Source organism: Vibrio pomeroyi (assembly GCF_024347595.1).
GTDB lineage: Bacteria > Pseudomonadota > Gammaproteobacteria > Enterobacterales > Vibrionaceae > Vibrio > Vibrio pomeroyi.
In genome coordinates this window covers 1441784-1903156 of record NZ_AP025506.1, presented here as the reverse complement: position 1 = coordinate 1903156, position 461373 = coordinate 1441784, and the positions used below count along the sequence as shown (strand labels likewise).

Below are 461373 nucleotides of genomic sequence, written 5' to 3'. Positions count from 1 at the left end.
CTGTGCTTGAGAGAACAATTTATGGCGCGGCTCTGGCCCAGGGAAGAAAGTTCTCTATGTTCGAAGCTTTAGATAACAGCGAGTTATTTAACGTCAAGCACCGGCCTTACTGGTTTTCTACCGTTCAAATGTCTTTGGCAACGATCAAAAAAATGCAAGATCGAGTGTTGGGCAAGTTGACGAATACTATGTAGTTAAGAGAAGAGAGCCGCATTGAAAGTGTGGCTCTCTTTTGTTACACTGTCACTTTAACGTGCTCTGATTTACATAGTACATAGTACATAGTACATAGTACATAGTACATAGTACATAGTTTAAGTCTAACTGACGACTTCGAATGTACATGAATCTCGCTTGGCTACAGCCTGTTTAACGGGGATTCCAAGGCTTTGACATGTCATCAGGACCTTGAGCTTCCTGTCTGCAGGGGCATGCTCTGAAAGGATAACCGCGCTTAAACACTCTTTATTTAGATACAACTTATTTCCGATGATCTCTTCATCGGACAACACCCAACGAAATTCTTTTTCGTAACACCAGTTCGAATGTTTAACTTTGAATATGTCCGTTCCCAGTTTTGCAGTTCTTGACTCACCTAATGATTCTAAGCTGAATATGCTCGGATCATCTTCATATTGGACCTTAAAGCAGTTGAGGTTCAGATCTCCGTTATAGTGATTGAGGTCATACTCGATACACATACCTTTAAAATTGTCGCCGTATTGAGACCAAAGTATTGGGTGGTTATTCGATTGAGAGAAGCACATAACCTTGAAATTATTCTGAAGTCTTGTGTCGCGTAGTAGATTGAATTCAAAAGGGTTGTTAAAGGTTTTAGCGTAATCAAACCATAACGAGCACTCAGATATAGACTGTATGTTTCTATCGTGGAGCGATCTGAACTTATAAAGTTTAGGCAACATATCAAACACCTAGTTTACAAAATTGCTTGATGTTAACACTTTAACTCACAATAGAAGCCTGAATGCATAGCATTTGATTGCTCAATCACTTAATTTATTCATATAAATGTTTGATAGAGCAAAGTTTAAACACTAAATGGTGCTCTGTTTAAGTCTTTGTTTTACTGTATGGAACTAGGCTATAAATCTCTCGGATTTTTTCGAATAAGATACAACGTAACTTTATTGATAGAGTAAGTTATTCTATAAAGTGGAAGTCGAGTAGGGAAAGAGGAAGGTAAGCGACTAACTTTAAAGCCGCACTTAAATAGAACGGCTAATTTTGTATCACGTGATGATTGGAAGGTCGCTAGAATTATACCTATGCATCGACGTTATTAATGCCAGAGAGCTGTTCCTTCGAAGTAAGAAGGATCTCGAGGTAACTTACGTAGAGTAGAATCGTTTATTAGATATAAGTTGGCAAAGTTATTTCGTTTGGATTCTGACGCCGGTAGTTCCCCTAACACGTTGACTATAGTTGTAACTTCTGGTGAATCAAGACTATAACCTTGCTCAAGAAGAACTTCTAATACTGGGTGGAGCTTCTTATATACGCGAGTTGCTTCAGCTTTTGAATCTAGTCGTCTTTTTATCTTCATTAGTAATAAATCTAACCAAGAACCCTTGCCGAGCTGGTCTATATTGGTTTCATCCATAGTAACGTTAGCTATATACATGCTTATTACTAACTGAATGGAGAAGATCAGATAGTACTCCGTTTTTAGCGCTTCGCTTCTAAACAATATCATTGGATAAATATTCTCAAGGATCGTTGTGCAAACAAAACTAACGCCTATCAAGGTACGATACTTAGAGCTAATCACGTCTACGTTAGTGAACCTTAAGAACAGAGATACGATGACAATATAGCTGACAAGTGATGACATAAAAGCAATTATTTGCTCATCAATACTCGCTGACATTCCGTACGCGCTAACGAACGCTGAGCCACTTGTTAGTAGTGAAAACAGGATAATTGCTTGTTTTTGATAGTTATTAGTTTGCAAACTGTAGGCTCCGTTTTAATGCAGCCGCGGAGTATAGATGAAAATTGCAACTAATTTTATATCATGGATGCAATATGGTTATTTTGGCTGCTTATTTAGTGATATCGCTTGGTCCGGTAGGTCGGAAACGGTGCTTTTTGGAATGATTTAATTTGTACTTTGACTCGACTCTGGTAATGAATCTTGTTGTTATGAGCGCCTGCTGCCAAGAGATGAAGTAGGGACGACAGCTGTTGTCTTGCTTTGCGATAATGAGACCTTTCAGTCGAATCTCTATAACCAAACGGCTGTGTAGCATGGCATTTTTGTATGCAACAAGTTTGTTCCAACATTCGGCAGCATTGAATATACGAGCTTTATGTTGTGTCGGATTCACTCGATAATGGAGTCTTTATAGCTTCAAAATGCGCAGGTCTTAACGTACTCATTGAGGTATTTAGGTGTGAGGAGTCTGAAATTAAATGTGAAGGCTGCTTCTTTGAACCTTGAAGCTATCCAGAGGAACGCTATGTTTCTACAGACATAGACACTCAGATATTAAGTGAGCATTGAGCTTTTTTAGAACGAGTTTTGATGAGGGTTCGGCAATATTCACCAAAGATGTTTCAGTGATTTCTTGGACGGACCGGACTAATTTAATAAGTTTACGATCATATAGGTGTGTTTGTAGTAGAAAGTCTCTGGAAACGGCGACAAGTCAGCGTAAAAATCAGAGACACGAAAACCAAGTATAGCCAACAATATCAAACGCAACGCGCATAAACGTGCAGCTAAAAGCCATAAAACCAACGACATGAAGGACTTAATCCGGCATTTTACGCAAAATCCCTAAGGACTAAGGTACTGAAATCTCTCAGATTTCACATGCAATTATTGCGTATTATGTCTGATTATATTTAATGGTGCATATCTTATAAAATCAGTTCAACCTCTCGTATTTCGGGGTTTTATCATTGAAGTATCGCGAAATGAGCAAGAATTACATTTTTCGAGAGTTAGAGTGCCAAATGACCAAGGAAGAGGTCGCTGAACTGTGTTTTAAAACTGTGAGAACAGTCACAGGTTGGGATGAGGGAAAACCAATACCTCCCGAGTGCAAAAGACTAATGCGGATGGAAAGGTAGAGAACTTAGCGTTTGTGACGACTGGGTGCAGTTCAAAATGTTATACGACAGTATGGAGCTGCCGACAGGCCAAGTGGTGAGGCCACAACAAATCTTAGCAGGGATTGCACTTTTGCGAATTCAATCAGAACTAGAGATTAAGACTTCGACACATTTACTTGTACTTGCTAGAGCGATAGCCAACATCAAAAAATAGGATGATAAAAATATGATTGTCCTAACGTGAGATCAAAGCCACAACAACATGGACTTAAATTACGTGAATCTCACTATTAAGGTAAGTTGTGACTAGAACAAAGAGTCTCCTTTTAGAATAGCTAGTCCACCCTTCTGGTCATATTAAAGAAAAAAAACCGAACTCATTGAGTTCGGCTTTTTATGATTATGCGTTCAGTTAGCAGTATTAACCAGTAGGGAACTGGTTTTCTTTTAAAGCTGAGTATTTTACGTTCCTGTTAGGTCTTTTAACTCTACGTACATTACTCGCTGCGCCGTAAAAATAAAGAGGCTGAGGCTGAGGCTGAGGTTGAGTTTGGAGCGAGAGAATTTGCATAGCAGCTTTTGTTTCCGAAAGATAACTTGGAAAGGCGCTTACTGAAAGAAATGGGTCTCTGCTATGTGTGTGTATATCTGTTTTAGCAAGTCCACTCAGCATGAGTTTAATTCTATCTTCTTTCTCTTTCCAAAGTTTTTCATTTGCTAGGGTTTGTTGTGCTAGCAAGTCTTCAAATGATTGCTTGAGCTCTTTATCGCTTTCAGCTGTTCCTTGAGTATGTTCTTTTTTTTGAGCTCTCAACTGAGTGACTAGTTCTTCAGTAATGCGAGACTCGTCAGCTTCTTTTTCAGATTTTTTGTACCAAACCTTAATAAAGGTAAATATAAATCCCACTAGCAGAGCCACAAACGGAATAGTCAAGAATAATACGTTTTTCTCAATCATAGCCACTCCTTAGTTTTTCGATAACTGGGCTTCAAGAATTGCAACTTCAGCTGTATGCCATTTCCCCTTAGAGTACCATCCATAAGACATAATCGGTAGAAGAACACATCCTATTATAGCAAAAATGGGAAATATCACATCACCAGTATTTAATGCATATGCGAGATATAGACCAAACCATGCAATTGAGGCTGCCACCAATGAAGAGCTTAAAGCTTTACAAGAGTCAGACTTGTAAGACAACAATGCCTTCCTTTTATGTGCTTCTTCTAAAATGCTCAGTTCACTCATTATTCAATTTCTCTAAAAATTTTGTAGTCGTTTAATTGCATAAATATACTATAAATTTTGATGTATTAACAACCGCATATAGCTACATATCAAATAGTTGAATTAATGAATGTAAAATTATAATCACTACGGCAAGATCTAGCGCGTAAGCTTGCAACTAAAGCTGGGCTTTATAGGTGCTGATAAATAGGTCGAATTTACCCCCGTGATACAACACGGGGGTTGCTGCCCACAGCGTCGCGCTCGCTGTTCAGCTCTCACGACTCACGCGAAGCTGTGAGCAGAATAGAAAGAGTTGTTAGTTAGATGGGTTGCAGTAGCAGAAAGCCCCACTAATGCTGTGAGGCTCTGCTAGGGTGATCTTGGCAATGTGAAGGGCTAGTGTAGTGGTTTCATCAAGTCAGCTACGCTTCACTGCTTTTCGGGCATTTGGGGAAGTCACCCCCAACAACTGTATCGAGTGCCCTTATCCCTGCGGGGCTTGTGCACCAATAAGCGTTACTGTTTTACGAGTTAAAATTTAAAGGTATCCCAATTGTTCAGCCGCTTTACGCAAGTCGAACAATTGAACATCTTTGGCAAGTTGTTCAAGTTCAATTTGATCCAAACTTTCAACCGATTCTTTACTCGGTGGCTCAAAGAAAATAAAGCCTTGTAGTAAGTTCTGAAGAGAAACAATCTCTTCGCTGTCCAAAACTTTCTTAAGAGATTCTGCTTCAAACTCACTACATTCATATAGCTTTAGATTATGTAAATAAACTAACACATGTTTTTGTTCATCGACTTTAAGTGACTGGAACCACTTTGACGAAGGGAACTGTGCGTTAGAATTTTTCATTTCTGCATCACATTGTTGCCATTTTTGATCCCAATCGACCAAGTAATCTAGCCTATCAGGACTGGTAGCGCAGCCGCCTAATAAAAGGGTGCTTCCCAATAAAGCTAGAGCTTTATAGTGCTGACTCATAAACACATCTCCAAAATTGTTGTTCTTTCCCTGATGTCATGATCATCATTCCTCCAGCAGCCTGCGATACCTTGTGTTTCGTTATCTTGTTAGTTGCCATCATTGCATCTCCCCACAATTCCCAATCATATTCCCTGATTGAAATAGCTCCTTCGAACGCTGCATTTCGAATCGAAGGCGTCCCAAAAAATATTTGATACACAGGAACCATTGAAACAGCGCTACTAAGTAAATCGCCGTGGCTCATTATATCGCGAATTTCTTGAATGCTTCCTTTGCTCTTTGTGGAAAGTGTTAAGTTACTGATTGTACAATATCCTAATTTCGCCATTGTTAGTTCCTCTAGTCAACCTATTAAATTCTAACAATAAAGTGTGATGCTTTTTAACTAACCTCTTAGACAAAAGAATCAAATGCTCAGTCAAAACGAAATCGATATTATGACTCGGTACATTTCGAACCTTACATACTGAAGATATCAACAGACCTTTGTACGTCTTCAACTCTACCATTCATCAAGTCGTTGCTTTCAGAAGCGATAGCAACGCCACTCGATGTAGGTGGACATGTTAAAACCCTAGACACTGATTTAGAACGCACTTGAATCAAACAATCATCAATCAATTCGAAGCGGTAGCCGTAGCGGTTCAATATAGCCGAGCGTATATAAAAGGTGTCTACACCTTTATCTATCCTAAAGACAAAATCAGAATACTCACCAAACCCCTTTGGATAAACCGTTCTATTTACTGACGTAAGATAGACCGCTGTAGAGCCGTTGAATACTGGAAAAGCATCAAAGAAAGGATTCACAGCATCAGGAAGACTTTCAGCAGAAGCTTGAGAAGTAGCATTGCTAGAACCCACACAAACAGAACTTTTCCCATCTTGGATAGGAACATTTTCAGATACTGGAACGTTAGCCGGAGTAGATAGAGTAGGCGAGTTGGGAACGGCAGCTGGCGCATCAACCGTTTGAACTTCACCCACATCAGAATCAGATAGTACATAAGATAAATCCCATAGAAATTTGCCAATGGCCACGACACCGATAAGGATCGCAAGAATAAATTTAGGAGACTTCAAAACCGAGATATCGGGTTTAGTTGCGTTAAAGCCTCCGGTTCCTGTGGACTGATAAAGCGCGAACACATCAACAGGAATCTTTTTGGTTGTACTACTGGCCATGTCGGCCTTAGTGGAAGGAGCTGTCTTAGTTGATTTTGGAGAATGGTTAAAAATCCTAGGCTTACGACTTCGAAAGAAAGTATCTGTGGAGCGGTGAGAATAAGCTTCACCGGCACACCCTTTTAACCAAGTGGGGATTGCGGTGTAATCAGGTGTAAGCATGACAATATCCCATTGGTATTTTCTATGTCGCATGAATGCACCGTAGAAGTCGAACGGGTAGAGCAGTCTGTTATTTTCATCGAGTTGGGTTCGTTCGCAATCATCAACGTCACCCACTTCAAACGAATCAGGGTCAACTGGAAGCCAACGAGAATAGAACAGTTCTGAAAAGTCTTTAGGTAGGTAATCTACGAACTCAGAGAAGGGCTTTTGTAAGAACTTCTCCAGCAGTAGTGCTGCGGTGGGTGGCGATAATACCGGCGTGATGATGTCGGGCGTGAGTGACTCGGACATCAATTTGACCATGACCGATCATGGTGCGATGGCCATGTGGATACCATCAAAGTGATGATGCACGAGATCCGCAAAGTGTGGCGTGATCATGTGATCTCCTTCAAAAATTAAGATAAGGGCGCAAAGTTTTTTTCCTCCTCATAAAGTGTGTTTGTAGTAGAAAGTCTCTGGAAACGGCGACACGTCAGCGTAAAAATCAAAGACACGAAAACCAAGTATAGCCAACAATATCAAACGCAACGCGCATAAACGTGCAGCTAAAATCCATAAAACTAACGACATTAAGGACTTAATCCGGCGTTGTGTGCAAAATCCGTAAGGACTAAGGCACTGAAACCCCTCAGATTTCACATACAATCACTGCGTATTATGTCTGCTTATGTTCAATCGTGCATATCTCCTTGAATCAGTGCAACCTCTTGTATTTAGAGGTTTTATCATTGAAGTATCGCGAAATGAGTAAGAATTACATTTTTCGAGAGTTAGAGTGCCAAATGACGAAAGAAGAGGTCGCTGAACTGTGTTTTAAATCTGTGAGAACAGTCACAGGTTGGGATGAAGGAAACCCAATACCTCCAGAGTGTAAAAGGCTCATGAGAATGGCCAAAGGTCGGGAACTAAGCATTAGTGAAGACTGGGAGCAGTTCAAAATGTTATACGACAGGATGGAGCTGCCTACGGGGCAAGTCGTGAGGCCGCAACAAATTTTGGCAGGGATTGCGCTGTTAGGGATTCAATCTGAGTTAGAGATAAAGACTTCGACACATCTTCTTGGAATAGCTAGAGCGATCGCTAAAATTAAGGCGTAAGTTTAATCAAAGGTGTGAGAGGGAATGAAACCCAACTTTAATGTAAAAGGTGCTGGGTTTCATTTTTCATGGGTGCTTATGAGCTTTTGTTTTCAAGCATTTTCTCACACTCTTTTATAGCTTTTGCGACAGGACTATCGTCAGACCTATTTAACTTACATTCATTTATAAATCTATTGCATTCATTTAAAAAGCTAGGGTGTGAAGAGAATGTAAGATCTTCGCCAAACTCAATGCAGTCTAAAGCAGCTAAAAATTGAGTCGTGGCCATCAGTGAACCTCTATTATATACGTTTATCAATTCAAGAGACCCGTCCTCGTAATCACCTAATTTTTGAGTAATTGGCTTAATTAACTTCTCAGATGCTTCTTTTGTTGAGTACCCGAGTTTTTCAGCATAATGGATAAACACTAACATCATAGAAAGTCCATTAAAGCCATGTTGAAATGGTTGAGAGTAAGAGTTAGGGCCTTCACTGCTTTTTGAGCCATTGAAGTCAACAAACAAATTAGATAAGTTCGTTACTTCCTTATGTAGTAAACCTTGGTGAGCAAGTGATTCATCTAACTTATTACTAACACACGATAGATGCTCGAGCGTGCCTGATAATTGCTCTTTACTAATCTCTATGTTTTCAACTACACCAACCAATTTACCCACTTGGGCATGAATATTCGCGGCTGATTGCTCTTGGGATGCTGATTGCAAAAAGGAATACATTATCGCCAGTATAGCTAATATGATTGAAATCGCTGTTCCGGCAAAAGACAAATAACCTAGTGCCCCTTGATTATCTCCATATAGCCAAGCTGAAGCTTGAACGATAAATTGTATTAAAATAACTATTAGTAAGATGAATAGCCATTCTCTTGTTTTCAGGTTGTTCATTTAAATTTGCCTATTGTAATTATGATATAAATCACGCAATTATTCAGACCTCAAACAACATTCAATTACAGCCGACTATTCAGCAAAGCATTAGTTGAAAGGTTTGTTAGTCACTAGCTTAATATGGGTTTAATTCTACTAATAATTCTTATGTACCAACAGCAATTTATCCCTATAAATTAGGTGGTTGAATCTAAATTATACAATCATTCTATGTGCTATCTAGCGCGCAAGCTTGCAGCTAGAGCAGAGTTGTGTGAGTGCTGATAGGTACGTCGAATTTACCCCCGTGATACAACACGGGGGTTGGCTTCCTCCCTCCGCGCTCGTCCTCCTCAGTCTTCGTCGTCCTCACTTGTTGTCCGTCAGCACTGAATAGAGATCCTTTTCGACACTCAAATGATCTTAAAGAAAGCTAGTGAACACAAAAAAGCCTTACCGATGTGGTAAGGCCTTAAAGAGCGATTCTGGCAGGATGAGGCAGGGTGCTACTTAGATTGGCATTGGCAGTTAGAAACACTCGCCAGTTAAGACATGCGGACTAATAACCTCTACGGTGTGGCTCGGTGCCTCGTTCGCGCTTCGCACTCTCTTATCCCTGCGGGGCTAGTTAAAACAAACTGACATCAGCTCGACTCACTTCTGGCAAAGTGGCCGCGGCAGCTGCGTATGGCTTACATGTTATCAACTTCGACAGCTGGCCTCTGTTCAGCTTCAACAAGCAATCATCAATCCGGTCAAACGTAATGTCGTAAGCTTTTAGGAAGTGTTCGTTTACAGAGTAGAAACCATCGAGCGCTTCCACCTCGATGCTAACATGACGTTCAATAGAACCGTTTTTAATCGCGAAGTTCACACCCGTTACAAACGCTTTCTTAATTCCCTCAAAAGGAAGCACCTCAGCTATAGGAACATGAGAAAGGCTATCTTTGTCAGTGCCTTTACTGCTATCCCCACTAGAAGATACATCCCCAGAATCTTCACTATTTTTGCTAGGTAGTGTTTCACTTTGCTTAGGAACGGGAGCTGAAGACGTTGCTTGTCCCGCTTCCTCCACCGTCTCAGTAGTTTCAAAATAACGATTGGATAAGTCATAGATTATGTACCCGAAACAGAATATGGATAAAAGGAAAACCAAAATAGCTTTAGGACTACGAAAAAGCGTATTCATAGCGAGTTGTTGTTTGGCGCTGCCTGTCCCCGTAGATTTGTAAAGTAGGAAAGAGTCTAGAGGGATTTTTTGGTTGGTTAAGTTAACGTCCTTCTTTTTGGGAATGACTGGTGTTGATACCGATTTGTCATGCTTCAAGATATAAGGATTTCGTTTCGTCCAGAAAAACTGATCGCGTCCCTTATGAAAGAAATTTTGGTTTGCACATGCCTTGATTCCTGAATCGATTTGCTTCCAGTCAGGTGAAAGTAACTCGATATCCCAATCATACTTTCGGTGCCTCATGAATCCTTCATTGAAGCTGTGAGGATAGATAATTCTGCCTTCTGAATCGTACTCAGCAATGCCTCTATCATCGATTTCAGAATCTTGTAATTCGTCCATGTTCGCAGGGGTGTAACGAGAATTGAAAAAGCGCTCATAGTCTTTCGGTAATAAACCGTCACGAGGCGATTGGGTGATGAAGTCAGACAAAGGTTTGTACTTCACTTTACGTATATCGAAGCCCACGTTTTTAGAGAAGATATCCTGACATTCATCTATAACAATCAGAGCGCCAATAGGGCACCAACAGAAAAAGTGTGTCCATAGGTGAACGCCAGATTCGTCCCTAGAGCTAATACGAAAGAGTTTAGCGGTGCTAGGAAACTGGATATTAAATCGCTCTTCAATGACGTTTAAAGGCTGCATACCCTCGATGTTAGTTACAACCGTTCTACCTGCTTTTAGAGCTTGATAGATAGAGAAGTAAGCCGTGTATGCAGATTTGTAAGAGCCGTTAGCCCCCGTTCTTATGGTAATAGCCATTATCTAGAGAGCCTCATTACTAAAGCGGTAGTGAAGAAGTTAGCCCAGACGGCAAGGCCTTGAGGGACGCCAAACTTAAACGCATAGAATCGCAACTCGTCAGGCAAAGCATTAAAAGCTTTGGACAAAATGTCGTTAAAGCCGATCTCTTTTAAGAGGATTTGAGCCGAGTTGTAAGAGAGCTTGATAAACTCCAATTCCGCTTTTAACTTCATCTTAATCATAAAAATCTGAATGTATGAAAAGAGGTCTAGCGTCATTTGGGGGATAGCTTTAAAGAAGTCAGTGATGAATGACATCTGTAAGCTAATCCAATCAATAAAAGAGTAGATGTAATCCATAACTAATCCTTACCTAACATTCTGATTCCAGATAAAACAAACAAGAACATCACAACAGCTGAGATGAGTGTGGCGTTATCGAGTAGGGCAGATAACACACCCGATTTGAAAGAGCGTTCAGCATGGTTAACATTGAGATTTAAGGAGTGCTCTTTGTAAGTACCGTTGTTGAAAGAGCTGGTATCGATAGAGAATAACGCTTTGAACTTTTCAAATTCATCGGTCATTTCTTGTTTGATTTCTATGACTTCGTTTTGAACTTCAGCAATTTGGTCTGGAGTGACAATAAACCCTTCGCCATTGAAACCAGAGCTAGGTTCAGCGAAGTTATTATTGTTAGTGATGCCGTTGATTAGTTCGTCAATCTTACCTTCAACCCCAGACATATCACCCGTTTCAAGGCCGTCGATTTTGTCTGATAGAGCAGAAATACTGGACTCGACACCAGATAAATCAGGAGAGCCCAAGGAATCTATTTTTGAATTAACATCTTCAAACTCGTAGTAAAGGCCATCAATCATAGCGTTATTGCTTGAAACCTTTTCTTTGATATCAGAAGTGTCAGAAGCTAGGGTTTTTAGTAATTTATTATTAGCATTTGCTTTTGCTGCATTTCTTAATTGAGTTTTTTGTTGGTCAGTAAGACCAGAGCCAGAGCCGGAAGATTCAATAGCGTCAATAACCGCGTAATGCATACCAGTCATCATCTTACGCTCACTGTCTTGACCTTGCATAAGCTGCTTAACCGTTACTTCATTAAACAAGCTGCTTCGGTAAGCCTCAAGAAGCCAGTCATTTTGGTCTTTAGTCAGACCTCCTTCACCACCAGAGCCGCCTCCATTAGAGTTGATTAATTCTTCCAAATCATCAAACCTGTAAAACGTCTGGTTATAACGGTCGTCCAAACGATTTTTTATATCTTGCCTTGCTGCCCAAACACTTTCTCTAACGGTGTTTTCCAAACCACCTTGAGCAGCAGTCAAAGAATCTATTTTGTGAGCAAAAGATAAGTCGTTAGTCTTTTGAGTATTAATCAGCTCGGCAATCGCTCGATTAAAATCTTCTTTGGTTAAATTACGTCTACTTAAATCAGAAACTATTCCTATTAATTTAGAGTTATTATCATTCAAATTATCCATCACATAACGGTAATGGAGACAATCTCTATTATCATCGTCAACAAAACAATTATTAATAGTTTGTGCTTCTTCTAGACGTTCATAAAACTCGTCTAAATTATCAGGAACATTATTACCATCAGAATCCGTAACCTGGTTGTCATTGCTATAAGGGTTAGGGTCTTCACCGTTTTTAATGCCATCGCCATCCCAATCTTCTAAATCATCTTGAACGCCATTTTGGTTAACATCACCTTCAAATGGAAAGAGCTCAGGAACGTCACCTGAATAGCGGTTGATTTGGTCAAAGTCACAAGAAGAGCCCGTGTAATAAAACTTGTTAGTCCAACGTCCCGCTTCAACAGAAACAGACACAGAACTAGGAACCATGTTACAAGCAGCACCAGTAGAACGATCACCAATGCAATAAGAGCGAGGATTATCACCCCAGACATAAGAGTCCCAAGTTAGATTTTTTCCCGTACCCTCTAGTATCTTACATGAGCTAACACAAACGCCATCAACCTCAACTTCACCCGCACCACACTGCAAAGCGTTGGAATTGAAAGCGACAAGGACGAGAAGAAGAGAGAGGTATTTTTGATATTGTTTCACTGTAAAACCCCAGATAAGAAAACGCCCCCAAACTAGGAGGCATTAATACCCGTATATACGCCATATACGAATGACATAGCCATAACCACCCCAAACAGGACGGTTACGACTTGAGAGACAATGTCTCCCATTAGTTCCCCATAGAGTTCATGATAGCGCGAAGACCAAAGCCAATCGCAGCAAGACCGATAAGACCAACCACAACCAAACCGTAGTTAGATTGACCAGTCGTTACAGCTTCGTTGATAGCCGTTGTGATTGCAGTATTATCAGCAAATGAAGAAGCAGATACAAATGCAGTAGAACCTAGAACCAATAGACGTTTTTTCATGATATTTCCTTTTTTAAGAGTGTGTTACTAAAAGTTGACCCTTAGCCTTTGCCAAGAGTTTTTAAGATTCGTCCTAGCACATGGCCAGAAACGAAAGATAATAAAATCCAACCTGAAACAGCGGTATAGAGCTCACTGTCGATGTTCAAAGACTGAGACGCAGAGACTAAATTGTTGTATTCAGTGTCGCTAAGCATTACGAGCTGACAATCAAAGTCAGTTGACGTTCTTAAGTAACCTTGTTGAGTGGTCGTAATGCAGTTCATTGTTAAGCCTTGTTAGCTTTCATAAAGTTATCGAAGTGCTTTTTGACTTCTTCATCGACAGGAACAAGCTTGTTTACCAAGATATCGAGTGGATCATTTGGGTTAGCACCAAAGCTCAGTTCGTAGTCACGGTTAGCGACAAAAGCGCGTGATTGGATAAGTTGACGAGCATAGGCAACATCAATTTTCAGTGCTTGCTTGTTATAAGGGATATCAGTTGAGAAGCCGATGCCCGTTTGCTGAAACTTCTCGTTATCAACTTCTTCTACGGCACGTAGGACAGACAGCTCAGCGAACTCCATATTAGATTTAGGGAAACGCTTGATAGCAATACCAGTTATTGTAGGCATATTCTTGACTCCAAAATTTCGATTTTCTGTTTAGTGTATTCGTCAGGAATGCCTAACGAGGTTTCAAAGTTTGCACGTCTATGATGCGTAGGAATGAGCATTCCAAAGGCTTCACCCAAGTCACCATCTGTCATTGCTATAACTTCAGAGAGTGCCTTACCACATTGACGACGAACCCAAGCAATACGAGCAAAGAACTCAAGTCCTGCTTTCTTTTTGTTAAGTTCAATCTTCATTGGTTCAGCAGGGTCGATACTGGCCGAGAAGTCACATAGACCAGCAAAGGCCGAAGCAGGCGAGGCGAGTAGTGCCAGATCGCACTTCTTCAATTCCACTTCATTGCGGTACCAAATTACTTCAGGGTCAGCGATGTTTTGCTCAAACTTCTTGTTGTACACGCGCCAATAGATTGCAGAGGTACGAGAGCCAACAAGAACGGCTTCCTCTGACAATTCACCGGATTGTGAAACGCGCTTATGAGGAACCATTGTGGGACCGCGACCACGAGAAGCAGTGCGAAATGCTCCCTCATAAAAACATTTCTCAGCATACTTACAGTCAAAGATTCCGGTGTAGTCATCCACGCAGAGATCTAAACGGGCTAGGCGAGTGATACCTAAAAGTGACAGCCACCAGTGCACCTTTTTGTGTGTGGTGAAGTCGAACAACTTAGCGCAACCCGTACCATTGATTTGCACGTAGACCGTATCGTTGTTGCCGCCAACACCAACCAAGCCACATTCAACCGTTCCCGTAGAATCGTAAATCACCATCGAATCCTCATAACCATGTAAGCCACGGCCACGCATAGGAGATATGCGGAAGTTAAAGACTCTAGACATGAACTCATCAAACCTATCAGCCAAAACCTTACGACATTTGTTACGGTGTAACTCAATTGATTTCTCTATAGCTTCAGGTGAGTTAAGGCGGCCGTTGACGCTTTGCTTTTTAAACTCAGGAAACTGCATGTTGATAAAGTCTTGTTCGTTCGAGCTGTCCAAATGTCTAAGCGAGCCGTACGAAAACGAAAACGCTAAGTGATCCACTTGAACCGGACGAATCTCATCATGAAACTTATGTGGTTTTTTAGATGGCATGGAACACGCCCTTAACCAAAAGCTCTTGATAGTTCTCATCAGTGATTTCGACAATCTGAAATGACACCATGCCGTAATGAACCTCCATGAACTGGAAGAACTCGCGCTGAGTCTTAAAGAAGTTATGACCCCAAGGAAAATAGGCGTTGATACCATGATTGGGTTCGTTGTCGAAGTAGATAGAATCCATGATTATTTACCAACAAACAAAGGAGTTGCGAGATCTAAAGGCTCTTCAAGCAGGCCTTTAACAACGTGAACAGAAAACGTTTTTCCTTTAGATGTAAGGATGTCGCAAACTTCACGAACATCATCTGAAAGAGCTTCGGACGTGAAGAACTTTGAACCCGCAATATGCCAAGCCGTTTTAACATGCTGACGTTTACCAAAACCGCAAAAGAAGCGAGTGCCTGACTTGGTTTGAACAGTAATGACTAGAGCCGATGAGGTATTCATGATTAACGCTCCAAACCGTAGAACGAGCAGAACTGTTCAAGCTCTTGGTCGTTATCAAACGTGAAAGTGAAAGCGTCAGAGCAACTAGCTTGAGAGCTGGCAAACGACACAGTATGAAAAAGTTCTTCGCCAATAGTGCGTTGGCCAAACTCAAGTTCGCTAGCTAAGAACTCAAAGCAGATTTCTAATGGTGAGTTATGAAGAGACACAGACGCGTGTGTAAAATCTGGATAGTTAGAGAAGCTAACGTGTTCAGATTTCAAAACAGAGCCGTATTCAATAGATTCAACTTGGAACATAGAAGCCACCATAATTAATCAACCAAAGCAGGTTGAGTTGCGATATGTGGCAATCCTAGTTGCGACCAATGGCAATTACAAGATGCGATTTATGGCAACTTTGCAGCTACAATGAACAAAATGGAGGTGCCAAATGTACTCATCAGAATTAATTAATGCCTACAAAAAGGCGAAAAACTACATACAAGACAAGCAAGTTGCACACGACTTGAACCTTGATCCACCGAAGATAAGTAAAATTAGAAAAGGTGTTCGCCAACTTACTGATTCAGAAGCAGTTTTCTTGGCTGAGAACTCAGGTATTGACCCTGAGATTGCATTGCTTGGTTGTCACGCTGACCGCAACGAAAATCCAGAGATTAAACAGATGTGGGAACACATTGCAAAAAAGTACAACGGGCTAGGATTAAAAGCGATTTCAATGACTTGCGCAGGATTAGCACTGATGGCAGCCACCCCAAATAAAGCACTAGCCAACTGCGTATTATGTATATTATGTTAAATTGAGTTTGGTGTTTGTAAGGCAGGTATCTTTATATGATGCCCTGCCTCTTGTTTCTGGTCTGATTTAGCGTTCTATTTAACAGTAAGGCTATTTACCATAAAATACCTAATAAACATATTTCCTAATCTTCGATTAAGAATACGTTTATTAGATCTCTAGCATTAATCGATCAATAGCTTCTGTGATCTCTTTGGTTCTTACTGGTTTGGTAACGAAATCATTCATACCGACATCTAAACATGAAAATCTGTCTTCTACTGATGTGTGTGCTGTTAGCGCGACGATTGGTGTTTGGATGTTGGCTTCTCTCATGTATTTGGTTGTGGTCAATCCATCCATGACCGGCATTGATACGTCCATTAGGATAATGTCTATTGAATCGTTGCCTCTTTCAATGAAGCCAATTGCTTCTTCACCATTACTTGCAATGAAAACCTCGTGGCCTTGTCTTGTTAGGATTAACTTAATCACCATTTGATTCGTTGGGTTGTCTTCAACGACCAAAACTGAGTATCGGCTTCTTAGCTCTCGCGTACAGTCATCTTGTACATCCTCAGAGAGATTGTTTGTTACTCTAGTTAGCACTGGTAACTGTACTTCAAATCTAGAGCCTTTTCCTGGTTCACTCTCTACAGATATACGTCCACGCATCAGTTCAACAAGTCGTTTAGTGATAGCCAAGCCTAAACCAGTACCACCAAATCGTCGTGTGATCGTGCTGTCGGCTTGAACAAATGGACTGAACAAAGAAGCAAGTTGCTGCGAGCTAATGCCAATCCCAGTGTCTTCTACCGTTATATAGAACGAGCTTTGCTGGTATTTGATAGACACATGAACATGTCCTTGCTCAGTGAACTTAATCGCGTTGCCAATCAGATTAAATAAGATCTGTGCCAAACGGCTTGGGTCAAGGTAATGAAGTTCACCTTCAGGGATATCGCTGGTTACGGTTAGTGCTAATCCTTTATCGTCTGCCGTCTTCTTTTGTTCAGATAAAACAAACGTTACAGTGTCTCTTACGTTACTCCATTGAGGCGACAACGAGAAACACCCAGACTCAATTTTTGAAAAGTCCAATACGTCGCTGATGATCGCTAATAGTAATTCAGATGATGTACTCATATTAAGCAGTATAGACTGTTGTTCTTCGTTGAGTGATGTCGATTTTAGAGTATCGATTAGGCCTATAATCGCGTTCAAAGGAGTTCTTAATTCATGACTCATCATGGCTAGGAATTCAGACTTAGCCTTGTTGGCTCTTTCTGCATCTTTCCTTGCTGTGACTAGCTCTGCGGTGCGTTCTCGAACTGTGGCTTCAAGCTTTTCTTTGTTTTCAATATCGAAAACCGCACGTTCAATTAGAGGTCTAAAACGGTTAAGCGTCGCTTTGGTTTCAATACTGAAATGTTTGGTATTGGAGTGGATAAAGATGATCACGGACTGTGTGAGCCCGCTATCAATTCCGGTAATTAGAACGGAGTTAATCTGGTCGAGAACAATGGGATGCAAAGAGTTGAATTCACCCAGTGATTTGGGTTCAAAAAGGATGGCGCATTCTCCATTGATGACTCGAGATAGTTTACCGCAATCTGTCCAGTTCATTTGTTCGAAGACTTTGTTATTGGTTAACAGGGTCTTGAAACTGCCTTCGTTCCCTACCCTTGATACCACGATAAAGTCATCAAACTTAATGTACTTTTTGAGCACGAACTCAAGACTAGAGAAGATCTCGGAGATATTACTCGCCTTACTGATTGCAGAGATGGTTGATAAGATCACCCTATTCTCTTCAGCCAGTTTTCGCTCACGGGCTTTCAGTTTTTGCAGTTCAATACGTGCTTCTTGTAGCGCTTCTTGACCTTCCGATCCCATTACTTCTTTAACCTATAAAACGTTGCTGACGACACCATTAAGTTTCCGTGTGCGTTCTCACCACCAGAAAGCCTGCCTTGTTCACCAAAAGTGAATGGACATATGTATGGAAGCCCATTAAGTGCTTGATTTATTTGGTCACAAACTTCATCCATGTCTTGCTTTAGGTTGAGCATTGGGCCCGCGCAAAAGATGTTGATTGCTCCGAGCTTCTCTTCAAGATCCATATCGTTGTAATAAGAAGAATGAATGATATTAGCGGCACGGCTTATTAACTGTTGCTTAGAGCCTTGCATTAAATAGATGGTGTCGCCTTCACTGATGTCCGTGAAGAGCTCAATCCCATTGCATTCTGTTTCTCTAATCGAGTGAGACAGCTTGAAATATGGGTAGTCGTAAGACGAACCGACCTTTCTGCCCAATGGATAAACAGACGACTTTTCAAAGATATAGCCATCATCGCTGCCACCTAAATGGAAGTTTGTCCATTCGTTATAAACAGTGACTGCAGGCCTATGATCTATTTCTAATAATATTCTGTTTCGTACTTTGGTCACGGTGCCTGAATAACGCGTTGGTGTGTGACCAGCACTGAATGAGGAATAGATAGACTGGGATGCAAATACGACGGTTAAAGACACACCATTGATAGAGAGTGACTCCTCGGTAAAGATGCTCCAATTTCCAGAAACCTGATTGTCCGCGGCACTGCCTCCGATAATAGGTACCTCGGTACCGAACTTGTTATCGATGGCTGCCATCACCTTCTCTTCGTTCCCGGGTGTGGAATGCAATAAGATAAGATCGGGGATTTCACCTTCACGGTTGGCGTTTATAAGTGCTCTATCTATCGCGCTGAAGGTGCTTTGTTCTATAGACTTGCCAAAGTGCTCGATTCCCGTGCCATAGGCGTTGATGCCTGAGTCATAAATGATGAGGACGCCAATTACCGGGCCTGAATGGAACCCCGTTTCAGTCATGATACCGTGACAAGTGGTACAGCCATGGATAGGAGTGTTTGGGAGAGCATCTACGAAATATCTCTGCACAGCGAGCGTGGAGTACTCTTCTGTGCAGTAACAAATAAGACAGGCAATATTGTCAGGGTTTTCGACCCCATTGAGCAACTCATCTACCGCGATTTTATCGTCTAGCGAATAAGAGACTTTTGATAGAAATTTCATAGATTTCTGGAAACTTTATTAATGTTGTCTTTATAACACTTTAATGCATTGTGTTTCACTGATTTGGTACATATTTCTATCAAAAGCGCCGAGGTGTGTCCAAGTTTTCGCTCTCTTACTCTTTAGAGAGGTTTACAGAAAACGTGCTTATCTGTTGTGGAAATGTAACTGTTATTGAGGAGCTATTATCATCGGTTTGTAACAGCCAATTTGAAGGCCCTTTCTCTTCCAAAATTCCGCTTTCATTGTAGCTAATGATAAACTTGCCAGTTTTAGATGTTTCGATCGAATAGCCTAGGTTATCGTCTGAAATTAAAACATTATGATTATCAATACTAAATTCACAAGGTTTTGAAACTATACAGTTTACTGTTTCGTTATTATCGTATGTTACTGTTCTCCAAGTAAATGCAGCTATTAAAATAACCAACATGACGATAATTTGAACAAGCCTGCCTTTTGTTAGCTTTTGTGCCGCCATTATAATCTTTACTCCTTGTTACAAAGTTCAAAGTTTTTAAATAAAAATCCAATTCCAGACCAAGCGTAAGGTTACTACTCTGTCATTGATTTGTTAATTCAAGTATAGTGTCGCGTTGAAAATGCCACTTTTTTTTAAAATCAGCAAGTGGAAATAAAGCCCTGAATAGGCTGCATTTCCTTTTCTAATTTGGGTGGCATTACGACGTGAGTCGTGTTGGAAGTAAAGTGTAGTAAATAAGAAATTGGAAGCATGCAAATGAGCCAAGAAAAGCAGCTTGAACAAAACTACAACTATACGGTCGTCCGTCAATTTACCCTCGTTACAATTTTGTGGGGTATTGTCGGTATGGGCGTTGGTGTTTTGATTGCCGCTCAATTAGTTTGGCCACAGCTAAACTTTGATACGCCGTGGTTGACGTACAGTCGTTTACGTCCCCTGCATACTAATGCGGTTATTTTTGCGTTCGGTACAAGTGCGCTGTTTGCAACATCATATTATGTTGTGCAACGTACCTGTCAGACGCGTCTCTTTGGTGGCCCTCTCGTAGCCTTTACCTTTTGGGGTTGGCAAGCGATTATCCTGTCCGCTGCAATTACTTTACCGTTAGGTTTGACCTCTGGTAAAGAATACGCAGAACTAGAATGGCCAATCGATATTGCTATTACTCTTGTGTGGGTAGCTTATGCGGTCGTGTTCTTCGGAACTATGATTAAGCGTAAAACATCGCACATTTACGTAGCAAACTGGTTCTTCGGAGCCTTCATCATCACGGTTGCCGTGTTGCACATCGTTAACAGCCTGGCTGTTCCTGTATCTGCGTTTAAATCGTACTCGATTTACTCAGGTGCAATTGATGCAATGGTGCAATGGTGGTACGGACACAATGCGGTAGGCTTCCTATTGACAGCTGGTTTCCTAGGTATGATGTACTACTTCGTTCCTAAACAAGCTGGTCGCCCTGTTTATTCTTACCGTTTGTCGATCGTTCACTTCTGGGCTCTTGTGTCTCTGTATATCTGGGCTGGTCCTCACCACCTACACTACACTGCACTTCCTGACTGGACTCAGTCTCTAGGTATGGTTATGTCTTTGGTTCTGTTTGCTCCTTCTTGGGGTGGCATGATCAACGGTATTATGACTCTATCTGGCGCGTGGCATAAGCTTCGCTATGACCCAATCCTACGTTTCCTAATCGTTTCTCTATCATTCTACGGCATGTCGACTTTCGAAGGCCCAATGATGGCAATCAAAACGGTTAACGCACTATCTCACTACACGGACTGGACTATCGGTCACGTTCACTCTGGTGCGTTAGGTTGGGTTGCAATGGTTTCTATCGGTTCGGTTTACCACTTAGTTCCTAAACTATTTGGTCAAGAGCGTATGTACTCTGTATCTCTAATCAATGTTCACTTCTGGTTAGCAACGATTGGTACGGTTTTCTACATTGTTGCAATGTGGATCTCTGGTGTGATGCAAGGTCTGATGTGGCGTGCAGTTAACTCTGACGGTACATTAACTTACAGCTTCGTTGAATCTGTAGAAGCGTCTTACCCGTTCTACTTTGTACGTTTCCTAGGTGGTTTCATCTTCCTATCTGGTATGTTCTTAATGGCATACAACACGTACAAAACTGTTTCTGCACCTAAAGATAGCCTTAAAGCTATCGCTCAACCGGCTTAAGGAGATTTAGAATGAGCTCAAATTCAAATAATCGCCATGAGTTGGTAGAGAAGAACGTTGGCCTACTAGCGATCTTGATCGTTATTGCTATCAGTTTTGGTGCTTTAGTAGAAATTACCCCTCTTATCTTCCAAAAGCAGACGACTGAACCTGTAGAAAACCTACGCGTTTACTCTGCTCTGGAAATGGAAGGTCGTGATATCTATATTCGTGAAGGTTGTAACGTATGTCACAGCCAAATGATTCGTCCTTTCCGCTCTGAGACTGAACGTTACGGCCACTACTCTGTAGCTGGCGAAAGCGTTTGGGAACACCCATTCCTATGGGGCTCTAAGCGTACTGGTCCTGATCTAGCACGTGTTGGTGATCGTTACTCTGATGAGTGGCACCGTGTTCACCTTATCGACCCTCGTGAACTTGTTCCTGAATCAAACATGCCTGGTTTCCCATGGCTTGCTGAGAATGTACTTGATGGCAAATTGACTCAACAGAAGCTTGAACTCTTCCGTAATCAATTTGGTGTTCCTTACACAGACGAACAAATTGCTAACGCTAAACAAGATGTTGAAGGAAAAACAGAGATGGATGCAATCATCGCTTACCTTCAATCGCTTGGCCACGCAATGAAATAAGGAATAATTATGGACATTATTACATTTCAAAGTGTTTGGACTGTGACTGTTTTTGCTTGCTTCATCGGCATCGTTTGGTGGGCATATGGCAAAAACCGTAAATCACGTTTCGACGAAGACGCGAACCTAGTGTTTGCTGATGACGAGCCAGCAACAAGTTCTAAAAATGAAGGAGTGACAAAGTAATGAGTACATTCTGGAGTATCTGGGTTAGTGCGATTACGATTGGTACCCTAATTGGTTGTGCTGTCTTACTTCGTTGGTGTTTTAAAGACAAAACAGGCGTTGAAGAAGGTCATGATATGGGCCATGAATACGATGGTATTCGTGAGCTTAACAACCCACTACCAAAATGGTGGACATACCTTTTCATCAGTACGATTGTTTTTGCAGCGGTTTACCTTGCTCTATACCCAGGCCTTGGCAACTTTAAAGGTCTACTAGGTTGGACGAGTTCAAACCAAGAAGTTCGTAGCATTGAAGAGTCTCGCTCTGCAATTGCTGCTGCGCAAGCAAACAAACAGTTAGATGCGTACGCGAAAGAGCTTGATGATGCAGACACCTACTTCGGTGAAGCATTCAGAAAGCTTGCTCACGACGAAAACGGTTTACGTTCAATCCCCGACATTGCATCAGATGCTGACGCAATCAAAGTGGGTCAACGTTTATTCTTGCAAAACTGTTCTCAGTGTCACGGCTCTGATGCACGTGGTCAGAAAGGTTTCCCTAACCTAACTGACGATGCATGGCTATATGGCGGCGAACCTGAGGCTATCGTAACAACAGTTATGCACGGTCGTGTTGGTCAAATGCCAGGTTGGAAAGACGCGCTTGGCGAAGAAGGCGTAAAAGAAGTAGTTAGCTACACTCTTAGCCTTTCTGGTCGTAGCGTAAACGCACGTGAAGCGGAAGCGGGTAAAGCTCGCTTTGTAGTGTGTGCAGCGTGTCACGGTACTGACGGTAAGGGTAACCCTGCTGTTGGCGCTCCTGACCTCACTGACCGCGATTGGTTGTTTGGCGATTCTCGCGCAGATGTAACTGAAACAGTTATGTACGGACGTTCTGGCGTAATGCCTGCTTGGAAAGACATTCTAGGCGAAGACAAAGTACAACTGGTTTCATCTTACGTGTGGAGCTTAAGCAACTCGGATAATAAGTAACATTTCAATAACAGCCTCTTTCTAAGAGGCTGTCTTTCCTTTATTTTATAACCCCTTCTTTTTATTCTTTTTTGAGATATTTTTTATGGTAAAGCCTTGGTATAAACAGTTTTGGCCGTGGTTCTTAATCGCGTTGCCAGCAACAGTAGTTATTTGGACCATCATGACGGTTATTGTGTTTACACAGAACTCTGTAGACCTAGTGACTGAGGATTACTATAAAAAAGGAAAAGGCATTAATGTCGATATTTCGAAAGTAAACATCGCTAAAGAATTAGGCTTGTCAGCTTTAGTTAACGAGAAAGGTAACTCAGTTATCATTACTCTAGACAAAGGTAAACTTGAGCACTTCCCTGCTATTAGCGCGATGTTCGTCCACAGAACGCTGCCTGACCGCGATTTCACTCAACTGCTGACTGCAGATGCGAGCGGCAATTACACCTTGACTCTAGACCACGAAATGCAAGGTCCATGGTTTATCGAGCTGTCTCCGCACGATTCAGAATGGTTAGTGCAAGGTCGTATGAACTTCCCTATTGAAACTCCTACTCAACTAACGAACTAAAGCTTATGTGTGAATCCTGTTATCACTGCGGTGAAGATGTACCAGCGGAAACGGATTTTAAAGTAGAGATCTTAGGATCGACTCGTAAGATGTGTTGTCCGGGTTGCGAAACCGTAGCCCAGACAATCGTTGATAGCGGTTTGGTTTCTTACTACCAATATCGCACCGCTCCTGCTGAAAAAGCTGATCTAGTGCCAGAGCAACTGCTGGCACTCAGTCATTACGACAATGAAGATGTTCAATTAGAATTCGTTCGTAACTCCGAAAACACCTCTGAAGTGACATTGTCACTAGAAGGTGTCTCTTGTGCCGCCTGTGCATGGCTTATTGAAAAACAAGTCTCTTCAAAACAAGGTGTTGGTAGCATTCGTGTGAATACCACCACTAACCGTGCCCTACTTAGCTGGGACAACACGGAAGTTAAATTGAGCGAGTTGTTATCGGCAATCCATACTCTAGGCTACAAAGCGGCGCCCTTCGAGGCAGACCAACAAGAAGCGGCTTACCACCGCTCAATGAAGAACTACTTGTATCGCCTTGGTGTCGCTGGCCTAGCAACCATGCAGGTGATGATGCTGGCAGTAGCGCTCTACCTTGAAGTGTTTGGTAATCTTGAGCCTGAGTTTAAAAACTACTTCCGTTGGGTCAGCTTGATCTTCGCGACACCGGTTCTGCTCTACTCTGCGTTGCCTTTCTATATCAATGCCTGGCGCAGCATCAAAGGCCGAACGTTAGGTATGGATGTACCTGTTTCGATTGCTCTCTTGTTTGCCTACGTGGCGAGTTTGGTTGCAACCGTGACAGAAAAAGGCGAAGTGTTCTTTGAATCGATTTCGATGTTCACCTTCTTCCTGTTGCTTGGTCGTTTCCTTGAAATGCGCGCACGTCGTAAAGCGGCAGCAGCAAGTGGTAACCTGCTTAAGCTCGTCCCTGCTATGGCGACAACGCTCGATGGCGAACAAGTCCCAGTGAAAACCTTAAAGGTCGGCGACCAGATTCGTGTTCTACCCGGTGAACACATTCCTGCGGATGGCAAAGTGCTGTCTGGCCGAATCCACATCGATGAATCTATGCTGACTGGCGAATCTATTCATGTGGTTAAGAATGAAGGCGATACCGTCTTTGCGGGTACATTGAATGGTGATGAATCGTTTGAATTGGAAGTGATGACGTCTAAAGCAGATTCAGTGATTTCCAATATCGTACGTCTGCAAGATGAAGCGCAATTGTCTAAGCCTCGCATCGCAGAAATTGCGGATGTGGTCGCTCGATACTTTGTTGCTGTGATTCTGGTTATCTCGTTCGGCACTTGGTTTTACTGGCACCAGACGCGCCCAGAAGACGCGTTTTGGATCATGCTTTCGGTACTTGTGGCGACTTGTCCGTGTGCTCTATCGCTTGCTACACCGACTGCGATTACTTGTTCAACCTCTCGTATGGGTAACTTTGGTATTTTGCTGCGTAAAGGCCACGTATTTGAGACCTTGTGTAAAGTGAACCACTTAATCATCGATAAGACGGGCACATTGACTGAGGGTGATATTCGTATCAGCCAAGTTGAAACCTTCTCAGAGCTTGATAAAGAGACATGCTTACAAGTTGCAGCAAGCCTTGAACAACACGCGAACCACCCTATTGCTAAAGCATTCAAGAGCTATGTTTCTGATGATATCGAAGTAGAATCGGTTAACAACGTGATTGGCTCGGGCATTACTGGTGAGTGGAATGGTCAAGAAGTAGCAATTGGTAGTAGTGAGTTCATTCTTGGTGAATCTCAACCTTCCGAAAGTAATGGTATCTACCTGTCTTTAGCTGGCCGCCATATCGCGACTTTTACTTATGAAGACCCGATTCGCAAAGAAAGCATCGAGTTCATTAAGCAATTCAAAGAAGCGGGTATCAAAACCACTTTGCTGACTGGTGACTCGCTGATTAACGCGAAGCCTGTTGCTGACGAGATTGGCATTACCGATATCGTTGCGAACGCAAAACCAGAAGACAAGCTGGCTTACCTCAACTCTAGAGACGCAAGTGACATCACAATGATGGTTGGCGATGGAATTAACGATGCCCCTATTCTTGCGGGGGCTCACCTTTCTGTCGCAATGGGCGGCGGTACTGACGTGGCCAAAGCTTCTGCAGATATGGTGTTATTGGGTGACAAACTCGATAGATTACTGAAGTCGCGTACTTTGGCGCTAAAAACGCGTAAGATAATCCGCGAAAACCTAGCATGGTCATTGGGATATAACCTACTTATCCTTCCATTGGCTGTCGCCGGTTTGGTTGCTCCTTACATTGCCGTTGTAGGCATGTCTGCTAGCTCTATTATTGTTGTGTCTAACTCGTTAAGGCTTTTAAAAGAGCAAGGTAAATAATGGAAAGTTTATACATACTCATTCCAATCGCGATCGTACTTGTGTGTATCGCTGTCGGTATCTTTCTATGGGCCGTTAAGAGCGAACAGTTTGAAGACCTTGAGCGCCAAGGCCACAACATTCTGTTTGATGAAGACGAAAAGGCTCACAACCATTCAGACAGCAAACCTGCTAAGAATGAAAAAACCAATACAGAAAGCCAACCTAACTTAGATAAAAAGAATGATGACGCCTGATTGGATCGGAGCTTTTGTTGTTGGATTGATCGGCGCGGGACACTGCATGGGAATGTGTGGTGGTATCGCGTCGCTTCTTTCGATCGGTAATGCCAAACCTTCCCCTGTTATCCCTGTCCTTTATAACCTTGGACGCTTATTAAGCTATGCCGTGATTGGTGGCGTGATAGGCGGAGCAATCTCTTCGATTAGCCAGCTCAGCGATTTTAATGCCTTGCTCGGTTGGCTGCGTCTATTTGCTGCTGTCTTTATGATCATCTTAGGTTTATACATTGGCAAATGGTGGTTTGGCTTGTTGTTCTTTGAAAAAGTCGGCCAGAAGCTTTGGCGTTATATCTCGCCTATGGGTAAATCATTTCTACCTTTGAAGCATCCAAGTCACGCCCTACCTTTTGGTTTTATCTGGGGTTGGCTTCCATGTGGCCTTGTTTACTCAATGCTCACATGGGCTGCGGTATCGGGAAGTTGGTACAACGGAGCAGGTATCATGCTTGCCTTCGGTTTAGGGACGCTTCCAGCGATGCTGACGGTTGGTATGGGCGCTAATTTCCTCAAGAAACTGCAACAAGCTGACTTATTTCGCCAACTAGGCGCAATTTTAATCCTCATTTACGGTTTCTATACCGGTTATATGGCATTGCAGCTCATTATTTATACCGTATAGCCATTCTTTAAATCCGGTTTTTTTACTACCCAACTGGATAAAGGAATGCTAAAATATTGACGTATATCAAATAGTGAAAGATTGTTATGATTTCTGAAAAGCCTGTGACGAAACGTGTTCAGTCTGGCGGCTGTGCAATCCATTGCCAGGATTGTAGTATTAGCCAGCTCTGTATTCCGTTTACTTTGAATGAATCTGAACTCGATCAACTTGATCAGATCATTGAGAGAAAAAAGCCTATTCAAAAAGGCCAAGAGTTATTTAAAGCCGGTGACGAGCTTAAATCTCTATATGCTATTCGCTCTGGAACGATCAAGAGCTACACGATTACCGAGCAAGGTGATGAGCAGATTACTGCATTCCACCTAGCGGGCGATCTTGTTGGCTTCGATGCGATTACTGGTGACCTACACCCTAGTTTCGCACAAGCACTAGAAACTTCTATGGTATGTGAAATCCCATATGAGATTCTCGATGACCTATCAGGAAAAATGCCTAAATTGCGTCAGCAAATTATGCGCCTGATGAGTAACGAGATTAAAGGTGACCAAGAAATGATTCTGCTTCTTTCTAAGAAGAACGCGGAAGAGCGTCTTGCTGCATTCCTTTACAACCTTTCTACTCGCTTCTCTCAACGTGGCTTCAGCCCACGCGAGTTCCGCCTAACGATGACTCGTGGCGATATTGGTAACTACCTTGGTTTGACTGTTGAAACAATCAGCCGTCTTTTAGGTCGTTTCCAAAAAGCAGACATCTTGAGCGTTAAAGGCAAATATATCACTATCGAAGATCACGATGCGTTGATGGAACTTGCTGGCGTTTCAAAAGAATAGTCTAGATATCAATGATGTAGTTCAATAATGAGCTACATCATGTTTCTCTCTTAAAACCTCTTTTATTTCTCTTAATCTCCCCATAACTACGCTACATTATTTATATGTTCGGTCTGAAAAGTAGGCTTAGTTATGAGTATCTATAACAAAATTTTAGTTGTCGCAGACATTAATCACGATGAGCAACCTGCTCTAGTTCGTGCTATCCAACTTGCCAAGAAAAGCACCTCAACAAGCCACATCACTTTCTTTTTGTCGATATACGACTTCTCGTATGAAATGACATCTATGCTCTCTGTCGATGAGAGAGACGCAATGCGTAAAGGCGTGATTCACCAGCGTGAAATCTGGATGAATAAAGTCGCAGAGCCTTACCTTGATGATTCCATCGAATTTAATGTTCAAGTGGTTTGGCATAATCGCCCGTACGAAGCGATCATTGCTGAGGTCTACAGTGGTGGACACGACATCTTGATTAAAGGGACGCGTAAACACGACACCTTAGAATCAGTTATCTTCACACCAACTGATTGGCACCTATTGAGAAAGTGCCCTAGCCCTGTGCTACTGGTCAAAAATGATTTCTGGCCTGATAACGCGAAGATCTTTGCTTCGGTTCACGTAGGCTCAGAGACGGAAGCTCACTTGGAACTTAACGATACGATGGTTGATAGATTACTTGAAATCACAGGTCGTTTGGATGCAGAACCACTCTTGGTTAACGCTTACCCTGTGACACCGGCTAATATCACTATCGAACTGCCTGAGTTTGACCCAACGTCTTACACTGACGCCGTTCGCGGCCATCACTTAACCGCAATGAAGGCACTACGACAGAAACACGGTATGTGTGAAGAACAAACTGTCGTTGAGCAAGGCTTACCAGAAGATGTGATTCCACGTGTTGCGTCTGAAAATAATGCCGCTATGGTAATTCTAGGTACAACGGGCCGTACTGGCTTATCTGCCGTGTTTATTGGTAATACCGCAGAGCATGTGATCGATAAGATTAACTGTGACGTGTTGGCTCTTAAGCCGTCTGGTTACGTTAGTCCACTCGACCCTAACCTTTCGAAAGGTTAAGTCGTTTAAGCACTGAACTTCACGACAAGTTCATCTCATAAAAAAACGCCTCAAGCAGTGCTTGAGGCGTTTTTGTTTGTCTATCGCTACTTATACAAAATAGCTCAAGCGAGAATCGTCTCGTTATACGTTAGTCACGTCGATGAACATTGACTCATCGATGTTAGAAGATGAAATCTCAGCTTCTTGGAATTCGTACTCTTCACGTTCACCGCTACGGTCTAGTGGAAGGTTTACGAAATCAAACAGTTCACGGTCAGCCAGTTGGCTTGGGCTAACGTTTTGAATTGATTTGAAGATCTTCTCAACACGACCCGGTGTTTTCTTGTCCCAATCAATCAGCATCGCTTTGATGTTCTGACGTTGTAGGTTTTCTTGCGAGCCACATAGGTTACAAGGAATGATTGGGAACTCTTTGTGTTCTGCGTATTTGATTAGATCCGTTTCACGACAGTAAGTCAGTGGACGAATAACAACGTTACGACCATCATCAGAGCGAAGCTTTGGTGGCATTGCCTTTAGACGTGCACCGTGGAACATGTTCAGGAACATAGTTTCAACGATGTCATCAAGGTGGTGACCAAGCGCGATCTTAGTTGCACCAATCTTCTCAGCGAACGAGTACAAAGTACCACGGCGCAGACGAGAACATAGGCCACACGTTGTTTTGCCTTCTGGCACTTTCTCTTTAACGACTGAGTATGTGTCCTTATCTACGATGTAATAAGGAATGTTCAGCGTTTCAAAGTATTCAGGAAGAATGTGCTCAGGGAACCCAGGTTGTTTTTGATCTAGGTTTACCGCTACAACATCAAACTTGATAGGTGCTGCTTCACGTAAACGTAGCAAAATGTCTAGCATCGCAAATGAATCTTTACCGCCACTAATACATGCCATTACTACGTCATTCTCTTCGATCATGTTGTAGTCGATGATGGCATTTCCAACATTTCTTCTCAGACGTTTCTGAAGTTTGTTGAATTCAAGTGTTTCTTTTCTATTATCGTTTTGGTTCATTGCGACTCTCACACCGTCGTATTACCGACTGTAGATTGCTAGTGGGACTGTTTTAGGGCGTGGATTATACGGATTTTTATTTCAGGTTGAAATAGTAACTGCAGGATAAACAAAGCGAGTAATAGAAAGATTCGGTTTTATCTTGCGATAAGGGCTGTGATTTTTCGTTGAGCTCTAAGATTTTGAGAAAAACAGGCATTCACAAATACGAATCACATTGTTAGTAGAAAAAGAAAAGCAGCCTATTCCTATAAGGTTCGGCTGCTTTTCATTGAGCTGTTTAAGCTCTAGTTAGGGGCTTGTTAGGCAAACTCTATTGCGCAGGAATGTAAGGTAATACGCGAATAGTAGGTTCTGGCAACGTGATGCTGTCACTTCCATTCAGTTCTTCTAGGGTGAATTTCGCACGCCCTTGTGTGATTGGGATTTGCTTACCGTTAGACAGCGCGATGTTGCCTTCAAGCTTGTTATTAAATTCCAAGGTTAACCCTTCAACATCCGGCGTGAACCAACTGGAGAACATGCCGCTGACGTCTTCTAACATCGCTTGCATCTGTGGCAACAGGTTTTCCAGTTGTGAGACCTCGACCTTTCCAGCTAAAGGTTCTTGAGTCATTACAACCAAAGAGTACGCACACTCTTGTTCTTGAGTTTGAACAAAGATAAGCGGGTTTGCTGAACGAAGGTTTTGATCGACAGGTAAAAGCAGCTCATGTGTTGGAGATACTTTTAGCTCTTCGTAGTGCTCTTCTTTTTCCATCCATGCTTTGCTGATGTGACAGATGGTTTGAGCTTGTTGATCCACGAAGAACACTGCAACTTTGACGTCATCGTGCCCTTCTTTGGTATTGTTTTTAAGCTGTGTGTAGAGCTTAGAATACGTGAACATGTATTCTTGCGCTGCAGCGGGTAAAGAGACCCCAAGGCTTAGTGAGGCTAATAAAGCGAGTGCTGTCTTTTTCATTATTATAATCTTGTCGAAGTTGAGCGTTTATAAATAGAAAGAGCAGCCATGAGCTGCTCTTTATGTAATGTCGATTGGTGTAGCCTACTATGAAAGGCAACCAACTGAAATCAAATCGAGTTACTTTTTCCAGTATACCTCGTTGTGACGGATCATAGCTTGTAAATCAGTCACATAGTCTGAACCTCGCTCAGAATATTTTAGCAACCCATTGGTAAGCTCTGTAGCGGTGCTCGTCGTAAGCAAATCATCGCCTTGTGCAGCAAGTTTGGCGCGGATCGCTCTTAAATCAGCGTATGCACGATTTCGATTCAGGTTCATGAAATAACGGTGAACAGACTCTTGGCTTGAAGAGAATGTTGCCACTTCATGAGAGCTGCCTTCGTTACGTTGTAGCGGAACAAGGCCACAACCTTTGGTGTAACACCAGTGCCCGAAATAGTTATTCGCTTGAGTTGCAAAACGCGATGTACCCCAAGCTGACTCATTTGCCGCCTGAGTTAACACAAGCGCTTCAGGTAGCACGTTGACACGGTTCAGCATCTCTGTAAGCCAAGCTTGATCTAAGCCTGAAGAAGGCACAGGCAAGCTGTACAACTTCCCTAGCCTTTTTGCGTATGACACATCTTCCGAGTCAATGTTCGAAATGCCAGCGTCAGAAACCTTAGTCAAAAACGCACGCTCTTTAGTGATGCGTTTGTTTTCGATATTAATACTGGGACGTAAATACGAAAAGAAGGTGTCTTTTTTCTCGTTAACATCTTCAATGGCAGCAAAGTTCGGTGTATTTGAAGCCACGGTTAAGTTGCCGAACTGCTGTTCTGAGTCTTGGCTTGTCTTACTTGCACGACGTCGCTCCTCTTCTTGTTGGTAAAGAAGCGGCCCAACTAATGAGATCGAGCCAACAAGGGCAAGTGCTGTCACTTTTAATGCAAGAGATTTGCTTGAGCTTGCTTGAACGTTATTACGCATCGAATACCTGCGGGTTTTTGTTGTTATCGTCGTTATTATCGTCATCACTCTTCGGGTGCTCAGAAGCAATCACCTTAAGTTTGATGCCAAACATTTCGCGGTAAAGAATCCCTTTCACATGGAAGAAGAAAGGCAAAACGAAGATCAGGCCAATGCCGTACATCATCGCAGCGACAATGAACATCAACATAACGAGCAAGTAGATAGACGCAACGGTGAAGATTTTCTTATTCACAGCGCGTAATGAAAGCAGCAGCGATTGCATTGGCGGCACTTTCTTATCACAAATCAGCAGAATTGAATGGCTGAACGCAAGCGAGAAGTAAATCGACAAGAACGGCAGAATCATCCCCGCGATACCTTGCAGCATTAGGCTGAACAAAGTCACCAGAATAACAGGAACCGTGAACTGCAAACCTTTACCAATATGACGCACTTTAGTTTGTAGGCCAGCTGCGTGGCTCATCGCCATTAAACAGATGCCAGCATAGATAGGCGCGCTGATCACTTCATAGCTGAAGTTGGCAATAAAAATGGATTCAACGATTTGTGGCGTAAACGCCTCAGGATCGATAACCGCATCTAAGATAACCGCAGGGTCACCCAGTTGCAGTTTTAGGGCGATATAAAAGATAGCCAGTTGCACGAACATCAGAGCAACAATCGCAGGGGAAAACGAAAGAAAGTGACTTATCGTATGTTTCCAAGCTTCTTGGAATACAGCCGTTGCTTTGAGCTCATAATCGCCGGAAAGTGCACGGTTGATACTACCGCCCAAATTAAAATCTTTTTCGATGTCGTTGTTCATATTGATACCTAGGTGCGCCAATTAAACTAAGCGACCTAACTTATTGATAAAAAATTACCTTCATTATACTCATATGTCGGATACAAACTAAAATATGAATCTGTAACAAGGCTTGCTTTTGCGTCTTAATGGTTAATAATTAGACACTTGTCGGGGTGTAAACCCAGTAAATAACAGTATGGTAAAGGATGTTTACTTTTACCTGCGAAATTTTTTATCTTCGAAAGGTAAAAAATGCTTTGAATTCACGTTTTTGGTGATTATGATGCGCGCCTTAAAGGTGTATAGCAACAGGTCTCAAATAGAACCAAGGTGGAGAAAAACAGACGTTGAACGCTAAAAAATCAGTAGGAAAGCCAGTAGTACAGCTAACTGGCATTAGTAAAAGTTTCGATGGTAAGGAAGTCATCGGCAATCTTGATTTAAACGTAAATCATGGTGAGTTTCTCACGATTTTAGGCCCATCAGGTTGTGGTAAAACAACCGTACTAAGAATGATTGCGGGTTTTGAAACAGCAGATAGTGGTCAAATACTATTAGCTGAACAGAACGTAACCCAAGTTCCTGCTGAACAAAGGCATGTAAACACTGTATTCCAAAGCTATGCCCTATTCCCGCATATGACCGTTTTCGACAATGTGGCATTTGGCTTACGCATGCAGAAAGTACCGAGCAGCGAGATTGAACCTCGTGTAATGGATGCTTTAAAAATGGTGCGCCTAGAACAAATGGCACAACGAAAACCACACCAGCTATCTGGTGGCCAACAGCAACGTATCGCAATCGCTCGTGCTGTCGTTAATAAGCCAAAAGTTCTTCTATTGGATGAGTCTCTATCTGCTCTTGATTACAAGTTACGTAAACAAATGCAAATCGAGTTAAAACAATTACAGCGTCAACTTGGTATAACGTTCATTTTTGTAACGCATGACCAAGAAGAAGCGCTGTCTATGTCTGACCGTATTATTGTTATGCGTGATGGCGTGATTGAACAAGATGGTACGCCAAGAGAGATCTACGAAGAGCCTAAGAACCTTTTTGTAGCCCGCTTCATTGGTGAAATTAACGTATTCGAAGCGACAGCGAAATCTCGTCTAGATGAAAAACGTATTGTTGCGACAATCGAAGGTGAAGAGTCGGTTATCTATCACGATAAAGACGTAACACCGGGTCAAAAACTGCAAGTATTGCTTCGCCCTGAAGATCTTCGTATCGAGGAAATCAAAGAGTCTGAGCAACGCGGTATTGTTGGCCACATTGTCGAGCGAACCTATAAAGGCATGACATTGGATTCAGTGGTAGAACTTGAATCTGGTATGCGTGTAATGGTTAGCGAATTCTTCAACGAAGATGACCCTGATGTTGATCACTCACTGGGCCAAAAAGTTGCAGTAACTTGGGTTGAGAGCTGGGAAGTGGTATTAGAAGATGAGCAAGAAGTTTAATTTACAAAACGCGATTGTTGCTTTAATCACAGGTTGGTTAGTGCTGTTCGTGATGATTCCAAACATCATGATCATCGGTACTAGCTTCTTAACTCGTGACGAAGCGAACTTGATCGAGATGACCTTCACTCTCGATAACTACGTGCGTTTGGCTGACCCGCTGTATTTTAAAGTGCTGATGCACTCTTTCTATATGGCGATTGTCGCAACCCTACTTTGTTTAATCATTGGTTACCCGTTCGCTTACATCGTGGCAAAAATGCCTGCGAAATGGCGTCCAATCATGTTGTTCTTAGTGATTGTGCCATTCTGGACGAACTCTTTGATCCGTACTTACGGACTAAAAGTGGTGCTAGGTACTCAAGGTGTGTTGAACAAAGGCTTGTTAGCATTAGACATTATCGATAAGCCGCTACGTATCATGTACTCAGAAACAGCAGTAATGATTGGTTTGGTGTATATCCTACTGCCGTTCATGATTCTGCCGTTGTATTCAGCGATTGAAAAACTGGATGATACGTATTTAGAAGCCGCTAAAGATTTAGGTGCGAACAAACTGCAAACGCTATTGAAAGTGGTACTACCCCTAACGATGCCTGGCATCATCGGTGGTTGTTTATTAGTACTTCTTCCAGCGTTAGGCATGTTCTACATCTCTGACCTATTAGGCGGTGCTAAGAACCTATTGATTGGTAACGTGATTAAGAGCCAAGTGCTCAACGCTCGAGATTGGCCGTTTGGCGCAGCAACGAGTATCGCACTGACCATGGCAATGGCTGTGATGCTATATGCCTACTACCGAGCAGGTAAGCTATTGAACAAGAAAGTGGAGCTAGACTAATGGGTCGCACAGTTAAGTTCAGCTTTATGGCGCTGGTATACGCTTTTCTATACCTACCTATTATCGTATTAATTGCGAACTCATTTAATGCCAATAAGTTTGGTATGAAATGGGGTGGCTTCACCACTAAGTGGTATGACGCGCTGATTAACAACGACAGCCTAATGCAGGCTGCGTGGCACTCGATTAACGTAGCAGTGTTCTCAGCAACAGCTGCAACGATTGTCGGAAGCCTGACAGCAGTAGCCCTATTCCGTTACCAGTTCAAAGGTAAAGGTGTAGTCAATGGCATGCTGTTCATCGTTATGATGTCACCAGATATCGTCATGGCAATTTCGCTTCTTGCGCTATTCTTGGTAATGGGTGTGCAACTTGGGTTCTTTACCCTACTTGCCGCGCACATTACGTTCTGTCTGCCGTTTGTTGTTGTAACGGTTTACAGTCGCTTGAATGGCTTTGATGTGAAGATGCTAGAAGCAGCAAAAGATTTAGGTGCAAGCGAGTGGACGATTCTAAAACAGATCATCCTTCCTCTTGCTAAGCCAGCGGTAGCTGCGGGTTGGTTATTGAGCTTCACTCTGTCTTTGGACGATGTGATCATCAGTTCTTTCGTAACGGGACCAACGTATGAGATCTTGCCACTGAAGATTTACTCAATGGTTAAAGTGGGTATCTCTCCTGAGGTAAACGCCCTAGCAACAGTGATGTTAGTGGTGTCGTTAGTACTGGTGATTATTTCTCAGTTACTAGCGAGAGAGAAGATCAAGTAAGTCTCTTACTCTATTCAGAGATGAACTTGATAAGAAGTTAACAAACTTCATGTTCTACAAAGTGTTAATCATAAACAGAATGGTAAATTGCCATTCTGTTTTTCTATCTACTGCCTTCGGGCAACGTTTAGTTTGGAGCTAACGTCAATGAAAAAATGGGCTACTCTATTAGCTGGTAGTGCATGTGCGCTTTCAATGTTATCTGCACCGTCTTTTGCAAAAGATAACAAAGAATTGGTATTCATGAACTGGGGACCTTACATCAACAGTGAGATTCTAGAACAGTTCACTGATGAAACTGGTATCAAGGTTATTTACTCGACTTACGAGTCGAACGAAACCTTGTACGCAAAGCTAAAAACACACAACAAAGGCTACGACCTAGTTGTGCCGTCGACTTACTTCGTATCTAAGATGCGTGATGAAGGTATGCTTCAAAAGATCGACAAAACTAAGCTGAACAACTTCAAGAATCTAGATACTAACTACCTAGATAAGCCGTACGACCCAAATAACGACTACTCTATTCCTCACGTAGTTGCTATTACTGGTTTGGCTGTTAACACAGACATGTACGATCCAGAAGATTTCCAAAGCTGGGCTGACCTATGGAAGCCTGAGCTTGAAGGTCAACTGATGATGATGGACGACACTCGTGAAGTGTTCCACATCGCACTGCGTAAACTAGGTTACTCAGGTAACACAACCAACGAGAAAGAGATCGACGAAGCTTACGCTGAACTGCAAAAGCTAATGCCGAACGTTCTTGTGTTCAACTCAGACAACCCAGGCGCGCCTTACATGTCTGGTGAAGTTGGCCTTGGTATGCTTTGGAACGGTTCTGCTGCTGCAGCGCAAAACGAAGGTTTACCAATTAAACTGGTTTTCCCTAAAGAAGGCGGAATCGGTTGGGTTGATAACTTCGCAATCAGCTCTGGCGCGGTAAACGTAGAAGCGGCTCATAAGATGATCGACTTCCTACTTCGCCCTGAAATTGCTGAACAAATTTCTCGTGACACTGGCTACCTAACGGCAGTTAAAGCGTCTAACGAGAAGTTCAAAGACAGCCCTGCTCTGTTCCCGTCTCAAGAAGATCTTGACCGTGTTGAATGGCAAGCTGCGGTTGGCGACAAAACAGTGAAGTACGAAGATTACTTCATGAAGCTTAAAGCCGGTCAGTAAGCGAGTTCGTTATCTAGTTGCTCTGGTCACCAGATGCTAATAAGTCATTGGTTTACTTAACAAGGCTATCTAGATAATCAACAAGTTAAAAATAAGAATATCAATGAATAGGCAGCTTAGGCTGCCTATTTTGTTATATCGCTGCTATAATCTAGCGCGATTTTTAGAAATCCTTTTACTTTGGGTTCACTACCCAGCTCCAAATCAAACAAATGAACGGAACAGTAATGAAAAAAACACTGTATACCGGCGCATTGTGTGCTGCTACTTTACTTTCTACACCCTCTTTCGCAGCTGACCAAGAACTGTATTTTTACAACTGGTCTGAATATATCCCGAATGAAGTACTAGAAGACTTCACAGAAGAGACTGGCATTAAAGTCTACTACTCAACTTATGAGTCTAACGAAAGCATGTACGCTAAGTTAAAAACTCAAGGTACGGGTTACGACTTAGTGGTTCCTTCTACTTACTTCGTTTCTAAGATGCGTAAAGAAGGCATGCTTCAAGAGCTTGATAAAACTAAGCTAAGCCACTTTACTGATTTGGATCCAAATTACTTAGATAAGCCATTTGACCCAAGCAACAACTACTCGATCCCTTACATCTGGGGCGCAACGGGTATTGGTATCAACTCAGATATGCTAGACAAGTCTTCAGTGAAAAACTGGGGCGATCTGTGGGATACACAGTGGGAAGGTCAATTGATGATGATGGATGACTCTCGTGAGGTTTTCCACATTGCACTTTCTAAACTGGGTTACTCTCCAAACACAACCAACCCAGAAGAAATCAAAGAAGCGTACGAAGAACTTCGTAAGCTAATGCCAAACGTATTGGTATTTAACTCAGATTTCCCAGCGAACCCTTACCTAGCGGGTGAAGTGTCTCTTGGTATGCTTTGGAATGGTTCTGCTTACATGGCACGCCAAGAAGGCGCAACGATTGACATTATCTGGCCAGAAAAAGGCGCTATCTTTTGGATGGATAGCCTAGCGATTCCTTCAGGTGCTAAGAACATCGAAGCGGCTCATAAGATGATCGACTTCCTTCTTCGCCCAGAGAACGCAGCTAAGATTGCTCTAGAGATCGGTTACCCGACTCCAGTGAAAACGGCTTACCCTCTTCTTCCTAAAGAATTTGCTGAAGATAAGAACGTTTTCCCACCACAATCAGTGATGGATAACGGCGTTTGGCAAGATGAAGTTGGTGAAGCGAGCGTTATTTATGACGAGTACTTCCAAAAACTTAAAGTAAACAACTAGATTGTTACTGACAGGTTAATAAAGCGGCGTAAGCCGCTTTATTTTTATCTATACTTTATATACGATGGCATTAAACGATATGGAGTGCGTTATAATATGCCAGCGAACCCTATACTATTGGTTGTGACTCTAATGCTGCTTGCGTCATTATTGATGCTTGGCCTGAGTTCATTCATCCACATAGACTCTAATTACGACCTGTTTTTCGAAACGAACACGCTCGTGATCACCATGTATATCTACTACGTTGCTCGTCACGCTATTCGCCCTCATAAAATCCTTCGCTGCGGCGCGCTGCTTCTTATATTCAATCTATTCTATGATGTGACCACAGAGCTTAAACATCTCGATGAATGGGCAGACAGAAATGAATTGCTCGATACTTTCCTCGAAGATGGCTTATTGCAAATAGCCTTCTTACTTATTGCCTATGGCATTACTGAGCTGACGACTCAATTGAAAGATCAAAGTAAGCAGATGAGCTAACAGGTTTGTACAATCGTAAGAAGTTTGATGCCATCAAACTCAAAGAATTTGAGCTTATCTATTTCGACTTAGACGGTTTAAAAACGGTGAATGACCGCAAAGGCCATAAAGTCGGTGATCTGATGATCGTTCGCTTCTCTCAAGCATTAAGCCAATCAGTATTAGAAGATGAAATGGTGTTTCGTGTCGGCGGTGACGAGTTTGTTGCGACGGCACAGTTAGGTCGTGGTGGAGAGTTCGTCAGCCAAGTAAGCAACCTACTCCATGGTGAAAATATCTCTTTCTCTTACGGCATAGAAGTGACTTGTCAGGAGAACTTTCAACAGGCGCTGGATAAGTCAGATAAGGCGATGTATGAAATGAAAAAAGCGCAGCGTTCGATTCCAACAGGTTCATAAATCTATCAAAGAGCACTTAAGTCTCTCAAAGAGTTCTTAAGTCTCCTAAATAAAAATGGCTTCACGAACAAAAAAGCAAACACTTATCTAACGTGCCGAGTGGCCATTAGATACGTATTTGCTTTTCGTTGCTGTTACTTTTTAGATACGAATATCTTTATTAAGCCGTTAACGAGCTTGTCTCAGTACAAAGAAGCTCACCGACTAGCTTGGGTACTTCGATACTCGCTTTACCGTAACGCTTCTCTTCAAATTCGCTCTCTACTGCACTTGGCTCAAGGTTGATTTCTATCGTATGTGCGCCATGCATTTTCGCATCATGTACAAATCCGGCAGCTGGATACACCACGCCTGATGTACCGATTGAGATAAATAGATCGGCCTCTTCTAGCGCGGAATAAATGTCGCCCATTCTTAATGGCATTTCACCAAACCAAACAATGTGTGGACGCATTTGTGCGGGAATCTGACAACAGTGGCAAAGCTCACCTGTCTCGATGTTGTCTTTATGGTCAATAACCTGATTCGACTCGCTGCAACGTGCTTTAAGCAATTCACCATGCATGTGGATGATATTGTTGCTACCGCCTCTTTCATGCAGGTTGTCGATGTTTTGAGTAATGATGGTAACTTTGCCATCAAGCTTGTCTTCAAGCTCTCCTAGCGCCTTGTGGGCTGAATTTGGCTGAATGCTTTCGTTTTGCAGACCGTGACGACGCTTGTTGTAAAACGCTTGTACTAAGTCAGGATCTTTTGCAAAGCCTTCAGGTGTTGCGACATCTTCGATTTTATGGTTTTCCCATAATCCGTCTTGTGCTCGGAATGTTTGAATCCCCGACTCTGCAGAGATGCCAGCGCCAGTAAGAATTACGATATTTCGATATGGGAAATGCATATAACGTCCTTTTAGATATGTCACTTTGTAATAGCTTAGCACTGTTCAAATTCCAACAATAGTTTTAGGGATTAGACCATAGTCTTAGGCAACTGAATTCATTGGCTATTTGTGACATAACTCGCTTGATAGCTGTGACCGTTCCTACACAAACTCTCTGTTTTGTTATCTATAGAAACAAAAAAAGCGACCGAAGCCGCTTAGTTTTGTTTAACTGTTATGTACTCGATGAGTTTAAAACTCATCACAGCAACTAGAGTTAGTCTTCGTTGATAGAAGAGATCTTATGGATTGAAAGATCCGCGCCGTTGAATTCGTCTTCTTCACTCAAACGGAGGCCTGTGAGCTTGCTCAGAACGCCATAAACAATCAAAGCGCCAATTAAAGCAACAGCAATACCCGCCAGTGTACCAACCACTTGAGAAGCAAAGCTCACACCGCCTAAGCCCCAGAATGTTTGTGAGCCGAAGATACCCGCCGCAATGCCACCCCAAGCGCCACATACGCCGTGTAGAGGCCACACACCTAATACATCATCAATCTGTGTTTTGTTTTGCATGTAAGTGAACAGGTAAACGAACAATGCGCCTGCCACGCCGCCCGTCACTAACGCGCCTAATGGGTGCATTAAGTCTGAACCTGCACAAATCGCTACTAAGCCAGCCAAAGGACCATTATGAATAAAGCCCGGGTCATTCTTACCTGCAACAAGCGCCGCAAGAATACCGCCAACCATCGCCATCAGTGAGTTCATTGCCACTAGGCCGCTGATGCCGTTGATTGCTTGTGCAGACATCACGTTAAAGCCAAACCAACCCACACATAAGATCCAAGAACCTAGCGCTAAGAAAGGAATGTTCGATGGTGCGAAGTTTGTGTGTTTACCCGCGCGGATGCGACCTTTACGCATACCAAGGAAGTAAACAGCAACCAATGCAATCCAACCGCCAACACCATGAACAACCACGGAGCCTGCGAAGTCATGGAATCCATAGCCAAATTGGCCTTCTAACCAATCTTGGAAGCCAAAATTACCATTCCAAATGATGCCTTCGAAAAATGGGTAGATGAAACCGACCGTAAACAGTGTCGCAATCAAAATTGGATAGAAACGAGCACGCTCTGCGATACCACCGGAAACAATCGCAGGAATTGCGGCTGCGAAGGTCATTAGGAAGAAGAACTTAACCAGTTCGTATCCATTACCTTGTGAGAGCGTTTCAGCGTCGGCAAAAAAGTGAGCGCCGTAAGCAACCCAGTAACCGATAAAGAAATAAGCGATGGCGGAGACACCAAAGTCGGAAAGGATCTTAACCAGCGCGTTGACTTGGTTCTTCTTTCGGACGGTACCGACTTCGAGAAACGCAAAGCCAGCATGCATCAGGAATACCATAATTGCGCCGAGTAATAGGAATAAAGTGTCTGAACTTTGGGTAAGGGTTTGTACTGCACTATGAACTTGAGTCACCGTTTCACTCATTAAAGCATTCTCCTTCGCTTTATCTGATTTGCACTGATATCGTGCGATTCAATGTTGTAATTAATTAAAGACTCAACAGTGAACGCAAGATGTGTTCCAAGTGCGAAGGGTAATTTTCGTGCAACAGATTTTATTATTAACTTATTGATTATTATAGTTTAAATATTTAGGTGCACTTTTATGGTTCTTGAAATCCAAAAAAATCACACCGACAATTGCACCAAATAAGGGAGTTGCACCATATTGAAGCGGTCAATAAGTAGATTCTGATGCAGATAGCGGCTGACAACTATTTACGGTTCCGGAGACTTAAAAACAAAAAGCCCAGTGAAATGAATCACTGGGCTTTCTTTAGGTATGTCGTTAACGTGTTAGCGTTACAGGTTTGGTCCTGTCGACGGGTTTTGCGGTAGGTTTTGACTTAAACGTTGCATGCCTTGATACATGCGGATAAACCAAACCACAATCGCAACACCACCGAATAACATGCCTACATATGGGATGTAGTAAGCGATGTCATCGATAATATGGTTTTGATACCAGTAATCGTTCACACCGATTAACACGCCATTAGAGGTCGCTACCGTCACGATAAGCACCACAAAGAACGTCAGGTTCAAGAAGAACGAGCGAATCAAGCCGTAGTAATGGGTATCCACTACTTCGCCGTCTTCGCCTTTATCTAAACGATAGCCTGCGTAGATGATGGCAACCACACCAGAGAGAAGGCAAGTAAATGGCGTAAAGCAGCTTAGTATGTAAGTGACCCAAATACCTTTATGAGGTTTGTTCATTCTTATTCACCCCTTCCGTTTTCTCTGTTGTTGCATTTGCGCTTTGTTCAACGCCGTTTTTCTCTTGTTCCATCACTTCTTTGTACCAAAGGTCATGGTGCTCTTTAGCCCAAGTTTCATCAACTTCGCCTGTTACCATGCCTTCAAGTGCGCCTTCCATACCGAACAAACCGATGTAGATGTGGAACACGAAACCACAGATAAGGATCAAAGCAGCCAACATGTGGACTAGGTTTGAAAGCTCCATATCTCGACGGGTTTGACCGAAGATTGGGAAGTCTAAAACCAAGCCACTGATCGCAGCCACACTACCCATAACAATCAATAGCCAGAACAGTGCTTTTTCACCCGCGTTCGAAAACTCTGCAGATGGATGAGAACCTTTATGTTTCCCGACCATGCCACCCAGTTTCATGAACCACTGGATATCGACCATCTTGAAGATAGACTTGCGCCACCATTTGATAAGAACAGCCATCAACAGTACATAGAAAATCGGGCCGATGTAGTTATGGTATTGCTTAGCCAGTAGAACGATGAAGCCCCATAGATCCGTTGGGATATAAGGTTTGAAGAAGTGTTTACCGTAAACCAACATCAAACCACTGAAAGCCAGTGTTAAGAAGGTAAACGCCATGCTCCAGTGCAATGCACGATCAAGTCGAGACCAACGTTTGATCTTACGCCCTGTTCTTGGTGCACTTAGCATAAGCGGGCCAATCACAACGTACATCAAAGTCACAAAAGCAATACTGCCAAAGATAGCGACAGCACCGGCTGGTGACATCCACTTCTCTTTCAATATGTACCACGTTTGACCTGGAGTACTGATTAACACACCGTGCTCAGCCGATTGAGATGTGGTGTAACCTTCCTCACCATTTCTTACTTGTCGCCAAAAATCGGCACCAGCAAGTTGTGTGATTTCTCGTTGAGCAGAGCTCGATTGAGTTTGTGATGAGTTCGTCTCAGATGCATGACTCATAGGAGAAAGCATTGTTAGTGCCGCCAACATCGGCAGCACAACAAGGAAGAGACGCTTAAACATTGTAAGCATATGTCTCTCCTACTTAGCTCTTAGTCGCATCGTAAGAAAGGTCGTTGCCGTCCGTCCAACCTGCACCTTTCGCACCACGTTCAACAACACGCTGACGGAAAACATCAGAAACTTTCTCTGCGTCACCCGCTAGCAGTGCTTTGGTTGAACAAAGCGAAGCACACATTGGCAGTTTGCCTTCAGCAATACGGTTCGCACCGTATTTTTGACGCTCTTCAACAGAACCTGGCTCTGTTTCTGGGCCGCCAGCACAGAAGGTACATTTGTCCATCTTACCGCGCTCACCAAACGCTTCCTGTTTAGGGAATTGAGGTGCGCCAAACGGACAAGCAAACAAGCAGTAACCACAACCGATACACAGATCTTTATTGTGAAGTACGATGCCGTCTTCTGTATGTTCAAAACAGTCTGCAGGACAAACTGCCATACATGGCGCATCAGTACAGTGCATACACGCTACTGAGATTGAGTTTTCACCCGGTTCACCATCGTTCAGTGTCACAACGCGACGACGTTGAATACCCCATTCCAGAGCATCATCATTTTCATTCTTACATGCAGTGACACAACCGTTACATTCGATACAACGCTTGGTGTCACAAAGAAATTTCATTCTAGCCATTTTAAGACTCCTTACGCTTTACGAATATTACAAAGGGTTACTTTCGTTTCCTGCATCAACGTGACAGGGTCGTAACCATAAGTGGTTGCTGTGTTAGCAGCTTCACCAATAACGTAAGGATCAGTGCCTTCTGGGTATTTAGAACGCAAATCTTCGCCTTGGAACTTACCACCGAAGTGGAATGGAATGAACGCCAGACCCGGTTTCACACGACGTGTAACCATCGCTTTCACCTTAATACGGCCCTTCTCTGCACCTTCAACCCAAACATCATCACCGTCTTTGAAGCCGATGTCGTTTGCGTCTTTCGGGTTCACTTCAACGAACATCTCTTGTTGAAGCTCAGCTAGCCATGGGTTTGAACGTGTCTCTTCACCACCACCTTCGTACTCAACCAGACGACCAGAAGTCAGGATAATCGGGTATTCACCAGATTTGTCTTGTTCTTGAATCGACTTGTAAAGCGTAGGAACACGGAAGATCGCTTCTTTGTCATCCCACGTTGGGTAGTCAGCAACTAGGTCGCGACGTGGCGTGTAAAGCGGCTCACGGTGCAGTGGTACTCGGTCTGGGAATGTCCAAACAATCGCACGTGCTTTCGCATTACCAAATGGGATACAACCGTGTTTAATTGCCACACGTTGGATACCACCTGAAACGTCAGTCTTCCAGTTCTTGCCTTCAGCAGACGCTTTCTCTTCTGCAGTTAGATCATCCCACCAACCCAGTTGTTTCAGTAGTTTGTCACTGAACTCTGGGTAACCGTCTTTGATTTCGCTGCCTTTCGAGTAGCTGTCTTCAGCCAGTAGGCTTTGACCTTCAAACTCCACACCGAAACGAGTACGGAAGTTACCGCCGCCCTCTGCAACAGGCTTAGACGTATCGTAAAGGATATGTGTGCCTGGGTGTTTCATCTCTGGGTTGCCCCAACATGGCCAAGGAAGACCGTAAGTCTCGCCATTCGCAGGGCCACCTTCTGCAGCAAGTGTGGTTTTGTGGAACGTGTGCCAGTTTTGTTGGTGCTCTTTCAAGCGCTCTGGGCTTTGACCTGTGTAGCCGATCGTCCACATACCTTTGTTGAATTCACGAGTGATGTCTTCAATCAATGGTTGGTTGTTCTCAACACGGATGTTTTTGAACAGCTGATCCGAGAAACCAAGCTTCTTAGAAAGAAGGTACATGATTTCATGGTCAGGCTTAGATTCGAACAGAGGATCTACCACTTTGTCACGCCACTGTAGAGAACGGTTTGATGCCGTTACACTGCCGTAGGTTTCAAACTGAGTCGTCGCTGGAAGCAGGTAAACGCCGTCAGTACGATCGTTCATTACCGCTGCAACCGTTGGGTATGGGTCAACAATAACCATCATATCCAGCTTCTGCATCGCCTTCTTCATTTCAGGACCACGAGTCTGAGAGTTCACTGCGTGACCCCAGTAGAACATCGCGCGGATGTTTTCGCGTTGACGAATCTTGTCTTTGTCTTCAAGCACACCATCAACCCAACGAGAGACAGGAATACCTGCACTGTTCATTGGTTTTTGACCGCCGTATGCGTTGTCGTCGAAACGGCCTTTGATCCAATCAAAGTCTACGTCCCAAACTTTAGACCAGTGACGCCAAGAACCTTCAGACAAGCCGTAGTAGCCCGGAAGTGTGTCAGACAGTACGCCAAGGTCAGTTGCGCCTTGTACGTTGTCGTGACCACGGAAGATGTTTGCACCGCCGCCTGATTTACCGATATTACCTAGCGCAAGCTCTAGTACACAGTAAGCACGTGTGTTGTTGTTACCCGTCGTGTGTTGAGTACCACCCATACACCAAACGATACAACCCGGACGGTTTTCAGAAAGTAGTTTCGCAGTGTGGTAAACGTCTTCTTCACTTACGCCTGTTACACGCTCAACTTCAGCTGGGCTCCACTTCGCGACTTCTTCACGGATCTCGTCCATGCCGAATACACGTTGGCGGATGAATTCTTGGTCTTCCCATTTGTTAGCAAAGACATGCCATAACACACCCCAGATAAACGCAACGTCAGAACCTGGGCGAAGTGATACATAGTGATCAGATTTCGCAGCAGTACGTGTACGACGAGGGTCCGCAACAACGATCTTACAGTTGTTCTTCTCTTTCGCGATCAAGATGTGTTGCATCGCAACCGGGTGAGCTTCTGCTGGGTTTGAACCAATGAACAGCATCGACTTACAGTTGTGCATATCATTGAACGAGTTTGTCATTGCACCGTAACCCCAAGTGTTCGCAACACCGGCTACTGTGGTTGAGTGACAAATACGCGCTTGGTGGTCAACGTTGTTGGTGCCCCAAAGCGACGCCATCTTACGGAATGCGTAAGCTTGCTCGTTGCTGTGTTTCGCACTGCCTAGGAAGTAAACTGAATCAGGGCCAGACTCTTTACGAAGTTCTAGCGCTTTGTTTCCAATCTCTTCAATCGCTTGTTCCCAAGAAAGCTTCTTCCACTTACCGCCTTCCAATTTCATTGGGTACTTAAGACGACGTTCACCGTGGCCGTGCTCACGAAGTGCTGCACCTTTCGCACAGTGTCCACCAGCGTTAAATGGGTGATCGAATGCAGGCTCTTGACCTGTCCATACGCCATTTTGAACTTCAGCGTAGATACCACAACCCACAGAACAGTGAGAACAGATAGTACGTTTCACTTCTGTTTTCGCTTCTGGATCGACTGATTTTGCCTGTGCTTTCTTCATCATGCCCGGTGCGAATAGACTTGCGCCTACCACTGCGCCACCAGCAGCTAATGAAGTATTTTTCATGAAGGCACGTCGAGACACGCCTAACTGATTGGTTTCTTTGCTCACACTATCGGAGCGTTTGACAAGTTTCATCCGTTATCTCCTAAAGTGTGTCGTAGTAATCGCGAATATGTTGCGTTTCACGATACCCAGTCTTCTTCACGTCTTCTTTCGAAATTTCAACAGTTTCTGAAGCGGTTGCCACTTTAGTTGTACCAGCGACAACGGCACCAGCTACGGCTGCAGTCGTCAAGCCTTTGAGTAAGTCCCTACGGCTTGTATTTATATCTTTATTATCTTTCATCATTGCTTCCTTACCTTACGGTAGATCTTTTTTTGGAGGCTTAATGCCCCTCTATCGATATAATCGCGTACTGCTCGATTACTCGTAATCAGTGACGTTTTTCACATCAATCTTTAATTTGTGCTTACTGCTTTTTGTATTCACGCTAAAACGCACTTGTTCTAACGTTAGGAATGCTTCACACAGCTGAGCTGCCGATTTGTAGAAGTTCGCGCTTTCTGCCCCTTCAAGTTGACGCGTGAAAGAGTTAAACCAAGGGCCAAGGTGCTTATTGAACACCGCTTGTTGCAGGGCTTCTTCTTCAGCCGTTAGCATGGCCATTACTTCACACAATGCTGCGATATGATCTTCTGGCTCTTTCACTTGATCGTCACGCTCAATGCCTAAAAGCTCTAAATCATGACGAATCTCTGCCAATGGTTTTTCCATCATGGCGCCAGTGCGATGCCAAGAACCAAATGGAACGACTTCTCCACGACCAATGCCGATGAACAAGTCTTGATATTCGTCTTCTAATGCTTCACGGTTTGATTCTGTTGCCGCTTGTTGAATGGCAATCCAAGCCTTTTGCATAGCGCTTTCAGACGCTTCAATATCTAGCGTTTTTAGAAAGTCGATCACCTCTTCAGAAGGTGCGCTACGAAACAGTGCAGATAGAACCAAATAGATCTCGGTTCTTAGTGTCTGTTCTTGATCCAAATTCGTTTCCAAGGCCAACTCCTAGTATTTCAATTGTTTCAATGGGTCTTGAGCCATTGAATCGAACATATCTACCACACGACAGTCTTCACACATCGCAATACGATTAATCGCTGCTTCATCTGAAAAGTGAGAGTGACCGCGTAACTTGTTCTGTAACATGTCAATCATAGATTGAGGTGCGAATGGTTTATGGCAACGTACACATTCCGCTGCTTTCTCTTCATGAATCACAACCGCTTTCTGACGTTCTTCTTTCACCCAGTTCATACGAGGCGTAAGAGTCAGAACATTCTCAGGACATGCTTTTTCACACAGACCACATTGAATACAGTCTTGTTCTACAAATTTAAGTGATGGAGATGCGCCGTCGGTATGAAGCGCACGTGTCGGACACACAGCCACACAACTCATACACAAAGTACAATCTTTGCTTTCACACGAAACCGTGCCATATGGCGCATTCGATGGAAGCTCAACAATGTTCTCAACTGGAATACGAGCCGAAGACATCGCATCAAGAGCAGTGAATAGACGTTGACGCTTATTGCCTTGAAGATCGCCAAGTGCAAGGTCGAACGAATCAACACACAGTGTCGGAGGACCTTCACGTAGAGACTCTAAGTACAGAATATCGATGGTTTCTTTTGGAATACCGATTTGGTCTAGCAGTTCCTGTGCAATCCCTACTTCGTTATTCAGAACTCGAATGATCGTTTCTGGCATAAAGCGAGATGCAGCAAACAGAACCTGAGTCGCGCCATTGACTAGAGCTGCAAACCAAGTATCGATGCCGATAGAAGGCAGTTCTTCGACAACAATAGGAATCACGTTGTCTGGTAACGCTTTAAGTGCCATCACGTTGTAGGTTTCATGACGTGAGCTACAAATAAGTACGATTGGATCCAGACCGCCCGCTTGCTCGTAGTTAGCTAGCGTACGTTCAATGAATTTTTGAGTATCGTCAGGGTTAGGCAATGCGTAAGAGATAGCTTCTGTCGGACAGCTCGTTGCACAAGTACCCACGCCTTGGCATAGGTAAGGGTTAATCTCGATCTTGTGACCCGTCTTATCTGAGCCTTCACTTGAAAGCGCGCCAGCTGGACAAGCATCAACACAACGCTCACAACCTTTCACGCCACGAGAACTGTGCGCACATAGGTCTGTGTCTAAACGGAAGAATTTAGGCTTATCAAACGTGCCCATTAACGTAGGAATCTCTTCTAACGCTTCAGCCAGTTTTGGATAACCGCGCCCTACTGGGTAATAACCAGGAACAGGCACTTCTTCAGTCATACAGCTACTTAGGCATAAATCCAAAACTACATCGAAGCAGTCATGATTAATCGCCACTTTCGCTAGGTTATTGGTTAGGCCTTTGCTTTCGATAAGAACTTCGAACGTACCAAGGAAACCAGAAACTTGAACCGCGTTCGCGTAGTAAAGCTCTGACTCAGTATTCGTCGCTTTCACACCATCGGTTGAAAGCAGTGTCAGGCTTGTTAACTGAGGCAATTGCGCCGCAGCACTTTCGATGATCGCCGTTGGACCAATAATCAGCGTATTACCACCACTTTCATAACTGACTGTCGGTGGAATCAGGTTTGTTAACTCAACTGTATTTTCAAATGCATACAGCCTTGCTTTCGCGTTATTTGAAGTTGCTTGTTCTAATAATTGTTTAAGCATTGCTCAGTTCCATCTTTGGATATGGATAATCTGTTCAACCTTCATTGTAGTTAGCGATAGAGAACTTGCTGAGTAATCAGTTAACAACTAACGGTCTCGCTAGCTATTCATTATCCAGTCAACCTTACTCAGGCTATCTACAAAAAAGTTGATAATGAACGATATTTAGCAAATGCCATGCCAATTTAATAAGTGATTATTTTCAATGAATTAGCGTGAATTTAAGTCTGTTTGGACAATAAAAAAACCGCTTGGGACATTTTGTCGCAAGCGGCTCATTGAGTGTTTAGTCAAAATGTACCTATTCTTTGTGTGGTATATTTTGTCCCACCTCTTTTAGGTCATCTTCTATAGATTCGGTGTCGTTATTATCTAGTACTGTGTTTTTGCACAGTTCTTTTTCTTGCCCCGTAATTTCGTCACTTTCAACAAGCTCTGATTCCGTTTCTTCAACGTTATTCATTGAGTGTTCTTCTTTATTTTCAACATCTTGAGATGATTCCTCAGCGGTATCTTCTTCCGTCTTATCTTTGACCCAATCACGTAATGTTTCAGCGACATCTTCGGAAAGTGACTTAAGATTGCTGTAATCGTCATCATAATCATCTAAGCCATCACGCACATTAAACTCCTCTGAGAGAAATAATTTACGCAATGCGGCTTTTTTTACGCTTTCTGAGGCTTCTGATACCAATAGTTGAGCAACAGACAAATCTTCACTTGCTTCACTGGCTCCATCTTGCGTGGCTTCAGTCTCAGTATCAGTATCAGTATCAGTATCTGGAGCGTTTTCTGATGACTCAGATGTTTCTACGTCAGCAGAAGAAAGTGCATCAGACGAAGTTTCAGAAGTTGGGGCCTCTGAGGGCGCCACTTGAACTTCTTCAAGCTTTTGCTCGGATTCTAATACCTGTTCCGCTTCTGACGCTTGATCGGCAGAGTCGTCGAGTTTTCGTTGAGACCAACGGCTAAAGAAATTAGTTGCCATTTGATCTGCCCGCCCCTTTGCGTTTCTTACGTCTTGCTTCTAATAACTCGCCATGACGGCCGATAAAGGCTTCCATCCAGGCTTGTACAGGCAAAGGCATGTCGTAAGACAATACTTGGTTATCTCCGTCCATGTATTGCCCTGCAACGGTTTGTGAGGCTGTCAGCAATTGAATGATTGGCTTAACGCCTGAATCGACATTATCCATCACTAAGAAAAGCTTCGGTTGTTGAGAGCTCAAATTGAATCGGTAGTCAGTACGTTCGTCTTTGTGTAACTGAAGCAAACACACGTCTTGAGTATCGTCTTCTGGTGACAGTTCAAATCCGGTCAATTCCCATTGAGTGGTTACCCAGATGCCCGTTTTGATCTCTTTCTCTACTCTTTGGACGCCGATAGGCCAAGCTGCTTCTGTTTTCTCATATTGTTCTTTGAATTCTTTTATCTCAGACATACTTCACCCAATTGATTTTCTTTGGTCTGAATGCACTTAGGACATTTTGTACTGAGCGCAATCATATAAGCCCTATAAAGCAATAAACACGCCAATAACCGCTAACCTACATCAACAAACATCGCTGCTTTTGTTAGTCAGTCACCCTTATAACGGTAGTCGATACGCGTAAATTCAGACAGCTCTACCCGTGAACTCTCATATTTTGCTCTATTTTAATCGAATGCTTCATGTTTTCTCGAATAGCCGCTATTTTGGAATGAGAATTGCTAAATGCTTGAGTTAAAGCTAAGACTGACTAAGTGACAGAGAACGCATGTATTCTAAAGAGTCGTATGATGACTCTTGCCTAACTTCTTATCTCTTAAAATCGCTATCTCATTAAGTAGGACGTGACTGTGGTAAAACCAAACATAATAAAAACCAGTGAAAACCCACTTCAGACCATCGAAGTTGAAGTGTTTGATGAATATGGCGAAAAGCTAACGAAACAAATCGCGTGTGAGCGCCCTCTTACCGTTATGTTGAACTGGAAAGAGATCGTAACGCTGATGACATTAGGCTCGCGCCCGGAAGCGTTAGTCTTAGGTTATTTGAAAAACCAAAGCTTCCTGTCTGATCCAGAAGCGGTGGAATCAATCATTATCGATTGGGAAACTAGCTCTGCTGCGGTTATCACCAAAGAAGATACCAGCCAACTTGAACAAGCATTGAAGAAGAAGACGGTAACGTCTGGCTGTGGTCAAGGCACCATGTATGGCAACGTAATGAAGCAGTTGGAAGATTACCAAGTGCCTCAAACGAAGATTAAGCAATCTGAAATATATACAGCTTTAGAAGCGCTGACTCATTACAACGACACCTACAAAAAAGCGGGTGCGGTTCATGGTTGTGCTGTTTGCAAAGACGATCAAGTGTTGTCGTTTGTGGAAGATGTGGGTCGTCATAATGCGGTTGATACCCTAGCGGGTGAGATGTGGCTTAACAAAGAAGACGGCGCAGATAAGATCTTCTACACCACGGGCCGTCTAACCTCTGAAATGGTCATCAAAGTAGCGCAAATGGGCATCCCCGTACTGCTATCACGTTCAGGTGTTACACAAATGGGCTTAGACTTAGCGCAGAAGTTTGGCATCACTACGATCGCTCGTGCTAAAGGTTTGCGCTTCCAAGTGTTTACTGGTGCAGACAAGATAAGCTTTGATGTCAAAGGCGATAAATAAGTGTGTTTACGATTTTTAATGATTTAAAAATTGTGTAGTCGCGAGCAGCCAGATAAATAAACCAATAATGCATAGAAACAAAAACGCCGTCTTACTTTTAGTATGACGGCGTTTTTTAATTCAAGCATATTTAGTTAAAAACTAAGGCTCGTTTAAGGGCTAGCTAGCCACGAGCTTTTAGGAATTCAGCGTAAGTACCGCGGAAGTCGTTGATCTTACCATCACGGATCTCAAGGATACGAGTTGCTAGAGAGTCTACGAATACACGGTCGTGAGATACGAAGAACAATGTGCCTTTGTAGTTCTCAAGAGCCAAGTTAAGCGCTTCGATAGATTCCATATCCATGTGGTTCGTTGGTTCATCCATAAGAAGGATGTTTGGCTTGTGCATCATGATCTTACCAAGAAGCATACGGCCTTGCTCACCACCAGAGATAACCTTTACAGATTTCTTGATGTCGTCTTGGCCAAACAGCATGCGACCTAGGAAGCCACGAACAACTTGCTCGTCTTCGCCTTCTTGACGCCATTGGCTCATCCAATCAAACAGGTTCATATCTGTCTCGAAATCATGTGCGTGATCTTGAGCGTAGTAACCGATGTTTGAGTTTTCAGACCACTTGTACTCACCAGTGCGAGGCTCTAGAGCGCCAGCTAGTGTGTTAAGTAGTGTTGTTTTACCTACACCGTTTTCACCGATGATAGCAACACGCTCACCTACTTCGAAGATACCGTCGAACTTGTTGTATAGGTCTTCTTCAAAACCTTGAGATAGGTTTTCAACCACAAGTGCGTTACGGAATAGCTCTTTAGACTGTTCGAAACGGATGAACGGGTTTTGACGGCTAGACGCTTTAACTTCGTCTAGTTGGATCTTGTCGATTTGCTTAGCTCGAGACGTTGCTTGCTTCGCTTTAGATGCGTTAGCAGAGAAACGAGAAACGAACGTTTGAAGTTCAGCAATTTGTGCTTTCTTCTTAGCGTTGTCAGACAGTAGACGTTCACGCGCTTGAGTAGCAGCCGTCATGTACTCATCGTAGTTGCCTGGGAATAGACGAAGTTCGCCGTAATCAAGGTCAGCCATGTGTGTACAAACAGAGTTTAGGAAGTGACGGTCGTGCGAAATGATGATCATTGTGCAGTTACGTTGGTTTAGCGTATCTTCCAACCACTTGATGGTGTCCATATCCAGGTTGTTCGTTGGTTCGTCAAGAAGCATGATATGCGGGTCTGCAAACAGTACTTGAGACAATAGAACACGAAGTTTCCAACCTGGTGCTACTTCGCTCATTAGACCGAAGTGCATAGATTCTTCAATACCTACAGCAAGAAGAAGCTCACCCGCTTTCGCTTCTGCCATGTAACCGTCCATTTCAGCGAACTGAACTTCAAGGTCAGCCACTTTCATGCCGTCTTCTTCGCTCATTTCTGGCAAAGAGTAAATGCGGTCACGCTCTTGCTTAATAGCCCAAAGCTCTTTGTGACCCATGATAACCGTGTCGATTACCGTGAATTCTTCGTAAGCAAATTGGTCTTGGTTTAGCTTAGCAACGCGCTCGTTTGGATCGTAGCTTACGTTGCCAGAAGTCGGCTCTAGTTCACCAGATAGGATCTTCATGAACGTCGATTTACCACAGCCATTCGCGCCGATTAAACCGTAGCGGTTGCCTTCGCCGAACTTAACTGAAATATTTTCGAAAAGTGGCTTAGCGCCGAATTGTTGGGTGATATTTGCTGTGGAGATCAATGCCATTACCTTCTTAATGTGAAAAACGTCGCAACGTTACTTGTTCAGGGCTTTAACTGCAAGTATTGATTGCATTTACCCGCTATTAAGTGAGTGATAACCCAGCCAAATCATAGTTTGAGCTGACTCACATTTTTGATTTCTATTTTAAGCGCAATAAAACGCCAATATTCAATAGAGCGAAAGTCGTGAATAGCTAAGCAAAATCCGGTTTATATAAAGACATATACTGTGTAAATAATTAAATATATCGCACAATAAACTGTTACAACCAAACCTACTTAATACAAAGCTATTTACAACATCATCTGATGCTCCAATATTAGCCTAACCTCTGACAATTTCATGACAAAGAGCCAGGAATCAGGGATAAAGTACTCGCCCCTAAAAATGGGTTCGATTTCACAAAGCGAAATTAACTAACTATAGTAATCCTAACCTCATAATTTTAAGAGACTTTTATGCGTTCATTCATGCGCTTCTTATTATTCACTTTAGCCATCGTTTCTTGGCCGAGTCTTGCTAACTTAGACTACGACTTACAATCCCAACCTCAGGTGTCTGAAGCGGCCCAAGATCTGGCTAACCGGATTGATGAACTCCCCGACCCTCTGTTTATGAATACGGCAGACAAACGCAAGGTAAACATCCTGTTGTCTCAAGTGCTGCGTATCCAAAAGCAACAGATTGCAACGTTCGACCAACAGTTGAAAACGTATCGTGAGAAGAACGATGCCGAGCAATGGTTTGAGGTTGAGTCGAGTTACATCACGCTAAATAGCCTGAACGTCAGCAAGCAATATCTGCTTGAGCAAACCACGACCGCCAACAAAGAACGTCTTACTGGTTTTGGCCCTTATGGTGTGACTCAGTTTAAGCAAGAGTGGCAATTGACTCAGCTGAACGTTGAGTACCTTGTCTATTTCCAGACTCGTAGCTTCAAGGCGTTGATCAAAGACATCTTCATTTCACCGGTTCCGGTGATTTGGGCATCTCTGAAAGTCTTGTTTATCTACTTTGGTTTGGTGTGGTGGCTTTCAAACGGCACTCGTTTAATCGAACTGTTTAGAATCAACTTCCTAGAAACCAAACAAAGCCCACCGTTTTGGGTTCGTTTAATTTGGTATGTGAGCCGCGCTCACAGAGCGATCGCTTGGTTAATCGCGATTACGATCTCTTTGCGTATTCTGTCGAGCTTGCCAAGCCTACAGCACTTAATCTTCCTAGAAATTTTCACATGGTGGATTCTTGGTGGCTCAATTGCGATCAGCTTTATTCTTGAGTTTGCGTATCGCATCAGCCGTACCTCAAACAACGAAGTGAGAGCGCTTCGACTATCGAGCATCCGTCGCTATGTGTGGAGCTTCATTGTTGCTGGTGTGATCATGCAGGTCTCTATCAGAACCTTAGGTAAAGGCACGATTTATAGCTGGATCTACAGTGCCCTGTTCTTCTGGTTCGTATTGGTGACCATTTCTGTTTTAAGACTGTGGCGTGCAAAAGTCTTTGAAGCACTAGAACACATCACTGACAGACCAGTATGGGTGAACTGGGCGGTTAACCGTCAGAATACCTTTGTGCTTAATATTGTGGCGACAGCGATTGGCGCGGTGTGGTTGATGGTCTACAGCTTCCAACATCGCATTATGGCGCTGTTGTCTGGCTTTACTCTGTTTAGTCAGGCTCTTGCTTACCTGTTTAGAATTGAAGTGGCTAAACAGTCTGACTTGGATAAGAACCAACAGAATCTGGTCAGAATCAAGGGCGACCAAACCTTTGAATACATTCTACCGGGTTCAATAGACAGTGAACTGATTGACTACGCGGGCGATGAAGTGAAGCAGCTTTCTCGTTACCTAATGTCTGACAGCCCTGCAATTTGTATTTTGTCGGGCGAACGTGGTGTTGGTTCAACGACTTTGCTTTATACCCTATTGCACAAGGTATCGAACGCCGAGCCTATCTACGTAAGTTGCCCTTATGCGGGTTACCAAGAGCTGCTTTGTCACTTAGCGGTAAGTATTGGTTTAGAAGAGGAAGCGACTGAGATTCAAATCTTGGCGCACCTACGTAAGAGTGAAACAACCTACTTAATCGCGATTGATAATGCGCAGCGCCTTGTTAAACCTATGGTTGGTGGCCTTTCTGATTTGATTCGCTTAACCAACTTGTTGCGTCGTTCTAAAAAGAATCACCGCATTGTGATGTCGATTGCGAAATCGAGCTGGCGTTTTGTAGACAGAGCGCGTGGTGAGCGTCTGTTATTTGATTTGGTGTGCTTCCTTCCTCGTTGGACAGAAAAGCAAGTGGGTGAACTGCTAACAAGCCGTATCAACACCCAACTAGAAAAGCCTCTGTCATTCGATGGTTTGGTCGTTCCGAAACAGTGGGACCAAGATGAGATGTCAGAGGAAGAGCGCGCACGCCAAGGCTTCTATCGTATCTTGTGGCACTACTCAGATGGTAACCCGACTGTTGCCTTGCGTTTCTTCCGTTTGTCTCTGAATCGAAACAAAGAGACGGATCAAGCAGTCGTGAGATTGTTCCACGTACCTGAAGCACAAGAGTTAGAAAACATGCCGAAACCTATGTTGGCTGTGTTGCGCTCTATCGTGCAACTGGAGATTGCGTCTCCTGAGGTACTGTCTGAATGTACTCAGCTAAGCATTGCGGAAATAACCGGGATTCTGCGCTACTTCGAGAGCCGCGGTTACATTGGTTGGAATGAAGACAAGGCCAAGATCTCCGATCACTGGTTCCGTCACATTACTAACGTTCTCGACCGTCAACATTTATTGGTGAAGTAAAATGAAGAAGTTATTTGTCCTATTACTTGTTGGCTTAGCGACGGCGGTGAGTTTCCCGACTTACGCAACGGAAGAGTTAGCCAATGTAGAAAACATCTCGAAGATTGCGAGCCTTGTACGATGGAGCGGCGTGTTCTTCTCGCTCATCGTGATTGGTGCGATGTGGTTATTGCTTAAGTTTATCAACTCGATGGTGACGAGCTTTGGTAGCCAATTCGTGCAATACCGAATGCTGCTACAAAAGCTTCAGTCGTTCATGCAGTTTTTCATCTATGTGAGCACAGGTCTTATCGTGTTCATGATGAGCTTTAGAATCAATGACCAAATACTGGCTCTGATTGGTGGTACCCTCGCCGTATCTGTCGGTTTTGCACTTAAAGACTTGGCAGCATCATTCATCGCCGGTATCACGGTGATGATTGATAGACCTTTTCAGGTTGGTGACCGTGTCACGTTTGAAGGTAACTACGGAGACATTATCACTATTGGTTTACGCTCTGTACGTATGAGAACGTTGAATGACGACATCATTACGATTCCGAACAACAAGTTCTTAAACGAAGTGACCACCAGTGGTAACTATGGCGCGTTGGATATGCAGGTGGTGATTCCGTTTTATGTTGGAATGAATGAAGACATCACCCTAGCCCGCGACTTGATTCAAGAAGCGGCCTCTTCAAGTCGCTACATCCACTTACCAAAGCCCGTGACTGTTCTGGTTAAACAGACGATCACCGACAACTACCTTGCGATACAGTTGACGTGTAAGGCTTATGTGGTGGACACCGCGTATGAGAAATTGTTTGAAACCGACATTACCCTGCGTGTGATGAAAGAGTTTAAGAAACACAACATCAACCCACCGAAGATTTCAGTGGCAGCGCATTAGTCGCCGTTGGTTTAACACTCGGAGAGTGAATTAATCTCCTAGTCTGCAACAAACGAAAACACCTCCGAGCTTATCAAGTACGGAGGTGTCTTTTATGAGGTTTTGTCTTTGTTAACGCTAAGTGCTTTTGGGTTTACACCTTAAAGTACTTCAACTGTTCTGTTAGATGCTCCGTGGTGTTGGCCATTTTCTGGCTATCCTCTGCAAGCGATTGTGAAGCTTGCAGAACTTCGTTAGCCGCTAAGTGAATACCAGTGACACTCTCACTCATTTCAGTGGCTACTGTACTCTGTTGTTCAGACGCTGCGGCAATCTGAGCCACCATGTCATTAGCGTTGTGCAGCTCATTCACTATCACATCCAGTTGTTGGCGTGTTTCATTAGAAGCCACGACACTGTGATCGACTTTCTCATTACTGCTTTGCATCGCTTTAAAGGTACGCTCAGCTTGCTGAGTCAATTTCTCAATAGTTGATTGCACTTCGTTGGTCGAGTTTTGAGTGCGACTTGCTAGATTACGTACTTCATCAGCCACAACCGCAAAACCCCTACCTTGTTCACCCGCACGTGCTGCTTCTATCGCTGCGTTCAGTGCCAACAAGTTTGTTTGTTCTGATACATCACGGATCACACCAACAACTTGACTAATCTCAGTCACACCCGATTGAAGATCTTTGACTAGGTTATTCGCTGTCGAGATGTTTTCTGAAACCTGAGAGATGGTTGTCGACGTTACCTGCATGTTTTCGTCGTTCTGATTTGCATGATCGACGACCTTATTAGTGCTTGCGGCTGTGTTTTCTGCATTCACCGCGACATCTGAGATAGTCGCGCTCATTTCTGTCATCGCAGTAGACAGTAATTCCAACTGCGCATGTTGAGAGTTAACACTGGTTGCAGCCTCTTCACTGGCTTGCGCGATGTGACTCGCCATATTGCTCGATAAGTCCGCTGACTCATTGGCAGTACGTAGCGTCGTTTGCAGTTTATCGAGCATGGTATCGATCTGATGGCTCATATCACCGAGCTCATCTTTACGTGTCATGTTCATGCGTACACGAAGGTCGCCATCGGCAATCTTATGGGTGTTATCGATAAGCTTATTCAGCGGCACAAGGATGTTGTTGGAAATCGCGTAGCCCATCGCGAACAGTATGCCTGACAAAACAACCGCTACCATTCCTTCCTTAATGGCTAAGGCATAGAACGCCTCTTGGATATCCGCGACTAAGATTCCAGAGCCGATCACCCAGTTCCATTCTGGAAACAGCTGAACGTATGAGATCTTGTCCTTGAGTTCACCTTGAGGACTCATCCATTGGTAATCAAGAAAACCTTTCTCTTCAGGAGTGCGAGAAATAGTCACCATCTCACGCCAGTGATGTTTACCTGCGCCATCTCGTAGGTTTCCGGCATTGGTGCCATTGAGTTCAGGCTTTAATGGATGGCTGATGATGTTGAGCTGCTGGTTTAGAATCCAGAAGTAATTGGTGTTGTCATAGCGAAGCGTCTTGATAGCTTGTAGCGCACGATCCTTTGCGACTTCTTCACCCAGTACACCGCGTTGGCTGTAATAATAGCTTGCCAAACTTACCGCGGTTTCGACTTGTGCACTGAGCTTATCTTGTCGCTCTTCCATAGAGCTTGCTCGCTGCTGCATTAAATTAAAGGTGGATGCCATTACCAGTAGAACGACCGATAAAATGACGATGGAGACGAGTTTTGATTTGATAGATAGGTTACTTAATTTCATAGCTGACTGACTTTATTATTTGTTTTGATTATGGATTTTCGACCAAGTTATCAAAAATCCGAACAGTTCAGATGATATGCATCAAGATCGAAAGGTATACACTGTGTTACATAATCAAAAAGAGGTATACGTCAAACAGGCAGTGGTTGAGATTTGGCTGGCGATAGATTACTAGTGCGGAATCTTCGTGCTTGGGCTAAAACGTTCGTGTAATAGCCCAAGCGCGTTAGAAGTATTATTGGGTGATAATATCGGTGAATTGGTTGTTAGAACTTATAGATTTGATACAAGCAATTGAGGTGTGGCTTTCTGTTGAAGATAGATGCTAAAGCGACTTCCTTTACCTACTTCGGATTCAACACGTATTTCACCGCCCGTTTGGCTCAAGATACTTTGAGAAACGGATAAGCCTAAGCCTGTGCCATCTCGCTTAGTCGTGTAGAAAGGCGAGAAAATGCGTTTCAGCTGCTCTTCCTTGATTCCACAACCTTCATCTTCCACATGAACAATCGCACCATGAGACACGCCATTCTCTACCCAGTCTTCGCTTGAAATAGTCAATGTGCCCTGTCCGTCCATTGCATGAATCGCGTTCATCTGTAGATTAACCAGAATTTGCAGCAATTGGTTGCGGTTAACTTCGACAGACGTTTTCGCATGCAGCTGTGATACGTACACAATACCTTTCTTCTTGGCGCCCGTTTTCACAAGCGTAATGCTCTCGTCAACGATTGGGTTGATGTGTTGCCAAGTGATCTCATCTTGTACACCGCCATGTCGGCTGTATTGAAGCAGGCTTCGTGTGATGTTTCGGATACGGTCAATCTGCTCCATGATCGCGTGGACTTCTTCTTCTACACGGCTCACTTCATCACCCAGCTCAAACTTCATGAGCTCAACGTTGCCAAGAATCACAGCGGTTGGGTTATTGATCTCGTGGGCAATGCCAGCGGTTAACTCACCTAACGCAGCTAACTTTTCATTCACCACCAGCTTATCTCTGGCTTGATTGAGTAGTTTGATGTGCAATTCGAGCTCTTCAGTTTTCTCTTTCAAGCTTGCCGTACGTGAGTGCACTTTACATTCCAGCTCAGAAGCCGCTTGTTGAATCTCTTGATTACGTTCATGAAGCAAATCCAACATCTTGTCGAACTGTTTCGCAAGCAAAGTGAGTTCGTGTTGATCATCTAAGCCGAGCGTACCAATTCGCTTGTCTTGCCCCATCTGGACTAGCTTTACCACTTTATGGATGCGTTCGATGGGGTTGAAAAGATCACGCGCGCCACGATGGACGATCAAACCAGAAGCTAATAACAGCAGCACGATCGTAATACTGATTTCGCCAAGGTTAGTCAGATACGTTTCGATAAGCGGCCAAATCAGATAACCGGTATAAAGCATGCCAATCACATTATCGAACTGGTCATGTATGGGTTGATACGCGGTGATGTACCAAGCGTCATAAACATACGCACGATCTAACCACTCTTTGCCTTCGTTTAAGACTTTGGAATGAACCTCGTGCGAAACACGCGTACCAATCGCACGCCCTGCACTGTCTTCACTGCTTAGAGGTACATTGGTGCTGACACGCAGGTCATCAAGGAATACGGTGACGGTACCAATACGACGGTTGAATCCATCACGTTGCGGATAGATCAGGTTACTAATTTGATCGACAAGCTGTGTACTGTTATTTAGTAGAATACCGCCATCAAGAAAACCAATTACATGTTCGTTCTTATCTCGAATAGAAACCACGGTGCGACTGACCAAGCCTCGTGTTTCAACGTTCTTCCCTTTGAGCATCGGCACTTCGGCTTTCTTTGCGAGATCACGATCTAAGGTGTTTAGCTCATCTTGACTCAATACGCTGAAAAACGACTCTTTGTGGGTCAGGTTTAGGTATTCGAGCTTCTTCTCCATGCTCTCGACACTGCGCCAGCGAAGAAAGTCGAGTTCATAGCGAGATTTGTTTTCAGAAACCCAACGAATAAGATCTTCTTGCGAAAGATCACTCGCGAGTTTGACTCGGAAGTTGTAAGACTCAGCAAACGCACGAACGTTATAAGCCTGTTGGCTTTGAATGAGATGAATACTGTTATCCGCTACATCTAGGCGCTCGTCAACATCGATTAAAGCCCCCTGCCACGTGTAATGAACCGACCAATACAGCGTGATAGCAACAAGTGCACACAACGTAAGAATGATCGGAGCAGATGTCAGAAACAATAAGCGGTAGCGAACCATGGTCTTGAAGCGGAACGCCCACTTTGACCACCACTGACGTCTAATCGGCATATTCAGAGCCTTCTGTATTCCAATCTTTGTATTTACGCTCTAGCGTTTTACGTGCAACGCCAAGATCTCTTGCCGCAGCAGACTTATTACCATCATGAAAACTTACTAACTGTTCTATATGAGATTTTTCCACTTCTTTGAGCGTCCAAGTGTTTGGGTAGCCCTCTGCAGCGTCTGTGTTATTCAAGTTTGGCACTTCTGCGCCGTGTGACACCGTCACTGAAATGCTAGCTGGAGCTGGGTCGCCATTTACTTCTCGCCAATAGTGAGCTGGTGGCTTATCTAACAGAATACAGCGTTCTACTAAGTTCTTAAGTTCACGGATATTACCCGGCCATTCGTATTCGTTCATCGCCAAGATGTCTTCATGTGCCCAGTTTGGAACGGGCATACCAAGCTCACTCGATAATAGACGTGTAAAGTATGGAACCAGCTCAATCAGATCCGATGGACGTTCTCTTAGTGGCACCACATCAATCTTCAATACATTCAATCGGTAGAATAGATCGCGGCGGAAATGTCCTTTATCGACTTCTTCTTGAAGGTTACGGTTGGTCGCCGCTACAACGCGTACGTCGACTGCGATCTCTTTCTCACTGCCGACAGGTCTGATTGTGCGTTGTTCTAACACACGTAAAAGCGCAGCTTGCATTGGCAGTGGCATTTCACCAATCTCATCAAGGAAAAGTGTGCCGCCGCTCGCCACTCTGAATAAGCCTTCACGGTTCTTCTTCGCACCAGTAAACGCACCAGAGGTGTGACCAAACAATTCGCTTTCCAAAAGTTCTGGAGCAATCGCACCACAGTTAATTGGTACAAAAGGCCCAGTTCGCTTGCTGGCTTCATGTATGCCGCGTGCAACCAACTCTTTACCTGTGCCCGACTCGCCTTCAATAAGAACCGATGCTCGTGATGGTGCGAACTGGCTGATGAGCAGCTTTAATTGTTTGGTTTTGTCTGAACTGCCGATTAGCTCGGTTTTGATATGACGGCTAACATCGCGCTTCAACGCGTATTGCATTCGTTGGTCTAGGCGTTTATCCATGCAACGCAGTACAGCTTGTATCATCTGCTCAAGGTTGAACGGTTTTAGGATAAAGTCAGAAGCGCCAAGCTTAAGTGCTGAAATGGTCATCTCTAAATCGGCATAGCCAGTCATAAAGATCACATCAGCTTTTCGGTCACTGTCGTTAAAGGCTTCTTCCCATTCAATACCAGAACGGCCTGGAAGGTTGATATCGAGAACAATGAGGTCGAAGTGTTCGTTACAACGCAGAACCTCAGCTTCTTCTACGGAACCTGCGCTCGAGACCTTGCCAAAGTACTTACCTAGTGCTTTCTTAAGAATTGCCTGCATCCCAATTTCATCATCAACAACCAAGACAGAAAATGCCTGATATTGAGTCAACGTGTTTGAATTGAGATGGGACGTACTTGAACTAGGTAAAGACATAATGATCAGCCGATAGGGAAAGTTGGGACAGAGTGTACCAATTAACCTTTTGATCAACAGGGTCAAAGTGCGACATTTTGTCCTAGCTCATGTTTTGATTCATTTTATAAGGTCAAATGGCGCAGTTTTGTCCGAAATAACAGCAATTTAATGAAATCTGATGCATCATTTATTGGCATTAAGCTTGCTTATAAGGTGATGATTTCTAATTACAAGAATTAGCATCTTATGTACATGCCCTTCTTTGAGCCCTTTAAAACGAAGGCATGTCATTCATTTATAACAGAATGGACATAATAATAATGAAAGCAATTCCTCTAACTATTGCAGCTCTATCTATCGTCAGTTACTCGGCTAGCAGCGCAGAAGACACCACGCATATCAAGCTTGCGACAACGACAAGCACTTATCACTCAGGCCTACTGGATTACCTACTGCCTGAATTCGAAAAAGATTCTGGCATCAAAGTAGATGTTCTAGCGGCGGGTACGGGTAAATCTCTTCGCATGGGTGAAAATGGCGATGTGGATTTGGTGATGACTCACGCCCCAAAGGCTGAAGCGAACTTTGTTGAAAAAGGCTACGGCGTTTTACCTCGTAAACTGATGTACAACGACTTTGTGATTGTTGGCCCTCAAAGCGACCCAGCAAAAATCGAATCTCAAAAAGCGGTAGCAGATGTATTCAAAGCAATCGCAACCAACAACGTGACGTTTGTGTCTCGTGGTGACGATTCAGGTACGCACAAGAAAGAGATGGGCATTTGGGCACAGACCAAAATGGAACCAAACTTTGGTGGCTACCGCAGTGTTGGTCAAGGCATGGGCCCTACTCTGAACATGGCGTCTGAAATGCAAGGCTACACCATGACAGATCGTGGTACGTGGTTGGCTTACCAAAACAAACTGGATCTTAAAATCCTTTTCCAAGGCGACAAGAACCTATTTAATCCTTACCAAGTCATTCTAGTTAACCCTGAGCGCTACCCAAGCATTAACTACCAAGCGGCGAAAGTATTCAGTGATTGGTTGGTGAACCCTAAAGGTCAGAAACTGATTAATGACTTTAAACTGCACGGCAAACAGCTGTTTGTAGCGAGCGCAGAGTAGTTTTTCGTAAGCGTAGATTCGTTTATAACAAGCAGAGAATGGTTTGTTTTAAGTGTTAATTCCAATTAGCACTACGCTTAACTAATCAGTTAACTGAAGCATTTAAAGAAACAATAGCTGGCCAATATAGGCTCAATAATATTGTGTCAGCTATGATTAACATCAGTCATTACCGATAAAGACCTATTATCGATTCACACGAGATACTTCATGACCCTATGGCAAACAACGCTTGATGCATTGAATTTACTAGTCAGTTTTGACCAAGAACTGTGGCAAATTGTAGCGGTATCCTTCAGCGTATCTTTGTCCGCCATTTCATTGGTGATTATTCCTGCAATCATCATGGCTTTCATATTGGCTTATACCGAGTTCCCCGGTAAATGGGCGCTGCTGTCGGTGATCAATACCTTACAAGCTATCCCTACCGTAGTAATTGGCTTGCTGATGTACATGATGCTCTCTCGTTCCGGCCCATTAGGTGACTGGCAATTGCTGTTCACTCAAAAGGCGATGATTCTGGGTCAGATGCTGATCTGCTTCCCAATTCTGGTTGCTATGATGCACGGCGCGCTGCAAGCCAGTGACCGTCGCGCGGTAGAAACCGCACGTACTCTTGGCGTCTCAACCACTCGAGTTGCGTGTACCTTGATCTGGGAAACTCGTTTCCCTCTACTTGCAGCTGCCATTGCTGCCTTCTCTCGTATTGTTACCGAGGTGGGTTGTTCAATGATGGTAGGTGGCAACATTATGGGAATGACTCGAAATATTCCAACGGCTATTGCTATGGAGAGCCACAAAGGCGCATTCGCTCAAGGTGTCGCGCTAGGCATGGTTTTATTGGCATTGGCATTAGCCCTTAACTTTTTCCTTTCCAGTGTGAGAGGAAAAGGCTATTTAAGAACTTAGGAACGCTGTCATGAGTATAAAAATAACAACGCAGCAAATTTCAATGCGCTACAAAGAGCGTGTTTTATTCCATATCCCTGAGCTGTCGATCGGCCCTAACGATGCTATTTATCTGAAGGGTGACAACGGTGTTGGTAAAACGACCCTACTTAAAATCTTGTCAGGTTTGATCAAACCAAGCTCTGGCCGTATTCAATGTCCAACACAAAGTTGGCAACATAACCTGTTTCCTAGACTAAAATTCAAAGACATCATCTATCTCCATCAAACTCCTTACCTATTTGATGGCTCTGTGTACCAAAATGTCGCTTATGGCATTCGCTTTAACAAAGAGAGCCAAAAAGATAAGCGAGCTCAAATAATTAATGCTTTGAGGATGGTAGGTTTAGAAACCCTAGCAGACGAGCACATTTCCGTGCTGTCTGGTGGTGAGCGTCAACGCGTAGCAATGGCAAGAGCTTGGATTCTCAAGCCTTCAATCTTGCTCATGGACGAACCAAGTGCTTCTTTAGACAAAGAATCTATTGAAAGATTGGTGATTATGGCCGAAGATCTTCTTCAGAGAGGCGCGAGTTTAGTCATTACAAGTCACCAAACCAACGCGTTAACCGATTTGTGCAAGAAGCAGTGGTGGATCAAAGACAACACCTTGACCGAATCACCGCTTCTGCAAGTAATTAAAAAGAACAAAGCACAAGAGAATATTTATGCTGCTTCCAACGCAAACTAGTTGGGTTATTTTGGCTGGCGGACAAGCCAGCCGTATGGGCGGAAAAGATAAAGGACTCGTTGAGCTCAACGGTTCCCCGCTTATTCAATACGTTATAGACAAGCTGTCACAACAAGATGTCAGCATCACCATCAATGCCAACCGTAACCTCGACAGCTACCAAGCGTTCGCTCCGGTTGTTTCCGATTCGTTCCCTGACTACCCAGGTCCTTTGGGTGGCATTCACGCCGGCCTTAAAAACGCGGCTACAGATTGGGTTGGCTTTGTCCCTTGTGACAGCCCGCAAATCAGTGACGACCTTGTTGAGCGTTTTTGCGCTGCGGTAAAAGAAGACAGCGACATTCTTGTGGCTCACGATGGTGAATATAAACAGCCAGTTTTTACCCTATTTCACAAGCGCGTACTTCCAAAGTTAGAAGCCTTTTTAGAACGTGGCGACCGCAAGATCATCTTGCTGTACAAAGAGTGTGTGACTGAGTACGTCGATTTTAGCGACGCGCCAAACTGCTTTGTAAATCTCAATACGCCAGAAGAACTCACCCAATTCGGAACGCTTCAATAATGAAAGATTCAAAACAACGCCCTAACCTGCCTTTATTAGGTTTTGCTGCTTACAGCGGTACAGGCAAAACAACCGTACTTGAAGCGTTACTGCCTTTGCTTACCAACGCAGGTTTGAAAGTGGGTGCTCTTAAACATGCTCACCACGATTTCGATGTCGATAAGCCGGGCAAAGACAGTTACCGCCTACGCAAAGCGGGCGCGAATCAAATGCTGATCGCTTCGCGTAACCGTCACGTGATGATGACAGAAACACCAGAAGCGGAAGCCGACTTTGATTATCTGCTGACACGTTTCGATACCAACACGTTGGACTTAATTCTGGTTGAAGGCTGCAAGAACATCGCCTTTCCTAAGATTGAGCTTCACCGTGATGAAGTGGGTAAACCTTGGCTTTATCCAAACGATGCCAACATCATTGCTATCGCCGCAGACAGCCAAGTTGAATCTGACCTACCACAAATAGCGATCAGCGACTTAGAAGCGATTCGTGATTTCATCATCGACTATGCTCAGTCTTTCAACCCTGCTTCGAAAACAAGTAAAGTCGCTGCGTGTGCATCGTCAAAAGACAACACGCCAGTTGTGTGTTGTGACTCTTTCTCTCCAGCAGGTCTTACCGTGACTCAAGGTCAGCAAAAGATTGTTGATAGTATTGATGCACTAGAGCTGATTGAATCTGTTGCACTAGAGCAAGGCTATGGTCGTGTATTGGCTGAAGATGTTATCTCGCCAATCAACGTGCCTCAGAACACTAACTCTGCGATGGACGGCTATGCCATTCGTGGTGAAGATTTAGAGCTAGATAGCTACCGAGTTGTTGCTGAAGTGATGGCAGGACACAGCTACGACAAAGCCGTTCAACAAGGTGAAGCTGTTAAGATCATGACTGGCGCGCCAATGCCTGAAGGTGTTGATGTGGTTGTGATGCGTGAACAAGCCGTAGAAGAAGGCGACACAGTTAGCTTCCCAGATGCGAAAATCTCATTAGGACAAAATGTCCGTATGGCGGGTGAAGACCTAGAAATCGGTCAACCTGTCTTTACGCGTGGCACACGAATCGAAGCACCAGAAATGGGTATGATGGCGTCGCTTGGTTTCGGTACCTGCCCTGTTCTGCGAAAAGTTAAAGTGGGCGTGTTCTCGACGGGTGATGAAGTTCAAGCGCCAGGTAGCGAGCAGAAACCGAACTCTATCTACGACTCAAACCGTTTTACTATTATCGGCATGCTGCAAAAGCTTGGTTGTGACATCGTTGATTACGGCATCATTGAAGATGACGAACAAAAGATGATGGATGTACTTCACGCGGCTTCTTTAGAAACTGATATGGTGCTAACGTCTGGTGGTGTGTCTGTTGGTGATGCTGACTACATTAAACTTGCGTTAGACAAACTGGGCGAGATTAACTTCTGGCGTATCAACATGCGTCCGGGGCGCCCTCTTGCTTACGGTAAAATTGAAGACAAACCTTTCTTTGGCTTACCGGGTAACCCAGTTGCTGTGATGGTGTCGTTCATTAACTTTGTTGAGCCTGCAATTCGTAAGCTGCAAGGTCAAACTAATTGGACACCAGTGAAAGCAAACGCGGTTGCAACAGAGCAATTACGTTCTCGCCAAGGCCGTACCGAGTTCAGCCGTGGTGTGTTCTCAATGAATGAATCTGGTGTGCTTGAAGTGAAGACGACGGGTAAACAAGGGTCAGGTATTCTGCGCTCAATGAGTGAAGCAAACTGCTTAATCGAAATCTCACCAGCGGTTGATACTGTCAAAGTCGGTGAGACAGTGACGATCATTCCACTGCAAGGTCGTGTTTGATTTAGCACACCCTCGATTTAACATCGCTTCCCAAGAAAAAGACGAAGCCCGCTTATATTCGATATAAGCGGGCTTCTTTTTTGGTTCGTACTGAGAAAACTAGAATATTATAACGAGTAGTTTAAACGACCGTGGGTTTATCTAACGGACAATTGGCTAAGTCGCAGTTATTCAGATAGCAGTCGATCAGGTTGTAATTGTTACGTCCACTCTCTTTCACTCGGTACAATTGCTTGTCTGCAATGTCACAAATCATCTTGAAGTTGCTATCCACGTTGTCGCTAACAAGCTCAACGTTTACCCCACCGATCGATAAGGTAAGCTGCTTGGCTCTGATCGCTTTCGGGCTAACCAACGCCAACTCAGACAATGTATTTCTGAGCGTAACGACTTTCTCTTCGATATCTTCGCTACTTTGACCAAAGCAGATGGCCATGAACTCATCCCCACCATATCGGAACAAGTAATCGTTCTTGGTCGAGAATGTACTTCTCAGTAAACGACTAAGAATACGAAGCGCTTCATCACCTTGTAAGTGACCATGGAAATCGTTGTAGGCTTTGTACTCATCAATATCAATCATCAATACTGCAAGCGACCGTTTCTGTGTATAAGCATTACGAATCAACACAGGTGTTATTTTATCGAGTTGATAGCGATTCGATAAACCTGTTAATGGGTCTGTCGTGCTCAACACCTCAAGGGTTTTATTGGCATTCTCTAAGCGCTGTCTCTGCTTTTGATTTTCAAGCGACACCGCGATGAAGCTCGCCAAATGCTCGATTAACTGGCAATGGTGTTGTTGATACTGATTAGGTAAATGATGCTGTACGGACAACAGCCCTATTACTCTTTCATTGAGAATGATCGGCGTCAGAATGATGGAGTTGGTATCCGGCTTGTCTTTAACCACCACTAAGTCATCATCTTTACGTGAGGCCTTATCAACATAAGGCTCTAGCGCATCATCCGTGACGCTGTTCAAATGCACTGTTGCTCGTTTACGAATTACATAAGTACCGACGGTTTGGTTATCTTGGCAAGTGACTTTGAGGTTTTGTACCAAGCCTTGAGTATCAACAAAGTATTGGTAATCGAGTATGTCGGACTCGTCGTCGTAAAGCGCAATACCAAATTCGAACGTCGGCAGAATCGTGTTTATCTTGCTTAAGATCTCAGGAAGCACGCTATAAAGGTCGGGAGCGGTAGCAATGAACTGACCGATATCAGTAATCGCGCCCATGTACTTTTGCATTTGGGTAAACACTTCGTGCTGTTGTTTGTCTCTTAGCGTGTCCACGCTTTGCAAAATACGATCGCTTTGTTTACGTTCGTACGCCTTGAGGTATTTTTCTGAAAGCTCGATATGTTCCGTTTGCAGTGATGCTAGACCATTACAATCTTGTTGGTGGTGAAAGATCTTCGCCTTGGTCTTCGCGTAAATACTGTAGAAGTGATAACTGTTTTTGAGGTCAAAGTTCTGCTCAAGGAACAGACATCGTTCTTGGGCTTGTTCAAGCTCCCCTATTTCCACCAAATATCGAAACCAACACACCAAGTTTTCCATTCGATTATGGTCGTCGTGGATTTTCAGGAAATACTGTTCCGCTTGATAAAACGCATCGAGCACATCACTTGGAGTAAAACCGCCCTGTTGAACTTCATCTTGCTGGACCCTACCTTGCTGAACCATAGTCTGAGCTAGGTATCCATGACACAGTGCGAATGTTCTATTGCTTGAGAGTGACTCGGCTATCTTCTTCGCTTCAGCGATTGCTCGAATCGCTTGGTCAAACTCTCCAGTATAGACACAACCATAAGCGAGGTTAAGGTGGCTCACTGCACAATCTAGCTGGCGGTTAGCATTCTGAGATGACGTTACCGCTTTACGTGCATACTGTTTGGCTTCTTCGAACTTCCCTAAGCTCAAATGCATATCGCTTAGGTTGCAATAGATGAGGGCTCGAATGTTGTCATCAACAAGATGTAAGTTCTCTAACGTCTTGGCATAACACGCATAAGCCGATTGGTACTCACCACAATCGTTATAAACCGACGCCAATAGACCATTGACGAAAACAGTGAGCTGAACTTCTTCTGGTTGGGTTGCGTTTAGGCAGGTTTTATAATGTTCGACAGCATCAAGTAGATTGTCTTGGCGATCACTTTTGTACGCCTTCAGAAAAAGCGCAATAGATTCTGGGAACGGTTGATTATGGTCACGGCATATCTTTCTTACTCGCGCATCAACTTCTTCTAATCCTTTGATTCCAGGATAGTTTTGAATTCGAGTAATGATTCCCATAATCTGAGGGTAAAGCGTATTGATCATAAATTAGATTTAAGCCGATCAAACATATAAATTGTACATAGTGTACCATAAAATATTTTTGCGACTTACTGCACGCTTTATTGATATCGCTAATATTTCAAGATTTTTTATCATAACCTTGAGCCACGTACTGTTTTTATGTAGAGTGCGCGAAAGTAATAATCCTATTGGAGAGCATCATGGCTCGTACCATTCTGTATACCTATAAAGACGAAGACAAAGAGTTACTGTTTTCTAAACAAGAACACCGCACGATCCAAGAAGCTGTAGCTGCAGCCGAAGGAATCGATATCTCTGAGTATCTTAAAACTGAGCAACAGCTTGAGTTGATTTCTGATACGAAAGCGGTTCGTAACTACCAAGACAACTACTTCCGCAAGCTTGGCTTTACTAAGCTTACGTTGAAGCAAAAAGACAACCTTGGTGTTGGTAAAAAGAAGAAGTAAGCCCTCTGGCTCTTTTTCCTGATATTTAGCTTCTAGTTTTTCGTTTTGGAGTTAGTAGTTAAGACTTAAGAAACGAAAACACCAAACAATAAAAAATGCCGCAACCTCTTTTGAGATTGCGGCATTTTTATTTGAGTTTTTAACTAGTTCAACGTTAAGTCGCGATTACTTAATGTTAAGGAATGCAGCACCACGAACGCCGCCTGAATCACCGTGTTTCGCTTTGATGATCTTAGGACACTTCGCTACAGACAGCAGGTACTTAGGCACACGTTTTGGCATCTCTTCGTAGATAAGCTCGAAGTTTGAAAGACCACCGCCTAATGCAACAACGTGTGGGTCAAGACCAGTAAACAGGTTCGCGAAACAGATAGCCAATAGCTCCATAAAGCGATCAACGTGCTCAGCCGCTTTTGCTTCGCCTTCGTTGTATGCTTGAATGATCTCGATCGCTTTCTTTTTCTCACCGTAGTAGTGCTCGTAAATCAACTCAAAGCCACGACCAGATAGGTAGCTGTCTAGACAACCTTTCTTGCCACAACCACAGCCTAGTAGCGGTGCGTTGTCGCCAAGGTGGAACCATGCGTCGATAGGAAGACGCATATGGCCTAGCTCACCTGCAACGTGGTTACGACCAGAGAACACTTTACCTTCGTAAACTAAACCGCCACCGAAGCCAGTACCTAAAATTAGACCAGCAACTGATGGTTCATCTTTAAGCTCGTCATCCCACGCTTCTGAAAGCGCAAAACAGTTTGCGTCGTTCTCGATTTTCACACTACGACCAATAAGCGCTTCTAAATCTTTACGTAGTGGCTTACCTGTTGAAGCTGGTACGTTAACAACCAGCATTGTGCCGTCGTCTGCGTTTTCCATGCCAGGAAGACCAAGGCCAATTTTGCCTTCGCAAGAGAATTCGCTATCGTACTTTTTTACCAAACCAGCAATCGTATCAAGCAGTAACTGATAATCGTCTGTTGGTGTTGGAACACGCTCTGTTGCTACTCGCTCAAGTTTCTCATTGAATGCACCAAACTCAATTTTTGTGCCGCCAACATCGAAGCCGTAATACATGAAATCTCTCCAATTTTTCCCTAAATTCGGGCAAATAAATTCTTTAAATAAAACAACTGAGGAACATTATCCATAACACTCCCCCTACAAACCGTGATAGATAACAAACTTATCTCGTGTTCGAGTCTGTTTGAACAACAAGTCAGCACAAAGCGGTTAAAGGTTAGAGTGAAGTCTCACTTTTACTGTGCTCTATGAAAGCGTTCAGGCTAGGTTTGGTCGGATCCGACTTATAACGAGTCTTACTTAGCATGTAGCTTTCGCGAAATGCTTCGAACCAAAGTTGTAAAGTCTTCGCGCCCTGCTCTTCACCTGCTTGTCTTAATACCAAGCTCGCTACTTCTGCTGTAGATAGATGTTGGTCGTTGTCTGACTTACGCATCATGTATTGAGAAACCGACTCAGGCTCAATCGATAACACAGGTAAATCTTGAAGGTACTCAGAACGTCTAAAGATGCGTCTTGCTTCACGCCAGCTACCATCGATGAAAATCAGCAGCAGCTTTTTATTTGGGTCACGCATTTGTGGTAAGTCTTGCACCACTCGCGTTTTGTCATCGGTGTAGTCTTCAGGGAACACAATGACAGGTTGATAATTATCGTCTTTCAGTACATCTAACATCTCTGCGTTGGGTTCAGTTCGATGCCAAAGGTAAACATGGCTGTCTTTCACGGTATCCACAATCAAACGCCCGGTGTTACTCGGTTTTAAGATTTCGTTGTCTGACAAGATCAACATGGTCGCGACGTTCGTATCTATGTCTGGTTGATGTTCACAGATACAACTGTCTTGTTTGATTTTGCAGTACTCACATCGCACAACTTTACACCCGCGCGCGTTAAACGGTTTGGTAGAAAGAGATAAACGGTGTTGGTATAAACGGTGGAAAGCGTGGATTCTCATGGACAATAACGACAGATAGAACTAGAAAAGTGGCACGATTGTACTTACAGTGGCTTGATAATGATAGAAGGAATTCTTATGCAGGACCCATCGCTACTTCGCCTTGTCTGTTTTATCACCGCTTTCATCTTGTGTGCGTTTTGGGAGTACCGTGCTCCTCGAAAAACACTGACCCAAAACAAGTGGTTTCGTTGGGGAAATAACTTTTCGTTGATGGCGGTTAACAGCGTTTTATTGGCAACATTGATTCCCGTAGCAGCGTTTCAAGCCGCTTTGATTGCTGAGCAAAACCAATGGGGTCTGTTTAATAACATCGCGCTTCCTTTTGAAATCACCGTGTTTCTCTGTGTCGTGTTGTTAGACCTTGCCATTTATACTCAGCATCTTGTCTTCCACCGCATTCCTCTGCTTTGGAAGCTTCATCGTGTTCATCATGCAGATCTGGATATTGATGTAACGACAGGCACACGCTTCCACCCGATTGAGATGATCTTATCGATGCTGATTAAAGTGGCATTGATTTTTGTACTCGGTGTTCCGGCATTAGCTGTAGTGATCTTTGAAGTGGTGTTGAATGTGAGTGCTATGTTCAACCATAGCAATGGTCGTTTGCCATTATGGTTCGACAAACAATTACGCAAAGTGATTGTGACGCCTGACATGCATCGAGTACATCACTCTGTGATCGTCAAAGAAACACATTCGAATTTTGGTTTCTTTTTATCGGTGTGGGACATTTGGTTCAAAACCTATCGCGCTCAACCTAAGCTTGGTCACGACAAGGTAAGCATTGGCGTTCCTGAAATACGTGATGGAAAAGAACAAAGGCTAGATAAGTTGATTACCCAGCCATTTAGATACAACGAGAAACCGAATAATTAGACGGGAACCAATATATCACGCTAAACCAAGAGATTACGCTTTGAGTTCGCGCAGGTAGCGGTAGATGGTATGGATAGAAATATCGAGCCCTTTAGCCGCGATTTGCGCACTGTCTTTCAAATCAAAAATACCCATTTCATGCAATCGAGTCACAATCTCACGGCTCTTCTTCGACGGTGCGATGTCAGCATCTCCAGTCACCTGCTCTCGCACTGTTTCAATTGAGCTGTGCATCATCTCTTCGTTACTACGCGCAAAAGTTTCAGGTGTGGTTTGAGGTCTTTCTAAGTGTGGTAGCAAACAAGGAACCAGTGAATGCATTACTTCTTGGAACGGTGCATCGAGGTTGGTGTTAATGCATAGCAAACCGATGGCTTTTTGCTGAGGGTTACGAATTATAGTGGTCATCGAACGCAAGGTTTTGCCATCGGGACATTTGGTCATGTAAGCGCCCGACACGTCTTTACCTTGAGTCAGCTTCATCAGTGCTAAGTTAGTAATAGGTGCGCCAACGTCTCGTCCTGTGACATGACTGTTCGCGATTTTGATAATCGAAGGGTTACGAACATCTAAACTGTGCAATAACACTTCCGTATGCTCGCCATACATTGCAGCAATCCCGTCAACGATGTTTTCGATTGAGTGCAAAATATCATAATCACTTTGAGCTAATTCGAACACTGAGTCCTTCCTCTTCTGGCGAAAAAACCGCTAAGTAGAAATTACCAAGCGGTTTGATTTGTTAAAATCGTTTGATTCTAAAACATTTGATTACGCAGACATTATATCAATAATCGTTGAGTCTGTAACACTCATACCAGCGGTAACCAATTTTCCAATATTGCGAATACTGGTCTCGACATCATCAGCCACAATGCCTTGGTTGTGCGCTTCATTACAACGCATCGCCATTAAGAACCCGTTTACCGCGGCACTGGTCGAGGTTTTCACTTTCATCGCACATGTCGACTTAGCACCGTCACAAACCATGCCAGAACAGTCACTTAGAACGTTTTGAATTGCGTAGCAACTCTGTTCAAATGAACCCTTAGCCAGATACACCATTGCCATCGCAGCAGCAGCACTGGTCACCGTGTTACCACAAAAAGCAGAAAGCGGTGGATAGTACGATTTAATGTAGATCGCGCCAAGGTGACTCATGATAAGTGCACGCGCCAGTTGCTCTTGAGACGATTTGAAGTGCTCAGCAATTACCGCGACGGGAATCGTTGCAGCAATGCCTTGGTTGCCGCTGCCAAAGTTACTCATCGCAGGCAGAGTTGCACCACCCATTCGAGCATCAGACGCGGCTGCAGTTTGCATGATGATCTTGTTCATCAAGTCTTCACTCATCAGGCCGAGTTGAATACCCTGCTCCATGGTACGACCAACCTCAAGCCCATAAGCGTGAGCAAGGCCTTCTTGCGATAGCTTGCCGTTAAGGTCAGAAGCTTCGAGGATAAACTCAATGTCTTTGAATTCAGCACTGGTGGCATAGTTATAGATGTTACCGATATCAATATCGATTCCTTCACAAATCGACCCTGTTGAAACGGTTTGGTCGCAATCTTGACTGAAAAGAACCGTACCATTTAAGGTTTTTTTGATGATTTGTGTATGGCCGCCGCTGATTTCAACGGTCGCGACTTGACCTTCACATTCCACTTCAGCGTAACAATAGATGAATTCATCTACCTCTTTACGATGAGCACTCACCTGTCCGGCATCGATAAGAGCTTGCGCTTTCTCAACATCTTTCGTGCTGATCTTGGCTAACACTTCTAAACCAGCGTGTGGGTCCCCACCAATCGCACCAACAGCTGCAGCAATGGGTAAGCCTATCTTTCCTGTCCCCGGAACGAACACGCCCATAGAGTTTTTGTATAAATTGTCCGACACATACACTCGAACTTTATCCGGTGTACCCACAAGCATCTTGGCAGCGACTGAACAAGCGTAAGCTGCGGAGATGGGTTCTGTGCAGCCAAGAGCGGGTTTAACGACGGTATTTAAAATCTCTTTATACTGTTGCCATTGTTGTTTCATAGTAAGGACCTCACACTATTCTTTGTTTACTGACGACTAGCTATTTACGACGAGCTACTTACGACCAGCAATCGCTTCAATTTCGATTTTCACACCTAGAGGAAGATCCTTCACTGCAAAGCAGCTACGAGCAGGACAATCCTTTTCAAAAAACTCTTTGTAGACTTCATTGAAAGCCGCAAAATCGCTAATGTCTGATAAGTAACACGTTGTTTTTAGTACCGCGTCTAGGTCACTGCCCGCCGCTTGTAAAACATATTGAAGGTTTAGTAACGACTGACGGGATTGTTCACTAACGCCACCTTCTACAACACCGCCTTTTTCTCTACACACGGGTAATTGACCTGATGTGAAAACGAGGTTTCCGAATGCGTTGCCGTGCGAGTATGGGCCGATGGCTTCTGGTGCTTTGTCTGCTGTAATGACTTCTTTCATGTTTATTCCTGTTCAGAGTTGCTAAATATTTCAACTACAGTTTAAACATTGAAATCGTTAAAATGCAAAAATAGTTGCAATAATTATCATAAAATACCTTCAATCAAAGATCTCAAAAATGAAAGCTATCCTAAATCATTGATTTTTAGGTTTTTATTTAATTAGCAATGATTTGCTGATTTGAGAATAACGATCTAAATCAAATAAATTTTAATCTTGGTTTGAAAAGTTTTTTAATCAGCAATACGATTCTCGCCATAATTTGCAAATAAATTTGAATTTTTAATTTAGGGTGAGCAGTCATGAATAAACAACAGATCCAGGCAGGGTTAAGAGCAATCTTCCCTTTATGTGTAGGCGCATTTCCATTTTCGTTTATCGTAGGAGCAGTCAGTATCACAGCGGGAATGACCGTTACGCAAAGTACTTTATGGTCGTTCACTGTGTTCGCAGGTTCTTCGCAAATGGTAGCGTTAGGGTTAGTTCAATCCTCTGCGAGCATCGTCGTTATCATGTTTACGACCTTCATCATCAACCTACGACACATGCTCTACAGCGCGTCGATGTCTGAACACATGAAGGCGTATCCCATTCATATGCGAATGCTGATGTCTTATGGCTTAACGGATGAGGTTTATGCCGCGACCATTAACGACATGAAGCAAGAGAAACAAGGTCGCCATTGGTTTTACGTAGCAGCGATGGGCGGGTTTTGGTTGAACTGGGTAGTAGCTGATTTCCTTGGTGCTTTGATTGGCTCGTCGTTCCCAGAGATCGCAAACTACGGCTTAGATTTCGCGATGGTTGCAGCCTTTATCGCCATTGTGATTCCACAAGTGAAAAGCCGTGAATGCATTGTGGCGGCGATTGTAGCGACCTTCACCGGTGTGCTTCTTGCTGAACTTCCCTACTCGCTTGGTCTCGTTATTGCGGCTGTGGTTGGTGTTTATGCAGGCTACCGCATGGACTTGTCGACAGAGAAAGCAGAACAAGAATCCGCACAAACAGGCCTATTAATTGAAGAAAACGGAGTAGCGTAACCATGAATACTACAACTTTTATTCTTATTACATTCGCGATGGCGGCTGCGACCTTCATCATTCGTTTTTCTGTGATTGGTATGGCGGGCAAGTTTGAGATGTCAGAACGTTTTAAAAAGACGTTGCGCTTTGTACCCGTTACGGTTTTACCTGCGATAATTGCAGTAGAGATTCTAGGCGCTGGACCTGAAATGGAATTCGATCTACACAATCCAAAGGTATTGGCTGCGATTGTTTGTACGCTGGTCAGCCTTCGTTTCGATCTGATTTGGGTGGTGATCAGTGGTGTAGCATCACTTATCTTCTTCCAACACATCATGCCTACTCTGTTTATGTAAACACGCATCATAAGTAGGTAGCTAACAAACGAAAGGCAGAGTATCGAACTCTGCCTTTTGGTTTTTCTTAACGAGTGAATACTGAAACTGTTAGACCTTGTGGCTATTTCACTGCATCAAACTGGTACTTATGAAGCATAGCTTGTTGGTGTCCTGCGATTTCTGCCACTTGTTCTGAACTTTCAATCATGGATTCAAGCTGTAATTTAGTATTCTCACCTTGCTCAGAAACACGAGTGATTGAATGCGTCACGTCCACTGTTGCACGTGCTTGTTGCTCTGTCGCTACCATGATTTGTTCAACACGACCTTTAATCTGGCTAACCGCGACCTCGATTTTTTCAAAAGCTTGCTTCACATCGCCACTGGTTTGCAGTGCATTGGCCATTTCACTTCGAGATTCAGTAACAGACGTTCGTGAGCGATCAGCCGCAGCCACCAGCTCATTCATCATATTGCGAATGTTGGTGGTTTGTTGAGATGTGCCACTCGCCAATTTGCGTACTTCGTCAGCAACGACAGCAAAGCCGCGTCCTTGCTCGCCTGCTCGCGCTGCTTCAATTGCCGCATTCAGTGCTAGCAAGTTGGTGTTTTCTGCAATGCCACTGATCATATCGACCATTTCACGAATCTGTTTCACGCGGCCATCAAGGTCGGCCATTGATTCTTCGTTCATGCTTAGTGAATGTTCTAAGGCTTGCAAACGTTGCTGGTTAAGCCCAACCACCTGACTACCATTGACCGACTCGTCTTCGGCAACTTGTGCATCGTCATTGGATGCATTCGAAATACGTGCAATTTCACCGATTGACGCTTCCAGCTCAGTAATCGTGGTGATCATGTTTTGAAGCGATTCGTTTTGTTCGTTCAAGCTTGAGTTCGTTTGCTCTGCAGCATCGTGGCTTACTTCAGCCGTTTGGTAAAGTGTTTCACAGTTACGAGTCACCAAGCGGACCGAGTCGGCGGTTGAATCGACAACGGTATTCAGTTTCGAGGCAATCACTTGTAACTCTAATGGTCCCAGCAATGCACTGTGCTTCGAGAAATCGTGCTCTGCAAGCAGGCTCAATTGTCGAGTAATGTTTTTCAGTCCTTTGTTTACCCAGCGGCGTAGTACTAACCATGAGATCACAATGATCACGGCGATCACTAGTCCACTAATAAACAACACACGGTCAATGTTGGTGATGGTTTGATTTACGACCAGTTCGCTTTCATCAATCAGGTGAGCAGCGGTCGAAGATAACTGGTTCAATGTATTAATAACGGTATTCGCCAAGGTAATCACTTGGGCTAGGTTCTGCTCTTGCTGCTTAACCAGTTCCAATTTAAGCAGTATTTGTCTAATTACGCCTTCTTCTGTGAAGCCCTCTTTCACCATCTCATAAGGTGCGGTAAGGCTTGCGAACTCCGCGATGTCTGGATGCCAATCAGCAAAATCACTGTAAGCTAAGTTAAGGCCAGCGATTCGGTTTCTCAGTTGGCGGTATTCGTCTTGTGCTTTATCGATGTCAGATTGCATCATTAGCATTAGGAAGGTGTTGGCCATTGCTGACGCGCTCGATGTAAAGCGGTTTGCAGCGTCACTGGCTTCTGGGTTGTCTTCGACTAAAAACGAACTAATACGGTTCATTTCTGGTCCGATAGAGCCGACACCGTAACGAAACTCGCCCATTTTGCTGTCGATCAGATTCTGTTTACTTTGAATATCAATTTGCGCCAACAGAACCGTATTAGTCATCTGTTGAAGCTGCGCCATATCATCAATAAGGATTTGTTGCTGTTCTAACGAGATCGCATCAGGAAAAGATTGGGAGATAAAAAGGAGTTCCTCTAGGATGGCGTTACTCTCGGAAGCGAGTTGATCAATGGAGCCTCGTGTTGCGTTTAGTGTGTCTAAATCGGTTGATTGGGTGCTGTAAGTGAGAAGTTTGACTTGTTCTAATACGCTTTGCGTTAATTCTGCGTTGTGAAGTGCGAGTGGTAACGCCTGTTCCGATAGCGTATCGAAATACCCTCCTACTCGCTCAACACCTCTTATACTGACCATAGATAAAAAGCTGACAAGTAACAGAATGGAAATAAAGACAGCACTAACGGTTTGGATGAGCGAGAATGTATAACGTGAGGGTTTTATTGATAAATTTGTGTCGGGCATGTGAAATCCAGTTTGACTACGAAAAGAGATATCCTTAAGTTAGTCCGTATACTAGAAGTCCTTGATGACGTTTTTATTTCATTTTTTTTTCAGAAGAGTTACATATGAAATTCAGAAAAATGCTTGCAGTTACAATAACTTTCGCAACATTAGCTGCATGTAGCTCGACCCCGTCTCCTTCTCTGCTTAGTCAAACCGGACAGAAACCTCTATCAAAGTCAGAACAATTGACTACAAATGCTTATATGAGCGTGTATGAGCAGTGGAAAGGTGTGCCGTACCATTTCGGCGGAACGTCATTTAGAGGTGTCGATTGCTCCGCTTTCGTACAGATTGCCGTCCAAAATGCGACCCAACAAGCCCTACCAAGAACTACAAAAGATCAGAGCCAAAAGGGAAAAGAAATTGCGTATGAACAGGCAACGAGTGGCGATTTGGTGTTTTTTAAGACATCGATGACAGTGCGACACGTTGGCGTTTACTTAGGAAATAACCAATTCCTACATGCTTCTACATCGAAAGGTGTGATTATATCGAGGCTGGACAACCCTTATTGGGCTTCCAAGTTTTGGCACTTTAGGCGTTTATAGCGGTTCAAGAGATTCACCGCTGAACGACATAACATCAAATGTTACGGCTTAAACGCCCTTTAGTATTTTAGATTGATACGCGAACAGTTAGTCGTATTTAGCGACAGCCGTATCAAACAGGTTTTTCACTAACGCGATGTATTCGTCTAGGAATACGATCTGTTCGTTAGTCGCCTTCTTAGCCCATACACCGGCTAATACTTCACCTAAATCCGCAACAACGGCGTCTGCTTCTTTAAGCAGTTGAAAACGTACACTCGCGTGCAGTTCAGGGTTTTGTTCGAAGATAGCCATGATGTTCGTTGAAATCATATCTGTAATAATGTCTTCGACACTTTCATTTCCTGTATCACCATTACCATTGGTAAATACATCTAGGTTGAATGATAGGTGCTCGATTAAAGCTAGATAGCCATCGGTTTCTACAACCACAATAAATCTCCGTTTTAAGCTCTTAAGCAGATTAACACGTTCTAGGCTAATACTATGTAAATGAAGCCATTTGTCATCATTTTATTGCTAAAAGTAATATTAAAATGATCTTTGCTAGCATTTAAGCTCAAAATTGAATCAATCTACAAACAAAGCAGAGAAATAGGACTTAACAACGGTTTCAGTGCGATCTTGATGAGCACTTACCCCGCCTTCCACATGACGCAATTAGTGGACTATTAGTAATAGCTAAAGTTTAAGCGTAGACAATAGCAACCTACCTGCGATTTTCTAGTGAACGACCTCGAATTCGATGTCGAATGTGAAGCTAGTTCCAAACTGAAACTCATTGCCACTCTGCATTTTTTGTCGATTAATCAAAGGCATTGAAACAGTGCGAGTTCACAAATCCACCAATTGATTCATATTGATATGAATTAGAGCTGAGAACATTGACCAGTACGTCTATAAATTACTCAGATTTATCCTAAACTATTGCTATTAAACGATAGTATTTCAAATCAACAGTTCTGTGAGGATTTCCTATGTGGCAGGCCATTTCTCAACAGCTTTCAGATACGCTTTTGTTCAACTTTCAGATTACTGAACGTACGAAGGTCTCTGGTGGTGACATTAACGATTGCTATATGATCAGTGATGGTAATGAACGTTACTTTGTTAAAGTGAATCAGCGTGAATTTCTACCCAAGTTTGAAATTGAAGCTGAGAACCTGCGTTTATTAAGAAATACTTCCACCGTGTATGTGCCCGAGTTGGTTCTTATTGGGAAAACCAAAGAGTGCTCGTTCATTATCCTCAATTACTTACCAACCAAACCACTAGAAACAGGCAACAACAGTTTCGATTTTGGTGTTCAACTCGCTCAGCTTCATCAGTGGGGAGAGCAAAAAGAGTTTGGTTGCGATCAAGACAACTACATCGGCAGTACCCTTCAGCCTAATCCGTGGCATAAAAAATGGGGACGCTTTTTCTCAGAGCAACGCATCGGTTTCCAACTTCAATTGTTAAAAGAGAAAGGCATTGAGTTTGGTGACATCGACGATATTGTCGATGTGGTGAATATGCGACTTGCAGGCCACAACCCCCGCCCTTCTTTGCTTCACGGCGATCTTTGGAATGGCAATGTCGCGAACTCTGCGTTTGGCCCAATTTGTTACGACCCGGCTTGTTACTGGGGTGACCATGAGTGTGATTTGGCGTTAACCGAATTGTTCGAAGGCTTCCCTAAAGAGTTTTATGAAGGTTACCAAAGCGTCATGCCGCTCGACGTTGGCTATACTGATCGAAAAGATATTTATAACTTGTACCATCTTCTCAATCACTGTAATCAATTTGGCGGTCATTACTTGGCACAAACCGAAGCGTGTATTCAGAAGATTCAAGCAGTTTAATACCAATTACAGCTGTTTATAACCGAATACGATTGGTATCAGTTACAGTGAGGAGAATTTGCCATGCATAAATACACAGAGAAACATGTCTCCTGTCCGCATTGTGGACACGGTATCAACATCACGCTTGATGCATCTAATGGTAGCCAAGACTTCTATGATGATTGTCCCGCGTGTTGCAATGCCATTCATTTGGATATGCAGGTCGACGAGGTAAGAGACAGAATCAACCTTTCGATTGATGCCGATGATGAACAAGTATTTTGACAATCAGTTTCTCGTTTAAACCAAGATCAAAAAAGAGCACCTCATGTGCTCTTTTTTAATTTGGTCATCGATATGATTTTATCGCCACCGATTCAATGCGCTTACTGGCTATTTCTGGTTCGCTAATACACGCTCTACCGTATCAACGATAGCTTGAGTTTGTGGGTCGAATTCGATGTTTACTTGGTCACCGACTTCACGGCCGCCAAACAGAGTACGATTCAGCGTTTCTGGGATCAGATGGACAGAGAAACGGTTCTCTTCCACTTCACCTATCGTCAATGAACAACCATCAACGCCAATATAACCCTTGCTCAACACGTACTTCATCGATTCTTCTGGCAGTTCAAACCAAAGTGTACGGTTGTTCTCAGTCTTAATCACATCAACTAGGTCAGCCATCAGAGTAATATGGCCAGACATGCTATGGCCGCCAATTTCGTCACCAAACTTTGCTGCACGCTCAACATTCACTTTATCACCAACATTCAGCTGGCCTAAGTTCGTCAATCGCAATGTCGCTTGCATTAAATCAAAAGCAATCTGGTTTCCTGAAATTTCCGTTACCGTTAAGCAACAACCGTTATGAGCTACTGAAGCACCAATCGCTAACCCTTCAATCATTTCGTTACTTAGCTCAATGGTATGAGTTTGAAACGACTTTTTTTTGTTGATAGCAACCAGTGTTGCCATGCCTTGAACGATACCTGTAAACATAAGATTCCTATTTAGCATTCTAGGGCGTGTTGACCTTTCGTGGTTAAATTTTGTTCGAGATAAAAGCGTTTTAATCGCGGCGAGGGGGAAGTAGCCTAGTCATTCTAAGTAAATCTCCCTCAACAAAGAGTAAAACGCTTTTAGCCGAACCCTTCGGGCAGCGTTTGCTGGTCATTTTTACTACGTTATCGGCTTCTCATGTAGGCTAGCTACACATCGACGCCTCTGCCTTGTATAAATCCCCAGCAACTCGCTGCAAAAATCAGCTCGAAAGATCAATACGCCCTAATAACAGTTTTTCATAGCAGTTATTGTGACATTTCTTTATGATTCGTCCAGTGGAAGCTTAAGATCATTGTCTCTGATTCCTTCAGAATGTCCTTTCCTACACTATTATTCTAATTTTCCCTCTTATTTGGAGTTGTTTGTGCATCGTTACAAAGAAGAATCCTCGAATCTAATCAAACTTGCGACCCCAGTATTGATCGCATCCGTTGCACAAACTGGTATGGGTTTCGTTGATACCGTAATGGCCGGTGGCGTAAGTGCTATCGATATGGCGGCGGTTTCGATTGCAGCAAGTATCTGGCTACCATCAATCCTATTTGGTGTTGGCCTATTGATGGCGTTGGTTCCTGTCGTTGCACAACTGAATGGTTCTGGTCGACAAGTAAAAATTCCATTTGAAATTCAACAAGGCGCATTTTTAGCGCTCGTCATCTCCCTTCCAATCATTGGCGTACTGTTCCAGACACAATTGATATTGGAGTGGATGGACATTGAACAACTCATGGCGGAAAAAACCATCGGCTATATGAATGCGGTGATGTTTGCTGTACCTGCTTTCTTACTGTTCCAAACCTTGAGAAGTTTTACCGATGGAATGTCTTTAACTAAGCCTGCAATGGTGATTGGTTTTATTGGCTTGCTATTAAACATCCCGCTTAACTGGATGTTCGTATACGGAAAACTGGGTGCTCCTGCACTGGGTGGTGTTGGCTGTGGCGTTGCAACGGCTATCGTGTACTGGGTGATGTTTGCACTGCTGTTCGCTTACGTTTTAACTTCAAAACGTTTAGCGAAAATCAACATCTTCGGTACGTTCCATAAGCCGCAACTTAAAGCTCAAATTCGCCTGTTTAGACTTGGCTTTCCTGTCGCAGCGGCTATCTTCTTCGAGGTAACCTTGTTTGCCGTTGTTTCCTTGTTGGTTGCCCCACTTGGCTCATTGATTGTTGCCGCGCACCAAGTCGCGATCAACTTCTCTTCACTGGTCTTCATGATTCCAATGAGTATTGGTGCCGCCGTGAGTATTCGTGTTGGCCATAAGCTAGGTGAAAATAATACCGAAGGTGCGAAGATCGCGACACACGTGGGTATCATTGTTGGTTTAGTGACTGCATTAATGACGGCAGCATTGACGGCAATTTTCAGAGAGCAGGTTTCATTACTGTACACAGAGAATACCGCGGTAATTACCGTTGCAATGCAATTACTGTTGTTCGCAGCGGTTTATCAATGTACCGACGCCATTCAAGTTATCGCTGCAGGTGCTTTGCGTGGCTACAAAGATATGCGTTCGATCTTTAATATTACCTTTGTGGCTTACTGGTTGCTTGGTCTTCCTATCGGCTACATCTTAGGAATGACAGATTGGATTGTTGAGCCTATGGGAGCACATGGTTTCTGGGTTGGCTTCATTATTGGTTTATCTTCAGCGGCGACCATGCTTGGTATGCGCCTTCATTGGATGCATAAACAAAGTGATGAAGTACAACTGGAATTCAGTTCTCGATAATCTAGCCAGAAACAATTGTCATAACTAGCATTGGTGGAACCCGCTAAAACATAAAACATAAAACAAAAAAGAGCTCTGATCATCAGGGCTCTTTTGCTTTCTAAATTATTAAAATCAAATGATTAAACAACTCAATAGTCACTCTTCTCTCTGACAAACCTTGCAAACTTTGGCTTTCCGTTTTGAGTCAGGCCGTTGTAGCGAAAAGTAATACGACTACCAATCTCGGGTGGCGACAATCTCATTTTGTCAGTAAACCCGCTGCCAATGTAAAACTCTACGCCCTGCTCGTTGTGAACTAAGATTGAGCCCATCATTCCTTTGTATTTGCCCGTCCCTGTTTTATAACCAATCACAGTGGCTTCAGCATCATGGTGTCTTTTGAGTTTTAATAAGTCATTGCTGCGACCTGCTTGATAACGGCTAGTGATCTTGCGAAGCATCAAACCCTCGCCGTGTCGCTCATCTACGTTGTCTAGTTGGTGAAACAACGCTTCTTCATTCTTTATGGGTGAATGTTCAACATAACCGACGTGTGACTCATCGATTACGCTCACCCAATGCAATATGTTGTAATAACGCTTTTGGTAATCTCCGGCTGCACCTGGCATATCGAAGAGCATGAAGTCGATCTGTCGCCAAGCGTTATCGCTAGGTGTGTGATCTAACACAGTAGATTGAACAAGATGGAATTTCCCTCGTCCAGCCCACAGCTCTCCCTCTAAGTGCACTTGTGGCAAGCTCTCTGTAAACCACTTTGGTGCGTAAATTCGATTACCATTTCTTGTATAAAAATGCTTTCCATCCCATAAGGCTCGAATACCATCGAGTTTCTCACTCGTCCAATACTCAGAGACATCTATTCCTTGTTTATAGGTATTGGCTAATACTAACTGTTCAGGCGGTAAATAAGATGAGTGAGATGGCAATGAAAATGCCAAGAGTGTTGCAACCGCCAATTTGGTTAATCTCATCATCTACTCCCTATCCGCTTTCTGTTTTGATCTGCTATTTACTCGAGTACTTTTTCCTTCAAGTATTTTTATCCTATGTGGTCTCGAATTACGGTACGTGAGATTTCCTTAGAGATGCGATCCAATCTTCAGTCTTATTTAACTTAGCGTTTCATTCGCAATATCAATCAATTGTGACTCTCAAAAATTCATTCATTTTTACTTCTCATATTGAGAAGTGGCGTTTCTCAATATGACACCCACCCAAAGAAAAACTCTAACTAATTGAAAATAAGCAATATAAAAGTTGGCACATTCAGTGCAATTCTAAACTCATGCATTCAAGGAGATATCATTATGGAATTACGCAAAATTGACCTAAACACAACAACGCTGACTCTTTCTATTTTCGGTGATTTAGACGCAGCGGGTAGCCGCGATGCACAGACAGACATTGACGATGTGATTTCAAATGATGGTCACCAAGAGATCGAAGTCGATTTCAGTGAAGTGCAGTTTTTGGACTCTTCAGGTGTAGGCGCGATTGTTTATATGTTCAAACGCCTAACTGAACGTGAAAGAAATATGCGCTTGGAAAACGTATCAGGTCAGCCACTAGAAATTATGAATCTACTGCGTATTGGCCACGCTATCCCTGTTAACTCAAAAAATCCTACTAATTCATGAAGATCCACTAAGCTAGAAGTAACTAAAAATAATAATAAAAAGAAAAAACAAAGGACGTTGGCATGAAAAAACTTAAAAACTACATAGCCCTTTCTCTGTCTGTCCTAGTTCTGGGTTGCACAAGTTACCCAGAACAAGGCACCGGAGGTTTAGCAGAAAGTTACGACTCGATTAATTATCAGAACTCTGACTTCTCTCCTGTCATGCCCGATGAGCCGCTTGGTCCTGAACACGGACTACGTTTTGATTGGCAACTAGCAAAACTACATTTAGATGCCTTGATCCAAGAAGGTGCTCGCTGGTGCTTCCCTGCTGCCGTTGTTCAAGCCATAGAAAAGCAAAATCGTATCGCACGAGAACTACAAGGTGGTCTTCTATTGGATGCTGCCAACGACCTTGTTATTCAAAGAAAACGCCTTAACGAACTTGAAGTCCAACTCGACTATGTTACCTCGCAAGCTCGCTGCGAACCTCCTAAAAATGAAAACCAATTCCGTATGCAGTTGTCTGTGATTGAACAACTGTATGACTTGTTAAATGTTGATAACCAATTCGCTCAAGACTCTACCGAAGTGAATCCTAAGTACATGGGAAAACTGGCTGAAGCGTCTTACATTCTAAAAGAAAACAAATCGTTAGACTTAATTGTTACTGGGCACGCAGATGCGACAGGCACTGAAGAGTACAACGATAAGTTAGCTCTTGGGCGAGCAAAACAGGTTGAACGTTACCTCACCATCTTTGGACTTAGCCCACAGCGAATCAAGGCTGTGTCTGTGGGTGAAACGGTACCGCTTTTTGAGGGTGAAACCGCAGGTACTCTTCTGACTAACCGCCGAGTGAGCATTGAAATTATCTCGCCTAAGAACGCAGCGAAGATGGGAGGTGCACTATGAAAACATTAATAACATTGTTCATCACATTCTCTCTTTTCTTTGCGAGTTTTGTTCAAGCTAATGACGAGTTTTCAGACGCTGTGCAAGTCGGTGACCTTATCCAAGTTAATGTTCCCGGCGAAAGCAGCCTAAACACTGGCTTTCAAGTTGATAAACGTGGACGTATCACTCTTCCAGAAGTCGGAACAGTATTCGTTGCAGGTTACGATACTGAGCAGCTCAACAAAGTTGTCCTAGAGGCTCTGTCTACGGCTTATAAAGATCTGTCGAATGCATCTGTGTATGTGAAAGAGCAGCAAATCATCATTTATGTTCAAGGCTATGTACAACAGCCGGGCGAATACACACTGGCATTGGGTTCTAGTATCCAAATGGCGTTGTATGCGGCTGGCGGTTTACGTCCGGGGGCACAGCTAGACAAACTGATCTTAAAACGTGGTGCCGACAAAAAAGAGTTCAACTACAAACGTTTTCTAGATTCCGGTGACGAAGCTAACCTACCGACACTGCAATCTTTAGACTCTCTGTTTGTTCCAGCTTCTCCACTAGTAGGCAACATCGAGCAAGAGTTTGACGCAGCAAAACTTGCTAACTCTGGTGACAGTGCGGATTCTCGGAACGCCATCAAAGTGTTTGGTGAGGTGAATGCACCGGGTTCGTTTACTTACAAAGAAAACACTGACCTAGTTGATGTGCTGATGCGCTCTGGTGGTGTGACCCGTTATGCCAGCGTCGAGCAAATTCGCGTGATATCGAACAACACACCTACTCTATTCAACCTTAAGCGCTACCTAGATTCTGGGGATGAAAGCTTATTGCCAACTCTGCAACCCGGCTCAACCATTTTTGTACCGAAACAAGAAGAAGAGATTAAATCGGGTGCGAACATGGTTTACGTAATGGGTGAAGTTGCTGCTCCCGGCGCTTTCGAAGGCAAACGAGACGCGACCTTCATGGATATCCTTGCCAACGCAGGCGGGCCAACTCGATTCGCAGAGTCACGACAAATCCGTGTAATCAAAGCAGATGGCAGAGTGCTTAAGTTTGATCTAGCGGCTTATACAGAAGGCCTACCTAACTCTAACCCACCAAGCATCAAAGCTGGCGATGCGATTTTTGTTCCTGAGAAAACTGACATGAATGAGAAGTCTTGGTTGAAGATTACGCCAGACAGAGCAGTTAATGTTATTGGTGAGGTGAACCGACCTGGTCGTATTGAATGGTCAGATGAAATGAACTTTATGGGATTACTCGCTCATGTCGGTGGCCCTACACTGCGTGCTGACACCTCGAAAATTGAAGTTGTGACGGGTAGAAAGCTAGTCGTGTTTAACCTAGATGATTTTATCCGCAATGGTGCGCCACGTGACCAAATGCCTCAAATTCGCGCTGGTTCTATTGTGCGTGTTCACGACTTACCACAAGATCCTTCGGACAATAAATCACAATGGGTTCGTCAAAGCTCAGATGCGTCAATCTACATCTTCGGGCAAGTGAATGCACCTGGTCGTTACCGCTTCACCAAAGATATGCACTTTCTAGATATCTTGTCTGCAGCCGATGGCCCAACCAAAGATGCCGACATACACAATGTACGTGTCACACACCGTGATAAAACCTACTCTCAAGTCAGTAAGTTAAACCTATCACTGTACTTCGAAACCGGTGATGAATCCTTGCTGCCAAACGTTACCACTGGCGATACCATCTACATACCTGAGAAAGGCAAAAACTGGTTAGATACACCCAAAGAAGAAACGGTTCGAGTACTGGGCGCAATCAACAACCCGGGTCGTTACGTGTTTAACGACAACATGACTATCTTAGATATCTTGGCAGAAGCAGCAGGCCCTACTGACAATGCTTATGTGGAGAAGATTACCATTGTGAACATGTCTTGTTGCCAAGGCCAAGCTCGTACCTTCGACCTTGTTGAGTTCAGTAAAACGGCGAACATATACAACCTACCAGTGTTACGTGCAGGTGATACGATTTACATTCCAGATCGTCGTGAAAGCTTTATTGAGAAAGCTCGTGTTGGCTTAGATGACATCCTACGTATTACCACCACCATCGTGTTAATAGGAGCGTTATAATGACTATTTCAGCAACGCATGCCGAAGTTGAACAACTGTACTTAGCTTCTGAATTGAATGGACAACGCTCAATCTGTGTGACGGCTTGCCATTCAGGTGACGGCGTAACATCTATCGCAACAGCATTGGCCGAACGCTTCTTGTTAGCGGGTCACTCTACCTTGTATGTTGACCTCAACCTTTTCAACTCTGCGTTTAAGAACTTGCATATGCTTGAAGAAGAACACACAGCGCAGCTTATTGAGCACGTAGAGTCTCAACGAACGTTTATTGGTGTCCCTGCTCCACAAGTTGCATCAACTCAGTTAGCTTACAAAGATCCAGCGACGCTTAAAAAAGCCGTGACTCAGTGGTTAAGCAAATACGACCGTGTCGTCATTGATACGTCACCATTGCTTAATATCAACAAAGGCAATATTCCTGCTCAATCTGTTGCAAGCGCGTGTGATTGTGCGTTACTTGTCGTTGCTTATGGTGAAACGTCGAGTCATCACCTAGAGCAAGCCAAGAAGCTTCTCGATGCACAAAGCATTTCACTGATGGGTTGTGTAATGAACATGAAGAGTAACCCAAGCTTTGCGCAGGAACTGATTCGACAAATCAATCGAATGAAGTTTCTGCCGTCTAAGCTTCGTGATCGCTTAGCCAACAAACTTTATCAAAATGAGTTTTTGAACCTACCAATGTAGCTTCTGCTATAAAGTATGCACACTGTCATTTTAAAAGTGACAGCCCCCACTCTGGTTAGCGTTAGAAGCAACTTGCGTTCTGTCTGAGCAAATCTTAGTTTGCTATTTTTGACGAAATTAATGCTAAAAATAAGATTTTTAAGAACATTCAACGCATTTCACACACGCCAATTATGGTCTTACCACCTTCAATTCCATTCAAAGATCAACAGCCCCAAGCCTAACTTTCGCAGTAATGTGACACAGACTGTTAAAGCGCCATGTAAATCGCATCAAAGATGGAATTCGTACGATTATTCCCTAAGATTATAAACAGAGGTGGTTTTTGACGAATTTGTAATAGTTTGACAAAGTTATCCGATGGCTGTGAAACACAGTGGATAAATCAAGCAAATCACACTTTATGCTTTGTTGGTTTACCTACTCATACTCCCGCCGTCCCTCCTTCTGCTCAAATGGTTCAAATACACGGAAAGGATCACCATCGAGCAATTTAGTTAATCAACAGACCTTGATTAGCTTGGTTGTATTATTAAAGAGAAAGGAAACTCAATATGAAATACAAGTTAAGCTCCGTATTTTTGTTTGTTGCAGCAGCCAGTGGTCATGCTAACGCTGGAGAATGTGGCAGCGTAACAATCGCAGACATGAACTGGAACTCTGCAACTTTAATCGCCAACATTGACCAATTTATCCTAGAACACGGATACGGTTGTGATGCTGAACTTATCCCTGGCGACACAATGCCAACTGGGACGTCGATGATTGAGAAAGGCCAACCGGATGTTGCACCAGAACTTTGGAGTAACAGCCTGAAAGATGCCCTGGATAAAGGTGTTGAAGAAAAACGTCTTCGCTACGCAGGTAAAGCACTTGTGAATGGTGGTGAAGAAGGTTTCTGGGTTCCAGCCTACCTCGTTAAACAAAACCCAGAAATGGCAACCATTGAAGGTGTACGTAAAAACGCATCTTTGTTTAAGCACCCTGAAGACCCAGATACATCCGCATTTTACAGCTGCCCAGCAGGTTGGAACTGTCAAATCAGTGCCGCTAACTTGTTTGACGCACTTAACCTAGAAGACAGTGGCTTTACTATTGTTGACCCAGGCTCGAGTGCCGGTTTATCTGGTTCTATCGCGAAAGCTTACGAACGTGAAGAAGCTTGGTTTGGTTACTACTGGGCACCGACTGCGGTTCTTGGTAAGTACGACATGGTGAAAGTTGACTTTGGCAGTGGCGTTGATAAAGAAGAGTTCATCAACTGTACGACTCAAGAAGGCTGTGAATCACCAAAAGCGACCATGTACCCGCCTTCACCTGTCCACACTATTACCACTGAAAGTTTCGCGTCACGCGCACCGGAAGCGTATGACTACTTTACAAAACGTGGTTTCACCAACGACAAAATGAACGCTCTTCTTGCTTGGATGGAAGACAACCAAGCCGATGGTGAAGAAGCGAGTATACATTTCTTAAGCGAGTTCCCAGAAGTATGGCACCCATGGGTTTCAGACGAAGTCGCTAAGAAAATTGAAGCTGAGCTGTAACTGCTAGATTTTAAAACTAGCTATATTTCAGCAAAAACTAGACTTCACTAAAACGGAAATAACGTCGCTATACTTGATGTTATTCATAATTCGGAGCCTTGTTCTTACTCATATTCAACGAATGGTAAGGACAAGTTACTCCGAACTATAAGGATATAAAATGGCCGACAGCAATTGGTTATCAAGCTTTCCAGAGATGGAACGCTCTGATTTACGAGCAATAAAAAAAGCGCTAGATGGTGCTTACCGCGAATTTTCCCGTGAATACGGCGAAACGATTGAATCATTATTTGACCCTCTTCTCTCTTTCCTTGTTTGGTTTGAAAAACTCCTCATTTCTACTCCATGGCTGATCGTTCTTGGTGTGTGTACTGCTTTGGTGTACGCCGCGAGCCGATCATGGAAACTCGCATTAGGTTGTGTCGTTTCACTGCTTCTCATTGGTTACTTTGGAATGTGGGAAGATACAATGCGTACACTCAGTATCATCACTGTGTGTACCCTAGTCTCGATTTTCCTCGGTATCCCGATTGGTATTGCGATGGCACGTTCTAATCGTGTGCAATCCGTCGTGACACCGTTACTCGATATCATGCAGACTATGCCTGCATTCGTTTACCTGATCCCAGTGGTTATGCTGCTTGGTATCGGTAAAATCCCAGGCCTAATCGCTGTAGTTATCTACGCAATCCCTCCTGTAATTCGCCTAACTAACTTAGGTATCCGCTTGGTTGATAAAGAAGTGTTAGAAGCGGCAACCGCATTCGGTGCAAGCAAGAAACAGCGTTTGTGGGGTGTTCAATTACCGCTAGCCATGCCAACGATTATGGCGGGCATCAACCAAACTATCATGATGGCACTGTCGATGGTGGTTATTGCGTCTATGATTGGTGTTAAAGGCTTAGGCCAACCGGTTCTTAAATCCATTACCAACCAATACTTCACTTTGGGCTTAATGAACGGTTTTGCCATCGTGGCACTTGCGATTCTATTTGACCGAGCTTCACAGGCTTATGCGCGAAGAACCAATGCGCACCTAGGAGGATTCAAACATGACTAAACCATTAATCGAAATTAGTGGCCTGTTTAAAGTGTTTGGCCCTAAGCCGCAGTCTGTGATGAACCGAGTTAAGAACGGTGAACACAAAGACGAGATTCTTGCAGATACTGGCCACACCGTTGGTTTGAAAGAGATTAACCTCGAAATCAATCGTGGCGAAATCTTCGTAATCATGGGCCTTTCAGGTTCTGGTAAGTCGACCTTGATTCGACACTTCAACCGTTTGATTGACCCAACTGAAGGCAAAATCACGGTTGAAGGCATTGATGTAATGAGCCTCAACACTAAAGAACTGGAAGAGTTCCGCCGTCATAAAATGTCGATGGTATTCCAGCGCTTTGGCCTAATGCCTCACCGAACTGTGGTCGAAAACGTTGCATACGGATTGGAAGTTCAAGGAATAAAGAAAGAAGATCGTTTAGCGAAAGCCAACGAGTGGTTAGAGACTGTGGGTCTGAAAGGCTACGGTAATCAGTACCCTGCCCAACTTTCTGGCGGTCAACAACAACGTGTCGGCTTGTCACGTGCTCTGTGTACTAACGCTGAAATCTTGCTGATGGATGAAGCTTTCTCGGCTCTCGATCCTTTGATTCGTAGTGAAATGCAAGATCAACTTATCGAGCTTCAAGAAAAGCTTCATAAGACGATTGTTTTTATCACCCATGACTTGGACGAAGCTCTACGTTTAGGTGACCGAATCGCAATCCTTAAAGACGGTGAGTTAGTACAACAAGGTACCCCACATGAGATTCTGTTGAACCCTGCCGATGATTACGTCGAAGCGTTCGTAAAAGACGTTAACCGTGCTCGAGCCCTGACTGTAGAAACCGTGATGCAGCCTCCTTTATACCGAATCACAGCAGAAACCATTGAAGGCGCGCTAGCGCAAATGAAGATGCTTAAACACGATTACGCATACCACGTAACTGATGATGGTTATCAAGGGCTTGTGACCAAAGAGAGCCTGCAAGATGCGGTAGAAGATTCAACGGTGCACGACTTCAGCGATGAGATATATGAAGAAGTGCCAGCGGTTCTGCCTGATGCGGTGATTGAAGAAGTACTGCCAGACACCATGTCTTGTGACTACTCTCTTCCTGTTGTCGATGAGGAAGGCAATCTTAAAGGTGAACTTGAGAGAAGTGCTGTAGCGGATATCTTCTCTGAAAATAGCGAGGAAGATGTAGAGCCTTCCCCAAAGCCAAAGATTGATAAAGCTTCTTAGCCTAAACGCTATTTTACTTTAATTGGACAGAATCTAACCGTTATCGTAACTGGATTCTACGTACCAACTTAACCAAGGCCACTGTATTGATTTGATGCAGTGGCCTTTTGTTTTGTTCAACCTTTTCTAACGCCGCTCCTCTTTGCGAATCGTTTGTTAGACACTTAAGTTCATATTTCATAAGTAAAAACACGTAAAATCAACTTGTTACATCCATAGCTTGAGTGTTCGAAAACGTCTATCAGCACAATTCAATGCGATAGTTTTTAAGGCAAGCAGTTGAAATTATTCTAGAAAATGACTAAAACTTAATTGTACCTATGGATATTAAGCTCAAGCAGACGTATTGGATTACGACTTAACAAAAGGACTTCGTTTGATGAATTCGACTTTAACGTCAGACTCACCTCAAAATGTAACTAACCAAGTAGACCTCGAGCTTGTTGATGAAAGCGTTCTGGAGCAAATGATTCGGGACACCAGTGCGGACATCATCCCCATATTAATCGACCATTACGTGGCGGAATCACAAACTCGCTTGGTGGCGATTAGAGAAGCAACAAGTAATCGAGACGCTCAAACACTCGAGTTCGAGGTACATACTCTCGGCAGTACTGCGCTTTCGTTAGGTAACCGTCCATTGGGCGAGTTATCACGTGCTTTAGAGCAACAATGTTTAGAGCAGCAACATGACGAAGCGTTTCTTCGAGTTGATGAGTTGCTCGAACTTGCAGACCGCTCAATCAAAGCCCTACTTGAAAGAAAAGAAGTGGGATTCAGCTGATCGTTTTCTCACAGCTCATGTATCTATTCACAGCGCACTCCCACAACACAAAGTGATATTAAGAGATTGCATGCGGTAGATAACAATTACATTCGAATCGTATTGATGGTTACATGTCACTATGTTATTGATTGGTTTGGATAAAGTTTCAAAAGGAATACACAATGCGCCCTAAAGTATTGTTAGTTGAAGACTCCACCTCCCTCGCCGTACTGTACAAACAGTACGTTAAAGACGAGCCCTACGACATATTTCATGTCGAGACAGGTGCGGAAGCCAAAACATTTATTGAAAGACATTCTCCACAGCTGGTTATTCTAGATTTGAAACTCCCCGACATGCCGGGAGAAGAAGTTTTGGATTGGATCAGCGAAAACGACATTCCAACGGCTGTTATCATCGCAACGGCGCACGGCTCGGTAAATATCGCCGTAGACCTCATTCAGCGCGGTGCAGAAGACTTTTTAGAAAAACCCATTCAAGCCGACCGTTTAAAAACGTCTGTGCGTTTGCATCTACGCAGAGCCAAGCTCGAAAACCTTGTCGACAACATTCAAAGCAAATTCGACCGAGAGCGTTTTCATAACTTCATTGGTTCGTGCTTACCAATGCAAGCCGTCTACAAGATCATTGATTCCGTTGCCCCTACCACTGCTAGCGTGTTCATCAATGGCGAAAGTGGTACAGGTAAAGAAGTATGTGCTGAAGCCATTCACCAAGAGAGTCAACGTGGCGACAAGCCTTTCGTAGCTATTAACTGTGGCGCGATTCCTCGTGACTTGATGGAAAGTGAGATTTTTGGCCACGTTAAAGGTGCGTTTACCGGTGCAACAACAGACCGTAAAGGCACAGCAATGCAAGCGCATGGTGGCACACTGTTTCTTGATGAGCTTTGTGAAATGGAATTGGAGATGCAGAAAAAGCTTCTTAGATTCCTACAAACCGGTACTTTCACGCCATTGGGCGGTAACCGCGAAATTAAAGTCGATGTCAGAATCATCTGTGCAACGAACCGAGATCCATTAGTCGAAGTAGAAGAAGGTCGATTCCGTGAAGACCTCTACTACCGCGTGCATGTCGTTCCTATCGAGATGCCACCATTGCGTGAAAGAGGAAGTGACATTGTCACCCTGTCTAATCACTTCTTGAAGCTGTACGCAAAACAAGACAAGAAGAAATTCAAATCTATCGACAAAGAGACTCAAGCGCTTCTTAAACGCTACACATGGCCAGGTAATGTTCGTCAATTGCAAAACATCATTCGTAACATCGTGGTGTTGAATAATGAAACAAGCGTAACCAAAGACATGCTGCCTCCTCCAATTAATAAAGCGGAAAGCACAAAGCCAAAGAGTGTGACACCAATTAGAAACGTTGCGCCAGTAGCTGTTAACGCCCCTGCTCCTGTAACCGAAACGAAACTGCCACCTATCACACCTGAAGAGTTGGAACAGACATCAGCACCTCAAGTTCAAAGCGAACTGATGACACCTGCGTTCACAACCACCGAAGGTGCGATTCGCCCAATGTGGCAGATTGAACGTGAAGCCATTCAACATGCGATTAATCATTGCGATGGCAACGTGTTGAATGCAGCCGTGCTATTGGAGCTCAGCCCTTCTACGGTTTATCGTAAGAAACAGGCTTGGGAATCGGAAGATGAGTACAATCAAGCCTAACCTTGAAGGGCTTAACCAAAACCATTCTGTTCAGGCTCAGGAGATTACAAACCCTGAGCCACAAGAGATTTGGCTGTTAATCGACAGCCAAACCTTTGGAGGAATCGAAACCCATGTCATTGAGTTAGCGTCAGGCTTGATTGAGCATCAACGTAAAGCACGAGTGATACTGCTTACCAAGTTCCAGCCTCTTCCCCCTATCATCACTCGTTTGACTCAACTTAAACTCCCTTTTTGTCATCTTAGCGATATCGCACCAAGTCAAGGTAATGCCTTGTCACAGCTGAAACTGGCTATTGGTCAATTCCAACCATCACACATCCATGCTCATGGTTACAAAGCGAGTATTGTCGCTAAGCTGGCCAAGTTAACGACGAGTAGTTCCGATAAACCACGTCAAATATCAACCTATCACGCAGGCGAAACTCCAACTGGAAAAGTGTGGCTCTATGACTTTTTAGATCGATACACGAGCGTGATTTCTGATCACTCATTGGTGGTAAGCGATAAAATTAAAGAGAAGCTCCCTTCGAAAAGCACCCTACTCAATAATTTCATTGCGATTCCTGAACATTCACTCTTACCTAACGTTTCTGACGATATGCAGATTACCGATTCGACTTATCACGTTGGATTCGTTGGTCGCTTAAGTCATGAAAAGGCACCAGACCGATTTGTTACGCTTGCTCAAGCTAACCCTGCTCACCATTTTCATCTATTTGGTGATGGTCCGGAAAGACAAGCGTTAGAAAGCAGTAACTGCAAAAATCTCACGTTTCATGGTCATCAAACCAACATGAGTAGTGCATGGCAAACCATTGATGTTTTGGTTATTCCATCCAGATACGAAGGGTTACCCATGGCAGCGCTCGAAGCCATGGCGCGTGGAATACCTGTTATCGCAACAAACGTTGGCAATCTTCCACAGTTGATTAAACATCAAACCAACGGCTATGTCGCACAAAACGAAACACAACTACAAACATGCTTAATTGAATGGCTTGGCCTTTCTAGCCAAGAAAAATACGTCATGAGCCAAAAGGCTAGAAACACGATTATTGAACAGTACTCCCCCCAAGCAGTCATTCCACAAATATTGGCGTGCTACGGTAACTAAACGTCTTCAACTCCGCATACCTCCGGGAATAATCTTTAACTCATACCGCTGCCAATTTGATTCTCATTTTGAATTACGCTCAAACAGGCAATTCCCTTAGTTAAAATAGCCATTAAATACAGTCAGTTAAATCTAAAACATATCTGGCATTCACCTTGCTATTACTTTATTTAGTTGGAAGTTAGCTAGGTGAAGGAAAATACAATGCGAGACCAAGTGAATCGAATACCGTTGATTGTCGGGCTCTCTTTCCTGAGCCTGATTATCGGCGTTGCTTGGTATCTGGTCCCTCACCCAGTTGTTGTTATTGTCCTCGCTTTTATTCCTTTAGGTGCTCTATTCGTTATCAACAAAGCATTTTGGTTTGTACTTTTGTTTGTGGTGTTTTCGTTCTTCCGTATTCATGAGGCGTTACCACAGCTTTATCCGCTTAAAATACCTTTGTTGTTATCGATGGGCGCTCTGTCAGCCCTTTTATGGCATTCACTGGTCAGTAGAGAACTGAAGATCTTTTGGCACCATTCATTCAATTGGCTTGCGATATTCTGGGTTTTAACCACCATAGGGGTTGTTTTTGCCTCGAATAGACCTATTGCATTAGCAGAATTCACGGGCGTTTATTGGAAGATCATTGTCATGACCCTCGCGATTGCTTGGCTCGTGAATACCACAGAGAATTTGGCAAAAACGGCGATGACTATCATCTACGCCGGAGCCTTAGTCAGTGCGATTGCGGTCTACAACTCCATAAACGGTATAGGATTGGTTGAAGGTTCAAGGGTCACCATAGGACGAGATTTTGGTTCTATGCTCGGTGACCCGAACGATCTGTCGCTGGTACTTATGTTTCCACTCGCCTTCACAATCAGCCAAGCAAGTACACCGGGTATTTCTTATTTCAAACGAATTATCAGCGCTTTAGTGTGTGTTTTGTTGCTTGCAGCAATTATAGCGACTCAAAGCCGTGGTGGATTATTGGGGTGTATCGCTGTGATTGGTATCTTTGCTTGGAAGCTAGTTCGTTCTAAAGTCTTGTTGATTTCGTTAGGTTCAGTCGCAGCCGTTGTGCTTTACTTGGTTGCGGGAATCTCCGATCGAGCGTCCGGCGGCGCAGCCGAACAAGGCATCGATGAATCCGCCATGGGTAGAATCTACGCATGGGAAGCAGCGATAAAAATGGCGATAGACAATCCACTGACCGGCGTTGGGCTAAACAACTTCTTCTCTAACTACTTCTTTTACAGCTCTCATTGGGACGGTCTGAATCACGCAGTGCACAGTACTTGGTTTGGCGTTTTAGCCGAAACGGGCTTCATCGGCCTGATTGTTTTTGTCATTCTGATTGTCTCACTGATTAAAACCTCTCGCGCCACTCTCGCAAGGCTTTCAAACTGTACGACACATGTGCCACCGGAACTTAACGCTGTCGCTTACGCGGTTTACGCTGGCCTTATCGGTACTATTGTGTCGGGAACCTTCCTAACTCAAGGCTTCAATTGGCCCATTTACATCCTCGCTGCACTCACTGTATGTGTTTCCAACGTATCCCAAACTGCTTGTCAAAATGAGAAAAGCTAAAAGCCAAACTTTAAACCATTGAAAAATAATAAATTAGTTTATGGCACAGTATATGAAAGTACTCCTATATAACAATACAAAAGGATTTTCATTATGACGTCAGCATCTATCCACCAATTCAAACATTGGCTTAAGTTTCACCCTAATTCTCGAATTCGGAATGTGTTTTTCATTTTGAAAAATATCAGAAGTGCAGAATTACCGACCCCACAAATTTTCAATCGCGCTCTATACCAAGTACACAAACTTATTGTGAACATCATCGGCGGGGTTACGCGCTTTTGTTATTGGACGCCGGCATTCAAAGGACGAGTCGCCCAATGTGGTAAACGTTTATATCTGTATGGCGGTCTTCCGTTCGTGAGTGGCCCACTACAAATTTCTATCGGCGATGATTGTCGAGTGTCTGGCCACACAACATTTTCTGGATGTACCCAACCACTAGAAGGTTTAGAGCACCCACTGTTGTCCATTGGTAACAATGTCGACATCGGTTGGCAGTCAACGATTGCAGTCGGTAAGCGCGTAATCATCTCAGATAACGTGCGTATTGCAGGCGGTGCATTCCTGTTTGGTTATTCTGGCCACCCTCTTGACGCGAAACGCCGAGCTCAAGGTGAAGGCGACGACCCACAACAAATCGGCGATATCATTCTTGAACAAGATGTATGGCTAGGCACAAATGTTACGGTAAAAGGCGGAGTCACCATTGGTGAAGGCGCTGTGGTTGCTGCCGGCAGTGTCGTAACGAAAAGTATCCCTGCTTTTGCTATAGCGGCGGGTAACCCTGCTCGAGTCGTAGGAGAGATAAAGTCAGTAGAAGTGACCGAATCCGACGTATTTGATTCATTAGAAACTCATGGAGGTGACCATGCGTGATCTCATTGTATTCGGAGAGGACTTCGGAGGCCTTCCATCATCAACACAACATCTAGTGCGTCATTTGGCACTGCGCCATAAAGTGTTATGGGTGAACTCGATTGGTTTAAGACAACCGAAGCTGTCGGCAAAAGATGCAACACGAGCGTTCAACAAGTTGTTTGGTAAGACTAAAGCGGTAACGCAGAATATGCTTGATTCTAAGGGGCACGATAACATTACAGTCGTTAACTTAAAAACAATACCCGCACCAGACTCCGCAATCTCAAGAAAGCTAGCCAAGTTTATGATGTTACATCAGTTAAAACCGATCATTACTGAACTCAAACTTGAAGCGCCGATTCTATGGACCTCCCTTCCGACAGCGGTTGATTTGTGTGGGCACTTAGGTGAGTCATCGGTGGTTTATTACTGTGGTGATGATTTTAGTGCGTTGGCTGGTGTCGATCACAACACGGTAGCCAAGCATGAATCAGAGCTAATAGAAAAAGCAGATCTAATCTTTGCAGCTAGCGATAAGTTGATGACTAAGTTCCCAGAAGACAAAACACAGCTTTTGCCGCATGGTGTTGATGTGAGTCTTTTTTCAACGCCCGCACCTCGAGCAGCAGATCTACTAAGCAGTCATCGCCCTATTGCTGGTTTCTACGGCAGCCTTTCAAAGTGGCTCGATTACGACATGATAGAACGCGTCGCCAGTGCAACGCCTGAATGGGACTTTGTATTCATTGGCCCAAACGAGCTTGATACGCTAATGCTACCAAAGTTGAGTAATGTGCATTACTTAGGCCCTCGCCCGCACCACACTCTGCCAAGCTATTCGCAGCACTGGGATGTGAGCTTATTACCGTTCGTTGATAACGAGCAGATTCGAGCTTGTAGCCCACTTAAGCTTATGGAATACCTAGCAGCAGGAACGCCGATCGTAACCACTTCGTTTCCAGCATTGGTTCCCTATCAAGAGCACGTCACCACTGTAGATAGTGCAAGCCAAATGATATGGGCACTTGACCATGCACGCCATATGAACAAGTCTCCCATCTCTGTCGTCGAAAAAGATAGCTGGAAAAACCGTGGTAACTTCGTTCATTGGATGTTGGAGCTGTTATGAATAACCTAAAATTACGACTGTTGTTTCTTTTGAATGCGGCTTGGCGTCAACGCTACGTTATCTTGATGCCGATTCTCATTCTTCCTTTCATCGGGTTTGGTGTGAGTAAGTTAGCCCCAACCAAATACGATGCGCACACCAGTATGTTGATTCAAGAAACGGCTAAGATGAACCCTTTTCTTGAAGACATCGCGGTATCCACCATGCTGAAAGACCGCATGAGTGCACTTCGTACCTTATTACACAGTCGACATGTGCTCTATTCGGTTGCGGAAGAACTTGAACTGACAACACCGGATATGTCGGACATCGAAAAACAAGAGATCATTACTGACTTATCTAAGCGTTTGTCCGTCACACAACTAGGGAAAGACTTCCTAAAGATAAGCTTAAGCTCGGATACACCAGTTGGCATGGAGGCAACGCTGCGTTCGGTCAGTGAACATTTCATTGAGCAGTTGTTGGCACCAGAACGATCTTCTATCCAAGACTCTAGCAGTTTCCTTAAAATTCACATCGATGAACGAAGCGCTGAACTTGCTCAAGCAGAGGAAGCACTCGCGTTGTATGTGAACGAAAACGTCCATTCAACTCCAGAAGTTCAGAGTCAAAGTTTGAATCGATTAGCCTCATTGAAACAAACACTGGCTGAGAAAGAAGCCGAACTATCAGGCGTACAAAAAAGCCTCGGTTCGATAGACCAACAACTTTCAAAAACGAACCCTGTTATCGGACGATTAGAAGATCAGATCATCGATATCCGTAGCGCTTTGACTTTGTTACAAGCCAAATACACTGACCAACACAGCGCAGTGCAGGCAAAAGTTCGCGAGTTAGAACGACTTGAAAATGAAAGAAAGGTGTTATTAGAACTAAAACAACCAAGCATGAATAACGACCAGTTGTGGGACATCGCAAGTAGTACCACATTGAACAAGCTTTCTGACACGCAACCCTTATTAGTAACACAGCTTCACAGCTTGCAATTGGTTCGCGCACGTTTTGAATCATTAAAAGAAGAAACAAAAAGCCTTCGCACCATGATTTTTGAACTGGAAAACAAAGCCAATAACTTTGGTGAAAACGCCAAAGAGATGTATCGATTGCAACGTGATGTGAATATCAAACGTCAACTTTATGATGAACTGACTGAGCGTTACGAAATGGCGCAGTTAACTGGCTCATTAGGTGTATTTGAACAAAACAAACGCGTGAAGATCATAGATTTACCCTTTACGCCGAGTATAAAATCTAACATGCCGACATTCGTGTTTATCCTTGCTGGTTTAATTGCAGGTATTGGTCTAGGTTCAGGCTTAGCGATACTATTCGAACTGTTCGACTCTTCCATTAAGCGCAAAGACGAGATCGAGGACATCTTGGGAGTTCCCGTGATAACCGTTATCCCCAAAATGAGTTAAATCGTTGGGTCTTTGTTAACCAGCTAATCATGTATGCGAAAACACCAACAACACGTTGGTGTTTTCGTTTCTGATATTGCTTATTAAGGTCAGGCTCTTCCTAAGGTTTCACACCCTTCAACCTTCTTTCCGCAGCTCCGTACTTGCCTTCTGTTTTGATTCCCATTTTGAGAATTAATCACTACCTAACGATTAATAATCGTATCCCATTGAAAAATAGTGACTAATTAATTGGCACGCCGCGTGCAATGTTCACTTCAGAACGATTTTGGAAGCTGAAAAGAAACATTAGAACGTTAGCGTAAGGGGCGAAGTTATGGGAAAGCAACTCACAAAGAATGGCAAAAAGATAATACATGTTGTTCAGCACCTTGCACCGGGCGGCTTGGAGACACTGACCCTAGACCTACTACGCCTTGCTAAGCCGGCCGATCAAGTGTTGATCGTCAGTCTTGAAGGCACTAAAGAAGAATCCATCAAAAATTGGCCGAAGCTCAAGCCCTACCACAATCAAATCGTATTTTTAGACAAAGAGCCCGGTGTTCAATTCAACGTCATCATAAAGCTCATCAAAGCATTTAGAGGGATCCGCCCTGATGTTGTACACACGCATCACATAGGTCCTCTGCTCTACGCAGGTTACGCGGCTCGTGTATCAGGGGTTCCGACGAGAATCCATACCGAACATGACGCTTGGCACCTTCAAGACGACAAGCGCCGCCGCTTACAAGCATTAGCGCTTAAAGCCGCTCGCCCCACTTTGGTGGCAGATGCAACCCGTGTTTACAACCAACTCCGTTCTGCTTTCGCATATGAGAACATCATTACCATCAAAAATGGCGTTGATTGTGAGAAGTTTAAGCCAATTTCGAAAGAACATGCGAGAGCAAGTCTAAACCTGCCGACAGACAAACACATCATCGGTTGTGCAGGTCGATTGGAGCACGTTAAAGGTCAAGATCAACTGATTCAAGCGCTTGCACTGCTGCCTAAAAATACCATCGTCGCGTTTGCTGGCGACGGTTCTAAACGCAAACAATTAGAACGATTGGCTAACAACCTCAATTTGAGCGATCGGGTCATCTTTCTTGGATTGGTTGATGACATGACGACTTTTTACGGTGCGCTCGATACTTTCTGCCTACCTTCACGTCATGAGGGATTACCGCTTTCAACGCTTGAGGCTCAAGCATGTAACATCCCTACCGTCGCTATGAATGTAGGCGCCGTCGATGAAACCTTATGCCCAATCAGCGGTAAGCTAGTGAAAAGTGGAAGCATTATAGGGTTAAGCCATGCCTTGTTAGAGAACGAACGCGCAAGATTTCTTTCTCCTCGCTCTTATATTCTGAACAACTTTGACATCATTAAAATGGTCGCGTCTTATGACGACATCTCAGAAGGAGCTTACGCATGATTGATTGGGTACTCTCTGGTTTATGTTTGTTCGCAGGAATGCTGATTATTTACCATCATGCGGCCTATCCTATTTTGCTGCGTTGGTATGCGAGACGCCATCCTGCACGCCAAGTTGCTGAAAGTTCTCGTTGTTATAAAGAGGCACAACAAGACTGCACACTTCCTACTATCACCATTCTTGTGCCCGCTTTTAATGAGGAGCAATGGATGGCAGACAAGATTCGTAATCTCGCTTCGTTAGATTATCCAAAGAAGAAGTTGGAAGTGATCATTGCTTGTGATGGTTGTACCGATAAAACCGTCGACATTGCTCAGATGACCATCCAAGAAGCGATGTGTAGCGACATCCATTTTGAGATACACGACCACACACAAAACAGAGGTAAAGTGGCCGTAGTTAACGATGAAGTGACAAATATTACTAGCGACATTACAGCACTTAGTGATGTTTCAGCGCTGATCTCATTGGATGCATTGCTAATTGCAGCTGCTCACTTTGAAAGTGACGCGGTGGGTGTAGTAAATGCAACATACCAATTATGCCCAACAGGTAACGAGGGAGAAAACACCTACTGGCAGTATCAAACAGCCGTTAAACAGTGTGAGGCATCACTGGGGTCTAGCCTAGGTTCTCATGGCGCCTTCTACTTGTTCAGAACACACCTCTTTGAACTACTTCCATTAAATACCATCAATGATGATTTCATTTTACCTATGCAAATCGTTAAACAAGGTTATATCGCAGAATACGAAACACAGATGGTCGCGTTAGAGCTAGAAGAGTCCAATTTAAAGACTGATTTTAACCGACGCTTACGTATTTCAGCAGGCAACATGCAGCAAGCGATACGTTTGTTCGGCTTGTTCAGCCCCAAGTTTAAAGGCATCGCTTTTGCGTTCTTCTCTGGCAAAGGCCTACGCCTGCTAACACCATACCTAATGATCGTGTGTTTAGTGTGTTCAATTTTGCTTAAAGACTACCTGCTATTTGAAGTACTGCTTTGGGCGCAAGTTGTTGTATACAGCATCGGTTTATTGGGATGCATTCTGCCGAAAAGCCTAATAACTAAACCTATTTCGTTAATTTCATACTTAGTCGTTGGTCATTACGCCAACTTTATTGGTGGCTTACGTTACCTACTTGGACTAGAAAACTCACCTTGGACTCGAGCTAATCGTTAAGGACTGACCATGATAAACATTGACCAACTATCTAACCAAAACCTATACCAAAACAAAATCTCTCGTGCGAAACGTACGTTCGACTTTGTCAGCTCTTTGCTAGCACTGATTATCTTGTCTCCAGTGTTTCCATTTATAGCACTAGCCATTGTTCTTACGTCACGAGGCCCAATCTTTTATCGTCAACTTCGTGTGGGTAAATCAACGCCAGAGAAAATGGAGATCTTTGAGATCATGAAGTTCCGCAGCATGTATCAAGATGCAGAGTCTCGTTCTGGTGCGGTTTGGGCTACACAAAATGACCCACGAATCACACCCGTAGGGCGCTTCTTGAGAAAGACACGTCTTGATGAGCTACCACAGTTGTTCAATGTGCTTAAAGGTGAAATGTCGCTGATTGGCCCTCGCCCAGAACGCCCAACTTTTTACAACAAGCTAGAGAATGAGATTCCGTACTTTGCTGACCGAACTTATGGCGTAATGCCTGGTATTACAGGGCTTGCACAAGTAAACCAAGGTTATGACACCTGCATTGAAGATGTGCGTCGTAAAGTTGGCTTCGACCACAGTTATGCATTAAGCCTGTGTTCAATGAAATCTTGGATCGCTGCTGACCTAAGCATAATTACTAAGACCATTGTAGTGATGGTCGATGGCCGAGGCCGTTAAAACTAGACTTTGCAGTCAATTGTCAGTATCCGTCTCACCTAGTCCCACGGTTTTTGATTCAAGTCCTATAAAAACCAATGAGTACGTATTTACTCATTGGTTTTTTCGATTTTATATACCATTTAATATACGATACCGCGAAACACTCCTAGCCTGTGTTCGAAGGACCTTTCAATGAAAATCGAAGATCTTAAATTGTTCACCACCGTGGTTGAGCTGGGTAGCTTTACCGCCGCTGCGAACGCATTAGACCTGCCAAGAGCGAACGTTAGTCGCCGTATCAATGACTTAGAGAAGTCTTTAAACATTCAGTTGTTCTTTCGCACCACACGCAGTTTGTCAGTCACTAAATCGGGTGAACTCTATTACAATGAGCTATTGAAAGCCTTAAGCGCACTTGAAAAGGCCAATCACATGGCTTCTAACTTGTTGGAAGTACCACATGGTCGAGTCAAGATAGGTTTGCTACCTGAAACCGGTGACATCGTTCAAGCCACCCTATTCAAATTCCAAGACCTTTACCCAGAGATTGAACTTGATATTCGCAGCATCAGTAACGGTTTTATCGACATGTATCGACAAGGGTTAGACCTTGCAATGCATGGCGGTCGTTTGAGTGACTCTAATGTTGTCGCGCGTAAGGTAATGGATTTGCAGCGTATTTTCGTTGCTAGCCCTGAATACATTGCTAAATCAGGTAAACCTACAACGCTTGAAGAGCTGTCTAAATTTCCGTTTGTCTGTTTCCGTTGGCCAAGTGGTGATGTTGATAAGGAATGGGAAATATCAGGCCAAGTTGTAAAGGTAGAACCGTCGATTGTTAGTGACAGTATTGGTTTTGTGAAAGGTGCGTCTGCCCGTCATCGAGGTATCGCGTTATTGCCTCAATTGATGGTGAGACAAGAACTTAAAGAAGGCTCACTGATTAATCTTTTTCCTGATCACACCATGCAACAAGAAGAAGCCTGGTTGTTGTATCCACAACGCAAAGCACTCAGCCACGCCAGCCAATTATTGATTGATTTCTTATTACAAGAATTACCAAATCTCTAATTATTGTCATGAATAGTGTGACAGTGTTATACCGTTAGCGCTGATTATCTCTAGACTTCATCTCGATAGAATTGCTCCATCAATATTTAGGAGCAATTCATGATGTCCATCTATCGCTACTCTCTACTCGCAGCCACTCTTCTCCCTCTTATCGGTTGCAATCAGTCTGTTTCTACAGAATCAGCTGCCGATTCAGCCAAAGTAACGGAAGAGCGTCCAATTCAAGTTGTACAACTTGAATCGAAACCTCAACAAGCCAGCAAAACCTTCACAGGCAAACTTCAATCGGTTGAAACGGCAGGTGTGGCTTTTCGTGTTCCCGGCACCATTCAAGAATTGTTAGTCAAAACTGGCGATAGCGTGAAAAAGGGTCAAGCGATTGCTCAGTTAGATCCACACGATTACCAAGTGGCGTTAGAAGAATTACGAGCTCGCGCGTTAGAAGCCAAATCAGCACATAAACTCGCAAAAGCCGAATTAGCTCGCGTAAAACAAGCGATTGATGACAATGCCATTGCGGACGTGAACTTAGACCGAGCGATCAGCGGCTACGAACGCAGCGAAGCTGCCGTAAAAGTGGTTGAACAAAACATACGACGAGCAAAAGACTCGGTTCGCTACACTCGTCTGCTTGCCCCATTCGATGGTGTGGTGGCTTCTTCTAATTTCGACCAATACGAACAAGTGCTGCCGGGTGTTTCGGTTTTCACTATCCACAAGCCAGAACAGCTTGAGGTGACCATTGATGTGCCTGAAAACCTGATTCATCAATTCAAAGCGGAACAACAAGCCACCATCAGTTGGTATCACGCAAAGAAGTCTATTACTGGTCATGCGACTGAGATTTCAACGCTTCCTCATCCAATCAAACAAACCTATTCGGTGACCTATCGTCTAGACGATTTAGCAAATGGTGACACTCTCAGTCTGTTGCCAGGTAAAGCGGTTACCCTCACCACACAACTGGGTGAAAGCAGCGACAATTTCTGCCTGCCTTATTCATCCATAGTTAACCAGTCAGGCAACGAACAGGTATTCACCATCAAGAACTCACAGGCCATCTCTGTGCCTGTCAATGTGGCGTCATTCGGTAAGAATACCGCGTGTGTCGAATCAGAACTTCACAATGGCGACTACGTGGTGGTGAGTGGCGCGCAGTACGTGCAAGAAGGTCAACATTTCTCATCAATCCAAGTAAAAGATCTGTAGGTACGCACCATGAACTTAGCTGACTTTGCTATAAAGCAACGAACCTTCGTCCTATTCTTCACTGTATTGAGTGTCATCGCTGGCCTGTACTCATATTTTGACCTCGGTAAGCTCGAAGACCCTAGCTTCACTGTCAAAACGGCCGTTGTTGTTACGCTCTACCCCGGCGCCTCAGCCGAAGAAGTGGAACAACAGGTAACAGATACGGTAGAAACCAAGCTTCAAGAAATGGCGAACTTAAACCGCCTGCGCTCTTTGTCTCGTCCGGGCATGTCGATGGTGTTTGTCGATTTAAAAGAGTCTTTGAACTCAAAAGAACTGCCACAAGATTGGGATTTACTGCGCCGTAAAGTATCAGACATGAAAATGCTTCTACCGAGCACAGCACAAATCAGCATTGTGCAAGACGAGTTTTCTGAAGTGTACGGCATGCTTTTCTCTGTGTACGGTGAAGACGCTTCTCCTTCAGAACTACGCACTTATGCAGAAGAGTTACAACGTCGCATTAAAACCGTCGACGGCATTAAAAAAGTAGAACTGCATGGCGTACAACCTCGCGTCGTACATATCGATATTCCAGACGAACGTTTAGCTCAGTATGGTTTGTCGATGGCTCAGGTTTGGAGTCAACTCAATACACAAAACGCCACGTTTGATGCGGGTAAATTTGCTGCAGGCAGCGAGCGTATTCGTGTTCAGCAATCTAGCCAATTCACTTCACTCGCTGATATTAACAACCTGATGATCAAAGGTGGTGTCAGTGATTTAGGGACAGGTCTAATTCGACTTGGTGACATTGCTGATGTGACCATGGGTTACCAAGAACCAATGATGACGGAAAACCGTTACAACGGCGTACCAGCCGTCACTCTTGCAATGAGCCCTGTATCTGGCGTAAACGTTGTATCTTTGGGTGACGACATCAATCGAGTGGTTGACGAGTTCCAAGCATCACTGCCCTTCGGTGTTGAAGTCGCAACCGTTGCAAACCAGCCTGAAGAAGTTCAGAAATCGATAGATAACTTCGTAAGCAACCTGCTTGAAAGTGTCGCGATTGTGTTTGTTGTATTGTCGATCTTCATGGGCTTAAAGAGTGCAACGATTGTTGGTTCAAGCCTGCTATTGACGATTCTACTCACGCTAATTTACATGAATATTGCGGCGATCGATTTGCACCGTGTGTCGTTGGGTACGTTTATCCTTGCGCTCGGCATGTTAGTTGATAACGCAATTGTGATTACCGATATGATGATCGTGAAGATCAACAAAGGCATCGACCGAACTGCAGCAGCCATTGATTCTGTGAAAGAGACAGCGACACCCTTGTTTGGCGCAACAGTGATTGCGATTATGGGTGCAAGTCCGGTTATCTTCTCTAAGACCGATGCCGCTGAATTTGCCAGTTCAGTGTTTTTAATCATAGCATCTTCGCTACTGTTGTCTTGGTTTGTAGCCATGACCTTCACTGCTCTTATGTGTTGGATGTTCATCAAACCAACCAAACAAAAAACCGATACCAAAGTAAGCTTGTACCGTAAAAGCGTCAACTGGACGGTCGATAATCCAATCAAAGCGTTGACTGCACTCGTCCCACTTATTCTGGTCACCGCGTTGGCAATTCCGAACATAGCGATCAACTTCATCCCGCAAGCGGATCGCCCTATCTTGTTCCTTGATTACTGGCTACCGAATGGAGCGAAGATAGAGCAAACCTCACAAGACATTGAACGCATTGAAGCATGGCTACTTGAACAACCAGAAGTGACTAATATTTCAACCTATGTGGGCGCTGGCGCACCGCGTTTCTCGGTAACCATTGAGCCTGAACCGTTCGACCCTGCTTATGGTCAGATCTTGATTAACGCTGTTGATTATCCATCACTCAGCACCCTGATTGCTCGTGGTGACAAGTGGCTAGCGAAAGAGTTTCCCGACGCTGATCCGCGATTCCGAGGTTTAAAACTAGCGACCTCAGATAAATTCAGTATCGAAGCTCGCTTTTCAGGCCCAGATGTTGCCGTGCTGCACTATCTGTCGAACCAAGCGAAAGCCATCTTAAGAGCGCACCCTGATACCAAATACGTGCGTGACGATTGGCGACAAAAAAGCAAAGTGCTTGAGCCAATCATCAACCAAGACAAGATTCGTCAGGCTGGTATCAACCGAGCAGACATCGCATTCGCTATGAAGCGCGCTTCCGAAGGCATGCCATTGGGTCGAATGAACCTCAACGATGAGCTGATTACCATTCAACTTCGAGGCACAGATCGTAACCTAGAATCACTAGAAACATTGCCTGTTCGTTCACTATTGGGCTTACACAGCGTGCCTTTAGGGCAAGTGGTGGATGGTTTCGAACTGACGAGTGAAGAAACCATGATTTGGCGTCGTGACCGAGTGAAAACCATTACCGCACAAGCCGGTGTTGGCCGTTACACCACTCCTGCTGCCGTTAGAAACTCAGTAATCGATGACATTGAAGCCATCGCGCTTCCACCGGGCTACAGCCTTGAATGGGGCGGCGAATACTACGACGAGCATAAAGCGGTCAGTGACATCTTAAAACAACTGCCTAAAGCGATGTTGTTGATGGTGATTATTCTGGTCGCGATGTTTAACGGCTTTAAGCAACCTGTGATTATTCTCACTACGCTACCGCTTGCGGCGACAGGTGCGACGTTCAGCTTGTTGTTATTGGATAAACCGTTCGGCTTTATGGCATTGATCGGCGCAGTCACGCTAACTGGCATGATCATTAAAAACGGCATTGTGCTGATGGACCAGATTGAACTTGAACGTAAAGACGGTCGCACACTGTCGGATGCCATCAAAGAAGCGACGGTAAACCGTACTATGGCAATCTCAATGGGCGCACTGACCACAGCACTTGGCATGATCCCGTTACTTACGGATCTCCTGTTCGACCAAATGGCCGCAACGATTATCGGTGGCTTGGCGGCTGCAACCGTGTTGTCTCTATTCGTTATGCCTGCGTTGTACAAACTCTTCTACCGAGGAGAAGAGAAGGTAAGTGTGTCTGACGCCATTAAAGATGCGGTGGTCATGCTTGATGCAACGCCTAGCAATACTGACAACCAGCAAACCAACATTACTCAATAAGGAGCAGTAAACATGTATCTATTACCTAAGTTTAAAGTGGCTCCTATTGCCCTAGCCTTGTTACTGACGGGCTGTGCGGTTGGTCCTGATTACGAAGAGCCGCAAACCACGATGGCAGAAACCTTCTTGTATAGCCAAGACAATGAAAGCCATAGTGAGACAAACCAACAACACAACCATTGGTGGACGCAGTTCAATGATCCAACGCTTAACCAATTGGTGACCGATGTTCAAAACCAGAACATCCCGCTCAAACTGGCAGCTGAACGAATAAACATGGCCAATTCATATAAGAGTGTCGTTGAATCTTTCAAAGTGCCGACTGTGAATGTTGGTGGTGGTTACTACAACTATCAATTGAGTGAGAATGACTCCCTACTCGGCCCTGTATTTAGCGCGTCAGACGCGGTTGAATCAGCCACAGGTATGTCGTTGCTTGAAGCACAACACGATGGTGGCTTTTTAGGCGCAAGTATTGCGTGGGAAATGGACTTGTTTGGACGTATCGACAGACAATCCAACGCAGCAACAATTCGAGTAGAACAAGCTGAGATATTCCAATCGGGTTTGAACACACTAATCACCGCAGACGTGATTCACAATTACCTGCAATACCGCGGCGCGCAAGAACGCAAAGCAATTGCAATGGAAAACATCCAAGACCAACAACGCACACTGGAGTTGGTAACCAAAGTGGTTCGCAGCGGTTATGGTTCTGAGTTAGATCTCGCTCAAGCCAAAGCGATGCTTGCAGCCACAGAGTCGATTGTTCCTCAGTTAGAAATTGCCGAACAAGTTCACAAGCAACGTATGGCGGTGTTGTTGGGTGAATCGCTAGCGAACGTCAATCAACGTTTAGCGGGCGAATTTACCTTACCAAGAATGAAAGATGTTATCCCAACAGGGATCCCGTCTGACTTGTTGGAGCAACGTCCAGACATCAGAATCGCCGAACGTGAAATGGCTGCGATTAACGAAGAGCTTGGTGCGAGTATTGCCAATCGCTATCCAAAGTTCTTCTTAACAGGTACACCCGGCGTCACGGCTGGAAGTTTTGATGACTTATTCAGTAGCGACTCATTTGGTTGGGCTGCGTCTGTAGGCATCAGTTGGAATGTGTTTGATGGTGGCCGAGGTGAAGCTTTGGTAGATATGAACGAGGCAAGATTTCGCTCAGCAGCACTTAACTACCAACATTCGGTAGACAGTGCTTTTGCAGAAGTCGATTCAAGCTTGTTTGCTTATGGTCGTAGCCAAGAAAACCAAAAGCGCATTGATGAAGCCACCCTCGCCGTCGATAACGCGGTCAGCAAAGCCAAATCATTGTACAAGGCAGGCCTAGTGGATTACTTGTCGGTATTAGATGCTCAAAGGCAACAGAAAATGATGCAGGACCGCCAAGTGGCCGCTAAATTGCAAACGGCCAATACCACCATCGCAGTGTACAAAGCGCTGGGCGGTGACTGGAAAGTCGTAAGCGATACACAAAGTGTCGAAGTCGCTTCTGTTAACTAGAAAAGCTATATGCTACCCACCTAAGCAATAAGCAAAAAAATACCGCTGAGTCCATCAGCGGTATTTTAGTATTCCTATAAAACGTTATTACTTAATTTGGTTGCGCTTCGCCCACTCTTGCACGGCATCACCCATCGTCAATCCTGTTGAGTTCTTCATCCAAAGCATGAAATCACGATCGAACTTAAACTGCTCACCAAATTGGGATTTGAAATAGCGACGAACATTCTGAGTCGTTTTGTAGCTATCCGTGATCAACGTATTCTCATCAATATGATTTTTGTGCCAATCAACTTTTTCCATGCGACCTAACTCTTCCTTAAGAATACGCGATTCAGTACTTACCAATTGCTATTGTCTAGTTACACGTTTCTCGGTGCGAACATAATAATCGCCATACCAAGCAGTGCTATCGAGCCGCCAACCATATCCCACGTTGTCGGTTTTTCACCATCAACTAGCCACAACCAAACTAATGCCACCGAAATATACACACCGCCGTAAGCCGCATAAACTCGCCCCGTCGCCGTAGGATGCAATGTGAGTAACCAAGCAAATGCGGCAAGGCTTATTGCTGCGGGGATCAGTAACCAAATACTCTTATCTTCCCTTAGCCAAAGGTAAGGTAAATAACACCCTACTATTTCCGCTATCGCCGTAACGACAAAAAGACCTACCGTTTTAAATTCAATCACAACTTACCTTACCAATAAAAACCTACGCGTGTATTTCGTTTCGCTAGGCGAACTTGTTCAAGGCACGCTTCAAGTCTTCTGTATTTTTACAGCCGATATAAAGCTGTTTGCCATCACTTAAGCTTAACTTCAACGCCGAGCCAATTGATGCATTATACAGCCATCCATCACTCAACATTCGGATACCAATCCCTTGATACCACTTCGTTTGGTAAAAAGATGTGTCGACAATATCAGATACCTTCACAGTTTTGCGTAAGAACCCAAAGCCGAAATACCAAGTCAGTATGTTGCTTTTGAGTTCAATGGTCATGGAGAAAAACAGAATAGCAATCAAGGCGTTGATTGACAGAGCAAACAAGGCTCCGTAACTACTATCAGAGGTATAAACGATAAACACGCTAAGCACAATGAGGATCAAGAGCAACCCTTTGTTGAGCTCCTTGCTATAAAACATACTTCAAACTCCTTTTGCTAGAGGTGTTGGTAAGCTAGATAATCTTATCTGAAGGCGAGCCTTCTAACCATTCGAGTCACAAAATGTGCGCAGACTCCAACAGCGATGCCAATGATCATTGCCTTGATGCTACCCACCCAAAGTATCAAGCCAGAGTACCCTTGTGCTGGCCCTAAACCGTCGTTTCTGGTCACATCGGTGAACATGAATCCATTCCACCAAACATGTAACAATACCGTAGATAGGTGGATACAAATGGCAATGGTTCCAAGTAACGCATGCCTGTCAGCAGCGCCATCTCGGCAAAATGAGAAGACGAGCAAAAACGTAAAAATTAAAGGCGCAGACAACACCAAAGAGACAGTAAACGCTTCTAACCCACTCTGGCTTCCGTAACTATAAGTGCTAAACACCATGGCCATTGATAGCAAAAGCGGCACAAGTGCAGTCCATGTTAATCTGTTCATTTTAGTTCCCTGTCTTAGTAGTTAGCTTGAAGAAAAATTCGATAATCGATAGGGAACGTTAATTACCAAAAATAGAGCATCTGAAACGCACTTATATCTCAATAACTCGATAGAAAACTCAGTCTTGGGTGAATCTCATGTAACGTTGTTTTACGTTGGTTGCTGCATTACGCAAAACATGACGTGTTTACCCAGAATTTGAACAGCGTAATTAGCCTATGTCTTATATCGAGAGTTCAACTAAGACTTAATTACCTACCCTCGACATGATAATGATGTCTATTAATTCACCTTCAACCAGCACTGCCTTGCGTTTTGTCCCCTCGACCTCAAAGCCAAATGACTTATACAGCGACAACGCAGCAGCATTGTTCGCATGAACTTCCAATTCAAGGCGTGCTAGATCCAACTCTTTGTCACAATAAGACACCAAGTGTTCTAATAAAAAACGACCTACGCCCTTTCCACGAGACGCTTTTGCTACTGCAACTCCAAAAGAAGCAGAGTGTTTTAATCGTGGTTTTGTCGAAAGATTTAACGCTAAATGCCCTAAAAGTTCACCATCTTTTGTAATGGCAACGAAATGGCGTTGGTTATCATTGAACATCGCATCAAACTCTTCCCGTTTGATATCGGCTGAATAGCGATTGTTGTTCACGACTTCTTTATCGATATAAATGTCGTATAAGGCTGGTAGATCAGCTAAATCCATTTCTCTGATTTTCATGAACCGGTAAGCTCCAAACGTTATAAAAGGCGCAAGCTAACAATTTAAGCGATAACTAAGCACTTTGTACACTACACAGTGCTTAGTTATCGATTCCCTTGCCCTTTAGGTGCACCGGGAATTGGTTGTCAGTTCCAAGATAGCACTCGCACTTGCGGCCATCTCGCTTTGTAACTCGCTGTCATCTTGTTGTAGTTATGTTCGGTCATTGCTCGCTTATTTGGCTTGATCAACATGTTAAATGCGTCTTCTAATCCGTAAGGTGCAAATATTCTGATGTGACCTAACCCTTCTATGGTGAAGCCAATAGCAAAAGCAGATAGCCAAGATTCAATACCTTGCTCAACACACTCATATGGCTGAATAGAACATCCGAACTTGGTCGAATAACGCTCATGGATAGTTGCCTGATTTTTTACATCGATATCTACGTTATGACTTAACTGCGAGCAAATGCGACTTTTAAACCCATCTTCACCGTTGAGCTGAGAACTGTCGAAATAAACGATATCAAAATCCTTCACCTGATCGAGAAGTGGCTTATTTTCAATGCTATTCCAGACGACTTGAGTAATAGCGCCACCAGCAATATAGAAGTTTGGCAACCCTACTTCTCGACACACTTTAGCAGTCTCAACTAACTCAGGAACTTGATGGATTAAATATTCAAGTTGTTTGTTCATACTGGCCTATTAGAGCATGCTAAAGGTGAAGAAGATTGAAATGAATCACTGAATCAGATTGTAAGCAGACAGCCTACAACGCGAGTTTGAACCCTTCATGCGTTGCTTTGAATCCAAGTTTTTCATAGAACCTGATGGCATCAGGGCGCTGCTTGTCACTTGTTAACTGAACGATTGTGCAGCCTTTGTTTTTTGCCAGTTCGATAGCATGTGCGAACATTTGCTCACCAAAACCTTGTCCACGATAGTCACTATGGATTCGAACACCTTCGATAAGACAACGCCAACTACCAATATGCGTTAGATACGGAATAAAGGTTAGTTGAAGCATCCCGACCAGAGCGCCTTCCAGTTCAACAACCAATAATTCGTTGTTTGGGTCTCGGGCAATCGCTTCGAACGCTTCAATATAGCCACGATTCAACGGAATAGACGCATCTTCTCGTTTACTACCAAGTGAGTCATTTGAAAGCAAAGCAACAAGGCTTTCCAAATCTTCAAATTCAGCTGAACGATACTTTAATTCCATCTATAAATCCTTTTAACTTCTGACTACTAACGCCGCGTTAAAGTATGAGCAATGCGACGACAAAGCTTAACCTTACCGTCGCAAAATTCGAGCTCAACTATTGGAAGAAAAATGCCAAGCGTACGGAATCAATCATAAAGTGTTTACTATAGCCGTACTAATTTTTGTTGTACCCAAACGCATCACGTGACAATAGTACTTCTTTCCAATAGTTTTCACGTTCTATGATTGTACTGTCATCGGTTTTCATTGGGCGATACTCTAGCAAAGTTATTTTGAAATTATCACGGGCATATTCAAGACCATTTTTTGAGATTAATTCTGTTAAAGCATCGTTCCAGCCATGCCCTGTGCCTATGTAACAACTCCAACGTGACCATATACCATGCTCACCGTAAGCTGAGCCTACATATTTTTTTCCATTTGATTTATCAAAAATAACATATACGCCTTTGATATTTGACAGTGCCGACTTCCAATCTGGTTTTTGATTTTTAAAGATTGGTATTAGTGTATCGAAATCGTGATTGATGTTCTCATAACCAGGAAAGTATTCTCCAGAGTATGGTTCTTTGAGCAATTCAGAGATAACCATTTTATCTATGTACCTTTCAAGGTAAAAAGCTCTACCTCTCGATGGCTTAGGCAAGTGTACTTTTAGCCTGCCAACATAGTTTGAATACTCTGTTAGTTCACGGATTTTATAACTATGGGCATTAGGAATACTTGGTCTTTCAAGTACTTCATAAATCCCACCAAAAAGCCAAATATTATTTTCAGGATAAAAATCAATTAATGAAAAAATGAATTTACGTGTGAATTCATTTTTTGAGCTTCTCCATGTATTCCAGTGAAACCAACTATCTTTATCTTCAACATATACATCTAAAGGCTGGCACTCTCCATTCCATCGAGCACAATGAAATTTGTACTGAGTCGGATCTTCTATTTTAAATATTGATTGTAATTCGATCATATTCATAATTCCCTCGAAGGCATAGCCGCGTTAAGTGGTGAGCAACGCCTACCACCTGACCCAAACCACAGTGCCGTAAACACTAAAGCTGATCAAACTGAAAATGCCGAGCGTTGCGAATCACTCTGAAATGCTTTGTTAGGCATCTTATTTTATTGGTTATCGTAAGAATCAATCTCGTTCAATGCACTTTCTAGCTCGCTAAACCTGTATAGAAGTAAATCAGGACACATTTTCGTTAAAGTGACGACATGTTCAATACAACTATGTTGAGGATTTCCAGTAGATTTTTGAGCTTCAGAAATTATCATATCCAATGCAGCTAAGCTGGAAGGTAAATAAACATTTTTTAGGGCGCCAAATGTAATTTCTAAGTCCTTTTTACCTACCTCTTCCCGACAACGGTTTAGTGCTGCTGACCTAACATCAGCGAATTGAGACAGATCATAACCAGCTTCTGTAAGAGTTGATGTGTCACAATCTAAATCAACCAAATGTCCAACAGATAGTTTTATAATTTTCTGTTCAAAGTGATTCTCTTTAGTTTGTTCAGCTGTATTTAGCCAACCGATGACAGCAATAGCAGTAACTAAAGCTGTAGCAAACATGAGGGTCACACTACCTTTAACATTACGCAGTGTCATATAATCTTATCCTCCAATAATATATTTCAAATTTTACAGACAATTCGGATGCCTAACGCCGCCTTAAGCTGTGAGTAAACGTGTGCCAAAATGAAGCGAAGCGGAATCGGCACGCGTTTACGAATCAGGCTCAAAGGCTTTGTTATGTGCGTATTAAAATGGTGGTTCGTATAACGAAATATCAGACTGCATCCAAGGGTATGATGTGCTACCCGCGACTACATCATTTGCAGAGCCCATTTGACCACCCCAATATTCATCTGGATGCTCTGGTTCATAGTTTTGACGTAAGTTGTCATAGTTGTGTACCCACTTCCCTGACTCATCTTCACGTTTATACCACGCAGTAACAAACACAGACTCGACTAACTCACCGCGAGCCAAATTATCTTGAGTAATTAATTGGCATTCTTCGTGGATTTTAAGGCACGTTTTTTTAATGGCAGAAACGACACCTTCAGTAGAAGACTCAAGTTGCTTTTTACTGAACACGAGATTTATGTGTTTTAGAACCTTTACATCTGTAGTTCCATCAACAAAGGTAGGCTGTAAAACTACTTCATTCGCATAAATCGTATATTTTGTCAGTTCAGTATTGCTAGCGAGTATATTTGCTGGTTTCACCTTACCGACCGTGTAGCTAAAAAAGTCAGTACCATACTGCTGCTTATTTAAAACAGGAGCATCGAAAACTAACTGAACTTTAACCCATTCTTCATTATCGCTAAAGTAAGGGATAATATTGACGAACTCATTACCTACGGTTGTTAGCTCTTTGTACCATTCACTTTGGGTATTAGTTGGAACTCGAACATGTTGCATATATAAGTTTGTTAAGCAACTTTCTACCGCCATTAAAGTATGTCGAGAATTTTGTTTGATTAACTCTAAGTCCTCAGGTTTTACTGGACGAAAATGGGCAAGCGAATTTCGGACTGTGCCAATTTCTAAAAGTTTGTTCTTGATAATTTCCTTACTTCCTTTGAAGTATCGTTTGAACTTATTCCAATATGCGTCGGAAGTTATCAATTCAGACAACTCACCGCTGGTAAGGTGCATTAGTGGCGACTTAACTTCAACACCCAAGTAACCAAAATTGTCAGCCTGCTTGATACGTTTTGCAGCTAAACCTTTAATTGATTTTTGCTCACCTGCAATCTCGAAGCTAGATTGAGACCATTTATCGAGTTGCTCATTTTTCAACACAACATAAACGAATACTCTCAAAGAGTTTTCAAATCTAAAAAGTATGTTCAGCGCTTCATAGTAATGCAAGTGCAACCAACGTTTAGGCACCTCAACAGTACCATTGTCATGAACGCGAGCTGATTTCCAGTCCATTGTTTCTCCTAATTTATCAAATAATTGCAAGCACATAACAGCTATTAGACAGAAAAATTCTTCATTTAAATACAGAATGATTCCATCTAGTTTCATATGCATGGCACCTTAGCACAATTAATTTCATTATTTCAGTGACTTAAAACATAGATAAGTGCGTTAAATAACAAAATATAGAATATTTACATATCGTATGAATCTAACGGAATCCCTCTCGCACTGTATGTGCCACAGCCCTTCTAGCCATTTTGGAAGCACAAAAATGTATGGTCCGCCCCGTTATTGCAACTACAATTAAGTAATAACGGAGTTGGTTTGCGCTAATGTATTCGGAGTCCTTGTTGGGAGCACTAGCTTCCCAGCTCCACGATGATATCCGCGCCAGATTATCCTTAAAAAGCCTAAAGCATTGATTGCTATTTTTTGTGTCAGGTTCTTAATCTGGCCGATTGACCGTTTTTGTCATCACGTTCATTGGCGTTGCAAACTTGGTTATAGCTAAACAGCCTTAAAAGCTTGGCGGTGGTATAACACCGCCCAAGCTATCCTCACTAGCTTGTTGGCTAATGCGACTACCACTACATTAAATGGTTTGGTGGCTCGTAGGTTCACAAGCCACTCTCCAAACACTTTCCCTGTCGTCTCTAGTCTAGAGAGTACAGCCCTTGCCCCATGGACAAACAGAGTTCTGAGGTGTTTATTCCCTCGTTTACTCATACCAAGTAGCTTGGTCTTTCCTCCTGTTGAAAATTGCCTTGGCACAAGCCCCAACCAAGCCGCCATCTCACGGCCATTGGTAAAGTTACTCGGAGAGCTTACATCGGCAATACACAATGTGGAGGTAAGATCGCCAATTCCAGGGATAGTTTTTAATAATTGAGCACTTTCATTGTTATTAACAATAGTTTGAAGCTTGTTATCTTGAGTTTTGATTTGTTCATTAAGGTACTTGTAATGTTCGTGGATAGATATCAATTCACATAGCAAGCTTTTTGGTAATGAGACTGTTTGTTCTGCTAACCATTGAAACAGAGACTTCATCTTTGCATGTCCTTTGGGAAAGCTAAGGCCGAACTCAAGTAAGATCGCCCCGATCCGCGACATAGTGGCAGTTCTCTCCTTGATATAACTATCTCTGACTCGATGAATCGCTGCGATGACTTGAGCCTCTTCACTTTTTACAGCTACAAACCTCATAGTCGGTCGACCCGCAGCCTCTGCGATCGCTGATGCATCAATGAAATCGTTTTTATTGCCTTTGACATAAGGCTTAACATACTGAGGAGGAATAAGTCGGGGTTGATGACCAAGTTCACCACACTTTCGAGCAAGCCAATGAGCACCGCCACAGGCTTCGAAAGCAATAGTTGTTGGTTCTATTTTACTAAGAAAGATTAAAAGTTGGTTGCGATTAAATTTACGACGAAGCACTTCCACTCCACAACGGTTATGTGCGATAGCATGGAAGCAATGTTTACCTAGGTCGATACCTAAAATATGAATAGAAGACATATGGTTCACCTCATTCTGAGAGCCTACTCTAAGCTTAAGGGCTTGAGAGTGAGGCGGACCATATAATTAAGCCTGCCATCTATGCGAACATAAATGGCAGGCTTTATACGTTAATTAAGCTTTTGAGTGGTTAGCTTACGCCGCTTCGAATGCGAGGGCTTTCTTTTCTACTTGGCGGAAGATCAGCGTTAAAATGCCGTTTACTGCTAGGTAGAATGCGCCAGCAATACCGAACACAGTTAGTGTGTCGTAGGTTTGGCCGTTGATACGCTGAGCGTAACCCATCAAATCCATGATGGTGATGGTGCTTGCCAGTGATGTGCCTTTGAATACTAGAATCACTTCGTTTGAATACGCTGGAACGGCGCGGCGTAATGCATATGGTAGTAGCACTTTAAGCGTTGCGATTTTATCCATACCTAATGCACGACATGCTTCCCACTGCCCTGCAGGAATCGCGTTGAATGCACCTCTGAACAGTAGCGTGCTATATGCCGCCGTGTTCAAAGCCAATGCTAGCATTGCGCAGAACCAAGGTTGGCTGAGCCATGTCCACATGAAGCTTTCACGGATCCAATCGAACTGACCTGGGCCGTAATACACCAAGAAGATCTGAACCAATAATGGTGTACCAGTGAACAAGGTGATGATGCCGCGTGTTACCCAGTGAATCGCTGGTAATCTTAGGATCAGTGTTACCGTCATCAGTAGCGACAAGATACAACCAACAAGCAGTGACGCGCCGGTGAGTTGAAGACTGGTCGCTAAACCTTCAAGCATTTGAGAGAGGTATTGTTGATTCATGCCATTGCCCCTTTGTTACCCAAACCTTGAATAGAGAACTTACCATCAATCACTTTTACTGCTCTTTGCGTGATCAATGTGATGATTAGGTAGATAGCTGCCGCCGTTGCGTACCATGTAAATGCTTCGTGCGTTGCTGCTGATGTTAACTGCGCTTGCTTCAGTAGATCGGTGACGCCAATCAGCGAAACCAATGCGGTGTCTTTTAATAGAACCAACCACTGGTTCGTTAAGCCTGGTAGTGCGTGTCTTACTGCTTGTGGCAAAACAATTCTGAAGAATGCGTGCGATTGTGGAATACCCAATGCACTCGCCGCTTCTCTCTGCCCTTTACTTACCGCTTTCAAAGCACCACGAATGGTTTGTGAAGCGTAAGAAGCGAAGATAAGTGACAACGCAACAACACCAGATAAGAACGGGCTAACTTCAATAAAATCACCAGTGATCATGAAGAGCACTTGCGTTGAACCAAAGTAGATAAACAAAACTACCAAGATTTCTGGTAGACCACGTACGATTGTCACGAACGCGGTTGTCGGCCATTTGATTGCAATGCGACGAGACATTTCACCGCCAGCAAACATTACCGCTAAAACTAATCCAACCAATAGGCTTACGAATGCAAGCTGAATAGTCATCCAGCTTGCCTCGACGAGCCCTAAAGAGTAACCCGTTAATTCCATAAATTACTTACCGAAGTACTTGTTGAAGATCTTGTCGTACTCGCCGTTTGCTTTAACTGCTGCAAGTGCTGTGTTCAGTTGTGCAACTAGCTCTGGGTTACTCTTGTTTACTGCGATACCAAAACCATTACCAAAGTACTCTTGGTTTGTTACTTGGTCGCCAACGTACGTTAGGTTGTCTTCTTTCTTAAACCATTCTGCGACTACCGCTGTGTCACCGAATACTGAATCGATACGACCGTTTTTCATGTCGATGAATGCATCTTGGTAGCTTGAGTAAGGAACAGCTGTCACACCTGGCAGTTGCTCCAGAAGGTAGCTTTGGTGAGTAGAACCGTTTTGAACACCGATACGCTTGCCTTCTAGTGCTGCTTGGTCTGCAACTTTGCCTTCAATGGAGATGAATGCTGCAGAGTTGTCGTAGTAAGCATCAGAGAAATTTACTTGTTGAAGACGTGCTTCGGTGATGTCCATTGCAGAGATAGCCGCATCGTAACGTTTGAATTTAAGAGCTGGGATCAGGCTATCGAATGCTTGGTTGTGGAAAGTACACGTTGCTTTCATCTCTTCACAAAGTGCGTTTGCTAGATCAACGTCGAAGCCTTGGATTTGGTTGTTCTCATCCATGTATTCGAATGGTGCATAAGTCGCTTCCATTGCGAATTTGATTTCTTCTTGAGCTGCTGCATTGAGAGAAGCAAGGCCGATAAGTGAAGCTAGTAGAATCTTTTTCATTTTGTTACTCCGAATACATTGTGATAGTGGCCTGTGGCCATTCTTATAATTTGATTGTTTTAATCGATGTTGTGTTTAGGTAAATCTAGTCAGTGACTTAGTGAGTCAAATACTCAGCAAACTCTGGAGTCTGCGGATTAATAAATGCGTCGCTGGTGCCGTGTTCCACGATGTAACCCTTCTCAAGGTAAAGAACGTGGCTCGCAATCTTCTTGGCGAAGTCAACTTCGTGAGTCACTACCACCTGAGTAATTCCGGTGCCGCTTAGCTCTTTGATGATGCTAACAACTTGGTTGGTGATCTCTGGGTCAAGAGCCGCTGTTGGTTCGTCAAATAGCAACACATCTGGCTTCATCATAAGAGCACGAGCAATCGCGACACGTTGTTGTTGACCACCTGATAGTTGTAATGGCCAAGCGTCTGCTTTGTCTGCAAGCTGTAAAGTTTTCAAAACCGTTTGCGCTTGTTTGATTGCTTCTTCTTTATCTAAGCCAGCTACTTTGGTTGGTGCTTCGATCAAGTTTTCCATTACAGTCATGTGTGGCCACAAGTTGTATTGCTGGAAAACCATGCCGACTTTACGACGAAGTTTAAGCCCCTGCTTCTCTTGGATCTGGCTTGAGAAATCGAATTGCTCATCCGCAATGTCTAATTCGCCGTTGTCCGCGATTTCTAGCAGATTCAAAACACGCAGTAGTGAACTCTTACCAGCGCCGCTTGGGCCAAGCAGTACCAAGGTTTCGCCACTCTCACAGTTAAAACTGATGTCGTGAAGAACTTGGATATCGCCATATGATTTGTTGATGCTCTTTACTTGAATACTCATGCCGGATTACTGCATTAATTGTCATTTGTTGGTTATTCTATTTAAACTGAACTTTTATGCAAGAAAAATGTATAAAAAATTAATTTGTTGAATTTTTGTAACAACTATTGCACAAAAAACAGTCTCAATGACTGGTCTAACATCTATAACATACAAGTCATTGATAAAGCTCGTTTCTAGATAAAAGGCAAACGTTTCACCATTGATTTATAAATCAACAGGCACAGAGATAACTATGAACGCACTTCCCTATTACCGCCGATTTACTTGCATAAAAATAAGGGTTAAATAATCCAATAGTCTTTCAAATCATGAAGATCAGAATGACTAATTTTCCTTTTAGCCAATCTCGTATGAGTTACTTTGCCTTAATGAAATTTGGAAAATTGAGCTTCCGTAGGAGCGTCCGTCTGTAATAAATGCTTTAATGGGTTCTATTCTCAACAAGTGCTTCCCAGTGAAAAATACGTACTACAAGCAACAAGCCATCTATTTTTAAAGCGACAACACATTAAGGCAGTAATATGCAAAACGATGTCTCTTCTACGCTCGACTCCACTCAGCGACAGACTCAGCGATCACCTCAACAAGCACCAGAACCCAAACCTGAGAAGAAAAGCCTCAGTATTTTGCTAGAGCTGAGCAAATTTATTCAGCCCTATAAAGGTCGTGTGATAGCAGCGTTGATTGCACTGATCTTCACTGCGAGCTTAACGCTTTCGGTTGGACACGGTATCCGCCTTCTTATCGACCAAGGATTCAGCCAACAATCACTATCAGACTTAGGCAGCGCGATTCAATTCATCATGGTCGTGGTCGTGTTGATCTCGATTGGTACCTTCTTCCGCTTCTATTTGGTCTCTTCTGTTGGGGAACGTGTGAGTGCGGATATTCGTTTATCGGTATTCAATCACGTTGTGACACTTCACCCGAGTTACTTTGAAACCAATGGCAGTGGCGACATCATGTCGCGCATCACAACAGACACAACCCTGCTCCAAAGCATCATAGGTTCTTCGTTCTCTATGGCGATGCGTAGCGCGCTGATGTGTGCTGGTGCAATCATCATGTTATTTGCGACCAACATTAAGCTCACGCTGATCGTGTTGGCCTCTGTTCCGTTTATCTTGATTCCGATTTTGGTATACGGACGTCGAGTGAGAGCGCTCTCTCGCCAGAGCCAAGACTCAATGTCTGATGTGGGTTCTTATGCGGGTGAAGCGATTGAACACATCAAAACAGTGCAAAGCTACAGCCGAGAAGTACAAGAGAAAGCATCGTTCGCGATTGAAGTTGAAAAGGCTTATGAGATTGGTCGTCAACGTGTAAAACAGCGCGCGATACTTATATCCGGCGTGATTGTTATCGTGTTCAGTGCGATTGCTGGCATGCTTTGGGTTGGCGGTAGCGATGTGATTAATGGCACGATGTCGGCGGGGGATCTGGCTGCATTTGTGTTCTACGCGATTATGGTCGCTTCATCGTTAGGAACGATTTCTGAAGTGATGGGTGAACTGCAACGTGCGGCAGGTGCAACCGAACGGTTGATCGAGATTCTGCAAGTTGAAAGTCACATTGTCGCGCCTGTAGAAAACCCAACATCGCTAGATAACTTAACACCAGAAGTCGCTTTTGACGATGTGACCTTCTGTTACCCATCAAGACCAGATCAACCAGCAACAAGCAACCTCTCTTTAACTGCGCATGAAGGTAAAGTGTTGGCGTTGGTTGGCCCGTCTGGCGCAGGTAAAACCACCCTATTCGAATTGCTGCAACGTTTCTATGACCCTCAAGTGGGCAAGGTAACGCTAGGTGGCGTTGAATTGAATCAGTTTGATCCGAACGAGCTCAGAAAGCAGATGGCGCTTGTGCCTCAACAACCTGCGCTGTTCAGTAACGATGTGTTCCATAACATTCGCTACGGCAATCCAGATGCGACCGACGAACAAGTGATCGAGGCAGCGAAAAAAGCGCACGCGCACGAGTTCATTCAAAATCTACCAGACGGTTATCATAGCTTTCTTGGTGAACGTGGTGTGAGGTTGTCTGGTGGTCAACGCCAGCGTATTGCGATTGCACGAGCCATCTTGAAAGATCCCAATATTCTGTTATTGGATGAAGCAACCAGTGCGCTAGACAGTGAAAGTGAGCATCATGTTCAGCAGGCATTGGAAGAATTAATGCGCGGCAGAACAACGATCATTATCGCCCACCGTTTATCAACAATTAAACACGCCGACCAAATTGCCGTACTCGATAAAGGACAGCTGGTAGACATCGGAGACCACCAGTCGCTCATCAATAGCTGCGAATTGTACCAACGCTTGGTTGAGCTGCAATTCAAACATCTCAATGCCTAACCAGTGCGGACATATGTAACTAAGTTACTGACATTGTGTGATTTCGAGCTTCAAAAACTTGAATCACACGTGTTGCAGTTTTGTTAATTTGGCGGTAGGGTTTTTATTCCAATGAAGGATCAATAACAATAAGAGAGTTCGCATGGAAGCACTATTATCTGACTACCCAGTAGTAACAGAAATCCCTGTCGCTTGGGGAGAAATGGACGCACTTAATCACGTTAACAACGCGGTGTATTTTCGTTATTTCGAAACGGCTCGCTTAGACTTTTTCAAGCATGTCGAACTGATGGAAGAGATGGCTATCACCAAAGTGGGCCCTGTTCTTGGCGACACTTATTGTAAATACTTCCGACCTGTAACCTACCCTGACACTTTGATGGTCGGCTCACGCGTAACCGATATTCAAGACGATCGTTTTACTATGGAGTACGCGATCGTCAGTAAAGCTCAACAGAAGCTGACAACGGTTGGTACAGCGACTATCGTAATGTTTGATTTTGCTTCAAACCAAAAAGCACTGCTCTCACTGCGCTTAACAAACGAAATCGAAAAGATGAACACGTTGAAAAGCCCATGCTTCAAACAAGAAGCTGTGACGGAATAACGTATTCACAGACTAGAAACGACTCACAAAGTTTCAGACACTAAAAAGCCACTCGATTGAGTGGCTTTTTGTTGTTGGTTCAGAGTGCTTATAAGCGTTTAAGGCTTATAGAGCATGAACGCTCTTTGTATTACAAGCTATAGACCATGAACGCGCTTTGTCTTAAAAGCTATAAACCTTGAACGTACTGCGCATTAGTACGAATCTCAACCATCTGCTCTAGGTTCTGTTGTGAACCTTCAACGCCGTTCAGTAGGGCTTCGAAGTGCTTGATAAGCTCAACCTTGTCTTGTACCTCTTTCGAACCCGCACCGATGTTGGTTAGGTCGATGAAGAACTCGTCGAACAAGCCAGAGAAATCCGTTACAGCATCATGGTTTAAGAACTGTTCGTGGTTGTAAATGCTTGGGTAGCCACCTTTCTGTTTATCAACCGCGAAAGAGATGCCTTTGACGTTAGTAATCGTGGTCGCTTTCTCACATTTCAGCATACAGCCGGCTTCAATGCTTGGCTTGTTACAACCTACCGTTCTTTGGAAGAAACACTGACGGCTGGTCATCATCAAGATTGGGTGGTAGATGCTGTAGAACAATTTGAAGTTCTCTGGGCGGCGAATATGACGAATCTGACCTTTGTTGATTTCGTTCGAAATGAATGCACCTGCACAGTTAAGCTCTTCTTTAAGTGTCACTAATGCGTGAGAGTTGGTTGTGTTCATGAATGGACCTGCAACCCACTCAATGCCCATTTCGTAAGCCTTGTACGCAATACCCGTGTTGTTTGTCACGATGCGCGCAGGCTTAACCTCTTCAAGGATACGAACCGCTTCGTCGTAATCTTTACCAATCAATACTGCTGGGAACCAAGGGATCAAACGTGGGTTTGCGGCCAAGATGTCGATGTACTTGTTACAACGCTTCTTGAAGCTTTCAGGCAGTTTGAAGTAAACATCAGCATCAGTGACGTCACACAGGTGCAAGTCTTCCACATCAGCAATCAGCATCGACATAGTAGGCTTCTCATTCACTTTAGGGTGTTGTGGCAGTGCTGGCACTTCAACGTGCTTAATCACTTCCACAGAGCCGTTCAGGATGAAGTCGATCTCGTCTTTAAGGTCAGACACTTCTTTCAATGGAATCACAAGGCCAGCGTCAACTTCGCTGAAGTCATGGCTTTCTAGTGTGTGAACCGCACTCTTCACGTTCTTGAAACGTTTCTCAAGTAACTCTTGAGTGATCGCCTTTTCTTCAACCGCCACAAGTAGTGATTTAGATTGAAGGGTGAAGTTCTCTTTCGATGTGTTCACTGTGACCGTAAATGGCTGACCTTCTTTCGCGCTGAAAGACAGAGCAACTGGCGTTTTGCGAATATCAAGGAACTCGATCTTTTCACGCATCTCGTTACCAAGAACGTCTTTCGCTTGGTGAAGTTCGTTCGTCACTTCTTGAATCTGTACTACCGAGATTTCGTTGTTCTGCTCCGTCGCTTTTTCAACAGCGTAGTTCATGCTGTTGTCGCGCGGGTTATCAATGAACATGTCTTTCGTCAGGTTGCCCTTAAGGAAAGAGTTGGTGAAATCACGGTTGAATACTTTGTGCAGGTTTGAATCGTCTTCGATCAACAAACCACTCTCTACAAAGCTATCAATCTGTTTACGCCACGTGTCTACCACGGTGTAAACATAGTGTGCGCCTTTAATACGGCCTTCTACTTTTAATGAATCAACTTTTGCATCAACCAATTCAGGTAGGTCGTAGTAAGCTGAGTTATCTTTTAAGTTCAGTGGGAACTTGTTGCCCGCGTTGGTGATTTCGTATTCATCACGACACGCTTGGCTACAACGGCCACGGTTACCCGAGTTACCAACACTTACAGAGCTTGAGTAACATTGGCCAGAGAATGCGATACACAGAGCGCCGTGTACGAAGACTTCTGTCAGTACATCGTGGTCATGTGCCACTTCTGTCAGCATTTTAATTTCTGGAAGGTTTAACTCACGTGACAAGTTAACGCGAGTTGCGCCAATCTTAGACAAGAACTTAATCTGGCCTTCGTTGTGCGTAGTTAACTGAGTTGAAGCGTGAACATCCAGTGATGGGAAGTGCTTCTTCACCAGGTTGAACAAACCCAAGTCTTGAACGATGATGCCATCGACTTTAGTGTTCACTAGTTGGTTTAGTAGCTTAGTGATGCTCTTTGTCTCGTGCTCAAGCAGTACAACGTTAAGAGTCAGGAACACTTCACAGCCGTATTCATGAGCAAGGCGAATTACACCGTTCAATTCATCTAACGATAGGTTAGAAGCTCTGTTACGAGCATTGAAGGTGTCTAAACCACAATAAACCGCATTGGCACCAGCTACGATGGCTGCTTTTATCGCTTCTACATCGCCACCTGGGGCTAATAACTCAATTTTTCTGCTCATTTTTGAAGTCGCTCACTTACTTATAATTTTTAAGCCGCGTATTCTACCCACATCACGATCTCTTTACCACCGTACAACACTTTTCAAACTAAATGACCTCAATAATGCCGAACGAATCCGACCTACCTATCCTTTACTCTCTGCGCCGCTGTCCTTATGCAATGCGCGGAAGAATGGGCATCGCACTATCACAGCAAAAAGTGTTACTTCGAGAAATCGTCACCAAAGACAAGCCTAGCGAACTCTTGGCCAGCTCGCCTAAAGGCACTGTACCTGTATTGGTGTTGCCACAAGGTACGATTATAGAACAAAGCATAGAAGTGATGATTTGGGCATTGGAACAAAACGATCCTCAAGATCTGATGCGTTCAAGCGAGCCAAAACTAAACCAAGAAATTCTTGCGCTGATCGCTAGTAACGACAATGATTTTATTGGTCACCTAGAAAAGTATCGTGCGTCTGTTCGCTATCGAAACGTTGACACTGAACAACGCAGAAAAGCGTGCGAAGGGTTTATCTCAGAACTGGAAAGTAAACTCGCTCAACACGAGTACCTGTTTGGCGATACACCCAGCCTCGCCGACTTTGCTGCGATGCCTTTTGTCAGCCAGTTTGTGCGAGTCGAAAAGAAATGGTTTGTGAAATCTGAATATCAAAACGTAGGACGTTGGTTAAGAGCGCATCTAGACAGCAAGCTCTACACCCAAGTAATGAAGCAATACCCTTTGTGGAATGAAACTAAGCAAGATTGTCTTTTTGGATAAGACGAAACAACACAATACTCCCCTTGTTTATCAAGGATTGTTACGTATTTCGTGACACTGTGTCGTATGTGATGCCGTTGATAGCATATTAGATATCAACGAAAATAGCCTTTCTCTTAACCAGACGTTAGTTTGAATTGCGCTATGCCGAATCCTAAAAGTAACAGCTTCGATAACCCTATGCATTGGCTTACCGGATTAGCCAAAGTTTCACTGTTAGTGGCATTCTCGCTTAATCTTTCTGGCTGCAGCGCAAAGAACAAAGTCACCAATGTAAGTCCGTTAAACGACCAAGCCAAAACGCGCTCTCTAAACGCAACTACCGACCAAAACCTAACCCAATCTAACAACGAGCCAAACCAATCTTACACGGCGGAAAACTTCTATAGACAAGACAACAAAGTCACTTTGATCCTCTCTTTTTCAGGTGGAGGAACGCGGGCGGCAGCGCTCTCTTACGGTGTTTTACAAGCACTGCGTGATACTGACATGGAAGTTGATGGCGAACGCATCAATCTGCTCGAAGAGGTCGACATGATCAGCGCGGTGTCCGGAGGCAGTTTTACCGCTGCGTACTACGGTTTGTATGGCGATAAGATATTCGAAGATTACGAAAAGGCATTTCTCTATCACGAAGTGTCTGAGGATCTCATCTCTATTCTGTTGTCTCCGACCTATTGGTTCTCCTATGCGACTAGAACGGATAAAGCGACCGACTATTACGACGCCAACATCTTTGGGGACAGTACGTTTGCCGACATTCGACGTGAAGGCGCACCTTACATTGTGATCAACGCCACCGACATATCGACGGGTTCACGCTTTTCATTCACGCAAGAATACTTTGACCTAATTTGTTCAGACCTAAACAGCTATTCGGTGTCGAGCTCAGTCACAGCATCCTCTGCTGTGCCTTTCGTTTTTACGCCGGTGGTGCTTGAAAACAAAAACAACTGTGACAAAACGGAGCACTTACAGCCCTCGTTCGAAGCCACCAGTTATCGCAATAGAAAACTCATCAAGTCGTTAGAGTCTTATAGCAATAAAGACCAAGTGAACTATCTTCATCTAGTGGATGGTGGGATTACCGATAACCTTGGCTTATTGTCGGTTTATGAGATGTCGGAATATTTGCGTTACAACGATAAAGAAAAACTCAAAAACCTACACAAAAACCAATCTGTGCGCCCGATTGTCATCATCTCAGTGGATGCTTCAACCCAACCTGAGTCTGGCATCGGTGATTCTATCGACATGCCAACCGTGAAGCAGACCGTCGATGTCATCACCGACATTCAATTACACCGCTACAACGACACCACTAAAGATTTGATCGTAGACGAGTTAACGTCTTGGGCAGAATTCTCCTCTTACGAAGGTCATCAGGTTGTCCCGCATTTCATTGAGATCAGCTTGAACAAGGTCGACGATGACGAGACTCGTTACTCACTCAATCAAATCCCAACTGATTTCACGATAGACAAATACAAGGTCGATTTGTTGATCGAAGAAGGCAATAAACAACTTATCTCCGATGCTGAATTTAAAAGCTTCTTATCTTTTCAGAATAACGAATAATGCTAATCTAGTTGCTTATAAACTTGCTAACCAGCACTCATAAAACACGTCAGAATTATATTTAAAAAAGGTCATTATGGAATTTGAAAACAACGTCTTACACCTTGGGTCATTCTTTGCGGTGACCATGGGTATCGTAGTGCTATTTATTGGACGAAGGCTGAATCAAGTCATCGGTTTTTTGAAAGAGTTCAGTATTCCAGAACCCGTATCAGGCGGGATTTTAGCGTCTCTGTTCTTTGCAGCGCTTTACGCGACGACATCGATAGAAGTTCAGTTTGATCTGTTCGCTCGCGATGTTTTGTTGGTCTATTTCTTTACCACCATCGGTATCAACTCAAGCTTGAAAGACCTATTCAAAGGTGGCAAACCTTTGGTGATTCTACTCATCATCACCATTTTCTTTATGATTATGCAAAACATCGTTGGTATTTCTGTCGCATCAATGTTTGGTTTAGAGCCTGTATTTGGATTGTTGAGTGGCAGTATTTCATTAATTGGTGGGCACGGTACCGCAATCGCTTGGGCTCCCAAGGTTGCAGAGGAGTTTGGTTTAGAAAGTGCAATGGAGATTGGCATCGCTAGTGCCACATTTGGGCTTATCTTAGCCAGTTTGATGGGCGGCCCGATTGCTAAGTTTCTTATCAAGCGTCACAACCTAAAGCCAGCTGAAGGCCAAGATTACTCTCAAAGTTCGAATACTAACAAACAGAAGCAAGACCTTACGTCGTATCAATTTCTCGATGCAGTATTAGCTATCCATATTTGTGTCATAGTTGGGGCTTTACTGAATGAATTGATAAGCCAAACTGGGTTACAACTGCCGCTGTTCGTTTCGTGTTTGTTCGCCGGTATTGTGATTACCAACGTGATCCCCGACTCTTATCCAAGAATATCTGGCACCAAATGGCCGACCCGTTCACCTGCTATCGACCTGATTGCAGAAATTTCTTTAGGTACTTTCTTGGCGATGTCGCTAATGAGCATGCAGCTTTGGACATTGATTGACTTAGCAGGTCCAATCTTTGCGATATTAGCAATGCAGCTTCTACTGGCTGTGGTCATCAATATCTTCATTGTATTCCCGTCTATGGGGAAAACGTATGACGCGGCCGTTGTATGTGCAGGCTTCGGTGGGATTTCTCTGGGTTCAACACCGACAGCTATGGCGAACATGTCGGCAGTAAGCCAAAAGTATGGACACTCAGTTCAAGCATTCATCATCGTGCCTTTGGTATGCGCGTTCTTCATCGATTTAGCCAATGCTCTGATCATTCCTTACTTCATGAGAATGATGTAGTCAGCCAGCTTTAAAATGGTTACACAGAAGAGCCGCTCATACTGAGCGGCTCTTTCTTATCATTAACTTTTCATGAACTATCGATAAGCAAAAATTATTGAATCGCTATCGAAATCTCGACTGCCGTTTCACCTTTGTAAAACTCAAAATCAGTTGTGTAAGTTCGCGTATGTGGACAATCCGGTGCGTTGAAATAAGCCCACACTTCTCCCCATAAATCGATAACCGCTTGTGGCAGTTCACCTTCTGCTGAGAATGTTAGGTACTTACCTGCTTTGATATTGGTTTCGACTAACTCATCTAAATTGTTATCGGTAAGCGCATTCGTACATGCGATAACATCAAACTCGCCCGTAAAATCTGATTCGTAATTGGTGTAGACGCCATACACGTTTGAATCAGGAGTCAGCTTGGGAAAAGCTTGATCGAAAAAAACTTGCCATAATTGGCCTATCTTTGCCTTTGCAGGGTCAACTTCGTTAGTGTTAGTGGTTCTTACTGAAAAACCGTATGCCTTTACGGCTTCAATCGTTTCTACTTTCATTTGTTTAATTCCTTAACCAATGCAACTGTCATCGCCTTGAAGCAACTCTAATCTTGTATCTCTTTATGACCACATTTTTCACACACAAGGTGGCGAGAAAACTCATCCATTGAAGCGATAAATGGCCCAAGAAACCAGCCTTTTACGACTCCCGCCCAAAACTCACGTCGCTTTTGGTTCGGTTTACCTGCAAACGCACTTTCCTTGCGCACCAATATAACGACATGTTGTGTCTCTTCACGGCATTCGGTGCAGTAGCATTGCTCGGTTGTGTGGTTCATATAGGCACCTATGACTTTTTAAAGGAGATATGTTGAAAGTGAGGATTATCAACACAAACTTCGAGTTCTGAAATTTCAGTTAACACGACAAGCTCTTCTCGACCTTCGACACTGACTTTAATGCACTCTTCTTTTGCGTCGTTGCGTTTTGTATCTAAGGCGACACACGTCAACGGCTCACCAGATTTCATTGTGAGTTTGATTGGGTATCGGTGCATACACACAATCTCAATATAATCGTAATCATTGCAACTAATCATAATAATTCCCCCATTTATTCATCACGCTAATGCGACATGCTGTACTATGCAAACTGTTTATAATCAATCGTTTACTCTAATCACATTGATGACATTTTCTTAAGGTAAACCGGCTTTTTATCAGAAGCTTAAACGCGCTTTATCCATTCACGTTTCTTCTACGAGTACCTACTTATTCTTTAGCTGTTGGATAACAATAAGAGAATATAATCATGAAAAATATGAACCATTTACACCTGTTAGCTGCGTTGGGTTTAATCGCGTCGATGATGACATTCAGCGCAAATTCCGCATCACTTGAGGATGCAAGTCACTTTGCGAATGGCAAAGCCAAGTATCAGACGCTTTGTATGGTATGTCATGGTGATAAGGGTTTAGGTGACGGCCCAACTGCGGCCTCTTTACCACACAAGCCTGCCAATATTCCGAATAAACTTGGACAGCTATTCACGACTAAAAACTCGTTGGTTGATGACATTTTGGAAGGCAATGTAAAAGAAGGTATGCCTGCGTGGCAAGGTATCATCACAAGGCAAGATGCACTCAACATTTTGACTTACGTTGAGTCCATTCAATAGTAAACGCTGTTCCATTCGCCTTTTGAACATAGATCTTACTTAATCGCATCCGTTTTATTGCGCTATCTATTTCATTGATTACACTGAATTTAATGGATAGTGAATAATATGGAATGTTATGACTCTCAAACCTTTAGCGGCAAGCGCCCTTATGCTTGTTTCTGCTACCACACACGCTGTTAGCTTTATCGATCAAATCGATGGCCACTTAGATATGGGCGAATACCTCGCTGAAAATGCCTATGGATTTTTGCCCGTTCCAATACTGATAACAGAGCCTGCAGTCGGATACGGTGGCGGCTTCACAGGTATCTTTCTTCATGAATCTGAAGAGCAGAAAAACACACGTAAAGAGCTGGCCGAAAAATCAATTGATGGTGGTGCTCAACTTTTAACGCCTGCGATTACCGCGGTGGGCGGCTTTGCAACAGAAAACGGCACTTGGATGGCGTTTGTTGGACATAAACGTAGTTGGAAAGAAGACTCTATTCGTTATCTGGGTGGTTTAGGTTATGGCGATATTAACATGACCTTCTATCGTCAAAGTTCCTCCAACGCCCTAGCGCCTCTCGACCCAAACGAAGGGATTGAATTAGGTTTAAAAGGTATGGGTGGGATCCAAAAACTCCAGTTCAGAGTCCCTGATACCCATTGGTTATTGGGCTTCTCTCAACAGTTCTTTGCACCAACCTTGTCTGTGAACAATCACCCTAAAGCACAAGAGATCCTAAGTAATATCGGTAACTCTTCACCGACCTCTTCCGGCTTGGGTTTGATCGCTGAATACGACAGCAAGAACAGCTTCCTTAATCCAACTCAAGGCTACAACTACGTTGCTGAATACCTTTGGTTTGGTGACGCCATTGGCAGTGATTACACCTATCAAACGTTTAATCTAGAAGGTCTCAACTATTGGGAATTAAACAAAGAGTGGAATCTCGCGTTGCGTGGCCAATACAAATCCTTGTCGACTAACGAGCGTGTGCTTTCTCCACAATATTACCCAGACATTGACCTCAGAGGTATCGCCCGTAATCGCTATCAAGGTGAGCATACCTTTGCTGCCGAAGTACAAGTGACGAAACAATGGACACCGCGTTGGTCAACAGGCGTATTTACTGGCATCGGTTATGCGGGAGACAGTGATAACGACATGTTTGACCAAAGCTCACATTCTGCATACGGCGTTGGTTTCCGTTATCTTATCGCAAGGCGCTATGGTCTGATTTCAGGTATTGATCTCGCGTTCAGCGAAGAAGATACCGCACTCTACTTCCAAGTAGGAGCCGGTATCTAATTCAAAAGCGTACCAATTCAACTGTATGCGAATTCAATGGTACAACAGTGGATTAAGCAGAGAAGTTCTTCCAGTACTGGTACAAGCCGTCGATATCAGAAGAGCACATCAAGGTCATAGCACCTTTGATTTGCTCTTCGCTCCAATCCCACCATTTCATTTGTAATAACTGCGTAACCTCAACTTCGTTAAAACGGTAACGAATGTGACGAGCAGGGTTCGAACCAACAATCGAATATGGAGCGACATCTTTGGTCACAACCGCTCGACTCGCGATAATCGCACCATCGCCTACTTTCACACCGCTCATGATCATCGCTTCTGTGCCAATCCACACATCATTGCCTATTACAGTATCACCAGAGCGCTCAAAGCCGTCGATTGCACCTTCAAACTTCTCGTCGTCTTGATAGAAAAACGGGAAGGTACTCACCCACTGGTTTTGATGTCCTTGGTTGCCCGCCATCATGAACACGGCACCAGAGCCAATCGAGCAATAACTGCCGATGATTAACTTATCGATGTCCGTTCTATCAGGCAAAAGGTAACGCGCACAATCATCAAAGCTGTGGTTGTGGTAATAACCTGAGTAATAGCTGTGTTCGCCCACAATGATGTTTGGGTTAGTCACTTGTTCTTTGAGTGACTTGCCAACAAATGGGCTTTCAAAATAGTTTTTCATGTTTGTACTCTTAGTTTCGTTCTTTTAGTTAGGTACTTTTGTTGCGTGTTTATGGTTTTAATTTAGTGTAAAGGCTAACCTATCCTATCGCCCGCCAGCAATATCAATAAACGAACCGGTTACATACGACGCTTCGTCCGACAGTAACCAAGCAATCGAGTTAGCCACTTCTTCTGGTGTACCGCCTCGTTGTAGTGGCAGTTGCGACGCTAATCTATCGACTCTATCCGGCTCTCCGCCGTCTGCGTGCATCTCCGTGTAGATACAGCCTGGTCTAACACCGTTAACGCGAATATTACGTGCAGCCAGTTCTAGCGATAATCCTTTGGTCAGTGAATCCATCGCGCCTTTAGACGCTGCGTAATCCACGTACTCAAACGGCGCACCCGTTCGTGAAGCTGCGGAAGAGACATTCACAATCGAGCCTGCACCATCAGCTTGTTTGATAAAGGCTTTGCTGCACAAGAAGCAACTCGAGACATTCGATTTCATGACCTTTTCAAAACGATCTATCTCGATGTCTTCTAATGCTGATTGAGTAAACAAGATGCCAGCGTTATTCACCAAGTGGGTAATAGGCCCAAGCTTGTGACGGGCAATTTCGAACAGGGATTTTACGTCCGATTCTACCGACACATCGGCACGCACACAGATAGCCGTTCCGCCCTGCTCACGTATCTCATTCACCAGTTCATCAGCTCTTGATTCGTTGTGTATGAAGTTGACACACACTACATAGCCTTGTTGTGCCAATAGCTTCGATGTAGCGGCACCAATACCTCGGCTTCCGCCTGTAACGATTACGACCTTGCTCATGAAATCTCCTAACTCGCTGACTTTAATTTATCTCATTGTTGTTATGCACATACTCTATTGTGAGCTTCGTGTTCTTGTATTTGGTGTTCTTGCATTTGACCTTGCTACTTGAGTGATTCAGGGCTCGCTATCTGAACCCACTTTGCACGCCACTCTTGTGCAGCAAAGCCATCTGGCCAAAACTCAGTTTGCTTTTGGATTAAACCATCAACAACTGTGTGAAAGGTAATCACGCGATCATTTAGTACACTATCCGTCACTGATACATCGGTCACGACCGTATCACCTTCGCAAACAATCGAGTTCAGCTCAAACTTCCAAACCCCATTCGCTGGGTATTCAGAATTGATAGCTGTGAAGTTATCGCGCCCTACCGTCAATTCAGACGACTGAGGCCAATAACCTTGAAAATCTTCCGCTAGCCATTCGGCCGCTTTGGCAAAGTTGTTGGTGCGCATTGCATCCCAAAAACCTAATACCACGTCTTTTGATGTCATCATTCTTCCTTAAATTATCGAACTCGTTAAAAACGATTAAGCATATTTACCAATGATCGTTAAAAGATCTTCGACATTATTGGCAATGTAATCGGGTTTGGTTTGCCAGCTTTCAGGTTCAGAACGGCTATAACCCGCTGCAACCGCAATAACTTTTGCTTTATCGCCAAGTGCAGCTTCGATATTGCGTGCAAACTGCGTGTCCGCTTCATGATCACCGATATACATCAAACAGAATTCATCGGTTTTCGCTTCACCAAAGATATTTTCAACACACTTGATACCACCAAATGGATGCGGTTTTTGGTTGCCATTTGATACGTCGTCATAACCAACAACCGATTTAAACAAATCACCAATGCCATAACTGTCGAGTACACCACGAATGTTCAATTGAGAGTTTTGAGAACAAATACCATGAGGAAGATGGGCGAACTGGCTAATCACCGCTTCCATGCCATCAAACAGTGCAACAGGTGTCTGGTTTTTCTCTTGATGCTCAGCCCACATTCCACCAGCGACCAACATTTCATCATGTGACATCCCGTAGTAATCGACATAAAGGGCTTGCCAGTTTTTAGCACCGTGGTTGGCTTCGTGATAAAGCGCCTCGCTCAACAAATATTTCGGCAAATTATCACCCGACAAATGTGGCGCAACCACTGAGATAATGTCTTTGGTTATTGCGATATTCTTTGGAACGGAATTAACTAAGGTTCCATCGTAATCCCACAGGATGGCATCTAACTTCATACACTATCTCTTTGTTTAAATTGACGATTTGAATTTATCACTCAAAACCCTATTGAGGGAAATCTTATTGTCTCCAAATTCAAATTTAATCCAAACTCAACCCAAAATAGACACGTTATCGAACAACACATCAATTGGATCAGAAAGCCAAACATGCTTTGTTTACATCACTGCTTTATCAATTGGAATATATGCGTATAATCCCCGCTTCATTGCGCTATCTACGTTAAAAATAGCGCCATTCAACATTTTTAATGAGTACCCCATGTCGAAACTATTTTTCAAAGGCCGTATCGAAACAAGACACAACCACGTTCTTGCTGGCTACAATGTAAACCGCGATGTAAAAGCGGGTACTGAAGAATCTCCAATCGCTGCAATGGTTCAAACTGAAGCTCGTAAAGCTGAAGTTGAAGCACTGGCTGCTGAACACGCTATCTTCGTTAACGTAACGGTAGATGCAGAGAAAGAAGAGAACACGATTGAGCTTGATACTGTACTAAACAAGCCAAAAACAATGACGTTTGAAAAAACGCCTAACCGTAACGATCCATGCTCTTGTGGTAGCGGTAAGAAATACAAGAAGTGCTGCGCATAAGGCTTCTTACTCAAACGGCCAATAGCACGATGAGTTAAGCAATATCTGACAGGAAGATCATTGGGGTCTTCCTGTTTTTATTTGTATAAGCCAAACTCAGTCTAGGTTGTCTGGTGTGTGTAAATTGGTTCCACACTTTATACATTTATAATCACCGTTTCCGCCACTTGAAGATAGAGACGATAAGATCATTCCAAGCAACCCTGGCTTCTTTTCATGTTGTGGCGCTTTTTCGACTTGGTTACTGAACATAGTGTACTTATGCAGTGTCAGTTCCTTACAGTTACAACAGAACGCTCTTGTTTGTTCGCTTCCATACATAATATCTATAGCCTTTACCAATCACAAAAATTCAACGCATGGCAAATATGCCACACGTCGAACTAAATCGAAACATTTTATAAAGTCATTTGCAAATTGAAATGCTCACGTGTGATCTTGGTTTTCTACTTATTAACCAACATGTTGGCGTACAAAGTTATTCAACTCAGTCACACTCGTGATGATGTATACCTCTTGATCTTTGGCTCGTAATTCTAAGCGCGCTCTGAAGTCGTCATTCCAAAATCTAGGGCACAGTTTTAGTGTCTTGTAACTTTGTATTGTTCCCTTCACTACTGAGCTGCCTTCAGGCCAGCCTTCTGGTTTAACAAACAAACCTTTCAACATACGTTTGGTCACGAACCAATAGCTCAGCGGATAAGGAAGGTCGATATAAACCAAGGTATCTGCCGCGTCTAAGCGCTTGTTAAACGAGTCTAGCGGGCCAAAGCCATCGATGATCCAACTGTCAGAACTCAGTATGCTCTCGTGTGCTTGTTCAAACTCAGCACTATCAACGAACTCGCCATTCGCTTTGTAAACGATGGAGTCTAACTGGTGAAGCTCTACGCCAGTTGCTGCTGCGAGTGCCTTACTGACGGTAGATTTGCCACTACCAGGCTTACCAAATACCGCTATTTTCTTCATATAACTTCCTTCTTTGAGATAAAACCCATAAGGCAGATACGAAAAACCCACCTCATGGGTGGGTTCGATAAATAAAGCGCATCAAAAATCCCACCATTCCTAAGGAATGATGATAATTCGTTGGTTAAGTTGCGCTAAATTCATGTTCATAAGATTACTTTTATATATCGTCGTGTTGTTGTCAAACCGACAAACAGATTAATCGACCAGTTTAAAACTCTGACTGACTGCCTTTATTGTTCAGACTTGGCAATAATGTCATGGCCGTACGAATTATCGATTGAGCATAACCAAATACCATCATCGCCCTTATTAAATACATACGTGGCTTTACGGACAAACTCAGGGTGATTCGGCGCAGACAGCACAGTGTTTGCCAATACCAATGCGGTGTCACCCGTTTCAAGGATTTCCATGCCGTCTTGTTTCACTTGCAGACCGTTCTTGAAATAAACAGCAATCGCCTCGAAAGCAGTACGAATCGCCGCTTTGCCTTCGGCATTTTTGCCAGGCTCAACAACCAAAATCGCATCATCGGTATAAATACCAAGTAGTGTGTCAAAATCTTCTGCAACGATGGCATTGTCAGCTTTTCTGATTTGTTCGATTATCGGGTGAGTCATAATTTCTCCATCTTTATCAAGGCATGTGAATATGTAAACAACATTAATTAACATACTCCATCCTGTTGGAGATACAAAGTCAGAGTTGAGTCAGAAAGTAATAATGACCCGAAGTGAGTCTCTCGTCTTTTCTATTTCAAATGGTCGTATTACCAGTCGATAACGACCGAAGAAGAAATAAATAGCACATTAATTAAACGGACTTTCCTAATAGCTTTTCGTATAAGAAATCAATCAGAACCCGAACTCGACGGGCTTTTTGTGTGTTGCGATGAAAATATAAATAGAGACCGACATTGTCACTCCAACAGTCCTCCAGTATTGGTACCAACTCACCGGATCTAAGTTCATTTTCCACCATGGGTTCGAGCAAACGGCCAATACCAAGCCCTTTCTTAGCAGCGTCGATCATTATATCGGTATCATTTACTGTCATCGCGGTCTCAACGTTTACGTGCACCGTATTTTCATTATCCATGAGCGGCAATAACGCGAGCTTATTCGACGTGATAAACCGATATTGAATCAACTTATGCTGTGATAAGTCCTCGATGCTTTCAGGCATTCCATGTTTTTCTAGATAACTTGGCGATGCAAACAAGGCTTCTTTTAATCTTGGTGTGATCGGTTTCGCTATCATTCCCTCTTCGACTTTATCTCCGAAACGAATACCTAAATCAATCCCGTTTTTTAAGATATCGACCGTCGCGTCAGAAATTGAAATCTCCAACTGAATGTCTGGATAAAGGAGACAGAATTCAGCGTAGATAGGCTCTATCCACTGCTTATAAGCAAAGCGCGGCAGCGTAATGGATACATGCCCTGAGGGATTACGACTAAGATCGGCGACGCTCTCCATCGCAACATTTAAATCGCTGATTGCATCGACGGTTCTTGTATATAAGGTTCTACCCGCTTCGGTCAGTTCTACTCTTCTGGTCGTGCGAATAAACAAAGGCAAACCAAGCTGTTGTTCAAGCGCTTTTAAAGATTGGCTCACCGATGCAGGCGCCACCTCAAGTTGGCGTGCCGCTCCAGAAATAGAACCCTCACTGACAATGGCATGGAACATCGTCAGTTGGTTGTATGTCGCTCCCTTCATTGTTTATTACCTACCGTTTTATTTAGTCGACGCGAGTTATTCAATAGACGTCACTTCATTCAATACAGCTAACTTACCACAACCTATTATTAAGTGTAGCCTAATAGTTATTTAGCTATTCATCATCTAAAACTTACAACGAAACGCGCTTATGATTGCTTCATCAATTACGAACAATAAGACAGCCACCATGAGCAAAACACTTGTTATTTCTGGCCACCCTAACCTAGCTGAGTCATACACTAATACGTTAATCATCGATACGTTAGAAGCAGAGATGAACGATGTGTCGGTTCGACGTTTAGACAAGCTTTACCCAGACTACAAAATTGACGTTGAAGCCGAGCAAGCTGCGTTAATTGAAGCTGACGTGGTTGTGCTGCAGTTTCCGTTCTATTGGTACTCTGTGCCTGCATTATTAAAGAAATGGTTAGACGATGTGATGACGTTCAACTTTGCGTTTGGTCCGGAAGGCAACAAGCTAAAAGGCAAAGATTTCTTCCTGTCTTTCACGGTAGGCGGACCTAAAGAGTCTTATGACCCTTTAAGCTATAACCACTTTACGATTGAACAGTTCATGTTCCCATTACAACAAACCGCGTACCTTGCGAACATGAACTACCACGCGCCGGTTTACACGCATCGTATGGTGTACATCCCTAACGTGTATAACAAACTCGAAGACGTGCAAGCACGCGCCAAAGATCATGCATCTCGTCTAATGGATCAAATCCGCAGTGTTACTCAATCTGGCGAGCAACTGGTTCGCAAGTTTGTATCAGGTTGGTTTGAACAGTTAGACACACTACCTGAACAAGACGCTCAGTTTATTCCGTCACTCGCATCTGACGTCGTGTTCAACATGCCAGAAGGCAAATTTGTTGGTCACGCAGGCTTTAAAGACTGGTATTCAATCGTGCGTTCGACCTTCAAACCAAACTGTTCTCATGAAATTGAACAACTAGACGTCAAGCCATTGGGTTCGCAGTATCAAGTGAGCCTGCATGTAAGACTTAAAGCAGACACATACCCAGATTCACCAATGAAAGGTGATGCCGTGGAACTTGTGGTGAACGAAACTTGGTTGGTCTCTGTTGATGAAAACAACAGTGCGAAGATTCACGAATATGAAGTGGTCGTGTTAGCTTAGAACTTGAATCAAAAAGTAATCTAGCGGTCAATGAATACAACCGGACAGCAGTAAGTGTTAGCTGCTGTCCCTATTGCCATTATTTTGAGTCTCGCATTGAATCAGGTAGCCCGTTAATATTCCCAAGCCTTAAATTGAGCGTTCGACGCTTTCATGTCATCAAACAGCCACACCATTCGGTCTAAGAACCACAGCTTAAGTACCAAGATCCAAAAGTTGCCGAACGCGATAAGCCACAAGTCATTTAGGTACAAACCATAGAACAAGATTGGTAAGCCCGGAGCCATCGACGTGCTAATCACACGAACCGCCGTTAAATGATGTTGTGGAATATTGAGCTGTGCTTTGTCTAAGTATATCCGTTCACCGAATACCGCTTTGGATGCCCAGTTGCTTGTGCTTTTGGGCGCACCAAACGCTCTTGGGTTATACAAAATCCAGAATAAAGCGACCCCGATGAGGAGTATGGAGTAGAAACCAATGTATTCTCTCGACCAAATGGCTAGTGAGAGCAAAGATAAGCAAGGAACGCGAGTATAAACACTGAGTGGATTCGAGTGACGAGCCCAGCTCTCTTCACTCATCACCATCATCTTTTCAAAAAACTTCATAACAGCACTCGCGCTTTACATTCACTTGGTTACTTTTTTGCAATCGTGGCTTCGGACAGTTTGCTTAGAACGCCTGAGATTTTCTTAATCACTTCATCACAGCCGTTAATCGCGTGGCGGTTTAGCAAATAATTAGGATCGTTATAAGATAGCCACACTTTCTTGTTCGCGTCTTCACTTACCAACACCTTCTGCGGTAAATCAATAGCGACCTCTTGAGCACATTGCATTAATGGCGTGCCTACTTTTGGATTACCGAAAATAATAACTTCAGTTGGTCTGAGTTCGAGGTCAACGTTACTCGCGTTTTTCTGATGGTCGATTCTCGCAAACAATGTCAGGCCTTTGCTTTTCGCTATCTCTTCAAAACGGTCTGCTGTCTCTTTTACTGAATAGTTACTTTGATACTTTATCAAACCGTCAGAAGCGGCGACTGAAAAGGATGCCGAAAGTAAAATGGCGCATAGGGGTAGTAGTTTTTTCATTGTTACCTCTGAGATTTAACCTAATTAAACATACGTTTATCGCGCCATCTTAACGTCGTGGCGTAACCTTCCTCAGTATAGACTTGTTTCAAATCTCAGTTTGCCGAGAGGATCACCTTTCTAATGCGTCTTATTATCATGCAATTGCTTGTACCCAAGTGTTCTAATGCTTTGAGATACTAAGAGTTAAAGACCCAAGGCCCATGTAGCTCAAAGGTATGCTCATCAAAGTCAATGGCACCTTGGATACCAATCGGTGTCACGAGCATTGGATGCGTGTGACAACTATCAAATCCATAAAGTATTGGAACGTCTTTTCCATTTAGAACTTCAAGAAGTACGTCGAGTGGCGTACGCCCTGTCCCTTTGTTGTCAAACAACTCGTGCTTTCCGAGAACGATAGCGCCCACCTTATCGAATACGCCACATGCCAATAAGTGAGCAAATGAGCGCTCAACCGTCTCAATGCCTTTTAATGAGTCTTCAATTAAGAGAATATCGCCATCGCAAATTCCCGGCATGTATTGGCTACCCCATATACCAGCCATCGTGCTCAAGTTACCGCCAATCACGCGGCCACTTACCTTACTATTACCGATGAAATGCCATTCGTTTTCATAGGCGGGTTTGGCTGAGTTTTGTGTCTCCCAATCGTGTTTGATGTCCGTCCATACCTTGGGCATGATGTATTGATGTTGGCTCGTGCTTGAGCACAAAAAGTCACTAAATGATTGGAAGGTTTCGTCGACTAATGGCGGGAATTCACCAAATGATGCGACCAGTGCCGGGCCATAGAAAGTCACTAAACCCGTTTTGGCATAAATCGCCAATAACAATGCGGTGACGTCTGAGTATCCGATGATGATCTTCGGATCCTTTCTTAGCGCCTCGTAATCAATATACGGCAGTAGCGAGTTACTGTTATTGCCACCAATCGTCGACATGATACAGCGAATTTCAGGATCACGAATCAGTTGGTTTAACTCTTCGGCTCTTGCTTGAATTGAACCAGAACGATAACAATCAGACTTCCCAGTTAATGAACCTTCAACCAAGGTGAAGCCTTTCGCTTCCAGATAATCTTTAGCTCGATCGAACCTATTAGGAGCGAACACAGTCGCAGGAGAAGACGGTGAGAAAAATCCAATTTTGTCACCTATATTTAAAGCCTTTGGGTATGTCACTTACTTTGTCCTCCATAACAATAAGGAACCGTGATTAATCTTTTCAGACTCGCCATTTTTAATGCTAGAACTTATGTATAGAAGTTCTTAGAGTTCAATATAGAGCCTCAACATGTCTTGATGTTGAATGCCATTTTCGAAGATCGGTTCTGGATAATGATCGATGAAATGATTCTTGATGACTGAATCGACTCGAAAGCCTGCTCGTTGATAGTAAGTAAGTTGGTAACCAAAGGTACCCGTCCCTAATTCAACGCGCTTAACGTCATGTTGAGCGAGCTGCTTCAATGCGAAGGCCAACACCTTTGAGCCGATACCTTTCTGTTGATGTGCAGGGCTTACTGACACGTTGAAAATTTCCGCGACATTTTCACCGATGAGTTTAACAACGCAGACACCAATAATTCGATTGTCTTGCTTGGCCGCGTAGCACCATGACTCATCCAAGTATGACGCGATACTGGCTTCTGATGGATCAGCTTCAAGTAACAATGCCATTGGGATTTCGCGTGGCTCAAGTTCTACATATTCCATTTAAACCTCTAAACGCCTGAACACTCACATATTCAGGCTACTGTAATCTAAGAATCTGATTACTAACAGGTTTAAATTGCAAAAACACGCTCTGTTGCAAGGCAAGCTTAATACTTATCAATGCCACGACTTAGTGCCGCACTTCTCGCATTGGTATTGTGCTTCCTGATCAATGAAGAAACTTGAAGCGTGCTTGTCATCTTTAAAAAATAACGTCATCAAATATTCTATCAAGATTCCAATCTTCCACTGCCTCGCTTCTGATTCAGCTTCCGCTTTTGTTTCAGAATCTGAACGACTGGCAGGTACGTGTGGAGTCAATGAATGACAGGTTTCACAATGGTATGGGTGCTTAATGTATTTATTATCAATCATTTATATGTGCCAACTAACATTTATAAAGTTAATTGCATACTAACAAGTAATCGTTGGAGACTCTAACTTATTATTTAAAAAGGAATTTTTATCAAAAGGTTAAATTGAAAAGAACAGACACACGGTACTAATACCATGTGTCATGAATCTATTATTGTTACGGGTTAATCGAATTAATGAGCGTCGATGAGTCAGCGTTAAGCTACAACTTCTACAGAACAAGTGATCTCGATTGTAGGTTGAAGCATCAAACAAACATGACAGTGCTTCGCAACGGCTTCTTGAGCTGCTGAAAGGACATCGCTTTCTGACACACCCTTCGCCTTCACAGTAAAATGTAAATTCGCCGTTTTGTATAAACGAGGTTCGTCGTCGGTTAATGTATGTGTCACCGAGTTTTCTAAAGCCTCGACTTCGAATCCTTTTTCCTGCAGCAGCAAAACGACATCTGTCGCACTACACCCGCCAAGCGCTGACAGTAACACTTCAGTTGGACACGGAGCGGTATTGCTAGTGGCATCGATATCAAAGCTGAACCCGCCTTCTGTTGTAACTTTAAACTGACACTCACGATTCCACTGAACTTTGATACTCATACGTTTTTATTCACTTTATTAGTTTACGCAATATTGGGTTAATTAGAGACACTTGTAGCCCAAGGTACATTCGGACCTACTTCAGTAACCCTTGTTCTGCTGCCGTTTCGAGCTGCACCTCGAGTTCACTCCATAGCGCCTTACTGCCCTTAGAAATGCGCTCACCGTTAAAAGTCATTACCTTATCTTTGGATATGTTGTGCTTCTTCCAGCTATGACCACCACCATGGATGTTATGAAGTAAAGGCGGCACTCTATCAATCGCTTTACCAAATCGAGCTTCTGGTGACTCTCCCGCTTCGAATTCAAGCCAAAGTTCTAAATACTCGGTTCTTAAATGACTAGGTAATGACTTAAGCAAGCGCTCAACGCAGTTTCTCTCTTTGAGTTTGTTTTCTTCGGTCTCACTGGCGTATATGATCGTGTCGCCTGCGTCGATTTCCCCTAGGTCATGAATCAGAAGCATCTTCATCACTCGCGTAATATCAATGTTTTCGTTGGCATAGTCTTTCAACATAAGTGCGCTTAAACAGACGTGCCAACTGTGCTCAGCCGAATTTTCATATCGATCCAATCCAACCGGTTTTGTTTGTCGATGAACATCCTTTAGCTTTTCTATTTCAGCCATGAATTGAAGAATGCCTTTGATTTCTTCCACAATGATCTCCCTTAACTTGAGTTGAGTTGAGTTGATGAGTTTAGATAAGTAGACGGTTAGCGGAATCAGCGAGAGTCATTAACCCCAATGGACAGCCATTTTATAATAAGAGACACCCGATTTTTCGAATTCACTTCCCTCAATCTCCATCCCAAACCTTTGATAAAAACCTAAAGCAGAGGTTCGAGCGTCACACCAAAAGTAACTCACATTGAACGCTTGCAGGTCTTTGATGGCATGTGCGATCACTTTAGATCCAATACCCTGCCCTTGAAATTCGGGTAACGTAGCGAACTTACGTAGCCTTGCTTCGTTGCTTTGGACATAAACGGATGCAACACAAACTAATTGCTCACCGACAAACACACCATAATGCGTGGCATGTTCATCACCTGGCACCATACAAAACGACATTGGTTTATCAGGCCATAACACCTGACGCCTAACCGGAAGCACCTCTGTCGCTGAAATTTTGGTTATGTCCATGTTGCTCCGATCCATTTGGTGTTGGCTTGTAAGATTCAGGCTTATCGATTCGCCATTGGGTGATCTGGTTTTAATTGCAGAAGATCCCATAGGTTTCCATAAAGGTCTTCGAATACCGCCACAGTTCCGTAGGCTTGCTCTTTCGGCTCTCGAACAAATTTGATTCCCAGAGAAACCATACGTTCATAGTCACGCCAAAAATCATCGGTATTTAAGAAGAGGAACACACGACCACCAGCTTGATTGCCGATAAAGTCCAGTTGCTCGGGCTTGGATGCTCTCGCCAATAATAGGCTCACACCGTGTGAATTGGGTGGCGCAACAACAACCCAACGCTTATCTTCTTCTGGCAAGTAGGTATCTTCGATAAGCTCAAACTTGAGTTTGTTAACGTAGAAATCTAGGGCTTCATCGTAGTCTTTTACGACAAGTGCGATATGGACAATATTTTGTTTCATGACGTACCTTGTTAAGGATTAAGCTAACACAAAATGATGCCACGGCTTCCATTAATATTCTAGAAATAGGTTCCTTAATACAGAGAAAAAACTACCCAGCGAATTGCTCAACACAGGCCGTATTGCGTTGCATTACAAGTAATTGTGCGCATTGTTGTATGCTTCCAACTCGATCGGCGCCTCACCGTAACCAAACACCGCTAACTGCAACAAATACTTCTTAGTAAACGCCCCTATCCCAAGATCTTCTGCCTGTTTTACATGGATCAACTCATGAGCAAGCAACAACTTATCTCCTTTGGCCCGATTCGCAATCCAAATTCCATATCCGAAAGCCGTCCCCGTAAAATAAGGAGAATCTAAGCCCAACCTTTGCATCTGAAAACGTAGCGACTCATTTTCAGGTAATGGCATTTGATCAACATAAAGAACACGAACTTTTTCTGGATGTTGGATACCGATGTCGCGTGCAATTTTTAAATATTGTGGGCGTAAAGGGACACCTTGAGACAAAGCGATTTGCTCATGCTTTTTCACATACTTTATCGAAAGCGGATAATACGCGTCGATCTGTTCAACAAGGTTAGCTGGTGGATTAGCGTAGATATCGGCTTTATCTTTACAAGCAAATAGAGCGAGTGACGCCAACAAGAAAGTTGCCGTTTTAAAACTAGTCTTCATATTGGGCGAGCTCCTTTCATTTCCCGCAGTTAAGACCGCGCTACTCTAGAACATAACCTCATGACTTTGTTGCGAGTAACACCCCACATGTCGCCAAAAAGCCTCCTGATACCTTGTTAAGTAAAGTCTTAGCTGCTTGCCCTTGAAAAACGAAACTCGCCTTTGATGCCATACACGCATAGATTCCCAACACACCACCAACAGAGAACGTTGAGATGACCAAAATAGTCGCTACATCTAGCGAAGAGAATGACTGCAGATCGATAAAGGCAGGAAAAAAGCCCATATAAAACAGTATCGCTTTAGGATTTGAAAGCGTCATCAAAACACCAACAATGACACTTGACGCTCTTGTTGTTTCTGGAGATTTTACTGATGAAACGGCATCACTTGAAGTCCATGTCGTATAAGCTAACCAAAACAGGTACGTAATTCCGATGTACTTGATGACCGTTGCCAATTCTCCCATCGCATTGGCCATGGCAGCCAGACCAGAAAGAGCAAGGAAGACAAAGATATAGTCTGCGATGAGCACGCCAAATACGACCAATAAACCTTGTCGCCATCCATGACTGAGAGACCGAGATACCACAGCTAACACACTTGGTCCAGGTATGGCCGCAGATAGTGCCATAGCGAGAAACAGAGCGATACCAGATGTAATTGACATGTTCCCTCCTTAAAACAAATGCCACTTTATGTTTTAAACCTTTTGGTCAAACGACCAGCTACAGTTTCCAAAAACCGAGTTCAACACCACTTTGAATGACAATGGCACACATTCCGTGACGTGGTAACTCCATTGGAGGTACTGCAACAACAGCTCCGAGTTTCTCTGCTGCATTTACAGCTGATTGAATATCTTCAACTAACGTGTAATGGCGTACAACAGGCTCTTCGGTTTCACGAAGCGGCCCTCTAACACCAATAACGCCACCGTTAGATAATTTGGCAGTGCGCGCGCCTCCAAGGTTCATATCGGCATCACTGAACTTGACGTTATAGATTTGAGAATATGTAGCGCAAACTGCATCTACATCAGGGGTTACAATCTCAAGGTATTGAACTTTCATCGATTTTCCTTCTAATTCTCTATGTTAGACCGCTGTAGTTAGACGGCTTTAACTGCACCACGCATTATGAATTGTGGACCAGCAGCCCCACCCAAATACTGAGCATTGGTATCTTCAAAGCCACCTTTTTTATAACAGTTAAATGCTGCGGGATTCTTGCAATTGACCGTTAAGTAAACCCAGTCATACTTTTCGTAATTTGCTTTAAGGTACGGAAACAGAGCTCTTACTGTTCCAGTGCCGAGCCCCTTACCTTGTTGGTTTTTATCAAGGACAAATGCTCTCAACCCAAGGCTTCCCTCTGGACAGAATTCATAGTGAGTAGCGTAAGCGATATCGAGTTTAAAGAAACCAACAACGTTATTATCAGACTTGATGACATGTAAATGTGTCGTGTCGCTGCCATCAAGCAAAAACTCGGCTGCTGTTCCTGCAAATTTCACTTGGTCATCCGCCAACTGAATATCGTGAACTGAAGCTACGTGAGAGTCGTTAAGCCTTTCGATAGTTATCATTGTTATTCCTTTTTTATCTATCTGATTGTCCATGATTAAGAAACGGTGTTAGTGCTAATACCCCTTAATCCAATTAGGTTACCAAAAGGGTCTTCTACTTGGCACATAATTAGTCCGTCTTCGATCTCCATTGGCCCTCGATATAATTTCGCTCCAATGGATTGAAAACGCATAAGCGCTTTATCAAAGTTATCTACTGACCAATACAGCACCGTTCCGTTTTTGCCAAAACCGACTTTCTTATCTGCCTGTACAATTTCAATCGAGAAACCATTAATGTCTAGAACCGTAAAGTCGGAATCTGGATGATAGGTGGCGACAGACTCGGGAAAGGCGGCTTGATACCAGCTGAGTCCCTGCTCGATGTTTGGAACATGAATGAGAATGGCCATTGGTCTGCTCATGTTAGCCTCCTGATTGACTTGGGTCTTTTACCCTTTAGTTTGCAGCGTCATTGTTAGCTCAGACACCGACTGACCATCAATTCGATAGTAATCTTCCATTTCGCCGACAACCGTAAACCCCGCACTCAAATAGAGATTTTTAGCAGGAAGGTTGTTTGACAACACATTAAGGTCTAGCCAATCAATCGCTTCATTCTCTCGGCAATATTGAGTCACCACATTCATTAGCTTGGAGCCTAAGCCTTGCTTTCTCACACTGCTGTCGACACCCATGCCAAGCAATACACGATGTGAACAGTAGTTGCCATTATGATGACGCAAGTCGATATGGCCGCGAATAGCACCATTCGAATCTTTAGCTAACCAAATTTTTCGCCAACCATTCTCTCCAAACTCAAACTTAAACCCATCAGAAAAGCGAGCTTTATGTGCTTCCGACATTTTACAATCTGACTTTGAGACTGGTTGGAATAGCGGTGTTTCTTCTAATGCGATTTCTGACAACTGTGTATCCAGATACACGAACAAACTCTCTAAGTCAGATTGTTTTGCTTCAACTATTTTCATTACTACTTCTATTCCAACTTCGCCTAAAAATAGCAGAAATGTTTTATCGCCTTACTCATTGAGCATCATTAATGCCAAATCTAAAGAATCAACATCAATACAAAGAATGCCTCACTGGTCAGTTAGAACTCGTCACAGGTATCGCGAGAACTCATATCTGGAAAATCAAATCTAAGATTATTATCGTCTTCCCAGATAAACAGAACACGCCCATTTTCAACGCCCGTTTCATTTCTATCAGAACATCCGAGGAAGAGCTCCCAGTCGAACGCATATTCAAGACGATACTGGTTATGATTCACATGTTGCACTATTTTGATTTTGATTCCGTTGACCACATGTGCCATATCATCGATGTACGACAGGTCTGGAACCAGTTTGTCCTCAAATTTGCTCTTGTTATCAGCTAAAAAAGCGGTCAGCTCAGAGCATAGTTCCGGGCCATGAACCAAAGGTTGAGATTTATGGATAAACAACATTTCCCAATATTCCTGTAGCGAGTTGGAGTGAAGATACAAAGATCAGCGTAAAAAATGCGACTTCCGCGAGTTAGACAACAACCTTTCCATAACTATTTCTGTCCATATCCATCACCTCTACGGTGAACGATGCTCTACTGAGGGACAAAGATAGCAATTGCGTCATCACTGTTTCAGAGAGCATTGCTTTATCTGTGTCACTTCGTCCAGACAATATACGCACAGTCACATGGATAAAATCTTCTTTTTCTGTACCCGTTTGGTAGTTCTCATAAGCAATACTTCGAACTTTAATGTCTCGTCCATCTGCTTCAAATAACTCTGAGTTAAGCGCTCCTAGAAACACTTTATTATTCAGTTGATCGGCGTTAATCGTCGATGAGTGTTCGATAATACAATGAGGCAAATCTTGCTCCTTAATAGTTGTGCAGTTTACTGCTCTGTGAGCGACTTAGTGAGAAACGACAGTGATGAGTCTACTGGGTAATTCTCCAACACCATTTGGCATTCATAGCCATGTTTTTCATAGAAAGGTTTGGCTTGAAAGCTTAAGGTGTCGACAAGTGACGATGTACAACCTTGAGTTTGCGCATACTTTTCAATGAGTTGTAGAAGCTTTCCTCCCACTTGTCTTCCTCTCATCGAGTCGTCCACCCAAAGAAACTTAATCAACAACCATTTACCCCAAAGATCAGCGATAATGCCACCGACTTTATTATCACCTTCCAAGGCATAGTAACCCACTTGAGATTTGGGTATACCTTCAAGAAATGGCGTGTTGTGCTTAATTAAACCACCTCGGACTTCGTTGATGTCCTCGTCTGATGGCTCAATATCGAGTTTGTATTTCATGCTTTTCCTCACAATTTTGTCATCAAATTACTCATTCATATCGAATCTACTCCATGAAAACTAACAATGCTCATTGAGGTTTAATTCGCATTTAAATTAGCACTTAAACCACTGTTAATTCGAATTTTTTATGTGACTCGAAATAGATTCAATACAACGCTTTGCTGACGCACTTACCCTAGAAAGCTGAAAGAACCCATGGATTACACCTAAATAAGGCTCGTGTTGTGCTTCCACACCTTGAGCAACCATCGAACGATAGAGCTGCTCACCTTCATCACGTAGTGGATCAAACTCTGCCGTAATGATCGTTGTGGTTGGAAGGCCGTGAAAGCTTGCTTTCAAAAGGTTAAGCTCTGGCTCATGCAATAAGTTGGACTGACTACTTGCGTATAATTTGAAGCCAGAAAGCAACATGTTCGCCGTAATAATATAGTCTGAACCATTTTCCGCGTAACTGTTTGAACTGCCATTAGGGTCTAACATCGGATAGATAAGAATCTGCTGGCGCGGCAACCACGACTCAAAGTTCTTAAGTCTTAACGTCGTCGCCAAAGCTAATTGTCCACCAGCACTATCACCGACAAACACCAAATGGTCTATATTGCCACCATATTTCATCCCGCACTCCTTAATGCCGAGCACAGCTTGGTATACATCGTCATGTGCCGCTGGATAAGTATGCTCTGGTGCTAGTCGATACTTAATGCAGACGACAATAGAGTTCGATTGAAGAGCGATCTGCCTTAACTGAACATCATGGGTTTCAAATCCCCCACTAATAAAACAACCACCGTGGAAGTACACTGTGATCGGCAAGTTTGGTTCGCTCGTTGGTTTGTAGACTTTGACCTCAACGCCATTGATGACATCTAAAAATTCGCGTTCGACCTGAGGACTATCTCCCGCCAAAACTGTACTGCCAATATAGCCAGTTCGTCTATCCTCGATCGATTGGCGTGATGGACAAGGTTTACCATTTAAGTGAAACTCTTCGACTAGCTCTTTAATGCCAGCCTCTAAATACTTGGTCATTTTATTATTCTATGCTGAAAAAACAGCGGAATAATACACCCACACAAGAACATGTATATCCATACAGTTGCGATATGTGAGCTAGAATTTACTTATAGAGGCTAAACTTCTTGGTAAATTCGCGGAGGGTTTCAGTGTCACCAAATAGGCATACACCTAAATATTCTAGATCTGCGTCTTTGGTTTCTTTCGTTCTCTGTTGTTGCTCGACAGAACCACCTTCGATCATCGTGCTTGTGAAATCAGTAAATTTGATACCGCGGCTAATGGCCTCTTCACGTACTTTTCGAAGCTTGTTCGAATTGTCAGCTTTCAAAACAATGAAAGGATAGTGAGACAAATTAGGGTGAATGCCATCATCCATATCTTGATAGTCAACGTAACAAGTTTCACCCTCGTTCAATTGATTCGACAAGCCAACACTCAAATGCCCTAGTACATTTAGCGTTCTTCCCAAATCCATCTTCTTACTTAACACAGCAATAAATCGTTTCTGGTTTTCATCTGGCAAAGTGCTCACAGTGTCCCCCTTATTTGTTGGCGGCGATACATTAGCTATATAACGTATTACCGAGGTGTAGACATTGCAAGTGCTTCATCTAGGAGCTTCTGACTCTGTAAAATTGGTTTTGAATGTAAACGCATAAGGCGAATCACCCTTTTCCCTTAGGTGCTCTAACCGCTCAATCGCTTCATCAAGGCTTGGAATATGTTCATCTTCAACCCACCAAAGCACATAGGTGTCTTCCGCTAAGCGATGAAACCACTCACCCTTTCTACGCATGAAGTCACGGTGATGAGTTCTAAACATAAAGTTCTTTAAAGAGTCTACAGAATCCCAAACCGACATATTGACGATCATATTCGGATCATCGAACGCTTTGATATTGGTCGCATCTCCAGATTCGTCTTTAAGACGCCAAACAAAGCCTTCACTACTTTCTGCGATACCATTCACCTGATCCAGATTATCGACAAAATCTTTGATTTCCGGTGCATCTAAAGGGTATTTCGCTAGAGCAATATTTAACTGAGCTAATTTCACAATGCTTCTTCCTTGAATAATTATGATAAAGATAGAGAACGCTGTGATAAGCAATAACCATTCGCTAATCTCAGATCCTCACTGATGCTTTACACCGTAACACGAAAGCTAAATTGATTGTTTTGTTATTGATTTCATTACATCCAACTTTTTATGTAGTCGCTGATAAGTTCATTGGCTTTGAAAAAAGGGCTAATTGGAACTGTGAGATTGAGTTGTTCAATATCTAAAGCCTCACAGCCATTTAAAGCCTCGAATTCAACCCAAGAACATTCATCTACTTTTCGAATCACGTTTGATTCTAATAAAAGTAGAGCAAGCTGAGCTGGGCTGTACCCTCTAGTTTCTGCAATAAAATGCTGCTTTTCTGAGGTTTGCTTTTGCGCTAACAACAAATAGAATTTAGCGATGTCATAGACGTGGACGTATTGATTATACCCTTGGGATGGGACAGCGACCTTAACGGTTCGATTTGCATACGATTCGATGATTCGCTTTAATTGGCAATTGTCACCGCCATACACCAAGCTCGGGCAGTAAACGATATTCCAATTAGCCTGAAGCACGGAGTGTATTGTTTCTACGTCTAACTCAACGGCCTTTAAAGGTTTAAGCCTAAACTCTTTAAGGTCTTGTTGAGATGCATGACCAAACAGCCAAACTCCCGATGTGTGGATCTTTATCGCATCTTCAGACGCAAACCTATCAAGCTGTGTGAGCAAGCCATGTTCAATGTCTGCGATTTCAACTGGCGAAAATTCTGACCAATGAGGGCGTGCGCAATTGATAACCACATCGAAGTAATCTTCATAATCTGTGGATAGGTCTTTGATGTAATCCGAACAAGGGACAATGACTTTGTCCCTGCTGTAGCGAAAAACATCAAAACCACTGTTTACGAATGCCTTCGTAATGTGACGACCAATATAACCATTGGCACCTGCTATTAAAACTCTCATTCTTTCCCTGAACTTAATATTACTGTGACGCCCTGTTTACTGGTAAATAAAGGAACACAAACGCCAAAGGTTACGATTCACTACTATATGCCTTACCCTGCTCGAGCGCCGTTTGGCATATCCGTTTCTGGGCAAGCTAGGCATGGTTGCAATTTGTCTTCGTAACCGATGTCGAACAACATTCCTTGAGACACTTCACCTGCCATCTTTCTTTCTGGCAAGTTCACGACAAACAACGCTTGCTTGCCTTCAATTTCTTTCGGGTTTTCTCGCTCTTGCTTTATACCCGCCAAGATTGAACGTTGATGATCGCCAAAATCTACTGTCAGCTTCATAAGCTTATCGGATTTAGCGACTTCAGAAACCTCGGTGATTAAACCCACACGAATGTCGATTTTCGCAAAATCATCAAACGTGATCTCATCTTTGATTGGAGCGTGTTCCATATTTCTATCCTCATAATGACTTAAGCCGAAAATACCAAGCGTTAAGATTCCATCATAAATTCTTTATTATCGTTTGGCACTCGCAGTGCTGAACAATTGGTCTTTAACGGGACGCCGAGCAACTTTCTCGATTAGTGAGATAAATCAGATACTTCGTGATAAAACATCACGAGCCTAGAAGCGGTAGGTGTTTTCGTTGGTGATAAGTTAAGGCAAGCTCAAGACAATGTTTAATTTCGGGTTCTGGCAGCGGGTCGGATAAGCGCAATTCAATTGCCCTATTTCCTTGAAACCGCAATACATCACCATGCAACTCTCGAAAGGTGTCTACCAACTTGGTTTGGCAGTGAAAATACAGATAATAGTTATTCGGTGATTTCAATTTCCAGTCGATTCGAACGGGGCTACCTGTCTTTACGCTGTAGCTGGGCTCTCCCCACTTCAACGACTCTTCGACTTCGCCCAACTCCAAATCGGATGATAGTTTGAAGATAAGTTCTCGTAACTCTTCAAGCCGAACTCGAGCATTTTCTGGATACTCTTCAAAACGATCTTTGACTGCCTTGTCCATTGAAACCTCCTATTCCAGTAAGCTTAAGTCCGATCTCAATACCACACATAATAAATCAGCTTTACATGCTTAGTTATTACTTCGATTGGCCGTCACGCTGAACCCAAACAACGTCTTCGTTTGGTGTTGGTATCTCGAACCATGACCAAAACAATTCGAGCATGTCCGGTGTCATTTCGTATGACTTACCATGCAGTTCAGAATTACGTGCAACTGCTCTCTGTTTACAAGTATCAAACGGAATATCAAGGTAATGAACCTCACTTTCAACATCCAACTTTTCAGCCTAATTTGTAAACTTGTCTCGATCGACTTTACGCCAAAAACCGAAGTCAAAAATAACAGGAACGCCAAGAGTAAATAGTTGCTGTGCCGATTCTTTGAACAACTCTTGAAGCGTAGCTAAACGTTGATCAAATACCTCACGCTCCATATGCTCTCCATACAAAGGTATCATCCACTCATCAATTGAAAAACGAAAAGCGCCATGCTTATCTGCAAGCTGCTTGGAATAGGTTGTTTTCCCTGAGCCTATAAAGCCACACACGAAATAGATTTTAGTCATAGTTTCTCGTTACCTTGGTCTTTAAAGCGTGTTGTTTGCTGATGCTAAGGCTTCTGTGTCTTTGTTTATGATGGCACGAGCCGAAGCTGTAAGTTCATCGCTGTCGGTGTACTTTCTGCCATAAGACAAATTGAAACCATAATCAAAGTTATCTGGGTTTTGCCCTTGAGTATGTTGTAGCAAGGTTTCGATTTTATCGAGAGCTTTAGCTAACTTTGCTTCTTCTGATGACGCGTTTTCGTATTCATCCCAAAGCACGAGAATATCTTGTTGCAAGTTACCAGGGAGAGGCGCAATCAACGTAATCAGATCCTGCCTTTCTTGCTCTCCTTTATTCGAACCTTCTACTTGATCAATGGCGGCAATATCACCACCAATGGCCTCACCTAAATCGTGAATAATGCACATCTTGATTAATTTGAGCGTATCAATATGTGGGTACTGCTCTGAGAACATCATCACCATCAAACATAAACGCCAAGTGTGTTCGGCGGTACTTTCATGTCGACCATTTGAAGTACGAGCTGTTCGCAATGTGTTCTTAAGCTGCTCTGCACCTCTTAAAAATTCCAAGACGCCTTCTATTTCTATCTTTTTCATCACATTATTTCCGGTGAATCCATAGTGTGCTTGGCGCCGCGTGTGAGAATCGTCATTTAACACCCACAGTTGGCTAGAAGAACTTTTTCGACATGTTGTAGAACCTGTCATCAGCGCTATCTACTACAAAGCCCACTCTTTCATAAAGTCGGAATGCTGGGCTAATTTTAAAGACTCGCAACTTAAGTCGATTTACACCTGACTCAACCGCTAAACGCTCACACTCAGCAAAGGCAAGCGCACCAATCCCTTTACCTTGGTGTTGTTCGCTAACCTGTAAGTCTCGAATGTAACAACTGTTATCATCAAACACTAAGCGGATAGCACCAACGATTTCGCCATTGAGCAAAATATCAAAGTTCGTTAAATCGCGAATTTGCTCTTCGATTTTTGAGCAATCCCATTCGACCGAGTATTGCTCATAGTAAGAACGCATATTCAAAAAAGTCATCTTCGCCGAAGCCGATAGATCTTTTGTTTGCTGGTACGAAATCATGAATCCCCGAACGCTCAATTTACGTGTGTGCTGTGCTGACAGCTTACCTAAATAAGAGTTGTATAAACAACTGCGCTAAAGCGAGATCGTCGAGAACCACTCTTCGATTTCATGTTTGATGCGATTTCTATGTAACCCTAGATGTCTTTGAGCTCAAACGGCGGGCATGGTGTTCCTTGATGATATTTGAGCTGCCAATGAAGACCTGTAAAAGCCCAAATCGAGCAGCGTTTCGCGTAGTCGCTAACTTGACCAGTCTCGTCAGCTACGGCTGACTCGTACTTAAGCAACTGGACAGAGGGTTCAAGTTGAATACATTCATAATTTTGCGAATGAATACGACTACTCGAAGAAACTTCAGTTTTCATCATTTCAACGATCGAAGCAAAGTCATAGCTATAACCAGACTTACCAACTTCACTAAAACTTTGATGAATTAAACGTTCAATATCGGTATTACTTTTGCGGGTTTCGTATTAATGAAGTTCGATTTCTTGTTCAATCAAGATGTTCATATACTCTCCAAAAGAAGCTTGTTAGCCTAGCTACGCCCAACGAAAATACGGACGCTCACCATCCATTCGTTCTACTTCCGCACCCAACCTATGATAGAAATCATGTGCTTTGGTGTTGTATGGGCTAGCTGTCCATGCAATATGCGAGCTTAATGACTTTTCAACTTCATTCTTCAACGCATACATGAGTTGAGCACCATATCCCTTTGAGCGAGACCTACCAATAACTAGCAAGTCATCAAGCCAAATGGACGGTTCACCACGAAATGAAGAGTATCGATAGTGAAACAAAGCGAAGCCCTGAACTTCACCATCAACTTCTAATATCAAAGCATGAGCAAACGAATAATCACCAAATAAGGTCCGTTCAATCTTTTCTTTTGTCGTAGAGATTTCACCATTAAAACCTTTCATACCTCGGTCAAATTCAGCTTTCTGCTCAATAAGTTCAAGTAACTTACTAGAATCTTCCTTAATCGCTTTCCTTACGTGCACTTGGTTCTCCATAATTTAAAACTTTGAAGGTCGCCTATGTTTTAACAGTATTAAAATTACACTACACACGAATGCAGCTACCTGTAGGGATTGTCTCCAAACGCTCTCCTAATACTTCTTTCAGAAGACCATAAGCTTTCTTCCCTGTACAGTGCCCAGTGTAAAGTTTATCAATGGGATACTGTAATAACGCAAGACCGAGATCTTTAATGTCTTGCTTGGTTCCACCGATACTATCGAACAAAGGTAGCCCGACTAGGTGAAAACCTCCTACTACTGCTTTGATTCTCTCTCCTGGAAACTGAGCAACTGCGGTATCAACCATATTAAGAACACCACTATGTGCACAACCGGTAAATATGACGATGCCATCACGCTCTTTAACCACTAAGAGTAATTCGTGATCGAATGTATCCTGCTGCCATCGATGTTGAGATTGGGTGTAAAGGTATTGATTGCCTTTAGGCTTTTCGTGTTCGGTGCTTATATCAGTAATAGTGAATACATTAGGCATAATTTCAGTGGTCTGGCTGACAAACTTCAGCCGCTCATGACTATTCTTGATTAAATCCGTATTGATACCGACATCATTTTTAAAACCATAAGCGCGGAAGTAATAGTTTTGTTCCTCACAGCTCTTCAAAAACACATTAGCTTTAGAATTATGAGTAATAAAGTCGGCAGCACCATTGCAATGGTCGTGGTGCCTGTGTGATATCACGGCAATATCAACACTTTCAATCTCAACGTCGAGTAGAGGCGCATTTTGGCAAAACGTATCGCCGCCTCCCATGTCGAATAGTATTTTTAGTGACTCAGTTTCGATGTGTAACGACAACCCGCGTTCTACTGCTAAATCAGGCCTACTGGCTAGGCGATTATTATCAACCAAGGTCGTTATTTTCATAGTTTCCTCAAGGGTGTAACCACCTGCAAATCAGGAAGTAATGGATTACGAACGACACTGCGATGGAATGAGAGAGACCAAGCATGTCGAGTTGCTGTGTGTTCTATATATCTGGAGGCTAAAGTGAAGCATACAGCTCACTTAAAGTAGGAAACTTAGAACAATCCCACCCACTTGGAAGCTTTATTTCATTACATGACTTAACTAACTTAAGGGCTTTGGTGCTATCCGCAGAAAAACTAACCTCTGCAAGTTCATCGAGCAGAGTTAATTCATACTCTCCAGAAACAGGGCTTATGAATTTAGGCAGTATGCCCCACCCTGTATCCCACGTATGCATTTCAAATTTTGATAAGGCATACAAGTCACGAATTAGGCTCCCTTTGATAAACTCTAATCCTCTGAAATCCCGAAAACCAAAACTGTCAGCAGACTCCACGTTTTCACGGCATAACTTCCAAGCCTGCCCAGCCACGATAAAGTTTGATGGTGGTACATCACACGGATCAAATTCAAATTGCAAGATTTGATGGTGAATGTCATCTAACTGAGCATCAACGGCTATCCATCCTTTATCTTTGTCCCAGTACTCACAAACCCAGTGATCTTCGAAATGGTTTTGTTCTAGATAAGTCGCAAACCCACTCCTTAGTCGGGCTGGTACTCCTTTTGCCCTCAAAATAGAGCAAACTAGCAGTGAAAAGTCTCTACAAATACTGAACACTCTATGGTTAGGTTTTTTTGAAAACATGAACTGGTTCGCCTGATTTCGATATTGCTAAAGAGACTAAGTCTTTAGCATGCCGAGTCTGCATTTCTTTCAGTTTGTTTAGCGGGTCAGCCTCTACACCATAATGCTCAAGCCAATACGAGTGAATAAGGTTCCCTTGAACAAACTTACATATACCCGCTATATCATCAGGCACTTTACTTATATCGAGTAGATCATTAGGGAGCTCTGTAAACTCCGTATTTTTTATGTAGTCGTTGATAACCATCTGTTTTAAGCCTTTGTGGATATTTGCGCGTATATATGGCATCTAGTTATGATGTGAGACATGAAATGTCAAAGCCGCAACAAGTACCTTAGCGACTGTGTCCAACGAATGGTGAAATGCCATACATTGCGAATCAATTTTTTACAGTTTGTTATATCCGTTCTTAATTGGCTTTCAGAACCTTTTTAGAGAGACATTTCGCGCGCAAATTGATACGCCTCACCGTGAGAAAAACCATTAGCTAGCGCGTAACCTGTTATCACCGACCTCCAGCAATAATTGTCATGAGGCTCAAATCCGACATTTTTGCTTTCTACATTTTCAATAAATGACTTCTTTAATGCTAAAAACTTCTCTTTACTTACCAAATCTTGTTCTTTAGTCATCGAATACCAAACCTTTGTCCACTAAATCCATAGCAAACATATACGCTTTACCTTGCTTATAGCCATGTCCCATCGCGTATCCAGCAGCCATTGAAAAAGTACTTAACTCCGCGTCTGGGTGCCAAGAAGCTTCCTGCTCTAACACTTCTTTTGTGAACTTATCTTCCATGTCAGCAAAACTTATTAACGTCATTTGCTCTCTCTATCATCTATCTACTTTAAAATTGAATGCGTGAGTATATAACGAATGACATGGATTCCCCCTCCCGAGGATCTGCCACACTTATGTGGTACTTAAATACATCGGAGGCACCATGTCTGATTACTCTTATTTCTGCGGTATCGACCTAGCTAAAAACCACTTTAGTCTTCATGCCGTAGACCAAAATGGTAAGGTCATACTTCATAAGTCGGTAACTCGCTCTAAACTACTGACTACAATAGCAAATATGCCACTCATGCGTATAGGCGTTGAAGCGTGTGGTGGTGCACATTATTGGGCAAGAACACTCAATAAACTTGGTCACGACACCCGCATTATGGCTGTTAAATACGTGGTTCCTTATCGAACTAAAGGGAAGAACGACCTTAACGATGCAGTAGCTATCTGCGAAGCTGTTCAGCGTCCACCTACTCGCTTTGTGCCCATAAAATCCCCCGATCAACAAGCCATCTTATCGGTACATAGAATGAGAGAGCATTGGGTTCGTGAACGCACCGCGCTTATGAATCGCATGCGTGCCCTACTCTCTGAATTCGGATTAATCATTCCTGTTGGTCGCTCTTCATTGATGAGACAGGTTCCCTTAATGCTCGAAGATGCAGAAAGTGAACTACCACACCTCGCAAGAACGGTGATAGCCGATGCTTATCACCACCTTGACGAACTCAATCAACGTATCGCCGAGACTGAGCAAGTGTTCGATTCTTTTGCTAAGGTCAGCGCTAATGTTCAACGAGTGATTAAGGTTCGAGGTATCGGGCCGCAAACTGCAACAGCGATACTCGCTTCGATAGGTAATGGCTCTCAATTTGATAGAAGTCGCGATTTCTCTGCTTGGCTAGGCTTAGTACCAAAGCAATATTCGACGGGAGGAAAGCCTCGCTTAGGTCGGATAACCAAACACGGCGACAAATACTTACGAACACTATTAGTTCACGGAGCAAGGACCGTGATTGCCAATCTTGGCGACAAGCAAGATAAGTTAAGTCAGTGGTGTCGCGGCGTTCTAGAACGAAGAGGAATGAACCGAGCGATAGTGGCACTTGCTGCGAAGAACGCACGGATTATATGGTCGCTTTTACACAATCAAACAGAATATGAAAACTATGCTGCTTAAGTAAAAACTTAAGCAGCATAAAGAGTTAAACCCACCGGGTCATTGCAGACGCTAATGATGGAGATAGGTTAAGACCACTTGCGGAGAGCCTGTTAATGCGGCGGACACACTAGATGTCATCTAACGAATAAGGCACCGCAGTCGCGCAAAGTCATCAGGGCCACGACGTATGCGAATCGTCGATAAGTAGGCCGAATGTAGAGCGGCAGTCCAAAACCCATCAACATAAGTTTAGCGGATGTTTGACAACCTGGGGGGAATCCATGTAGCCGCGTTAAGGTGTGAGCAGCGCAACACCAATCCATCCGCATACCACCTTAAACACTAAAACCAACGCATAGTAAAAATGCCACGCGTTGCGAATCACTCTTAAACAGATTGTTAGTATTCAGTTCCTCAGAACGGAATATCGTCATCAAAGTCCATACCAGCAGGTTGCTGTTGTGGCTGCCCCCAAATAGGTTGTTGAGGTTGTGGTAGAACTTGTTTAGCTTGACACTTACTGCAACCTTTTGACGTATCTTTGCTCATATCTTGTTTCTTTAGATAGGAGCCACAACTACTACACTCCGGTACTTTGAATAGCTCAGTACCACAGCCACCACAGAAACGAGTTTCGGCTATCGGGTACCCACACGAACATTGATAGGTGAGTTTGTCTCCACAGGAAGTACAATGAATATCAATGCAGTTTTCTGTAAAATTAGCTCCCCTGTAGTACCCATTTGGTGACCATTGCGCATCTGGACATTTCAAATTCGAGCAAAGTGCTTTGCTTGGCGTGTTTATTGCGAAATGCCCAGCGCCAGAAATGCTTTTTAACTCCCTCAAAATGTCATCGACATTTTGATAGCGATTATTTGCGTCATACTCTGAAGCCTTATTTATTAAGTTTCGTAAAGCATAAGGAACTGATAGTTCTGGCTTGTCTAACGCTTTGAGCGTTGGTGTGCCCGTTAGCAATTTGCAGAGTGTTAGCCCCAAAGAGTAAATGTCAGAACGGCTATCAACGTTTTTCATATCAACGCTTTGCTCTGGAGACATGTACTCCACCGAGCCTAGGTGGTCTCCAGTTCTTGTTGCTCTTGTAAAGTTCGGGTTTCCAGAAGGCGCAAAGCCAATTGAGAAATCAATCAGGTAAGCGTGACCGGCTGACGATAGCATGATGTTTGAGGGCTTTATGTCTCTATGAATGATTCCCTTTGCATGCACAAGTGACAAAGCATCAAGAACCTGAGTTGCAATTGTGATGACCTGTCGATGCTCAATTACACCGTGCTTTTGGACATAATCTTCCAAATTTGTACCATCGATATACTCCATAACGATGTATGGAACCGAATCATTCTCACATTTAACTTCACCATGAGTAATGACATACGGAATCGCTGGATGTTGCGCCTCTGAAAGAATGAACGCTTCCCTCTTAAACTTTTTCTTTAGCTCGGAGTTGTTTCGATTAAATACACTATCGAAGAACTTTACGGCAACGAACCTTTCCAAGGAGCTTTGCTTGGCTTTCTTGGTTTTACCAGAAAGCCCACTTCCAATATCTTCGAGCAAGTCAAAGCCTTGTCGCTTTAGATGAATTGAATACTCGTCCAACATTTACCTCTGAACTTTATAAGAATACTAACAGCTCTAATTAGACAGAAAAATTCTGTATTTAAATGCAGATTAATTCTGTCTAGTTTCTACCGCTCACATCTCATATGCAATCTAGCCATTATATAACAACGACTTATATCACAGCTAGCGTCGGTACTCGTGAAAATGCAGAATCTTTCTGTCTAGTATGACCAAACTTCCACATTGAGAATCTGGTCAATACGGCTTACTTAAGCTCGTCTGGAATGCGGCGATCTTTGTGGTAATACTCTCGGTCGCGTTCATTGATTTCTCGTACCACTTTGCACGGGTTACCGACGGCAACCACATTGGCTGGGATGTCTTTGGTGACTATGCTGCCCGCGCCGATAACCGAGTTTTCACCTATGGTGACGCCCGGTAATACGACCGTGTGTGCGCCAAGCCATACATTGTTGCCGATACGAACAGGAACATTGAATTGCGCGGCTTTGAGCCTAAGTTCTGGGCTGATGGGATGTGTGCCTGTCGCGATAGTAACGTTAGGTGCAATCATTACGTTATCACCGATGAATACGTCGGTGTCGTCAACAAGCGTTAGGTTGAAGTTTACGTATACGTTATTGCCTAGATGAGTGTGACGACCCCAGTTGGCATGAAGTGGTGGCTCGATGTAACAACCCTCGCCTACTTCTGCGAACAGTTGCTTCATGATTTGTTGGCGTTTGTCGCCTTCGCTCGGGCGAGTGTGGTTGAAATCGTAAAGCACTTCTAAGCATTGTGTTTGCTCGGCGACCAGATCAACGTCATCACAATAATAAACGTCTTGGTTGTGCATTTTAGCCTTTATATCCATGTTTTAACCTATTTGATAATTACCGAGAGCGGTATAAATTCAGCGATATATGGATAATTTGAAGCGTTTCACTGGCCTTAAAACAAGTTTACGGGCTAACGTGGCCTGATGTTCTCGGCAACACGCCATAGCACGCCACTTGGGTCAGTGATACAAAACTCAAGCATTCCCCAAGGTTGCTCTACAACCTCAGTAACGGTTACTTCAAATTCCGTCATTACATTAGAGTTTTGCACGTGTTGATACCAACTTTTTACGTCTTCCACCAGCAAGTGCATCATGTAATTGTGACAGTGCGCAGGTTCGTAAAAATCTTGTAAAAGGAATGCATAATCGCCGTGACGAAAATAAGCGATATCATGGAATTCAGACATGATTTCAAAGCCGAGATTTTGATAAAAACGCTTTGATAAGTCGAAGTCTTTCGCGGGTACGAACGACTTTATTTCTGTGACTTTGAGGTTTTCCATGATAAACAATTCCTTCTGTTTTAAAGCCCAGAAGTATCGCTAGGCTTTATGTTTTAATTTGTTTTAGGTTACTGGCTGAAAGAGCTAACTTCATCTTCTGTGAGATAACGCCACTGGCCTTCTTCAACATCTAGACTTACATCGCCTATTTGCTCTCTGTGCAGCCCTACCACTCGGTTTCCAACCGCAGCGAACATTCGCTTAACTTGATGGAACTTACCTTCTGTGATGGTCAGTAGCACTTCTTTGGGGCTTATCACTTCTAGTTCTGCGGGCCGCGTGGGATTCTTCTCACCTTGCAGCTGAACCCCCGCTTTGAATTTATCTGCGACATCGTCTTTGATATCCCGTGACAATGTCACACGATACACCTTTTTACACGACTTAGTTGGCAGTGTGATATTGAAAGACCAACGTCCATCATCAGTGATCAATACTAAGCCTGTAGTATCGGCGTCTAACCGCCCTGCGATGTGCAGTTCAGAGGCTTTATCCACCTCAAGATGATTGAAAAGCGATGGGTACACTTCATCGATATTGGAACAGATAGTACCTGCAGGCTTGTGCATTAAGATGTAACGAAATGCGCGTAGCGTTAATACGTCGCCATTGAGCAGGATGGTGTTACTTTCATGAACCTGAGTAGATTCATAAAGCACCACTTCACCGTTTACACTTACCTCACCATTATGGATTCTCTCAATGGCTTCTGGCTTAGTGAGGTCTGTGCTTTTACAAAGGTATTTATCAAGGCGCATTAATCGTCGGTACCACATTTAGCACAAGGCTTGTAAGTGCGCTCACCTTGCTCAATCACCACATAATCACGCACGCAGTTTTCACATAACGCCAGTTTTGGATAAGCGTCTTTCTGTTTCTTTGCGTTGATGTCGCCTTCAGTGGTATAGATTGTTCTCATTTGGAGCCTTTGCATTAATAACTTACGAAGAGAAATTGTATCACTGTTTACTGTGCTTCGGCGGTTCACTTTGCGAATGATTGCTTGCTCCTCGCCCTCTTTTTGAGCTCTGAGCAACTAAATCAACGTGCCGCATCGTATCAGTGATAATATTAGAAGAGTAAGTTAACTAAGAAGCCACGAATGAAAGATTGTAATCAATGCGGAAAATGCTGTATCAAATATGGCGATGGTGACCTTGCCGCAACTCAAGAAGAGATTGATTTGTGGGAGCTGTTCAACCCAGACATCTTTGAATATGTTCGCGGTAGTGAGATTTGGTTTGATCCTGAATCTGGCGAACGCCTAACTCGTTGCCCATTTCTAGAGCTAGTTCCGAATAAAGACACGAATGCCCAAGCCAAATACACATGCAGTATTTACTTAGACCGACCAGAAGATTGCCGACACTACCCTAGCCTAATCAATGAGATGGTGAGGGACGAGTGCGAGATGATTGAGGTGGTGGATCTGCAAGATACGAAAAAAGCTCAAAGAAAACTCGACCTTCTAATGAGAGATAGCCGTCCTTCAAGCTTTTCATAATAGGGATCTTTTGAGGATCGTGCTCTGTCGTTAAACTAAGTACTGGTTCTTTTCTAACCAATCTAGCGCAACCAGTGCTGCTAATGAACATACCGCTCTGTCGTTGCCATCAACAAACTTGAGCTCTTCAATTTCAGCATCTGGAGACAGTTCACCTGTGTAATCTGCAGCGTAACAAGTCAATTGCACCGATACGCCTTCCGCTTTGCCATCGGCCTGGCCGGTAAATGTCTCAACGTATTTGATTGAATCAGGTACCAAATCGACTGAAATCTCTTCTTTGATTTCACGAACCAATGCTTGCTCGTCACTTTCGCCGGCTTCACGCTTGCCGCCCGGTAAGTAAAACAGTTCTTTGCCTTTTGATCTCACCATCAATAGCTTGCCATCTTTAATGAATATCCAAGCGAGCTTATCAATTACCTTATTCATGTTCTTAGACCTTGTTATTTTGCTTATTCTTTTAGTTAGCGCGAACGTGTCGCGGTAGGCGCATGTTACATGCAGCGATAAACATATTCTATTGAATTGCTTAGGGAATGGCCTTGAGAACGGATAGACGACAGCCTTCAAGGTGGTTCCTTCCGCTTACCACCAGCGACAACAACTGAACCGCGAATGAATTAGTCAATCAACCACTCAATGGCAGAGTCGTATTCTTCAAATGACTTAATATCGCCAGACACAAACCAGCTTCCAACTTTTGATGCGAGTTCTTGCCAGCTTTTATCGCCGTAAATCGCAATCTTGTCGATTTTAGAGTTGAGCTCTAATCCGAGTTTGAAATCGTCCCACGCGGCGCGCAGCTCCCAACCGGTTAATGTTGAGATATCGACCAGAATCTTCAATGTGGAAGAGTCGAGCTCTTCTATTGTTGTTTTTAAGATTGGTATCATTGCTTGATAATCGTCGTGCGTCAGCTTTCCTTTCGCTTTGAACACGATGATGGTTTCGCAGCTAACACGTTCAATTCCAACCGATATTCCATGACGTTCAATACTCATAACCTAGCCCTTCTATTCGAAATCTAGGCTTAGCTTAGAGCATTATACAGACTACAAATGAGAGGTTGGCTTCAAAACCAACGCACGGCTAGTTTTAGGTCGAAATTACGATGTCGAACTTCGTTTAATGGCAATAACAGAGTAAGTGTGCCAGTGCTTCATCTTACCTAATGAGGTTAGCGCTTGTTCGTCGCGCTCATGAAAACGTATAACCTCGAAGTCATCAAACAAGCTCAACACTTTAGCTTTAGTGAGTGGCGTTGTTGAGGTGCGATAACCATGAGCCCAGCTATCGTCGACACCCATGAAATCGCCTGCGAATACACCACCAATTTCAATGCTATTGATGATTCGTTGCCACGTCTCATCAAACTGAGTCGGTTCTGCAAAAAATAGGCTCGAATTGGTAATGACAAGCCCTGCTTTTGGGTAATCATAATCTTCAAATGCGCTTTGAGATATCTCGACCAAAGGCTTACCGCCAAACCTGTCTCGACATATTGATATCGAGTCAGGATTAACATCAAACCCGTACACTTGGTAACCTTGCTGCTCTAAAAAATCGATATCACTGCCCGTACCACAACCACAATCAATCGCGACGTTTAAGAGTGACTCATTAAGCTTCATGGCGAAGTCTGTTCTTTTTGAATGGGGTTTATCTAAGGCTTTTTGATAATACTGACGCCAGATCTCAGAATGCTCATTCATTGATAAACTCCAATAGTTGGGTCAAGTTTTGAACCTCAACAATAGGTAAGTGTGTATCTGCAATGGCGCCTTCAGTGTTCAGCCAAACCACTTGCAAGCCAGCTTCTAACGCAGGATAAATGTCTTTTTCGAGAGTATCGCCAATCATAGTGAGATCTTGGGGTTCGATATCGAGTTCGGTAATAATGGCAGGATAGAAACCAGAATCGTATTTAGATAAACCAATACTCGCCTTACAGAAGTAACCATCAATGTATTGGGACAATCCGACGCGTTCAAATGCACGAATGATGTCACCTTCACTGGAATCGGCCGCATTAGTCGCAATATAGATGTTGTGATGCTTCGACAATTGAGCGAGTAAGGTTTGTGCCCCACTCACTTCTTGTACGGTTTCCCAGTCACACATTTTCCCTTGTGCGTCTGGGAAGTCGATCATTAAGGTGTTACCCCAATCAAATAAGACGGTTTTGGTTAGCTTGGCTGAAACCGTTGATTTTATAGCTTTGTTCATCATGCCTCCTGCATCGATGATGTTGCGAATGTTTCGCCGTACTTATAAGAACTTCTCGATAAGAATCTCATCATAGTACTGGCCGCCAATCTTGGCGTGTTTCTTTGCTATCCCGACAGTTTCAAAACCCGGTTTGAGATAAGCCGCTAATGCGCGTTCGTTATCGGCTAGAACATAAGCAAAAAGCTTTTCGTAGCCTTTGGCTTTTGCGACCTCGAATGTATGTTCAAATAACTGTTTTGCAACGCCTTGCCCACGGCTGTTTGCGTCTACATAAGTTCCAATAATACCCACATGATCAAAAGCTTTTGTATAAGAGGCAAACGGCTCTACGTTTTGAAAACCAAGCAATTGATTAGTCGTTGGATTAACAGCAACACTGAACACGCCACGTTCGGGAAACGACTCAATAAAACCTTTCTCTTCATCCAACGTAAACGTCTGATCTAAGATGGTAAAACGCCCTTCGATGATGATTGGGTTTAATACATCGATAATACCCTGAGCATCATCTACTGTGACTTGTCTGATTGTTAAGCTCATACTTTCTCTACCTTTTTTCTTTGGGCAGATTCTAGCTCGATATGCTATCCATTTGATAGGACAGAATGTTGTCAAAAGCGATATCAAAGTAGAGTTCGTAGCTATTTTGTTCAACGTAGCCTAAATGCGGTGTCGCTGTGACGTTTGACAAGGCTAACAGAGGTTCACTCTCTGACGTTGCGGGCTCAATTTCAAAAACATCAATCGCCGCTCGTTTGCTGGCTACCTTGGTGAGTTCATTAAACAAGGCTTTTGGCTCGACCAACTCCGCTCGGCTGATATTCACAAACAGTGAGTCTGGCTTCATTAAGCCAAGATCTTCAGCAGTAACGCAGCCTCTAGTGGCGTCATTCAAGCGTAGGTGCAAAGAAAGTACATCGACATTACTGAAAAACGCGTGTTTGTTTTCTGCCGCTTCAAATCCGTCGGCCTGTGCTTGGTCTCTTGAGGTTTGGCTTCCCCACACAAGCACATTCATACCGAATGCTTTGGCATATTGCGCGATGCAGCGTCCGATCTTTCCATAACCCCAAATGCCAAGCTTTAAGCCCTTTAATGTCCTGCCTAAGCCAAGTGAGCCTGAATCTTGCCATTTGTTCTGTTTGAGGTTTGAGGTTTGAGGTTTGAAGCGTAAGTAGGAATATGACGAGATGCAGCCATTATCAACGCCCAACACAGCTCAGAAGGTGCAACAGGTGAACCGCGCCCTTCCAGCACTTTCACACCGAAGCGTTCACACAATTGTGGGTCGATATGATTACTGACTTTACCTGTTTGGCTGATTAACTTGAGATTGGGTAATTTGGATAGTAACGACTCGGTGATTTCAGTACGTTCTCGGATGAGCACGAGAGCTTCAAAATCGTGTAACTTCAGCGCAAGTTCGTCTTCAAGGTAAGTTTCGTGAATACTTCAACCTCGTGCTGTTCTAACTTGCTGTAGCACGCAAGGCTTTTTACTGCGTCCTGATAATCATCCAATATTGCAATTTTCACTACACACTCCTTGTTGTATTGCTTGACTGCTTTTCGAGGTCAAAGTGCCACGGCTTAAGATTCAATTAAACCAATGGGCACTTTTTACCTACTCTTATTGATGAACCACTTTGAAACGCTCAAGTACCAACATCATGTCTTCACTTGGTGTAATCTTGAGTTCTTCACATTCACGTGAGAAGAAGTTCCAATGCGCTTCCCTCCACCATACTAGAGTTTTGTCACCCTCACCTTCTGCGGCAGCAAATTCAGCGGTCACTTCATTATATGGACATAAGGAAACAGACGTGATTTCAACAATACAGATAGGCTTGCCGTCCCAATCGGTAACAACTTGTAAGTGGCCTACAACAGGCATCACTTCATCTTCATGGCTGTACCAATATTCAAGGCTGCAAGACGCCTGCTTTTCGCCTTTCAATATGAGTTGTGCGCACAAATTGGCGTTGTATTCGTCTCCGCAGAAATAGTCTGCACTGAATGAGGTGTGCTTCTTTGCTATTTCTTCCGGTAATGAGTTTAGGTAGCTATCGAGATAAGCTTGGCTTCTTTCTTCCATGATGGTTCCAATTTCAATATAAGGTTCAGTAAGTACATGCCTTTAGGCAAACGACTGACTGTGATGTTGGTAACCTATCAAGGAGCGAGATCGGTGTAAACCTGAGGAATGTCAAAATGGGGATTTGAGTTGTCACGGGGCTGAAAAGAAAGAGCTAAAAGCAGCTTTGAACTTTGCTTTTAGCTCTTCGTAGCGAGTGTTTTGTAGCTATTGAATAGCTTAACGGTTAAGGAACTCTACCGCTTTGTCTGGGAAGTCGGTAAACACGCCGTCGACTTTCACTTGGTTGTAAAACACATCCAACATGCCATCGAAATTATCGGCATAGCCCGGAATTCGACCTGGGTCAGCACGGAACGTATATGGGTGAACGTCTAAGCCAGACTCTTTGGCAGATTTCATCAATGGTTTAATGATGATGTTGTCTTTGGTCGATGCGTCGTACACCAGCATAGGTTTCCACGGGCCAATACCATCAGCATAAGTTGCTACTTTTGCCATGCCGCCTTTCTCAAACATCCAATCGTAACTGTAAGGTGTCGCCTTATCGCCCTTATAAGTCATGGTTTCATTCCAATCGGTGTAAGCCATGAGCTGAACGAGTTTCAAGTCCATTTCCATTGCTGGCATAAGCTCATCGTTGATGCGTTGATGCGTTGAAGTTCGTTAGCGTCAAAACACTGCAAATAGACCTTATCTTCTTTTGTTAAGTAACCGTATTGATGCAAGGTCGCCAGTACCGCTTTAGAGATGTCTTTGCCTTCATGGAGATGGAACCAAGGTGCCTTGATTTCTGGGTAGATACCTACATCGTAACCAAGAATCTTATTCAACCCTTGGATCATTTCGATTTCTTCTGCAAACGTTGGTACGCGGAAATCAGACTGCCACATTGGGAAGCGAGTTGGATACCCTGCCACTCTGTTACCTTGCTCATCAAGGTTAAAGCCTTCAGTTACCTTTAGTGATTTAATCTCAGCAAGCGTAAAATCTATCGCGTAGTAACGACCATCGTCACGTGCACGATCTGGAAAGCGGTCTGCAGCATCGGTAACGCGATCTAGATAATGGTCGTGAAGTACTACCAATTGGTCGTCTTTGGTCATCACGACATCTTGTTCGATGTAATCCGGTTTCATTGCATACGCAAGCGCTTTTGCTGGCAATGTATGCTCAGGTAGGTAGCCAGATGCACCTCGGTGAGCAATAACTAAAGGATCAGCTAGTGCATTCGCCGATAAGCTCAGCGCCAATAAAGTAAGAGACAGTGACGTTGTTTTCATTGTTATATTCCTTGATAACAAAGAGGCAGGTTATGCCTGCCTCTGTCATTTATTAGTATGGTTGTGTTTGCTAAAACTCACTTAACAAACGATCAAGTTAACGAGTGATTAAGCTATGGCTTCTTTCTCGCGCTCAAGGCTTTTTTCTTTATGGTGCTTACGTTCACCAATAAATGCGTACACCAGACAGATGATCGAGGCGATACAAGCGCCAACCAAGATTGTGAAACCACCATCCCAGCCGTAATGGTCAACCATGAAGCCTAATACTGCGTTTGCTGCAACCGCACCACCTAAATAACCGAAGAGTCCCGTTAAGCCTGCCGCTGTGCCCGCCGCTTTTTTAGGAGCAAGCTCAAGTGCGTATAAGCCGATTAGCATTACAGGGCCGTAGATTAGGAAACCAATCGCAATAAGAGCCAACATATCAACCGTTGGGTTACCTGCTGGGTTAAACCAGTAAACCAATACTGCGATAGTAACCAGTACCATGAACAAGATACCTGCAGGCGCACGACGGCCTTTGAATAGCTTATCTGAGATCCAACCACACAATAACGTCCCCGGAATACCTGCCCACTCGTATAAGAAGTAAGCCCAAGATGATTTATCTACAGAGAAGTCTTTCGCTTCTTTTAGATAAACAGGCGCCCAGTCAAGTACACCATAACGAATCAGGTAAACGAACGCGTTCGCGATAGCGATTGACCACAACAGTTTGTTATTGAAGACATACTTAAAGAAGATCTCTTTTGCTGTCATCTCAGTTTCGTGAGACTTATCGTAATCATCTGGATAGTCGTTTTTGTGTTCTTCAATTGGAGGTAGACCACAAGACTGAGGCGTATCTCTTACTGTGAACCAAACAAAAATAGCAACGAGAGTGGCAAAAAATGCAGGAACATAAAAAGCGGTTCGCCAATCGTCATTGAAAGCCCATAGACCCAACAGGAACATAGGCCCAATCAATCCGCCACCCACGTTGTGAGCAACGTTCCATACTGACACTATCTCGCCACGCTCTTTACGCGACCACCAGTGCACCATGGTTCGTCCACACGCTGGCCAGCCCATACCTTGGAACCAACCATTCAAGAACAGAAGGATAAACATCGCGGTAATGCTGCCCGTTGCCCAAGGCATGAAACCAAAGCAGAACATCACAAGCGCCGACATTAATAAGCCGCCACTGAGGAAGTAACGAGGGTTAGAACGGTCAGAAACGCTACCCATTAAGAACTTAGATAAACCGTAAGCAATAGAAACAGCTGCTAATGCAACCCCTAGCTCACCTCGACTGAATCCCTGTTCGATAAGGTAAGGCATGGCCAAACTGAAGTTTTTACGAACTAAGTAATAGCCTGCGTAGCCGACAAAAATACCAAGAAACAGCTGCCATCGTAATCGTGTGTAGGTGCTATCGACTTTATCTGATGATAAGCGATCGATATGCGCCATAGGTTTGAATATTCCAAACATAGGAACCTCATATTATTGGGCGAAGGAAGAATAAAATGCTCGAACGAAAAAAATTTACGCTCATTCGAAAACAGGAGGAATTGTATGTGCTTCAGGATTAATTTCTGTGACAGAGATAGCCATTAACAATTAATTTGTTTAAATACAGCAAATTAGTTTCATTTAATTAGACTACGCTTCATATTTTCGACTGCATGAATATTATTTAACCAACCAATAACAGAGTGAAAAATAGACAAAAATGAGCAATCGAACACAAAGCAATCAAAGTTAATTGCGTTATTCTTGCTAATGCATATTCGGAAAGGCGTTTTTTAGAACGAATCAGAGAAAAAACTCCATTCACCCTCCCTTTAACTTAAGAATTCATCTCCATAATCGTTCTTTTACGAAATAAACACATAACCATTCGTGATGTTAAACCTATTGATCAGTTTATTTATTGAACACTTTGGATTGCGTATCGTACAACCTCAAGCGATGCAGCAGTGCTAGTCACATTGAGTGTCCGTGATAAGGAACATAAGTGGCTTACTCCCACGAGAATCATTTCTGCGCATCAAGTGTTTACGAATAAACCCAACGATAGGAAATATCATGAACAAATCACTTATCGCTCTTGTACTTACTGCCGTTCTAGCGGGTTGCTCATCAGGTGGAAACTCAGACCAAGCACAACCGCAATTCGATGGGGATTACGGTTTTGAAAATGTCGACCCAGGTTTTGGACTGGATGACTCAGACGAAGATGGCGATTACGACAATCCAGATCCGAACTATGGGCATGACGCTCCTACTCTAGAAGACAAAATCGCACAAGCTGATTTAGGATTTGTTTATGTCCCAGACCTTGGAGACATTCCTTTCTTCAACAAAGACAACGGTGATGCTGAAATTGTGGCCGTTAAGGAACAAGTGAGTGATGAGCACACTCTCTACAGCATCTATTCAGACGATCAACGTGTTGGTGAAATCATCATTCGCGATGGTTACGTTACGGTAACTTCTGGCGATAAGCTTATCTCGGGACAAAAAGATTCCGTCGCTTATCGACAACAAGAACACACTTTTTGGACGGTGACAGGCACCGACGGAAACGTGGTTGGCGACTTTAAACGCTTAGACGATGGTGTTTGGGTATTCCGAGAAGAGATTAATCGTCAAACATTCGTCGTTAAGTATCACGACGGTCAGTGGAACTTTGTTCCTATGTCTGACATCAAGAACAAAGTAAAAGACAAACTGCCTTCGCATGCCGAAGTAACGAAAGTACGAACAAAGATGCAGGTGAATAAATTACGCACTTTGAAATAGTGTACAACGCGCTTTTAATAACTAGCCCCCTATCGAATAACACTCTCAACATCGAGAGTGCTATTCGAAACCAACACGAAGGAATACATAACAAAAAGCTCAAGGACGACCCCGACTAAGTTACTCATTTAATGGCGCTATATCTCCACGAGAAGCGTCGATATTTGTATACATAAGCGAGCGATCCAATGACCAGTAGCAAACTCCCCTTTCTTATTCTTGCCACAACCCTAATCTTCGGCACTTCACACGTTCAAGCCTATGAACAAACGCAAGAAGAAACGGCTATTACATTCGGGCTATCGGCTGAGCGAGGTTGGAGAGATTGGTCTGCTTCATATATCAAATATCGAGGTCCGGGAACGATAGGCTACGGTGTTGAATTTACACGCTCTGCTTATAACGAAGACGATGATTCTTATGAATACAAACAACGTGACAACGAATATCAGTTTCACGCACCGATTGGTATCACAGAAAATTTGTACATCACACCCGGTTACGGCATCAAGCGCACACATACAGACGTAACGCTAGAGAACCGCGAGTTCTCCGATAGCTCAACCAAACAAGTTGGTGGTTTGGACGCGACCTATATCATGGACAGTGGCTTTGTGGTTACAGCGGGTTTCGATAAGGCTGAAGGAGAAGATTTGGAGTTTTCAATTGGCGCCGGTATTGCGTGGTGAGTAAAAATCGCTGAACACGATAAAAACAAAAAGGGTCTAGACTTCTCTAGACCCTTCAATAAATAGGCTTTAGCTATTACGACATCAATTAGTCTTCGATGTAGTAAGCTTCTACAGTGCCTTTAAGAGTAATAAGCATTGGCTGACCGCGACGATCTAGCGCTTTAGGTGAAGGGATCTTAACCCAACCTTCGCTGATGCAGTATTCTTCAACATCAGTACGCTCTTTACCATTTAGACGAATGCCGATTGGGTATTCGAAACACTCAGCCACGTGGTGTGGGCTGCGTGGGTTGCCTGCAAGATGATCTGGTAAAGCTGGTCTTGAATTAGTATCGCTCATGTTCATTACCTGAATGTACGTAAATAAAAAAAGTGCGTCATTCTAGTCAATATAGGCTTTGTGCTCAACAACTGCTGTAATAAATCGTATTGATAGTTTTAATCAGCGTCTAGTTGTTTGATTTATCGGCGATAGTTGCTCTGTTTGAACCCAAGATAAACCCCGCAGTAAGAGAAGCGAGTGTCGAGCTGAGAATAGCGATGACTAAAGGAAAAATATTATTGGTATGAATAAGAGAAAGGTAGCGAAGAAATATGAAAATAGGCGAGCTATCTAAGTATCTAGAAAATTAGCGCCAAACTCAAGGGCTCGGCGCTAAGTAGTATGTAGTATGTAGTATGTAGATATGTTAATTACGCTTTTTCAGTCTCAACCGTTTGCTTAGAATTAGATAGAAGAGCATCCACAATTTCTTTAGAACGAACAGCCAACACTGAAAGAAGCGTGTCACTTAGGCCGTGAGAAGATTCACAACAACCCTGTAGGAAGATTTTAACGTCACAGCTTGGCTTCATGTCTAATTGGTATGAACGCCCTACCGATTTACTATCAATCAGAGGTTCAATTGAGCTCAGCATTTGGTTGAACTCATCGTATCGATAACCAGTGGCAAGAATGATGGCATCATATTCATTCCATGCCTGTGCTTTGTTGATCGTGTCATTCAAGCGCAATGCGACTTTGTCATCCTTCTGCGCAACCTCTTGAATGTCATGGCAACGTAGATGCTGATGCTTGCCTTCTCCCGTTACTTTTTGCAAATAGAGTAACTCATATATTGCATTGAGCTCTTCTGTATCGACTACCGAGTAGTTGGTTGCACTAAAACGAGAAAGAATATGATCGCGCTGCTCTTGCGTGCTTTCATACATGTGGTCAGTGAAATCAGGATCGAACACCTCATTAACGAACGGACTGTCATCAGCAGGGTGTAATGCGAAGCGACGGTTGACCATATGTATCTCGCCATCCGCATAACGGTTTGTTAGATCAACGAATATTTCTGCCGCGCTCTGCCCTGCTCCAACTATCGCGATTTTAGGATCTGAATTTCCTTTAAAGGTCTCGCGCCATGCTTTGTATTTTGAAGAATGGATAATTTGTTCATTATCATGGCCTTCAAACTGTTTCGGTAGCTTCGGCATTCCTCCCATACCAACAATAAGGTTCTTAGCGATTCGAACCGTCTGATTACCGTGTATATCGGTAGAGGTAACTTTTACTTTTGAGCTATGACCGTTTTCTTCAATCGCTTCAATATCAATGACTCGCTGGCCGTAATTTACGCGTTCTGAGAATTGATTAGCAACCCAAGTCAGGTAGTCGTTAAACTCAACACGGGAAGGGTTCATGCTGCCTAGGTTGATGAAAGCGTTGAGCCTGTCTTTGGTGTGCAAATAGTTTACGAACGAGTATGGGCTTGTTGGGTTTCGTAGCGTCACCAGATCTTTCAAACAAGAGATCTGCATTCTTGTTCCATCAAGCAACATGCCGCCGTGCCATTCAAAATCAGGTTTTTGCTCTAAGAAGCAATAACTTAAGCCTTTGTCTTTAGCTTGTTCTTCTAACGCAATGGCTATCGATAAATTAGCAGGGCCAAAACCTACTCCGAGAACATCATATTCCTTAATTTGTTTCGTCATGTATAACCTCATGATAATTGTTGGGTACAAGGCCCCTATTCCGACTCCCTTTACCAGTACTTACCGCTTCATTATTAGAACTCGTTACTGAAAAAGCTGTCTTTCAACTGACACATTAAAGCCGCACGTTTATGCGGAAATTCAAATTCTTTTACTTTGGCAAATCCATACTTCTGCAGATATCCGATCATCTTGTCGTTATCGGCTCTTGGCTCGCTAACAATCTTTTCTGTACGAGGATCTGATAGGTAGATGAAGTGGCAAACAGAAGGCAACCAAGCAGCAACTTTATGTGCACCACGGTGGGATTCTTCACCGACCAACATATGGATACCTCGGTCATAATCCCCCGCCGCGTAATAAGGTGCGATTCGGTCTTCTTTGGTCCAGTACACTTCGATATAAGCGAAAGGCTGGTTGTCTAAGCACACAATAAGAAGCTGATTCTTATTGTTTTTAACTGATTCTTCTAAGTACTTCCTGTGCTCTTCCAGTGAGCCAGTTTGCTCCCAGAAATTCGCGACACGCTGGTTGTTTTGCCACTTATTGAAGAAGGTTAAGTGTTTGTCGACATCTAAGCCTTCTAGAGTGAGAACGGCGTTAAGATCGGGAATATAACGGCGATACAACTCACCCAATAAGGGCTTTGGTCTGGCTGGGTGATACCCTGCAGCGTCGAGGACTTGCTTGTGCGGATAAAGATTATGATTCCTATTTTTAAGCCAAAGATCAGGTGTTTGCATAACGGCTTCACGCCAAAGTACCTTTAAACCTTCGGCAGTTTCAAAACACAAAGAATCCAGCACTTCGCTTCTAAACTGTCCGAGCTCAATCGTTCGAATCTCAGGGTTAGCAGAGAACAGGATGGCAAAGGCAGAAAGTTGCTCCGCATTAAGCGCTGTCATTTGAGTTAAACGCCAAAACTGGTTTGTTTCACGCACAACTTCAATCACACCTGAGCTTACTTCCACGCAGTAACTGTCTTGTGCCTCACTTAAAGAAACACTCTGCCCATCGGGCAGAGTGTTCAAAGGCTGGTGGTTACCAGTCATAAGTTACGCTCGCAATCACATTACGGCGATCGCCGTAGAAGCAATAGAAGTCACACGTAGCCACGTACTCTTTGTCTGCTAAGTTCTTCGCTGCAACTTGGAACTTGTAATCTTCGATTCGGTAACTCAATGTTGCGTCAAACAATGTGTATGAAGGAACAACGTTAGTCTCGGTATTATCAGCGTATGAATCACCAACGTAACGTGCACCCGCACCAACGGTTAGGCCATCAAGTGGACCACTCAAGAAACGGTAGTTTGCCCAAGCCGAAGCCAGTTGATCAGCAATTTGTGACGGAGTGTTACCCACATAACTGCTGTTTGCATCTTCAGTAATTTCAGAATCAATGAATGACACGTTACCGATTAACGTTAGCTCTTCGGTTACGTTAGCCACCGCCTCTAATTCAAGACCACGGTTACGAACTTCACCAATTTGCGTTAGCTGGCTATTAACAGTGCGTGCTAGGTTTTCTTTCGAGACTTCAAATGCCGCTATGTTGAAGTAGCCTTCAAAGCTACGCGGTTGGTATTTCAAACCCACTTCATACTGTTCGCCGCGTTCTGGTTTAGCCGGTTCGCCATTTACGTCAAGTTCAATAATAGGATTGAACGACTGTGCGTAACTAACGTATGGCGTAAAGCCATTATCCATTAGGTAAGCAACACCTAAGTTGGTTGTCCATTCTTCGTTATCAACCTTAGTTTTCTTGCCTGTCGTGGTGTTGTGAGTCTTGTTTTGAGAATCATCGTAACGAACACCAATCTGAACAGCCCATTTGTCAGCAATCATCATCTGATCTTGTAGATACAAGCCAAGCTGATTGTTTTTGGTCTTGGTCGTTTGGCGGTCAGATTCATCAACAACACTAAAGGTTGAATCAAGCAGAGTAACGTTATTGCTATATGATGGGTTGAACACATCAAACAATGGATTAGCGATTGGAACTAAGCCCACTCCGGGCACTGGAATGCCAATCGAACTATTGCCATCTGCAACAAATGGATCTGCAGCATAATCTTTACTATCAATATCGATGTTTTGGTAATCAATACCAGCCAATAACGTATGCTCTACAACCCCGGTTTTAAAGGTATGTACAACTCGGTTATCAATGTTGAATGCGTCCGATGTACCTTCTTCCGTTGATGCCCCACGTAGAATCTGACTGTCCGTAGGGTCATATGCTCCTAACCGATTATCTTTTGCATAACCAAGGGAATACATTTGACGAAGGTTAATGTCCATCTTGCTGTAACGCGTGTTCTGCATGAAGTAAGTGCTGTCATTGAAATGATGTTCAAATTCATAACCTACTGACAGTTGTTCACGCTCGAACGTTTCCCAATCTGTATTGCCTACTGCAGTGCTATCACTGATTTTGCCATTCGGATTCGAGGTTAACGTTCCTTCCATTGGTAAAAACTGTAGGTACGGATCAGAATCATCTTTCTGGTAGCTGGTTAGTAGTGTGATTTTTGTGTCGTCTGTGAATTTATAAGCCAGAGAAGGAGCGATAAAAATGCGTTCAGCTTCTACACCATCGACACGGCTGCCATTTTTACGCCCAAGTGCCTGCAGGCGAAACGCCATTTTATCGTTAACTTCAGAGTTCACATCTAAGCTAATCTGCTTGCGATCATCAGTACCGTATTCAATAGCAAATTGACCAGAACCACCGTCAAATTGCGGACGCTTGCTCACAACGTTGATTACACCACCTGGTGGAGTTTGGCCGTATAATGCAGAACCTGGACCACGTAAGATTTCTACTCTCTCCAGTCCAAACGGGTCGATTTGCCAGCTGTAGAAGCCAGATGAGTACAAACGCGTTCCGTCTTGATACAAGCCACTGTTTGCTTGCTTAAAGCCACGGATAACAAACCAATCTTGCTTGTTGTCTTCACCAAAGTAGTTCGCTTGAATACTTGGTGTGTACTGCAATGCATCGGCAATACTGATTGACGCTCGGTCGTCCATTTGTTCGCGAGTCACAATCGAAATAGCGCGCGGTGTCTCACCTATCGCAACGTCAGTTTTGGTTGCTGTGCGACTGCTTAATCCCACGTAACTAAAATCTGGACCTACTGAACTGTCTTCTAGCTGCTGACCAATAACAACAACGGTTTCATCTTCGTTGGCCTGAACCATTCCTGACGATATGACTAAAGCGACCGCAAGAGCTGTTGGGGTACGCATAAAGTGCCGATTCATATAATTCTCCTTCAATACGGCTATGAACCAATTGTAATAAAAACACAAACAATAACGATAATGGTTATCATTGCGATTAATAATTTAACGAAGTGTACCACGTAATTTTCAAAATGAAACATTACAGCAATAGATATTTATAAAATTATTCACAATACAAATGTCTGTATAAGTCTTTGATTACTGTATTGTTCTGTACGATCCCTAAATGATCCGTACCTATAACAGAGGAATACTGAAGCTTGTTATGCTTATTCAACCCTTTTGATAACAGCTCTGAACGCCCATTTGGTTGCCCTGCCCACCAACAATGCAACTGGGTTTTTATGCTCGGTAATTGATACCCGCGGCACAAAGCACGCATGTGTTGTTCCACTGCCCAGCTATAGAGCATCTGTTTTGCATTGTCCGCCATGTAGCGGTCGAAGTTATTTTCCGCTAACCATATATTAAAGACTTCTGGCCACCTTGGAGGAGATACGGAATCGAGCAACTCTAAACATCGCTGCCCTTGAGCTTCAGTAATTGAACCGAGCAGTAATGAAATATGTTCCATGAGTTTGGTTTTTGAGGTTGATGAGTCCCACTGATCTTCAGCAATTTCAGTACCTGGCACATAGCAATCAAGTAACCCGACGAATGCAATATCGTCCCCATTTCTCTCTAAACGTAGTGAGATTTCCTGAGCGAGTGCCCCGCCCAATGACCATCCAACTAATCGATAAGGGCCATGAGGCTGGAGCTGTTTGATCGTTTGGTAGTAGGTGTCGGCCATATCATTAAACGAGGAATCAAATACGCTCTCTGATACAAAGCTCTGTGACTTTATGCCAAATACACTTCTATCTCCTTCCAGTGCTTGTGCGAGTCTCTGGTAACCCGTCACACGCCCTGTCACAGGGTGAATACAGAAAACAGGTTCAATCTCGCACGCTGTATTATTGAGTTTGTCTACCAATCGCAGGTTGGCTATGCACTGATTACTCTTTGCTACTTTCGCTCCTTGTTTCATAGCATTGACAAGCGCCGTTAAACGCACAACATACTGTTCTGCTATGTGCTCGATTTCTGCTAATGAATAGTGTGTTTTCGCAAACTCCCATGACAAGCTTAACTGTCCAGACACAATCTGAGCATTGACGACAAGTGGCGTCAGCATCTGATTTAAGCCGGATTGAGGTAGGCTTCCGTCTTCTACAGGTGTACACCAGTGTGCGAACCCATCACTTGAGTACTGGCCGAGATAGTTAAACGTTGCACTTGCGCGATAACTATCATTAGTCTCTTTGTTTAAATACCTAACGCCATAGCCAATGCCGCCATCTTGCTTAACGCTCTCTAAATAGTCATGAGTTTGGTTGAGCACACCTAGAATATCAGGTTGGAAATGCCCAATCATTGGGTACAAACTGGTCGTCCAACCCACCATTCTTGATAGATCCACGCTAGAAAAAACAGAGGCTTCTCGACCATGTCCCTCTAAGTACAGAGGAACCTCAGGTTGCGCTTCACTCGTTAATACTGACACTAATGCAGCAATCAACACGCTTTGGATATCTCCGTGCTTGGTGTTTGAAACACGCAACAACGTTTGAGTGAAGTCATTCGATAGTTCAGTTTTGTAAACCTCTTTATCTTGATAAAGCGCAGGAGGGAGCTCTTGATTAATCTTGACTGAATTTGACGATTTCTGGACCAAATCATGCCAAGTGTATTGCATCAATTCTCCCTGTTCAGTAGTCGACCATTGTTCAACCTGACGGAGGGTTTCATCGATTTCACTCGAATTCGGCATTAACTGGATAGCTTGCCCCGCAACTTGTTGTTGATACGCCTTCCAAAGGTCATCTAACAGAATTCGCCAAGACACACCATCCACTGCTAAGTGGTGAATAGCTATCATCAAGCGATTTGGGGATTCTGAACATTGCGCGTAACCGGCCTGAATTAATCGACCAGTATCGATATCCATGCTTTGATGAATCTCTTGAGCAAATGCCGAAAATGCGTCTTCAGAGCTCACCGAACTTATCCAAAGGTATTGGCGCTCTTGATAAGGTTGATACTGTTGTTTCCAACGACCTTGATGTTGTTTAAAAGCGAGCCTCAGACTTGGGTGTTGTTTAACCAACGCTTGAATCGCCAACTCCAAATAGTCGGTATTCATGTCTTGTTTAAGCTCAACACAGATATGCTGATTCCAATGATCAGGCTCAGGAAACTCTTGAGCAAAGAAATGCGCCTGGATTGGCATTAAGCCAAACGCTTCTTCGGTCAAAACACGCTCTGTTGCGGCCTTATGGATATCCAACGCTTCGGCTAGGTCAGACAACGTTTTGCCTTCAAAGACTTGTTGTGGTGTTAAGTTGTAGCCCGCAACACGTACTTTACTCACCATTTGTAAGCAAAGTATCGAATCACCTCCCAATGCAAAGAAGTTATCCGCACAGCTCACTTGATCGATGCCTAGTAGCTGCTGCCATATATCTACGAGCAACGCCTCTTGTTCGGTTTTAGGTAACACAACTGTCGCGACCGATTGAATATTCTCATCCATCGCGGGGAGCGAGGCTCTATCAACTTTACCAGCAGGTGTTAAAGGCAATTTGTCCAAGAGCATTAATTGGTTTGGAACCATGTAATCGGGTAACTCTCGTGAAAGCACTTCGAGAATATCATCAAGATCAAAACGCTCTGGCTCACTACTCTGCAAATAACCAAACAACTGCTTATGTTGGCCTACCTCTTCCACTGCAACAACGCAATGCTCAACCTTAGAGATGGATTGGAGGCGACTTTCAATCTCTCCTAGCTCAACGCGAAATCCTCTTATCTTAACCTGTTGGTCTACACGGCCTATGTATTCCATCACGCCATCGCGGCTCCACCGAACCAGATCACCAGTTCGATACATACGCTGACCTGCTCGTTGGTTGTTGCTATGTCTATTGCTCGTATCATCGAGATTAAACGGGTCAGGCATAAACCGCTCAGAAGTTAAGTCTGGTTGGTCTAAATACCCACGAGCCAACCCAACCTCACCACCGATATACAACTCCCCAACGGCGCCAAATGCGACCTTATTGAGCTGCGAATCCAATATGTACAAACGACGTTCGCCGACAGGCTGACCAATCGGAGCATACGCACTATCCAATTTATCTTGAGGGTATGCTCGCCAAATCATCGGTGTGACAACCGTTTCTGTCGGTCCATAACCATTGATAATACGAGGAGGATTCACAACCTTTTGCAAACGTTGATAGGTTTCAGCGGTAAAAGCTTCACCACCAAGAGTCCAGGAGCGAACACTGATAGATGGTTGTTGATATTCTATCCAATCAAGCAACGGACCCACGTAACTCGGCGGGAAACAGGCAATAGTAATCTTTTCATTGCACAGTACCTCGCAGGTTTTCTCAGCACTCCACAACTCTTGATCTCGGATCACAAGCTTGCTACCAAACGCTAACGGCACAGTCCAACGCTCAACGGCACCATCAAAGCTAATCGATGCAAAGTGAAGCTCAACGTCTTCTGGGGTCATACCATATTGCTTACCAATGGTTTGAACATGCATAGATAACCCATTGTGGTTGACTGCCACGCCTTTCGGTTTACCTGTCGAACCGGAGGTATAAATGATGTATGCCAATTGCTCAGGGAGTATCGTTGGCATTAATTCAGTTGGTAAACATTGTCCGTTATCTAAAGATTGAGATAAGTCTTGCAGACGATAAACTAAAGAACTTACTTGCGGTGATGAAACGTCAAACTCAGATTGAATGTTTTGCCAACGTTGCTCTAAGCTTTGCTGCGTAATCACAAACCCAGCCTTAGAATCTTGAACCATATATGCAAGACGCTCAGTTGGATAATCAGGGTCTAGTGGTAGAAATGCCCCGCCCGCCTTCATGACTGCAACCATAGAGACAATCATTTCGACGCCTCTCTCGAACAGCACACCGATCGCTTGATCTCGAACTACGCCTTTAGCGACAAGTTTGGACGCCAATTCTGATGACGCCGAATCCAATTGCACGTAGCTCAACTCAAAGTCATGATGCTTTAGTGCGATGGCATCAGGTCGCACTTTGGCTTGAACTCCAATAAGTTCAACAATCGACTTAAACTCCCACTCGCCTTCTGGTTGCGATAGTTTTTCTAAAACAGATGCATCATGTCGTGTGAGGTGATTGATTCGAGCTAGGCTGTTATCTACATGCGACTCCAGACTGCCGATTAGATGTTCAAGTACAGCATTCAACTCAACCATCACATCAGAATCGATTCGATCCTTTGAGTACGTGAGCACGACACATGTTTTTCGTTCTGTCTCACGTATATCCAATGCAATATCGAATAACGCAAATTCCCCGTTTTGTTGCTCAGCCTTCAATGTAAGTTGACTATCTAATTGAATCTCATCAGCCAACGAACTTTGATGGTTAAAAAGCACTTGAAACAAGGGAGTTTGTCCTGCTTTTCGTTCGTAATTCTTTGGCTCACCGTCGTTTTGCTCAGTCGTGAAAGCACTGACTAACTGATCGAATGGCAATAGTTGATGTTCTTGCGCCTCAAGTACTTTGTTGTGGGCTCCTTCAATCACATCAGATAAAGAGCTGTTAGGCGTTATGGATTGCTGAATAACCATTGTATTCACAAAAAAGCCTATCAGATTAGACACTTCGTGGCGGGTACGATTCGCCATCGGTACGCCGACCGATATATCTGTGCGATACGTTACCTTGGCTAAAGCAGCCTGCCATATCCCTAACCATAAGCTCGAAGTCGTTACCGACAACTGACGCGCAATCTGTTTTAGTTTGTCAGATTGCGACTCATTGAGTTCATAGCTGATCGAATCAGCAATGCGTCTTTGATTTGGTGTAACGTCACTATGCCAAGGGAACAGTGGGCTTTGATCTGTTTGTAAAAGCTCACGCTTCCAAAACTCAATATGTTGCTGCCCTTTCCCCGCATCCAATAACGCGCTTTGCCAATGAGAATAATCACGATATTGAATCGCTAACTCTGGCAATTTTCCTTGTTGATAAAGCGTAACGAGTTCATTTAAAAATACGCCAATCGACCAACCATCAGAAACGATATGATGCATGACAAGCTGTAGCTTCCACGAATGATCACCGGTTCGTAAACATTGCATACGAATTGGCAGTTCAGTCTCAAGCTCAAACGATTTGCCAATAAACTCCTGCTCTGCGTCTTGAATTTGCTCTTGATTCCAACTTTGAGCATCAACACCAACCGGATGCATCACCGCCGCTTTGTCGACAAACTGAATAACTTGCTCCGTGGCACTGGTAATAAAGCGTGTTCTCAGCACATCATGGCGTTCTAAGACTTGGTTGACGAGCTGGGTTAATCGGTCAATATCCAAATCACCATTAACTTTGAACGTCCCCGACATATGGTAGGCACTGTTACCTTTGTCTAGACGATAAATATCCCACAAACGTTGTTGTGCCGGAGACAGCGAGACTTGCTGTTCAGAACCAACCGCAACAATAGGTAGTTTTTCGAAATCTAAACCTTTGTTACTCAGCAGTTCGATAAACTTGATTTGCTCTGGTTTTCCCAGTTGTAAAAAACGTTTTGCTAACGCGTGTTTATCGATTTGTCCTTGGTTAGTGGCCTTGGGTTGAGTCGTCGCTTTTGACTGACTCTTTGTTTGTAGATTGTTCTTGTCTATTGGGTCGTTCATAGCAGCTCCAGTTCGTCCATCAATGCTGCCATGGCATCGAATTCGTCTTGTTCATGTTCATTTTGTGTTTGATATTGAGCTTGCAAGCTATCCGTTAACGCCTGCAGGTTATTGGCCTCGAAAAAGTCTTTCAGTACCACCTCTAAACCAAGCTCTTGATGTGCTTTAGCGACCACTCGAGTTGCTAATAGTGAATGACCACCCAGAGCAAAGAAGTTATCGTCCAAACCCACTCGAGGGATTTCTAGAACCTCTTCCCAATTACTCGCAAACCATAATTCCAACTCCGTCTCCGGAGCGCGGTATTCGATTGATTGCCATTCCGGTGCAGGTAGAGCTTTTCTGTCGCGCTTACCATTTGGAGAAAGTGGCATTTCACTCAGCCCAATCAATATCGTTGGCACCATGTAGTCAGGGAGATGTTCAGAAAGGTGTTTGTTCACGAGTTCTTGTTTGTCTTGATCCCAATTGGAGTCGATGACATAGCCAACCAATTGATCGCCAGTTTGATGCTTAAACGCGATCACAGCTGACTCCTCTACCCATTCGAGTTGATTAATCACATTTTCGATTTCTTCTAACTCAATGCGTAGACCGCGAATTTTGACTTGGTTATCCAAACGACCCAAATATTCCAATCGACCATCAGCAAGTTGTATAACCTGATCTCCCGTTCGGTACATTCGGCTTCCTGACGCTCCAAACGGATTGGGTACGAATCGGTCTGCGGTAAGGTCTGGGCGAGCAAGATATTCACGCGCTAATCCAATACCCGCTAAATACAATTCACCAGGAACACCAATCGGTACAGGGTTCCAGTTATCATCAAGTACATGTAGCTGAGTATTGCTGATCGCATAACCTATCGGGATACGCTTAGACACGGGTAACTCACACGGCCAATACGTCACATCGATCGCCGCTTCAGTAGGCCCGTATAGATTGTGCACTTCAACAGGAGCGTTATTAAGTACTTGGCCAACAAGGTCGGCAGGTAATGCTTCACCACTACAGATAATGCGTTTTAAAGAGACACAGTCTGATATGTCTGTTTCTACAGAGAACGCGTTCAACATCGACGGTACAAAGTGGAGTGTTGTGACCTGTTCTTGTTGAATGACCTCGGATAGGACACTTGATTGGCGATGAGCGTCAGGCGGCGCGATCGCTAGGCGTGCGCCAGTCATCAATGGCCAGAAAAACTCCCATACCGAAACATCAAAGCTAAATGGCGTTTTCTGTAACACACAATCGGATTCATTGAGTACATACTCTTGTTGCATCCAATTCAAACGGTTTTGTAATGCGGCTTGAGTGTTCACCACTCCTTTTGGCAGGCCCGTTGAACCAGAAGTAAAGATCACATACAACGCCTGTTCTGGATGCCATTGCACTAATGGAGGCATTGATGACTGCGCTGACGTATCTAACTGGCTTAAATCGAGATATTCGCAGCCCTCGCTTTCTGGCCACAAGTGCATTGAGCATGAATCCGTAAGCAGCAAGTCTATATTCGCCGACTGCAATATATACTGAAGTCGTTCTGCCGGATAACTTGGGTCCAATGGCACATAAGCACCACCGGCACGAGTGATAGCATGCAAACCAACCACTAAATCAAACGAACGCTCTAGCCCTAAACCGACACGCGTTTCACTAGTAACCCCTCTCTCACGTAGCCAGTTAGCGAGTTGGTTAACACGCTCATCAAATTGTTTGTATGTAAGGGTTTTACCTTGCATAGATAAGGCGACGGCATCTGGAGTGTCTTCAGCTTGCTGTTGAATCGATTGTGACGGCGTCACGAAATTACCCCAATCAAGGGAGGTGTTATTGAACGCTCGACTTTGCTGTGTTGCATTCTCATCGATCAAATGAAGTTGGCTAACTAACTTATCACTATTTGTAGCGACCCTATCTAAAAGCAATAGCCAATGATCAAGTAACGCTTGTGCGAAATCTTGTGTGAAAATCGGTGATACATAGCTTACGAAACCATGCCATTTACTCTCAGACATCTGTTGAACGTCCATACCGATTTCGAGCTGAGCATTCACAACACCCGGGTCAAATGGCTCGACATCAAGTCCTTGCCAGTCGAACAATGATTGCTCATCAAAGCTCTGGAAGTTGAAACTGGTTTGGAACACTGGGTGGTACCGCAGATTTCCGGTAATCCCCAGTGATTCAACCAACATTTCAAATGGGAAGTCTTGTCGCTGCAGTGCCTGTTCAGTGAATGACTTCACTTGATTCACTAAAGCAGAGAAAGACAGCTCTCCACTAAATTGTGCTGGAATAACCAAACTGTTGATGAAGCAGCCTTGCATCGTCTGTGTTTCAATCTGTGTTCGACCCGCGACTGGCACACCAACACGTACTTGCTCTTGACCGGAATACTTGTGCATCAGCAGGTGCCACAACGTCAGCATGACATTAAAAGGAGTCGTGTTATGCGATGCAGCTAAAGCAGTGATATTGGAAACTTGCTCACTTGTCAGTTCAAAGTGGAGTCGGTTACCTCGCGTATCCGCTTGATCTCTAGACACGTCACTGTGTAATACCAGTGGTTCAATGTCATATTTCAGCGCATTCAACCACCATGCTTTTTGTTCGGATGCTTCTTCAGATTCAAGCCACTGCTTTTGCCAATTCGCATAGTCTACGTACTGCAAATCATTAGTAATTTCAGATGTTCGTAGCTCCAGTGCTTTACTTTCCTCTTCGTTACTGATCATAGACATATAACAATCAGCCAATTCTGAAAGCAGTTGCTGCATGGAGATTCCATCAGAAATAATATGGTGCGCGACAATAAGCAGTTCGCCCTGTTTAACATTCTCTGATGTCTCAGATTTTTCACTCTGCGATGTTTCAGGTTTACCGATTATCCAATCAAATCGAATCAGCGAACCTTCAGAAAAATCAAACGGTTCAGCAATCAGATCTTGGTACGCAGACAAACTTTGTTCATCGGTTGCAAAGTGCTCATGAAGACCTAGAGAAATTTCTCGCTCAGCATAAATAGATTGCATCAGCTCACCTTCAACCTGGCTAAAGTTCGTCCTCAATATTTCATGACGCGCAATCAGCATATTGATTGCTCGCTCAAGAACCGTGACGTTCACATCCCCATTAAATTTAAGTCCTAAAGGCATGTGGTAAGCGGCACTGGTTGGTAGCAGTTGTTGAACGAACCACAATCGTTTCTGTACAGCAGAAGCCGGCATGTATGGCAGTCGTGACACGCGCTCGATGACAGCCATTTCTTTTCTACTTTGAGCGTCTGACAACACACATTGAGCAGCAAGGTCTTTAAGCAATGGCGTATCAAATACCGCCTGTAATGGCAGCCTGATCTTGTCTTGTTGGTTCAGCCTTCCTACAAGTTGGGTCGCCAATAGCGATTGACCGCCCAAAGCGAAGAAATCATCCTCACGGCTTATCTTCTCTTTGCTAAATAGCACTTGCCATTGATTTGCTAACGCTAGCTCCATCTCCCCAATTGGCGCTATGTACTCTGAGCTAGCTTCCTCTTGCCAGTTTGGCATCGGTAGGCGCTTTTTATCGACTTTACTTGCTGGAGTTAAAGGAATCTTATCCATTTTGACAACTTGGCTAGGCACCATGTAATCAGGAAGATCTCTGGAAAGATCTTTCAGTGCTTGATCATTAGATAGCTCGTTATCGCTTTGTATATATGCCACCAGCTGTTTACCTGATGGGCTGTCACAAGCAATGACCGCACACTGCTCCGAACCGGTGATCTTTTGTAGGCGAGATTCTATTTCACCAAGCTCAACTCTAAACCCTCGAATCTTAACCTGTTCGTCACTACGACCGAGATACTCCATAACGCCATCTGAACGCCATTTCACCACATCTCCGGTTCGATACATTCGCTCACCATTACTTGAGAATGGATCAGGAATAAAACGTTCAGATGTTAGATCAGGACGTTCAAAGTAACCTCTTGCGAGCCCAACTTCTTCCCCTATATAGAGCTCTCCTGAAACACCTGCAGGAACACGGTTTAATGCCGAATCCAGCACGTATAAAGTTCGATTTCCGACGGCTTTCCCGATAGGTGCGTAAGCACTTTCTAATTCAGTTTCTGGATACGCCTCCCAAATCATTGGCGTGACAACGGTTTCGGTTGGCCCGTAACCATTAATGATTCGCTTAGGTTTTAGAACGCGTTGCAATTGGAAATAGGTATCACGAGTGAAGGCTTCGCCACCTAATGTCCAAGAACGCACGTAGAGCTTAGGGCTACATCCCTCAATCCACTCTAGCAGCGGCAGCACATAACTTGGTGGGAAACACGCAATGGTGATCTGTTCACGCGTTAAGACGTCACAGGTTTGTTTCGCGCTCCACAATGATTGGTCTCGAATAACCAGGCATGAACCGAATGCCAATGGCACAGTCCAACGTTCAATCGCACCATCAAAACTGATTGACGCGAAGTGCAGCTCTACATCGTTTGCTGTCATGCCATATCGCTGTCCGATAGTTTGGACATGCATGCTCAACCCTTGTTGCGACACACAAACCCCTTTCGGCTTGCCAGTCGAACCCGATGTGTAGATCATGTAAGCCAGTTGATCAGGTAATATCGTAGGCTTTTGACTGAGGGTTTCAGTTAAATCAAACGAGCTATAACTAATAGTTTTAGCTCGGTTCTTTATACGATTCGCTAACGATTCACTTAATAAATCATGAACCAAAACACGCGCTCCGCTATCTTTGATCATAAAGTCTAAGCGCTCTTGGGGATATGAAGGGTCTAGTGGCAGGAAAGCCGCGCCTGCTTTCATCACGCCCATCATTACCACCAGCATATTGCAGTCACGCTCAAAGAGCACACCAACAATATCATCGCGTTCAACACCTGCAGTAATGAGCCTCGACGCTATCGCATCACTCTGTTCAACCACCTGCTGATAAGTTAAACGCTGTCTTTGTTGTCCATTATTCACCTCTACGTTCGATACTAGCGCTTCATTATCAGGACGCAGTAACATCTGCTTTGCCACTAAGTCGGTAAACGGTTCAAATGTCCAAGCCTCTGGTTCACGGTCAAATGAACTGAGCTCACTCACCTGCTCTGGAGCCAATTCAGACAATCGCCCTAAGCCTTCCGTTAAGTGTTGAACAAGTTGAGTTAAATAGTGTCGATTAGTCGCACACAGAGCTTCTATTTGTTGGGGTGTAAACTTACTCTCGTCGTAAGCAAAAACGATGCGAAGCGACTCGCTCGGCAAAACAGCCAAGGTTAACGGGTAATGGGTAAACTCATAACTTTCAGGCTCACCAATGCTAAATTCTCCGTTCCCTTCACTATTTAGAAGACCTTCATCCAAGGGGTAGTTTTCAAAAACCACTAAGGTGTCGAATAGGTTTTCACCAGACCACCCAGTTTGTGCTTGGATATCAGACAGAGAAGAATAACTGAACTCACGCTGATCACTTGATGATGTTTGAATCTCTAGCATCCATTCAGATACTGATTTATAAAGATCGATTCGATGAGAGATAGGCAACGTGTTAATAAACAAACCCACCATCGAATCACTATGAGCTAGCTCTGTCGGACGCCCCGCTACCGTATTACCAAAAACTGGGCTCTCTTGCCCGGTGAAGCGATTCAATGTCAGTAGCCAAGCTGCTTGAGTTAACGTGTTAAGCGTCACACCCGCTTGTTTTAGCATAGGTAACCATTCGCTGATGGTCTCAGATGAATAGTCGTCATTGTAACGATGGAAACTGGATACGTTAGAATCAGTGACCTCGGCATTCGGTTTTCCAAAAGATTCAACCAAACGTGTTGGTGATTCCATGTTTTGAAGGTAGCGCTGCCAATACTGATTAGACTGCTGACTATCTTGGTTCTGTATCCAGGATAAATAGTCTGCAAACTCACCTTTGACTGGTGCAACAGTATGACCTTTATACAAGGCAAACAGATCGCTGAGTAGTACGCCCGTACTCCAACCATCCATTAGAATATGGTGGATCGTAAATATACATTGCACTTGATCATCATGAGTTTGAACGAAATCAACGCGCCACAAAGGTTTTATTTTTGCATGGTCAACAAACTGCTCTAACTCAAAGCCTTGCTCAATCGTTTTCTGCTTGTAGGAATCAAGGTCAAATTGGCTACGCTTTCGAACATCCAATATCGTGTAATCCAGACTAAGTTCTGGCCATTCGGCAAGGAAAGCCCCACCATCAAATGAGAACAATGTAGAACGCAGCATTTGGTGTCTACTCATCACACATTGCCAAGCATCAATCATCTTGGTCACATCAACGTTGTTTAAGGGTAACGTTATCTGGTTGACGTACGTACTGTTACTTTCAGACAGCTTCGCGTGGAAATATAGCCCTTGCTGTAAGGTTGATAACGGTAAAATTGTTCGAGGTAGTGAGCTTGATGAACTGGCACCAGCACAAAGTTGATTTAATTGGGTTTGAGTCAACTCAACCAGTGGTACATCGTTGCTGGTTAATACCGGATTGGCTTCAATAAACAGTTCATGTAAACGTTCGATGCTACTATCAAATGCCGCATGTAGCGCCTCAACTTCAACTTGTTTAAAACTGTGGCTATCCAACTCAACATCCCATGTTAAGTGCTCAGTGTGCACAGAAGCATTGATAACAATCGCCGCATCTGCAGCGTTTGATTCATCACGCCATAAGCCCGTATTTGTTACCTCAACCGCGTCATTAATCTGTTGAGTAAGATTGCCTAAATAGTTAAACAGCACATCCATATCACCAACATGAGGCCAAAGATCTTGCATCACACCGGCATGGAACGTGACGCCGCCTAGCTCGTCTGCACTAGAATTACCTTTGAGGGATTTTACCCACTCTTCCAACGAATCAAGAGCAGGAACGGCTTGCGGATATAATGATGTGTACCACCCGACAGTTCGACTTAAATCAATCCCAGAGTTCTCGGTATAGCGACCGTGTGATTCACGATGAATGGTTAACGCCTTTCCTTGGTTTAACGAACTGACCGTTAAAGCACTCACAATGAATGCAATTTGTTCCTGAGTGAGACGAGCAAATTCTTGGCCAGCTTTGTTTAGAGCATTTATTTTTGATAAAGGAGTGTGCCATTGCATCGCAATAGGCTTTCCACGTTTTGTAGGATAAAGCGGTTGTTTCGTTTGCTCTGCCCAGTACGCTTTTTGATCTTTAGATATCGTCAGTGTACTTAAGGTATGGCCCCAGTTACCTTGATGATGAGTCTTTTGACCCAATGAGAGTTCAGGTGACGCGTTTTGAGACGTACCTTGAGTGTCAGAAGCTTCTTGATATGCATTATAAAGCTTAGCGAGATCTTCAATAATCACAGGCCATGAAAGTGCATCTACAACGAGATGGTGAATCGCAATTAAAATTTCGCTTCGCTGACCAAGTTCACGCTGTTTGTTCAGGCTGCGAGTTCCTACAGCACCAATCACACCGTGAGTTAAATCGATGCTCGCCTGAACTTGTTCAAGGTTTATCTCGTCTTCAAATGAATGAATAGCAAACTCGGCATTGTCTTGATAATTTGCCGTCGCTTTTAATGAAGAGTCCGACGAAGGAGCAAAGCGCAGTCTCAATGCGTCGTGGTGTTCAACAAGACCTTTGAATGAAGCCGTCAATCGTTCAACATCTACTGGGAAACGCCAGTTAAACTGAATGAATTGATTACAACGACTCAGTTTAAAATGATCGATGTATCTTTGCTGAATGGGTAGCAGTGCGACTTCGCCTTGGAGCTTAACCTGTTCAGCTTTGACCAGCTTGGTTTCGGTTAGATTGTCCGCCATATCACTTAACTTCGGAAAATCGAAAACTTGTTTTGGCGATAACATGAAACCTTGTTGACGCAACTTTCCGACTAGTTGAAGAGCCATAATCGAGTCACCACCTAGCGCAAAGAATTGGCTATTCGCTCCAACACTCTTCACCTTAAGTAGATCACACCAAATATCAGCAAGCACTTGTTGTCGCTCGTTCTCAACTTCACCTTGTTCGGTGTGTAGCTCAGACCAATCAGGAGCAAGCAATTGCTTTCTATCGACCTTACCTGCAGGTGTCAGAGGCAACTTGTTTTGCACAATAATACACGCAGGTACCATGTAATCAGGCAGCGTTTGTCCCAATTGTTCAATCCATCGCGCTTCTTCATTTCGATGAGTACTTTGCGATAGAACATCGTTTAGTTCGGCATCCTTTGCTTGAGTCTCGTTTTGTTGACCTTCACTTAGCTGAACATAACCGACAAGCTTTTTACCCGTAGGAGATTCATGATCGACAACAGCACAGAACTCCGCGCCTGAAAGCGCCTGAAGTTGGGATTCGATCTCCCCTAGTTCGACACGGAACCCACGAATTTTTACCTGTTGGTCGACCCGACCTAGGTACTCCATGATTCCATCATCGCGCCACTTAACGAGGTCACCCGTTCGATACATCCTCTCGCCATTATCAGTAAATGGATCAGGAACAAAACGTTCAGCGGTTAAATTAGGCTGTTTCAAATAGCCTTCAGCTAAGCCCACTTCAGAACCAATGTACAACTCACCACTGCATCCAAATGGCACTTGGCTTAACTCTGAATCAAGTACATACAGCTTTCTGTCACCAACTGGAGTTCCAATCGGCGCGTATGCGCTCTCCATTGAATCTTGTGCATACGCTTCCCAAATCATCGGTGTGATAATCGTTTCTGTTGGACCATAACCGTTAATGATTCGTGGTGGAGTTAACACGTCTTGGATTCGTTCAAAGGTCTCTCGAGTAAACGCTTCACCACCCAAAGTAATGGATCGCAGTGCCAATGTCGGTTTTGTCGCTTCAATCCAGTCGAGTAACGGGCCGACATAACTTGGAGGAAAACAAGCAATGGTCACTTTTTCTTGTTGTAGTACATCGCAGGTCTTTTCCGCGGTCCATAACTCTTGATCACGAATCACCAAGCGAGAGCCAAAGGCTAATGGCACAGTCCAACGTTCAACCGCACCATCAAAACTAATCGACGCAAAGTGCAGTTCAACGTCATCTTCACTCATGCCATATCGCTGACCAATCGTTTGAACATGCATGCTCAAACCTTCATGAGATATGGTGACGCCTTTTGGCTTTCCCGTTGAACCAGAGGTATAGATGATATAGGCCAGCTCTTCGGCCAACGGACGTTTAAAAGAATTATCTGAAGGAAGACTTGAAAGCTCTGCACTCTCAACACAGAACTGAGTAACACCATCACTACCGTTTAATACATCAGTGCATCTAGACCTAGATTTAGAATGAGTCAGGAGTAGCTCAGCACCACTGTCTTCCAACATAAAATTCAATCGTTCGGTTGGATAATCTGGGTCTAACGGTAAGAAAGGCGCACCCGCTTTCAGAACGGCAATCATTGAAACGATCATATCGACACCACGTTCCATCATCACACCAATCGGTGACTTTGAAGTGGTATTTTGAGACAAAATCGAATGCGCCAACTGGTTTGAACGAGCCTCCAACTCTAGATAGCTCATTGACTCGTTTTGGTGTTTTAACGCAATACTATTCGGGCTCTTAACGGCTTGCTCCGTCACTAAATCAGTAAACGGACGATAGTCCCAAGAGTGATCACCCGAACCATATTGGTCTATTAACCTTATGTCCTTGCTTGAGATTGCATTTACCGACGCCACAGCTGCATCTGGTGATTGAACAATGGTCGTTAAGTTTACTTTAAAGCTTTCGATGAATTTGGTGATAAACGGACGAGTGAACTTCTCTTTTGCATAGACAAACCTTAACGGTGTATCGCCTTTATTAATAACGTCCAACACCAATTCAAACGGTGTTTCTAATACTGGAAATTCTTCAAATTTGGCCGAAACCCCATTGGTATTAAGTGAAAATTTACCACCGTGATTCCGGAAGTTCAGTGCCGTTCTAGGAAGTGGTAAGTCGCCGACTAGCGCTTCTAATGGAGTACTTTCGTAGGCTAGCGACGCTTTCATTGAAGCATGAGTCGTGTTGACTAACTGAGACAACGTCATTTCTGCGTCAATGCGGTAACCGATCATCGCACTATTCACATAAAAACCGACCGTTCTGCGATTCTTGGCATTTCGGTTTAGGGCGGGAACACAAATTGAAGGATGAACATTAGAAGAGTACTGGCGCAGCGTTAGCATCATTGCCGATGCCAAAATCTCAAATTTGGTCGCGCCTAACTCACTGCTTAACTTTTTGATTGATTCATTGGTTTCGTTAGACAAGCTAACAAGCTCATGTCTCGCCCCGTAAGTATCTAGCGATTGGTCGTTAAGATTTGATATCGAGAGCGACTCTTCACCGATAAACTGATTCTCTATCCACGCCGCTTTCTGTTGCTTATAGAGATCAGACGTTTCTGCTCTGGCCTGCTCTGCTGCGTAATCAAGATAACTTTGAACCTCTTTCCCATTGTAGGTTTTGCCTGCAACCGAATTAACCAGCATCTTAATTTTGATTTGAAATGACCAAGCATCAGTGACGATGTGGTGAGTCGAAAGCAACACAGCGAAGCGATGCTCACTGACTTGATAAATACAACAGCGAGCAAGATTACCTTCCAATAAATTGAACGGTTGTTGCCAACGTTGGCGAGCATCTTGATTAATCGCTTCAATCGCATCCGAGCCACCCTGCATGTCAATACAATCATAATCAACAGGATTAAAAGGCAACACGCGCTGAGATGCTTTGCCTTCGATTTCAGAAAATTGACTCCGTAGCAAAGGAAATACCGAGACCATTTCGTTTAATGAATGTTGAAGCTTTTCAACAGTAACACCGTTACCTTCAAACCAAAGTAAGCCACCCAGGTTATAGGCTAAGCTCATCGGTTGTAATTGTTGGAATAACCACAAACGTTGTTGAGAGTATGAGAGCGGGTTCCAAGCGGTTACGGAATCCAAAATTTGTTCATCATCCACTGACATTTTATTACCTAAGCATGAAATTTGGTTGCAGAAACCCTCTCTTCGCCCACGACAGACGAAAAGTACAGGTATTGGCTAAAAGCTAAATGGGTTTAGTTTTCTAGGGCAGCTATCGCGTCGCGTAAACTTTTCGGGCGCATATCGGTCCAAACTTCACGGATGTGTTCAAGGCAATGTTCTTTGTTGCCTTTTACTCCAACCTCAGTCCAGCCGTTTGGCACGATGTGATAAGTTGGCCAAATGCTGTATTGTTCTTGCGCGTTTATAACAACGGTAAATTCTGTATTCGGGCTATCAATACTCATTCTTTCCTCAACTAACTTTGTTTTATTTTAGTTTTGAACCTAACTTGGCTCTTAAAAACTCAAGCGACAACACTTTCTAGTGCTTGGTGCGCTTGAGCTAAATTCCCTTTACTCAGCTCAATCAGATTGCCGGTATCCATTTTGAAAATTCGGTCTGCGGCATCAAAATAAGCGTCATCATGAGTAATCGCGATAACAGTCACACCACGCTGTTTAAGTAGCGGAAGTAACTGGCGGTAAAATAGTTTTCTAAATCTTGGGTCCTGATCAGCGGCCCATTCATCAAGTAGAATGCATCCACGTTTGTCGAGTACTGACATCATCAATGCCAGTCGTTTCCGTTGACCTTGCGAATATCTCACGTCGCTCAACTGACCTTGCTGATGTTCGACCTTGTGTGCCATTTCAAGTCGTATCATCCACTCATCAATATATTGGTTTTCAATGTCTTGGCCTTCACCATCGACGATTTGATGAAACAGATGAAAGTCACTGAACACTGCTGAGAATTGATGGCGATAGTCTTGCCAATGTTCTTGAGTTACTTCGTTACCATCGACATAAACCTGGCCAGAATGCGGTCGGTAAAGCCCTGTTAGAAGGCGAGCAAAGGTCGATTTTCCACTACCATTCCCACCAATAATAAAGATGTGTTCACCACGTTCGATCTTGAAGTCAATCGGACCGACACCAAAAGAGTCACCATCAGAATCTGAACGATATCGATAGCTGGCACCTACGAGTTCAAGTGAATTGAAGACTTTGGTTTGCGCTAACTTCGGATTGAGGCTTAGTTCGGTGCTCAAGTCTAACGACGACAATTTCTTCATCGAAATGTTGGCGGTGATCAATGTTGGAATTGAGCCGACTGCTGACATCAATGGCGTTCTCATGAACAGCACAACTAAGGCGAACGTAGAAGCGACTTCCAGTGATGCCCACCCCAAACCCGTCGCAAGGTAAAAATTCAAACCGATTAACGCCAATACAACGGTGTTCGCCATGTTGGCTGCAAAACCATTTAAGATGTCTGCTTGTGTCACTTCTTTTCGATAGCCTTCCGCATTCGCCGAAAAAGTTTCATCGAAGTAACGTTTGGCCCTGAATGGATTTAACGAAAGCTCTTTACGACCATCAATCAAAGACTGGTAATCGTGATACAGCTTGTCGTCATATTCACGAACCTGTTTAACGTGTTTGGTGATGCGTGTAACGAGCATATAGCCAACAACACCCGTTAGAGAGAGCATTAACAAGCTGATGCCAAACAGTGGCATAGACAAAAAAGCCAAGTAGGCCAAAGCCACCGCTGTTAGCACTAAGCCATAAATCAACTCTGGTAAATGTACGAATGCGATAGTGATATTTCGAATATCGGTATTCAGTGAAGCAAGCACCCCTGCACTTCCTACTTTTTCAACTTGTTCGATATCGGTATTCAAGAGTTGAGAAACCAATTCACAACGTTTGTTGTAAACGAACTTATGACCCAATTTATGAAGTGCGACCTGGGCGAAAGTAGCGGTCACTAACAGACCAATCAACAACAAGGTGAACTGGAGCAAGGTGTTAGAAAGTGGCTCACTACTCTCAAGTAACTTGTGCTGAATAAACGCAATTACCCCAACACTAAGAAATGCGCTCGCAATACTTAACAAGATCACAAGGGACAATGACTTTTTCTGTTTTTCAGCCAGTAATAGGATTAATCCCATTTCACATACCATTTAATTAATTATTGTTGTGATTATCATTATCATTAAATTGACAAGGTAATCCCGTTTAAGCCTAACCAAGTGACTTTATTGTTTTATTTCTGCGTTGTTTACACCACCGAGCAATTAGCAATTAGCAATTAGCAATTAGAATGGTGTCATCAACATCATTCCACTAAAGCCTTCTCAGCCCCCACATCAGGTACATGCCGCCGATAATCGAAGCCACTAAACCTGCCGGAATTTCTTGTGGGTAAAGCCATTGCCTACCAAGCCAATCTGAGAACAACATCAATGCCATACCGATTAGCGAAGAGCAGATAAGGTGTTCTTTGGCACGGCTATATCCGAAAAGCCTAGCCATATGCGGCGCCATCAACCCAATGAAGCTCAACGGGCCAACAACCAGTGTTGCACTCACGGTTAAGCACGCGACCAGCACCAACAACAGAATTCGAGATTTTGATACGTTGATACCAAGAGATTGGGCACTCGCCTGCCCTAGTGGCAATACATCCAACCATCGCGCACAGAGAAAACCTAACGAGATAAATACAACCGACGATATCAATAACGGAATAAGCGTTGCTTCGGTGACGTAATACGTTGAACCTGCCAACCAAGCGAGAACTTGATAACTTCTTGGATCGCCGCCCGCTAAAACAAAGCTCTGTACTGCATTCATTAAGGCTGTTATCGCGACACCTGTCAGCAACACTCTTTCAGGTTGAAAGCCAGACTTCTGATTGAGCAGTACAATGATGCCCAAAGTACAGACCGCACCAATGAAACCACCAACATATAAGCCAATAGCGCTACTTCCAAGCCCGGCAAAGATCGCGATGATCAACCCTAACGCCGTACCCGAACTGATACCGATAACTTCAGGACTCGCCATTGGGTTACCACTCAAGCGTTGAACGATCGTGCCAGCGACCGCCAACATGCCACCCGCCAATGCTGCCGCGGCTAACCTAGGTAAACGCCATTCAAGCATCGCCCAATCTTGAGTTTGAAATAACCAGCGCCAACCTTCTGTCTGTACTGAAAATAAACTGAACACCACCAGCGACAGAACAATAGATAGGCTCGCCAACACCACGGCATGTTTGTTTAAACGTGATGCCACTTCCTTATGACGCGTTAAGACTGTCTGGGTTTGTGACTGGCTTTTCATTGATAACTTAGGCAATAACCACAACAACAGTGGCGCGCCTAGCGCTGCGGTTGCCGCCCCTGTTGGGATAAACATCGACATAATGCCCGGCAGCTGTTGAATCAGGAGATCAGTAAGGCTCAATAACAAACCACCAAGTACCATCGAAACCAATAACTTAGGTACTAACCGGTGTACACCCATTAAACGTGCTAACGCTGGCGCGGCTAAACCGACAAAACCAATAACACCCACAGCGCTAACAACCCAAGCCGTAAGTAATACTGCTAACCCGAGGCAAGCGACTCTTAACTTGGGTAATGAAACACCTAAGCTTTTAGCACCCTGCTCTGATAACTGGAGCAAACTTAGTGGCTTTACAAACAGAAACGCGGCAAGAGTTGCAATAACCAAACGCGGCGCTAGGTACTGAACATCCTCCCACCCGCTTTGGACAAGTGATCCTGCGCCCCAAATCATCAAACCATTGAGCTTATCTTGGTTCATCATTAACAAGACGGTGCTCACCGCGCCAAAATAGAGGTTGACCACTAAACCAGAAACAATCACCACAGTGGGAGACAAGGCGCGTCGCCAAGACAATGCGAACACCAAACCAATCGTAGAAATACCACCAATAAGTGCTACCAACGAATACGACCATTCTAAAAGCCAAGGGGCATACAAGGTCGCCAACATAAGGGCAAAGCTTGAACCGCTCGCAACACCTAAAGTCGAAGGCGATGCCAATGGATTTCTAAGCACCTGTTGCATTAACACACCCGCAACGGCTAGCGCTGCGCCAGACAACAGTGTGGTAAACAGCCTTGGCCACCACGCCAAATGCAGTTTCACTGAATCAGGAGAAGAAAAGTCTGCACTCCACAAACTCGATAGACGACTGAGTCCAAACTGAGAAACAGATAAGTGTTGGCCGATGAGTGCCAACGTAGACACCATTAACAGTGTCAAAACACCAAACGAGAGAGCTCTCACAGCACACCTCCTTGGTTCAATTCAGACACAACAAAACGAGCAAAGCGTGTAGCAGAAGGAATAGACCCAAAACTCCAAACAGCGGGAACTTGTAACGCTGGGTAGCCCGACTCCTTTACTATGTATTGCCAGAACTGATTTTGTTTCAGGCTCTGTTCTGTTCCAGCTGGCATTGGAGAGATAATCACAATTTGCCCATCAACACCTATCAGCTGGTCGATACCGACTAAGCTGTATCCCCAAGCATTTGTCTGCCCTTTCCACGCGGATTTAAGACCAATCTTGTTGACTGACGCTTTGTAAAGACTGTTATTTCCAAAGACACGAACGTGGTTAGTGTCCATGAACTGCACCATTAACATAGCGGGCGCATTATTTGGTAGTTGCGTGCCTAAACGATCCATTTCTGCGTTTGCTTGTTCAATTAAAGTTTCAGCTTGAGGCTCTTTTTCAGATACCTCAGCTAATTGTCGCGTGACGCGCTCTAACGCTAACCAATCCACATCACCGCTTCGGTACAAACCAATCGTCGTGACAGGCGCAATTTTGCTTAGTTGAGTTTCCAACGTTGAAAACATCGGGGAAAGTAATATTTTGTCGGGCTTCAGCTCATGAATACGTTCAAGATTCGGCTGCGTTCGCAAGCCAACATCCGCAACGGTTTGAGGGATCTCTGGGGATTTCACCCATGAGTTATAATCGGGTATTTGAGCCACGGCGACTGGCGTTACACCCAATGCCAAAAGCGTTTCGGTATGAGTCCAATCAATCGACACTAAGCGCGCGCTTGGATCGGCACTAAAATCAAGCATGTCTTTTTCAGTAGCAGAAACGGGAGTAACAGCCAATAAAGTCGCACAAGCAAGACTCGAAACAACGGAATGCCTGATGCTCATACGACCAAAGCTAGATTGAAGATAACGGCTAAACATCATGCTGGCTCCAAATCACCAGGCATTGCGACTGGATAACCCGCCGAGTGCTGAGTAATGTGCATAGGTACACCATAGATGTCTTTCAATATCGACTCTTTGAACACCTCATCAACCGCGCCTTCGACCAATAGCTCCCCGCGATGAAGGGCAATGATATGATCGCAAAAGCGTGCCGCCATGTTGATATCGTGTATCACGATGATCACACCGATCTCTAACGTTTCACTCAATCGTTTAATCAATGTCAGCATTTCAATCTGATGACCAATATCGAGCGCTGCTAGTGGTTCATCGAGCAATAGGTATTTGGTGCGCTGAGCCAACAGCATCGCAAGCCACACACGCTGGCGTTCACCACCCGATAAAGTATCGACTAAACGATCCGCGTATTGGGTAGTGTCGGTGAGTTGCATCGCCTCTTTAACGTATTGCTTATCTTGACTTGAGAGTCGACCTAATAAGCCATGCCAAGGGTAACGACCAAAGCTCACGAGATCTTTGCCAGATAGACTATCGGTTGCGGGTAAATGTTGTGGTAAGTAGGCAATTTGCTGAGCGAAATCTTTATCTGACCACTTAGCGACAGGTTTATCTTTCAGAAAAATATCACCTGAAGTGGCGTGCTGTTGCTTAGCGAGCAACTTTAACAAGGTCGATTTCCCGGAGCCGTTGTGCCCAACTAAAGCGTAAATCTTTCCTTGCTCAAACGACACATCAAATGTCTTGAGCAATTGCTTCTCTCCTACGCTAAAACCGAGTCCCTTTGCTTCGAGCATATCTTCAACCTTAAAACACATCATTCACTAAAAAATTAATGAAATACGAACATATTCATAAAATCATTAACAGACACGCTTTTATACACTTGCAAAAATTCAAATGCAAACGATTTTCATTTAGATTAAACTATATGCCATACGAGCTTTTTCCCTATAATTTAAAGGGTTAGCGTTCTTACGATGAATCACATGCGCTTGTTACGGATTATTCACCTTGTTGCAAAATGGTTAAGCTAATGAAGAACAACATCTTTCACCCATTACCACTGGATCATCCGTTTGTGGTCGATGAATTCAGTTTCAAAACAGACTTGGACTTCAAAGGTACTGAGATTGATATCCATATCGCGCAGTTTGATCAACAGCACTTCAATGACAAGCTATTTGATATCACTAACGTGTACTGCCCCATCGCAATTACTCATTCGGTCGACAAAAGGAAGGCCGAATACTTTGCAGGGCGTTATTTGGTCGCGAAGGAGTTACTACAACTCGGCTTTGCGCATCAGAGGCTAGGGTCAAACATCGATCGAAGCCCAACGTTGCCTTCCGGTGTTGTGGGTTCGATTTCCCACAGTGAAGACTTGGCTTGTATCGCGGTTTTACCTTCTCGCAATTCAAACAGAGAAAGCATCGGGATTGATATCCAACACCTAATAGCAAATGACGTGTGTCGTGATATCGGAAACATGGTGGCAAACGTTGATGAGATAGAGCTTGTGGTGAAGTTTGGGATGATTCATTCAGAAGCTGTAACATTGCTATTCTCGGCTAAGGAAGCGATCTATAAAGCGTTGGTTCGATTTGTGACTAACGGCTTAGATTTTGGCTCAGCAACACTGATCGCGATAGATAAAGACATCGTTAAGTTTGCATTATCACAACAAGTCGCTTTGCCAACTCGTAGCATCATAAGTGACAGTGTATCAAGTAGTGATTTGAGGACAGTAACCTGCCAATACAGGTACTTAGAACAACAGCAAGCGTATTTAACCATATGTTATTTCCAACTCGATAAATAGCAATTGCTTTGATTGACCAACTTAAATAGGAATGCTCATTACATGATGGTCGGGATCGGTTTCTATATCGACGGTTGACCAACCAAGGGAGAGATACAGAGATGGAATATTAGTATAGGCGTAAAGATTCGACGTTGAATCTTGCGACACTGCGGACTGATAGAAGCCCGGCATTTGCTCGACCGCACGCTTGATCAACTCACTCGCAATGCCTTGACCGCGCCATTCCTCATCCACATAAACGGCATTGACCCACACCACGTCCCTCACTTGATGAGGTTCTTGAAAATGGGAATACGCCAAACCGCCAATCACAACATTTTCTCTAAGCACTACGAGTACAGGTGGCAATTGAATGTTGTCGGGGTTTGATTGCTCTGGATAGGTCGATTTAAACTCGAAATCCGTCCATTCGCTTTGAAAAAGACATTCGAGCTGTTGCCAGTATGGTGAGTGTTGGTCACATTGCCTAAAGACGACTTTCTGCATTCAAAATTCCTTTTCAAATACTGGATAAATGGGTCTGTAAATCATGACTTTTGATGTAGGGAAAGAAGACGAATATCACTACTCTTCTTCCTCATAATGGTCATCGTCTGGCTCTTGATTGATCTCTTCCCCGCAGCCTAAGCATTCGGCTTGTAAGTCAGTTGGCATCACAATAATCAAACCACAATGAGGACATAAATCGCCTTGCTGATACATACTGATTTTCCTTCAACTTCACGACGATAACTTATTCATGACGACCACTTAGGGTATTTTTGCTTGCTCGTTTCTAACCAATCATGGATAACTTGCAAAGCAGATTCAGACGGCGGTGCATTTCTTTTTCCACAGATTTGGTCAATCTCAAACGGAAATACTTTGCTCGGCACACGACGCAAGCCTATGGTCAAACGCTGAGGTTTCAAGACTCTAAACACAACATAGCGGTCGCTCATGATTCTATTGTGGTACACGCCTATACAGTGCTTTTGCTCGATACCTTCTTTCTCGAGATCGTAATAATCGGTAATCGGATGGATGTTGTCATTACCAAGCAGAGGTACAGGATAAGGGATATCCATGTCTACTGGGCGACTGCCTTCTAAACGACGCAGTTGACGCTGTTCCGTCCATCTATCATGCAGTTGTTCAAACATCGCGAATGAGTTTTGGCTGGTAATCGAGCGCAGAGGATCATCGATTTCTAAATCCTGCCCCAACAAAATTGCATCTTGGAACATCGCCATCTTCGATGGAGCATTGAGCCTGCCCTCTTCAACCATCGCAATACCGAGTCGACTGCCTGTCAAAAATGGGTGCACTTGGTCTAAACGCAGCGCTGTGTATCCAACCTTTGAGTAGTGCTTAAACTTAAGAACGCGTCTTTGTAATGGCTCAAGGATTCGAACGATGTGATCGAGCTCGTCGCCAACGTTGTAGTGCAGTTCCAACTTATCGATAAATTTCAGCGTCGCTTTGCTGCTGTCTAAACCCAACTTGGCTAAGATCTTCTTTTGTCCTAAACGGCTCAGTTCTAGTGCTTTCTGATTATCGACACTGTATTTCATGCAAATCAGCGCCAAGATAACAGGTCTTAATTCAAGCAGTTGCGCCGCTTCATAGGTGTTCGCAGCCAACCATAGCATTTGATATTGGTATTCTGGAAAGTCATCAGTGATTTCACGATAACGAGCAGGCAAGGATTCTAACCAGCGACCATTAACATCAAACTGCTCCACAAGATTGAGACTTAACCCAATGCCACCATCGAGCGGGCGTCTACCATCTTCAAACACATGAAAGCCTACGAGCTTTTGCGACCAATCGCTGATCTCAATATCGTAATCAAAGCCAAGTGTTCGAGTGGGAATGGTAAGTAATGCTGTCATTGATGCCTCTTCGTTAATGGCGCGTTGAACTGTCGAGCCTATCTCCTAGCATAAGCTAACGCTCGAACCACTATAACAACCTTTTGTAAATTTCTTATCAATCAAAGCGATATAAATACGAGGGTACTTAGAAGATCTTTGAATGATGATTTTGCGCAATATGAGACATCTTCGATATCATTTGCGCCAACAAAAACTATGCTTGATACATAACCCACAATAAAAGGCTTAAATTATGGAATACCGACATATTCTAGTCGCCGTTGAACTATCTGAAGACACCAAAGTACTAATTGATAGAGCGGCTTTCTTCGCCGATAAACTCGATGCGGGTATTTCGTTTGTTTATATCGACGGTACTCATGGTGAAATTTATCCTGAACTCGTTGATATTCAAGGAAACGACGGTGATTTACCCATCAATGAAGATGCAGTTAATCATCTGAAAGAGTTTGAGGCTTATGCAAAACACCCTATCAAGCATATTTTCGTGGGTACGGGCGATTTGAACGATAAACTCAAGAATACCATCGAAGCAAACAACGTCGACCTATTGATGTGTGGTCACCACCATGATTTTTGGCATAAGCTTATTTCCCATTCGAAACAGATCATCGACACCTCTCCTATCGATATTCTAGTCGTTCCTATGGAATAGAGGCTTTAACAAAGCGCCTATAAACATCCTGTCTTGCCAACCTCTATCCGGTATTATTGGTTGGCTTATCCTTATTAAATCGCCTTCTTTAACCCAATCTAACTATCATTCACTCGCTGACATCATTTGTGATCTTGTCAGCCTATCAACTCGTAAGCGTCTAATAATTAAAAAATAACGAGTGTAAGCAATGAAAAAGATTGGCCTCTATCTGTTTACAAATGACTTAAGAATCAATGACAACCTATTACTTCATCATGCAGCGCAGAGTGTCGATAAACTCATCTGCGTGGTTGTAGAGCCAACTTTATCTCAATTCTCCTCAGACTTCGCCCAAGAGCATGAATACGGTTCCCGCCGTCGTGATTTCGTATCACAATCCATAGCCAATCTTGCAGCGAATTTAGAAGGACTTGGACAGAAACTCATTCTTGTAAGTCAGAAACGACTGGAGCTTAATACAACCACTCAAACACTCAGTCATATTATCGTTTCACAAAACGTCACACACTTCTTCGCAAGCGCGCATTGTGGTTATGACGAGAAATCCCTCACAAACGAGTTATTAAACAAACACCCAAATTTGATATCGAGTTTGTCGCACCACTCCACCTTGTTTGAGCAAGATGAACTGCCGTTTGAGTTATCAAAACTTCCACGCTCATTTACCAAGTTCAGAATGCAAGTTGAGCACATAGACATTGATATTCCTGAAACGAACATTTCCCACCTTCCACCAGCCCCAGCATCTCTACAGGACGAGTGTGAGCTCTTAACTGAGAGTCCGCAAACTTCGGTATACATGGGTGGCGAAACAGCAGGTTTAACGCACTTAAAACACTACTTTTCACAAAGCTATCCTAGCTCCTACAAGCTGACACGGAATGCGTTTGATGGCATTGAAAATTCAACTAAGTTCTCGCCTTGGTTAGCACTTGGCTGTGTTTCACCAAAAACAATCTATCGCCATTTGAAAGAGTTTGAAGCGCAACATGGAGCAAACGACTCCACTTATTGGATCTACTTTGAGTTGCTATGGCGCGAGTACTTCTATTGGAAAGGCTTATCGCTAGGGTCGTCACTGTTCGGGGCAAACAATGAGCCCGATAATCAACACACCTCAACAACATCTAACCTCTGTTTCGCTAAATGGAAAAGTGGCAACACCAACTACCCAATTGTCGATGCCTGTATGCGCCAACTTAACGCCACCGGTTATATGTCTAACCGAGGAAGACAGCTTGCCGCGAGCTGTTTGATTTATGAATTAGGGATCGATTGGCGACATGGCGCAGCTTACTTCGAGAGCCAGCTTATAGACTACGACGTAGCATCAAACTGGGGTAACTGGGCATATATTGCCGGGGCGCTCAACTCTCAAGCAAACAGCCAAGCCTACAAGCAAGGCGGTGCCAATCAAACGCAACCTAAATCACGCCATTTTGATTTAGTTAAGCAAACAGAGATGTATGACCCAGAACATACATTTATCAACAAATGGCTCCGTGAAGACGAAGCTTCAACTTCATCGAGATACCTGGACGTAATATGAAATACAAAACCGTACGCCTTATATTGGGTGACCAGCTCAACATTGAGCACTCTTGGTTCGCGCAAGTCAACGATGACGTTATCTACATCATTGCAGAGCTCAAACAAGAAACCGACTACGTCGCGTCACACGTACAGAAAGTCGCTGCGTTCTTCTCTGCTATGGGCTACTTCGCCGAGGAACTGACACAACGCGGCCATCAAGTATTACACCTCACCTTGGATGACACGGCACAATTCAACAACCTCGATGCATTGCTGCAGCACTACACACATGATTTTGACGCTGACAAGTTCGAATACCAAAGACCCGACGAATACCGCCTATTACAGCAGGTGAACCAGCTCAAACTAACCAAAGCGATCAAAGGTTGCTGCGATTCGGAACACTTCCTGTTCCCATTTGACGAAATTGAACAGCAGTTTCCTAAAGACAAACACATTATGATGGAACACTTCTATCGTCGAATGAGAAAGCGTTTCAACATTCTATTAGAAGACGGAAAGCCGGTCGGTGGTAAATGGAACTACGATGCAAACAACCGTAAGAAGCTTAAGAAGCAAGACATTGAAAACCTGCCCCAGCCTTTGATGTTTGCTAACGATATATCCTCTATCTTAGAAAGGATCGAGCGCCATCAAGTAGAAACGATAGGACAAGTGGGTAACCAGTTGTTATGGCCAGTCAATCGCGCGCAAAGCTTGTCTCTGCTCGCCCACTTCTGCCAAGTCTGTCTACCGCTATTTGGACACTTTCAAGATGCGATGACCACAGAACACGACTCGAAATGGAGCTTGTATCACAGCCGAATTTCGTTCTCGTTGAACAGCAAGCTTCTCAGCCCCAAAGAAGTCATTGATGCGGCACTTTCCGCCTACCAAGCTTCTTCTAAGTCAAACACTCCAACTATCGATATTGCACAGGTCGAAGGCTTCGTACGTCAGATTTTGGGGTGGCGTGAATACATACGTGCGGTGTATTGGGCAAACATGCCTGCGTACGCCAACAAAAACCACTATGGCGCCGACCGCCAATTGCCGCATTACTTTTGGGATGGTCAAACCAAAATGAACTGCATGAAGCACACGATTGGTCAGTCATTAGAGTTTGCTTACGCGCATCATATTCAAAGGCTCATGGTCACGGGCAACTTCTGCTTAATCACGGGCATAGCACCCGACCAAGTCGACAGTTGGTACCTTGGCATTTACGTTGATGCCATTGAATGGGTCGAAATGCCAAATACGCGAGGTATGGCACTGTTTGCGGATGGCGGGATCGTGGGAACCAAACCATACTCTGCCAGCGGTTCGTACATTAATCGCATGAGTGACTACTGCAAAGGCTGTCATTATCAGGTTAAAGAACGCAGTGGAGAAAGCTCGTGTCCATTCAATAGCTTGTACTGGCGTTTTATGAACCAACACCGTGAAGCATTAAATCGTAACCCTCGAATGGGGATGCTGTATCGCTCTTGGGACAACATGGATGAACAAGACCAGCAGGCAATACTTGATACCGCAGAACAACGACTGACTAACTTGGAGGACTTATAATGGTGGAGCAACTCAGATTACACATATTGGTTATTGGTGGTAGCGGCGGGATAGGTTTTTCCGTGGTTAAGCACCTATTGTCTGAGCTGTCTCGCTTTGATTTTCTCGATGTACATGTCGACGCCACTTATCACTCGCAACAACCTGAACTGGAAGATCACCGGCTAAATTGGCACCAAGTCGATGCGACTAGCGAAGTCGATATAAAAGAGCTCAGCACGCAATTCGAAAGATTGGATTGGTTAATAAACTGCGTCGGTATGCTGCACACGCCAGACTTAGGGCCAGAAAAGAATCTGTCGTCGATCGATCCAGAGTTCTTCTTGAAAAACATCTCCGTCAATACCCTGCCTAGCTTGCTATTGGCTAAGCACTTCACTCCAATTCTTAAAGCCAGCGACAATCCAAAATTTGCCGTGGTATCAGCTAAAGTAGGCAGCATTTCAGATAACCGATTAGGCGGTTGGTACAGCTATCGCTCATCCAAGGCCGCACTTAACATGTTCATCAAAACCATGTCGATCGAATGGCAACGCACACTCAAAAAAGGCACGGTGTTAGCGCTGCACCCCGGCACAACCGACACCGCTCTATCGAAGCCTTTTCAAAACAATGTGCCGCAAGGAAAGCTGTTTGAATCGAGTTATGTCGCCCGTCAATTGGTTGATATTATTCGTACTGCGACACCAGAACAGAGCGGGCATTTTTACGCATACGATGGTGAACAACTGACTTGGTAAAAACGAATAAAAGAAAACCCAACAGAGCAGTTGTTCTGTTGGGTCAATTTGTTTTTGGAAGTGATGGATTAAGACCGAGAATAATTCAAAGCTTAAGATTCAGCCCAGTTAAACTTACTCTCGTCCACTCCGTCTTTCTCTTCTTTGGCACGTTCACGTCGGTGTTGCTCTTCAATTCTGGCCGCGTCTATCTCATGCATAATCGCATCGATGTCTGCCAAAGCATCGCTTTCTGTAAACTCGCCAGTTAGTTTGCTGTCTGGCTTAAGGTCGCCTTTTTCGTAGAGCGCCCACATTTCCTTGGCGTACTCAGTCTTCGCCAACTCAGGTGCAAATTGCGCGTAATAGTCACGAATGTTATTGATATCACGAGTCAGCATCCACTCGGCATTGTTATTCGCAGAAGCATCAACCGCTTGTGGTAAGTCGATAATCACTGGACCGTATTCGTCAACTAATACGTTGAATTCAGACAAGTCACCATGGATCAAACCGACACACAGCATCTTAACCACGTAGGTCATCATCACTGCGTGATCTTCAATAGCTTGCTCAGGTGACATCACCACATCGTTCAGTCGTGGGGCAACATAACCTTCGTCGTCCGTAACCAATTCCATCAGCAACACGCCGTCAAAGCAGCCATAAGGAACAGGTACACGAACGCCCGCTTCGGCTAGCTTATACAGAGCATCTACTTCAGCGCTTTGCCACACCTTCTCTTGCTGCTCACGACCAAAACCAGAGCCCTTTTCCATCGCTCTCGCTCGACGGCTGTTACGCACCTTTCTGCCTTCTCGGTATGCTGTGGCTTTTTTAAAGCTACGCTGGCTAATTTCCTTATATACCTTGGCACAACGGATCGTATCGCCGCAGCGTACAATGTACACCGATGCTTCTTTGCCACTCATAAGTTGGCTTGTCACCTCGTCGACTAAACCATCGTCAACTAAAGGCTGTATTCTTTTAGGTATCTTCATGCCGCCTTTATACATCACTTATCTTACAGATAGAAATATAAACTTAAGAAATGAAGGGATAAGCGATTAAAGACTTATTAAATGAAACAGAAACGAAAGGAGTACTTCAATTTTGAGTTACAAAGTAGGATTCGATATGGAAGGATCTTTTGAAGGCTTAGGTTTATGACGACGACACCGTTCAGAGCAATAGATGACTTCATCCCAACAGCGCTGCCACTTTTTACGCCACGAGAAAGGTTTGTTGCAAACGGGACATGTCTTAGCTGGGAGGTGTGGTTTCTTGTGCATGCACGACTCCTTCTGTGTGAGATACTCTCCATCAACTTGCTAAACAGCGAGATTCCCTATTGCGCTCGTTCCTCGCTTTAGGGAATGACGAAGGTAATACCAACAAACATAGATTCCCTAGTGCATTCGTTCCTCGCTTTAGGGAATGACGGAAGTAACACGAACAAACCTAGATTTCCTATTACGCTCGTTCTTCACTTTAGGGAATGACGAAAGTAATATCGACCAACCTAGATTCCCTACTACACTCCTTCCGGCTTGTGGGAGTAACTGCAGAGTGATTGATGACAACTCCCGAACCCGTCATCCTCGAGAAGGAGGAACGACTGAGTCGGGGATCTGCTTTTGCTACAACTGAATCCATTTCGGTTCAACTGGCTATGCTTCCAATATCAAGCACCAGTCACATGGAAATCACGCGACAACTTTGTATTGCTTCTCCATCTCACTGACACCAAGACCAGAGTGTTTTGTCACTTTCAATTGAACTGGCACTCGCTCTTTTAGTGCTTCAACGTGACTGATCACACCAATCATCTTGCCTGACGCATTCAAGTTATCGAGCGCATTCAGTGCGATGTCCAATGTGTCGCTATCTAGCGTACCGAAACCTTCATCCAAGAACAAAGAATCAATACTGGTTTTGTAACTCACAAGATCAGAAAGTGCTAATGCCAACGCCAAACTCACTAAGAAGCTTTCGCCGCCTGATAGAGTTTTGGTATCACGCATCACATCGCCCTGCCAAGTATCCAATACTTGCAGCTCTAAGCCATCGTCGGCTTTGCGTTTTAACTCGTAACGACCGTGCAAACGCTGAAGTTGCTTGTTCGCCAAGTACACCAAGTTTTCCAGAGTTAGCCCCTGCGCAAACTTACGGAATTTGTCGCCATTTTTAGAACCAATTAACGAGTTCAGACGAGAAATGTCATCAAACTCAACTTGTTGCTCAGAGATCTGCTTGAACAAGTCCTGTTGGTTACTGCGATTCTGACGATCCGTTTCAAGGTTTGCAGAAATCGCACCGATCTTCGTCGCATGACTTTGTTGCGCGTTTTGGCATTCCGTCGTTGCTTCTTCGACTTGCTGTTGATCTTGCTCTTGCCATGTTTGCGCGTTGTCGTGGCTTTGTAACTCTACTTGGGTTGTTTTAGCGGTGTTTAACCTTGCTTGCGCACTGACAATCGCTTCGTCCAACGACTTCTTAAGGTTTTGCAGTTGAGTACGAACTTCTTCGTCTAACAATGCGGCTTCAAAATCAACTTCAGCTTCGAACGGGCTAGCTTGCAAAGCTTCGACCCAAGCAGTCGTTGCTTGCGTGTGGCTTGATTGCTTACTCACTAATTCACCAGAGAAACCAGTGTATTTGGTTTGCTCGGTTCGATGTTCCAGTTCACAGCGATTAACAACCACCTGAGCAGCATCAAATGCAGTGACCGCATCCGTCACTTTCTGCTTCATTGCATTGCTGGCAGTTTGAATATCTTGCTCACCAAACAATTGCACCCTTTCCGCTGTGATACGAGCCAATTCCGCCGCTAACGATTCGCTCTCTTTTGTGAGCGTATCCAGCTCTTTCTGCGCATTGCTTAGCTTGTCATCCAGCGTTTTTTGCTCAGCACATTGAGTAATAAGTTGCTTCTCTAGTTCGGCGTGTTGCTGCTTGGTTTGCATCCATGTGTTTGATGCTTGTAGCTTTTCAGTGAACCAAACATCAATGTGCTCAAGTTCCGGTGCTTCGATAGAGGTTTCAACAATGCTCTCTTTTAGTGAGTTCCATTGTTGATCTTTCTGTTGAGCCGTTTGGTTTATCTGTTCGTTTACACTTTGGTTTTGCTTATTGAGATCAGCTAAGCGTTGTTCGGCCAGATCTAGGTTTGCTTGCGCTTTTTCTGCCGTCATACTCGCTGATAAACGCTGCTTCTCGGCTTCAGCAAACAAAGTTTTAGCGTCGACGACTGCCTTCAACTGTTGCAAGGTTTGATTGAGTTGAAGCTCACATTGGTCAGCGAACGTCGTCACTGCAGCTTCGTTACCTAAATCGTTAGTCGTTAACAATGCCAACTCTGGAGCGCTGTTAGGGAAATCAGACAAACTCTGTTGAAGCTTGCCAATTATTCCTTGCCAGTTCATTTGAGCTTGTTGAATATCCGCTTGTGCACGTTGAATATCATCGTTAAGAGCCGAAATCATAGGAGCAAGAGAATCCAACTGTTGGCGATGCTCTTGACCGTCTTTCTTGATGATCGCTAACTCATGCTTTTCACGCTCTTGTTGAGCAACCAAGTTTGCAATGTCTTGCGACTGCTCAATCGAATGATCTGTTGAACCACACAATGGGCACTCAGATCCAGATTCTAGAGCTGCTCGGTATTTCGCCAGCTCTCCCTCTTGCGCAATTAACAGGGTTAAGCGCTCCAGTGACGTCTCTTTCTCTTTGTAGCGCTCGACTAACACTTCGCGTTCTTTCGAAAGCTTATCAGCTTGCTGAGTATTAATTTGATGCGCTTGAGTTTTAGCCCCAAGCTGTTGCTGGGCGCTTAAAAAACTACGATTAATTTCCAGTAACGAGTGCGTGTTGCGATTCCAGAACTCCAACAACTCTTTTTGAGTATGTAACACCTGTTCACTGGTATTGCATTGCAAAACTTCCCATTGCTGCTTGGTAGTGTTTTCTGTCACAACCAATTCAGCTAAGGTTTGATCTTGTGATGCTTTGGCTTGTTGCGCACTTTTGATAACCGCTTGCTGAGCATCGAGAGCCGACAAAGCTTGCTTAGCCGAGTTTAACTGTTCTGAATGCTGACGCTCTAAAGCACGAACTTGCTCGACCTTGGCTTGCCACTGACCTAAGTATTTTTCTAACTGTTGGTCGGCTTGGTGTGCTGTTAAGTAATCAGAACTAAGCTTTTCTTGCTGTTTCAACTCATCGATCTGCTGCGTTAACACAAGCTGATGATTGCGTTGCTGCGAGTGTTGTTCATTGAGTGCATTCGCTGAATTAACTGCAGCAGATTGCTTGTCTTTAAGCACCGCGATTTGGTTATCTAAAGGACGAATCTGTTCAATGATCTTCTCTTGATCTTGTTGTTCAGTTTTTATCTTCTGAACAGCGTCGCTGCTTTGCGTCAGCTTAGCTTGTGCGTCTTGTTTCTCCGCTTCACGAACTGCCAGTAATTTAGTGCTGTTATCTAGGTTAGCTTGAGTGGTAGTTACCTCTTGCTCGCAACGCTTTAAATCTTTATGCAACGGGCGCAGTTTTTCAGCTGGTTCGCTATTTGCCAAGCGTGCCAACGATGCTTGGTTATGTTGCAATTCATCCTGCGCAGTTTTTAAGTCGTGCTCGCTCGTCGCAATCGTGTGTTGCGCTTTGGTCACGTCTTTCCACCAGCTAAGGTGGGCTTGCCACTCTTTGAGCTGCTCGGCGAAACGCTTTTGTTCGGCTTCAAGGGTTTCTCGTTCCGTTGTAAGCTCTTGGATTTGCTCTTCAGACAATAAGCTCACACCCTCGGCTTTCGCTTTCAGGTGATTCAGTGCTTCTTCGCTCGATTTGAAGTGGTCGTAGATACGCTCTGAAATCAGGCTATAAATTTCGGTACCCGTAAGCTCTTCCAATAACTCGGCACGGTCGTTAGCGTTGGCATTCAAGAAAGCAGCAAACTCACCTTGCGACAGCATGATAGATTTAGTAAATCGTGAAAAGTCCAAACCAGTCACGGTCTCAACCATCTTAATTTTCTTAGTGAGCTGCGTTTCTAATACAGCATCACTATCAGCATCCGCAAATTCACAGGTTGGTGTCTGCAGCGCACCGTCGTGTTTTCCGCGCGCTCTCTTATGATGAAAATTAGAACGGTAAGTTTTACCCTTCACTTCAAATTCAATCTCAGCGAAACACTCACCGGTACCGCGCGTCATTAGCTCATTGGTGCCTTTAGCGATACTTTTCAAACGCGGTGTTCGGTGGAACAGTGCCAAACAAATCGCATCAAGAATCGTTGTCTTACCCGCACCCGTTGGGCCGGTGATCGCAAACAGACCATTTTCTGCAAACGGTGACTGAGTAAAGTCGAGCTTCCAACGACCTTTCAGAGAGTTCAGGTTTTCAAATTCTAGGCTTAAAATCTTCATACTCGTTACTCACCTGTCCCTTTGGGCACTTCTATTTCTTCTTGGCTATCCGCACCGTAAGAGACTTCTTCGATCACTTGCTTGAACTTGATAGTCATTCGTTCTAAACGTGCTTTTTCAGAATCCGTTTCAAACTCTTCTAAAGCAATACGCTTTTCAAACACATCCATTGGAGTTAACTCTGATAAAGTTTCAGCAGACTCTTGCTCTAACCCTTGATTACGACGTTCTCTTGCCCTTCTCAATTGAAGTACTTCGACATTCAAACCTTCCGTTAGTGCTCGCATGCGCTCTTGCAAATCAGACAAGTAATCCTGAGCTTGAACTTCTATCGACAGCCATACGCTTTGCCCTTCTTCCACATTAATGTAATGGTTCAACTGCAATTCGATTTCGTTCAAATCACCTTTGATTTCAGCAAGGGGTTGGAATGTTGGGACAGCCAGTTGTGAAATGGTGCGTTCGCCTTCGACAAACTCAACCACACAGACCTGCTTTTGAGATTTAAGCTCATCAAAACTGAGCGGAATGGGTGAACCGCAGTAACGAATGTATTCACGTTTCGCGACAACTTGTGGGCGATGGATATGACCAAGGGCAATATAGTCCGCATTAGGGAAACCATCAGCAGCAAAACCATCTAGATTACCAACGTAGATATCACGTACAGAATCAGACTGCTTAACGCCCATTGCGGTTAAGTGACCCGTTGCGATGATTGGCATATTGTCGCTATTTTCAAACGTCGCACGCTTTGCAACAGCGGCGTCATAGACACTTTGATAATGCTGTTTGATAGCATCACCTAATTGCTTTTGACGCTCAACACCAGTAACGCCGGCTTGGCTGGTCAATACATCGCGAGGGCGAATAAACGGAATCGCGCACACCAACGCTTCTACATCGCCAGTTTTACCTTTGAGTTCGACAACCTGAGTCGCGTATTCTTCATTGGTATTGGGAATCACGTCAGCACCCATGTACTTCAGTAATTTCTGAGTTTCTTTGAGCACAGATACTGAATCATGATTGCCGCCCAATAACACTAATTGGCAACCGATCTTATTCGAATCGACGACAAACTTGTTATACATTTCACGAGCATAACTTGGTGGCGTACTGGTATCGAAAATATCGCCAGCAACAATTATCGCGTCGATGTTGTGCTCAGTAACTTGCTCAAGTAACCATTGTAAGAACCGTTCGTGTTCGTTCTTACGGCTTTTATTGTAGAATTTTTGGCCAAGGTGCCAATCGGACGTGTGAAGGATCTTCATTGTTGCTCACTGGAAGTCGGTAATAGCTTTAATTTACCAAAATACCGATCAACTACCAAATGAGTTAGCATTATTTCCCCGTTTATAAGCTTGTGAAAAACAACTAATTTCGGGCTTTCGAGGATTCGTGCTCAACGTGCCATCAATCGGAACTTGTTATATAAAAAAACCGCTCAAAGTTAGAGCGGTTTTGATGTGCGAATCTAGTTAACTTGGAACTTAATGGTTCGGGCGATTTAACTGAAGTAAGTCCCATTTGTTACCGTAGAGGTCTTGGAACACAACCACAGTCCCATATTCTTCTACTCGCGGCTCTTCGTTGAATACAACGCCATTGGCTCTCATCAACTCATAGTCACGCCAAAAGTCATTGGTCTGTAGAAAAAGAAAAACACGGCCACCGGTTTGGTTACCCACTGACTGTTTCTGTTCTTCATTACTCGCTTGAGCCAGTAATAGGTTAGTTCCGTTTGAATTCGGAGGAGATACCTGTACCCAACGTTTCCCACTACCTAGATTGGTGTCTTCGATCAGAGTGAATTGAAGCTTCTTAGTATAGAACTCGATCGCGTCATCATAGTTATCCACGACGAGCGCGATATTTCCGATTTGCTGTTGGATTGGTTCAGACATCAGTATTTCTCGATTTTGACAAAAATAGGATTCTACACACTATGGCTATATTTACGAACCCATACCCCATAAAAAAGCCCACGTTATCGCTCGACAACATGGGCTATTTCTATAATTAAACTGCTAAGCAATTAGAAGTTGTACGAAGCACCTAGTGTTACTGTGCTGAACGCAACATCGCGACTCGCTAATCTATTACCGCGGTTATCGAAGAACTCGACATTTACCGCATCCGCTTGCGAGATCAGACGTAACGTCAGGTTGTCAACTGGTGTGTATTCAACACCAACACCGAAGTGAAAACCGGCACCAGAATCATCATCAATATAGCTCGAACCCTTTGAGTTAAGGTCAACGTAGCTCAGACCCGCTGTTACGAACGGACGAATTGAATTATCGAAGGTGTAACCTACGTTTGCTGCAACAGAAAAAGACGTAGGTGAAAGCACCTTAGTGCCAAGCGCTTCGTAGTCAGCATAATCTGTATAGCCAAGCTCAATACCAACGATACGGTTAAATTGGTAACCACCGTAAAGGCTGTATCCCATGCTTTCTGCGTCTAGATTGCCACCGCCATCCGTGTCTGAATCTTGATATACGCCAAGGCCAGCACCAATGTATGGACCGCCTTCAATACCAGCAGCAAAAGTAGGAAGTGAAACCAAGCCGACTAGGCCCAATAGAAATATTGATTTAAGCATGAAAATACCCTTTTAAGTTTGTCCTGTAGTAGCGTTGGCCAACCGGGAATCGTTATCCGACACTATTCCAAATGTTGCGCTACCGTTTAAAATATAATAAATAAGGAACTCCTAATGAATAATAAAACACTGTTCATTTACGGAGTGAATGGGAAGTTATCACAACATTTTGCGTTCATCAAATGAACAATTGACGACATTCAATGAGTCTTAATTATGAGACTCAGTATTTTAATCAAGTATGAAATGGATAAATCAATGGCGGAAAAACCGTAAACCTCATGATGACAACTAACCTAACCCGTTAATTTAAAATAGCTTATTTCGCTCTATTCCAACTCTCTATATATCGAGTTCCCTTTCGTTAACCTAGCTCTTGATATTAAAAAACTCACACTATCGTCAAATAGAGTGAGTTTATTTTTTATCTAAATTTATTTAGAGCGCTATGCTATTAAAATATATTTAAAGTTATGACTATATATTACTAACGAGCTTCTGCTAGGCTTGCCAAGTAATTGTTCGTTAAATAAAAGCCACTAAACTTCTCGATAAAATCCTCAGGAACGGTTTTGTCGGTCAATCCAGATTCAATCAGCGCCGCTTGCCACTTCTGTACTTTCGGGAAGCCTTCGAGCATATCAAAGCCTGACCCCTCTTTAATCACTGACGCGCGGTGCAACAGTGGTAACCAAGCGATGTCGACATTAGAGATATAATCCCCTTTAAAGAATTCTGTATTGCCTAACTTGTTTTCGGCTTTTAGGAAAGCTTTTTGAAGGTTCGCTAAACGTGTTTCAAAAGTCTCTTTGTCTTTACTTCCCATTGTGCCGCATTGTGGCATGTAATGTTTGCTCGCCTGATAAGACCAAGCACGGTCTAATGCTTTCTGCTCAGCAGTTACTTCTTCAATAGGTGAATATTTATCATCTAGGTATTCGACAATCGCGTCAGATTCAAACAACACAGTATCATTTTCTGTTACTAACACTGGCACTTGACCGTTTGGCGAAATATCTAAGAACCACTGTGGCTTGTCATTAAGTTCAATATATTCAATTTCAAATGGCACATTTTTCATTACGAGAGAACCCATAACACGTTGAACAAATGGGCAATTTTTAAAGCTAATCAATTTAATCATTTTCGACTCCGAATTAGGTTATTAATTTCTGTTTACACCCTTAAGACGAACGCCAGATTCAAAAGACGAAAAATAATTCAATTTTTATAGAAATAGTGAAATACAGAAACTTTGAATCCCTAAATCCGGTCGATTACACGATCAACGATATTGCAATAGATGCCATGATCACACCGACGATAAATTCTAATACCTTCCATGCTCTCGGGTTCTTAAACATTGGTGCCAAGAATCGAGCGCCATAACCTAGTGAAAAGAAGAACACAAACGAAGCCGTTACCGCCCCTGCGCCAAATAACATTTGATTAGGTTGATATTGAGTCGAAATAGAACCAAGCAGGACTACCGTATCCAAATAGACGTGCGGGTTTAACCAAGTGAACGCCAAACACATGGCTATCGCTTTGGTTAATGAATCTTTGGTTTCTGCACTTGCTTCCAGAGCGTGGTTTTCAGTAAATGCAGAACGGAAGCTTAAGAACGAGTAAACGCCTAAAAAGATAGCTCCGCCATAACGAGCAAATTGCTCTATTTGTGGAAACTGTTTAACGATCGCCCCAAAGCCCGTTACACCGAAACTGATCAGCAGCGCATCAGAAATCGCACACACCGCACAAATAGCTAGAACATGTTGGTTCTTGAGACCTTGCTTTAAAACAAATGCATTTTGAGAACCAATCGCGAGAATCAGCGAAAGACCAAGAGAAAAACCAGCAAAATAAGTCGACATGAGAAAAGGTCTTTAAAAGTAGTGACGAGGGTAATGGACCACAATAGTAGCCAAATTATCATATTGTTAACAAGTGTCCTGTCGCTATTAGCGCCTCTTACAAATGTTTTGGCGATTGGCGTAGCGGAAATGCCAGTACTTAAATGATACATCCGCTTTTTCTAAGACTGACTCTCATTTTAGTTTTTACGTGCATTTCAAATAATTAACAAACTAATCAATTGATTTTAAACATCTTTACTCTTGTTTTTTTATTTTATAAATGTTGCTTTTATTAATAGAATTTAGCTCAAACTTTAAGACTTTAAAATCGATCACAGTGAGATCTTCCTACCATTTCATTGACCAAGCGAATGATACAAATCTGATTGCATATTACCTTTTGAATGCTTTTTGAGCGGGCTTTTCCCTCTCGTATAACTGACTTAGTGAGAGCTCCTTAAATAACTTTCCTAAGTATCAGCTTTAGGCAAACAACTATTCAGTCTCACAATGATAAGGATGCAACACAGATGAATCACGGACACAGACTTACCACTCTCGCTTTAGCCATTATGGCTTCCGCTCACGTATCTGCCTCGGCTCTTAATGAAAATAGTCCAGAGCCGCAACCTACCAACTCGCCCTTCATCCAAGATGTAAAAGGGACGATAGTTGAAGATTACTCACGAGAAACCCTCCAACCTGCATTTTTCTCTATGCGAATGATGAGTAACGCTGACGAACAACGTGGCGATTGGTTTAATCTCTCGGCAAGTTACACCAGACTCCAAGGCGTGGGCTCTGATGTGGTATACGACTACTTAATGCCCCCTCTTCAACCACAACCTGTCATCGTTGCCGTTCTTGATTCGGGCGTTGACGTGGAACACGAAGATCTTAAAAACAAACTCTGGACCAACGAAGACGAGATCCCTGACAACGGAATCGATGATGACGGCAATGGCTACATTGATGATGTGCACGGTTGGAACTTTCTGGGTAATTCACTAGGCATTAACGTCGATCAAGACACATTAGAAGTCACCAGAGAATACAAAAAGTACCTCAAGCTAAAAGAGAAAGGTCATTGGATTCCGCGTAAGAAGCGAGCTTACTATAAAGCGGTAGAATCGGATTACTTGTCTTCTTTGAAAGACGACCAAGATGCATTGAATCGTGTAATGACAGCAACTGAGCAAGCCAATGAGTTCAAAAAACAGATTCTTCAATACGTCGATCAAAAAGACTTTTCTACCAACGGGTTAAAAACACTATTAGATAGCAAGAATGCTAGCGTTGTAACCGCTGCTGAAGGACTTTTGAGTGTGTTTGATTCATGGTACTCATTTGAATATCTAGAATCGCGTCGCACTCGATACCAAGACTCTTTAGATTTCCACCTTAACCTAGAGCTCGACACACGTGGCGATATTGTTTGGGACGACATTTCTAACCCTTGGGAAAAAGGATATGGAAACAACGATGTAAAAGGTCCTGTAGGTTCACACGGTACTCATGTGGCGGGAATTATTGCAGCAGAACGTGACAATTTTATTGGTATTGATGGAGTTGCGGATCATGCTCAAATCATGGCAGTACGTATGGTGCCAAACGGCGATGAGCGAGACAAAGACATTGCCAATGCCGTGCGTTACGCAGTCGATAACGGCGCGAAGATCATTAACATGAGTTTCGGTAAAAGTTACTCACCACGTAAGTACATTGTCGACCATGCTTTCCGCTATGCCGCTCGTAAAGGCGTGCTGATTGTTCACTCTGCGGGTAACAGTCGTAACGATAACGACATCAAACCAAGCTTTCCAAACCGTTACGCTAAGCATTACCGCTCGAAGCCTATCACAACATGGTTAGATGTGGGTGCATCCGCAAAATACGCAGACGAAACCTTAGTCGCAAGCTTCAGTAACTTTGGTCAAAAATCAGTTGATGTGTTCGCACCGGGCTACCGCATTTTATCAACCACACCCGGTAACACCTATGGTTCGAAAAGTGGTACCAGCATGGCAGCACCTGTTGTGTCTGGCGTAGCGGCATTAGTTTGGTCTCGCTACCCTGACCTATCCGTCAAAGAGCTCAAGGCCATGTTGATGGGCGAATCAAAAGTCTACCCAGAGTTGCTGGTTAAAAAGCCATCGAGCCCGGAAGATTTGGTTCCGTTCAGCACACTTTCAATCTCAGGAAGCGTTGTCGATGCAGAAGCCATTTTCGCGGAGCTAGAAACTCGCTAACGCTTTAGCCTTTGGTCATTGGTCATTGGTCATTGGTCATTGACCAGATATTCGTCATCCCCTAAAGCGAGGGACGAGCGTGATAGGGAATCTCACTTTACGGTTAGAGATTCCACATACCTCGTCCCTCGGTTCTGGAATGACGCTGCGGAATCAAGTCAATGTAATGAATGCCATTTTCTGTTTTGAGACGCTACAACCGTGTCACTTTCTACGTAGAGCCTCCATCCGTCATTCCCTACAGTGAGGAACGAACGTGATAGGGAATCTTGCTTTTATCTTTTCGTTTATTAGCTTCTGAGCTTGCACTAACGCAATTCGATCGTCATAAATTGGCTGTAAGGATCGAGCTCGTAATCTGCAAAAGGTTCGCAATAACCAAAGCCAAATTTCTCGTACAAGTTACGTGCAGGCTTGAAGTAATCTTCAGAGCCGGTTTCTAAGCTGATTTGTCGATACTGGCGAGCGTTCGCCGTATCCAAAACATGTTGTAAAAGTTGGCTAGCAACGCCAGATTTACGTGCAAAATGAGAGGTTCTCATTGATTTGAGTTCAGCATGTTGAGTATCCAACTCTTTAATAGCAACACAGCCCAGTAGTTGGCTATCTTTCCATGCACTGAAGAATGTTATCTCTGGCGACTTTAGCCCATCAAGGTCAAGTGCATGAACGCTCTCTGGTGGCGATGTCGCGTACATATCAGCTAAATGTTCTTCAAGTAGTCCAATCACCTCTCCGCCAGACAAGTCATCAATTTTTATTTCCATAAGTCTTTAATTATCCTTAATAAATTTTTAATCCGTTTTCGATACAGTAAAATTACGGTACTCTCGATAAATCATGAATATCATACTTCGCTTCCATAGTCTCGCGGCAATTAATGCGCCTTATTGCAATGCAACAAAGGATACATTGGGTATCGCTGCGAAACTCATAAGTTCATACCAAGCACCTATTTTCGGTGAGGGGATAGATTACTAGGTCGATATGAGTATCCAATTAGACTTAACCACAGCCACACCTTGCCAGAACTTTGATTCCGCTCAGGGCTACATTACGCTTCAAGATCATCGTGTTATTGATGTTGATAATAACATTGCCAAGATATTTGGTTACGCCAGTAAAGAATCACTTCTTAAGAACGTCGACTTTGTCTATTCAATGGTGCCAGAGCATTTCCACGGAGCCATGCGTGAACGTTACCTGACTGCAATTAAAGGACAACTTCTAAAAGGAAAGCTCTATACCGACATCGTCATTAACGGTCGTAACTTGTCTTTGTTTAGCATTGCCCAAGGCATTCAGGTAAACAAGCGCCCTGCACTTCGCGTAATGATCATTGATATCACTCCTGTGATCGCAGCCGAGCGTCATAATCAAGAAAAAGACCAGATGTACCAATCTCTGCTCAACAGCTCTAAACAAGGCATACTTGTCCATAGAAACTTCAAACCACTGATGGTTAACCAAGCTTGGGTTGATTTACAGGGCGCAAAATCGGTTGAACAGGTGTTGGCCATGGATTCGATCATTTCAATCATTCCACCAGCAAACCGACTGAATGCTATGAAACGTTGCCAGAGCATACTCAAAGGTAGTCCGCCAAACTTCAGTTCAGTTGTTGAAAACCAATGCTTTGATGGCAGTAAAAAGCACTTCAACATCTACGACAACATCATTAATTGGCAAGGCGAAAAAGCAATTCAAGTGGTGATAGAAGACGTTTCAGATAAGGTAATATTGGAACAGGAACTATTACACCGTGCCCTTCATGACGACCTAACACAAGTGCTCAATCGCAGCGCTATTTACGATTGGTTGAAAAAGCCGTTAAGTGATCAAACTGAGATGTCTTGTTTGCTGCTGGACATTGATGATTTCAAAAAGATTAACGACCAATTTGGCCACAGTGTGGGTGATGAAGTCATTCGCACCCTTGCACAAACCATCAAGAAACACGTAAAAGCGTTGAACGGCGTTGTTGGACGTTGGGGCGGCGAAGAGTTTATCGTCTTCTTTCCTAAAGCCCGATCGAATCAAGCGACGGCACTAGCCACTGCCGATTCTCAAGCAAGAGTGGTGGGCGAACGCATTTGCGAAGAGTTTCGCACTCGTCAGTTCTTGGGGTTCAATCGTACCAAGTTTCAATCGAGCGTGAGTATTGGCATTACCGATAGCTGTATCATGCGCACGAGCAAGGCGCTCAATACCTTAATTCGTGTTACGGATAACGCGCTCTATCAGGCTAAATCGAAAGGCAAGAATAGAGTGTCGGTCAATCAAGAAGGCGCGTGCATAGAGTGTGGACAGTGAAAGAATTGCTAAGCATCAATAAAGGTCATTTAAACCAGTAAACTGAACCAAGATTTTCTTGTTATTTTTAAGTTCTAGTTTACTATGCGCCACCCCAATTTTTTCAGCAAATGCTGCAGGCAAACATGTCCGCCAACGCGCTCTATACCGACCTATCTGGTTACTATGATTTAATGTGTGTTGATATTGACTACCAAGCGCAAAGTAACTGCGTTCGTAGGCTACATCAGATTTTTGGAAATAAAGGAAAAACTCACCTAGACCTTGGTTGTGGTACAGGTCCTCACGTTCGTCACTTTATTGATTACGGCTATCAAAGCAATGGACTTGACCTAAACCAGCCCATGTTAGACATCGCTCAAATACGCTGCCCGGAAGCGAACTTTTCAGTGCAGAACATGAGTAATTTTGAAGTCTCCGAGCCGTTCGACCTTATTACTTGTTTCTTGTATTCCATCCACTACAACGATGGCATCGAGAAGTTAAAAGAGTGCATTGCCAGCGTTCATAAAGCGCTAAAACAAGGCGGTGTGTTCTGCTTCAATGTGGTCGACAAAGACAAGATCTGTAATGATCTTTTTGTTCGACACACAACTAACCAAGAGCAGGATGATTTTACTTTCCGCTCGGGTTGGTATTATTCAGGCGAAGGTGACAAACAGGCGTTGAAACTCAGTATAGAGAAGACAACCGCTGGTGAAACTCAAATATGGAATGATGAACACCCAATGGTGGCTTTCTCGTTCCAAGAGTTGATTGAAATACTCAAAGCCTACTTTGAAGTTCATATCTTTGAACACGATTACGATAAGTTGTTGCCGTGGGATACCCAGTCGGGTAATGCTCTCATCACCTGTGTAAAAGGCTAACACTTTTCGACACCTGTACTCGCTATAATTACTAGCCCTCAAATCAAAAGAACCCACACGACGTAAAGTCATGTGGGTTCTTTGTTTTAAATGTATCTATCAAATCAAACGCAAGTTGATTAGAAGTCTGCAGTCATACCTACGTAGTAAGTGCGTGGCTCTTCAACGTAACCCATGTTCTCAAGCTCTTGAGATACCGCTTCGTCCGTCAAGTTGGTGATACCCGCACGAATACGAACAGAATCATTTACGTTGTAAACCGTACCGATATTCAATGTTGTGTAAGCATCCTGAGTTAGATCCGTTTCGATATTGCGTTCGCCACGGTAGCGCGCACTAATAAAGGTGTTTAGATCGTAAGTAGGGCTCCAGTTTAGCTTAACCAAACCAGAATGCTTGTAACGCTCTAGCAGCTCTTCACCCGTTGATTTATCTTCTGTATCTAGGAAAGTGTAGTTACCAGAAATACCCCACTCGTCCGTGATTTGGAATTGACCCGTAAGCTCCGCACCTTGGATAACCGCTTCAGAAACGTTAACGTAAGTACGCGTACCGTTACTTACAAAGTTGTTACCGCTGTCTACACAGCCAACACCATTACCGCCCCATGTGCCACCTGAAGTACATTCAGTATCGCCACGGTCAATCAAATCTTGAATCTCATTACGGAAAAGCGCGCCTTCAACATTCCAACGAGGTTGAGTATAAAGTGCAGCAATCTCGTAGTTCCAGCTTGTTTCTGGGTTTAGGTCTTCGTTACCAACAATGTCACACCAACCTTTACAACTCGCTACTGTATAGCCAGCATGGTTTTGCGTTAATGATGGCGCCTTGAATGCTTTACCAACACCACCTTTAATGATCAGGTCATTCGTTGTTTGGTGAACTAAATAAACACGTGGGCTGAACTCTTCGCCGTACTTTTCGTGCTTATCTAAACGACCGCCTAATGTCGCAGTTAACTGCTCAGTTACATTCCATTGATCTTGGATGAATAATGCACCTTGGTAAGCCTCTGCTGGATCTCCCGTTACATTCTCTTCATTAGTCAATTCGCTCAATTGGTAATCTAAGCCAACGGTTAGAACGTGACTATCTCCAAGGTAGCTTGTAGCTGACGCTTCAAAGATTTGCGTCAACTCTTCTACATCACGGGTTGAATTGCCGACATCCGCAGCATTCTTATCCACGACATTCTCTCGTGAGTAACGAACTTGAGTATCACCCCAGCTCCAGAAACCACTGTGTGTTAGGGCTTGGCTGTTACGTTTCACGTTTGAATTTGAATAGTTCACGCCTGTAGCATGCTCAGCCGCAGAATCACGCTCATCATCGCTGTAACCTACGTCCAAATCGATGGTTTGATTGTCAGTTGCATGCCAAGTTAGTGTACCAAGTAAGCTAAGTGTGTCGCGCCCTTCAAGTGCAGTAATATCAGAACGATCTGTTGTTACGTTTCCATCAGTTCGAGTACCTGTATATGGCTGCCATGCATCACGGCTAGTTTGATTGATCGAGAATCGTGCGAAAAGCTCATCTTCAATCAGAGCACCAGAAGTCGTTAAACCAACAGAGTGTTCTTGTCCGCCATTGCCATCATTTGGAGTGCTGATGTCTGTGCTTAGTGAAGAACTCCACTCATTTACAGGTGCTTTAGTAATGATGTTGATCGTGCCGCCCATACCATCTGAACCGTACAGTGCAGACATTGGACCACGGATAATCTCAACACGTTCGATTGAATTTGCAGGGATAGTAGAAAGGTCGAAGTCGTTGCCACGGATGATAGCGCTCGCCGAACTTAGACGACGACCGTTTACCATGATAAGCGTGTAATCAGAATCCATACCACGAATAGAGATCATTTGACGGCCAGCACGTGTACTATCGAAGTCAGACTCAACACTCGTTGATTCAGCAACGATGTCTGCCAAGGTAATACCTGGGCTGTCTTCGATGTCTTGAGCGGTGATAACCGACATTGAAGCTGGTGCTTGTTTTAACGCCATCTCTGTACGAGTAGCCGTAACTACCATTTGCTCATCTGTATCCTTCACTTCCTCTTGCGCTAATAGGTTTGGCGAAAGTGAAGTACAAATAACAGCGACTGCGATCGATAAAGGCTTACGAGTAAAAAGGGATCTCTCAGACATGATATTCATTCTTATATGTGATTGGTAATGATAATGGTTTGCATTAAACAACCTACTACCACTCTTATCAATGAAAGTTTCATGTCAAAAATCTATTCTCGCTATTCATCTTTCAAATAAGCCAAAAGACCCATATTCATTTCTATAGAAGACTAAAAATCACATTCACCACTCAAATACCTTAAGCGTATAAGTCTTTGAATAGCTCTCGCACCCAACGGCACATAGGGTCATTGTGGAAACGTTTATGCCAGTAAAGGTACACATCTTCTGATGGACTTCTGATCGCTTTCGGCACACGTTTACAAATTAAGTCACGTTGCTTGGCCGCTTGCGTAGCAAATGGTGTAGGTAGGTGGAAGATGATGTCGGTCGTCTCTGCAATATCGGCAGCAATATTGAAGTTAGACAGCTGAATCGGAATCGATAGCTGGCGCTGTTTATCTATCAAGCCTAGGTCTTTAAATCGGTTCTCAATCGAGAGCTTCTTGTCCCCTTGCAGAGAAATTTGCCCCAACTGACTGTTGAGCAAATCATCGACTGTTATCTCTTTATCTGCCAACGGATGGTCTTTGCTCATCAATAAACGATAATCACGGCTAATCACGAACATTCGGTACAAGTTCTGCTCTGAGCTTGATGGCTCATGCGTCGACAGTACAAAGTGCGCATCGCCAGACAGTAAAGGTTCGAAATGACGCTTAGGAATGGAATCGATATCGACCACCATGTTCGGTGCTTGCTTGCGAATCTCGGAAACAACCTTAGGTAACAGGTGAGAAACCTGAGGAACCAAGCCGAAGAAACGAACGGTACTGTCGCTCGTTAGCGGTTCGAAAACATCGCCGTGAACCAACTTTTCTAAACGTGTGAGTACGGAATTAAGATCTTGCTTAATGGCTTCTGCTTTTGGTGTTAGCTCATAGCCGTAAGCCGCTCTTACTAACAAGTCATCGTTAAACACCGTGCGTAACTTTTGCAGCGAACGACTCACGGTTGGCTGACTCATATCAAGCGCTAGTGCGGTGTTGGATACGTGCTTTTCTTCAAGAAGGTGTTTGAGGATGACTAAGAGGTTAAGGTCGACTTGCGCTAGATTCATTATTTAAATATTTACAAAATTGAAAATTCAGTGAGCGAATAGTGCAGTGTTCAGACAAGTAATACAATTGATAATCACTCTTATTTTGATCTAAAGCAAAGTCTCTTATCGCCCTAGCCGCTACGTGTGCCATTAGCAAAAGTGGTGACATCAATAACACTAAGCCATGATTGGATTTGGTTTAGCCAATGAAAAAGAGAGGCACGATGGCCTCTCTTTGATCTTCTACTTTATGGTGCTAAGTCTACAGAGCTAGTTGATTAAAGCTTTGTCCAAGCATCTTGCCAGTATTGGTTATCTCCTGGAGCGTAAGATGCGCTTGCACACCAAGCCGTGTATGGCCAAGGCTTACATTCGTATAAACCATTGTCGCTGCCGACTACAATATCGCCCGCTTCGTAATTCGTTCCGGCTTCATACGGAGGGTAATCACCTGGAGGTGGCGTTGTTCCGCCCTCTTCTTTGATAGCGAATGAGTTATCGACCATTACCATTTCGCCGTCAGTTGCTTTACCTACGACCTCAAGCTTGTATTGGCCTTCGGCTACATCGTACAGATCCATTGTGATTGCACGGCTGTCAGTTAGGTTAACTTTGGTCTGCTCAACGACAGTACCTGCGCTGTCAATTACCATCGCTGTCACATCTAGCGCTTCGTTTGATGTCAGTGTGAACTCTAAACGCACATTGCCGTTATTCAGTACATATTCCGACTTAAGGCCAGATACGTTCAGTTCTGGATCATCACCTGGGTCAGGATTGCCACCACATGAGCTGTCTGAAACCTTTCTCCAAACGCCCCACTCGCCTGTCGTTCCTGGCTCTTCACCACGGGTATACCAACCGGCTCCCCACGTTGCGCCGTCATGTGATACTTGGTCACCTTCAACATAAACGGTGTCGGCATCCCATGCGGCTGCACAGTTAGAACCATCAGTCACAGACACTTTACGCTCAGCAGTGACGGTTTGATGAGCACTGTCTGTCACACTATACACAAGCGTGTAGTTGCCCATTTCATTCACATCTACACTGCCCGTGTGTGTAATAGAACTCGTTAGATCACCGTCTTCTGGGTCGTTAGCAGTCACACCAGCCATTGGATCAAATGCATTACCAAGTATTACTGTTGTATCTGACACGCCATCGAAGACTGGTTTTTGGCTGTAAACCTCAACCGTTCTTGCTTTGGTTGTTTCATTGTTGTCGCTGTCTTTCACACGATAAGTCAGAACATAAGTGCCGATAACACTGGTTTCAACGTAACCTTCAACATCGATTGATGATGTTAGATCACCATCTTCTTTATCTGTTGCGGTTACGCCTTCCATTGGGTCGAAAGCTGTTCCGTGGAGAACGCGCGAGTTCTCAACACCTTTTAGTACGGGTTCACCTTCAACTGGTGGCGGCGTCACTTGACCATGGACAAACGGGCCGTAGTCTTTAATAAACTGTTCGTTGTATTGCTGGCCGTTCTTGTTAGTACCCATGTCCCAGTTGATAGACCAAGTCATTACACCGCGCAGAGGCTGACCTTGCGCTGTTAGGCTATCGAATGCGTCGTACAAATCTTGTGGCTCTTGAACAAAACCGGTTGCTGCAGCATCAATACTTGAAGGGATACCAAACACAAGTTTGTCGTGTGGGATCTTGTGGAATCCACGCGTACCGTTGATCAGAGAATCAGAAATGTAATAGATGAACTCTTCTTTTAGCGCATCATTGTTTTGAGCGATCCAACCGACACCTTCAACCCAGATGCCATCGCCACCTTGGTTGTAAAATTGTGGGTTAATCCAATCGTAGTAACCTTCCAAGTTGTCGATGTAAGGTACGTATTTTCCGCCCGTCGTTAGATAAGGGAATTCTGGCGCCATGGTAATAAGGAAGTTTTTACCTTCAGCGCGGTAGTGATCTTTCACTAGCTTAAGCGCATCTGGAATTACAGTTTGGTTGTTTGCTGCTGTTACTGCCGCTTGCTCTAGATCGATATCAAGACCGTCAAAGCCGTAGCGTTCTGTAAGTCGAATGATCTCATCAGCAAAGGCTCTTTCATCACCTGTTTCTAGTTCTACGTGTGCATCGGCACCACCCAGAGCTATCAGTACAGAGCGACCTTGCTTGTTGAGTTCAGAGATTTGGTCAATAAATTGTTCTTCTGAAAGCCCAATGGTTGGGTCCAGTTTAAAAGTTGGGATTCGACCATCTGCCACATCGTAAACCTTCATGAATGACACATTCACAATGTTGTACATCGGGTTCACTTCGTCCAGTGTCACACATGGCGCATTACCACCTTGGTAACCACCACCATCACACCAGTTGTGCCAATAACCCACCACGACACCAGAATCTGGATTTGTCATGTCTGAACCATTCGCATAAACAGCGCCAGACATAGCCGCCATGCCGACCGATACTGCTAATTGTAGAGCTTTACGTTTCAACATTAGTCCCACTTCCTTACTCAACAGCTGTGCCAATCACAACCGAACCAATTCATTTTAGCCATGAATATTTATAGATAAGTAATGGAATTTATAGGAAAAGATGACCTTTGATTTAACTTGTGATTTTAAGTCACAGATTGAATATTAGAATCAACATGATTTTGACTTTTCATTCAAATTAAAATGCTAAAATATTGATTTTTCTCTCCAAATCATTGATGAGGCAAATAACAGCTACAGCTTAATTCACATCGAAAATTATTAATAGATTAGAGCTTTTGTTCTTATTATTAGCACTACATAACTTATTGATCGTACCGCTCAAACCCTCCCGTTAATATCGTGTAGCTTTTTCCTATTAGTGCATAGAAATCCACTTCATTGACAAAAGACGTCTTTAAACGATGACGGAATATTTCAAATGCCTTTGATAAAGGTTGACCAGGTTGATACAACAACGCTTCCCTCATAAGGAACTCAACCGCCTTCTTGAAACGCGGATCGACGTTGTCATTTAGCGCAATAAACCAAGATTCTTTGATGGTATTTTCACTACGCCAATCTACTCTGTGCTCGACAATCGGCACCAAACCACATTTTAGAAAATCAAGAAAACTAGCCTGTGAGGTATAGTAACGCTGAATAGCACTCTTACTGGTCTCGTAACGGCGTGCAACTTCCGCATAAGTCACAGCATCTGCGCCCTCCTCCCAAAAAATGTCCATCACAATCTGATTAAGCTCATTCTGTTTTCGTAATTTATCTTCTTGCGAAATTCTCGCCATGTTTACTCACCAACTCTAGTTTGTTTGCAAATCCAAACTTTGCCTTTTATTAAATTGATCAAGATCAATTGAGGCCGAATTCTATACAAACAAAATGGTTGATGTCAAATATACGTACGTAGTACCATATTTTAGTGATGGTTAGATTGGTTTTATCAAAACCAAAATTGACAGAAATAACAATAAGTGCCACATTTATGGTACAACAAACCATAAAGTGAAATTATCGTGCAAAAATCGCACTTAATTATCTTGAGTATCGTCATGCTTTGCACGCTGGGGTTAAAGCCTGCGATGTCGTTACACTTCGCAAAAAGTGATATTCCGGTATTGGTTGATAAGATCAAGCAACACTTTGGAGAGAAAGCACATCGTCGCGCATTGGATTGGATTACGCTCGTTAAAGAGTCTAGAGACTTACCATCTGAACAGCAGATAGTAAGGGTGAACGACTTTTTTAATCAGTTACGTTTCATCCCGGACGAAAAGTTATGGGGGCAACGTGATTACTGGGCAAGTATTGCCGAGTTTATTGGCGCAGGTGGTGGCGATTGTGAAGACTTCACTCTAGCAAAATTTTACACGTTGGTTTACTTAGGTGTTGATCCAAAAGACATGAAGTTAGTTTATGTAAATGCTGTCAATTACCAAGAAGCTCATATGGTGTTGGCCTACTTCGGGAGCGATACACAGGCTGGAACAACTCGCAAAGCACAAGAGCCCCTGATTTTGGACAACTTAGATAAAACCATAAAAAAAGCATCTCAGCGACCGGATCTTGAGCCCATTTACTCATTTGATACTGAAGAAATCTGGTTAACCAAACAGATCGGGCAAGGTAACCGAATTGGTAACGCAACAACGATAAAACCTTGGGTTCAGGTCATAAAGAACACCACAGAGATGAAGATCAACACACCAATTTTACAACTGGATGAAATGTAACAATGACACTGTATCGTATGCTTTTAACGGGGCTTTCTACAACTTTATTGCTATTAACCTTATTGCTCACCTTCATCAATTTCGCATCATCTAAACGTCACCTGATCGAACAACAGGAAATTGAGCTAAACAACACCGCGCACTCACTCAGCTTTGCTCTAAAACCTGTGATTAATCAAAAATCCCGTTCGCATATTGAAAGTGTCGTGAACTCAATGTTCGACGCCAACTTTTATGATTCTTTAGGGATCTCTTTTACCGATAATCGGCCTCAAATCAATTTCAAGTGGGAATCACAAAGTCACTTTGTGCCAAGTTGGTTTATGCAATTATTTACCATTCCAGAGATTCAAAAATCCGTTGAAATCACATCAGGTTGGCAGCATCAAGCAACATTAATAATCAAAACATCCCCACTATTTACCTACATAAAATTGTGGAATACGACCGTTGCTTTTGTTTTGATAGGCGGCCTCTTTAATCTTTTAGCGATCGCTATCTTTGCTTTGTATCTGAAGAAAGTACTGGTACCGCTAAAAGAGCTAACATCTCACTTGAATGCCAACCCTACAACACGCACATACCAACCGACCATAAATACTCGCGTGAGTGAAATGACCGCATTGATTCGCGCATATAATCTAATGGCAAGACAAAACTACACACTCATTGATAGCTTAGAATCGAAAACAGCCTACTTGCATCGTACCGCTTACATAGACACTGTGACCGGTCTCTACAACAGACAATACCTGCTAGATATTCTTGAAGGATACTTGAGCTTGGATATTCACGAAGGTTCTCTAATGGTTTTTCAAATTCGTCAGCTATCAGAGCTAAAAAAGCAACGCCGTTTTTCGGAACTTAACGAACACGCAGAACAAGTTGCGGATCTTTTCAATAACTCAACTAGCGAGACTTTCATCTTGGCGCGCTTAAATGATACTGAGTTTGCATTGCTCCAAAGAGGTGCGCATATTCAATCCGTACCGCAAACATTCGATTTATTGAATCAGCACATTGACCAATTTTATAAACAGTCAAGCTATTCAAATGGACTGAGAAGTCACGTAGCTGTTCTACTTAAACTCAAATATTTTTCAAACACTAACTACCTACTCACAGCGCTTGAACAGAAAATTCAAATACAAAAAAACGCTGTGTCATCTATACATTAAGGTACGAAGTACGTTATAATGAATGTCTATCACGAATTATTTATCGAGGTTCAATTGAGTCGTATCACCAAACAGCAAAAAGAAGAGAATTATCAAAAACTGAATTCAGTCATATTAGATATATTCTTATCTGAAGGCTGGGGAAAAGTAACATATGACAGAATATCTAAAGTTACGGGATTGAGAAAAAGTACCTTACAAGGTTACTACCCGAGCAATAACGACTTTCTAGTTGCATTAAAAGGTAACCTCAAAGGTATTATGCTTAGTGAATTGGATTTCGGCAGCAAACGTAACCTGCTCTCTTCTTGGGAAACAGCTCTCAATAAGAAAGAGTTTAACTTCGTTATCGAAATGTTCATTTCCCACTGTGTGTCCAGTGAACCTACCCCTATTGCTCATCAAGCAATGGAGAGCTTTCACCAAGCGATTGCTAAAGCATTACCCAACGAAAACACCGCTGATATTATGGTGCAACTCTTTGGGCACGCTGTAATAGCCCCTATACGAGATACCATGTCCGACAAGCGACCGATTTAACAGCCTTCCTAAAATAATAAACGAACTTTGCTTCGCCCATTTTAATTTTTCGACCTTTCAGATAACACTCAATAAGGTTTAACGAGCCTTTAACTACTCTCACCTGCGTTTCCAGTCAATAGCGTTTAATTATGTCAGCATCACGTAAAATGTTGTTATAACAGTTCAAAAGTCAATACGTACCTATTACTTTTTACTGGTGATGTGCTAATCTCAGCTCATAAATCATTGGAGACAACTATGGCACGTATTAGTAAAGCGCAATGGGAAGAAAACTTCGCTTCTTACAATGCTCTCATTCTTGATATTTTTCTTAATGAAGGCTGGGATCACGTCACTTATGACCGACTAAGTAAAGAAACTGGGTTAAGAAAAAGTACCTTGCAAGGCTATTACCCAAGTAACAGTGATTTTGAAGTCGCGATGAAAGGAAAAGTCTTTCCTATTATTTTGCAGCACCTAGATTTCTCATCTAAAGCACAATTAATTGATTCTTGGCAGAAAGCCATGAAAGAAAATCAATTCAAAATGATCATGCGAATGTTCGTTATGCATGCTCATAAAAAGGGGTCAGAGGGTTCTGGTCGATTAGGTGTACTTGGCCTTGCTAAGTTTATCTCTGATAAACTGCCAAATGAGGACGCACTTGAAATCATTCAGTTGTTGTTCGGTCTAACCGTCACCGAACTATTAGGTATTGATCGCTCAGACATGCCTAGCTAATGTCGGCCTAAATGTTGATAACCTCCCGACAGGTTATCAACATAGAGATATAGAAATATAGAAATATAGAAAGTCTCTCTAAAGCCAAATCACTTAGTTCTTTTCTGAAAACAAAGGCATATTTTGTTGCAAATAAAGTAGTCCTCTTTCCACATGGGACGATTGGCGATCTGACCACTCTTCTTTAGGAATTGGGGCATATTCGGTCAATGATTCCATCCACCCGTTCACCTTATCGTTTGTTATAGACTTTTCAGAGCCTACAAACGTCAAGCCATGGTTATACCCTGTAAAACTGAATGACTGATCAAGTTCAACATAATGATATTTGTCCGCTTGAACATCGATAGTTAAAGAATGGTACTTGCCATCCCTTCGGTACAAAGTGTGTTTACCCACAGGCATTTTCACAGCAAAGTACTGTTTTGCTTCCAACGCACCAAGATGTTCATCTTTCAACCAAACTGAAGCAGGTAGAGACATTGCTTTTTCTGTACTCGACGGACGAAAGAAGTAAACAACCCCATGGTCTTGGTCCGGAGAAGTCCTTATGCGCCCCTTCTCCATTTCGCTTCGCTGCACCATATAGGTTTGAACCATACTTGGGTTCATAGCTAGATTATCAAAACCGTCATTTGGCCGTACTTTATAATCAAGAGGATGTCTTTCCATACCACTGGCAAGAGTTTTTCCCACACCAGGAGTCACTTTATTTGGAATCCAGCTTGTAAAATCTACCGTATAGAAATAATACTCACTTTTACCGTTTGTGGGCGGTAAGCCTATATAGTTTTGCCCTGCCATGCTAACGACCGTATTCATGGAAAGGTTCTCTTTCGAGTTCAAAGACAGAAATACATAAGATCCATTTTCCAAATCCCCAATCACTTGGTTGTCAGACGCAACCCAGTAGTCTCTCCCACTACCAGCAATTTGATTTGGGCGAATCAGATAAACACCCATATCATCGCCCTCGTCCAATTCATGTGGGACAAAATTTGATACGGCCTCTGGATCGGCCTGAGGAATTGTTCCACAGCCTGACAGTATTAAGCCTAAGACAGGTGTCCAAATATACTTCATGTTTACTTCCTCAATTTTTTGAAATGGAAAATACCACTCGCGAACAAACCAACAAACTCACTGATACATGATTGATAGACGGTTACCTCAATAAGATTTAAAGAAAGCCCTAAGCATCTGATATAATGTTAAATTTTTAACCCTATAATCCTCCGCACGCACGATCAAAAAACGGAATTACACATCAAAAATATGTAATTCCGCTTATGAATAAGCTCTTAATTCAATTTCAATGTACTATTTAAAACGTACTTTAGTCGCGTTTACACGTTCTTGTTTTAGTAATTGTGCTTGCAGCTGTTGAACTTTAAGCTCTAGTTGCGTGGTATATGCTTGCTGCTCACGTTCCACCAAATTTTGAAAACGACCACAGTCGATCTGCTCTGCGCCCCCAAATCGGTACGTCAACTTTAAACCCACTTGGGTTTCATTTTGGTCGGTATCTTCCCAATCATCATGACGATTATATTCATTGTCATATAAGCCATGACCCGCGCCAGCTGACACTTCCCAAGGTTGAAAATCGGTTTGTTCACAAGAAGAACCACTTGAAGATTCAATAGTAGAGCTCGCAAATGCCATGTTAGATACTAAGCTCGTTGCAGCAACAATCAGTGATGTAAGTAAAATTGATTTTTTCATGGGTTATTCTCGTTAAAACAAAGCAAATAATTCAACTTCAGAGCAAACTCGCGCACCGGCATTTTCATTTAGCGATACACTGCATACCTTGAATACTTGACCTCCTTGCTGTCTTTTAATCTTCACTGGCACATCAATGTCCAGAGTCTCACCATCGGTTAACGTAAAAACGTTCGAAACTGGCTTGTTATTTACCTCGATGTAATAACGAGTGTCATCCCCATCGTGGCGTATAGAAATCGGAATCGAAGCCGCATTAGGATCTTGATAGCGCTCAAATGAATCTACCGACCAATTGTCTGCTTTCGTCGAATGCTTGTGTGTATATGAAGCAGAAACTGGCTGACACACTGTCAACGCACTCAGCATTAAGGTACCGAGCCAAAAGTACTTTTTATTTAGATTCATAGAGCTACCTATCAATGATTCAACAAATAGAAATTAGCGGCAGTTAACGTCTGCGATGATGGTTGTTTTGATTTTCTTACCTGCCATCAATTGTTCATGCTCAGCGTTCAATTCAAAGTTGAACAACACACCTTGAACGTTGCCATCTTGTTCCATACCGAAATCACGACGATTAAAAGTCAGCGTTTCATTATCTAGATCAGACAATGTACGGATGTTTTTAAGAGAAGAGTGAGAACCTTCGTATGACACATCGATTAGGTCTAGCGGATTCGCATTACCTACGTTCATTTTAAGGTTTGTGTCTACATCGAACTTAAGTGTGGTCTTATCTGAAACATTGTTTAATGTGAAAAATTCAACTTTTGCTACGCCGTTCGATACTTCAAGTTGGTCATCAGTTGTACGTACTTCTACTCCACAGATCGAATCAACCGTAGTAAGCAGTGTTGCTTTTTGGCTGTCTTCCCAGTCGTACATTGCTGCAGAAGCGCTGAAAGAAGTAATAGAAAGAAGTGCTAAAGAGATAAGTGTCTTTTTCATGATGTTGCCTTAATAAGTAATTTAAAAATTTAAGAATCATGCACAACTCCATTTATGCGTACCAAGTACCCTTTGGTGTAACGAATAATACGGAGTGATCTTTGTCACGTCAACTAATTTTACGTACCCAGTACACATTAATTTATAATATAACGCTTAAGACATGGTTTATAGCTATAAAAATCATACACTTAGAATATGAAAACAAATTTGATATTTTTTATTTTAGTAGAGTTAGAAGGATCTTGGATTACCTTGATATTTCATAAGCTATTAAAAGACTTAAAACGTTAAAAAACGCTAATAATCAGAAAGTTACAAAACAACTAGGTGGTAGCTGTAGGAAGTACTAGGATTAGATAGAGAATGAGAGGTAAATAGGTAGTCGTAAAAACGAGTTTTAATTAGCACGAGAATAACATGACCCAATCTGACTGTTCACCAAGATCAAAAAAGCAGTGCGACTCACGTCTACACTGCTTTTCTTGTTTTCAAACTGGGCTAACCGTATAAGGTTTGCTTAATCATTAGACGATTACCAGAATAATGTCGCACCTAATGCGTAGTTTGTTGCTTGTTGATCAACAACCTTAGTGGCGTCATCAACTAAGTTAACTTCAGCGTATACACTCGCCCACTCGACGATTTCGTAGCGTGTACCAATGTAAAAGTTGTTCACGTTGCCATCAAGAGTGCGAGTGTTTGAGTCTTGAGAGATAAACTCGTAGCCTGTATAACCAAACAGTTTTTCCACCATCTCAAGTTGGCCTGCAATTGCGAACGCATTTTTCGTTACGTCACGTTGGCTATTTGAGCGATCTTCAATGTCAGTGTTGTAGTATGTCGCACCTAACTTGTAGTCACCCATGTTTAGCTCACCACCCAACATCGTGTAAAACTGATCTTGACTGTTTTGAGTAACATTAGTTGTCGATGAGCCAACACCTGCAGTCAGTGTTAGATCAGCGAGGAAGTACTGGCCGTAGGCCTCTAAAATATCACGATCAAAGTCACCCGCTTCTGGACCGTAAGTAACACTCAATTCAAACAATTCGGTTGCGTAGTTGTACTTAAGGCCGAGGTCGTGTTGGCTTACCGCGTTTAGGTTAGCCAAACCACCAAACGCTTCAGAGTAATCTGCCACGTTAAGATCATCAGAAGAAGTCGAGTGCTTACCAAAAGTCAGAGTGCCTAACACTTCATTCTTCATACCTGCGTAGTATTTAGAGAGGTAAAGATCGTCTTCGTCTTTGTTTTCGTCAGCATCGAAGTTAATTTCAGCTTCTACTAGAGACATGACGCTAGTTGTGTCAGTTACTGCATAACGCGCGTCAACGCCCACTTTAGATTCGCCAAATGTGTAATCGTTGCTCTGGTGATCGTAGAAAAACGCACGCGCTTTCACTTCGCCATACACGTCTAGGTAAGCCGTTTCGTTATTAATAATTTCGTAAGCGTATGCAGGAGATAGCACTGCCGACGTCGCTAAAGCGAGAATAGTTTTCTTCATTGTAATTTCCAACACTAATAGCTAAGCACAATAGCGTACCTAGACCGTAAAATGAGTGTAGTGATACACCCAATCGAACATAGTGAGGTAAATACCAAACCTCACTAAACTGAATTTTTTATTGGTTAGTTAACCGACCTTTTGTGCCCACTGACGACTTGCTTTGAGTATTTGCTGCAAAGCGACATCAAAGGCTTGTTTGTCTTTTTGGTATGGATCGGCAATGGTGCCATCACTCCACTGCCCCAACAGTAGAGTTTTATGGCGCGCGTTCGGGGCTATTGTGGCAACCAAATCAATGTGGGCTGGTTCCATCACCAAAATAAGATCATGTTTATCACACAAGTTTTGGTTTAATTGTTGGGCTCGATGTCCACTAAGATCGAACCCCTGAGTTTCCGATACCATTTTCATCATCGGGTCAGCCCCATGTTCTACTAACCCACTTGGCTCAGTAGCAATACCTGCCGATGCGATTGCTTTATTCGGTAACAATGCTCGCAACGCTGCTTCACCAAGTGGAGAACGACAAATATTCCCCATGCACACCACTAAAATACGATTAAACATCACTCGCCTTTTGCTGACTGTATGAATGACTCGGAACTAGACCATGACTAGATGTGAGGCACGGATTCGAAGGCAAAACCGAAGTGACTCCAACTAAAATCAACACCATTAAAAATGTCATCGCATTAGCCGATGGCTGTAAATTGAAGTCGACAGAGATATGAATCAACATACCTACAATCGCCATATAGCAACCTAATGCGGTGCCTTTCATGGTTTTGCTGCGCCGCTTACGCATGGTTTGAACTGCCTTAATCAAAGCAACAATACACATGCAACCGAGCATTAGAGTCATCGGTATACCAGCTTCAACCGCAAATTGTAGATACTCATTATGGGCATGATCGTAATAGCCAATATTCGCCAAGCTAAATTTAGGAAATGTCGATTGAAAGCTGCCTAAGCCGTAACCGGTGATAGGTGCTTGCTCAACCATCAACGAACCCCATTCTACAACTTCATCACGTGTTTCTTTGGTGAGCGCTGTTTGTTCAAGTCGGTCTTTCACTTTAGCTAAGCCAAACAGAGAGCCGACAACCACCGTATCTATCAATACTAAACTGATCACCAACGCGACTAATGCACGTGGCTTTTTGTTATAAAATATGAGCGCTGTGAAGCCACCAATTAAGGTAGCAGCGAAGAACGCCGTATTTCCCATGCGCGAGCGCGTCATTACCAAAGCAATCACCATCATGATCAAGCCACAACGTACGATCATCTTGTTAGAAATGAGCCCTAAGACCCAACGTTGAATCCTTGTATGCCAAGAGCCAGATGGCGTTACATGCAGTTGAGATACCAACAAACCTGCCCCCAAACACAAACACATCATCATGTAATTGGCTAAGTGGTTTTTATAAATGAACGACCCCGTTGCAACATCGGGCAGGCGAATACCAAAAATGGGTGAAAATTCAAACCCAAACAACAACACCATCGCACCATAAACCGCTTGTAAACAACCACTAAACAGCAAGGCACTAAGTACACACTGAATACGTTTTTTAGAATCTATCAGCACGATTGAAAGCAGTGTAAACAGCATGTAAATCAGCCCTTTGACTAGGCTTATGTAGGTACTAAACGGATCAACACTAACTTGGCCGATTCCTTGCACATTTGTGATTTCATTAAGCTGAGAATACGTTTTAGCGGCCATTGGTGATAACGAGGCCAAAGCCGGTTCCGGCAAAGGCATCAATTGCATCGCTCCCCACAATTGAAAGAGAGCAATAGGAAGCAATAACCATTTGAATTGATTTAAGCGCGGCCAAGGAAATGCTTGCCAATGAGAACGGTAACTGAACATCGTAGTCAGTAGCGTAACGCCAACCCAAATCCCCGCAATAGACCACGCCCAAATACGGTTAGACCCTAAAGGAATCGGTAGCCAAATCAACAACGTGAGTAAGCTGTAAAAGCTAAAATTGTTTAAGCGCATTTATCGTTACATTCTCATTAGAAAGCAGACCCTATTGGTCAGTTTTCTCGTTAATCAACAAGCAAAATTAGAAGCAAAAAGCCCGCTACCTCTTAGTTACAACTCAGTCGTTACCAAAACATATTGAACGCGGGCCTTACACTGTGTTAGTTACTCGAAACAGGTGACTCTTTCACAGGTTTAGTTGGCTCTGCGCCTGGGAATTTCTTAACAGGAGCAGGCGCTGGTGTTTCAACCGGAGCTGGCGTAGCAACTGGTGCAGGTTCCACTGGAGATGGTGCTTCTTCACCAATCGCCGTGGCTTGCTGAACTTCTGTTGGGTCAATACCCGCTTGAAGTGCCGCGGTTGTGACCACTTGGTTAGACACACCCGCTTCAGTTGCTACGGTAGCAATTGCAGCCGCTTGTTGAGGCGCAGCAACCATTGCAACACTTACCACGGCATCGGCTGATTCAGGGTTAGCTGCTACTACAGATTGAACGATCGCCGCCGCCATTTCTGGGTATTGAGCAATAAGCTGAGCAACAAGCTCTTCTGGTGTCAGTTCGCTCTGTTCAACAATGCTGGTTAAATCGATAGATTCAGTTACCGCATCTTGAGCAAAAGCGACCGAAGTAGACATTGTCATGCCAAGCATTGTGCCCAACATAAATTTGTTTAACTTCATGTACATTCCTCTTTTGAGAATTTAATGACGCGAATAATCACTCGCGTCCTGGTTTGCGAAACTAGGCGAAACGTTAAGCCGCGCATAGCCTTGCAAATACGATCGCTAGCCTCGCGAATAGTGTGAACGGCAAATGCAAACAAACAGATAAATTAAAACGCCATTAAACAACCCAAACATGTTGGCAAGCCAATCATGGATAGAAAATGTTCGCGTCGGCGCAAAGTACTGCATTGATTCATCAAGGCTTATCAAAACAGCGCTCAAGCCAATCAGTCCAAGCTGCTTTTTGCTGAATATCCACGGTTTTTCAGTAGCACAACTCAATAACTTTGACTCTCGCCCAGCCCAACATGCACTGGTGCCAAGTAAGGTAGCAACCAAAAGGTGCAAGACAATATCGCCTCCGACTTGTCCTTCTATTCTCACGATGAAGCCCGAAAGCAGATCAAACGTTTTTGCCAACGAAGCCAAGCCACCAGCAATAAGTACGGTGAAAAACAGCCAAACACGTTGGTGTTTGGCTAAAGCAGTAGTCACGTGACAAGAATTTGATTTCACGATCAACCTCCCTTACACGTTCGCATTGGTTTGTTATTGAACTTTAGTAACCGACACGCTCGCTCTTTTTCCGGAGAACGCGCAACAACGGTGTTGATTTGCCAATGAGAGAGTCGATACCTTCTAGGCTCTAGCAAGTAACTAGACACTAAGATTTTTTGCTCCACATTAAGCTGAGGCCAATACGCGAGATAAAACTCCAAACCAAACAACACAACCGCTTTATCATACGGGCCATTTCGTAGAGCTAACTCGAACGGGGCTAAAACCTGATCGAATGAACCACCATTACGCCACTGGTATTCAGCCTCCAGCACAAAGGCTTTGGCATGCATTGGCCTTAGCTTCTGTGCCTTTTGCGCAGTTGCTATCGCTTGGTCATATCCCACACGGTTTTGCTGTTCAGTGCCTGTTATCAACTCACTGTGTTGAGCGGCTTTGATCGCTTGATACGATGCCAACAGCAACAAGCTGTCAGGGTTGTTGCTGTCCCAACCCGCCACTTTGTGCATTGAAGAATCTAGTAACGTTAATGAACGAGAAAGCCCTGGTTCTGTTATTGAATCGTCATCAACATCGGTTTGATTCTGCTGTTCAATAAACCGCTCTAGTTCCTGTTCAGCATTAAGCGCACTGAACTGAGCTATCAGTAACCGTGCACTTGAGCCAATAACAAAAACAGACAGCAAGGCAAGCGCAACTAGCCCAGCAGTCGCCAATACCTTACTTGCTTTGTTAGCGTAAACATTCGCCTCAGTGTTGCTATTCAGCTTTGATGTTTTCATTTGGTTTACTATCACTTGAGCCTAAAGTTGGTTTTCGTTATGTTCCAACTCGGAACAGTTGCTGTTCTCATATTCCGCCAAGTTAGCTTTTGAGCAACTATTTACCCAAAAACAAGTTTTGATAGCAGTAGTTGGTTGCGTCGATATAACCTTCAACACTGCCGCAATCAAAGCGCTTGCCTTTGAATTTATAGGCAATAACACAACCCTGTTCAGCCTGCTTTAGAATTGCATCGGTAATTTGGATTTCGCCGCCCTTACCTGGCTCTGTATTTTCAATGTGTTCAAAAATATCAGGCGTTAGAATGTATCGGCCTATAATCGCCAGGTTACTTGGCGCAGTGCCCGGCTCTGGCTTTTCAACCATATCGGTGACTCGGATCAAATCGTCGCTTAAATGCTCACCCGCGATTACCCCGTATTTATGGGTTTCATTAACTGGTACTTCTTCTACTGCGACAATCGTGCAACGGAACTGTTTAAACAGACCAATCATCTGCTCAAGCACGCCCTGTTCTGGGTTCACACACAAGTCATCAGCCAGCAAAACAGCGAATGGGTTGTCACCAATCAGCTCTTTACCGGTTAGAATTGCGTGCCCTAAACCTTTCATTTCGCGTTGGCGAATGTAAGTAAAGTTCGCGGCGTCGATTAGCTCACGAATATCATCGAGTAAACCTTCTTTGCTCGTGCCGTCGATTTGGTGTTCTAGTTCGTAGTTCTTATCGAAGTGATCCATCAACGAGTTTTTGCCACGGCCAGTCACAATGGCCATGCTCTGCATCCCTGCTTGAATCGCTTCATCCACACCATACTCAATCAGTGGTTTATTCACGATTGGCATCATTTCTTTAGGCATAGACTTTGTTGCTGGCAAAAAGCGTGTACCGTAACCAGCAGCGGGAAACAAACAGTGTTTAATCATTTTAGAACCTTATATGTACTTAGTACCCATTACGTGTAAATTTTACCTGTCGTAGTGCTTAAAATTAAGCTAAAAAATGGCTCGAACGATAAAAATAGGTACCAAAGTGCTATTGAATGAGCAGAGTATACTTATAGAGTACCAAGTACGCAAACTAAACTTCAGATAAATGCAAAATAGAATGCGGATTTGGTAAGAACACCGCCCCTCCCTGATATTCCCAACCGTGATGAATGAACGTGATAGCGAACCTCACTCTGGTCAGGGATTCCACATACCTCGTCCCTCGGTTCTGGAATGACGATAAAACAACTGAAAAAGGAGCACCTACAGCATTGCTGCTTACCGCGAGTAACGCCCCTACCCGTCATTCCCTACAGCGAGGCACGAACGTGATAGGGAGTCTCACTCCTGTCAGGGATTCCAAATACCTCGTCCCTCGGTTCTGGAATGACGATAAAGCAACTGGATGATTAACACCAACCACATTGCCACTTACCGCGAGCAACACCCCACCCCGTCATTCCCTACAGTGAGGAATGAACGTGATAGGGAATCTCACTCCGGTCAGAGATTCCACATACCTCGTCCCTTTGTTCTGGAATGACGACTATACCATTGAAAGAACAAATACACCGCTACTTACCGCACGGGACACCCCCCCGTCATTCCCTACATTGAGGCACGAACGTGATAGGGAATCTCACTCCGGTCATGGATTCCACATACCTCGTACCTCGGTTCTGGAATGACGACAGAACCACTGAAAGAGTAACAACATCGCTACTTACCGCACGGGACACCCCCCCGTCATTCCCTACATTGAGGCACGAACGTGATTGGGAATCTCACTCCGGTCAGAAATTCCACATACCTCGTCCCTCGGTTCTGGAATGACGATAAAACAAATGGAAGATGAACACCAACCGCATTGTTGCTTACCACGAGTAACCACACAGCATCCCGTCATTCCCTACAGCGAGGTACGAGCGTGATAGGGAATCTCGCTTTAGTTCTCTGCGACTTATATAGTGCGATGACTATTTCAACGTTTGGTAGTGTCACGAACAACGTTGAAGGAGAACTCATGAAACAACCTGCGATCTACATACTAACTAACAGCTCCAATTCAGTTTTATACATAGGTGTCACAGGAAACCTTGCACAACGGGTTTGGTTACATAGGACAGGAGACATTGAAGGCTTCACTAAAAAATACAACGTACACAAGCTAGTCTATTTTGAAATTTTGGATGACTTCAAATCAGCGATTAAGAGAGAAAAGCAGTTAAAGAAATGGAATCGTTCATGGAAGGACGAACTGATTAGTGAAGCCAATCCTAATTGGAACGACCTCTATGACGAAATAGTATGAGGCCCCACATACCCCGTCATTCCCTATAGTGAGGAACGAACGTATAGGGAATCTCACTCAAGTCAGAGATTCCATATACCTCTTCCCTCGGCCCGAAATGACGATGGTTTTAACTAACCACACCCACTCCGTCATTCCTTACAGTGAGGAACGAACGTGATAGGGAATCTCACTCAGGTCAGAGACTCCACTTACCATAGCTCTGGTATGACGATGGAATTAACGAACAACACCCACTCTGTCATTCTCTACTGTGAGGGACGAACGTTATAGGGAATCTCACTCAGGTCAGAGATTCCACTTACCACAGCACTGGTATGACGATGGATTTAACGAACAACACCCCATTCCGTCATTCCCTAAAGTGAGGCACGAACGTGATAGGGAATCTAGCTCAGGAGTCAGAGGTTCCACAGACCTCGTCCCTCTATTCTGGAATGACAATAGAATTAACAAGCAACACCCAACTCCGTCATTCCCTACAGTGAGGGACGAACGTGATAGGGAATCTCTCCTTTATAACTAGCTCGAATAATAATCCGTTAACACTTGAATAAAACGCTGCTTATCCGCTACTGGCAAAACATTAATACCAGCAGCAGCCTTTCTCCCACCGCCGGTTTCAAAACTAGAACACACCTCATCAGCCCCTGTTCTATTCGACAACGGCGCACGCAAACTCACCATGTAAGACACACCATCTTGGTTTTGCGTCAACACAGCCTGAGCGCGGTTCGGATCTTGGTTAACGATCTCATTACCAAACACACCGCTAATACGCCTTGCCCAAGTTTCACTCGGTAGTTCAAACACTCGTACCGCCTCGTTCTCGTGAACAGGTACAAGGCTTGATACTTGTTGATGGTCATTTTGGTAGGCCGCACGCAAACGATAGAACACCGAATCTTCATCATTTAAAAGAGCAAACGGATTCGGGTATTGATAAAGCGCTTGGTAAAGTTCAACAGGCGTGAAGTGCAAATCATCCAATGATGCCCCGTACCCGTTATAATTCACCAAGGTACCCAACTCTTCTAAGAACGCAATTTGTGACTCATCAAAACCATTTTCTACCGCAAGCAGATTAGCAACCGCTTTAAGGTTGTCACCGAAGGCCGCAGCAATTGCCCACGCCACATGCTCGCCATTGAGCTTTTGATTGATTAACAAGCTAGTACAACACTCAGGCGCGGTATCGATTAAGGTTTCAAGGTATGAAGAATCAGGCACTTCACCAGTACGATGGTGGTCGCAATAGAACACATCGATTTTTTCATCCAACAGCGAACGCAACGCATCTTGGTTTTTCTCCATCGATACATCTAATACCGTAACCGAAGAAACACCCTTTTGAGCGTCTACTTGGGAAAGCAACTTAATATCTCGCTTCACGCCAGTAATAAGCACACTTTCTTTTGGTTCACTCAAGCGCAGTTGCAACAACGCAATAATACCATCTGCGTCTCCATTGAATACATCGTAATGCATTGGGATCCTCTCACTATCTAATTCGAATTGGGCAAAAGTATTGATATGCCACTTATTGGTCTATTTTTACAGGCGGCTCTATTTCACATCAATATCAAGTTGTTAGGTGATATAACATGATTGCAGCAAGATGCTATTAGTACAGGCCGAGGTAAGGATTAAATATAACCACGCTCACGCAGCGCATTTACAACTTGCTCACCGCACTCTTCAATGCTCTTACCTGCCGTTTTTACGTGAATATCTGGTTGCACTGGTGCCTGGTATTCTGAATCAATACCCGTGAAGTGTTTGATTTCGCCTTTACGTGCTTTCTTATACAAGCCTTTAGGATCACGCGACTCACACACCTCTAACGGTGTATCAATGAACACCTCCAAAAACTGCTGCTCCCCTAAAAGGTCTCGCACTTGCTGGCGGTCTGAAATGAACGGTGAGATAAACGCCGTCAACACAATACTTCCTGAATCAACAAACAGTTTAGCCACTTCACCAATGCGTCGAATGTTCTCTACTCTGTCGGTATCACTAAAGCCTAGATCTTGGTTCAAACCATGACGGACGTTATCGCCGTCTAACAAGTAGCTGTGTTTACCCAAAGTTAATAACTGGCTTTCTGCTGCATTAGCAACCGTCGATTTACCAGAGCCACTTAGGCCAGTAAACCACAGCACAACAGGTTTTTGTTGTTTCAGTTCCGCTCGCTGTTGATGAGTAACAGTCGCATTGTGCCAAACCACATCGCTCGATTTTTCTGTTACATCTGTTTTTTCTTGATATGGACTTGTCATAAATAACCTTTATAAAACTTTAAAATAACCACCCAAAGCTCCAAAGCAACCGTCATTCCAGAGCCGAGGGACGAGGTATCTGGAATCTCACACCACAAGCAGATTCCCTATTACGTTCTTCCCTCACTCTAGAGAATGACGAAACTGCCACTGAAACCTTAAAATAACCGTAAAAAACTCAAAAATAGCCGTCATTCCAGAACCGAGGTACGAGGTGTCTGGAATCTCAAACCACAAACGAGATTCCCTATTACGTTCGTCCCTCACTTTAGGGAATGACGGTAACTAGCATGGAAACTTTAAAATAATCGTAAAAAACTCGAAAATAGCCGTCATTCCAGAACCGAGGAACGAGGTATCTGGAATCTCAAACCACAAGCGAGATTCCCTATTGCGTTCGTCCCTCACTTTAGGGAATGACGATAACTAAAATAGAAACTTTAAAACAACCGTCAAAACTCGAAAGCAACCATCTACCCGGCTTACCTTACCGTCATCCCCGAGAAGGACGAACGACTGAATCGGGGATCTCTTAATAAGCACCTAAAACGGATACACCACCGGAATCATCACTAACGCGGTAATGGAATACACAATCGAAAGTGGCAAACCCAGCTTCACATAATCTTTAATAGAATAATTACCTGCCGAATACACCATCAAGTTAGTTTGATAGCCAAACGGCGAAAGAAAGCTCGCACTCGCCCCAAAAGCAACCGCCATAACAAACGGCATTGGGTCTGCGCCATATTGCTGCGCTGTCGCAAGAGCAATAGGAAAAATGATCGCCGCCGCTGCATTATTGGTGATTAACTCTGTAAGCAACAACGTTGCCAAGAACACCCCAATAAACGCTCCGTGCACGCCATACCCGTTAGTCAACGTCAGCAAAGCACCGCTCACCGTATCCGCTAACCCACTCATTTGCATGGCATGAGCCAAAGCCAATGCACTGCCCACAATCACAATAATTTCAAACGGGATACGACGACGAACGTATTGAACATTCAATACACCCGTTACCACATAGGCGCCCAGCAAAATCAGTAAACCTTTAAGTAGTGGCAACAGTCCAATAGCCGACAACCCTATCACAGCTACAAAACCGCCAAGCACCCAGCAAGACTTAGCTTTAGAAAGAGTTTGTTGCTCACCTGAATTATTACCAAAGTCAGCCCCATCAAGGAAAACAAAATTACGCTTTAGGTTATTCCTATCTTTAAAATCATTCCCGATAGCCAGAAGCAACATATCACCCGCTTGCAACACAGTACTACCCAAGCCACCGCTTAGCTTTTGGTTACCACGGCGAATACCAATAACAGACGCATCAAACAGAGATCTGAATTTCACTTGTTTAATCGTTTTACCCACCACGACCGAATCTGCCACGAGTATCGCTTCAACTGTTTGGCCAATATGCGTGTCTTGTTCACTCACAATACCCACAGTCTTTAAGCCTTTAAACTGCTGCAAAGTTTCTAATGCACCAACATCACCACTGAATAACAACCTGTCATTTGGTTGCAGCACTTCTTTTGGTGATACCGGCGTAATCACACCGCCCTGGCGAATGATTTCACTCAAATACAAAGAACCCAAATCGCGCAACCCGTTCTCAAAGACCGTTTTACCAACTAATGATTGGCCGTTAACAACAACTCGAACTTGAGCTTCAATAAAGTAACTCGTATTTTCTCGATGTTGCTCTTGGGTCTTACTCGATGGAAGCAATGGAATACAACATAACAAACAAACTAAACACACCCCGACTACTACAATCGCCACAGGCGTAGTCGTCAGCATAGAGAACGGCGCTAACCCTGCTTCTTGAGCAAAACCAGAGACAATTAAGTTAGTCGAAGTACCAACCAACGTTAACGTCCCCCCTAAGATAGAAGCATAAGAAAGTGGCAATAAATACTTGCTGGCATTGCTCGGTAAGTTCTTCTTTATACATCCCATTAACGTTGCCACTACCGCTGTGTTATTAGAAAAAGCAGAGGTAAAGCTGCTAACTACCAATAACTTAACGTAGTTCGGGACAAACTTGCCATTGAACAACGATGCCCCTAAATGGCGCACATGATAGGTTTTCTCAATCGCGAAACTACAAATGATCAACACCATCAACGTAATTAAAGAACCGTTGGTAAAACCATCGAGGTATACGGTTTGGTCAACTGCACCAATAATAAACAGTGCAGCACCAACAGCCGCAAACGCCAACAACGGTCGTATATGGAACACAACTAAAGCAACAAGCAACGCGACAACTAATACAGCGATTAATAATTGAGAATCAAACATACAACCAAATCAAAGTAGTTAACCAACAGCTAGACCTTTCTAAATACATTCAACGTATTAAAGCCTAAACGTTTCTTCACCATCCAAACCGCAAGCAAGTTTTGCGTAGCGACTGAAATGGCAGTGGCATAAGCTGCCCCCATTAAACCAAAGTGACTGGTTAAACCGAAGGCCAATGCGATAGCTAAAGGGCCTGAAAACAACACAACATTACGCATGTCTTTTTCGTGGCCTGTCATGTTAAGTAAAAAACCCACGGAACCCGTAATTACGTTAATAAACTGACCGACAGCTAAAATTTGTAATAATGGAGCAGCCACTTTGTACTCTTCGCCAAATAAACCCATTAAAAACTCAGGGAAAAAAATCATAAAGGCGAGCACAGGAACAGCCAAAGCAATCATCAAACGGCTAGATAAAAGGGATAATTTATCTACTTCTAATTGATTGCCTTTTGCAAACGCTTGGGCAAACTTTGGTGCAACCACTAAATTAACAGCAATCAAAACAAAAGAAGCGAGCGTTGCAGTACGCTGGGAAGCAGCAAAAAATGCGACATCAGCGGCCGAAAGGTATTTAGCCGTAGCAAACTGCCCCGCCCACATCACACATTGATTCATTAACAAAATGACAAACAGCGATGACAAACTAACTTTAAGTTCTTGAGAAAACGATGCATCTAAATAAAACGATGATCCCTTGCTTTTAAACCAAAGTAGCGAACCACACAACGTTGCCAGGCCAACACAAGTTAAATAGATATAAAATAACGAATATCCCGTTTGATTAGTACCACATAGTTCCAACAACAAAAGAATTATAACAAACGAAAATGTTACTATAATATTTTGTACTATACTCCCTAAAATTACCTGTTGTTTACCTTGCAACATAGCTGAAAAGATCTGTTGGTAAGAAAACAAAAGCATGCACATAACTATCATTGGTAATACGCTCGATTGAATTTCAACGCCTAGCCTAGACACAATATATTCCGATATTGTAGAAAAAATAATGAGCGTGAGGGTCGATACCAAAAGAACTAATTTAAAAATCACTGAAACTGTGCTATTTATCCTAGTCCAAGATAAACCAAAGTCAGCGCCAATCACCTTTACAAGAACATTCGTAGAACCGAGTGTTAATAGGTTGCCTCCAAAGAGCACTAAGCCAAGTATAAATAGAAATTGACCTGCGTGGGTTGAATCGACAAGTTTCGTGACAATCAGGGTTAGAACGAACCCACCCAAGGAACCGAAAACTCTAATAACAAAAGCACATATGGTTGATAGTAATATATTTCCTTTACCTTTTGACATTTCGCAAACGTCCGTAACCCAGCCCAAACAAACACCAAAAAATAGCACCAAACTTATGAGCATCCACAGGTGAAGATGTCATACTGAACAAAGGGAGCGCTAATAACATAAATAGTATCATACCAACTATCGGGTCTCGATTATCGTTGTAAGATCTATAAAACTTAAAGATTGAAGCTAATATTGCAAAGACATAAATAATAAGTCCAAATATTCCATGCCTAAATAGATAATGCCCGTATGCGTTCTCAATAGTAAATTCATAAGAATCTGGCGAACCTACTAAAATTTGCATAAAACTCATGTCGATTATATTCGATATTTGTTCACTTCTGTGAGTTAATCTAAGGCCACTCACACCTTCGTTTATGCTATCAGTACTTAATGTCGAAGTTACGTAAGTCAAATCTAAAAAGTATACTGAAAAAAACAATGAAACTATAGAAATCAAAATAACATAAAATAAAAACTTAAGAATTTCTCGAATACTTTTAGAGTGAATCAAAGAAGAAAAAAATAGCAAAAACACCAAACTGATCAACGCAGTTCTTGATTGCGTAGCTAAAACACCAACAATACAAACTAATGAGCAGACAATACTAGTCCTCTTCTTTAAATCACTATAAAAACAGCTAACATAGTAACCAAGACAGGTTATAAGAAAGTAACCTAATATATATGTCCAGTCAAAACTACCCCCAACTCTCTTACCAAGAAAATCGTATAAATGCCGTTCACTAAAGATTGTTACAAAATAAGACTCTGGATATACATACTGACCAAAAACAAATAAAACCTGACTAAACAAAATAAAGGAAAGAAGAGCATGAAGGTATAATTCCTGACATTTAACCTTTATTGAAAATATAAAACCAAACATAAAGCACATCGGGTAAAAAAAGTACCTGAATGAATTTAAATAATTGAACACATCTTTACTTAAGAAAATTACAAAATTAACACTACTTATTAAGAATAAAATCAAAAACGGCCAAAATACACTTTTAACATCTTTAATATTGTTTAAATGTATTTTTGATAAGAACAAGACAAAAGAAATAAATAAAAACTGAATTAAAAACAATATTTTTTGTGACTGGCTTACAGTAGTTCCAAATATAAACGTTGGATAAAAGATTGTAACAACGATAAAAAAAGAAAACAAACACTTGTAGATTTTATTTGTTTTTAACAGCATAACTATACCTTCAAGTATTTATCAACTATATTACTTAATATATACTCTTTTGAATCAAAACCGTTAGAAACTCCAAAATTGGGCTCTTCTAACATTTTTGCCAATTCATCCACATCATCAACATTAAATAGATACTTTTCGTTATTAATTATTTCTCGCGGCCCATATTTGCAATCAGTTGATATCACTGGTGTATTAAGAGCTAAGCTTTCAATCAATACTGTAGGTAAACCCTCCCATCTGGATGGCATTACTAACAAATCAGATCTTTTAATCATGTAATATGGATTATCTATTTTACCATGGAATTTTATAGTGGCATTTTTAATACTCATAGAGAAATCGCATAAACTTTGTAATAAAGGTCCATCACCTATTACATTTAAGTTAATATTATCATTTCTAACATTCATTATCGCTTTGAGCAGGATATCTAAACCTTTTTGTTCTGATATTCTACCGACAAATACCAAGTTTTTTTTCCTTCTATTATATATTCATAACCATATTTTGAAACTTGCACTTTACTAAAAAACCTAGGTGACACTATAGGATTATAAATACAGCATGTTTTAACCCCGAAAGCACTAGATATTTCTTGAGTTAATGCCTTAGAACATGCCACTATCTTGCACCCTGCCTTTGAGTACATTTTGTATAAATACTTCGTATACCACGACACTTCATTTTTCGAAACTTCAGGGTCAACAGAAACATGCCTTGTAACGACAACCTTAGCTATATAAAATCCGAACACTTTCATTAAAGTTAAAAATAGATTAGCTTTTTCTTTAGCTGAGATGGCAATGTCATATTTCTTACCACGAAGTTTGAAAGCACTTTTAAACCCGTAATAGACATTTGAAAAATTATTATAGTTATTATTTAAATAGTCTCTGTCTACTTTTTTTTCGGATAGTATCAACAAATCGATTGAATAGTTTTTATTTTTAAATCCAGAGGAAAGATTTATAAAAACCTCTTCAATCCCACCTACTGGAAAATCTTTCAAAACTAGAAGAACGTTATTGCATTCGTTTATTGAATAGTTCATTTAAAGCCCATTTATAAAAAAACAAATAATCAAACAGATACCTACTTAATATGCGCTTAGGTTCTTTATAAACCCTGTATGCAAACCTAAGATTAAAGTCATTGATTAACTTTGGATAGTACGCTTCATTTTGACCATCTACTATTTGGTCAAAATACCCACCACACGTAATAACTAACTTATCAGGATATTTATTTTTAACCTTTATAGCAAATTCATCTTGATCAGGTGCCCCCATACCAATGACGATCATCTCTGATAAATTCAGACTTCTAATAACTTCATTTTTCTCTTCTTCGCTTTTGAAATATCCACTAAAAGAGTTCTTAACGATATTGTTATACTTATTATTGATTATATCTGCGGCTCTAGATGCAACACCATTTCTTGAACCTACAAAAGAAACTGAAAGAGATCTCTCTTTTGCTTCTGAAAAGAATTTCGGAGCCAAGGAATTACCATCAAATGAATATCTTTTATAATTTTTTTTATAAAGATAATTAGCCATTTTTTGTAAAAGTATTCCGTCTATATAAACACAGTCAAACTGTTTTAGGACATTTAAATAATCCTTGTCTAGTGCAGACAACTTAAAATTATATGGATTAATAAAAGTTATTGATAGTTTTTTATCAATACAACATTCAGGAGAAAACTTGTAAATGTTTCCAATATTCATTTATCTAACCACTCAGGAATTTCATAATCAAATTTTTTCAAGACATCTTTTAATTCTTTGTTACGAAGAGATAAATCAAGTTCGTTATCATTAACTTTTCCACTACTATTGGATACCGTTCTCCTATTAATTAAAAAGTACAAACTCTTACCAAATAATTTTATTTTTTGATGCTTATTCAAATACCACTCAAATGTCTCATATATCTTTTGCGCATATTTTTGCATAATTATACTTCTATAATCAGATGATTGATTAGTATAACCAACCTTGCATTCTACATGACCTACATTCATGACGAGAAGTTTATTAGAAATATAGTCTAGATCATTTAACTTGTTATAATCTAGAACAATCACTTTATCCTTACCAAAAGCTTCAATATAGTTTAATAGGTGCTTGGCATAATCTGATTCGTAATATCCACTATAATGAATCGCTTCCTCAATACTTTCAATATCATCTAATGTTACTTTTATACTTTTATCAAGGTAATCTTTTAAAGTATAACCATCATTAAAAATAACTTTATTTTTTACATGATTGTACAAGGAAACATAACGATCTTTTGGCTCTCTCAAAACACACATTACATATGTATCTTTATCGTTTATCTTATTAGGCAAGATATCAGACAGCATGAAATATGACGGAGTGGCTTCCAATAAAACTTGAGTTTCATTATCAATACAAAAATTTTCATCATAAGACTGTTTCACCTCATGATTCATACCTCTATAAGCAGAGACTCCTCTAGAGTAGTAGTGCAATTCTTTTACTTCAGAAGGAGAAACTTTGCTATCCTTTGAAAGCGAATCGAATATCGAAGTTGTGGCTGTTCTACCAGGTCCAACTATAATCAGTCGTTTCAATTCTTCACCTTTATATAATAGTAGTAAGGGAGTGCAATAACACTTGGTATAATGTTTTTAAATTTTGTCGTGTTTTTTTTCCAATTTTCATCGAGTTTAATATCTACATTATCAACAAATCTCATAGGATTACCCGATATAGAATGAAACACACTATTATTTAAAGAATCATTTCCGCCAGGAAATATAAAAGACTCTACAGAATCCATAACAGAAACAGGATTCTTACAAAGGTCTTCATATATAATCATTTTGTAGTCATCTTTATATTTAAAAGATAATAATCTAGATAGAAAATTAACTCCGACCCAAAGTAAACTTGATTCCAAGTATGAAAACTTATGCATATTTTCTTTATTGTCTGTTTCGGGTCTTGGTACATCTTTAGACCAAGAGTAGGACACTGCTCTCGGGTCCCTCAAAACATGCAAGATTTTAACGTCATAATGTTCCCTAAGCTTATAATAAAGACATGCTCTAACTGGTACTTTAGAGCTGTCAAGTATTACATGCCTTGAACTAGAATTATTTAAAATTGAATCTATTAATTTCTTTTCCTTCCCTATGTACTTTTCATCATCTTCACTAAACCAATTAAAATAAGAAGTAAAGAAAGATCTATTTCTTTGTGTTTTTTTTGACAATAAAGAATATTCAAAAGGATCATCTACAGGAATTTTTTTTATAACTCCATCCCAGAAATTACATTCACGAAAGTAATCATTACAACTACATCTTTCATTATTAATATATCCTCTTTCATATAAAAAACGTAATTCTCCCACATCTACTGAATTTATTCTTTTTGATATGAGCATATTAATCAAACTTGAACCCGACCGACCAAAACCTGTAATCAGAACTATCTTGGGCTTCATATACGTTTACATCCCCACTCTGGAAAGTTAATGACTATATATTCGTTTAACGCCCTCTCTGTAGAGGTATATTCTTTCGTTAGTTCAGATTTTTTTATATTAATATAAGAAGAATTCACCATCCCTGCCCCAACCGTCACATTAGTCATTCGTTCAATCACAACAAATGCACCGGTTTGTTTGATTTGTTTATATAGGTCGACTGAGATTTCTTCGTTTAGGTTGATATCGACGCTGCCGATTGAATTAAGCTCTAGCTTGGTAAACTCATTATCAGATTTAATTTGAAGTGTATTAACATCGACTTCATGGTTAATAGCTGTCACTCGTCCATTTACTGATTTGGATGCAAACTTAAATAGATATTCTTTGTTCGTTTGTAACGGTACTTCACCCATCCAAACCATATTTGCTCGTAATGAATCGCTTACTGTTGGTAGGTTGTTGCTGTGTACAAGCACATCACCACGGCTGACGTCGATTTCGTCATTTAGCGTAATAGTTACCGCGTCACCTGAAATTGCATTTTCCAACTCACCTTCAAACGTCACAATGCTTTTTACTGTGCTTTGCTTGCCTGATGGCATTGCCGTGATTAGATCACCCGGTCGAACCACACCAGAGGCGATGCTTCCGCAAAAACCACGAAAATCTAGGTTAGGGCGATTTACGTATTGCACTGGCATACGGAAGTCATCTAGGTTTTTATCTTGCTCAACTTTTACCGTTTCAAGTAGCTTCATTAGCGTTGCACCTGGGTACCAATCCATGTACTCGCTTGGTGTTACTACGTTGTCGCCGTTTAGGGCCGAAATAGGAACAAAACGCAAATCTTGAATATCCAGCTCTTTGGCCATTTCACGGTAATCGGCTTTAATCTTCTGGAATACTTCTTGGCTGTATGCCATTAAGTCCATTTTGTTGATAGCAACAATAATGTGCTTGATACCCAGCAAAGAACAAATGTAACTGTGACGACGCGTTTGAGTTTGAATGCCGTGGCGTGCGTCTACCATTACAATGGCTAAGTCACAGGTTGAAGCGCCTGTTGCCATGTTGCGTGTGTATTGCTCGTGCCCTGGGGTGTCGGCAATAATGAATTTACGCTTGTCTGTCGAGAAGTAACGGTAAGCAACATCAATGGTGATGCCCTGCTCACGTTCGCTTTGCAAACCGTCAACCAATAGTGCTAAGTCAAACTCTTTGTCCGTTGTGTTGAACTTTTGGGAGTCTTTTTCGATGGCTGCCATTTGATCTTCGTAGATCAACTTTGAGTCAAACAATAAACGGCCGATAAGGGTCGATTTACCATCGTCTACTGAGCCACAAGTAATGAAGCGCATTAGATCTTTGTTTTCATGTTGCTTTAGGTACGATTCAATGTCTGAAGCGATTAGGTCTGATGCGTGGCTCATTAGAAGTATCCCTCACGTTTTTTCTTTTCCATCGAGCCAGACGAGTCGTGGTCGATAGCGCGGCCTTGGCGTTCTGATGTTGTGGTTAACAGCATCTCTTGAATGATTTCTGGTAGTGTTCCAGCTTCTGACTCCACAGCGCCGGTTAGTGGGTAACAACCAAGCGTACGGAAGCGAACCATTTTGTGTTGTACTTCTTCGTTTTCTTCAATTGGCATACGCTCATCGTCGACCATGATTAACATGCCGTCACGTTCTACCACTGGGCGTTTTTCAGAAAGGTACAAAGGTACAATCTCGATGCTTTCTAGGTAGATGTATTGCCAGATGTCTAGCTCAGTCCAATTTGATAGTGGGAATACACGGATAGATTCGCCTTTGTCGACTTTACCGTTGTAGACGTTCCACAGTTCTGGGCGCTGGTTTTTAGGGTCCCAACGGTGGTGTTTGTCTCGGAATGAGTACACGCGTTCTTTAGCACGAGACTTTTCTTCGTCGCGGCGAGCGCCACCGAATGCTGCATCAAAGCCGTATTTATCTAGTGCTTGCTTAAGACCCTGAGTCTTCATGATGTCGGTGTGCTTAGAGCTACCGTGAACGAATGGGTTAATGCCCATTTCGATGCCTTCAGGGTTTTGGTGAACGATGAGGTCCATGCCGACTTTTTCAGCCATTTGGTCACGAAACTGGATCATCTCTTTGAATTTCCAGTTTGTGTCTACGTGCATTAGTGGGAACGGAGGCTTCCCAGGTGCAAATGCTTTACGAGCAAGGTGCAGCATTACTGCTGAGTCTTTACCTACTGAATAGAGCATTACTGGATTATCAAACTCAGCAGCGACTTCGCGGATGATGTGGATCGATTCCGCTTCAAGCTGCTTGAGATGCGTTCTTCTTGTTTGATCTAAGACTGTCATTACGTTGTTACTGCCTTTGGTCTTGTCGTCCCTAATATCAGTATTAGGTACGAATTTTGAATTCGATAATTGTTGCTTTGGCCTGTTCAACCTTGATGTATGCGCTTCAAGGTCAGAGGCTAGGAGCAGATTCCCTATTACGCTCGTCCCTCGCTTTAGGGAATGACGAGCATGTTGTTTTTTGGCTCCATAGTCATCCTCGAGAAGGAAGGACGACTGAGTCGGGGATCTCCTAACCAAGAGCGAAATTCTCTATCACGTTCGTTCCTCACTGTAGGGAGTGACGAGCTATGTATTGCTTTGACTCAACCATCATCCTCGACAAGGAGAACGACTGAGTCGAGGTTCTCCGACCCCAGAGCGAGATTCCCTATCGCGTTCGTCCCTCACTGTAGGGAATGACGTGTTTGGTGTTATTCCTCTCTAAGGGTGTACGCCGATTGTGACGCATCCCCCACCGTCATCCTCGAGAAGGAGGAACGACTGAGTCGGGGATCTCTAAACCAAGAGCGAGATTCCCTATCACGCTCGTCCCTCGCTTTAGGGAATGACGAACTGTGTATTGCTTTGACTCCTCCGTCATCCTCGAGAAGAAGCAACGACTGAGTTAGGGGTCTCCGAACCAAGAGCGAGATTCCCTATCACGTTCGTTCCTCACTGTAGGGAATGACGTATATTGTCGTCCCCCGCTGTAGGGAATGACGAATTTGGTCTTGTTCCTCTCTAAAGGTGGACGCCAAATGTAACACTGACCCCTCCGTCATCCTCGAGAAGGAGGAACGACTGAGTCGGGGATCTCCAACTCAAGAGCGAGATTCCCTATCACACTCGTTCCTCGCTGCAGGGAATGACGTGTGTTGTCGTTCCTTGCTGTAGGGAATGACGAATTTGGTCATTAGGTATGCTACCGCCCTTAGGTTTCAGCCCCTAATCCGCTATCAAATCTTTCTAGTTGTCATTCTTTGCAGCTGATTGGCTGCTTTACTCATCAATGTGCTAGAAGCGTTTTTCATACTCACTACACTATTTATGTAATGAGCACTCCTGTTAACAGGTTCTTTGTTTTGCTTGCTTCTTTTTGATGGAGTAGATTCTATTGCGTATTAGGTACGCTGTAAAGCACTTATTGCGTATCTGGTACTCTTTTTTTTAATTTGATAGTTACGGTGAGTATCTTTTTCTCTTTAACTCACTGTTTTATGAAGTTAAAGTCAAAAATCAACCACTGTTAAGATATTGAAGATAGGGCTCTTGATGAAAGGGATAGGCTGTGATTCGAGTATTTCAGGCTCTTGAGGTAAGGCTAAGCAAAGTATCTAAGTCCCCCCCTCGGTGTTGTGACATAAAAAAGGCCAAGCTGGTTGCTTGGCCTTTGGAACGGTCTTTATTCGGTGCTCTATTTCGATATGCAGTTGTGTGGCGGCTACTGCCCATAGTCTCAGTACCTGAACCGAGAATTGGCCAGCCTACTCTTCCATCAACTCACGCAGCCCGATTAAAGCACTTACAGATATTACTTATTACGCTTCTTTAGCTAAGTGGTTGTCACCATAGCTGCCGTAGTAACCACCGTAGCCGTATTCGTTCTTTAAGGCTTTTTCGGTGACTTGGTTAATCACAATACCGTCTATTTTAATATTGTGCGTCATGAAGCGTGCTAGCGTATTTCTTACACTTGCGATGCGTGTGCTGTTCGCTTTCACCACTACAGTGATAGAACCAACTAAACGGCTGATTACCATGCTATCGGCTACCGGCAGTGTTGGCGGTGTATCAATGATGATGCGATCAAACTGGCCGTCTAACTGTTCTAACATGGTAGCGAAACCTTCAGAGGTTAGAAGCTCTTGCGGGTTAGGCGTTAACATACCTGCTGGTAAAATGGTTAAACCAGATTGCTCGTCTTTATGTAAGCAGCTTTCTATCGAATCACCCATTAATAGGTGATTGGTAATGCCCTGTTGGAACTTCTTCAAGCCAAAGCGTTCTGCGATTGCGGGTTTACGTAAGTCACCATCAATTAATAGTGTGCGCTCTACTTGCGCATACGCCATTGCTAAGTTAATCGAGGTTGTAGTTTTACCCTCACCAGGTAGTGAAGACGTTACCGCAATACGTTTGTTCGGGTTGTGCATTTTAGACAGCGTGAGCGCAGTACGGATAGAACGTACCGATTCACTGAACGAGTTAGCGTCTTTCTCAAAGTACAAGGCTTTGTCTAAGGCTTTGTTTTTGTACTGCTTGAGAGAAATTTTAGGAATGCCACCCAAAGGGATAAGGCCAAAGCGATCTTCAAAGTTTTTCACTGATTCTACTGTGTTACGCAATGCGTCTAACAAGAACACCATCACTACTGCAAAACCAATACTTGCTACTAAAGATAGTGCGATAATCAGCCCTTTCTTTGGTGCTGCCGCTTGTTGTGGGATCATTGCGTAGTCGGTAAAGCGTGCACTTTCTGCCGCGAAGTCGCTGGTTGCTGATGTCTCTTTTTGACGCGACAAGAACAGGTTAAATACGTCGCGATTGGTTTTTACTTCACGCTTAAGTGCTTCAAACTGGCGTTTTTTAACAGAGATGTTTTGGTACGCATCTTTTTTTGCTTTTAGCTCTGCAGTTAATAGGCGCTCTTGCTCACTTACCGATTTGCGCTCTTGGTCGATACCGTTCACTAACTCACGTACAACTGAATTAAGTTGCTTGTCTAAAGAGCGTACTTTTGCGGTTGCCGCTTTCATGTCTTCATGCGCTGGGCCGTAACGTTTTGCCAGCTCACTCAATTCTTTTTCAGCAACGATTTTCTCTTCTTTTAGTGCAAGTACTTGTGGGTGCTTAGACACTAAAGGAATAGAAATAAACGACGCGTTAGTTTTACCTTGCGCTGCTTTAAGCGTGCTGTATGAAGATTCAATTTCGATTCTTCTGTCAGTAATTTCAGTTAAGCGTTGTGTTAGGTTGCTGATGGTTGCACGAGCTTGTGCGTCAATACCGCCTTCCACGCCGCTGTCGTCAACTAGCTTCTCTTTTGCTAAAAAGTCCGTTAGCGCAGTTTCTGAATCTTTCAGTTGTTCTTTCAGCTCAGCAAGTCGGCTAGTGATCCAATGTGAAGCTTGTTGAGTTGCGCCTAAGCTCGCCTCTAGATTCTGATTGATGTAGGCCTCGCCCACAGCATTCGCAATTTGCGCTGCCAATTTTGGATCTTCCGATTCAAAGCTGATTTTCACTAGCTGAGTTTTACGAATCGGCGAAATGGTTAAGCGATCTTTAAATGCATCTAGCACTTCTTGGCGAATTGCTTCTTGTGCGTCTTCTTCGCTGATTGGCGCAGTATCACGGTAAGCATCAAATACTGGCAGCGATTTTACTATATCCACCAGCTGTTCTTTTAAAGATGGCTCAGTGCTTAGTGATGCGTTGAACTCTAGCTTATTCGTTAGACCAAGTTTGTCGATCACACGTTCGGCGATCTGGTTTGATTTTAGAATTTCAAACTGAGTCAGGTAGTACTCTTTTTGACTTGAATCGATTCCGACCACTTCTTCAATTGAAACGGCTTTCTTTTGCTCAGATTCAATCAATAGTGTTGCGGTAGCTACATATTTAGATGTAAGCGAAAACACCACCAGTGTGGTTAATATGGTAACCACTAAAGAGAACATAGTGATTTTTAACCAGTTCTGCTTGAGCAATATGATGTATTTCCCGAGATCGATAATCTCTTCGTTGTTGAGCTTATTTTCTTTAGAGAGCAATTGCATAGCGAGTTGTATTCTCAATAAATTTAAATGAAATGGGTGCGTGAGGTTCTGGTTTTAACGCGATTTGACTATTACCAAAATGAACCAATGACGTGCAACGTATCGCCCGGCTTAATCTTCTGATACAGCGCTACTTCGTCTTCTGTGTCGCTTTCAAACGCCTTTGATAGCTCTTCAGACGTATAACCTTCATATTCACCTTCTGATATCAGGTAAACCTTGGCACTGCGACGGTATTTGGTTAACACACCACCCGCTAAAGAGATCGCCTCTTGTACAGTCAGGTCTGGTTCGTATTCATAACCGCCTGGCTTATTCACTAGGCCGTTAACGTAGATATTGCGGTATTCAACAATCGATACGTTCACTTTTGGATTGATCAGCACGTTGCCTTTCAAGCCTTTGGTGATCTCTTGTTGAAGCTGTTCTAGCGTTTTACCGCCTAGGGTAATTTTTCCTAGGTATGGGTAATCGACCGTTTCGCGGTTATCGATTTTAAGTTCTTCAATCGTTAGGTTGTCTTCTCCGTACACAGTAATGCTGATCGTGTCGCCAGCAGTTAGTGTGTAAAGAGTCGGATCGGCTTTTGCGTGGATTACGGTAGATGCAAACACGGTTAGCATTACCACTAAAGAACCATATAGCTTTTTAAACATGTTCATGCTCGTTTCGTTGTTAAATTAAGAATTAGAGCCTGTTCAATCAACAGGCTAAATTGCGTTGGTGATAAGTAGTTAATAAGCCGTTTTACCGACGAAGCCTTTGAATACCGTCATCACTATGATTTTGATATCCAACCAAAGAGACCAAGTGCGGATGTATTTCAGGTCGTACTCGACGCGCTTTTCCATCTTTTCGATTGTGTCTGTTTCGCCTCGGTAGCCACTCACTTGTGCTAAGCCAGTGATCCCCGGCTTCACTTTGTGGCGAAGCATATATTTACCTACAATTTGGCGATACTCTTCGTTATGTGCCACTGCATGTGGTCTTGGCCCAACTATCGACATACGGCCCTGCAAAACGTTGATGAACTGGGGTAGCTCATCAAGTGAGGTTTTGCGAATAAAAGCGCCAAACTTCGTCACTCGCGGGTCGTTCTTTGTCGCTTGTTTCACAACTGATCCATTATCTTGTGTGCTCATTGAACGGAATTTCCAAATCAAGATTTCTTTTCCATCAAGCCCATAACGCTTCTGTTTGAAGATAATTGGCCCTGGCGAACTTAGCTTCACACCAATAGAGACAGCGGCGAGCACTGGTGATATAAGGGTTAAGATAAGGGTCGAAGCCACAACGTCTTCAATACGTTTAATAACTGTTCGCACGCCATTGAATGGTGTGTCATGCACGCTTACGGTTGGTACACCATTAATGGTTCGCCAACGCGACTGCATTAAGTCGAACGTTTGTAAGTTCGGAACAACATAAACACGAGCGGTCGAATCCGAGAACTCTTCAACCAAGGCTTTCACCTTTTCTGTACCCAATGGTTGCAACGCGATAAAAACGTGTTTGAAGTTTCTTTCTTTAGCTAGAACCAACGCTTGTTTAATATCGCCTTTGATCGGATAAGCCACGACTCCATCAGTTGCGCTCGCTGCTTGTTGGTTAGTGCTCGTTTCTGTGTCATCGTAAATACCCTCAAAAGTTAAAATTGAATCTCGTTTTTCAAGTGCTCCTGCCATGTGATAGCCCGCTTCAGTCGCTCCGATGACGATGGCTTTGTTTTGATACTGGTTTTGCGCAAATCGCTTTTGTTTGCTTAATCGTGTCAGCGCACGGGCAGAAACCATGAAATATGGCACTGCCATTAACCAAATCGCGATCACAACTCTAGAATGGACTTCTGATCGCTTAGCGAAAAAAGCCAACATGAGAATAACCAATACCGTCATGGCCCAACACATAGTGAGTCGCTGAGTCTTTTGATAAGTGGTCGTAAAATCTTGATTGCGGTATAGCTCAAAGCTCTGAGCAAACAACAAATAAATCACGCAGCCTAAACCAGCCAGAATGAAGTAGTTCTTTGGGATGTTTCCTAAGTACAACCAACTTGCTGTGAGCAATGTCGTAACGATGATAAGTAAGTCCAACATTTTGTGAGCGACGATACTTTCGTATTCACCATTTTGTATCTGATTTTCTTTTGAAATCATTTTTTCCAAGCCAATTCAAGATGATACATCCACTTAAGATGTCTTCTACACGCTAACAACTTGTTAAACATGCTTTCGATTTTCGAGCTTTGGCAGTGCCCTTCCGCTGTTAACTTGACCAAACTCTAACTTGGCCATGATATTAATGCGTATTTAGTACGCTGTAAAGGCATTATTTGTACTCAGTACGCATTAGGCCATTATTGCATAGAATCTTTGATTCAACGCCATTGCTGTATTGAACTTAATTCATCCCATTAAATATTATTGTATGATTTATATCACAGTAAAAAGAACACCAATGATCATAAAATAAGCATCCCCCACTCAAAGATAAAGATGCGAATGAACACGACTACAACTCTCATTTATGACACTTTAAAAGGCCTTGCTGCCCAGGCTCCTGAGCAACATGCCGAGATCCGCCAGCGATTATATGAGCAATTAAGCTTGCCGTTTAACCAACAACTTTCCTTATATGCCAATGTGTTAGGGCCTATCAGTTCAGGAAAGTTGTCGGGCTGCGACAATATTGATAAAGCTGTAGGTTTAGCGCTCGAAGTCTTAGAAGGCAGAAGTAAGTAAGCAACGTTGATTATACAATCTACATAATCGCTTAACTAAGCAACACTCAAACGACCCTGCTCCTCCCCCCTTGGGTCGTTTCTTCAAACCTCATTCTTATATTCTAGTCATACTTATCTACTGACTCTTTTTATTCCCTACCGTATAAGTTTACCCAACACATTAGTTCTTAAATGCCAGACAAAAAAAAGGCGCAGATGATCCGCGCCTTAGGTATTAGTTGGTTATGTTGAGCTTACGAAGTCTTGAACTGTGCTACGGCTTGGTCCATATCATTCGCTTGCTCTGCGACTTTATCGACTTCAATCAAACAGTGTTGAGCTGAAGCATTGTTGTCATTCGAGATGGTGTTCAACTCTGTGATTGAATCACTCACTTGTGCCATCACTGCGCCCTGCTCTTCAATCGCTGATGCAATACGTTCAGAGTTACCTTGAATACTCTCCATGTCACTTAAGATCAGCTGTAGGCTGGCATCTAGCTCTTCAGAATCTTTCAGAGTTAATTGGCCTTGTTGGTTACACTCGCCAATCTCGGTCATTGAAGCGTTCATTTGGCTTTGGATCGCAGTAACAACACTGGTGATTTCAGTAGTTGATTGATGCGTTCTGCTTGCCAATGCACGTACTTCGTCTGCTACAACGGCAAAGCCTCGACCTTGCTCACCCGCACGTGCCGCTTCGATCGCTGCATTCAATGCCAGCAGGTTGGTTTGTTCTGCAATACCTTGGATAATGTTTACTGCATCGCCGATTTGATCAACATGATGGTTCAGTGAGCTGATTGAGTCTTGGCTGCTTGATAGACGTTCAGACAACTGAGTAATATTGTTGATGGTATCGACAACCACTTCACGGCCTTTATCTGCATTCACTTTCGCTTGATGAACCCCTTCAGCCGCAACCGACGTACTTTCCGAGATTTCACCAATCGTCAGCACCATCTCTTGTACGGATGTGGTCATGGTCGAGGTGTGGTTCGCTTGAACCTCAAACTGTTTGATCACTGACTCTAGCTCATCATGCATATTCGAAGTGCTTTGAGTTAGTTGTAGAGATTTAGACTGAGACGCAGCAATCAAACCTTCAAGTTGGTCCAACAGTTGGTTGAAGTACTCGCCTAACGTACCCAGTTCATCTTTGCCATTTTCAGTTGAACGGATAGACACATCATTTGAGTCAACAATATTGCGAATGACTGAAAGCAGAGACTCAATCTTACCGACGATAGAACGAACGATTAACCAGCTAAACAAGATGATCGATGCCAGTACCGCAAGACATAAGATGTTGTTGATGAGAGAAAGTCGGTCCATCAGCTGTTGGGTTTCTTGCTCAAGTACCGCAGAGAACTCTTTGAACTGAGTTTCAATTGCATGAGAGCCAGAGCGTGTTTCACCCAATAAGCCAACGTTGTGTTTTAAACCGATAACTTGCTTTTGTTCGACCACTTGCTTTGCCGCTTCTATTAAAGCACCAGAGTTCGCCGCCATTGCACTTGAAGTAAGAGAAAGAACACTCGGATCAAACTCACCCTTTTCGATCAGATCGTTAAACAGATACAACTCAACTTTTTGGTCGCCAGTGACTTGCGCACTGATGGTATCTAAAATCTCGTGGAATTGACCAAGTAGGCCTTTGTCTCTCGCTAAACCATACACTTCCGTGGCTCTTACTAGGTTCACGAAGCTTGTGTGGTAGGTTTCGATGTCTTCACGTAAATGCGTGCTGTTGACCAAATCCAAGTCACTAAGAATGGTGGCGAGCTGAGATTCAGACGCTAAGAATTTGTTGTAGTTTTGGTCAAATTTATCAAGGTATTTCATGTCGCTACGCAATAAGAAATCCTTCTCATTGCGTCGCAGGTTTAACAAGCGAACCTCTAGTTCTTTAGTCACTAACTTGGCTTCGCTCATTTTAGCGCTAGTGTCTGCAAAATGTGAGGTGGTGAACAGCAATGAAATCATGCCGAAAATGGAAAACATTCCCAATGAATAGAGCTTTTTCTTTATATTCATATATGTGACTCGTCTTTACTAAATTAACTATGAGTATCTAAATAAATCGCATCGAAGATTGGGTATCCAACTCGCGCGACCTGATTATTGTTATGGTTTTTATATCGATAATGAGCATCTAAAGCTGTGGCTTCTGAGTCCACTAGCTATAACGCTCTTAATTGCATTTAAACAGCAAATGAAGCAGCCCTCTAAAGTTAAATTTATCAATAACACAATTTTATTACATGTACATTAGTTGAATGATAAAAGTGAGAGACAGCTATTTGACGGAGCGTAAACGCCTGAACACCTTGCTATGTAAGGCTTTGAATTAAAACACTTTGGCCGATTATTGAACGAATAGTTATAAATGACATTTTTTTGGCTCAGTATCTAAGTAAGAGCGAAGAGCAATATTGGAGGTTTTGACTTGGTTTTTAAACGATGAATCCATCGGTCGGTGATTGTACTATTGAGCGTAAACGGCGAAAAAAATGGACCTACTCAATTCGAGTCAGGTCCATTTTTTGATTTCTTAGTCAATCGCTTTGAAGCTAATAAGTTAGAGTGTGAAACTAAGGCTGACTAAAACGCTTTTACCATCTTAGTCAGGCATTTTAGCAATACGGCTTTCTCATCTTCTTCGATGTCTTGCGTTAACTCATTAACAAGGTTCAAGTGAAGTTGGTTGTGATGAACGTGGATCTTCTGACCTTCATCGGTCAATGCCACCACAATCGCACGACGATCCGTTGGGTGCTCATGGCGTTCAATCAACTCCGCCTTAACCAACTTCTCAATTTGAACAGTAAGTGTGCCAGTAGTGATGCCTAGCTTTTCTGCTAGCTCTTTCATTCTTAACGCACCATGCATACCAAGCACTTCGATGGTATGTACTTGTGCTAAGGAATAACCCGTTTCTTTGACAACAGATTGCTCCCACGAAGACATTTTATCGTAGAACTCAGTCAGTATTTGATTAAGCTGTTCTATATTTCGCATGGCCGTTTGAGTGCACTTCAAGAGTAAGATGATTAATCTTATCAAACTTGGCGAGCATTTGTTTATATTCAGAGACGCTTTTATCGCTGTTTGATTCAAGAGTAATCGCCGCTGAGTAGTGATGCCCGCTCACCTTCCACATGTGTAAGTCGGTTACGGCAGCATAAGGAGCTAAGGCTTCAGTTATGCCGTTTCGATACTCATCGTCAATATTCTGATCGAGTAAGATTGGACTTGTCTGTTTCATAAGGTTCATTGTCCATTTGGCAATCACAACCGCACCAACCATACCCATTGCGGCATCCAACCAGTTCCAACCGTAAAACTTACCAAATAGTAGAGCAACGATCGCTAACAGAGAAGTCAATGTATCAGCCAAGACGTGCATGTAGGCCGCACGCAAGTTGTGATCGTGATGGTGCCCTTTGTGCTCTGCGTGTTCTTGATGTCCTTCATGTTGATGATTGTGGCTGTGTCCCTTATGTTCAGAATGAGAGTGTTCGTGTCCATGATGATGTCCGTGGTCATGATGATGATCCCCTAGCAAAAACATACTCACGACATTCACTGTCAAACCAATACACGCAACAATAATCGCTTCATTAAACTGAATAGCCTGTGGGTTGAACAAGCGATGTACTGACTCCACCAGCATCAACAACGCCACAATACCCAATGCTATCGCACTGGTGTAACCGCCTAATACACTGACTTTGCCCGTACCGAAAGAGAAACGTTCACTGTCAGCATGCTTCTTGGCGTAACGGTATGCGAACAAGGTAATACCAAACGCTGCTGCATGCGTTCCCATGTGCCAGCCATCAGCAAGCAGCGCCATAGAACCGTAAATAGTACCGGCAATAATCTCGACAACCATGGTGACGACAGTTAACAAGAGAACGTAGAAAGTGCGTTTTTCACCTTGTTGATTGTGTGAAGAGAAGTTGTGTTGATGGCGTGTTGGAGAACTCAAAATAGCATCCTTAGCTCGTGTTGATAGTGATACGATCTTTCTTAAGAAGATAACTTTGATTAACAAATAGCTTGACAATCAAAGCAATTAATTGAAATTTAGTTTGATAATCAAACTTTGTCAACGATGAATTTTGAGGCTCTGATTTACAGAAGGAATGAATGACGCGAGCTTTAAGTTATTTTTATAGCCTATTGCTCTGAGCAAGACGATGCTTTACCGACACAAAAAAGCCCACACGCGGTGGGCTTAGATAGATCTGACTGAAAGATGGAATTATTGGTTTTGCAACAGGGTAATCTCATCATTCACCCAGCCTAATAGTTGCTTGGTCGCTTTCGACAAGACTTGATTCTGCCTCACGATGTAGCCAAGGCTGGTGCTAGAGAAATTCATCAATGGTGTCACTTTGGATTTCAGGTGCTGCTTGGTTGATATCGCAAACTCAGGAATGATAGCGACCCCAAACCCCGCTTCTGCCCAGTCGATTTGAGCATCTACACTCCCTACTTCCATAACTCTGTGATTAGGTAGGTTTAAGCTTGGTAAACCTTCATCGATGAAGTCACGTGTTCTCGTATCATGACCCAGTAGAATCAAAGTCAATTCCGCTTCTGCACCTTCATCTTCGGACTCACTTTCTATCGAATTATTTGCGCTTTGGATATCCAATCCATCGCCGAGTGCACACCATGAAAGCTCTTGCAGTTTGGTAAAATAAAGCGACTCGTTTTGCTGTTCTTTCGCAATCACGAACCCAAGATCTGCCTGAGCATTCTTAACTAAGCTCGATGCCTGAGACGACGTGGTATTCAACAAAGTTAAGTCGATACCCGGATATTGCGCTTTGAACTTCTGGAAAGGACGAATCAACAAGAATCGAGAAATGATGTCACTCACGGCAATGGTTAATGTCCCTATTTTAAGGTCGTTAATCGCATTGAGATCGGCCTGACAAATTTGCAGTTCGAGTAACGTTCTTTGGCTTGTCTCTAATAACCGCTCGCCCGCTTGAGTCAGTTGAAATGGGCTTCGCTCTATCAACTTGATGCGTGTTTGTTGTTCTAACTGCTTTAGATGCAAGCTCACATTAGGCTGCGTCATGTGTAGTGCATTAGCCGCTTTCCCGAAATGTTTGTACTCCGCGAGCGTCACAAACGTTTTCAACAAATTGATATCAAGCATCATGTCCTCTCTTTTGTCACTTACACATCTTCTAAAGTGAAGGATATCCTCACCTCGTCATTCCTACAGTGAGGGACTACCCCGCCCCGTCATTCCCTATAGTGAGGAACGAACGTGATAGGGAATCTCGCTTATGGTTGAGATTCCTGATACCTCGTTCCTCGGTTCTGGAATGACGCCAAGAAATCGAGCTAACGTTAGGTTCGTCACTTTCGACCACAAGGCACTACAATCGCATCGGTTTCCACTACAAGGTATACCCCACATCGTCATTCCCTACAGTGAGGAACGAACATGATAGGGAATCTCGCTTGTGGTTTGAGATTCCTAATACCTCGTTCCTCGGTTCTGGAGTGACGCCAAGAAACCGAGCTAACGTTAGGTTCGTCACTTTCGACCACAAGGCACTACAATCGCATCGAATTCCACTACAAGGTGCACCCCGCCCCGCCATTCCCTGCAGTGAGGGACGAACGTGATAGGGAATTTCGCTTGTGGTTTGAGATTCCTGATACCTCGTTCCTCGGCTCTGGAATGACGCCAAGAAATCGAGCCAACGTTAGGTTCGCCACTTTCGACTGCAAGGCACTACAATCGCATCGAATTCCACTACAAGGGATATCCCACCCCGTCATTCCGTAAAGTAATAGGTTTCCTCACATCGTCATTCCCTACAGTGAGGAACGAACGTGATAGGGAATCTCACTTGTGGTTGAGATTCCTGATACCTCGTCCCTCGGTTCTGGAATGACGCCAAGAAATCGTGCCAACGTTAGGTTCGTCACTTTCGACTATAAGGAACTACAATCTCATCGATTTCCACTACAAGGTATATCCCACATCGTCATTCCCTACAGTGAGGGACGAACGTGATAGGGAATCTCGCTTGTAGGTTAAGACTTTAAGGCTATATGGAATCCTTATCAAGATAATAAAGACAATTAATTTCTCTTATTTTTATTGCAGGATTAACATGATTTCTCAATCAGTCAGGAGAAAAATTATGCCATCTATTGTTGTTGTAGGCGCAAACTGGGGCGACGAAGGCAAAGGCCGTATCGTTGATTTTTTAGCAGATCAAGCTTCTGCTAGCATTCGCTTTCAAGGCGGAAACAATGCTGGCCATACCGTAGTAAACGACTTCGGTACGTTCAAACTGCATCAACTGCCTAGTGGTTCTTTTAATCCTGATTGTACGGCGGTTCTTGGCCCTGGCATGGTGATAAGCCCATCTGCGTTAGCTGAAGAGATTGCAGAAGTACAAGCGGCTGGTATCAAAGTTAAGATGGCGATTTCAGACCGCGCGACACTATGTCTGCCTTTGCATGCTCTTGAAGATACACTTGAAGAAGAACGTTTGGGCGATGGCGCTTACGGTTCAACACGTCAAGGTATTGCACCTGCTTACGGCGACCGCGTGATGAAAAAAGGTATTCTTGTGGGTTGGTTGAATCAACCTGAGATTCTAGAGCAGCGTATTCAATTCCTGCTTGATTGGAAAATGCCTCAGCTTAGAGCGCTATACCCTCAATGTGATTTCACTCAGACTGCTTCTGAAATGACAGAGTGGCTACTTGAAGTGACTAAGGCTTGGCGTCCGTTCATTTGCAACGTGACGGAACCACTTAAAGCACTTCAATCACAAGACGCGAACCTGCTGTTTGAAGCTCAGTTAGGTGCAGGCCGTGATCTTGTCTACGGTGAATACCCTTGGACGACGTCTTCTAATGTAACTGCAGCTTACGCAGGTATCGGTAGTGGTTTACCTGCCCTTCGCCCTGAACGTGTTATTGCCGTTGCTAAATCGTTCAGCTCATCAGTGGGTACTGGCACGCTAGTAACAGCAATGGAAGAACAAGACAGCTTCCGCGAAAGCTCTAACGAATATGGCGCAACAACGGGTCGACCGCGCGATATGGGCTACTTTGATGCAGTAGCAACTCGCAACGGCGTTGACCTGCAAGCCGCGACTGAAATCGCACTGACTAAGATTGATTGCCTGTCTGGTTTATCTGAACTTAAGATCTGTACCGCTTACTCAGGTGAACACACAGAGAACCCAATTTGGCCACAAACTGCTGAACTAAAACCTGTATATGAAGATATGGCAGGTTGGGACGAGGACATCACTGGCTGCCGCACATTTGAGAGCCTTCCTCAAGCCGCACAAGATTACGTAACTCGTATCGAAGAATTGATGGGCGTGCCAATTGTGATGGTATCGGTAGGTCCTGAGCGCGAGCAAATGATCATTCGAGCTTAGTTTCGAAAATAGCTAAGGCAACATCTACATCAAAGCCCACATCCAGTGGGCTTAATTATATGGTCCGCCTCACTCTCAAGCCCTTAAGCTTAGAGTAGGCTCTCAGAATGAGGTGAACCATATGTCTTCTATTCATATTTTAGGTATCGACCTAGGTAAACATTGCTTCCATGCTATCGCACATAACCGTTGTGGAGTGGAGGTGCTTCGTCGTAAATTTAATCGTAACCAACTCTTAATCTTTCTTAGTAAAATAGAACCAACAACTATTGCTTTCGAAGCCTGTGGCGGTGCTCATTGGCTTGCTCGAAAGTGTAGTGAGTTTGGTCATCAACCCCGACTTATTCCTCCTCAGTATGTAAAGCCTTATGTCAAAGGCAATAAAAACGATTTCATCGATGCTTCAGCGATCGCAGAGGCTGCGGGTCGACCGACCATGAGGTTTGTAGCTGTAAAAAGTGAAGAGGCTCAAGTCATCGCAGCGATTCATCGAGTCAGAGATAGTTATATCAAGGAGAGAACTGCCACTATGTCGCGGATCGGCGCGATCTTACTTGAGTTCGGCCTTAGCTTTCCCAAAGGGCATGCAAAGATGAAGTCTCTGTTTCAATGGTTAGCTGAACAAACCGTCTCATTACCAAAAAGCTTGCTATGTGAATTGATATCTATCCACGAACATTACAAGTACCTTAATGAACAAATCAAAACTCAAGATAACAAGCTTCAAACTATTGTTAATAACAATGAAAGTGCTCAATTATTAAAAACTATCCCTGGAATTGGCGATCTTACCTCCACATTGTGTATAGCCGATGTAAGCTCTCCGAATAACTTTACCAATGGCCGTGAGATGGCGGCTTGGTTGGGGCTTGTGCCAAGGCAATTCTCAACGGGAGGAAAGACCAAACTACTTGGTATGAGTAAACGAGGGAATAAACACCTCAGAACTCTGTTTGTCCATGGGGCAAGGGCTGTACTCTCTAGACTAGAGACGACAGGGAAAGTGTTCGGAGAGTGGCTTGCGAACCTACGAGCCACCAAACCATTTAATGTAGTGGTAGTCGCATTAGCCAACAAGCTAGTGAGGATAGCTTGGGCGGTGTTATACCACCGCCAAGCTTTTAAGGCTGTTTAGCTATAACCAAGTTTGCAACGCCAATGAACGTGATGACAAAAACGGTCAATCGGCCAGATTAAGAACCTGACACAAAAAATAGCAATCAATGCTTTGGGCTTTTTAAGGATAATCTGGCGCGGATATCATCGTGGAGCTGGGAAGCTAGTGCTCCCAACAAGGACTCCGAATACATTAGCGCAAACCAACTCCGTTATTACTTAATTGTAGTTGCAATAACGGGGCGGACCATACATTTTTACGCCTGTCACGAACATCTAAATCTTGTTCTTCTTATTGAGGTACATGTTTTCATCGGATGACTTTATTAGATTGATGATGTTGAAGCTTCGCGAATCCGCGATACCACAACCATATGAAAAACCGAGAGGTACTTCATCATCACAACGAAAACCTTCAATGAAATCATGAAACTCAGCGTGAATGTTACTGATCAAATCAGAAGCATAACCCGGCTCTTCTGAGTGTATGACGACAATGAACTCATCCCCACCTACCCTTGCCGATATGCTGTTATACGTTGAATTGTTTTTAATGCATGACGCAAACCCAGAGATATAATCATCACCTTTGAAGTGGCCATACGTATCGTTAATGTACTTCAAATTATCCAAGTCGAAATACAAACAAACGATCTCGCCATCGCTGATGTTTGCTTTGTTGAATTCATGGAAGAAGCCTCTTCGATTGAGAAGCGTCGTCATGATATCAAAATGACTGTTCTTGTATAAAATCCTGCTCTCTTCTTTTAGTAGGATTTCGGAACGCAGCAAGGTTGAAATATTTTCAATCAAGTTAACTTGGCTTTGCGAATACGTTGTTGGGCTCAAATCAAACACCAAAAGAACCGCAAACACTTCACCATCGACATCCCTTACAGGAACGCCGCAAAAAGATTTGTAGGCATCCGCTCCTTTTGCAGTCGTGGATTCACCATCAGAGTGACCACTCAAATAGACCGTGCGATTTTCGTTGTGTACATACTCACAAAAGCAGCTTATTCGGCTCTTGTGTTGGTTGCACGATATGTTTGAGGAGCTCCAAACACTTTCAGAACCAGAGCAACTCAAATCAGAGATCATAATGATGCCTGCGTTAGACGCGTCCATTATGTCTCGTATGTTATCCAATATAGATACCCAGGTATCTATATCGATATTTTTTTCCATCCCTTCAGAAGAGATTTTATCAAAAAGCATTAATATTTCTTTAGTGTCAGACAGTTAAACTTGATTGAATGTTCATTAGAGTGCGTTGTAACAAAATTCTAAAGTGATAATTTAGGGCGGCTATTACCTAGTACTAAGCAACAACCAAGCACTAAGCAATAACCAAACCCAATCGCGCATCTTAATTTTCTAATTCGACGCTATCGTTTTCAGAAGCCCAAATCTCGGAGCGTCTATTCTTCGCTCTCCCCTCTGCCGTTGTATTGGAAGCTATAGGCTTACTTTCACCAAACGAACGAATAACAAGGCGGTTTTTCTCGACACCATCGGCGATTAAACCATCCGATGTAACCAACGCTCTCTGTAGCCCTAAAGCTTGGTTGTAACCTTCTTCGCCAGTGCTGTCTGTGTGACCATCCACCGTAATTGAACTGCCATTAGTCTGTAATTCACCTGCTAATTGGCTCAATGCTTTGCTGCCCATTGGCGTTAAGTTGTGCTGGTCAAAACCAAAATGAAGGCGAGCCAACAACCCTTTACGCTCTTGGTTACTTATCCAAGTCTTACAACCTGATTGGCTCATACCCAGATTGGATTGGCCTGCTAACGCTTGTTTTAACTCGCTGCTGTCAGACGACTGCTCTATTTGTAGAAAGCCTTGTCTATGCTGTGCAATGCCGACAACATCATCAACTCTTACACTATGCTGATATTCACTGAATGCCGTGTCGCAATAAACACTGATACCTTCTTCCGCATGGGCGATAAAACTAAGTTGCAATGTCGATAGGACGATTGAACTGATCATTAACTTTTTCATATTTTCCTCTAATACAACTTAGTGATTCCGCTTGTTTTTGAGCCTTTACGGATGAGTTCTTCTATCTTTTCAATCAATTCATCTAGGTTAGATACATCGATGATGTCTTCATTTGGGTCTTCCACACAGTCTTGAAAACCACTTTGTTGGGATGCTCGAAAATCGATACCAATTACACCTATGTATAAGCCCGGTATCTCTTCTCTTGCTTTGTCACACATGCCTCTGTCGACTAACCCTCTGAGGATGCCGTTATCAGGGCTTTCCTGACCATCACTTAAAATGAGTAGCATCTTGATTTTCTTGTTGTAGGCTTGCTGTTCTTCTTGATCGGCGCTGTTCGGGTCACCGTCATGCAAGATTTGCGATCCTCTCAATATTCCTTGAAAGGCCGCAGTACCACCGTCGGCCCACATCGAATTAATCGGATTCAAGTCAGAAAGCTTGTTCGATAGGCGAATATTGGAAAACTGCGATGAGTTTGAAGAACCATGCGCGTTAAATAGCTTTGTTCCACTCACACCATAAAAATCAGGCTGTAACCCTGACTTGTCCGTAAACATGGTCGACACTGAAGTCGATAAATCTACATAGTTATAAACATCAGCAACGGAGTATCGATCTGCATTAATGACATCCTTTATGCGTTTAGCATACTTTCGGTTGTCCGATTTTGGATTTGAACAATATGACTGCCAATTCGCACAGTTGATCACTTGATTTTCCGAATACGTACGCCAGTAATCCCAGTCGACATCGTTGTAGGAATAAGGTGATACGTTGATTTTATAGTTATCTTTGTAACTCAATTGGCTTGTCGCGTTGGCTTTATTACCCGAGACGATTTCCCTCGTTCGAACATTAAAAGGCACAAAGCCAACTCGGTTAAGCAGCTTGTCTCCGGTTGTATCTTCACCCGGCTCGTCACACACATCTTTCAATTCTCCATCGACATTCTCTTGAGCAATCGATGTACAAAGAATTTTGCTGGATATTTCATCGATGGCCGTTTTCAGATCGTCGATTTTTATGTGTCTACTTGAACCCCACCTTTCGTTCATTGAACCAGAAAAGTCCGACACAAAAACAATGTCGATGTTGTTATCACCCAAGTAAACCGGGTACTTTCGAGCCAATGAACGTCCCGCAAGATCTTGCTGCTCATCAAAAGACGGAATAAAGCTGCTCGCAAACCAAGAGTCGTGTGTCGTCTTGGCATTCACCGTGTATTGGATGTATTCAAGAACCCCTGCGCCCTCGTCTTCTGCTTGGTGGAAACGGTCTGCAGAGAGGTTGGTTGATTTGATATCACGCACATAGTTTTCGACATACTTGGTCGCAAGCGCACGAGCCTGATCCGGTTGATCTTCAATAGTCACCGCTATCGCAGCCGCCTCTGCTGAATCTCGTAATCGACTGGTCTCTTGAACATAACGCGTGCCTTCAACCGCCCAAAAGGTCATGCCCATGATTGGAACAAGCAATAAACCCATCCACACCGCGGCAACCCCTTGTTGTCTTTGGAGACTGATATGCTGGCGATTGATATGACGCCCATGCTGCATTTTCATTTCATTATCTCCCTGGCATTATTGAAGATGAGGCAATCTTTACCGTGGTACTGGTGCCACCGTTGAAGAAGGGTTTGAACCAAGAGCTCTCCTCTTCACAAAGGCTGATGCGGTACAATGGATACACGACTCCCTTCTCTACGGGCGTCAAATCTGCATGATCGAGAATCGAATCGGTTTGGCAATTTAAGCTTCTGTACTTGCTGGTTGAGAATTCAGCGACATTAACTTTATTGGTCAATGACTCTATCTTGATAGCCACACTATCTACTGGTGTATTAAGCATTCGACTTGCCACTTTCGCCATGTCTTCTAACTCTGCATTGGTTACGGGTAGGTTTTGTCCTGCCAGCACGTCGGCTTCAAAATAGCGAGTACGCTCTTTAATGACATTCACCAAAGCAAAGCTGGATCGATCGAGCTTGGCGCGCACGAGCAACTGATAACTCAGATCTGCAGCAAACAGGTAAACGCCCCACAAAGCCACAAGGATGAAAACCAATTCAATGGTGTAAGAACCTTGTTGACGACGTTTCGACAACATACCTTGGTTACGGAGCATCATCTTCCCACCCCTCGTGTTCTAGGTTCAAAACCATGGTGCGTGAAATATCTCTATCTGCGGCACCGGTCAACTTAATAACTGGGGTATAACGGTAGGTCACGGTGATCTCGGCTAAGTCGTAATTGAAGTTCAAGCCTTGATCTGAGTGCCCCCTGTTCGCGATAAAATCGTCATAGGTTTTGAAATACTGACCTGCAATAGAGAAACGAGAGCTATCAATTAAGAAACTCCATAGGTTGTTATCGTCTTCAATTAACGTCCTAAACTTATTCTCGTACTGTTCATTGATCCCTTTACCTTCATAGATTTTGGTATTCCTGATGGTTTCTCTCAGCGAATACTCGGTCATGTTCACAACGTAGATTTGATAACTTGATTCGAAGATCGCGAAGGTGGCAAAAAACAGCACAAGCGCACCTAATACAAACTCAATCGCCGTCACGCCTTTCTGCTTGTTAAGACGCTTCATCATTAACTCCTAATTGAGTTAGTTCAGCAGCGATGTTCTGGATCTCTTCTGCTGAGAAATCGCCTTTGAGCAGCTTTTTGGCCGAGTCGATTTGCTGAGTTTTCATCAGAGCAATAGCCAGATTAGCTTTAACGGTTTTATTTGCTGGGTCTTCTTTTAAAACCGGAGCTAGTGTTTGAATCGCTTGTTGATACTCACCATTGGCCATTTGAATCATTGCGATATTGTTCTTAACAACAACATCGTCATAACCGCGTAAACGAGCTTGGTTGAGCTCTTTCTGTGCTTCATCGTATTTCCCAACTTTGGTGTAAGACACACCGAGTAAGACGTGAATTTGCCCTGTTCTGTTTCCAGCATCGATAGAGGCTAAGTAAGCAGAAATGGCACTCCCAATGTCATTTTTTGCATCAAACACTTGGCCTTCTAATTGGTACAAGTTGGGATTTTCGACCCCCTCTTTTTGCAGGTGTTGAACATAAAAGTCTGCCGACTCGATATCCCCTTTATGGAAGTATGCCCATGCTAGATTCTCTTTCACCTCTGGATCTTCGGAGCCTTGTTCTAGCTGGGATTTATAATAACTAATGAGGCCGTCATAGTTCTTTACTTTTTCCATGCTCGTGACGTCGCCAAGCTGTAAGTCTTGTTGTGACGGTGCCGATTGACAGCCCGCCAACACACTCAGCGTGAGCAAAATGAAACCGATACGTTTTCCAATCATTCGCAATTCTCCCTAGATGCTCAATGTCATTTGCATGATGCTCGGCGCGAGAATCAGGATAACGATCGGGAACATGATGAAGAGGATCAAAGGCACACTCATCTTCGCAGAGAGCTTACCCACCTTTTCCTCGACCGTAAGAATCTGCACTTTTCGCATGTCTTCTGCGAGATCACTTAACACGTGCGCCACGGATGTGCCGTATTGCAAATTTTGAATGATGGTCAGAACAAAGCTTCGAACAGGTGGTGTAGGAATACGTTCACTCAGATCATTGAGCGCCTTTTCTAGACCGTGAATTTTCGCAGAGTCGGATGTGCGCTTAATCTGGTAACAAAGGTCGGAATCAAATTCCGCTAACTCTTTGCCCAGATAAACCAGCGCCGCTTCAATCGTCATACCCGTTTGAACACATACCGACATCATATCGAGCAAATACGGCAGTTGAGCCGAAGTTCTGCTGATCAACATCTTGCGTCGCATTTGTAGCAAGGTGTCTGGCACGACGATGACGGCAATCAGCGAGAAAATAACCACGAGCAGTTTGTTGGTCGATGTCATATCCCCTAATAACACCAATCCTGAAATCAGAGCCAATACCAATAACTTGGCCGGGAAATAGAATTTCGCCCACTCAGTGTTGTAATAGCCGGCCTCAATCATCTTTTGCTCAAGTTCGTGTCGATGTTCTTTACCAAAACGAACAAAAAAGCGGTTTACGCGAGAAGGAGCACGAATAGCATCGTCTCCAATGTAGAGTGCAACTTTCTTATGTCGTTGCTCTTTACGAATCGAGTCGACAATTAGAAAGAGTAACGAGAAAAACAACACAATAAGGGAAGCCAGTAACATCATGCGCGTACTCCTCTTACTAATAACCAAACAATGAACAAACCAAAAAGCTCACTCCCAAGCACGTAAAACAATATGATTCTTCCCTCGGGGTCATAGAGAACAAAATCCACATTAGCGGGATTAACGTAGTTAAGAATAATCATAAAAATCAAAGGAATGGCTGCAACGATTTTGGCGGAGATTCGAGCTTCCGAAGTCATCGCCATCTTCTTTTTTTCGAGTGTTCGAGAGTCAACCAAAACCCTAATCAGACGTGCTAACACACCTTTAAGCTGACCACCTCGAGCGATGTTCGCCCTAATTGTCACGGTAAAGAACAGAAACTCTGGGTATGGGTAGTTTTTACACGATCGTTGAAGCACGACTTCTGGAGACTCACCGAGCTTCAGTCGCTCTCCCATTAACTTGAACTCACGGCCTATCGGGTTATGCATTACATCGCCCACATAACTGATGGCTTGCATTAAACTGTCACCCGCGGTTACTGCACTCATTAAAATATTCAGCGCATCAGGGAAGGTGTTTTCAAAATCACGTCGTCTTCTGGTGACCAGAAAACGATAGCCAAACAAGGTAAACATCAAAGAGGAACCAAGCACCAACCAAGTGTTGGTGATTGATAGTAGATCGGTAACGATGTACCAAGATGCAATCAGGCTGCCCGTAATATAGATCGCGATGTATAACGTCGAACGCGGCCCCAAAACCATTAATGTTGGTGAAATGGAGTCTTTGAACTTTTGCCATCCTTGCTTACGCACCAATGACTTAACATTGATAGCGTTAAAGTTTTCTGCTTCCGCTTCTTCAATATTGAAAAACTGGTGAACGTTTTTGACCTTTGAATCTCGGATCAAAAGCAGCACAAACGCAAACAGGATTAATGAAACCCAAAGCATGCTATGCCCCCTTAAACGATGCGATAAGCTCGTCATAGAGCCCAAAGAATTGCGCTTTTTTGACTAGCTCAGAACGTTGCATGATGCCGTCAGTAACAAATTCACCTTTAACGTTTTCTCCGTAATGCGCATCGTCATAACGAAAGCGATAGATCTCTTCCATCACTACACTCTCGCCTTCCAAACCAACAATTTCAGAGATGCTCGTGATCTTGCGAGACCCATCACGCAGTCTGTTAACCTGAACAATCATCTGAACGGCGCTGACGATCGTTCTTCTAATCGCGTCTAAAGGCTGATTTAAGTTCGCCATCATCACCATGGATTCAACACGGGCAATCGCGTCGCGCGGTGTATTGGCGTGCAATGTCGACATTGAGCCATCGTGTCCGGTGTTCATGGCTTGCAGCATTTCAAACGCTTCAGAGCCACGACACTCACCCAGAATAATTCGGTCTGGACGCATACGTAGCGCATTGATCACCAACTCTCGCTGGGTAACTGCTCCTGTCTGTTCAACACTCGATGTACGTGTTTCGAGTCGCACTAAGTTGGGCTGTTGAAGGCGCAGTTCAGCCGCATCTTCGATCGTAACGATACGTTCGTCTTCAGCGATGTATTGAGACAAAGCGTTGAGCAGCGTGGTTTTGCCTGAGCCTGTACCGCCAGAGATCAATACATTAATTCGACAGCGCGAAGCGATCATCAGCACTCTTGCCATGTCTGGGGACATCGAACCGAAGCCAATCAAATCTTCAAAGCCGATGTTCTGTTCTCTGAACTTACGAATAGAAATCGACGTGCCATCTAAAGAAATCGGAGGAATCACGATGTTCACACGACTGCCATCTTCCAATCGAGCATCGACCGTCGGAGAGAGTTCATCAACACGTCTCCCGACGCGTGATGCAATACGTTTGGCAATAGCGAGCAGTTGCTCTTCGTTCACAAACGAAACTTCGGATTTTTTGACCTTACCGTGTCGTTCGAAAAAGATGTTGTTTGGCCCATTCACCATGATGTCGGATATAGACTGATCTTCAACCAAAGGCTGTAAAGGACCCAAACCAAACAGTTCATCGATAAGGCTTTTCACCAATCCTGACTTCATCATCGAAGTGATCGGTCTTTGGTAACTGTTCGCCAGTAGATCAACCGCTGCTTGAATCTGAGATTCGAGGTCTCGGCGGCTCATTTTCTGAACCGCTTCTGCGTCTAGGGCTTCAAATATCTGACCACGAAACGCGAGGTATAAGTCTTTATTAGAACTCATTTAGCACGCACCTTTTTCAGCCAAGAATTCATGCCCTTCTGATCCATAGGTTGACCATTAATCAGCTTCACCAGTTGCTCCATTGAACGACTGATATGGCGGTCGTGCTTGTGCCCTCGTTTACCATCAATAATGATGTGCGCTAACGCTTTGCAGTAATCCACTTCTAGATCGACATTGGCGCTCAAATACTTGGTCAGGTCGGGCTTTTGTAAAACGTAAGCATTTTCCGGACGGTGGTAATTCACCACAGTGATCACGCGTGTACGAGAGGATAACGTAAGCTGCAAGCTAGAGATCTTTTCAAACAGTCGCTTCGCACTTCTAACGGACGACACCGACGCATCTAACACCAACACAACCACATCGAAGTTTTCTACCAAAAGTTGAGGTTCAACTTTGAAATCCACACCACCGGAAAAATCTTCAATGATGAAGTTGGTGTTTCGCGCCAATAACTCACACAACGTTTGGTTGTAATTCAAAACATCGTTTTGGCTCATGTCGCCATCGATAGCCAACAGACGTAAATTTTTACGTGCGTTGAATAGGTAGCTCAATGCCCCTTCTTCATCCATTTCATGCAATGGTGCAGTGAACTCATCAATGGTTCGTGGCTTAAAGTCTTTTAGCCCTAGCAAAACATCGATGTTGGTATCGGCATATTGATGGTCGACGAGAATCGTGTCTGAACCTTGTGTCGATAGCAGTGAACTCACCTCTGTGGCAAGAAACGATGTACCTACGCCACCTTTTGAGCCCACAATCGCAACTCGCTTTGCTTTGCGTTTTTGGCTCACGCCAGAGAAAGTCTTTAGGTTCTTGCTCACGTGAGTTAAGAAGTCCGCAAACTCCTGCTTGTTCACTGGCCAGAAAACATAGTAAAAACCCATGTCTTTAAGTGAACGCAGCGTAGAAATAGCGTCCTCTTTACCAATCACGACCACCCCTTTGTGGGTGGGCAGTTTGCTAGCGAAGGATTTAGCATCTTCAACTACATTGGTTGATTCATTTAGCTCTAGAATCACAATATGACTGCTTTGTTGCTCTGTTAGTTTGGTCAAACCCGCTTTAGCTTTGACACAAGCAGGATCATTCCACCCTTCAAATCGAAAGACTTCTTGAACAAGATCTAAACACTTTTGAGATTGATAGAACAATGTACATCCGGCAACACCTGTCGTTCCGGTCTGAACTGGCTTGGCCTTGGTTGTTAATGCTTTCGTTAGGTCAAACATTATTGCTCTCCTACCAATCGAGACTTGTAAGCCACTTGCTTCAAACGCATCGATTCAGCAAAACAATCTTGCTGTCTCAACCGAACGTGAATCTGCGCTGGTTTGCATTCTTGAGTCTTCAAACGCGTTAACGTCACCTGAATATTTAGATCGCTAGGCAACAATTGAGCGTTTCGATACGTCACTCTTTGTGGTGCAATAAGGTGTGAAGGATATTGTTCGAAGATCGCCTGCAGCATCTGTTTGCTGCGAGATGATTTGTAATCCACAACATAGGTCGCTTCTTGGTCCATCGACTCAATATCTTGAATCAAAGCAGTAATCTGTTTGGTCGTTTCAGCGCGGTTTTTCATCGCAAACTCAAAACTGTGGTGCTCTTTGTACACCAAGGCTTCGGAACCCTGTCCGACAAAGTATTGCTCAGAGGCGCAGCCGAAAAGTGACGTGGTAAATAACGCCATCAATAATAATTTCTTCATTGGATAAACCCTCCTTGCGACAATAGGCGAATCGTTGCATCAGAAGACGTCACTGACTTGCCATCCCAATCGACGTTAAGCCAACGCGCCAATGTAGAGGTCTTTTTTATGTAAGGCAGTTGGATGTCTTTCGGCTTCATCGGCTCAACAAGATTCACCGTGGCAACGATGATCAACTCGGTTCGCTTTCTTTCTGTGGTTGCTTTTCTAAATGCGGCACCAAGCACCGGAATATCACCAACGAAAGGGATTTTTTGCATTTTTTCTAGATCAGCGCTGCTCATCAAACCACCAAGAACGAAGCTGTCACCATCAGCTAGCTCAACAGTCGTCATGGCTCGTCGCGAAGCCAGTTGCGGAACTTTGATGCCAGCAGCTTCAACATAACCTTCTACTTCACTCACTTCAGGCGCTAACTGCATTCGGATTTTGTCCTGGCTAAGCACTTTTGCAGTCAGGTCGAGCTTGATGCCGAACTCTTTGAATGAAATGTTGACGTTGCTACTAGTCGAAACGATAACGGGCACTTCGCCACCCACGAGAAAGCTTGCCGACTCACCGGATAACACGGTCAAGTTAGGCTCAGCCAATACCTCTGCAATCTGATCATTGCCTAACGCTGTGATTAACGTGCTTAGGTTTGCCGCATCGAACTGGTCGAAAACAAACTCACCAACACTTGAGCCTACTGAACTCCAATCAACACCAACGGTTTGTCCAAACGATTCAGTTACCTGAGCTACTGAGATTTTGATATTGACTTGCTGAGTGGTCGCAACTTCAATACGTTCGATGATCCCTTCCCACGTCATATTGCGGGCAAATACCATGCTTTCGGGTTCTTCGTAATTTGAGCTATCAGATTTAAACTCTAGCTTCTGAGTTTTGTCCCATTTCTCGGTTTTTTCACGTCCCAATAGAGTTGCTACTAAACGATAGATGTCGTCACGAGTCGCTTCAGAATCAACAAGACCACTGACGGCGACTTGCTCTCCTACAGACTGAACCTTGACTTTCGCGTCAGGGAAATGAAATTTGAGTTGGCGCCTAATATCCGTTAGATCCAAATCAACAATAATGCGATCAGAAAGTAACACCTCATCGTCAATTCCATAGACAATCAAACGCGATTGCCCAATGCTATTGGCGAAGACGACCAAGGTGTTGTCATTGATCACTTTGTAATCAACGATATCAGGGTTATTAATGAAGACTTGGCCAATCGGGCTTTTAAATTTGATGTGCTGTCCATCGTTGAGTGTGATGGAACGATCGGCGGCAAAAGTGTTTGTTATAGAAAGTAAGCCAATCAACGCTGCTAAGATGGAAACACGCAGTGCTTGCTTGATTCGATGATGGAGCATCATTACAAAGCCTCTCTAGAGTTGTTCTCATTACCACGTAGCTCAGCAATACCGGTATAGTTATCGATAATGTTGCGTACCTCCGCGACCTCAGGTTGCGTATAGGTTTGGCTTCGATAAATTTCGATGTGCATTGTGCGTTGTGCTAGCGCGAGTTTTGGTAATTCATCAGGCTTAACTTCGATGACCACCGTAGTCAGACCGTCCTCTTTGCTCGGCGCTCGGGCGGTAATTGAACTATCGCCAGTTTCGTCATTTCCGATGTTGAGGACTTTGACATTTTTTAGAAACATCGAGGCCTTCACTCCTCGAAAGCGCTTCGGCTTATCGATATTTCCAGCCAAATTGGCATTAGGAGAACTCACTGTGAGGATATCGATGTGCGAACCTGGTCGGATGTAATCGTTGATCAGGTTTTTGTCACTGACTTTAAGTGGGTATAACGTCATGCCTTCTGTTATCAACAGGTCAACATATCCAGGCTGACCTGGTGTTACTTGATATTCAGGCAATACCACCTCACTGGCGTTAAGATCGCGATTTAACAAAGTGGAAGGAGCAAAGCTGATTTGAGCGTCTTCTCTAACACCCAACGTTAAAGCTTCACTTAAAGGAAGTTGTTGTTTAACGACACCTTGTGCATCGATTGCACGCCCTTTTTCGTAGGCTTTGGTGGTCATCCAAACGGCAACATGTTCTTCATTTTTTTCAACGACCGTTTCAGCCGCTACTTTCGGTTGCGGCTCACTTTTGAATAGGTCGATAACGCCTAGTGCACCCACGATTAAGGCAGCAATGGCCACAAGTAATACCAGTCGGGATCTCATAATGTGCTCATTTTTTGGAGGTTCATATATGTGGCGTAGATTGAGTTAAAATTACTAAGTAAAATCCAATGCTAATTGCTATTCCATATGGAATACCCTCTTGCTTATGGGCATTTCCTCTTATTAATTTTTTACTTATTAGATAAGCAAGCGCTAAAATACCACCAGCAAAAGCCGTCAGAATATACGCCAATAATAAGTCATTAACAGGGATGGTAAGTGACAAAATAACGACGTATTTAATATCACCCGCTCCAATCCAAATCAGCTTATATAGAATAAGTCCTCCACCTAACATCAGTAAGAAACTCATAATTTGGATATCTAATGGGGATATGAAACACTGCAAGAAGAGTAGTACGAACAGGGCGTAATTTTGTATCTTACGATAGAGAAAATCAGTAGCTGACACATATATACTCAATATTGCCAAAGTCACTAAATACAATTCATGACTAAAAATTGGAAATACCACCTAAATTTGGTTAGAACAAATCTTATTTTACATCGTAAATTAACCAAGCCAGACCAATGTAAACATAGGTCTGGCATAAATATCTCTCGATATCTTCTACATTAGCCAATAAGGCTTGATGTTAGCTGCTAGCTGTATCGATAGCTGTAGCTACTTGTTCAAAAGCACCTTCTAGCTTGCCAATAAAGCCATCAGCACCTACCGCTGTAGTAACTAACACAGCCATTGCAACAGCAATAAGACCATATTCAATCGCAGTTACGCCGCGCTCATCGTTCTTGAATTGTGATAAAAACATGCTTGTTTTCACGTATAGCTTAGTAATCATTATTTGTTCCTATAAGGGCTGTTGAAAATTCGTCGCCATTATAATTAGCCCACCCACTCTGGGGAAAATACCCCCTATCGACTTTATCAATAGGTAGAGCGAAAATTGATCAAAATAAAAACACCAAAGTTAAAAGAAAACGTAACAAATCTTTTCTCAACAATGAGTTACAGTTAAAAACGCTGTCAAAAATCTATATTAATTTAAATTTATAAACTTGAAAAAGTAAGATGTAGCTCAATCTTTTTTGTTATATACAACTTATATAACCTTTAGATATAACCCAATTGATAATTTATTAGGCTTTATTATTCATTATAAAACCTGTTGAAATACAAGTATCATCACGCTATTGTTCTTCGAATCAACAAACAATAATAAATATAATTTCTTTGTGTCAAAGGTTAGTCGAATCATGAAACTACATTTCGAAAATATTGTTTCGTTCATAGCAGTAGTTGAAGAAGGTTCATTTAGCTCTGCTGCACGCAAGCTTGGAAAATCACAGTCAACAGTTAGCACAGCTGTTCAAAATCTTGAGTCAGACTTAGGTTTCAATGTATTTAATAGAGAACACTCTAAAGTCTGGTTAACAGAGAAAGGGGAACGCCTATTCCAATTATCTTTACCTGTGGTATCAAAATATCGGGAATTAATCACCGTTGCCCAGCAGATGAATATATCTGACCAGATAGTTTACCGCGTGGGTATTGATCCATTGGTGTTCAATAAAAACGTAAAGAAGACACTATTAGCATTCTCGGAAGCATTCCCGAATGTAGACTTACTTGTAGTGACGAAACCCAGCTTCGTGTTAGGTAACTATATAAATGAAGGGAAAATAGACCTAGCGTTGGGTAACCCGTACCACAAGACCAATTACGACTTCAACATCGAGGAGCTATTCCACGTTAACTGCTGGTGGGTGGCTCATGAAGACTTGGTGACCTTAAAGTCTCACGCACCGTCACAGCGAGTGCTATTAATGGACGGTTGTGAAGAGCTGCTTAACTTGTCTAACATCGCAGCATACAACCTATGGCGACTGGATGATTTAGGAACCATCATCGATTTATGTAAAGCTCAAAAAGGCATCGCTTTTGTTCCGGGGTTTCTTATTGAAGGTAATATCAAAGAACATAAACTTAAGGTTATTACCGATCACCCTGACTTTTTTGGTAAACGAGTTATTGCATCCCTTTTCTGGCAAATACATTCTGACTTTAGCTTGTTTAATCAGTGGATCAAAAAGGAGCTACAAACCAGTACTCAATATAAGCAAACATTTGTTGCTGATTTAGCTCAATAACGCTCTCTTAAATTCTGGTAATCACGTACTGGTACATTAGCCAACTTCGAGATTGATACTAATAAAACCATACATCTTGATATAGTTCCGAAATAAATCATAGATAATAAATATAATTGACGTCGTTACATTTTGTTTATTCTATAGCTCACCAATTAAAACTTAACGACAGCTATAACCTCTCACGGCTTCGATTTAATTGATAAAAATAACTTAAGAGTATTTATCCGCTTATTCGTCATTTGCTGATCGCGAAATCTGGGGGGATAAGAGCTTGGTAGTAATTCGAGGAAATGAGTCGGGATTGTCGATTCGTCATCTACAAGCTCACTAGTGGGTTACTTAGGTGAATATCCGTCTCTAGTCACCTGAGGTGACTTAGCTTTCGCCTAACTTCATACAAGCGATATAGACGAGTAAAACTAGGCTGATGGTTATTGACTACATTCCCCCCCTTGATGCAGATACACATGAAACCTCATTAGGTCTACAACGCAGTCTGGCAAGACACACAGGGGCTCATAAGAACTGGAAGGTTGTATAGCAGTTATGAGAGGAATTCCAGACACAAAAAAGCCCACGCTAGGTGGGCTATTTTGTTTGTTCATGAAGAACGAATTTGGTGCCCGCTACTGGACTCGAACCAGTGACACCTTGCATGTCATGCAAGTACTCTAACCAACTGAGCTAAGCGGGCGATGTTCTAATTTCTTATTACTACCATTGTGACAAACTCAATAGTTATGCAATAAAAACTAAAAAAGGAATGGTGCGTCCGAGTGAACTCGAATCACCGACCCCCGCCATGTCAAGGCGGTACTCTAACCAACTGAGCTACGGACGCATTCCTTTAGAACGAGGAAGATATTAACGACTGATTTATTGTGGCGCAAGTAGAAATTACACTTGAATCAACCGTTTGCTCTTATTCGCATCAATACGTTGAATTTTTAGACGTGAAACGTAAATAAAGTTGAGTTACATCACACTCAGAGATGTGCCCTACTTTGCGCTATTCGTCGTCCACATCGAATACAACGTTATAGTTTTCGGTGTAAGTACAGTTAGGTTGGCGGCTACACGTAAAGAACCGTCGGCCTTTATAGTCACCTTGGCTTGCGAGTTTGATGATCATTGGGCTGCCACACTTCTTACAGAATCGAACCTCTTTGGCAGGCTCGATCAGATCGATATGCGTCGCGAGCAGTCTCTTCAAACGGCTTACTTGGTAACTGTGTTTTACTGACGCGCCAATGAGCGGCAAGCCCGCAGACTTACATACATGAATAAGCAGTTTTTCGCGGTCAACTTTGCCTTTGTTTAACTCTTTGCCGTTATCCAGTTCGATGATCACTCGTGGTTCTAATGTTCTTGGGTCGCAGACCACAAAATCAAAGTAGCTACGCGATATCTTATTATTAGCAATAAACCAGTTCTTTTTGGTGTTTGTCTTGGCTGGTGCGAGTACATTCGCCATATTCACTTTAGCAAACACAACACCATGATGACCAACGGCCGAGGTCAACGCATTGTAAAAAGTGGCTTGCTGCATATTGAGCAACGCCCCTTTCTTTTGATAAGCATGGTCTTTAGTGTCGTCGTGTTTGAATACGTACTTCTGGATGAAGTAAAAGAAGACAACAAGCACCACTACAACGATAAAAATATTAGTCATTTCTGAACACGGTCACGTAAATAGGGAGATAAAAAGAGTTTGTAGCGTAAGTAGAAAACGACCAAGTGGCAAGAAAAAGAGAATCAGTTGTTAATGCTAATCACGCCCTTTGAACAATACCAGTTCGCTAAGTGCTTGATTGTGAGTTTTGAGATCTAGACGTAGCTCTCCAATTTGAACATTCTTCGATGATTCAACCACCAAATTGATTTAGATCAAATTACGCCAATTTGTAATCAATTAGCCTGAAAAACGTTAGCCAAATGTTAATAAGGAAATTGATATGGAACTCAAACAAGACCCAAGATGTTATACCGACGTATGTGTAGATGGTAAGTGGTTCCACTATGACCACTGTGGAACCCAAGCTTACATGTTAAAAGGCGGATCTTCTGCGGTGATTGAACTCGCGAAAGAGCCAGCAACAGAAGGTGAACTGGTTGAGTTGCTGCAAGGTATTGCTAAGTAATTCATCTCAACAAGTACACTTAATGACTAAGAGACATCGCAAATTAACCCCTTATTTCACTCAAACTTTGATAATTGCGATTCCAAAACACATAGAAGCCATTCTTATCTTCCCCATGATCAGAATGGCTTTTTTATACCCGCTACCTAGCCTCTCATTTTGTAAAACGCAACGACTTATACTGAAATATAAACGTATGACAGTGCTAAATATAAAACAGAGCTCCACTCTCAAAATATAAAACTAAGATTTAAGATAATTTTAGCTTCATCATATGGAATGACGCCCCATATAAGCGTATAGTTTTTTCTTCACTTTCCAATAAAGACTTTCCTACTCATGGCTAAGCGCAGTAAGGTCGACACCAGTCGCACTATCCAACTCATCCTCGATAACGCCAACCAACAGTTATTGACTGTCGGCTATGAAAACATGTCATACACGACTCTCAGTCTCGCAACTGAATTATCGAGAACGGGGATAAGCCATCACTTCCCAAAGAAAACTGACTTCCTAACCGCGTTAGAGGGACGTTTTTTAAAACAATTGATTAATCGTTTGATCATAAATGAAGGGAGCAGCCAGTTAGAACAATCGTGGCGTAAAGCACTTCTGAATAGTGAATTCAGTGCAATTCTTAAATTAGTTTTTCATCACTCTGTGATTCGCTCTGAGCACTGCTTTTTCTCTCAGCGATTGATGACAAATCTCAGTAACGTTATCGCGCTTCATCTTGGGGAGAGTGCGCACAGGCAAGTAGAACATCTATTGGGTGTTAGCCTAGTCCACATAGCTAATCAGAACACCACGGTTAGCACAGAAGGCACGCCAGACAGCGTCTAATACAGAACAAGTTGGATCTCTGTTTCTGTTATTGAGTTAACATCGCATTCTAGAAGCTAACTACCTTTTTTGTTCTGATTAGTTAGCTCTTATTCGCACTATTCGTTATTTCTTAAAAGACACAACTTGGTTTCGACCCGATTCTTTCGCTTCATAAAGCGCATCATCCGCCGCTTTCAGGTGCTTTTTATAGGTATCACTATTGAGTTGCTCAGGAGTGATATTAATCGAAGCCCCTATCGAGGTAGTAATGCTTAGGGGTTTAGAGGACGTATCCACCGGCGTTTGAGCAATCGCTGAACGAATGATTTCTAGCTGCTGTTGAGGATCTAGCGCTCCCGACAGCAGTAAAACAAACTCTTCTCCGCCCCAACGAGCGACAACATCATTGGGGAACAAATGTTGTTGAATACGCCTTGCCACCTCAACCAACACTTGGTCACCCACATCGTGCCCATAGGTATCATTAACTTGCTTAAAGTAATCCAAGTCGAGAATAGCTAGGCTGATGCCAAACGATGTATCGTTAAAAGGCATGGGGTCGGCCAGCAATTGCTCCAAGTAGCGTCTATTGTATAACCCGGTTAACTCACATGTCGTCGATTGAGCCAACAACGCTTTGTTTGCCCTCTGTATAGACCGCAGCCTAACCATCAATAACGCAGCGCTAATACCGATCATTATGATCAATGCCACTACAATACGGTTTCTGAGTTGCTGCTTTTCTAGCACTAACTTATTAAGGTCTTTTTCTGTATTAAGTAGCTCGTTTTCTTGCTCAAGGGTAACTTTTGCGAAGTCTTGCTCTAATAGGAAAATATCGCTCTGGCGCTTGTCGAAAAGCAACGCTTTATTACCATGGTAATATTGTTTGAAGTAATACAGAGCGGTTTCTAGATCACCTTGAGATTCGTAGTATTCACCGAGTGTTCTTAAGCCCAACACTTTCCAACTCCGGCTACCAACAACTTCAAACATCGTAAACGCTCGCTCAAGGTCATTGAGTAGAAGGTCACCCTGATTCAACCTCATTTTGGCCAAAGCACGGTTCAGATAACACTGACCATTTTGAAGTGTGTACTTTTCAATGCCCATCGAATGAAGGCACTTATTCGTTATGGCTAATGCAGTATTGAAGTTCCCTTCTGAAAGCAACACATCACTGTAGGCTCTGAGCAAGAGGATTTTATAGCGATTGCTGACTTTTTCACTATTGAGCGCTTCTGCTTTCTCATAAGCAATACGCCCTTTTACGACATCTCCACTACTGAGATGACTGAATGACTCATTGATATAGAGTATCCCAATCGCTTCATCTTCAAGTAAGCCGCTATCGAAATAGAGCTTTTTAGCCTTCTCGATAATGCGTAAAGCCTTCGGCCAATCTTCCAAGTAAATGTAGAGTAATGCCATATTCGACATCAGCTTGCTATTATATATATGCTTGGGATATTGCTTACCTAACTGCAGGCCTTTATGGAAAAAGTACTGTGCATCTTGTAGATCGTTACGCACATTGTTAATCGCACCAGCCGTGTTATAGGCTTTAACCAGCAACTCATCGTAACGAATCGATTCTGCTATCCCTATCGCTGATCGAATCTGGATTTCAGCAGTTGCGAGCTCCCCTTCTTTGAGATATTCAATCGCAGATTCAACCAATGATTGTGATTTCAACCACTGCATTCCTTCCTGATCTGCCAGCGTTTTGATTTGATCTAGGCATGTCATTACGGCTTTAGCATCTTGTTGATGTTGCGCCACATTGGACAAGATCATGAGTCGGTAGGCTTGATAAATGGCTAAGTCTTCAGCAGCGCTTAACTTTGGCAGCTTGTTAAGCTCTTTTGAGGCAAAAATAGGATCACTGCGTGACAATTCGAGGATATGAATCAGCTTTTTCCCATATTCTGTTTGGGAAAGCTCTTTCTCAGGGGTGTAGACAGAGGTGTCATGGACTTGAGGCTTGCTCAAATCAACCTCGTTTAAAGGATACAAAAGATAAAGACCAAGCACGGCACTCATTGTAACAACGAGCAGAAACGATCCTAAAACGTTGTTTTTATTCATATATCAATGCCGTCATAGATTGCATGCTTATCTTAAGGCTCACTTATTGAAATGGGTTATGCAGTATACCCGAGCAATATACAGATTAAAATGTTGTCTATTGGTCGAACTGAGTCGTGTTTTTCTCATTAATTGGAATAATCAGGCGACTTTCTTGATTTAACGCAGACAATCATCCTACAAAAAGGCGTTATAGTGATTTTCCTGTTCCTATAGCCGTGACTTCTAAGGAAAGAGCGGAACCATAATGAGAATTAACAATGACCCAAATTAATGAACAACGTCTTGTCGACCATTTCTGCGATCTTGTGAAAATCGATAGTGAATCACGCAACGAAAAAGCTATCGCTGAAGCGCTGGCTGAGCAGCTAGGCGAACTAGGCTTTGACGTACATAAACTGGCTGTTCCAGAAGAAGTATCAAACGGTTTCAACATCTACGCGCGCTTAGATGGCACACTTCCAGGTAGCACAGTATTCAGCTGCCACATGGACACAGTAACGCCAGGTATCGGCATTGAGCCAATCATCGAAGACGGCATCATCCGCTCAAAAGGCAACACAATCCTAGGCGGTGACGATAAGTCTGGTATTGCGGCTATCATGGAAGCAGTTCGCGTAATCCAAACTGAAGGCCAAGCACACAAAACGATTGAAATCGCATTCACAGTATTCGAAGAAGGCGGTCTATTCGGTTCTTTGAACTTCGATATGTCTTACATCCAATCTGAGCACGCAATTGTACTAGATACAGGCGGCCCGATCGGCACTATCGTAAATGCAGCACCTGGCCAACAGAAAATCGTTGCGAAGATCAAAGGTCGCCCTGCTCACGCTGGTCTAGCACCAGAAGAAGGCATCAGCGCAATTCAAGTGGCAGCAGACGCGATCACTAAGATGAACCTGCTTCGTATCGATGAAGAAACAACAGCAAACGTTGGTATTGTTGAAGGCGGTCAAGCGACTAACATCGTAATGCCAGAACTTAAAGTGGTTGCTGAAGCGCGTTCTCTAAACGGAGAAAAGCTAACTGCACAAGTTGAGCACATGAGCTCGACATTCGAAGAAAGCGCGAAGCAATTCGGTGCTGAAGTAGAAATCGAATCAACTCGTGCTTACGATGCGTTCGTTATTGCTGATGATCACCCGCATATTCTTTCGATCAAATCAGCATTCGAGAAACTTGGCGTAACGGCAAACACCAAACGCACTGGTGGCGGTAGTGACGCAAACAACTTCAATGCTAAAGGTCTAACAACCGTTAACCTATCGACTGGTATGGCAAAAGTTCACACCACAGAAGAGTACATCGCAGTGAAAGACATGGTCGCTATCACTGAGTTTGTTGTCGCTTACGTAACACAATAATCTTATTTGTGAGCTAGATGGTGAACATCATCTAGCTGATATCAAAAAGCCGAGTCCACATGTGACTCGGCTTTTTATTATCTGAATTTAGCCAGAAGTTCGAATCTAGAAACCCCTACGCTTCCAAAACTGTCCTTCATCTTTTGCTACTAGGTCGAATGTCTTGTCTGCAATGATGTTACCTTTTAGCTCGACCGTCATACGCCATTTACCGAGCTTGTTTGAGACAGGTGCCCAAATGGTGTCACCTAGGTAGAAATCCCAGTCATTGTTGCCGACGTACTCTTCGCCATCGAACGGTTCAAGTACTTCGCCTTTGTCGGTGGTGATGTTCGGATGGTAGATGCAGTAACGGATCTTTTCGCCTTTTGCTTTTTTGATATTCAAGATATAGCCAAACTCAACGTCAATTTCAGCATCGACCGTAGTGGTAAACTCTTGGATTTTTGGAAGGTCTTTAGATTTAGAATCCCATGTGGAATAAATACCATAAGAAGTCATGTCGACTACAACAGAGCGCTTTGCCATTTGAATCGTTACCTTGGTGTTGTTCTATTAATTTAATCTATGTGCCATTCAGCCAATCAAACTGGAGAAGCACGAGGCTATTCTTGCCAATCTTTCGCCATTCGCTTAATCACTGAAGGTTCAATGTCGTGAATAGTGCCATATTGCTCTCGGCATACTTCTATAACCAAATCCGCTTTGTATTTAAGCGCAAGTTGGCGATAGGCTTTCATTTCCCACTGTTTGATGAAGGTATTTGAGACCACAACATCAAGACCTTGCTTTAGACCATTTTCAGCCGTGTTCTGACACCACTCATGAGCCTGCTGTAACTGCCTAGGATCAAAACGGTACTCACCTTGTTCATTCACATAATACATGTCCGCCTCGACATGTAATGCATCGTAGGTTTTCGCTTTTGTTGACTTACCCGAACCGGGCAACCCTCGAATGAGTATTAACTTCATCAATCACTTTACAGGCTAATTTGAAAACATGAGTTTATCTTAATTAATAACGGGGCGCTCTGAAAACTGCCCCTATCCTACCCACTTATACAACTCTCCAAGCATTACCCGAATCGACAAACAACGTGATGATATGCCTTAAAAATCGATGTGTTGCTTCTGATAAAAAACACAAATAATTTACAACTATCCATTTTGTATATCGACAAGCGTATTAAACTACTATAGATTTAGATGTATAGACGTCTACATATCTAGCTTAGGGAGAAAGCTTTGCCTATTCGCATTCCAGATCAATTGCCAGCGTCCGATGTTCTTCGTGAAGAAAACATCTTTGTGATGCCGCTATCAAGAGCATCGACACAGGAAATTCGTCCACTTCGAGTCTTGATCCTCAACCTAATGCCGAAGAAGATTGAAACTGAAACTCAATTCTTACGCCTACTATCAAACAGCCCATTGCAAGTGGATGTTGAGCTGTTACGCATTGATGACCGACCAAGTAAAAACACACCAACTGAACACCTAGATAACTTTTACCGCCAATTTGAGATGGTAAAAAACCGTAACTTTGATGGACTAATAATCACTGGCGCTCCGTTGGGTTTGGTTCAATTTGAAGATGTTATCTACTGGGATCACCTGAAAACCATCATGGAGTGGGCTAACAAGCATGTTACGTCCACACTTTATGTATGCTGGGCTGCTCAAGCGGGCTTAAAGCTTTTGTATGATTTGCCGAAGCGTACTCGTAAAGAGAAGCTGTCCGGTGTTTACAACCACGAGATTCATAACCCTTACCACCCAATTCTGCGTGGATTTGATGATACCTTCTTAGCACCACACTCTCGATATGCGGATTTCTCACCAGAGTATCTAGCAGAGCATACCGACCTTGATGTACTTGCGACTTCAGACGTGGCGGGTGTGTACCTGGCGGCAACCAAAGACAAGCGAAACGTGTTTGTGACTGGTCACCCTGAATACGATGCTCATACGCTTCACAATGAATACATTCGTGATTTGGGTGAAGGCATGGAGCCTGTTATTCCAATTAATTACTACCCAAACAACAACCCAGACAACAAGCCTGTTGCGAGCTGGCGAAGCCATGGACATTTGCTGTTCTCAAATTGGCTCAACTATTGTGTTTACCAACAAACGCCTTACGATTTGGATCACTTCAGCGAAGAGAACTTCACTAAAGACGATTAATAACAAGCTTTTTAATCAGTCCCTTAAAGCTGCGCTCGGTAAGCTATTGATTAGTCGAACTATAACAATAGCCTATCGGACGCAGCTTTTTTATGGTGAGTGGGTCGCATTCCACCATTGATTTACCACCTTATGTTAGCCAATTTCATATGATTGTCTGGTGTTCATAAGGAGCTTCACATGTCTGCCAAGTCATTGTTTTCATATTCCCGATTATCAACAAGTGTTGCACTACTCGCCTCTCTATCCATGCTTGGCTGTGTTTCTGTCACCGAAGGCCCGCCCAAAATAGAAAGTGACCCTATCGCGATGTCTGAATCTCGTATTGAATTAGGCTTAGGCTACATGGGGCAAGGTAATATGGTCAGAGCGCGCGAGAACCTAGAACTTGCCATCCAACACGCACCCAGCTATTACCGCGCCCGCCTCTCCATGGCGCATTATTATGAACAAGTAGGCGAAGTCGATGAAGCAAGATCCACGTATCGAAAAGCGCTGAGTTTAGATTCAAGAAACGGAAATGTATTGAATAACTACGGTACGTTTTTGTGTAAACAAGGCGAGTATGAGCAGGCTGACAAATACTTCAACAGAGCTATCGACCAACCCTATTATTATCTCGTATCTGCCAGTTATGAGAATGCGGCCTTTTGCGCGTTTAAAGCCGGTAATACTGACCAAGCAAAGTATTACTTCACACGTGCTATTGACCACGATCCGAATCGAGCAAAGTCGATATTGCAGCTATCAAAGATTGAAGTAAGTGAAGAAGATTATAATGACGCAAGGCTTCGTCTGTTCAAGTTCCACCAGCGCTATGGCTATCAAATTCCATCCCTTCAAATATTGATCGATCTAGAAAACAAAACGGGAAACAGTGCACTTGAGAAGAAGTACCAAACCAAGTTAGATGAGTTGCTCTCTACTTAGACTCACTAGAATATAAAAAACGGGCTTGTTGAATAAACAACAAGCCCGTTTTCTTATTCAAGCTATTAGGTACATTCTGGTATTAAAGTGTTATTTAAGTGCAATCCACTCTTGTCTTTGCTCGTCGTCCATAAAGGTCCACGCTACAAAGCGACTCACCTTTTGGCCTTGCGACATCTCTACTACTTTCACTTGTTTTGCTCTCAACTTACCAAGCTCTGAACGAATCATGTCTACGTTGTCTTTCTTAGAAATCAGAGTCGTAAACCACAGCACTTGCGTTGCAAACTGCTGGCTCTCTCTCGCCATTTTCATAATGAAAGCCGCTTCACCACCTGGACACCATAACTCCGCTTTTTGACCACCAAAGTTTAAGGTTGGCTTGTCTTGCTTCGCCTGCGATTTTTTAGATTCTGGCTTGAATGACTTACCTGCTTTCTTAGCTCGGTTTGCTGCTAGATTATCAAGCTTACGCTGTGACCCTTTTTCCGCTTCTTCTAAAGAACCGTGGAATGGAGGGTTACAAATAGTGACATCGTAACGTTCATTATCCTTAATCACGCCTTTAAAGATGGCTTCAGAGTCTGCTTGCAAGCGCGCTCGGATCTTGCCTTTTAGGTTCGCGTTACTTTCTGCAATGAAGTTTGCAGTTTTGATGGATACAGGGTCAACATCTGTGCCCGTACAACGCCATTTGTATTCAGTCGTACCAATGATTGGGTAAATACAGTTTGCACCAACACCAATATCCAACGCCTTCACAGAAGCATGATTATAAGGTTCGCCTTGACCATCGCTGTTAAGAATGTCTGCCACTCTATGAATGTAATCCGCTCGGCCTGGGATTGGCGGACATAGGTAACCCGCGGGAATGTCCCAATGCTTAACGCCATAATGATGCGCTAGCAGTGCCTTGTTGAGTAACTTTACCGCCAATGGTTCAGAGAAGTTGATCGTATCTTCACCAACAGGATTCTTAATCAAGTGCTCTTTCAACTCAGGTAATGCGGCAACTAGTAACTCGAAGTCGTAGCGACCTGTGTGCTGGTTTCTCGGGTGCAGTCCGCCCACTGGTTTAGCATTATTCTTGTTACGTTTCGAACCACCCGTACGTTTCGAGCCAGAAGGCTTTTGCGAACCGTTCGATCTATTTGATGCGCTCTTATTCGAAGTGCCTTTCTTAAACGGTGCTTTACCCGCTCCGCCTTTATTATTGGTTGGTTTACCAGAAACGCGCTTGGATTTATTCTGTCCAGCCGCTTTTGAATCCGCACTGTTACGGTTTTTATCAGAGGCGCTGTTTTTCGACAGGCTTAGCGTAGTTCTATTTTGTGATTGGCTCATTGGGCTACTTCTTTAAATCTAAATACATCATGAATAAACGGGCATCCAATTCAAGTTGGTGATATTCCGGTTCCATGTGACAGCATAGTTGGTAAAAGGCTTTGTCGTGCTCTTTCTCTTTGATGTGCGCCAGTTCATGCACGACCAGCATTCGAAGCAACGGCTCTGGTGCATTTCTAAAGACACTGGCGATACGAATCTCATTCTTCGATTTGATCTTGCCACCGTGATTCTTGGCAACGTAAGAGTGAAGGCCTAATGCATTATTGATTAGGTGTATCTTCCCGTCATAAATCACTTTGCTGATCGGTGGTGTTTTCTTCATGTAGCGATTTTTAATCTCAATCGCATAATCAAAAAGAGCTTTCTCGCTTTTTATTTCATGATTATTTGGATAGCGAGCTTCAAACCACGGCACCAATTTACCCGACTCTACAAGTTGAGTCACAGGGTCGATAATGTGCTTAGGATAGCCTTGAATATAGCGTAAAGAAGGATGCATTCTGAAAGACCGTACAAGTTACGCCACGACAATACGTTGTGGTCTTGAAAATTGAGCCGCATAGTGTAACTGATCACACTTTTCTAATCACCTAGGATTCGTTACACTTTAGCGAGATTCACCAAGAGAATGAAAAAATGAAACGTGTTGTATTGTACGTCGCAGACAAATGCCCACACTGTAAAGATGCCCAACGCTATTTGGACTCTAAGAAAATTGTTTACCGCCTAACGAATGCAAAAATGCAACGTGGCCGTAAAGAGTTACAGGCAATGGGTGCTCGCTCTATCCCTGTACTGAAAATCGGCGACCAAGTGATGGTCGGATGGAATCAGAAGAACTTCGATAAGATGTATAACTCTAAGAACACCTAACGTACTCTGAGCCGTCATACTTCTATACAGCTAAGCCCGCAGATCCGAATAAGGATCTACGGGCTTTGTTTTATACTCTTATAACAGCCAGTTACCAACCTTGAGCAAGGTTAACCTTTTACTCTTAAACACGCACCGCAAGCAGCGCACTTGTACCTTTCTTTAATACCCAAAAATCTGTCCAATATTGTTCGGTGAACTCTAACGAGCCTTTGATCTTTACACGTACATTTCATTGTTCTGCGATTACCAAATTAATAACTGATTGGTAAGCAATATGTCTTAGTAAATCTCAGGTAACCATATCGCAGGACACACGTTTTTCTGTAAATAATATAACTAACATTAAAACTATCATATCAAAACAAATCTTAAAGCTACTTACCTTAAAAAACATTAGGTTAGACGAAGAGACTACTAACAAATCGATGAGGACAACAGGTGAAATAGGATGAATGTAATTTGAAGAGTTTGAATTAGATTTGAATATAAATCGACTAATCGACAACCAAACACACTTTAGACGATAAATGCGGGACTGTTCGACAACGAAAAACACTAGACCCGTTAGATACAGGCCTATATGACAAAGCGAAGATAAAGACTAATGTGTACTAGCTTTAAATCGGATTAATTATTAGCCTTTAATTTTGAAGACCGTACCACAATTGACACACTGGTATCGCCCCTTAATACCGAAGAAACGATCCATAAACGTTCGATGAATCCTAACCAGTTTTTGCTCTTTACATTCACATTTCATAAAATCAGTATGCCATACTCAAAAGGTATAGTGATTATTGAGTATTACACGTACTTAGTAAATTATAAGCCGTTAATATTTAAGACTCAAAACGTGACACCAGTCGCAACTCGCCCGCTAAAGTGTGACCTTGGTTCAAATTACTAGCTCGTTTGACAAGAATTCATCACACATACTGCTTTACGAAATCAATAAAGGTTCGGTCTGCTTTCGACAAATAACCCTCCTTCCTCCAAGCCAATGAGAGATTAAGTTTCACAGGATCTTTGAATGGCACGCCTACCACATCTTCTTCGTACTCTGTGACTAAGCTTAGCAGTGCCGTAATCGCGAATTCCCGTTTCACGATAGACAGAATCATCGGTAATAAGTTGGTCTCGAACGCGATGGTCATATCTAGATCGTATTTCTTGCAGGTCGCATCAATAAAATCCCGGTGGAAATAACCCGACTTGAACATGATCAGCTCTTGAGCGAAAAACTCTTCAAAAGTAATGGATGGTTGCGATGCTAATGGGTGTTCTTTGCCTACAACGGCTAACATCTCAGAACTAAGTAGGTGGTCGGTTTCGAGATCATCTGGCACATTTTCATGATTGATCACCCCAATATCGAGTTCACCGTTTAATAGCATCTCGCGTATCGAAGCTGTACCCGCATCAATCAGCGTTAACTTCAGGTTTGGGTATTGGCTTTTAAAGGCCATCACCACCTGTGGGAAAAAGTAACTCCCCATCATGCTTGGTGCTCCTAACCGCACCTCACCTTTCTCCAACCCCTTTAACTCGTTCATCGCAAGCTGCGCATCATCAAACTGTTGGGCGATTCGCTTGGCATGCTCAAACAACACCTTTCCCTCTTCGGTTAAGGTGACAGATTTGTCTCCGCGACGAAATAGAACTAACTCCAACGTTTGTTCGAGTTTTTTTATGGAGATACTCAATGCAGGCTGTGCAATATGCAGCGCTTTAGCCGCCTGCGTGAAGTTGCCAAATTGAGCTACGGCTAGAAAATGTCGAAGGGGTTTTGATTCAAGCATGCTGATATATTAAATATATAGAGGTGATATTTTTAATATATTTCTTTAATCACCATTGTGCTGATAACTTGTTCACAAATAGCTTAATTACTCGTACAGGCGCTACGTAGATGTTTGATAAAGGCAGTTCTCAATACAAACGAATCACCCAATCATTGGCGATTGGTTCGTTTATCATTTTCTGTAACCTCTACCTTTTTCAACCTATCTTGCCGCACATGGCAGAACACTTCCAAGTATCAGAAACCCAAATCAACTGGTTGTTTGCTGCTACAACACTCGGCCTTTCGATTAGCTTGGTACCTTGGGCAATTGCCTCTGAAACCTTTGGTCGTAAACCTATCATTCTGTTCAGCCTGTTCGCTATCCCATTAATAGGGTTAAGCATGGTGTTCACGACTACCTTGCTACAACTCGTAATTGCGCGCGCGTTCATGGGCATCGCAGTAGCAGCGTTTGCTGGTGTGGCGGTTGCTTATATGGTCGAAGAGTTAACACCCAAAGCCTTTGCTGTCGCGATTGGCGGTTATATTGCGGCCAACTCTTTAGGTGGCATCTTCGGGCGTGTATTAGGCGGCTTAATCACAGACTATTTCGATTGGCATGCAACGGTGTTGTTTTTCGTTGTCGGTTCATTGCTTGGTGCACTCTTTATTGCCTATCGCTTGCCTGACCAACAGAATTTCAAACCTCAAAAAGGGCTGTTCTTTCATCACAACCGATCAGTCGTGATGCACTTAAGAAACCGTACTTTGTGGCTTGCTATGTTGATTGGCGGCGCCAACTTCGCCCTGTTTGTTAACCTGTACTCTGTAATGGGCTTTAGACTGGTATCCGAACCGCACTCAGTACCTGTTGGTTTGGCCTCACTCATATTCCTTTGTTACTTGGCTGGTACTGTCAGCTCTAAGCTATCCAACAAATGGACACTTCGCTTTGATCCTTTAAACGGAATCTTAATGGGCGTGTGTATCAGCTTAATCGGAATGTTGGTTTCTGCTGTCGATAAAGTGCCGTTCATGCTTGCAGGTTTACTACTGATTAGTGGCGGAGCCTTCTTCGCACATACCCTTGCCTACTCTTGGGTGAGCCAAAAAGCCCCAAGCGCTAAGGCTACAGCGACCGCGCTCTATCTGGTTCACTATTATATTGGCGGTAGTTTAGGTGGATTCTTGCTCTTGTACTGCTGGCAGTTATTTGGCTGGAACGGTGTGATAGCGGGCGGTTCTATCTTCTATGTCGCGATATTTGCATGGGTCTATCAGTTAAAACAGTTGCAAGTATCGACTTCTAAACTAGCCGAAGCTTAACTAAGACAAGGTATCCAATGAATTATTGCTTTTGATTGACGTTCGTTCTGATATCCTACGCAAAATTTCATTTCGGAACCTGTTATGTCGAACACTCAAAGCACAGATCTTCAAACCATCCATGACCAAGTAAAACAATGGTTAGACGATGTTGTTATTGGCCTAAACCTGTGCCCATTCGCAGCCAAGCCACAACGTAATAAACAGATTAAGATCTTTGTGAGTGAAGCGAATACGGAAGAAGCGTTACTAGAAGACATAATGACGCATTTCGTAGAGTTAGATAACACGCCAGTTGCTGAGTTAGAGACGACCTTGGTGGTGGTTCCTAACATGCTGCAAGATTTCTTTGACTACAACATGTTCATTGATTGGGTTGAAGCGCTGATCAAACAGCAGGACTGGGAAGGCGTTTACCAAGTGGCAACGTTCCACCCTGACTATTGCTTTGGTGGTGCGGATCCAGAAGACGATGAAAACCTAACGAACCGCTCTCCATACCCTGTTTACCATTTGATTCGTGAAGCAAGCATGGAAAAGGTACTGAAGCACTACCCTAACCCTGAAGCGATCCCAGATACCAACATCGCGAGAGTTGAGTCTTTAACGCCAGAAGAGCGTCGTAAACTGTTCCCTTACCTATTTAGTTAAGCGATTCCGAATCGGAAAATGCAATACGTTTTCCGTGTTTACGAACTTGCACGTTCTTGATGATATGGACGAGATACAAACTGATCTCGTCCATTTTGTTTGGCGATATATAAACACTCATCGGCCACTTTAATCAGAGAATCGAGTGCCGACATCCTTTCCCCTTTGCTATCACCCGTACTCAATTCAAAATGACACGCTCCGATTGATACCGTGACAGGTTTTCTATCGAGTGTAATTTTCTTCATATCTTCCAAAAGCGATCTGAACTTATCTTCAACACCGCTTGGATTACTATTTGGGTACCAAAGAATGAATTCCTCACCACCGAAGCGTGCGACAAACTCACCTTCTTGCGTGTTGTTGCTCAGAACATTGGCCACTTTCTTCAACACAACGTCACCCATTTGGTGACCATAAGTATCATTAACCTGTTTAAAGAAATCGATATCGACAACAGCCAAAGTGCCCTTACCTAAAGAGCCTTTGAGCTGCTCGACTTCCGCATTCAACGTTTTGAACAAACAACGTCTATTCGGTAGATGTGTGAGCGGGTCATATAAAGCTTGGTATTCTAGCTTCTCGTTCAGCTCTTGCAGCTTGTGCTCTTGTTGCCTTCGGACCAATTCCACCTCAATCCATGAAGCCATCAACTTCATTACATCAATATCAAACTCTTTGAACTCGCGATAATACGGGTTACCACTCGAGAAATTGAGAGTGCCATAGAGCTCGTCGTCGACGAAAATAGGAATCCCAATATAAGATTCTAAGCCAAAGGATTGGTAAGCAGGATGTCTCGCGTAGATTTTGTGTTTACCGCAGTGTTCAATGCAAATAGGTCCACTCGATTTGCAGGTAATTTCGCAATAGGTCGAACGGTAGTCGAACATGTCACCGCTTTTTAAGTCGACACCTTCTGGAGTCACGCAATGTTCAACTAGATAAGTGTTGCCGTCTACTTTAGACAGAATACCAATATCTAAATCGAAGCGTTCAAGCCCCATGATAAGCAGCTGAGCAATCTGAATATCGAAACCCTTTCGATAATCATTGGTGATTTGGTACAAGCGGCGTATAACAATTTCACTTTCACTAGCTTGGTGCATACTTGGGATCCCACTGCTGCCGAAGTTAGTGACAACATCAATATTTGGTATATTTAAAAGAGTAAAGTGTAAATAAACATAATAATCAATTAGTTTGTGTGCAAAATACCTCATTGATCCAATGAATAAAAGTCGACTTCCTCCACTTTGCGTTAGCACCCTATTCCCAGCTTTGATAAAATAATCCATTAACGAAACAGAATGGATAGGAAAATGAACCTTTCTCAACTAAGCCAAGAAATCTACGATCACCTTTACCGCGACATTGAAGAGTTCCGCAGTACTTTTGATCTGCCTGTTGCTGCTCCTGAAACAATGGACGAAAAAGGCGATACGCTACATACCTCTCTAGCGATCGAAGAACTGACAGAACTTGCAGAAGCTGACTCTAAAATCGAACAAGCGGACGCTATTGTAGACAGCGTTTATGTTTTGATGGGACGTTTGGTTCACCTTGGCCAAGCTAAGGTAGAAGACAACCTAGCAATCAGCTACCTGATTGACCTACTGTTGAATGTTTCTAAAAACCGTTCAATCGACTTTCTGCCTTGCTGGGACGAAGTACACTCAAGCAACATGAGCAAAGTGTGTCGTAACGAAACAGAATACGCAGAAACTGAAGCTTTCTACGCTGAGCAAAACATCAAACTGATGGCTGTTCAGAAAGGCGAATACATCATTGCTAAGTGTGCGGAAGATTTTGTATCTGAAGGCAAAACCGTTCGCCAAGGTAAGGTACTAAAATCTGTACATTACCGTCCTGCGAACCTTGAGCCTCTTACAGCTTAAGTAAGGTTAAAACTGAAGCACTTTAAAGCATCAGTTGACTGAAATAGAAAACGCCACGTTCTTGTAACGTGGCGTTTTATTATCTATTAAAGAACTCTAGCTGTGTTAGCTATAGCCGTGTGTTAGAAACCGAGCGCTATACCAGTCGAGCCATGTGATAAGCCGCCACATATTCGCCATTTCTAAAGGCAAAACCTGCTGACTCCCCTTCAATAACGAAACCAAACTTCTTATACAGGCTGATCGCTCGTTCGTTATCGGTATAGACTGTGAGTTCCAGTCGTTTGATGTTAATCCAGTTATCACACAAGTCGATCGCGGTTGCGAGTAGCTGACTGCCGACACCTTTGCCTAATACATGGTCTTTAACACCCATACCGAATGAAGCAACATGACGCCTTCTCGGGTTTACACACACTTCCATTCCTAAATTACCGACAATTTCTCCATCAATTAACGCGACATAGGAGTACACGTTATCAGGGATATTGGAGATTCGTTTCTGCCAGCTTTCCAGAGACGGATTTGGGAGTTGCAGCGTACCGGAATAAGCATTAGTGCATTCGTAAACTTCTTTGATTCCCTTTGCATCTGACGGTTCAGACCGTCTCACTATAATACTCATCGCAACTCCTACTATTATTCTTCACTAATTGTGATGCACATCCTCAATGTGCACCTAAACACACTAACAAATAGTAAATATTTAACAACAGGTTAGATGAAATTGTTTCAAATTATATAAACAGCAAGTGGAAGGGAAATAGTATTTTGACGAAGGCGTGTTAATAGTATGGTTTTACTTGTAGTGGCTAACGAAAGAGTTTCAGATGGAGAGAGTAAGGGATAAGTTATTATGTTGATGTGATATGGACACAAAGATATGTGCCCATATTGTTAAACTAGCTCTCTTGATTAGTCACGCTCACATTGAACTTGGAGCACTTTAAGATCGGTGGCATTTAACTTCTCGGTTAACGCTGCGCCTTCTTCGTTACATTGCTCAAGAGTCGTAAATTGGGTATTAATTTCCATTTCAGCCGTGCTGTCAGCGCCACCGATCATTAAGCTTAGAAGTAGTGTTAGTTCGTACATTAATTAATCCTCTTTCGAGTTTTTAAAGCATCCATTCGAATTAGATAAAGTGACCAGAATACGTCTTAGCTCACTTGTTTCGTTTGAGATAATTCTAGTCACTCACTCGATTCGAGTCTTACCATTTTGTGCCAAGAGCTAACAAAGTAAGTACACTTATTTTACTTTGCTTAGTTGATACTGAGTAAACGCCCTCGTTCGATATCTTGCTCAAGCACCTCTGGTGTCAAATCGCCATGTCCATGGTGGTCATGATTATGGTAATGCCCATGATCGTGTCCGTGGGAATGACCTTGATGTTCATTTGCTCTTTGAGCTAACTTGTCTGAGTCCAAATAGGTATCAGTCAAATCAACACAATAATCTTCAGTCCATAAACGGCGAGCCTCATCATCACTCATGATTTGCTCGGCTTTAGGGCCCAACTTGTCCATGTAGAACATCCCTAACTCCTCTCCTTCCACATTGGCGTGGTTGATAAGGTTCATGAAAGCAGGTTCTTGGTTTTCATCAGAGAGATAACCATTTTTGTAGCACACGGTTAGACCAATAATGTCATCACCAAGTTGTTCTAGTGCAGGGTTGAAATGATTGTGACTGTGATTATGTTCGGCAGCCGAGACAAGCATTGGAGTAAGTAAAACACATGCGATAGCCAATAATTTAATAGTGTTATTCATGGATAGACCTTCTAAATTTGAGCGAACAATTTGATTAGTTGTTTGGCTTAACTTCTGGTGAGATGAGCGGATGGGAACATCAGGAATATTTCAGCCTGAGCGCCTCTTCATCTCACGACAAATAATCAATATGATTAGATAACGAGGCTCGATATAACAAGCGTTCTGAAGACAAGAATCACTTATCAACCACGATTCTTGCTGGCGCGCTAGTGTAAGCCATCTGCTTCATCTCCCATTCCCCTTTTGTTTCCAAGGCAACCGCTAATGCTTGCGCCTCTTGACATACCTTCGCTGGTTTTCCATCAGCCCAGAATGAAGGACCCGAGGTATATCCACACATAACAGAAAAGGCGTGTTGGCCATCCTTTATTGTGTATTCCGTCATAATGCCTCCACCTTCACCGTGCGTTATTTTTAGTGAGCCTTCATCGGCAACATGCATTGCATCGGAAGGGTTCGGTTTGACGTACGTTGTGTAGGTGCCGCCATCTGACATGTATTGGTTATCGTACATGGTGTAGCCTTCTTTTTCTGAAGGTAAGGTCAGTTCGTAGTTAGGATCAATGTCCGCTAATCGTTCTGAGTTATTCGTCGCACCAGGTTGATAGTTGTGAGCATTTGACTGTCCGTTAGCGAAAACAGACCCTGCCACTAAAGAAAGGATAACGACCGCTAAAATTGATTTTTTCATAATGAACTCCAGATATTCTAAGCAAAGAAGTTGTAAGCAATAGCTTTATGATTGAGTAAGAGAATGGGTTTGTTTACCTAACTTTTTAGGATGTGAGGGCAATATCAGCCCTCACTGCAAATACCCTATTTGTTATCGGTTCCTGCTCCTTCACCAGGCTCAGTTGGACGACTTACCGACTTGCGCTCAAGATTGTGGTGAGCACGCACTCTATCCATGTATTCTTGCTTGGTGTTCATACCTTGCTTCATTGCTTCTGGTACTTGTTCAGCTGGGATCACGATGTCACGGTCGACTGGCCACTCTGTTAACAGCTCTGGGTGGTAGCCTTCTGGGTAGTACAGTTTTGGATCCAACTCTAAATCACGAATCTCTTGTTCTTGTATGTCTTCACGGCTGTTTTTCGGCAACGGGATTCTAAAGTCAGACCCATCTGCCATATCAAATTGTGGCGCTCGCGCATTCGGGAAATCAGGTAAAATACCTTCACGAACCCACGCATTATCTTTAGTCATGTTAACGACAATGCCATCTGGCGCACCGAAGTGGTAAGGCCCTTGCCAATGGTGGCGAACCTCAGCAACGGTTTCCTCATTGAGATATGGGTCGAATGTCATGTGCGTTGTCATGAACAAGCGCGGTTGTACTTCATTCGCCACATAACCCGCCGCGTACGCTGGTGTATGGTGAGTATCAACGGTGTAACGTGCTAAGAATGGCGGCACACCTTGAATAATCGAAGACACACCAAACGTTTCGGTTTGCAGTTCAGTAATGAACAAGTCTGCGCCTTTTGCGTATTTCAAATCCAACTCGGTTGGGCGACCGTCTCCTGTCCAAACAAACGAAAGCACTCGACCGTCATCTTGAGTCCAATTCAAGCGGTAACCAGACGCGCCATCTTTTGCGTGACTGCGTCGCCAGTGAATCACTTCCACATTGTCTTGGTCATAGATAACGCCACCGTCGTCGCGGAAATCAAACTCGTGTACCACTATGTCGTTGCCTGATGGGAACACATCAAATGCATCGGTGTGCCAGTTCAACATTTGCTGCATGCCTTCAATCATATGACGAGTGCCATATTCTGGAGTCGCACCACTCGGGCCATAAATGTTAAGCGGCTTTTCCCAGCGACCATTCCAACCACCAAATTGATACAGGTAAGGTAACGAGCCGTAATGGTCTACGTGTAAGTGAGTAATGAAGATATGGTCGAGCTCATTCATCGCGACACCCGCCGCTACGTAGTTCGCAATAGAGCCTTCACCTAAATCAAAGACAAAGTTAGAGCCGTTACCCAATTCTACGTATATCGAGGTGTTTGCCTGCCCCGGGCGAATCATTGGTGATGTTCCCATGAACGTGACACGCATTTCATCCGGTTGAACTTCTTCAGTGCGTGGGAACCAGTTTGCGCCCGACACCATGTGATCGCCATAAGGTGCAATGCCCTCAAACATTAGGCCTTCTTTCCAACCTGAATTGGTTTCTTTGCGATAGTCACCATTATTTACACCGCCCATTAACACAGAAAGCACCTCTTCTTCTGAAGAGTACAAGTTCCCCTTAGGTTGGTTGCTCAGATACTCTTCAAGGGTTTCACCCTCGTGATATTCAAATTTCTCAAGTTTTTGAATATCAGAGTTAGTCTGCTTGGTGTTGTATTGCATCATTGGGTCAGCAGCAAAAGCGGTTGTCGTAATGATCATTGCTGTAGATATGATTGATAATTTTGCGAAAGTTCTCATAGTTTCACCTATCGGTCTGAGTATTTATTAAATGAATGAAGTTCCTTCCTCACTCCGATGCAAACAAGTTTATTAATAAACAGAACCTTGATATATAGTGTAAACTTTACTTAAAACCTCCATTTCATTTATGAGTTAATAAAGACTCCACCATGATTTGGAGGAGTGGCAATAGGAATAGAGGGAACTGAATTTGGACCTTAATCTACTGACGACATTTTTGGCCGTTTACAAACACAGCTCTATCACCGTGGCATCAGAGCAGCTCGATATTTCTCAACCCGCGGTAAGCGCGGCGATTAAGAGACTCGAAGGTGTCGTGGGCAAGGCTTTATTTGTGAGAGAAGGACGAGGTATCGCACCCACTGGAGCAGCGGTATCACTCGCTAACAAGATAGAAGACCCATTGAACATCATTGGAACGGTTGAGCAGCAAAAAAATGACCTTAAGGTTTATTGCACAGAGAGCTTGCTTCATTTCGTTAGTCAGGTAGAAGGCGTAAGCTTCACGGAAGCGCCGCTCGAAGAAGAAGAACTGTTTGATGCGCTTACTGCACAAAAAGTGGATATCGTCATTGATGTACTTTCAAGTAAGAAACACTCATTGATTGAAGAAACCATCGTCGATGAGGAACCCGTGTGTCTGACTCGAATCAACCACCCTCGAATTGGTGAGACACTGAGTAAAGAAGAGTATTTCCAAGAGGAACATATTGCGCTCAAGATCAAACGCGCAAACATGAACACGGTCGAGTTTTTATCAGAGAACGATATCGAGCCGCGAAAAGTCAGAATTGAAACCAGCTCAATTTCAAGCATGCTGATTTTGGCAAGCACGACAGATTATATCGCCGCTTCTACTCGCTCTTTTGCGGAAATGCTCGCACCAGCGCTTGGCTTACGCGTTCACCCTATCCCCATCAAATTAAGACCGATCACGTTTCGAATGCTCTATCACCGCCGTTACGCTAACGACGAACAGCACATCAAAACCCGCGAAGCAATCAAATCAGCCTTAAGGAAACATAAATGAAACTGAGGTTTTAACTAAAGTTGACCCTATTAATATAAATTCAGTTTAACTACATACTCTCTAGCAAGTTAATTCAATAGAACGACACTGGAGAATCCATGAAAAAGCTTAACCTTATTGCTCTACCACTTACATTACTCAGCAGCGCAGCGTTTGCGACCTCAACTCAAGTTTACATCGAACAAAACGTTGCCTCTAATGCTGCAGATAACGGTGTCTACACCACAGAAGCTGGCGCATTAATCGATACCTCAGAAAATGGACAAGTCTATATAGGTTTTGATGACCAGGGTTGGCTGGCAGCGGGTTACGGGCACGACTTTCACATCAGCGAGTCTTTCACGTTCAACCTATACGGTGAGCTTGGTAAATGGGACAACGGTGAAGAGTTATTAATCGAAGGTATTATTGATTATCAAGTGAACGACAACTTCAATGTATTCAGTGGATTGGGATATAACCAGTCAGGGCAAGTACTCGAAAATATAAGCGACACCACGATCAACACCAATAAGTTCATCGCCGGTGCGGGGTACTCACTCGCCGGTTGGGATTTAGCTTACCAATACACTCACGAAAACAGTGATGGATCCAATGGCGGGTTTACCCATGACGGTAACAATGTCTATTTTCATCAAGGCGATTACCGTACCAATGAACACGAAGTTATTCTCTCTAAGAGCATCGACGACTGGACACCCTACGTGAAATACACCTACTTCAATACCAACGAAGGTGACCTTTACTTGAACGGCCAATCGATGGGCCCGATCGACAACGACAATATCATTACGCTTGGTTTGTCTTACGACTTCTAAACATCTCAGATTCAATTCTCATAGGCAGATGGATTTGCCCACCTTTCGAGGGCACTACTATGAAAATGACTCCTCAACGCAACAAAGTCATTAACATCGCTGCAGCGATCAGTATCGTTTTGTTTTCCGCAATTCCCACCTACGCGAGTGCTGATCACTTAGATGTCCATTATCTAGAATCGAGTTATCTAGAAACCAGATTTCTAGACTCCTCCTTCTTCGAATTCATGACACCAGATTTTGGTCAGGGATATCTTAACGATGAGATTAAAGAAAACCTTATTCTGGAATAATTCGCTAACACATTAAAAAACGCAAAAGCTGAGGCTTGGATACACTCGATGGAGTAGTAAATGGGAACATCGAAAAAAACCAGCCGTTAACCCAATGTACTCTTTAGTCAGACTTGAACTAATAAAGATAAACACAATTCACTTCACAGTCGACCCAGTACTATTATTTTCATGGCGATATCGCATCATGCTTTACTTATACCCCACAAAAAAGCACCACACTTATAAAGCATGGTGCTGATGTTACTGTGTAGTTTTGACTAAGCTAATTAGTATCTTTAAAACAAAGACTAGTTAGCTGGACGCCAAACGCCCCATTTGTCGTTGTCGTATGTCGTCTTAGGGTTTTCACCGCCCTGAACCCACCATTGTGCTTTCCATGACTGGTTAGAGTAAGTCACGATTTCACCACCAAGGTAAACCTTAGACGAGTCCCACGTACCTAGGTCTGGGTCAGGTGTCGGATCTGGATCCGGCGTTGGATCTGGGTCTGGTGTTACGCCACCGTCATCAGCAATCACTTCGAACGTGAAGGTTTCAACACTCTCGCTTTCAATTGAGCTAGCAATGAACGACAGAGTTTCGTTCGCTGTAATCGCAGTCGTATCGACAACAATTGAAGCTGTTCCGTTGTTTTGAATGCTAACGGCAGAACCTTGAGTCTGTGTTAAGTTTGCTGCTTCGCTCGTTGCAATCACAACTTTGTCACCAGCATTAACGACATTGTCACTCTTCACTAGTTCGTAGATGTCCCCTTTTAATGGCTCAACACCGCCGTCGCCACCTTCAATCAGCGTTAACTGACCTGAAGCACGGCTATCTTTTGAGTTAAAGAAGTTGCGTGACGGATCGTTTTGGAAGTACATGTAGTGTTCCATTTCGGCATGCCAGTCACCGATGAAGATCGCACCGTCTTTAAACTCTTCGTGCCAACCGTTGATTTCAGAAGCTAGCAGACGAGCCCAATCGTTCACGTTGCTCGCATCAATTACGATGTCGAAGCTACGTGCGATTTCACCATACTTGTTGATGATGTCGTACTTAACTGTGTCGCCAATTTCTGGTGTACCAAACTGGTCAGATACGAACAGGTCGCCACGTACTAGATCAGGTTGTGGTGTAGGCTCAGGTGGAGGTGTTGTGCCACCTGAAATAGTGATGTCTGAACAGTTGTAGAAGCCTTCACCCGCGGCATCGTTACGTTGCCAACGTACATATAGGATTGCGTCACCAGAACGGTCAGATGGAATCGTCACGTTAATACGGTATTTGCCACCGCTTACAGGAACATTACCCACTTCTTGAATAAGATCTAAGTCACCCCACGCTAGGCCTTTGCTCAAGTCTGCATTAGGTTTCGTTAGGTAGAACTCCCAGAATGAAGGATTGTGTGGCGCAGTCGCATTGAATACATATTCAAACGTGCCTGTACTTAGCTCGGTACGAGTCCAACCAGTATGAGGCGCACCCATACCGCGCTTTTGCGAATCGTTGGCATAACATAGCGTGCCATCAGGAATCGCTGCTTTCACTGCGTTGATGTTGTTGAAATCCTGAATATTTTTTGCGTATTCGTTACGTTGAACAAACGGGTACGAGCCAGAAATATCTTTCGCTTGAGCACATGCCGCATTTGGTGGTGTACCCGACCAAATCCCGCCTTGCTCATAACACGTGTTCTGACGCGCGCTTGGAAATTCAGACCAACCATGAGCGTTTGCCACTGACGGCACACTCGATAGCATAGCCATACCTACTGCTACTTTTAGAAGATTATTATTTATTGTTGTCACTTTCCCACTCTCTATTATTTTACCCTGCACACAAGACAAACTGGTCAACAACCAATCAATATTGCAGTTCGAGGGTTTATAGTTTTTGCTTAAAGAACAACGAAAAATATATACGTCAATTTTATCAATAACAGCGGGTTTTATATTGATAGGAATCAGAGTCACACAACTCATAGAAATGCGTTGTCGATAGATGATGTTGCTTCGAATTATTGGATCTCAGTATTCTATCTTGATTGAGGAAACAATATTCAAAGTGAATAAAAAAGCGGCTTAATGAGTAAGCCGCTTTTTGGAGATACATTATATGTACAGTAGAAGATGTACTTAGATAAATAGTAATTAGCGAACTAATAGCGACTATTCATGCCCATGCGATGTGACATGTCATCGTCCATGCGACCGCCCTTCCAGCCACTGCCACCTAAAAGGTTTAGAACGTCGCGTGCGTTGTAGCCTTCACCACCAAAGAAATCGTTAGATATATCATTTCTCAACAATTGAATGATGGGTGCCAGTTCAGCATCAAGGTCTTGTGGATCAGCAAACAAAGCCAATGCAATTTGTTGTTGGCGCTTGCTCAGCTCCTTAGAACTGGTTTCGACTTGTCCAATAGAGAAGAAATCACGACTCCCGTAACTCTTAACCATCTTTGCAGACAGGAGTTTGATTACCTTTTTGATTCTTCGACGCTGAATATATCTTAACACCTTGATTCCTTGTCTAATTTACAAAAGTCACACGACAGATTTATAAGCTCTGGTTGCTGATTAGGATGTCATTCTTTGCTTACACGCTCAATAAAAAAGTCAGCAATAAAATTGCTGACTTCAACGTAGTTCTCTAAGGTTATCTAGTACACATGCACTAGAAGCACTTTCGTTTTACCTGCCCAATAAATGGAATAAGGAAGATAAAGCGCCCGACATAAAACAACGTAAATGCTAACCACAAACCGTGATTGCCCCACGACTGCACAGCAAAAAACTGTACGACTAAGAACACCACCAGCGTAATGAAACTCGAATTTCTCACAGGGCGAGTAGTTCCCGTTCCGGTAAAAATACCGTAGAAGGTTAAGCCGTAGCCCGCTACTAATGGGAACACCAATAACCACGGACTCATCGATAAGTAAATCTCGATCAGATCTGGCAATGACGTAAAAATCATGGCCACTTGATGTTTAAACATCACGGTAAGCAGTGTCATCACGATAATGAATGCCGTTGTCCACTGCGTGTTTAACTTAATGACATTATCAAGCAAGCTTGGATTTTTCTGCCCTACTGCTTTACCCGCAAATACGCTCGATGCATTCGCAATACCATCGAACATGTAGCTAATGATAAAGGTCACTTGCATTAAGATTGCGTTTGTCGCAAGTACGTCCGAACCCAATTGAGATCCCACACGTGCCATCATGTTGAAGAACACAAGGATACAAATCGTACGCAGTAGCAAGTCCATATTCGATGACACGATGACCTTAAAATCTTTAGACGAGATTTTAAGTGAGCGTGCATGTTCCCACAGAGAAAACTGACAAGTATGGAAGACAAAATAGAGACCGATAGCGAACGTGGTGATCTGAGCGATTAAGGTCGCAATGGCAACACCTGCAATCCCCATATCAAGATACATAACAAACACGATATCGAGCACGATGTTCAGCACATTACCGACCACTTGCGTAAACAGGGTCGCTTTAGCTTTCGCCTGCCCCATTAACCAACCAATGATGGTGTAGTTAATCAGAACAAAAGGCGCACCAAAGATCATAATATCGAAGTATATCTTGGCGTTAGCACCTACCGCAGCTTCCGGCTCAATGAGCCATTCCGCACCTTGCCAAATCAATGACTGCAGAAGGATAAAAATAACGCCAACACATAGCGCGAGTAACAGAGGTCGAATTAAACTGCTTGCCTGCTCTGCATGGTTGTTTCTACCCAATGCAATCGCACTTTGCCCTGTTGTGCTTACGCGGAAAAAACCGAATAACCAATACAGGGTATTCATGATAACAGCGCCAATCGCCACACCACCAATAAGCTCAGCAACGCCAAGCTTACCAATAACGGCAGTATCCACAGCACCCAATAAAGGTTGAGTGACTGTAGAAACAATAAATGGAAACGCTATTTTGAAGTAATCTTGATGAGTCAGTTTCATTGTTGGTCAAACTCAGTTTCAAACGGTATTTCTAGATAACTAGCCGCTTCTAACAAACTCTTGGTGTAAGGGTCACGTACGTGTTTCAGATTTCGCATATCATCGACTTGCTCGACGATTTGGCCGTCTTTGAAAAACATCAAACGATCACAAAGAAAACTCGCAACAGCAATATCGTGAGTGATAAACAAATACGAAATCTGACGCTCTTGTTTGAGTTTTTGTAAGAGGTCGAGAACTTGCACCTGAACAGAGACATCTAAAGAGCTCACCGCTTCATCCAGCAAGATAAACTTAGGGTTCGGCGCTACCGCTCTGGCAATACACACACGCTGTAATTGTCCGCCACTGAGTTGATGTGGATATCGGTCAAGCATGTCTGCATCTAAGCCCACTTCTTCAAGCAACAGAACTAAATGGGACTCTCGCTCTGCCTTACCGACCTTATCGTTAATCAAAGGCTCATTGATGATCTCACGAATCGTCAATCGCGGGTTCACCGAGGTGTTGTAGTCTTGAAATACCACACTCATTACTTGGTGCATTGGTAGGTTTGAAATGGCGTTACCAAGTACCACCTCACCACTGTCAGCCGCTTCTAGACCGAGTATGACTTTCCCTAGTGTGCTTTTGCCACTGCCCGATTCGCCAACTACGCCGACACACTCACCTTCATTAACTGTGATAGAAACGCCATTGAGTACGTTTTGGTAGCTAGGGAATAACCAACTATCGTCGTTTTTGAATGCCTTAGTGACGTTCTTTACTTCAATCAACATTAGCGGCTCTCCATGACAGATTTAAATCGATTTACTAATGCCATACGAGTATCCACTAAGTAACGCGTGTGTTTGCTTTCTGGCTGAGTGAACACCTTGCGAGTAGCGCCATACTCAACCACTTTGCCTTGGTTCATAACCATAACGTTGTCTGCGATATGAGACACCAAGCTCAGGTCGTGGCTAACGAAAATCAAACTGGTACCAAATTGCTCTCGTACAAACTGCAGTTCCTTAACCACTTCACGCTGCGAGATATAATCAATCGCTGTTGTGGGCTCATCGGCAATAATCAGCTTGGGTTTCAGCACCAACGCCAGTGCTACCATAATTCGCTGCAGCATGCCTCCACTAAGTTCATGGGGGTACTTCTTAATTAAGTCGCGGACTGATTTCAGGTTAACGCGAGTAAGCACGTCACAGAACAGGTCAACAGCCTCTTTAGTGCTCATTGACTGGTGTTGCTTTATTGTTTCCACGGCTTGATTACCGATGGTGAACAGTGGGTCGAACGCCGTCATTGGGCTTTGCATGATCATCGAGATCTTCTCACCCCTTAATTGACGACGCTGCTTCTGGGGCATATCAAATAGATTCTCGCCTTCAAACAGCGCATGACCCGAAATAGAGAAAGAGTCGTTCAACAACCCGTTAATCGCATTGCAGGTCAGGCTTTTACCACTACCTGATTCACCCAAAATTCCCAAACATTGGTCTTCTTTGAGTGTAAAGCTCACATCAGAGACCAGCTCTCTGTGTGTCGGTTTATGTAGCGCGACGCTAAGATTTTTAACTTCTAACATCATCTTTGCTCCGTTCTTGGGTCTAACACATCACGTAAAGAGTCGCCAAGTAAGTTACAACACGCCACCACAACCATTATTGCGATCCCGGGGATGACCATCTGCTCAGGATTAGAAAAGAGAACTTCTTTAGCATCACTCAACATAGCACCCCACTCTGCCGTTGGCGGTTGTACACCTAAGCCAAGGAAGGACAGTGTAGAAATGCTCAATATAATCCAGCCTAAATCTAGGGTCGCAAGAATAATGACCTCAGCAGCGATGTTCGGTGCTAAGTGCTTACGAAAGATAAAGCTTTGAGGTGTCTTAACCGTTCGTGAGTACAGGATGTAGTTTTGGTGATTAAACGAAATCACGGAGCTTCGAACAATACGCACATACCATGCGATTTTCGCAATAAAGTTCGCAATGATGATGTTGAAAATACCCGGGCCCATGATGCCGACAATACTTAAAACAATAATTTCATACGGGAATGACAACATCACTTCGCAGCCACGCATGATCAATGAATCGACCTTGCCTCGCATGTAGCCAGAAACCACACCAATGAAGCCGCCAACAACTGCCGTAATCACCATGGTTAATAGCGAGTAATACAGCGTGGTACGAATACCAAACAACAAACGAGAATAGATGCATCGACCCAAATGGTCAGTGCCGAGTGGGTACTCCATCGACATCGGCATCATAGAATTAATAACATCCGCCAAGTTAGGATCGTGCGGCGCAAGGTAAGGCGCAAAAGCCCCCATCAAGCAGATAGCCGTTAAGATAAACAGGCAAACAACAACGGTCTTATTGGAAAGTAGACGTCTTATCATGAGTTCTTCGCTCCTGACTTGAGACGGGGATCGACCACCGTATGTAAAATATCAATCAGTAAATTAGACACAACAAACAGGCTGCCCATCACCAAAATATAAGCTTGGATAATTGGGTAATCACGATTGAAGATCGCAGCCAAAGCCAGTCGGCCTAAGCCAGGTATTGCGAATATGCTTTCGATAACAACGGTGCCCGCAATCAAACGAACGATGCCTATGCCTAATGCTGTCATTGAGGTTTGCAGCGAGTTTTTGAGGAGATGCTTCCAAACGACACTGTGCTCTGAAATACCACGAGCGCGCGCGTAATTCACATAGTTGTAATTCATTGAATCCAACATAGAGTTACGGATAAGACGAATGTAGGTAGCAACGTAAGCCATACAGAGAGTCACAGAAGGCAGTATGAAATGGCTAAAAGTGGTCGCACCGCTGCTTGGCAACCAATACAGATTGATTGAAAATACCCAAATAAGAATGAAGGCCAACCAGAAGTTAGGCATTGCGGTACTGGCAAAAATGAACACTCGAACAATGCGATCAAACCAATGATCTTTATACACGGCGCTGAGTACACCCATCGGGATACTGACACACACCAACAAGATGAGTGACAACCCTGCAAGTTTCAGCGTATATGGGAAGCTTCGTGCAAGTTCTTCAGAAACCAGTCGATTGGTATTAGTGTACGAGATACCAAAGTCGCCTTGTACAGACGATACGAGCCAATCGGTATAACGGACTAAAAACGGACGGTCTAACCCAAGCTCTAAGCGAATTTCTTCAATGGCTTCAGGGCTCGGTGTCGTGTCATTGACACGCAGTGCCACTTCAGCAGGGTCTGCTGGAATAATATTAACTAAGGCGAACGCGATAAAAGAGACAAAAAACAGTGTCACACTCGCACTCAGTAATCGCTTTAGGATGTATTTAGCCATTCGGTTACTTTCTTAATGTAAAACAGTAAGCAAAAAGACTGACACCCCCAAAAGAGTGTCAGTCAATAAGCTAGTCAGTAGTAAAGGAAACAGACAAGGATTATCTATTTCTTACTTTACAGACATACGTTGTAGCGGGATTTCAAACTGAGAAGGGTTAAAACCAACACCTTCTACACGCTTGTTGAATACCGCACGGTTTTGTTCGTAGCTGATCGGAATGTAGATCGCTTGCTCGTGCAGTGTTTTTAGAACATACGTGTAATGCTCTTGGCGCTTAGTTTCATCAATGGCTTCCAACGCTTCTAAGATGTGGTTATCAATCTCAGCTTTTTGTGGAATACCTTGTTGCGCAGCGTAATCGCCATATACCGGCTTACGCATACCACCAAGGAACGATTGAGGATCGTAAGGTGTACCCCAAGAAATATTGAACGATAGATCAAACTCACCTTGTTTCAGACGATCTCGGTGCGCTTGTTCTTCTTCACCAACGATGTTCATCTTCAGGCCAACCTTCGACCATTCACTTTGTAAGTACTGTGCGATGGTGCGCTCTACGACTTTGTCACTGTCGTAAGAAAGCGTGATTTCAAATGGTTTACCGTCCAATTTACGTGTCTTACCATCTTTCTTCCAACCTGCTTCATCCAGCAGTTTTTCAGCTTGAGCAACGTCATATTGGTATGGCGTCAATTCGATGTCAGCGTAAGGGACATTCTTCGCAAGCAAAGTATCTGCCGGTTTTTCTAAACCCAACATGATGCGGTCTGCGATGATTGATTTGTTGGTAAGGTGACTCAGAGCCTGACGAACACGAGTATCACTTAGGTTTTCGCTGGTCGAGTTCAAAATCAACATACGTGTCGATACTGGCTCAGATAGCTCAGTGCCAAAACGTGGATCTTTTTCAAACTGTTTGTATGACTGCGCGCTTACCAGTTGCAGACCGTAAACCATATCGATTTCGCCGCTGCGCAATGAAAGCAGGCGCGATTGATTGTCTGGAATTACTTTTGCCACAATCTTGTCGACTTGTGGTTGCTCACCCCAGTAGCTTTCGTTGCGCTCGAACGTCGCACGTTGATCTACCACGTTATCAGTCAGAACATAACTGCCAGTACCTACGTAACAGCTCGCGCCATTCTTGGTCGTTCCGTCTTTAAAACATTCAGGAGAAAGGAAGCGAAACGGACGTGTTACACCAAGCTCAACAAGGAATGGGTAGTAAGATTCAGCAAACTCAACTTGAACCGTGTGGCTGTCCACTACTGTCACACTCTCTTTGCCTGTCTTTTCAATTTCCACCATCAAGCGGATAGACTCCAGCCATGTGTGACGGTTCGCGTTATCCAGCAACGCATCGAAGTTCGCTTTCACGACATTAGCGTCAAACGGCTTACCATCAGAGAACGTGACGTCATCACGTAATTTGAATGTATAAGTTTTACCATCCTCTGAAGTGCTCCAACTTTTCGCAAGCCAAGGTTCAAGAACACCGTTCTCACCAAGGTGCACCAACCCTTCAAAAATAAGGTTTTGTGCAAAGATCTCACCACCATAAAGGTGTGGGTTTAGGTCACGGATGTCACGATAGTTCGCGAAAGTAAGTGTACTCTCCTCAGCAAACGCGCTTTGGACAGGAATAACAGCAGAAGCAGCAACGGCTACAGTAGCGATAAGTTTTTTAAACGGCATAAACAAACCTTAATGGTAATGATAATTATTATGATTTACTGACTAAATAGTACTATAACGATAAATATCATCAAGAGTTAGCGACATATTCATTTTTCTTATTATTTGTTTCAACAATAAGAATGGTATTGAAAAAATGGTCAGTGAAGATCGTTCACTATCTACTAAGCGTGTGTATGACAGTAAGAGGTGCGTACCTCCCTTCTTTACCAAAGCACATTAGCGTCCGTTTTCACACGCAATCATTTAGCCAATTGGTAGCTAATAGACGCGTACGCAAACAGATGAAAAGTTAACGATATTCAGAGGTTAAGCGAATGGAGGTGAACGTGTACGAGGCAGTTCGAATACGGAAAGTGATACCGCAAAGCGCGTTAACTTTTGATAAGTAGGTGCTTGAGTCTTAGTTGTGATGGGGAAACTGCTGCTATGAACGGCACTTTGTACCGCGTCATAAATACCACAATGATGCTGCGCATGTACCTCTTCTCCCATTTCCAATTCGTGCACGATCGACGATATGTTCAAGCTTAAAGGAAGCATGAATAACGACAAAATCAACAATGTGCGTTTCGCAGTGCGAGAGAAAAGGTTCAGAGTTTAGGCCCTATCGAGGTAACGCTAAGGAGACTACCACCGATAAACATGCCATTTATGTATCTAGATCAAAGTAATATCACTAATCGAAATCATTCTCATCACTATATAAAATGAGAACAATGACAAACCAAAATCAGCGTAAATGCTTCTAATCATTTATAAATTAGTATTCTGGGACAGAAGAGTATTCGAGTGAATACAGTAGAAGTTACTCGAAGACTAGATAGGTTTGACCATCTACAGAGATGCTTTTCACTTGTGTGTTAAACACAAACTCAAGTTGTTCTGGAGTCAACACTTGTGCCGCAGCACCAGAAGCTTGCAGCACGCCTTTATCGAGTAGCAGCACCTGGTCAGCGTGTCTTAGGGTACGATTCAAATCGTGGTTTGCCATGATAACCGCAATGCCCTTCTCTGCCACTCGTTCAATGAGCTTGTAGAGTAAGGCTTCTTGAGCAATATCCAATGGCGCTGCTGGCTCATCGAGAATCAACAACTTCGCGTATGGGTTAAGTGTCGGCCAAATTTGCAAGCACATGCCCGCCAAGCGAACGCGTTGCCACTCACCGCCAGACAAAGCTTGAATAGAACGATGAAGCTTGTCTGCAATGTCGAGCATCTGGCTGATTTCTTCCAAAGCAGCGTTTATTTCAGTATCAAGTCCTTGTGAAGAACTTGGCAGAGACAACGCAAGGTATTGGAACACTTCTAAGTTGAAAGCCGGCCTTGCGCTTTGACACAAATAAGCGCGATGCAGTGACAAGTCTTGCAGCGACAACTCTGATAAGTCTTGCTCATCGAGCTTGATGTCGCCTTTATAACCATCACCGATACCCGAGATGGCCTCAAGTAAGGTACTTTTACCACTGCCATTGGGGCCGATAACGTGAGTCACCTGCCCTTGCTTGAGCTCAAATGAGAGTGGTAATAAACGAGCGCCAACGCTCAGGCTCTTAATTTGAATCATGATTTTTAATTAACATCCAAATGAAGATAGGCGCACCGATACTTGTGGTCATCACACCCAAAGGTAACTCGGCAGAATCCAATAAGGTACGCGCGCAAATATCAGCAAATACCAACAAAGCAGCACCCGCAACAGCAGACAAAGGAAGCAGGTATTTGTTATCAGTACCAATCGCTAAACGAAGTAAGTGTGGCACAACCAAGCCCACAAAGCTGATTACGCCGCCCAATGCCACGGCACAGCCGACCAAAATAGATACAGCGAAGATTAAGCGCCAACGCAACTTAGGCACATTCACGCCCAACTGCGCAGCGTGTGTCTCCCCTATCATCATTTTATCTAGCTTACTGCCTTGCAAGCACAACCAAATAATCACCGGGATCATCACTAACGTTAGCGAGTGCTGATACCAAGTCACGCCACCTAAACTGCCCATTAGCCAGTACATCAATAGTCGAAGGCTGAGATCGTCACTGAAATAGAAGGCCCATGTCACCATCGCGCCAGAAAGAATGCCTAACGCGACACCCACCAGCAACAGTTTGGCTGTGGTCAGTCGCATCGCTTTTACCATGCTCACCAAAATCACGGTAAAACAGAGTGACCCTAAAACGGCGGCAATCATGAAGAGTTCTGGAGTAGGAGCAAACGGCAAGAAGAAAAGCACAATCACCATGGCTAGGCTAGCACCGCCAGAAATACCGAGCACACCTGGCTCTGCCAATACGTTGCCTAATAACACTTGTAAGCTTGCGCCAGATACTGCGAGCCCTGCCCCGATGGCAATAGCTGCCAATAATCGAGGTAGGCGTAAATCAATCAGTAGTTTTTGTTCTAACGTGGACAAGGTGCCCAGAGGAGAAATGAAGAGATCGCCAACCATTAGGTAAATTGCACTCAGCGCGACAAGCAGTGCTGCCATCAGATAAATGGCTCTCGCCCATTTGCGCTGTTTTTGGTGAAGAAGTTGTTGGAAATCCATATCAAGCTACTTTGAAAATGTTCGCGTAACCTTACCTGTATCCCCAAATAAACTCAAGGCTCACACCGTAATGTGAACCTTGATATTTCAACCAGTTGAGCGGTTGTTTTCGTCGTTTAAACCCGAGTCGATATTAATCGTACACAAGCTGACCATGGTCGAATCGCGTTTCAACTTCACACACCATTAAGGCCGCTCGTTGACCGATAGCAACATTACGATTTGGGAACACCACCGCTTCGTTTTCATTCTTCGCCATTAACGGTTTATCACCATCATGGCCGAATACTTCACCGTGCTTGAACGCGGTAAAGTTCTCTACTGAATCTGAGAACATGAAATCGAAATCATCATGCAAACGAACAATGGTTCGGCTCACGCGATAAGTAATGGTTCGCTTCGGTAAATGCTCTGGTTCTACTTCAGCAATCAAGTTACGCATTGCCAAGTCAAAAGCCGTTAGCTTATCAAGTTGGTTCTCACCAATTCTCGCTACTTGCCCTAGCTCCATTGTCAGTGCTTGCGCTTCAAAGTTTTCAGCGCTGTACCAACTGAACGTGCTAGTTGGTGCGTTTGACAACAACACTGCTTCCACGTGCGCACTGTTAATGAAATCAAACAGCTCTTTGCTGCGCACTTCATGGCGAACCTTAGGGCTCACTGCGAACGAGTAATGCTTAGATAAACGGATTGCACAGTGCAGATCTAAATGCCAACGAGTGGCAGGTTCCGTTTCTTTGTAAAACTCAGTCACCAAGAACTTCAAGTTCTTAGCGATATCCACTTCTCGATTGCTATCGTACTGCTTTTCATCAAACAGACGATTCATATTCACATCAAGAAAACGAGTATGCGCGTTAGTGGCTTCTGGGTGAGCGATGATAAACAAGCATCTCGCGCTTACTACTTGGAAGCCTGTTTCAATATCCTCAATGAGCTTATCGATCAGCTCCATTGGTGAGGTTTCGTCGCCATGAACACCGGTTGAAAAAATGATGTTCTTGGTTTCAGAATTAAAATCCGCGGGAATCACTTCCAAGACACCGCGTTGATGAAGCTTAATTTGAACACCGTTACTCAGTACGGTCTGTCCTGCAAACACTTCTTGCTCAAGATCTAGGCTGTCAAAAAGAAATGATTGGCGAAAGAGGGTCTTCGTCATGCGCTACTCCTTAATTGCACGGCCGTATGTTAATAAATTGTACATAGAAATTGTGTTGCTAGGATCGCACTTATCAACAGAAACTCCGTTATCACTCACAAATACTACCCATATATTTTTATATTACCTGCTGACTTGACTAACCGACATCTGTTCCAAATAACTTTCTCTATTTAAAGAGACTTTTGGCTGTTTCGGCTTTTCTCAGACTATGTCAGCAAGATAAGAGCCACGTAAGCTAACACAGCTCTTACCTGCCATGAACAGATTGAGATCAATTAATCTTCCTGATCGAGCAATCTTTCAAATTCATCGATTTGAACTTTGACCATGTCGATGCTTTGTTGCCAGAAATCAGCCTGAGTCAGGTCCATTCCCAAGTGTTTTTGAACCACTTCTTCCGCCATCATGCTACCCGTATCACGAAGCAATGACACATAATCGCCGTAGAATTGCTCGCCTTTCGCATCACGCTGCGCGTAAACACCTTTGCTGAACAGGTAGCCGAACAGGTATGGGTAGTTGTAGAAGCTCACTTGAGAAATACTGAAGTGCAATTTGCTCGCCCAGAAGTAAGGATCGGCTTCGGTCATTGCATCGCCGTACCACTCTTTCCAAGTGCTTTCCATCAGGTCACATAATTGCTGAGCCGTCAGTTCGCCTTTTTCACGCTGCTCATAGAACGCTTTTTCAAATTCGAAACGCACTGGGATGTTGACCATTAACGCTAACGAAGAAGACAGCTCTTCCCACAGCATCTCAAGTTTCTCATTACGTGTTTGGGCTTGCGTTAACAAGTGATCACGAACGATGTTTTCAGCAAAAATAGAAGCTGTTTCTGCTAGCGTCATTGGGTAACGTGTCTTACACAACGGCATGTCTTTCATTACCCAGTTGTGGAACGCGTGCCCCAGCTCGTGCGCCAGTGTCATTAAGTCAGAGCGGCTGCCACTCCAAGTCATGAACACAAGCGGCGTGCGTGTCGCGGCAAACTTAGTACAATAAGCGCCTAAACGTTTGTTGGCTGCTGGTGCGGCATCAATCCAACCATTCTCAACCATCAAAGCAACGAAGTCAGCCATCTCTGGATTCACTTCAGCAAAAGCAGTTTTGATCACTTCAATCGCTTCATCAAATGGGTAAACCTTAGATTCGCTGTCACCTAATGGCGGCATTGCAGCTAAGTGATTCCATGGCTTCATTTCATCTAAGCCGTGAACTCTTGCCATCAACAGACCCGCTTTCTGGCCTACTGCGCGATTGGCTTTCGCCACAGACATCATGGTGTCTAGCGTTTCAGGCACAATTCGGCTGCCGTGCAAGCTTGGATCTAAGAAATGTACATCTGCGATTTTCGACCGCTTTTTGTTTTCAGTCAGGCGCCAACCTGCAAGCGCATTTAAGATCGAAGCAAACGACTCTTGGTGCGTCTTCATTGCACCTTGAACCGCGCGCCATGCAGGCTCTTGTTTGTCGAATTCGCTACCGTACAACAAGCTAGCAGCTTGCGAGAAACCAAGCGCTTCTTCTTCACCATCAAGTTTTAGCGACAGTTTCAAAGAGCCCGTTAGGTTGTCGTATAAACGCCCCCATGCATCACGCCCATCGACTTTCATTGCTGCTAAAAGCTGCTCTTCAGCAACACTGAGACGGCTGCTTGATAACTTACGTGAGCTTTCAATCGCGAAGCGTTGGCCCGCAACATCTGCACTCTCGTGTTCTAAAACCGCATCAATAAACTCTGGTTCAGCGTGAATTAACGTGTCTTCATAAGGGCTAAACGCTTGAGACATTTCTGAGTTCAGCTTAGCTACACGGCCAAGCAATGCTTTAGCTTCTGTGTGGGTCGCGTCTACTGAAGCGTGGCAGTTAGCAAAGGTGTTAATTGTGCTCAGTAACGTGCCTGCCGCTTCTGAGGTCTGGATTGCGTTTTGCATTGCAAGAATGATGTGACGCTTTTCAACATGCAGGTACAAGAGTTCAATACACTGTTGAATGAGTTCGATGTCTTGTTCGATTTTTGCATCATCAAGATCGCGATAAGCAATGCTTAGATCCCAACTCGGTGTTGTCATGACTAAATTCCTTTCACGTAGGTAGTAGTGCCAATCTGGCACAGCGGTTATAGACACCGCTTTATACTTCTAATACTTTTTCTATTTACAGTTCTAATTGAATGTTAATTCTTAAAACTGTGTTTTTGAACACTCAGAGAACAGGCAGCCCTATCGCTTTAACGCTGATAAAGCTCTGTGCAAACTGAGTGACTTGAATATGGGTTATCGATGCATTCTCTATCGATAACTTCGAGTACAAACTCGGATTTTTCCAATCAATATCAAGGCAATGCGCCAATAACATTCGAATTACGCCACCATGAGTAACCAGCAATAGATTGTCACTTGGGTTATTCAAAAGTTGCGACCAAGCTTGAGTTACTCTGTCGTGGAAGCTCTGTAAACTTTCTGCACCAGTCAGTTGATGATTTGCAGGGTCTTGCCAAAAAGTGTCTAGCATCGCCCACTTATCTTCAAGCTCATCAAATGCAATGCCGTCCACCTCACCAAAGTTCATTTCTTGAAATTCTGGTGCAATCGACAAAGGTACCGACACACGCTCTGAATATAAGTTTGCTAGGTCGCTGCAGCGTCTTAATGGCGAGGCAACCACACCATCAAAAACCACATTGTGCTGCACCAAGGCCTCACATATTTGCTGTTGAAGTTCTGGATTCACCAATACGTCAGATACACCATTCAGTGCGGCCTTCCCTTCAACCTTGCCGTGTCTCAACAAATAGATATTTTTGGTTGTTCCATTGACCATGTATGTGACCTAGCCTTGAGAATCAAACGAATGATTTGAGGGTTTTAAATTCAACGGTAATCCTGCCGCTATCAGCGTAACTCGTTCGACAACGCGAGCGAGCGCTTGGTTCATTCGCCCTGCATTGTCGACAAACAAGCGCGATACTTTACCCAGAGGAACAATACCTAAACCCACTTCATTAGAGACCATAATGACCTGTGCTGGGCTTTGTTCCACGCTTCTCACCAAAGCTTCAACCACAGCTTCGACTTGCTCATTGGTCGCTTCATCGCCCAGTTCAAAGATAATGTTGTTGAGCCAGAGTGTGAGGCAATCAATCAGTACAACATCGTCTTGATTAAACGACTGCAGTTTCGTGGCTAACTCGACAGGCACTTCATGCTCAATCCACTCTTTACCACGACGATCTTTATGATGAGCGATGCGTTCTCGCATTTCATCGTCAAGATAGGTGGCAGTCGCTATGTAATGCAAACGCCCATTTGAACATGCTTCAAGTGCACATAATGCTTGTTGTTCTGCAAAACTCGACTTACCCGAGCGCGCGCCGCCTAAAACAAGATGGCGATGACTCTGATACGTTTGATTGTTGGTTGTCATATGTTGTCTCTAAAATCCTGAATGCGTTACATAAAGCCGTTATAAAAAGCAGCGGCAAACACAACGTAGATCGTTAGTTCCATCAACTGTTGAGCCGCGCCCAAACAATCACCAGTAAAGCCACCAATGCGTGCAATTAACCACTTTTTGAAGCCCACTCTAAACAGGTAAGCAATCACAGCTAAAACACACGTAAACGCTAACCCAAACCACAAGCTTGGTAACAGGCCAACCAACATAAGGAAGACAAGTTCACCCTTGGTTTGTTTGTTAGCTAAAGGCTTACTCTTGCTCGTGTCTAAGTCGCTGACGTAAGGCATGTCATAAATAAGGGATGCCGCAATCGCTCGGCTAAAGGTGTAGCTCGTCACGATGACCATAAATAATCCAGTCAAGCTGACAAGTTCATTGAGCAGAATCCACTTACCTAACAACGCCATGATCAGCGCAGACGCACCGTATGTGCCTATGCGGCTGTCTTTCATGATGGTTAAGCGACGTTCCAATGTCATGCCGCCACCGATACCATCCGCCATGTCAGTTAAGCCGTCTTCATGGAAAGCACCGGTCAGCATCAAGCTGAAACTCATCATCAAAAAGATGGCAGTCGAGCTTGGTAACACAGTATCAAGCAGTGAAAACAAACCACCGCACAAGACGCCAAGCAACAAACCGACTGTTGAGAAATAACGACCAGAACGGTTCATACGCTCTTCTGAATAGGGCGTATTCTTTGGCATTGGCAAACGGGAAAAGAAGCCCATCGCCAACGAAAACAGTTGCCATTGATAAGCAGCGCGCTCTTTCCAAGATCTGTTCGACGTATTGCTCATTAAACCGTGACTCCAGCGCTCTCGAAGCTCGCCATGTTGTTATAGAACTCAGCTGCTGCTCGGATGATTGGCATGGCCAGTGCCGCTCCTGTGCCCTCGCCCAGCCTAAGTCCAAGATCAAGCAACGGTTCAGCGCCTAGCAACTCTAATAAGATTTTGTGCCCTGACTCTTCAGAGCGATGCGCGAAGATCATGTAATCACGGCAATTCGGTTCAATTAACGTCGCGACATACGCAGCGACTGACACGATAAAACCATCGACCAATACAGGAGTTCTGCTTTGATAAGCACCAAGGAAACCACCGACCATTTGCACGATCTCGTAACCACCGACTTGAGCTAAAATCGATTTAGGATCGAGTCCTTTGCAACGAGCAACACCCTGCTCAACCACCTCGACTTTTCGTGCTAACTGCTCGTTATTGATACCAGTGCCTAGACCAACACATTCAACTGCAGTTCGGTTTGCTAGCGCACTTAAAATCGCAGAAGCACTGCTGGTGTTGCCTATGCCCATTTCACCAAACATGATGATATTGGTGCCATCCGAAATGGTTCTAGATACAAGCGCTGAGCCCAGTTCAATCCCACGTTTAACCGTTTCTAAACTCATTGCGGCTTCATTGGCAAAGTTATTGGTTCGTGTACCCAAACGCTGGGAGATCAGCATTGGATTCTCAGATTCGATTGGTAACAAAATCCCAGTATCCACAACAGTAATATCAATATCATTTACTGCGCAAAAACAGTTAATCGCCGCGCCGCCGCTTAGGAAGTTCAATACCATCTGTTGTGTGACAGCACTCGGGGCAATACTCACGCTTTCATCAGCAATACCATGATCGCCTGCAAAAATGATGATGCTCGGCTTGTTCAATTCGATATGTTCAACCGCAGACTCTTTACCTTGGCTTTGAATCAGAGCCAGTTGATGGGCAACCTTTTCCAGTAAACCAAGAGCGCCTAACGGCTTAGTTTTTTGGTCAATGCGATGTTGGATGTACTGCGAGTATTTTGTATCTAACATAATATAAGTGGTACTTAGATTGAGGTATGGGGGTTAACGATCGTATTCGCTGGAGCTAAATAGTTAACGCTTACTTAGGACGAGTGACAGAGAACACATTGGACAGCGTGGCGTATTCGCCTCCGCCTAGTCGAGATAAAGGATCAAGCGCTAGCGCATCAATCTTCAAGCGATCGCTTTCTTTGTCGAGCACACCTTCAGAGATATACACCTGTTCAACTTGAGCAAAGATAAGGCTTTGCGGCACTTCACCGACTTCTTTTACCTCATACAATGTGCAACCAAAAGCCACAGCGCACTCCTTCACTCTAGGTAAAGAAAAACCTTCAAACTCAACTAACTCGATATTATTCGCGGTTACTTCAGACTCACCATGATCGAGCGTGGCTGCTGTCGCCGTCATCACTTCTGCAGAACTGGCTGACGCAATATGAATGACCAACTTACCCGTTTCAAGGGCATTACGAGTGGTGTCTTTGATTTCGCCCGTTGGCTTCTTCCCAACCGATAGCATCAGTAGCGGTGGATTGCTGGAAACAGGCGTGAAATAAGAGAAAGGTGCTAGGTTGTACTCTTGGTCAGAAGATTCCGTCAATGCCCACGCTATAGGGCGAGGAACGACGGTTTGTGTCATCAGGTGATAAATCTGAGTGGGAGCGAGAGTATCAAGCTTGAGGTTCATAGCACGTCCTTGGTCTATGTGAATTACGCCTCAGTTTACGTGTTAAGCAAAGCTGTATCTATGCCTAACTAGCAGAAACCGCAGAGAGTGTTCTTAATTTAAACAGTTCCTTACCGTTTTTTGTCAAATTGAGAATCAAAAAGACACGAGTTCAATTCCAAATCCCTGCTAGGACGAAAGATCAACAACTTACGTTTTGGCATCGTTTATGCTTTATTAAAAGTACTTATTAATCTCTCCATTGATAAGTACTCACACAGTGAACACCCACACTGAAGCAACAAAAAGTTAGAACAAAGTTATACGTTTCATAAGTAATAAAGTGTCATAAGTAACTACGTTTCATAAGCAAATAGTCATTACTCGAAGCAATTAGTTAAAAAAGCTCAGAAAAGATTTAGGAGGTGCAATGATTCCAAATTCAAGTAAAAGAAAACCAAATAAATCCGGTAAGAAAGCTAGCAAAAAGGTAAGGAAAATCCCACTATCCTTTACCTAAAAAGTAAAAAAGTAAATAACAAGCCCGTCGCCCAGCGGGCTTTGTTATGTTTGGAGCTAAATTAATACCGGACTCAGAACTCTACTCTATAACCACACCATTAACGACCAAGTATTAGCCCTCATTTATCAAACTTTTGTTCGCTTAAAATTCAAACACTGTTTATATTAAACAAGCACTTGCAAACGAGTTAAGGATAGCTATGAGCATTTCTGGAGACAAAACATCAGTTGTAGTGGCTGGTGCGACTGGGCTAATCGGTCGTCATGTGATGAGCCTACTCATCGATGAACCCGCGGTTGATCATATTTATGCCTTATCCCGCAGAGCATTAGATTCGCAGTTTCATTCCGACAAACTCCACACGCTCATTCACAGTGACTTGCAAGTTACGAGTTGGGACGATACCCAAGCCATACCCAATCTCGGGGTTATCTGTTTAGGTACGACCAAGAAAAAGGCAGGTTCGAAAGAAGCATTGCGTAAAGTCGATGTAGAGTTGGTCAGCCACGTAGCTCAGTCGATGAAGTTTCTTGGGGTTCAACGTGTTGCGGTTGTATCCAGTTACGGCGCATCCGTTGATTCCTATTCACACTACCTCAAGTGTAAAGGGCAGATGGAGCAGAACTTAAAACGCATCGGTTTTAAGCAACTGTTCATTGCACGTCCTGGGCCACTGGTGGGTGAACGAGAAGAACCAAGAGTCGATGAAAAACTGCTACAGAGCATCTTTCCTCTGCTGTCGCCATTTATGTTTGGCAAATTCAAAAACCTGCGTCCAATTCAGGCAAAAGACGTTGCACAAGCCATGTTGTTCCGATTGTTCGAAAATAATTTCCAAAATATAGAAATTTACTCGTCAAGCGACATGCTTAATTTATTGGCAAAATATCGCTAAAAAGCTCATCTATTCACCACAATGTTGGATATCCACTCATTCTATTCAGTGGATATTACCTATCGTTCTATTTAATTACTTTTCCTTATTTTACGTTTTGTTACAGGTCGCTACTGTAGCTAACAGTATTTGCGCCCATATATCTAAGCGCCCTATCGATTCAAAGAAATTCATAAGGAAAACAAATGTCATTTTCAGCTATCGCTGCCTTAGCGATATTCACTGGTATCCTCTTCTTTCTCTACGGACAGCAGAAAAAAGAAAACACGTTATCGCGCTTAGTTCTATTAGGTTTAGTTTTTGGTAGTGCTTTCGGCCTAGGTCTTCAGCTTTTATTTGGTGAAGGCAACCCGGTTATTAAAGAAACGCTAGACTGGGTAAACATTGTTGGTCGTGGTTACGTTGGCCTACTGAAAATGGTGATCATGCCATTAGTATTGGTTTCAATGATTGCTGCGGTAGTGAAGCTTGAAAAAGGCGGTTCACTGGGCAAAATCTCTGGCATCACAATCTCTGTGTTGCTAGCAACCACAGCGATTTCTGCGATTGTTGGTATTGTAGTGACTCAAGCATTCGGCCTATCTGCTGAAGGTTTGACAGAAGGTGCGCGTGAAACAGCACGTATCGCAACGCTAGAAAGCCGCATTGGTACTGTTTCTGACTTAACGATTCCACAAATGCTGGTTAGCTTCATTCCAACCAACCCATTTGCAGACCTAACGGGCGCTCGCTCTACGTCTATCATCGCGGTTGTTATCTTTGGTGTGCTAACGGGTATTGCTGCACGTAAAGTAATGGCAGAGAAAGAAGAGCTAGAATCTCCAATTCGTACCTTTGTTGAAGCGGCTCAATCTATCGTGATGCGCTTAGTTAAGATGATCATGGCACTAACGCCATACGGCATCGCAGCGTTAATGGCGAAGGTAGTAGCAACATCAAGCGCTTCTGACATCTTAAGCCTGCTAGGTTTCATCGTAGCGTCTTACGTTGCAATTCTACTGATGTTCGTGGTTCACGGTGTGTTGGTTTCTTTTGTTGGTGTAAACCCGAAAGAGTACTTCCAAAAAATCTGGCCTGTTCTAACGTTCGCTTTCACTTCGCGTAGTTCTGCAGCAACGATTCCTCTGAATGTTGAAGCTCAAATCACGAAGCTAAACGTGCCACCAGCAATTGCTAACCTATCAGCCTCTTTCGGCGCGACAATTGGTCAAAACGGCTGTGCGGGTATCTACCCTGCAATGCTAGCAGTTATGGTGGCACCTACGGTTGGCATCGACCCAATGGACATCAACTTCATTCTGTCTCTAATTGCAATTATTACAGTGAGCTCTTTCGGTATCGCAGGTGTGGGTGGCGGTGCAACGTTCGCAGCACTTATCGTACTTCCAGCTATGGGCCTTCCTGTAACGATTGCAGCACTGCTTATCTCTATCGAGCCACTTATCGATATGGCTCGTACAGCGCTTAACGTATCTGGTGCGATGACAGCTGGTACAATCACAAGTCGCCTATTAGGTAAGAAAGACAAGCAACAAGACTTGGAACAAGCAAACGCTTAATTCTGAATCGAATAGCTCGACCAACAAAAAAACCGATGCATGTGCATCGGTTTTTTATTGTCTGTCTTATGTCAGAGCCACTTTTGTAAACAGTAGAACTTAAAGCACTAATCGAATTACTTTCTCAGCTAATGCTTCATCGTCGTCTTCACTCAATCCGCTGATACCAATAGCGCCAATCACCTGTCCTTGATGTTCAATTGGAACACCACCTTTGAAGCCAGTGATCTTTGAATCGGTCCAGTAACTGAGGTCCTTCCCTGTTTCTCTTGCCCAAGCGCCCAAGTTACCACTCGGTTGTCTGTCTCTAGCAGAGGTATAAGCTTTGTTTTGAGCCAACAAACCCGCTTGCACGCTAACGTTGTCCATTCGGGAGAACGCTAGCAGTTCACCATGTGTATCACATACACTCACAGCGATGGCTTGATTGTTGTGCCCTGCGATGTCGAGTGCGCTGTACACGAGTTGCTGTACGATTTTTTGATTCAACATATTCATCCCCTATGGCAACGCCTGACCACGTGAGTACACGTATAAGTTGTACCACTCTTCACGAGTGAGATTAATCTGAGTCGCAACCGCAGATGCCTTAATTCGATCGAGATTAGTAGTGCCGATGACAGGCTGAATACCAGCAGGGTGACGCAGTAAAAACGCCAACACAATCGCTTCACTTTCTACGCCATATTGATTGGCTAATTGCGCGACATAATGCGCGGTCTTTTTCACGTTCTCGTGTTCTGAATACAAGCCTTGCTCTGCAAAACGACCTTGTGCCAAACAGCCCCAAGCTTGCAATTGAATGCCCTTCATTTGGCAATGCTCCAATGTGCCTGCAGCAAAATCAGATTGGTGATGACCTTGCGAGTTAATCATCACGCCATCATTAAGCCAATCAAGCTTTGCCAAGCTCATTTCAATTTGGTTCGCGACAATAGGCTGACTGAGCGCCGACTGTAGATACTGGATTTGATGACTGTTCATGTTGGACACACCGAAGAAATCCACCTTGCCCTGAGCTTTCAGATTCTCAAGCGTTCTTGCCAGTTCATCGAGTTCCATCAGCGGATCAGGACGATGTAAAAGCAACACGTCGAGCTTTTCTGTATTCAGACGGTTCAGAATACCTTCTACCGATTGGCTTACCCAATCTGCCGAGAAATCATAACGGCCAACGTTGCCTTCACCTTCAAAGCGAATACCACACTTGGATTGAATGAACATCTGATCACGTAATTCAGGGGCTTGTTGTAACGCTTGGCCAAAGGCTTGCTCTGCCTTGCTAAAAGTATAAATATCAGCATGGTCAAACAGGTTGATTCCCGACTCCAGTGCTGTGTCGATTACGCTACGTGTTTGCGCTACATCAGACGCCGTTACCGGGTTGTCGTTCCAGCCACCTCCAAGCCCCATGCATCCATAGGCGATTTGCCCAACACCCTCTAGGTGGCTTGATAGTGGGATACTCTTTTGATTATCGTTTTTGTTTGTTGAATCAATGCTGTTCGTCATACCTGATCTCGCTTAGAAGGTTTGATGCCAATAAATATGCCTCTATCATATTGTTCTTTTTAAAAAACAGAATATGCTAGTTACGAAATGATTGTTTGGTATAGCGAACAATATAAATAGGCAGCTTTGAAGGAATACGCGAATGAACGAGCACAAAAGAATAGAACGATTGATCCTATTTGTAGAACTTGCTCAACAACTTAACTTTACCAAAGCAGCGGAAAAGCTTGGCATATCCAAGAGCTACCTTTCAGAGCAAATCAAACGGCTAGAAAGCGACTTACAGTGCCCTCTTCTTGTAAGAACCACCCGCAGTGTTCGACTAACCCAAGAAGGCGAACGCGCACTACAACAAGGCTTAACCATTCGCTCTCAAGTATTGCAGCTTGAGCGCAGCGTTTCGGAGCAACACGACATCGTAAAAGGCACGTTACGCCTTACGGCACCAAAGATGTTTACAGAGGTGTTCCTGTTCGATATCTGCCAGCAGTTTAGACAGCAATACCCTGAGGTTCGCTTTGAGATTAATAGCAGTTACACCAACTTTAATCTCAACCAAGATGATATCGATATCGCCTTTCGTGCCACCAATACCCCGCCAGATAACATGATCGCGAAACGATTGATTACCTATCAGCACGATTTGGTTGCAACGCCCAGCTATCTTAATCAATTTGGTCGCCCCACCAGCGTGAGCGATTTAAGTCATCATCAATGTTTAGCGACACTGCATCAAACCGAGTGGCCTTTAAAATCGGCGAATATCGATGTTTCAGGTTGGCTCTCAAGCAATGACAATCACTTACTCAAGCAACAAGCCATGGTAGGAAGCGGCATTATTCGTATCGCGAGTTATTACGTTGACAAAGAAGTTGAACTTGGAGAGTTAGAGCGATTGTTACCTGACGAGTGTCTACAACAAGGGAACAGTATTTATCTGTTCTATCCGCAAGTCATCTACCCAGCTAAAAAGCATCAAGTGTTTATTAAATTTGTTCAGAATTACTTTGAAAATTTGAGTCGATAAATGATGGGTAGTGATTTAAGGCAAGCGAAAGTAACTGATTTAAATAATACGAAATAGGGTTTAAATAACTCCTTCGTTTATATACCTATATTTTATTAGGGGTTATTGAACAATAATAAAGCACTTTTAGTCGTGCTCCGATTAATTATCGTATTTAATCGCAATAAATCGTGCATTTGTTCAATAATACAATGAGTTAACTATGAAGAATCATCGTGATTGATATATGATGCAACACCTCAATATGCTGCATCAAATTGACACCAGTTCGGTAACGAGATCACCATGAGCTTTATTATACTTTTACTTCTTCTACTCTTCGTTTTCATAACACGCTTACTTCAATGGCGAGCAACTTCCACTTTTTTGTCTCTTGTTCTTATATCGTCATTTGTGTTGATTGGTTCAGGTTTTATCCCTCGCTATTTATTAGACGACCTACAAGCGAATTACGAAAGTAAGCCTGAGATCCAGTGGTCGGATAATAATGCGATTGTTCTTCTGGGTGCAGGAACGCAGTTAATTAAAAGTACACAAGAGTTCGAACCAGCCTTTTTCTCTTATGGTCGAATCAGTGAAACGGCAAGCCAATATAAAGATTGTGCAAAATCGGACACTAAGTGCAAAGTAATCATCAGTGGTGGCGATGCACAAGGCAATGGCGTAACAGAAGCGGAAATTTACGAACAACAATTGCTGAGACTTGGCGTACCAACAGCTGACATCATCCAAGAACCGAACAGCGTAAACACTTGGAAAAATGCGCAACTGACCAGCGACCTGATGAAACATCACCAATTCGACAACATTGTGCTGGTTTCATCTGGCCTGCACATTCGCCGTAGTGAACTCTACTTCAACCACTTTGGATTGAACGTGATTCCGGTAAGAGCCGATTACATGGCAGCTCAAATTTCATGGCTGCCACTGTGGTATAACTTTGCGGTAACAGACTTTGCTCTGCACGAACAAATCGGGTTTGCTCGTTACAACATCTACAACTTTATGGGTTGGAACAGCAAACGGGAAAAACCTGGGGATGCTTAATCGCGTCCAATTAACTTAACTCGATACACACAAAAAAGCAGCAATAATCGAAAAGTTGTTTGCTGCTTTTTTGATCCTACCTATCACATTATTTTTTCTTATTTAGGCTTACGTCTACACTCCCTATCCTGTAAGCAATAATTCTTTCTAATCAATCTTGCTGACTTATTTTTCCAAATCCATTTTCTAAATAACAAAGTTACAGAAACACAAACGTTCAACAATTAACCGCCCATTAATTGGATGGTTGAAAGTAATTGAAATCAATCAAGATAAGTCTTTATCAAACGATAAGTTGATCAGTACAACTCTCTGATATTTATAAGTATTTATTTTCAATTCATTTCAGTACTTTTGGCTTTGTTTTATATGACAGAGTACACCCCGCTAGAGACCCTCGGCTTTAAACAATACTCATGACAACACATATAAATCACATCTAAAAACAATAGCCAAATAATGGCACCTAGGAATTTATTCATGCTCAACGTCAGTAAAACCATTCTATTTAGCACTGCCCTATCGTTAATACCTTTGACGGCTCATTCAAAAATATATTCAGACCAAATTGTCTTGGACAAACTTGGGGAAGATGTGTGTCGCTCCGACTATCGCCCACTAACTCATACAGAAGCACAACAACACAAAACAGCGCTTATCTCTCGCATGAACGTGTGGGATATCGCAGGCCTTCAAGATGACTGGGTAATCATGGGCTCAGGCTATCACGGCCTCATTAAACGAGACCAAGACAGTGACGACACATGGTGTTATCCCAACCACCCAGACGCAGGTTTGCCTTACTATCAAGAACAGGCCATTGAAGAGCACAACAACCTCGAGGTTCAACGAGCCTTAGTCAGTGATAATGCGAGCTTTATTCGCCCATTAAGTTACTTAGCACATAACCTTGGTTACGCTTGGGTTGGCGGCGACAACGGACGCTACGTCGGCCAAGATATGGATATCAAGCAGCTTAACGATGGTTGGGAGATAAAGGGCAACAGCGATGGTTCATGCTCTGGCGAACGCTGTGACGAAAAAACAACAATCAGGGTGGATAACTTCTCTTACACACTTGATAGCACGACATTCTCGCATGATGAGGTTAACGAACCAGAACAAGCGCTGATTAATACAGTGTCGGCTTACGCGATTAATGACGGCGATGAACCAAAGCAGATCATCGTTGACCTTCATTTCGACCAATCCACCCAATGGCGTAAAACCAACAGCTTTGACCTCTCAGAATCAGTCATGGTCAACGAGAACTTTACTTGGCATCAGGTTGGGAAAACAGATGTAACCGTAGTGCTTGAACAAGACCAGCGTTTCTCTGATACCAACAATGGTTCTCGCTCTGAACCTACAGAGCGACAAGCGATCATCACAGTGCCGGCTAATTCTGTTTTGCCGTTTAGAGTCGAGTTTTATCGCTCAAGTATCTCTTATCCGTACCGCATCAAAGCAAACATGAGTTACGACGTCAGTTTCACCGGCTTCTTACGCTATAGCGGCAATGCACTAAGTTCGCACCCAACAAACCGACCAACAATCTCACACACCTTCACCATGGGTGCTAACAGCGAAGAACAAGCGAACATTCGCTATCAATGGGATCACCGTTACATTCCTGGTGAGATGAAATGGTGGGATTGGAGTTGGGCGATTAACGCGAATGGGTTGAGCAGCATGCAATATGCCGCGGGAGCAAGTGTCCGTCCCTTCTACACTCACGTAACTGGCCAGTTTAGTGCCGAATCACAATACTCTGGGATGATCGATATTGGAGAACAGCACCCAGTGGATTCATTTGATGTTATAGCAACGCTTGGTGACCACACAACCTACCACGCAGGTGAGATTGAGGTCGTGACTGACTTCGACCCAGAAGCTTTAGCACAACTTGGGTACCAAGATGCTCAGCTCATGATTAATCCTGTTCAGCACTAGTTGGGTCAAGCTTTAGGTTCCTTGTCTGACTCAATAATGGCCAACATGCGTCTAATCATCACCTTCTCGAATGGGTTAACACTGACTTAAAAGTGCAATCACAACGACACAAAAGTTTGAGTTAATGAAGCCGGCTAAAGACAGAGATCCCTAACAGGAGGAGCTATGAAATACTGTCCATGTTGCTCAACAGAGCTCATCTCACGAGATGATGTACACATTTGTCCACGTAACGAAATCGGTGACTGCTATTTTGACGGGTATGAGCAATCTCATATTGAATATCATCAGCTCAAAGACTACCCACAAGATTCAGCGTTCGATATTGCGGAGATTATTGCTGATTAACGCTTAATACGAGAAAATTTAAAACACATCTCAATTAAAGAGCGTAAGCACACTGACATGTCGGCTAAAATTAAAAGGCCCTGATGGTAGTACCATCCGGGCCTTTTATGATCTTTCTACGCCATAAAGTACAGCGGATCCAGAAGTAATTAGTTAACCATTACCACATTAGATCATCTGGGATCACGAAATCTTTGTACGGGTCATCTTCGTCTACTTCATCAGATGTTGCTGCTTGAGTATCAACGATTGACTCTTCATCGCGCATCGCAATCTTGTTTGCTACGGATGTAGGGATAACAACATAGCTCTCGCCTTGACGTGCAATACTTAAGATACCTTTACTTAGTTGCTTTTGAGTCAGCTCTTCTACGTATAGGTATTTCACCAAAGTACCATCGGTGAAGTTGTATTTGATGTCGCCATCTTTCGATTCGATTTTGTTCATCTCAATAAGCTGCTTCACTTGAGCTTTGATTTCTTTGCTCAACTGTTGGTCTTTCAGCTGTTGGTTTAACTCTTTATCTTTCGCTTGCTGCGCCAGTTTGGTTTCTTCTGCTGCCGCTTTTGCTTCACGAGCTTGAACGCGAGACTTTTTCGAGCCTTTCTTCGCCTTCTTTAATTTTTTCTCATTTACCAAGCCAGCTTTAAGCATCTGCTCTTGGAGTGTTAACTTTGCCATGACTTTCCCAGTTCAGGATTAAAAACGGCACCATCATACCTTTTTTTGAGGAATCTGTTTACTGAACAATGGCAAAATTTCTATTGATAAAGCTAGGCCGCCAGCGTTATCTCTTATCGTAAATCACAGTATCCACCTGTGACTACTTTCCGACCTATGATTTCACAAAGAACACACCACCAATAACCAACCTAAAGCTTGAAAGTGTTCCTCCTTTGTTTGCGTGCGCGCGTATCACTTATCATTCCGACAAAGCAATATGTTAGTTTTCAATGATTAATCAAATTTATAAAACCATGGCATATATCTAATATTTGGATAATTCTGATAGAGTTATAACTCCAATGTCATAACTCTTTACTACGTTATTCTTTAAATCAATCAGTAAGGATAACGTGAAAATGAAAACTCAATGGACTTGCCTGGGTGCATTACTTGCATCAGCTTCATTCATTTCAACCTCGGCGATTGCAGATACCGATGTGTACCTGACCAATAACACCAACCAAGTGATGACGATTCAAGCCAACCATAGCGGCACTGATCTACTTCAACTTGGCGACGAGTGGCAACAACATGTTGAGCAGATTGGCCCGTGGGAAACGAAGAAGCTGATCAGTTTTAATCGTTGGACAGGCGTAAAGTCCGGTAAGACGTACGAATTTGACACAGTGGTATCAAACTCTATTGGCGAAAGCGTCACGCTCAATCAAACCATGAAGGGGCACTGGTACAACTCAACACTGCAACACGGTTTGAGCGCAGCAGACGTGAATTTAACACTGCATGATGATCGCAATATCCATCGCAGCTCGACTAACGCTTTTGATGTGAATACTGAACTCGCGCTTAAAGCCGATTCAACCGCTCGCTACGATGATATTTACTACACCATCACTCCACAAAAAGTAGATGAACAGCCAGAGCCAGACGCCAACACACTGAAAGTCATGACCTACAACATCTGGGCTCTCCCCGCTATCGCTTCGCACATTGGTGATCGTTACGATCTCATCCCGCAATACGTTAAGGGCTACGACGTGTTAGCGCTTCAAGAGGTATTTGCCAACGGGCGAGATAAATTCCTGCGAGAACTAGCAAAGGAATATCCTTACCAAACTAAAATGCTCGATAAAGATGGCATCAACATCTATGACGGCGGCGTGATCATTGTGAGCCGCTACCCTATCGTCAACGAGGCACAGTACGTGTTCCCTGATTGTACCGGCACAGATTGTTTTGCTGATAAAGGCGTGAATTACGCCGAGGTTATCAAAAATGGTCAGGCTTACCACGTGTTTGGTACGCACACCGCCTCATTCGATACGGACACGGCGCGTGATTATCGTCAGCGTCAATTTAGACAGATGCGTCAGCTCGCTCAATCACTGAACATACCATCCTCTGAAACGGTGATTTACAGCGGCGATTTCAACGTGAACAAGCTTAAGTTCCCAGGTGACTACCAACAGATGTTCGCCAACCTGCAAGCCACTGAGCCTGAGTACTCAGGTTATACCGCTTCAACCTTTGACCCTCGCATCAATAACTTTGCTGGTGAGCCAATGTCTGGTGGAGAGAATGTTGAATATCTCGATTACGTGGTAGTGAGTTCAGAGTACGCGCAAAAAGCTCACAACAATAACCGTGTTGATGTTCCTCGTTCTACCAGCAGTGAATTATGGAAGCACTACAACCTTTCAGACCACTTCCCTGTTCGTGCTGTCATCAAGTAACGCGGTGAACGGATAATGCATCGAGTTATATTAATCCTAATGCTCGTCGCTGTGACGAGCATTGTTGGCTACTCATGGTCATCAAAATCGATTGAAGCACTGCACTCCTCTGTCCAACACGCAGAAGCAGAAGAGTACGTTTCTAAAGCGACTGATGACTATAGTCCCACATCAAACACAACTGGCCTTTCAGACAACTCCGTTTCGCAAGGTAAACAAGCCCAAACTGAAAACCAGCACGGAAAAGCGTATGCAGAAAACCTAACTGAACTTGAAGGTAAGCCGCTGTTAGATGAACTCAATGAGTTTTGGATGCTTTGCCAACAAGTCGGCAATTGCACTGAACAACTCGCACAGTTGAAATCTGAGTTATCGATAGAGTGGTTTGAACTATTAAATAATTACCCAAAGCTCTCGGCCGATTGGCAAGTAAGGGAAAGCACAATGCAACTCGAATCTGTAGACTCTTTAGAAGCGCGTGTTGAGATGTTTAAGCAGTCTGCACAAGAGGTATGGGGAGAGTTAGCCCACCAGCTGTTTGCCGACCAATTTGCGCATTTGGATTTTACGCTTAGCGCAAACACGCTTGAGGAAATCGAACCCACCGAGTTTGTCTTACATTTCCAAGATTTGCTCTCGGAATGGGAAAGTAAATCGGGAACGTTAAACGCAGAAACTCCAGCTCAACAATACGAGCTTGCTGTCTCGCTGCTGCCTAACAGCTATAGCTCTACTGAATTAGCGACTATCAAAGCTGAACTTCAAGAAACATATTTGGATGCAGCACAGGCCGATAATATCGCCGCGCGTGAACAACAAGTGGCGCAACAACAGAAGACTGTGATGACGTATCACGAACTACTGGCTCAATTGAAATCGACCTTAGACTCTCAACGCTCTGCAAATCATGCTAATTGGGATACACAACAATGGAACGACTACTACCAACAGCAAATAACAGAATTTCGTGAGCAGTTCTTTGAATAATATAGGTTCAGACAATCAAGCTAAGTTAGACCGTCACGAAACTGCGCAGGCGTTTTACTCAGCCACCCTTTAAACGCCCTTCTGAAGTTTGCAGGATCGTTATAGCCAAGCCTTTCACCGATGTCATCAATACTCATGCTCGTACCGAGCAATAGCTCTTTGGCTAATTCGACCCGGACTTCAGTAAGTAGTGCTTGATAACTGGAATTATGAGAGACCAGTTCTCGTCTGAGTGTGCGAGAACTGCAACCAAATTCTACGGCGAGTTGTTCTATAGTCGGGAAGCAACCTGCGGTTTGATAAAAGATCGTTTTGATCTGATTAGTTAATAGGTGTTCAGAGCCCAACGTCTCCACTATCGACTGACAAGAAGCGAGATAGCGTTTTAGCGTTGCGGCATCATGTGTGGCTAATGTTTGTGACAAAACCGAGGCGTCAAAGCGCAGTTCGCAAAAGGTCTCTCCAAAAAACACCGGACACTGAAAGCGTTCATCATAGAGCTTGGCATAACTTGGTTCAGCATAAGGGAAAGACAACGCTTTAATTGCCAATGCATCGCCAGTTAATTCTTGGAACAAAGAGAGGATTGAGCTTAAGAAATATTCGTTGCAGAACGGAAGTAGCTCCCCCACCTCCAAGGTGTTTTCAATTTGAATTACCGCGTGTTTATCATCAACAATCAGCTTAACCGAGAAGATAGGCCCGTTTAAACGCAGGTATTTAAAGCCCGATTTAATCGCCTCGCCTACATTCTGACTGGTCGATAGTGCATAGCCCAACACACCGAAATGGCTCAAGCTGGCATGTTCTCCCAACCATAAACCCAAACCATCGTGTGGAAAGCTCTGGTTAGCCGCACTGAAGATGGACAGTTTATCCGCGTAAGTTAGCTTCCCATTTGGGTTTTGCCAATCTAAGCTTTCTAACCCGGCACCAGCAAGCAGTGTTTCAATATCCATGCCTCTTTGCGCCAGTGTATTCAGTAACAACGCGACATCCAATGTGCCCAATTGGTGGCGATGCTCCGTTGGCATGTACTCCGCGATAACTTCCAATTAAATTCCCCTATACTGAACCTATTCCCACATTCATGACCATACAGCTTCAACAGCCCAAGCTAACAAAATCGTGATTGATAACCTGCTCCTGTCCGATTATGACCTCCCAATTCTACGCTACTCGTCGCACAATGCTGCTAGTTGTTAAATTTATGTGAACCATCGCAATGATAAAAACCATCCCGTCTCCACACAGTTTGATTAATTCTAATGGTCAACCGACGATTGGGCATTTCGATGGTATCCCAAAACATCTCAACATAGAAAAGTTCGACTATCGAAACACCATGGATACCAAAGCCAACCCGTGGCAAAAACACTTCCATTACAAGCAATTTCAATTTGTCAGCATTGTTACCGAGACTCACATAATCGGCGTAGCCATTGCTGACATTCGTTACCTGAGTTCGGCGTTTTGTTACGTCTACGACATCCAGAATAACGAGTTAGAAGAGTGCTCATGGTTACGACCACTAGGGTTTGATAAACAGGTAACGCGCTCACCCTTTGAAGGAATCACAAACATTGCAGGGCAAAGCATTGTGTTTGATATTGAGGGCGGGCAATGGAAAGTGTCACTCTACACAAAACTCATTAAGGCCAAGGTTTACCTAGAGCCAGAAAGCGACAGCTTACCCATGGCGATGTGCAGCCCAACCGGTTACTCGGGCTGGACCTACACCCAAAAACATAACGCGTTAAAAGCAACGGGCAGCATTGAGATTAATCAACAACCTATTTCCTTAGTTCAAGCTCGTGCTGGTTATGATTTCTCAGCAGGATACATGAGGCGTGAAACCAGTTGGCGCTGGGCAAGCATCAACGCAAAATCCAATGATACAAACATTGGCCTCAACCTCGCGGCAGGTGTCAATGAAACCGGAGGATGTGAAAACGTATTGTGGATAAATGGCACCAGACACTTACTCAATGCGGTGCAGTTTACGTTTAGTCGTCAAGACACGAATCTACCTTGGAAGATAACCTCGCAAGATGGTCGTATTAATCTGACGTTCACCCCTCTCAACAAGCGCAGTGAAAAGCTTAACCTATGGTTGCTGAAGAGTAACTTCCGCCAGTTTGTCGGTCATTTTTCAGGTTCGATTCAAGACAACGATGACATAACCCACCAACTCGATAATGTTCTCGGTTTGACCGAAGATCATTTCGCTCGTTGGTAACCAAATCTTCTGACGATTCAATCACAGGCGATGAACTCGACACCTCAAGTATTACTTCTCAACAAGGATAAAACATGAATATCGACGCATTAATCAATCACCCTGAATGGCTGCTGTTGGTATTGGCTCCGTTGTTCATGATCTGTATGTTGGCCGAGTATTTCATTGGTCAGAAGCAAGGCCGATTGCCAGACAATTCAAGTTACAAACTATCGGAAGTCATGTGTAACTTCACGCTAGCAGGCATGCATCAATTATCCGATTTATTGACCGGACTGCTGATCGTTCAGATCTATCTGTGGTTGTTTGGTTGGCGCTTAATGGATATTGAAATGGACGTGTTGAGCTTCATTGTATTAATGGTTCTACAGGACTTTTTCTACTACTGGTTCCATAGAGCAAGCCACCGCGTTCGCTGGATGTGGGCAGCACACGTCGCGCACCACAGCTCTGAACATATGAACTTTAGTACCGCATTTCGTCAAAGCCTAATGTACCCACTTGCGGGAATGTGGTTATTTTGGGTGCCATTAGTCATCATAGGTTTCGACCCTAAGTGGGTGATCTTTGTGGTGCTTCTAAATCTGGGTTTACAATTCTTTGTACATACTCAGTGGGTACGAAGCCTAGGGCCTCTCGAATACCTTTTTAATACCCCATCCCACCACCGTGTTCATCACGGCAGAAATCCGCAATACATAGACAAAAACTACGCTGGCGTTCTTATTATCTGGGATAAGTTATTTGGTACGTTTGAACCTGAAGTCGAAACCGTGCGTTACGGTGTCACCAAGCCTGTAGAGAGTTTCAACCCGATAACGGTGACCTTTCAAGAGTGGAAAGCGATATTCAAAGATCTGCAAAGCCAAAACCTAACCATGAAGCAGAAAGTGAAGTTAATGCTCTCACCACCTTCCGACTAAATAGCTTATAAAGAAGCAGCCCTCGAATAAATAACTGGCATAACAATCGACCGTGCAAACCTAATACACTTTATGAAAGTCGATAAAATTAAAGGTGAGATCGCTTACCCAAAAGTCCCCGTCCAAGTCGGCGCCTTGAACGTATCTTTTGTCGTCCATCTCTAAGGTGATAATGTACTTTCCGGCGATCAGCCCTTCTACCATGTAAAAACCGTCGCTCTCGATCTCACTCGAATATTCCGTTCCTTTCTGGATATGTTTGAAGTGCAGATACGCATTGCTCTCGATAGCGCCCTCCACTGTGCCATCGACCCCAAATGACACCACCATTTCGATATTCGCATGAGTTAATCCAACCTGTTTGGTATTCACAAACACAGGATTTTGAATCGGCGTGAGGTTCAGGTCTAGTGCCCCTTCATCAATATAGATAGGCAGATTGCTTCGAGCGGGAACACTCGAGAATTCAAAACGCCCTTTTGCATCACTTACCGCGCGTTGGTCGAGTATCTGCAGGCTGACCCCAGATATCGGTTGCTTGTGATGATCATAGACAACCCCAGTTAGCTTAGAATGGTTGTATCGGTTCCATTCGACGAACTCACCGATATCCTCATCAAAGTAGGTTTTAGCCCCAAATTCCGTGGTCATTTCCACACCGTATTGGTCTTCTGTCCCTTCCAACTTAAACAGCAGATAAGGATTCACACGCGCCTCTAAAGAGGCAGTAAACGACACATCTTGTTTCTGGTAGCGAGCAGATACATTGGTGGTGAGTTCTTGGAATACATTAAGAGGATCAAGTACACACTCTTTACATGCGTTTCTTAAAGAGAGCTCTGTGCGTTCATGATGACCAGAGCCATTAACGGTTCCAGAGATATTCCACGAGGTATCAGAAAAACCACTTTTGGCGAGCTCTACTGTGTGTAAGTAGGTATCTTCATGGATGTCCTTTGCGTATTGATAATCTCCTGCATAAGAGAGGAACAGATTGCTCGATACTTTGGCGTTCACTTTTGGCTCGACACTGAGTTCATCTTCATCGTCTCTTACGGTTAAAAAGGCCGTGAGATTTGCAAGCGACAAGTTGTATTTGAATACGTCATATTCCATCGACTCTGAATCCAGTTCATCGGTTTTATTGAGCTCAATTGACGCAGATTGATCGCTACCTAGTAAGATATCAAACTCCATTGGAAACCGATTAATGTCGGGTAACCAACCGATATGACCTGCAAACCAATGTGTCGGTAAATATCGCCCTTGGAAACCAACCAAGTCTTTGCCATGTTGCCGCCTGAAAGCGCTACCCACGGTAAAGTAATCAGCGAGCCCATACTCCAAAGACACAGCGCCCGCTCTGTCTGCACCTTCATTCCCAACCACCTGAACGCCCCACTCGTTGCGTGGCAAAAAAGCATCTTCTAAACCAGCGACGGTAATCTCTTCTTCCTGCCAGACACCTTTCGATAGGTAGTAACGAAATTTAATGGTGTCACCGGGTGAGATGTTGTCTTCTTCAACAACAAAGCGTCCAAACTCATCAGAACGATACGTCGTTTGATAGATGCCATTAACCAATACATCGATGCTGATATTGGGCTGAGTAGTACGTTCCAGTTGTAAGTTGCCAAACTCTGGCTGACGCTTTCGGTTGGTGTAATAAAGCCCATCTTCGAGTGTCTGATTCACGGTAAATACGCTGCCATCTAACAGCACGTGCCCAATTTCTAGTGAACCTTCTCCATCATGTGCTTCAACCGCAATGTTGTAATAGACAATGGGCTGATCTTCTCGCGAATCAATAGACAAGCGAGATAAGGAATGTTCGGTGCTTAGGATGGTGTCGGAAATGGCATAAACATCGCCGCCGGTTTCACTGTCGTGGTAAACAGAAGCTGCTACTCTTGTTGCTAAACCCACGGTCGCAAGCGGCTCTATGGCCGGAGTATTACTAGCACGCTTCAACTCTTCTGCTTTCTTACGGGATTCATTTTTGATCTTAGAGATCACCGCTTCCAACTCGGTTAACGAGCTGAATTCAGGAGAAACGGTTAGCCGATAGTCATCAATATCCCATCGGACTTTGGCGGGAATACAGGCTTGCAAGCTGTACCAATGAATGTAGGTTTCTGAGTCAATTACTTCAAACTTGATTGATTGGATATTGTTGTCATCGCGATTATTGTTTTCATCGCGATAACAGGCGGCTTGCTCGGTATCGACAATATAAGGAGGAGACTCTCGCCCAACATCTTGCGGCAAGTAGATTTCACAATAGCCGTTGTCATCGCATTGCCCATTCATCTCTAGCAGAGAAAACGCAGCATTTGATATCGAGATAAACGGTTCTTCGTAATCATCCATCATGACACGATAGAAACTATCACCGACTTGCCCTACTCGAACTTCGATATGAGCAGGATAAAGTTCAGTCGCCTCGCTTTCCCCTTTTGACTGCGAAAGAGCGACAAATGGAAACAATGAACAAAGCAAGGCAACTCGACAAACCAAATGTTGAAACATGAATCTTGTCGTTACTCAGTCGAGTGCACAATCACTGGCAACACACAGTTCAAGCTACAGAACACATTCGTACAAAGGCTGGTCGTTCTGCACCAGTGAAACCTTCGAGCCCTTTGGTAGCGGTTTGGTTAATTCTGCATTGCGAAGTAACACCACCTTTTCGCTGTGTTCGTCGACATTCAATTTAGCGTTGAACTGGAAATTACCATCATTCGTAATCTTGAGGTTCTGATCATCACATTGAAACTTCACATCTTGTACCTGCTCGCCTTTTTGTACGTAAACCGGTACATAACTGTTGATATGAAAGTTGAGTTGAAACGCTGAACCGTTGTTAGAACGAACCTTTCTCGATAGATCAGGCGGGGAAGCTTCAACAGCCTTCGCGATAGGTGAAAACCATAGGTAAGCTCGGTATTCACCATCTGGCATGTCGTCTGGCAATGCGTTCATGCGCAAGCGAACCGTACGTCTTTGATTGGGTTTCAGTTCACGAATAATCGGCGGTGACACTTTAATCCAATCGGCGATATTTTCAGACTCAGCGATGTTTGCGTCGGTACGAACTAAGCCACTGGCCTTTACTGGTCGATAGATTGGTTTGATCTCCAATCGAATCGGTTCATCCGAATTGTTCTCCACCACGATTTTTTCCGTCACAGAGGTATCAGCATCTAAGACAAAACGAGTTGGAGCGATTAGGAGTTGAGCAGAGGCTTGTGCCGTGAAAAGTAAGCCGAGAACACATGAGATAAACAACTTCATTTATAATTAACCTCAAAAGGAATTGTACTGGTATAAACGCCAGCGGGATGATTAGCGCCGATTTTCACTCTCGCACCAATGCAGAGTAATTTGCTTCTTCCATTGCCTTTGATTTTGGCTCGGCCTCGCTTTGATAAGCCGCAACCAAAATAAAACTTTTTAACACGAAGACGTTTGGATTTACGCGAATGGTTGAGGTACTGCTTAGAGGGGAGCGAAACCACGATCTTTTTGCCCGGTTCACCTTCTACATAAAAGCGAACTACGTAAATCTGACTATTAGCCGGATTAGCATCAGCATTTTGCCCCGATCCAGAGATATACATACCCGGAAATTTCACCTCCATATTTTCAGGAATAATTTCCAGAGCATGAAACGGGCTTGAATAAAAAGTCAGACCGATATAAATCGCGTATTTGAATAGAAACTTCATCGTAAAAATGGCTGCTCTGCAACAGCCACAATATTATACTGGTTTCATTTGATTACTGGTAAGTTACATCTACTGCAACGTTTGCAGTATAAGTACCAGCAACTAATGTTGCACTTGAAGTACGTGCAGTACCGCCAATATTAAGATTCGCATTACCACCCGTTAGGGTTATAGCGCTATTAAAGTCGAATTCTGCCGCAATCGTATTTGCACCGTTAACTAAGTTAGTATCAGAAATACTTACTGTTACTGCATCACCTGATTCTCCAGAAAGCGTAAACGCCGCAGCTCCTGCATCACCTTGAGCGATAACAACATCAGTTGTGTTATCTGAAGTGATGATCCCGAAGTCTAGATCACTCGTTTTTGTCATTGTAATTGCTTGTTTTACTTCTAGTGTTGCATCAAAAGTGTCACTCACAGCGAAAACGTTCGCTGAAGAGATAGAAAGTGCAGATACAGCAACAACCTTAAAGACTTTGTTCATTTCTTTAATCCTTTATATAAATTCGGCTTTATTATTAGGGTTACCTAATAGTCAATCATAGTTAACAATTAAGTAACAACAATCCTATTTAGAAAATATATATATTGACACTTATTTATAAAGAAATGAGGCGCAGTGAGAATAAGATCACGCAAATTGATATAAATAACACTAATAAAATAGTGGTATTTAGGTGTTTTTATTAATTAGATATAAAACTGGTTTTACACTTAATCCCCTTAATTTTATACGTCATTATTTTTATAAAACAAGATTTATTTAAAATACCCACAAAATAAATAAAAGCCATAAACAAACATTTTATTTAAATGAATCACTATATAGATCGCCGTGTTGCAATATCGTCTCACAAATGAAACAAATCAGTATTAACATCAAATTGTAATAATAGATTTTAGTATTAAGAATTTTAAACCTAAGATTTAAACATGGGTTTAAAACATAGCCTTTAAACAGTATTAAAAATGAGACACGTAGATCTATCCAACTTAATTCCCCCTGCAATCATAAATACCCAATGACTCATCAAAACTAAGTGAATTATATTGCCGAAAGACTACTAAATTGGGGAGAGCGTTAGGCATGAAGATCTAACGGTTTAAACGGTCGTCTGTTAGCTTAAACATCTGCACCTTGATAGTGACCCTGACTCTCCACCACCGCCGCTCATGTAACCGTAAACAGGTAGAACAGTTACGAAGAAATCGCCACAATTCGATTCAAAAGCTTCCTTGTCGACTCGATTGAATAGTAAAGCACCGTTTTCCGGCAATTTATTTGTGATCTGGGTTGCACGCGTACCGCATACTATCAGATACTGAACAAAACTAACCTTCAGCCACAGTAAACGTAATCCGCTTACTGTTCAGGAAATTCAATGAGTTCAGATAATCAGCCTACCTACTTCTTTTTCGATTACGAAACATGGGGCGTGAGCCCAGCGAAAGATCGTCCGAGTCAATTCGCCGGTGTTCGTACCGACCAAGATTTCAATGTTATCGGAGAGCCTTTGGTTATCTACTGCCAACCTCCTGCTGATTATCTTCCTGCACCTGAAGCTGCGCTAATCACTCGCATCACACCGCAAAAAGCCATGTCTCAAGGCCTACCTGAGCCTGAGTTTATCGCCAAGATTCATGCAGAGCTTGCAAAGCCAAACACCACAAGCCTTGGCTACAACAGCATTCGATTCGATGACGAAGTAACGCGATACACTTGTTATCGCAACTTCATAGACCCGTACGCATGGAGCTGGCAAAACGGTAACTCACGCTGGGATCTACTTGACGTGATGCGCGCCGTACACGCACTTCGCCCTGAAGGTATTGTTTGGCCAGAGAATGAAGAAGGTTACCCAAGTTTCAAACTGGAACACCTATCTGTGGCAAATGGCATTGAACACGAAAACGCGCACGACGCGATGGCCGATGTTATTGCGACTATCGAATTAGCGAAAAAGCTGAAAGCCGCACAACCTAAGATGTTTGATTACCTCTACAACATGCGCCACAAGCGCAAGTTGAACGAATTAGTCGACATCGTAAACATGACACCTCTTATGCACGTGTCAGGCATGTTTGGTCGTGACTGCAATTACACAAGCTGGATTGTTCCTATGGCGTGGCATCCAACCAATCAAAACGCGGTTATCGTGGTGGACTTGGCAAAAGATCCTAGCCCTCTGCTTGAGCTAGATACTGATGAGCTAAGAGACAGACTCTACACCAAGCGAAGCGAGCTAAGTGAAGATGAACTGCCAGTGCCGATTAAACTGGTACAACTCAACAAGTGCCCTATTCTCGCACCAGCAAAAACACTCACGGCTGAAAACGCGGAAACGATCGGTATCGACCGTCAGCAGTGCTTAAAGAACCTTGCACTATTACGTGAACACCCAGAGATTCGTGAAAAGCTGATTGGCTTGTACTCACAAGAACGTGAATACGAAAAAAGTGATGATGTAGACACACACCTTTACGATGGCTTCTTCTCTCCAGCAGATAAGACCGCGATGAACATCATCCGTGAAACTGATCCGAACAACTTGGCCGCTTTGGACATCACTTTCAGTGACGAGCGTATTAAGCCGTTGTTGTTCCGTTACCGCGCTCGTCATTTCCCATGGACACTTGATGAAGCTGAGCAGCTTAAATGGGCGAACCATTGTCGTGAGTTTTACGAGAGTCGCTTAGAAGAGTACATGCTGAATCTAGAAAACCTCGCACATGAAAACGAAAGTGACGAGAAGAAAATGGCTATCTTGAAAGCGGTTTATCAATACGTAGAAAAGCTAGCTAGTTAATTCATTATCAAGAGATGTGACACTTTGAAAGAAAGATTGATCAAACTCGTTTACTGCTTAATCTCCTTCACCTTAATCATAGGTGCTCTCACTGCAGGTAACGCGTTACAACAATATCTAGAGACCTCAATTCCAGGCAGTATTTTTGGCATGTTGATTCTGTTTACTGCCATGGTGATAGGTATTGTTCCATCACACTGGGTACAACCCGGTGCCAGTCTGATTATTCGTTTAATGATCTTATTGTTCGTCCCAATCAGTGTTGGGCTAATGGATCACTTCGACATGCTTATCGCCAATGCACTGCCAATCATGGCAAGTGCCGTTGGTGGCACGCTCATCGTATTGGTGTCTTTATCATGGTTCTTAGACCGCTTGCTTTCGAGAGGTAAATAATCATGTGGATTCTACTGACCATCGTTGTGTTCCTGTTTGCTCGTTGGGTAAGCCAAAAAGTGAACTCACCACTGTGTAACCCTTTACTGATCAGCATTGGCATCATTATTCCAATTCTGTTGTTCTTCAAAGTGCCTTTCGAGACTTACTACGCAGACAACACTTGGATCACTTATATGCTTCAGCCTGCGGTTGTGGCTCTTGCTTACCCTCTTTACGAGCAGTTGCCTCAAATTCGAGCTAACTGGCGCATTATTACCTTTGCCTGCACGTTAGGTAGTGTGATGTCGATGACAACCACAGCAATCATTGCGGTAGCTTTTAAAGCCGACCTTAGCTTGATTGCGAGCCTGTTAGGCAAATCGGTGACGACGCCGATCGCGATGGAAGTATCGAGTCATTTAGGTGGTGAGGCAGCCATTGCGGCAATATTGGTTTTGATCGTAGGTCTGTTCGGGGCGATCTTTGCTTATCCTATCTATAATCTGATTGGTATTAAGAGCCCAATTGCCAGAGGTTTAACCATGGGTACGGTTTCTCACGCTCTGGGCACCGCGACTTGTGCGGAAAAGAACCAAGAAGATGCCGCATTCAGTTCATTGGCTTTGGTGCTCTGTGGCGTTATCACCTCAATCATTGCGCCTAGCATATTTTCAGTTGTGATTTGGTTCTATTCTTAACCTAAACGATCACTGCACGATTTAGCCCAACCAGAATGCTGTGATTACAGTGTCTGTTTGGGCTTTTTATTCGCCTTTATTCAGCAATGGCTGTCAAGTCACGGTCTTTTACGAGCAATAAGTGCGATATCAACTGTATAAATGGCTCTTGTAATCGATTTCAAGTGTGACCTCACTCTAATTATGCAAGCCAATGTAACAACAACAATTCAATAGTGATCGTCATCACAGAAAATTCCTGAGCATTGCATAAACTTAAAGCCTAAGGTCAATTAAGGATTCAACATGAACAGTCGTATTACCCTGGCGCTGGAAAGTGCTCCATCATCAATGAAAGCGCTTTTAAGTGACATCGTATTAGCAGACAACTTTGACGCGACATTGTCTCCAGAACAGTTCTCTAGCCTGCTTCAAGCAAGTGGTTTAACAGATGACGAACTACGTATCGCACTACTTCCTTTTGCTGCTGCGTATTCATACGCTCCATTATCTGACTTTTACGTTGGTGCAATCGTGCGTGGTTTGTCTGGTACTTTGTACTTTGGTGCAAACCTTGAGATCGCTGGCGCACAACTTGGCCAAACAGTACACGCTGAGCAATCTGCAATCAGCCATGCATGGATGAAAGGCGAGCAAGGCATCTCAGATATCACCATCAACTTTAGTCCTTGTGGTCACTGTCGTCAGTTTATGAACGAACTGACCACAGCGAAAGAGCTTAAAGTTCAGCTTCCACAACGCGATGAGATGTCACTACAAGAATACCTTCCAGACTCTTTTGGCCCTGCTGATTTAGGTGTGACGACTGGGCTAATGACTAAGCTCGATCATAAGTACACGACTGAAGAAACAACTCCTATTGTTGTAGAAGCACTAGCAGCACTAAACCGCAGTCACGCTCCTTACACCAAAAACCTAAGTGGCGTTTCACTACAGCTGACGTCGGGTGAGGTTTTCACCGGTGCTTACGCTGAAAACGCAGCATTCAACCCTAGCCTACCGCCTCTGCAAGTGGCATTGATTCAACTCAAACTGGCGGGGTTCGACTTTGAACAAATTGAAAGTGCAGCTTTGGTTGAAATAGCTGAAGGCAGCATCAGTCACCTAGCGGATACGCAATCTACATTAGAAGCGATTAATCCCGACATTCCAGTGACTTACTTAGCAATCTAAGTACATCTGGTTAACAAAAATTTAAATAAGCAGCCCTATTTAACGGGGCTGCTTTTTTTATGTTTGTAATTAACGCCACAAGCTGCGCAAACGTTTGCTTTTGTCATTTAAATAAGTATGATCACCCCGTTTTCAATCAATCGTTCAAAAGATCGGAAGGAATTTCTATGTTTGGTACTGCTACTCGTGAAAATGCTACTCGTGTACTTCTATTAGGTTCAGGTGAACTCGGAAAAGAAGTTGCTATCGAGTGCCAACGTTTAGGTTTAGAAGTTATTGCTTGTGACCGTTATGCAGACGCACCAGCAATGCAAGTTGCGCACCGTAGCCATGTATTAGATATGTTAGATGGTGATGCTCTACAAGCTATCATTGAGCTAGAAAAACCAGATTATGTGGTTCCTGAAATTGAAGCTATTGCCACCAGCAAGTTAGTTGAACTTGAAGCACAAGGCTTAAATGTTGTTCCAACGGCGAATGCAACCAAACTAACGATGAACCGCGAAGGTATTCGTCGTTTAGCTGCTGAAGAGTTGAAACTAAGCACTTCGCCTTACCGCTTTGCAGACACCTTTGAAGATTTTTCAGCCGCTGTTGAGTTCGTGGGTATGCCTTGCGTTGTTAAGCCAGTAATGAGTTCTTCAGGCAAAGGCCAAAGCGTTATCAAAACCGAAGAAGATATCCAGAAATCTTGGGACTACGCACAAGAAGGCGGTCGTACTGGCGCGGGTCGTGTGATCGTTGAAGGCTTCATCGACTTTGATTACGAAATCACGCTTCTAACCGTTCGTGCAGTCGACGGTGTTCATTTCTGTGCGCCTATCGGTCACCGCCAAGAAGACGGTGACTACCGTGAATCATGGCAGCCACAGGTCATGTCTGACAACGCTCTGAAAGCGGCGCAATACACGGCAGAGCAAGTGGTTAACGCACTAGGCGGTCACGGCATCTTCGGTGTTGAACTGTTCGTTAAAGGCGACCACGTGATCTTCAATGAAGTCTCCCCTCGCCCACACGATACTGGCTTAGTGACTCTGATGTCTCAAGACTCATCGGAATTTGCACTACACGTACGCGCATTTACAGGTATGCCGATCAAATCAATTACTCAGTATGGCCCTTGTGCCTCTGCAGTAATCCTTGGCCAAGGCACATCAACGAATATCCGCTTTGAAGGCCTTGCAGAAGCGCTAGACGCACCACAAACGCAGGTTCGTCTGTTTGGTAAGCCTGACATTGATGGTCGCCGTCGTCTAGGTGTAGCGTTAACTCGTCGTAATAGCACAGAAACAGCAATCGAAGATGCCATTGAAAGTGCTTCGAAAGTGAAAGTGATTTACTAACCTGCTATTCAATTCTGAACAATCACGAGTTCAAATCTGAACAATAAAAAAGACGGGCTATCGAGCCCGTCTTTTTGTTGGTGTTATCTGTTGGCTTAACTAAGCAGACTGAACTTAAGCGTCTGACTCAATCAAATACACTTCTTCACAGAAGCGAGACAACCCTTTCTTCGCAATCTTAGGATGTTCATCGTCTGCGATGTCCTGATTCAACAATGTGATCTTATAACCTTCGAACAACTGATCAATTTCTAGCTTAGGCACGCTAAACGGAGGCCCAGCCATTTCGCTTTGGTCATAATCCAGCGTCACCAGAAGGATCTTACCGCCCGGTTTCAGTAGTTGTTTCAAACGCTCGACATACTGCACTCGCATCTCTTCAGGCAATGCCACTAAAGAAGCGCGGTCATAAATAATGTCAACAGGCTGAATAGGCGCTGTGAAGTAGTCACCCGTGTAAACACTCAGTTCATCGAATTGGTAAAGCTCATGCTGACCATTAATTTGAGTCACAGTCGGCGTGTAAAAATGCTCTGAGAAAAATGCGCGTACCGCGATTTGGCTAAGCTCAACCCCTTGAACCTCTTCATGTTTAGACGCTAACCAAATCAGATCTTCGCTTTTGCCACAAAGTGGGACAAACACACTCTTCTCGTAGCTAGGGTCGGTTTTTTTCCAAAATTCAATCAGAAGTGGGTTTACATCTTCAAGGTGGAAACCAATTTGGTTGGCTGCCCATTTATTGTGCCAAAATTCAGGATTATTCATCTTTCGTTCATGTTAAACAGTCATAATGCAAGGGTACAGTATAGAGAGGTAAGAGCAACCTTAGCTTGGTTTAAAGTTCCAAATTGGTTTCAATAAAATCAGAAACTGGCCGAGTTCAAAGTTCTTAAAATTGCGGAACAAACGCTTGAATTATTTGTCTATATGTTCACATTTTAAAGCGATATTAAACGTTAGAGTTGGTTTCTGCCTTAGCTAGCCCCATTTAATATGTAGTGAGTTTAGTTAAGCTGTTTTTACTCTTATGCGTTACTGGTTACCCCTTTTGACTACCCGTTTTTGTAACCTTGTATTTTGGAGTTTGAATGAGTGTATTTCTCCGTACGACGGCCCTAATGCTTCTAGTATTGAGCCGAGCGCCTGCATTCGCAGCAGCACCTGTTTCAACGAGTTCAACTGATCAATCGCGCACTCCAGCGCAAAACCAAGTTTCATCAAACGTATTCCGCCATAGCCTAAGCGGTCTATATGGCATTAAAGCATTCGACTCACGTCCGACTCAGCCTTATACCGATTTCGACATCCTTTACAGCAAAGCTCACCAAGCACAAGCTGAGCTAGAAACTATCTGTAAAAGTACTGCCCTACTAACCAATTCAGAAGCCCTGTTCGCAGGTGTTAAATCTCAAGCTCGTGCAGAAGAGAAAATTGACCTTGAGCTTGATGGCGATGTAACAAGAATTACCGACTTAGCTCGTGCAACGATTATCGCAAATGACGTAGAGAGCTTGGTTGAAGTGTACGAATCACTAAGTCGTGAAGCGGACGTTGTGAAATTGAAAAACAAGTTTAAGTCACCTGCTGATTCTGGCTACCGTGACCTTAACCTGTTAGTTCGTTTGCCTAAAACCAACATCATTGCTGAAGTTCAACTTCACTTGAAAGCGATTGCTGATGTGAAAAGTGGCCCAGAGCACGAACTATACGAAATCATCCAAGGCATTGAGCGTCACGCAATTGCAGAAAAACGCCCAATCAACGACATCGAAGCGGCGCAAATCAATAGCCTAAGACGTCAATCTTTAGAGCTATACCAACAAGCATGGCAGCCGTACATTACAACGCACATTAAAGCGGCTTAACACATAGATAGGCTAATCCAATAAACATCACAAGGGCTGCACTCGCAGCCCTTTTTAGTACTTGTTGAGTAGCCTCTCCACTTCCTATCCCAAATAATCAGATCGTTTAAATTTAGATCTCAGTCTCTTTTCTCCGCCGAACATTTCTGTTTCTATAGCGAATAAGCTTCTGACAAGAAAAGGAATTACGTCAATGCAGATTAACAAATCCATGCTTTCCTTCGCGCTACTTGCTGCGTTTTCTGCACACGCTAGTGCTGACGAATGTGGAGAGATCACCATTGCGGACATGAACTGGAACTCGGCGAGCCTGATTGCCCACGTTGACCAATTCATTTTAAATAACGGCTACGGTTGTGAAGCGGATTTAATCCCCGGTGATAGCGTCCCTACAGGCACATCAATGATTGAAAAGGGTCAACCTAATGTTGCGCCGGAGCTTTGGACTAACGGCATCAAAGAAGCGTTGGATAAGGGTGTTGCGGATAAGCGCCTACGTTACGCGGGTAAGTCTTTGGTCAACGGCGGTGAAGAAGGCTTCTGGGTACCTAACTACCTTGTTGAACAGTATCCTGAGATGACGACAATCGAAGGTGTCATCAAACACGCTAAGTTATTCGAACATCCAGAAGACGATGAAAAGTTCGCATTCTATAGCTGCCCGGCAGGATGGACATGCCAGATAACTTCCGAGCACTTGTTTAATGCGATGGGTTTAGATAAACATGGATTTGAAATGGTGGATCCGGGTTCAGGTGCTGCACTTGCAGGAACCATTGCCAAAGCTTATGAGCGTGAGAAGCCATGGTTTGGTTACTATTGGTCACCAACACCTGTGCTAGGTAAATACGATATGGTTAAGGTCGATTTCGGTAGCGGTACCGACATTGAGGAATTCCGTAACTGTACGACACAACCCGATTGTGAATCTCCTAAAGTGACCATGTATCCACCAGCACCGGTTCACACAATTACTACAGAAGCCTTTGCTAATAATGAGCCTCTTGCTTACCAATACTTTGAAAAACGTGGTTTTACCAATAAACAAATGAGCGAGTTGTTGGCCTGGATGGAAGACAACCAAGCCGACGCCGAAGAAGCCATGTATTACTTTCTAGAAAGCTCACCACAAGTATGGAAGCCTTGGGTATCAGCAAGTGTCGCCACCAATGTGGAAGAAGCGCTGTAAGGCTTATCAAAGCTAATACAAGTTATTCCAACAACGAGAAAGTCTGGCCAGTTGCCAGACTTTTTATCTTCTGAACACCGTAAATGAGAACGTTCAGAAACTATTGTTGAGACTTAAGTTCTGAAAAGTAATCTTGCCAACTAACATGCTTGCGCCCTGCAGCTTGTTCGAAATGACTCGGGTTATCCGACTTCCCTTCAAGGATGCCTTGATAGATACCCGCAATAACCGTTCCAATAAAGTCACCCAATTCAGCTACTCGGTCTAGTCGATACTCTTCAACACTCATCGATGTGAATGTAAGATCGGTCCCAAACGCGCCATTCATGTAATCCGTTAGTTGTGCTTGAGTAATGGCATCGCCATGTAGATTGTAGGTATTGCCGTTGTGTTTATCTTCAACAAGCATGCGGGCGTATGCGTAACCCAGCTCTTCTCGGGTTGTATAGCCACACTTGCCTTCACCTGCGCAGTTAAAGATGCCCCCTGCTTTCTTGTAGCTATCGATGTATTCGATGTCGGGTTCGATATAGATACCATTGCGGCCGTTCACCCATTCCAGTCCACTCTCACGGACATCTTGCTCTGTTTGACGGTTACTTTGAATAACAGGGGAAAATGCCGTGTTCTCCTCGGCCCCTTGTACGCTGGTATAAACAATCTTTCTCACGCCTGCCTTTTTGGCGGCTTCAATCACATTACGATGCTGTCCAATACGCTTATCCGGAGCATCCATACCAGACACTAACAAGACAACATCCACACCTTGCAATGACTGTTCGAGCTGGTGAGCATCCTCATAATCACCCGGACGTACTTCGACTCCCAAGCCGAGAGCGCGCTCTGGTGTTCTTGCTAGAGCGACCACTTGATCTTTCGAGGTTAATTTGACGGTGGCTTCTACGATAGCAGAGCCCAACTTCCCACTTGCGGCGGTAACAGCAATCTTCATCCCTTATCCCTCTTGGTCATCGAGCAGTTATCTTTATACATTCAGTAATATACTAGACCATCTCAAAGCTTAACTTGGTCGAATTCACAGGCTCGAACGACCGACGTGAGAAAAATAATGAAGCGAATCATCTGGTGGGAAGCTGAAAACTCATATCAGTTTCATCAGTCAGACGAAACCTGGACTCTAATCATTAGAAAGGTGAAACGAGACTTCACAACACTGAAGCCATAGAGGTTCGGATAGCAAAGAAACGGATGGGAATTGATTTAAAAGTGGATTGGCGAAGGTCAGATACAAAAAGACCACGCTAGGCGTGGTCTATTGCTTGGCTACTTCTCGATTTTAATATTTTCGACACGGGCCTTTAGTTTTTGTCCCGGTCTAAAAGTAACAACACGTCGAGCAGAAATTGGAATGTCTTCACCAGTTTTCGGGTTACGACCAGGTCGCTCGTTTTTCTCGCGAAGATCAAAATTACCAAAACCAGACAGTTTTACCTGTTCGCCATTTTCGAGCGCTTTACGAACTTCTTCGAAAAACACTTCCACCGTTTCCTTGGCATCCCGCTTGCTGTATCCGAGTGTCTCAAACAGGTTCTCAGCCAAATCGGCCTTCGTGAGTGCCATAAAACTTTCCTCAAAGCTATGTTAAACATTGCTACCATCGCCAGTAGCGCCAAAGCATTTACCCTATTCAATCAATGAGATAAGGTCATTTACAAGGAAAGTGTATGCCAAGCTTCTGATTTTCGCCAACTTTTTTATCTGAACTATTGAATTATTCTTTCAAATCAGAAAGATAACTCGCTCCTAAATTCACACATATAGCTAAAAAACCTCTACTTCATAGCCATCAAACAGAGTTATATTCCAACCAAATCAACTTAACCAATATTTAAAACTTTAGTTTTCTAAATATTAATTTCTGAGACTTGTCTCCGATACCCAATAAAATCAGCCACTTGATTTGATATCGAACTCAACAGAGGTTACTAAATAAGCGTTATTAAATATGAGATTCGTATCATTTCAGCATTTAATTCGATTGGGTCAATATCGAATTCAGATATGTGCCGCGCTCGTCGACGTTTTAAAACGGTATTGCCCAGCTGAACCTCTGTTTCCAATCTTAAAAACGTCGCGCTTCCTTATTTCATTTAAAACTAATAATAGTCACACTTAGTACTAACAAAACCAAAAGTACGTTTTACCGCTCAAATTGTTATGTTATAACATCTCTATGTTATTTTTAATTTAGTGGATTGAATGAGAGACGTCGAAGCGATCATTAAGCATGTAAAACAAGGCTGCAAAACCAATGGCAAACAGTTTACGGCAAAGAGGCTGTTGATATTACGTGCGTTGGTACACGCCGACAAAGCGCTGTCTGCCTATGAAATTGTCGATTACTGTAAAGAGCACTTTGATCAGAATGTTCAGGCAATGTCGGTTTATCGAGTATTGGAGTTCCTAGAAGAGCACCACTTGGCGCACAAACTGAAAGTCTCCAATAAGTTCATACTTTGCGACCATATTCTTTGCGAACATGAGCATGGCATCCCCCAATTTTTGATCTGTTCCAAGTGCGACAAGATCAGCGAGCAAACCATCCACCCTGCCATTATTCGTGACCTTCAATCTCATGCTAAACAAGAAGGCTTCACCGTTGTTAGCCCTCAGTTAGAGATAAGCTGTGTGTGCGACGAATGTGCGAACCAAAATGAGCCCGCTTCCACTCAATGATGCTCCTACTCTCTTAAACACTCTCAACAGTATTAGCCCTATCAACAAGGAGAAAGTGAAACGCTATGTCTGCAACGCTCATAAAGAATGCCCGCATGGTTAACGAAGGCATCGTCACCGAAACAGATGTATTGGTCGTCGACCAGCGAATCGAAAAGATCGCAAACCACATTTCACCAAGCCCAAACGATGAGGTCATTGACGCGCAAGGCTGTTACCTAATTCCTGGAATGATTGATGACCAAGTTCACTTTCGTGAGCCGGGTTTAACTCACAAAGGCTCAATCGCCACTGAGTCACGAGCTGCGGTTGCAGGCGGTATTACCAGCTATATGGAGATGCCAAACGTAAACCCTGCAACAACGACCATTGAAGCCTTAGAAAAAAAGTTCGATATTGCAGCACAAAGCTCTCTAGCAAATTACTCGTTTTATCTGGGAGCGACCGAAGACAACCTCGAACAAATTAAGCGTCTCGACCCAACTAAACACTGTGGTGTTAAGGTGTTTATGGGCGCTTCAACGGGCAACTTGTTGGTTGAAGATCCTCAAGCACTCGATGCCATATTCCGTGATTCTCCCGTCCTAATTGTCACCCACTGTGAAAGCGGGCCTGTTATCGCCAAGAACCAAGAACAATTAAGAAAAGAGAAAGCGGTTTTCACGATTGAAGATCACCCCATTATAAGAGACGACAAAGCTTGTTATGCCTCTTCTTCTTATGCGATTGAGCTAGCTAAAAAACACAACAGTCAACTTCATGTGCTGCACATCACGACAGAAAAAGAACTCGCTCAGTTTGAAGTCGGCCCCATTCAAGGAAAACGCATTACCGCAGAAGCTTGTGTCCATCACCTATGGTTTAGCAACAAAGATTACGCAACGCTCGGTAACCAAATTAAGTGCAATCCAGCCGTCAAATACCCTAGTGATAGAGACGCTCTATTAGCAGCGTTGAGCACAGGCCAAATCGACATCATCGCGACAGATCACGCGCCACATACATGGGAAGAGAAACAAGTTCCTTACGAACAAGCACCTGCCGGCTTACCTCTGGTACAGCACGCCTTATTGAGTCTGTTTGACCACGTGCGAGCTGGAGCCTTGACTGTCGAACAGGTGGTCGAGAAAACCTCACATAACCCAGCGATCCGTTATGCGATACAGGAACGCGGCTATATCCGTGAGGGCTACTTCGCCGATTTAGTATTAGTCGATCCACAGACACCAACTCTAGTCAGTAATAACAACAGCTTGTATCAATGTGGGTGGTCACCGTTCGCAGGGCACGAATTCTCTGCTCAGATCAAGCACACCTGGGTCAATGGCGCCAAGGTGTATAGCAATCCAGAATCCCCTGAGAACCAACATACACATACCGCTGATACATCAAAAGACATATCGGGTGACATTGTCACTCCAGCAATGAGGCTGTCATTCGAGCGCTAGTCCATCAGTTATTACCATCAATAAAAAGAAATCAATATGTTAAGAAGAAATCCAAGCGGTCACATGCCTGAAGTATCGGAGACCGCTTTCATTGACCCGACCGCCATCATCTGTGGCAAGGTCATCATTGAAGACAACGTCTTTATTGGCCCTTACGCTGTGATTCGTGCTGACGAGGTCAACGAACAGGGTGACATGGAAGCCATTGTGATTAAGCGCGACACCAACATTCAAGATGGTGTGGTTATTCACTCAAAAGCTGGCGCAGCCGTCACTATTGGTGAACGCTCATCCATTGCTCACCGATCTATTATTCATGGTCCTTGTCAGGTCTGTGACGACGTATTTATTGGCTTCAATTCCGTCGTCTTTAATGCGGTGATTGGCAAAGGTTGTGTGATTCGCCATAACTGCGTGGTAGACGGACACGACTTACCTGAGAACTTCCACGTACCACCAATGACCAACATCGGTTCAAGGTTTGATTTGAACAATATCTCAAAGGTACCACCTGAGTATTCTGCGTTTTCAGAGTCCGTTGTTTCGGCAAACCATACCCTTGTTCAAGGTTATAGGAGAATTGCCAATGAGCTCTGATGAAAAGCCTCTCTTGGGTATTCCAACCAATATCATTACCGGCTTTCTCGGCGTAGGTAAAACTACCGCGATTCTCAACCTAATGAAGAACAAGCCTGCAGATGAGAACTGGGCGATTTTGGTGAACGAATTTGGAGAAATCGGCGTAGACGGCAGTTTGATACAAGGGAACGACAGCAAACAACAAGTGTTTATCCGAGAAGTGCCTGGCGGCTGTATGTGTTGCGCGGCTGGTTTACCGATGCAAATAGCGCTGAATCAACTGCTGTCTGAGGCAAAACCTGATCGCTTGTTGATAGAACCTACCGGGCTTGGTCACCCTAAAGAAGTGTTAGAAGTCTTGTCTTCTGAGCACTACCGTAAGGTGTTGTCACTTCAGAAGAACGTGACTTTGGTCGACGCCCGTAAGCTATCTGACACACGCTACTCTGAACACGATACCTTCAATCAGCAAATCACCATTGCCGATACCATCGTGGGTAATAAAGTCGATCTCTACAAAAGTGGCGATGCAGAAAAACTGGCTGAGTACGTTGCACAGGTTTGTCACCCTGACACTAAGCTGATCTTTGCTCATCATGGTAAGATCCCATACGACGAGTTTGATGGAAACAGTAATTTCTATCACCACCAAGCTCATAGGCACCATCACCACCATCACCATCACCATCATAAGCAAGATAAGCCACTCGCTTCAGAATTACCGATGCCAGAGAGCGGTATGATAAAGGCGAGCAACCAAGGTGAAGGGTTTGAAAGTATTGGTTGGCGATTCGCGGCTGACAAACTGTTCGACCACCAGCGTTTACGACGATTTCTAGTCGGCTTGAAAGTCGAACGCATGAAAGCAGTGTTCATTACTCCAAATGGTATCTTTGGCTACAACTTAACAGAGGATGGTTTGACCGAATCAGAACTCGATGAGTGCAGTGAAACCAGAATTGAAGTCATTGGTTACAGCATCGACAGTGACCTAGAAAACCAATTGTTGGCGTGTCAGATCTAACCAGAACTGGTTAATTCTCCCACTCCCTAAAATCAAAGCCCTGTACCGTCCTAAATATGGTTGACACATTTCCAACATGAAATTGGAGAGTGTCATGAAAACAACAAGTAGACGTACTCAACGAGATTATTCTCTTGCCTTTAAATTGGCAGTAGTAAGCCAAGTTGAAAAAGGCGAAATGACTTATAAGCAGGCTCAAGAGCGTTATGGGATCCAAGGTCGCTCTACCGTTTTAGTTTGGCTTCGCAAACATGGTCAACTAGATTGGTCTAAAGGAATAGAACAATCGAGAGCGTTAGGAGCGACTATGTCAAACTCTTCCTCAACTCAAACCCCAGAGCAACGAATCAAAGAACTCGAACAGCAATTAGAAGAAACTCAGCTTAAAGCTGAGTTCTTTGAAGCGGTTGTAAAAGTCATGGATCGAGATTTCGGTGTCCGAATCTCAAAGAAGCGCAAGGCCGAGTTATTAAGGAAAAAACGGTCAGAAAGTTGACCGTCACTAAAGCTTGTCACTTCATCGGTATTACACGACAAGCTTTCTACAAGCGCTGTGTTGCGGAAATTCATCAGACAAAGAAAGATGAATCAGTACTCGGTTTTGTGAAGGAGCAAAGGATGATGCACCCTCGTATAGGAACTCGTAAGATCAAGTATTTACTTGCTCAGAACGATATTGAAATCGGGCGAGACCGCTTATTCTCTCTACTGAGAATGAATCGATTATTAGTGCAGAATCGAAGGGCTTATCATCGAACCACAAACAGTAATCATCGCTTTTACTGCCATCCAAATCGAATCAAAGAAGGCTTAATACCGGAAAGACCAGAGCAATTATGGGTTGCCGATATTACTTATCTAGCAACGCGGTGTGGTAGTACTTATCTCAGTTTAGTGACGGACGCTTATTCAAGAAAAATCGTGGGCTATCACATAGGTGATGATATGAAAGCTCGCACGGTCAAGCAGGCCTTTTTAAACGCGTTGAAAGAGCGGAAGAATACAGGTGAGCTTGTTCATCACTCAGATCGAGGTGTTCAGTACTGCTCTGTTGAATACCAAGAGTTGCATCGACAGTATGATGTATCTTGCTCAATGACTGATGGCTATGACTGTTATCAAAATGCGTTAGCAGAGAGGATCAACGGAATATTGAAGATGGAGTATCTGTTGAATAAACCGAATGATTTAGATGAAGCAAAGAAAATGGTCGCCGAATCAGTAAAAATCTATAATGAATATAGGCCTCACACTGCTCTAAAATACAAAACGCCCGATGAAATACATCGAGCGTTTTAGTCAATCAAGTGTCAACCCATATCAGGACGGTACACCCTATGAATTGATACATTCATAGGGCTTTTTAACTAATCCGTTATAGGTTCAACACGCTATTTCACTGAGACCAAACGCTTCTCGGCCAGTGCCATTGCAATGTTGGCTTTAGCGTAAGCACTTTCATTAATGAAATGTGGATAGATCTCTCGTTCGCGCTCCCAATAGATATCATAGCCAAAGAAAGTCGCGAGTATCGGCTCACCTTGCTTCACTACCTCAAAATCTCGACCACAGATCGCTGGATGCACGGTAGCAACGCGCATACCATCGGGGCCAAGCGGAACGTTCACCTCTTCAACATAGAAAAAGGCATCGTAGTCTTCTAACGCTTGTACTTGCTTGAGGTTGTGCTTCTCGACGTAATCAAGAACCATCGTCAGCATATGCTTCATCAATTTAAGTGTATCGAACTTCAGTGAGCCATGTGCCTGAGCGCCAACTTCAATCATCACTCCACACTTCCCGGCAGTACAAAGGTAAGGCTGCTCATCCCAAGGCTTTCTATCTTCAAACAGAATATTAGCTTCTGGCATTCGTTGTTTCACATACGCGCCCATTTTTTGATAGAAAGTATCATTGGAAAGTAAGATTAATGTCGCCCCCATATTGCTGGTTGTGTTGTGCAAATCCACAATCAGTTGTTGCTCTGTGCTCGCGTGTCTATCTATAAACTGTCGCGCCACTGTGTACTCAGCTAAACCGGCAGTGTCGTCGTGGTTAGCATTAGAAAACTGACGGTTTAGATCCGTATCAAGATATCGAACGTTCTGCTCTACCGCTTTAGGGTTTGCGATAACTGAATTCGTAGAGAATGTCGAACGATCGGCGGCATACATACGCTCTTTGATCAGTTTGTTTAGGTAGATTCCAGAAAGCTCGTTACCGTGAGTTCCGGCAACCAGTAAGACTTGATTGATGTTATCCATGTAATTGATTTCCAAGTATCGAAAGTGCAAGTCACCCTTGCATTGTTGTTATGATATAACGTAACAACAATATACCTATTTCTCCAGAAGACTTAACGAGCAAGCATCAGATAATTCAAAGGAACTATGAGAACGCTAAACCGCAACGATTTTTCACCTCGAAACCTACACATGAAAAGGCCCCGCGATTGCGAGGCCTTAGTTCCTTAATCAACACTGTAGCTTCAATGATTAGTTTACATCGCGCTTATTTACCGCGAACGACATCATGATTGCTTAGCGAGTTTTCCTGCTGATTCTTTGTCATCTAATGTTTTGGTGATCGCAGCCTTCGCAGGTTTTACGATTAAGCCAATCCCGACTAAAAACAGCACAGATGCAACCACTTGTGCGACTGATAATACTTCGTCATACATAAAGTAACCGCTGATCAATGCAAAGATTGGCACGAGCAAGGTTAACGATGCGGTAGTGCTTAACGGATATTGGATTAACAACTTATTCCACACCCAGTAACCAAACAATGTCGTAGGGTAAGCCTGAAACAACACTGCAATCGTTGTGTTCCAATCCCATTGTTCCATCCCCTGCCAGATAATTTGATCACCGTGTAGCATCACGGCAAACAACACCAAAGGCACTGGCGCAAACAACATTCCCCATACATTGAATGCAAAAGCCTGCTTAGTTTTAGATGCTTTAACAATCACGCCCATTAGCGTCCAACTGCACGCTGCAATCATAATCAAGATAACGCCATTAACGGTGACATTGCCCTCTGCAGCCGAGACTAAGACCGCGAGTGCACACATAGCTAACATCGCACCCATTAACTTACGAACCGATGCACTTTCTTTGAAAACCCATACCCCAACGGCCATACCGATTAATACGTTGGTAGAAAGCAATACCGACGACAACCCTGATGAAAGCCCTGCTGTTATTGACCATGAAGCCATGCCCCAAATACCCACACCAAACACGAAGCCGTAACTCACTAAATAGCGCCAAGCGACACTCGGTCTCGCCACAAAAAATATCACTGGAATCACCGCTAGCGAGAAACGTGCTGCGGTTGCCAACAACGGATGCACATTGGTCACACCCATTTTGATCATCGAGAAATTGAATCCCCAAATTGCCATCACGAACACCGCTAACAACAAATCATTTCTTTTCATACTGACCCCTCCTTTTGTTTTGAAAGAGTATCCCTTGAACAACAAAACCGGTACAGATACAATTTTTACAATAAAAACCAGTACAGTTAACAACGGTCGTGACCATGAGTATCTACAGAAAACTTGCGAATCAGTTCATTGATGAGATTGAAACCGGGAAAAGGCCCGAAGGTGGGCGTATGCCTTCGCTTCGTCAATTAGCTAAACAGCAAGCCATCAGCATGTCGACCGTAGTCAGCTGTTACCAAGAATTAGAATCACAGGGTTGGATTCATTCTCGCCCGCAAGCGGGGTATTTTGTCTCGCCTCACAAGCCTGTTCATTCAACGCCTGAGTGGGCACAGTTTGAGAGTAAAGTTTCCAAAGTCAGACAAACTTCATCGACTCATAACTCAATCAATGGACCTTTAGGAGTCTCTAGCACCACTAATGATGAACAATCGATTGTTGAGCTAGAACGCAGTTTCCGCCGTTCTATCAAACGTATGGGCGACAGGCTTAATCACTACCCTGATACACAGGGCGAGCCAATGTTAAGACAAGCTTTGTCCACCCACTTCGCCAAGCTCGATGTGCACTTTTCACCGGACGAAATGGTGATCACTGCAGGCTGTATGTCGGCGATTAAAGCCGCTCTTGAATCCTGTACCAAAGAAGGTGACACCATTGCTATCAGTTCTCCTTGCTTCAACGGCATTCTGGAGTTGCTTGGCAAGATGTCGCGTCAGATCATAGAGATCCCGTCTTTGGATGACGGTGTCGACCTACAACAACTGGAAGCACATCTAAAAAACAAACGTGTGGATGCTGCGATTTTTTGTACCTCTCATATGAACCCTCAGGGGATCAATATGTCTGCAAGTCAAAAGCAAAAGCTGGCTGAGTTGGCGAATCACTATCGAGTACCCATCATTGAAGACGATGTGTATTTGGAGTTGTCATACTCATCACACACGCCACTGCCTGCAAAATACTACGACAAAGGTGGATACGTGTTGTGGTGTGGGTCGGTATCGAAAAGCCTTTCACCCAGTTATCGTTTAGGCTGGTGCTTACCGGGAAGATACATAGACGAGTACAAGGCTCAGTTTTCTGCTGCGAGTTATGGTGTTGCCCTGCCGACTCAACTTGCGGTTGCTGACTTTATCGAGTCTGGCCAATACGCCAAACACGTTAGAAGAAGATGCTCTCAAATCCTCTCTTTACGTCAGCAATACCTCAGCTATTTAGCCCAACACCTTCCTCAAGATGTGAAGATCAGTAACCCACAAGGTGGCATGGTGCTTTGGTTACAAATACCCAATCTAGATCAGCCAGCATTTACTCAAGCGGTAGCCGCACAAAAACTTGATATCAGGCTTGGCTATCTGTTCAGCACTCTTGATCTCTACAGCAACTGCCTACGCATCAATTTTGGTTATTCGCTAGAGGGAGAAGCCAAGCAACAATTGGATGACTTGATTAAAATTATCCATCGATGTGTCAATGGTTAGACTGTTTTCAAAGCTTTCTCTCACAGCTTTGATTCTTAGCCCCTTCATCGCTATTTGTTATAAAAGAGGCGGTTATTATTCTGATTAGAATTGGGTTAAAGCTCGTTACCGTAAGGAAATCCCTTCGCCTCAAAACCCTTAAATGCTGAGTTTGCAAGCACCCACAAAATTATGCAACTTGGCTAATGACACATCACTTTTTATCTTCAATATACAGCCGTCAGCGCTGGCGTTATCCTGTATTTGAAGAGAACTATTATGAGTGATAAAACCAAAAACAAACCATTACCTTCCTTTATTGAAGAACGCTTGAGCTTCTATATTCAAGACCTAATCACCCAGAACCAAAGCCAGAAACACTTGGTTTTGGGTAAACGTCCATCGCGCGACTCCGTTGTCATGCAAAGCAATGATTATTTGGCTTTGTCGCACCACAAAGCAATCCAACAAGCTCACCAAGCGGCGATCAGCGACCACGACGACAATGTGGTGATGTCTGCGATTTTCTTACAAGATGCAGAATCTAAACCTGCGTTTGAAACCAAACTCGCCAACTATGTTGGAATGGAAAGCTGCCTGCTTTCTCAGTCTGGTTGGGCGGCCAATATTGGGTTACTTCAAACGATCTGTCCGCCAAATACACCTGTGTATATCGACTTCTTTGCGCACATGTCGCTATGGGAAGGTATTCGTGCGGCCGGTGCGGCAGCTCATCCATTTATGCATAACAATATGAGTCACTTACGTAAACAACTGGAACGTCATGGCTCTGGTGTGATTGTGGTCGACTCGATTTACAGCACCATTGGTACCATTGCCCCGCTCCGCGACATCTACGAAATGGCGCAAGAGTTTGATTGTGCTGTTATCGTCGATGAGTCCCATTCATTAGGGACACACGGTGACAAAGGTGCAGGCTTGGTGCAAGCGCTTGGGATCACTGAGCAAGTCGACTTTATCACGGTCAGCTTGGCAAAAACCTTCGCTTATCGTGCAGGCGCGATCCTTGGGCCCAAACAACTCTCTGATACTTTGCCGTTTGTTGCTTATCCCGCCATTTTTAGCTCAACCGTATTGCCACAAGAAGTGATTCGCTTAGAGAAAACATTAGAGGTAATTAAAGGTGCAGATGACAAACGAGAAGCCCTGTTTAAGCGAGCACAGTCGCTTGTTACGGGTCTAAAACGGATCGGCTTTAACATCCGTAGCGAATCTCAAATCGTCTCGCTAGAGTGCGGAAATGAAAGAAATACAGAGCGAGTACGCGATTTCCTTGAAGAGCGAGATGTGTTCGGCGCAGTGTTCTGCCGTCCAGCGACTGGGAAGAATAAGAACATCATCCGATTTTCAGTGAATGCCGACATGACGCCACGCGACGTTGACCATGTGCTCACGGTTTGTCACGAGGCGTACCATCACCCAGAGTTAGAGTTCGTATAACTCTGAACACACTAATTCTTTAACTAAAAAACGGCAGGACAGAATGGACGCTACCATGTCGCTAAACAAAAAGAGCCCAGCAATTCGCTGAGCTCTTTCTTGTATTTGAGTCACCTACAAAATGGTTGTGTAGATCAACCTATGACATTCACTAGATCCAGTGAGCAATCTTATCGAACAGTCGGTTTTTATCAGCGGGTTTGACGATGAAATCAGACATGCCTGATGATTCCATTTTCTCCAAAGTGACCGGCGAACTGTCACCGGTATGGGCAATAATCGGCACTGAAGAGTAAGCCTTGTTGGCACTTCGAATTCGGCGAGAAGCTTCCACACCATCCATGATGGGCATTTCGATATCCATGAGAATTAAGTCAATATCATCACTATCCAACGCGTCTAACGCTTGCTGACCATCTTCTTTTTGCACAACATCAAAGCCCTGCTTTTCCAGTAACATCGCGGTAAAACGACGCAGAGATTCGTTGTCATCCACGACCATGATCGTACGCTTATTCGCAACCTCTAGCGGTTTCACTGGTACAGATGGCATCACGTAATTGGAATCGAACAGTAAACGGTCGATGGTCGCTTTGGTATTGAGTAGCCAAACCTGCGTTTCCACCCAAATAGGCTCAAAGGAGACGTTACGTACACGCCTAATCGGATGATGCTCATAGAGATAAATGATTCGAGCTTCGGTAAACGAAAGTAGTGATTCAATTCTCTCCAAGCAGCTAGCTCGTAGATCCAAGCTCTCCATATCAACGAACACCAGATCAAATTCGAACTGATATTCCTTATTTTTAAGCGCAGAAGCGACATCCATAATAGTGAGGTCAAAGCCCATAAAACGCGACATCTCGGTCATTTTACTGGTCAGAACTTTCTGGTCACTGATCATCACCACGCTCTTTAACTTAGTCAGCTCGCTCTTTATCTCTTTGACTGAGTTGGATGTCAGAGATGGAAACGTCATCGTGAATTGCGTCCATTGTTCCACTTCCGACTGACATTTAATTTCGCCACCAAACGAGCGCATTACCTTCTGACAAAATGGCAAGCCTAAGCCGTAGTTACCCGATTGGCCTGTGGTGTAGAAGTCTTGGAAGATACGTCGAATCACATCGCTTGATATGCCAGAACCGTTATCCGTCACCATGATTTGATTGGTGACTTCATCACTGCACATCGTGACATGAATATGGAAATCTTCCGGGCTGCGATGGTGGAATGCGTTCTTGAACAAGTTGTACATCACGTACTTCAACAAGGTATCGCTACCTAAGAAGTCAAAGTCGCTTTGTACGTCTAAAGAGATTGCCGATTTATCGGCTGCGCGTTTGTAATTAAAGCTGGCAATCGAATCCTCAACGACCGCTTGCGCCGAATGCTTTTTAAAGGTCGAGCGAGATACGCGGTTTTCATCAATTGAAGTCAGTAGCAGATCAATCGTCTCGTTACCTGAATGGATGATCTCCATCGCTTCATCACCCACTTCTCGCAGCTGGATAACGTCTTCATTGCTCAGCGCATATTGCCCTTTATGGTCGCCACTTTTAGGGTTCGGCAGTATGGATTGCATAACATCAATAGACGTTAATAAACCACTTAAAGGGTTTCGCATCTCATGGGCAATACCGGCACCAAAAGACTTTGCCAGTGATACCTTATTTTCATGTTCCACCTGATTACGGAAATAGAACAAGTTACCGAACAGGTAGATAAACAAGAAGATGGGCACATGCGTCCAGTCCATTGTAATTTCTAGGTAGAAGCCTTGTGCCACCCAAGCACATAACGTCGCAATTCCGATTCCGGCAAAAGTTTGTGCGAACATGACCTTAGTGACGTGCACCAACAAAATATGCAGGAATATAGCCGACATAAAAGACATGACCCAAACGTTGGACCAATTGTTCATCAGCAGCATATAAAAGAAGAAACACGGCAAGCAGAGGGTTACCGCAACTTGGTAATAAGCCGGAAGGTATTTGCGCCATTCAAATGGCACACGATTACGGAAAATGATGCCTAAGAACAGTACCGAACACGTTAGACGCAGCGGTAGGTTTTCATAAGGTTGAGGGAACAAAAACTCCCACACAATGTAGTAAATGGGAAAGCCGACAAAGCCCATCCAACCCACAAGGGTGAGATTAGGTTCTGCGTATTGATAAACTTTGCGAATAGCGTTCATACGAAATACTTTGTTCTCTAAGCCCTAACGTTTACTGGTTCTATGGTTTAATTTTTATTCTTATATTTAGGCGCCGATTATATTACACATCCCCTGCCAGCAGTGAGGTTTCAATCAAATATATATGAAGGTATTTGCGTTTAATCTTAGTTTTTGGGGCTTATGTATGTGCTTATAAAAACAACAAGGCTCTTTAGTCAATACTGAGCTAAAGAGCCTTACTTTTCATATTTAGCGGTCACAGTCGAGCTGTAGTGCTAGCCAATGTACTTAGCGAATTGAATCAAAAGCTAACTGAGCTCGAGTTTCGCGTTTATGCTAACTATCTCTTTCTGCCATTTCTGTTGCAGATCTGGCTTCTGGTGTTTCGCTTTGCGTGACTGGTCTTGTGTTAGTAACTCTTCCAACTCTAATAGCCTTTCCAACAGCAACTCTTCGTCATTTCGAGCTTGCTCATGGTGTTGATTTTCAATGGCAGAAGAGCGTGATCGCACAGTGCTCGGAGTTTCCCCTCCCGCCTCTAAGCTATCAACTTGATTACCGACAGACATGGCGTCATAAACCGCGTCTAGATAAGTCATTTCCACCAGCTGACTGTCATTGATATACCAGAATCGATTACATGAACTTTCGATGAGCTCTCGATCATGGCTAACCAACAACAGGCCGCCTTCGAAACGAGTTAAACATTCAGCCAACTCTTCCTTGCCTTCAATATCCAGGTGGTTCGTTGGTTCGTCAAGCAACAGGAAGTGATACTTAGCCAAAGATAGCCCGACGAACAATAGCCGGGAACGCTCGCCACCACTCAGTTCAGCGATCTTTTGATCGTGTCTCTCATAAGAAAAACCCGCGCTGATCAAAGCCATTTTTCTGGCTTCCTGAGAAACCGGATAAAACGGGTACAACGAATCTATCAAAGAATGTTCATCGTACAGTTGGTTCAAGCTTTGGTCGTAATAACCCACTTCAGCTTGAGGATGGAAGTAACCATTATCTTCAAGTTGAGAGGCTTGATAGCTTGCCCATAGCACCTTCAACAATGAAGATTTCCCTGCGCCGTTCTTACCTAAGATAGCGACTCGGTCACCGCTCTTAACCTGCTGGAACAGAACTTCAAACAAAGGTGCTTGATCTTGCGCGGCGGCGATTGGCACCGAAGCTAGTTCAAGTAAGCGATTGGCCTTCATTGACTCACCTGACAGGCTTAGTGTCCATGGTTCAATCGTATCCAAACGGGTCATGGTCGTTCGTAAACCTGCGGCACGTTTCTCCATGCTTTTGGCTTTGCGTGCTAGGCCTTCGTTATCGAAATCCCTACCCCAAATAGCTAATCGCTGTGCACTCTTTTCAATGCGGTTAATCTCCTTTTGCTCCGCTTCTTGCCTTTCAGCGTCAGCTCGGTCTTTCTCCTCTAAAGCCTTCCTTGCTTGTGTGCAGGTTTGACTAAAGGTTTGCAGTTTTTTATCACGCAGTACCCAAGTACAGTTAGTTACATGATCGAGTAACCTTTGGTCATGTGACACCATCACAAAAGTGCCCTTCCAATCCATCAGAAATTGCTCTAACCAAAGCAAGGTTGGCAAATCTAAGTGGTTGCTCGGTTCATCCAGTAGCAGAACGTCGGGTTCGATAATCAGGGCTCTTGCCACCAGTACTCGTGCGTATTGACCGCCACTTAAGGTGCCAATCGGCTGATCCCAATTGCTTTCGTCAAAGCCTAAATTAAACAAGATGATTTGAGCACGCCATTGCTCAGAGAGTTGGAGCTCAGGTGACAGGTTATCGACAACAGAATCGAGCATCGACATAGTCAGCAGTCGTTTAGGAAGATGTTGCTCAATAAGCGCAACTTCGGCATAAGAGGCGAATGAAACACTACCAACATAGTCTGGTAAGTCTTTGTTTAATAGACGCAGTAATGTGCTTTTTCCACACCCATTGCTGCCAATTAGGCCAATGCGGTCACCCTTTTTAATGGTGAAAGAAAGCCCATCAAATAAGCGGCATGATGTTAGATCGTAAGAAATAGATGATGTAGATATTAATGTAGTCATTTGTTTACTCAAGTTTCAAGCGCAAGAAAGCGCTGTCGTCATTCGCTGACAACAACCAAGTAAACTAGAGTGAAGAAACTCTATTGAGGGTTATGTTTAATGCTTCGCTCAAGTTTTGGTTATCGCAGCACGATAGTGTTAAAACTTGAGTTTTGGTCGTACCAAAAAATATGCGCAAAGTTAAATTCACACACTTTCATAAAAATCCTCCTTATATTTGTATTGAGTTGAAGATTCGCGCTAAAAATAAATCACATTAATCGATGAGTCAAAATATTTAACCGCATTCGGCTTAGCTTGCATTTACGGACGTTAGGTCACCGTCACTCTGTGCATTTTCCTTGTCGTATCGCCGTAATCTATCACCGCGTAATGTTGCGTTACCCTGTTATCCCAGATCGCCATTGATCCTTTATCCCATTTAAAACGAACTTGAAACTCGGGACGTCTTGCAATTTCGAACAGTTGGCTGAGTAAAGCATCACTCTCTTGGCGGTGGAGCTCATTGATATAACGCGTAAACTGCTCATTGATATAGAGCGTTTCTTTACCGGTTTCTGGGTGAACCTGAACAACCGAGTGAACGACTGGAGGATTTTCCCGAGCAGTTTTGATTAACGACTTGTGCCAATCAAGCTCAATTTTATCCGACTCTATGCCTTCAAACGCCACCAGCGAATGGGTCGCTGACAAGCCTCTCAGCTTTGCTTTCATGTCTTCATCTAACGATTCAAACACAGCCACCATCGAACACCACATCGTGTCCCCTCCCACGCTGGGTACATGCTGAGCATGCAACAGAGAAGCTTTCGATGGCAATTCACGCCATGTTAAATCCGTATGCCAATAGCTTTCCATCGGAGCATTGCCACGCGTTGTTTCTATCACACTGACCTGAGGCACATGTTCGACGCGAGGAAAAAACGGATGTGCTGGTTCAAGTTGTCCAAACCGCTCTGCAATCATCAAATGCTGTTGTGGCGAAAGGGTTTGATCATCGAGAAAAATCACTTGATGAGTTAGAAGCGCCTGATAAACCTCATCAAGTTCAGTCGCACTGCATGTAGCGAGGTCAACGCCTTGAATACGAGCACCGATGTGAGGGGTAATGGGTTCTATTTTCAACATAAACTCGCTTATTGATGATGTGACATTTCAGAGTCAATTTAGATACTGACTATTAAACCAGATAATGGCGAGTTTTCTTTCCACACGCTGCTAATACATCAAAAAAAGAGCCCCTAAATAGGTGCTCTTTTTGTTTTTTGATACTTCCTGTATCCGTAGACAAGTCCAATCTGTAGTACTTTCACCGAAAGCCAGATCATCGATATCTCCAGTTGTGTATCACCAATAAATCTAGCACATAATCTTCAGGCTTTTCTGAGACACAACCGAGATAATCAACTTAGTGCCATTCCATCTCACCACTTAACACTTTGGCACCCAGTTCTAGATCGCCTTCCGTCGCCTTAAATTGTGGGTATGCTTTCTTCATGTAATCAACGATCTCAACAGACGTTGGCTTACTTGTACCTGCCAGCGCATCTTCGATGTCAGCTACGTAATCCAATGTAAATTGCACGCCATTTGTACCCGTTGGCATTTCACCTAAGTAGTGACCCGGAATGACCACTTCAGGCTTAAGTGCTTTCATGCGCTCTAATGATTGTGACCACTGGCTACGAATCTCTTTTGATGCGGTATCTGCCATCCATACATGCACGCCGTTATACACCGACACACCACCAAACACAGTTTTCTCAGACGGAACCCATAAGTAAGCTTGATGTGTGTTGATTTCTCTCACCTCGATGGTTTCACCTTCAATACTTAGCTTGGTGTCGTTAAGAACGGTTGGCACAATAACTTTAGACGGTGCGTTGTCTTCTAAAATTGGCCCCCAATATTCGAGCTTGGCATCTTTGGTGCGCTTGATATGTGCAACAACCGCATCACTGGCAACGATCTCTACGTTTGGAAATGCCGCCACAATCGGTTCTAAGCCAAAGTAGAAATCTGGGTCACCGCTGCTGATGTAAATCATCGATAGCTCTTTGCCAGTCGCTTTGATTTGATCCACCAGCTTTTGCCCGTCTGCGACACTAAATTGTGCATCAAACAGAATCACTTCTTTCTCTCCTGAAACCAGCACAGAGGTTGCTGGGAATATTGCATTTTCACCCGGATTGTAATGAGTGATGTTTAACTCCGCTGCAGAGACAACACCCGATGCAGCTAGCATAGCTCCTAAACTCATTGTTCCTAAAAGCGCGGTTCTTGATAAAAGGTTTTTAGATAACTTCTTCATAGTTTTATTCCATTATTCGGAGCTGAACGCCTGCCAACTCATTGAGTGTGCAAATATCTTATTTGATTGGATTTGGATAAAATAGACATCAAATTGACTTTCACTGTTGCGGTTTTCGGACATATACTCATTTTTCGTAGCGATTAGATTCAAAAATCATTTGGGTAATAAGAACAATGGATAAACTCGAGGCAATGAATGTCTTTGTCACCATCGTTGAGCGTGGCAGTTTGAGTGCAGCAGCCGAACACCTTGAGCTTTCTCGAACCAAAGTCACACGCTATTTGGGTGAACTCGAAAATTGGATGGACACTCGCCTGCTTCACAGAACCACTCGAAGCTTGAGCTTAACCAGTGCGGGGAAAGAGACGCTTGAAGTCGCGAGAGAGCTGCTTGCCCTTGAAGCATCGTTAGCAGGTATCAGAAACCAAAGCCGAGAACACTTGAAGGGCCAACTTCGTATTACCGCGAGTTATTCCATTATCGACAGTTTCTTAATGGACGTGATCAGCCGCTTCATCGACAAATGGCCCGAGGTTTCGATTGATATCGTCTCTACCGATCAAACAGTCAACCTTGTTGAATCACGCATCGATTTGGCTATTCGCATAACCAACGAGCTAACGCCCAATATTGTCGCGAAGCAGCTTGGTGAATGTCGTTCAGTGATTTGTGCGTCGCCTCAATATTTAAAAGAGAAAGGCACACCCAAAGACGCGCAAGATCTAGCGCACCACAACTGTTTGTCATTCAGTTACTTTGGTAAAACCGCATGGACGTTCAATGGCCCGAATGGATTGGAATCAGTGCCGATTAAAGGGAACATCAGTGCGAATACGTCTGAGGCTCTGCTTTCTGCCACACTCAAAGGCAACGGTATCTGCTTACTGCCGTTTCCTTCGGTAGAAGGCTTAATTGAAAATGGGCTATTGGTGCCTCTGCTCTCCGAATGGAAACCGAAAACGCTAGGTGTGCACGCGGTTTATGGAACGCGTAAACAAGTCACACCGCTGTTAAGAGTCTTTATCGATCACCTATCTAACGAGATGGAACAGTCAACAAGTTGGTAGGTAATCCTTGTCATTAACAAAGCTGATGCGGAATAAGGATTATTCATTTTACTTATCTTCCACCCGACTCTATCGTGGTTAGATTATCCAGTCCGCATCAACGAGTGCGTTAATACTATTAGGGAAATATTTATGGCTGCCATTACCGATTTAGACATTTTGTTAAAGTCCATGTCACCAGAACTCATTGAAGGTAACTATGTTTTTTGTACTGTCGACGGAGCGTTGGCAGACTATATTCAACTCGACCCAATCGCGACCTTTCGAGAAAAAGAAGGCTTAACCTTAGTACTCGCTGAGGATGCAGCACGCCACGCTCAACTCAATTTCGATGGTGTGTTTAGCTTGATTACTTTGTCGGTACACTCAAGCCTTGAAGCGGTTGGGTTAACGGCTGCTTTCGCCACAAAGCTAGGTTCATACGGCATTAGCGCCAACGTAATTGCTGGCTATTACCATGACCATATCTTCGTTCAGAAAGACAAAGCAGACGAAGCAATGAGCGCCCTTAGAGAGTTTTCAGAAGCGAGCTAACAAAGCGTTCACCAGATACAAAAAAAGCGACGTAATCTACGTCGCTTTGGCTTATTGCTTAATGTTCATTCGCTGATCAGGCATCAGAGAACAAGACCGTTAAGCAAGCTTAAAAGTCGCCACTTTGTCACTTAAACCAGCGGCTTGGCTCTTAAGTTCGTTCGACTCAGTTAAGCTGTCCTGTGCGCCCACAACTAGGTGGTCGGTAACATCTTTAATGGTCGTCACGTTCTGGGTAATTTCACCCGTCACATGTGTTTGCTCTTCAGCAGCCGTCGCGATTTGAGTCGCCATATCGCTAATCAAAGCAACTGCCGTATTGATCTCTTCAAGCGCATGTGAAGCTCTGTCGGCATCTTCTACTGAATGTATTGCCAGTTTAGAACTGCTTTCCATCAGCTCAACGGCTTGGGTCGTTGTGCGCTGCAGGATATCGATCGTCGATTTGATCTCTTCCGTCGAAGAGTGAGTACGTTGAGAAAGCACACGAACTTCATCAGCGACTACCGCAAAACCACGGCCTTGCTCGCCCGCACGAGCTGCTTCAATCGCCGCATTCAACGCAAGTAAGTTAGTTTGCTCTGCAATACCTTGGATTGTCGCTAATACTGTCGAAATCTCTTGAGCGTGCTTGTTAAGTTCGCTAATCACATTGCCCGCTTCGTTCACTTCATTGGCCAAGTTATTAATTGAGCCTTTAGTGTCGACTACCAGAGCATGACCACTGTTGGTGCTTGCCGCTGAGTCTTGTGCAGCTTTTGCGGTTTGCTCAGCATGCGATGCAATCTCTTGAGTTGCACAAGCCATTTCCGTCACCGCTGTCGCTACCATGGTGATTTCTTGTTGCTGGTGGTTAAGTTCAACAACAGAACGATTTGCACGCTGGGCACTTTGCTCCGACTGGCTGTTTAGCTGCTCCGATTGTCCACGGATATGACCAATCAACTGCTGTAAACTACCAACAAAGGTATTGAAGTTCTGAGCAAGCTCCCCCACTTCATCCTGGTTATCAACATGAATACGTTGAGTTAAATCACCACTACCATTCGCGATTTGAGCCAATGCTTGAGATACATGATTAAGCGGACGGAATAGAATCGTACACAGTAGGTTGAACAACACAGTACATACGATGACAACCAGCAATGTCACCAACACTTGGCCAATCACAGCATCAAATAGCGGTGCGACCAAAGAGTCATGGTTAACCACGCTGATGGTGATCAGATTGGTTCCATCAATCGCACGTGCGTAAAGAACATAGTCGCTGCCGTTTAAGTCGATCGAGGTATCTTTACCGCTCACCAACGCCTTTTGTACATCTGCAAAATCAAGCCCAAGTGAGCTGATATTCTTGTTCAACAGCTTAGTGTCAGCGTGCGTGTAAACCGTGCCTTTATTGGTCGCGATGAACATGTAACCTTCACCCGGAAGAATCACTTGCTCAAGGCTGTTAAGGATGTCGGTAATTTCTACATCAGCACCCAGTACAACCTGCTGACCATGCAATTGCATTGCGGTACCCAGCGACACAACGTTCGCGCCCGTTGCCGCCGCAACCGTTGGGTTGTCCATGAAGACTTTACTTGGGTTTGCTACCGCATTGGTGTACCAACCCCATAAACGTGGGTCATCATTACCCGGCGGCAACACAACACCGTTAGCGTTCTTTTGTGAACCATCAGGAAATGCCAAGAAGACATTATCAAAAGAGGCAGAATCACGAACCTGTTTCAGGTGAGTCACCAAACTTTCTTGTTTAGACTCTTTCGACAGAGAAGTGAGCGCACGCTCTTTGGATAAGATCCAATCTGATACGTATTGGTTGTAAGAAGCCGATGCCCCTTCTAGGCGCTGTTCAACTTCAGTATCCAATCGTTGCAACGATGCACGAAATGAAAGTGCCTCGACCAAAATCCCCCCCAGGATGATGGCCATACTGGCAGAGATCGCCAGCTTATTTTTAAGTGAGAGTTTCTTTAACATAGGAAACCTATAATTTTTATATAAATAACCGTGGGTAACAGAACCGTTCCCATCGGGTAGCAATCGAATATATTTTACACATTAAAATAAATAATAAAACGGACTAACTCATTGTATTATCGTTATATGTGAACCAATAACAGATCCAGATCAATTCACAATCGAAAGAATGATATACGTTAAGTTGCGCCGTCAAAGCTACGCCTAAAATGCCGAGCCTTTTGCTTCATTTATCTCGATGTAATTAGCGTTCACATTCTCAATGCATTAATCTTGTAAGCTGTTAAGTACACAGAGTTTTCCTATGTCCCGAAGTCAACGTCTCTTCGATCTGCTCCAATTATTGCGCTGTCATAAATACCCCGTGTCTGCCGATCATCTCGCTAAAGAGCTAAACGTGAGTACTCGCACCATTTATCGAGACATCGTGACACTTCAAGCACAAGGCGCTGATATTGGTGGTGAAGCTGGAGTTGGCTATCAATTGAAACCGACCTTCACGCTACCGCCAATGATGTTTTCAATGGAAGAGTTGGAAGCGTTAAGGCTCGGTGCTGAATGGGTCGCTAAGCAAGCCAATGGGGAGTTCAGTGAATCGGCTAGAAATGCGATTGCCAAGATTTCGTCCGTGTTACCTGCTGATCATCAGGCCAAACGCAGTGAAGACATTATTCGTGTTGCTTCTATCATTGAAGTCGCAGAGTTAGCCATTGAGCTTTCAGACATCAAGTTGGCAATTAAGCAACAGAACAAAGCCGAAATCCATTACACAGACGCAAAAGATCAAGTTAGCGAAAGAATCGTTTGGCCGATGTTGATTGGTTTATTCGAACAACACTATGTGTTAGTCACTTGGTGTGAAACACGAAGTGCGTATCGTAATTTCAGACTCGATAGAATTGCCGAGTGGAAAATGCTTGAAGAAAAATACCAGCGTCCGCGTCATGAACTAATCAGAGATTGGCAGTGCATGGAAGGCATTGCAGATAAAGTGATACGCTACTGACAAAAACTGTCACTGACTCGCGCTATATTTCTCTCATCCCAAGCGAACTCGATACAATTCGAGTTAACTTAAATCGCAACGGAGTTATTGAGAAACAACATCGCAAATCAAATTGACCACCCTAGGAGCTACTATGTTTACCATTGATTCTTTTGTTCTTTATGTCGCAGACATTCATCGCAGCATGGACTTTTACGCTAGGGCATTTGATTGCGAGCCAAAGCTTCTATCACCAACCTTCGCTGCCTTAGACTTTGCAGACAACGTTAAAATCACACTTAAGCAAGCGGATGTTCTGACCCCAGCAAGCAGCATCAAGGGTGGTGGTACTGAGCTATCTATGCCTATCGCAGACAAAGAGACACTAGAAAGCCTTTATAAAGCATGGAAAAAGAAAGGCATTCAGTTTGAACAAGAGCCAGAAGAATCGGTTTACGGCATCAACTTCCTTGCTGTTGATCCAGACGGACACCGTATCCGCGTCTTCGCTTAAACGAATATGAGCAAGCTGCATTTAGTCGCTTGCTCATCTCATCTCATCTCATCTCATCTCATCTCATAAACAGCTTACTAACCGAAATCTAGTGTCAGCAACAGTCGTGTTTCTTCAGATGAGGTCACTGGCGAACGGTGAACAAGACCCGCATTTTCATTGCCACTCCAACGCTCACCTTTCAATAACGCTACGTCACAACTCGCCATTTGTTGAATATCAGATTCACATGCGTACAAGCCTGATGCAGAATCTGGTTGTCCGTTGCTTCCACGACCTAACTTCGAGCGATCGACCGAATCATTCTGTAGCCATTGAGTCGCGACACCGTGATAAGTAGTCACTAAGCGACAAGGGACTTGATCAAAATGAAAACGAGGACACATTGCCTTGTTTAAAACCGCTAAACGCAGCCCTACTTCCTCAAGTTCAAACAAACAACAGAACATATCCACCAGCTGCGCGATATTTTCTAATAGCGCTTTAGAAGCCGTTCCGTCTGTCGAGAAATCTAATTTCTCGTAGGCATTGTCGGGTGACACGCTAACAGACTTACTAAAGTTTGGATTCAACGCGATAAACTCGCCAATGTCGCCGATTAAATCAGCATCAAACTTACGCTGCCAAATCGCGATGTTGATATCACTTTGATAGATATCGGCTAATACCGTGGGCTGCTCCGAAGCACTAACGCATGGCGTGTGACTCACCTGATCTTTGATACTCACAGCCGAACTAATATTAAGTGGCTGATTATTATTGGTTGCCAAAGGCTTCGTTAACACGGCATTCATTACGTCTTCTCCTTGATACATGCTTATCGCCTCACTCTTGCTGCTACTATCATGATCTATAGTAAGAATGATTGTGATACGTTATAACATATCATTTAAGATATTTACAACTGAGCTTATGGCACTCAACTCAATAGTGATAGCATTGTGAATAATGAAATTCGTTAATAATTTCGGTTGCGTTGAACTTTACAATATATTCCAATCTTAAATTAAAATCTGTAGGGGAAGTTCTCACCATTTACATAAAGAATCTGAAAATAAAATTACTATTTCCAGACCCATTGTTAATAATCAAACATAATCAACCTTTGTAGCGCTGAAATACCAACCTAAACATAGGTTAATATTAACATCATTAAGAAACCTGTAGAATAAAAACCACCTAACACATAACCAAATACAATTTCAATATAGAATATATCAAAATGAGACTTTTCATTTTAATTAATTCAGTCAATGCTAGAAAATGTACAATTAAAGCAAATACTGAGCAATTTACACTCATAAAAAAACACCAATAAAACATTGTTTTATTGGTGTTTTTTATATCGTAGAATAATATTCAATTTTAAAAATCATATAAAAGCTACCTTAAAAAACGTCTAATGAAAACTACCGACCTTAATCTGGTTCCAATCTTTGTCGCCATATTCGAAGAAAAAAACTTATCAAAAGCCGCCAAACGTTTATCAATAACTCAGCCAGCAGTTAGTAAGGCACTATCGAGATTAAGAGAAATATACGAAGATACTCTTTTCAATCGTACTCGTTCCGGTGTGGAACCCACTAGCTATGCGTCTACGCTCTACTCTGATATGGCAGCAATAATTGACAATTTTAATGCGACCTTATCCTCGACACATAACTCGTTTTCTCCAATTAATTCAAAAAGGTCATTTTCGATCGCTTGTATACATACAGTAGATTTTTTCCTTCTTCCTGAGTTATTTACTAGGATTCAACAACTAGCACCGGGCATTACTCTCACTATTCACCCTTTGACCTCTTCGGATTACGAAAACGACCTTAGCTTAGGTAACTACGACTTGATTATTGGGTTACGCCCGATAGGAAACACGATGTTAAAACACAAAGTCATTATGAGTGATAAGCTCAAAGCTTGTTGCAGAGTCGATCATCCTAGAATCGATGGATTTAATACCAACATGCAACAATTCTATACTGAACATCATGTTTCTATCACTCATGAGATAAACAGAGAAAATGTAATGTTGAATTCTGATATCGAAGCGCTCAATGCTCGTAAAATAGTTTATAAAGCATCTAGCTTCTTTGAGACACTTTCCTTAGTTGAGAAAACAGACTGCATCGCTCTTTTACCGTCATTTATGGAAAGTACTTGTAAGGACAAGTTTTCTATAAAAACATTCGACCTACCTTTTAACCTCAGCGATATAAATATGTCTTTGTATTGGCACCCACGTAAAAATGTAGACTCAGCTCATCAGTGGCTTAGAAATCAAATATATGCAACAGCTAAAAATTATAATTAGTGCATAGTTAATTTATATTTCATTATTTAATGCTCGTTTATCCATGAAGAATCATTAATTATTTAACATATAACCAATTTTCATATTTAAATTCATCATAATCCTCGCGTTTTATAGAAGTAACCTCAAAAAATCACAAGGCATTATAATGAGAAAAATGAACATTGGCTCACTTAAGATGTGCGCTTTGTCAGCAGCAATTTTGGTTGGCATCACTGGATGTAATGATGATGACGATAGCACAAGCTCTGCACCGATTGACTTCACCAGTCCTATTACGACAACACAAGGCACCTTTGTTGACGCAGCTGTTGATGGTCTTTATTACACAGATCAACTCGTAAACAGCGGATTTACCGATAACGGTGGTCAATACAGCGCGATATCAAACACTACGCTGACCTTTTACTTGGGTGGTGAAGATGGGCTCAAAGTCGGTGCTGCATCTAACCGTGATGTTTTAAGCCCATTTGAAGCAACAGGTACTTACGAAAGAGCAGTAAACCTCGCTATTCTTCTTCAATCGGTCAATGTTGGCGACCAAGACTCAAATATCGTGTTACCCGAAACGCTCTCGACGAACATCGGTGAAGCAACCATCAGTGCATTGCATAAAATCAACCTAGACGACCAAGACACGGTTATCACTTTCCTTGAAGATCATATGGGGATGAATGAAGCTGACATTGTAAGCGAAGATGACGCAGTTGCTCACATGAACAGTTCGTTAAAGGAATATAATGACCGCGGTGAAGATTCGTCTGTTCCAATGTTTCAGCGTGGTAGCGGTAACATCATTCGTGAAGTGAGTATCAATCAATATCAGTTGCATGAGTTGAATGATCATGACCCTCTTACAAATCAAAAGCAGTTTTATGTTCACGCTGACAAAACCATCGACGAAGAGACGTTTGATTTAGTTCGTAGTTCTGCACGCTGGGATTACAAACTCTCTGGCGACGCTATCGTTTTCCTTGAAGGTAACAACGACTCGGGGTTTGGCTCTAGTTGGGCCGCACAATATTTATCCTGCGTTGAAGCGACTGGCGACTCAACTAAATTCGTTGTTATCGGGAACAGTCAAACAGAATGTAACGGCCAACCAGCTACAACAGATGAGCAATTCGATCTAACTGGTACCCCATTCTTATATAAATTTAACAACCCCAACAAAAATGAACCAGAAGAACATTTCGGCTATGACGAGGAAGAGCTAGAAAGCCTAATGCCATATCTACTCGCGACATCGCAATCGGAACTAAACACTATGGTTGAGAGTGAGTTATATGATGACTCCAAGTATAAAGATGGAACGGGCTGGCAATACAACATCTACTCCCAATCATATGATGCAACGACCGAGGTTTTAACCATTCTAGATAAGAAGTTCAACCTAGGTTCGGAGCAAGATAAATCGGCCCCTTCAGATAGCTCCAAGGGTGGTGTTAGCGAATCTATTCGTTTCGTTTACGAGATTGAAGATCAAGATACTGACCGCTACGTCGACTTTGTTGGTACGTGGGAGCACTTAGAAACATGCGAAAACGGCGTACAAGCACGTTCTGAGTATGTATTTGGTGAAAAGGACATCAATGTATCTGGCCAAGAGTGTACAGGTTCCACGCCAGTAGAGTTGGATGATGAGGGGCCTTATTCTTATGCTGACTTTTCTAACCTAGACTATTGGTGGTTTAACCAAACAGGGCGTACTTCAAAAGCGACGCTTAGTGAGCTGAATACTACTGTTCGCTTCTGTGACTCCAATAACTACGTGATGGGAACAGAATGCCCTCAAGGTAAAGAGTACTTTGTTAAATGGTCATACATGCCAGCAGGCAAAGACTGGGATCAAGGTGTTTTAACTCGTCGTAAAATGCTACCAACTGGCGAGTCAAAGAACGTATCTACATACCAAAAAATAAACTAACCTAATACTTGTGGGGCCGTATAGGCCTCACAATCACAACTCTTGATTGCTGCCTTAGTTTCTCATTCGACTAACTGTTCCCTTTGTAAAATCAAATACTCTGCTTCTTGCGCTTGCTTCCAACAATTGACCGTTACCTATTGAGTTGCGGTAAATATTAAAATACTGACCTAAGCTTCTATCTACACTTACCAAAGAAACTCATCTATATGGTGACCACTTATGAAGAAGCTAATACCTGCACTCGGTCTCTTTTGTACCCTCCTTTCTGCACCCTCTTTTTCAGAAACGGGCTACACGTTGGATCCAAAGTTATCGAACGTGACGTTCGCAACCATTAAGAAGCAGTTTGTTGTAGAACCCGCATCCATAAAGCCTTTATCCGGAGGGCTGACAGAAGGTGGCCAGTTTTCTATTTTGTTAGATTTGAAAAGCCTGAGTACCGGAGTATCGATTCGCGATCAAAGGCTCAATGAGCTCTACTTCGAATCCATGACTTTCCCTGAAGTGAAGATCTCCGGAAAGGTTGACCCTGCAATGCTATCTGGCGACCCGAAAAACACCACCATCGCTGCCGAAGTTACCTTGCATGGTGTGACCAAAACCATCGACTTCCCGGTTATGATTGTTCCTTCTGAAGGTTTTGTGATGGTCAATTCAACATCAACGATCATCGTCAATGGCGCTGATTTTGGGATATCGACAGAAAACCTCAACACGCTTTCTGCAACCGTTGGCGGGCTAGCGATTTCTGACAAGGTTCCATTAAGTTTCAATCTCATGTTCGACCAATAATCAACCTCTCCTTCCCTACTCTTCTCTCAGACACCGAGCCATTTAGCTTAGTGCCTGAGAGAGTATTGACTTGCTATTGCGAAATCAGCTCGATCACTCAATCAAATTCAAATGATTCGGAACGCTCGACAAAATAAGACATACTAGAGCCATCCATAACGCACATCCGAACTCTTATCTATGCAATCCAGTAACCTCAGCGAACCATTTACTCTTCCTAATGGTCAAGTCATCAAAAACCGCTTGTTTAAATCAGCAATGAGCGAACAACTTGGCGATAAACAACATAACCCTAAAGCGGGGCTAGCGATCTTGTACCAACGTTGGGCAAAAGGTGGGATTGGTTTGTCTATGACTGGAAACGTGATGGTTGATAGGAATGCACTGGGTGAACCAAAGAACGTAGTTTTAGATGAACACAGTGACCTATCTCAGTTTCAAGCTTGGGCAAGTGCTGGTAAGCAAAATGGCTCACAGATTTGGATGCAGTTAAACCACCCAGGGAAACAGATCCCAAAATTCCTGTGTGATAAACCCGTCGCCCCTTCTGCTATCGCGTTAGAGCGCGGATTAGAGAAAGGCTTCAATATCCCGCGAGCACTGACTGATTCGGAAATCCATGAAGTGATTGGTAAGTTTGCCTTAAGCGCTAAACTTGCAAAACAAGCTGGCTTTACTGGAGTACAAATTCACGGTGCTCATGGCTACCTTGTCAGCCAATTTTTATCTTCAAGACACAACCAACGAGATGATAGATGGGGCGGTTCATTAGATAACCGACTTCGCTTTGTTCTCGAACTGTATCGCGCCATTCGTGCAGAAGTTGGTGAAGGTTTTCCTGTCGGGATCAAACTCAACAGCGCTGACTTCATGAAAGGTGGCTTCACCGAAGAAGAATCAATGCACGTCGTTCAAGCGCTTAGCCGTGAAGGCATCGACCTGATTGAAATCTCAGGTGGTACCTATGAGAGTCCATCGATGATGGGTTCTAAGAGCAAGAACGAACCCGTTAGAGCCAGCACAGCGAAACGTGAAGCGTATTTCTTGGATTACATGGTCAAGGCAAGAAAACTGGTTAGCACTCCTTTGGTGGTAACTGGTGGCTTTAGAACCGCACCGGCAATGAACGAAGCGTTGCAAACATCCGCAACCGACTTTATTGGTATTGCCCGCACCATGGCGGTAGATCCTGATTTTCCAAACAAACTCATAGAAAACCCAAGCCATGGAATGCCGTTAGATGTGCCAACCACAGGAAAACCGGCACTGGATAAAGTAGCCATGGTTGGACTAGTTTGGTACGAACATCAAATGTGGCGAATTGCCGCAGGTAAAAATGCAGATCCGAAACTGAGTGCTCTTGGCGTAGTAATTAAAACGATTTTGAGTGCAGGTTGGCACGCCTTCAAAAAACGTAGGGCATAACACTTTATTCAGGCAAATAGGGAACCTGACATTCAAAAATATGCCGTTGGTGTCACATGTCGTTACATAGCATGGGCCCTTAAGGCTTTACATCTTGGGCGAGGTAAACAACAATCCCTGAGAATAAATCCATAAGATAATGTATTTAGAAATTATGAGTAATACAGAAAACAAAAAATCGAGCCCTCTTTTCGAAGTCGTCTTTAACGTCTTCCTTCCTTCATTCATCCTGATGAAGTTCAGTGGAGAAGAGCATCTCGGAACTGGCTTAGCTCTGCTTGTCGCACTCGCCTTCCCTATCGCTTACGGTGGTATGGAGCTCATCCGCAACAAGAAATTTAACTTCATCGCCGCGCTTGGCTTTGTCAGCGTACTTTTAACGGGCGGCATTGGTTTCTTCGAATTAGACACGCGTTGGTTAGCATTAAAAGAAGCACTAATCCCTGGCTTAATCGGCTTGGCGGTACTTGGTTCTACCTTTACTCGCTACCCATTTATCCAAAAAGTGATCTTCACGCCTGCACTGTTAAACATCTCTCTGATTGAAGAGCGTTTAAGACAGTTTGGTAATCAAGCTAAGTTTGACCGTTGCCTAATGACATCAAACTACATGTTCGCTAGCACATTCGCTTTCTCATCTGCGATGAACTACTTCCTAGCGACTTGGATTGTAACCAGCCCTGCCGGCACTGCAGCTTTCAATGAAGAGCTTGGTAAACTGACACTTTACAGCTACCCAGCGATCGCGATCCCTAGCCTGCTTATGATGCTCGGTATTTTCTACTACATCTGGCGTCAGGTTCGTAACATGACATCGCTAGAAACAGAGCAGATATTTATCACTAAGTAACTGTCACTGATTTCGCGCAGAAACGCATACCAAAAGCCCAGCACACAAGCTGGGCTTTTTTGTTTTTGTACTCGCACCAAGGCGCCTGTTAGGCATTACCTTTGATTGATCAAATGAATCACATCTAAAATTCGAGGTCACTTTTCTCAAGTTTGCGTGAGTAACTGACTTTAAATCCATAATAATCAATGAATTCCATTGATTGAACCGACAGATGCTTTTATAGTCGATTTTGTTGGTTACTTTACAAAGCCCTACCCAATCACTGACATTATTTCAGTTGCGATTGATAAGATCACCTCAGCTAGGTGCTAAAGGTAGACGCCAGCCGTACTCAATAAGGAATATAGATTATGAACAAATCTCAATTAGTTGAACACATCGCGACTTCTGCAGACATCTCAAAAGACCAAGCAGGCTCAGCGTTAAATGCTCTCGTTGAAGGTATTTCTACAACGCTTGCGAACGGTGATGATGTGTCCATCCTTGGATTTGGCAGTTTTAAAGTGAACACTCGTGCTGCACGCACAGGTCGTAACCCACGAACTGGAGAAGAAATTCAAATTTCAGCATCAAAGACGCCAACATTTAAAGCAGGTAAAGCTTTAAAAGAGGCATGCAACCTTTAACACAGCAATACAACAAGGAAAGTTACGATGACTACGCCAAAGGAAAAAGCGAAAACCAGTCGCAGTAAGAAAGCAGGCAAGTCAACGAAAGCACAAGCCGAAGGTCCGAAGGCTCGTCAACGCATTGAAGAGCTTCTCGAAGAACGCGAATTGGCGAAACTGTTAGAACTATAGTTTATATAAGAACTAAAGTTTAGGCTTGAGCAAAGCGATAATTTGTTAGCGATCAAATGCCACTGCAGCCCTGCAGTGGCATTGTTTATTTAGAATTAACCTACTCCTTCCCCTATTATTCCTATCAATCCGATGTGATTATTAACAGAAGATTGAATAAGTTCTGAGCACAAAGTAACTGACTCAATTACATTGCTATACATACCCATACATACCCAAAAGACACTTTTCATTATCATCATTTCCCTTGTTGTTTATGAGAAGAAAGGAAGCTGTTCGCAGCACAGATGTGTTTGTGTGGTGCTTCTTTGTTGAGGTGATTATGAATGTAGTTCGCATGGGAATTGACGCTAATGTCCATAAGAATAAGGGAAAGTACAAAGCGATAATTAAGTTCGCTGCTCGTGCTCTGCTTTATTATTCAGATACTAAAAAAATGAATGAGAACTTCAGCTCAGCAGAGAGAAAGCTCTTATTCAAAAAGCAGCCAAATTTCCTATCTAAGTTTGTCACCCCTTACTTGTGTACTGACTTCAGTAAAAAAGAAAAAATCGACATACTATCAATGCACTATGATTGGTTCGAAGACAAGTTCACAACAGAAGCTCGCCATAAAATATATAACGAAAGGCTTAATCTTCTAGAGCTAGAAATCGGCGAGCAAACCTACTTGCTAAACCTGAGCTTTGAAAGAAATTCGAGAAAAGAAGGTGAGCTCACTCTCTCCCTTACTGATTCCATGTTGAACAAAATGTACACCATATCATTCTCTGTTTTTAACAATGATATCTACATTGGTGGCGTTCAAGGCGGAGCAAATGACAACGGTTTTAGCCGCGCATTCACCAAGGCATTTTATGGTTTAAGACCCAAATCCTTCATGGTCGAAACCCTTCGATTAATGGCGACCAGTTTAGGTGTGAATCACATCTATGCAGTCAACGAAACGGGACATGTATACAACGCTTCGCGCTATGGGAAAAAAGGCAAAGAGATAAGTCTTAAATACAATAGCTTATGGGAAGAACACGAAGGTCAGCAACATAACAAATGTTTTTATGCTCTGCCCATCCAGTCAACAAGAAAGGACCTTGAGGCACTTAAACGTCAGAAACGAAAGCTATATCGTGAGCGCTATGCTTGGTTAGATCTATATGAACAAGACCTACATAACGTAATCAGCCAGCACACCAACGGTGCTGAAATACCACCAATTGAACTAGCAAAAGCTAGCTGATTTAATAAAACAGAACCGAGGCCTCAGCAATTGCGGGGCCTTTGATTCCAGACTCGAGTTACCACTACAGAACAATCCACTTCCAAAAACGAAATTTTAGCTTACTGGCTTTAGACCGATATCGCGTTGACGGTGACGTTTGAGAAGCGCATGCTTTTATTTCCAAGCAGAACCGCTCTTGGTCGTCTTAATAACCTAACTCGACGATAACTTGTTCTGTGTAACCCAACTCATTGAAAGGCTGGTCACATGAATAAAGTTATTATGTTAGTTATGGGGCTGCTTTTTACCAGCCGATTGTTCGCCAGTATCGCCCCTCATGTTAAGCAGTTAGAGCATGACGCGCCTATCCTACTTCGCTCAGCGTTGATCGTTTTTGTTGCCGCTTATGTCGTTTGGACCGGTGTTAAACATTTCAAAAAGCGTAAAGTTTCAGCGTTGGAATCAGAGCAGACTGATAGCTAATACCTTACGCTTTGTGTCGCTGTCTCTGTTAATTATCCGCAAAATATTCGACTAAGATTTTACGCCACTTCCTAGACTCCCGAATTTGCAGCAGTGCGCGGTTTATCTCTTCTTCGTACGGGTTATTTTCCGTGATGATGAAACCATAGTTTTGTTTCTCTAACTGATATGGCAACACCTCTAAGTCTTCAAATTGGCCGCTCATTCTGCCATTACCAATCATATATTTGAGCACCACATCATCGGCTACAATGGCGTCTACCTCCCCTTCCTCTAGAGCAACCAAAAGCCTTGGCATATCGATATAGTTCTCGTGTCGGATACCAAAGCTAGTCAATAACAGAGAGGACGTAGTCGCGACCTTGGCACCTACTTTGACATTCGCTAGATCATTAACACCTTTGATCTGTGAAGATCCTTGGCTAAGCGTGAGTTTACTCGCCAACACAGCGGTAATACTGGCGATAAAAAGCATGCTGAAAACACCGATGAACACCGTCGCGATTCGCCCTGTTAAGCTCTTAAATTCAAAGTAATTGAATGGACCGCGAGTAATAAAAAGCAAACCTAAGATAAAGCTTTCTAGCCAACGCCCCGTGCGGCTTTTCATAGAATAAAGCTTTTCGTTTTCTCCATGTTCCAATGCATAGAAGAATGCGCCAATAGCTCCGGCGACAAAGATGATCACTCCGATAATGAGCCATAACGCAGGGTTCAAGAATATCGAATATAACGTCTCTAGGTAGCCTTTCTTCTTCACTGCGATAGCAAGGTGGGTTTCGTAGAATGAGTGTGAGAAATCGGCGAACAGTTCACGTTCTGGCGTGATTGAGATGCAAGAGACACCAATATCGATTTGCCCCGCTTCAATGGAGCTGAGTAAGTCATCGAGAGGGTGATTTTCTACCGTGAACTCAACGCCCATGTTTTGGGCGATCTTCTCCCACAGTTCAATGCTGAGTCCATCCCACTCATTATCCATAGAGCCAATAACAAAAGGAGGACAAGGGTAAACGCCAACTTTAAGCGGAGCAGATGAAGCAAAAGTGCTGAAAAATGGAAAAAGTAAAACGATTGAAAGAGCACAGTATCGAGGTATCGATTTGAAGAATTTTTGCATCAGCAGCCCTCCAGAAAAAGGCAGCGATGAATTGAATCGAGTGAAAAGGCTCGCCTAACAAACACACCTTAGCGTCCTCAAAAATGAAAAGAGTTTATGATAAATTCAATGCTGCCCTAGCTTTAATAGTTGTTACTTTAACTATAGAGAACCCTAATTATTCTGCAAAATATTGGACTGTAAACCTAAGACATAAACTGGCTTTGTGCTGACGAACACAAGGTTCCGTCCTGAGTGATTTTGCTCTCTAAGAAGTGAATGTTGCGTCTGCTTTTGACCCATTGAGCGCGAACTTCTAGCTCTTGACCAATGAAGATTGGATGATGAAAGCGAGACGTTAAACTCACCGTCATCGCATTGATACTGTTTTGAAACAAACAATGCAGCATCGCGCTGTCGTGTAATGTGGTAACAATACCGCCCTGCATGATGCCATCGTAGCCCTCGACTTTATCTGTTGGTACAATCTTAGCGAAAGCTTCATATTTAGAGGAAGCTTCATGTACGCCAACGGCTTCAAAACAAATGGGGCCGTCTGCGAAAAAACCTTGGCTGCAGACTTGGCAACGGCGATGATTGTGAGGAATGAAAACCTTCATACTTTTCCTTATTCCTTTTTACCCTTAGATTCTTAGAGATTGATATGGCTCGACCAAAAAAACATCGCCAATTATGTACCCGTGCGGCTTACTCTTGTTTCAAGCCCAATGGTGTTCCTATGGATGAGCTTCATAAGGAAGAACTGCTGTTAGAAGAATTGGAAGCCTTGCGTTTGGCGGATCAAGAAGGTCTGAGCCAACTTGAAGCCGCCGAGCAAATGCAGGTGTCGCGCCAAACGTTCGGCAACATCATTAAACGCGCACGAACCAAAGTTGCTAAGTGCATCGTCAACGGCCATGCATTAGTAATTCAAGGCTCATAGTCCGAAGCTTCCACGTTGCTTGTCGAGAGGCTATCAAAGAACATTAATGTGATGGCTCAGTAATCTGATACAGCTTTCGGCTTTGCCCCTCGCACACATCCTTGCAATTGCATTCGCGCTCAATGTCTAACTGAGCGAGCCCTCCACAACTGCCTTTGATTGGTTTGTGTGAAAAAATTACACCTATCGCCATCAGAAAAACGATTCCAACAAAACCCAGTAGCGTGAGTAAGAAAGTCATTTACGGACACCTCGAATAGTATTGAACTGGTTCGACTGTGGCGTAAGAATCGACGGTTCGTTTTTGTGTCCTTTCTCGCCGCACGTTCTATTGCTACACCCGCTATTTCGCGACTCGCGACCATAATCGAGATCAGTGACTTCTTGCAGATTGTTGAAGTCCAAAGTAGCCACTTCCGCCTTCCCTTTAGACGCAAAAACACGAATATCGTTGTTGAACAAGTGCGCCAACATCTTCTTGCCAATGTGTCGAACTACCACAGCCTTAACATCGTAAGATTTAACGACAGACATCCATTGTTTCTTCTTATTGCACGGGCTATCTGACTCAATCAAAGGGATAAGATGCTTGATTTGTTGTCGCTCATCGACAATAGCTATCTGAGGAGAACGAGCAAAATGGTTGCCGACATGAAGGTCGCGGCAAGGTACTGCGTATAACATGGTAACTTCCTGTTATTGATGGTCAGGAGTTCAGAATACGCCTAGTTATTAGCATATGCCAATAACTATCGTGTGAAAAATTAGATTTACTGTTTGTAGAGATCTTAATAGCAAGTATGCAAAATCCGATTAAACAATAGGTTTCAATTGAATGCAGCGGTTAAACTCTGCACAATCATTCAGTATAGAGATCTGGCACGCACAATAAGGAAATCACTATCTCATCAACGATTCTTTGGATGATAGGCACTCTGATGTCATTCAGTTTGATGGCTATTGGAGCACGAGAGCTCAGCGGTAACATCAGTACTTATCAAGTGTTGTTAGTAAGAAGCGTCATTGGTTTATGCGTGGTGTCATTTCTGATCTTCGCGGCCAAGCAAAAGGAACTATTTTCGACAAAGCGACTCCGCTTACATAGCCTGCGTAATGTCTTTCACTTTGGAGGGCAGTTTGGCTGGTTTGTTGGAATTGGATTACTTCCCCTATCGGAAGTGTTCGCGCTTGAATTCACCGTCCCACTTTGGACAGCTCTCTTGGCAAGTCTCTTTCTGGGTGAAAGCCTGACACTGAAGAAAATGATGGCTATCGCATTAGGGTTATTCGGCGTTGTCATCATTGTTCAACCGACTCAAGATGTCATGAATGCCGGAGCTATTGTCGTGTTGTGCGCGGCATTTTGTTACGCGGTCGCGCATACGTCGACCAAATCATTAGCCAGCACCGAGGCTCCGCTGACCATCCTGTTTTACATGTGTTTAATCCAACTGCCGATCGGCTTGATTCTGTCTTGGCAAGTATGGAAAACTCCTTCAGCACTTGAATCAGCTTGGTTGTCACTCGTCGCCCTATCTGCACTCTCCGCTCATTATTGTTTGACCAAAGCCATGAAGAACGCTGAAGTCACTCTGGTGATGATACTCGATTTTTTCAGGCTACCTGTTATCGCAGTAGTCGGAATTGTGCTTTATGATGAACCGTTAACGCTGGCTCTGATCATTGGTGGCGTGGTGATGTTGCTTGGTAACCTACTCGTTACCTACAAAGGTCGTCGTCCTTCGTAGCCAATAAAAACGACAACCTGCGATCCCGCTTATCAAAGCGTAAGCGTGAAAGTGCTCCCCACACCTAGCTCAGATTTCACGTTCAAAGTGCCTTCGAGGTTCTCGACCATAGCAAGCGCCAAAGATAACCCAAGGCCATACCCCTCAACATTACTTCGACTGCTGTCGACTCGGTAAAGTCGTTCAAAAATCAGATCCTGATATTTCTGCTCTATGCCTACACCGGTGTCTTGTACGGTTATCGCAACCGTTCCCTCTGCACTTTGCTCCGCTTTTACCGTGACTCTCCCTTCGGGCTCGGTGTACTTAATCGCGTTATCAATAAGATTGACCAAGACTTGAGTCAATTTATCGGGATCGGACTGAACAATAAGGTCACGCTCACCTTCAATCACCACCTCGATTTGTTTATCTTCTGCCACATCTTCATACCAGCTCACCACATTACCAATTACATCTGATAACTGAGTCGATACTTTATGGCGTATTCGCTTGCCAGTCAGTTCATCGTTCAGCTTCATCAAAGCAGTTAGCATATTACTTGCCTGCATTGCGTGTTCAGAACAGTCTGCCAATGCATCTTTCATTGCTTGCTCATCGGCGTTGTTCAGTAGTGCGGTTTGAGACGCCAAAGTAATACGAGATAAAGGGGTTCGAATATCATGAGCAATCGCATCAACTGTCGTATTCAAGGTTGTCGTTACGTGCTGCAATTTCGCAACCGCAGTGTGAACACTGGAACTGATGACGTTAAGACCTTGTGGTATTTCAGATTCGGTTTCTTTCTGAGTGCTAGTGCTGGGAAGTTCTAACTGCCCTTTTTTCAACTTATCGAGCAGATCGCCAAATGTAATCAATGGCGACATCGCACTGTGAATGATTTTACGAGTAAACACCGCAGTAACCGCCACAAGTGCAAGTAACGCATACAAGGTCATTAGCCATTGATTGTAAGCAATATAGTCCCTCGATCGGTTATCCAAAACCAACCAGAAATCAAACTGCTCTCCTTCAATAGATAACGACATATAGGGACTAAAGATGAAGCTTTCCAACCATGAGCGATTCTCATCAATTTGGTAGCTGGAAAAAGGTTGTTCTATTGATAGGTTTTGAGCACCAGCGATGAATTTTCCATCAGATGAAATGCCCTTCTCAACCTGATAAGCGGCAATGTTGTTTTCGAGTAACCGATGAGGATTGGCTTCTAAAACATGAATCAATCGCTCACTCGAATCATAAGTCAAAATACGTTGATACTCGGTCGACATAGACGTAAGGATCTTCTTCTCGGTTTGATAGAGATCGAAAAAGAAGATAGCCCCCACAATCAACTCCACCAGCAGTAAGCAGAGCAGCAAAGTCGACATAAAGCGAACCAATAAATGTCTCTGAGTTTTGGCAAGCGCCTGTTCAATACTACGACTTGAGGACATAACCAACACCTCGAAGTGTGTGAATCAGTGGCTTAGAAAACCCCTTGTCGACTTTGCTGCGAAGTCGGCACACCAGTACATCCACAACGTTGGTTTGCGGATCAAACTGATGTCCCCAAACATGCTCAAGAATCGCCGTTTTCGACATCACTGACTCTGGGTTTTCCAGCAGTAGCTTCATCAACATAAACTCACGTTGATTGATGGTGATCGTTTGTTGATCTCTTTGTAGCATGTGCTTTAGAAGGTCTAGGCTTAGGGGACCATAATGCAATTCTAATGGTTGGGATGTCGGTTGCTTTACTCGACGTACCAAGGTTTGACAACGAGCGAGTAACTCAGGAAATGCAAAAGGCTTCACCAAATAATCATCAGCCCCGGACTGCAGCCCTTGCACACGCTCTTCCACCGAGTGCTTGGCACTTAATATGATGACGGGCGTCGCGTAGCCCTGCCCTCGAAGCTCGGCAAGCACTTCAAATCCATCTTTCTTCGGTAACATGATATCGAGAATGATCACGTCGCATTCTTCAGTTACGGCCTCGTGTAATCCATCAACACCATCCGCTGAGTGGGTCACCGTTATCCCTTCTTGCTGAAAACCGTTCACCAAAAACTTCGCGATATGAATATCGTCCTCAATCAATAGTATTTTCATTAACGTCCGTTTATCTGTTAGCCGTGGTCTAAACACACTCTATCAATATCCTTTCTCGAATATAACCAACATTGCAACTTTGTAATGTTCGAGAAAGCTCCTCGTAATCCTGCGTTCGTTAATATGAACCTGTTGAATAAAAACACCCTTTCTAAACAAGTAAAAAATAGTATTCGGAACTTGAAAACGGATATTTTTGATAACAGATGCTTTAACGGAGTAAACATGAAAACGACAAAACTAACAGTACTAGCAGCAACCCTTGGTTTCCTCAGCCTTTCTCACAATGCAATGGCAGCAGAAACACAAACGGTCTCTTTCACTCAAATTTCAACACAAGCCGCATTCAATCTTGCCCATGAAGCAGTCAATCAATGCGAGGCAGATGGCTACAAGGTTTCTGCGACTGTTGTTGATTTGTCGGGCAATGTAATTGCTCAACTACGTTCTGACGGCGCTGGCATCCATACACTTGATAGCTCTCGCAAAAAAGCGTTCACTGTGGCAAGCATGAAGCAGCCTTCAGGTAATTTGATGAAGCTCATCGCCGATAAGCCGATCATGCAACCTTTGCAGAATATGGACGACAACCTGTTGTTCCTAGCGGGTGGCGTTCCTGTTCAATTGAACAATGCGATGATTGGTGCGATTGGTGTTGGCGGTGCGCCGGGTGGCCATTTAGATGTCGCATGTGCTGAAAAAGCAATCAAGAAGTTCTTCTAAAAATCCTTTTTTTTAGCTGTGCTTACTTGTCTAGCTAAAGGCCTTAAACCTCCTTGCTCAAATTAAAATTGCCTCGCACTTGCGGGGCTTTTCTTTATACAAATCAACTCCCCCCCTCTCTTAGCGCTGAACTTCAAATAACCACATATACTAGGGGGTAGTATTTTATACTCAGGGGGAGTATAGTTTTTTAACGATGTATCTCGTATCCCCTAGCAACCCTATTAGCAGAGAAGAGTTTCCGAATGAAAGACGTTAAGGGTGTGTTCCGCAACCTAGAGAAAATGCTACGAAACGCAAATTGGTTTGAAGATGGTTGGGAAATCTATAACCGTGGTGAGTATCTTCAACTCTATAAAGAGAACTGGTTTAACCAAAGCCAAGGCGGAGTTCACTTTGAGACCTTTATTGAAGGCCCTCAAATAAAACAGAAATCCTTCCCAATCTGCATGCATGCGGAGGAAGATTGCCCTGATCAAGCTGAATTTATACGTCAGTTTAAAGAGTTGGAAAAAAGCCGCATCGAAAGTTGGAAGGGATACAAAACTCAAGACAACAGCTATGGCATTTGTCAGCGAACGCTTCCGCTAAACTTTAAAAACCTCGAACAACGTTTGTTCGAAGAATTCAACCGATTACGTGCTCTTGAAGCAAGTGTCGACAAAGTTCTAGACAGGCTTTAATGAAGACCGACTCTAAATAGGACAGGCTCTAAATGAAAAAACAAAAAAGCCCATGTATTGATATGTGCGACTTTTCCAACAGTAAAGGATGGTGCTTGGGGTGTGGGAGAACCCGAGAAGAATGCAAGGCTTGGAAATCGATGAAGCCTTACGCCATCAATACTCTTAAGAAAGAACTGCAGAAAAGAAAGTCTCAAATGAAGGCAGATTAACCAAGCCGGTTACTTGATATAAGAGTCTAATACTTTAAGCACGACTTCCATATCTTCTTCACGCTGAATTTTGTCATCTTCTAGCACCACATGCTCTAGCAGGTGACCTTTAATCACTTCTCGCATCAAGCCATTCACTGCGCCACGAATGGCTGCAATCTGTTGTAATACATCCTGACATTGCTGTTCTTCATCATCCAACATCTTTTTAAGACCATTAACCTGACCTTGTATCTTGCTCACTCTTGCCTTGAGTTTTTTCTGATCTTTGGCTGTGTGTGACATAACGTTGTTACTCAATGTGATTGGAAGAAAGATTTAACAAGTAATATAGCACTTTACCTATACTGGGGGGTAGTTCCTAAGCCTATCTGGTGTGTAATCCTGTCAACGCGTTTAAGATCTAAACCAAGCTGCGCGCCACTCAAGCATTGACTTAGTTGATGCCGAGGCGAGCGTTATTCAACGGATTAATAGCGATAAGAGAATTAGACAGACAGTCATGGATTGAGACAATTTAGAAGTAAACAAACTTACATTTTGAAGTGAACAATGGTACGAATTGTTATAATATAACATTAAACTAAATAACCATTCGTTCTCATGAAACAGCTATTTGTTCTAACCAACGCATTCAATCACCTATCTACGCGCTATGTAAGCCGTTTTTCAGCGGGCTTACGTTCTATTAAGCGCTTGCCTCTTTGGTTGGCATTATTCTCTTTTGCGCCGAGCCTATCTGCTCACCCGCATTCTTGGATTGAAATGAAAACCCACATAGAAGGCGAAAATGGCATGATCACTGGCCTTTCAATGGAGTGGTCTTTCGACGCCATGACATCTATGTACATGTTAGACGGGGAAGATGTCTCGCCAGAGAAAGAAGTCGAGACATACAAAAACCTTGCAGCATCTGTCATCGAAAACATGATGTACGAGCACTACTTCACCTACTTTTACGACGGTGAAGAGCCAATCAAATATCAAGTGGCTAAACATGCCAAATTTGAGCGTGACAAAGCCAAGATGGTACTGACTTTTGATCTGCCACTTTCAAAACCAAAACAAGTAACCCGAGACTCGCTTCGCGTGCTGATTTTTGATCCGAGTTACTTCGTCGATATGTCGTGGATCTCAAATAACGATGTGACTTTATCGTCTTCACTCGCAAGACAATGCCAGTTGGAGATCATTGAACCGAACCCGACACCTGAACAAATGAGCTATGCGATGTCTTTACCTGCCGATGCCGATCCAGACAACACGTTAGGCCAACTGTTTACTCAATCGGTTGAGCTTCACTGTGCTGCGGTTCCAGCTTCTTAATCATAATGAGTCGTTTCAGTCATAAAACGTCTTAACTCAAACTCATTAAACCTCACTCAATGAGAAAGGTCTCTGATACAGGTTCTTGTTAAATGCAGAAAAATAAAATCAAAACAAATCACTACCTCATTGGTCTTGGCGCTTTATTGCTGGTTGCTGTCGGCGCATACCAACTCTGGTCTATGTGGCCATCATTGGTTATCTCTAGTATCCAATGGCAAAGAGAAGTTAACTCAGAACTTGCTGACCTACTCTATGAAGCCAAGTCTAACCCTTGGGGCGCAGGCAGCTACCTCATCGGATTCAGCTTCGTCTACGGCATGCTTCACTCTTTAGGCCCAGGCCACGGTAAGGTTATCGTGTCCACTTACTTAGCAACTCACCCAACTAAGGCGAAAGCGAGTCTCGTGCTCACAGTTGTCTCTGCGTTTTTACAAGCGCTGGTTGCAATCTTACTGGTGAGTGTATTGCTATGGGGCTTTAGCGCGTCAATGCGAGTGGTGAACGACAAAGCCAATATGTTTGTCTCGTTGAGCTTTGCGTTAGTCGCGGTAGTCGGTGCTTTGATCTGTTGGAAGGCTTTGAAAAATATCTATACAACGATGCGTAAGCCAAAGTTGAAAGTGAAAGCCATCACCACATTAGCTACTGATACGTCTTCGCCAATTTCAGTCCAGTCACCAATGGCGCTTCGCTCATCAGTATCTGCTGGTTCAATGATGTTGAATCCATCTAGCGCATTACAACCTGCAGAGCACTCTCACGCAGAGCATTCTCATGCCGACTGTGGATGCGGCCACCAGCATGTTGCCGATGCAGACGCAATAAACAAAGCTTCAACGCTCCGTGAATACGCCGGAATCATCGTTACAATTGGCGTAAGACCGTGTACAGGTGCCATTATGGTTCTGTTGTTCGCGAATATGGTCGGCTTGTATTGGATGGGCGTTCTAAGTGCATTCGCCATGGCGGTAGGTACCGCATTCACGACCTCGACGATTGCAATCATGACACTAACAGGTAAGAACTTAGTAAAACGCTATTTGGCAGCCGGTAACGAAAATAACAGTGCGTCACTAAAAGCCGCAGGCCATTATTTACAGCTATTTGGTGGTGTTTTACTTGTCTTAATTGGCTTGTTGCTAATGAGCGGACAAGACAGCGGTATGTCTCCTGTGTTTACTATGTAATTGGTAGAGACGAATAACGGGCAGCTCGTTTACTGCCCAATACCATTATTGATTTATAAGGAAATGCCTGTGAAGTTCTTGGTATCCTTTTTGAGTAATCACCACTTCACGATACCCCGGACCCCTCTCAATCCAATGATGACTTTCAAAGAAGTTAAGTAAAGACGCGCCTAAATAACCGCCCACATGAAACTTGCGTTCACTCCAATCTAAGCAAGGACAACACTTCTTACGCTTAGTTTTCGCATCCAATAAGATACCTAGCTCCAAGAGTTTTTCTTTCCCCTGCGCAGTAAGGTCGCTGCCCTCACTATCAATCCAGCCATTCGCTGTCAGAGAGTCGTACAACTTCACCGCGACCTCGCCCGCCAAATGGTCGTAACAAGTTCTCGCTTTAAGTAGCTCTTTAGGCACTTTCGAGTGGGATGGATTACTGACTTGCGAAGTCACGCCCATCATGGTTTCAAGCAGTGACGCGATGCTATGGCTATACAGGCGAAAGTATCGATGTCGCCCCTGCGACAAACACGTCACAAGATTGGCTTTTAAAAGACGAGACAAATGAGCGCTGGTTGTTGAGGCTCCGATCTCAGCGACGGCACTGAGTTCCGTTGCCGTCCAAGCTTTACCATCCATTAGCGCACATAGGATCTTCATCCGTGAAGTATCCGACATATCGGCGGCAAGCGCTGCCATATCGGTTTCTTGGCTATAGTTTACAGACTCTGTAGAACAAGGATTTTGTTTACTCAAATTAGGACCGTCTATTAATTCGTCGATGAAAACCAATGTGTCATTTCCGTTAAGCTATCATTCGCTCATCAGAGCTACAGTCAAGTGCCTCTTATACCTCAAAAACCTTGTGTACCTTAAATGACTTACCTTAGCCATGAATCTTAACACTGTCTTTTGGCGCTTCTGAACGATGATCCATTCCGTAATCTCTCATTACGCTCGCCACTCTTAACCGATAGTTTTCAAATACACTGCCACGCCCTTTAGACTGTGCAAATCTGTGTGATTCTAAATTTCGCCATGCTTGAATGGCCTCTTCATCTCGCCAAAATGACAAAGAGAGCACCTTGCCTTCATTGGTCAAACTTTGAAAGCGTTCTATCGAGATAAAGCCATCGATATCAGACAACAGCGGCTTAAGCTCATTAGCTATATCCAAGTATTCCGACGTTTTTCCTTCCGCGACCTGCACTTCAAAAATTACTGCAATCATTGTCTGTCTACCTCATTCATTTAATCGTTAAGCACATTATAACGGCATGAAATTGTGACACTTCGTTATGAAGCGAAGTATGACCTTTTAGTCTCTTCTCATTATTGTTGTAGAACATCGAAATAATAAACTAAGTCACGCACTATCTAATCTGTTGTGCATAGCTCTAACTTCAACAAACACCTGCGGTATTATTGATTTACAAAAGAGGGTTAAAACCGCTAAAGAAAAGCATCGAGAAGCGATACAATGCTCGAGTTGCGACAGCGCGGCATGGATACCATCCATAGAAAGCCCATTTATAGAGAACCTTAAAGTAGCCACACATGTCTAAAGAACCCGGTTTCACCACAGAATACACACTCGACAAGACGTTTTTTGCAGAGTGTTATGATCAAACTAGCATTCCGACTCAGTTTCCAAAAGCCTATTTAAAGGGAATACTGTTTCTTATTTTTGGTGTGGTTCTACTAGAGTTTGAACTCTTACCTAACGGCTACGTTGGTTGGTTCTTTATTGTTTTGAGTGTGATTGAAGCGTTCAGTGTGTACTGCAAAAGAACCTGGTGGTTGTGGAGACAAAAAATCAGCTCCGGCGCTGGCAGTAAAATAGTCTTCCAAGGTGATGTTAACGGAGTGAGTTACAAAAACCACAAAGCGACCAACACTATCGCGTGGACTGACATCGACCAACTTGAGCAGACCGATCTCGGCTTTATCCTTCATATCGGTAAACAGCGCCAATATGTAAGTAAATCTTGTTTAACTGATGAAGCCATTGCCTTCATGATTCAACAACACGAAGCTTCCAACGCTCCTAAAACGCCCTAAGCAAACTAACATCAATAAATGCCTGCCAATTTGGCAGGCATTTTTCTATCACCTATGAAAAGTGAATAGGATAACCGGATAACACTAATGACTACCGTATACCAAATCAGTGATTGCCACCTTTCAGATGAATCCAGCTACGAGAACTTGCGTAAAGCCTTGGAACACGTCGCTAACGATCCAACCTGTAAGACCATTTTCCTGACCGGTGATATTTGTTGTAGTCCCAAACCGGGTGACTACATTCGATTGGAAGCGTTCATCAGGCAACACATTAACGATAAGCCTATTTACGCGATTGCGGGCAACCATGACGACTCTTCCTTAATGCGTACTGAGCTAAAAGGCTCGACGATTGTCGTCGCCGATAAAGCGATTATCAATAAACGAGAGTTTGTATTTCTGGACTCTAGCGACAAGCCGCTTGATAACCGACATCCATTAGGTTCAGGGCGTATTAATAACCGTGGAATAGCTCTTCTAAAACAGCAACTAAGAAAGGCTGATGATCCCATTGTTGTTGTCCACCACCCTATCATTCCTGTCGGTTCTGAGTGGATGAAAGCGATCCGTTTGGAAAACGATACCGAGGTACTGAAGGTGCTTCGCAAGTATCGCGTGCGTGACGTTATTTGTGGTCACGGCCATGATGGAATAACTGCCAAACAACAAGGAATAACCCAATATATGGCACCTTCAACCGCCTATGGGTTCGATCACTCTATCAATGAATACAATCGCAGCGAAAAGGTAGGATTAAGTCGAATTCGTTTGTCCGCTAATTCAATCGATTATCAGGCTGTGTATTTTTAACATTGAACTGAGTTCAAAAGAATGACCCCCAATGTAAATGATGAATCCAATACTTACAGAGAATATAAATCGCCATCAAACTCCAGACATTAGAGTAAAAACTCATTTGAGAGCACTCAAACTAAAATGTTAGCGTGATGTTACAAACACAAACATCAGGCGCGACATGCAGCAAATAAAACTCTTAAACCGCGCTACCTTTGCAGGATTTGCAGCAACATTAGTTGGGAATGGCATTGGCCGCTTTGCCTACATTGCCTTGATGCCAGTGCTCATACAGAGCGGATGGTTCTCAAGTGAAGATGCCTCAACCCTTGGCGCTGCAACGCTGATAGGCTATATATTTGGAGCTCCCGCTTCAAGCTTTCTACAGCGATACTATTCAACCGGTACACTCATACGTGCCTCTCTGTTATTGAGCAGCTTTAGTTATCTTGGCTGTTCCTTAAAGTCTGCCCCCTTCGAATGGTTTTTAACACTGAGAACCATTGCAGGAATATCAGGAGCCATTCTTATGGTGCTCGCTCCCCCGATGATCGCTAGCCTTCACCCAAAAGAGATGAAAGCGAGAGTCAGTGGCGTCGTATTTTCAGGGATTGGGCTTGGTGCCATGATCTCAGGAACGATCATACCTCTTCTTATCTATCAAAGTGTAGAAAGCGCATGGTTAGGGATGGGAGCCATCGCTTTTGTCGCAACTGTTCTGACATGGAAAACATGGAGTCTTGAGCCTAAACAGAGTCATTGTGCAATGAGCCCAGCTTCGTTTAAGGACTTATCTAAGCGTAAACGTACGAGTATTCGATTTGTACTTTTAGCCTATACCTTTAGCGCAATTGGTTACTTACCTCATACCCTTTTTTGGGTCGACTATATTGTTCGTGAGTTGGGGATGAGTTTTACAAGTGGCGGCTTTTATTGGGCCGTATTTGGCATCGGAGCGGCGATTGGACCGATAGTGACAGGTGTATTGGGTGATAAGGTTGGGCTCAAAAAAGCGCTATTAACTGCCTTTATTTGTAAGGCGACTGGCGTTGCACTTCCGTTAATGAACACAGGTGAAGTTGCACTTTTTGTTTCGTCGCTACTCGTCGGTATGTTCACTCCGGGTATCGTAACACTCGTATCAACTTACACCTTAGAACTCGTTGGCACTCAACTCCACACAAAATCTTGGGGAGCAATGACAATGGCTTTTGCCGTTTCGCAAGGCACCGTTGGCTTTGTTATGGCTCATTACGCCCCGCAACTCACCAGCTATAACGTCCTATTTATGCTCAGTGCAAGTGCGCTCATTTTATCAATACTCTGCATTGCATTTACATCAACCAAACAGCAGGGATTAAACACTGCTCAAATAAGTTCTTAGCAAAGGAATCGCTCATGAAACTGTATTTAAATGATACCTCGCCATTCTCACGAGCGGTGTTGGCCACTGCCTACCTGTGTAACGCACCACTGGAACTTGAATGGGTCGATCCATGGCAGCCCCCCAAGCATTAGTCGCAATCAATCCATTTAGCACTATACCGGTTCTTGAAACTAATGATGGTATTGCACTCACCGAAAGCTTAACTATCTGCGTTTTCCTATTACAGGCTTATCCGACAAAGATACTCACAACAGCCAATACGAGTGATGCTGAACGCATTTCGTTATTAGGAATGAGTAAGACTCTCATGGAAGTAGCATTTCGCTGCGCTGCATTGAGCCGCTTTGAAGCTGAACAAAATGTGCTGACAGTTAGAGGAAAGAAAGGTATTCAAAGAAGTGTTCAATCACTTATCAAACAATTGAATAGCACCCATGATTTACTTCAGCCAGATTTCTCAACGTTATATCTACACGTTGCATTAGATTACGTTCTGTTCCGGCATACGAGCTTGCTCTCAGCTAGAGAAATAGACACCCTCTCCACCGCCTTACAAAACTCCCCTTTCAAAGAAACATTGGCAACGTTAAGCCTTGATTCACTCTCCAATAAACCAAGCTATTGCGAGCTATGCCAATAGAAGAGTGTTACAGCGCTTCAATTTATCAATCTGTGATTGAAACCAGCACAATGTAGAAGTTTGGCGTTACACTGAATGAGACATAGCAAGTAAAGAGGGTCTATGACGTTTTCTCCTGCCATTCTGCGTAAAATCTGGTACTCCCCTTCGATTAACCTAGGGCTTCGCGCCACCAGTGCTATTGTGCTATTTTTCGGCTTAGGGTTGCTGTCGAATCACATCAGTATTGCCATGACCGCACTCATGACCATGCCTGCCGCTTTGATTAGTGGCCTTGATGCTGCAGGCCCAAGGCGGTGGACACGTTTTGCGATTACCACAACCGCTTGGGCAATCACTTTAGCCGTCAGTTACATCCTACTGATCAGTGGGCTGCCTTTATGGTTAACCTATGGTGCATTGGGTGCTTTACTTGCCAGTGCTGCGGTCAACGGTCCATTTTGGGCACGACTCGGCATGTCTAGCCTCCTGATTGCTGTCGTTACCCTATCACTTCATAATTCCAACACAGCGCTAAGCTTGTACCCAATGCTGGTACTGGGCCCTCTTACTTTTGCTCTATTTAGTTGGCTTTGGTTTGCCCTGTGGAAACACTATGCGCTGCGTGTGTGTCTATCTGCAATTTACGAGACGTTGGCAGACTACATCCAATATCGCCAAGCCTTCTTGTTAGGAGGCGAAAATGAAGCGCCAAAAAGACGCATCAAATACCAGCTTATCGAGTTGTTCCAACAGGCGCTTCAATCTGAATCTTTTCGCTCTAAACACGAAGATGCAAACTCGCTCCGACAAGCCTTGTTCCTTGCTCTTGATACCTTTGAAGTGATACTGAGCAGTCACACCACGAACCCCGACCTATTAAGCCAATTTCAATCAAGTAAACAAAAGCGAGATTTGTTATTGGTTTGGAGCCAACATTGCCAGCAACGATTAAGACATAAAGCCAAACAGCTGTTGCACAACACGAACGAAGAGATGAAGCACTTGAGCTCATTAGAGCAAGAAGCCAATGACTTGATTGAAGCGGTCAAGCTTGAAGACCAACCCCGTTTTCGTTATTGGGCCTACGCTGTGAAGCATATTTCTCGTCGTATTGAGCTTAATGAACCCGCATATGAGCGTTCTTTTGAAGTGCAACCGTTCGAATTGTCATTCCGTCTGCCAGGCCGAAGCAACCCTATTTGGCGTCATGTTACCCGTGTAGGTTTAATGTTCGCGCTTGGTGCTGGGGTTGCCGAATACTTTGATTTGATCCGCCTTGACTGGGTATTGATTTCGATGCTCATGGTGATTCAGCCAAGCTTCTTGGCGACTCGCAGTAAGACTTGGCAACGCTGTTTGGGTACGGCGCTTGGCGTACTCTTTGCGACTTCCTTGATTCAGATTGGCGTACCAACGACCGCGATGTATACGTTAATTGTCATCCTCTTGCCCGTCGCGATGCTTAACATCATGCGAAATTACTCGCTCGCCATTGGTTGTATTACCGCGCTATTGATTTTGATTTATCAAACCATGGCGCACCAAGGGCTCGACTTCGCAGCGCCACGTTTGATCGACAACATCGTCGGTGGTGCCATTGTGTTACTCGGTTATGGTTTGTTGTGGCCACAGTGGCGAGGGAAAGAGATCCACAATCAAGCGCTAACGGCTCTGAACAGTTCAAAAAGCTTGTTTGTGTATTGCTATGAACAACTGCAAGTCGCCCCCGAACAACGCGACCACATGGACTTAACTAAGCAACGTGCTGCGATGCTCACAGCAGAGAGCGACCTTGAGCTGATTTACAATGAGATGCAGCAAGAGCCAAGGCACACTCGCGCCGATCCCCATTATTACGAGGATATGCTGAGTCACTATCGATTGTTGAGCCACTATCTCTGCTTGCTGATTCCACTCATCAGAACAGGCACGCAATACCAAGGCACTCAGCAAGTCGAGCGCTTAATTCATGATGCGATGGACGCGTTGATCAACACCATTCTTGATAATCGCGTCCATGAGCTACCCGCGCTAACCAATAAAACCGATGCCGACCAACCCACTTCCACAACGGGTCAACGCTCGGTAGAAGAAATCATCTGGTTGGCATTGATGACAATAAAACAAATGCACGACTTAGTTAGGCGTAACTTAAAGCCTTAAATGTCCGCGTTATTGAGTTAAAAGTCCCATCTCTGAATGTTCCGAATCAGGATCCATTCATAAGTTGTTTATATTCTCAAAGGGATATGCAACACACGGTATGATCCTTGGTTCGTAAATTTGGGCAGGACCGAAGCAGTGTTGAAGAGTCGTAAAGGGTTTACAGTCATTGAACTGGTTGTGGTTATCGTTGTTTTGGGCGTACTTGCAGTCATCGCAGCGCCGAGGTTCTTAAACCTCAGTTCCGATGCGAAAATAGCATCGTTACGTGGATTAGGCGCAAGTGTAAAAGAAGCCAACCAACTGGTTTATTCTCAAGCGGTTATTGAAGGGCAAGAAAAGTTATCCGCAGGTAGTGTGACCTTTAATGGAGTACCTGTTGATACTCAGTGGGGCTATATCAAGCCAACCTACGACAACATTGTTAAAGTGATTAATTTTTCTTCGGAGCAATTAATAGAATACTCTGATATACCCCTAGAGGATTGGGGCGTTTATGATCGGTCGCCTACTAACCAAGGCCAAAAAATTCTCTATTTCATTCCCAGAGGCACCACAAATATACCTCGAGATATCTCTACTTATTGCTTATTCCATTACTCTTTGTTTAGCACTTTGAGCGAGCCCCAATACTACGATTCCACTCAAGGCTGTTAATACAGAAGGAGTATCCCAACTTTCAGGGTGATACTCCAAAAAACAAAAAAGTCCGGTTAATTCGCCGGACTTTTTGGTGTTCGATCTTAAAGTGTGTTCTTAAAGATCTTACCGTCTTTCATGATAAGGTCCATTTCCGTTAGGTGAGAACCATCTTTCTTGGCATCGTTACCTTCACCAAACCAAGTATCACGACCACCAACCAGTGTAATGTCTTCCAGTGGGTTACCATCGATAAGTAGGATATCCGCGTATGCACCCACTTCAATCACGCCCAATTTTGCATCTGAGTATGGGTCAATCCATGGTTGCATTAGCTCGGCAGAGATACGACCCGATGTCGATGTCATGGCACGCAGCGCAGAGAAGTTACCGAACATATCTGCGTTCAACCAAATCTCGTGAGCAATCTGCTTAACACATGTATCTGCAACGCCTACACAATCTACGTTGAAGGCACGGCGATCAAATCCTGCGTCTTCTGCGGCTTTCATCTCTTTCTGGTAGCTACCAAACGCCGCTTGTGCCGACGCTAGCTTCTTCTGAATCAGAGGATCTTGTACCACTGGAATGGTCGCGAGATCCGGCGAAAATGCGGTGAGGTTCGTGGCAATGAACGCTCCCTCTTTATTGAACTTATCCGCCATCTCCGCTTTAAACATGAAGCCATGCTCTAGAGTTTTCACACCTAGGTCGAGCGCTTGATGCATCGCTTGCTCAGAATACACGTGCGTTGCAACGTAAGAACCATAAGATTCTGCTATCGCCACCGCGGCTTTCATCTCATCGTCTAGATAAGAGTTGTACTGCCATGGGTCAAACTTCGAAGACACACCACCCGATTGGAACACCTTAGTGAACTGTGCCCCCTGACGATAGTTGTATCGAGCTTGCTCTTTAATCTCTTCAACACCATTCGCGTTACTCATGATATTGAGGATTTCCAAGTTCTGTGGTGAATCAGTAAGACGACGAGACTGTAAACCAACATCGGCATGCGAACCGATAGGTGCAATTGGGGCGCCCGATGCGTAAATACGCGGTACTTCTTTTAAGCGACCGTCACGTTCCATATCAGTCCATGAACCATCAGCACCACCTACATCACGAATCGTACCGAAGCCCATATCTAGATACATTTCTGCGAACTCTTGGCCGTGGATAGCTATCTCTGTCCAGCGCATATCATCAGTACCTAGCAAACCTTTTGGAATGGTTAAGTGCATGTGCGCATCAATTAAGGCTGGCATCAGTGTACGACCTTCACCATCAATCACTTGAGCATCTGCTGGAATATCAGCCTCGCCTTTGGTGATAGCGGTGATCTTGTTATCTGTGACGACAACCGAGTGGTTCTTATACAGTTTATTTTCAGTTCCGTTGAAAACATTAACGTTCTTAAAGACAACAACTTGAGGCGCTACTGCAGCGACTGGTGCCGTTTCTTTAACGGGCGCTGGGGCAGCGATTGAGTAAGCAGCTGTCATAGCTAAAGAAGCGGCAATCAGTGTTTTCTTGAACATAAAATACTCTCTTAGTTAGTAGTGGTGCTCTGAAATCTGACGCCATATTACCCACCAGTAAAAAGCGTTAATTGCCATTTGATGACACGCGTTCACGTTCGGTTAAGCAAAAGTATTGAGATTGACTTCTTGGTATCTAATTACTGTATTCACACTAGCTTCTTGTGGTTAAAATGCCGTATGGTACAAACAATCAATTATAAAGACTCACGGCCTTTGCCACAGAGACTCCATTTAAACGAAAAGACTGACTATGAATTTTGATATCAATGCACTGAAACACCACCAACTGGTCGAAGATGGTCAACTCGAAGGGTGTTACATTCATCAGCCTGTACAAAGCAGTCAACCAGACGATAAAGCGGTTTTAGCGGAGCGCCAAGCACTGGAAAACCTCGGCTATAAAGTCGTTCAAGTTAAAGCGAAAGGCGGCACAACAACCTTTGCCGAGGCTATGCAAGAGCTTGCGAAAAAGACAGGCCACCAGCCGAAATAATCAACGAATGAATACCTGGAAAATCAAGCCCACATCAGACCTTCTCGCGCCATATGTTGAGTATATTTGGGCATTGCAAGTCACTGAGCCGAGCCAACAGTCTGCTCTGCTGCTTCCTAATCCTTCTGCTAATGCCATCCTGTCTCCGCCGGAAGACAAACATGTTTACCGAAAGAACGGATTCGAATTAGAGGTTCAAGGTGGACACTGGCTCTCTGCATACACTGAAGAACTTTATGTTGATGATCTGCATCCGCGTCAGCTTTTAGGTGTGAAGTTTTTTCCTGATGGTGCTTTTGGCTTAGGTTTGATGCGAGCGGAGAGCGCTAATCAGAAGCTCATTCAACCTCTCCCTTCTTGTTTTCAATGGCAAGATGAAATGGATATCAATTGCCCGGACGCAGCAGCCCATATCATAGAGTCACAGTTGCTATCTCTTCCACCCATTGATGAGCAGCGAATATGGAAAAGTGTTCATGAGGCTCGCTTGTACATCAACGAAGGCAAAAGCCTCGATTTGTTGCCAATGTCTAGGCGCACATTAGAACGACAATTTGCATTAGTCACTGGTTTGTCGCTCAAACAGTATGAGCAAATGGTGAAGATGGATCGTCTTATATGGGCTATCTACCAAGAGCAAAATGAAAAGATTGATTGGAGCGACCTTGCCTACCGCTTCGGTTTCAGTGACCAGCCCCACCTCATACGACAATTAAAGAAAGCGATTGGCGTGACACCCAAGCGTTACTTAATCGAGAAGCATCTTTCTATTGACCTGTTTGGTGACTTCAGTAATTGATCATGCCGCATTTGTTCAATTTTTCCAGAACCACAAAGGGTAGATTAGCCTTATGGTGACTAGCGGGTTATAAAAAATGAAAATTAGACAAGCAAATTTGAGTGATGCTCACTCTCTGAAAGAGCTATCCAAGCGTGCCATTAGCTCGTGCTACACAAGCTTTATGGGTGAGGAAATGGTCAATGGCTACCTATCAAGTGGTGCTAGTGACGATGAAATTGACAAGCATATTGGCAATACCTTTGTAGCCGTCGATGACAGCGAATCTGCCATTGGTTACGTCGTCGTTATTGATGACCTAATCCACATTATGATGGTATCGCCAGCACAGCAGCGTAAAGGAATTGGTGCGATGTTACTGTCGTTTGCTAAGGCCAAAATCCTCAGTAACCACCTCAAACCAACACTTGAAACCTTTGAGGCCAATACTCAAGCAATGAACTTTTACCTTAAAAATGGCTGGACGATTTCTCGTAAGGAGTCGGATCCTGATTTTGGTTTTGTTCGGGTGTTTTTTGAGAAAGAAAGTTAATCGTAAACTATCTATTCGGGATTACTCTATAGTCATTATCTGACACTCAAAAGGCCTCGCGCACGCGAGGCCTTTTTTTCTATCTAGCGATATAGCTATTCCTTAACAGTTACAACTACCCTACTTCACTGGCTAGGCTTCTTGACCTAACTTACTGAGTAAGTTGACCGAACTTCGGCAAGCTCTGAACAAACCTCTGGTGTACATCCATATAGGTTTGCATATAGATTTCGTCGATACGCTCGTTACTCGGGAAGCTCGATGAAAAGTCGCTGTGTTTACGGTCAATCGACAATTTAGCGGCCTCGACAATATGAGCAATGAACATGCGAGGATCTTCCAACCCAATCGAGATACGCATTGTGGTCGGTTTGATGCCCGCTTCATTGAGTGCCTCATCGCTGAGTTCTGAATGCGTGGTCAATGCTGGGCACAGCGCTACCGTATTGGTTTGCCCTAAGCTCACTTGCATCCCGATTGCGGGCTCAAGCATGTCGAAGAACTGTTTAAACCCATCTCGATTGATTGGCGCACGATTACCGTTTCCTTCCATATCGATGGTAAACAACGCGGCTGGTAGCCCCAAGTACATGTTGTTCTGGCAGTGTTCATAGTTATTGCTGTCTGGCAAAGCTGGACACGACACATTGATATCTGGATGAGCATCAAAGATCTTTGCGAGAGTCAGTGTATTAATGGTTTTTTGCACCACACGCATCTCATAGGTTTTCATACCATTGAGCACTTCGAACGCTTTGTCTGCATCTAAGAACGCGCCTTTAATGTAATACACATTCCAAAACAAGGTTTCGTTCCATGGAATCGTCGCCTCATCACCATTGGGTTTGGTGAAAGTCACATCCTCTCCTTTTGGTACAAACATCGTCTCGTTACGACCAATGACTACGCCAGCCGTTGTAGTGCCTGAACCCGCTAATTCTTTGGTGTAGGAGTGAATCACATAATCTGGCCTTTCCATCACATCATCACGTTTGAGCACAGGATGAAGCAATGGCGTACCCACTGTTGAGTCGACAATCACATCCCAACCACGAGAGTGACCAGCTTTACTGATACTGGCGACATCTAACACGTATCCATGTGGGTTACACGGTGACTCAAGGTAAACGTAGATTTTCTTACCCGCGGCGAGGCGATCTGCGTATTTGTCAGCAACCTCATCAAGGCAAGTCGCAAACTCATCTCCGGAGTAACCATCCACCCACTCTACCGCGACATTCAAGTTCGAAGGCTTGCCAAACCAATCTTCCAACAACTGATAAGAACCGCCATAGATGTTGCGTGAGGCCAAGACTATGTCTTCATGCCCGAGCAAATGGCTCAACAACCCATCAATAGCCGCCATCCCCGAGTTAAAGTTCCATGCGAGGTACTCATTGGCTCTAGAACCGGCCTCAATATCAACCATGTGGTTAGCCAGTGAGATTGAGGTTGGATTAAGCAGTCGAGAGTAAATATCGTGCAGTGGTTCTTTACCGTTGAACGCATCTTCAATCCATTCTGTACACGCAAACAAATAGGTCGCGGTGCGTGTAATCACAGGGCTAGCGGAAAATATAGCAGCAACATTATCGAAGATAGGATACGCACCTTTAGAGGCAAAATTACCATTGTTGGTGGCAATGGATTGGTAAGTCGCACGCATTGGGTTTTGCAGGTTGTCGAGGATCTTCGCGATCTGGAAAGACAAAAAACGTTTGGCGTTAAACCAAGCGATTCGGTCACTCTTGTCGAGTTCTGAAAGTCCATCAACGGTCAATGCCCAAAGGTCGTGAGTCTTGGTATTAGCTTTGTACAAGGTCGTCGCCAGTTCAATCAGCGTGACGCCGTAATCACTATTTGGGTCGATACCAAAATGCTTTGCCTGCTCAATAGCAAGGGCTTCTGCTTGTTCGTGTTTGGTGGTTTTACGCAGCGGGCTAAGTTGAGTTGACGTGTTCATAGTTCAGTCCTTGGTTATACCTCCTTTAATTTTAGTTTTTCGCGGGTGCTAAAAATTGCTATTTGAGAAGCAAGACATACACTTTGAGCAATAATATTGCCGAATAAATTCTAATATTGATGGGATATGCCAATTGACGAGATCGATAAGAAAATACTGGCTGAACTGCAAAATAACGCTCGCCTGACTAATCAAGAGTTGGCCGATCGCGTGGCGCTGTCGCCCTCTCCTTGTTTACGCCGAGTTCGGTCATTAGAGAAACAAGGGATTATTCGCGGCTATCACGCCAGCGTTGATCAAGAAGCGTGTGGCTTGCCTGTGAATGTGTTTGTGTTGGTGAAACTTGAAAAGCCGACTGAAGAGAACATGCGCGACTTTGAGCAACACATTGAAGTGATTGATGAAGTATTGGAGTGCTTTTTAATGACAGGCAATCACGATTATCTATTGCATGTGGTCAGCGAGTCGCTTAAAAGCTACGAGCAATTTATCCGCAAACAACTAACTCGCCTGCCCAATATTGCGTCTATTGAATCCAGCTTCGCCTTTGGTCAGGTAAAAACAAAGACTAAGCTGCCAGTGAGATAAATGCAGGGCACAGCTATTTGGGATTAAGGAGTGTGAGAGTGCTTCAGCTCACCCTCCTTAAGCTGCACTAATAAGATTGCCGGATTCACTCCACGTAAATAATCAATGACCTTGACAGAGATTAGTAGGATGATAACTTTGAAAAGGTACTGCATAACGTGCCGAAACATCATAACGTCCTGACAAATGCTGAGTGGCCAAATATTGGCGTTGCTCTTCATTATAAGAGTGTTGTGTTACTTCTAGTTCAATGGCGTCTCCATCCCCAGCACAAATGAAATAGTAGTCATCCATATCTCGAAATGCTATTGGGGTTTCATCTACCAATCCATATCTATCGGTCATCTTTCTTGACCTCCAAATATCTTTAAATGTACCTCGTTCATAGCTTTTCAAATTTCGCCATTGTACGAACATATAAGTATCATGTGAGGGAATCGATGGAATGTCACTCATTGCCTCGTTCGGGCTTTTACAAGTATCAAATAAAGCCACATCATTGCCCGTAACTCTAAATGGCAACCTATCTTCATCTTGTATATAAGAATCCACCGTCTTCTTAGGCCAAGACTCATTTTTCTGGCTGAGATAAAAAGAAGGGCTCTTTAGGTAAGACCCAAATTCGTCAGTTTTACTTGCGTCAACAATTTCATAAACAGGATTATCATGAAGTGCGTCATAGCTAACACTATAATCGAACTCAATTTTAAACAAAAAATCTTCCATCTCAGGTTTAGTAAGAGAGGTGAAAGCTTTATCGACCGACGCTTTGATTTTCTCAATGGATTTGGGGTGAGTGAGGTAAATAGGAATGAGTCCGTGTCCCGCAAAGTCTAATTTACTCGGTGCTATCGTGGTATTGGGAGGCGGAACGCTGCCTATCCCTGTAAAGTTCAGCCCATTAATCACAAGATCTGAGGTCGATAAAATATAATCACTGTCCGGGCTAAGGGTTGGGGAAGCGGGAGCGATGTGAACAACGTGAATATTATCGGCACTGTAACCGTATTGGGATGAAACATGCTTGTATGATTCGTTTACCCATAAGTTCCCTTGTGAATGAGCGATGTAAATGAGCTTTTTCCTTTCCACGTAAGAGAGTCATTTAAAAGGTGATGCTGCATTCTAGTTTGGCTGGTTTCGGGGGCATCAACAAGTGAGGCTAGTTCTTGTAAATATTTCGTGATGGTTGCATTGATGGTTTGGTTTGTGAAGTCGAGAACAAACCCAGTAAACCAATCAAAAGTGGCGCTGATTTTTTGGATGATAGAGCTGTTTTGCCTACCGCTCACAATGTCCCAAAAGGCCTCCCACCGGTCGAATTGTTTCTGCTCTAACTCGTAAGTTCTTTGGTCAAAGGTTTCAGCAAAATCAGCCAATACGTTAAGGCCACTTCCGTCAATATAAGAATCGTTGTAGAAAACCTGGTATTCAACAGACTCACCGTTGTAATGTTTGATATCTAGAGTGGATTCTATTTCATCGATACCACGCCTAGCGTCTTTCTCTACAGTCGCCACCCCATTAAAAAAACCAATGGTATAGCCTTCAACTTTGCATGAGTTAGCCATTACATTAAATGGTAATAACACACTTATCATAAACGAGATAGTTAGCTTATTCACAGTACTTAGCCTCTGCTTTTAGAGACGTACTTACTGAGCCATCTAACATGTGATTATAAGCCAAGTAGAGAATGGTGCGAGCTTTAGTATTGTAAGTGAGCGCATCAATAGTTCTCCCAGTATTGGTTCTATCTCTTACTGGTATACCAACAAACTTCTTACAAGCAATGACCTTCCCATATTTATTAGCGATTACTAATGCCTTCTTTATATTGGTTTCAGTCTTTGCACTCCAGTCGTGATAGAGACTTTCTTGTGCTTGCCGAGCCTCTTGTTTTAAGGCTTTTCGAACAGGCTGGGTCACTTCTAACGCATCGATAAACGCCTCAATGTCATCGCGGATACCATCATTGTTTGCATCCGTACCAGTAAGAGAGTCACTGCGGTCAAGCATGGGTTCAAAGTGCTCATATAGCAGCCTAAACTGATCATCGATTGTCGGTTGTGCCTTTAATTCTGCGACTAGCTCAGGTGTTTTCTCTATGTGTGATATGACACTCGGTTGTTCCACTACAGCAGCGTTTGGCTCATTCGATTCTTTGCATCCCACAATTAACATCATTGCTAATGTGCAGACTAACCCATTTTTCATTTTCGTTTCCCTAGTATTTCAAATAGATACCAAAGATTACGGATAAATTAACTCACTGAATAATAAAGAGTTTGCATAGGATCATAACAAACAAAAATAGGAAGTTAGATGTTGCTATCCTCCGCTTTTTCTGTGTTTCAAAAGAGGGTGAAAATATCAATTAAAAGGGAGATTTGAACGTGGGTTAGCAGTATATTCTCACGAGCTTCTGCCAAATTGTTCCGTAGATACACTAACCCGCCTCCCTAATATCGCTTCTATTGAATCCAGCTTCGCCTTTGGTCAGGTAAAAACAAAGACTAAGTTGCCAGTGAGATAATTAGTAACGGCTTAGTTGGGCTGTATAGAAGGCATTGGATAGTCATCGCCAATCATACATACCAGTGCGCCACCAAAGGCTTTGTCGTAACGTATTTTTCCGGTCGTATTAGAACTTTCGAGGCTCGTATTGCCATCAACCATCTGATTAATTTCTTGTGCCACTTTTGTTGGTACCAACCAGATACAAACCGTAAGAGAACAAGTTGATGACGACGATTTACAACCTGTCTCGGAGCTCCCTCGAGCCCATTGACTCCCCTTTTCCTTAAGCAGTAATTGCGTTGCTATGTAATCTGGATGATCGATGTACTGATCGCCACCTATCCATGTATCGTCAAAAGGTAAGTATGGTCCTCGCCATGTTGATAAGCCCGGATTTTCAATTAAGTGATTGATGTTTAAGTAGCCGAAGTTCGTGTCGGTATCGGAAGTGATGGGAGGCAAAGAACCATTGTCATGAGAATATTGCTCAGCGACATCCAACACAGTATTCAGTTGCCCGATCAAAAAGTTTGCCTCATCGACACGGGACATACGGTTGCCAAACTGGTTGTAGATAAAAAATGCGGTAATAAGCATGAACAAACTAAACGCTGCAAGTTTCCATTTTTTTCTCTGACGCAAAAGTTTCAACATCTAATCTTTATCTCTCATCAAATTGATTCTAATAACGCTAAGGCTTCCCTGATGGGAAAGATTATACCAGAGTAAAATCAAACGCTTTGTATTGAAACATACTGCCTTATTGACCGTAAATATGCCTAGTTCTTAAAGGCCAATTTAGAACTAGATTCTCCCCCCAATAAAAAACAAACCTAAGACATGGGAATTGATTCCGAAGTGACCGTTTTATCTGACTGTCATCTAATTTTTGTACTTTGATATAACAAATAGCCAAAAAGATATTGAGCGATCGTTCAAATACTTTAACATTTCCACTATAGTTGATTGGTCAAACAACTCACAACAAGGAAAAGTTATGAATAAAAGTACCGAATCTCAATCAGATCCAACTCGATCTATCCCCCAAGAAGCATTTGATTGGTACGACGAATATGCACACGGCCTGATTGATCGCAGAGAGTTTATGGCTCGTTTATCTGGGTTGGCTGTGCTTGGCTTAACCATGACAACATTAACGTCTGCATTAATTCCTAATTATGCGAAGGCAGAGCAAGTCTCTTTCAACGATCCTTCCATCAAAGCAACCTACGAGAAATTTCCTTCGCCTAAAGGACACGGAGAAGGCTATGGCTACTTGGTGGTACCCAAAGAGCTAGAGGGTAATGCGCCTGTTGTATTGGTCATTCATGAAAATAGAGGCTTAAATCCATACGTAAAGGATGTGGCAAGACGACTCGCGGCCGCTGGGTTTATTGCCTTTGCACCTGATGCACTCTATTCACTTGGCGGGTATCCAGGTAATGATGATGAAGGTCGAGCAATGCAAAAGTCATTATCCAGAGAGAAAATCGAAGAAGACTTTATCGCCGCTGCAAACTTCTTGAAGTCTCATGAAAAAAGTAACGGAAAACTAGGCGCTGTAGGATTTTGCTTCGGTGGCTATATCGTGAATATGTTGGCGGCGGTAATGCCAGAGCAGCTGGATGCGGGCGTTCCATTTTACGGCACTCCTGCCGCTCCTGATTTAAGAAAGAACGTTAAAGGACCATTACTGATCCAATTCGCTGGAATCGATAAACGTGTGAATGCAACTTGGCCAGACTATGAAGCAGAACTCAAAGAGATTGGAGCAGACTACACCGCTTACATCTATGACGGTGTGAATCATGGCTTCCATAACGATTCAACAGGTCGATATGCTGAAGAAGAAGCAGAATTAGCATGGGCACGTACGCTCGAGTTCTTTAACCAAAAGCTTTCTTGATAGGCGAGATTACCGCTTCCGTTTTCTTTAAATTTCAAGTGACTGCCCTATACCTTACTCAACAAAATCCCAAAGGCCTCGTACATGCGAGGCCTTTGTTTTATCAACCTAACTTCGCTTCTAACAAACCTATTGACCCAACTTTATAAACAGATAATATAGACATCCAGACACCCAAACGTCTTTTGGTTAATTAAATGGAGTTATCATGAACCGCTACAAAAAAATCACAGCATCCCTGTTGGCATTAGCATTCGTATTCGGCGTGACAGGATGTGGAAAAAAAGACGAAGCTGTCATCAAGATTGGGGCGACAGTTGGCCCACATGCACAAGTTGTACAAGCTGTTGCCAAAGAAGCAGCAAAGCAAGGGATAAACATTGAACTCGTCGAATTCTCAGACTACATCACCCCTAACGCAGCACTGGACGATGGAAGTATCCAGCTGAATAGTTACCAGCATCAGCCATTTCTCGATAACTTTAATGCCAATCACGATAGCAAGTTAGTTTCTATCGGACGTTCAATTTTGATGCGTATGGGCGTTTACTCGAACAAGTACACTTCGCTTAACTCTATCCCCGATAACGCACGAATCGCGATTCCAAACGACCCAACGAATGGCGGGCGTGGACTATTGCTACTTGAAGATGCTGGGCTGATTTCATTAAAAGACAACGCTGGTTTCAACGCATCTTTAAACGATATTGTTAACAACCCGAAGAACATTCGATTTGTTGAAGTGGATGCCGCTCAACTACCCCGCTCTCTTGACGATGTAGATGCAGCAGCAATCACCATGAACTATGTGATGTCGGCTGGACTCGACCCTAAGAAACAGGGCATTTACTTAGAGAAAAAAGACGCACCTTTAGCCGTGATGGTTGTGGCGGCGCGAGAAGAAGACAAAAACAATGAAACGTATAAAAAGATCATCTCAATTTACCACTCACAAGAGATCAATGACTTTTTAGACAGCACATTCAAAGGCACTATAGAAGCCGCAAATTAGACCAAAAAAGTCACCTTAAATTTGGCGTTGCCTGTTACTCGTTAAGCAACGCCAGATTTGAGTGACGTTTTCATCGATGACTCATTCCACCCTCTTTTCTAGTTAGAGAGCAAAGCTTAAGTTACTTAAATCGAGGTTGAAAACCGGGTCACCAGAGCGGATTATGTGAGTACGAAATTCTATTAAATCTGGGTTCTTCGCATGAAAAAAGAAGTGATACTGTTTGATATAAACGAAACGGTTTTAAATTTGGAGTCATTACAGCCTAAATTTAAAGCGGCATTTGGCAGTGAGGATGCACTATCGCTTTGGTTCTCTAAGCTTTTGCACTCTTCAACCGTTTGCATCGCAACAAACGTAAAGTCTACTTTTTCTGAACTAGCGAATGCAGCGCTCGACGCCATTGCACAACGGTACAAGTGTGATTTAACGGCGGAAACTAAAGGTGCCTTGTTAACTTCCTTTGCCAATCTACCACCGCACAATGATATCAAAGCATCTTTACTTGAATTGCGTAACAACGGCTTTAAAACCGTCGCTTTTTCCAACTCATCCCTCGACCTTATCACTTCTCAAATCAAGAACTCGGGCTTAGAAGATTACTTTGACACTATCATTTCCGTTGAAGAAACAGGCAGTTTCAAACCAAATTCAGATGTGTATAGATTTGCAGCAGAAACGTTAAAAGAGCCTGTCGAAAACCTTCGTCTTGTGGCTACTCACGATTGGGACACTCATGGTGCATTATCTGCTGGCTTACAAGCAGCCTACATAGACCGCACAGGCGTTGAATATCATTCCCTGTATTTGAAGCCTGAAATTAGCTGCAGAACGATGAATGGTGTGGTCGAACAAATCATTAAGCACAATTTAGAAAAGTAACACCTCAAGAGCTTTTCTCCTGACTCGGTACAAACAAAAAAGGCCTCGCACACGCGAGGCCTTCGTTTTATCTACAAAGTAGCTTATCCATAACTGATTAACCTATAGCCAATTAGCATGTCTAAACCTACCGAATAATATTCAGTCCATTCGAGTAATGAAGGTTTGCTCTTCATCCACGAATGCCACGTAGTCGCCGTGATAGATAAACACTCGGCCACGCCCTTCAACGATACACGCAAGCTGTGGGTTCAAATCTTCTTCAAGATCTTTACTTTGATAGGTGCCAGTATCGGTGATCACACCGCGGAGTGTCGGCAAAAACCCATAGCTACGCTTAGCTTGATCAATCAGGCTCAATTCACTGGTAGTCGAGAAGTAAGATGGAATTGGACCAGCATCTTCGATAAACATCGGTTTTAGTTCTTCAAAAGCTGTAATCACCAGCCAGTCGATGCCGTTAACGTGATGGATAAACATAGTTTATAAATACCTAGATTCTCGATAATTCTGATGCGGGGATTCTATCACTATCAAAGATGGAACGTTGTAGAAATTGAATTATCCAAGACGGTAATCCTTAGATATTTCTGGCATTCATTCAGCCAACTTGAAGCGCGTTTTTGTCGAGAATCTTAATTGGCTGAATTTTTACTCGTGGTACTTTCTAGACCCAAAGTCCTCTTATGCGAACTCAAAGAAAGGTAAAATTTGCGGTAGAACTGTATTTTCTTTTATCTTCCTACCTTTAAGAGGATACATAGCTGATCTTCATCGCGAGCTGGACGTATAGGTTCCTTAAACAAGAAGGAAATACTATGGCCAACGTCTATGTCAGCATCGGAAGCAACATTAACCGCGAACACCACGTCACACAGTCTCTCAAAGCATTGAATGACCGCTTTGCACCGCTGCACATTTCTAACTTCTACGATTGCGAACCTGTTGGGTTTGAAGGAGATAACTTCCTCAACCTAGTCGTTGGGTTCGAATGTGACCTACCTGTCGCAGAGCTGGTTAAAGTTCTGCATCAAATCGAATCAGAGAACGATCGCAAGCGTCAAACTAAAGCCTACGCTTCACGCACTATGGATATCGACATCCTTCTTTATGGCAATCAAGTCGGCGTTATCGATGGTGTAGAGCTACCTAGAGGTGAAATCACCGAATACGCTTTTGTACTCAGGCCGTTAGTTGATATCGCCGCGCAACAACGCCACCCCACTCTAGACATCTCATATCAGCAGCTATGGGAAAGCTTCGAGCAGTTGAGCCAGAAAACCGAACCCATCCCTTTCGAGCTTAATTTTATTTAGCCTTCACATTACTGCGGAAAGAACGACTGATCTTTTCTTAAAACAAGCACGTAACTGACTTCACTTTCAAAGGAATGGACACTGTTATGAATCACAACGCCATTATCACCATTACAAACCTGAGACTAAGAACCTTCATCGGTTTCAACGAAGAAGAAAAGTCTAAGCAGCAAGACATCGTTATCAATGCAGAAATACACTATCCCGCCAACAACCTTTGTCTCTCTGACGATGTGGACAACGCGCTCAACTACAAAAACATCTGCAAGAAGGTCATTCAACACGTTGAATCCGGAAGGTTTCTGCTTTTGGAAAAATTGACCAGCGACGTACTCGGCATCTGTATCGATCATCCATGGGTGAAATACGCTCAAGTGAGAATTGATAAGCCTCATGCGCTACGTTTTGCCGACTCTGTTTCGCTCACTCTGAGCTATGAAGCAGATAACGACAAGAATTCATAAGGAGAGAGTCATGCTGAATATAGAAGCCGAAAAAGTAAGAGAAGCTTTGCTCGCAAAAGGACTTGAAACCCCAATGACAGCGAGCGAAATGAACCCCGACCAAAAGTACAACCGCATCAAAGGACTCTTAACGGAAGTGGTCAGTACGCTTGGACTAGATTTAACTGATGATAGCCTTGCTGAAACACCTCATCGCATTGCGAAGATGTACGTACACGAGATCTTCTCAGGGCTCGATTACAACAACTTTCCAAAGATCAGCGTTATAGACAACAAAATGTCCGTTGATGAAATGGTTAAGGTATCGGACATTGACCTAACCTCGACGTGCGAACATCACTTCATCACCATCGATGGTTCAGCGGAAGTGGCATACATCCCCGAAAACAAGATCCTTGGGCTGTCTAAAATAAACCGTATCGTTCGGTTCTTTGCTCAACGTCCTCAGGTACAAGAACGTCTTACCCAACAGATCTTAGTTGCGATTCAAACTCTGGTTGAAACAGAAAACGTGGCTGTGACGATTAAAGCAACCCACTATTGCGTTAAATCCAGAGGCGTGATGGATGCAAACTCTGAAACCTCAACAACCGCGCTTGGTGGTATTTTCAAAACTAACCCTCAAACCAGAGCTGAGTTTTTACGATGAGTGAAACGATACTAATAACCGGCGTGGGAAAGCGACTCGGCTTCGCACTGGCACAGCAATTTTTAGCGGATGGATACAACGTGGTTGGCACCTACCGAAGCGACTATCCTCAACTGCAATTCTTGCGCGACAGTGGCGCCGACTTGCAGCAAGTAGACTTTTATCAACAAAGCAGCCTAGAAGAATTTCTTCATTATGTTGGCCAAGAATATAAGAAACTCAGAGCGGTCATACACAACGCTTCCGACTGGAAACCTGAGAACAAGAAAGATCCCAGTGAAAATGCCTCACACATCATGCATCAGATGATGACGATACACGCGACTGTGCCTTATCTAGTCAACTTAACACTCAAAGACCAACTGATGTATGGCGAGCAAACTTCAGACATCATTCATATCAGCGATTACGTTGCGGAAAAAGGCAGTAAAAAACACATCGCTTACGCCGCCAGTAAGGCTGCGCTCAACAACCTGACGCTGTCGTTCTCAGCAATGTTGGCTCCCAAGGTGAAAGTAAATACCATCTCTCCAGCCATGATTAAGTTCAATGACCATGACGACGAGGCATACAAAACCAAAGCGCTACAAAAAGCTCTGATCCCCGCAGAAGCGGGCTTTGAGGAAATAATAGATGGCATCAAGTTTATGTTGGCCAGCCACTACATGACAGGAAGAACCTTACACCTTGATGGCGGTAGGCATTTGAAGTGAAGCCCATGTATTGTGGGCTTACTCAACCTAGAAACCGCTATAAGCTAGAAACTGCTATAACCTAGAAACAGCTATAAGATTGGGGAAGGCTATTTTCTTCATCCCAACCGGACAATTCAATATTGATCAATGATTTGCGCTTCTCATTACACAGTGATGCGAGATTGATGATAGGCAGTTGGCTCCGAAACTGCGCGGTAAGGATGACCTTTTTACTTTCGCTCAGACTGTTTCTGCATTGCGCCAAAACCGCTTCAGTATCTAACTGATGTGCTTTCTCGATAATCTGGATATCTGCGTTCTCTTGATAACAATTAATCAGCCAAGATACGGCAGCTGCTTCTGAGCTGGTGAGCACGATGACATCTTTGTTTGTGACCAGAGCTTTTAGTTCAGTTTCCATAAATACTCTCATTCAGCAGCAAATACATTAAAGTCGATTGCCCAGTTTAGCCTGTGCCAAATGGTAGCCTCTGTCTATCATCTCTTGTGAGCGATCAAACTCTAAGGTGCCACAAGCATTGCGTGGGAGCTCAAGAGTAATATCGGCAGGATACGCGGCTAATTTTTGGCGAGCAATGGTCGATTGCATTGCATCAAACGCTTGGTTGGCAATGTCATAGGCCGCAAAATTGAAGCTCATTTTGCTTTTTACACTGCTACCGAGGTTATCGATAAAATGAACCACCTTCTCATGCAGGTTACTCTCTTTTGTTGGTAGGGAAATCGGTGTCACTTCCTGTTTAACCAATTCAGGTTCACCCCCTAAGTTCACCGCCAGAGTAAAGTCTGTTTTATCTCCGAAGGTAGGCGCAATCGGTACAGGATTGAGTACCCCGCCATCAATCAATTCTTCGCCATTAATGACATGAGGCGTAAAGAACAATGGCAAGGAGATAGAAGCACGAATAGCATCAAACAGAGAGCCTGATTGCAGCCAAACCTCTTTTTCATCGGCGACGTTGGCGGCAACTGCGGTATAAGGGATAGGCAAATCTTCAATTGAAGTCTCGCCGATCAGCCCGCGCAGTGTATCGATGATCTTATCGCCTTTGAACATACCACTCGATTGCCATGAAAAGTCCAACAACATCGCCATATCACCTTGGTCGATACTGGTCACCCACTCTTCAAATTCATCCAACTTACCCGCAGCGTAGACACCGCCAATAAGTGCACCAATTGAACAGCCAGAGATGGATTTTATTTCATAGCCATGCTCAATCAGCCAACGGATGATACCAACGTGAACCAAGCCTCTCGCGCCACCACTACCCAGTACCAATGAGATCGTTTTTGCCATCGTACTCATCCTTTAAATCGTTAGTTCTTTAGCTCTTCAGCAAAATCATATCACTTAGTTTAACTGTAAGCAGTGTAATGCTTTGAAAACTGTCCCATATGTACATCTAAGTGTGTCTGCGAAATGAAATAGAGGCGGTTTAAGAGCATTGATGAAAGATATAAATACTCTAGGCTACCTCCCCCCAATACCAAAAACCGAAGCTCTAAACTCTAAGCTCTAAGCTCAAAAACACAAGCGCGTCATTCCAGCAAGCCTAAGCGCGACTAGGAATCTGGTTTCCACGAACGCTTGATACAAAAAGGTCGCTCACTTGAAAGCGAGCGACCTCTTGTTGTTCATTCTGTTTCTGTGCTCATTTTGTTTATGAGAACAGGGAATTACAGCACGCGTAAGCACTCTTCTGGCGACAAACTCAAGAGTGTATTAGCAAAGTTGATCTTCTCATCTCGCCATTTCAATGCCGCTTCTCTGCTGTCTTGCGAATGTCGGTCGGCTTCAAAATAACTTTGTCTTGGTAATCCGTTTGCTGGCGTCATCACCATGGATTGTTCATTCAAGCGAATCGTAAATAAGAACTGACCACGCTGCCCGGTTTGCGCGGCAGGATGGTGCAATGTGCTATCACAGCAATAGCGCTTATCACGTAACGCGCGGCATGTGTATTCAAAGACATCTTGAGCACCACGCCCAGGGAAAGCGGTATAAATACTAATGCCATCACGTTGCAAAGACTGATCACCCGCCGCTAATTTAACCGCGTATTGGATAATCCTAAAGCCGAGAACCACGCCGCCAATGCTGTTCAACCCACTGTATTGAATTGCTCCCTCTAAGCTGAGTCGAAGTTTGTCTTCGCCTTCGTAGAGAAAGAGATCAGGCGATGCCCAATCACTCTTTGGAATAAGCAGTTGAGTAATATCCGAGTGTTCCATGTTGGTCTCCGAAACAATGAGTGTGTTTGAGATACCAAACATAACGTAATGATAACTATTATCAATAAGTTTAAGTCGGAAACGTTACTTCCAGAGGGATTTATGGTTCAGCTTAAACGGCTTAAAGCTCTACTTAAAAAGACTTAAGGAGCTGCTTGAAAAGACTTGAAGCAACAGACGCCCGTTTGATCTTGAGTCACCTTGCACTCACTCACCAAAATGGTTTTGAGCTCTATACGGGCTCGACGTAAACGTGCCTTCACGGCTGGCAAGCTAAGCTGGTGTTTCTCTGCGTAGTCTTTTTGTGCCATGCCATTGAGGTCACATAGCTCTATTACATCACGCTCTTGCTCGGTGAGTTTTACCAATACTTTTGGAAGGCAGCGCTGAAGCTGAACCATCGCAGGGGAAATATCCGTGGGCATCACAAACTCTTCGATGTCTACCGAATGTATTTTCCGTCTCAGTTGGTCAACAAGGTGGTTTCTGGTCATCTTAAACAGCCATGATTTACCGTCCTGCAATGTACAGAAACGCTCACTATTCCCCATGGCTTTCAGAAACACTTCTTGCATGATGTCTTCCGCTTCATGCGGATTTTGGGTCTGTTTTAGTAGCCAGCCATAAAGGCTAGGTTCTGCATGATTCCACGCATCCATCAAACATTTCATTCTTGAATCTCGATTATCCGTCGCGCGTGCTCATTCAAAAAACGGCACGTGCGACGCTCCTTCCTTTCCTTTACGCTACAACATCTTCTTTGAGTAAATTACGAACCAGATCAACAGATGGCACCGATCCCGTGAGTTTTAACTCACCATTAATCGCAACACCCGGTGTGCTCATAATGCCAGCTTTCATAATGGCTTCTAAACTGGTGACTTTTTCAATGTTGATTTGCTGCCCTAATTCTTGTGCGACTTCGGCAAACCGTTCTGCAGTGACGACGCAGTTCTTACAACCCGAACCATAAACTTGAATGCTTTTCATATCAAACTCCTGTGAGCATGTGCTCTGCTGTGATTAATAAAAGAAATTGAACAACCAACCCGTGATGGAAATCGCCACCAGCAAGTAACCTGCGATTACGCCAAGCAATCGGTATTGCATGACTTGTTTAAGCATCATGAACTCTGGCAAGCTCACTGCGACCGCTCCCATACAAAACGCAAGCGTGGTGCCCAGTGGCATACCTTTGTCTATCAACGACGCCATGATTGGCACAATGCCCGTTGCGTTGGTGTAAATCGGAATGGCACTGAGTGTCGCGAGTGGCACCGTCCACCACTGACCGTGTGCGAGGTTTTGTTCGAACCAATCCGCCGGTACAAAACCATGAATGAACGCCCCAATACCGACACCAACAAAGACCCAAATCCAAATACGCTTGAAGATGGTGCTGGTCTCGTTTACGGCAAATTCATGGCGCTGTTTAAACGTCATTGGGGTTGATTCAATCGCGGTTTGAGGCAATTCATCTAACTCATTGGCTTTTTGATACTCTTCGGCAAGGAAAGGTTGTAACCAACGGTGGGCTTTAAAAGCATCTAAGACGAAGCCTGCAAAAATGCCAAGCGACATGCCAATCACAATGTACATGATGGTGAATTTCAGCCCGAGTACACTGCCAAGCATGATGATTACCACCTCATTGATCAGAGGCGATGTAATAAGAAATGCGATGGTCACACCAATAGGAATACGTGCAGAGACAAAGCCCATAAACAGAGGAATAGAACTGCACGAGCAAAACGGTGTAATCGCACCAAATAGCGAACCCAAGAAGTAACCCACACCGCGATGCTTGCCCTGTAGATATTGGCGAACTTTGTCCACACTCAAACTGGCTCTCAGTGCAGAGATAACGTAAATCAACACGACCAATAAGACTAAGATCTTACTGGTGTCTTCAATAAAGAAATGAACGCCTGTTGCGATTGAAGTACTGGCTTCCAAGCTAAAAATGGAATACGTCAGCCAGTCGGCAAAGTAGGTAAAAACGTCCAACATAGTGGCACCCTCTAAACGATTTACCTCTAACACGTTTGAGGTCGCAAAAGGATGCACACTTTTCTAAATTATTTTTTGGTTTTGATTTTCAAGCTCGATTGCAGAACAGATTCACTTGGCCGTTCGTTGTTACAAGTGACTTTATTGCTCCTGTAATTAAGGGCTTATAAACAAACTGACTCATCCCCTTTACCGTCTCCCATATTAGCCCTCAAACTCTACGACTAATGTCTAACTGCCTGAGACTATTTGTTTTTTTTGGTTTGGTATAAGGTACTAGCAACTAAATGTTAATGAATTCTTAACGATAGGTTGACGCATTGTTTGCACTTCTGCGTGAGTCAACAACGTTTGTTGGAATAACACACCTCAGAGTGTGAACGAAAGGAATCAACATGAGCAGTACTTTAGAGTCCGTACATATACAAGCAGATAAGCCTCAAGCGAACGAGGATGAACTCACTTATGAACAACAACACAAACCAAGATCAGAATTCGATTCCCGCGACCAATATTTAGAGCATGAATTACAAATCATGGCGCCTAAACGCTGGCGTCCAAATTTACCGTTTAAAGATTATCGATTCGAAATGGAAGACACCATCCCAGCGATGGCAGCGACCATTGGTAAAGTTGTGATGGTGGGCGCGATTGCTGCTACCTTTGCGGGTGCTCTCGGATTAAATGAAGACTTCATTCTAGAAAACGTTCGTTATGAACTCCTCATCGCCTCCGTTTTCATTATTATTTTCTCTGGCTTCCTATTGCCGACCGCGAACCTCGCAGGTACACACGGCCCACTTATCCCCTTAATTCCTATTGTCGTTGCAGCAGGCGGCCACCCTATGGCGTTTGGCTTGTTGATTGGCGCTTTTGGCCTAATCTTAGCCATCAGTAAAGGTGGTAGCATGTTAGCCAACCTCACCAGTAAAGGCGTGTGTGGCGGCTTGTTGCTCTACCTTGGCTTTGTTGGAACCGCCTCTCAAGTTAAAAAGCTTTTCGCTTGGGCAGAGGGAATTGGCATGAGCCACATCGCGTTTGTCGTGATCTTTTGCACCATTATCTTGTACGCGCTATTGGAACATTTCCGTAAGCGTTGGTTAGCGGTACCTCTTAGCTGCTTGCTAGGTGGTACGATTGCATTTGCCATGGGTGCGCCATTTGCTTTCCACACTGAGCCAGGCTTACCTAACATGAACCCTATGTATTGGTGGGGAGAAGATACAGGCTGGATGCTAGGCCTACCGACGATTGAACATTTCATGGTGGTATTGCCGTTTGCGATTCTAGCCGTAGCAATGTGGTCACCCGATTTCTTAGGGCATCAAGTATTCCAAAAGATCAGCTACCCAGAACGTACCGAAAAAGTACACATGAACATTGACGACACCATGACCACGGCTTCAATTCGTCAAACGTTCGGTTCTCTGCTTGGCGGTACTAACTTTACGTCTTCATGGGGTACTTATATCGTACCGGCGGCGATTGCTAAACGCCCTATCCCTGCTGGCGCTTTGCTCACAGCTCTATTTTGTATTATCGCCGCTGTTTGGGGCTACCCAATGGATTTGGCTATCTGGCAACCTGTACTGTGTGTCGCGTTGATTGTTGGGGTATTTGTTCCATTGCTAGAAGCTGGAATGGAAATGACACGCGAAGGGAAAACCACCCAATCAGCAGCGATTGTTGTATTTTCATCGGCGCTAGTGAACCCAGCATTTGGTTGGTCTCTCACAATGCTGTTAGACAACTTAGGCCTAGTCGGTTGTAAAGAACGCAGCGGTGAACTGAGTAAAATGAGCCGTTGGGTGTTGCCTGGCATCATGTTTATTGTACTAAGTGGCGTAATGGCATTGGTTGGCCTTCTACCGGGGATTCCAGCGATTATCCCAAGCTTTCGTTAACCTCGAATAATATTTAATTTTAGTCGGAACACAAAAAGGCCTCGCACACGCGCGAGGCCTTGTTTTATCTATCAAACCAGTGAGATAAACGAGTGTCGCTATTGGTTCTGTAGCTTATCGAATCCATTAATTCGCTGATGAAGCTGCGTGCCCATAGTCAACGATACCAACAGACTAATCAAAGCAATCACTGCTCCAGAAACAAACACCCATTGATAACCAGACATCCAGATGATTCCTAACAAAAATGGAAGGAATACCGCTGCAATATGGTTAATCGTGAATGACAAACTCGCCGTTGAAGCCACTTCATCTTCCCTAATTGTCTTTTTAAAGTAGGTGTTCAAAGCTATCGCAAAACTAAAAATGATACTGTCGATAACATATAGCCCCGCAGCCGCATAATGATCATCCACAAATGCGTAAGATAAAAACACTAACACTAATGCGGCATACTCAATGACCAAAGCTTGCCTCTCTCCTACTCGGTCGATAAATCTCCCAACATAAGGTAGAGCAAGCGTCGCTGCTAAGCTGGATACCATAAATAAAGTGGCCATCATCGCAATCGTATAATGAAATTTAGTCACCATCAGTAAGCCAGCAAATGCCACAAAGATCTGTCTTCTTGCCCCACTCAAAAAGGTAAGAATGTAATAGGTCGTGTATTCACGTCGGACAATGAGTTTGGTATGTTGTTTAACCTCTGTATGAGTATTTTTAAACGTGACCAAGTAAACTGCCAGCCAAAAACATATTGCTCCACACGTAAAGAAAATCGCCTTATCTGAAACGTCAAAAAGATAGCTCGCGACCATAATGCACAGAAAAGTCACCATCGAGAAAAACGAAGCAGCAGAGCGGATTTTCCCCATTGATTCACTGAAGTTCTCAGTCGCTAACAATTGTGTTGAGAGTGATTTGTTCACCGCTTCTAAATAATGGAAACCAATAGACATGATCGTGGTGCTGAAATAGAAGCCATAGATCGAAGGCAAATACCCCGTCACTGCTACTCCGAGCCCTAATGTTGCAACCGACAATACCGCGACTCTTTGTTCTGAGGCGATGAACAACAGAAACAAAACAGTAAATGAGAGCAAGCCTGGGATCTCCCTAACACTCTGCAATACACCCACGTCAGCACCCGACATACCAACAGTATCAACAGCGAAGTTATTCATCACGACTCGCCACCCCGTATTCGCTATCACTGACGCGATGGCGATAAAAACCAACATCGCGAATGAGCTTCGCGATGTTAAAATCCTAAGCCAGAGAGTCATTTAAGCCGCCGATTCTAAAAGAAAATCTTGAATATGATCGCGCATGAATAACGCCATTCTTAGTTTTCCGTTCATATTCAGCTCCTCAAAAATAATGGTATGTTCTGAGCTTGGTAACGATATGCAACTAAGACAAAGAACATAGCGACAATACGACCAGTTAACAGATTGTTACACGATCATTTTTAGAATGTTATTTATTGAGATTGGTAAGTATTCAGATAGCTTTTACTTCTTTGAGAAATTCATTGGAGATTATTATTTGTCGCTGACGATGATGTACAAATCAGGTCTGTGCCAGTTGGATTGAATAACAAGTAAAACAAAGTCACAGACTTGTCGCAGTTAATGAAACTCCGTGGAACGGTTCAATTAAACCCAAACCTCCCCCTCTAGCTCCCCCTCAAATGGAGTTCACCGATCTCATTAGATATACGTCCGAGGGGGAGAACATTCTTTGCCGCTGAACATATAGCAGCACATGTAGCGATCGGTATTCAGTTCCTCCCCTTTCCAATTACCAACAAGATATTGGAGATGTAAATCAAGGGGAGGTTAGGAGGGGATTATCAGCCTATTCTCACGTGCAACCACCCTACTTCACTGACTTCACCGCTTTCATCAACGTTGTGTTGAACTGCTGCGGTTGCTCTAGCATTGGGAAGTGGCCTGAGTCTTCAATGTAGTAAATGCTGTAATCCTTGATGTGTTTCTTGTTCGCTTCTGAATCTGTTGGCCATAGGCGAGCGTTGACCAATATTACTGGTACGTTCACGTTCTCATACACGCGGTGGGCTTCGCCTGTCACGTATTGGCCTAGATAATGGCGGAACTGGTTTATCGCGATAGCTGGCGGTGCTGACGCCATGTCTTGCGTTACCCAGTAAAGTAAATCCGTGTCTACGTCTTTTGGTAGCGAGTCTTTCACGAACATAGTAATGCCCGCTTGGAAGTCTGCTTCAAATGGTATGGTCATCGCATCTAGGTCGCTTTGAGAAACAGCTAGTGTGACATTTTGCGATGTATCGACACCAATAATGCCCTTCACTCTTTTCGGCATCAGTTTAGCGGCTTCAGCAATAACACCACCCGCCATTGAATGCCCTACTAAGATGACGGATTCGAGTTGTTCTTTCTCAATTACGGCTTTGATATCTTCAGCGAACGAGACCATGGTGTACTCTTCTCGGTTGAACGATGAGTTACCGTGCCCTGCTAAGTCCATGGTGATCACTTGGTACTGCTTTGAAAACTCACTCACTTGGTTTTGCCACAGCCTACTGTCTAAGCTCCAACCATGAATGAAGATCAGCGCCGTCTCCCCGCTCCCACTTTTGCCATAAGCAATTTGCTCACCATCGTGAGATATCGCAATACCGTACTTAACCGTTGAATCATGAGCCATGGCACTCATGCTACCAAGTGTCATGAATACCAAGAGTGTGATGTTTAGAATTAAACGTTTCATAGTGTATCTCTACTTACTTTGGAGGGAACACAGAAAGCGCCACTCTCAATCAATATAGACACTATAAAGTGTGAAGTTGTAGACGGGTCAACAGTTCTTCCGTTCAATCCAAACCAAAAACATTTTTCGAATCATCCCAATCACGATTCAATTCACAATCAGAGTATAAATACATGAAAATCATACAATATACTGATAGTTTAGCTTTCTTATTATAAGAGTTAGTTCTCTGTTAAACGAAGTGTGAATTCAAGGAAGTAGAGTGTGAATCTGTTAGCGTTAAATAATTTTAAGAAATTTGATGAGATCAATGTTGACCTTAACGACAGCGGGTTGACTCTCATTTCAGGAGTCAATAATTCAGGAAAAACTAGTCTCCTGCATGCTCTAGCAGTCTGGGAGTATGCAAAAATTCTTTTGATCAACTATAGAGGTCAAGAATCTTTACTTGCAAACTATGACACCGACAAAAAAGGACTTGGCATCCCCCCAGAAACGTTCTCTCCCATCAGCATACCGTCTTTAAAATATCTTTGGAAAGATCAAAAAACCAATGGTTCATATTCACTTAAGATAAAAGTAGGTTGGAAGGGGTATGACAATAGAAACCTATTTCTGGAGCTCGCATTTACACTTAACGGAAATAATTTTGCCATTAAGAAATCCGACTCCAATCTTACTGAGGAAGATAACATCCCAACAATTGCCTACCTTCCACCTTTTGGAGGAATGAATGAAAATGAAAATTGGTTATCTGTCGCTGATCGACGAAAACTAATAGGGAAAGGACAGGCAGGCTCGGTAATACGAAATCTACTTTTAGATCTACATGAAGCACATGAAATTACCATTCAAACAAAGAGAGATGAGCTGTTCCCTAATAAACTGAGATTAACACAGTCAGACCAACTATGCCTAAGTAAAATAAAAACGGAATGGCGACAACTAAAAGAAATTCTAGCCGAAGTATTTCATGTAAATCTATATGTACATCAATTTGATAGTAAGTTTCATAATTTTATTAATGTCGATGTACTTGACTTGGTTAAAAATCCAGAAACAAGAGTAAAGGAAAGAAATAACACTAGTAAAAGAGATCTAATGGTTGAAGGCAGTGGCTTTTTACAATGGTTAAGCGTATTTGCTCTCGCTCTAGACCGAAACAATAACGTATTGTTGCTTGACGAACCGGATGCACATCTACATTCATCACTTCAATCTCTTTTGATAGAAAAACTAGAAAAAGTATGTAATGAATATAACAAGCAGATATTACTAGTTAGCCACAGCTCTGAGTTAATTAAGCTAATTAACTACCCAAAAGTTTTACATGTTGAAAACTATAAAGCTAACTATCTAAAAAATAATGAAGAAAAAGTCCTTGTTCTAGAAGGACTGGGAAGCAAGTATTTCCCCCTATTAGACTCGATCATAGAACACAAAAATGTATTATTAATCGAAAACTCGAGTGACGGCCGTGTTCTTCGAACCCTTTGCCAAAGACTGGGGAAAGTATGGCCAAATAACATCGTTGAATGGGTTACTAATAAGAAGCACAAAGAACGTAAAACCCTAATTATTGAGCTAAACCAAAAAATAGCGCAAGAGACAGGAAATCATATCTTAGCATATAGCTTAAGAGACTTAGATGATGAAAACTATTCCACGACCAACTGTCATCTTCACAATAACGGGTGCGATGTTCAAAAAGATGATTCAGCTAAACATGCAATAATGAAATACAGAACTTTAAGGAGACGAGAAATTGAGAATTACTTGATCATTCCTGAAGCTATTAGCCGTTATATCACAAATAATTGTAGAAATTCTAATATCTCTAAAGATGTAAATGCTGTTAAAGATTACCTTACAGATGAACATGGACTTGTTGTACCACCGACGTATAAGAACTCCGATAGAGCTAGCAACACTGAAGGGTTATTCAGTAAAGACGTAAAACCAGTATTAGATGGCATTAATAAGTATTTTAAAGTGAAGTTTGATAAAGAAGAATATATACATTCGATACAAGCAGATGAAGTTTGTGAAGATATGGTCACGATTATTGATGAAATCATTGAGATGTGCAAAGACAGATAAATATGAACTAGATTTAAAAAAGGCCTCGCATTGCGAGGCCTTTGGTTTTCTATCTATCAGAAGAGATTAGTCGCGAAGTGCTGCGCCGAATTTCTCTGAGATTGAAGCTACGATAGCATCTACTGAACCAGCGATGTCTGCATCTTCAAGTGTGCGCTCTACAGACTGTAGGCTAAGTGCGATTGCTAGGCTCTTCTTACCTTCTTCAACGCCTTGACCAACGTATACGTCGAACAGCTTAGCGCCTGTTAGGAATTCGCCACCAGCAGCGATACACGCTTCTACGATGTCGCCAGAAGCAACTGCTTCGTCAACAACTACTGCGATATCACGACGGTTTGCAGGGAACTTAGATACAGCTACTGCTTCTGGAAGCACGCGAGTGTTGATAGCTGCCCATTCGATTTCGAATACGATAGTACGGCCGTTAAGACCAAACTTACGCTCTAGTTCTGGGTGAACAGTACCAATGATACCCACTTCTTTGCCGTCTACTACGATAGCCGCAGTTTGACCTGGGTGAAGTGCTGGGTGCTTAGCTGCTTTGAAGCTGTATGCGATTTCGTTTGCTGAAAGCTCAAGAACTGCTTCTAGGTCACCTTTAAGATCGAAGAAATCTACAGTGTTAGTTGCAATATCCCAGTGCTCTTCGCCACGAGTACCAGAGATAACGCCCGCAAGCATCATTTCTTGGCGCATGCCGTTTTCAGCTGTTGCTTCAGGGATGAAACGTAGGCCTGATTCGAATAGACGAACGCGAGACTGTTGACGCTTCTGGTTGTGAACAACTGTGTTTAGAAGACCTTGAATTAGGCCAAGACGCATTGCTGACATGTCCGCAGAGATTGGGAATGGCAGGATTAGTGGCTCAACACCAGGTACAACAAGTTTTTGCTGTTCTGGTTCTACGAAGCTGTATGTGATTGCTTCGTGGTAGCCACGGTCTACAAGAAGGTCACGAACGCGCTTAAGCGGTTGGTCAGCTTCTTTGTGGTCATTCATTTTAAGTGCCGCTTTAGGCGCTTGGTTTGGAATGTTATCGTAACCGTAGATACGACCTACTTCTTCAATTAGGTCTTGCTCGATTGCGATATCAAAACGCCAAGATGGAGACGTTGCCGTCCAACCAGCTTCTGTCGTTTCCGTATCTTCTACAACAGAAACAGTACAACCTAGGCGAGTAAGAATTTCCACTACGTCTGTAGATGGGATTTCGTGACCTAGCAGGCTGTCTAGCTTAGCGCGACGTAGAGCAACTACGTTTGCTTTAGGAAGATCAGCTTCAGATTCGCTGCCGTTTACTGGCGCAACTTCACCACCACAGATTTCAACTAGAAGCTGTGTTGCACGCTCCATTGCTGCTGCTTGAAGTGTTGAATCAACACCACGTTCGAAACGTAGAGAAGAATCAGTATGAAGGCCGTAAGCACGTGCGCGACCACGGATGTGATCCGGTGCGAAGAATGCCGCTTCAAGAAGTACGTCTGTTGTTTCGGTCGTAACACCTGAATCTTGACCGCCAAAGATACCAGCGATTGCTAGTGCTTTGTTGTGGTCAGCGATAACAAGTGTGTTGCTGTTTAGTTCAGCTTCGTTGCCATCTAGAAGTGTTAGCTTTTCGCCCTGCTCTGCTAGACGAACCACGATACCGCCTTCGATCTTAGCAAGATCAAATGCGTGCATTGGTTGGCCTTGCTCTAGCATCACGTAGTTTGTGATGTCTACAACTGGGTCGATTGAACGGATACCACAACGACGCAGTTTTTCTTGCATCCAGATTGGAGATTCCGCTTTCACGTTTACGTTCTTAACCACACGGCCAAGGTAACGTGGACAAGCATCAGTTGCTTTGATTTCAACAGATACTGTGTCTTCAATGCTTGTTGCAACAGCTTCAACTGTTGGCTCTGTAACGTCTGCGCGGTTTAGTACGCCAACTTCACGAGCAAGGCCACGGATGCTGAAGCAGTCTGCGCGGTTTGCTGTTAGGTCTACGTCGATAGTTACGTCGTTAAGCTCAAGAAGCTCACGAACGTCCATACCTAGCGTTGTGCCTTCAGGCAGCTCAAGGATGCCGTCAGACTCTACGTCGATACCTAGCTCAGAGAAAGAACAAAGCATGCCGTGCGATGGAACGCCACGTAGTTTTGCTTTCTTGATTTTGAAGTCACCAGGAAGTACTGCGCCAACTGTTGCTACTGCTACAGTTAGGCCAAGACGACAGTTAGATGCACCGCATACGATGTCTAACAGCTCTTCTTCGCCGATATCAATTTTTGTAACTTGTAGTTTGTCTGCGTCTGGGTGCTGACCGCACTCAACCACTTTACCTACTTTAACGCCGGTGAATTCACCAGCAACAGGTTCTACATCGTCAACTTCCAAACCAGCCATAGTGATTTGGTGAGCTAGCTCTTCGCTGTTAATTGCAGGTTTAACCCACTCGCGTAGCCAAGATTCACTGAATTTCATAGTTTTGACTGCTCCGGATTACTTGAATTGTTTAAGGAAACGAAGGTCGTTCTCGAAGAACGCACGAAGGTCATTTACGCCGTAACGAAGCATCGTTAGACGCTCTACACCCATACCGAATGCAAAACCAGAGTATTTCTCAGGGTCGATGCCAACAGAGCGAAGTACGTTAGGATGAACCATGCCACAGCCTAGAACTTCTAGCCATTTGCCATCTTTACGTTTCACGTCAACTTCAGCTGAAGGCTCTGTGAACGGGAAGAATGAAGGACGGAAACGCACTTCAACTTCTTCTTCAAAGAAGTTACAAAGGAAATCGTTAAGAATGCCTTTAAGTTGTGCGAAGTTTACGTTCTCATCAACTAACATACCTTCCACTTGGTGGAACATTGGCGTGTGAGTTTGATCGTAGTCGTTACGGTAAACACGACCCGGAGCAATGAAGCGGAATGGCGGTTTGCCGTTTTCCATCGTACGGATTTGAACACCAGAAGTGTGCGTACGTAGCATTAGATCAGGGTTGAAGAAGAAAGTATCGTGATCAGTACGAGCTGGGTGATCGTCTGCGATGTTTAGTGCATCAAAGTTGTGGAATGCATCTTCGATCTCAGGGCCAGACTCAGTGCTAAAGCCAAGCTCACCAAAGAACTGTTCGATACGCTCAACTGTGCGTGTAACTGGGTGAAGACCACCGTTCTCAATGCGACGACCTGGTAGGCTCACATCGATAGTTTCTTCAGCTAGTTTCGCTTCAAGCTCTGCACGTTGTAGTGCGTCTTTGCGAGCTGCGATCGCTTGTTGAACAGCACCTTTCGCTTTGTTGATCTCTTGACCAGCAGTGCGACGCTCTTCAGGTGGAAGTTTACCTAGGCTTTGTAGTTGAAGAGTTAGTTCACCCTTCTTACCTAAATACTGAACTCGCACTTCATCAAGTGCGACTAACGAATCTGCTGTATCAATAGCAGTCGTTGCATTAGCAATGATCTCTTCTAGATGTTGCATCATTTCCTCATCTACCAGTTGGTAGTGTCCGTATCGGATGATTAGTTTTTTTAGATAGCTACACATAGTAATCAAACACGCTTCTAATGCCAAATTGAATCGCTAAAAGAACAAGTTATTGACTAAAAACACGGCAAATTTAACAGGATATTAATGAGGAGTAGGAAGAAGTGGAACAATTACAGGTTCCACTTCTTAATTTGGAAATGACCTGAAGGCTAGATCTGAATAGAACAAACGCTGTTCTTACCCGCATCTTTCGCTAGATAAACGGACTCGTCAGCCGCTTTAATCAATTCATTCATGGTTTCGAATTCTTGGGTCATTTCCGCCACACCGACACTGATGCTACCAATCCAAGCTTGGTTGCCGGTTTCGACCTCTAATTCAGACACTTTCTGTCGCGTCGTTTCTGCGATGTGCATGCCCCCATTAAGATCGGTATCCGGGCAAATCACCAAGAACTCATCGCCCCCTAATCGACACACAATATCATCGTTACGGAACGTGTTTTTCAGTTCACGCGAGAGCGTTTGTAGCACCAAGTCGCCTGCATCATGACCACTTGTGTCATTAATGCGCTTGAAGTTGTCGGCATCAATCATAATGCACACTAAAGGCATGCCAAATTCTTTCGATTCTTGCCAATGCAAAGCTAACTGTTTAAAAGCGCAACGACGGTTAGGCAAATCCGTAAGTGAATCGGTTAACGAGAGTTCTTCGAGCTTCTTATTCGCTCGTTTCAATTCTGCGGTACGTTCTTCGACTTTGTCTTCGAGTTCCTGATTGAAGCGTAACAACTGTTTGTTTCGTTCAGAGACTTGTTCGAATAAGCCTTTAAGCGCGGCCAGTAAAGGGACAGTCGAAGAGTCTTGCCGCTTTTCTTCTGCCTCAAAGGCTCGTTGAGGTGTTGCGCCCTCTTCTATGGCGACCATTTGTCGCGCCATATTTTGGTCGATTCCAAGGATGTGGTAAGCAAGCCAATGGATGAGGAAGTCCAGTAGCTGACGTGCTGACGCCTGATCTTCTTCCAAGATGAAGGCTTGCATGCTGTAGATGTCTTGCATAAACACACGATGCACTTTGACGTGTTCTTCTATGTGTAAGTCATAAACGCCACGCTCTCTCATCAAAGATTCTTCTTCTTTAAAGTGGAATTCTGCATAGCGCGTGAGATCGAGTAAAGCGATGTTAATGTCGTCTATAGAGATCGTATTCTCCGACAACAGGTTTCCGTAATGGTTGATAAAACCAACAAGGTATTGATGCTGTTCATCAACAACACCAATGCCTGTCTCAAAGTTTTTATCCCAATCAAATAAATTCATAAATCCCTTAGGGCCGATACCACCAGCACGATTTACATGCATATTCGGAGGTTATAGATACTCGAAAAATATAACCATCTTACCTTTAGGACTATTCGATTATTTGCTCTATTTTATAAAAAGATGACGTTGAACATTATAAACATAGCGCGTCTTAAATCTGAGACGCCCTCTTTAACAAGAACGCCCCACCAAACCAACATTAGAAATAATATTCCAACGCCACCTCAACAAAATCATCCTTGCGAGCAAAGAACAACAAGTCTTCTGGAGTTTCGTTCTCAAACAACCAAGCGTTGAGTCGCCACTTGAGGTTGTTATTGATGCGACTCGATGCTTCGAGCTTTGCACTGTAGACATCGCTGTTGTCCAAGTCTTGGGTGATGCCTGTAAGAACTTCGGTGCCGTCTTCATCGTTCAAGGCGAAACGTGCCCCAAGGAACACATCGTTTTGGCCGATGGTTTGGGCGTTATTACCCCGGCTGTCATACAAGTATTCAGCGATGAAGCCAATGTCCCAGTACGATTCAAGCGCCCCAACCCAGGTGTATTCAAAGCCTGTTGCTACGCCTGTATGGTTGTCGTAGCTATCGCGATAAATGCTTTCCAGCTTCCATAACCAGTCGCCAATAATGCCCTGCACATCCAATCCGAAATGCTGCATTTGTGCATAGTATGGCTTGAGCTGGTTGCCTTGCACACGGTAATAAGGGTCGCGGTTTGTGCCGCCTAAATAGCTTAAACCGACATCCCAATCGCCGTACATTTGGCTATAGCGTAGCGCTACATCCACATGCTTTTCTTCTCGCGAAGATTCGTAAAGCGCATCATCCGAAACGGGTACCGTTGGCCTTAATCGTCCGTCTTCGCCCGCAAAGGTACGTTCACGAAAATACGGCAGTAACATGGCGTCTATGGTTCCCCAGTCTTTTATCGAGGTGAAATGAACCATAGGCTGACCCAACTTGGATTCACCATCGACCGATTCAATGGCATCGGTTTGGTTTACCACATCGACCAGATGCGCCGATTCAGTCACGCCCCAAAACACTTTGCCAACACCGGCTCGCAGTTCGTAATCATCCCAATAGGTTAGGTATAAGGCTTCTCGAATGTCTCCATGAGTTCGCTCATCATCCTCGCTGTCTAGGCGATAAAACGGGGTGAAGGTAAAGCTGCCATTGCCCTCTTCTTGTTCCCAGTAAAACTCTGGCTGTAACACCAGTGAGCTTTGTCCTTTATCCTGCCCTTGTAAACCGTCACTAAAGAACTGCCTATGTTCAATGTTAACCTGCCCTGAGAGATCCGGACTAAAGCCGGCCGCCACACATGGCAGCGAGACCTGCATAAGCCCGACTGTCGCTGCCAAGGTTAAGGATAACTGGGTTCCTGTTGCCACAATCCTTTTCATATTCTTGCCTTACTTAGCACGTTTAAGCGTGTTTTTTTGGAAGTCCTTGTCTTTAAGACCGGTCTGGAACGCCAAATCTGTTGTGGTTAATACGGTGCTCTTGCCTGTTTGATGGTTTTGCATCGCCATGGTGTGAGCGCGCCAGTATTGGTTCAGATATTGTTTGTAATCTTGGAACGATAGAGTCTTCAACAGTGCGCCTTTGCGATCGTAAAACTCAACCTGAATTGGGCGGTAGTATTGTTGGTCTAGCCATACTTTTTGCATGGTGTAACCAGAGTTTTTGTCGGTCGGCACTTGCTCTAAAACAAAGGTGTCTACGCCTTCCAGTTTCGCGTCTTCAATGTAGTTGAAGGTGTACTTTTCTAGCTCGAACGAGCTTAAGTCTTCATAAGCAAATTCACTGCCCATAAACGGGCCCGATTTGTTACGTGAAGAGATGCGCTTTACACGCTTCAATGCAGGCAGATACAACCATTGGTCATCCGATTTAGTGATGTGTGAATGGTTTAAGAAAGCCGTGCCTTTTACGTCACGCGGCTCATCAAAAATGGTTAAACCTTTGTCGCCATCGTCATCGACTTCTAATGATTTCAATCGCATTAGTCGCGTACTGCTTTCGCCCTGTTTGTTGCGAAGTAGCATTTCCATGGTCGCGACAGAATCGCCCCACCCGACATCAACGGCTTTACGTTGTTCTGCAATTTCTAAGCCTTTCGCTGGATCGGCTAACACAGGGAAAGCCGCGAGTGTGCTCAGTGTGAATAATGTAGTAACGAATGATTGTTTAACGCTTTTCATAAATTTCTCCTTGAGTCAGCCCACCGCAGCAGGCTGACGATTCCTTATTTAGTCGAAGTAGACAGTTCGGCTGCTGGGTTAGACGGGTTGGATTGAGCTTTAGCGGATGACTTTGGTTCGTAGTGAGTCTGTTTGTCGAAGATCATCAGTAAGCTCGGTAACAAGATGAAGTCGACCACCAGCGCAATGAAAATCACTATCGCGCTGAGTAAACCCATGTCTGAATTGAGTCTGAAGCTCGACATCGCCAGTACAGAAAAGCCAGCCACAAGCACGACTGTGGTGATCCACAATGCGCGGCCAACGGTGTGGAAGGCATATCGAACCGCTTCTTCCGCTGATTTACCTTCTAATCGTGCGCGCTGGTATTTGCTTAAGAAGTGCACCGCATCATCAACCACGATACCCAGAGTGAGCGTAACCACCACTGACAAACCAAGGTTGATTTCACCGGAGATAAGCGCCCATAAACCAAAGCCAATAATTGCAGGCGCAATGTTTGGCACTAGGCTGATCATGCCTAAGCGAACTGAACGCAACGCAAAGATCATCAAGCCAGAGATAAGCACTAAGGTGATAGGCAGAGTCGAGAGCATGCTTGCCATGTTGGTTTCGCCAATGTGAGCAAACATGAGTGATGGGCTCGACGCGACTACTTCATACTGAGGTGCATTGGCTGCAAACCATGAGTAAATGCGCTCTTCGAGTTCCACTAGCTCAACGCTGCCAAGGTTGTCGACAGTAAGTACCATTTTGATCGATGACTTATCGACGTTGATCTGGTTGTTCAAATCCAAGCCGTACGGCAGAGACATCTCATAAAGCAGCAGATATTGCGCGGCAAGTTCACGGTTAAGCGGCAATTGGTAGTAGCTGTCATCATCGCCGTGCATGTTCTTATTCAAACGCATGTAAACATCTGAAAGCGTTGCCACATGGTCAGTTTCTGGTTGAACGCGTAGCCATTCAGTAAAGTCGCCAATCGCTTGCAAGAACACAGGATCAGCGATTGCTTGAGACTCGTTGGTTTTCACTGCAATGCTCAGTGTCGTCATGCCGCTTACGGTCTCTTCCATGAAGTCCGCCGCTTGTCTGAATTCACTCGAAGTATCGAAATACTTCACCGATTCATCGTTCACTTTGTTGAGTGGAATTAACGCGGCAGCGCCGACAATCACAAGAGTAGAAACAGGCAACAGTGCTTTACGGTTGGTTACCACAAAGTCACCCAGTTTATCCATAAAGGTCACTTTACCTGCCGCCGAAGAACTCGCAGGCAAGCGCTTAACTGGCAGCAGTTTTAACAGCGCAGGAAGCATAGTCACAGAGAGGATACACGCGATGATCACACCCAATGCTGACAAGTTACCGAAGTCTCGTAATACCGGAGAGTCCGACATGTTCATCATTAAGAAGCCAATCGCAGTAGTCACCGAGGTAATCAAAATTGGCATCGCGTTCAACTTGATGCTGTATTGAATGGCTTGTGCTTTCTCCATGCCACGTTGCATCGCTTGTCTCATGGTCACAATCACGTGAACACAATCGGCAACAGCCAGCGTTAGCACTAAGGTTGGAACGTTAACCGTTGGAGTACTGAGGAACATCCCTGCCCAACCAGACAATCCCATGGTGGCAACAATCGAAGAGATAATTACAACCAACGTGGCGACCACACTAAAGAACGAGCGCAGCATAAAGGTTAGGAACACCAACACCACCAATAGCATTAATGGCACCAACGTTGAGCTGTCTTCTTGAGCCGACATCATAAAGGCGTTGTTCATGGCAATGATGCCCGCTTTATGGAATTCGACATTCGGGTAATCGGCTTGATACTTGGCGATCATGGTGTTGATTGCTGCGATCACTTCTTGCACTTCCGCGGTTTTATCCACTTCTGGCAATTGCACGGTCACGTTCACAATCGTCACATCGCCAGAAGACGACACCAACGCGTTCTTAAGCAGAGGTTCGTTTAGGGCGATCTTTTTTACTTTGGCGATGCGCTCTGGCGTGTGCTCGTATTCTTCATACAGCAGGTCTTCCACCAAGAGGTCGTCTTCAATGGCTTCGGTGTGCTGATAATTGGCAAGGGAATCCACACGGCTTGAGTATGGGATTTGCCACGCATCGACCGTGAGGTTTTGAATTAAGGTGAGGGTTTCTGGGGTGAAGACATTGCCATCTTCAGGCGCAACGACAATCGCAAGGTTGTCGGTTTTTGCAAAGGTGGTTTCGATTTCGTCGAATGCCATCAACTGTTTGTTGGTGCCTTCGAAGAAGATGTTGTAGTCCCCTCTAAAGTAGAGGTTCTTGGCCCCTAATGCAGAGAGCATGATGATTGAAAAAGCCACCAGCAGAACGATAAACGAACGCTTGGTAGGTATTGAGTGCCAACTGTTATTTAGATCAGCGTTTTCGACGTTACGATTATCTCGATTTTGGTGATCGAAAGCAGGCTTCTGGCTGTCATGTTCCATCACAGTCTCCATTTGTGACGATTCGTCATAGTTGTGTCATAAAAAGTCAGCCGAAGCTGACAAAAACACAATGCTTAGTCATACACTCAAGAAAACCCAAACAGCACTGGGCTAAACTTAAGTTTATGACGAATCGTCACAAATGGTTATTAATAAACCCACATGAGTGGGCTTAATGGAAGCTATCGACCTACCGATTCTAAGTAAGCGATCTCTTCACTGAACAGTTCTTGCTCTACACGACGCCAAGTTTTACGGTAATCCCAATCGGTAGAAAGGGGTTGCCAGTTGAGGCCATCTAGTAGCATGTTCGCGTTGTATAATACTGAATACGGGTCTTGTAACCGCTTAATACAATGACTGTTTGATGCGTTCTGTGACAAGGCATTTGAACCAAATGCGATTGACCAGTTAGCAAACACGATGGCATCTGAGCCCATACCAGAAGGGAACTTTAGGTCGCCGGCATCAACTGCTCGGTTAACCATTAAATCGGCTTGTTCAATCACCAATTCTTCCAGTTCATTCATCTCGGCTACGCGTGCACTAGACGCTTTCTCTAGTACCCACGGGCTTTTTGCCATGATCGCACACGTTGATAACACCGGCTCCATGCGAACATAGATTCGGTAAGCAACGTGTAATGCAACCACCATTTCGCGCGTGTTGCCTTCAAACTCTCCAGAACGAGCAAACATTAATGCTTCGGCCTTTAAAGAGTGAATGCACAAGGCTAAAACCACGTCTTCTTTGCTGCAAAAGTGATTGTATATTGTACCTTTTGAATAAGAGCTCGCGGCCGTTAGCTTATCCATCGTGAGGTTTCCGAACCCTTGTTCTCGAACCAGATCTTTTGCTAACAACATCAACTCTACTTCTCGGTCTGCGATAGACTGCTGCTTTTTAGACAACACGCCTTTGCAACCAAAGATACCTTGTTTATCGCCTTTACAACCAAAGCCAAACATAATTTCTCAGTCCGTATTTTAGCTTAGCTATCATCTAAGCTTCGCCAGTATTTAAAACACTCCTATCCAATATATTAACACGAATAGTAAATTCATGTAGTTAACCATTTTGTGACGCTTCGTCATTTCTGACTTATCGTCATAATAGCGTAAATATTGATCATATCAAGGTGTTTTATAAATTAAATGCATTCTGTGAATGGGTGGGAGGATTATCAATAGTCATAGCAGTGATGACTGCTCAATAAAAACGGGAAAGTAGGAGTATTTGAAAAGTGATGACTGTGTGAACATGCTACGAAAAAATTGGCGAGTCATGCTGCCTTTCTGGGTCAGACCTCTCCTTATGGTTAATATTTGTCTCACTAATGTCGTTTTCTGTTAAGTTGCTATAAATTCAGTAAGCGGTGACTTACAATAGAGTCAACGACCTACCTTTTTTGAGAACACGATATTGAGCGCCAAATATTCTTATTTAGCTTGGCAAGTGAATACTTCTAGCCCAGCAGAAAAGCTTGTTTTATTGATGCTTGCAGACGGTGCTGACGAATTCGGCTACACCAATGTGTGCCTACAATCAGCAAGTCAACTTTGTGCTCTCTCTACGTTTGGTTTAGCCGACTGTCTTAAGTGTTTAGTCGACCAAGGTTTTCTCGATAAGGTGAAAGTAGATTATCGAGATCAGAAAGAGATCCACGTTTTCAAAATGCTCATTGAGCAACAGCAAGCTGCGGTTCAGGTTGAAGCTCAACCGACCAATAGTATTCCGGTCTACTCTACGGCACCTGCACCTGCACCTGCACCTGCACCTGCACCTAAGTTTCAGCCAGCTCCGGCACCGATGCAAAACATGCAGCAAGCCCCTCGCCCGCAAAGCCGAGGCTCAATGACCAGCAACACCGTTTCAACTCATGATTTGGATGAAGAGATCATTCCAACTTGGGCGGAACGTGCGTTTAAATTCTCCGGCCTTGCTGGTGACCATAGCTTAATATGGAAAAAATTTGTCCTCTGGTATAAAGCCAAAGCCAATGAACTCATGCCAATCTCTCGCATCGAATCTAAGTTGCAGTACTGGTTAGTTAACGAGAAGCAAAATGAAAGACAACAACAGCAGAAGACCTCTCAATATTCAGGAAATGCAGGACAAGCTCAAGGAAATGGGTATCGACAAAAGCTTAGCCCATCTGAACGCTTCAGGCAGCAGCTCATTCAAAAAGGCAAAAAGCCAACCTTCTGAGCCAGCTTCACCTGTTGTTCCGGAAGTGCTGCCTAAAGATCCCGTAGTACCTGACGTTATTGAATCGCAGAACACTGAAGTAGCGACACCAAACGCTGCTAGCAGTGGTGCGTCTCAGCAAGTGCCTGTTGTTGATCAAGATCCAGCAGAACTTGAGCTAACAGACTGGTGTATTCACGTGTTCGGCTCTTTCTTGAGCGTGTACGAAACACAGTGGGAATACCAATACGGTAGTGAGCCAAGTGGTAAGTTCATTGAGTTTGCTAACTCTGTTGATTCTGATGGCCTTAACCGCGTGCTAATGCACTGTCATGAGCGTATTCAGCTTGGCAACAGCTGGCCGCCACAAATGGGTGAGCTTTGGATCCTAAAGGATTCTTTAACGGAAGAAGAGCTGCTAGACAGCCGTATTCGAGTGTTGTCTCGCACTGCCGTGAACAAGATTGAAAAATGGCTGATTCAAAACAAGCTGTACGATTTGAAGCGCACTGCGGAAAACAAGCTTGATGGCCTATTCAAGAAGTACTACTTGGAAGCAAAACGTTTAGACGAGAAAGGCATGTTAGAAACGGAATTGCCGCAATTCCTTCTTGCCGCTAACTCAGTGAAGAACTTGAACGACTTGAAACGCGAAGAGTACGAAAGCCAACATGGTAAAGCACTGAACCCGCGCATCCAACAGATTCTGAACAGTAAAAAGTAACCGCTTAACGCTATCTGTTATAAGAAAACAGAGCAACGACAACACGGTTAACAGATACAAAAATGCCAGCTCTTAAGCTGGCATTTTTTATGAATTCTTACGAACTCTTTAGCTACTAATCGACCGTTATTTACGATCGCCTTACTGATTGATTACAGTAGGTGGATAGTTGCGTTTAGAGAGAAAACGCCTGAGTCGTCATCTTTCATTTTGAAGTTTTGGTAGCTAGCGCCTACAGATAGTGGACCAAAGATGAAGTATTCTGCGCCAACTGCAAACATTACGTCTACATCGTCTTGCTTAAAGTTATCAGCTTTAAGCTCATATGAGTGAAGACCACCCTTCGCGTATACATGTAGAGGACCAAAGTCGATGCTTGGTTTGATTGCTAGGTAAGCAGTGCTTGCATCCATGTTAGTTAGGTCACGATTGCCGTATTTAATGCTATCGAAAGAACCTAGATCCCAGTAACCCGCTTCAACACCGATTAATGGCAGGATGCCTGTACCCACGTGGATACCCATCGCCGTTTCTTCTTCGCTACCGAATGAGTTTTGACCACCCATTACGCCGCCGTACAACCAAGAATCAGCCATAGCTGTTGAAGATGCACCTAGCAGTGCTAGTGCCAATAACGTTTTTTTCATATTCGACCTTTTCGTCCTAGTGGCAGGCCTTGAGTGGTAATAAATTGCCACCAAGTCGCCTTGTATGTAATAACTATTCAATTACTCATGCAACAAGCAAGATTTATACCTGAACCTTGCCGTTGCGTCTAACTATATTCCTTTAGCAAGCATCAATCGCGTTTTTAACACGCTTATCTGACACAGGATAAGGCGTACCGAGCTGCTGTGCGAAGAAGCTTACACGAAGCTCTTCTATCATCCAACGCACCTCTTTTACGTTTTCTGGAACCGCGATCCCTTTTGGAATCTTATTCAGCAGCTCTTTGTAATCATTCATTACTGACTCAACTTTGATCATGTGTAAACGATCTTTGTTCGGGTCAATAGGCAGCTTCTCCATACGACGTTCTATCGCCTTCATATAGCGTAGAATATCTGGCAAGCGTTTCCATCCACATTCTGTGGCAAAACCCTTAAAAATCAAACCTTCTACTTGAGCTTTTATGTCAGAAAGTGCGAATGCCATAGAAAGGTCAACACGCCCTTTCAGCTTCTTACTGATGCTGAATGCCGTGGTTAAGATGGTTTCAACCTGTTGAGCAATCTCAACCACGGTGTCACCCAGCTCTGCACGCACGTGTTCTTTCAGTGCTTCAAACTGCTCTGGTTCCCAAACCAAACCGCCCTTCTCTTCAATCAGCTTATCAATACCACAAGCGATACAGTCATCGATAAGATCGAGTACCTGTCCGTATGGGTTGAAGTACAAGCCAAGTTTCGATTTGTTCGGCAAATTCGAGTGCAGGTATTTGATCGGCGATGGTACGTTCAACAAGATCAAACGACGCTGACCCGATTTCATTGCCGAGATCTGCTCTTGCTCAGTTTCGAACAGTTTGATCTCTACGCTGTCTTTGGTATCCACCAGCGCTGGGAAAGCTTTAACATCGTAGCCACCGCGCTTCTGTTGGTAGACTTTTGGTAACTCACCAAAGCTCCACGTATGCAGGTTCTGCTGTTCGATATCATCGTCTGCAACTTTAGAAAGCGTTTCTTGAACCTTGTCTTTCAGGCTCTCTTTCAGTTCATGCAGGTCTTTCTGTTCTTTTAGCTTACGCTTGCGATGATCCACGGCACGGAATGTTACCTTTAAGTGCTCTGGAATCTGGTCTAACTTCCAGTCATCACGTACTACTTCCACACCTGTCATGCGGCGTAGCTCTTTCTCAAGAGAATCCAACAGCGGCGCTTCTAACGGTGTAACACGAGCCAAGAACGCATCAGCGTAGTTTGGCGCAGGCACAAAGTTACGGCGTAGCGTTTTAGGTAACGACTTAATTAAGCTAATCACCAATTCCTGACGTAAGCCTGGGATCTGCCAATCAAAACCGTTCTGGTCGATTTGGTTCAAGATAGGTAGCGGAATGTGTACCGTTACACCATCGTTGTCGTCGCCCGGTTCAAATTGGTAGCTCAGCTTCAGCTTAATACCATTCTGGTGCCAGAAGTTAGGGTAATCCAAATCAGTAACGTGGCTTGCATCACCTCTGAACAGCATCGACTTTTCAAAGTTAAGTAGCTCTGGTGTTTTCTGGCTAGTCTTCTTCCACCATGTATCGAAGTGACGGCCTGAAACCGCTTCTTCACCCACACGCTGGTCATAGAAATCGAATAGCTCATCATCATCGATCAAGATGTCACGACGACGAGACTTATGCTCAAGCTCTTCCACTTCTTGCAGTAGCTTGCGGTTTTGCTTGAAGAAGGTGTGCTTGGTTTCCCACTCGCCTTCTACCAACGCGCTGCGTACGAACAACTCACGGCTGACAGTTGGGTCAATCGCTCCGTAGTTCACAAGACGTTTAGGGACAATTGGGATCCCGTAAAGCATCACTTTTTCGTGTGCCATTACCGCCGCTTGCTTCTTCGACCAATGTGGTTCGCTGTAGCTGCGTTTAATCAGGTGTTTCGCTAGCGGTTCAATCCATTCCGGTTGAATCTTGGCGATAACACGACCCCAAAGTTTTGAGGTTTCCACCAGTTCAGCAGACATGATCCACTTAGGCTGTTTCTTAAATAGGCCAGACGCAGGGAAGATATGGAAGCGCGCATTACGGGCACCTTGATATTCATTCTTCTCTTGGTCTTTCATACCGATGTGCGAAAGCAAACCCGACAGTAGCGATATGTGAATGCCATCGTAGCTACCCGGTTCAGTGTTCAGTTTGGTATCCAATTCACGCATCGCTTGGTGAATTTGGAAGTACACATCTTGCCATTCACGAATACGTAAATAGTTGAGGTAATCTTGCTTACACTGTTTGCGGAATTGGTTACTCGACAGCGCTTTTTGCTGCTGCTTGATGTAATCCCATAGGTTCACAAACGTGATGAAATCAGACTCTTTATCGAAGAAGCGCTTGTGCTTATCATCAGACGATTGTTGCTTGTCTGATGGGCGCTCTCGCGGGTCTTGAATCGACAGTGCAGACGCAATAACCATCACTTCATGTAGACAGCGGTTGCGTGGCGCTTCGATGACCATACGTGCTAGACGCGGATCGATAGGCAACTTCGCTAGCTTACGACCAATCGCCGTGAGCTTCTTCTTATCGTCGCCTTGATTCTTATTTTTGTTCGCAGACGGTTCAACGGTCGCGATCGCACCAAGCTCTTCAAGCAGCCTTACACCATCTTGAATATTGCGTTTATCTGGCGCTTCAACAAATGGGAATGCTTGAATATCGCCTAAGCCAAGCGCTGTCATCTGAAGGATTACAGACGCTAGGTTAGTGCGAAGAATCTCTGGATCAGTAAACTCTGGGCGTGACTCGAAATCTTCCTCAGAGTACAGACGAATACAGATACCTTCCGCAACACGACCACAACGACCTTTACGCTGGTTTGCGCTCGCCTGAGACACAGGCTCAATCGGTAGGCGTTGTACTTTGGTGCGGTAGCTGTAACGGCTAATACGCGCCGTACCCGGGTCGATAACATACTTGATGCCAGGAACGGTTAACGAGGTTTCTGCTACGTTGGTTGCCAGAACGATGCGTCGGCCAGTATGAGACTGGAAGATTCGGTTCTGTTCACCCGCCGAAAGACGAGCGTAAAGCGGAACAATTTCAGTATCACGCAGGTTACGTTTACTCAGTGCATCCGCGGTATCACGAATTTCTCGTTCACCGTTCATGAAGATCAAGATATCGCCAAGGCCTTCATCACACAGCTCATCAACCGCTTCGAAGATGCCTTCGATTTGGTCACGGTCTGAATCACTTTCATCACCACCTAATGGGCGGTAACGCGTATCTACTGGGTAAGTACGGCCGGACACTTCGATGATTGGTGCATTATTGAAGTGCTTAGAGAAACGTTCTGGGTCGATGGTTGCCGACGTGATGATCACTTTCAGATCAGGACGCTTTGGTAGCAACTCTTTCAAGTAACCCATAATGAAATCGATGTTCAGGCTACGTTCGTGCGCTTCATCGATGATGATGGTGTCGTACTGGTTTAAGAAACGGTCGTGTTGAATCTCCGCCAGCAGAATACCGTCGGTCATCAATTTGATTTGTGTGTTGTCAGAAATTTGGTCGTTGAATCGAACCTTATAACCAACAAACTCACCCAGCTGTGTTTCCATCTCTTCAGCAATACGGTTCGCAACCGAACGTGCAGCAAGACGACGTGGCTGAGTGTGACCAATTAGGCCAAAGCGGCCACGGCCAAGCTCAGAACAGATTTTTGGTAGCTGAGTAGTTTTGCCAGAGCCTGTTTCACCCGCTACGATAACCACTTGGTTTTCAGCAATGGCTTTTGCGATGTCGTCGCGTTTTTGGCTAACAGGGAGAATTTCAGGGTATTCAATCGTTGGTTTTTGCGCAGCACGCTGGGTTGCCGTCATCATCGACTTGGCAATATCTAATGCGATTTCATCGAAAACAGCATGCTTAGATTGTTCGTTCTTAATGCGGCTTGCACCAGAGATTCGCTTACTTAAACGGAAGCGGTCGCGCATCATGCACTCATTTAAGGCCTTACGAAGAGAGGCTGGGCTATTTTGAGATGCGCTAGTCTTGGGAGCTTGCTGCTTTGATTTTGGGTTTTGTTTTGGGTTTTGCTTAGCTTGATTAGCAGAGGAGTCAGATGTCGCGTTTGAATTCGCGTCATGGTTCTGCTTGTTCGCAGTATGCTTATTTGGATCTGCTTTTTCCGGAGACGAAGTCACAGCGTGTCCTATTCTTTCTCTTATATAAACTCGCGCGATTGTACCACAAGTATTCAATAAAAAAGCCTGAGAGCTATGTGAAAACTGCGCTAACGTTTAAAAACTCAGCGATTTCACAGTAGCTATCAGGCTTCTTATCTCAGGTTCAATCAGCACCTAAATCAGTCGTTAAAACTCATATTGGAAATAAACGGTGTTGTAGTTACTGCCGCCTTTGATACGACCAAACTGAGAGGCGTTTTCAAAGATTGCTGAACGATGGTGTAACGAATAACCAAACCACAAGTTGTTCAAATCGTTCTTGCCGATTAAGTCGCCTACATTCACATCGAATGAGAAGTCTAGGTAGTTCAACAAGTGGCTTGCGGTGTAGCCTTTACGGTCCATCTCAGAGCCTTCGATGTAGGTAATCGAATCGATGTACGACATACCTTCTGCGACACCAAATCGCCACTGTGTCGGCCAGTTGAACGTGTAGTAAGCCTTGATCGCAATGATGTATTCCGTACTGCTCGATTGAACGTCTGAACTCCAGTGATGCGCAATACCCGGCGTTAGGTAGATATCCAACGGGAAACCAAAGATCTCATCAGTTAAAGGGTGACCATAAAAGAACGATGTGAGTTGGTTGTTGTATTCGTCTTTCTCCGCGTTGAACTTCATGATGTCGCCAATGTTCGATGGCGTTGCCCAACCGTGTGCAACACGCAGATAAGGAGCGTTACTTAGCTTAGGTTTAGGTGCTTTCTCTTTATCATTGAAGAAACCAAAGCCAAGGTAGAGTTCACCTTGATAACGGTCTTCCACGATCGAAGAATCGTAAGCATTGTCATCCAAGCGAGTTACACTGGTCGAGCCCAATAGATAAAGGTTTGAAAATACGTGATAACGCGCTTCTACGCCGACATTTAGGTCTACACCTGCACCAATGGTTTCATTGGATGCGGAATAGTATTCGCTGTTGAAGTCGGCACTTTTATAACGTAGCGTCGCGCTTGGAGAGAATTCCCAATCGCCAGTTTCATACTTGGCTTTGGCACGCAGGTTACCGTGGAAGTTATACTCACTGTCACTCATAATTTCCGTCTCGACAGCCCATTGCTCATCAAGTTGGTAAGTCAGTTGAGCACCGAAATCGGCGGTATCACCCTCAATGGCGTTTTGCTCTGACGCTGGAATATCAATAAAACGCATACGAGAAATAGCGTTAAATGACCACTTTTCATCTTCGGTTTGATACAGGTAAGCACCCATTTCTGTGCCGTCGATAAACACGTAATCGTTCTTAAAGAATAACATCGGAACAAATGTGTTAACCGACTGGTCACCACCAGAGGTGTCGTAAGGAATGCTCGCAGTTCGGAACATTGCTGCAACGCCCCACTCCTGCTCTTCCGCAGCCCACGCCACGCAGTTACCTAAAAAAGCGTTACTTAATAAAACCGCCCCATACGAGATGAGCTTCGGTGAAAATTTGTGCTTCATTCTTGTGTAATTACTCTTTGTAATAAATATTGTGTTACTGAATAGACATTTATTGACCATTCCAACCAACTAGTTTTAGGTTTGATTGGAATTGACCGTTACAATGAAGGATATTCTCGGTTAAATGAAAGTATTGTGAAAGTCTCAGAATTACAAAACATTATAGACCACTTACCCAATGATTCCGACCCAGATATCGTTATGGGTGAGGAATGGTTGCCAGAGCGACTGGTTAACACAAAGTTAGATGGTGAGTTGCTGTTTATGGAGTTCGATAATGCCCCTGAAGAAAACCAAGGGGATGACGAAGGCCGTGGCTTTGTAGAGCACGAAATTGCCATGATCCGAGAAAAGCTTGAACAAGTGTTAGACGACCCTTCCGATACTAAAACCAAAGCCGATGCCTTATTGGCGATATTTCTGATGGGTCATGAACTTTCTAGCTCCGAAGTTATCGAAGTCCTTGAGATGACGGAAGATGAAATGACAGAGCAAGAGACAACAGTGCCTGAAACTCCAGAACTGGAAACAACAACTGTTGAAACTCACGAGCCTGACACACCGGAACTCGACACCTCTGCGCTCGAAACAAAAGAACTCAACGACACACCTCCAACGATTTAGGAACCGTATTGAAACGCTCGACGACATCAACTCTTCCCTTATTGCTCGCAGGCCCAATTCTACGAAAAACCACCGCAACTGAGGTGGTACTCTGGGTAGTCACCAGTGCCCCGCTTTCGGGCACAACTGAATTATTCAATGCAGAGCAAGAGACCTCTTTCTTTACGTCGCCACTGAATGAACAAGAGTCGATTCAAGTGGGTACACACGCTTGGGTAACCTTGATTCATTTACAGGGAAAGTTTCCAACCAACGTTCCGTTGCAGTATCAAATAGAGACCGAGCAAGGTTCATTAACTGAGCTGGCGCCGCACTTGGTTTATACAGAAAAACGAACCAACGACAATAACGCTCGAATCGAATTTAAGATATCGACAACGGCTGACTACATCTTGCATGGCTCTTGTCGTAACCCTCATCACCCGAGCAAAGACAGCCTAGTAGCGGCAGATAACAAGATCGCCACCCAAGCTGTTGTTGAGCGACCGGATATGCTGATGATGAGCGGTGACCAAATCTACGCCGATCACGTTGCTGGTCCAACATTGGACGCGATTCAACAAGTAATCCAACTGCTTGGGTTAGTCGGTGAAAGCTTGCCGACCGACTCACTGGACAGCAAAATCAGCAGCAGTGAAGCCCTGTTTAGCAGCGAGTATCATCTTTACCAACGTGATCATTTACTGCCACACCACAACACTTCAGATTCGCTGCTCGATAAGTTGTTCCCTAAACGTGGGATCCCTATCTTCAGTTCGACCGATTGTGAGAACCATTTGGTCACGCTGTCTGAATTCATCGCCATGTACTTGCTGGTTTGGTCGCCAACCCTATGGCAATGCATCAACCGTGAGCGATTAATCGAAAACAACTTCATGCAAGGCGGCCGACAGTTAACGCCTGCCGAGCAGCAACAGTGGCGTGATGAGAGCACCATCATTGATGACTTCATCGCGGGCCTGCCACAAGTACAGCGTCTGTTCGCTCATATCCCAACTTACATGATCTTTGATGACCACGATGTCACGGATGATTGGAACCTTACTGTTGGTTGGGAACACGCGGTCGATCAAAACCAGTTCGCGACACAAGTGATTGGTAACGGCCTTGCGGCTTATTGGATGTGCCAAGGTTGGGGTAACGCACCAGAGAACTTCAACCGCGATTTCATGGAACAAACCAAACAGCTTTTCTCGGAATTAGTGAACCAAGATGTTGACCTGAGTGACTCAAGCGAGCAAACGGTTGAACTGCCAGAAACTACAGAAACGGTCATTGGGCAGCTAGAGCCAACACGACACAAGCAATACATTGAGATGTTGGATCGTTTCGAAGAATGGCATTACACCATCAACACGTCGCCAAAAGTGATTGTGTTGGATACACGCACTCGTCGTTGGCGTTCTGAGTCACGAATGAACAAGCCATCGGGTTTGATGGACTGGGAAGCGCTGACCGAATTTCAACATCAGTTAATCAATCAAGAGAAAGTGGTGATTGTGTCCGCGGCACCGATGTTCGGGGTTAAGTTCATTGAAACGCTGCAAAAGATGATGACCACCCTAGGCAAACCACTGGTGATTGATGCCGAGAACTGGATGGCGCACCCAGGCAGTGCTAACACACTCATCAGTATCTTTACTCACACCAAAACGCCAACCAACTTCGTGGTGCTTTCAGGTGATGTGCATTACTCCTTCGCCTACGACATAAAGCTTAGGTACCGCAAAAACAGCCCGAACATCTACCAAATTACTTGTAGTGGTATCAAGAATCAGTTCCCTGCCCCATTGCTGAAATTCTGCGATGTATGTGACCGATTATTGTATAGCCCGCGCTCGGTGCTCAACTACTTCACTAAGCGTAAGCGCTTGAGAATCGAGAAACGTAGCCCAGACAACCAAACTTTCTATCGCCTTTCAAACCGCAGTGCGATTGGTGAATTGAGGCTAGACACCGATGGGAAACCGCAATCGATCACGACACTCAGTGGCGACGGAAAAGTCACGCGTTTTCCAGAGCCGGATTAGGGTGTGTTGATCTTTCGAGCTGATTTTTGCAGCGAATTGCTGGGGATTTATACAAGGCAGAGGCGTCGATGTGTAGCTAGCCTACATGAGAAGCCGATAACGCAGTAGAAATGACCAGCAAACGCTGCCCGAAGGGTTCGAGCTGGGCGCCCCCGCAAAAAGCGTTTTACTCTTTGTTGAGGGAGATTTGCTTAGAATGACTAGGCCACTTCCCCCTCGCCGCGATTAAAACGCTTTTGACTAGGCGTCCCCATCCGAACAAAATTTAACCGCGAAAGGTCAACACGCCCTGACAACTGTTCCTTATTGCTCGCGTCTTCGTAATGTCAGTTTTAAGTAAAGACGCTTGCGATCACACTCTGTAGGCCCAATAGTAATAATATTCACCATAACTGGAATGCTCTTATGTTTAACTCACTGACCTCGTTATTTAAACAATTAGTTGAAGGCTCTGATTTAGGTAAAACACCCATTGCCTCACCTAACTTAGCTATCGCCAGCTTGTTATGTGAAGTCGCCGGTGCAGACCACGCGATCAACGAATCAGAGCAAGAAGCCAAGCTTCACTTACTGCAACGTTTGTTGAACATAACCGAAGAAGAATCAAAAGACTTATTGGCGCAAGCTGAGCCTCAAGTTGAGCAATCTGTTTCTCTGTACGATTTCACTTCTCAACTGCGAGAGCTGTCGCAGCCAGTTCGCATAGATTTGATTAAAGCTATGTGGGAAGTCGCGCATGCCGATGGAGAGATTGATCCACTTGAAGATTCCGTCATCCGCAAAACCGCAGAACTGCTTTACGTTGACCACAAAGATTTCATCAAAAGTAAATTAAGTGTTCTAGGCGAAGATTAGACTCTGGACAAACGAACAAACGACAAAACAAAAAAGCGACGGCTCAATAGACCGTCGCTTTCATATCAAACAAGACTGAATGAGTTCGCTTTAACTCAGTGAGTTTAAAAACGAGTACAAGTTAGCGAAGTGCTCGCCCATATAGAATCCCTTTCAGTTCCAGAATTTTCCCATCTTTGGTCACGTAAGCACCACGCTGATCCGACACCATTACGCTACGCCTGTTGTTGTGATGCTGAAT

438 protein-coding genes, 2 tRNA genes and 11 pseudogenes (2 of these 451 only partly in view) are annotated in these 461373 nt (G+C 43.6%); 169 read left to right on the top strand and 282 right to left on the bottom strand.

The features are described 5' to 3' along the window. A protein-coding gene (locus OCV12_RS08660; protein WP_261884398.1) for a hypothetical protein crosses the window boundary here: on the top strand, window positions 1-194 show its final stretch. The gene continues 1027 nt to the left of window position 1, outside the view; 194 of the gene's 1221 nt are visible here — the last part of the coding sequence; the start codon falls outside the window, past its left edge; its stop codon occupies window positions 192-194. 126 nt (window positions 195-320) lie between these two features. Here the strand turns inward: OCV12_RS08660 and OCV12_RS24910 are convergent, their stop codons facing one another. Continuing rightward, on the bottom strand, window positions 321-923 hold the full coding sequence (locus tag OCV12_RS24910) for a DUF2971 domain-containing protein (protein ID WP_176681151.1): 603 nt from the start codon (window positions 921-923) through the stop codon (window positions 321-323). A gap of 377 nt (window positions 924-1300) precedes the next feature. Next, window positions 1301-1972 carry a hypothetical protein gene (locus OCV12_RS08650; protein WP_261884397.1) on the bottom strand — a complete coding sequence of 224 codons (672 nt, stop codon included), beginning with the start codon at window positions 1970-1972 and terminating at the stop codon, window positions 1301-1303. A gap of 953 nt (window positions 1973-2925) precedes the next feature. Here OCV12_RS08650 and OCV12_RS08645 point away from each other — a divergent pair. Beyond that, window positions 2926-3292, top strand: a pseudogene (locus OCV12_RS08645) (regulator). Window positions 3293-3499: 207 nt separating this feature from the next. On the opposite strand, the gene OCV12_RS08640 reads toward OCV12_RS08645, so the two are convergent. The 5 genes from OCV12_RS08640 to OCV12_RS08620 form a co-directional block, all read right to left on the bottom strand. Beyond that, complete coding sequence (locus OCV12_RS08640; protein WP_261884396.1) at window positions 3500-4036, bottom strand: hypothetical protein; 537 nt, start codon at window positions 4034-4036, stop codon at window positions 3500-3502. Window positions 4037-4045: 9 nt separating this feature from the next. Beyond that, complete coding sequence (locus tag OCV12_RS08635) at window positions 4046-4327, bottom strand: hypothetical protein (RefSeq protein ID WP_261884395.1); 282 nt, start codon at window positions 4325-4327, stop codon at window positions 4046-4048. A 520-nt stretch (window positions 4328-4847) separates the two neighbouring features. Then, entirely contained in the window at window positions 4848-5294 is a 447-nt protein-coding gene (locus OCV12_RS08630) for a hypothetical protein (RefSeq protein WP_261884394.1), read from the bottom strand. Beyond that, a complete protein-coding gene (locus OCV12_RS08625; protein WP_261884393.1) occupies window positions 5278-5625 on the bottom strand; it encodes a hypothetical protein in 348 nt (115 codons plus the stop codon). Before OCV12_RS08625 ends, OCV12_RS08630 begins: the two co-directional genes overlap by 17 nt. A 131-nt stretch (window positions 5626-5756) precedes the next feature. Continuing rightward, complete coding sequence (locus OCV12_RS08620; protein WP_261884392.1) at window positions 5757-6938, bottom strand: zonular occludens toxin domain-containing protein; 1182 nt, start codon at window positions 6936-6938, stop codon at window positions 5757-5759. 440 nt (window positions 6939-7378) lie between these two features. Here OCV12_RS08620 and OCV12_RS08615 point away from each other — a divergent pair, with 440 nt between their 5' ends. Further along, entirely contained in the window at window positions 7379-7747 is a 369-nt protein-coding gene (locus tag OCV12_RS08615) for a regulator (protein ID WP_261884391.1), read from the top strand. Between the two features lie 76 nt (window positions 7748-7823). Here the strand turns inward: OCV12_RS08615 and OCV12_RS08610 are convergent, their stop codons facing one another. The 11 genes from OCV12_RS08610 to OCV12_RS08560 all read right to left on the bottom strand — a co-directional run bounded on the left by OCV12_RS08610 (window position 7824) and on the right by OCV12_RS08560 (window position 15490). Further along, entirely contained in the window at window positions 7824-8636 is an 813-nt protein-coding gene (locus OCV12_RS08610; RefSeq protein ID WP_261884390.1) for a hypothetical protein, read from the bottom strand. Between the two features lie 610 nt (window positions 8637-9246). Then, complete coding sequence (locus tag OCV12_RS08605) at window positions 9247-10614, bottom strand: zonular occludens toxin domain-containing protein (protein WP_261884389.1); 1368 nt, start codon at window positions 10612-10614, stop codon at window positions 9247-9249. Further along, complete coding sequence (locus OCV12_RS08600) at window positions 10614-10955, bottom strand: hypothetical protein (protein ID WP_055319869.1); 342 nt, start codon at window positions 10953-10955, stop codon at window positions 10614-10616. Before OCV12_RS08600 ends, OCV12_RS08605 begins: the two co-directional genes overlap by 1 nt. 2 nt (window positions 10956-10957) lie before the next feature. Next, entirely contained in the window at window positions 10958-12688 is a 1731-nt protein-coding gene (locus tag OCV12_RS08595; RefSeq protein WP_261884388.1) for a hypothetical protein, read from the bottom strand. Between the two features lie 130 nt (window positions 12689-12818). After that, the gene (locus OCV12_RS08590) at window positions 12819-13019 is read right to left on the bottom strand and encodes a hypothetical protein (RefSeq protein ID WP_055319872.1); all 201 of its coding nucleotides are present in this window, start codon (window positions 13017-13019) and stop codon (window positions 12819-12821) included. Between the two features lie 41 nt (window positions 13020-13060). Next, window positions 13061-13285, bottom strand: a complete 225-nt coding sequence (locus OCV12_RS08585; protein ID WP_261884387.1) for a hypothetical protein — start codon at window positions 13283-13285, stop codon at window positions 13061-13063. Between the two features lie 2 nt (window positions 13286-13287). Further along, window positions 13288-13635 carry a DUF1293 family protein gene (locus tag OCV12_RS08580; protein ID WP_261884386.1) on the bottom strand — a complete coding sequence of 116 codons (348 nt, stop codon included), beginning with the start codon at window positions 13633-13635 and terminating at the stop codon, window positions 13288-13290. Further along, a complete protein-coding gene (locus tag OCV12_RS08575) occupies window positions 13623-14735 on the bottom strand; it encodes a replication initiation factor domain-containing protein (protein ID WP_065099873.1) in 1113 nt (370 codons plus the stop codon). The genes OCV12_RS08580 and OCV12_RS08575 overlap by 13 nt, the downstream gene beginning before the upstream one ends. Next, window positions 14725-14925, bottom strand: coding sequence for a hypothetical protein (locus tag OCV12_RS08570; RefSeq protein ID WP_020699819.1), 201 nt, complete (start codon window positions 14923-14925; stop codon window positions 14725-14727). The genes OCV12_RS08575 and OCV12_RS08570 overlap by 11 nt, the downstream gene beginning before the upstream one ends. Window positions 14926-14927: 2 nt before the next feature. Further along, window positions 14928-15191, bottom strand: a complete 264-nt coding sequence (locus OCV12_RS08565; RefSeq protein WP_065099872.1) for a hypothetical protein — start codon at window positions 15189-15191, stop codon at window positions 14928-14930. Between the two features lie 2 nt (window positions 15192-15193). Then, window positions 15194-15490, bottom strand: a complete 297-nt coding sequence (locus tag OCV12_RS08560; RefSeq protein ID WP_108091739.1) for a hypothetical protein — start codon at window positions 15488-15490, stop codon at window positions 15194-15196. 133 nt (window positions 15491-15623) lie between these two features. Between OCV12_RS08560 and OCV12_RS08555 the strand changes: the two genes are divergently transcribed. Continuing rightward, window positions 15624-15992 carry a DUF3693 domain-containing protein gene (locus OCV12_RS08555; RefSeq protein WP_146489735.1) on the top strand — a complete coding sequence of 123 codons (369 nt, stop codon included), beginning with the start codon at window positions 15624-15626 and terminating at the stop codon, window positions 15990-15992. Window positions 15993-16142: 150 nt separating this feature from the next. Here OCV12_RS08555 and OCV12_RS08550 read toward each other — a convergent pair whose 3' ends face one another. The 3 genes from OCV12_RS08550 to OCV12_RS08540 all read right to left on the bottom strand — a co-directional run bounded on the left by OCV12_RS08550 (window position 16143) and on the right by OCV12_RS08540 (window position 19532). Next, the gene (locus OCV12_RS08550; RefSeq protein WP_261884385.1) at window positions 16143-17867 is read right to left on the bottom strand and encodes an ATP-binding protein; all 1725 of its coding nucleotides are present in this window, start codon (window positions 17865-17867) and stop codon (window positions 16143-16145) included. Continuing rightward, window positions 17867-19051, bottom strand: a complete 1185-nt coding sequence (locus OCV12_RS08545) for an FIST signal transduction protein (RefSeq protein WP_261884384.1) — start codon at window positions 19049-19051, stop codon at window positions 17867-17869. The genes OCV12_RS08550 and OCV12_RS08545 overlap by 1 nt, the downstream gene beginning before the upstream one ends. Before the next feature lie 115 nt (window positions 19052-19166). Continuing rightward, window positions 19167-19532 carry a hypothetical protein gene (locus OCV12_RS08540; RefSeq protein ID WP_176681178.1) on the bottom strand — a complete coding sequence of 122 codons (366 nt, stop codon included), beginning with the start codon at window positions 19530-19532 and terminating at the stop codon, window positions 19167-19169. 258 nt (window positions 19533-19790) lie between these two features. Here OCV12_RS08540 and ccoN point away from each other — a divergent pair, with 258 nt between their 5' ends. From ccoN to uspE, 10 genes are all read left to right on the top strand, one after another. Next, the gene (gene ccoN / locus OCV12_RS08535; RefSeq protein WP_050645360.1) at window positions 19791-21218 is read left to right on the top strand and encodes a cytochrome-c oxidase, cbb3-type subunit I; all 1428 of its coding nucleotides are present in this window, start codon (window positions 19791-19793) and stop codon (window positions 21216-21218) included. A gap of 11 nt (window positions 21219-21229) precedes the next feature. Next, window positions 21230-21850 (top strand): cytochrome-c oxidase, cbb3-type subunit II, encoded by a 621-nt coding sequence (gene ccoO, locus OCV12_RS08530; RefSeq protein WP_004742292.1) that lies wholly within the window; start codon window positions 21230-21232, stop codon window positions 21848-21850. 9 nt (window positions 21851-21859) lie between these two features. Beyond that, the gene (locus OCV12_RS08525; RefSeq protein ID WP_004742291.1) at window positions 21860-22036 is read left to right on the top strand and encodes a CcoQ/FixQ family Cbb3-type cytochrome c oxidase assembly chaperone; all 177 of its coding nucleotides are present in this window, start codon (window positions 21860-21862) and stop codon (window positions 22034-22036) included. Further along, window positions 22036-23010, top strand: coding sequence for a cytochrome-c oxidase, cbb3-type subunit III (gene ccoP, locus OCV12_RS08520; protein ID WP_086711456.1), 975 nt, complete (start codon window positions 22036-22038; stop codon window positions 23008-23010). Before OCV12_RS08525 ends, ccoP begins: the two co-directional genes overlap by 1 nt. 85 nt (window positions 23011-23095) lie before the next feature. Further along, on the top strand, window positions 23096-23575 hold the full coding sequence (locus OCV12_RS08515) for a FixH family protein (protein ID WP_261884383.1): 480 nt from the start codon (window positions 23096-23098) through the stop codon (window positions 23573-23575). Between the two features lie 5 nt (window positions 23576-23580). Beyond that, the gene (locus tag OCV12_RS08510; protein WP_261884382.1) at window positions 23581-25953 is read left to right on the top strand and encodes a heavy metal translocating P-type ATPase; all 2373 of its coding nucleotides are present in this window, start codon (window positions 23581-23583) and stop codon (window positions 25951-25953) included. Next, window positions 25953-26189, top strand: coding sequence for a cbb3-type cytochrome oxidase assembly protein CcoS (gene ccoS, locus OCV12_RS08505; RefSeq protein ID WP_261884381.1), 237 nt, complete (start codon window positions 25953-25955; stop codon window positions 26187-26189). Before OCV12_RS08510 ends, ccoS begins: the two co-directional genes overlap by 1 nt. Further along, complete coding sequence (locus OCV12_RS08500) at window positions 26179-26853, top strand: sulfite exporter TauE/SafE family protein (protein ID WP_261885945.1); 675 nt, start codon at window positions 26179-26181, stop codon at window positions 26851-26853. The genes ccoS and OCV12_RS08500 overlap by 11 nt, the downstream gene beginning before the upstream one ends. Window positions 26854-26939: 86 nt before the next feature. Beyond that, window positions 26940-27686, top strand: coding sequence for an FNR family transcription factor (locus OCV12_RS08495; protein ID WP_017632474.1), 747 nt, complete (start codon window positions 26940-26942; stop codon window positions 27684-27686). 132 nt (window positions 27687-27818) lie between these two features. Next, a complete protein-coding gene (gene uspE / locus OCV12_RS08490) occupies window positions 27819-28769 on the top strand; it encodes a universal stress protein UspE (protein WP_176681181.1) in 951 nt (316 codons plus the stop codon). Between the two features lie 123 nt (window positions 28770-28892). Here uspE and ttcA read toward each other — a convergent pair whose 3' ends face one another. The 4 genes from ttcA to OCV12_RS08470 all read right to left on the bottom strand — a co-directional run bounded on the left by ttcA (window position 28893) and on the right by OCV12_RS08470 (window position 32530). Further along, window positions 28893-29786: a tRNA 2-thiocytidine(32) synthetase TtcA gene (ttcA, locus tag OCV12_RS08485; protein ID WP_017632476.1), complete on the bottom strand. Its 894-nt coding sequence runs from the start codon at window positions 29784-29786 to the stop codon at window positions 28893-28895. Between the two features lie 313 nt (window positions 29787-30099). Further along, window positions 30100-30750 carry a DUF2987 domain-containing protein gene (locus tag OCV12_RS08480; RefSeq protein WP_239848245.1) on the bottom strand — a complete coding sequence of 217 codons (651 nt, stop codon included), beginning with the start codon at window positions 30748-30750 and terminating at the stop codon, window positions 30100-30102. A 120-nt stretch (window positions 30751-30870) separates the two neighbouring features. Next, window positions 30871-31722, bottom strand: coding sequence for a glucosaminidase domain-containing protein (locus tag OCV12_RS08475; protein WP_261884380.1), 852 nt, complete (start codon window positions 31720-31722; stop codon window positions 30871-30873). After that, complete coding sequence (locus OCV12_RS08470; RefSeq protein ID WP_029405598.1) at window positions 31715-32530, bottom strand: DUF2189 domain-containing protein; 816 nt, start codon at window positions 32528-32530, stop codon at window positions 31715-31717. Before OCV12_RS08470 ends, OCV12_RS08475 begins: the two co-directional genes overlap by 8 nt. A 329-nt stretch (window positions 32531-32859) precedes the next feature. Here OCV12_RS08470 and potA point away from each other — a divergent pair, with 329 nt between their 5' ends. The 6 genes and pseudogenes from potA (at window position 32860) to OCV12_RS08440 (ending at window position 38917) form a co-directional block, all read left to right on the top strand. Then, window positions 32860-33975 carry a spermidine/putrescine ABC transporter ATP-binding protein PotA gene (gene potA / locus OCV12_RS08465; RefSeq protein WP_050653493.1) on the top strand — a complete coding sequence of 372 codons (1116 nt, stop codon included), beginning with the start codon at window positions 32860-32862 and terminating at the stop codon, window positions 33973-33975. Beyond that, window positions 33959-34816: a spermidine/putrescine ABC transporter permease PotB gene (gene potB, locus OCV12_RS08460; RefSeq protein WP_017632481.1), complete on the top strand. Its 858-nt coding sequence runs from the start codon at window positions 33959-33961 to the stop codon at window positions 34814-34816. The genes potA and potB overlap by 17 nt, the downstream gene beginning before the upstream one ends. After that, window positions 34816-35586 (top strand): spermidine/putrescine ABC transporter permease PotC, encoded by a 771-nt coding sequence (gene potC / locus OCV12_RS08455; protein WP_008217945.1) that lies wholly within the window; start codon window positions 34816-34818, stop codon window positions 35584-35586. The genes potB and potC overlap by 1 nt, the downstream gene beginning before the upstream one ends. A 147-nt stretch (window positions 35587-35733) precedes the next feature. After that, on the top strand, window positions 35734-36768 hold the full coding sequence (locus OCV12_RS08450; protein ID WP_017632482.1) for an extracellular solute-binding protein: 1035 nt from the start codon (window positions 35734-35736) through the stop codon (window positions 36766-36768). A gap of 227 nt (window positions 36769-36995) precedes the next feature. Beyond that, window positions 36996-38033, top strand: coding sequence for an extracellular solute-binding protein (locus OCV12_RS08445; protein ID WP_261884379.1), 1038 nt, complete (start codon window positions 36996-36998; stop codon window positions 38031-38033). 96 nt (window positions 38034-38129) lie between these two features. Continuing rightward, a pseudogene (locus OCV12_RS08440) lies at window positions 38130-38917 on the top strand (GGDEF domain-containing protein). Between the two features lie 160 nt (window positions 38918-39077). On the opposite strand, the gene cobB reads toward OCV12_RS08440, so the two are convergent. The 11 genes from cobB to OCV12_RS08385 form a co-directional block, all read right to left on the bottom strand. Continuing rightward, window positions 39078-39812, bottom strand: coding sequence for a Sir2 family NAD+-dependent deacetylase (gene cobB / locus OCV12_RS08435; RefSeq protein ID WP_261884378.1), 735 nt, complete (start codon window positions 39810-39812; stop codon window positions 39078-39080). 259 nt (window positions 39813-40071) lie between these two features. Continuing rightward, window positions 40072-41292: an ammonium transporter gene (locus tag OCV12_RS08430; RefSeq protein WP_102431931.1), complete on the bottom strand. Its 1221-nt coding sequence runs from the start codon at window positions 41290-41292 to the stop codon at window positions 40072-40074. Window positions 41293-41669: 377 nt separating this feature from the next. Beyond that, a complete protein-coding gene (locus OCV12_RS08425; protein ID WP_261884377.1) occupies window positions 41670-42086 on the bottom strand; it encodes a hypothetical protein in 417 nt (138 codons plus the stop codon). Beyond that, window positions 42070-43143 (bottom strand): formate dehydrogenase subunit gamma, encoded by a 1074-nt coding sequence (locus OCV12_RS08420; RefSeq protein WP_261884376.1) that lies wholly within the window; start codon window positions 43141-43143, stop codon window positions 42070-42072. Before OCV12_RS08420 ends, OCV12_RS08425 begins: the two co-directional genes overlap by 17 nt. A 13-nt stretch (window positions 43144-43156) precedes the next feature. Next, window positions 43157-43765 carry a formate dehydrogenase FDH3 subunit beta gene (gene fdh3B, locus OCV12_RS08415; RefSeq protein ID WP_004742271.1) on the bottom strand — a complete coding sequence of 203 codons (609 nt, stop codon included), beginning with the start codon at window positions 43763-43765 and terminating at the stop codon, window positions 43157-43159. Window positions 43766-43776: 11 nt separating this feature from the next. Further along, on the bottom strand, window positions 43777-46632 hold the full coding sequence (locus tag OCV12_RS08410; protein ID WP_065677483.1) for a formate dehydrogenase subunit alpha: 2856 nt from the start codon (window positions 46630-46632) through the stop codon (window positions 43777-43779). Between the two features lie 10 nt (window positions 46633-46642). Next, entirely contained in the window at window positions 46643-46843 is a 201-nt protein-coding gene (locus OCV12_RS08405; RefSeq protein ID WP_008217926.1) for a twin-arginine translocation signal domain-containing protein, read from the bottom strand. 78 nt (window positions 46844-46921) lie between these two features. Then, window positions 46922-47554, bottom strand: a complete 633-nt coding sequence (locus OCV12_RS08400) for a TorD/DmsD family molecular chaperone (protein ID WP_186171527.1) — start codon at window positions 47552-47554, stop codon at window positions 46922-46924. Window positions 47555-47563: 9 nt separating this feature from the next. After that, window positions 47564-49231 carry a 4Fe-4S dicluster domain-containing protein gene (locus OCV12_RS08395; RefSeq protein WP_055318796.1) on the bottom strand — a complete coding sequence of 556 codons (1668 nt, stop codon included), beginning with the start codon at window positions 49229-49231 and terminating at the stop codon, window positions 47564-47566. A 301-nt stretch (window positions 49232-49532) separates the two neighbouring features. After that, the gene (locus tag OCV12_RS08390) at window positions 49533-50219 is read right to left on the bottom strand and encodes a DUF3306 domain-containing protein (RefSeq protein WP_261884375.1); all 687 of its coding nucleotides are present in this window, start codon (window positions 50217-50219) and stop codon (window positions 49533-49535) included. Continuing rightward, window positions 50209-50673, bottom strand: a complete 465-nt coding sequence (locus OCV12_RS08385; protein WP_261884374.1) for a DUF3305 domain-containing protein — start codon at window positions 50671-50673, stop codon at window positions 50209-50211. Before OCV12_RS08385 ends, OCV12_RS08390 begins: the two co-directional genes overlap by 11 nt. 398 nt (window positions 50674-51071) lie before the next feature. Here OCV12_RS08385 and OCV12_RS08380 point away from each other — a divergent pair, with 398 nt between their 5' ends. Next, window positions 51072-51896, top strand: coding sequence for a formate dehydrogenase accessory sulfurtransferase FdhD (locus OCV12_RS08380; protein WP_261884373.1), 825 nt, complete (start codon window positions 51072-51074; stop codon window positions 51894-51896). A gap of 163 nt (window positions 51897-52059) precedes the next feature. On the opposite strand, the gene OCV12_RS08375 is transcribed toward OCV12_RS08380, so the two are convergent. Next, on the bottom strand, window positions 52060-53643 hold the full coding sequence (locus OCV12_RS08375; protein WP_176681954.1) for an ABC-F family ATPase: 1584 nt from the start codon (window positions 53641-53643) through the stop codon (window positions 52060-52062). Window positions 53644-54104: 461 nt separating this feature from the next. Here OCV12_RS08375 and OCV12_RS08370 point away from each other — a divergent pair, with 461 nt between their 5' ends. Then, window positions 54105-56450 (top strand): ATP-binding protein, encoded by a 2346-nt coding sequence (locus tag OCV12_RS08370; RefSeq protein WP_261884372.1) that lies wholly within the window; start codon window positions 54105-54107, stop codon window positions 56448-56450. 1 nt (window position 56451) lies between these two features. After that, entirely contained in the window at window positions 56452-57339 is an 888-nt protein-coding gene (locus OCV12_RS08365; RefSeq protein ID WP_123301710.1) for a mechanosensitive ion channel family protein, read from the top strand. Between the two features lie 133 nt (window positions 57340-57472). Here the strand turns inward: OCV12_RS08365 and OCV12_RS08360 are convergent, their stop codons facing one another. The 3 genes from OCV12_RS08360 to OCV12_RS08350 all read right to left on the bottom strand — a co-directional run bounded on the left by OCV12_RS08360 (window position 57473) and on the right by OCV12_RS08350 (window position 62846). Beyond that, complete coding sequence (locus tag OCV12_RS08360; protein ID WP_261884371.1) at window positions 57473-59092, bottom strand: methyl-accepting chemotaxis protein; 1620 nt, start codon at window positions 59090-59092, stop codon at window positions 57473-57475. A 273-nt stretch (window positions 59093-59365) separates the two neighbouring features. Then, window positions 59366-61393 (bottom strand): sensor histidine kinase, encoded by a 2028-nt coding sequence (locus OCV12_RS08355; protein WP_261884370.1) that lies wholly within the window; start codon window positions 61391-61393, stop codon window positions 59366-59368. After that, window positions 61383-62846, bottom strand: coding sequence for a sigma-54-dependent transcriptional regulator (locus tag OCV12_RS08350; protein WP_261884369.1), 1464 nt, complete (start codon window positions 62844-62846; stop codon window positions 61383-61385). Before OCV12_RS08350 ends, OCV12_RS08355 begins: the two co-directional genes overlap by 11 nt. A 302-nt stretch (window positions 62847-63148) precedes the next feature. Between OCV12_RS08350 and OCV12_RS08345 the strand changes: the two genes are divergently transcribed. The 5 genes from OCV12_RS08345 to OCV12_RS08325 all read left to right on the top strand — a co-directional run bounded on the left by OCV12_RS08345 (window position 63149) and on the right by OCV12_RS08325 (window position 67973). Beyond that, window positions 63149-63955 carry a substrate-binding domain-containing protein gene (locus OCV12_RS08345; protein WP_150878019.1) on the top strand — a complete coding sequence of 269 codons (807 nt, stop codon included), beginning with the start codon at window positions 63149-63151 and terminating at the stop codon, window positions 63953-63955. A gap of 210 nt (window positions 63956-64165) precedes the next feature. After that, entirely contained in the window at window positions 64166-64864 is a 699-nt protein-coding gene (locus OCV12_RS08340; protein ID WP_132968372.1) for an ABC transporter permease, read from the top strand. 10 nt (window positions 64865-64874) lie between these two features. Beyond that, the gene (locus OCV12_RS08335; protein WP_176681197.1) at window positions 64875-65594 is read left to right on the top strand and encodes an energy-coupling factor ABC transporter ATP-binding protein; all 720 of its coding nucleotides are present in this window, start codon (window positions 64875-64877) and stop codon (window positions 65592-65594) included. Beyond that, window positions 65572-66156, top strand: a complete 585-nt coding sequence (gene mobA, locus OCV12_RS08330; RefSeq protein ID WP_046224284.1) for a molybdenum cofactor guanylyltransferase MobA — start codon at window positions 65572-65574, stop codon at window positions 66154-66156. Before OCV12_RS08335 ends, mobA begins: the two co-directional genes overlap by 23 nt. Continuing rightward, on the top strand, window positions 66156-67973 hold the full coding sequence (locus OCV12_RS08325) for a bifunctional molybdopterin-guanine dinucleotide biosynthesis adaptor protein MobB/molybdopterin molybdotransferase MoeA (RefSeq protein WP_261884368.1): 1818 nt from the start codon (window positions 66156-66158) through the stop codon (window positions 67971-67973). The genes mobA and OCV12_RS08325 overlap by 1 nt, the downstream gene beginning before the upstream one ends. 121 nt (window positions 67974-68094) lie before the next feature. Here OCV12_RS08325 and OCV12_RS08320 read toward each other — a convergent pair whose 3' ends face one another. After that, a complete protein-coding gene (locus OCV12_RS08320) occupies window positions 68095-70305 on the bottom strand; it encodes a GGDEF domain-containing protein (RefSeq protein WP_261884367.1) in 2211 nt (736 codons plus the stop codon). A 179-nt stretch (window positions 70306-70484) separates the two neighbouring features. Between OCV12_RS08320 and OCV12_RS08315 the strand changes: the two genes are divergently transcribed. Continuing rightward, window positions 70485-70751: a DUF2960 family protein gene (locus OCV12_RS08315; RefSeq protein ID WP_017063882.1), complete on the top strand. Its 267-nt coding sequence runs from the start codon at window positions 70485-70487 to the stop codon at window positions 70749-70751. A 165-nt stretch (window positions 70752-70916) separates the two neighbouring features. Here the strand turns inward: OCV12_RS08315 and nagK are convergent, their stop codons facing one another. Further along, window positions 70917-71825, bottom strand: a complete 909-nt coding sequence (gene nagK, locus OCV12_RS08310) for an N-acetylglucosamine kinase (protein WP_048658721.1) — start codon at window positions 71823-71825, stop codon at window positions 70917-70919. A gap of 163 nt (window positions 71826-71988) precedes the next feature. Further along, window positions 71989-72735, bottom strand: a complete 747-nt coding sequence (locus OCV12_RS08305; RefSeq protein WP_261884366.1) for a tRNA-uridine aminocarboxypropyltransferase — start codon at window positions 72733-72735, stop codon at window positions 71989-71991. A 72-nt stretch (window positions 72736-72807) separates the two neighbouring features. On the opposite strand from OCV12_RS08305, the gene OCV12_RS08300 reads away from it, so the two are divergent. Further along, window positions 72808-73611 (top strand): sterol desaturase family protein, encoded by an 804-nt coding sequence (locus OCV12_RS08300; protein ID WP_261884365.1) that lies wholly within the window; start codon window positions 72808-72810, stop codon window positions 73609-73611. Between the two features lie 33 nt (window positions 73612-73644). Here the strand turns inward: OCV12_RS08300 and OCV12_RS08295 are convergent, their stop codons facing one another. From OCV12_RS08295 to OCV12_RS08285, 3 genes are all read right to left on the bottom strand, one after another. Then, window positions 73645-74292, bottom strand: a complete 648-nt coding sequence (locus OCV12_RS08295; RefSeq protein ID WP_176681202.1) for a helix-turn-helix transcriptional regulator — start codon at window positions 74290-74292, stop codon at window positions 73645-73647. A 90-nt stretch (window positions 74293-74382) separates the two neighbouring features. Next, the gene (locus tag OCV12_RS08290; protein ID WP_261884364.1) at window positions 74383-75657 is read right to left on the bottom strand and encodes an L-cysteine desulfidase family protein; all 1275 of its coding nucleotides are present in this window, start codon (window positions 75655-75657) and stop codon (window positions 74383-74385) included. 54 nt (window positions 75658-75711) lie between these two features. After that, the gene (locus OCV12_RS08285) at window positions 75712-76092 is read right to left on the bottom strand and encodes a RidA family protein (protein WP_176681204.1); all 381 of its coding nucleotides are present in this window, start codon (window positions 76090-76092) and stop codon (window positions 75712-75714) included. 302 nt (window positions 76093-76394) lie between these two features. Here OCV12_RS08285 and OCV12_RS08280 point away from each other — a divergent pair, with 302 nt between their 5' ends. Beyond that, on the top strand, window positions 76395-77132 hold the full coding sequence (locus OCV12_RS08280; RefSeq protein ID WP_261884363.1) for an AzlC family ABC transporter permease: 738 nt from the start codon (window positions 76395-76397) through the stop codon (window positions 77130-77132). Between the two features lie 2 nt (window positions 77133-77134). After that, window positions 77135-77470: an AzlD domain-containing protein gene (locus OCV12_RS08275; RefSeq protein ID WP_176681206.1), complete on the top strand. Its 336-nt coding sequence runs from the start codon at window positions 77135-77137 to the stop codon at window positions 77468-77470. Window positions 77471-77573: 103 nt separating this feature from the next. On the opposite strand, the gene OCV12_RS08270 is transcribed toward OCV12_RS08275, so the two are convergent. After that, window positions 77574-79628: a methyl-accepting chemotaxis protein gene (locus tag OCV12_RS08270; protein WP_261884362.1), complete on the bottom strand. Its 2055-nt coding sequence runs from the start codon at window positions 79626-79628 to the stop codon at window positions 77574-77576. 104 nt (window positions 79629-79732) lie between these two features. Between OCV12_RS08270 and OCV12_RS08265 the strand changes: the two genes are divergently transcribed. Next, window positions 79733-80218: a C40 family peptidase gene (locus OCV12_RS08265; RefSeq protein WP_261884361.1), complete on the top strand. Its 486-nt coding sequence runs from the start codon at window positions 79733-79735 to the stop codon at window positions 80216-80218. 87 nt (window positions 80219-80305) lie between these two features. Here the strand turns inward: OCV12_RS08265 and OCV12_RS08260 are convergent, their stop codons facing one another. Continuing rightward, on the bottom strand, window positions 80306-80650 hold the full coding sequence (locus OCV12_RS08260; protein ID WP_017629902.1) for a DUF3802 family protein: 345 nt from the start codon (window positions 80648-80650) through the stop codon (window positions 80306-80308). Window positions 80651-81195: 545 nt separating this feature from the next. On the opposite strand from OCV12_RS08260, the gene OCV12_RS08255 reads away from it, so the two are divergent. Both OCV12_RS08255 and OCV12_RS08250 read left to right on the top strand, forming a co-directional pair. Then, on the top strand, window positions 81196-82062 hold the full coding sequence (locus tag OCV12_RS08255; protein WP_132761904.1) for a fructosamine kinase family protein: 867 nt from the start codon (window positions 81196-81198) through the stop codon (window positions 82060-82062). Window positions 82063-82125: 63 nt separating this feature from the next. Then, window positions 82126-82329, top strand: coding sequence for a CPXCG motif-containing cysteine-rich protein (locus tag OCV12_RS08250; protein WP_017059600.1), 204 nt, complete (start codon window positions 82126-82128; stop codon window positions 82327-82329). Between the two features lie 108 nt (window positions 82330-82437). Here OCV12_RS08250 and OCV12_RS08245 read toward each other — a convergent pair whose 3' ends face one another. Beyond that, window positions 82438-83046 carry a riboflavin synthase subunit alpha gene (locus tag OCV12_RS08245; protein WP_261884360.1) on the bottom strand — a complete coding sequence of 203 codons (609 nt, stop codon included), beginning with the start codon at window positions 83044-83046 and terminating at the stop codon, window positions 82438-82440. Between the two features lie 427 nt (window positions 83047-83473). Here OCV12_RS08245 and OCV12_RS08240 point away from each other — a divergent pair, with 427 nt between their 5' ends. Next, window positions 83474-84844 (top strand): MATE family efflux transporter, encoded by a 1371-nt coding sequence (locus OCV12_RS08240; protein ID WP_176681209.1) that lies wholly within the window; start codon window positions 83474-83476, stop codon window positions 84842-84844. Between the two features lie 131 nt (window positions 84845-84975). Here OCV12_RS08240 and OCV12_RS08235 read toward each other — a convergent pair whose 3' ends face one another. Then, window positions 84976-85818 carry a DNA ligase gene (locus OCV12_RS08235; RefSeq protein ID WP_261885912.1) on the bottom strand — a complete coding sequence of 281 codons (843 nt, stop codon included), beginning with the start codon at window positions 85816-85818 and terminating at the stop codon, window positions 84976-84978. Window positions 85819-86154: 336 nt separating this feature from the next. Here OCV12_RS08235 and OCV12_RS08230 point away from each other — a divergent pair, with 336 nt between their 5' ends. From OCV12_RS08230 to OCV12_RS08130, 21 genes are all read left to right on the top strand, one after another. After that, on the top strand, window positions 86155-86484 hold the full coding sequence (locus OCV12_RS08230; protein WP_019823092.1) for an STAS domain-containing protein: 330 nt from the start codon (window positions 86155-86157) through the stop codon (window positions 86482-86484). 62 nt (window positions 86485-86546) lie between these two features. Beyond that, the gene (locus OCV12_RS08225; RefSeq protein WP_176681211.1) at window positions 86547-87380 is read left to right on the top strand and encodes an OmpA family protein; all 834 of its coding nucleotides are present in this window, start codon (window positions 86547-86549) and stop codon (window positions 87378-87380) included. Beyond that, the gene (locus tag OCV12_RS08220) at window positions 87377-89476 is read left to right on the top strand and encodes an SLBB domain-containing protein (protein WP_261885911.1); all 2100 of its coding nucleotides are present in this window, start codon (window positions 87377-87379) and stop codon (window positions 89474-89476) included. The genes OCV12_RS08225 and OCV12_RS08220 overlap by 4 nt, the downstream gene beginning before the upstream one ends. Beyond that, window positions 89476-90165, top strand: coding sequence for a P-loop NTPase family protein (locus OCV12_RS08215; RefSeq protein WP_048658709.1), 690 nt, complete (start codon window positions 89476-89478; stop codon window positions 90163-90165). Before OCV12_RS08220 ends, OCV12_RS08215 begins: the two co-directional genes overlap by 1 nt. A gap of 554 nt (window positions 90166-90719) precedes the next feature. Beyond that, entirely contained in the window at window positions 90720-91712 is a 993-nt protein-coding gene (locus OCV12_RS08210) for an ABC transporter substrate-binding protein (RefSeq protein ID WP_261885910.1), read from the top strand. A 160-nt stretch (window positions 91713-91872) separates the two neighbouring features. After that, window positions 91873-92772: an ABC transporter permease gene (locus OCV12_RS08205; protein WP_048658707.1), complete on the top strand. Its 900-nt coding sequence runs from the start codon at window positions 91873-91875 to the stop codon at window positions 92770-92772. After that, window positions 92765-93997, top strand: coding sequence for a quaternary amine ABC transporter ATP-binding protein (locus OCV12_RS08200; RefSeq protein ID WP_048665010.1), 1233 nt, complete (start codon window positions 92765-92767; stop codon window positions 93995-93997). Before OCV12_RS08205 ends, OCV12_RS08200 begins: the two co-directional genes overlap by 8 nt. Window positions 93998-94376: 379 nt before the next feature. Next, window positions 94377-94781, top strand: coding sequence for an Hpt domain-containing protein (locus OCV12_RS08195; protein WP_176681214.1), 405 nt, complete (start codon window positions 94377-94379; stop codon window positions 94779-94781). Between the two features lie 164 nt (window positions 94782-94945). Continuing rightward, window positions 94946-96460 carry a sigma-54-dependent transcriptional regulator gene (locus tag OCV12_RS08190; RefSeq protein WP_261885909.1) on the top strand — a complete coding sequence of 505 codons (1515 nt, stop codon included), beginning with the start codon at window positions 94946-94948 and terminating at the stop codon, window positions 96458-96460. Beyond that, window positions 96441-97577: a glycosyltransferase family 4 protein gene (locus OCV12_RS08185; protein WP_261885908.1), complete on the top strand. Its 1137-nt coding sequence runs from the start codon at window positions 96441-96443 to the stop codon at window positions 97575-97577. The genes OCV12_RS08190 and OCV12_RS08185 overlap by 20 nt, the downstream gene beginning before the upstream one ends. Before the next feature lie 204 nt (window positions 97578-97781). Further along, the gene (locus OCV12_RS08180; protein ID WP_123309766.1) at window positions 97782-99155 is read left to right on the top strand and encodes an O-antigen ligase family protein; all 1374 of its coding nucleotides are present in this window, start codon (window positions 97782-97784) and stop codon (window positions 99153-99155) included. A gap of 93 nt (window positions 99156-99248) precedes the next feature. Next, entirely contained in the window at window positions 99249-100034 is a 786-nt protein-coding gene (locus OCV12_RS08175; RefSeq protein ID WP_261885907.1) for an acyltransferase, read from the top strand. After that, window positions 100027-101145 carry a glycosyltransferase gene (locus OCV12_RS08170; protein ID WP_261885906.1) on the top strand — a complete coding sequence of 373 codons (1119 nt, stop codon included), beginning with the start codon at window positions 100027-100029 and terminating at the stop codon, window positions 101143-101145. Before OCV12_RS08175 ends, OCV12_RS08170 begins: the two co-directional genes overlap by 8 nt. Beyond that, window positions 101142-102566 carry a GumC family protein gene (locus tag OCV12_RS08165; RefSeq protein WP_261885905.1) on the top strand — a complete coding sequence of 475 codons (1425 nt, stop codon included), beginning with the start codon at window positions 101142-101144 and terminating at the stop codon, window positions 102564-102566. The genes OCV12_RS08170 and OCV12_RS08165 overlap by 4 nt, the downstream gene beginning before the upstream one ends. Before the next feature lie 316 nt (window positions 102567-102882). Continuing rightward, window positions 102883-103983: a glycosyltransferase gene (locus OCV12_RS08160; protein ID WP_261885904.1), complete on the top strand. Its 1101-nt coding sequence runs from the start codon at window positions 102883-102885 to the stop codon at window positions 103981-103983. Then, a complete protein-coding gene (locus OCV12_RS08155) occupies window positions 103980-105167 on the top strand; it encodes a glycosyltransferase family 2 protein (protein ID WP_261885903.1) in 1188 nt (395 codons plus the stop codon). The genes OCV12_RS08160 and OCV12_RS08155 overlap by 4 nt, the downstream gene beginning before the upstream one ends. 9 nt (window positions 105168-105176) lie before the next feature. Next, on the top strand, window positions 105177-105836 hold the full coding sequence (locus OCV12_RS08150) for a sugar transferase (RefSeq protein ID WP_261885902.1): 660 nt from the start codon (window positions 105177-105179) through the stop codon (window positions 105834-105836). Between the two features lie 174 nt (window positions 105837-106010). After that, the gene (locus OCV12_RS08145) at window positions 106011-106889 is read left to right on the top strand and encodes a LysR family transcriptional regulator (RefSeq protein ID WP_213865072.1); all 879 of its coding nucleotides are present in this window, start codon (window positions 106011-106013) and stop codon (window positions 106887-106889) included. A gap of 99 nt (window positions 106890-106988) precedes the next feature. Continuing rightward, the gene (locus OCV12_RS08140) at window positions 106989-108098 is read left to right on the top strand and encodes an efflux RND transporter periplasmic adaptor subunit (RefSeq protein WP_261885901.1); all 1110 of its coding nucleotides are present in this window, start codon (window positions 106989-106991) and stop codon (window positions 108096-108098) included. A gap of 9 nt (window positions 108099-108107) precedes the next feature. Continuing rightward, window positions 108108-111218: an efflux RND transporter permease subunit gene (locus tag OCV12_RS08135; protein ID WP_261885900.1), complete on the top strand. Its 3111-nt coding sequence runs from the start codon at window positions 108108-108110 to the stop codon at window positions 111216-111218. Between the two features lie 12 nt (window positions 111219-111230). Further along, window positions 111231-112733, top strand: a complete 1503-nt coding sequence (locus OCV12_RS08130; RefSeq protein WP_261885899.1) for an efflux transporter outer membrane subunit — start codon at window positions 111231-111233, stop codon at window positions 112731-112733. An 87-nt stretch (window positions 112734-112820) separates the two neighbouring features. Here OCV12_RS08130 and OCV12_RS08125 read toward each other — a convergent pair whose 3' ends face one another. From OCV12_RS08125 to artP, 15 genes are all read right to left on the bottom strand, one after another. Further along, a complete protein-coding gene (locus tag OCV12_RS08125) occupies window positions 112821-113036 on the bottom strand; it encodes a DUF6434 domain-containing protein (RefSeq protein ID WP_261885898.1) in 216 nt (71 codons plus the stop codon). A gap of 59 nt (window positions 113037-113095) precedes the next feature. Beyond that, on the bottom strand, window positions 113096-113428 hold the full coding sequence (locus OCV12_RS08120) for a YnfA family protein (RefSeq protein WP_132968395.1): 333 nt from the start codon (window positions 113426-113428) through the stop codon (window positions 113096-113098). 43 nt (window positions 113429-113471) lie between these two features. Further along, window positions 113472-113885: a hypothetical protein gene (locus OCV12_RS08115; RefSeq protein ID WP_261885897.1), complete on the bottom strand. Its 414-nt coding sequence runs from the start codon at window positions 113883-113885 to the stop codon at window positions 113472-113474. Window positions 113886-113929: 44 nt separating this feature from the next. Next, window positions 113930-114352 carry a hypothetical protein gene (locus OCV12_RS08110; RefSeq protein WP_261885896.1) on the bottom strand — a complete coding sequence of 141 codons (423 nt, stop codon included), beginning with the start codon at window positions 114350-114352 and terminating at the stop codon, window positions 113930-113932. A 247-nt stretch (window positions 114353-114599) separates the two neighbouring features. Beyond that, window positions 114600-115079, bottom strand: a complete 480-nt coding sequence (locus OCV12_RS08105) for a GNAT family N-acetyltransferase (protein ID WP_261885895.1) — start codon at window positions 115077-115079, stop codon at window positions 114600-114602. Window positions 115080-115207: 128 nt separating this feature from the next. Further along, a complete protein-coding gene (locus OCV12_RS08100; protein ID WP_261885894.1) occupies window positions 115208-115762 on the bottom strand; it encodes a nucleotidyltransferase family protein in 555 nt (184 codons plus the stop codon). 73 nt (window positions 115763-115835) lie between these two features. Further along, complete coding sequence (locus OCV12_RS08095; RefSeq protein WP_239962610.1) at window positions 115836-116291, bottom strand: GNAT family N-acetyltransferase; 456 nt, start codon at window positions 116289-116291, stop codon at window positions 115836-115838. A gap of 157 nt (window positions 116292-116448) precedes the next feature. Further along, on the bottom strand, window positions 116449-117267 hold the full coding sequence (locus OCV12_RS08090; protein ID WP_239962608.1) for a GIY-YIG nuclease family protein: 819 nt from the start codon (window positions 117265-117267) through the stop codon (window positions 116449-116451). Between the two features lie 152 nt (window positions 117268-117419). After that, the gene (locus OCV12_RS08085) at window positions 117420-117911 is read right to left on the bottom strand and encodes a hypothetical protein (RefSeq protein WP_239962607.1); all 492 of its coding nucleotides are present in this window, start codon (window positions 117909-117911) and stop codon (window positions 117420-117422) included. A 153-nt stretch (window positions 117912-118064) separates the two neighbouring features. Then, window positions 118065-119348 (bottom strand): hypothetical protein, encoded by a 1284-nt coding sequence (locus OCV12_RS08080; protein WP_261885893.1) that lies wholly within the window; start codon window positions 119346-119348, stop codon window positions 118065-118067. A 402-nt stretch (window positions 119349-119750) separates the two neighbouring features. Next, window positions 119751-120764: an IS110 family RNA-guided transposase gene (locus OCV12_RS08075; protein ID WP_261885262.1), complete on the bottom strand. Its 1014-nt coding sequence runs from the start codon at window positions 120762-120764 to the stop codon at window positions 119751-119753. A gap of 135 nt (window positions 120765-120899) precedes the next feature. Continuing rightward, window positions 120900-121568: an arginine ABC transporter permease ArtM gene (gene artM / locus OCV12_RS08070; protein WP_008217794.1), complete on the bottom strand. Its 669-nt coding sequence runs from the start codon at window positions 121566-121568 to the stop codon at window positions 120900-120902. Then, the gene (artQ, locus tag OCV12_RS08065; protein ID WP_171731873.1) at window positions 121565-122251 is read right to left on the bottom strand and encodes an arginine ABC transporter permease ArtQ; all 687 of its coding nucleotides are present in this window, start codon (window positions 122249-122251) and stop codon (window positions 121565-121567) included. Before artQ ends, artM begins: the two co-directional genes overlap by 4 nt. A gap of 3 nt (window positions 122252-122254) precedes the next feature. After that, window positions 122255-122986 (bottom strand): arginine ABC transporter substrate-binding protein, encoded by a 732-nt coding sequence (locus OCV12_RS08060; protein WP_061031350.1) that lies wholly within the window; start codon window positions 122984-122986, stop codon window positions 122255-122257. A 97-nt stretch (window positions 122987-123083) separates the two neighbouring features. Then, the gene (artP, locus tag OCV12_RS08055) at window positions 123084-123812 is read right to left on the bottom strand and encodes an arginine ABC transporter ATP-binding protein ArtP (RefSeq protein ID WP_261885892.1); all 729 of its coding nucleotides are present in this window, start codon (window positions 123810-123812) and stop codon (window positions 123084-123086) included. 524 nt (window positions 123813-124336) lie between these two features. On the opposite strand from artP, the gene OCV12_RS08050 reads away from it, so the two are divergent. Beyond that, entirely contained in the window at window positions 124337-126172 is a 1836-nt protein-coding gene (locus OCV12_RS08050; RefSeq protein ID WP_261885891.1) for an ABC transporter ATP-binding protein/permease, read from the top strand. A 142-nt stretch (window positions 126173-126314) separates the two neighbouring features. Further along, window positions 126315-126779, top strand: coding sequence for an acyl-CoA thioesterase (locus OCV12_RS08045; RefSeq protein WP_017061819.1), 465 nt, complete (start codon window positions 126315-126317; stop codon window positions 126777-126779). A 169-nt stretch (window positions 126780-126948) separates the two neighbouring features. Here the strand turns inward: OCV12_RS08045 and OCV12_RS08040 are convergent, their stop codons facing one another. After that, the gene (locus OCV12_RS08040; RefSeq protein ID WP_261885890.1) at window positions 126949-129204 is read right to left on the bottom strand and encodes a peptidase U32 family protein; all 2256 of its coding nucleotides are present in this window, start codon (window positions 129202-129204) and stop codon (window positions 126949-126951) included. A gap of 104 nt (window positions 129205-129308) precedes the next feature. On the opposite strand from OCV12_RS08040, the gene OCV12_RS08035 reads away from it, so the two are divergent. The 3 genes from OCV12_RS08035 to gltS all read left to right on the top strand — a co-directional run bounded on the left by OCV12_RS08035 (window position 129309) and on the right by gltS (window position 132846). Further along, window positions 129309-129968 (top strand): glutathione S-transferase, encoded by a 660-nt coding sequence (locus tag OCV12_RS08035; protein ID WP_261885889.1) that lies wholly within the window; start codon window positions 129309-129311, stop codon window positions 129966-129968. Window positions 129969-130112: 144 nt separating this feature from the next. Next, on the top strand, window positions 130113-131546 hold the full coding sequence (locus OCV12_RS08030) for a patatin-like phospholipase family protein (RefSeq protein WP_261885888.1): 1434 nt from the start codon (window positions 130113-130115) through the stop codon (window positions 131544-131546). 76 nt (window positions 131547-131622) lie between these two features. Then, window positions 131623-132846, top strand: a complete 1224-nt coding sequence (gene gltS / locus OCV12_RS08025) for a sodium/glutamate symporter (RefSeq protein ID WP_239847811.1) — start codon at window positions 131623-131625, stop codon at window positions 132844-132846. A gap of 94 nt (window positions 132847-132940) precedes the next feature. Here gltS and OCV12_RS08020 read toward each other — a convergent pair whose 3' ends face one another. From OCV12_RS08020 to OCV12_RS08010, 3 genes are read right to left on the bottom strand one after another with little or no spacing between them, the layout of a single operon-like run. Then, window positions 132941-133390: a GyrI-like domain-containing protein gene (locus tag OCV12_RS08020; protein WP_261885887.1), complete on the bottom strand. Its 450-nt coding sequence runs from the start codon at window positions 133388-133390 to the stop codon at window positions 132941-132943. A gap of 47 nt (window positions 133391-133437) precedes the next feature. Beyond that, complete coding sequence (locus OCV12_RS08015; RefSeq protein WP_176681243.1) at window positions 133438-133671, bottom strand: hypothetical protein; 234 nt, start codon at window positions 133669-133671, stop codon at window positions 133438-133440. Window positions 133672-133679: 8 nt separating this feature from the next. Further along, a complete protein-coding gene (locus OCV12_RS08010) occupies window positions 133680-133931 on the bottom strand; it encodes a Rho-binding antiterminator (protein WP_176681244.1) in 252 nt (83 codons plus the stop codon). 212 nt (window positions 133932-134143) lie between these two features. On the opposite strand from OCV12_RS08010, the gene OCV12_RS08005 reads away from it, so the two are divergent. Together OCV12_RS08005 and OCV12_RS08000 are read left to right on the top strand one after the other, a co-directional pair. After that, a complete protein-coding gene (locus tag OCV12_RS08005; protein ID WP_261885886.1) occupies window positions 134144-134509 on the top strand; it encodes a c-type cytochrome in 366 nt (121 codons plus the stop codon). A 118-nt stretch (window positions 134510-134627) separates the two neighbouring features. Next, window positions 134628-135806 carry a BamA/TamA family outer membrane protein gene (locus OCV12_RS08000; protein WP_261885885.1) on the top strand — a complete coding sequence of 393 codons (1179 nt, stop codon included), beginning with the start codon at window positions 134628-134630 and terminating at the stop codon, window positions 135804-135806. A 52-nt stretch (window positions 135807-135858) separates the two neighbouring features. Here the strand turns inward: OCV12_RS08000 and catB are convergent, their stop codons facing one another. The 4 genes from catB to OCV12_RS07980 form a co-directional block, all read right to left on the bottom strand. Next, the gene (gene catB, locus OCV12_RS07995; protein ID WP_261885884.1) at window positions 135859-136488 is read right to left on the bottom strand and encodes a type B chloramphenicol O-acetyltransferase; all 630 of its coding nucleotides are present in this window, start codon (window positions 136486-136488) and stop codon (window positions 135859-135861) included. Window positions 136489-136572: 84 nt separating this feature from the next. Beyond that, window positions 136573-137304 carry an SDR family oxidoreductase gene (locus tag OCV12_RS07990; RefSeq protein WP_261885883.1) on the bottom strand — a complete coding sequence of 244 codons (732 nt, stop codon included), beginning with the start codon at window positions 137302-137304 and terminating at the stop codon, window positions 136573-136575. 104 nt (window positions 137305-137408) lie between these two features. Further along, on the bottom strand, window positions 137409-137801 hold the full coding sequence (locus tag OCV12_RS07985) for a nuclear transport factor 2 family protein (RefSeq protein WP_261885882.1): 393 nt from the start codon (window positions 137799-137801) through the stop codon (window positions 137409-137411). A 36-nt stretch (window positions 137802-137837) separates the two neighbouring features. Continuing rightward, entirely contained in the window at window positions 137838-138554 is a 717-nt protein-coding gene (locus tag OCV12_RS07980; protein WP_261885881.1) for an HAD family hydrolase, read from the bottom strand. Between the two features lie 265 nt (window positions 138555-138819). On the opposite strand from OCV12_RS07980, the gene OCV12_RS07975 reads away from it, so the two are divergent. Further along, window positions 138820-139152: a PBPRA1643 family SWIM/SEC-C metal-binding motif protein gene (locus OCV12_RS07975; RefSeq protein WP_176681251.1), complete on the top strand. Its 333-nt coding sequence runs from the start codon at window positions 138820-138822 to the stop codon at window positions 139150-139152. A 96-nt stretch (window positions 139153-139248) separates the two neighbouring features. Here the strand turns inward: OCV12_RS07975 and OCV12_RS07970 are convergent, their stop codons facing one another. The 4 genes from OCV12_RS07970 to OCV12_RS07955 form a co-directional block, all read right to left on the bottom strand. After that, window positions 139249-139473: a hypothetical protein gene (locus OCV12_RS07970; RefSeq protein WP_261885880.1), complete on the bottom strand. Its 225-nt coding sequence runs from the start codon at window positions 139471-139473 to the stop codon at window positions 139249-139251. 132 nt (window positions 139474-139605) lie between these two features. Beyond that, on the bottom strand, window positions 139606-140121 hold the full coding sequence (locus OCV12_RS07965; protein ID WP_261885879.1) for a P-loop NTPase family protein: 516 nt from the start codon (window positions 140119-140121) through the stop codon (window positions 139606-139608). A gap of 233 nt (window positions 140122-140354) precedes the next feature. Next, window positions 140355-140744, bottom strand: coding sequence for a YybH family protein (locus tag OCV12_RS07960; protein ID WP_261885878.1), 390 nt, complete (start codon window positions 140742-140744; stop codon window positions 140355-140357). A 193-nt stretch (window positions 140745-140937) separates the two neighbouring features. Continuing rightward, window positions 140938-141846: a LysR family transcriptional regulator gene (locus OCV12_RS07955; RefSeq protein ID WP_261885877.1), complete on the bottom strand. Its 909-nt coding sequence runs from the start codon at window positions 141844-141846 to the stop codon at window positions 140938-140940. A 190-nt stretch (window positions 141847-142036) separates the two neighbouring features. Between OCV12_RS07955 and OCV12_RS07950 the strand changes: the two genes are divergently transcribed. Then, window positions 142037-142996 (top strand): NAD(P)H-dependent oxidoreductase, encoded by a 960-nt coding sequence (locus OCV12_RS07950; protein WP_261885876.1) that lies wholly within the window; start codon window positions 142037-142039, stop codon window positions 142994-142996. Window positions 142997-143109: 113 nt separating this feature from the next. Here the strand turns inward: OCV12_RS07950 and OCV12_RS07945 are convergent, their stop codons facing one another. The 33 genes and pseudogenes from OCV12_RS07945 to OCV12_RS07785 form a co-directional block, all read right to left on the bottom strand. Continuing rightward, the gene (locus tag OCV12_RS07945) at window positions 143110-143607 is read right to left on the bottom strand and encodes a DUF6653 family protein (RefSeq protein ID WP_261885875.1); all 498 of its coding nucleotides are present in this window, start codon (window positions 143605-143607) and stop codon (window positions 143110-143112) included. Between the two features lie 29 nt (window positions 143608-143636). After that, the gene (locus tag OCV12_RS07940; protein ID WP_086715639.1) at window positions 143637-144092 is read right to left on the bottom strand and encodes a DUF302 domain-containing protein; all 456 of its coding nucleotides are present in this window, start codon (window positions 144090-144092) and stop codon (window positions 143637-143639) included. Between the two features lie 179 nt (window positions 144093-144271). Then, window positions 144272-145276: a S66 family peptidase gene (locus OCV12_RS07935; RefSeq protein WP_261885874.1), complete on the bottom strand. Its 1005-nt coding sequence runs from the start codon at window positions 145274-145276 to the stop codon at window positions 144272-144274. Window positions 145277-145363: 87 nt separating this feature from the next. Next, window positions 145364-145810, bottom strand: coding sequence for a GNAT family N-acetyltransferase (locus OCV12_RS07930; RefSeq protein WP_261885873.1), 447 nt, complete (start codon window positions 145808-145810; stop codon window positions 145364-145366). A gap of 117 nt (window positions 145811-145927) precedes the next feature. Next, window positions 145928-146185 carry a hypothetical protein gene (locus tag OCV12_RS07925; protein ID WP_086715634.1) on the bottom strand — a complete coding sequence of 86 codons (258 nt, stop codon included), beginning with the start codon at window positions 146183-146185 and terminating at the stop codon, window positions 145928-145930. Between the two features lie 197 nt (window positions 146186-146382). Continuing rightward, the gene (locus OCV12_RS07920; protein WP_261885872.1) at window positions 146383-146781 is read right to left on the bottom strand and encodes an OsmC family protein; all 399 of its coding nucleotides are present in this window, start codon (window positions 146779-146781) and stop codon (window positions 146383-146385) included. A gap of 76 nt (window positions 146782-146857) precedes the next feature. Then, window positions 146858-147439, bottom strand: a complete 582-nt coding sequence (locus tag OCV12_RS07915; protein WP_261885871.1) for an HD domain-containing protein — start codon at window positions 147437-147439, stop codon at window positions 146858-146860. 78 nt (window positions 147440-147517) lie between these two features. Then, a complete protein-coding gene (locus OCV12_RS07910) occupies window positions 147518-147925 on the bottom strand; it encodes a GNAT family N-acetyltransferase (RefSeq protein ID WP_261885870.1) in 408 nt (135 codons plus the stop codon). A 41-nt stretch (window positions 147926-147966) separates the two neighbouring features. Then, on the bottom strand, window positions 147967-148383 hold the full coding sequence (locus OCV12_RS07905; RefSeq protein WP_261885869.1) for a VOC family protein: 417 nt from the start codon (window positions 148381-148383) through the stop codon (window positions 147967-147969). A 132-nt stretch (window positions 148384-148515) separates the two neighbouring features. Further along, complete coding sequence (locus OCV12_RS07900; protein ID WP_261885868.1) at window positions 148516-149064, bottom strand: hypothetical protein; 549 nt, start codon at window positions 149062-149064, stop codon at window positions 148516-148518. A gap of 58 nt (window positions 149065-149122) precedes the next feature. Further along, window positions 149123-149734, bottom strand: a complete 612-nt coding sequence (locus OCV12_RS07895; RefSeq protein ID WP_261885867.1) for a LysE family translocator — start codon at window positions 149732-149734, stop codon at window positions 149123-149125. A 58-nt stretch (window positions 149735-149792) separates the two neighbouring features. After that, window positions 149793-150137 (bottom strand): VOC family protein, encoded by a 345-nt coding sequence (locus OCV12_RS07890; RefSeq protein WP_261885866.1) that lies wholly within the window; start codon window positions 150135-150137, stop codon window positions 149793-149795. Between the two features lie 38 nt (window positions 150138-150175). Beyond that, complete coding sequence (locus tag OCV12_RS07885; protein WP_261885865.1) at window positions 150176-150652, bottom strand: GNAT family N-acetyltransferase; 477 nt, start codon at window positions 150650-150652, stop codon at window positions 150176-150178. 35 nt (window positions 150653-150687) lie between these two features. Further along, complete coding sequence (locus tag OCV12_RS07880; protein ID WP_261885864.1) at window positions 150688-151056, bottom strand: VOC family protein; 369 nt, start codon at window positions 151054-151056, stop codon at window positions 150688-150690. Window positions 151057-151083: 27 nt separating this feature from the next. After that, complete coding sequence (locus tag OCV12_RS07875) at window positions 151084-151623, bottom strand: GNAT family N-acetyltransferase (RefSeq protein ID WP_176681269.1); 540 nt, start codon at window positions 151621-151623, stop codon at window positions 151084-151086. Window positions 151624-151745: 122 nt separating this feature from the next. Then, the gene (locus tag OCV12_RS07870) at window positions 151746-152102 is read right to left on the bottom strand and encodes a hypothetical protein (protein ID WP_261885863.1); all 357 of its coding nucleotides are present in this window, start codon (window positions 152100-152102) and stop codon (window positions 151746-151748) included. 70 nt (window positions 152103-152172) lie between these two features. Then, window positions 152173-152508, bottom strand: a complete 336-nt coding sequence (locus tag OCV12_RS07865; RefSeq protein ID WP_176681271.1) for a 5-carboxymethyl-2-hydroxymuconate Delta-isomerase — start codon at window positions 152506-152508, stop codon at window positions 152173-152175. A gap of 26 nt (window positions 152509-152534) precedes the next feature. Continuing rightward, on the bottom strand, window positions 152535-152954 hold the full coding sequence (locus OCV12_RS07860; RefSeq protein WP_176681272.1) for a GNAT family N-acetyltransferase: 420 nt from the start codon (window positions 152952-152954) through the stop codon (window positions 152535-152537). 114 nt (window positions 152955-153068) lie between these two features. Continuing rightward, window positions 153069-153989 carry an alpha/beta hydrolase gene (locus OCV12_RS07855; protein WP_261885862.1) on the bottom strand — a complete coding sequence of 307 codons (921 nt, stop codon included), beginning with the start codon at window positions 153987-153989 and terminating at the stop codon, window positions 153069-153071. 88 nt (window positions 153990-154077) lie between these two features. Then, a complete protein-coding gene (locus OCV12_RS07850) occupies window positions 154078-154509 on the bottom strand; it encodes a DUF2000 domain-containing protein (protein WP_261885861.1) in 432 nt (143 codons plus the stop codon). A 75-nt stretch (window positions 154510-154584) separates the two neighbouring features. After that, on the bottom strand, window positions 154585-155034 hold the full coding sequence (locus tag OCV12_RS07845; protein ID WP_261885860.1) for a DUF3291 domain-containing protein: 450 nt from the start codon (window positions 155032-155034) through the stop codon (window positions 154585-154587). A 137-nt stretch (window positions 155035-155171) separates the two neighbouring features. Next, window positions 155172-155993 (bottom strand): NAD-dependent epimerase/dehydratase family protein, encoded by an 822-nt coding sequence (locus OCV12_RS07840; protein WP_261885859.1) that lies wholly within the window; start codon window positions 155991-155993, stop codon window positions 155172-155174. Window positions 155994-156085: 92 nt separating this feature from the next. Further along, window positions 156086-156439 carry a tRNA-binding protein gene (locus OCV12_RS07835; protein WP_261885858.1) on the bottom strand — a complete coding sequence of 118 codons (354 nt, stop codon included), beginning with the start codon at window positions 156437-156439 and terminating at the stop codon, window positions 156086-156088. Window positions 156440-156605: 166 nt separating this feature from the next. Further along, window positions 156606-157010, bottom strand: coding sequence for a DUF1801 domain-containing protein (locus tag OCV12_RS07830; RefSeq protein WP_261885857.1), 405 nt, complete (start codon window positions 157008-157010; stop codon window positions 156606-156608). A gap of 76 nt (window positions 157011-157086) precedes the next feature. Beyond that, window positions 157087-157575: pseudogene (locus OCV12_RS07825) on the bottom strand (AAA family ATPase). Window positions 157576-157596: 21 nt separating this feature from the next. Beyond that, window positions 157597-158175 (bottom strand): HD domain-containing protein, encoded by a 579-nt coding sequence (locus OCV12_RS07820; protein WP_261885856.1) that lies wholly within the window; start codon window positions 158173-158175, stop codon window positions 157597-157599. 73 nt (window positions 158176-158248) lie between these two features. Continuing rightward, complete coding sequence (locus tag OCV12_RS07815; protein WP_261885855.1) at window positions 158249-158671, bottom strand: GNAT family N-acetyltransferase; 423 nt, start codon at window positions 158669-158671, stop codon at window positions 158249-158251. Window positions 158672-158808: 137 nt separating this feature from the next. Beyond that, a pseudogene (locus tag OCV12_RS07810) lies at window positions 158809-159186 on the bottom strand (nuclear transport factor 2 family protein). Window positions 159187-159216: 30 nt separating this feature from the next. Further along, a complete protein-coding gene (locus tag OCV12_RS07805) occupies window positions 159217-159693 on the bottom strand; it encodes a GNAT family N-acetyltransferase (protein ID WP_261885854.1) in 477 nt (158 codons plus the stop codon). A 49-nt stretch (window positions 159694-159742) separates the two neighbouring features. Further along, a complete protein-coding gene (locus OCV12_RS07800) occupies window positions 159743-160588 on the bottom strand; it encodes an MBL fold metallo-hydrolase (RefSeq protein WP_261885853.1) in 846 nt (281 codons plus the stop codon). A 118-nt stretch (window positions 160589-160706) separates the two neighbouring features. After that, a complete protein-coding gene (locus OCV12_RS07795) occupies window positions 160707-161339 on the bottom strand; it encodes a transglutaminase-like domain-containing protein (RefSeq protein ID WP_261885852.1) in 633 nt (210 codons plus the stop codon). Window positions 161340-161771: 432 nt separating this feature from the next. Beyond that, complete coding sequence (locus OCV12_RS07790) at window positions 161772-161972, bottom strand: hypothetical protein (protein ID WP_261885851.1); 201 nt, start codon at window positions 161970-161972, stop codon at window positions 161772-161774. Beyond that, window positions 161965-162165, bottom strand: a complete 201-nt coding sequence (locus OCV12_RS07785; protein ID WP_239847770.1) for a hypothetical protein — start codon at window positions 162163-162165, stop codon at window positions 161965-161967. Before OCV12_RS07785 ends, OCV12_RS07790 begins: the two co-directional genes overlap by 8 nt. Window positions 162166-162286: 121 nt before the next feature. On the opposite strand from OCV12_RS07785, the gene OCV12_RS07780 reads away from it, so the two are divergent. Beyond that, on the top strand, window positions 162287-163312 hold the full coding sequence (locus OCV12_RS07780; protein WP_261884494.1) for an IS110 family RNA-guided transposase: 1026 nt from the start codon (window positions 162287-162289) through the stop codon (window positions 163310-163312). 396 nt (window positions 163313-163708) lie between these two features. Here the strand turns inward: OCV12_RS07780 and OCV12_RS07770 are convergent, their stop codons facing one another. From OCV12_RS07770 to OCV12_RS07750, 5 genes are all read right to left on the bottom strand, one after another. After that, complete coding sequence (locus tag OCV12_RS07770; protein WP_261885849.1) at window positions 163709-164920, bottom strand: serine/threonine-protein kinase; 1212 nt, start codon at window positions 164918-164920, stop codon at window positions 163709-163711. Between the two features lie 226 nt (window positions 164921-165146). Then, window positions 165147-165755, bottom strand: coding sequence for a sugar O-acetyltransferase (locus OCV12_RS07765; RefSeq protein WP_128644362.1), 609 nt, complete (start codon window positions 165753-165755; stop codon window positions 165147-165149). A 95-nt stretch (window positions 165756-165850) separates the two neighbouring features. Then, window positions 165851-166225: a VOC family protein gene (locus OCV12_RS07760; RefSeq protein WP_261885848.1), complete on the bottom strand. Its 375-nt coding sequence runs from the start codon at window positions 166223-166225 to the stop codon at window positions 165851-165853. A 68-nt stretch (window positions 166226-166293) separates the two neighbouring features. After that, a complete protein-coding gene (locus tag OCV12_RS07755) occupies window positions 166294-166983 on the bottom strand; it encodes a pseudouridine synthase (RefSeq protein WP_390904560.1) in 690 nt (229 codons plus the stop codon). Further along, the gene (locus OCV12_RS07750; protein WP_261885846.1) at window positions 166983-167144 is read right to left on the bottom strand and encodes a hypothetical protein; all 162 of its coding nucleotides are present in this window, start codon (window positions 167142-167144) and stop codon (window positions 166983-166985) included. Before OCV12_RS07750 ends, OCV12_RS07755 begins: the two co-directional genes overlap by 1 nt. A gap of 183 nt (window positions 167145-167327) precedes the next feature. On the opposite strand from OCV12_RS07750, the gene OCV12_RS07745 reads away from it, so the two are divergent. Beyond that, window positions 167328-167729: a YkgJ family cysteine cluster protein gene (locus tag OCV12_RS07745; RefSeq protein WP_239829382.1), complete on the top strand. Its 402-nt coding sequence runs from the start codon at window positions 167328-167330 to the stop codon at window positions 167727-167729. A gap of 30 nt (window positions 167730-167759) precedes the next feature. On the opposite strand, the gene OCV12_RS07740 is transcribed toward OCV12_RS07745, so the two are convergent. The 9 genes and pseudogenes from OCV12_RS07740 to glpT form a co-directional block, all read right to left on the bottom strand. Then, entirely contained in the window at window positions 167760-168161 is a 402-nt protein-coding gene (locus OCV12_RS07740) for an NUDIX hydrolase (RefSeq protein ID WP_261885845.1), read from the bottom strand. Window positions 168162-168352: 191 nt separating this feature from the next. After that, a complete protein-coding gene (locus tag OCV12_RS07735; protein ID WP_261885844.1) occupies window positions 168353-168733 on the bottom strand; it encodes a SpoIIAA family protein in 381 nt (126 codons plus the stop codon). A gap of 105 nt (window positions 168734-168838) precedes the next feature. Next, the gene (locus OCV12_RS07730) at window positions 168839-169444 is read right to left on the bottom strand and encodes a class I SAM-dependent methyltransferase (protein WP_261885843.1); all 606 of its coding nucleotides are present in this window, start codon (window positions 169442-169444) and stop codon (window positions 168839-168841) included. After that, entirely contained in the window at window positions 169437-169958 is a 522-nt protein-coding gene (locus OCV12_RS07725; RefSeq protein WP_261885842.1) for an HAD family hydrolase, read from the bottom strand. The genes OCV12_RS07730 and OCV12_RS07725 overlap by 8 nt, the downstream gene beginning before the upstream one ends. Before the next feature lie 42 nt (window positions 169959-170000). Further along, a complete protein-coding gene (locus OCV12_RS07720) occupies window positions 170001-170501 on the bottom strand; it encodes a GNAT family N-acetyltransferase (protein ID WP_261885841.1) in 501 nt (166 codons plus the stop codon). Between the two features lie 31 nt (window positions 170502-170532). Next, a pseudogene (locus OCV12_RS07715) lies at window positions 170533-171496 on the bottom strand (D-2-hydroxyacid dehydrogenase family protein). Window positions 171497-171590: 94 nt separating this feature from the next. Then, on the bottom strand, window positions 171591-172055 hold the full coding sequence (locus tag OCV12_RS07710; RefSeq protein WP_261885840.1) for an ASCH domain-containing protein: 465 nt from the start codon (window positions 172053-172055) through the stop codon (window positions 171591-171593). Window positions 172056-172274: 219 nt separating this feature from the next. Next, window positions 172275-173338: pseudogene (glpQ, locus tag OCV12_RS07705) on the bottom strand (glycerophosphodiester phosphodiesterase). A 108-nt stretch (window positions 173339-173446) separates the two neighbouring features. Beyond that, complete coding sequence (gene glpT / locus OCV12_RS07700) at window positions 173447-174817, bottom strand: glycerol-3-phosphate transporter (RefSeq protein WP_176681300.1); 1371 nt, start codon at window positions 174815-174817, stop codon at window positions 173447-173449. A gap of 597 nt (window positions 174818-175414) precedes the next feature. Here glpT and OCV12_RS07695 point away from each other — a divergent pair. Together OCV12_RS07695 and OCV12_RS07690 are read left to right on the top strand one after the other, a co-directional pair. Beyond that, a complete protein-coding gene (locus tag OCV12_RS07695; RefSeq protein ID WP_261885839.1) occupies window positions 175415-176131 on the top strand; it encodes a membrane lipoprotein lipid attachment site-containing protein in 717 nt (238 codons plus the stop codon). 188 nt (window positions 176132-176319) lie between these two features. Next, window positions 176320-176820, top strand: coding sequence for a hypothetical protein (locus OCV12_RS07690; protein ID WP_261885838.1), 501 nt, complete (start codon window positions 176320-176322; stop codon window positions 176818-176820). An 88-nt stretch (window positions 176821-176908) separates the two neighbouring features. Here OCV12_RS07690 and OCV12_RS07685 read toward each other — a convergent pair whose 3' ends face one another. From OCV12_RS07685 to OCV12_RS07635, 11 genes are all read right to left on the bottom strand, one after another. Next, the gene (locus OCV12_RS07685) at window positions 176909-177163 is read right to left on the bottom strand and encodes a DUF3297 family protein (RefSeq protein WP_239829388.1); all 255 of its coding nucleotides are present in this window, start codon (window positions 177161-177163) and stop codon (window positions 176909-176911) included. Between the two features lie 353 nt (window positions 177164-177516). Then, window positions 177517-178806, bottom strand: a complete 1290-nt coding sequence (locus OCV12_RS07680; RefSeq protein WP_261885837.1) for a lysine N(6)-hydroxylase/L-ornithine N(5)-oxygenase family protein — start codon at window positions 178804-178806, stop codon at window positions 177517-177519. Between the two features lie 74 nt (window positions 178807-178880). Further along, entirely contained in the window at window positions 178881-179858 is a 978-nt protein-coding gene (locus tag OCV12_RS07675; RefSeq protein WP_261885836.1) for a GNAT family N-acetyltransferase, read from the bottom strand. After that, the gene (locus OCV12_RS07670) at window positions 179848-182058 is read right to left on the bottom strand and encodes a TonB-dependent siderophore receptor (RefSeq protein ID WP_261885944.1); all 2211 of its coding nucleotides are present in this window, start codon (window positions 182056-182058) and stop codon (window positions 179848-179850) included. The genes OCV12_RS07675 and OCV12_RS07670 overlap by 11 nt, the downstream gene beginning before the upstream one ends. Window positions 182059-182218: 160 nt before the next feature. Next, window positions 182219-187798 (bottom strand): non-ribosomal peptide synthetase, encoded by a 5580-nt coding sequence (locus tag OCV12_RS07665; RefSeq protein WP_261885835.1) that lies wholly within the window; start codon window positions 187796-187798, stop codon window positions 182219-182221. Next, entirely contained in the window at window positions 187795-198798 is an 11004-nt protein-coding gene (locus OCV12_RS07660; protein ID WP_261885834.1) for a non-ribosomal peptide synthetase, read from the bottom strand. Before OCV12_RS07660 ends, OCV12_RS07665 begins: the two co-directional genes overlap by 4 nt. A 92-nt stretch (window positions 198799-198890) precedes the next feature. Then, window positions 198891-199103, bottom strand: a complete 213-nt coding sequence (locus tag OCV12_RS07655; protein ID WP_261885833.1) for an MbtH family protein — start codon at window positions 199101-199103, stop codon at window positions 198891-198893. A gap of 59 nt (window positions 199104-199162) precedes the next feature. Continuing rightward, window positions 199163-200818: a multidrug ABC transporter permease/ATP-binding protein gene (locus tag OCV12_RS07650; RefSeq protein ID WP_261885832.1), complete on the bottom strand. Its 1656-nt coding sequence runs from the start codon at window positions 200816-200818 to the stop codon at window positions 199163-199165. A gap of 175 nt (window positions 200819-200993) precedes the next feature. Then, window positions 200994-202970, bottom strand: a complete 1977-nt coding sequence (gene fhuB, locus OCV12_RS07645; RefSeq protein WP_261885831.1) for a Fe(3+)-hydroxamate ABC transporter permease FhuB — start codon at window positions 202968-202970, stop codon at window positions 200994-200996. Continuing rightward, window positions 202967-203905: an ABC transporter substrate-binding protein gene (locus OCV12_RS07640; protein WP_261885830.1), complete on the bottom strand. Its 939-nt coding sequence runs from the start codon at window positions 203903-203905 to the stop codon at window positions 202967-202969. The genes fhuB and OCV12_RS07640 overlap by 4 nt, the downstream gene beginning before the upstream one ends. Beyond that, window positions 203902-204681 (bottom strand): ABC transporter ATP-binding protein, encoded by a 780-nt coding sequence (locus tag OCV12_RS07635; protein WP_261885829.1) that lies wholly within the window; start codon window positions 204679-204681, stop codon window positions 203902-203904. Before OCV12_RS07635 ends, OCV12_RS07640 begins: the two co-directional genes overlap by 4 nt. A gap of 239 nt (window positions 204682-204920) precedes the next feature. On the opposite strand from OCV12_RS07635, the gene OCV12_RS07630 reads away from it, so the two are divergent. After that, the gene (locus tag OCV12_RS07630) at window positions 204921-205706 is read left to right on the top strand and encodes a 4'-phosphopantetheinyl transferase family protein (protein ID WP_261885828.1); all 786 of its coding nucleotides are present in this window, start codon (window positions 204921-204923) and stop codon (window positions 205704-205706) included. Window positions 205707-205727: 21 nt separating this feature from the next. Here the strand turns inward: OCV12_RS07630 and OCV12_RS07625 are convergent, their stop codons facing one another. The 3 genes from OCV12_RS07625 to OCV12_RS07615 all read right to left on the bottom strand — a co-directional run bounded on the left by OCV12_RS07625 (window position 205728) and on the right by OCV12_RS07615 (window position 207583). Then, entirely contained in the window at window positions 205728-206195 is a 468-nt protein-coding gene (locus tag OCV12_RS07625; RefSeq protein WP_261885827.1) for a GNAT family N-acetyltransferase, read from the bottom strand. Between the two features lie 78 nt (window positions 206196-206273). After that, window positions 206274-206411: a hypothetical protein gene (locus OCV12_RS07620; protein ID WP_176681310.1), complete on the bottom strand. Its 138-nt coding sequence runs from the start codon at window positions 206409-206411 to the stop codon at window positions 206274-206276. Window positions 206412-206446: 35 nt separating this feature from the next. Continuing rightward, entirely contained in the window at window positions 206447-207583 is a 1137-nt protein-coding gene (locus tag OCV12_RS07615; RefSeq protein WP_261885826.1) for a PcfJ domain-containing protein, read from the bottom strand. A gap of 235 nt (window positions 207584-207818) precedes the next feature. On the opposite strand from OCV12_RS07615, the gene OCV12_RS07610 reads away from it, so the two are divergent. From OCV12_RS07610 to OCV12_RS07595, 4 genes are all read left to right on the top strand, one after another. After that, window positions 207819-208241, top strand: coding sequence for a universal stress protein (locus OCV12_RS07610; RefSeq protein WP_017632938.1), 423 nt, complete (start codon window positions 207819-207821; stop codon window positions 208239-208241). Between the two features lie 190 nt (window positions 208242-208431). Further along, entirely contained in the window at window positions 208432-209793 is a 1362-nt protein-coding gene (locus OCV12_RS07605; RefSeq protein ID WP_261885825.1) for a DASH family cryptochrome, read from the top strand. Beyond that, on the top strand, window positions 209790-211349 hold the full coding sequence (locus OCV12_RS07600) for a cryptochrome/photolyase family protein (RefSeq protein WP_261885824.1): 1560 nt from the start codon (window positions 209790-209792) through the stop codon (window positions 211347-211349). Before OCV12_RS07605 ends, OCV12_RS07600 begins: the two co-directional genes overlap by 4 nt. Next, complete coding sequence (locus tag OCV12_RS07595; protein ID WP_261885823.1) at window positions 211349-212089, top strand: SDR family oxidoreductase; 741 nt, start codon at window positions 211349-211351, stop codon at window positions 212087-212089. The genes OCV12_RS07600 and OCV12_RS07595 overlap by 1 nt, the downstream gene beginning before the upstream one ends. A 92-nt stretch (window positions 212090-212181) precedes the next feature. Here OCV12_RS07595 and OCV12_RS07590 read toward each other — a convergent pair whose 3' ends face one another. The 8 genes from OCV12_RS07590 to OCV12_RS07555 all read right to left on the bottom strand — a co-directional run bounded on the left by OCV12_RS07590 (window position 212182) and on the right by OCV12_RS07555 (window position 221976). Then, complete coding sequence (locus OCV12_RS07590) at window positions 212182-213069, bottom strand: PA4780 family RIO1-like protein kinase (RefSeq protein WP_315972798.1); 888 nt, start codon at window positions 213067-213069, stop codon at window positions 212182-212184. A 117-nt stretch (window positions 213070-213186) separates the two neighbouring features. Further along, window positions 213187-213360 carry a DUF2256 domain-containing protein gene (locus OCV12_RS07585; RefSeq protein ID WP_261885821.1) on the bottom strand — a complete coding sequence of 58 codons (174 nt, stop codon included), beginning with the start codon at window positions 213358-213360 and terminating at the stop codon, window positions 213187-213189. A gap of 414 nt (window positions 213361-213774) precedes the next feature. Beyond that, a complete protein-coding gene (locus OCV12_RS07580) occupies window positions 213775-217491 on the bottom strand; it encodes an SbcC/MukB-like Walker B domain-containing protein (RefSeq protein WP_261885820.1) in 3717 nt (1238 codons plus the stop codon). Window positions 217492-217496: 5 nt separating this feature from the next. After that, on the bottom strand, window positions 217497-218768 hold the full coding sequence (gene sbcD, locus OCV12_RS07575) for an exonuclease subunit SbcD (RefSeq protein WP_261885819.1): 1272 nt from the start codon (window positions 218766-218768) through the stop codon (window positions 217497-217499). A gap of 219 nt (window positions 218769-218987) precedes the next feature. Continuing rightward, on the bottom strand, window positions 218988-219401 hold the full coding sequence (locus tag OCV12_RS07570; protein ID WP_261885818.1) for a VOC family protein: 414 nt from the start codon (window positions 219399-219401) through the stop codon (window positions 218988-218990). 131 nt (window positions 219402-219532) lie between these two features. After that, window positions 219533-220102: a porin family protein gene (locus tag OCV12_RS07565; RefSeq protein ID WP_261885817.1), complete on the bottom strand. Its 570-nt coding sequence runs from the start codon at window positions 220100-220102 to the stop codon at window positions 219533-219535. A gap of 487 nt (window positions 220103-220589) precedes the next feature. Further along, window positions 220590-221246: a glutathione S-transferase family protein gene (locus OCV12_RS07560; RefSeq protein ID WP_065112484.1), complete on the bottom strand. Its 657-nt coding sequence runs from the start codon at window positions 221244-221246 to the stop codon at window positions 220590-220592. Window positions 221247-221379: 133 nt separating this feature from the next. Next, a complete protein-coding gene (locus OCV12_RS07555) occupies window positions 221380-221976 on the bottom strand; it encodes a LysE/ArgO family amino acid transporter (RefSeq protein WP_017629821.1) in 597 nt (198 codons plus the stop codon). A gap of 512 nt (window positions 221977-222488) precedes the next feature. On the opposite strand from OCV12_RS07555, the gene OCV12_RS07550 reads away from it, so the two are divergent. Beyond that, window positions 222489-224207 carry a S8 family peptidase gene (locus OCV12_RS07550; protein WP_261885816.1) on the top strand — a complete coding sequence of 573 codons (1719 nt, stop codon included), beginning with the start codon at window positions 222489-222491 and terminating at the stop codon, window positions 224205-224207. Window positions 224208-224515: 308 nt separating this feature from the next. On the opposite strand, the gene OCV12_RS07545 is transcribed toward OCV12_RS07550, so the two are convergent. Next, complete coding sequence (locus OCV12_RS07545) at window positions 224516-224974, bottom strand: GNAT family N-acetyltransferase (RefSeq protein ID WP_261885815.1); 459 nt, start codon at window positions 224972-224974, stop codon at window positions 224516-224518. 220 nt (window positions 224975-225194) lie between these two features. Here OCV12_RS07545 and OCV12_RS07540 point away from each other — a divergent pair, with 220 nt between their 5' ends. Then, window positions 225195-226520 (top strand): sensor domain-containing diguanylate cyclase, encoded by a 1326-nt coding sequence (locus tag OCV12_RS07540; protein ID WP_261885814.1) that lies wholly within the window; start codon window positions 225195-225197, stop codon window positions 226518-226520. A 125-nt stretch (window positions 226521-226645) separates the two neighbouring features. Beyond that, window positions 226646-227389, top strand: a complete 744-nt coding sequence (locus OCV12_RS07535) for a class I SAM-dependent DNA methyltransferase (RefSeq protein WP_261885813.1) — start codon at window positions 226646-226648, stop codon at window positions 227387-227389. 119 nt (window positions 227390-227508) lie between these two features. On the opposite strand, the gene OCV12_RS07530 is transcribed toward OCV12_RS07535, so the two are convergent. From OCV12_RS07530 to OCV12_RS07515, 4 genes are all read right to left on the bottom strand, one after another. Further along, window positions 227509-229542: a TonB-dependent receptor domain-containing protein gene (locus OCV12_RS07530; protein WP_261885812.1), complete on the bottom strand. Its 2034-nt coding sequence runs from the start codon at window positions 229540-229542 to the stop codon at window positions 227509-227511. Between the two features lie 181 nt (window positions 229543-229723). Then, window positions 229724-230644 carry a LysR family transcriptional regulator gene (locus tag OCV12_RS07525; RefSeq protein WP_261885811.1) on the bottom strand — a complete coding sequence of 307 codons (921 nt, stop codon included), beginning with the start codon at window positions 230642-230644 and terminating at the stop codon, window positions 229724-229726. A gap of 260 nt (window positions 230645-230904) precedes the next feature. Further along, entirely contained in the window at window positions 230905-233094 is a 2190-nt protein-coding gene (locus tag OCV12_RS07520) for an immunoglobulin-like domain-containing protein (protein WP_261885810.1), read from the bottom strand. 305 nt (window positions 233095-233399) lie between these two features. Further along, the gene (locus tag OCV12_RS07515; RefSeq protein ID WP_261885809.1) at window positions 233400-233879 is read right to left on the bottom strand and encodes a TetR family transcriptional regulator; all 480 of its coding nucleotides are present in this window, start codon (window positions 233877-233879) and stop codon (window positions 233400-233402) included. Between the two features lie 228 nt (window positions 233880-234107). Here OCV12_RS07515 and OCV12_RS07510 point away from each other — a divergent pair, with 228 nt between their 5' ends. From OCV12_RS07510 to OCV12_RS07495, 4 genes are all read left to right on the top strand, one after another. Then, a complete protein-coding gene (locus OCV12_RS07510; RefSeq protein WP_261885808.1) occupies window positions 234108-234824 on the top strand; it encodes a transglutaminase-like cysteine peptidase in 717 nt (238 codons plus the stop codon). A gap of 2 nt (window positions 234825-234826) precedes the next feature. Next, window positions 234827-236002 (top strand): LapD/MoxY N-terminal periplasmic domain-containing protein, encoded by a 1176-nt coding sequence (locus tag OCV12_RS07505; protein WP_315972797.1) that lies wholly within the window; start codon window positions 234827-234829, stop codon window positions 236000-236002. Between the two features lie 18 nt (window positions 236003-236020). After that, a complete protein-coding gene (locus OCV12_RS07500) occupies window positions 236021-236542 on the top strand; it encodes a hypothetical protein (protein WP_261885807.1) in 522 nt (173 codons plus the stop codon). Window positions 236543-236782: 240 nt separating this feature from the next. Further along, on the top strand, window positions 236783-237265 hold the full coding sequence (locus tag OCV12_RS07495) for a hypothetical protein (protein WP_261885806.1): 483 nt from the start codon (window positions 236783-236785) through the stop codon (window positions 237263-237265). A gap of 93 nt (window positions 237266-237358) precedes the next feature. On the opposite strand, the gene OCV12_RS07490 is transcribed toward OCV12_RS07495, so the two are convergent. The 11 genes from OCV12_RS07490 to galU all read right to left on the bottom strand — a co-directional run bounded on the left by OCV12_RS07490 (window position 237359) and on the right by galU (window position 246404). Continuing rightward, window positions 237359-238348, bottom strand: coding sequence for a DUF2846 domain-containing protein (locus tag OCV12_RS07490; protein ID WP_261885805.1), 990 nt, complete (start codon window positions 238346-238348; stop codon window positions 237359-237361). A gap of 237 nt (window positions 238349-238585) precedes the next feature. Then, a complete protein-coding gene (locus tag OCV12_RS07485; RefSeq protein WP_261885804.1) occupies window positions 238586-238990 on the bottom strand; it encodes a hypothetical protein in 405 nt (134 codons plus the stop codon). A gap of 12 nt (window positions 238991-239002) precedes the next feature. Continuing rightward, a complete protein-coding gene (locus tag OCV12_RS07480; protein WP_261885803.1) occupies window positions 239003-239398 on the bottom strand; it encodes a hypothetical protein in 396 nt (131 codons plus the stop codon). A gap of 33 nt (window positions 239399-239431) precedes the next feature. Next, window positions 239432-239941 (bottom strand): hypothetical protein, encoded by a 510-nt coding sequence (locus OCV12_RS07475; protein ID WP_261885802.1) that lies wholly within the window; start codon window positions 239939-239941, stop codon window positions 239432-239434. A gap of 535 nt (window positions 239942-240476) precedes the next feature. After that, window positions 240477-241451 (bottom strand): porin, encoded by a 975-nt coding sequence (locus tag OCV12_RS07470; protein WP_261885801.1) that lies wholly within the window; start codon window positions 241449-241451, stop codon window positions 240477-240479. Window positions 241452-241580: 129 nt separating this feature from the next. Then, window positions 241581-242021: a low molecular weight protein-tyrosine-phosphatase gene (locus tag OCV12_RS07465; protein WP_261885800.1), complete on the bottom strand. Its 441-nt coding sequence runs from the start codon at window positions 242019-242021 to the stop codon at window positions 241581-241583. Then, window positions 242014-243465 carry an O-antigen ligase family protein gene (locus OCV12_RS07460; RefSeq protein ID WP_261885799.1) on the bottom strand — a complete coding sequence of 484 codons (1452 nt, stop codon included), beginning with the start codon at window positions 243463-243465 and terminating at the stop codon, window positions 242014-242016. Before OCV12_RS07460 ends, OCV12_RS07465 begins: the two co-directional genes overlap by 8 nt. A 146-nt stretch (window positions 243466-243611) precedes the next feature. Next, window positions 243612-244133 (bottom strand): hypothetical protein, encoded by a 522-nt coding sequence (locus OCV12_RS07455; RefSeq protein WP_261885798.1) that lies wholly within the window; start codon window positions 244131-244133, stop codon window positions 243612-243614. A 105-nt stretch (window positions 244134-244238) separates the two neighbouring features. Continuing rightward, window positions 244239-244694 (bottom strand): VanZ family protein, encoded by a 456-nt coding sequence (locus tag OCV12_RS07450; protein ID WP_261885797.1) that lies wholly within the window; start codon window positions 244692-244694, stop codon window positions 244239-244241. Between the two features lie 2 nt (window positions 244695-244696). Beyond that, entirely contained in the window at window positions 244697-245479 is a 783-nt protein-coding gene (locus OCV12_RS07445) for a hypothetical protein (protein ID WP_261885796.1), read from the bottom strand. Window positions 245480-245576: 97 nt separating this feature from the next. Further along, on the bottom strand, window positions 245577-246404 hold the full coding sequence (galU, locus tag OCV12_RS07440) for a UTP--glucose-1-phosphate uridylyltransferase GalU (RefSeq protein WP_261885795.1): 828 nt from the start codon (window positions 246402-246404) through the stop codon (window positions 245577-245579). 1087 nt (window positions 246405-247491) lie between these two features. Here galU and OCV12_RS07435 point away from each other — a divergent pair. Beyond that, window positions 247492-247779 carry a GIY-YIG nuclease family protein gene (locus tag OCV12_RS07435; protein ID WP_261885794.1) on the top strand — a complete coding sequence of 96 codons (288 nt, stop codon included), beginning with the start codon at window positions 247492-247494 and terminating at the stop codon, window positions 247777-247779. A gap of 522 nt (window positions 247780-248301) precedes the next feature. Here OCV12_RS07435 and OCV12_RS07430 read toward each other — a convergent pair. The 15 genes from OCV12_RS07430 to OCV12_RS07360 form a co-directional block, all read right to left on the bottom strand. Beyond that, window positions 248302-249267: a DHH family phosphoesterase gene (locus tag OCV12_RS07430; protein WP_261885793.1), complete on the bottom strand. Its 966-nt coding sequence runs from the start codon at window positions 249265-249267 to the stop codon at window positions 248302-248304. A 158-nt stretch (window positions 249268-249425) separates the two neighbouring features. Continuing rightward, a complete protein-coding gene (cysC, locus tag OCV12_RS07425; protein WP_261885792.1) occupies window positions 249426-250058 on the bottom strand; it encodes an adenylyl-sulfate kinase in 633 nt (210 codons plus the stop codon). Between the two features lie 543 nt (window positions 250059-250601). After that, a complete protein-coding gene (locus OCV12_RS07420) occupies window positions 250602-252368 on the bottom strand; it encodes an SLC13 family permease (protein WP_261885791.1) in 1767 nt (588 codons plus the stop codon). A 29-nt stretch (window positions 252369-252397) separates the two neighbouring features. Further along, complete coding sequence (locus tag OCV12_RS07415) at window positions 252398-253687, bottom strand: MATE family efflux transporter (protein ID WP_261885790.1); 1290 nt, start codon at window positions 253685-253687, stop codon at window positions 252398-252400. After that, on the bottom strand, window positions 253674-254885 hold the full coding sequence (locus OCV12_RS07410) for an O-antigen ligase family protein (RefSeq protein ID WP_261885789.1): 1212 nt from the start codon (window positions 254883-254885) through the stop codon (window positions 253674-253676). Before OCV12_RS07410 ends, OCV12_RS07415 begins: the two co-directional genes overlap by 14 nt. A gap of 2 nt (window positions 254886-254887) precedes the next feature. Then, the gene (locus tag OCV12_RS07405) at window positions 254888-255358 is read right to left on the bottom strand and encodes a glycosyltransferase (RefSeq protein ID WP_261885788.1); all 471 of its coding nucleotides are present in this window, start codon (window positions 255356-255358) and stop codon (window positions 254888-254890) included. Further along, window positions 255319-255897, bottom strand: coding sequence for a glycosyltransferase (locus OCV12_RS07400; RefSeq protein ID WP_261885787.1), 579 nt, complete (start codon window positions 255895-255897; stop codon window positions 255319-255321). The genes OCV12_RS07405 and OCV12_RS07400 overlap by 40 nt, the downstream gene beginning before the upstream one ends. 13 nt (window positions 255898-255910) lie before the next feature. Next, window positions 255911-256618 (bottom strand): WecB/TagA/CpsF family glycosyltransferase, encoded by a 708-nt coding sequence (locus OCV12_RS07395; RefSeq protein WP_261885786.1) that lies wholly within the window; start codon window positions 256616-256618, stop codon window positions 255911-255913. After that, window positions 256615-257490 (bottom strand): sulfotransferase domain-containing protein, encoded by an 876-nt coding sequence (locus OCV12_RS07390; protein WP_261885785.1) that lies wholly within the window; start codon window positions 257488-257490, stop codon window positions 256615-256617. Before OCV12_RS07390 ends, OCV12_RS07395 begins: the two co-directional genes overlap by 4 nt. Continuing rightward, window positions 257487-258368: a sulfotransferase domain-containing protein gene (locus tag OCV12_RS07385; RefSeq protein ID WP_261885784.1), complete on the bottom strand. Its 882-nt coding sequence runs from the start codon at window positions 258366-258368 to the stop codon at window positions 257487-257489. Before OCV12_RS07385 ends, OCV12_RS07390 begins: the two co-directional genes overlap by 4 nt. Beyond that, window positions 258365-259783: a sulfate adenylyltransferase subunit CysN gene (cysN, locus tag OCV12_RS07380; RefSeq protein ID WP_261885783.1), complete on the bottom strand. Its 1419-nt coding sequence runs from the start codon at window positions 259781-259783 to the stop codon at window positions 258365-258367. The genes OCV12_RS07385 and cysN overlap by 4 nt, the downstream gene beginning before the upstream one ends. Beyond that, window positions 259783-260700, bottom strand: coding sequence for a sulfate adenylyltransferase subunit CysD (gene cysD, locus OCV12_RS07375; protein ID WP_261885782.1), 918 nt, complete (start codon window positions 260698-260700; stop codon window positions 259783-259785). The genes cysN and cysD overlap by 1 nt, the downstream gene beginning before the upstream one ends. A 1520-nt stretch (window positions 260701-262220) precedes the next feature. Next, entirely contained in the window at window positions 262221-264458 is a 2238-nt protein-coding gene (locus OCV12_RS07370) for a GumC family protein (RefSeq protein WP_261885781.1), read from the bottom strand. 71 nt (window positions 264459-264529) lie between these two features. Next, window positions 264530-265114 carry a polysaccharide biosynthesis/export family protein gene (locus OCV12_RS07365; RefSeq protein WP_261885780.1) on the bottom strand — a complete coding sequence of 195 codons (585 nt, stop codon included), beginning with the start codon at window positions 265112-265114 and terminating at the stop codon, window positions 264530-264532. A 78-nt stretch (window positions 265115-265192) separates the two neighbouring features. Further along, window positions 265193-266614 (bottom strand): undecaprenyl-phosphate glucose phosphotransferase, encoded by a 1422-nt coding sequence (locus OCV12_RS07360; RefSeq protein ID WP_261885779.1) that lies wholly within the window; start codon window positions 266612-266614, stop codon window positions 265193-265195. A gap of 345 nt (window positions 266615-266959) precedes the next feature. On the opposite strand from OCV12_RS07360, the gene OCV12_RS07355 reads away from it, so the two are divergent. Beyond that, window positions 266960-267199, top strand: coding sequence for a PAS factor family protein (locus tag OCV12_RS07355; RefSeq protein ID WP_132761846.1), 240 nt, complete (start codon window positions 266960-266962; stop codon window positions 267197-267199). Between the two features lie 235 nt (window positions 267200-267434). On the opposite strand, the gene OCV12_RS07350 is transcribed toward OCV12_RS07355, so the two are convergent. The 4 genes from OCV12_RS07350 to OCV12_RS07335 form a co-directional block, all read right to left on the bottom strand. After that, on the bottom strand, window positions 267435-269165 hold the full coding sequence (locus tag OCV12_RS07350) for a methyl-accepting chemotaxis protein (protein WP_261885942.1): 1731 nt from the start codon (window positions 269163-269165) through the stop codon (window positions 267435-267437). 618 nt (window positions 269166-269783) lie between these two features. Further along, window positions 269784-270200 (bottom strand): MarR family winged helix-turn-helix transcriptional regulator, encoded by a 417-nt coding sequence (locus tag OCV12_RS07345; protein WP_017059185.1) that lies wholly within the window; start codon window positions 270198-270200, stop codon window positions 269784-269786. Further along, entirely contained in the window at window positions 270178-271173 is a 996-nt protein-coding gene (dmeF, locus tag OCV12_RS07340) for a CDF family Co(II)/Ni(II) efflux transporter DmeF (RefSeq protein WP_261885778.1), read from the bottom strand. Before dmeF ends, OCV12_RS07345 begins: the two co-directional genes overlap by 23 nt. A gap of 276 nt (window positions 271174-271449) precedes the next feature. Then, window positions 271450-272361 carry a LysR family transcriptional regulator gene (locus tag OCV12_RS07335; protein ID WP_261885777.1) on the bottom strand — a complete coding sequence of 304 codons (912 nt, stop codon included), beginning with the start codon at window positions 272359-272361 and terminating at the stop codon, window positions 271450-271452. 1000 nt (window positions 272362-273361) lie between these two features. Between OCV12_RS07335 and OCV12_RS07330 the strand changes: the two genes are divergently transcribed. Together OCV12_RS07330 and OCV12_RS07325 are read left to right on the top strand one after the other, a co-directional pair. Next, the gene (locus tag OCV12_RS07330) at window positions 273362-274621 is read left to right on the top strand and encodes an adenylosuccinate synthase (RefSeq protein WP_261885776.1); all 1260 of its coding nucleotides are present in this window, start codon (window positions 273362-273364) and stop codon (window positions 274619-274621) included. Between the two features lie 121 nt (window positions 274622-274742). Next, entirely contained in the window at window positions 274743-275756 is a 1014-nt protein-coding gene (locus OCV12_RS07325; protein ID WP_261884832.1) for an IS110 family RNA-guided transposase, read from the top strand. 257 nt (window positions 275757-276013) lie between these two features. Here the strand turns inward: OCV12_RS07325 and OCV12_RS07320 are convergent, their stop codons facing one another. The 15 genes from OCV12_RS07320 to OCV12_RS07250 all read right to left on the bottom strand — a co-directional run bounded on the left by OCV12_RS07320 (window position 276014) and on the right by OCV12_RS07250 (window position 288812). Then, window positions 276014-276955: a sensor domain-containing diguanylate cyclase gene (locus OCV12_RS07320; RefSeq protein WP_261885775.1), complete on the bottom strand. Its 942-nt coding sequence runs from the start codon at window positions 276953-276955 to the stop codon at window positions 276014-276016. 151 nt (window positions 276956-277106) lie between these two features. Then, complete coding sequence (locus tag OCV12_RS07315) at window positions 277107-277745, bottom strand: OmpA family protein (protein ID WP_261885774.1); 639 nt, start codon at window positions 277743-277745, stop codon at window positions 277107-277109. Between the two features lie 8 nt (window positions 277746-277753). Beyond that, a complete protein-coding gene (locus tag OCV12_RS07310) occupies window positions 277754-279310 on the bottom strand; it encodes a TadE/TadG family type IV pilus assembly protein (RefSeq protein ID WP_261885941.1) in 1557 nt (518 codons plus the stop codon). 10 nt (window positions 279311-279320) lie between these two features. Further along, window positions 279321-279878: a tight adherence pilus pseudopilin TadF gene (gene tadF / locus OCV12_RS07305; RefSeq protein ID WP_261885940.1), complete on the bottom strand. Its 558-nt coding sequence runs from the start codon at window positions 279876-279878 to the stop codon at window positions 279321-279323. After that, window positions 279868-280350 (bottom strand): TadE family protein, encoded by a 483-nt coding sequence (locus OCV12_RS07300; protein ID WP_239847720.1) that lies wholly within the window; start codon window positions 280348-280350, stop codon window positions 279868-279870. The genes tadF and OCV12_RS07300 overlap by 11 nt, the downstream gene beginning before the upstream one ends. Then, complete coding sequence (locus tag OCV12_RS07295) at window positions 280337-281074, bottom strand: tetratricopeptide repeat protein (RefSeq protein ID WP_239847719.1); 738 nt, start codon at window positions 281072-281074, stop codon at window positions 280337-280339. The genes OCV12_RS07300 and OCV12_RS07295 overlap by 14 nt, the downstream gene beginning before the upstream one ends. 12 nt (window positions 281075-281086) lie before the next feature. Further along, the gene (locus OCV12_RS07290) at window positions 281087-281929 is read right to left on the bottom strand and encodes a type II secretion system F family protein (protein WP_261885773.1); all 843 of its coding nucleotides are present in this window, start codon (window positions 281927-281929) and stop codon (window positions 281087-281089) included. Beyond that, window positions 281926-282828, bottom strand: a complete 903-nt coding sequence (locus tag OCV12_RS07285) for a type II secretion system F family protein (RefSeq protein ID WP_261885772.1) — start codon at window positions 282826-282828, stop codon at window positions 281926-281928. The genes OCV12_RS07290 and OCV12_RS07285 overlap by 4 nt, the downstream gene beginning before the upstream one ends. Window position 282829: 1 nt before the next feature. Beyond that, the gene (locus tag OCV12_RS07280) at window positions 282830-284101 is read right to left on the bottom strand and encodes a CpaF family protein (protein ID WP_123487204.1); all 1272 of its coding nucleotides are present in this window, start codon (window positions 284099-284101) and stop codon (window positions 282830-282832) included. Continuing rightward, on the bottom strand, window positions 284098-285339 hold the full coding sequence (locus OCV12_RS07275; RefSeq protein WP_261885771.1) for an AAA family ATPase: 1242 nt from the start codon (window positions 285337-285339) through the stop codon (window positions 284098-284100). The genes OCV12_RS07280 and OCV12_RS07275 overlap by 4 nt, the downstream gene beginning before the upstream one ends. Then, window positions 285339-285818: a hypothetical protein gene (locus OCV12_RS07270; protein ID WP_261885770.1), complete on the bottom strand. Its 480-nt coding sequence runs from the start codon at window positions 285816-285818 to the stop codon at window positions 285339-285341. The genes OCV12_RS07275 and OCV12_RS07270 overlap by 1 nt, the downstream gene beginning before the upstream one ends. Beyond that, a complete protein-coding gene (locus tag OCV12_RS07265) occupies window positions 285815-287185 on the bottom strand; it encodes a type II and III secretion system protein family protein (RefSeq protein WP_261885769.1) in 1371 nt (456 codons plus the stop codon). The genes OCV12_RS07270 and OCV12_RS07265 overlap by 4 nt, the downstream gene beginning before the upstream one ends. Next, window positions 287185-288009 (bottom strand): Flp pilus assembly protein CpaB, encoded by an 825-nt coding sequence (gene cpaB / locus OCV12_RS07260; protein WP_210468277.1) that lies wholly within the window; start codon window positions 288007-288009, stop codon window positions 287185-287187. The genes OCV12_RS07265 and cpaB overlap by 1 nt, the downstream gene beginning before the upstream one ends. Before the next feature lie 22 nt (window positions 288010-288031). Beyond that, window positions 288032-288457 (bottom strand): prepilin peptidase, encoded by a 426-nt coding sequence (locus OCV12_RS07255; RefSeq protein ID WP_261885939.1) that lies wholly within the window; start codon window positions 288455-288457, stop codon window positions 288032-288034. A 148-nt stretch (window positions 288458-288605) separates the two neighbouring features. Continuing rightward, a complete protein-coding gene (locus OCV12_RS07250) occupies window positions 288606-288812 on the bottom strand; it encodes a Flp family type IVb pilin (protein ID WP_123283226.1) in 207 nt (68 codons plus the stop codon). 415 nt (window positions 288813-289227) lie between these two features. Between OCV12_RS07250 and OCV12_RS07245 the strand changes: the two genes are divergently transcribed. Continuing rightward, a complete protein-coding gene (locus tag OCV12_RS07245; RefSeq protein WP_261885768.1) occupies window positions 289228-290121 on the top strand; it encodes a LysR family transcriptional regulator in 894 nt (297 codons plus the stop codon). A gap of 620 nt (window positions 290122-290741) precedes the next feature. Here the strand turns inward: OCV12_RS07245 and OCV12_RS07240 are convergent. The 3 genes from OCV12_RS07240 to OCV12_RS07230 form a co-directional block, all read right to left on the bottom strand. Beyond that, window positions 290742-290818 (bottom strand) — tRNA-Val (locus OCV12_RS07240). Window positions 290819-290888: 70 nt separating this feature from the next. Continuing rightward, a tRNA-Val gene (locus OCV12_RS07235) sits at window positions 290889-290965 on the bottom strand. A gap of 168 nt (window positions 290966-291133) precedes the next feature. Then, the gene (locus OCV12_RS07230; RefSeq protein ID WP_239847714.1) at window positions 291134-291796 is read right to left on the bottom strand and encodes a DUF2726 domain-containing protein; all 663 of its coding nucleotides are present in this window, start codon (window positions 291794-291796) and stop codon (window positions 291134-291136) included. Window positions 291797-292079: 283 nt separating this feature from the next. On the opposite strand from OCV12_RS07230, the gene OCV12_RS07225 reads away from it, so the two are divergent. Together OCV12_RS07225 and OCV12_RS07220 are read left to right on the top strand one after the other, a co-directional pair. Beyond that, window positions 292080-292265, top strand: a complete 186-nt coding sequence (locus OCV12_RS07225; RefSeq protein WP_239829420.1) for a hypothetical protein — start codon at window positions 292080-292082, stop codon at window positions 292263-292265. A 339-nt stretch (window positions 292266-292604) separates the two neighbouring features. Next, window positions 292605-293108 carry a TetR/AcrR family transcriptional regulator gene (locus OCV12_RS07220; RefSeq protein WP_261885767.1) on the top strand — a complete coding sequence of 168 codons (504 nt, stop codon included), beginning with the start codon at window positions 292605-292607 and terminating at the stop codon, window positions 293106-293108. A 105-nt stretch (window positions 293109-293213) separates the two neighbouring features. On the opposite strand, the gene OCV12_RS07215 is transcribed toward OCV12_RS07220, so the two are convergent. After that, window positions 293214-295178 carry a tetratricopeptide repeat-containing diguanylate cyclase gene (locus OCV12_RS07215; protein ID WP_261885766.1) on the bottom strand — a complete coding sequence of 655 codons (1965 nt, stop codon included), beginning with the start codon at window positions 295176-295178 and terminating at the stop codon, window positions 293214-293216. 260 nt (window positions 295179-295438) lie between these two features. On the opposite strand from OCV12_RS07215, the gene OCV12_RS07210 reads away from it, so the two are divergent. Beyond that, window positions 295439-296545 (top strand): M20/M25/M40 family metallo-hydrolase, encoded by a 1107-nt coding sequence (locus OCV12_RS07210; protein ID WP_261885765.1) that lies wholly within the window; start codon window positions 295439-295441, stop codon window positions 296543-296545. 105 nt (window positions 296546-296650) lie between these two features. On the opposite strand, the gene OCV12_RS07205 is transcribed toward OCV12_RS07210, so the two are convergent. Both OCV12_RS07205 and OCV12_RS07200 read right to left on the bottom strand, forming a co-directional pair. Beyond that, window positions 296651-297073 (bottom strand): DUF3859 domain-containing protein, encoded by a 423-nt coding sequence (locus tag OCV12_RS07205; protein WP_019824122.1) that lies wholly within the window; start codon window positions 297071-297073, stop codon window positions 296651-296653. A gap of 77 nt (window positions 297074-297150) precedes the next feature. Next, entirely contained in the window at window positions 297151-297519 is a 369-nt protein-coding gene (locus OCV12_RS07200; protein ID WP_019824119.1) for an ATP-binding protein, read from the bottom strand. Between the two features lie 273 nt (window positions 297520-297792). On the opposite strand from OCV12_RS07200, the gene metA reads away from it, so the two are divergent. Both metA and pilW read left to right on the top strand, forming a co-directional pair. After that, entirely contained in the window at window positions 297793-298734 is a 942-nt protein-coding gene (metA, locus tag OCV12_RS07195; protein ID WP_004739682.1) for a homoserine O-acetyltransferase MetA, read from the top strand. Window positions 298735-298914: 180 nt separating this feature from the next. After that, window positions 298915-299664, top strand: coding sequence for a type IV pilus biogenesis/stability protein PilW (pilW, locus tag OCV12_RS07190; protein ID WP_261885764.1), 750 nt, complete (start codon window positions 298915-298917; stop codon window positions 299662-299664). 90 nt (window positions 299665-299754) lie between these two features. On the opposite strand, the gene rlmF is transcribed toward pilW, so the two are convergent. After that, window positions 299755-301008, bottom strand: coding sequence for a 23S rRNA (adenine(1618)-N(6))-methyltransferase RlmF (gene rlmF / locus OCV12_RS07185; RefSeq protein WP_261885763.1), 1254 nt, complete (start codon window positions 301006-301008; stop codon window positions 299755-299757). A 4-nt stretch (window positions 301009-301012) separates the two neighbouring features. Further along, a complete protein-coding gene (locus OCV12_RS07180) occupies window positions 301013-301510 on the bottom strand; it encodes a YgjP-like metallopeptidase domain-containing protein (protein WP_161680468.1) in 498 nt (165 codons plus the stop codon). A gap of 137 nt (window positions 301511-301647) precedes the next feature. Here OCV12_RS07180 and OCV12_RS07175 point away from each other — a divergent pair, with 137 nt between their 5' ends. Further along, window positions 301648-301884 (top strand): glutaredoxin family protein, encoded by a 237-nt coding sequence (locus tag OCV12_RS07175; RefSeq protein WP_016786183.1) that lies wholly within the window; start codon window positions 301648-301650, stop codon window positions 301882-301884. Between the two features lie 929 nt (window positions 301885-302813). On the opposite strand, the gene OCV12_RS07170 is transcribed toward OCV12_RS07175, so the two are convergent. After that, window positions 302814-303686: a LysR family transcriptional regulator gene (locus OCV12_RS07170; protein ID WP_261885762.1), complete on the bottom strand. Its 873-nt coding sequence runs from the start codon at window positions 303684-303686 to the stop codon at window positions 302814-302816. A 110-nt stretch (window positions 303687-303796) separates the two neighbouring features. Between OCV12_RS07170 and OCV12_RS07165 the strand changes: the two genes are divergently transcribed. Next, window positions 303797-304996 carry an MFS transporter gene (locus tag OCV12_RS07165; protein ID WP_261885761.1) on the top strand — a complete coding sequence of 400 codons (1200 nt, stop codon included), beginning with the start codon at window positions 303797-303799 and terminating at the stop codon, window positions 304994-304996. 84 nt (window positions 304997-305080) lie between these two features. Next, entirely contained in the window at window positions 305081-305647 is a 567-nt protein-coding gene (locus tag OCV12_RS07160) for a DUF1415 domain-containing protein (RefSeq protein ID WP_065584218.1), read from the top strand. A 38-nt stretch (window positions 305648-305685) separates the two neighbouring features. Here the strand turns inward: OCV12_RS07160 and OCV12_RS07155 are convergent, their stop codons facing one another. Further along, window positions 305686-306756: a sensor domain-containing diguanylate cyclase gene (locus OCV12_RS07155; protein WP_210448839.1), complete on the bottom strand. Its 1071-nt coding sequence runs from the start codon at window positions 306754-306756 to the stop codon at window positions 305686-305688. 213 nt (window positions 306757-306969) lie between these two features. Between OCV12_RS07155 and OCV12_RS07150 the strand changes: the two genes are divergently transcribed. Next, window positions 306970-307545: a nucleoside triphosphate pyrophosphohydrolase family protein gene (locus OCV12_RS07150; protein ID WP_017059167.1), complete on the top strand. Its 576-nt coding sequence runs from the start codon at window positions 306970-306972 to the stop codon at window positions 307543-307545. A gap of 136 nt (window positions 307546-307681) precedes the next feature. On the opposite strand, the gene OCV12_RS07145 is transcribed toward OCV12_RS07150, so the two are convergent. The 5 genes from OCV12_RS07145 to gntH form a co-directional block, all read right to left on the bottom strand. Beyond that, complete coding sequence (locus OCV12_RS07145) at window positions 307682-308170, bottom strand: GNAT family N-acetyltransferase (RefSeq protein ID WP_261885760.1); 489 nt, start codon at window positions 308168-308170, stop codon at window positions 307682-307684. A 290-nt stretch (window positions 308171-308460) separates the two neighbouring features. Continuing rightward, window positions 308461-308640 (bottom strand): hypothetical protein, encoded by a 180-nt coding sequence (locus tag OCV12_RS07140; protein ID WP_261885759.1) that lies wholly within the window; start codon window positions 308638-308640, stop codon window positions 308461-308463. A gap of 170 nt (window positions 308641-308810) precedes the next feature. Next, window positions 308811-309320: a hypothetical protein gene (locus OCV12_RS07135; protein ID WP_261885758.1), complete on the bottom strand. Its 510-nt coding sequence runs from the start codon at window positions 309318-309320 to the stop codon at window positions 308811-308813. Between the two features lie 178 nt (window positions 309321-309498). Beyond that, a complete protein-coding gene (locus tag OCV12_RS07130; RefSeq protein ID WP_176681362.1) occupies window positions 309499-310014 on the bottom strand; it encodes a hypothetical protein in 516 nt (171 codons plus the stop codon). A 125-nt stretch (window positions 310015-310139) separates the two neighbouring features. Next, window positions 310140-311765, bottom strand: a complete 1626-nt coding sequence (gene gntH, locus OCV12_RS07125; RefSeq protein WP_050650037.1) for a guanitoxin biosynthesis MBL fold metallo-hydrolase GntH — start codon at window positions 311763-311765, stop codon at window positions 310140-310142. Window positions 311766-311958: 193 nt separating this feature from the next. Here gntH and OCV12_RS07120 point away from each other — a divergent pair, with 193 nt between their 5' ends. The 3 genes from OCV12_RS07120 to OCV12_RS07110 all read left to right on the top strand — a co-directional run bounded on the left by OCV12_RS07120 (window position 311959) and on the right by OCV12_RS07110 (window position 313909). Then, window positions 311959-312798 carry a LysR family transcriptional regulator gene (locus OCV12_RS07120; protein ID WP_102449902.1) on the top strand — a complete coding sequence of 280 codons (840 nt, stop codon included), beginning with the start codon at window positions 311959-311961 and terminating at the stop codon, window positions 312796-312798. A gap of 98 nt (window positions 312799-312896) precedes the next feature. Further along, the gene (locus OCV12_RS07115) at window positions 312897-313616 is read left to right on the top strand and encodes a hypothetical protein (RefSeq protein ID WP_050645270.1); all 720 of its coding nucleotides are present in this window, start codon (window positions 312897-312899) and stop codon (window positions 313614-313616) included. Between the two features lie 59 nt (window positions 313617-313675). After that, entirely contained in the window at window positions 313676-313909 is a 234-nt protein-coding gene (locus OCV12_RS07110; protein ID WP_171730624.1) for a hypothetical protein, read from the top strand. Between the two features lie 290 nt (window positions 313910-314199). Here the strand turns inward: OCV12_RS07110 and OCV12_RS07105 are convergent, their stop codons facing one another. The 18 genes from OCV12_RS07105 to OCV12_RS07020 all read right to left on the bottom strand — a co-directional run bounded on the left by OCV12_RS07105 (window position 314200) and on the right by OCV12_RS07020 (window position 332602). Further along, window positions 314200-315654, bottom strand: coding sequence for a lytic polysaccharide monooxygenase (locus OCV12_RS07105; RefSeq protein ID WP_261885938.1), 1455 nt, complete (start codon window positions 315652-315654; stop codon window positions 314200-314202). 398 nt (window positions 315655-316052) lie between these two features. Beyond that, window positions 316053-316412, bottom strand: coding sequence for a DUF6559 family protein (locus tag OCV12_RS07100; RefSeq protein ID WP_261885757.1), 360 nt, complete (start codon window positions 316410-316412; stop codon window positions 316053-316055). A gap of 157 nt (window positions 316413-316569) precedes the next feature. Then, window positions 316570-317874 (bottom strand): MATE family efflux transporter, encoded by a 1305-nt coding sequence (locus OCV12_RS07095; protein ID WP_261885756.1) that lies wholly within the window; start codon window positions 317872-317874, stop codon window positions 316570-316572. Next, window positions 317871-318653, bottom strand: coding sequence for an ABC transporter ATP-binding protein (locus OCV12_RS07090; protein ID WP_261885755.1), 783 nt, complete (start codon window positions 318651-318653; stop codon window positions 317871-317873). The genes OCV12_RS07095 and OCV12_RS07090 overlap by 4 nt, the downstream gene beginning before the upstream one ends. Beyond that, entirely contained in the window at window positions 318653-319459 is an 807-nt protein-coding gene (locus OCV12_RS07085; protein ID WP_261885754.1) for an ABC transporter ATP-binding protein, read from the bottom strand. Before OCV12_RS07085 ends, OCV12_RS07090 begins: the two co-directional genes overlap by 1 nt. Further along, window positions 319456-320280: a nickel/cobalt ABC transporter permease gene (gene opp1C / locus OCV12_RS07080; protein WP_260810845.1), complete on the bottom strand. Its 825-nt coding sequence runs from the start codon at window positions 320278-320280 to the stop codon at window positions 319456-319458. The genes OCV12_RS07085 and opp1C overlap by 4 nt, the downstream gene beginning before the upstream one ends. Next, the gene (opp1B, locus tag OCV12_RS07075) at window positions 320277-321221 is read right to left on the bottom strand and encodes a nickel/cobalt ABC transporter permease (RefSeq protein ID WP_261885753.1); all 945 of its coding nucleotides are present in this window, start codon (window positions 321219-321221) and stop codon (window positions 320277-320279) included. The genes opp1C and opp1B overlap by 4 nt, the downstream gene beginning before the upstream one ends. A 111-nt stretch (window positions 321222-321332) precedes the next feature. Next, complete coding sequence (nikA, locus tag OCV12_RS07070) at window positions 321333-322919, bottom strand: nickel ABC transporter substrate-binding protein (RefSeq protein ID WP_239847694.1); 1587 nt, start codon at window positions 322917-322919, stop codon at window positions 321333-321335. 309 nt (window positions 322920-323228) lie between these two features. After that, on the bottom strand, window positions 323229-323462 hold the full coding sequence (locus tag OCV12_RS07065) for a DUF2607 domain-containing protein (RefSeq protein WP_261885752.1): 234 nt from the start codon (window positions 323460-323462) through the stop codon (window positions 323229-323231). A 265-nt stretch (window positions 323463-323727) separates the two neighbouring features. Continuing rightward, window positions 323728-324486: a vitamin B12 ABC transporter ATP-binding protein BtuD gene (btuD, locus tag OCV12_RS07060; RefSeq protein ID WP_261885751.1), complete on the bottom strand. Its 759-nt coding sequence runs from the start codon at window positions 324484-324486 to the stop codon at window positions 323728-323730. Beyond that, entirely contained in the window at window positions 324473-325468 is a 996-nt protein-coding gene (gene btuC / locus OCV12_RS07055; RefSeq protein ID WP_176681373.1) for a vitamin B12 ABC transporter permease BtuC, read from the bottom strand. Before btuC ends, btuD begins: the two co-directional genes overlap by 14 nt. 133 nt (window positions 325469-325601) lie before the next feature. Beyond that, on the bottom strand, window positions 325602-326630 hold the full coding sequence (locus tag OCV12_RS07050) for a succinylglutamate desuccinylase (RefSeq protein ID WP_261885750.1): 1029 nt from the start codon (window positions 326628-326630) through the stop codon (window positions 325602-325604). Between the two features lie 278 nt (window positions 326631-326908). After that, window positions 326909-328705, bottom strand: coding sequence for a M3 family oligoendopeptidase (locus tag OCV12_RS07045; protein WP_261885937.1), 1797 nt, complete (start codon window positions 328703-328705; stop codon window positions 326909-326911). Window positions 328706-328838: 133 nt separating this feature from the next. Then, window positions 328839-329456, bottom strand: coding sequence for an alpha-ribazole phosphatase family protein (gene cobC, locus OCV12_RS07040; RefSeq protein ID WP_261885749.1), 618 nt, complete (start codon window positions 329454-329456; stop codon window positions 328839-328841). 9 nt (window positions 329457-329465) lie between these two features. Further along, window positions 329466-330059 carry a bifunctional adenosylcobinamide kinase/adenosylcobinamide-phosphate guanylyltransferase gene (gene cobU / locus OCV12_RS07035; protein ID WP_261885748.1) on the bottom strand — a complete coding sequence of 198 codons (594 nt, stop codon included), beginning with the start codon at window positions 330057-330059 and terminating at the stop codon, window positions 329466-329468. A gap of 26 nt (window positions 330060-330085) precedes the next feature. Beyond that, on the bottom strand, window positions 330086-330892 hold the full coding sequence (locus OCV12_RS07030; protein WP_261885747.1) for an adenosylcobinamide-GDP ribazoletransferase: 807 nt from the start codon (window positions 330890-330892) through the stop codon (window positions 330086-330088). Continuing rightward, window positions 330892-331920 carry a nicotinate-nucleotide--dimethylbenzimidazole phosphoribosyltransferase gene (gene cobT / locus OCV12_RS07025; protein ID WP_261885746.1) on the bottom strand — a complete coding sequence of 343 codons (1029 nt, stop codon included), beginning with the start codon at window positions 331918-331920 and terminating at the stop codon, window positions 330892-330894. Before cobT ends, OCV12_RS07030 begins: the two co-directional genes overlap by 1 nt. A gap of 70 nt (window positions 331921-331990) precedes the next feature. Further along, window positions 331991-332602 (bottom strand): flavin reductase family protein, encoded by a 612-nt coding sequence (locus OCV12_RS07020; protein ID WP_261885745.1) that lies wholly within the window; start codon window positions 332600-332602, stop codon window positions 331991-331993. Between the two features lie 701 nt (window positions 332603-333303). Here OCV12_RS07020 and OCV12_RS07015 point away from each other — a divergent pair. Both OCV12_RS07015 and OCV12_RS07010 read left to right on the top strand, forming a co-directional pair. Beyond that, entirely contained in the window at window positions 333304-333999 is a 696-nt protein-coding gene (locus tag OCV12_RS07015) for an NAD-dependent epimerase/dehydratase family protein (protein WP_261885744.1), read from the top strand. Window positions 334000-334184: 185 nt separating this feature from the next. Continuing rightward, window positions 334185-335558 carry an L-cystine transporter gene (locus tag OCV12_RS07010; RefSeq protein WP_261885743.1) on the top strand — a complete coding sequence of 458 codons (1374 nt, stop codon included), beginning with the start codon at window positions 334185-334187 and terminating at the stop codon, window positions 335556-335558. 99 nt (window positions 335559-335657) lie between these two features. Here the strand turns inward: OCV12_RS07010 and OCV12_RS07005 are convergent, their stop codons facing one another. After that, entirely contained in the window at window positions 335658-336050 is a 393-nt protein-coding gene (locus OCV12_RS07005) for a GlcG/HbpS family heme-binding protein (RefSeq protein ID WP_017629759.1), read from the bottom strand. Between the two features lie 9 nt (window positions 336051-336059). Further along, window positions 336060-337070, bottom strand: a complete 1011-nt coding sequence (locus OCV12_RS07000) for an aldo/keto reductase (protein ID WP_261885742.1) — start codon at window positions 337068-337070, stop codon at window positions 336060-336062. Between the two features lie 142 nt (window positions 337071-337212). Between OCV12_RS07000 and OCV12_RS06995 the strand changes: the two genes are divergently transcribed. The 4 genes from OCV12_RS06995 to OCV12_RS06980 all read left to right on the top strand — a co-directional run bounded on the left by OCV12_RS06995 (window position 337213) and on the right by OCV12_RS06980 (window position 341445). After that, the gene (locus OCV12_RS06995; RefSeq protein WP_261885741.1) at window positions 337213-338097 is read left to right on the top strand and encodes a LysR family transcriptional regulator; all 885 of its coding nucleotides are present in this window, start codon (window positions 337213-337215) and stop codon (window positions 338095-338097) included. A gap of 285 nt (window positions 338098-338382) precedes the next feature. Continuing rightward, complete coding sequence (locus tag OCV12_RS06990; RefSeq protein ID WP_261885740.1) at window positions 338383-339144, top strand: YdcF family protein; 762 nt, start codon at window positions 338383-338385, stop codon at window positions 339142-339144. Between the two features lie 480 nt (window positions 339145-339624). Then, the gene (locus OCV12_RS06985) at window positions 339625-341097 is read left to right on the top strand and encodes an aerolysin family beta-barrel pore-forming toxin (RefSeq protein ID WP_261885739.1); all 1473 of its coding nucleotides are present in this window, start codon (window positions 339625-339627) and stop codon (window positions 341095-341097) included. 165 nt (window positions 341098-341262) lie between these two features. After that, window positions 341263-341445, top strand: coding sequence for a hypothetical protein (locus OCV12_RS06980; RefSeq protein ID WP_017629754.1), 183 nt, complete (start codon window positions 341263-341265; stop codon window positions 341443-341445). 160 nt (window positions 341446-341605) lie between these two features. Here the strand turns inward: OCV12_RS06980 and OCV12_RS06975 are convergent, their stop codons facing one another. Further along, window positions 341606-342127, bottom strand: a complete 522-nt coding sequence (locus OCV12_RS06975; RefSeq protein ID WP_017629753.1) for a DUF2058 domain-containing protein — start codon at window positions 342125-342127, stop codon at window positions 341606-341608. 401 nt (window positions 342128-342528) lie between these two features. Here OCV12_RS06975 and OCV12_RS06970 point away from each other — a divergent pair, with 401 nt between their 5' ends. Both OCV12_RS06970 and OCV12_RS06965 read left to right on the top strand, forming a co-directional pair. Then, entirely contained in the window at window positions 342529-343863 is a 1335-nt protein-coding gene (locus tag OCV12_RS06970) for a sphingomyelin phosphodiesterase (protein WP_261885738.1), read from the top strand. Between the two features lie 39 nt (window positions 343864-343902). Further along, a complete protein-coding gene (locus OCV12_RS06965; protein WP_261885936.1) occupies window positions 343903-344850 on the top strand; it encodes a chromosome partitioning protein ParA in 948 nt (315 codons plus the stop codon). 20 nt (window positions 344851-344870) lie between these two features. Here OCV12_RS06965 and OCV12_RS06960 read toward each other — a convergent pair whose 3' ends face one another. Further along, window positions 344871-345905, bottom strand: coding sequence for an AraC family transcriptional regulator (locus tag OCV12_RS06960; protein ID WP_261885737.1), 1035 nt, complete (start codon window positions 345903-345905; stop codon window positions 344871-344873). A gap of 170 nt (window positions 345906-346075) precedes the next feature. Between OCV12_RS06960 and OCV12_RS06955 the strand changes: the two genes are divergently transcribed. Then, the gene (locus OCV12_RS06955; protein ID WP_261885736.1) at window positions 346076-347089 is read left to right on the top strand and encodes a DUF2804 domain-containing protein; all 1014 of its coding nucleotides are present in this window, start codon (window positions 346076-346078) and stop codon (window positions 347087-347089) included. Between the two features lie 74 nt (window positions 347090-347163). Beyond that, on the top strand, window positions 347164-348012 hold the full coding sequence (locus OCV12_RS06950) for a sterol desaturase family protein (RefSeq protein ID WP_261885735.1): 849 nt from the start codon (window positions 347164-347166) through the stop codon (window positions 348010-348012). Between the two features lie 60 nt (window positions 348013-348072). Here the strand turns inward: OCV12_RS06950 and OCV12_RS06945 are convergent, their stop codons facing one another. The 4 genes from OCV12_RS06945 to OCV12_RS06930 are packed head-to-tail and all read right to left on the bottom strand — an operon-like array spanning window position 348073 to window position 352227. Further along, window positions 348073-350541: a carboxypeptidase-like regulatory domain-containing protein gene (locus tag OCV12_RS06945; protein ID WP_261885734.1), complete on the bottom strand. Its 2469-nt coding sequence runs from the start codon at window positions 350539-350541 to the stop codon at window positions 348073-348075. 54 nt (window positions 350542-350595) lie between these two features. Continuing rightward, window positions 350596-351306: a fimbrial biogenesis chaperone gene (locus tag OCV12_RS06940; RefSeq protein ID WP_261885733.1), complete on the bottom strand. Its 711-nt coding sequence runs from the start codon at window positions 351304-351306 to the stop codon at window positions 350596-350598. Continuing rightward, window positions 351303-351740, bottom strand: coding sequence for a DUF4402 domain-containing protein (locus tag OCV12_RS06935; protein ID WP_261885732.1), 438 nt, complete (start codon window positions 351738-351740; stop codon window positions 351303-351305). The genes OCV12_RS06940 and OCV12_RS06935 overlap by 4 nt, the downstream gene beginning before the upstream one ends. 52 nt (window positions 351741-351792) lie before the next feature. Continuing rightward, window positions 351793-352227 carry a DUF4402 domain-containing protein gene (locus OCV12_RS06930; protein WP_055318636.1) on the bottom strand — a complete coding sequence of 145 codons (435 nt, stop codon included), beginning with the start codon at window positions 352225-352227 and terminating at the stop codon, window positions 351793-351795. An 898-nt stretch (window positions 352228-353125) separates the two neighbouring features. Here OCV12_RS06930 and sbcB point away from each other — a divergent pair. From sbcB to purT, 5 genes are all read left to right on the top strand, one after another. After that, window positions 353126-354550 (top strand): exodeoxyribonuclease I, encoded by a 1425-nt coding sequence (gene sbcB / locus OCV12_RS06925; protein WP_261885731.1) that lies wholly within the window; start codon window positions 353126-353128, stop codon window positions 354548-354550. A 24-nt stretch (window positions 354551-354574) separates the two neighbouring features. Next, window positions 354575-354946, top strand: a complete 372-nt coding sequence (locus OCV12_RS06920; protein ID WP_017080643.1) for a CidA/LrgA family protein — start codon at window positions 354575-354577, stop codon at window positions 354944-354946. A gap of 2 nt (window positions 354947-354948) precedes the next feature. After that, complete coding sequence (locus tag OCV12_RS06915; RefSeq protein ID WP_261885730.1) at window positions 354949-355626, top strand: LrgB family protein; 678 nt, start codon at window positions 354949-354951, stop codon at window positions 355624-355626. Between the two features lie 285 nt (window positions 355627-355911). Continuing rightward, entirely contained in the window at window positions 355912-356799 is an 888-nt protein-coding gene (gene cdd / locus OCV12_RS06910; RefSeq protein ID WP_261885729.1) for a cytidine deaminase, read from the top strand. Window positions 356800-356966: 167 nt separating this feature from the next. Then, the gene (purT, locus tag OCV12_RS06905; RefSeq protein WP_017069826.1) at window positions 356967-358142 is read left to right on the top strand and encodes a formate-dependent phosphoribosylglycinamide formyltransferase; all 1176 of its coding nucleotides are present in this window, start codon (window positions 356967-356969) and stop codon (window positions 358140-358142) included. Between the two features lie 114 nt (window positions 358143-358256). On the opposite strand, the gene OCV12_RS06900 is transcribed toward purT, so the two are convergent. Then, window positions 358257-358910 (bottom strand): thiopurine S-methyltransferase, encoded by a 654-nt coding sequence (locus OCV12_RS06900; protein WP_261885728.1) that lies wholly within the window; start codon window positions 358908-358910, stop codon window positions 358257-358259. Between the two features lie 323 nt (window positions 358911-359233). On the opposite strand from OCV12_RS06900, the gene OCV12_RS06895 reads away from it, so the two are divergent. Further along, window positions 359234-360010, top strand: a complete 777-nt coding sequence (locus tag OCV12_RS06895; protein ID WP_055318633.1) for a RelA/SpoT domain-containing protein — start codon at window positions 359234-359236, stop codon at window positions 360008-360010. 193 nt (window positions 360011-360203) lie between these two features. Continuing rightward, window positions 360204-361199, top strand: a complete 996-nt coding sequence (locus tag OCV12_RS06890) for an ABC transporter substrate-binding protein (protein ID WP_261885727.1) — start codon at window positions 360204-360206, stop codon at window positions 361197-361199. Window positions 361200-361299: 100 nt separating this feature from the next. Here the strand turns inward: OCV12_RS06890 and OCV12_RS06885 are convergent, their stop codons facing one another. Then, window positions 361300-362151: an SDR family oxidoreductase gene (locus OCV12_RS06885; protein ID WP_261885726.1), complete on the bottom strand. Its 852-nt coding sequence runs from the start codon at window positions 362149-362151 to the stop codon at window positions 361300-361302. A gap of 332 nt (window positions 362152-362483) precedes the next feature. After that, window positions 362484-362780 (bottom strand): integration host factor subunit alpha, encoded by a 297-nt coding sequence (gene ihfA, locus OCV12_RS06880; protein WP_004734853.1) that lies wholly within the window; start codon window positions 362778-362780, stop codon window positions 362484-362486. 639 nt (window positions 362781-363419) lie between these two features. Between ihfA and OCV12_RS06875 the strand changes: the two genes are divergently transcribed. The 5 genes from OCV12_RS06875 to OCV12_RS06855 all read left to right on the top strand — a co-directional run bounded on the left by OCV12_RS06875 (window position 363420) and on the right by OCV12_RS06855 (window position 368246). Continuing rightward, entirely contained in the window at window positions 363420-363896 is a 477-nt protein-coding gene (locus OCV12_RS06875) for a Fur family transcriptional regulator (RefSeq protein ID WP_176681401.1), read from the top strand. 65 nt (window positions 363897-363961) lie between these two features. Continuing rightward, window positions 363962-365344: a dihydroorotase gene (locus OCV12_RS06870; protein ID WP_261885725.1), complete on the top strand. Its 1383-nt coding sequence runs from the start codon at window positions 363962-363964 to the stop codon at window positions 365342-365344. A 36-nt stretch (window positions 365345-365380) separates the two neighbouring features. Next, window positions 365381-365941, top strand: a complete 561-nt coding sequence (locus OCV12_RS06865; protein ID WP_261885724.1) for an LbetaH domain-containing protein — start codon at window positions 365381-365383, stop codon at window positions 365939-365941. Next, the gene (locus OCV12_RS06860) at window positions 365931-366947 is read left to right on the top strand and encodes a CobW family GTP-binding protein (RefSeq protein WP_261885723.1); all 1017 of its coding nucleotides are present in this window, start codon (window positions 365931-365933) and stop codon (window positions 366945-366947) included. Before OCV12_RS06865 ends, OCV12_RS06860 begins: the two co-directional genes overlap by 11 nt. Before the next feature lie 94 nt (window positions 366948-367041). Beyond that, a protein-coding gene (locus tag OCV12_RS06855; protein WP_261884783.1) for an IS3 family transposase occupies window positions 367042-368246 on the top strand; the annotation gives its coding sequence in 2 pieces (ribosomal slippage) (window positions 367042-367429 and window positions 367429-368246; 1206 coding nt in all). Between the two features lie 92 nt (window positions 368247-368338). Here OCV12_RS06855 and OCV12_RS06850 read toward each other — a convergent pair. Both OCV12_RS06850 and OCV12_RS06845 read right to left on the bottom strand, forming a co-directional pair. Further along, the gene (locus tag OCV12_RS06850; protein ID WP_261885722.1) at window positions 368339-369211 is read right to left on the bottom strand and encodes an aspartoacylase; all 873 of its coding nucleotides are present in this window, start codon (window positions 369209-369211) and stop codon (window positions 368339-368341) included. 266 nt (window positions 369212-369477) lie between these two features. Then, the gene (locus tag OCV12_RS06845; RefSeq protein ID WP_261885721.1) at window positions 369478-370392 is read right to left on the bottom strand and encodes an EamA family transporter; all 915 of its coding nucleotides are present in this window, start codon (window positions 370390-370392) and stop codon (window positions 369478-369480) included. A gap of 104 nt (window positions 370393-370496) precedes the next feature. On the opposite strand from OCV12_RS06845, the gene OCV12_RS06840 reads away from it, so the two are divergent. Together OCV12_RS06840 and cqsA are read left to right on the top strand one after the other, a co-directional pair. Further along, on the top strand, window positions 370497-371885 hold the full coding sequence (locus OCV12_RS06840) for an aminotransferase-like domain-containing protein (protein ID WP_261885720.1): 1389 nt from the start codon (window positions 370497-370499) through the stop codon (window positions 371883-371885). A 258-nt stretch (window positions 371886-372143) separates the two neighbouring features. After that, a complete protein-coding gene (gene cqsA / locus OCV12_RS06835; RefSeq protein WP_261885719.1) occupies window positions 372144-373325 on the top strand; it encodes an alpha-hydroxyketone-type quorum-sensing autoinducer synthase in 1182 nt (393 codons plus the stop codon). Between the two features lie 151 nt (window positions 373326-373476). Here cqsA and OCV12_RS06830 read toward each other — a convergent pair whose 3' ends face one another. The 4 genes from OCV12_RS06830 to OCV12_RS06815 all read right to left on the bottom strand — a co-directional run bounded on the left by OCV12_RS06830 (window position 373477) and on the right by OCV12_RS06815 (window position 379893). Beyond that, window positions 373477-375525: an ATP-binding response regulator gene (locus tag OCV12_RS06830; RefSeq protein WP_261885718.1), complete on the bottom strand. Its 2049-nt coding sequence runs from the start codon at window positions 375523-375525 to the stop codon at window positions 373477-373479. Window positions 375526-375815: 290 nt separating this feature from the next. Further along, window positions 375816-377582: an ABC-F family ATP-binding cassette domain-containing protein gene (locus OCV12_RS06825; protein ID WP_261885717.1), complete on the bottom strand. Its 1767-nt coding sequence runs from the start codon at window positions 377580-377582 to the stop codon at window positions 375816-375818. A gap of 312 nt (window positions 377583-377894) precedes the next feature. Beyond that, window positions 377895-378710: a TauD/TfdA dioxygenase family protein gene (locus tag OCV12_RS06820; protein WP_261885716.1), complete on the bottom strand. Its 816-nt coding sequence runs from the start codon at window positions 378708-378710 to the stop codon at window positions 377895-377897. Between the two features lie 280 nt (window positions 378711-378990). After that, the gene (locus OCV12_RS06815) at window positions 378991-379893 is read right to left on the bottom strand and encodes a Vmh family MBL fold metallo-hydrolase (RefSeq protein WP_261885715.1); all 903 of its coding nucleotides are present in this window, start codon (window positions 379891-379893) and stop codon (window positions 378991-378993) included. Between the two features lie 176 nt (window positions 379894-380069). Here OCV12_RS06815 and OCV12_RS06810 point away from each other — a divergent pair, with 176 nt between their 5' ends. Then, window positions 380070-380963 carry a LysR family transcriptional regulator gene (locus tag OCV12_RS06810; protein ID WP_261885714.1) on the top strand — a complete coding sequence of 298 codons (894 nt, stop codon included), beginning with the start codon at window positions 380070-380072 and terminating at the stop codon, window positions 380961-380963. Window positions 380964-381095: 132 nt separating this feature from the next. Beyond that, window positions 381096-381497: an ACT domain-containing protein gene (locus OCV12_RS06805; protein ID WP_261885713.1), complete on the top strand. Its 402-nt coding sequence runs from the start codon at window positions 381096-381098 to the stop codon at window positions 381495-381497. A gap of 99 nt (window positions 381498-381596) precedes the next feature. Here OCV12_RS06805 and OCV12_RS06800 read toward each other — a convergent pair whose 3' ends face one another. Continuing rightward, the gene (locus tag OCV12_RS06800; RefSeq protein WP_261885712.1) at window positions 381597-383483 is read right to left on the bottom strand and encodes a methyl-accepting chemotaxis protein; all 1887 of its coding nucleotides are present in this window, start codon (window positions 383481-383483) and stop codon (window positions 381597-381599) included. Window positions 383484-383787: 304 nt separating this feature from the next. Here OCV12_RS06800 and OCV12_RS06795 point away from each other — a divergent pair, with 304 nt between their 5' ends. Together OCV12_RS06795 and OCV12_RS06790 are read left to right on the top strand one after the other, a co-directional pair. Then, complete coding sequence (locus OCV12_RS06795; protein WP_261885711.1) at window positions 383788-384489, top strand: helix-turn-helix transcriptional regulator; 702 nt, start codon at window positions 383788-383790, stop codon at window positions 384487-384489. Between the two features lie 133 nt (window positions 384490-384622). After that, a complete protein-coding gene (locus OCV12_RS06790) occupies window positions 384623-384982 on the top strand; it encodes a VOC family protein (protein WP_261885710.1) in 360 nt (119 codons plus the stop codon). A 77-nt stretch (window positions 384983-385059) separates the two neighbouring features. Here OCV12_RS06790 and OCV12_RS06785 read toward each other — a convergent pair whose 3' ends face one another. After that, a complete protein-coding gene (locus OCV12_RS06785) occupies window positions 385060-385776 on the bottom strand; it encodes a DUF1826 domain-containing protein (protein WP_261885935.1) in 717 nt (238 codons plus the stop codon). Between the two features lie 608 nt (window positions 385777-386384). Between OCV12_RS06785 and OCV12_RS06780 the strand changes: the two genes are divergently transcribed. From OCV12_RS06780 to OCV12_RS06740, 9 genes are all read left to right on the top strand, one after another. Continuing rightward, entirely contained in the window at window positions 386385-387293 is a 909-nt protein-coding gene (locus tag OCV12_RS06780) for a LysR family transcriptional regulator (RefSeq protein ID WP_261885709.1), read from the top strand. Between the two features lie 148 nt (window positions 387294-387441). Then, the gene (locus OCV12_RS06775; protein ID WP_261885708.1) at window positions 387442-389220 is read left to right on the top strand and encodes a hypothetical protein; all 1779 of its coding nucleotides are present in this window, start codon (window positions 387442-387444) and stop codon (window positions 389218-389220) included. Window positions 389221-389442: 222 nt separating this feature from the next. Beyond that, window positions 389443-390015, top strand: coding sequence for a YceI family protein (locus OCV12_RS06770; protein WP_261885707.1), 573 nt, complete (start codon window positions 389443-389445; stop codon window positions 390013-390015). 180 nt (window positions 390016-390195) lie between these two features. Continuing rightward, window positions 390196-391440: an NADH:flavin oxidoreductase/NADH oxidase family protein gene (locus OCV12_RS06765; protein WP_261885706.1), complete on the top strand. Its 1245-nt coding sequence runs from the start codon at window positions 390196-390198 to the stop codon at window positions 391438-391440. A gap of 154 nt (window positions 391441-391594) precedes the next feature. Beyond that, window positions 391595-392290 carry a VC0807 family protein gene (locus tag OCV12_RS06760; RefSeq protein ID WP_261885705.1) on the top strand — a complete coding sequence of 232 codons (696 nt, stop codon included), beginning with the start codon at window positions 391595-391597 and terminating at the stop codon, window positions 392288-392290. Between the two features lie 353 nt (window positions 392291-392643). Continuing rightward, window positions 392644-392919 (top strand): HU family DNA-binding protein, encoded by a 276-nt coding sequence (locus tag OCV12_RS06755; RefSeq protein WP_261885704.1) that lies wholly within the window; start codon window positions 392644-392646, stop codon window positions 392917-392919. Window positions 392920-392946: 27 nt separating this feature from the next. Continuing rightward, entirely contained in the window at window positions 392947-393093 is a 147-nt protein-coding gene (locus tag OCV12_RS06750; RefSeq protein ID WP_017632874.1) for a hypothetical protein, read from the top strand. Between the two features lie 322 nt (window positions 393094-393415). Next, window positions 393416-394330, top strand: coding sequence for a VirK/YbjX family protein (locus OCV12_RS06745; protein WP_261885934.1), 915 nt, complete (start codon window positions 393416-393418; stop codon window positions 394328-394330). A gap of 249 nt (window positions 394331-394579) precedes the next feature. Further along, complete coding sequence (locus tag OCV12_RS06740) at window positions 394580-394795, top strand: hypothetical protein (protein ID WP_239829468.1); 216 nt, start codon at window positions 394580-394582, stop codon at window positions 394793-394795. A 28-nt stretch (window positions 394796-394823) separates the two neighbouring features. Here OCV12_RS06740 and OCV12_RS06735 read toward each other — a convergent pair whose 3' ends face one another. Together OCV12_RS06735 and OCV12_RS06730 are read right to left on the bottom strand one after the other, a co-directional pair. Then, window positions 394824-395915 carry a transporter substrate-binding domain-containing protein gene (locus OCV12_RS06735; RefSeq protein WP_261885703.1) on the bottom strand — a complete coding sequence of 364 codons (1092 nt, stop codon included), beginning with the start codon at window positions 395913-395915 and terminating at the stop codon, window positions 394824-394826. Between the two features lie 185 nt (window positions 395916-396100). Further along, window positions 396101-396514 carry a PaaI family thioesterase gene (locus OCV12_RS06730; RefSeq protein WP_261885702.1) on the bottom strand — a complete coding sequence of 138 codons (414 nt, stop codon included), beginning with the start codon at window positions 396512-396514 and terminating at the stop codon, window positions 396101-396103. 44 nt (window positions 396515-396558) lie between these two features. On the opposite strand from OCV12_RS06730, the gene OCV12_RS06725 reads away from it, so the two are divergent. Next, window positions 396559-396837, top strand: coding sequence for a DUF134 domain-containing protein (locus tag OCV12_RS06725; protein WP_017096978.1), 279 nt, complete (start codon window positions 396559-396561; stop codon window positions 396835-396837). 43 nt (window positions 396838-396880) lie between these two features. Here OCV12_RS06725 and nqrM read toward each other — a convergent pair whose 3' ends face one another. Continuing rightward, entirely contained in the window at window positions 396881-397078 is a 198-nt protein-coding gene (nqrM, locus tag OCV12_RS06720) for a (Na+)-NQR maturation NqrM (RefSeq protein ID WP_261885701.1), read from the bottom strand. Then, the gene (locus tag OCV12_RS06715) at window positions 397075-397521 is read right to left on the bottom strand and encodes a NifB/NifX family molybdenum-iron cluster-binding protein (protein WP_261885700.1); all 447 of its coding nucleotides are present in this window, start codon (window positions 397519-397521) and stop codon (window positions 397075-397077) included. Before OCV12_RS06715 ends, nqrM begins: the two co-directional genes overlap by 4 nt. Window positions 397522-397760: 239 nt before the next feature. Between OCV12_RS06715 and OCV12_RS06710 the strand changes: the two genes are divergently transcribed. After that, window positions 397761-398585: a DMT family transporter gene (locus tag OCV12_RS06710; RefSeq protein ID WP_261885699.1), complete on the top strand. Its 825-nt coding sequence runs from the start codon at window positions 397761-397763 to the stop codon at window positions 398583-398585. 32 nt (window positions 398586-398617) lie between these two features. Here the strand turns inward: OCV12_RS06710 and OCV12_RS06705 are convergent, their stop codons facing one another. After that, window positions 398618-400021: a sensor histidine kinase gene (locus OCV12_RS06705; RefSeq protein ID WP_261885698.1), complete on the bottom strand. Its 1404-nt coding sequence runs from the start codon at window positions 400019-400021 to the stop codon at window positions 398618-398620. After that, window positions 400005-400679, bottom strand: a complete 675-nt coding sequence (locus OCV12_RS06700) for a response regulator transcription factor (RefSeq protein WP_261885697.1) — start codon at window positions 400677-400679, stop codon at window positions 400005-400007. The genes OCV12_RS06705 and OCV12_RS06700 overlap by 17 nt, the downstream gene beginning before the upstream one ends. 225 nt (window positions 400680-400904) lie before the next feature. Here OCV12_RS06700 and OCV12_RS06695 point away from each other — a divergent pair, with 225 nt between their 5' ends. The 3 genes from OCV12_RS06695 to OCV12_RS06685 all read left to right on the top strand — a co-directional run bounded on the left by OCV12_RS06695 (window position 400905) and on the right by OCV12_RS06685 (window position 402297). Continuing rightward, window positions 400905-401402: a GlcG/HbpS family heme-binding protein gene (locus OCV12_RS06695; RefSeq protein WP_261885696.1), complete on the top strand. Its 498-nt coding sequence runs from the start codon at window positions 400905-400907 to the stop codon at window positions 401400-401402. A 245-nt stretch (window positions 401403-401647) separates the two neighbouring features. Further along, window positions 401648-402085: a hypothetical protein gene (locus tag OCV12_RS06690; RefSeq protein WP_261885695.1), complete on the top strand. Its 438-nt coding sequence runs from the start codon at window positions 401648-401650 to the stop codon at window positions 402083-402085. Window positions 402086-402117: 32 nt separating this feature from the next. Then, the gene (locus OCV12_RS06685; RefSeq protein ID WP_176681438.1) at window positions 402118-402297 is read left to right on the top strand and encodes a DUF1289 domain-containing protein; all 180 of its coding nucleotides are present in this window, start codon (window positions 402118-402120) and stop codon (window positions 402295-402297) included. 9 nt (window positions 402298-402306) lie between these two features. On the opposite strand, the gene rcnR is transcribed toward OCV12_RS06685, so the two are convergent. Next, window positions 402307-402582: a Ni(II)/Co(II)-binding transcriptional repressor RcnR gene (gene rcnR, locus OCV12_RS06680; RefSeq protein WP_261885694.1), complete on the bottom strand. Its 276-nt coding sequence runs from the start codon at window positions 402580-402582 to the stop codon at window positions 402307-402309. A gap of 318 nt (window positions 402583-402900) precedes the next feature. Here rcnR and OCV12_RS06675 point away from each other — a divergent pair, with 318 nt between their 5' ends. Together OCV12_RS06675 and OCV12_RS06670 are read left to right on the top strand one after the other, a co-directional pair. After that, complete coding sequence (locus tag OCV12_RS06675; protein WP_261885693.1) at window positions 402901-403623, top strand: DUF1007 family protein; 723 nt, start codon at window positions 402901-402903, stop codon at window positions 403621-403623. 92 nt (window positions 403624-403715) lie between these two features. Next, window positions 403716-404813, top strand: a complete 1098-nt coding sequence (locus tag OCV12_RS06670; protein WP_261885692.1) for a nickel/cobalt transporter — start codon at window positions 403716-403718, stop codon at window positions 404811-404813. A gap of 45 nt (window positions 404814-404858) precedes the next feature. Here the strand turns inward: OCV12_RS06670 and OCV12_RS06665 are convergent, their stop codons facing one another. Both OCV12_RS06665 and OCV12_RS06660 read right to left on the bottom strand, forming a co-directional pair. Beyond that, the gene (locus OCV12_RS06665; protein ID WP_261885691.1) at window positions 404859-405566 is read right to left on the bottom strand and encodes a winged helix-turn-helix domain-containing protein; all 708 of its coding nucleotides are present in this window, start codon (window positions 405564-405566) and stop codon (window positions 404859-404861) included. Between the two features lie 130 nt (window positions 405567-405696). Continuing rightward, window positions 405697-406041 carry an antibiotic biosynthesis monooxygenase family protein gene (locus OCV12_RS06660; RefSeq protein ID WP_261885690.1) on the bottom strand — a complete coding sequence of 115 codons (345 nt, stop codon included), beginning with the start codon at window positions 406039-406041 and terminating at the stop codon, window positions 405697-405699. A gap of 326 nt (window positions 406042-406367) precedes the next feature. Here OCV12_RS06660 and OCV12_RS06655 point away from each other — a divergent pair, with 326 nt between their 5' ends. From OCV12_RS06655 to OCV12_RS24905, 6 genes and pseudogenes are all read left to right on the top strand, one after another. Continuing rightward, window positions 406368-406871: a YcxB family protein gene (locus tag OCV12_RS06655; protein WP_261885689.1), complete on the top strand. Its 504-nt coding sequence runs from the start codon at window positions 406368-406370 to the stop codon at window positions 406869-406871. A gap of 87 nt (window positions 406872-406958) precedes the next feature. Continuing rightward, window positions 406959-407684, top strand: a complete 726-nt coding sequence (locus OCV12_RS06650; RefSeq protein ID WP_261885688.1) for a metallophosphoesterase family protein — start codon at window positions 406959-406961, stop codon at window positions 407682-407684. Window positions 407685-407850: 166 nt separating this feature from the next. After that, entirely contained in the window at window positions 407851-409053 is a 1203-nt protein-coding gene (locus OCV12_RS06645) for an MFS transporter (protein WP_261885687.1), read from the top strand. Between the two features lie 14 nt (window positions 409054-409067). Further along, window positions 409068-409696: pseudogene (locus OCV12_RS06640) on the top strand (glutathione S-transferase N-terminal domain-containing protein). Between the two features lie 102 nt (window positions 409697-409798). After that, window positions 409799-411841 (top strand): FUSC family protein, encoded by a 2043-nt coding sequence (locus tag OCV12_RS06635; RefSeq protein ID WP_261885686.1) that lies wholly within the window; start codon window positions 409799-409801, stop codon window positions 411839-411841. Between the two features lie 138 nt (window positions 411842-411979). After that, entirely contained in the window at window positions 411980-412498 is a 519-nt protein-coding gene (locus tag OCV12_RS24905) for a prepilin-type N-terminal cleavage/methylation domain-containing protein (RefSeq protein ID WP_315972796.1), read from the top strand. An 86-nt stretch (window positions 412499-412584) separates the two neighbouring features. On the opposite strand, the gene OCV12_RS06625 is transcribed toward OCV12_RS24905, so the two are convergent. After that, on the bottom strand, window positions 412585-414021 hold the full coding sequence (locus tag OCV12_RS06625; RefSeq protein ID WP_261885685.1) for an amidohydrolase family protein: 1437 nt from the start codon (window positions 414019-414021) through the stop codon (window positions 412585-412587). A gap of 253 nt (window positions 414022-414274) precedes the next feature. On the opposite strand from OCV12_RS06625, the gene OCV12_RS06620 reads away from it, so the two are divergent. The 3 genes from OCV12_RS06620 (at window position 414275) to OCV12_RS06610 (ending at window position 415848) form a co-directional block, all read left to right on the top strand. Continuing rightward, window positions 414275-414517: a hypothetical protein gene (locus OCV12_RS06620; RefSeq protein ID WP_261885684.1), complete on the top strand. Its 243-nt coding sequence runs from the start codon at window positions 414275-414277 to the stop codon at window positions 414515-414517. Window positions 414518-414524: 7 nt separating this feature from the next. Then, window positions 414525-415316, top strand: coding sequence for a helix-turn-helix domain-containing protein (locus OCV12_RS06615; RefSeq protein WP_261885683.1), 792 nt, complete (start codon window positions 414525-414527; stop codon window positions 415314-415316). A gap of 76 nt (window positions 415317-415392) precedes the next feature. Continuing rightward, window positions 415393-415848: a GNAT family N-acetyltransferase gene (locus OCV12_RS06610; protein ID WP_261885682.1), complete on the top strand. Its 456-nt coding sequence runs from the start codon at window positions 415393-415395 to the stop codon at window positions 415846-415848. A gap of 151 nt (window positions 415849-415999) precedes the next feature. Here the strand turns inward: OCV12_RS06610 and OCV12_RS06605 are convergent, their stop codons facing one another. Next, entirely contained in the window at window positions 416000-417811 is a 1812-nt protein-coding gene (locus OCV12_RS06605; protein WP_261885681.1) for a PLP-dependent transferase, read from the bottom strand. 132 nt (window positions 417812-417943) lie between these two features. Here OCV12_RS06605 and OCV12_RS06600 point away from each other — a divergent pair, with 132 nt between their 5' ends. After that, complete coding sequence (locus tag OCV12_RS06600) at window positions 417944-418399, top strand: Lrp/AsnC family transcriptional regulator (protein WP_050621546.1); 456 nt, start codon at window positions 417944-417946, stop codon at window positions 418397-418399. A gap of 102 nt (window positions 418400-418501) precedes the next feature. Here the strand turns inward: OCV12_RS06600 and OCV12_RS06595 are convergent. Together OCV12_RS06595 and OCV12_RS06590 are read right to left on the bottom strand one after the other, a co-directional pair. Continuing rightward, window positions 418502-420000: pseudogene (locus tag OCV12_RS06595) on the bottom strand (hypothetical protein). A gap of 16 nt (window positions 420001-420016) precedes the next feature. Continuing rightward, window positions 420017-420616 carry a chromosome partitioning protein ParA gene (locus tag OCV12_RS06590; protein ID WP_261885680.1) on the bottom strand — a complete coding sequence of 200 codons (600 nt, stop codon included), beginning with the start codon at window positions 420614-420616 and terminating at the stop codon, window positions 420017-420019. 232 nt (window positions 420617-420848) lie between these two features. Here OCV12_RS06590 and OCV12_RS06585 point away from each other — a divergent pair. After that, window positions 420849-420935, top strand: a pseudogene (locus tag OCV12_RS06585) (Lrp/AsnC family transcriptional regulator); the annotation flags it as partial. A gap of 11 nt (window positions 420936-420946) precedes the next feature. Here the strand turns inward: OCV12_RS06585 and OCV12_RS06580 are convergent. Continuing rightward, on the bottom strand, window positions 420947-421573 hold the full coding sequence (locus tag OCV12_RS06580; RefSeq protein ID WP_261885679.1) for a type II secretion system protein: 627 nt from the start codon (window positions 421571-421573) through the stop codon (window positions 420947-420949). Window positions 421574-421916: 343 nt separating this feature from the next. Between OCV12_RS06580 and OCV12_RS06575 the strand changes: the two genes are divergently transcribed. The 3 genes from OCV12_RS06575 (at window position 421917) to OCV12_RS06565 (ending at window position 424719) form a co-directional block, all read left to right on the top strand. Beyond that, window positions 421917-422825, top strand: a complete 909-nt coding sequence (locus OCV12_RS06575; protein ID WP_261885678.1) for a dienelactone hydrolase family protein — start codon at window positions 421917-421919, stop codon at window positions 422823-422825. A 208-nt stretch (window positions 422826-423033) separates the two neighbouring features. After that, window positions 423034-423837, top strand: a complete 804-nt coding sequence (locus tag OCV12_RS06570; RefSeq protein WP_261885677.1) for a MetQ/NlpA family ABC transporter substrate-binding protein — start codon at window positions 423034-423036, stop codon at window positions 423835-423837. A 201-nt stretch (window positions 423838-424038) separates the two neighbouring features. Next, window positions 424039-424719, top strand: coding sequence for a haloacid dehalogenase type II (locus OCV12_RS06565; RefSeq protein WP_261885676.1), 681 nt, complete (start codon window positions 424039-424041; stop codon window positions 424717-424719). Window positions 424720-424860: 141 nt separating this feature from the next. Here OCV12_RS06565 and OCV12_RS06560 read toward each other — a convergent pair whose 3' ends face one another. Further along, a complete protein-coding gene (locus OCV12_RS06560; protein ID WP_261885675.1) occupies window positions 424861-425199 on the bottom strand; it encodes a cytosolic protein in 339 nt (112 codons plus the stop codon). A gap of 338 nt (window positions 425200-425537) precedes the next feature. Here OCV12_RS06560 and folK point away from each other — a divergent pair, with 338 nt between their 5' ends. From folK to folM, 4 genes are all read left to right on the top strand, one after another. After that, window positions 425538-426035: a 2-amino-4-hydroxy-6-hydroxymethyldihydropteridine diphosphokinase gene (gene folK / locus OCV12_RS06555; protein ID WP_261885674.1), complete on the top strand. Its 498-nt coding sequence runs from the start codon at window positions 425538-425540 to the stop codon at window positions 426033-426035. An 86-nt stretch (window positions 426036-426121) separates the two neighbouring features. Then, window positions 426122-426499: a dihydroneopterin triphosphate 2'-epimerase gene (gene folX, locus OCV12_RS06550; RefSeq protein ID WP_261885673.1), complete on the top strand. Its 378-nt coding sequence runs from the start codon at window positions 426122-426124 to the stop codon at window positions 426497-426499. Window positions 426500-426509: 10 nt separating this feature from the next. Then, entirely contained in the window at window positions 426510-427148 is a 639-nt protein-coding gene (gene folE, locus OCV12_RS06545) for a GTP cyclohydrolase I FolE (protein WP_261885672.1), read from the top strand. Further along, window positions 427145-427861 carry a dihydromonapterin reductase gene (folM, locus tag OCV12_RS06540; RefSeq protein WP_261885671.1) on the top strand — a complete coding sequence of 239 codons (717 nt, stop codon included), beginning with the start codon at window positions 427145-427147 and terminating at the stop codon, window positions 427859-427861. Before folE ends, folM begins: the two co-directional genes overlap by 4 nt. A 61-nt stretch (window positions 427862-427922) precedes the next feature. On the opposite strand, the gene OCV12_RS06535 is transcribed toward folM, so the two are convergent. The 6 genes from OCV12_RS06535 to OCV12_RS06510 form a co-directional block, all read right to left on the bottom strand. After that, window positions 427923-428276, bottom strand: coding sequence for a hypothetical protein (locus OCV12_RS06535; RefSeq protein WP_261885670.1), 354 nt, complete (start codon window positions 428274-428276; stop codon window positions 427923-427925). Between the two features lie 15 nt (window positions 428277-428291). Further along, on the bottom strand, window positions 428292-429164 hold the full coding sequence (locus OCV12_RS06530) for a patatin-like phospholipase family protein (protein ID WP_261885669.1): 873 nt from the start codon (window positions 429162-429164) through the stop codon (window positions 428292-428294). A 380-nt stretch (window positions 429165-429544) separates the two neighbouring features. Next, a complete protein-coding gene (locus OCV12_RS06525; protein ID WP_017632792.1) occupies window positions 429545-430099 on the bottom strand; it encodes a hypothetical protein in 555 nt (184 codons plus the stop codon). A 143-nt stretch (window positions 430100-430242) separates the two neighbouring features. Then, window positions 430243-430758 (bottom strand): sigma-70 family RNA polymerase sigma factor, encoded by a 516-nt coding sequence (locus OCV12_RS06520; protein WP_261885933.1) that lies wholly within the window; start codon window positions 430756-430758, stop codon window positions 430243-430245. 82 nt (window positions 430759-430840) lie between these two features. Further along, the gene (locus OCV12_RS06515) at window positions 430841-431089 is read right to left on the bottom strand and encodes a thioredoxin family protein (protein WP_261885668.1); all 249 of its coding nucleotides are present in this window, start codon (window positions 431087-431089) and stop codon (window positions 430841-430843) included. A gap of 33 nt (window positions 431090-431122) precedes the next feature. After that, window positions 431123-432109, bottom strand: a complete 987-nt coding sequence (locus tag OCV12_RS06510; RefSeq protein WP_261885667.1) for a permease — start codon at window positions 432107-432109, stop codon at window positions 431123-431125. 395 nt (window positions 432110-432504) lie between these two features. Here OCV12_RS06510 and OCV12_RS06505 point away from each other — a divergent pair, with 395 nt between their 5' ends. Further along, window positions 432505-434013: a DUF3360 domain-containing protein gene (locus OCV12_RS06505; protein WP_261885666.1), complete on the top strand. Its 1509-nt coding sequence runs from the start codon at window positions 432505-432507 to the stop codon at window positions 434011-434013. A 98-nt stretch (window positions 434014-434111) separates the two neighbouring features. Here the strand turns inward: OCV12_RS06505 and OCV12_RS06500 are convergent, their stop codons facing one another. Continuing rightward, window positions 434112-435254, bottom strand: a complete 1143-nt coding sequence (locus OCV12_RS06500) for an MFS transporter (RefSeq protein ID WP_261885665.1) — start codon at window positions 435252-435254, stop codon at window positions 434112-434114. A gap of 640 nt (window positions 435255-435894) precedes the next feature. Continuing rightward, window positions 435895-436767 (bottom strand): alpha/beta fold hydrolase, encoded by an 873-nt coding sequence (locus OCV12_RS06495; protein WP_261885664.1) that lies wholly within the window; start codon window positions 436765-436767, stop codon window positions 435895-435897. 264 nt (window positions 436768-437031) lie between these two features. On the opposite strand from OCV12_RS06495, the gene OCV12_RS06490 reads away from it, so the two are divergent. Further along, entirely contained in the window at window positions 437032-438867 is a 1836-nt protein-coding gene (locus OCV12_RS06490) for an AAA family ATPase (protein WP_261885663.1), read from the top strand. Window positions 438868-438933: 66 nt separating this feature from the next. Here the strand turns inward: OCV12_RS06490 and pheT are convergent, their stop codons facing one another. The 7 genes from pheT to OCV12_RS06455 all read right to left on the bottom strand — a co-directional run bounded on the left by pheT (window position 438934) and on the right by OCV12_RS06455 (window position 449332). Further along, window positions 438934-441339: a phenylalanine--tRNA ligase subunit beta gene (gene pheT, locus OCV12_RS06485; protein ID WP_261885662.1), complete on the bottom strand. Its 2406-nt coding sequence runs from the start codon at window positions 441337-441339 to the stop codon at window positions 438934-438936. A gap of 18 nt (window positions 441340-441357) precedes the next feature. Then, the gene (pheS, locus tag OCV12_RS06480; RefSeq protein ID WP_004734764.1) at window positions 441358-442341 is read right to left on the bottom strand and encodes a phenylalanine--tRNA ligase subunit alpha; all 984 of its coding nucleotides are present in this window, start codon (window positions 442339-442341) and stop codon (window positions 441358-441360) included. Window positions 442342-442559: 218 nt separating this feature from the next. After that, window positions 442560-443711 carry a GGDEF domain-containing protein gene (locus OCV12_RS06475; protein ID WP_390904559.1) on the bottom strand — a complete coding sequence of 384 codons (1152 nt, stop codon included), beginning with the start codon at window positions 443709-443711 and terminating at the stop codon, window positions 442560-442562. A 160-nt stretch (window positions 443712-443871) separates the two neighbouring features. Then, the gene (locus OCV12_RS06470) at window positions 443872-445080 is read right to left on the bottom strand and encodes a hypothetical protein (RefSeq protein ID WP_261885660.1); all 1209 of its coding nucleotides are present in this window, start codon (window positions 445078-445080) and stop codon (window positions 443872-443874) included. 9 nt (window positions 445081-445089) lie between these two features. After that, on the bottom strand, window positions 445090-445881 hold the full coding sequence (locus OCV12_RS06465; protein WP_261885659.1) for an outer membrane lipoprotein-sorting protein: 792 nt from the start codon (window positions 445879-445881) through the stop codon (window positions 445090-445092). A 44-nt stretch (window positions 445882-445925) separates the two neighbouring features. Next, window positions 445926-448376: an efflux RND transporter permease subunit gene (locus OCV12_RS06460; protein ID WP_261885658.1), complete on the bottom strand. Its 2451-nt coding sequence runs from the start codon at window positions 448374-448376 to the stop codon at window positions 445926-445928. A 170-nt stretch (window positions 448377-448546) separates the two neighbouring features. Then, window positions 448547-449332: a TetR/AcrR family transcriptional regulator gene (locus tag OCV12_RS06455; RefSeq protein ID WP_239848687.1), complete on the bottom strand. Its 786-nt coding sequence runs from the start codon at window positions 449330-449332 to the stop codon at window positions 448547-448549. Window positions 449333-449786: 454 nt separating this feature from the next. On the opposite strand from OCV12_RS06455, the gene OCV12_RS06450 reads away from it, so the two are divergent. Both OCV12_RS06450 and OCV12_RS06445 read left to right on the top strand, forming a co-directional pair. Then, entirely contained in the window at window positions 449787-450572 is a 786-nt protein-coding gene (locus OCV12_RS06450) for a hypothetical protein (protein ID WP_261885657.1), read from the top strand. After that, window positions 450493-451275 carry a hypothetical protein gene (locus tag OCV12_RS06445; RefSeq protein WP_261885932.1) on the top strand — a complete coding sequence of 261 codons (783 nt, stop codon included), beginning with the start codon at window positions 450493-450495 and terminating at the stop codon, window positions 451273-451275. Before OCV12_RS06450 ends, OCV12_RS06445 begins: the two co-directional genes overlap by 80 nt. 152 nt (window positions 451276-451427) lie before the next feature. Here OCV12_RS06445 and OCV12_RS06440 read toward each other — a convergent pair whose 3' ends face one another. The 3 genes from OCV12_RS06440 to OCV12_RS06430 all read right to left on the bottom strand — a co-directional run bounded on the left by OCV12_RS06440 (window position 451428) and on the right by OCV12_RS06430 (window position 457623). After that, window positions 451428-451922 (bottom strand): outer membrane beta-barrel protein, encoded by a 495-nt coding sequence (locus OCV12_RS06440; protein WP_176681482.1) that lies wholly within the window; start codon window positions 451920-451922, stop codon window positions 451428-451430. Window positions 451923-452064: 142 nt separating this feature from the next. Continuing rightward, the gene (gene hrpA / locus OCV12_RS06435; protein ID WP_261885656.1) at window positions 452065-456138 is read right to left on the bottom strand and encodes an ATP-dependent RNA helicase HrpA; all 4074 of its coding nucleotides are present in this window, start codon (window positions 456136-456138) and stop codon (window positions 452065-452067) included. 168 nt (window positions 456139-456306) lie between these two features. After that, a complete protein-coding gene (locus tag OCV12_RS06430) occupies window positions 456307-457623 on the bottom strand; it encodes a MipA/OmpV family protein (RefSeq protein ID WP_261885655.1) in 1317 nt (438 codons plus the stop codon). Between the two features lie 81 nt (window positions 457624-457704). Here OCV12_RS06430 and OCV12_RS06425 point away from each other — a divergent pair, with 81 nt between their 5' ends. From OCV12_RS06425 to OCV12_RS06415, 4 genes and pseudogenes are all read left to right on the top strand, one after another. Then, a complete protein-coding gene (locus OCV12_RS06425; protein ID WP_261885654.1) occupies window positions 457705-458247 on the top strand; it encodes a VC1380 family protein in 543 nt (180 codons plus the stop codon). 8 nt (window positions 458248-458255) lie between these two features. Next, window positions 458256-459444 (top strand): annotated as a pseudogene (locus tag OCV12_RS24955) (alkaline phosphatase family protein); the annotation flags it as partial. A gap of 107 nt (window positions 459445-459551) precedes the next feature. Further along, a pseudogene (locus OCV12_RS24950) lies at window positions 459552-460277 on the top strand (alkaline phosphatase D family protein); the annotation flags it as partial. A gap of 405 nt (window positions 460278-460682) precedes the next feature. After that, window positions 460683-461132 carry a tellurite resistance TerB family protein gene (locus OCV12_RS06415; protein WP_239848675.1) on the top strand — a complete coding sequence of 150 codons (450 nt, stop codon included), beginning with the start codon at window positions 460683-460685 and terminating at the stop codon, window positions 461130-461132. A gap of 121 nt (window positions 461133-461253) precedes the next feature. Here the strand turns inward: OCV12_RS06415 and OCV12_RS06410 are convergent, their stop codons facing one another. Then, a protein-coding gene (locus OCV12_RS06410; RefSeq protein WP_176681488.1) for a hypothetical protein crosses the window boundary here: on the bottom strand, window positions 461254-461373 show its 3' end. 318 nt of this gene lie beyond the right edge of the window; only the last 120 of its 438 coding nucleotides appear in the window; its start codon lies off the right edge, out of view; it ends in the stop codon at window positions 461254-461256.

Bases quoted from the DNA above. Each gene is read 5' to 3' on its own strand.
- OCV12_RS24910 (WP_176681151.1), bottom strand. From the start codon at position 923: ATGTTGCCTAAACTTTATAAGTTCAGATCGCTCCACGATAGAAACATA.
- OCV12_RS08640 (WP_261884396.1), bottom strand. From the start codon at position 4,036: ATGATTGAGAAAAACGTATTATTCTTGACTATTCCGTTTGTGGCTCTG.
- OCV12_RS08635 (WP_261884395.1), bottom strand. From the start codon at position 4,327: ATGAGTGAACTGAGCATTTTAGAAGAAGCACATAAAAGGAAGGCATTG.
- OCV12_RS08630 (WP_261884394.1), bottom strand. From the start codon at position 5,294: ATGAGTCAGCACTATAAAGCTCTAGCTTTATTGGGAAGCACCCTTTTA.
- OCV12_RS08625 (WP_261884393.1), bottom strand. From the start codon at position 5,625: ATGGCGAAATTAGGATATTGTACAATCAGTAACTTAACACTTTCCACA.
- OCV12_RS08620 (WP_261884392.1), bottom strand. From the start codon at position 6,938: ATGTCCGAGTCACTCACGCCCGACATCATCACGCCGGTATTATCGCCA.
- OCV12_RS08610 (WP_261884390.1), bottom strand. From the start codon at position 8,636: ATGAACAACCTGAAAACAAGAGAATGGCTATTCATCTTACTAATAGTT.
- OCV12_RS08605 (WP_261884389.1), bottom strand. From the start codon at position 10,614: ATGGCTATTACCATAAGAACGGGGGCTAACGGCTCTTACAAATCTGCA.
- OCV12_RS08600 (WP_055319869.1), bottom strand. From the start codon at position 10,955: ATGGATTACATCTACTCTTTTATTGATTGGATTAGCTTACAGATGTCA.
- OCV12_RS08590 (WP_055319872.1), bottom strand. From the start codon at position 13,019: ATGAAAAAACGTCTATTGGTTCTAGGTTCTACTGCATTTGTATCTGCT.
- OCV12_RS08585 (WP_261884387.1), bottom strand. From the start codon at position 13,285: ATGAACTGCATTACGACCACTCAACAAGGTTACTTAAGAACGTCAACT.
- OCV12_RS08580 (WP_261884386.1), bottom strand. From the start codon at position 13,635: ATGCCTACAATAACTGGTATTGCTATCAAGCGTTTCCCTAAATCTAAT.
- OCV12_RS08575 (WP_065099873.1), bottom strand. From the start codon at position 14,735: ATGCCATCTAAAAAACCACATAAGTTTCATGATGAGATTCGTCCGGTT.
- OCV12_RS08570 (WP_020699819.1), bottom strand. From the start codon at position 14,925: ATGGATTCTATCTACTTCGACAACGAACCCAATCATGGTATCAACGCC.
- OCV12_RS08565 (WP_065099872.1), bottom strand. From the start codon at position 15,191: ATGAATACCTCATCGGCTCTAGTCATTACTGTTCAAACCAAGTCAGGC.
- OCV12_RS08560 (WP_108091739.1), bottom strand. From the start codon at position 15,490: ATGTTCCAAGTTGAATCTATTGAATACGGCTCTGTTTTGAAATCTGAA.
- OCV12_RS08555 (WP_146489735.1), top strand. From the start codon at position 15,624: ATGTACTCATCAGAATTAATTAATGCCTACAAAAAGGCGAAAAACTAC.
- OCV12_RS08550 (WP_261884385.1), bottom strand. From the start codon at position 17,867: ATGGGATCGGAAGGTCAAGAAGCGCTACAAGAAGCACGTATTGAACTG.
- OCV12_RS08545 (WP_261884384.1), bottom strand. From the start codon at position 19,051: ATGAAATTTCTATCAAAAGTCTCTTATTCGCTAGACGATAAAATCGCG.
- OCV12_RS08540 (WP_176681178.1), bottom strand. From the start codon at position 19,532: ATGGCGGCACAAAAGCTAACAAAAGGCAGGCTTGTTCAAATTATCGTC.
- ccoN (WP_050645360.1), top strand. From the start codon at position 19,791: ATGAGCCAAGAAAAGCAGCTTGAACAAAACTACAACTATACGGTCGTC.
- ccoO (WP_004742292.1), top strand. From the start codon at position 21,230: ATGAGCTCAAATTCAAATAATCGCCATGAGTTGGTAGAGAAGAACGTT.
- OCV12_RS08525 (WP_004742291.1), top strand. From the start codon at position 21,860: ATGGACATTATTACATTTCAAAGTGTTTGGACTGTGACTGTTTTTGCT.
- ccoP (WP_086711456.1), top strand. From the start codon at position 22,036: ATGAGTACATTCTGGAGTATCTGGGTTAGTGCGATTACGATTGGTACC.
- OCV12_RS08515 (WP_261884383.1), top strand. From the start codon at position 23,096: ATGGTAAAGCCTTGGTATAAACAGTTTTGGCCGTGGTTCTTAATCGCG.
- OCV12_RS08510 (WP_261884382.1), top strand. From the start codon at position 23,581: ATGTGTGAATCCTGTTATCACTGCGGTGAAGATGTACCAGCGGAAACG.
- ccoS (WP_261884381.1), top strand. From the start codon at position 25,953: ATGGAAAGTTTATACATACTCATTCCAATCGCGATCGTACTTGTGTGT.
- OCV12_RS08500 (WP_261885945.1), top strand. From the start codon at position 26,179: ATGACGCCTGATTGGATCGGAGCTTTTGTTGTTGGATTGATCGGCGCG.
- OCV12_RS08495 (WP_017632474.1), top strand. From the start codon at position 26,940: ATGATTTCTGAAAAGCCTGTGACGAAACGTGTTCAGTCTGGCGGCTGT.
- uspE (WP_176681181.1), top strand. From the start codon at position 27,819: ATGAGTATCTATAACAAAATTTTAGTTGTCGCAGACATTAATCACGAT.
- ttcA (WP_017632476.1), bottom strand. From the start codon at position 29,786: ATGAACCAAAACGATAATAGAAAAGAAACACTTGAATTCAACAAACTT.
- OCV12_RS08480 (WP_239848245.1), bottom strand. From the start codon at position 30,750: ATGAAAAAGACAGCACTCGCTTTATTAGCCTCACTAAGCCTTGGGGTC.
- OCV12_RS08475 (WP_261884380.1), bottom strand. From the start codon at position 31,722: ATGCGTAATAACGTTCAAGCAAGCTCAAGCAAATCTCTTGCATTAAAA.
- OCV12_RS08470 (WP_029405598.1), bottom strand. From the start codon at position 32,530: ATGAACAACGACATCGAAAAAGATTTTAATTTGGGCGGTAGTATCAAC.
- potB (WP_017632481.1), top strand. From the start codon at position 33,959: ATGAGCAAGAAGTTTAATTTACAAAACGCGATTGTTGCTTTAATCACA.
- potC (WP_008217945.1), top strand. From the start codon at position 34,816: ATGGGTCGCACAGTTAAGTTCAGCTTTATGGCGCTGGTATACGCTTTT.
- OCV12_RS08450 (WP_017632482.1), top strand. From the start codon at position 35,734: ATGAAAAAATGGGCTACTCTATTAGCTGGTAGTGCATGTGCGCTTTCA.
- OCV12_RS08445 (WP_261884379.1), top strand. From the start codon at position 36,996: ATGAAAAAAACACTGTATACCGGCGCATTGTGTGCTGCTACTTTACTT.
- cobB (WP_261884378.1), bottom strand. From the start codon at position 39,812: ATGCATTTCCCATATCGAAATATCGTAATTCTTACTGGCGCTGGCATC.
- OCV12_RS08430 (WP_102431931.1), bottom strand. From the start codon at position 41,292: ATGAGTGAAACGGTGACTCAAGTTCATAGTGCAGTACAAACCCTTACC.
- OCV12_RS08425 (WP_261884377.1), bottom strand. From the start codon at position 42,086: ATGAACAAACCTCATAAAGGTATTTGGGTCACTTACATACTAAGCTGC.
- OCV12_RS08420 (WP_261884376.1), bottom strand. From the start codon at position 43,143: ATGCTTACAATGTTTAAGCGTCTCTTCCTTGTTGTGCTGCCGATGTTG.
- fdh3B (WP_004742271.1), bottom strand. From the start codon at position 43,765: ATGGCTAGAATGAAATTTCTTTGTGACACCAAGCGTTGTATCGAATGT.
- OCV12_RS08410 (WP_065677483.1), bottom strand. From the start codon at position 46,632: ATGAAACTTGTCAAACGCTCCGATAGTGTGAGCAAAGAAACCAATCAG.
- OCV12_RS08405 (WP_008217926.1), bottom strand. From the start codon at position 46,843: ATGAAAGATAATAAAGATATAAATACAAGCCGTAGGGACTTACTCAAA.
- OCV12_RS08395 (WP_055318796.1), bottom strand. From the start codon at position 49,231: ATGCTTAAACAATTATTAGAACAAGCAACTTCAAATAACGCGAAAGCA.
- OCV12_RS08390 (WP_261884375.1), bottom strand. From the start codon at position 50,219: ATGGCAACTAATTTCTTTAGCCGTTGGTCTCAACGAAAACTCGACGAC.
- OCV12_RS08385 (WP_261884374.1), bottom strand. From the start codon at position 50,673: ATGTCTGAGATAAAAGAATTCAAAGAACAATATGAGAAAACAGAAGCA.
- OCV12_RS08370 (WP_261884372.1), top strand. From the start codon at position 54,105: ATGCGTTCATTCATGCGCTTCTTATTATTCACTTTAGCCATCGTTTCT.
- OCV12_RS08365 (WP_123301710.1), top strand. From the start codon at position 56,452: ATGAAGAAGTTATTTGTCCTATTACTTGTTGGCTTAGCGACGGCGGTG.
- OCV12_RS08360 (WP_261884371.1), bottom strand. From the start codon at position 59,092: ATGAAATTAAGTAACCTATCTATCAAATCAAAACTCGTCTCCATCGTC.
- OCV12_RS08355 (WP_261884370.1), bottom strand. From the start codon at position 61,393: ATGCCGATTAGACGTCAGTGGTGGTCAAAGTGGGCGTTCCGCTTCAAG.
- OCV12_RS08350 (WP_261884369.1), bottom strand. From the start codon at position 62,846: ATGTCTTTACCTAGTTCAAGTACGTCCCATCTCAATTCAAACACGTTG.
- OCV12_RS08345 (WP_150878019.1), top strand. From the start codon at position 63,149: ATGAAAGCAATTCCTCTAACTATTGCAGCTCTATCTATCGTCAGTTAC.
- OCV12_RS08340 (WP_132968372.1), top strand. From the start codon at position 64,166: ATGACCCTATGGCAAACAACGCTTGATGCATTGAATTTACTAGTCAGT.
- OCV12_RS08335 (WP_176681197.1), top strand. From the start codon at position 64,875: ATGAGTATAAAAATAACAACGCAGCAAATTTCAATGCGCTACAAAGAG.
- mobA (WP_046224284.1), top strand. From the start codon at position 65,572: ATGCTGCTTCCAACGCAAACTAGTTGGGTTATTTTGGCTGGCGGACAA.
- OCV12_RS08325 (WP_261884368.1), top strand. From the start codon at position 66,156: ATGAAAGATTCAAAACAACGCCCTAACCTGCCTTTATTAGGTTTTGCT.
- OCV12_RS08320 (WP_261884367.1), bottom strand. From the start codon at position 70,305: ATGATCAATACGCTTTACCCTCAGATTATGGGAATCATTACTCGAATT.
- OCV12_RS08315 (WP_017063882.1), top strand. From the start codon at position 70,485: ATGGCTCGTACCATTCTGTATACCTATAAAGACGAAGACAAAGAGTTA.
- nagK (WP_048658721.1), bottom strand. From the start codon at position 71,825: ATGTATTACGGCTTCGATGTTGGCGGCACAAAAATTGAGTTTGGTGCA.
- OCV12_RS08300 (WP_261884365.1), top strand. From the start codon at position 72,808: ATGCAGGACCCATCGCTACTTCGCCTTGTCTGTTTTATCACCGCTTTC.
- OCV12_RS08290 (WP_261884364.1), bottom strand. From the start codon at position 75,657: ATGAAACAACAATGGCAACAGTATAAAGAGATTTTAAATACCGTCGTT.
- OCV12_RS08285 (WP_176681204.1), bottom strand. From the start codon at position 76,092: ATGAAAGAAGTCATTACAGCAGACAAAGCACCAGAAGCCATCGGCCCA.
- OCV12_RS08280 (WP_261884363.1), top strand. From the start codon at position 76,395: ATGAATAAACAACAGATCCAGGCAGGGTTAAGAGCAATCTTCCCTTTA.
- OCV12_RS08275 (WP_176681206.1), top strand. From the start codon at position 77,135: ATGAATACTACAACTTTTATTCTTATTACATTCGCGATGGCGGCTGCG.
- OCV12_RS08270 (WP_261884362.1), bottom strand. From the start codon at position 79,628: ATGCCCGACACAAATTTATCAATAAAACCCTCACGTTATACATTCTCG.
- OCV12_RS08265 (WP_261884361.1), top strand. From the start codon at position 79,733: ATGAAATTCAGAAAAATGCTTGCAGTTACAATAACTTTCGCAACATTA.
- OCV12_RS08255 (WP_132761904.1), top strand. From the start codon at position 81,196: ATGTGGCAGGCCATTTCTCAACAGCTTTCAGATACGCTTTTGTTCAAC.
- OCV12_RS08250 (WP_017059600.1), top strand. From the start codon at position 82,126: ATGCATAAATACACAGAGAAACATGTCTCCTGTCCGCATTGTGGACAC.
- OCV12_RS08245 (WP_261884360.1), bottom strand. From the start codon at position 83,046: ATGTTTACAGGTATCGTTCAAGGCATGGCAACACTGGTTGCTATCAAC.
- OCV12_RS08235 (WP_261885912.1), bottom strand. From the start codon at position 85,818: ATGAGATTAACCAAATTGGCGGTTGCAACACTCTTGGCATTTTCATTG.
- OCV12_RS08230 (WP_019823092.1), top strand. From the start codon at position 86,155: ATGGAATTACGCAAAATTGACCTAAACACAACAACGCTGACTCTTTCT.
- OCV12_RS08225 (WP_176681211.1), top strand. From the start codon at position 86,547: ATGAAAAAACTTAAAAACTACATAGCCCTTTCTCTGTCTGTCCTAGTT.
- OCV12_RS08220 (WP_261885911.1), top strand. From the start codon at position 87,377: ATGAAAACATTAATAACATTGTTCATCACATTCTCTCTTTTCTTTGCG.
- OCV12_RS08215 (WP_048658709.1), top strand. From the start codon at position 89,476: ATGACTATTTCAGCAACGCATGCCGAAGTTGAACAACTGTACTTAGCT.
- OCV12_RS08210 (WP_261885910.1), top strand. From the start codon at position 90,720: ATGAAATACAAGTTAAGCTCCGTATTTTTGTTTGTTGCAGCAGCCAGT.
- OCV12_RS08205 (WP_048658707.1), top strand. From the start codon at position 91,873: ATGGCCGACAGCAATTGGTTATCAAGCTTTCCAGAGATGGAACGCTCT.
- OCV12_RS08200 (WP_048665010.1), top strand. From the start codon at position 92,765: ATGACTAAACCATTAATCGAAATTAGTGGCCTGTTTAAAGTGTTTGGC.
- OCV12_RS08195 (WP_176681214.1), top strand. From the start codon at position 94,377: ATGAATTCGACTTTAACGTCAGACTCACCTCAAAATGTAACTAACCAA.
- OCV12_RS08190 (WP_261885909.1), top strand. From the start codon at position 94,946: ATGCGCCCTAAAGTATTGTTAGTTGAAGACTCCACCTCCCTCGCCGTA.
- OCV12_RS08185 (WP_261885908.1), top strand. From the start codon at position 96,441: ATGAGTACAATCAAGCCTAACCTTGAAGGGCTTAACCAAAACCATTCT.
- OCV12_RS08180 (WP_123309766.1), top strand. From the start codon at position 97,782: ATGCGAGACCAAGTGAATCGAATACCGTTGATTGTCGGGCTCTCTTTC.
- OCV12_RS08175 (WP_261885907.1), top strand. From the start codon at position 99,249: ATGACGTCAGCATCTATCCACCAATTCAAACATTGGCTTAAGTTTCAC.
- OCV12_RS08170 (WP_261885906.1), top strand. From the start codon at position 100,027: ATGCGTGATCTCATTGTATTCGGAGAGGACTTCGGAGGCCTTCCATCA.
- OCV12_RS08165 (WP_261885905.1), top strand. From the start codon at position 101,142: ATGAATAACCTAAAATTACGACTGTTGTTTCTTTTGAATGCGGCTTGG.
- OCV12_RS08160 (WP_261885904.1), top strand. From the start codon at position 102,883: ATGGGAAAGCAACTCACAAAGAATGGCAAAAAGATAATACATGTTGTT.
- OCV12_RS08155 (WP_261885903.1), top strand. From the start codon at position 103,980: ATGATTGATTGGGTACTCTCTGGTTTATGTTTGTTCGCAGGAATGCTG.
- OCV12_RS08150 (WP_261885902.1), top strand. From the start codon at position 105,177: ATGATAAACATTGACCAACTATCTAACCAAAACCTATACCAAAACAAA.
- OCV12_RS08145 (WP_213865072.1), top strand. From the start codon at position 106,011: ATGAAAATCGAAGATCTTAAATTGTTCACCACCGTGGTTGAGCTGGGT.
- OCV12_RS08140 (WP_261885901.1), top strand. From the start codon at position 106,989: ATGATGTCCATCTATCGCTACTCTCTACTCGCAGCCACTCTTCTCCCT.
- OCV12_RS08135 (WP_261885900.1), top strand. From the start codon at position 108,108: ATGAACTTAGCTGACTTTGCTATAAAGCAACGAACCTTCGTCCTATTC.
- OCV12_RS08130 (WP_261885899.1), top strand. From the start codon at position 111,231: ATGTATCTATTACCTAAGTTTAAAGTGGCTCCTATTGCCCTAGCCTTG.
- OCV12_RS08125 (WP_261885898.1), bottom strand. From the start codon at position 113,036: ATGGAAAAAGTTGATTGGCACAAAAATCATATTGATGAGAATACGTTG.
- OCV12_RS08115 (WP_261885897.1), bottom strand. From the start codon at position 113,885: ATGTTTTATAGCAAGGAGCTCAACAAAGGGTTGCTCTTGATCCTCATT.
- OCV12_RS08110 (WP_261885896.1), bottom strand. From the start codon at position 114,352: ATGAACAGATTAACATGGACTGCACTTGTGCCGCTTTTGCTATCAATG.
- OCV12_RS08105 (WP_261885895.1), bottom strand. From the start codon at position 115,079: ATGAAAATCAGAGAAATGGATTTAGCTGATCTACCAGCCTTATACGAC.
- OCV12_RS08100 (WP_261885894.1), bottom strand. From the start codon at position 115,762: ATGAACAAACAACTTGAATATTTAATCCATCAAGTTCCTGAGTTAGTT.
- OCV12_RS08095 (WP_239962610.1), bottom strand. From the start codon at position 116,291: ATGGAATTAAAGTATCGTTCAGCTGAATTTGAAGATTTGGAAAGCCTT.
- OCV12_RS08090 (WP_239962608.1), bottom strand. From the start codon at position 117,267: ATGATCGAATTACAATCAATATTTAAAATAGAAGATCCGACTCAGTAC.
- OCV12_RS08085 (WP_239962607.1), bottom strand. From the start codon at position 117,911: ATGACACTGCGTAATGTTAAAGGTAGTGTGACCCTCATGTTTGCTACA.
- OCV12_RS08080 (WP_261885893.1), bottom strand. From the start codon at position 119,348: ATGAAACTAGATGGAATCATTCTGTATTTAAATGAAGAATTTTTCTGT.
- OCV12_RS08075 (WP_261885262.1), bottom strand. From the start codon at position 120,764: ATGTCTTCTATTCATATTTTAGGTATCGACCTAGGTAAACATTGCTTC.
- artM (WP_008217794.1), bottom strand. From the start codon at position 121,568: ATGAATCAACAATACCTCTCTCAAATGCTTGAAGGTTTAGCGACCAGT.
- artQ (WP_171731873.1), bottom strand. From the start codon at position 122,251: ATGGAATTAACGGGTTACTCTTTAGGGCTCGTCGAGGCAAGCTGGATG.
- OCV12_RS08060 (WP_061031350.1), bottom strand. From the start codon at position 122,986: ATGAAAAAGATTCTACTAGCTTCACTTATCGGCCTTGCTTCTCTCAAT.
- artP (WP_261885892.1), bottom strand. From the start codon at position 123,812: ATGAGTATTCAAGTAAAGAGCATCAACAAATCATATGGCGATATCCAA.
- OCV12_RS08050 (WP_261885891.1), top strand. From the start codon at position 124,337: ATGCAAAACGATGTCTCTTCTACGCTCGACTCCACTCAGCGACAGACT.
- OCV12_RS08045 (WP_017061819.1), top strand. From the start codon at position 126,315: ATGGAAGCACTATTATCTGACTACCCAGTAGTAACAGAAATCCCTGTC.
- OCV12_RS08040 (WP_261885890.1), bottom strand. From the start codon at position 129,204: ATGAGCAGAAAAATTGAGTTATTAGCCCCAGGTGGCGATGTAGAAGCG.
- OCV12_RS08035 (WP_261885889.1), top strand. From the start codon at position 129,309: ATGCCGAACGAATCCGACCTACCTATCCTTTACTCTCTGCGCCGCTGT.
- OCV12_RS08030 (WP_261885888.1), top strand. From the start codon at position 130,113: ATGCCGAATCCTAAAAGTAACAGCTTCGATAACCCTATGCATTGGCTT.
- gltS (WP_239847811.1), top strand. From the start codon at position 131,623: ATGGAATTTGAAAACAACGTCTTACACCTTGGGTCATTCTTTGCGGTG.
- OCV12_RS08020 (WP_261885887.1), bottom strand. From the start codon at position 133,390: ATGAAAGTAGAAACGATTGAAGCCGTAAAGGCATACGGTTTTTCAGTA.
- OCV12_RS08015 (WP_176681243.1), bottom strand. From the start codon at position 133,671: ATGAACCACACAACCGAGCAATGCTACTGCACCGAATGCCGTGAAGAG.
- OCV12_RS08010 (WP_176681244.1), bottom strand. From the start codon at position 133,931: ATGATTAGTTGCAATGATTACGATTATATTGAGATTGTGTGTATGCAC.
- OCV12_RS08005 (WP_261885886.1), top strand. From the start codon at position 134,144: ATGAAAAATATGAACCATTTACACCTGTTAGCTGCGTTGGGTTTAATC.
- OCV12_RS08000 (WP_261885885.1), top strand. From the start codon at position 134,628: ATGACTCTCAAACCTTTAGCGGCAAGCGCCCTTATGCTTGTTTCTGCT.
- catB (WP_261885884.1), bottom strand. From the start codon at position 136,488: ATGAAAAACTATTTTGAAAGCCCATTTGTTGGCAAGTCACTCAAAGAA.
- OCV12_RS07990 (WP_261885883.1), bottom strand. From the start codon at position 137,304: ATGAGCAAGGTCGTAATCGTTACAGGCGGAAGCCGAGGTATTGGTGCC.
- OCV12_RS07985 (WP_261885882.1), bottom strand. From the start codon at position 137,801: ATGACATCAAAAGACGTGGTATTAGGTTTTTGGGATGCAATGCGCACC.
- OCV12_RS07980 (WP_261885881.1), bottom strand. From the start codon at position 138,554: ATGAAGTTAGATGCCATCCTGTGGGATTACGATGGAACCTTAGTTAAT.
- OCV12_RS07975 (WP_176681251.1), top strand. From the start codon at position 138,820: ATGTCGAAACTATTTTTCAAAGGCCGTATCGAAACAAGACACAACCAC.
- OCV12_RS07970 (WP_261885880.1), bottom strand. From the start codon at position 139,473: ATGTATGGAAGCGAACAAACAAGAGCGTTCTGTTGTAACTGTAAGGAA.
- OCV12_RS07965 (WP_261885879.1), bottom strand. From the start codon at position 140,121: ATGAAGAAAATAGCGGTATTTGGTAAGCCTGGTAGTGGCAAATCTACC.
- OCV12_RS07960 (WP_261885878.1), bottom strand. From the start codon at position 140,744: ATGACTCACCCGATAATCGAACAAATCAGAAAAGCTGACAATGCCATC.
- OCV12_RS07955 (WP_261885877.1), bottom strand. From the start codon at position 141,846: ATGAAGGGAGCGACATACAACCAACTGACGATGTTCCATGCCATTGTC.
- OCV12_RS07950 (WP_261885876.1), top strand. From the start codon at position 142,037: ATGAGCAAAACACTTGTTATTTCTGGCCACCCTAACCTAGCTGAGTCA.
- OCV12_RS07945 (WP_261885875.1), bottom strand. From the start codon at position 143,607: ATGAAGTTTTTTGAAAAGATGATGGTGATGAGTGAAGAGAGCTGGGCT.
- OCV12_RS07940 (WP_086715639.1), bottom strand. From the start codon at position 144,092: ATGAAAAAACTACTACCCCTATGCGCCATTTTACTTTCGGCATCCTTT.
- OCV12_RS07930 (WP_261885873.1), bottom strand. From the start codon at position 145,810: ATGGAATATGTAGAACTTGAGCCACGCGAAATCCCAATGGCATTGTTA.
- OCV12_RS07925 (WP_086715634.1), bottom strand. From the start codon at position 146,185: ATGATTGATAATAAATACATTAAGCACCCATACCATTGTGAAACCTGT.
- OCV12_RS07920 (WP_261885872.1), bottom strand. From the start codon at position 146,781: ATGAGTATCAAAGTTCAGTGGAATCGTGAGTGTCAGTTTAAAGTTACA.
- OCV12_RS07910 (WP_261885870.1), bottom strand. From the start codon at position 147,925: ATGGACATAACCAAAATTTCAGCGACAGAGGTGCTTCCGGTTAGGCGT.
- OCV12_RS07905 (WP_261885869.1), bottom strand. From the start codon at position 148,383: ATGAAACAAAATATTGTCCATATCGCACTTGTCGTAAAAGACTACGAT.
- OCV12_RS07900 (WP_261885868.1), bottom strand. From the start codon at position 149,064: ATGAAGACTAGTTTTAAAACGGCAACTTTCTTGTTGGCGTCACTCGCT.
- OCV12_RS07895 (WP_261885867.1), bottom strand. From the start codon at position 149,734: ATGTCAATTACATCTGGTATCGCTCTGTTTCTCGCTATGGCACTATCT.
- OCV12_RS07890 (WP_261885866.1), bottom strand. From the start codon at position 150,137: ATGAAAGTTCAATACCTTGAGATTGTAACCCCTGATGTAGATGCAGTT.
- OCV12_RS07885 (WP_261885865.1), bottom strand. From the start codon at position 150,652: ATGATAACTATCGAAAGGCTTAACGACTCTCACGTAGCTTCAGTTCAC.
- OCV12_RS07880 (WP_261885864.1), bottom strand. From the start codon at position 151,056: ATGAGCAGACCAATGGCCATTCTCATTCATGTTCCAAACATCGAGCAG.
- OCV12_RS07875 (WP_176681269.1), bottom strand. From the start codon at position 151,623: ATGAAAATAGTTGAAGCAAAACAATCTGACTTAGAGAGTTTGTTCGTG.
- OCV12_RS07870 (WP_261885863.1), bottom strand. From the start codon at position 152,102: ATGTTGTTTATCCATAAATCTCAACCTTTGGTTCATGGCCCGGAACTA.
- OCV12_RS07860 (WP_176681272.1), bottom strand. From the start codon at position 152,954: ATGAAATACAAACTCGATATTGAGCCATCAGACGAGGACATCAACGAA.
- OCV12_RS07855 (WP_261885862.1), bottom strand. From the start codon at position 153,989: ATGACCAAGTATTTAGAGGCTGGCATTAAAGAGCTAGTCGAAGAGTTT.
- OCV12_RS07840 (WP_261885859.1), bottom strand. From the start codon at position 155,993: ATGAGAGTTTTAATAGCAGGTGCCAATGGTTATATTGGTCGTCACATT.
- OCV12_RS07835 (WP_261885858.1), bottom strand. From the start codon at position 156,439: ATGGAACACGCTCCAATCAAAGATGAGATCACGTTTGATGATTTTGCG.
- OCV12_RS07830 (WP_261885857.1), bottom strand. From the start codon at position 157,010: ATGGACAAGGCAGTCAAAGATCGTTTTGAAGAGTATCCAGAAAATGCT.
- OCV12_RS07820 (WP_261885856.1), bottom strand. From the start codon at position 158,175: ATGAAAAAGATAGAAATAGAAGGCGTCTTGGAATTTTTAAGAGGTGCA.
- OCV12_RS07815 (WP_261885855.1), bottom strand. From the start codon at position 158,671: ATGATTTCGTACCAGCAAACAAAAGATCTATCGGCTTCGGCGAAGATG.
- OCV12_RS07805 (WP_261885854.1), bottom strand. From the start codon at position 159,693: ATGGAGAACCAAGTGCACGTAAGGAAAGCGATTAAGGAAGATTCTAGT.
- OCV12_RS07800 (WP_261885853.1), bottom strand. From the start codon at position 160,588: ATGAAAATAACGACCTTGGTTGATAATAATCGCCTAGCCAGTAGGCCT.
- OCV12_RS07795 (WP_261885852.1), bottom strand. From the start codon at position 161,339: ATGTTTTCAAAAAAACCTAACCATAGAGTGTTCAGTATTTGTAGAGAC.
- OCV12_RS07790 (WP_261885851.1), bottom strand. From the start codon at position 161,972: ATGACTAAAGAACAAGATTTGGTAAGTAAAGAGAAGTTTTTAGCATTA.
- OCV12_RS07785 (WP_239847770.1), bottom strand. From the start codon at position 162,165: ATGACGTTAATAAGTTTTGCTGACATGGAAGATAAGTTCACAAAAGAA.
- OCV12_RS07780 (WP_261884494.1), top strand. From the start codon at position 162,287: ATGTCTGATTACTCTTATTTCTGCGGTATCGACCTAGCTAAAAACCAC.
- OCV12_RS07770 (WP_261885849.1), bottom strand. From the start codon at position 164,920: ATGTTGGACGAGTATTCAATTCATCTAAAGCGACAAGGCTTTGACTTG.
- OCV12_RS07765 (WP_128644362.1), bottom strand. From the start codon at position 165,755: ATGGATATAAAGGCTAAAATGCACAACCAAGACGTTTATTATTGTGAT.
- OCV12_RS07760 (WP_261885848.1), bottom strand. From the start codon at position 166,225: ATGGAAAACCTCAAAGTCACAGAAATAAAGTCGTTCGTACCCGCGAAA.
- OCV12_RS07755 (WP_390904560.1), bottom strand. From the start codon at position 166,983: ATGCGCCTTGATAAATACCTTTGTAAAAGCACAGACCTCACTAAGCCA.
- OCV12_RS07750 (WP_261885846.1), bottom strand. From the start codon at position 167,144: ATGAGAACAATCTATACCACTGAAGGCGACATCAACGCAAAGAAACAG.
- OCV12_RS07745 (WP_239829382.1), top strand. From the start codon at position 167,328: ATGAAAGATTGTAATCAATGCGGAAAATGCTGTATCAAATATGGCGAT.
- OCV12_RS07740 (WP_261885845.1), bottom strand. From the start codon at position 168,161: ATGAATAAGGTAATTGATAAGCTCGCTTGGATATTCATTAAAGATGGC.
- OCV12_RS07735 (WP_261885844.1), bottom strand. From the start codon at position 168,733: ATGAGTATTGAACGTCATGGAATATCGGTTGGAATTGAACGTGTTAGC.
- OCV12_RS07730 (WP_261885843.1), bottom strand. From the start codon at position 169,444: ATGAATGAGCATTCTGAGATCTGGCGTCAGTATTATCAAAAAGCCTTA.
- OCV12_RS07725 (WP_261885842.1), bottom strand. From the start codon at position 169,958: ATGAACAAAGCTATAAAATCAACGGTTTCAGCCAAGCTAACCAAAACC.
- OCV12_RS07720 (WP_261885841.1), bottom strand. From the start codon at position 170,501: ATGAGCTTAACAATCAGACAAGTCACAGTAGATGATGCTCAGGGTATT.
- OCV12_RS07710 (WP_261885840.1), bottom strand. From the start codon at position 172,055: ATGGAAGAAAGAAGCCAAGCTTATCTCGATAGCTACCTAAACTCATTA.
- glpT (WP_176681300.1), bottom strand. From the start codon at position 174,817: ATGTTTGGAATATTCAAACCTATGGCGCATATCGATCGCTTATCATCA.
- OCV12_RS07695 (WP_261885839.1), top strand. From the start codon at position 175,415: ATGAACAAATCACTTATCGCTCTTGTACTTACTGCCGTTCTAGCGGGT.
- OCV12_RS07690 (WP_261885838.1), top strand. From the start codon at position 176,320: ATGACCAGTAGCAAACTCCCCTTTCTTATTCTTGCCACAACCCTAATC.
- OCV12_RS07685 (WP_239829388.1), bottom strand. From the start codon at position 177,163: ATGAGCGATACTAATTCAAGACCAGCTTTACCAGATCATCTTGCAGGC.
- OCV12_RS07680 (WP_261885837.1), bottom strand. From the start codon at position 178,806: ATGACGAAACAAATTAAGGAATATGATGTTCTCGGAGTAGGTTTTGGC.
- OCV12_RS07675 (WP_261885836.1), bottom strand. From the start codon at position 179,858: ATGACTGGTAACCACCAGCCTTTGAACACTCTGCCCGATGGGCAGAGT.
- OCV12_RS07670 (WP_261885944.1), bottom strand. From the start codon at position 182,058: ATGCGTACCCCAACAGCTCTTGCGGTCGCTTTAGTCATATCGTCAGGA.
- OCV12_RS07665 (WP_261885835.1), bottom strand. From the start codon at position 187,798: ATGAACGACCCAATAGACAAGAACAATCTACAAACAAAGAGTCAGTCA.
- OCV12_RS07660 (WP_261885834.1), bottom strand. From the start codon at position 198,798: ATGTCAGTGGATGATGAACAAATTTTGGATTCCGTAACCGCTTGGAAC.
- OCV12_RS07655 (WP_261885833.1), bottom strand. From the start codon at position 199,103: ATGAGTATTGATAGCCCGAATACAGAATTTACCGTTGTTATAAACGCG.
- OCV12_RS07650 (WP_261885832.1), bottom strand. From the start codon at position 200,818: ATGGGATTAATCCTATTACTGGCTGAAAAACAGAAAAAGTCATTGTCC.
- OCV12_RS07640 (WP_261885830.1), bottom strand. From the start codon at position 203,905: ATGATGTTTAGCCGTTATCTTCAATCTAGCTTTGGTCGTATGAGCATC.
- OCV12_RS07635 (WP_261885829.1), bottom strand. From the start codon at position 204,681: ATGCTCGAAGCAAAGGGACTCGGTTTTAGCGTAGGAGAGAAGCAATTG.
- OCV12_RS07630 (WP_261885828.1), top strand. From the start codon at position 204,921: ATGAAGAACAACATCTTTCACCCATTACCACTGGATCATCCGTTTGTG.
- OCV12_RS07625 (WP_261885827.1), bottom strand. From the start codon at position 206,195: ATGCAGAAAGTCGTCTTTAGGCAATGTGACCAACACTCACCATACTGG.
- OCV12_RS07620 (WP_176681310.1), bottom strand. From the start codon at position 206,411: ATGTATCAGCAAGGCGATTTATGTCCTCATTGTGGTTTGATTATTGTG.
- OCV12_RS07615 (WP_261885826.1), bottom strand. From the start codon at position 207,583: ATGACAGCATTACTTACCATTCCCACTCGAACACTTGGCTTTGATTAC.
- OCV12_RS07610 (WP_017632938.1), top strand. From the start codon at position 207,819: ATGGAATACCGACATATTCTAGTCGCCGTTGAACTATCTGAAGACACC.
- OCV12_RS07605 (WP_261885825.1), top strand. From the start codon at position 208,432: ATGAAAAAGATTGGCCTCTATCTGTTTACAAATGACTTAAGAATCAAT.
- OCV12_RS07600 (WP_261885824.1), top strand. From the start codon at position 209,790: ATGAAATACAAAACCGTACGCCTTATATTGGGTGACCAGCTCAACATT.
- OCV12_RS07595 (WP_261885823.1), top strand. From the start codon at position 211,349: ATGGTGGAGCAACTCAGATTACACATATTGGTTATTGGTGGTAGCGGC.
- OCV12_RS07590 (WP_315972798.1), bottom strand. From the start codon at position 213,069: ATGAAGATACCTAAAAGAATACAGCCTTTAGTTGACGATGGTTTAGTC.
- OCV12_RS07585 (WP_261885821.1), bottom strand. From the start codon at position 213,360: ATGCACAAGAAACCACACCTCCCAGCTAAGACATGTCCCGTTTGCAAC.
- OCV12_RS07580 (WP_261885820.1), bottom strand. From the start codon at position 217,491: ATGAAGATTTTAAGCCTAGAATTTGAAAACCTGAACTCTCTGAAAGGT.
- sbcD (WP_261885819.1), bottom strand. From the start codon at position 218,768: ATGAAGATCCTTCACACGTCCGATTGGCACCTTGGCCAAAAATTCTAC.
- OCV12_RS07570 (WP_261885818.1), bottom strand. From the start codon at position 219,401: ATGTCTGAACCAATCCAACAGCAAATCGGAAATATCGCGCTCGTCGTG.
- OCV12_RS07565 (WP_261885817.1), bottom strand. From the start codon at position 220,102: ATGCTTAAATCAATATTTCTATTGGGCCTAGTCGGCTTGGTTTCACTT.
- OCV12_RS07560 (WP_065112484.1), bottom strand. From the start codon at position 221,246: ATGATTAAATTGATTAGCTTTAAAAATTGCCCATTTGTTCAACGTGTT.
- OCV12_RS07555 (WP_017629821.1), bottom strand. From the start codon at position 221,976: ATGTCGACTTATTTTGCTGGTTTTTCTCTTGGTCTTTCGCTGATTCTC.
- OCV12_RS07550 (WP_261885816.1), top strand. From the start codon at position 222,489: ATGAATCACGGACACAGACTTACCACTCTCGCTTTAGCCATTATGGCT.
- OCV12_RS07545 (WP_261885815.1), bottom strand. From the start codon at position 224,974: ATGGAAATAAAAATTGATGACTTGTCTGGCGGAGAGGTGATTGGACTA.
- OCV12_RS07540 (WP_261885814.1), top strand. From the start codon at position 225,195: ATGAGTATCCAATTAGACTTAACCACAGCCACACCTTGCCAGAACTTT.
- OCV12_RS07535 (WP_261885813.1), top strand. From the start codon at position 226,646: ATGTCCGCCAACGCGCTCTATACCGACCTATCTGGTTACTATGATTTA.
- OCV12_RS07530 (WP_261885812.1), bottom strand. From the start codon at position 229,542: ATGTCTGAGAGATCCCTTTTTACTCGTAAGCCTTTATCGATCGCAGTC.
- OCV12_RS07525 (WP_261885811.1), bottom strand. From the start codon at position 230,644: ATGAATCTAGCGCAAGTCGACCTTAACCTCTTAGTCATCCTCAAACAC.
- OCV12_RS07520 (WP_261885810.1), bottom strand. From the start codon at position 233,094: ATGTTGAAACGTAAAGCTCTACAATTAGCAGTATCGGTCGGCATGGCG.
- OCV12_RS07515 (WP_261885809.1), bottom strand. From the start codon at position 233,879: ATGGCGAGAATTTCGCAAGAAGATAAATTACGAAAACAGAATGAGCTT.
- OCV12_RS07505 (WP_315972797.1), top strand. From the start codon at position 234,827: ATGACACTGTATCGTATGCTTTTAACGGGGCTTTCTACAACTTTATTG.
- OCV12_RS07500 (WP_261885807.1), top strand. From the start codon at position 236,021: ATGAATGTCTATCACGAATTATTTATCGAGGTTCAATTGAGTCGTATC.
- OCV12_RS07495 (WP_261885806.1), top strand. From the start codon at position 236,783: ATGGCACGTATTAGTAAAGCGCAATGGGAAGAAAACTTCGCTTCTTAC.
- OCV12_RS07490 (WP_261885805.1), bottom strand. From the start codon at position 238,348: ATGAAGTATATTTGGACACCTGTCTTAGGCTTAATACTGTCAGGCTGT.
- OCV12_RS07485 (WP_261885804.1), bottom strand. From the start codon at position 238,990: ATGAAAAAATCAATTTTACTTACATCACTGATTGTTGCTGCAACGAGC.
- OCV12_RS07480 (WP_261885803.1), bottom strand. From the start codon at position 239,398: ATGAATCTAAATAAAAAGTACTTTTGGCTCGGTACCTTAATGCTGAGT.
- OCV12_RS07475 (WP_261885802.1), bottom strand. From the start codon at position 239,941: ATGAAAAAGACACTTATCTCTTTAGCACTTCTTTCTATTACTTCTTTC.
- OCV12_RS07470 (WP_261885801.1), bottom strand. From the start codon at position 241,451: ATGAAGAAAACTATTCTCGCTTTAGCGACGTCGGCAGTGCTATCTCCT.
- OCV12_RS07465 (WP_261885800.1), bottom strand. From the start codon at position 242,021: ATGTTTAATCGTATTTTAGTGGTGTGCATGGGGAATATTTGTCGTTCT.
- OCV12_RS07460 (WP_261885799.1), bottom strand. From the start codon at position 243,465: ATGCGCTTAAACAATTTTAGCTTTTACAGCTTACTCACGTTGTTGATT.
- OCV12_RS07455 (WP_261885798.1), bottom strand. From the start codon at position 244,133: ATGAAGTTAAACAAATTTATGTTGGGCACAATGCTTGGCATGACAATG.
- OCV12_RS07445 (WP_261885796.1), bottom strand. From the start codon at position 245,479: ATGAAAACATCAAAGCTGAATAGCAACACTGAGGCGAATGTTTACGCT.
- galU (WP_261885795.1), bottom strand. From the start codon at position 246,404: ATGATTAAACACTGTTTGTTTCCCGCTGCTGGTTACGGTACACGCTTT.
- OCV12_RS07435 (WP_261885794.1), top strand. From the start codon at position 247,492: ATGAAACAACCTGCGATCTACATACTAACTAACAGCTCCAATTCAGTT.
- OCV12_RS07430 (WP_261885793.1), bottom strand. From the start codon at position 249,267: ATGCATTACGATGTATTCAATGGAGACGCAGATGGTATTATTGCGTTG.
- cysC (WP_261885792.1), bottom strand. From the start codon at position 250,058: ATGACAAGTCCATATCAAGAAAAAACAGATGTAACAGAAAAATCGAGC.
- OCV12_RS07420 (WP_261885791.1), bottom strand. From the start codon at position 252,368: ATGTTTGATTCTCAATTATTAATCGCTGTATTAGTTGTCGCGTTGCTT.
- OCV12_RS07415 (WP_261885790.1), bottom strand. From the start codon at position 253,687: ATGTCAAAAGGTAAAGGAAATATATTACTATCAACCATATGTGCTTTT.
- OCV12_RS07410 (WP_261885789.1), bottom strand. From the start codon at position 254,885: ATGCTGTTAAAAACAAATAAAATCTACAAGTGTTTGTTTTCTTTTTTT.
- OCV12_RS07395 (WP_261885786.1), bottom strand. From the start codon at position 256,618: ATGAATATTGGAAACATTTACAAGTTTTCTCCTGAATGTTGTATTGAT.
- OCV12_RS07385 (WP_261885784.1), bottom strand. From the start codon at position 258,368: ATGAAGCCCAAGATAGTTCTGATTACAGGTTTTGGTCGGTCGGGTTCA.
- cysN (WP_261885783.1), bottom strand. From the start codon at position 259,783: ATGAGCCACGCATCAGACCTAATCGCTTCAGACATTGAATCGTACCTA.
- cysD (WP_261885782.1), bottom strand. From the start codon at position 260,700: ATGACAGTCTTAGATCAAACAAGAAGAACGCATCTCAAGCAGCTTGAA.
- OCV12_RS07370 (WP_261885781.1), bottom strand. From the start codon at position 264,458: ATGCAATTGCTCTCTAAAGAAAATAAGCTCAACAACGAAGAGATTATC.
- OCV12_RS07365 (WP_261885780.1), bottom strand. From the start codon at position 265,114: ATGTTTAAAAAGCTATATGGTTCTTTAGTGGTAATGCTAACCGTGTTT.
- OCV12_RS07360 (WP_261885779.1), bottom strand. From the start codon at position 266,614: ATGATTTCAAAAGAAAATCAGATACAAAATGGTGAATACGAAAGTATC.
- OCV12_RS07355 (WP_132761846.1), top strand. From the start codon at position 266,960: ATGAACACGACTACAACTCTCATTTATGACACTTTAAAAGGCCTTGCT.
- OCV12_RS07350 (WP_261885942.1), bottom strand. From the start codon at position 269,165: ATGATTTCATTGCTGTTCACCACCTCACATTTTGCAGACACTAGCGCT.
- OCV12_RS07345 (WP_017059185.1), bottom strand. From the start codon at position 270,200: ATGCGAAATATAGAACAGCTTAATCAAATACTGACTGAGTTCTACGAT.
- OCV12_RS07335 (WP_261885777.1), bottom strand. From the start codon at position 272,361: ATGATGCTTGATATCAATTTGTTGAAAACGTTTGTGACGCTCGCGGAG.
- OCV12_RS07330 (WP_261885776.1), top strand. From the start codon at position 273,362: ATGCCATCTATTGTTGTTGTAGGCGCAAACTGGGGCGACGAAGGCAAA.
- OCV12_RS07325 (WP_261884832.1), top strand. From the start codon at position 274,743: ATGTCTTCTATTCATATTTTAGGTATCGACCTAGGTAAACATTGCTTC.
- OCV12_RS07320 (WP_261885775.1), bottom strand. From the start codon at position 276,955: ATGCTTTTTGATAAAATCTCTTCTGAAGGGATGGAAAAAAATATCGAT.
- OCV12_RS07315 (WP_261885774.1), bottom strand. From the start codon at position 277,745: ATGAAAAAGTTAATGATCAGTTCAATCGTCCTATCGACATTGCAACTT.
- OCV12_RS07310 (WP_261885941.1), bottom strand. From the start codon at position 279,310: ATGCAGCATGGGCGTCATATCAATCGCCAGCATATCAGTCTCCAAAGA.
- tadF (WP_261885940.1), bottom strand. From the start codon at position 279,878: ATGCTCCGTAACCAAGGTATGTTGTCGAAACGTCGTCAACAAGGTTCT.
- OCV12_RS07300 (WP_239847720.1), bottom strand. From the start codon at position 280,350: ATGAAGCGTCTTAACAAGCAGAAAGGCGTGACGGCGATTGAGTTTGTA.
- OCV12_RS07295 (WP_239847719.1), bottom strand. From the start codon at position 281,074: ATGATTGGAAAACGTATCGGTTTCATTTTGCTCACGCTGAGTGTGTTG.
- OCV12_RS07290 (WP_261885773.1), bottom strand. From the start codon at position 281,929: ATGATGTTACTGGCTTCCCTTATTGTGTTGTTTTTCTCGTTACTCTTT.
- OCV12_RS07285 (WP_261885772.1), bottom strand. From the start codon at position 282,828: ATGCTTTGGGTTTCATTAATCCTGTTTGCGTTTGTGCTGCTTTTGATC.
- OCV12_RS07280 (WP_123487204.1), bottom strand. From the start codon at position 284,101: ATGAGTTCTAATAAAGACTTATACCTCGCGTTTCGTGGTCAGATATTT.
- OCV12_RS07275 (WP_261885771.1), bottom strand. From the start codon at position 285,339: ATGTTTGACCTAACGAAAGCATTAACAACCAAGGCCAAGCCAGTTCAG.
- OCV12_RS07270 (WP_261885770.1), bottom strand. From the start codon at position 285,818: ATGAAGAAATTATTATTGATGGCGTTATTTACCACGTCACTTTTCGGC.
- OCV12_RS07265 (WP_261885769.1), bottom strand. From the start codon at position 287,185: ATGATGCTCCATCATCGAATCAAGCAAGCACTGCGTGTTTCCATCTTA.
- cpaB (WP_210468277.1), bottom strand. From the start codon at position 288,009: ATGAGATCCCGACTGGTATTACTTGTGGCCATTGCTGCCTTAATCGTG.
- OCV12_RS07250 (WP_123283226.1), bottom strand. From the start codon at position 288,812: ATGATTACTAAGCTATACGTGAAAACAAGCATGTTTTTATCACAATTC.
- OCV12_RS07245 (WP_261885768.1), top strand. From the start codon at position 289,228: ATGAAACTACATTTCGAAAATATTGTTTCGTTCATAGCAGTAGTTGAA.
- OCV12_RS07230 (WP_239847714.1), bottom strand. From the start codon at position 291,796: ATGACTAATATTTTTATCGTTGTAGTGGTGCTTGTTGTCTTCTTTTAC.
- OCV12_RS07225 (WP_239829420.1), top strand. From the start codon at position 292,080: ATGGAACTCAAACAAGACCCAAGATGTTATACCGACGTATGTGTAGAT.
- OCV12_RS07220 (WP_261885767.1), top strand. From the start codon at position 292,605: ATGGCTAAGCGCAGTAAGGTCGACACCAGTCGCACTATCCAACTCATC.
- OCV12_RS07215 (WP_261885766.1), bottom strand. From the start codon at position 295,178: ATGAATAAAAACAACGTTTTAGGATCGTTTCTGCTCGTTGTTACAATG.
- OCV12_RS07210 (WP_261885765.1), top strand. From the start codon at position 295,439: ATGACCCAAATTAATGAACAACGTCTTGTCGACCATTTCTGCGATCTT.
- OCV12_RS07205 (WP_019824122.1), bottom strand. From the start codon at position 297,073: ATGGCAAAGCGCTCTGTTGTAGTCGACATGACTTCTTATGGTATTTAT.
- OCV12_RS07200 (WP_019824119.1), bottom strand. From the start codon at position 297,519: ATGAAGTTAATACTCATTCGAGGGTTGCCCGGTTCGGGTAAGTCAACA.
- pilW (WP_261885764.1), top strand. From the start codon at position 298,915: ATGTCTGCCAAGTCATTGTTTTCATATTCCCGATTATCAACAAGTGTT.
- rlmF (WP_261885763.1), bottom strand. From the start codon at position 301,008: ATGAGCCAATCACAAAATAGAACTACGCTAAGCCTGTCGAAAAACAGC.
- OCV12_RS07180 (WP_161680468.1), bottom strand. From the start codon at position 301,510: ATGCATCCTTCTTTACGCTATATTCAAGGCTATCCTAAGCACATTATC.
- OCV12_RS07175 (WP_016786183.1), top strand. From the start codon at position 301,648: ATGAAACGTGTTGTATTGTACGTCGCAGACAAATGCCCACACTGTAAA.
- OCV12_RS07170 (WP_261885762.1), bottom strand. From the start codon at position 303,686: ATGCTTGAATCAAAACCCCTTCGACATTTTCTAGCCGTAGCTCAATTT.
- OCV12_RS07165 (WP_261885761.1), top strand. From the start codon at position 303,797: ATGTTTGATAAAGGCAGTTCTCAATACAAACGAATCACCCAATCATTG.
- OCV12_RS07160 (WP_065584218.1), top strand. From the start codon at position 305,081: ATGTCGAACACTCAAAGCACAGATCTTCAAACCATCCATGACCAAGTA.
- OCV12_RS07155 (WP_210448839.1), bottom strand. From the start codon at position 306,756: ATGCACCAAGCTAGTGAAAGTGAAATTGTTATACGCCGCTTGTACCAA.
- OCV12_RS07150 (WP_017059167.1), top strand. From the start codon at position 306,970: ATGAACCTTTCTCAACTAAGCCAAGAAATCTACGATCACCTTTACCGC.
- OCV12_RS07145 (WP_261885760.1), bottom strand. From the start codon at position 308,170: ATGAGTATTATAGTGAGACGGTCTGAACCGTCAGATGCAAAGGGAATC.
- OCV12_RS07140 (WP_261885759.1), bottom strand. From the start codon at position 308,640: ATGTACGAACTAACACTACTTCTAAGCTTAATGATCGGTGGCGCTGAC.
- OCV12_RS07135 (WP_261885758.1), bottom strand. From the start codon at position 309,320: ATGAATAACACTATTAAATTATTGGCTATCGCATGTGTTTTACTTACT.
- OCV12_RS07130 (WP_176681362.1), bottom strand. From the start codon at position 310,014: ATGAAAAAATCAATTTTAGCGGTCGTTATCCTTTCTTTAGTGGCAGGG.
- gntH (WP_050650037.1), bottom strand. From the start codon at position 311,765: ATGAGAACTTTCGCAAAATTATCAATCATATCTACAGCAATGATCATT.
- OCV12_RS07115 (WP_050645270.1), top strand. From the start codon at position 312,897: ATGAAAAAGCTTAACCTTATTGCTCTACCACTTACATTACTCAGCAGC.
- OCV12_RS07110 (WP_171730624.1), top strand. From the start codon at position 313,676: ATGAAAATGACTCCTCAACGCAACAAAGTCATTAACATCGCTGCAGCG.
- OCV12_RS07105 (WP_261885938.1), bottom strand. From the start codon at position 315,654: ATGCTATCGAGTGTGCCGTCAGTGGCAAACGCTCATGGTTGGTCTGAA.
- OCV12_RS07095 (WP_261885756.1), bottom strand. From the start codon at position 317,874: ATGAAACTGACTCATCAAGATTACTTCAAAATAGCGTTTCCATTTATT.
- OCV12_RS07090 (WP_261885755.1), bottom strand. From the start codon at position 318,653: ATGTTGATTGAAGTAAAGAACGTCACTAAGGCATTCAAAAACGACGAT.
- OCV12_RS07085 (WP_261885754.1), bottom strand. From the start codon at position 319,459: ATGATGTTAGAAGTTAAAAATCTTAGCGTCGCGCTACATAAACCGACA.
- opp1C (WP_260810845.1), bottom strand. From the start codon at position 320,280: ATGATAAGACGTCTACTTTCCAATAAGACCGTTGTTGTTTGCCTGTTT.
- opp1B (WP_261885753.1), bottom strand. From the start codon at position 321,221: ATGGCTAAATACATCCTAAAGCGATTACTGAGTGCGAGTGTGACACTG.
- nikA (WP_239847694.1), bottom strand. From the start codon at position 322,919: ATGCCGTTTAAAAAACTTATCGCTACTGTAGCCGTTGCTGCTTCTGCT.
- OCV12_RS07065 (WP_261885752.1), bottom strand. From the start codon at position 323,462: ATGCTTCCTTTAAGCTTGAACATATCGTCGATCGTGCACGAATTGGAA.
- btuD (WP_261885751.1), bottom strand. From the start codon at position 324,486: ATGATTCAAATTAAGAGCCTGAGCGTTGGCGCTCGTTTATTACCACTC.
- btuC (WP_176681373.1), bottom strand. From the start codon at position 325,468: ATGGATTTCCAACAACTTCTTCACCAAAAACAGCGCAAATGGGCGAGA.
- OCV12_RS07050 (WP_261885750.1), bottom strand. From the start codon at position 326,630: ATGACGAAGACCCTCTTTCGCCAATCATTTCTTTTTGACAGCCTAGAT.
- OCV12_RS07045 (WP_261885937.1), bottom strand. From the start codon at position 328,705: ATGACAACACCGAGTTGGGATCTAAGCATTGCTTATCGCGATCTTGAT.
- cobC (WP_261885749.1), bottom strand. From the start codon at position 329,456: ATGGTCAATGGAACAACCAAAAATATCTATTTGTTGAGACACGGCAAG.
- cobU (WP_261885748.1), bottom strand. From the start codon at position 330,059: ATGACAACCAACAATCAAACGTATCAGAGTCATCGCCATCTTGTTTTA.
- OCV12_RS07030 (WP_261885747.1), bottom strand. From the start codon at position 330,892: ATGAGCAATACGTCGAACAGATCTTGGAAAGAGCGCGCTGCTTATCAA.
- cobT (WP_261885746.1), bottom strand. From the start codon at position 331,920: ATGTTAGATACAAAATACTCGCAGTACATCCAACATCGCATTGACCAA.
- OCV12_RS07020 (WP_261885745.1), bottom strand. From the start codon at position 332,602: ATGAACCTCAAGCTTGATACTCTCGCTCCCACTCAGATTTATCACCTG.
- OCV12_RS07015 (WP_261885744.1), top strand. From the start codon at position 333,304: ATGAGCATTTCTGGAGACAAAACATCAGTTGTAGTGGCTGGTGCGACT.
- OCV12_RS07010 (WP_261885743.1), top strand. From the start codon at position 334,185: ATGTCATTTTCAGCTATCGCTGCCTTAGCGATATTCACTGGTATCCTC.
- OCV12_RS07005 (WP_017629759.1), bottom strand. From the start codon at position 336,050: ATGTTGAATCAAAAAATCGTACAGCAACTCGTGTACAGCGCACTCGAC.
- OCV12_RS07000 (WP_261885742.1), bottom strand. From the start codon at position 337,070: ATGACGAACAGCATTGATTCAACAAACAAAAACGATAATCAAAAGAGT.
- OCV12_RS06995 (WP_261885741.1), top strand. From the start codon at position 337,213: ATGAACGAGCACAAAAGAATAGAACGATTGATCCTATTTGTAGAACTT.
- OCV12_RS06990 (WP_261885740.1), top strand. From the start codon at position 338,383: ATGAGCTTTATTATACTTTTACTTCTTCTACTCTTCGTTTTCATAACA.
- OCV12_RS06985 (WP_261885739.1), top strand. From the start codon at position 339,625: ATGCTCAACGTCAGTAAAACCATTCTATTTAGCACTGCCCTATCGTTA.
- OCV12_RS06980 (WP_017629754.1), top strand. From the start codon at position 341,263: ATGAAATACTGTCCATGTTGCTCAACAGAGCTCATCTCACGAGATGAT.
- OCV12_RS06975 (WP_017629753.1), bottom strand. From the start codon at position 342,127: ATGGCAAAGTTAACACTCCAAGAGCAGATGCTTAAAGCTGGCTTGGTA.
- OCV12_RS06970 (WP_261885738.1), top strand. From the start codon at position 342,529: ATGAAAACTCAATGGACTTGCCTGGGTGCATTACTTGCATCAGCTTCA.
- OCV12_RS06965 (WP_261885936.1), top strand. From the start codon at position 343,903: ATGCTCGTCGCTGTGACGAGCATTGTTGGCTACTCATGGTCATCAAAA.
- OCV12_RS06955 (WP_261885736.1), top strand. From the start codon at position 346,076: ATGATAAAAACCATCCCGTCTCCACACAGTTTGATTAATTCTAATGGT.
- OCV12_RS06950 (WP_261885735.1), top strand. From the start codon at position 347,164: ATGAATATCGACGCATTAATCAATCACCCTGAATGGCTGCTGTTGGTA.
- OCV12_RS06945 (WP_261885734.1), bottom strand. From the start codon at position 350,541: ATGTTTCAACATTTGGTTTGTCGAGTTGCCTTGCTTTGTTCATTGTTT.
- OCV12_RS06940 (WP_261885733.1), bottom strand. From the start codon at position 351,306: ATGAAGTTGTTTATCTCATGTGTTCTCGGCTTACTTTTCACGGCACAA.
- OCV12_RS06935 (WP_261885732.1), bottom strand. From the start codon at position 351,740: ATGAAGTTTCTATTCAAATACGCGATTTATATCGGTCTGACTTTTTAT.
- OCV12_RS06930 (WP_055318636.1), bottom strand. From the start codon at position 352,227: ATGAACAAAGTCTTTAAGGTTGTTGCTGTATCTGCACTTTCTATCTCT.
- sbcB (WP_261885731.1), top strand. From the start codon at position 353,126: ATGAGTTCAGATAATCAGCCTACCTACTTCTTTTTCGATTACGAAACA.
- OCV12_RS06915 (WP_261885730.1), top strand. From the start codon at position 354,949: ATGTGGATTCTACTGACCATCGTTGTGTTCCTGTTTGCTCGTTGGGTA.
- cdd (WP_261885729.1), top strand. From the start codon at position 355,912: ATGAACAGTCGTATTACCCTGGCGCTGGAAAGTGCTCCATCATCAATG.
- purT (WP_017069826.1), top strand. From the start codon at position 356,967: ATGTTTGGTACTGCTACTCGTGAAAATGCTACTCGTGTACTTCTATTA.
- OCV12_RS06900 (WP_261885728.1), bottom strand. From the start codon at position 358,910: ATGAATAATCCTGAATTTTGGCACAATAAATGGGCAGCCAACCAAATT.
- OCV12_RS06895 (WP_055318633.1), top strand. From the start codon at position 359,234: ATGAGTGTATTTCTCCGTACGACGGCCCTAATGCTTCTAGTATTGAGC.
- OCV12_RS06890 (WP_261885727.1), top strand. From the start codon at position 360,204: ATGCAGATTAACAAATCCATGCTTTCCTTCGCGCTACTTGCTGCGTTT.
- OCV12_RS06885 (WP_261885726.1), bottom strand. From the start codon at position 362,151: ATGAAGATTGCTGTTACCGCCGCAAGTGGGAAGTTGGGCTCTGCTATC.
- ihfA (WP_004734853.1), bottom strand. From the start codon at position 362,780: ATGGCACTCACGAAGGCCGATTTGGCTGAGAACCTGTTTGAGACACTC.
- OCV12_RS06875 (WP_176681401.1), top strand. From the start codon at position 363,420: ATGAGAGACGTCGAAGCGATCATTAAGCATGTAAAACAAGGCTGCAAA.
- OCV12_RS06870 (WP_261885725.1), top strand. From the start codon at position 363,962: ATGTCTGCAACGCTCATAAAGAATGCCCGCATGGTTAACGAAGGCATC.
- OCV12_RS06865 (WP_261885724.1), top strand. From the start codon at position 365,381: ATGTTAAGAAGAAATCCAAGCGGTCACATGCCTGAAGTATCGGAGACC.
- OCV12_RS06860 (WP_261885723.1), top strand. From the start codon at position 365,931: ATGAGCTCTGATGAAAAGCCTCTCTTGGGTATTCCAACCAATATCATT.
- OCV12_RS06850 (WP_261885722.1), bottom strand. From the start codon at position 369,211: ATGGATAACATCAATCAAGTCTTACTGGTTGCCGGAACTCACGGTAAC.
- OCV12_RS06845 (WP_261885721.1), bottom strand. From the start codon at position 370,392: ATGAAAAGAAATGATTTGTTGTTAGCGGTGTTCGTGATGGCAATTTGG.
- OCV12_RS06840 (WP_261885720.1), top strand. From the start codon at position 370,497: ATGAGTATCTACAGAAAACTTGCGAATCAGTTCATTGATGAGATTGAA.
- cqsA (WP_261885719.1), top strand. From the start codon at position 372,144: ATGAGTGATAAAACCAAAAACAAACCATTACCTTCCTTTATTGAAGAA.
- OCV12_RS06830 (WP_261885718.1), bottom strand. From the start codon at position 375,525: ATGAACGCTATTCGCAAAGTTTATCAATACGCAGAACCTAATCTCACC.
- OCV12_RS06825 (WP_261885717.1), bottom strand. From the start codon at position 377,582: ATGACTACATTAATATCTACATCATCTATTTCTTACGATCTAACATCA.
- OCV12_RS06820 (WP_261885716.1), bottom strand. From the start codon at position 378,710: ATGTTGAAAATAGAACCCATTACCCCTCACATCGGTGCTCGTATTCAA.
- OCV12_RS06815 (WP_261885715.1), bottom strand. From the start codon at position 379,893: ATGAAGAAGTTATCTAAAAACCTTTTATCAAGAACCGCGCTTTTAGGA.
- OCV12_RS06810 (WP_261885714.1), top strand. From the start codon at position 380,070: ATGGATAAACTCGAGGCAATGAATGTCTTTGTCACCATCGTTGAGCGT.
- OCV12_RS06805 (WP_261885713.1), top strand. From the start codon at position 381,096: ATGGCTGCCATTACCGATTTAGACATTTTGTTAAAGTCCATGTCACCA.
- OCV12_RS06800 (WP_261885712.1), bottom strand. From the start codon at position 383,483: ATGTTAAAGAAACTCTCACTTAAAAATAAGCTGGCGATCTCTGCCAGT.
- OCV12_RS06795 (WP_261885711.1), top strand. From the start codon at position 383,788: ATGTCCCGAAGTCAACGTCTCTTCGATCTGCTCCAATTATTGCGCTGT.
- OCV12_RS06790 (WP_261885710.1), top strand. From the start codon at position 384,623: ATGTTTACCATTGATTCTTTTGTTCTTTATGTCGCAGACATTCATCGC.
- OCV12_RS06785 (WP_261885935.1), bottom strand. From the start codon at position 385,776: ATGAATGCCGTGTTAACGAAGCCTTTGGCAACCAATAATAATCAGCCA.
- OCV12_RS06780 (WP_261885709.1), top strand. From the start codon at position 386,385: ATGAAAACTACCGACCTTAATCTGGTTCCAATCTTTGTCGCCATATTC.
- OCV12_RS06775 (WP_261885708.1), top strand. From the start codon at position 387,442: ATGAGAAAAATGAACATTGGCTCACTTAAGATGTGCGCTTTGTCAGCA.
- OCV12_RS06770 (WP_261885707.1), top strand. From the start codon at position 389,443: ATGAAGAAGCTAATACCTGCACTCGGTCTCTTTTGTACCCTCCTTTCT.
- OCV12_RS06765 (WP_261885706.1), top strand. From the start codon at position 390,196: ATGCAATCCAGTAACCTCAGCGAACCATTTACTCTTCCTAATGGTCAA.
- OCV12_RS06760 (WP_261885705.1), top strand. From the start codon at position 391,595: ATGAGTAATACAGAAAACAAAAAATCGAGCCCTCTTTTCGAAGTCGTC.
- OCV12_RS06755 (WP_261885704.1), top strand. From the start codon at position 392,644: ATGAACAAATCTCAATTAGTTGAACACATCGCGACTTCTGCAGACATC.
- OCV12_RS06750 (WP_017632874.1), top strand. From the start codon at position 392,947: ATGACTACGCCAAAGGAAAAAGCGAAAACCAGTCGCAGTAAGAAAGCA.
- OCV12_RS06745 (WP_261885934.1), top strand. From the start codon at position 393,416: ATGAATGTAGTTCGCATGGGAATTGACGCTAATGTCCATAAGAATAAG.
- OCV12_RS06740 (WP_239829468.1), top strand. From the start codon at position 394,580: ATGAATAAAGTTATTATGTTAGTTATGGGGCTGCTTTTTACCAGCCGA.
- OCV12_RS06735 (WP_261885703.1), bottom strand. From the start codon at position 395,915: ATGCAAAAATTCTTCAAATCGATACCTCGATACTGTGCTCTTTCAATC.
- OCV12_RS06730 (WP_261885702.1), bottom strand. From the start codon at position 396,514: ATGAAGGTTTTCATTCCTCACAATCATCGCCGTTGCCAAGTCTGCAGC.
- OCV12_RS06725 (WP_017096978.1), top strand. From the start codon at position 396,559: ATGGCTCGACCAAAAAAACATCGCCAATTATGTACCCGTGCGGCTTAC.
- nqrM (WP_261885701.1), bottom strand. From the start codon at position 397,078: ATGACTTTCTTACTCACGCTACTGGGTTTTGTTGGAATCGTTTTTCTG.
- OCV12_RS06715 (WP_261885700.1), bottom strand. From the start codon at position 397,521: ATGTTATACGCAGTACCTTGCCGCGACCTTCATGTCGGCAACCATTTT.
- OCV12_RS06710 (WP_261885699.1), top strand. From the start codon at position 397,761: ATGATAGGCACTCTGATGTCATTCAGTTTGATGGCTATTGGAGCACGA.
- OCV12_RS06705 (WP_261885698.1), bottom strand. From the start codon at position 400,021: ATGTCCTCAAGTCGTAGTATTGAACAGGCGCTTGCCAAAACTCAGAGA.
- OCV12_RS06700 (WP_261885697.1), bottom strand. From the start codon at position 400,679: ATGAAAATACTATTGATTGAGGACGATATTCATATCGCGAAGTTTTTG.
- OCV12_RS06695 (WP_261885696.1), top strand. From the start codon at position 400,905: ATGAAAACGACAAAACTAACAGTACTAGCAGCAACCCTTGGTTTCCTC.
- OCV12_RS06690 (WP_261885695.1), top strand. From the start codon at position 401,648: ATGAAAGACGTTAAGGGTGTGTTCCGCAACCTAGAGAAAATGCTACGA.
- OCV12_RS06685 (WP_176681438.1), top strand. From the start codon at position 402,118: ATGAAAAAACAAAAAAGCCCATGTATTGATATGTGCGACTTTTCCAAC.
- rcnR (WP_261885694.1), bottom strand. From the start codon at position 402,582: ATGTCACACACAGCCAAAGATCAGAAAAAACTCAAGGCAAGAGTGAGC.
- OCV12_RS06675 (WP_261885693.1), top strand. From the start codon at position 402,901: ATGAAACAGCTATTTGTTCTAACCAACGCATTCAATCACCTATCTACG.
- OCV12_RS06670 (WP_261885692.1), top strand. From the start codon at position 403,716: ATGCAGAAAAATAAAATCAAAACAAATCACTACCTCATTGGTCTTGGC.
- OCV12_RS06660 (WP_261885690.1), bottom strand. From the start codon at position 406,041: ATGATTGCAGTAATTTTTGAAGTGCAGGTCGCGGAAGGAAAAACGTCG.
- OCV12_RS06655 (WP_261885689.1), top strand. From the start codon at position 406,368: ATGTCTAAAGAACCCGGTTTCACCACAGAATACACACTCGACAAGACG.
- OCV12_RS06650 (WP_261885688.1), top strand. From the start codon at position 406,959: ATGACTACCGTATACCAAATCAGTGATTGCCACCTTTCAGATGAATCC.
- OCV12_RS06645 (WP_261885687.1), top strand. From the start codon at position 407,851: ATGCAGCAAATAAAACTCTTAAACCGCGCTACCTTTGCAGGATTTGCA.
- OCV12_RS06635 (WP_261885686.1), top strand. From the start codon at position 409,799: ATGACGTTTTCTCCTGCCATTCTGCGTAAAATCTGGTACTCCCCTTCG.
- OCV12_RS06625 (WP_261885685.1), bottom strand. From the start codon at position 414,021: ATGTTCAAGAAAACACTGATTGCCGCTTCTTTAGCTATGACAGCTGCT.
- OCV12_RS06620 (WP_261885684.1), top strand. From the start codon at position 414,275: ATGAATTTTGATATCAATGCACTGAAACACCACCAACTGGTCGAAGAT.
- OCV12_RS06615 (WP_261885683.1), top strand. From the start codon at position 414,525: ATGAATACCTGGAAAATCAAGCCCACATCAGACCTTCTCGCGCCATAT.
- OCV12_RS06610 (WP_261885682.1), top strand. From the start codon at position 415,393: ATGAAAATTAGACAAGCAAATTTGAGTGATGCTCACTCTCTGAAAGAG.
- OCV12_RS06605 (WP_261885681.1), bottom strand. From the start codon at position 417,811: ATGAACACGTCAACTCAACTTAGCCCGCTGCGTAAAACCACCAAACAC.
- OCV12_RS06590 (WP_261885680.1), bottom strand. From the start codon at position 420,616: ATGAAAAATGGGTTAGTCTGCACATTAGCAATGATGTTAATTGTGGGA.
- OCV12_RS06580 (WP_261885679.1), bottom strand. From the start codon at position 421,573: ATGTTGAAACTTTTGCGTCAGAGAAAAAAATGGAAACTTGCAGCGTTT.
- OCV12_RS06575 (WP_261885678.1), top strand. From the start codon at position 421,917: ATGAATAAAAGTACCGAATCTCAATCAGATCCAACTCGATCTATCCCC.
- OCV12_RS06570 (WP_261885677.1), top strand. From the start codon at position 423,034: ATGAACCGCTACAAAAAAATCACAGCATCCCTGTTGGCATTAGCATTC.
- OCV12_RS06565 (WP_261885676.1), top strand. From the start codon at position 424,039: ATGAAAAAAGAAGTGATACTGTTTGATATAAACGAAACGGTTTTAAAT.
- OCV12_RS06560 (WP_261885675.1), bottom strand. From the start codon at position 425,199: ATGTTTATCCATCACGTTAACGGCATCGACTGGCTGGTGATTACAGCT.
- folK (WP_261885674.1), top strand. From the start codon at position 425,538: ATGGCCAACGTCTATGTCAGCATCGGAAGCAACATTAACCGCGAACAC.
- folX (WP_261885673.1), top strand. From the start codon at position 426,122: ATGAATCACAACGCCATTATCACCATTACAAACCTGAGACTAAGAACC.
- folE (WP_261885672.1), top strand. From the start codon at position 426,510: ATGCTGAATATAGAAGCCGAAAAAGTAAGAGAAGCTTTGCTCGCAAAA.
- folM (WP_261885671.1), top strand. From the start codon at position 427,145: ATGAGTGAAACGATACTAATAACCGGCGTGGGAAAGCGACTCGGCTTC.
- OCV12_RS06535 (WP_261885670.1), bottom strand. From the start codon at position 428,276: ATGAGAGTATTTATGGAAACTGAACTAAAAGCTCTGGTCACAAACAAA.
- OCV12_RS06530 (WP_261885669.1), bottom strand. From the start codon at position 429,164: ATGGCAAAAACGATCTCATTGGTACTGGGTAGTGGTGGCGCGAGAGGC.
- OCV12_RS06525 (WP_017632792.1), bottom strand. From the start codon at position 430,099: ATGGAACACTCGGATATTACTCAACTGCTTATTCCAAAGAGTGATTGG.
- OCV12_RS06520 (WP_261885933.1), bottom strand. From the start codon at position 430,758: ATGGATGCGTGGAATCATGCAGAACCTAGCCTTTATGGCTGGCTACTA.
- OCV12_RS06515 (WP_261885668.1), bottom strand. From the start codon at position 431,089: ATGAAAAGCATTCAAGTTTATGGTTCGGGTTGTAAGAACTGCGTCGTC.
- OCV12_RS06510 (WP_261885667.1), bottom strand. From the start codon at position 432,109: ATGTTGGACGTTTTTACCTACTTTGCCGACTGGCTGACGTATTCCATT.
- OCV12_RS06505 (WP_261885666.1), top strand. From the start codon at position 432,505: ATGAGCAGTACTTTAGAGTCCGTACATATACAAGCAGATAAGCCTCAA.
- OCV12_RS06500 (WP_261885665.1), bottom strand. From the start codon at position 435,254: ATGTTGGTTTTTATCGCCATCGCGTCAGTGATAGCGAATACGGGGTGG.
- OCV12_RS06495 (WP_261885664.1), bottom strand. From the start codon at position 436,767: ATGAAACGTTTAATTCTAAACATCACACTCTTGGTATTCATGACACTT.
- pheT (WP_261885662.1), bottom strand. From the start codon at position 441,339: ATGAAATTCAGTGAATCTTGGCTACGCGAGTGGGTTAAACCTGCAATT.
- pheS (WP_004734764.1), bottom strand. From the start codon at position 442,341: ATGCAACATCTAGAAGAGATCATTGCTAATGCAACGACTGCTATTGAT.
- OCV12_RS06475 (WP_390904559.1), bottom strand. From the start codon at position 443,711: ATGCATGTAAATCGTGCTGGTGGTATCGGCCCTAAGGGATTTATGAAT.
- OCV12_RS06470 (WP_261885660.1), bottom strand. From the start codon at position 445,080: ATGAAAAGGATTGTGGCAACAGGAACCCAGTTATCCTTAACCTTGGCA.
- OCV12_RS06465 (WP_261885659.1), bottom strand. From the start codon at position 445,881: ATGAAAAGCGTTAAACAATCATTCGTTACTACATTATTCACACTGAGC.
- OCV12_RS06460 (WP_261885658.1), bottom strand. From the start codon at position 448,376: ATGGAGACTGTGATGGAACATGACAGCCAGAAGCCTGCTTTCGATCAC.
- OCV12_RS06455 (WP_239848687.1), bottom strand. From the start codon at position 449,332: ATGTTTGGCTTTGGTTGTAAAGGCGATAAACAAGGTATCTTTGGTTGC.
- OCV12_RS06445 (WP_261885932.1), top strand. From the start codon at position 450,493: ATGGGTATCGACAAAAGCTTAGCCCATCTGAACGCTTCAGGCAGCAGC.
- OCV12_RS06440 (WP_176681482.1), bottom strand. From the start codon at position 451,922: ATGAAAAAAACGTTATTGGCACTAGCACTGCTAGGTGCATCTTCAACA.
- OCV12_RS06430 (WP_261885655.1), bottom strand. From the start codon at position 457,623: ATGAAGCACAAATTTTCACCGAAGCTCATCTCGTATGGGGCGGTTTTA.
- OCV12_RS06415 (WP_239848675.1), top strand. From the start codon at position 460,683: ATGTTTAACTCACTGACCTCGTTATTTAAACAATTAGTTGAAGGCTCT.